The organism is Pseudomonas sp. P110(2024) (genome assembly GCF_057480795.1).
Window position 1 is genome coordinate 1 of the sequence record NZ_JBLIYT010000005.1, and the last position, 357,453, is coordinate 357,453.

A 357,453-nucleotide genomic window follows, 5' to 3' on the forward strand; every position below is an offset into this window, starting at 1 on the left:
GACCGCGCTGCAGGGCCCATCCTGGGCCCCAGCGCTTGACGGGCATCCATGCCCGTCACCTCCCTCCGCAAGTCCTGCGTTCGGCCTCCTGAAGTCGCGAAGTTACGGGCGGCGCCTGAACTGGCGCAGCTGTCGCTAGTTGGAGATTTATTAATCTTTCGATCGTTTCGCGGGGCAAGCCCGCTCCCACGCAATAGTCGTCGTTATATATAACCCTGTAGGAGCGGGCTTGACCCGCGAAAGGGCCGGAACAGTCAATACATAACTAATAGTAAAACAACTAACTTCGCGCTTCTTGCTCTTGCTCTTGCTTCTAAGCGCGCGGTAGTTCAGGCGCCACCAATTGCGACTTCAGGAGGCCGAGCGGAGTTCTTGCGAAGGGAGGTGACGGCCATGGATGGCCGTCAAGCGCTGCGCCCCAGGATGGGGCGTTCAGCGCGGTCCTCCCGGGAGCAAGAACGGAGCGAGGGAACCCCGGAGCGTAGCGCAGGGGCCGGATGAACGGAGCGGAACGGTTTTGCCTACTTTTCCCTAGAGAAAAGTAGGTCGCCGTAAAGGCGAAAAGGTGACTAAATGTCGACATCACCTACGAATGCGCATACAAAAATCAAAACAATCTCCCCGAACCCGAACCCGAACCTAATCAACTGGAAGGCTTATCGTCACTCCCAAGCCCCTGCTGCTGCCCACCCCGCGACTGATCCGACAAGGGCACGCCCCCCTGGGCAACCTGCTCAGCCTGCTGCCGCTGCAGCGCCCACTGATCGCTCCGTTCCTTGAGGCGATCAGCACCACCTTCCGCAAAAGCCGAACCCGCCCAGATCATTACTAAAAGTGCGAGCACAGATGCTAAGGATTTGTTCACCGGAAAACCTCCATTGATTGACCTTGAAACCGGCCACCCTGGCAGCCGGATCGAGGCAAGAATGGAGGCCACGGATTTTCCCAGGATTAACACACCCCGTTCAGTTGGCCAGCAACTGCTCGTGCACCCACCCCTGAGCCGTGAGCACCATGGATCGGGTTTCCTCCAGCGGTTTGGCCGAGCTGCCCGCCGCCAGCCCAAGCCCGGCGATGTTGGCCTGGACCGCCGCGTCACTGGCCCATACCGGCAGCTCGGTGACCTGGTAGCTGTAGGTCACCTGGGACTGCCGTCGGCCATTGTGCTCGACAGGTGCGCTGAAACCCTTGACGGCGGTGACTCGGGCCTTGCCGAAGCACAGCCCGCCGGTGCTGGCGCCGTTCGCCCTGGGCCGGGCGTCGGCCTTGTAGTAACGCCGGCCCTCGTCGGTCAGGTCATAGGCGTAGTAGATGTCAGTGCGCGCTGGTTGCCACAGGCGCTCCGGCACCTCCGTACGGGCGACTTCCCGCTCGCTGACCACCCCGACCCGGGCCAGGGCGTGCAAGGCCTTGTTGGTGCCCTCCACATCGAAGTCACGGGTGCGGGTGGGGAAGGCACTGATCACGAAACAGTGCGGGTACCGGGTGTCGAGGTAGGCCTGGGCGGCCTGGCGCAGCTCGGCTTCGTCGGGCTGTTGGCCGTCCGAGCAGCCGACCAGGGTCGCCAGCAGTGCCAGCGGTATGATCTTCCTGTCCATTGTAAGGCTTCCTTGAGTTGCCAGTTGCAGGGTTGCGCGCCGGCCAGGCCGGCTGGTACAGGATTAGAACCCGCGGGCCAGAGCCCCCGCAATCATGGCAAGACGACATATCCTCGGCGCTGTGCGCTGTTTGGCAAGGCCCGCGTTGCGCCAGTTCCGGCAAAATGCCGATGCTCATCCATACTCCTCGGGTCCGCTCCGGCACCTTCGGGCAGCCGTCAACGGACAGACCTGCAACGAGCACAGAGGAGCCGCCGATGGCCAAGGGCGAGGGGAAGAAACGCAAGGGTGACGCCACGGAGAAACTCGGACGCAAGACCTACGAGGCGCAGCTACGGCGGCTGCACGTCGAGCTGGTCAAGCTCCAGCAGTGGGTGGTGGAGAAGGGCCTTAAGGTGTGCATCGTCTTCGAGGGCCGTGATGGCGCCGGCAAGGGCGGCACCATCAAGGCCATCACCGAACGCGTGAGCCCGCGAGTGTTCCGCGTGGTGGCGCTGCCGGCGCCCACCGAGCGCGAGAAGACCCAGATGTACGCGCAGCGCTACCTGACCCACCTGCCGGCGGCGGGCGAGGTGGTGATCTTCGACCGCAGCTGGTACAACCGCGCTGGGGTGGAACGGGTGATGGGCTTTTGCAGCGACGAGCAGGCCCACAAGTTCCTCACCGTGGTGCCGATGTTCGAGCGGATGATGGTCGAGTCGGGGATCATCCTCATCAAGTACTGGCTCGAAGTCAGCGCCGAGGAACAGACCCGCCGCCTGCAGGACCGCATCAGCGACGGTCGCAAACTGTGGAAGCTGTCGCCGATGGACGTCAAGTCCTACACCCGCTGGGACGACTACACCCGTGCCCGCGATGACATGTTCGCCGCCTCCGACTCATCCTGGGCACCGTGGTACCTGGCGCGCTCGGAGGACAAGCGCAAGGCGCGGCTGAACATCATCAGCCACCTGTTGCAGCAGATCCCTTACAAGGACCTCAGCCAAGAGCACAAGGTGTCGCTGCCCAAGCGCGGCAAGATCGGCAAGTACAAGGCGCGGCCTTATCCGTTCAAGATGGTGGCGGAGCGGTTCTGATGCCGCCGATCACTGCGCCTGGCGGGTATCGATGCTCACCACCACCGACATCCCCGGCCGCAGTTGCCTGGCCTCGGGCTGATCGTCATCGACGGTGATCCGCACCGGGATGCGCTGGGCGATCTTGACGAAGTTGCCGGTGGCGTTGTCGGCCTGCAGCAGGGCGAATTCGGAACCGGTGGCCGGCGAGATCTGCTGCACATGGCCGCGCAGCTTCAGGTGGTTGAGCGCATCGACGGTGAAGGTGGCGGGCTGGCCGATGCGTACGTTGGCCATCTGCGTTTCCTTCAGGTTGGCGATCACCCACAAGGTGTCCGGCACCAGCGCCATCAACTGCGCGCCGGGGTTGACGTAGGCGCCCAGGCGGGTGCCGATCTGCCCCAACTGGCCGTCGCGCGGCGCCTTGACCCGAGTGTTGTCCAGGTCGATGCGGGCCAGCTCCACGGCGGCCTTGGCATTCTCCACCGAAGCCTGCAGCGCAGCGCGGTTGACGATCACCGTCTCGCGATCCTGGCGGGCGATTTCCAGCGCGGCCCTGGCCTGGGCCAGGCTGGCGACGGCGGCGGCATGGCTGGCGCGGCTCAGGTCCAGTTCGCGGCGTGACACCGAGCCATCGCTGACCAGCGCCTGGTTGCGCTGCAGGTCGGCCTTGGCCTTGTCGGCCTGGGCTGCCGCGTCGCTGATCGCGGCCTGGCGCTGGGCGATGCCGGCCTCGGCGCTGTTGCGTTGCTGCAGGTTGTTGGCCAGCGCCGCTTCCTGCTGTTTGAGCTGGGCGATGGACTGGGCCAGGCGCTGGGTGTAGATGCGGTCGTCCAGGCGTACCAGAAGGTCGCCCTGCTTGACGAACTGGAAGTCGTGCACCGGCACCTCGACGATATAGCCGCCCAGCTGTGGCCCGATGATCGTCACCTGGCCGCGCACCAGGGCGTTCTCGGTGCTCTCGATGGCGCTGCTGAACGGTGGCAGGCGCCAGGCGTAGAGCACCAGCAGGATACCGGCCAGGGCCACGGCGGCGAAGCTCAGCGACGACAGCAGGCGCACCCGCCGGGTGCGCGCCGGGCTGGTCGGTTCGCTGGGCGGCGGCGTGCCTTCCGGGGTTTCGGCGAGGGCGGTGGTGGTGGTCGTTGGCGTCTCTTGGGTCATCGGCTTGAAGCACCGCTGGTGGAGTGGCTGTAGCGCAGGTACAGGCTGCGAATGAAGATCCAGATCATGGTCAGGATAGCGATGGTACCGATCAGCATGAACACATCGTTGTAGGCCAGCACGTTGGCCTCCCGGGTCGCGGCGTTGGCCAGCAGGCGCATGCCGGCCTCGTTGCGCAGCGCCGGGTCGGCCAATACCCCGGCGTAACCGGCGCCACCGCCCTGCACGCGGGCGCTGACCAGGGGTTCCAGGGCGCTCAGGCGGTCCATCAACTGGCTGGAATGAAACTTCTCGCGCACGGTCTGGAAGGTGCCCAGCAACGCCGAGCCAATCAGTCCGCCGAGGTTGTTGCAGATACCGAACAGCACCGAGAAGCTCACCAGGTTGCGCGGGTTGGCGCGCACATGGCCGATGCCCAGCGCCATCGACGGGCCGACGAAGAAGGTGCTGCCGAAGGCCAGCAGGAACTGGCTGAGGTACATCTGCGCCGGACGGGTCAGGTTGCTCGAGGTGCTGTCCATGAAGGCGCCGGTGGCCATGGCGGCCAGGGAGATGAACAGCGGTAGCACCAGGTGCTGGGGGGTGATGGTCAGGGCGCTGGTGGCCAGCCCGGTGACCGCGCCCAACAGCATCACCGCGTACAGCGCGCGCATCTGCTCGTTGCCCATGTTCAGCGCCTGGAGAAACCCCACGGCGCCGGTGGACTGCTCGGAGATCACCATGCGGATCAGGACCACGCACAGGGCCAGGCGGATGATCGCGCCGCTGCCCAGCCAGCGGGTCATCAGCAACGGGTTGCTGCGGTTGTGCTCGATGGTCAGGCCGGAGAGGATCAGGGCGATGGCGGCGGCCAGGGCGACGCCGATCCACGGCGCGTCCAGCCACCAGTCGATGCGTCCCAGCGACAGCGCCGCGCAGAGCAGGGCGGTGCCGCTGGCCATCAGGGTGAAGGTGAGGAAATCCAGGGGTTCGAAGGTCTTGAAGCGATCACCGGGGGGCAGTTTGAGCAGCAGCACGCAGCCCAGCGCGGTCAGGGCCAGGCCCAGCTCGAACAGGTACAGTCCGCGCCACTCGGCGATCTGCAGCAGGTCTTCGGAGAATACCCGGGCCAGTGGCACCGCCAGCTGCGAGGCGCCCAAACCCAGGACCATCGCCTTGAGCCGCCACTGCGCGGGGAAGGCCTGGATCATGTAGTACAGGCCCAGCGAATTCAGCGCTGCGCCGACCATGCCATGGGCGGCGCGCACGGCGATGGCCGAGTTGAGGTCGTTGACGAACAGGTGGGCGAGGGTGACCAGGGCATAAAGCATCAGGAACACCTCGGTGAACGCGCGCAGGCCGAACTCCTGGCGGAACTTCACCAGCAGCAGGTTCATCGACACGTTGGTCATCACGAAGGCGGCCGGCAACCAGGCCATTTCAGCGCTGGTGGCCCCCAGCGCACCCTGCAGGAACGGCAGGTTGGCAACCACCAGGGCGTTGCCCAGACCGCCGGTGATGGCCACCAGCAGGCCGACCAAGCCGTAGGCCAGGCGCTTGGCCGGGGCGTGCAGCGGCGTCGAGGGCGAGCCGGGCAGGCTGGGCTTCTCGTGGGGGAGCCACTGGCGGGGGGCGTACTTGTCCATCGGGTTGTCCGTTACCACGGGTGATCCGACTCTACGTCAATGGCCGGCTGGATGAAAACATCGCTCAAACGCCGAGCGACAGGCGCATGGCGCAGCGGTTGCCCAGGCCATGGGCCAGTTCGCCGGCGAGGATGCCTTGCAGCCGTGTATCGACCTGCGACGCTGGGATGCGCTCGAAGCCATAGCGGGCGTAGAACGGGGCATTCCAGGGGACATCGTCGAAGGTGGTCAGGGTCAGCCAGGGCAAGCCACCCAGGCGCGCGGCCGCCCGCGCCTGGTCCAGCAGTCCACGCCCCAGGCCCTGGCCCTGGGCTTCCTGGCGGACCGACAACTCGTGAATGTGCAGGGCGTCGCCTGTGGCGCTGGCGCAGAGAAAACCCAGCGGCCGGTCCTGATCATCCACGGCAACCCAGCTGCCGCCCTCGGTGACGAACGCCAGGTGTTCGGCTTCGCTCAGCACATCGCTGTCGGCCAGCCAGGTCAGGTGCGGCAATTGCCGGAAAGCCTGGGCCGCGGAGTGTTCCAGGGCGGGAAGTAGGGGGATGTCGCTGACGAGGGTGGGGCGGATACGCATGGGGGATCAGGACCTGTAGGTGCGATAATGCGCCCGCGCGTTGTCACGCAGGTAGGCGGAGTTTGCCAGATCGGTGTGAGGAGGTGTTGCATTGTTAATGTTATAACGTAACATTCAGATCTTCCTTCCTTGCAGGGCCCTTACCGTGATTCGCAGAAACCCCTCCGGCCATCTCCCGCAAATTGCTGAGTCGGCCTATATCGACCACACCGCCATCATTTGCGGCAAGGTGATCATCCATGACAACGTGTTCGTCGGCCCCTACGCGGTGATCCGCGCCGACGAGGTGGATGGCAGCGGCGACATGCAGCCGATCGTCATCGGTGCCAACTCCAATATCCAGGACGGCGTGGTGATCCACTCCAAGTCCGGCGCGGCGGTGCGCATCGGCCAGTACAGCTCGATCGCCCACCGCTCCATCGTGCATGGCCCGTGCGAGGTCGGTGACCGGGTGTTCATCGGCTTCAACAGCGTGCTGTTCAACTGCAAGGTCGGCGACGGCAGCGTGGTGCGGCACAACTCGGTGGTCGATGGCCGCGACCTGCCGCCGCGCTTCTATGTGCCGCCCACCGAGCACATCGGCCCGCACACCGACCTGGAGCGTTACCCGCCGGTCAGCGTGTCGGCCTCGGAGTTCTCCGAGGACGTGGCGCGCACCAACATCGACCTGGTCCAGGGCTACAAGGCTCTGCAGAACGAGTTCTGAACATGGACACATTGCTGGTGCGCAACGCACGGCTGGTCAATGAAGGGCGCGAGTTCGAAGGCGACCTGCTGGTGCGCCACGGGCGCATCGAGCGGATCGCCGGCAGCCTCGGCAATGCCCGGGCGACGCTGGAGATCGATGCCAAGGGCGCCTGGCTGTTGCCGGGGATGATCGACGACCAAGTGCATTTTCGCGAGCCGGGGGCGCCGCACAAGGGCAGCATCGCCAGCGAGTCGCGGGCGGCGGTGGCCGGGGGCATCACCAGCTACATGGACATGCCCAACACCAACCCGCCGACCCTGACCTTGGAAGCGCTGGCCGACAAGAAGCGGCGGGCGGCGGCGAGTTCGCGGGCCAACTACGGCTTCCATTTCGGCGTGAGCCGCGACAACCTCGACACCATCGCTGCCCTCGATCCGCGCGAAGTGGCCGGGATCAAGGTGTTCATGGGCGCCTCCACGGGCGACATGCTGGTGGACGACCCGCAGGTACTGGAAAAGCTCTTCGTCTATGCGCCGACCCTCGTCCTGGCCCACTGCGAGCACACTCCGAGCATCCTCGAGAACGAGGGCTGGTGGCGGGCCCGCCATGGTGAGTTCATTCCCCCCGCCGCACACCCGCTGATCCGCGACGCCGACGCCTGCTACCGCTCCTCGAGCCTGGCGGTGGAGCTGGCCCGGCGCTTCGGCACGCGCCTGCACGTGCTGCACCTGAGCACGGTGCGCGAGCTGGCGCTGTTCACGCCGGGCCCGGTGAGCGGCAAGCACATCACCGCCGAGGTGTGCCTGCACCACCTGCTGTTCGACGACAGCGACTACGCCAGCCTCGGTCACCTGATCAAGTGCAACCCGGCGATCAAGACCGGTACCGACCGCGATGCCCTGCGCAAGGCCCTGGCCCGCGACCGCATCGATGTGATCGGCACCGACCATGCGCCGCACACTTTGGAGGAAAAGCGCCGCGTGTATACCCGCGCGCCATCGGGGCTGCCGCTGGTGCAGCATGCCTTGCCGGCGGCGCTGGAGCTGGTCAGCGAGGGGCTGCTGAGCATGGCCCAGGTGGTGAACAAGACCAGCCACGCGGTGGCCGAACTGTTCGCCATTCGCGAACGCGGCTTCCTGCGCGAGGGGTATTGGGCGGACTTCGCCATCGTCGAGCGCCTGGCCAGCCCACGGGCTGTCGCTGACGATCCGATCCTGGCGCACTGCGGCTGGACGCCGTTCCAGCAGCGCGCCTTCCACCATGTGGTGCGCAGCACGGTGGTGTCCGGACAGTTGGCCTGGCACCAGGGGCGGGTACGTGACCAATGCCAGGGCTTGCCCTTGATGTTCGACCGCTGAATCCCCCAGATCCCGTCGAAACGGCTCCATGCCGCGAAAAGGCCGCAAGGCGCCCCCAGTGTCCCGGAGTGACCCCCATGACTGAAGAGCAACTGCTGCAACAACCCGCCACTGCCTACATGAACGAACCCCAGCGCCAGTTCTTCCGCAACCTGCTGCTGACCCAGCGCGGCGAGCTGCAGACGCGCATCGAGCAGGAGTTCCGCGCCCTGCGCGAACAGGAAGTGCACAGCGACCCCGCCGACATCGGCAGCGCCGAGGAGGAGCGCCACTGGCAACTGCGCTCGCTGGAGCGGGAGAAGAAGCTGCTGGACAAGATCGACCAGGCGCTGGAGCGCCTGGCCCGTGGCGATTATGGCTGGTGCGAGGAAACCGGTGAACCGATCGGCCTGCGCCGCTTGCTGCTGCGGCCCACCGCGACCCTGTGCGTCGAGGCCAAGGAGCGCCAGGAGCTGCGCGAACGGCACGTGCGTGACGACGTTTAGTCAGTGGGCAGACCCTGGGCTTGCAACTGCCAGCGCACGGCGCTGACACCTTTCTCCAGGCTCACCCGCCCGACCAGACGCTCCAGCTGGGTCGGCGCCTGCGGCGTGCCGAGCAGTTCGGCGCGCACTTCCAGGCGTGCCGGGTCGGGCAGGTCCTCGCTGTGCAGTGACTGCAGGCGCAGGCCTGGGTCGCTGAGGCTGTGCAGCATCAGGCTGCGCACTTGGATCTCGTCCTCGGCGCGGCAGACGATGCGCACCTCGTAGCGCTGCTCGACCTCGCTGGCCGACACCACGTCCTGGCGGTCCAGGCGCTGGGCGAGGTCGCGCAGCAGGATGTTGGCGCACAGCACCACCAGGCTGCCCAACGACGCCTCCAGCAGCAGGCCGAGGCTGCACAGCACGCCGACCGCGGCGGTGCACCAGAGGGTGGCGGCGGTGTTCAGGCCGCGCACGTTGAAGCCGTCGCGCATGATCACGCCACCGCCGAGAAAGCCGATGCCCGATACGACATAGGCGGCGATGCGCGAGGCATCGGTGGGCGCCATGCCCGGCACGGCTTGGGTCATCAGCACGAACAAGCAGGCGCCGGTGCTGACCAGGGCGTTGGTGCGCAGGCCCGTCAGACGCTGGCGCAGTTGACGCTCGGCACCGATCAGGGCGCCGAGCAGCAGGGCTACGCTGACGCGCAGCAGAAAGATTTTCCAATCCATAGCGAACTCCGTTCCGCGGGCAATGGCCCGCACGAGCGCCGACCGCAGACGACGCGAATGAAAGCGAGGAATGCGCAGGGCCACGCGCCTAGCCAGGTGGCAGGGCAGGAAAGGAAGGCGGAATGTTCAGCCCCGCAGGGCCGAAGGGAACCACCGTCTACCGTGTGCGGCGAGACAGTGGCAGGAACGCTGCCGGACTAGCTCGCCGTGTGGGCCTGTCGCAATCGACTGGGGCTACTGTCCAATGCAGGGGACTCCTGTGTGGGGGATGCTTGAATGCGCGGCGGACCATACGCCTCGACCCGCGCAGGGTCAAGGCGTGAATCATGACAATTGCGTTACGCCAGGCGCCGGCAGACGTAGGCCTGGGTCCGGTACGGGAAGGCGACACGCTCACGGCCCTTGAGCGCCGGGTGGTTGTCGATCAGGTCTTGCAACCGGGCCATGACCCTGTCCTGCTCGGCCTGGGGCAGGGCGGCGATGAAGCTGACCGAGCGCAGGCGCTCGAGGATCACCGTTTGCGGACTGCCTTCATGGACGTGGGGCAGGGTGGTCAGTTGCGGCGCGCTGAAGCGGCTGCCCGCAAAGGCGTCGCGCCAGCGACCCGTATGGAAACGCGGGGTGTTGCCCTCGTAGGGGGTGATGATCTCGGTGATCCGCGCCACCCAGTCGACCGTTTCGTCGCGTACGTTCCAGATCAGCCCCAGGCGCCCGCCCGGCGCCAGCACCCGGTGCATCTCGCGCAGGGCGTCGGCATCGGCGAACCAGTGGAAAGCCTGGGCGCAGACCAGCACCTGCTGACTGGCGTCGGCCAGCGGGATGTGCTGAGCAGTGCCTTCGAGCACGGGAACCTCGGGGAGGCGCTCGCTGAATCGCTCGCGCATGGCAGCCACCGGCTCCACCGCAGTCAGGCGTGGCGCCAGCGCGGCGAGCAGGCGGGTGAACTTGCCGGTGCCGGCGCCCAGGTCGAGCACCGGGGTACCTGCGCCGATGCCCAGGGTGTCGCGCAGCCAGCCCTGCAAGGCGCTGGGGTAATCAGGCCGGCCCTGCTCATAGTTGCTCGACTGGCGGGTGTAGCCGGTGCTGGCCGCGGTGTGCACATCCTTCATGGAAAATCCCTCCGAATGACCTGGCGGCAATGGTACCCTTGCGCCTTTCGTTGCCAAACCCCCGGACCGATCCATGTTGTTCAATCTCGCCGTGCTGTTCGGTACCCTGGTGGCCATGGAGGGCGTCGGCACGCTGGCCCACAAGTACGTCATGCATGGCTGGGGCTGGTGGCTGCACCGCTCGCACCACGAGCCGCAGCTGGGCATGCTGGAGACCAACGACTGCTACCTGCTGGCCCTGGGCTTGATCGCCACGGCGCTGGTGGCCCTGGGCAAGGCCGGGCATGCGCCGTTGCAGTGGGTCGGCGCCGGGGTGGCGGGGTATGGCGTGGCCTATGTGCTGGCCCACGATGGCTTCTTCCACCGGCATTGGCCCCGCGCGCCAAAGCCGGTCAACCGCTATCTCAAGCGCCTGTACCGGGCGCACCGCCTGCACCATGCGGTGAAGGGGCGCCAGGGCAGCGTGTCGTTCGGGTTCTTCTACGCGCCGCCCTTGCGGGTGCTGAAGCGACAGCTGAAGCGGCGGCGGGGCTGATGGCCCTATCGCGGGGCAAGCCCGCTCCCACGGTACTCGTGGGAGCGGGCTTGCCCCGCGATGTTTTCAATTGACGGTCTCGACCGCGACGTCCTCGCGACGAGGCCCTCGACTCACCCACCAGCCAAACCCCGCCGCCGTGAAGAACATGATCAGGCTGTAGATCGCTGCCGGCACCGCCATGGTCGCGTTGTTGAGCAGCGTCGGGCTCAGGGCCAGGGCAATCGCCAGGGTGCCGTTGTGGATGCCGATTTCCATGCCGATGGCGATCGCCTGGCGTTTCGGGATGCTCAGCAGGCGCGGCACCCAGTAGCCCACCGCGAGGCTGAGCAGGTTGAACAGCAGCGCGGCGCCACCGACGATCGGCGCGTACTCGACCACGGTCTGCCAGTCCTTGGCCAGGGCCAGGACGATGGTGAAAGCCAGGAACAGCGCCGCGACGATCTTCATCGGTTTTTCCATGCGCGCGGCGAAACGCGGCGTCCAGTGGCGAATCAGCATGCCCAGCGCCACCGGCAACAGGACGATGGCGAACACCTGCATGACCTTGGCGAACTGCAGCGGGATGGCCTGGTCCGATTCCATGAACCAGATCAGCGACAGGTTAACCAGCAGCGGCATGGTCAGGATGGCGATCAGTGAGTTGACCGCCGTCAGGGTGATGTTCAGCGCCACGTCGCCATGGGCCAGGTGGCTGAACAGGTTGGCGGTGGTGCCGCCCGGAGAGGCGGCCAGCAGCATCAGGCCGACCGCCAGTGCCGATTCGAGGCCGAAGCCGTTGGCGATCAGGAAGCACACCAGCGGCAGCAGCAGGATCTGGCAGACCAGGCCGATCACCACCGGTTTGGGGTACTTCACCACCCGGGCGAAGTCGGCCAGGGTCAGTGACAGGCCCAGACCGAGCATGATGATGCCCAGGGCCAGCGGCAGGAGGGCGGTGAGCAGCGGGGAGGCGGTCATGGGCGGTCTCTCGGGCGAAGGATTCCGAGGAGTGTAGGGGGTGGCGCAACGATAGCTAATCGCAAACGGCGCGCCTTGGTAACCGATTGTTACCGGGGCGAGCGGCCCTGTGTCGCGTTGCGATGCATCGCCCGGCGCAGTAGCATTCGCGCTTTTGCCGAGGATTCGCCTGTCATGCCGTTCCAGCCAGGTCTGCTTGCCACCCCGGTGCCGGCCCATGCCCGTCACCTGTTCTTCGCCCTCGATTCGCTCGAGGCCTTGCCCGCCGTCCTCGACCAGCTGTTGCCGCAGGTCGATGGGCAGCGCCTGATCCTGGGCATCGGCGCGCCGCTGGCCAAGGCCCTGGGCCGCGAAGTGCCGGGCCTGCGCAGCTTCCCGCAACTGGATGCGGCGGTGGAGAACCCGGCGACCCAGCACGCCCTGTGGCTGTGGCTGCGCGGCGCCGAGCGCGGCGAGTTGTTCCTGCGCGCCCAGGCCCTGCAGCAGGCGCTGGCTCCGGCGCTGCGCCTGGTCGACAGCGTCGATGGTTTCCTGCACCGGGGCGGCCATGACTTGACCGGCTACGAAGACGGCACCGAAAACCCGGTGGACGAAGACGCCGTCACCGCCGCCATCGTACCGGGCGATCAGCCTGGACTGGCGGGTTCCAGCTTCGCCGCGTTCCAGCTGTGGAAGCACGACCTGGAGTACTTCAAGTCGTTGCCCCAGGCTGAGCAGGACAACATCATCGGTCGCCGCCTGAGTGACAACGAAGAGCTCGACGACGCGCCCGAGTCGGCCCACGTCAAGCGCACCGCCCAGGAAAGCTTCGCGCCGGAGGCGTTCATGGTGCGTCGCTCGGTGGCCTGGACCGACGAGCGTGGCGCAGGCCTGGCGTTCGTCGCCCTGGGCTTCTCGCTGGATGCCTTCGAGGTACAGCTGCGGCGCATGAGTGGGCTCGAGGATGGCGTGGTCGATGGCCTGTACCGCTTCAGCCGGCCATTGACGGGGGGGTACTACTGGTGCCCGCCGTTGGCTGAAGTGGGCGCAGACCTGCGCCTTCTGTTGGGCTGATGGATCCTGGGGCTGCTGCGCAGCCCTTTCGCGACACAAGGCCGCTCCCACACCTGTCAGGCCATGGTTATCTGCCTTGGCCCATGCCTTGAGTCAAGTGGGACAGCAGTGGGGCTCACGCTGAAACCGAGTCGGACCAACAAGGCGGACAAGGTCATGGCACAGGATTGACTGGCCCGAAACAGATGTGGGAGCGGCCTTGCGTCGCGATGCGCCGCGCGGGCGGCGCTCGATCTTGCAGGCGCTGCAAAACCAACGTTGTACACCTTGAAAGGACTGCCCGTCAGAACGGCACCGCCACCGTCAGCTGGCTGTAAACGTTGGTCCCGCTTCCCACCTGGTTGCCGCCATTGCTTTGATCCTTGCGTGGCTTGAACAGCCCCAGCAGCGGGATGACGATCAGGTGCTCGTTGACCGCCCACTCCACATACAGGTCCAGCTCCTGGGCATCCAGCTTCAGGGTGTCGCGGCTGCGCACGGTGTCGAAGTCGAAGAACAGCGCGCCGACCGTGAGGTCGTCCCGTGGCGTGGCCTTCAGGCCCACATGGTGGACGCCGCTGTTGGTGTTGAACGGCCCGGCATAGTTGCCGGCGACCTCGCCCTGGATCCAGGTGCCGTAGCCGCTGGACAGGCCGGTGAACAGCAGGTCCCAGCCCGCCGAATAGCGGGTGTAGCGGTAGGTCAGCTGCGGTGCCCACGGGGCCTCGGCGAAGGTATGGCTGGCCTCGGCGTACCAGGCGGTCTCGCGGCCGCCGCGCGTGTCCTGCCAGGCATACTCGAAGGCAAAGCGGGTGTTTTCCAGCCCGACGTCACCTTCGCCGCGCAGGCTGTAGACATCCATGCCTTCGCGGCCCTTCTGGAACTCGCTGGCCCACTGGTCGGCCACGTCGATGCCGTGGATATAGGTCAGGCCCAGGGTGCCCAGGTCATGGGTGTAGTCCAGGGTACCGGCCGCCAGCTCTGTTTCGGCTTGGGCACGGTTGTCGGACTTGAGCCACAGCACGCTGCCATGCAGCCCTTCCTTGCCGCCCAGACGCAGTACCGCGGTGCGGTCGAAGGCGTGGCGCGCGCCCAGGTAGAAGCCGCCGCCGCGGTTGAGCTGGCCATCGGCCGGGCCCTTGCCCAGGTTGGGGCCGTCATCGTTGATCAGGAAACCGCTGCCCAGGCGGATCACCTGGCGGCCGCCGGACAAGTCCACGCCATCCTTGCCCAGCAGCGGGAACAGGTCGCCTGAGCGCCAGCCCAGGTAGGCGTCCTCGATCTTGGTGGTGCGTTCGGAGCCGTCCTGGTTGCCGCCGGCGTCGCCGTCGCCCCAGGCGCCGGAGCTGACCCAGTTGAGGGCACCGTACAGCGAGCCGTTGCCGCCCAGGCCCTGGTCGCCGCTGAGGCCGTACTTGATGAAACCTTCGCGCCAGGTCGAGCCGCCGGGGGTGCCATCGTAGTTGTGGCGGCTATTGAACATGCCCCAGACCGCGAGCAAGTCGGCATTCAGGTGGCTGTCATCGTCGGCGTACAGCTCATAGGCCGGGCTGGCCTGGCCATGCACCAGCAGGGCCAGGGCCGTGGCCATTGCGGTGCGACGTGGGGTGAGACGCATGGATCGATCCTCGTTTGTTGTGTGCGGTCTTGAGTGCCGCGTCGTTGTGGAGGCAGTGTCGAAAGGCGACGGGTTATTAGCGCGTGGAACGCTGGCGGTGGTCTTGCCCGTGGCTGCCAGCGGCCTTGCCTGTCGCCGCCATCACAGGCGCGCGGCGGTCTCCGGCAAGGTGGCGCCGCCGTCGACCACCAGGGTTTGGCCGGTGATATAGCGGGCAGCGTCAGAGGCCAGGAACAGCATCGCCCCGGCGATATCGGCCGGCTCGCCCAGCCGTCCCAGGGGCACGCCGGCGGCGATCCGGGCGTTGAGGGTGGTATCGCCGAGGTTGTCCATGGCCGGTGTGCGCACCATCCCCGGTTCCACGCCGTTGACCCGCACGTTGAACGGCGCCAGTTCCAGCGCGGCATTGCGAATGAGGCCATTGACCCCGGCCTTGGACGCTGCGTAGTGGCTCAGGCCTGGATAGGCCACCCGGGGACCGGTCACCGACGAGGTGGCCAGCACGCATCCGCCACCCTGGCGGCGGAACAGCGGCAGGGCGCCTTGGGTGAGCCAGAACAACGCGCCCAGGTTCACCGCCAGGGTGCGCTGCAGCAGGGCCGGGTCGATCTCGACGAATGCGGTGAGTGGGAAGTAGGCGGCGTTGTGCACCAGCACATCAAGGCGTTCCAGCCCGGCCAGCAAGGCGCGGGTCGCGCCGGGTTCGGCCAGGTCGAGCATCTCCCCACGCACCTGGTGGCCCAACGCCAACTGATCCTCGACCAGGCGCTGCAACGCCTGCGGATCAAGATCCACGGCCAGCACCCGGGCGCCGCCACGGGCGAAACCCTCGACGATGGCCTGGCCGATGCCGCCGGCCGCGCCGGTGACCAGCACCGTGCGGCCTTGGAAGTCGTAGCGCGCGTTCATGCCGACGGCTCCAGGCGGGCATAGGCCAGGGTCGGCACGTCGACCACGGTCGAACCGCCATCGGCGGTGATCACCGCGCCGGTGACGATGCTGGCCTCAACGCCGACCAGGAACTGGCACACGGCGGCGATCTCGTCGCTGCTGGCCGGGCGGCGCAGCGGCACGTCGGCGGTGACGCGGCGGTAGGCAGCGTCGAGGTCTTCCTGGTAGTGATCCATCAATGGCTGCATCTCCTGGTCGGCCATGGGCGTGCGCACCCAGCCTGGGCAGACGCAGTTGACCCGTACGCCGAACGGCCCGTAGTCGCGAGCCAGCGAGCGGGTCAGACCGACCAGGGCGTGCTTGGCGGTGGTGTAGCCGCAGACTTCGGGACCGGCCGCCAGCGAGGCGATGGAGCCCAGCAGCACCAGGCTGCCGCGCCGCTCGCGCAGCAACGGCAGGCAGGCCCGGGCAGTGTGGAAGGCGCTGTCGAGGTTGCTGCGCAGGGCCTCGCGCCAGGCATCGTCGCTGGTTTGCTCGGCTCGCCCGAGGCCGTGGCCGCCGGCGCAGGCGATCACCGCGTCGAGGCCGCCGAAACGGGCGCGCACCTGCTCGATGAAACCCGCCCAGGTGGTGCTGTCGGCGGCATCGCCGGCCAGCACCAGGCCATCGCACCGCTGCGCGACGCGCTCCAGCGCCTCGCGGCGGCGGCCCACCAGCGCCACCCGCCAGCCCTGGCGGGCCAGGCGCAGGGCGCAGGCTTCACCGATGCCGCTGCCGGCCCCGGTAATCAGCACGCTGCGGTTCACTGCGCATGCTCCGTGCGATTGAGCACCCGGCAGTGGGACGACACCGGGAAGTTGGCCAGCGCATCGAAGCCGCCACCCTGGTAGCCGAAGATCTTGCCGTCGCTGCGGTGGCGCGCCAGGTCGATCATCACCAGGCCCAGGGTGGGCACGATCTTCTCGCACCAGACGAACAGGTACAGCTGCTCGGCGATCTTGTAGTAGTACGCCCGGTCGGTGTCGCACAGCCCCTGCTCGACGCCCTTGAGGCACTGCCAGCTGTAGTAGTTGGCATTGAGGTAGATGTGCTCGTACTCCTCGGTGGGGCTGTAGCGGTAGTGGTTGCGCAGGCCGACCAGCTCGGTGGTCGGCGCGTGGGGACAGGCACCGGCCTGCCAGGGGCGGTCGAGGCTGCCGTGCAGGAAGCTGGCCTCGACGCCAGTCAGGGCTTCGCCGGCCAGGGCCAGGGCATACAGGCCGCGCTGGGTCCGGGCCTGGTCGGGCAGGCGCCCGAGCACGGCGGTGAAGGCGTGCTCTAGGGTGTCGAGCACCAGCGACACCGACCAGGCCTGGCCGGCCTCGTGCTTGATGAAGTCGACCAGGTAGATGCCGGGGCGTACCGAAGTCGCCCGGTAGCCGGCGCTGCCGCTGCTGTGGCCGTCCGCGGCGCGCCAGTGCAGGCGCTCGCTGTCGAAGCGGTGTTCGATGACCCAGCCATTGGCGAAGTGCAGGGTAAGCGTGCGCCCGGACAGGTCGGCCAGTTGCGGCAGGATGAAGGCTTCGGGCGCGAAGCCATCGGCGAGGGCGCCCACGGTGATCCAGTCGGCGGTATTGGGCATGGCGGTGACTCCTGTGGTTGGGGTGGCCACAGGGTGCAACGGCGCGTCGGGCGACGGTATCAACCGTAAGGTTGAGTCACAGGTAGAGGCTGGCCACCAGCTCGGTGCGGTTGCGCACGCCGAGTTTGCGGAACAGGTTGATCAGGTGGGTCTTGACCGTCGGCAGGCCGACGCCCAGGGCGCGGGCGATCAGCTTGTTGCTGCTGCCCTGGCGCAGCAGCTCGGCGATCTGCCGTTCCCGTGGCGTCAGTTCGACGGACGCGGGGGCGCACGCCAGCGGCTGGCTGGCCACGGCGAGCTGCATCAGCCCGTGCAGGGGCAGCAGGCGTTCGAGTTCGTCGCCGCGAAACTCACCGAGGCTGGCGCAGCGCAGCAGCGAGACGCCGGCCACGGGGCGGCCATCGGCCTGGGCGATGATCTCGACCACGTCCACCACCTGATGTTGCGCGAGGAAACACTGGTAGATCTGGCCCTGAGCTTCGGGCAGGCGGGCCAGGCCCTGGCGCAGCGACACCACCGGGCGGCCGATGGCCAGGCAGCGTCCGGGCTGCAGCGGGTCGAAAGCCCGGTAGTGCTCGAGGTAGCGGGCATGCATCGGTGCCTGCAGGTCCTGCAACAGGAAGTCGCAGGCCTGCTGCCCGGCATCGATGTGGTAGAACGCCGCCAACGAGGCCGGCACCTGCTGGCTGAAGGCCTGCAGGCAGTAGCGGCCCAGGTCGTGGTTGGCACTGGCCATGATCAGTAGCGGATCATCACCGACTTCAGCTCGGTGAAGTCGTCGATGAACGCCGAGCCGAACTCGCGGCCGATACCCGAGGCCTTGATGCCGCCGAACGGCACCGCCGGGTCGAGCAGGGTGTGCATGTTGACCCACAAGGTCCCGGCCTGGATTTGCGGGATCAGGCGCATGGCCTTGCCCAGGTCGTTGGTCCACAGGCTCGCGCTCAGGCCGTAGGGTGAGGCGTTCATCAGCTGGATCAGTTCGTGTTCATGATCATAGGGCAGGAAGGTCGCCACCGGGCCGAAGGTTTCCTGGTTGAGCAGGGTGTCACCTGCGTTGTTGGCAAGGATGACCGTGGGCTCGACGAAGCAGCCCGGACCTTCGCCGAGGCGTCCGCCATGGACGATGCGGTTGCCCTCGGCACGAGCGGTGGCGAACAGCTCGCCGAGCTTTTGCTGGTGTGGTTTGTTGGCCACCGGGCCGAACTGGGTGGTTTCGTCCAGCGGCGAGCCGATCTTCAGCTGGCCCAAGCGCTGGGACAGGGCCTCGAGCAGCGGGTCGAGGCGTGAGCGATGGACGTAGAAACGCTCGCCGGCGGCGCAGATCTGCCCGGAGTGCAGGAAACCGGCCTCGATGATGCCGTCCACCGCCTTGTCGACGGCGACGTCGGGCAGGAACGCCACCGCGTTCTTGCCGCCCAGCTCCAGGGTCGCCCGGGTCAGCTTGGCGCCCATGGCCGCTTGGCCGACCGCGATACCGGTGGGCACGGAGCCGGTGAACGACACCTTATCGGTGCCAGGGTGCTCGACCAGCGCCTTGCCCACCTGGCCGGCGCCGGTCAGCACGTTGAGCGCGCCCGGCGGCAGGCCGGCCTCGCTGGCCAGCTCGGCGATGCGCAGCAGGGTCAGCGGGGTGAACTCGCTGGGCTTGAGCACGATGCTGCAGCCGGTGGTCAGGGCCGAGGCCAGCTTCCACAGGGCAATCATGGTGGCGAAGTTCCATGGCACGATGCCCACCACCACGCCCACCGGCTCGCGCAGGGTGAAGGCGCTGTAGCGTTCGCCGGCGAAGGAGGGCAGGGATGGGGTGATGGTCTGGCCGGTAATTTTGGTGGCCCAGCCGGCGTAATAGCGCAGGAAGTGCGCGGCCTGTTCCACCTCGAAGGCGCGGGCGATGCCGATCAGCTTGCCCGACTGCAGGGTTTCCAGCTGGGCCAGCTCCTCGCGGTTGGCCTCGAGCAGGTCGGCCAGGCGGAACAACACCGCGGCACGGGCGGCGGGGCTGGTGCGCGACCAGCTGGCAAAACCCTTGCGGGACGATTCGACGGCGCGCTCGACGTCGGCCAGGTTGGCGTCGGCGACCTGGGCGATGGCTTCGCCGTTGGCCGGGTTGTGCACGGTGATGCGGGCGGTGGATTGGCTGGCGACCGATGCGCCATGGATGTACAGACCGTGGTCACGGGCCAGGAAGGCGCTGACGCTGGGGAGGAGGGCGATGTCGCTCATGGCAGGGCTCCGGGTGGTTTGCCGAGGGCTTCGTGGGAGCGGGCTTGCTCCGCGATGGGCCTTATTGCGGCCTGATTTCCCCCAGATTAAAGCCCGACACGCTGGTGATCTTGTCTGCCCATGCCGCCCCCATGACCCTGTCTGCCAGGTGCCACGAAAAGTGCAATCCGAGGTGCGGAAGTTGCATTTTCCGGCTCGGCCACGGCTCCCATACTGACCCGGCATTCATCAGTGAGCGGCCCATTCCGGGCAGCGTTCGCCAGGGTCCAATAACAATGAGCCAGACCATGAAAAAGCCAAATTCCCTGCTCGAAGACCTCAAGCCCCTGCTGCCGGCCATCGCCGCTCGCGCCGACCAGGCCGAGCGCGAGCGCAGCGTGCCCGTCGAGAATATCGCCGCGCTCAAGGCCATTGGCCTGCACAAGGCCTTCCTGCCCAGGCATTACGGCGGCCTGGAAATAAGCCTGCCACAGTTCGCCGAATGCATCGCCGCGCTGGCCGGCGCCTGCGCCAGCACCGCCTGGGCTATGAGCCTGCTGTGCACCCACAGTCATCAGCTGGCGATGTTCACGGCACGCTTGCAGGACGAGATCTGGGGCCGTGACCCGGACGCCACCGCCAGCAGCAGCATCGCCCCGTTCGGTCGCACCGAGGAGGTCGAGGGCGGCGTGCTGTTCAGCGGCGAGATGGGCTGGAGCAGCGGCTGCGACCACGCCGAGTGGGCGATCATGGGCTTTCGCCGGGCCAACCCTGAGGGCGGCCAGGACTACTGCTTCGCCGTGCTGCCGCGCAGCGACTACCAGATCCGCGACGACTGGTTCGCCGCCGGCATGCGCGCCAGTGGCAGCCGCACGCTGATCGTCGAGCGCGCCTTCGTGCCCGAACACCGTATCCAGAAGGCCAGGGACATGATGGAGGGCCAGTCGGCGGGCTTCGGGCTATACCCGGACAGCGCGATCTACTTCAACCCCTACCGCCCGTACTTCGCCAGCGGGTTCTCCACGGTCAGCCTGGGCATCGCCGAGCGCATGCTCGAGGTCTTCAGGGACAAGACCCGCAACCGCGTGCGCGCCTACACCGGCGCCGCCGTCGGCGCGGCCACCCCGGCGCTGATGCGCCTGGCCGAGTCCACCCACCAGGTCGCCGCGGCGCGGGCGCTGCTGGAAAAGAGCTGGGAGCAGATCGCCGAGTACAGCGCCCGGCACCAATACCCGACCCGCACCGAGCTTACGTACTGGCGCACCAACCAGGGCTACGCGGTCAAGTTGTGCATCCAGGCCGTGGATCGGCTGATGGAGGCGGCTGGCGGCGGCGCCTGGTTTGACGGTAACGAACTGCAGCGGCTGTTCCGCGATGCGCACATGACCGGCGCGCATGCCTACACCGACTACGACGTCTGCGCGCAGATCCTCGGGCGCGAGTTGATGGGGCTGGAGCCGGATCCGGCGATGACCTGAGCTTCAGCCGATGAACATGGCTGGCGCCCCAGCCTAGCCCAACAACAATGATGGAGCCTTGCATGTCCACTCCCTTCGATAGCCGCGCCTTCCGCCGCGCCCTGGGCAACTTTGCCACCGGCGTCACCGTGATCACCGCCGCCGACGCCTCGGGGCGCAAGGTCGGGGTCACCGCCAACAGCTTCAACTCGGTATCCCTCGACCCGCCGCTAGTGCTCTGGAGCATCGACAAGCGCTCCGGCAGCCATGCGGTGTTCGAGGCCGCCGGGCACTTCGCCGTGAACGTGCTGGCCGCCGACCAGATCGACCTGTCCAACACCTTCGCCCGCCCCAGCGAAGACCGCTTCGCCGGTATCGAGCATGAGACCGGCGAGGGCGGCGCGCCCCTGTTGCCGGGCTGTTCGGCGCGCTTTCGTTGCGAGAAGTTCCAGCAGATCGATGGCGGTGATCACTGGATTCTCATTGGCCGGGTGCTGGCGTTCGACGACCTGGGGCATGCCCCGCTGCTTTATCACCAGGGGGCCTATTCCAGGGTTCTGCCGCATGGGGTGATGGACCGTTGCGCGCAGGGGTAATTGGTTCGAGGTATTCGACACTAGAGTTGCAGTGCCTGTGAGATCGAGCGCCGCCCGCGCGGCGCTCGATCTCAAGAGCGCTGCAAGACTATCGCCAAGCACCTGGCAACACGGATCAAGCCCTGCGGCAGGCAGTGGCAAGACCCGCCCGGGTGCAGGCCGCAAAGTGACAGGGAAGAATCTTTCCCTCGTCCACCCAGGGCCCACCCATGACAATCAACAATAAGCTCACCGAGCACCTCAACCGTGGCAGCGTCGGCTTCCCCACCGCGCTGGCCAGCACCGTCGGCCTGATCATGGCCAGCCCCGTGATCCTCACCGCGACCATGGGCTTCGGCATCGGCGGCAGCGCCTTCGCCGTGGCCATGGTGATCGCCGCGGTGATGATGCTGGCGCAGTCGACTACCTTCGCCGAGGCGGCGGCGATCCTGCCGACCACCGGCTCCGTCTACGACTACATCAACTGCGGCCTGGGCCGTTTCTTCGCCATCACCGGCACTCTGTCGGCGTACCTGATCGTGCATGTGTTCGCCGGCACCGCCGAGACCATCCTCTCCGGGGTCATGGCCCTGGTGAACTTCGAGCACCTCAACACCCTGGCCGAGTCGGCCGGTGGTTCGTGGTTGCTGGGCGTGGGTTTCGTGCTGGTGTTCGGCGTGCTCAACGCTTTCGGCGTGAGCGCTTTTGGCCGCGCCGAAGTGGTGCTGACCTTCGGCATGTGGACCACGCTGATGGTGTTTGGCGTGCTTGGCCTGATCGCGGCGCCCGCCGTGGAGCTGGACGGGCCGTTCGGCGTGTCGCTGGTCGGCACCGACCTGATGACCATTCTGTCGCTGGTGGGCATGGCCATGTTCATGTTCGTCGGTTGCGAATTCGTCACCCCGCTGGCCCCGGAACTGCGCCGCTCGGCCTGGGTCATGCCCAAGGCCATGGCCCTGGGTTTGTTCGGCGTGGCCAGCTGCATGTTCATCTACGGCGCGGCGATGAAGCGCCAGGTGGAGAACGTCGTGCTTGACGCCGCCAGCGGCGTGCACCTGCTGGACACGCCCATGGCCATCCCGCGTTTCGCCGAGCAGGTGATGGGCGATATTGGCCCGGTGTGGCTGGGCATCGGCTTCCTGTTCGCCGGCGCCGCCACCATCAACACGCTGATGGCCGGGGTGCCGCGGATTCTCTACGGCATGGCGGTGGACGGGGCGCTGCCCAAGGTGTTCACCTACCTGCACCCACGGTTCAAGACGCCGTTGCTGTGCATCCTGGTGGTGGCGCTGATCCCGTGCCTGCACGCCTGGTACCTGGGCGGCAACACCGACAATATCCTGCACCTGGTGCTGGCGGCGGTGTGCGCCTGGAGCACCGCGTACCTGCTGGTGACCCTGTCGGTGGTGATCCTGCGCATCCGCCGGCCGGACCTGCCACGCGCCTACCGCTCGCCGTGGTTCCCGCTGCCGCAGATCGTCTCCAGCATCGGCATACTGCTGGGCATGTGGTTCATCACCCCGCCGGGCATGAACCCGGCCGATGTCTACGTGCCGTTCGCCGTGATGCTCGGCGCCACCGCGGCCTACGCGCTGTTCTGGACGCTGTGTGTGCAGAAGGTCAACCCGTTCCGCCCGGCGCGGGTCGAGGACGTGCTGGAGAAGGAGTTCGCCGCCGAACCCGGTCATTCTCACCACGAGCAGGTGCGCCATGTCGGCAAGCTGGCTTGAACGCCTGACCGGCCCACGCACCCCGGCCGGTTATCGGCCTGGGGCGACCTTGCAGCGGGTGTGGCGAAACCTGGGATTGACGGATTTGCAATCCGCAGCATCGTTTACCTACCGCGAAGATGGCCCTCGGATCGAAGTGCGCGAGCGCACTGAGAGCCATCTGCTGATGCATCTGGTGCTGTGCGAGTTCATCCTGCAGGTGCCTGCCTTGGGGCAGGGCGCGGTGCGGGTAGAACTGCACCATACCGGGGCGTTGCGCCGAACGGGGCTGGCATGCCGCCTGCGGGGCGGCGATCAGGTGCTGTTCGAAGCGCTGCGCGAGCGCCTCGGGCGTGCTCAGGCTGTATTGATGCCGCTGGATTTCAAGCGCCTGGCCATCGAGTGCCGCGACGGTCAGTGGCGGGTAACCCTGGAGCATATGGGCGCCAGCGAGGTGGTCAATCGGGTGCCCGCGTTTCGCCGCTACATCCCCCTCGACATTGAGCAGCGCAAGCATCTCTGGCGAGCTTTCGATGCGCTGCAACTGATGCTGAGCGACCTGTAGAGCCAGGGGCCGCTTTGCGGCCTTGTGTCTTGCTCAATTCACCTGGCACGGAACCTGCTGCCAACACCGGCAAATAATGACAGTTGTACGCTCATTGATAACATGTTAACAATTAGCGCATAACAACAACGCCCGCGTGTGGAGGTTGCCATGCCCCAGCCCGTCACTCAGTGCAACGCCAGACCCGCCTTGGACGGCCTGGAGCGCTGGACCACGGCCATGCAGAAGGTCTGCGGCCGGTTCCAGACCGAACTGGCCTTCAACCGCTCGCTGTTCATCGGCGAGATCTCGACCTACAACCGCGCCGGCCTGGCCCTGGCCAACCTGCGCACCAACGCCGGCACTATCCGCCGCCTGGGCGACAACCCCGACCGCGACGACGACCAGCATTGCTTCCTGGTCAGCCAGCGCATGGGTTACTCGCAGATCACCCAGGATGGCGTGAGCATCCAGCTGTCGCCGGGCGAACTGCTGCTGATGGACTCGGTGGGCCCATGCGAGATCACCCCGTTCGGCCTGATCGAGCATGTCTCGCTGTCATTGTCTCGCGAGCAGGTGCGCAAGCACGTGACCGGGCAGGGCGCGACCTTCGGCAAGATCTCCTCGACCAACGCCTGCGGGCGCATGCTGCACCTGCTGATGGACCAGTTGTGCCGCGAAGGCGACGAGGCCGGGGAAACCCAGGGCGAGGCACTGCAGGCGGCGTTCATCGCCTTGCTGGAGCCAGGTTTCGAGCGTGGTGACGACAATCCCGGATCCCTCGCCGGGCTCAGCGGCGCCAGCCTGCGCGGCTACGTGCAGAAGGTCATCGACGAGTCGCTGGGCCAGCCGGGCCTGACCCCGGCAAACCTGGCCGAGCGCCTGAGCATCTCGGTGCGTCATCTGTACCGTCTGTTCGAGGAGGAGGGCGACAGCGTCTGCCGCTACATCCAGCGTTCACGCCTCAAGCGCAGCGCGGATGACCTGTCCAACCCGTTCCTCAAGCGCGAGTCGATCACCTCGATTGCCTACAAGTGGGGATTCACCGACTCGGCGCATTTCAGCCGGGCATTCAAGAAGCACTACGAGCAGTCGCCGAAGGATTTCCGGGCGATGGCTCTGATGCCTGGGCGGTAAGGACATCGCGGGGCAAGCCCGCTCCGACTAGGTTCTCATCGAACCTGTGGGAGCGGCGGTGCGCCGATGCGGCTTGCCCACGATGATGCAGTCAGACCAGACGCGCTCGCAGCCCTTCTACGTACTGCGCCACAAAACACCCATGTTCCGCCCCCGGCTGCTGCAACTCGATGAATGCCAGCATCGGGTCTTCCACCGCTGTCCTCACCCCCACCAACTCCTCCATCACCGCCAACCCACAGAACGGCACATAGGCCTCGGCATACCCACCCTCGTGCACCATCACCAATCGCCCTGAGCACAGCTGCTCGGCGGTCTCGCGCAGCATCCGCGTCATGACCCGGAACGACTCGCTGTGCAGCAGCATCCGCGCCAGCGGATCGACCGCGTTGGCGTCATAGCCGCAGGCCACCACGATCAACTCCGGCTGGAAGCGCTGCAATGCTGGCAACACGATCTGCTCCATCGCCTGCAGGTAACCCGCATGCCCGGTACCGGCCGGCAACGGAATGTTCAGGTTGCAGCCCTCGCCATCGCCCACGCCGCGTTCATCGGCGCCGCTGTAGCCCGGTGGGTAGCAATGCTCCTGGTGCAGGGACACGGTCAGCACGTCACCGCGCTGGGCATAGATCGACTGGGTGCCGTTGCCGTGGTGCACGTCCCAGTCGATCACCGCCACCCGTCCCAGGCCGTGGCGTGCCTTGGCCGCCTCAATAGCGATGGGGATGTTGGCCAGGAAGCAGAAGCCCATGGCCTGGTCGGCCAGGCAGTGGTGCCCCGGCGGGCGCGACAGCGCGTAGGCATTGTCGGCTTCGCCGCGCAGTACCGCGTCAACAGCGGCGATGGCCAGGCCAGCGGAGAGCCTGGCGATCTCGAAGGTGCCCGGGCCGATCGGCGCCTGCAGCCCCAGTTCGCCGCCACCGGCATCGCTCAGCGCCTTGAAGCGCGCCAGGTAATGCGACGGGTGCACGCGCAGCAGGTCGGCGTCGCTGGCGGCTTCGGCGCTGCGCTGCAGCAACTGGCGCGACAGGCCCGAGACGTCCATCAGGTTCTTCAGGCGTCGCTTGGTTTCCGGCGACTCGGCAAAGCCCGCGGCGGCGGGGGGCTGCACCCAACCGCCGACTGGCAGGGTGAGGGCATGCAGCCCGGCGCTGTGCCAGAAGCACAGTTCGTCGGAGAAAAACGCGGTACGGCGGCTCATGGGTGGACTCCAGTGGTGAGCGGGGAACGGTTAAGGCGGGCGAGCATCAGGCTGATGAACGCCAGCAGCAGGCAGCCGATGCTGCCGAGCAGCACGGCGGGCATGCCGTGGCGCGATTCGAGCAGCGGGCCGGCGATGGCCGGGCCCAGGGCCAGGCCGCCACCGATGACCAGGTTGGCGCTGTTCATCAGACGCCCGGCGCGGTCGTGGTCGGCCAGGCAGGCGAGGATGAACGGCAGGGCGAAGGTCCAGCAGTACTTGAACAGCAGCGCGGCCAGGGCGAAACGGCGCAGGTCGGGGCTGCCCAGCAGCAGGGCGACGGCCAGCGCCATCAGGCCGATGCCCAAGGCCAGAGGCAGGTTGCGCGGCCAGCGTGGGCCGATCAGCGTGGCGCACAGCGAGCCGGCAATGCCCATCAGGGTGGCGATGGACAGGATCCGGCCACTGCTGCCCGGGTCGATCGCCGCGCTGGCGGCGATACTGCCGATGAAGGTCCACACCGCGCTGAGCCCCGTGTAGAACAGCAGTACCGCCAGCAGTCCGCACAGACCCGGGAGCCAGCGGTGCTCGAGCGGGGCGTGCGCAGGTTTCATCGGGCCGGGCGCGGCCGAGGCCGGAAAGGCGCCGGCCAGCGGCAGGCACAGCAGCATCAGCAGCGCCAGGCCCAGGTACAGGGCCTTGAGCCCGAATCCCCCGAACAGCGGCGGCAGCAGCCACAAGCCCACGGCGCCGAGGATCAATTGGCCGCTGACCCACAGCCCATACACCCGGTCGGGCTGCCGGCTGCTGGCCGCGCTGGCGATGCACACCACCATCAGCGTGCCGCCGGCCAGGGCGCTGAGCACGCGCAGGGCCATCAGCGCCAGGTAGCTGTCGCAGCCGGTCGAGGCCAGGTTGGCCAGGATGAACAGCAGCGCCGCGCCTCGCGCCACCCGACGCCAGTCCCAGCGGGGCTGCCAGTAGTAGGCGGGCAGGGTGGCCAGGCTCATGGCCGCCAGCTCCGCGGAAAACAGCTGGCCGACACGCGCCGGCCCGAGGCCCAGCTGGGCGGCGTACTGGCCAGCGACCGCCGGCGCGGTCATCAGCACGCAGGGCACCACGGCGGCGAACAGCACGATGGCCAGCAGCCGCAGCGGTGGCAGGCCGATAGCAGTGAAGACAGGCATGGCGATTCCTCAGAAGACGTGGACGAAACGCAGCAGCAGGTTGTCCTGGGCGTAGGCGTTGTCGGTGGAAACATTGCGGGTCAGGCCGAGCAGCACTTGGTTGCGCCGGTCGAGCCAATGGCCGAGCTCGAAGCCGACCTGGGTGTCGCGCTGGTGGCTGTTGTCCAGGTGCCGGCCATCGAGCTCCAGTTGGCCGCCGTCGGCGTGGATCAGGCGCAGGGCGCCGTAGGTGGTGGGAGTGAAGTCGTAGGAGGCGAAGGCCTGCAGGCGGTACAGCGGCTTCTGCTTGAGCTCGTTGTCGAAGTAATCGTCGTTGCGGCCGTACAACTGTGCTTCGAGATTGGCCTCGAGCAGCCAGCGTTCGCCCACGCCTTGGGTGTAGTTGTAGTTCAGGTGCAGCGCCCAGCGGTTGGCGCCGGGCGATACGCCGGGGTTGCTGGCGTGGTACTCGCCGACCGGCACGCTGAGCAATGCCAGCAGCCCGCTGTAGGTACGGTTTTGCGGATCGTTGATGAAGAACAGCGTGCCACCGACCTGCGGATCGCCGATGCCGCGCTCGCGGGTGTGGCCGTCGCTACCCGGCAGGCGCGCCTCGGTGTCGACGTAGGGCACGATGAACTGCGGCGTGCACAACGTGCCGCAGATGTCAGTGAACCACAACTGGCGATAGGCGAAGGCGTTGACCGCCAGGTCGGCCTTGCCGTTGCCGTCGGCGGCGCCATGGTAGTCGTTGGCGCGGGTCAGCGGCAGGTACGCGACCCCCAGGCGGGTGCCCACCGGGGCACTGACGAAATCGCGGGCATTGAGGTCGGCGGCCTGGGCATGGGCGCCGGCCAGGGTGAGGGCCAAGGCAAGCCAGCGGCTGCGAGGGTCGGGCATGGGCGTGTTCCTTTGTTGTTGTGGTTGGCGAACAGCGGGCAAAGGCGCCCCAACCCCGCGAGCCAGGCTGGCGGGCTGGAGGGCGTCAGGAAGGGGTCAGAGCGGAGGGTGGTGCAGCAGCTGGGTGATCCCGGCCTTGCTGTTCACGCCCAGCTTGCTGTAGATGCTGCGGATGTGGTGGCGCACGGTATTGGGCGCCACCCCCAGTTCGCGGGCGATCTGTTTGTAGGTGCCGCCGCCGCCGAAGCGCTCGGCCACATCCGCCTCGCGGGCGCTGAGCTGGGCCAGGGCCGAACGGGGCCGGGCGGCCAGCAGGAACAGGTCGCCCACGGCGGTGGCGTCCAGTTGCAGGTGCTGGCCACGGTAGCTGGCGGGACTGACCTCGGCCGGCAGGTGCGGGCCGCTCCAGCGCGGCCATTCCAGCAGCAGGCGCTCGACGAAGCCGCGTTCGGCGTGGTGCAGGGTGCCCTGGCGGTCGCAGACGGCCAGCGACAGGGTGTTGGCGCCGTCCAGCGCCTCGCGCAGTGCCACCAGGGCGCGGATCTGGTTGGCACCCTCGGCGGCCACCAGGTGCGGCATCAGGTGATCGAGCAGCAAGCGCTCGTGGGCGGTGAAGCTGGCCGCGCCGTGGGCCCGGTAGAGGGTCAGGTGCACGCTGAGGCGGGTCTGTGGGTCGATATGGATGATGCACAGGAACTCGCCGAAACCGTGGCGGGCGCCGAGCCAGCGCAGGCCCTCGGGGGCGTCGTCGGCCTGGCTGTCGACGATCACCGAGCGGCCCGGCTGGGCATGCACCTGCTGCACGGTGATGTCCTGGTGGCGAATCGACTGCCAGTCCTGCACGTAACCAGGCGGCAGCCTGTAGACATGGCTGCTGTGTTCGTGGGGCAAGCCATCGACCAGCGCGGCGCGGCCCCACCAGGCCTTGTCGAACGGGATCAGCTCGCCGGCGCGTTCGAGCATGCGGTCATGGAAGCTTGGCAGCGGCTGTTCCTGGGCCAGGCGCTGCAGTTCCAGGACCAGGGCGTTGAACAGCGTGAAGCCTGGGGACGCGAGGAAATCGGACATGGGCGGTACCTGGCTGCGACGTTCTTGTTGTTGTCAGGGCCTGGGGGGAGTATCGCCAAGTGGGGAGGGGTAAGACCATCCTGCAGATGCAGGATACAGTGCCTGAAGCGTCATAGGCGTGGGAGCGGGCTTGTCCCGCGATAGCATCAGTCTGCCTGACGAGGATGTACCGGCAGCCGCTATCGCGGGGCAAGCCCGCTCCCATAGGGAGGTATCAGGCAATCGCCAGGTAATGCTTCACAAAGGTCTCGCTCAGCACTTCCCACAGCACCGGCGTGCCCTTGGTCACGAACCAGGCATCACCCGCTTTGTAGCGCGTCACCTGACCGGTGGATTCATCGGTCAGCTGGATCTCGCCGGTCACGATCACCGCCTGCTCGCTGAACGGATAGACCATGCGGAACTTGCCTTGGGTGGTGCCGAAGTAGGCGCTGCTGAGCGGATCGGTGGGGGCGCCGTGGGTCATCTTGCCGTAGCACTTGACCTCGCCTTCGAGGATGGTCGAGCCCAGGTCGGCAACGGTGCCCCAGGCGTCGAGTTCGGACAGTTGCACACCCTGGCGGACGGCGGTGAGGGTCATGGTGGTTCTCCTGGTCTTGTTCAAAAGGAATCAACGGCGGCCGTTGAAGAAGCCCGACAGCTGATGCACGGTCTTGCCGGCGGTCAGCAGCAGCGGGCGGATATGGTCCTTGCCGAGGATGCGCGCATGCTTGACCGAGCTGATCAGGTCGTAGCGGCTGGAGCCTTCGCTCATGCCTTCGGCGAGAATCTTGCAGATGATGTGGCTGGGGGTGACGCCAAAGCCCGAATAGCCCTGCACGTAGAAAGCGTTGGGGCGGTTGCTCAGGGTGCCGATCTGCGGGAACAGGTTGGCGCTGGTGGCCATCGGCCCGCCCCAGGCCAGGTCGATGCGCACGTCCTTGAGGTAGGGGAAGATCTTCAGCATCAGGTTGCGGTTCCAGGCCTTCAGGTCCTTCGGGATGTGTTCCACGAACGGGGTGGCGGCGCCGAACAGCAGGCGGTTCTCGCGGGTGACGCGGTAATAGTCGATTACCGGGCGGATGTCGCTGTAGGCGCCGCGAATCGGGCTGATGCGCTGGATGAGTTCGTCCGGCAGTGGCTCGGTCATCAGCTGGAAGGCGTAGGTGTTGACGGTGCGCGCATGCAGCTCGGGTTCGAGCTTGTTGAGGAAGCTGTCACAGGCCCACAGCAGCTTGTTGGCCTTGACCGAGCCGCGTCCGGTGCGCACGGTGATCCGCTCGCCGTAGCGCACCTCCAGGGCCGGGCTGTGCTCGAAGATCCGCGCGCCGTGGCCGGCCAGGGCCTGGGCCTCGCCGAGCAGCAGGTTCAGCGAGTGCACGTGGCCACCACCCATGTGCAGCAGGGCGCTGCTGTAGGCGTCGGAGCCGATGATCTGCTTGACCTCCGAGCCGCCGAGAAAGCGAATCTCGTCCTTGCCGTTGATCGCCTTGAAGTCCTTTTCCCAGGCGCGCAGGGTCTTTTCCTGGCGGGCGTTGAAGCCCATGTAGCCGTAGCCGTGGCAGAAGTCGGCGTCGATCTGGTAGCGGGCGATGCGGTCCTTGATGATGCCGGCGCCCAGTTCGCTGATCTCGAAGATCTCGCGCAGGCCCTTTTCGCCGACACTGCCCTTGATCTTCTCCAGGTCGTGGCCGATGCCGGCCATGATCTGCCCGCCATTGCGACCGGTGCCGCCGAAACCCAGGTAGCGGGCTTCGAGCACGACGACGTTGGTGATGCCTTTCTCCGCCAGTTCCAGGGCGGTGTTGATGCCCGAGAAGCCGCCGCCGATCACCACGACATCGGCCTCGATGTCGCTTTCCAGGGTGGGGAAGCTCAGGTTGTACTTCTTGGTGGCGGTGTAGTACGTGGGCGTTTCGATGTTGATCATGGCGCAGCCTGGACAGTTGGAATTGTTGGACAGCAGGGCTTGCACAAGCGCTGGCGGTTACAGGCATTGAGCACCTAACGACAGGTAGGTGTCTTGCCTGGGGCTGCCAGGGTGTTGCTTCAGGCTGCCAGAAATTCCATCTCGAAAGGCATACGGCGGCAGCATGACCTCCACGGGAGGTGTGGTGATCATGCGCCTCATGAATATGTTAAGTAAATTACCCCCAGCGACTGTTTTCCCTGTAGGAACGGTGAATGGCTTGGGTTCTTACTTGAAATCCCACTGCATCTGCGTGGCGATGCTCACGCCGCTGGACGACCTGACACACACGTCCAGGTAGTCGGTGAAGCGTGGCGGCACGGCGATGCCTTCTTCCAGCAACCGGCTGTTGTCGAACAGGTAGTTGAGGTCAGCAAAACCGCTGTACAGGCGCAGTGCGCGCAGCACCAGGCGCGGGTTGGCCGGGCCGATGCGGGCTTCGAAGCGGCCGGCCAGCGACTTCAGGTCGTCGACATCGACCTTGCGGTAACGCTCGCCCACCGGTTGCGCGCCATTGGCCAGGGCAAAGGCCTGGTCGATCTCGGCGAAGGTGCAGGCCGAACCGTGGCCGGCGGAGATGTGGTACAGGTCATGGCCCAGGCGCGGCTTGAGAGCCAGGCCGATCAGCGCCTCGGCGCAATAGTCGACCGGGATCACGTCGATCTGTTCGTCGAGGCCACAGGTAAAGCTTTCCAGGGCGAAACCCATGCGGAACACCCAGAAGATGCTGCCCGACGCCTGGCAACCGAGGCTGCGATGGCCGACCACGATGGACGGCCGCGCTACCACCAGGGGCAGGGCGGGCAGCGCTTCACGCAGGCGTCGCTCGATCTCCGCCTTCGAGGCGGTGTAGTCCACCAGTTGCTGGGCCGCCTCAGGGAATTCCCAGGATTCGCTGATCGGCGACTCCCGCTGCGGGCCGCAGCACATGGCGGTGCCCACGTGCAGGAAGCGCTTCAGGCGCGTGGAGCGGCTCAGCACCTGGGCGAAGGCGAAGGTGCCCTCGACGTTCACCGGCCAGATGTTGGGGTTCTTCGAGAATGACGCCACGGCGGCGCAGTTGATTACCCGGTCGATCTGCATCAGCCGTGGGGTCTCGCGGGCCAGCCAGGCGGTGTCGAGAAAATCGCCGCAGATGATCTGCGCCTCGCTCAGTGCCAAGCCCTGGCGCTCATCGACGCCGTGTTGGCGCAGGTTGTCGCGCAGGCGCTGCAGGCCCTGGGCCGAGTTGTCAGCGCGGACCAGGAAGCACAGGGCGCTGGCCTGGCCTTCGGCGATCATCCGGGCGGCGACGGCGCCCCCGAGAAAACCTGTGGCGCCGGTCAGCAGGATACGTTCCTGCGTTGCGTTGAACGTGTCGGGCGCGCCGGTGGCTGGGGTGTTCATAGTTTTCCTCGGTAGATGTTTTGCCCGTACTACATGCCATGGAATGGATGTAAAAGTTTTGTGTACGGTGCGGCTGCAACACAATTGCATGGGCGCGCGTCTTTTCTTTTAATTAAAAAGCGCAGACGCTGACATAAAAGATGAAGTGCTCGGTGTAGGGCGAGCACCCCGTTGCCACGCCAGTCGTGGACCAGGGCGCTGATTGATTGTCGGTCCGTTGAAACGTGAATTCAATTAACTGTTGTGCGCGATATTAATGTTTTTAGTGAAATAATTTTAATGGGTAGTGAGCCGATGTAAATCGGTGTTATCAATATGTAAATATATTTAAAGTTGGCGCGCGGTTGACACTTTTTCACACGAAGGTTATTCACGGTGCCTCCCAGATCCCGCCGTCGCCGATGACGAAAACCCGCTGCCCGACAGTGGCCTGCACGGTGAAGCCGCCGGTGAAACTGCCGAATGCTGGCAGCAGGGTCAGGTGTTCGCTCACGCTGAAACAGGGCAGGCGCACCTGCTGTCGGCCCCGGCCACGCAAGCGATACGCAGGATGCACATGGCCCGCCAGCACGTGACGGCCTGGAAACGGGATCGGCTCGTGCTGCAGGGCGAACGGCCCGAGCAGCAGGGGCTCGGGAACGACCTCGATGCCCAGCTGCGCAGGCGGATCGCCGGCATGTCGGTCATGGTTGCCGCGCACCAGCAGCATCGGCAGTGCGCGATGGCGACCGCGCCATTCGGCCAACGCCGCCAGTGTGCGAGGTGTCCTCCCCGCCGCGCTGTGCAGGAAGTCACCGAGCAGCACCAGCTGTCGACAGGCGAAGCCGCTCAGCAGGGTGTCAAGACGCTGCAGGTTTTCAGCGGTGGTGCCGCTGGGCACCGGCTGGCCCAGCGCCCGGTAACCGGCGGCCTTGCCCAGATGAAGGTCGGCGACCAGCAAGGTACGTTGCTCAGGCCACCACACTGCCTTGCCTGCGAGCAGCCAGAGTTCGCTGCCGGCCACCTGTACGACCTGGTGAACGGGGTGGGTCATGGCTCGTTGTTCCGTGCCTGACGTTTCGGCCGGGGTCGGCCATCCTTGTGTCGCCTCTGGGCTGCGGCTTGAGGCTGTGCACATTCCACCCGTGGCGGCGCCAGGGCCGTGCCCGTGCCGCTCGCGTCTCCGGCCGCCTCTTCCAGCTCGGCCACCATGCGCTGGATGCGGTCCGCCAGTTTTTCCGAACTGAGGCCTTCGCGGAACCGCTCCACCAGCAGCGGGAAGGCGAACGGTGTCGCGCGCCGTAGCGGCCTTACCAGCAGGCGCAGTCCGCGCAGGCGCTGCAGCGTCTGGTCCAGGCGCGTTACGTCAAGTTCCTGGCTGAGTACCTCCTGATGCGCCTGGGTGAGCAACAGGTTGTCCGGATCGTGCTGTCTGAACACATCGAAGTACAACCCGCTCGAGGCCTGCAGCTGCCGGGCGCTCTTGGGCGCACCGGGATAGCCGGTGAACACCAGTCCGGCGACCCGGGCAATTTCGCGAAAGCGTCGTCGTGCCAGCTCGCCGGCGTTAAGGCTGGCGAGCACCTCAGGCAGCAGGTCGTCGCTGGCGAACAAGGCTGGGGTCAGGGCTTCGGCGTAATCAATGGCGCTGGCACAGAGCAGCTCCAGGCCGTAGTCGTTGACCGCGATCGAGAAACTCAGGGGCACATTTCGCGCCAGCCGCCAAGCCAGCAGGCTGGCGAGCCCCAGATGGACCGAGCGTCCGGCGAAGGGGTAGAGGAACAGGTGCCAGCCCTCGCGCGACTTCAACGTTTCCGCCAGCAAGGTGTCCTTGCCGGGCAACGCCGACCAGGCTTTCTGCACCTGCAGCAGGGGGCGCAGCAGCTGCATTTCCGGGCCGTCGTACACGCCCTGGTCCGCTGCATCCAGCTTGGCCAGCATGGCATCGGCCAGCTCGCCGGAAAGCGGCATGCGCCCGCCGTTCCAGCGGGGAATGGCGGGTTTGCGGCGGGTTGAGCGACGCACGTAGACCGTCATTTCGCGCACCTCCACCAGTTCCAGGGAGCGACCGGCGAACAGGAACGTATCCCCAGGGCGCAGGCGGGCAATGAAGCCTTCCTCGATGGTGCCCAGCGAGCCGCTGCCGCCTCGGCCCCAGAACTTCACCGTGAGGCTGGCGTCGCTGACGATGGTACCGACGCTCATGCGGTGACGACGCGCCAGCCGCGCGTCGGGTACCTGCCAGAGGCCGCTGGCGTCCGGCTCGGCACGGCGAAAGTCAGGGTAGGCGGTGAGCGAATGGCCGCCATGGCGGATGAACGCCAGCGCCCACTGCCACTGGGCGTCGGTCAACGCCCGGTACGACCAGGCTTCGCGCACCTCAGCGAGCAGCTCTTGGGCATGAAACCCATCGCCAAGCGCCATGCTCACCAGGTGCTGGACCAGCACGTCCAGCGGATGTTCGGGCGCCTGGCGCGCCTCGACCTTGCCTTCGGCCACCGCAGTGCGCGCGGCGGCGGCCTCCAGCAGCTCCAGGGCATGGGTCGGTACCAGGGTCGCCCGGGACGCTCGCCCCGGTGCGTGACCGGATCGCCCGGCGCGCTGCATCAGGCGCGCCACGCCCTTGGCCGAGCCGATCTGCAGCACCCGTTCGACCGGCAGGAAATCCACTCCAAGGTCCAGGCTTGAGGTACACACTACCGCTTTCAACTGGCCGAGCTTGAGGGCCTGCTCGACCCAGTCGCGCACCTCGCGCGACAGCGAACCATGGTGCAAAGCCAGTAACCCGGCCCAGTCGGGGCGGGCCTCGAGCAGCGCCTGGTACCAGTTTTCCGCCTGCGAGCGCGTGTTGGTGAACACCAGCGTGGTGGCGCTGCCCTCCAGCTCGGCGATGACCTGTCCGAGCATGCGCAGACCCAGGTGGCCGGCCCAGGGAAAGCGCTCGAACACAGCCGGCAGCAGGGTGTCGATGCGCAGGTCCTTGGCGGTGCGGCCTTGCACCAGCCGGCCGGCGGGCATCAGCACCTGCCGGGCGTGTTGCAAATTGCCGAGCGTGGCCGACAACCCCCAGACCAGCAGGCCAGGTTGCCAGCGGCGCAGACGGGCGAGTGCCAGCTGCAACTGCACACCGCGCTTGTTGCCCAGCAGTTCGTGCCATTCATCGACCACCACCATGCGCAGGCTGGCGAAGGCTTCGCGGGCACTGGCCTGGGTCAGCAGCAGGGTCAGGCTTTCCGGTGTGGTGACCAGGGCGCTGGGCAGTCGCCGTCCCTGACGCGCACGTTCGGCGCTACCGGTATCGCCGGTGCGCAAGCCGACGCGCCAGTCTATTCCGAGCGCATCAAGGGGCGCCTGGAGGGCTTTTGCCGTATCGGCAGCCAGCGCGCGCATCGGCGTGATCCACAGTACCGTCAGCGGGGCCAAGGCTGGTTTCCTGGCCCCACGCGTTGTCAGCGCCGCTGGCTGGACGAAGCGATCCAGCGCGGCGAACCATACCGCGTAGGTCTTGCCGGCACCGGTGGCGGCATGCAGCAGGCCCGACTCGCCCTGATCGACGGCCTGCCAGACCTCCTTCTGGAAGGCGAAGGGTTTCCAGCCTCGCTCGGCGAACCAGGTCGACGAAGGCCGTGGCCGTTTCGCCGTCACCATCAGAGCAGCCCCTGCAGCGTGGCCAAGGTGTCGGCCTGTTCTATGGTCTTGTCGGTGCGCCAGCGCAGCATGCGCGGGAAGCGCACCGCAATGCCGCTCTTGTGGCGCCTGGACAGGGAGATGCCTTCGAAGCCCAGTTCGAACACCAGAGTCGGCGTGACACTGCGCACCGGCCCGAACTTCTCCACGGTGGTCTTGCGAATGATCGCATCGACCTTGCGCATTTCATCGTCGGTGAGGCCGGAATAGGCCTTGGCGAACGGAACCAGGACGCGCTCGCCCGGGGCGCTGTCGTCCCACACCGCGAAGGTGTAGTCGCTGTACAGGCTGGCGCGGCGACCATGGCCACGCTGGGCGTAGATCAGCACCGCATCGACGCTGAACGGGTCGATCTTCCATTTCCACCACACGCCGAGGTCGCGGGTGCGCCCGACGCCGTACAGCGAATCGCGGCGCTTGAGCATCATGCCTTCGACGCCGAGCTGACGGGAGGACTCGCGCTGACGGGCCAGCGCCAGCCAGTCTTCGCCACCCAGCCTGGGCGACAGGCGCAAATGCGCGTCGCCGACTTCGTCGACGAGTTGTTCCAGCTGTGCCCGACGTTGATCCTGGCTGCGGTTGCGCCAATCCTGGCCTTGCCATTCCAGCAGGTCATAGGCCAGCAGGGCTGCCGGCAACTCCTCTAGCAGCTTCCTGCCGAGCGTCTTGCGGCCGATGCGTTGCTGCAGCAAGGCGAACGGCTGCACGCCAAACCCGTCGCCGACGGCGTCCTTGCAGATCACCAGTTCGCCATCGAGCACCGTGCCTTCGGGCAGCGCGGCGGCCAGGTTGGCAAGCTCGGGAAAACGCTCGGTGATCAGCTCCTCGCCGCGCGACCAGAGCCAGCCACGCCCGTCGCGCTTGATCAGCTGGGCGCGGATACCGTCCCATTTCCATTCCACCAGCCAATCCTGGGCAGGTCCGAGCAAGGCCTCGAACCGCTCGACCGGCTCCTGCAGCGGGTGCGCCAGGAAGAACGGGTAGGGTTGGCCGCCACGCTGGGCGTGCTCCTCGTGGGATTCAGGGGCAATCAGGGCCAGGTAGCGCTGCGGCGTCGGCCGGTGCGAAAGGTCGGTATAGCCCACCATGCGCTGCGCCACGCGCTTGGCGTCGACCCCGGCCAGGCTGGCCAGCGCCCGGGTCACCAGCAGTTTCGAGACGCCGACGCGAAACGCGCCGGTGAGCAGCTTCAGGCTGACCATCAGGCCCTGGCGGTCAAGCAGCGCCCAAAGCTGCTGCAGGCGTTCGCCCAGTGCTTGCGGAGGCAGCCCGCGTAGCGGCAGCAACTGCTCCAGCCACCATACCAGGCTGTGCTCCGAAGCCTGAGGCGACTCGGGCAACAGCAGCGAGATTGTTTCGGCCAGGTCGCCGACCGCCTGGTAACTTTCCTCGAACAGCCACTCGGGCAACTGGCAGCGCTGAATGGCCAGCTCGCGCAGCAGACGGGTCGGCACCACTTGCCGCGGGCGTCCGCCGGCCAGGAAGTAAACCGCCCAGGCGGCGTCGGCCGGTGGGGCGCTGGCGAAGTATTGCTGCAGCGCGGCAAGCTTGGCATTGCTCGAAGTCGTGGCGTCGAGCCGGGCGTAGAGGTCGGCGAAGGCTTTCATGGCGCGGGTGCCTCCAGGGTGTCGTCTTCCTCGCCGTACTCGGTGTGGAAGGCGCGGGCATCCAAGCCACGTTCACCGAGGTAACGGACCAGCACGTTGACCTGGCCGTGGGTGACCATCACCCGTTCGGCCCCGCTCTGCTCGATGGCCCAGAGCAGGCCGGGCCAGTCGGCATGGTCGGAGAGCACGAAGCCGCGGTCCACGCCGCGCCGCCTCCGGGCGCCGCGCAGCAGCATCCAGCCGCTGGCGAAGCCATCGCTGTAGTCGCCAAACCGTCGCAGCCAGGTGCTGCCGGCGGCCGACGGCGGGGCGAGCACCAATGCCTGGCGCAGCAGCGGATCCCCCCGGGTGGTCGCGGTGGCGGACAAGGTATCGGGCAGGTGTATGCCGGCCTCGCGGTAGACACGGTTCAGCGGTTCGACGGCGCCGTGCACCAGCAGCGGGCCGATACTGGCATCGATGCCATGCAGAACTCGCTGTGCCTTGCCGAAGGCATAGGCGAACAGCACGCTGGCGCGTCCGGCGGCGGCATTGGCGCGCCACCAGGCATCAATGTCGGCGAACAGGCGGGCTTGGGCTTGCCAGCGATAGATCGGCAGGCCGAAGGTCGATTCGCTGATGAAGGTGTGGCAGCGCACCGGCTCGAAGGGCTCGCAGGTACCGTCCGCTTCGACCTTGTAGTCGCCCGAGGCGACCCATACTTCGCCATGGTACTCCAGGCGCACCTGGGCCGATCCGAGCACATGGCCGGCCGGGTGCAGGCTCAGGGTAACGCCACGATGCTCCAGGCGGGCGCCGTAGGACAGGGTCTGCAGGTCGATGTCCTCGCCCAGTCGGGCGCGCAGTATGCCCGCGCCGGGCGCGGCTGCCAGGTAGTGACGATTGCCCCGGTGGGCATGGTCGCCATGGGCATGGGTGATGACCGCCCGGTCCACCGGGCGCCACGGGTCGATGTAGAAATCACCGGGAGGGCAGTACAGGCCCTCGGGGCGGGCGACGATCAGCTCCATGGCGCACCTTGACCTTGGGGGTTAAAAGCTCAGAGCGTTGGGAGACGGGACAGGTTCATTCGGGCCAACGTCCGATCTCAGGATCGACGTCGGACGTTGACCCGTCGGTTAGGCGCGGAAGAACGCCAGCAGATCCTGGTTGATGACTTGCGCGTGGGTGGTCGGCATGCCGTGGGGGTAGCCCTTGTAGGTCTTCAGGATGCCCTGGGGCAGCAACTTGGCCGACAGTGGCCCTGAATTGTCGTAGGGCACGATCTGGTCGTCGTCACCATGCATCACCAGCACCGGGACGTTGACTTTCTTCAGCGACTCGGTGAAGTCCGTCTGGGAGAATGCGACAATGCCGTCGTAGTGCGCCTGGGCGCCACCCATCATGCCCTGGCGCCACCAGTTGAGGATCACCCCCTGGTCCGCCTTGGCTCCGGGGCGGTTGTAGCCGTAGAACGGACCCGCCGGAATGTCGTGATAGAACTGCGCCCGGTTGGCCTTGAGCTGGGCCTGCAGGTCATCGAATACCGACTTGGGCAGCCCGCCGGGGTTGCTGTCGGTCTTGACCATCAAGGGAGGAACCGCAGCGATGATCGCGGCCTTGGGCACCTTGTCTTCGGGATGGCGGGCCATGTAGTGGATCACCTCGCCGCCGCCGGTGGAGTGGCCGACATGGATCGCGCCCTCGACGCCCAGGTGCTTGACCACTGCGGCCACATCGTCGGCATAGTGGTCCATGTCGTGGCCATCCCAGACTTGGCTTGAGCGGCCATGGCCACGGCGGTCGTGGGCGACCACGCGATAGCCTTCGGCGACGAAGAACAGCAGCTGGGCGTCCCAGTCATCGGCGCTGAGCGGCCAGCCGTGGTGGAAGAAAATCACCTGGGCGTTACGCGGCCCCCAGTCCTTGTAGAAGATTTCGACACCGTCTTTGCATGTGACGTATCCCATTGTGCTTCTCCTTTTTCCAGGGTGTGGAGCGGGCAGGCCGGTGACGGTTCACTTGGCCACCGGACAACTCTAGGATTAAAGTGCGCTTGAAGGTCAATACAATTTCAAAGGTGCCGCATGAGAATAGGAGAGCTGGCCAAACTCACAGGGTTGGCTGCGTCGCGTATCCGTTTTTACGAGGCCAGCGGGCTGATCAGCTCGGTCGAACGCAAGGCCAATGGTTATCGCGACTACGACGCCGACGCGGTGTGGGTGCTGGAAATGATCACTAACGCCCAGGCTGCGGGATTCTCGCTGGAGGAAATCCGCCAGCTGCTGCCGGCCAAGGCCAAGGGCTGGCAGCATGACGAACTGCTGGGCGGGCTCAAGCGCAAGGTCGAGGAGATCGAGCGGCTGCAGGAGCGCCTGGCGCGCAACAAGGCGCAGCTGCTGCTGGTGATCGAGGGGATCGAGAGCAAGCCCGAGGGCATGCGTTGCGTGGACAATTCGCAACGGGTGCTGGAGCGGTTGCGCGAGGAGCTCGCCCAGGACAAGGCGCGGCGAGCTACTGACGTGTAGGCGCTCGCCCAGCCCTTTGGGCTGCGCTGTCGCGCAGGGATAACAGTTCCCTGCGCGACAGCGTAGTCCGCAGGGCTGAGGAATCTCCTACATGAGGCGATCACCGTCAGTTCCGTCTCAGTCGCCTGAGGCCAGCGCCGCCAACGGCTTGGGCGCATACAACGCGCTCTGGAACTCAGGCACATACTCGTACTTGACCATTCGCCCCAGCTGCAGATCGCGGATATAGCGCGACAGCTCGCCATCCCCCAGCACTAGCTGCGCCGAATCCCCGCTTATGCTCGAGGCATGCAGGGTCTGGCGCGAGGTGGCGTAGCCGTAGGCCAGCTGGCCCTGGTGGTCGAGGTTGGTGAAACTGTTGGTCACCAGGCCCGGTTCATCGGACAGCCCGTCGAGCTTCTTCGCCCTGAAGATCACATCCACCTTGCCACTCTGCGCATCGCCAATGTCGTAGATCACAGCCCGCGCATCCTCGCGGCGGTCGATCGCGGTCAGCCACTTGGGCAGGTTGTAGCCCACCACGCCGCGCACCCGCGCCAGCTCGGTATTGACCGGCAGCTTGAGCACATAACCCCAGAAATCCTTGGACATCGACTGGCCGATCAGGGAGAAGGGCCCGAGATTCGCCTTGCCGGGTTTGCTGGTGATGATCGACAGGGCGATCTCGTTGTAGCTGTCGTTGTCGCAGTAGTCATAGGTGTAGGCGGTAAACGCCACCAGCCCGCGCCCCGGCCACACCTGCAACGGCTGCACGTGTTCCAGCACTTCGGCGGGCATCAGGGCGCGCAGGCGGTCCAGGTCGGCGGTATAGACGGCGGTGACGCGGCTGTTCCTGTAGTAGAAGTTCGGCGAATAGGAGGTAAAGCCCATGTCGACCCGGGTCTTTTCCAGGCCCTTGAACCAGCTCAGGTCGATGCCCGGCGCCTCGGCCTGGATCACGGCCAGCGGCGGGTTGGAACGGTAGCGGTCGTACAGCCCGCCCTTGAGCACCGGCACCGAGCGCCCTGCAATGTCGATCTGCGTGGTTTCGGCGTGTTCAGGGAGGCCATTGGCGGCGTAGGCGACGGGCATCAGCAGGGCACTGGCCAAGGCGGTTGCGCTTGCGAGTTTCACGGTGCGGTATCTCCAGGGGTGGGTAGAGGCAGTCACTGCGCAATCACCCTAACGTTCAACCCAACTTGAGAGTCAATGCTCAAATGTTCGCCAATCCAGGGCTTGACCTTAAAGTTGGCTTCAAGGCTAACGTCTGCGCAACGCCACTTTCTCGAGGTATTGCCGATGGACGTGTTCTCCCCCCTGACCCTGCCCAATGGCGCGGTCGTCCCCAACCGCATCGCCAAGGCCGCCATGGAGGAAAACATGGCCGATGCCGACCATGCGCCATCGGATCGGCTGATGCGCCTTTACCAGGCCTGGGCACAGGGCGGCGCCGGACTGCTCATCAGCGGCAACGTCATGGTCGACCAGCGCGCCATGACCGGCCCCGGCGGCGTGGTGCTGGAGGATGACCGGCACTTGGAGCGTTTTCGCCAGTGGGCCGCCGTTGGCCGCTCTAAGGGGGCGCAGTTCTGGTTGCAGATCAACCACCCCGGCCGGCAGATGCCGGCGAGCCTCGGGCAGCAGACCTGGGCCCCGTCGGCAGTGGCGTTGGACCTGGGCAACATGTCCAGGCATTTCGCCACCCCGCGGGCGATGCCCCCGGAGATGATCGACGAGGTGATCCGGCGCTTCGCCAACTCCGCACGGCTTGCCGAGCAGGCCGGCTTCAGCGGCGTGCAGATCCACGCGGCCCATGGCTACCTGCTCAGCCAGTTCCTTTCGCCGCTGAGCAACCAGCGCACCGACCAGTGGGGCGGCTCCCTGGACAACCGCGCGCGGCTGCTTCTCGAGATCGTCAAGGCGGTGCGCGCGGTGGTGTCGCCGGGCTTTGCCGTGGCGGTCAAGCTCAACTCGGCGGACTTCCAGCGCGGCGGCTTCAGTGCTGACGATGCCCGGCAGGTGGTGCACCTGCTCAATGAGCTGGCGGTCGACCTGGTGGAGCTGTCCGGTGGCAGCTACGAGGCGCCGGCGATGCAGGGCCAGGCCCGGGATGGCCGCACGCTTGCGCGTGAAGCGTACTTCCTGGAGTTCGCTCGGGACATCCGCACGGTGGCGAAGATGCCGGTGATGGTCACCGGCGGTATTCGCCGTCGACCGGTTGCCGAGCAGGTGATGCAGAGCGGCGTCGAGATGGTCGGCATCGGCACCGCCCTGGCCATTGCGCCGGCCTTGCCCCGTGCGTGGCAGGCGGGGCAGGTGGTGGTGCCGGAACTGCGCCCGATCACCTGGAAGAACAAGGCGCTGGCTTCGCTGGGCAACATGGCCATGGTCAAGTTCCAGCTGCGCAGGCTGAGCGAGGCCAAGGCGCCCGAACCCGGGGTTTCGCCTTGGTGGGCACTGCTGCGCCAGCAATGGACCGATGCCATTCGCGCCAGGCAGTACCGGCGGCGCATGGCACAGGCCTGACACCCCGGAGCGCCAAGGAGATGCGATAATGGCCGCGCTATCACTAGAGGCGCACCATGCTGACCATCTCCAACAACGTGCATCTGCCGGATGCCGAGATCGAACTGACCTACATCCGCGCCCAGGGCGCCGGCGGGCAGAACGTCAACAAGGTCTCCAGCGCCGTGCACCTGCGCTTCGACATTCCGGCCTCATCGCTGCCCGCGTTCTACAAGGAGCGGCTGCTGGCGCTGCGCGACAGCCGCATTACCGGTGATGGCGTGCTGATCATCAAGGCCCAGCAGTACCGTACCCAGGAACAGAACCGCACGGACGCGCTGGAGCGTCTGGCCGAGCTGATCATCGGTGCCGGCAAGGTCGAGAAGAAGCGCCGGCCGACCAAGCCGACCCTCGGTTCGAAGACCCGCCGCCTCGATTCGAAGTCCAGGCGCGGCACGATCAAGGCGGGGCGCGGCAAGGTGGACTTCTAGCGAACTTGGCCAGGCCTGCTTTGCCTGCCTATAGCATTCACGAATAAAAAACAGGATTGAAATTACCCATTGCCCTGATGAGCAGGATCAATTTAGTGATCGGTGACAGGCTCCTTACCCTTTTCGAGGCGCATCAAGACGCCTGAAAAGAACCCTTAGGAGTACCCCATGATCCCTTTGCTCAAGCTGTTCCAACCCGGTCGCCTGCTGGTGGCGGGCAGCCTCGCCGCCAGTCTGCTGTCGCTGTCCGTGCAGGCCGCCACCCTGACCCGTGACAACGGCGCGCCGGTGGGCGACAACCAGAATTCGCAGACCGCCGGCCCCAACGGCTCGGTGCTGCTGCAGGACGTGCAGCTGCTGCAGAAGCTGCAGCGTTTCGACCGTGAGCGCATTCCCGAGCGCGTGGTGCATGCTCGCGGCACCGGCGCCCATGGCCAGTTCACCGCCAGTGCCGACATCAGCGACCTGAGCATGGCCAAGGTGTTCCGCCCCGGCGAGAAGACCCCGGTGTTCGTGCGCTTTTCCTCGGTGGTGCACGGCAACCACTCGCCGGAAACCCTGCGTGACCCGCGCGGCTTCGCCACCAAGTTCTACACCGCCGACGGCAATTGGGATCTGGTCGGCAACAACTTCCCGACCTTCTTCATCCGTGACGCGATCAAGTTCCCGGACATGGTCCACGCCTTCAAGCCGGACCCGCGCAACAACCTCGATGACGATTCGCGCCGCTTCGACTTCTTCTCCCATGTACCGGAAGCCACCCGCACCCTGACCCTGCTGTACTCCAACGAAGGCACGCCGGCCAGCTACCGTGAGATGGACGGCAACAGCGTGCACGCCTACAAGCTGGTCAACGCCAAGGGCCAGGTGCACTACGTCAAGTTCCACTGGAAGAGCCTGCAAGGGCAGAAGAACCTCGACCCGAAACAGGTCGCCGAGGTCCAGAGTCGCGACTACAGCCATATGACCCACGACCTGGTCAGTGCGATCAACCAGGGCAAGCTGCCGAAATGGGACCTGTACATCCAGGTGCTCAAGCCCGAGGAGCTGGCCAAGTTCGACTTCGACCCGCTGGACGCGACCAAGATCTGGCCCGACGTGCCGGAGCGCAAGATCGGCCAGATGGTGCTCGACCGCAACGTCGACAACTTCTTCCAGGAGACTGAGCAGGTGGCCATGGCGCCGTCGAACCTGGTGCCGGGCATCGAGCCATCCGAGGATCGCCTGCTCCAGGGGCGTCTGTTCGCCTACGCCGATACCCAGATGTACCGTATCGGCGCCAATGGCCTGAGCCTGCCGGTGAACCGCCCGCGTGCCGAGGTCAACACTGTCAACCAGGATGGCGCGATGAACGCCGGGCACACCGACAGCGGCGTGAACTACCAGCCGAGCCGCCGCCAGCCGCGTGACGAGCAGGCCGACGCGCGTTATGTGCAGACTCCGCTGAGCGGCAGCACCCAGCAGGCGAAGATCCAGCGCGAGCAGAACTTCAAGCAGGCGGGCGAGCTGTTCCGTTCCTACGGCAAGAAGGACCAGACCGACCTGATCAACAGCCTCGGCCAGGCACTGGCGACGGCGGACGAGCAGAGCCGCTACATCATGCTGTCGTTCTTCTACAAGGCGGATGCGGACTACGGGGCTGGCCTGGCCAAGGTGGCCAAGGCCGACCTCGAGCGGGTCCGGGAGTTGGCGGCGAAGCTCAAGGACTGAACGGCCATTGCTGCGCAGGTCCTTTGATTTGAAGCTGCAAAAACGGATGTATCGGGCCAACCGGTACGTCCGCTCCCGCACGACGACCATGCTGCCCGGCGCGGCTTACTTTCTGGTGAACTTGTCGCCTGGCACATGCAAATACGACAGCACGCTTTCAGTGAGGTTGGTGGCCAGTTTCACCGCCTCCTTGTTGCGCGCCATGACCCCGGCCACCAGGCCTTAGCGGCGAGGCCGGGGAGTCGGCGATGGCCAGCAGCACGTCCGGTCCGGTGATCGCGGCCAGGCGGTAGGCGGCGTTCACGTTGCCGCCTTCCATGCTGATGGCGCAGGTGTTCTTGCAGAATTGATTGTGTACTACGTGCCATGTATGAAAGCACTTTTGATCATATATTTCAGGCCTGCGTGCAGGTTTTGTACGATATTTTCACTAAATAGTATGATTTAAAAGCGCTCCGTCTTCCCGACGCATCGTGCCCGCGCATGCTCGACGTCGAACGCTTTCGTGCGGTGCGTCACTGAGGCTCGAAGATCACATGGCACCGTATCTCAGGCTCAGGATGGAGCCTGAGATACAGCGGTCAATCGGCCGCGCTCAGAATGCCGATGCAGCTAATTACAACTGCACCCGCCGAAGCCTGCCAGTCAACGGCACCACCTCGCCTCCCGGTGTCGGCAGTGCCCGCCCCACCAGCCCCATGCCTTCGCTCACCAGCACAGCATCCTTTACCAGGCACAAGTTGGAAGGGGTGTCCAGGTCACGGGCTAGCACGGTCACCTGCTGCGTTTGCAGATTGCAATGGAGGAGCCGCCCGCTGAAACGGGTAAAACCGCCATGCCGCGGTTCGCCTTGCCAGTCGGGCGTCAAGGGTTGCTGCAGGCTGTCGCAGAGCTCCAGCACCAGCAGGTTGCCGTCGCGGTCCAACGCCAGGCCGGTGGACAGCTGCAGGCCAGCGATCACGATGTCGATCCGGCCACTGTCCGGCCAAACCCGGATCACCTGGCCTGCCTTGTCGGCGAAGTCGATGCCCCGGCGACCTGGATCATCGTGCAGCTCGCCGGAGAACAGGCTGATCAGCACCGCGTCGGTGGCCGGCTCGTACACCAGCGTGACAGGCACGGCCTCCTGGCCTTGGTCCAGTTCGGGCAATGCCACCAGCACATGCTCCTGCTGGCCGTCGGCGAACTCCACCAGCTGGTTGCTGTCGGGCTTCACCGCCAGCCAGCTGCGACGGGTCGGGTGGTAGCACAGCGCATTGAGGTTGCCGTGGCTGTGAAACACCGGCTCGGGCGGCGTGAACCGCAGGTCCAGCAGCCGCGAGCCGCCGACGTAGTCGGTCTGGCTGGCCAGGCAACGGCCATCACCGCAGGCGATGTCAGACAGGCCCATGATTTCGTCGCGCCACATGCGTGCCTGCATGTTCATGGCGCGAAAGCCTTGGGCCACGGTTTCCCGGGGCAGGTAGGCGCCGGGGGCGCGCGGGTCCGGTCGCAGTCGGCTGATGCGGCCGCTGAAGGCCTGTTCGGCCAGGCCCGAGCCGGCTTCGGCCAGCAGCAGGCTGCCATCGGCCTGCAGGCAGACGCCGCGTGGGTTCAGCAGGCCCTCGGCGATGAACGTGCTGGACCGCAGGGTTTCATCAGGATGTATCGGGACAAGCACAGGCATGGGAACGCTCCGTCAACAAGGGGTCAGTGCGGCTGCTGTGGCGGTTGCCAAGGCTCACCGGTCAGATAGGCACGCAGCAGCGCCCGCTGGCTGGGCGACATCGAGCGCACCACCGGCATGAACAGCGTGGTGTTCTTGTAGGCATCCGCGGTGCGGGCGAGGATCGGCGCCTTGGCGGCCATGATCGCGTCGGGCTGGTTCAGCGGGACGTAGCGGGACATGGCGGGGAAGGCCAGGTAGTGGAACCGCAGCACGTTGGGGTACACCTGCTGCCAGGTGACACGGCTGCCCCTGGGGATGCCGAAGTCGGTCTGGGCGAATTTGCGGAAATTGGTGAAGTAGCCGCCGGCGGCCAGGCCGTTGACGCTGTAGCTCAGGGCGACGAAACCGGCCTGCCCAGAGGTGCCGGGCCTTACCTTGACGGGCACGCTGACCGTGAGTTGGCCGGGGTTGACGGGCAGCGAGTCGGGAACATCGAGGAAGTCCCAGTTCTGCGGCGAGCCGTATGACGGGCCCGAGGGCGCGGTGCCAAGGTTGATCTTGCAGGGCGTGGTCACCGGACCGCCCAGGTAACGGACCTGCAAAGTGATCGACAGGCCGTTGGGGTAGTCTTCGGTGTAGACGTTGCGCTGGTCGGCGTAGACCCGATAGACCGACTCGCACGCATGCAGCAGGGTGCCGGCGACCGCGCCGGGCGCATCGACGTGCAGGACCGAGGATTTCGCTGCCTGTTGCTGGCTGGGGTTGAGCGGCAGGTCGACGATGCCGCCATACACGTAGTAGTTGAACAGCGGATTGCTGTTCGGGTCGAGGGTGGCCAAGGGAACCGCGCCGGCGGTCAGGGTGACCGGCCCGTAGTTGGCGTTGGGCCCAATGGGGCTGGTGATGTCATCGCGCACGGCCCTGAAGGTCTGCTTCGGAATCAGGTTGACCATGTCGATGCTCAGCAGGCCATTGCCGCCCAGCTCGGCATAGGCCGTACTGCCGGTGCTCTGGTTCACCAGCTGGCGACCGGGCTGGCAATCGAGCGGTTCATTGGCGAAGGCCGGGGCCAGGGTGCCGATGACCCGGCCGATGCTCGGGTTGGAGGTATAGCGACCGGCGGCGTAATCGGCGTCCAGTTGCGCGGTGGTCATGGCCGGGCACATCTCGAACATCACGAAGCGCAGCACGATCCCGGTCGCCCCGGGCGCCTGGATGATCGCCCGCAGGCCCGGGCTGTTGCGGTTCCAGCTGACGATACTGGTGAGCGGGAAGGTCAGCTGAAAGGTGCCGCTCAGGCGGAACGAGCCTGGTGCATCCATGGACGTGGGCAGGAGCACGCGCTTCTTCACATCCAGGCTGCTGCAGACGGTGTTGCCGTGGATCAGCAGCTGGATATTGCTGCTGGCGCCGATCTGCAGGCCACCGACGAAGATCTGCGTGGTGGTGGTCGAGGTCGGGTCCAGGTCCACCATCATCGGCCCGGAGACCGGCGCCTGCCCGGTCACCGGGTCCACCGAGCCGAGCAGGTACACCGGCTGCCCCACCAGGTCGCCGGTGGTGCCGACATTGCCCGGGCTGCCCTGGGAGCTGATCACGGCGTTCTGCAGGTCGACGACATGCTGCCCGTAGTGGTTCCAGCCGCCGGCGGTGTAGTAATCACCCGTCGGGGCATTGAGCATCGCGTTCAACTGATCGTCGGTGAAGGACTGGGCACCCGGGGCCAGGGTCGAGGTGGTCAGGTCGAAGATCGGCCACTCATCGTTACCCTCGTAGGGAATGGTGGGCGAGTTGTTCGGCAGGCTGACATCGGTACGGATGCCACCCCAGAAGTTCAGGCGCGGGCCATTCAGGATGCTCATGGTTCAATCCTCGTCCTTGATGGGTTTGCCCAGGGGGGAATGGGCGAATTTGAACAGGTAGGAGTAGTCGGACTTGTAGGGGCTCTTCACCGGCGTCGCCATGGAGTGGCAGTTCATGCAGCTGCTGTTGGGCTGGATGTAGCTTTCCATGGTGACGTTGGCCGACAACGCGGGCGTCGGCTGGCCCAGCGGGTTGCCGGGGTTGTCGGGCATCAGCGGACGCTGGGTGGTGATCAGCTGGTAGTACTTCAGCACGCTGCGTTGCAGCCCTGGAGCGGCGCGGTAGCTGGCGTTGACCTGCTGGGTGACGTCGGCGATCGGGGTGACCCGGTTCAGCGGGTTCGGGGTCTTGAAGGTGGTGCCGGGACGGGGCACGCAGACCAGTTGCGTACCCTGGGTTTGCCAGTTGCAGGGCGACTGGTTGAGGCTGGCAGCGGGCGCTGCGGGGTTGAAGTAGGCGTAGGCGGTGCCAGGCACCGGCTGGTCGACCCACTGGCCGTTCACCAGCGCCTTGGGCGGCACGTTGTCGACCTGCTCGAAGGTCGACCAGATCCACTGCGGATAACCCTTGGTCTTGGTGATGACGTGCAGGCCCACCAGCCCGAGGAAGGCCTCGGTGACCCCGTTGCGCCGGCCCTGGTCGTCGAAGGTGGCGATCCGCGCCAGCATGGTCAGGTAGCGGCTGGCGTTGTCCCGGGGCCCGAGAATGCGCCAGCTCGACTTGATCTCGATGACCCCGTAGGGGAACTGGATGGTGCGCGCCCGGGAGACGATATCGGCGTTATAGAAGCGGTTGCCGACGATGTAGTTGTAGGACGCCTCGTTGGCCGAGATGTCGTAGTAGGTCGGGTTGCCGGCCTGGTCGATCAGCCAGCCGCCGACGGCCTGGTCGATGGCGTTGACCAGCGAGCTGTTCTTCAGCGCGGCAATGTTGATGATGCCCAGGCTTCGAGGGCCCAGCGGGCTGTTCCAGGGGCCGGGATCGGCCCCTCCCGGCAGGAAGATCTCGTCGACGGTCTTGTAGGTCTGCCAGACGGTGTAGCCGGCGTCCCCGGGTTGCCGGGTGCAGTCCGGATTGCCGCGTCGGCGGTCCTGGGCGGGCCAGTTCAGGGCAATGAACAGTTGCCAGCTGTACTGGTCGAACTGCGCCTGGCCGGCCGTGGGGGCCGGTGCATTGGCCGGTGGCTGGCAGTTGAGATGGGTGGCCAGGGGCGCTGGCAAGGCCTGTTCCCTGGCCAGCGCCGGCAGGCAGGCCAGGCCCAGCAGCAGCACGGAAAAACGCATCATCGGTTTCATGGCGATCCCTCGCATGGCTCAAGGTTTGCGTTGCATCAGCTGGTTCCACTGCGCCTTGTGGCCGTTGCTTTGCGCGGCGGGTGGCTCGAACAGCTGGCAGGGCGGCGGGTTTGCCGGGCACATGGCGCCGACACGCGCCCAGGTCTGGGCCGGGTCGGGCTTGACCATGCGAAAACCGGTGTAGTTCTGGCTGACGATCGGCGCATTGGCGACGCTGGCGTCCCCGGAAAAGTAGAACGACTGCGGTTGCCGGTAGGGCGGTTGTCCCGAGGCTTTGCGGTAGAAGGCATAACCGAACAGGATCGGCCCCTGGGGCGAGTCCAGGTCCAGGGCGTAGGCCTGCACGCTGGCGCCCAGGTGCTGGCTGCGCGCGGCGCTGTAGGGCAGGTACTTGATGAAGTCCTGGCGCGGCGGATGGTTCATCGGCGAGAACAGGCAGCAGGCCGGCATGTCCTTGGGGCGGTCCTGCGGGTAGGTCAGGAAGTACGCCTTGTTGCCCAGCGAGACGAACGAGCAGGTGTAATTGTTGTTGCGGATCGGGAAGATCGGCAGGCAGTACTTCTCGTAGTGCTCCATCATGGCGCCGAAGCCGTTGCCGTCCGGCGGAATGTAGGTGGTGTCGTAGTAGCTGGTGCCGCGAGAGACCGTGTAGTCCGCCGGACTCAGGGTGGCGGGCGGGTTGCTGTAGGGCGGCGGGTTGTTCTGGTAGTTGCGCATGACCCGGTACATGGTCCAGTCGCTGATCCAGTACGCCGGAAAGAACGGATCGGACGGGTCGCTCGGTGCGCGCTTGGCGATGCAATTGCCGTTGCTCGCATCGCAGCCCAGGGAGTTGTGCACCCCCATGGTGAAGTAGACGGCGCTGTCGTCCGCCTGGGCGACCAGCGCAGGGCACAGCAGCAGGATCAGCAGCAACAGTCGGTCGAGGATGCGCTTGTTCATTGGACACTCCTGTGAAGTATGCCGGGTGACAGCCCCGTCACCCGGCGGTCCTTGTGGTCAAGCCTGCGGGTAGTCGCTCATGCTCAGCGGGATGGGCGGGTAGTTGCGTTTCACCAGGGCCTGCGCCCAGAGCTCCAGCACCGCCCGGCGGCTTTGCGGCATGTCGCGGGTGATCGGCATCGCCAGGGTGCTTTCTTCCTGGTACTGCTTGCTGATCAGCACGATGAGCTGGTCCACGGCGCCTTCTATGCGCGCCAGCGAGTTCAGCGGCATGTACTTGTTCATGATCGGGTACATGTAGAAGAACGGCTGCAGGATGAACGGGTAGATGAAGCGCTGCCAGATCTGCTGGCCGGCATCCTGCTGCTGGTAGACCAGGTTCCAGGCATCGACGAACGCCTGCTGCATGTCCGGCTCCTGCGGCAGCACGCGCAGCGGCGCCAGGAAGTCGGTATAGGCCTGTGACAACTTGAAGCTGAACGGAACCTGCGGCGCCTGCCCGGCCTCATGCACGAAGAAGCGCAGGGTCGGGAAGCCCGGTGCCACGGCCTTGACGGTCAGCAGGGCAATCCCGTTGGCGTCGGTGGTGATCTGCGTGGTGCTGTACTGCACGTTGCCCTTTGGCTCATCCTTCAGCGAGCCCTGGCCCTGGATGGGGTTGGCGAACGCCAGGCTGGGGCTCAGGGCCACCGAGCCTGGCGTGGGCAGGTACTGCTGGTAGCTCACCGGCTTCATGCCGACGGTCGAGTCGGCGGGGTGGATCGCTGTGAGCCGACGCCCCGTGCCTTCGCTGAGCTGGCGGCTGAGTGACGGCGTACCGACAAACTGTGGCAGGTTGGGAGTATTGTTGGCGCGGTTGTCCGGATCGTCGAAAAAAAGCGTGAAATCAGCCTGGTTGCTGAACGCCAGGTAGTAGTCGGTGGTGCACATCATGTAGGCGTTGTTGTACTCGGCCACCGTCAGCACGGTGCCGGCCGGCGCGGGCAGGCCGTCGTACTGCACCATGATCTGCAAGGTCTTGCTGTCGCCGACGTCGATGAAGCTGGCACTCTCGACCACCTCGGCGGTCCACATCTGCTGGGTCGCCGCCTGCACAGGCGTCGCGCCTTGCTGCTGCAGCTCAAGCGCGCCGCTTTGCAGCTGTTTCTGCGCCTCGGCGCTCAGCGGCAGGTCGAGGATCCCCGAGCGTTTGTCAAAGGCTGCCTGCTGGTAGTCGTCGTAGCCGAAACTGGCCAGCGGCGTGAACTGCCCGCCTTGGCGTATCCCCAGCTGGTAGTTGCCAGCGTTGAACTTCGCCGCTACCGGTATCTTGGCCTGGGCATCAAGCGCATAGCTGGGGAACCCGTTGAGCAGGTCCAGCGACAGGGTGTTGTCATGCACCTGTGCAGAGATCACGCCCAATGTCATGGCTTTGAAATCCACGCCGTCCTTCTGCAACTGCACCGGCGTGCAAGGAACCAGCCGCCGCCCGGCCGGCGCCGTGGGAAACTCGTCGTCGAACCACAAGCCCAGGGTGCCCGCGGTACGGCTGTAGGCAGGGTTGAAGAAGATGCTGCCGACATTGTCCAGGCCCTTCTGGTACATCTGCTGAACATTGGCCAGATCCGCCGGTGTGGTGGAATGGGTATTGATGGGCGGTTGGTCGTTGAAGACACCGTTCATGTCGTAACAGGTCAGGTAGGTGGAGAAGCGGAACATCAGCCCCTTGGCGTTCTCCTGTTCCATTTGTTGCTGCAGGTTCTGCAGCAGTTGCGAGTTGCCGATCACCCAGCTCAGGTTCTCTTTCGGGAAGCAGGTCTGCCAGGTGGTGGTCACGTAGATCAGGCCACCCAGGCTTGCCCAGTTGAAATTCAGGAAACGGTCGAGCATGCGGTGCTGGCGCTTGAGGGTCAGGCCGCACTGGGCATCGCCCAGCACCAGCCGGTCGAAATACAGCGCCGTGAAGGTGTTCTGCCAAGGGCTGACGTCGACGAAGCGGGCCGGGGTGGGGGCGTCGCTGCCGAACGGGTTGCCGAACAGGTTGTAGGTCTGGTTGATCAACGGGTCCTGGCTGACGTAACCCCCGCCGGGCAGTTCACCGCCGGTGATGACGGAGGCCGTCGCCGGGATGGTGGGGTCGGTTGGGGTGTAGTTGACCGTGCCGCAGGCGTTGTCACCGAACAGGTTCCACTCGCCGGGGATCATCACACTGGGGTTCTGCGCGACGTTGCCCGGCACCTGGGTGACATACTCGGGGGCCTCGAGCAGAATCTGCGGGGCGATCACCCACGGCATCAGCTTGCTGGCGGCATTCGCCGGGTTGATCCCGTAGTACTCGAGGAAGCGCCAGTTCAGGCGCATCTTCGAGGCGTCGTAGAGTGGAAACATGTCGTTGTTGTTGGCGGTCGGCGGATTCCAGTACAGGTGGCCGCCCAGGTAGATGCGCGGAAAGTTCAGTACGCTCATGTCTTGCTCCTTAGCGTTGCCACTGGGCGCGTTTCAGCGACCAGACAAAGTCCAGTTTGTTGTATCCGGCGAATTCGGACGCCGGTACCGGGGCAGTGGGGTAGACGATGCCGTCCTGCTGCTTCTGGGCAAAGTTGAAGTAGCCCTTGGTCTTGGAGTACGCCGCCGTGCCGTGGCAGGCGAAGCAGGACGACTGGCTCTGGAAGGCCGACTCGAGCTGGGAGTTGGCGAGCAGGGTCGGATTGGTCTCGGACTGGGTACCGATCAGTTCGTACTGGGCAAGCTGCGGGTACTGCGCCTGGAAGGCGGTATTGGCCGTCTGCGCCGCCGGCGTCGGCCCGGTGCTGTTGCTCATCGGGGTGGGCGGAATCGCGTTGGTCACGGTGTACTTGCCGTTGTTGCGATTCTCGAAGGTGGTCCAGACCCATTGCGGGTTCAGCTTGTTGACCACGTGCAGGCCGCTGAGCGCGGCGTAGCCGACCTGGTATTGGCCGTTGTCCTGCTGGTAGTAAGCCTGGGCGATGTAGTAGCCATCGTCTTGCAGTTGCTGCTGGTAGCTCGGGTCGTTGCCGATCCACAGCCAGGCGGCCTTGAGCTCCCAGGCGGTGGAGGGAAAGTCCAGGTTGCTGGTCAAGGCGGCCTGGCCGTTCACGTTGTACACCTGTTTCTGCACGATGTAGTCGAAGGTGTCCTCGCCCATCAACAATTGGAAGCGCACCGGCTGGCCCTGTTGCGCGGTCGGTACCGCGCCGCCCATCTCGAGGATCAGGCCATCCACCTGCTGGACGGCGTTGAGGTTATGGAACGTGCGGTTGAGGTCCAGGCCCTGTGCTTGGGCCGCCAGCAACACCGGAGCCGGCACCGGCTGGCTCTGTCCCCAGGGCAGCGGCGCGGCGCCATTGCTCAGGTAGACCTGATCCGAAGGCTTGAGGGTTTCCCAGACCCGGTTGGGGCTGTTGGACTCGACCGGCTGGTTCAGGCAGACGAACCAGTTCCAGCTCATGGTTTCAGGCCCCTGGGCGAACGCCTGGCGGGCCTGGTCGACGTTGCCGCCGAACTGCATGAACTGATTGCAATCGAAGCTGTTGGTGCCCTCGGCCTGGACCAGTCCGGCCAGTGCGCTGAGGACGGTTATTGAGAGGGCTCGCCGCATGTGTGCTCCTTGGCATTGGCCAGTTCGGTGTAGGGGTGCCCCAGAAAATGCTGCAGGAGCAGTTGTTTCACCGCCGTTGCCGCAAGGCGCTGCGGCAACGGCAGGTCACAATTGGTGATGAGCAGCGGGCCTTCCCGCTCACTGGCGGGCAGCCGGCCATGGCTGCCGCGCACCAGCGTGGTGTCCAGCGGGATGAGGTCCATGTAGTAACGAAAGCCGAGCTTTTTCTGCAGCAGGCGGCGCGCCACCCTCAAGCGGGGGAAGCGTATGGCCGGGTCGATGAACAGCTCCAGCGGGTCGTAGCCGGGCTTGCGATGGATGTCCACGGTGCGGGCGAAGTCCGGTGCCTTGCGCGCGTCGAGCCAGTAGTGATAGTCGAACCAGTGACCGGCGGCGGCCACGGCCACCAGCTCGCCGCTGCGCGGGTGGTCCAGCTGCCAGGCCCGCTGCTCGGTCTTGTCCAGTACCCGCTCGATGCCGGGTTGGCGCTGCAACAGTGCCTTGACCCTGGCGATGTCCACGCACTGGCGCACATAGATGTGTGCGATCTGGTGATCGACGACGGCGAAGGCATCGCTGGCACCGGGGTCGAGCAGTTCCCAGGTCAATGACTGACGCACCTGCAACAGGCCTTCGGCGCGCAGCAGGCGATTAATGGACACCGATTGGCTGACCGCCTCGATGCCGTATTCGGACAGCAGCATCACCGCCGCACCTTGTTCCTCGGCGAAGCGCAGCAGGCGCCCGACCTCGTGGTCGATGGCCCGCACTTCATCGGCGATCGACGGATGACCCGGCCCTAGCCGTTGCAGGCAGTAGTCCAGGTGCGGCAGGTAGACCAGTTGCAGGTCCGGGTGATCGAGTTGGAACTCGGCGATGGCGCAGTCGACGATCCAGCGGCTGGAGGCAATGCCGGCGGCCGGCCCCCAGAACGCCGGGAACGGAAACTCGCCGATCTGCGCCTCGATCCGCGCATGCAACGTTGCCGGTGACGAGTACAGCCCGAAAAGCTTGCGGCCATCGGCCGGGTAGTGCGGGCGCGGGGTGATGGCGGCGTCCACGTCCGCGTACATGTTGTACCACCAGAACAACTGGCTGCAGCGAAAGCCCGGCAGTTCGCGCTTGAGCGTCTGCCAGACCTTCTCGCCCTGGATCAGGGCGTTGGGCTGCAACCAGAAGCGCACCTCGGCCTGGTCGCGAAAATACCAGCCGTTGCCGACGATGCCGTGCTCGGCCGGTGACAGGCCGGTGAGGATCGAGGCCTGCACCGTGGAGGTGACGGCGGGAAACGTCGGTTGCAGGCTGGCCATCCTGGCCGATTGCAGCAACCGGTTGATGTGCGGCGTTGCCGCGCCGAGCAGCGCGGGCGTCAGCCCGACCACGTTGATCAGCAGCAACGGTTGACGTGGCGAGTCAGAGGGCATCGGCATGCACCTCCCGCGCCTGGGGTTGCAGGAGGCGGCGCTGTCGCAGTTGGTCCTCGACCCAACGCAGCTCGTCGCGGATGCCCCGGTGCTGGGCCTGTTCGTCGCTGGGTCGCACTGGCGCGGGCAGTACGCTCCAGCTGTAGGTCTCCACCTCGAGCACCGGGCGCACATCCTCGTGCGCGGCCAGGAAATCGAAGGTCTGCGCCAGGGCCATCTGGCTGCCGCCGAGTTCGGGCAGCAGCAGGTGTTCGCTGAACAGCGGAATGTGGAAATGAACCCGCAGCTCCGGGTAGCGCGCAGGCTGCACCGCACAGGCGGCGAGCGCGGCCGGCAGGTCCGCCCAGCATTGGATGCGGCCCCGGACGTCGCGCGCCTGCACCTGGTGCAGGTAGGTGGCTTCGGCAAAGCTGCCCAGCACGTCGAGAACCTGTACGCAGCGGCTCGGGTCGTTGGTCGGCAGGCGGCAGATCATCGCGTTCGACAGCTGGATCTTGCCGATGGGCACCCCGGCCTGGCGCAGGCTTTCCAGAGACTGCCGGCAGTCCTCGAACATCACCGCCTGGTGGCAGACGTCGAAGCACAGCGCCAGGTACTCATGATGCGGGTCGCTGGCTTGCCAGTGGTGGAAGAAGGCGATGGCCTGGTCGGTGGTCTGCAGCACGCAGTCCGGCTCCATTTCCAGGCACATCACGATCCTCTTGCCGGTTTCCTGATGCAGCCGGGCCAGTGCCGCCGTGAGCTGGCGCAGGTGTTCCTCGGCCTGGTGCTGCAGCGTCGGGTTCCAGTGGGCGGCGTAGCCCAGCGGCACGCTGGAGATCGCCCCCTGCGGGCACGCCGGCGGCAGGGCCTCGGCCAGCAGCCGCGCCAGGTCCAGGCTGTACGCCAGCCGTTGCGGCTCGGCCCAGTTGGGCAGGTACACGGCGGCTTTTACCGTGCCCTCATGGAACTGCCCATAGGGAAAGCCGTTGAGCGAGGTCAGGCATAGCCCGCTGCGCCGCAGCAGATCGAAAAACGCCCGCCGTTTCGGCGGCTCCCGCAGTTCGGTTGCGGCTGCTGCGCTGATCCACAGCCCGCTGTCCTGCTGGTCGAGCCCGCGCAGCCTGCGCACGCCCTGGAAGTGCCGGTCGATGGCAACGCGCAGCGCGGGCAGGTCGCGGGCCGGGTGCACATTGGCGCAGTAGCCGAGCTGCGCGGCGGTCCAACCAAGGCCCAAGGTCATTTGATCACCGGATCCTGGCCACGCAGGGCCGAGTTTTCCTGCCAGCGGCGGCGCTGGTCGATGGGCAGCGGCGTGGCGACCTGGGCCTTGTCCATCTGGCCGCTCTGGGCGAAGAAGTCCACCGGGTTGTCGAACAGCACCTGTTCCACCTGGGCCTCGCTGAAACCGGCGGCCAGCATGGCCTGACCGGTCTTGGGCACCTTCAGCGGATCGCTGATGCCCCAGTCGGCGGCGCTGTTGACCACCATCTTCTCGGTGCCGTATTCCTTGAGCAGGGCCACCATGCGCTGCTCCGACATCTTGGTGTTGGGGTAGATGGAGTGGCCGCGCCAGCAGTCGCTGTCGAGCACCAGCGGCAGGGTCAGTTCGTTGAGGTGGTCGATGATCACCAGGTGCTCGGCAATCCCCACTTCGCGAATCACCGCCAGGGTGCGCTTGGTGCCGCCGATCTTGTCGCGGTGCGGGGTGTGTACCAGCACCGGCAGGTTGAACTGCCGGGCCAGCTCCAGCTGGAGCGCGAGAAAGCGGTCTTCTTCCGGTGTGATGTCGTCATAACCGATCTCGCCGACGGCAACCACGCCGTCCTTGACCAGGTAGCGCGGCAGAATCTCCAGCACCTCGTTGGCCACCGACAGGTCGTTGGCTTCCTTGGGATTCAGGCCGATGGTGCAGAAATGATGGATGCCGAACATGCTGGCGCGAAAGCGTTCCCAGCCCAGCAGGGTATCGAAGTAGTCGACGAAACTGCCGACGCTGGTACGCGCCTGGCCTTGCCAGAACGCCGGCTCGATCACCCCGGTGATACCGGCGGCGGCCATGTTCTGGTAGTCGTCGGTAGTGCGGCTGACCATGTGGATATGCGGGTCGAAATACTTGGGCATGGTGAATCCTCTTCAGGGGAAGGCTTCAGGTCTCGCGGCGGTCGGTCAGGTGTTCATGCCACGCCGACGGCAGGCGTTCTTGCTGGTGAAGGCCGAGCAGGCGCTGGCATTGCGCCGGGCTGAGCAGGTCGAAGGCGATGGCCAGGTGCAAACCGGGCGAAATCGTGCGTGCTGCCGCAAGCTGTTCGTCCAGCAGGTCGAGGGCCAGCTGGTTCAAGGAGACGCCGTGACGCTGCGCCACGCCGACCAGCCGCCGCACGTCCAGCCCCATGCCGAGCGTTTTGAGCACCAGTTGGTGAAAGGCACGCTCCGGGTAGTGGCGGGATGGGTAGGGGGTGTCCAGGGCGAGGGCGGCGAATACCTCGCTGTTGCTGGTGCGCCCGGCCTGCAGGGCCAGCGGTACGCACAGCCCCGAGCTGTCGATCCAGTCGAGGGCCTTGAGCAGCGCGACTTTTTCCTGGTCGTCGCCCCACAGGAACAGTTGGCGCAGCAAGGGCAACTGACCGTCCTGCGGCTGTTGCCCGAGGACCTGGGCCAGCAGCAAGGCGCGCGCCAGCTGCAACTGGCTGCAATGCTCATCGTCACGCATGGCCCGTTCGCGGATCCTGCGTTTGCACTGGCCGCTGAGCAGTGCCGCGGTATTGGCATCCGGCGACTGCCCGAGGCGCTCTTGGGCCTCGTGCCACCATTGCAACTCGGTCGGTTCGAGCTGCGCGGCCAGGGCCTGGTGCCGTGCGGCCAGGCAGTCGTGGCGCATCTTGAGCGCCGCTGTTGTCGACGTAGCGATATCACTGTTCATGTCGGTTTGATCCAGCGCTGTAGGTGTGGAAGCAGGAAGAACACCAGGACGCACAGCAGGCTGCCCAGGGGCTGGTCGGCCACTGCCAGCACCAGGGCATCGAACAGCGGCAGGGCCGCCAGCCCCGCGCCGATGAAGGCGCGCACCTGGCGGCGGCGCGGATCGGCCAGGTGCAGCCAGTAGTGCCAGCCCAGCCAGCCCAGCCACAGCAGCAGCACCGGCCAGAACCACAGGGTGTCGGCGTAGGCCGCCAGGGCCAGGGGGCTCAGCATCAACACCAGCGGCAGGCGGCTGAGCAGTTGGTTGAGGTGCTCCTGGCGCGCCAGGTAGGTCAGGCCGCTGATGTACACGCCAAGTAGCAAGGCGCACAGCCAGATGGGCTGGGTCGGCATCGCCAGGCTGGCCGCCGCGGTGAGGTAGAGGGTCGAGCGGCAGGCACCCATCAACCAGACGCTGTGGGCGTATTTCTTGTGCAGCAGGTTGTAGCCGAGGATGCAGCCCACCAGCAGGGTGACGCTGGCCAGCAGCCAATGCGGTTGCTCGATCAACCGGCTCAAGCCCAGGGCTGCGGCGGCCGCCAGCAGCAACGCCAGCCAGGTGGCCAGGCGCACCTGCCGACGGCTGACCAGGCCCAGGGTGATGGGTCGTGGGTTGTGGTGCTGCTGGTCCCAGTCGGCATCCAGCAAGTCGTTGAGCAGCATGCCCGCCAGGTACAGCAGCGACAGCATGGCCAGCAGCAGGATCCACACCAGCGAGGAAGGTGGCGCCAGGGCTCCGGCGCTGCTGGCCAACAATGCGGCGGCCAGGGTGTTGGTCCATACCGTGGGCAGGTTGGAAACGCGGCCGACGGTCATCCAGGTCTTCATCTGGCTCATTGCGCACAGCCCTCGCCGAGGGCGAGCAGATTGCCGCGATAGCTACCGAGGCGCAGCAGCGCCTGTTCCATCAGGCCGTCGTCGATCTCGTGGAGGTCGACCGATGCGCCGATGCCGCTGAGCATGGGGATGGACAGCTGGCCGCCCAGATGCTGGCGGAACTCCTCCAGCCCCAGCAGCACTCGAGAACGTCCCTGGTCATCCTTCAGGTTCAGCTCCGCAGGGCACAGGTTGAAGCCGAGCCTGAGCAACAGGCTCAAGATCCGCTCGCTGTCGGCATCGCCCAACAGCCCCAGGGCATTGGCATACAACCCGTCCAGGGCCATGCCCACCGCCACGGCCTCGCCATGACGCAGTCGATGCTGGCTGAGGTTCTCCAACCGATGCGCCGCCCAGTGGCCGTAGTCCAGTGGACGACCGTTGCCGCGCTCGAAAGGGTCGCCGGCGCCGGTGATATGCCCCAGGTGCAGCTCGGCGCAACGGCGGATGGCATGGCGGCTGGCCGGGTGGTCGAAGCGGGCGAGGGCGTCGGCCTGGCGCTCCATCCACTCGAAGAAGGTGCGGTCCTTGATCAGCGCCACCTTGACCGCCTCGGCGAGCCCGGCGATCTGGTCGCGGTGACCCAGGGTGGTCAGCAACTGGAAGTCGTTGATCACCGCGGTGGCGGGATAGAAGGCGCCCAGCAGGTTTTTCTGGCCGAAGGCGTTGATACCGTTCTTCACCCCGATGCCGGCGTCATTCTGCGCCAGCACCGTGCTAGGCAGGCGAATCAGGCGCATGCCGCGATGGAAGGTGGCGCAGGCATAGCCCACCGCGTCCAGCACCGCGCCACCGCCCAGGGCGATGACGCAGCAGTGGCGGTCCAGCCCATGGGCCAGCATGTCGGCATACAGCTGTTGCAGCACCTGGGCGTCCTTGCTCAGCTCGCCGGCCGGCACGGCGATCGGCGCCGCCTTCAGGTGCAGGTCGTCACCGTAGGCGGCGAAGTACGCGTCGATCTGGCCCGGCAGGTGCGGTGCGCAGCGCAGCAGCTGCTCATCGGCGAAGATCAGCACCGTCACCCGGCCATTGCGCTGGACGGTGAGCTGGCGATGCAGGCAGGGATTGAGCGGGTCGAACAGGTGGTCGGTGAACAGCACCGGATAGTCGTAGCTGACCGTGAAGCGCCCGCGCAGTGGCCGTGAGGGTTCACGCCTGCGCAAGGCCTTGACCAGGCTGTACCCGGCAATGAACAGGCCGGGCAGGATCATGCTGGCGAGAATCGTCACCAGTAGTGCGTTCTGCTCGACGAGGAAGCTGCCGATGGCGCTGTAAGCCAAGGCCAGGCCCGCGTTGGCCAAGGTGGTGACCAGCACGAAAGCGCGCATCGGATAGCGCTGCATGCCGGCGGCCACCACCGAGGTTTCCGCCAGCACCGGCACGCCGCGCAGACAGATCAGCGACAGCGTGCCCAGGCGGTACGCCAGTTGCCCCGGCTGGCGTTGGTGCAGGCCGAGGCGACTGGACAACATCCGCAGATACCCGGCACCCAACGCGTACCCCAGACCTGCGCCCAGGCACAGGCCAATGAAGATCGTCAGGTAACCGCCGACGCTGCCCAGGGTGGCCACGGCCAGCAGCGCGACCATGCTTGAAGGTACGGGCAGCACCACGTCCAGGGCCAGCAAGGCGATCAGCAGCAGTGCCAGGTTGAACATCTGGACGGGGGTTGAAGGGCGATACAGGTCAAGATGGGTGAGGAAACCCTGGATCTGCTGTTCGAACAACAGGAAACTGGTAATAACCAGCCCTGAGAAACACAGCAGTGACAACCAGAAATGTGCGGCCGGCCCTTTTTCAAAGAGCACACGATAGCCATGGCTGCGCTTCATCAAGCGTCCCTCTTGTTGTTTTGACTGAGTTCCGTTTCAGTAACTACATGCAGCGGCAGGCGTCGCCTGGAAGAATAGATTCTCCTGCTCTGAGGGGCGGTCGTGTTGTAGTTGTAGTGTTGGCAAAGACAATCACAAAACTAGTCGGTCGCGTCGCTTTTGCAAGGGCAAAAGGCCCGTAATCATTAGATGAAACGCTGGGGCTGCGCCACGACATTAGAAGCTTTGCGAATTATTGTTTTTGATTAAATCCTTTTGATTAATTATTTTTTATGGCTTCGATAACGGGTTTGATCTCTAATGAGAATCGCTAGTGTGCGAGAGGGTGGTTGCGTCAAGGTCTGGTAATCTCGAAACCTGATCATCGTTGGTGCCCTGTTTATAAAAGTTGCAGCCTGCATATATAAGTCTCTTTAAACAGCGAAGACCGGCAGAAACTTTTGGGCGCAGGCACCACGGCTACCGGAGGCGGCAAGGAAACATTTGTGCTCTTCCTGGTTCGACGCCCTTTCAGGGGTGTCCGCTGGATCTTGCATTGAGGTAAAATTCCTACCTGTTCCCGGCGCTCAAACCCGTCAGACAAAGGATTGTATGCCCGCCACCGCCACGCTTCGGCGTCTGTTCCTATCCGCCGTTCTTGCAACGCTCACCGGCTGCCAGCCCGAACCTGCACCGCCCCTCGACCAGCAACTGTACATTTGGCAACGCCAGTGGCGGCCGGCCCATGAACAGGCCTTGGCCGAAAGCCGTGCCGACTTCTCCACCCTGCGTGTGCTGGCCTTGCAAGCCCAGCCCAAGGCCGGCTGGAGCAGGGCGCTGGTCGAGCTGCCCAAGCTCAGGAGCGATGGCCGCCCGGTGATCGCCGTGGTGCGTCTTGATGGCCAGTTGCCCGCGCTCGACGTACAGGCGGCCGGTACCCATATCGCCCAATTGCTGGCCGACTGGCAGGCGGCTGGCGTGAACCCGAGTGGACTTGAGATCGACCACGACAGTGGCAGTGCGCGCCTGCCGGGCTACACCCAGTTCCTTCTGAAACTGCGTGAGCAACTTCCACCGGGCGTAAAACTGAGCATCACCGCGCTGCCCGCCTGGCTCGACAGCCCACACCTGCCGGCGCTGTTGCAGGCGGTGGACAGCAGCGTGCTGCAGGTGCACGCGGTGAGCGATCCGCGGCGAGGCCTGTTCGATCCGAACCAGGCGAAAACCTGGGCCGAGCGCTGGGGGCGGGTCAGCGACAGACCGTTCTACCTGGCCTTGCCCGCCTATGGCGTGGCGTTGCTGGCGGATACCGGCGGCGCGCCGTTGGTGGAAAGCGAAACCCCATTGAACCGTGCCGGCGAGCGCCGCGAGCTGCTGGCCGACCCGCAGCAACTGGCGGACTTGGGCAGGCAACTGCGCGACAAACCGCCCGCCCATCTGGCCGGGCTTATCTGGTTCCGCCTGCCGTTGCCCAGCGACCGTCGGGCCTGGAGCCTGACCACCTTAAAGGCGGTGGCGCGCGGCGACGCGCTCGCCAGTCAATGGCGGCTCGAACTGTCCGGGCAGGCCGGGCTCTACGACATCAGCCTGGTCAACGTCGGCAATCTCGACCTGCCGGTACCCGCGCGGGTGGAACTGAACGTTGAGTCTTGCGATGCCGCGGATGGGCTCAACGGCTACCGCCTGCAGCAATCCCCGCTACACCTCGTCTTCAACCGCCAGTCCAGCGTGCGTGTGGCCGCTGGCGGCCGGCGCGTCCTTGGTTGGGCGCGCTGCCATGGAATCGAACAAGGAGCCTGGAATGTCTACCCCTGACTGGACCCGCCGTTTGCTGTGCCTGTCCCTGAGCGTACCGGTCGGCACGGCGCTGGCCTGTGGCCCGGACTTCCCGATGCGCCTGCTGGACGACCGGGCGCAAACCCTGGCCGAGCTGCCAGAAGGCAATTTCGGCTTCGAGGTCAATCGCCTCGGCGAACAGTTGGCAGGCCTCAAGCCCACCACCGAGATGACCTTGACCCCTTACTGGGACGGTGACGACAACGACCGACCGTACCGTGAGCAGCGCAGCCGTATCGAGGCCAGCGAGTTGCCGGAGTCGCTGCGCGAGAAGGTCGCGCAACTGCGTGCACTGGCCGATCCGCAGCAAGTGCTGAAGCAGGGCGCCGAACTGCCGGATGAACTGCGCCTGTACATTGCCGGCGCAGTGGCCTTCGATGCCGACGATCACGCCCAGGCGGCGGACTATTTCGCCAAGGTGCTGGCCCTGCCTGGCGAACAACGCAAGCTGCGCAGCACCTGGGCGGCCTACTCGCTGGGGCGGGCCTTGATGGCCCGCAGCTTCGAGGCCAGCGACGATCCGCAACAGACGCCTCAGGCCCTGCAAGCCCAGGCCCGCGAGGCCTTCCACCGGGCGCGCGCGCTCAGCGCCGAAGGCTTCAGCGACCCATTGGAGCTTGGGGTGGCCAGCCTTGGCGAGGAGGCCCGCCTGGCCAAGCTCGCCGGCGACTGGAACAGCGCCATCCAGTTGTATGCCAGCCAGAGCCGCCTGGGCTCGGGCAGCGGCTACAGCTCGCTCAGACAGCTTGCCGACGAACTGGTGAGCCTGCCGGATGAGCAACTGAAGGCGCTGCTGGCGCAGCCAATGCCGCGCAAGCTGCTCACCGCCTACCTGCTCAGCCATGTCGGCTGGGACTACGACGGCCAGCCGCCGACCCAGGTCCGACGCCTGCCCGCGCTGCTGCAGGCCAGTGTTGGCGGCAAGCTCGAAGACGCCGACCGCCTGGCCGCGTTGACCTACCAGCAAGGTAACTATGCCGCGACCAGAAGCTATCTGCAGCAGGCAGGCGACACCGGCCTTGCCTGGTGGCTGCGCGCCAAGCTGGCCTTGCGCGACGGTGACAAGAGCCAGGCGGCGGCTGCCTATGCCAAGGCTGCGGCCGCGTTCCCACGTGAAGAATCATGGGGCTCGCGACAGACATCGGATTGGGACTATGAGAGCGTTAAACCCGGCTGCCGGGTCGAAGGCGAGGGCGCGATCCTGGCGCTGGAGCGCGGCGATTACCTGCAGGCCTTCGACCTGCTGTACCGCAGTCAGGAAATCTACTGGCAGGACACGGCCAACGTGGCTGACCGCGTGCTGACCCTGGATGAGCTCAAAGGCTATGTCGATGCTCATGTGCCAGCGCCGCCAGCGCCCAAGGTGGAAGAGGGCGGCTATGTGCCGCGCCCGGTGGCGACCCAGTTGCGCGAGCTGCTGGGGCGACGCTTGCTGCGCGAAGGACGCTACGACGAAGCGCCCGGCTACTTCGCCACGCCGCAATTGCAGGCCGACGCCAAGGCCTACGGCCAGCACCGCCAGGATGCCGTCTCGCGCTGGACGCCCACTGGCCGCGCCGAGGCGCTGTACGCTGCGGCAACCCTGGCGCGCAGCGCGGGCATGGAGATTCTCGGTTATGAAATGGCGCCCGACTACGCCTGGTTGGGCGGCAGCTACAGCCTGGGCAGCGCCGAAGTGCAGCCAGGGCCGTTCCTGGCTGCTGGCGAGGTGCAGCGCCAACGGGCGACCGAGGCCAAGCCCGATCAGCGATACCACTACCGCTATGTCGCCGCCGACCTGGCCAACCAGGCCGCTGACCAGCTGCCACGCAGCAGCCAGGCCTTCGCCGCAGTGCTGTGCATCGCGGCCGGCTGGGTGCCCGGCAGCGAACAGGAAAGCGCGCTGTACAGGCGCTACGTCCAGCAGGGGCCGTTCGTGCAGTGGGCGGAGGATTTCGGCAAGCAATGCGAGGAGCCCCGGTTCGACCAGGCCAACAAGCGCTACCTGACCGAGAAGCTCGATAGCGTGCGCACGGCGTTGCGGCCGTACAAGGCGCAGGTACTGCCGGTGGGGTTGGTGGTGCTGGCGGGGGTTGCCTGGGCGTGGATGCGGCGGCGCAAGGCAAAGGCTTGAAATGAGATCGAGCGCCGCGAGGGCGGCGCTCGATAAACCGCCGTCAGTTCTGCGCGGTCTTCTGCCCGGCTTCCAGCTTCACCGTCTCCTCCAGGGTGAAACGCCCCAGCGGGTTCTGCAGGAAGTTCTGGATATTGCTGCGCGAGATGTTGATGTACGGGCTGTAGTACAGGTCGATCCAGTGCACGTCCTGCTTGGCCAGTTTCTGCAGCTCCTCATACATCTGCTTGCGCTTGACCGGGTCGGTCTCGACACGGGCCGCGGCCACCAGGTCCTTGACCTTGTCGTTGTGGTAGCGGGTCATGTAGTTCATGTTGGTGTCGTGGCCCAGCACGAAGGTGGTCTTCTGGTCCGGGTCGAGCACGTCGTTGGTCCAGTACATCACCGACAGGTCGTAGTCGCCGTCGACCAGCATCTGCCAGCTCTGGGTCGGGTCGACCTTCTGCAGGTTGGCAGTGATGCCGACATCGGCCAGTTGCTTCTGCACCAGCACGGCGATCTGCTCGTCGGCCTCGTTGCCGGCGTTGACCACGTAGTTGACCTTCAGCCCCTCGGCGCCGGCTTTTTTCAGCAGCTCGCGGGCCTTGGCCGGGTCGAACGGGCGCTGTGGGTTGTTGGCGTTGTGGTAGAGCGCACCCTTGGGAATGTAGGAGTAGGCCATTTCGCCGTGACCGAAGGTGACCGTGTCCACCAGCGCCTTCTTGTCGATCGCCAGGTCGATCGCCTCACGCACTTCCCGTTTGCCCAGCAGCCCCTTGGAGTGGTTGATCAGCAGGTGGTCTTCACGGGTCGAGGGGTCGATATGGATAGTGATCTTCTTGTCCTTCTGCAACTCGTCCACCTGGGTGAACGGCACAAAGATCGCCGAGTCCAGTTCGCCGGCCTGGACCTTCATCATGCGCGTGCGATCATCCGGGATGGAGATCCACTCCACGCCATCCAGGCTGACCTTGTCGGCCTGCCAGAACTCGGGGTTCTTCTCCAGGATCACCCGGTCGCCCCGCAGCCATTCCTTGAGTTTGAAAGCCCCGGACACCACCGGGTTCTGTGCGTATTCCTCCTCGCCGAGCTTGTCCATGGCCTTTTTCGACAGGATCGAGATGTTGGCGGTGGCGAGCTGGGCCAGGAACGGCACCGACTTGCTGTGCAGGGTCACCACCAGGGTATGCGGGTCGGCGGCCTTGGCGGTGTCGATGATCTTGTACGAGTCGGCCCAGAGCGAACCTGGGTTGTCGCGGATGCGCAGCAGGGAGAAGGCGGCGTCCTCGGCGGTGATCGGCGAGCCGTCGGAGAACTTGGCGTTGCGCATCTTGAAGGTGTAGGTCAGGCCGTCGTCCGAGACCTTCCAGCTTTCGGCCAGGCCCGGCACGAGTTGGGTGCCGCTGTTGTCGACGCGGATCAGCACGTCATAGACGTTGGCGAACACCCAGCTGTCGCGGTTCTGCGCGCTCTTGATCGGGTCGAAGGTGGTGCTTTCCTCTCGGCAGCCGATGGTCAGCACGCCGGCTGCCTGGGCCATGCCGCTGGCCAGGGTGCTGGCGGCCAGTATGGCGGCGGTGAGAAGTTTCAATGCGGCGGGTTTCATGCTCAAGCTCCGTTTGATGGTCATGGTGGTGATGTCAGCAGGGCAGTTGCGGATGCACGCAGGCGTGGCGCCGGGCGCCCTGGATATGCTCGGGTGGCGTGGTTTCAGCGCAGCCGGGCAGCGCGTGCCGGCAACGGGGATGGAAGGCGCAGCCGGAGGGCAGGTGCAGCGGGCTTGGCGGCTCGCCGGCTAGCGGGTCCTGCGGCAGGCGCCGGGCCGGGTCGATGTCGGCGATGGACTGGATCAGCGCGGCGGTGTAGGGGTGGCGCGGGGCGGTAAAGACTTCATGCACCGGGCCTTCCTCGACGATCTGCCCCAGGTACATCACCGCCACCCGGTCGCACAGGCGGCGCACCACGCCCAGGTCGTGGGTGATGAACAGCAGCGCCAGGCCCATGCGCTCGCGCAAATCCAGCAACAGGTTGATGATCTGCCCCTGGATCGACACGTCCAGCGCGGCGACGCATTCGTCGGCGACGATCAGCCGGGGTTCGACGGCCAGGGCCCGGGCGATGCCGACCCGCTGGCACTGGCCACCGCTCAGCGAACCGGGCCGGCGCTCGGCCAGCTCGGCGCGCAGACCGACCAGCTCGAGCAGTTCGCCGACCCGGGCCGGAATCTGCGCGGCGGGCACCTTGCGCTGCACCTGCAGCACCTCGGCGAGGATCTGGCCGATGCGTTGGCGTGGGTTGAGCGCGCTGTACGGGTCCTGGAAGATCATCGCGGTCTCGTGGCGCAGGCGGGCGATATCCGCCGGGCTGCCCTGGTTCATGTCGGTGCCGTCGTACAGCACCTGGCCGCCGCAGCTCTGGGTGAGCTGGAGGATGGCCCGGGCCAGGGTGCTCTTGCCGCAGCCTGACTCGCCCACCAGGCCAAGGGTTTCGCCGGCAGCTAGATTCAGCGAGGCGCCGTTGACCGCGCTGACCTTGCGCGGGCGCAGGTTGAGCAGGCCGCTGCCTGCGGCGGGAAACTGCACCTGCAGGTCCTTGACCTGCAACAACGTGGTCATGACGGGCCTCCGGCCAGCAGCGGCGTATGACAGGCCAGGCGGTGGCCGGGGCTTGATTCCAGCAGTTCGGGCAGTTGTTGCCGGCAGAGCGGCATGGCCTGGGGGCAACGCGATTCGAAACGGCAGCCTGGCGGCAGGTCATCAAGCAGCGGTGGCTGCCCGGCGATGGTGGTCATGCGTAATGCCTCAGGCTGCGCGGCAGGATGGCAAGCCAGCAGCCCGGCGCTGTAGGGATGCTTGGGCCGGGCCAGCATCCCGTGCTTGGCGCCGTGCTCGCAGAGGCGCCCGGCGTACATCACGGCAATGCTGTCGCAGGTCTGCGCCACCACGCCCAGGTCGTGGCTGATCAGGATCATCGCCAGGCCGCGGCGGTCGCGCAGCTCCAGCAGCAGGCGCAGGATCTGCGCCTGCACGGTGACATCCAGGGCCGTGGTCGGCTCGTCGGCGATCAGCACCTTGGGGTTGCAGCCCAGGGCCACGGCGATCATCGCCCGTTGGCGCATGCCGCCGGAAAACTCATGGGGATAGTTGTCGACCCGGGACTTCGGGTCGGGGATACCGACCTGGCGCAGCACCTCGATGGCCTCGGCCCGGGCCTCGCGGCGAGACGCGCCCTGGTGCAGGCGGATACCTTCGGCGATCTGCTCGCCGATGCGCATCAGCGGGTCCAGGTGGCTGCTGGGGTTCTGGAAGATCATCCCCAGCTCACGGCCGCGCAGGCGGCGCATGCCAGCTTCGTCCAGCCGCAGCAGGTCATGGCCCGCCAGGCGCACGGCCTGGCCTTCGACCCGCAGGTTCGTTGCTGGCAGCAGGCGCATCAGGCCCCGGCAGGCCAGGGTCTTGCCCGAGCCGCTTTCGCCCACCAGGCCGAGGATCTCGCCTTCGCCGAGGTCGAAGGACAGCCGATCGACCAGGGTGATATCCCGTTGGCCGGCGCGGGCGATGACGCTCAGCCCGCGAACCTGGAGCAGGGGCGTGGTCATGAGCGGTCTCCCAGGCGTTCGGCGACACCGTCGGCCAGCAGGCTGAAGCCCATGGCCAGGGTCACCACCGCCAGGCCCGGGAAGGTGCAGATCCACCAGGCGCTGGTGATGAAGCTCTGCCCCTCGGCGACCATGGTGCCCCATTCCGGGGTCGGCGGTTGCACACCGAGGCCCAGGTAGCTGACGGCGGCGCCGTTGAGCAGCACCAGCACGGCATCCGACATGCAGAACACCACCGAGCCGAACAGCGCGTTGGGCAGCAGGTGGCCGAACAGCGTGCGCCGGTGGCTGAAACCCAGGCTCCTGGCGGCCAGGGCGAAGTCGCTCTGCTTGAGCACGAGGATCTGCGAGCGGATCAGCCGCGCATAGGACACCCAGCCGACGAGGGCCATGGCGATATAGAAGCTGCCCAGGCCCGGACCGAGGATGGCCATGATCGCCAGCATCAGCACCAGGAACGGGAAGGCCAGGACGATGTCGATCAGGCGCATGCAGGCGTTGTCCAGCCAACCGCCGACGTAGCCGGACACCGCGCCGATGCAGGTGCCGAGCAGGAACGGGAAGATCACCCCGATCAAGGCCATCTGCAGGTCGACGCGGGCGCCCCAGATCACCCGCGAGAGCACATCGCGGCCGAAGTTGTCGGTGCCGAAAGGGTGCGCCAGGCTGGGCGCGGCCAGGCGCAGGTCGCCGTTCTGCAGCAGCGGATCGAACGGCGCGACCCACGGCGCGCACAGCGCCAGCAGGCACCAGCCGAAGACGATGGCCAGGCCGCAGTACAGGGTCAGGCGGCCATCGCCCAGGTTCCAGGCCAGGCGTGCGCGCAGGGCGACGATGGCGCTCATTGGATCTTCACCCGCGGATCGAGGACGGTGGTCGCCACGTCGGCGAGGAAGTTCACCGCCACCGTGGCGCAGGCCAGCACCATGGCCACGCCCTGGACCACCATGTAGTCGCGGGTAAAGATGCCGCGCACCAGCAACTGGCCGACGCCCGGCAGGGAGAACAGGCTCTCGATCACCACCGTGCCGCTGATCAGCCAGCCGATGTTGACCGCCAGCAGGTTGATGGTCGGCACCATGGAGTTGGGCAGGACATGCCGGCGCAGGATCGCCCCTTCGCCCAGGCCCCGGGCACGGGCGGCGGTGACATGGTCGGCCTGCATCTCCAGCAGGATGCTGGCGCGCAGGTTGCGCACCAGTACCGCCGAGAGCGCCAGGGCGATGGTCAGGCAGGGCAGCACCAGGTGGTGCAGCTTCTCGACCCAGGTGCGACCATAGCCGGATACCGGGAACAGCCCCCAGTGCACGCTGAACAACAGGATCAGCATCAACCCCAGCCAGAAAGCCGGCAAGCCGAGGCCGGCGGTGGTGAACAGGCGGATCAGGTTGTCGGCCCAGCCGCCCTTGTGGCGGGCGGCGAGGATGGCCAGCGGCACGGCGATCAGCAGCGCCAGGGCCACGCTGCCCAGCACCAGCATCAGGGTCGGCTCGATGCGGCTGGCGATCAGCGGCAGGGCGTCGACCTTGTACAGCAGCGACTTGCCCAGGTCGCCATTGAGCAGGTTCTTGAGGAAGTACAGGTACTGCGCCCAGATCGGCTCATCGAGGCCGAATTGCGCGCGGATCTTCTGGATCGCGTCCGGGGTGCTGCGCGCGCCCAGCAGCACCCGCGCCGGATCCCCGGGGATCGAGCGCACCAGCACGAAGGTGATGATGCTGATGCCCAGCAGCACCGGCAGCAGTTGTAACGGACGGATGAGGACGAACCGGTAGCGTGCCAGGCTCATCGATCAACCCCGGTTGCGTTGCAGGAAATCCAGCAACACCGGGAAATAGGCCTGGGGCTCTTCGTAGAACGGCATATGGCTGCTGTTGGGGAACACATGCAGCTCGGTACGATCATGCAGCGCCAGCTTCATGCGCATGGCGCAGGCCGGGGTCAGTTCGTCGTGCTGGCCGGTGGTGATCAGCACCGGCATGCGGAACGCGCCCATCTGCTCGAGGCGGTTCCAGTCCTTGAGGTTGCCGATATAGAGGAACTCGTTGGGGCCCTGCATGGTGCTGTAGGGGCCCATGTTCCAGTCGCCCAGCGAACGCTGGATCGGCGCCGGCCATTCATCGAGCCGGCAGACGTGGCGGTAGTTGAGCAGGGTGATGGCGGCCTGGTACTGCGGGTGGTCGAGGGTACCCATGGCCTCATGGCGCTGCATCATCGCCACTGTTTCGCTGCCCAGAGCGCCGCGCAGGCGTTCCAGCTCGGTGATCAGGTGTGGGATGTCGCCGACGGTATTCTCGAGAATCAGACTTTTCAGCGACTGCGGGTGATGAATGGCGTACTCGATCGCCAGCCAGCCGCCCCAGGAATGCCCGAGCATGTGTACACGGCCCAGGTCCAGGGCCTGGCGCACCTGCTCGACCTCGGCCACGTAGCGGGTGATATTCCACAGACTGTCGTCATCGGGGCGGTCGGAGGCGCCGGTGCCCAGCTGGTCGAAGGCGACCACGCGGATACCCTTGTCCTTGAGCCAGGCATGGGCGTCGCGCAGGTAGTCGCAGGGCAGCCCCGGCCCACCATTGAGGCACAACAGCACCTCGTCCCCTTCACCAAAGCTGTACACCACGAGATTGTGGCCATCGACCGATACGTTGAACTGCTGGTCAGGTTGCATCTCACGCCACATCGCTACTCTCCTGTTGGCCATGGCTTGCAGCTATAACTAGCGCAGGAGTTTTCGTCGCCTACAAGCTAGTGTTTCCTATAGGTTTCGTATGGCAGTCCCGCGCCAAGCCGTGGCATTCTACGTGCCGGACTTCGAGATGGAAATCCAAAAGGAATCACAGGGAGTGTCAGGTATGCAGGCCAAGGTGGCTGAACTCAATGCGCGTCTGGCGTCGGACGATAGCCTCGATGAGCAGATGGACAGCGTCGCCGAACTGGCGGCGGAACTGGGCTTCGATGCCCTGGTGTACGACTACAGCCCGGTGCCACTGGACCATGTCGGCGAGCTGATCACCCCGAGCGTGGTCCGGCTGCGCCAGACCCCGAAGGACTGGCAGGACCTGTGGTGTTCCGAGGGCTTTTACCAGATCGACCCGGTGCAGCAGGTGGCGGTGTCCTCCATCGCACCCTTCGTCTGGTCGTACCTGCCCAAGGGCGAGACCGTTCTGCAGCGCCACATCGACCAGCGCCACGCTCCGGTGGTCGGTTACCTGCACGACGCGCAACTGACTTGCGGCGTGACCGTGCCCATCCACCTGCCACGGGGCGGGCTGGCGACCCTGACCGGCCTGCGCCCCCAGGCCAGCCAACGCGACCTGGACGACGCCCGGGAGCACCTGGGCGATTTCAGCCTGATCGCCCATGCCTTGCAGGAGGCGGCCTATCCCTTGCTGGCCAAGGAGTCCGCCACCCGCGTCATCCGCCTGACCCGCCGCGAGGTCGAATGCCTGCGCTGGGCCGCCGAAGGCCTGACGGCGGGGGAGATCGCCGAGAAGCTCAACCGCTCGCTGGCGACGATTTCCCTGCACCTGACCTCGGCCATGCACAAACTGGGGGCGAAAAACCGTGTCCAGGCGGTCGCCCGGGCGGTGCATTACCGCCTGCTTGATCAGTGAAGACACAAAAAAGGTCGAAAACCTAGAGAACTCTCTAGTTATGCCGCGCCACGCGTAGGGTTATTGTGTGCACCATGATTCGCACGGAGCCGGATGACATGGAACTCACCCAATCGCGTGAAGGTTTTGCCCCTTTCGGCGACTACCAGACCTGGTACCGCGTCACCGGTGACCTGGATTGCGGCCGCACCCCGCTGGTCATCCTGCACGGCGGCCCAGGTTGCACCTTTGATTATGTCGACGCCTACAAGGACGTCGCGGCCGGTGGCTACCCGGTCATTCACTACGACCAACTGGGCAATGGCCGCTCGACCCACCTGCCACACATGCCGGCGTCGTTCTGGACGGTCAAGCTGTTCCTCGAGGAGCTCGACAACCTGCTGGAGCACCTGGGCATCAGCGAGCGCTACGCGCTGCTGGGGCAGTCCTGGGGCGGCATGCTGGCCAGTGAGCACGCGGTGCGCCAGCCGCGGGGCCTGCGTTGCCTGGTGATCGCCAACTCGCCGGCGGACATGCGCACCTGGGTGCGCGAGGCCAACCGCCTGCGCGAAGAGCTGCCCAAGGACGTCCAGGACACCCTGCTGCGCCACGAGGCCGTCGGCGACTACACCGCCGCCGACTACATCGCCGCCACCCGGGTGTTCTACGACCGTCATGTGTGCCGGCTCAAACCCTGGCCTGAAGAGGTGGCGCGCACCTTCGCCCAGGTGGATGCCGACCCGACCGTGTACCACGCCATGACCGGACCAAACGAGTTCCATATCATCGGCAGCACCAAGGACTGGACCATCGTCGACCGCCTGCCGCAGATCAACGTGCCAAGCCTGCTGATTTCCGGGCGCTATGACGAGGCGACGCCGCTGGTGGTCAAGCCGTACCTCGACCTGATCCCCGGGATCCGCTGGGCGCTGTTCGAAAACTCGAGCCACATGCCTCATGTGGAAGAGCGGGTGGCGTGCATGGGGACTGTGGTGAAGTTTCTTGACGAGAGTCTGTAGCGCGTAGCATTCGACCGTTTTCCCTTCCTCAGGCCTGTCCGGGTTCATCCCGGCGGGCCTGAGTTTTATTCCTTCCTTCACATCAGCCGTCATCCCAGGCCTCGAACCAGACGATTAACAGCCTGCCCCCCCAGCGCTATTCTTTGACCATTCCCCAAAGGATTACCCATCATGCGCCGGCTGCTACTGCTGTTGCTGATTACCGCCATCCCGGGCTGCCAGGCTCCGATGCCAGTCGCCAACCCCGAGATGGCATGGGTCGACCTTTCGCTGCCATTCCCCAACGACCGCGTGCTGCTGGCCGAACGCCTGGACAAGCAGCGCCTGGAGGAGGGCCGCTTCTTCCAGGTCACTCCCGGCAGTCATCAACTGGTCGTCAGGTTCGACTACGAAACGAGTGGCGGAGGCGGGTTGAGCATGATGGGCGGCACCACCGTCCGCCAATGCTATCTGACCCTCGACTACGCCCACTTCCAGGCCGGCCAGCGTTATCTGCTCGAAGCCCGCTCCATGGCCCTGACACCTGAGGCAAGGCTGTACAATGCCGCCCGGGAGATCGTCGCAGAGGTCAGCGAGTTCTACTGCCTGATGTAAGCCAATGCCTGTCGATGAAGGAAATCCAACCGTTGTGTGACGCATGAATCATTCGCTGTTCATTTCCCTCGACGGGCCCAAGGGCACCGGCAAGACCACGCTGCTGGAATCCGTCACCCAGGCGCTGAGGGCGGACAACAGGAAGGTGATCCGCATCAGCGAGAAGAAAAGCGATCCTTATCGGGGCGAAACCATGGCCCTGGTCAACCAGTTCGTCAGGGACCCTTGCCGGGATCTGGAGATGAAGGTCTGTGAGCGCCTTGCGCTGAGCCGGGCCTGGATTACCCAACATGTGCTGGCCAGGCAGCCCAAGGACAGCATCATCCTGATCGATCGCTGGTACCCGTCCGAAGCCGCATTTCGCCGGCTGGTGCCGTTTGCCGAGATCTTGCGGCTGAACATCGAACACGGCGTGCGTGTGCCGGACCTGCACGTGGGTGTTGTCACCGACCCCGAAATCTCGTGGAGCAGGGCAGCGGCGCGCTCGCGTGGGCTAAGCAGTACCGTGATGCATGAACTGCATGAGCATGTGGTGTGCACGCAAGCTTTCGAGCGAGCGGTTGCCGATCACGGCTGGGTCTTGTGCCGTAATGAAGGCACCCTCGAAGCGGCGACGCGGCAGGTGGTATCGGCGATCCAGGGCGTGCTGCCGCCGTCTGATCAGTAGCGTTCCAGCGCGGCGAGGCGGCTCGACAGCCAGGCGTGCAACTGTTTCACCGCAGGCGACAACTGCTTGCGGTGCGGGCACACCAGGCTCAGCGGCATGGTCGGCCCGGGGTGATCCTGCAACAGCACGACGAGCCGTCCCGCCAATACGTCGTCACTCACATCCAGCCAGGACTTGTAGGTGATCCCTTCGCCCGCCACGGCCCAGCGCCGGGCGATATCGGCATCGTCGCAGAACAGGGCGCCACGCACCTGCACGGTCTGCGTCCCCAGTTGCCACTTGTCGTAGACCCGACCCTGCTGCATGTACAGCAGGCACTGGTGCTCGCGCAACTCCTCGGGAGTGTGCAGCGTGCCTTGCCGCGCCAGGTACTCGGGCGAAGCCACCAGCACCTTACGGTTCCACGGCGCCAGTGGCAGGGCAATGTAGTTGGCGTCGGCGTTAAGGCCGTAGCGGATGGCGATATCCACCGGGTCGCGGAACAGATCGGCGATCTGGTCGGAGAGAAACAGGCGCAGGTTCAACTGCGGGTGTTCGCGGCGAAACGCCGTGAGCCAGGGCAACAGCACGTTGCGCCCCAGGTCGGACGGCGCGGCCACCTGCAGAATACCGCTCAACTGGGCGCTTTCCCGCTGCAGGTTGTCCCGCCCTTGCCGGAGGGCTTCCAAGGCGGCCAGGGCCGAGGGCAGGTACTGCTCGCCTTCGGCCGTCAGGCGCAGGCTGCGCGTGGTGCGGGCAAACAGCCGTACGTCCAGCTCACGCTCCAGGCGCTTGACCGCCTCGGCCGCCTGGCCGGGCAGCAGCTCGGCTTCATGGGCGGCCGCGGTAAAGCTGCCCAACGCGGCGCTGCGCACAAAGATGCCGAGGTCGTCGAGACGGATCATTTTCACTCCTGCAATGAAAGTGTTCACGGGCTCAGCCCGTTTTTCCAAAGTACCGAACACGCCAGACTGGATTCACGAATCAAACCATATCCAGCAGCGAGTGCCTATGAAAGCGATCGGTTACACCCAGAACGGCCTGCCCATCGAAGACCCTGCGTCCCTTCAGGACATCGACATGCCCAGGCCGAATCCAGGGCCCAGGGACATCCTGGTGGAGGTCAAGGCCGTGTCGGTCAACCCCGTCGACACCAAGGTGCGTGCCGGCACTTTCACGGCCGAGCCAAAAATACTTGGCTGGGACGCGGCCGGCATCGTCCGTGAAGTTGGCCCTCAGGTGACCCTGTTCAAGCCAGGCGACCAGGTGTACTACGCCGGCTCCATCGCCAGGCCCGGCAGCTACAGCGAATACCACCTGGTCGACGAACGTATCGTCGGGCACCAACCGCGCAGCCTGGGCGCGGCGCAGGCGGCAGCGCTGCCGCTGACGGCCATCACCGCCTGGGAACTGCTGTTCGACCGCTTAGGCTTGGTCGAAGGCGGCGGGGAGGGCGATGCCCTGCTGATCGTCGGCGCCGCCGGCGGTGTCGGCTCGATGCTGGTGCAACTGGCCCGGCAACTGACCCGCCTGACGGTGATCGGCACGGCCTCCCGCTCCGAGACCGCCGACTGGGTGCGCGAACTGGGCGCCCATCATGTCATCGACCACAGCGCGCCGCTGCACGGGCAACTGCAGGCCCTGGGGATCGAGTCGGTCAGCCATGTCGCCAGCCTTACCCATACCGAGCAACATTTCGCGCAACTGGTCGAGGTGCTGCGGCCACAAGGTCGCCTGGGGGTGATCGACGACCCGCAGACCCTGGATGTCATGCCGCTCAAGCGCAAGTCGCTGTCGCTGCACTGGGAGCTGATGTTCACCCGCTCGCTGTACCAGACCGACGACATGGTGCGCCAGCACGAGCTGCTCGAGCGGGTGGCCGGGCTGATCGACCAGGGCATCCTGCACACCACCCTGGGCGAGCATTTCGGTGCGATCAATGCCGCCAACATGCGCCGTGCCCATGCGCGGGTCGAGAGTGGCAAGTCGCGCGGCAAGATCGTTCTGGAAGGCTTCTGAGCCCATCCGAGAGACAACGGCGGGCCGGTCGATCCGGCCCCTTGCGATTTACCAGGAGCTTGATGTGAACCCACAAGACCATCCCCTCGTTTCCCTTGCCATCCTCAAGGCCAAGCCAGGCCTGGCAGCGTCCTTGAAAGCGGCCTTGCTGGCCTTGATCGAGCCGACCCGGGCGGAACCCGGCAACCGCGACTACATGCTGTTCGAACGCAGCGATGAGCCCGGGACGTTCTACATGCGCGAGGCGTTCGACCACCAGCAGGCCCTGGACACACACCTGGCCACCGAGCATTTCCAGCGCTTTGCCGAGCAGGCCGACCCGCTGTTGGCCGAGCCGCTGCAACTGATCTTCCTTGACCCGGTGTCCACCGCCGTCGCGCCTCATCCCTGAGAAGCACCTGCGGATCACCAGGGAACGGGGCTGCCATCCCAAGCCCAGAACGTACCTGTGTCTGACGGTCCGTGTCGGCCAACGCGTTCGAGGATGCAACTGGCGGCAAACGCGGGCGCGAACAGCTTGTCGCGCGGTACATTGCCCTGGAACGGGCGTGAAAGCAGGGTACCAGTGGTCCCAGGGTGCAGGGCCAGGACTGTCGAGGCAGGGTTGAGGCGCTTGAGCTCGATGCTTGCCGTGCGCAACAGCTGGTTCAGTGCGGCTTTGCTGGCGCGATAGCTGTACCAGCCGCCCAGGTGGTTGTCACTGATCGACCCGACCCTTGCTGATAAGGCGGCAAAGGTAACGGGCTGCCGGCGTAGCAACGGCAACAGGTGCTTGAGCAGCAGGACTGGAGCGAAGCAGTTGGTGGCGAAGCTGGCCTGCAACCCCGCCAGATCCAGTTGCGCCAGCGACTTCTCGGCCCGCGCCGGCGGCGCTTGCAGCACTCCGAGGGTGCTGATGACCAGGTTCAGCTGATCGCAGTAGCCACGGACCTGATCTGCCAGTGCTTGCAGCGCTTGTTCATCACGAGCGTCGCAGTCGAGGCGAAGCAAACGGCGGCCATACGTCTGGGCCAGCACATCCAGCTCAGGGCTGCTGCTTGCCTGTCGCGAAACAGCGAGCAGCAGCCCGACGTCATCACGTGCCAACAGTTGCGAGCACAGGGCAAGACCGATGCCTTGGCTGGCGCCGCAGACCAGCACGTTGGCGGGTGTATTGTGATGGGGGATCAAGCTCATTGGGCAATCTACCTGTAAGCTGCAGGTGAGCTTAAATCTATACGAGATTTGCTTTATCTGTACAAAAAACTATTCTTGTACAAGTTCAGTCTTCTTGCAGAATCGTCATGGCATTCCTTGCGCGCTTGGCCTGTCTCTGCCTGCTGCTGACGTCGATGCCAGCGGCTATTGCGGACTGGCGTGCGGCGTTACCGGCGGCCCAGCAATTGGGCAGTGGCGACTTCACTTGGTTCGGCCTGCGGCTGTACAGCGCACGCTTGTGGACCGAAGGTCCGCGCCATGACTGGAATCAGCCGTTCGCCCTGGAACTGACCTACCACCGCTCATTGTCCCGGGACACGCTGGTGCAAGCCAGCCTTGAAGAGATGCGGCGCCTCGGCGCCGGTCGCGTGACGCCGCAACAGCTCGAAGCCTGGGCCAAGGTACTGCAGGAGGCATTCGTGGATGTGCGCCCCGGCATGCGCATCACCGGCTTGTACCAGCCGGGGCAGGGCGGCCGCTTCTATGTCGATGACCTGCCCACCCGCACCCTTGCCGACCCGGCCTTTGCCCGGGCGTTCTTCGCCATCTGGCTGGACCCGCGGGCTCGGGATGCCCAGTTGCGCCTGCAGCTGCTCGGCCTGGCCGGCAAGCCCCGAGGCGGATCATGAACATGTAGAGGGCGCTGTTGCTGGTCGCCTGCCTGGTGCTGGGGAGCTGTGGCTGTTCTTCCGCCGGCTGCCGGAGCCCGCGCCCTGAACCTGAACACGCTAAGCCCCTGAACATCTACAAGAGCAATCCCAGCCATACCGCCCCAAGAATGACCAACTGGCCGGGAATGAGGTATCGAGCAAAACTGAAACCGCCGTTACTCAGAGCCAGAGCACATTTGGTCAGCGCGTTTGCGGTCAATGCAAGTAATCCTGATATCACCAGGTCATCAATACCGAGCCTGCCGGCGATGACCAGCGAGGCGATCGAGGCAGTGGCCGCATGGACGTCGGCCAACCCGCTGACGAACGCCGCGACGTTCGCGCCGTAGTGCCCCAGGTGCTGAAGAAGAAACGCCGAGAACAATGAGATGCCGGTTATGGCAGCGGTGACGGCCATTGCAGTCCAGAGGCTGAACGCACCAGCCCCCGGCTGCGCCGCCGACCCGCCATGAGTCGAGCGCCAGGGCGCCAGCAGAAGTACCCCATACACAAGCGTGGCCAGCGCACCGAGCCAGATCGAAGGCCATAAAGGCTCGAGCAAGCGACGATCAACGATGCCCAGCACCAGGGAAAACTGGGTGATGCTGGCGAGATTGGACAATATGGCAGATCCGGCGAATGACCTGGCAGCAGAGCCTTGCTGACGAGCGCGGTGTGCGAGCAAGGCAATGGTGGCAGTGCTCGAGGCAAAACCCGATGCGATTGAGCTCAAGGGCAATCCGTACCGAGGCCCCATCAGGCGCATGGCTATGTGTCCCAAAGCGCCAACAGCCATCAGCAAGACCACCAGATGACAGATCGTACGCGGGTTGAGTACGTTGTAGGGGCCTAGAAACTGGTCCGGAGTCAACGGCAGCACCACCAATGCCACCGTTGACAGCATCAAGCCATTGCGCAGCTCTTCTTCGCTCAGTTGCTGCAGCACGAAATGATGCAATTCGTGTCGCAGCGCCAACAGCACGGTCAGTACCACACCCGCAGCGGCGGCAAGCTCAGGTTCATTCAGGCTCAGTGCGCCCAGTGTCAGTACCAGAAGCAGCGCAATTTCACTGGTAATGTCAGGATCGTTGTCGACATGCTTTCGGTAATGCGCACAGAGCATCAACATCAGTGCGAGACTCGCGACCGCTACCAGCACCGCCCCTGCCAGTACCATGCTGAGGTAGCCTAGCAACGCGGTGATAGCGAAGGTCCGCAAGCCAGCGGCAGCTTGGCGTTCGTTACGTCCTTTCCTGCGTTCGCGCTCAAGGCCCACCAGCATGCCAATACCCAATGCCACGGCACCGTGGCCCACATTCACGGTATCGAGCATGGTGCCTTCATAATGGCCTTGGCCTCCCATTCACCGTCGCCTTGTTGCAGCGTGATCAGTGCGGCCAAATCGAGAATCTGCACCAGCCTGCCATGGATTTCGACGATACCCAGTGCTCGCAGGCGGGCGACGGATCGGCACACGGTTTCCAAGCGTAAACCCAGGTACGAGGCCATGTCTTCCCGGGACATCCGCAGCATGAAGCCATGGGCAGAGTAACCGCGACAGGCGAAGCGCCCGGACAACTCCACCAGGAAGCCCGCCAGCCGTTGTTCCGCAGTGAGATTGCACAGCATCAGCACGCGTTTGTGTTCGCGCACGATCTCCCGGCTCATCAAGCGATTCAGGCTTTGTTGCAGGAAAGGAAAGTCGCGCGCCAGGGCTTGCAAGCGGTGATAGGGGATCGGGCAGACTTCGCTGTCTTCCAAGGCAATCGCGTCACAGACATGGCGCTCAGTGGCAATGGCATCGAGCCCAAGCACGTCACCCGGCATCCAGAAGTTGATCACCACACCCTGGCCCTCGGCGGTGTTCATGCGGGTCTTGAAACTGCCACAGCGCACGGCATAGAGCAGGGTCAGCGGGTCATTGGCATTGAACAGCGCGGCGCCCCTTTGCATGCGCATTCGCGGGCCTATCAATGCGCCCAGGCAGCTGTTGTCGTGAACAGGCAAACCGGTGGGAAGGCACAGACCGCTGACCCGGCAATCCCTGCACAGGGACGCCGAGGGTTTCAGGTGGATGGGATTGGTCGTACACGAAACGTTGGGCGAGTCGAGCGACCTGACCTTCAATTGGCCGTACATTTTCAGGCCTCCTTCGCTCGTCGCTGATCGCCTTGGGCCCCTGCGTCAGTATGCATGCCGCGGGTGCCGCGAGGTGAACAATCAACCAGCATGTCAAGCGAATGGGGAGCCTCGAGGCGGCCTGTGAGCCGCTCGACAAATTGCTCGGCTTCGGCAGCCGTACTGAACCCCACCCGCCAGTCATCCATATGCACCCACCAGCGTTCTGGCTCGGAGCTTTTTTCGACATGGATGTTCATCAGCGCCTCCAAAGCATGGATAGGTAATGAAAGCGTCCATGCTGGCAGCGGGGCGTGGATCACACCGTCGCGCTGTTGAGCGAACACTTCGCAGGCAACCTCAGTGTCAGCGAGCCGGAAGCGGTGCGTGACCCGCGGCGCAGTATCTACGGATACCTGAATGTGTCTGGAATATGGGAATAAAGTGCGCCAGCGAACGCTCGCCGCATTGATCCGTGTCAATGTCCCGCGTCTTGGGTAATGCCGTTGGTCTGCAGGCGCCTCCAGTTGACAAACATCAAACGTGCAAGACGTGGGAAGTAGATGCTCTTGCTTCCTAGCGCAATCCCGGAGGTGAGCCATGCAAACGCCGCAAAGACTCCTGCTGATCGCATCGCCCCTGATGCGCCGAACCCCGGTCTACGACCGTGCAGCGGCCCTGGCCAAGGCCAAGGGGATGGCACTGCACATCGTGGCATTCGACTATCTGGAAGGACTTGCCACGGCAGGCCTGGTGAACGACCAGGCGCTGGCGGTGATGCGTGAGGGCTACGTGCGCCAACACCGTGAATGGCTGGAAAGCCAGGCACTGTCGATGCGGCGCAACGGCGTCATCGTCACCACCGAAGTGGTGTGGGTGCAGCATCCTTTGGACGAGATCCTGGTGCATTTGCGTGAACAGCCATTCGCCATGCTGATCAAGGCGCTCGAACATGAGCCCTGGTGGATGCGCGCCATGTTCACCTCGCTGGATATTCAGCTGCTACGCGAAACGCGAATCCCTTTGCACCTGGTACACAACGCCAGCCAGGCATTGCCACGCAGGATTCTGGCCGCGGTGGACCTGTCCAGGCCGGAAGAACAATATGAAGGCTTCAACGATCAGATCATCAGTGAAGCGTTGAAACTGGCCTTGCAATGCAGTGCCCAGGTCGAATTGCTGTACGCCTACGACCTGGGCACCCTGTACCTGGGCGTCGACGGTAGTCGTGAGCACTCGTTCCTGTTCGACTCGAACCTCGCCCAGACCCTCCACGAAGCCCAGAGCGTTGCGTTCCAGGCGCTTGCCGAACGTAACGGGATCGCCGTCGAACACCGCCACATGCGCATAGGTGACCCGGCAAAGGCCCTGGCGCTGTTCATGGATAACAATGAAATCGATGTGCTGGTGATGGGTAGTTATCACCATCATGGCGTCGGCGGGTTCATCGGTAGCACTGCCGAGCGGGTTCTGCATCGATTGTCCAGCAGTGTGCTGGTAATTTCGCCCGAGCGCTCCCAAGGCTGAAGCACGAGGCCCGCAAGGGCCTCGCCTGCTCAAGGCCGCAAATCCAGTTGGTGCAGGATCTCGCGCACATCTCCACCCGGATAGCATGATGTAAAGCCCAGAGCCTTGGCCAGCCGGTGCATGGCATAGTTGCTCGCCATATCCCTGGATACCATGCGCTCAAATCCCTCGCGGCGTGCTGCCGCGATCAGGTGTCGCATCAGGCGCCTGCCCAACCCCTTGCGCTGCCAGTCTTCGCTGACCGCCACCGCACATTCGCAATACTGGCTACCAGCAATGCCGGCGTAACGGCTGATGCCAATCTGTTGCAATTTACCGTCTGCATGCACCAAGGCGACATAGGCCATGCACGGGGGATGATCGACTGGCATGCAGTGCGTGTTTACACCAGGCAAGCAGCCGCTCAGTCCGGCAATGAAACGAAAGCGCCGGGAGTCATAAGCAATTGTGCTGAGAAAGCGCCTGTCCCTTTCGTGGTCCTCCTCGCGTAGTGGGCGGATCAGCACCGCCGAGCCATCCTCGAGTTTTTCGACCCAGTGTTCAGCTGTTTGCGGCTGTGCGGCCTGCTGCCCGTTCATGGTGCCTCCTGATGACGTGATCAGTAGCTGTTGCAGCCGTTTTAACGTGGCGGGCCAGCGTGGTTCTGACAATCATCAAGTTCAGGCTGGGTAGCGGCTTTCTGATCTGTATCAAGCAACACCGACCCTTCGCGCGGAACATTGAAGGCATCATGCCCACGAGCGCGGAGGTTCACCATGGGTCAGTATCGACATCTGCTGGTGCTGCTCACCGAAGTCGATCCACATTCCGCTGCTTTGCGCAGGGGGCTTGCGTTGGCCCAGCTCAGCGGTGCCAGCGTGCATGTGTTGGGCTTGTTCACGCCGAACCAGCAGCACCTGCTGCGCGAAGAGCGGCTGAATGTGGCCGATATCACGCGCCAATACGAGCACTACCGCGTGCAGTTGAAAGGCTTGATCGAGCGGTATCACGGCAGCGCAATAGCGCTGACGGTCGACAGCCTGAATGCAGAGGATGTCCGTAGCCAGGCGATCGATTACATCAGTGAGCTGCGGCCGGACATGGTCATCAAGGACAGCGAAGCTGTATCGGCCTGGGGGCGGCTGTTCGGTATCCCGTTGGATTGTGCGCTGATGCGTGGTTTCAAGGGTGTCAGTCAATTCGTGCCGGCGGCTGCCATCTCTGTGCCGCGGCGTATCCTGGTCGCCGTGGATACGGCGTTCAGCGAGACGCCAGACGTCCAGGCCCGCTTCAACCGTGGACTGATCCGTGCTGCCCAGGCTTTGGCATTGCAATGTGACGCGCAGTTGCATCTGCTTTCGGCTTACAGCCTGGCTGGGGTATTCGCCTCGGACATGAACGTCACCCAGGTTTGGATCGAAGAGATGCGCGATGCACTGCAGGCACCCTTCGAAGCGCTGGCCGACGCCGAAGGCGTTGCGCCGCAGCGCAGGCACTTCATTGAGGGCCGTCCGGTACAAGTGATCCGTGAACAGGTCGCGGCACTGGACATCGATGCCCTGGTGATGGGCGTGGTACAGCCCAAAGGGCTGGATAAATTACTGGGCGACACCACCGAACGTCTTGTCAGCCGTCCACCGTGCAGCGTGCTCGCGGTTCATCCCCAAGTCGCCGAAACCTGGGAGCCCTGGCCATGCAACTGACCTTTCTTGGCGGCACCGGGACGGTGACTGGCAGCAAGTTCCTGCTGACCCGTGGTAGCACGCGGATCTTGGTCGACTGCGGACTCTTCCAGGGTTTCAAGCAATTGCGCCTGCGCAACTGGGCGCCACCGGCGCCGGCACTGAGGGCGCTGGAGGCGGTGGTGCTGACCCACGCCCACCTCGACCATAGCGGCTATCTACCGGTACTGGTCCGGGAAGGCTATAGCGGGCCGATCTACGCCACGCCGGCGACGTGCGCCCTGGCGCAAATCCTCTTGCTCGACAGCGCCCGGTTGCAGGAAGAACAGGCTGAGCATGCCAACCGCCACGGTTACTCCAGGCACTCACCGGCACGACCGCTCTATACCGAGCAGGATGCCAAACGGGCCCTGGCACTGTTTCGCCCCGTGGAACTGCACCACCCGACGCCGATCGCCGAGGGCATGGAACTGCTGTTGCGTACCGCCGGACACATTCTGGGAGCGGCCACGGTCCAGATCAGCGCCGAAGGCCAGACCTTGCTGTTTTCGGGTGACCTGGGACGCCCCCAGGACCCGATCATGCGCGCGCCCGAGCTGGTCAGAACGGCGGACGTGCTGTTGATCGAGTCTACCTATGGGGATCGCAAGCACCCTGCGGAATCGACCGAGCAGTACCTGGCCAAGGTCATCAATGAAACGCTCCTGCGCCATGGCATCATCCTTGTGCCCTCGTTCGCCGTCGGCCGTGCCCAGTTGCTCATGCATTACCTTTACACGCTCAAGCGCGACCGGTTGATTCCTGATATTCCGGTGTACCTGAACAGCCCGATGGCCACCGATGCCACTGTCCTGTACCAACGGTACTGCAGCGAACATCGGCTGACAGCGGCTGAGTGCGCCGCCCTGCGCAAGAGCACGCACATCGTCCGCACGGTCGATGAGTCCAGGCACCTTGACCAGCTGCGCGAGCCTGCGGTGATCATCGCCGCCAGTGGCATGGCGACCGGTGGGCGGGTACTGCACCACCTCAAGGCGCTGGCCCCCAACCCACGCAACAGTATCCTGTTCTCGGGTTTTCAGGCCGGGGGCACGCGGGGCGCCGATATCGTCGCCGGTGCCCACAGCGTGCGTCTGCATGGCGAGGATGTGCCGATTCGTGCACGGGTGCATGCGATGGAGAACCTGTCTGCGCACGCCGATGCCGATGAGATCATGGAATGGCTGCGCGGGTTCATCCGGCCGCCACGTCAGACCTATGTCATCCATGGCGAGCCCCACGCTGCCGACACGTTGCGGCGGCGGATAAGCCTCGAACTCGGCTGGCAGGTGTGCGTGCCTGAGTATCAGGAAACCGTTGCCATCGACCCTGTGCGCTAGCCTGGCGCGGGAGGTGCTCATGACTATTCAAGCAAGGGCAAAGCTCAGGGCATGGATGCAACGTCCCAAGGGGAGCCTGGGCTGGATCCTGGCAATCGTTGTATTGCTGCTGGCCACGTCGGTCTACCGCGGACTGAGCCCGGCCTGGCGCCTTATCATGCATGATCCGGCAGTACTGCTGGCCATACTGGCCCTGACCGTGGCGCTAGGCTGGGCAGTGCAGCGGGGTGTGAGGCGCACGGTCGGCAAGGCTATCTTCAACGGCCAGGAGACAGGCTGGCAGGACCGCTTGGCGTTCCTGCGCTCAGTGGCCCGGGAATCGAACCTCCTGCTGGTGATGCTGGTGTGCCTGGCCTTGCTGGGCACGGGCACCTTAGGATTGGCGGGGCGTTCGGTGGCGCAGATCGCGGCGAACTGCGAGGCCAATCTGCAGGCCCAAGTCGACACACCCGAACATGAAAAGCTCAACGCGCTGGTCGGCAGACCCGTTTGCACGTGCCTGGCGCAAAGGTTCATGACACGCAATGGGATATTGCGCATGGCCTTGTTCGAAACGCCCCTTCAGGGCGTGACCGGTTTGAAAGCGCTCACGCCCGATGATGAGCAGCGCTGTCTCGAGCAGTTCGACCTGCTGCCCGAGGAGGCTCATGCACGCACGCCCTGAACCAGGCCGGCGCCACGACGGGTCATGGCGCGCGACTTCAGGTCAGCTCAGTGCAAGCCGGTGGATGACCTGGCTAGGATCATCGGGGTCGGTAGTCGTGGTGAATCCTGCGGCCTTGGCCAGCTCACGCATCGCCTGGTTGGCGGCTGAGTCGATCGAATACATTTGCCGGAAACCTTTGCTCCGTGCCTGATCAGTCAGGTGCTTGAGCAGCAAGCGGCCAAGACCGTGGTGTTGCCAGCTGTCGAGTACGGTGACCGCGCACTCGCAGTCATCTTGATCAGCACAGGCGGCGTAACGGGAAATGCCCACTTCCTGCAGTTCGCCGTCCACATGCGCCAGCGCGACGAAGGCGGCCTGGCGGTCCTGATCGACCGCCATCAACTGGTCGAGCATTGCCTCACCAGGCTCCTTGATCTGGCACAGAAAACGGTAGTGCCGTGATTCTGGTGACAGGCGTTCGATGAAGGCCCTTTCACGCTGCCGGTCCTTGGCTTGCAAGGGCCTGACAAGCACATGGGTACCATTGTCGAGTGCTTCGATCCAGTGCTCGCCAACGGGCGTAGGAAACGCCGAGGCAGCAGGTTGATGGGGAGGTTTGACGGGAGTCATGGCGATGCCCTCATGCGTCTGGAATGAACAGTGGGAAGACAGTTTCGGTGCGCAGCCTCGCTCCGACTTGATCGTTGTCAACTGCGCGGCTGGCGGCCACTTTCAGCAGGAAGACGTAGCGAGTGCAGGGGCGTGGCTGGTTAGCCGAATGGCCCCAGCGGCTATTTGGCTTTCCAGTACTTCTGCATTTCCAGAAACAGGAATGAAGCGGTCCAGGTAATCAGCACCAGGCCGGTCAATCCCTGCAGGCCCGTGAGGTACTTGAGGTGCCCGCTGGGGGCAACATCACCGAAGCCGATGGTGGTGTAGGTGGTAAAGGAGAAGTACACGCAGTCCAGAAGACTTCCGTCGAAATTGCCGTTGAGCGTGCCCCAGCCTTTGGCATGGACCATCAGGTAGTAGGCCAGGGCAAAGCACCAGACCTCCAGGGCATGGGCCAACAGAGCGCCGAATACGCCCGCCACGATACGAAACCGGCTCCAGAGCTTGAGGCGCGGTAGCCAGTCATTCAGACGCAGCAGGCATTCGTAGTGGATGATCACCACCAGGATCACGACCAGCATGTTGATCAGCGTGACGGTGAGCATCGCAGGAACTCTAGGACGGGCGGTTCATCTCGTGCATGTCGACATGCTTAGCCAGCAGGACCGTTGGTCTCGCACTCACGACTCAGGGTGACGCTATCGCGCCGGGTGGCCTTGATATTTATCAATAATGGACCAGCGCCGGACTGAATGGGTCAACGCTGCCATGGCTTCGCGGCGCCACGGCGCAGGAGCAAGGGTAGGGCGGTCGCGAGACCCGATGCCGCGCCGCCCGGACGCGTCAGTCTTTGCTGGCGTTGAGCTTACGCAGCTCTTCGTAGGTGGCGGACTGGACGAACCAGAAGCCGGAAACGATGCACCAGCCGAGGCTGCCGACCACGAACACACCCAGGGCAGGCAGGAACCCGCCGGTGAACAGCGTGATGAGCGCGAAGAGCCAGATAACGGCCAGGGAAACGTAGAGGACGATGTTGTTGACGCTGATGACGAAGTCTTTCACGAAGCCTATTCCTTGCGGGATTTCAAAAGATTGCCCCTCCAGGGGCGCGCGGATGCTATCACATTGCTTTCATTGAGGGCTTGACTTGCTGACGGCACATGCTGTTGAATGCGCGCCCTCGAATCCCCGCAACCTTTTCCCAAAGTGGTGAAGCCAGTGCCCTGCGCCATCAAACACGCCTGATACCGACGACGGTCCATCGTGCCTGATGGCTGCCCGCGCCTGCGCGCGGCGGCGCTTCATCCTCGTACCTACCTGATCCTGTCGTCGGTTTTTCCCTATTTCCAAGGAGAAACCCATGAACATGGATTTTCGTGCCGACGCACATTCCCTCGAACTGCTCAAATACCCCCGCACACCCCATCTGCAAGGCTCGCGCCTGCAGGACGGCGACAGCGATGCCGGCCAGGTGGCCTATGGCACGTTGACCGGCCAATGGCTGGTGGTGGAAGAGAAACTCGACGGCGCCAACGCCGGCATCAGCTTTAGCAACGGTGGCGAACTCCGCCTGCAGTCGCGTGGCCACTACCTCACCGGCGGTGGCCGCGAGCGCCAGTTCAACCTGTTCAAGCAATGGGCCGTCGCCCACGAGCACTGGTTGCTGGAGCGTCTTGAAGACCGCTTCGTGCTGTATGGCGAGTGGCTGCACAAGAAGCACTCGGTGTTCTACGACCACCTGCCGCATTTTTTCTGCGAGTTCGACGTGTGGGACCGCGCCACGGGGCTGTTCCTGTCCACCGCGGCGCGCCGCCGCCTGCTCGCCGACGGCCCGGTGCTGTCGGTGCCGGTGCTGTACGAAGGCCCGGCACCGCGCCGCTACGCCGAGCTGATGGCGTTGCTCGGCGACTCGCTGGCCAAGACCGCGCAATGGCGCGAAGTGTTCGAGCAGGTGGTGCGCCGCGAAGGCCTCGATCTGGCCCGCGCCTGGCGCCAGTGCGACCGCTCGAGCCGCATGGAGGGGCTGTACCTGAAGCTTGAAGACGAGCGCCAGACCCTGGGCCGGCTCAAGTGGGTGCGCCAGGACTTCGTCCAGGCCATCCTCGACGCCGACCAGCACCATGCCAACCAACCGTACATACCCAATCAACTGGCCGCCGGCGTCGATCTCTACGCGCCGCGCCTGTCCCTGGACTGGCACGGCGTACGCCGCGGCGACTGAAGGAGCTTCCTGAAATGGACATTCGACAACTGCAACAACTGGTGCCCGACCCCGGGCAGGATATGGACAGCGCCGCTTGCCTGGCGGCCATTCCGGCCCTGGCACGCCTGGCCGACACCCCGCAGGATCCGACTTATCACGCCGAGGGCGATGTGTGGGTCCATACCCGCCTGGTGGTCGAGGCGCTGCTGGCGCAGCGCGCCTACCGCGACGCGAGCGCCGAGCAGCGCTTCGTGCTGTTCCTCGCTGCCTTGCTGCATGACATCGCCAAGCCCGACACCACGGTGATCGACCCGCAGACCGGGCGCATCGGCCAACCCGGCCACTCGCGCCGAGGCGCGGTGGATGCGCGTCTGCTGTTGTGGCGCGCCGGCGTGCCGTTCGCGCTGCGCGAACAGATCTGCCGGATCATCACCGTGCATCAACTGCCGTTCTTTGCCCTGCAGGGCGATCGCAGCGGGCGTAGCGCGGAATTCCTGCTGCACAAGCTGTCCTGGGAGCTGCCGGTGTGGATGCTCTGCGCGGTGGCCGAGGCCGATATGCAGGGCCGCCACTATGCCGGCAAGGCCGATGTGCTGACCGCCATCGAACTGTGGCGCGAGCTGGCGGCAGAGGAGGGATGCCTGTACGGCCCACGGGCGTTTGCCGACGACTACACACGCATTCAGTACCTGCGTGGCGCCCGCGTGCACCCGGACTATGCGTTGCATGAACCCCAGGGTTCCCAGGTGGTGATGCTCTCGGGTCTTCCGGCCAGCGGCAAGGACACCTGGACCGCCCGACACCACCCGGACCTGCCAGTGGTGTCGTTCGACGACGCGCGCCAGGCCCTGGGCCTGCGCCACGGCCAGAACGAAGGCGCCGCCGCCCACTACGCCATCGACCGGGCCAAGGCGCTGTTGCGCGAGCGCAGGCCCTTCGTGTGGAACTCGACGCACCTGTCGGGGCAGATGCGTAGCCGTACCCTGGACTTGCTGTATGGCTACGGGGCGCAGGTGGAGATCGTCTATCTGGAGCGGCCGGAGGACGAGATCATGCGGCGTAACCAGCGACGGGACACATCGCTGCGCAATGACGATATACGGCGGATGCTGTTCAAGTGGGAGGTGCCGCTGCCGACCGAGGCGCATCGGGTGAGGTATGAGGTGGTGACGGGGTGAGCGGCACTCGATCGATCAGTAGCTGGCCACTGGGTTGATATTGGCGGCGCCGATTTCGTCGCTGGGACCGCAGGGTGGGTGGGACAAGGAGTTTTGCTTGCAAGGCAAGGAAGTGGGCATCTCTGATGTTCAGTACGGGACTCGGCTGCAGGGGAAGCTGTTGAGACTTCAACCAGTATGCGTTTCCCTGATTTGAGTCAGGCAGGGGCCGGGCTGACGATGCGGTATGCCTGATGCATCTTGTCATTTGCAATGGCTTAGGGCAGGGTCGATGCCATGGACCTATCTGCCAAAGGAACCGCACCATGTCGAAGATCTATCCCGGTATCGATCCCGAAGGGCTGGTCGAGTATTCGGTGGTCTACACGGACCGCTCGCTCAACCACATGTCCCAGTCGTTCCAAGGGGTGATGAAGAACATTTCAACCACCCTGAAACAGGTCTACAACGCCCAGGCGGTTGCGGTGGTTCCGGGCAGCGGCACGTTCGGCATGGAAGCGGTGGCACGGCAGTTTGCCACCGGCCAGCAATGCCTGGTGATACGCAACGGCTGGTTCAGTTATCGCTGGAGCCAGATCCTCGAGATGGGCAACATTCCGGCGGCCACAACGGTGCTGAAAGCCCGGCCGGTTGAAGCGGGGCGCCATGCTGCCTACGCCCCGGCCCCTCTGGACGAAGTGTTGGCGGCCATTGCGTCGCAGAAACCGCAGATTGTCTTCGCCCCCCACGTTGAAACGTCATCAGGGATCATCCTGCCCGATGAATACCTGCGGGCCGTGGGCGACGCCGTGCATGCGGTGGGTGGCCTGTTCGTGCTGGACTGCATCGCCTCCGGCGCGATCTGGGTTGATATGCACAAATGCGCGGTCGATCTGCTGATCAGCGCACCGCAAAAAGGCTGGAGCGCCTCACCTTGCTGCGCCCTGGTGATGCTCAGCGCCTTGGCCCTGGAGCGCATCGAATCGACGCAAAGCACCAGCTTCGCCTGCGACCTGAAGAAGTGGCTTCAGATCATGCAGGCCTATGAGCAGGGCGGCCACGCCTACCATGCGACCATGCCCAGCGATGCCCTCGCGCGGTTCAACGAAGTGATGAAAGAGACGCAAGCCTACGGTTTCGACAAGGTCTGCGACGAACAACAGGCGCTGGGTGACCGGGTGCGCGCAATGATGACCCGCAAAGGTATCAAGAGCGTCGCCGCAGCAGGCTTTCAGGCCCCTGGCGTGGTGGTGAGCTACACCGATGATGCCGATATCAAGAGTGGCAAGAAGTTTGCCAGCCACGGCCTGCAGATTGCCGCCGGCGTGCCGTTGCAATGCGACGAGCCGGCCGACTTCCAGACCTTCCGCATCGGCCTGTTCGGGCTCGAAAAGCTGCACAATATCGAGCGTACGGTCAGCACCCTTGAGCAGGCGTTGGACGAGGTGATGGCCAAGTAAGCTCTTGGTGGGAGAACTTGCAATGACAGCAGACGATGCGAGGTGCCGATTCGAAGCCAAGCTTATTCGTCCGTTAAAGCCCGGTGATGACAGGTCGTGGGCGTTTGCAGTTCTTCCAAGGGACGCGAGTGAACGGCTTCCGAGGCGGGGAAGGACATCCGTTGACGGCACGATCAATGGGCATCCTTTTCGGGCAACCCTGGAGCCCGATGGTCAACTGAGCCATTGGCTGAAGGTCAGTAGCGATTTACTCGATGCGGCAGGTGTGGCCGTTGGAGATATCGTTACCCTCGAACTAGTACCGGTGAAGAAGGAGCCCGAGCCTGATATTCCAGCGGATGTCGAGGAGGCCCTGGCAAGCACACCTGAGGCTCAAAAGGTTTGGAACAGTACGACGACCCTTGCGCGGGTGGACTGGATTCACTGGATTACTTCTGCGAAGCAACTCAAGACGCGTGAAAAACGAATAGGTGATGCCTGCGATATGCTTGCGAGCGGCAAGAAGGCGGTTTGCTGTTTTGATTCGTCTGGCTACTACAGTAGAGCCTTCCGGGCGCCGGAAGCGGAAAATTAAACGTGGGCTGGCAATGCGCAGAAGGGTACACAGCGCTGGCAGTAGCAGCGCACAGTATTAGCTGCGGTGCCTTCTGTGAGCATGCCTCAGCTGCTGCGCTGGTGCTGTCGGCCAGCTCTGCCAGCACCGTCCATCCTATTTATCCCCCATTTGAGGTTTAAACTTGTCCATCGATTTGAGTAAAGTTGAGGCAGATATCGTCCATCGGTTTGTGATGAGCGTGACTATTCCGATCCTCCATGAACTGGGCGATGCGGCTGCTTTGCTAGCCACCGGCACACTTTTCAAAATAGCGGGGCGCTCTTTCATCATCACCGCACGTCATGTCTTCGACGAGGTATCTGACCTGACACTGCTGGCTTATCCCGAAAATCCGCTGAAGGGGAGTCTGCACACTTTTGGTGATATGGCAATCTACAAGCCTAAGGAAGAGCACATCGATGTCGCGGTCATTGAACTCCTTGATCCTGAGACACTGCGTCGTCTCCACGCTGGATGGCAGTTCCTAGAACTCAAAAATGTTGGCATCCCTTCGAAAAATCTAGATGATGGCAGTGTATTTGTAGGGGGTTACCCCCAATCACTGACAGATCTGCAAGATGGCTGGACAACAGGTGCTTTCTTGACTGCGTACACCCAGCGCATACCAGATACTCCTAGCGGTGCGTTGGAACCAGTCTGTGAAGACTTGGATATGTTTTTCGATTATGGGCACTTAGCACATACATTGACGGGCGAGCCCATCACTACGCCAGTGCTCAAAGGTGTAAGTGGTGGTTCGATATGGGAGATGGTAGAGCCGACGTCAACTGTATGGTCACCCGATCAGAATGTCAGAGTCATCGGTGTTCAATCCTCTTTCCGCCACTCTGATTTCATACGGGCCAAAAATTGGTGGGCTGTGGCAGCTGTGCTGGAAGAAGTCGACGAGGGACTGGCCGCCGAAGTCCATGCGAAGCTTAATCAGCGCGATCGCGTTTTTTGAGCTACGGATTGGCATGTGCCTCCGGCTTTAGCCCGCACTCCTGGATCCCTCGCGACTGTACGCCGATCACGCTGGAATATCAGAGGTCGATGATCGTTTTTAGCCAAAAAAACGATGGCGCCATCGACTTCTTTCACTGCGCCAGGATTATGGACGTATTGAATGTTTGGTCTGACCGTCAGCCAATTGGCCACGTGCAAGCAGGACTACCACCTGCCTTGGCCGCTGACAATCTGGTTGATGGAGGGCCCCCGTCCGCTCGTCGAGGTGGCGTCCACCCTCTGCACGTCTTTGTCTAAATTCGCACAGGTCACCTGGGCTGAACAGTCCGCTCCAGGACAAACGAAGGCTCGTTTATTGGTAATAACACCTGCCCAAAACAGGTCATAGGCTCGATCGGGATCGACAAAGTCTCCAGCCTCAATGCTAAACGCAACATCCAATGCCATGTTTTTTGTCAAACCTCCTGTAATCCTATTGATGGCCCCCAACGCTAGCGGGTGACATAAAGGGCTCGATGTGATGACAGCGGTCTGGTATGCCCTCAGTAACCATCGCCGTGGCCGAATCCTCGCACACAATCTGGAGCAGGGCGACTCTAACGATGGCGAAATGAAATCATTTTTTTTCTTGTGCCAAACGAGAAAGCTGCGACTGACCTGCTCATGCAGATTTACCGTGATCGCCGGTACCTCTGGCCAGATCAAGAAAAGGCTGGACAACATGCGCCGTCAACCAGCCGTTAACAATCAGCGGCCCACGTATGGCCCAATAGGTCTGGACTGAGTCTTTGTATGTGAGCTAAATCGGATTTTCCCTCTTCTCTGTAGTCCATTTCCGAAACATACTCCCACCGCCTTACAGCCCATTGCAGCAGCCCTATCAGCCATCTAGTCTCGCCAAGTCGCTACTAAACCCGCGACACGGCTTTGACAGGTCGTTGCTGATAGAAGGATTGCACGTTGTCGCTTATGGCGGCTGTACGTGGGGCACCTCGTGTGCGCCGGGTTCCTTCATCCTCGGTCTGTCAACCCACGTACCGCTGCCACCATTCTGTTTGACAGCAGGATCTTGGCGGTTCAATCCCGATGAAGGAGTGTAACCATGCTAAAGATCGTTCCTGACCCACCGCTACACGACAAATACACCACCCACACCCTCGAAGACCTCCTGGTCCAGATCTCTGAATATCTCGTCTGCGCCCTGACCGTCAGCCAGCAAACCGTCCTGCTGCACGCCAAACCGCCAGGCCAGGTCCTGACCCTCGCCGCCATGCACGAAATCGACAGCGCCCGCACCTTGGTGGAGGTGGCGCTGAGTCGCGTGCAGTCCCGGCATTGACCTGGCGATTGATGTTCACCGATCAGGCCCCGCGCCGTTCGCGGGGCCGCAGGAGGAATGGTATGGATAAGGAATTGCAAACCCCGCGCATCAAGAAACTCGCAACCACCGGCGTCGGGCATTTCGGCGAGGCTGGAGAGGAGGGCGGTCAAGACCCGCTGTTCCGTGTTGTGGCGGGCCATTCAATGGAGCATGCGGTTGAGCAGGCAACCGTGCTGATGTGTGCAGTGCACAAGATCAGTGATCTGGCGATGACAGAGGCGGATCATTTGCCTACGCTGCTGACGGCGGTGCATTACCTCAGTGGCATGGCCAAGGCGCTGGCCCAGGATGTGAATCATGGGTTGATGATTGGCCGGAGGGTTGAGTAGGAATGCGCAGGCCGCTCTGGCTGGTGTCATTCTGTTAGACGCCGGGGCCGCTTTGCGGCCCATCGCCGGCAAGCCGGCTCCTCCCTCAGCACCAAGGCAGCTCCTTTAGCCAGTCCACCTATCGATACTTGACCCTTGGGCGTCCAGGGAAGGCTTTTGGTAGGATTGATATAAATACGCAGCTCAGTCTCGAATCCCTCCTCCAACCCAGACACGATCACTAGGTAGAAATTGGCTTTGCTTGCTTCTGCGCGGCGGAACTCGGTTTCAGTTGTGGTAGGAATTCCCTTCGAAATTTCCTGCAAATCGCCAAGGCGTAATGCCCTCGAGCCAGGTGAGATTCATGACATTGACAGCCCCCTTGCTAATACTTCGGCATCCTGAGGTCGCGCCGGCGACAACTGAGAGTTAGATCCGGGGATTTCTGGGCGTGCCGCATCCGCGGACGGCTGTCGTACACCGAGCCACCTATGGCGTCTTGGCCCTACGGGCTTCCATCCTCACGCTCTTCGGCCGTTCAGGCCTGATTTTTACACATGCCCATATGTCTTTTCGATCTACTTATGGAGGGATATAGTAGCGCAGGTTCGGAGTACAGGTGCTGCAGTGCAAATTTTCAGGAAATTTGTCGCTAAATACGACATTTTTATGGTTATTCACCCGGAAAATTGCTCTGGTTGCCTCGCTTACCCAAGGACGCAGTGGTCAGAAAAGGAGTATACACATGGCTGAATCACCCGATGACATTTGGATCGATGCTGCCTCATATGAAGAGCGTTGGGATGTTCTTGATAAAAAAGTAGGAGAGGGTGGCCAGGGCGTTGGGCATCGAGCTGCGCGCAAGTCTGATCGAAAAATTGCGTTTGTTAAGGTAATTGGCGGTGTTGGTCACGAACGCCGCACTAGGAGCTATGGTGAGGTAAAGGCCTACCAGGCTCTTGAAGGTCAGAGCGTACCCAGAATCATAGAAACCAATACGCACAAACACGATGATGACGCTTACGAGCTATATATCGCGACCGAATTTATTGACGGTTTGACGCTGAGAAAATGGCGGGATCGGAACAAGCGCATCAGCCCCGTTGAGGCAATTGAGCTAACGCTTAATTTGTTGAGCATTGTGGAGGAAGCTCACGCTGCGGGAATATTGCACCGCGATATAAAACCCGAAAACATCATGGTGAGCTCAGGTGATGGTCAGCTTGTGCTCGTAGACTTCGGCATTGCTTACAATCGCAACATCACGCTGAAAAAGGCTCTCACAAGTGATGGTCATCAGCTCGGCAACCGGTTCTATCCGCTACCAGAACTATTTGGCGGCAGCGTCGACAAACGCAGCTGTATAACAGATCTAGCATCCGTTTCAGCAATACTTTTCTTTCTGCTGACGGGGAGAAACCCTTCGATCCCCCAAGGTGGAGATGGAAGCCTGCCGCATCAGAGGGAGGATGTAAAAGCGTTCTTTAGCGGTGCCGAGAACAGCGGCATTCGAGCGTTTTTCGACCGGGCTTTACAGTGGAATGTTGGCCGCAGGTTTCAGACGGCTCAAGATCTGAGAGCCTCTTTGGTAAAGCTCAAAGAGTTGATCACCAATCCTGCGCCAATCGACGATATGACCCAGTTGATGAACATTCTCGAAGATCCTACGTTCACAGCGCACGGGGAGCACATGAAGCGGATCCGTGATGCCTTGGGCTGGGCGGTGGCTTGCTATGGGTCTGTAAGGACGCTAAGCACGGGCAAGCTTACTGCGCAGCAAGTCTTCATCAACGAGGGGGCGGAGCCCGGTTACGTGAGGATTCGCTGGGACTATAACGGTGTTTACCGCACCTGCACCCATGTTTGGGTTGAGGCTATCGGCAGTGAGCTTGTATGGCACACCACAAAGGGGGAGGTGTACCGTGCCTCGATAGCGGCGCATCTTGATGAGGCCCACAGCACGGAGTTCGGAAAGCGCTCGGTGCTCCCTGATATGCTGCGGATACTTCAGAATCAGCCCAACGATCTTCCTGAAGAGTTCTCGGCTCGTCTGGTGCTCAGAGACAGGTTGGCGGCATCCACCGCAGAGGCTGTCGAGAGGTCGGCCCGTGAAGGATTACCGGTCTTCGTGATCATTTATGATGACTCGCCAACTAGCGCAGATCGTGAGCATTTGCTTGAGAGGATACTCGGTGATGAGGTTGTGCAGCGGACTATTTTGGCAACTTTCATTCTGCTAATCGTGGGTCGCTCCAAACTGCCTGAACACATCGAGGCGCCAAGGTATGGCGACGCATGTGCCGTTATTGAACTAGGCCAGTGGACACGAATCCGCCCACTGGTGGCAAACCGCAATGCAGCACGTGAAGACATACTCGCTCTGCGGGACGAATTCGAGGCACGAGCTAGGTCTTAACGTAACAGTGCTTATCGTTGATCGAGCTTGTAGATTTTTCAGCCGGATTTGGCGGTACGAGAGCAGAGGGAGTGCAATCGCGCTCCTCCTGTGATGCCCCAGAAGTAGTTACATAGGGTTCACAACCAGACATTCCGTGTGTCCACGGCTTTGGCTCAGACGGCCAATGGCAGATTTCTTGTATCGTCGCTCGCATGTGCATGCCTGGTCGCAGTCAGCATGTGGTCAGTGGCGAGAATCATGGGTGGTTCCGGTGCGAAGATGCACGATCAAATAGCGTGCAAGAGAAGCCGCAGGCACTTACACGGGGCCGCAGAACGGGCAGCTTGTGCACACGGAATACTGGGAAGACGTGCAGCACTGACGAAGGGGCGTTGCGCAGTTGTCGAGATGGCGCCGGTGGCTCGAGCGTGATCTGGCAGACGCAAACCACAGGTGATCGACCCAGGAGGTCACCTCTCATAATATTCAATTTAACATAATATACATTATGCGTAGATTCGTATTGAGCGTCATGCCCAGAGGGAGGCCAGATTTCAGCCTCCATCAAAGCCCCGTCCTCCAATCCAGCTCATTGGAACGTCAATTCCTTCGGCACCCCATACCGACCGCCGTGATACTCCAGGTTGAACGTCTTCGTCGTTGAACTGCCCTCGATTTCCTCACAGTCATCATCACCTTTAACAACGCTCTGACTTCCGGTCGAGATCTCGGTAACCCGCAACCTGCTGAAACCATCCTTGCCAGGTTTGCTAATCGCCAGTGTCCGCTTTGTATCGTCGAATTCACCAGCGCAGACACCGTCCCATTCGCCATTGCTCTTGCTTACAACCAACTGCTCCATGATCTGACGCAACTGCGAACCGTCGTTCACAAAGAGACTCAGGGTTTCGCTGCCGAACGGATTGACCCGCGACGAGCCTGTGTGACGAATGCGCACGCCAAATGCCCGCAGCCCAGGCGCAACCTGATAACGCGCCGTGTCCAGCATCAGGCCTGAAAACTGCACCGCGTCGGAGACGATCGCAGCCTCCTGGTAGCTGTGGGCTATGACCTTGCCGCTGGCGGCATCGGCCACCAGCACATCCAGGCCGTAATCGCCTTGCCCGTGTTCATCGACGTTCACCATCAACGGCAAGGCTGCCAGCACCTGACTGGCGTCTGCCGGATTGACCTTGCAGACCGCAAATTCGCTGGCGAACTCCAAGGTCGGATGCAGGTCCTGGGCCCAGGTTTGCAGGTGCTGCGTGCAGTCGCCCCAGGCAATCATTGGGGCAAGCAACAGCGGTAACACGGTGAATCGATGCATGGAGGTGTCTCATTCCTTTGATGTTTTTGCCAGGCTAAGTGAGTTGGGCGAGAACTTCACACGCTTGATAGATTCCTGCAACTCGCCCTGCGCCCTGCCCAGCCTTTTGATAACTATAAAATATAACTCAACTAAATATTCATTTAGTTGAGTTATATGCATAAGTCCAGGAGATTCTGAAACCATGACATGAGCCTACTGCCTACCCGCCTCCACAGACCTGTTCCGGCCGCCGAAATACCTCCAACCATCTATGCTCACCTGACCTACCCCACGGAGCCTGTTCGAAAATGGACATTCGCCAGAAAACCATCGGGTTCGGTCTGGTCAGCATCCTCGCCGCGCTGTTGCTCGGCGGTAGCGGCCTGCTCGCCGAGCATGACCAGAACCAGGCACTCAAGCGCAGCGAGGCCAGCATGGCCGCCCTACGCAATCACATGGAAGGCGACATGATGCACGACGCGCTGCGCGCCGACGTGCTGGCCGCCCTGCTGGTCAAGCCGGGCGACACGGACACCGCCAACCAGGTGCTGGCCGACCTCGACGAGCACGCCAAATGGTTCCGCAGTGTCGTGCAGAGCAACCTCGAACTGCCTCTGGATAGCGATCTGCACCAGGCTATCAGCGAGCTGGGCCCCCTCCTCGACCACTATATCGCCAGTGCCACCTCAATCATCCAGCTGGCATTGCAGTCACCCGAGCAGGCCCAGGCACAATTGCCGGCCTTCGTCGCGGCGTTCAAGGAGCTGGAGCAGCGCAACAGCACCCTCAGCGACCTGATCGCCGGCAACGCCGACAAGAGCCGCGAGCAGAGCACCGCCACCCTGCACCAGGGCGTCGCCGTGCTGGTCGGCGGGATGGTCCTGGCCGCCTTGGTGCTGGCGCTGTGCACTTTCCTGCTATTGCGCTCGATCCTGCGCCCCTTGAGCCAGACCATGGCGGTGGCCGAACGCATCGCCCAAGGCGACCTCACCACCCAGATCCAGGTCCATGACCGCGACGAGACCGGGCACCTGCTGCGATCGTTGGCCGACATGCGCGACAGCCTGGGCAACATGATCAAGGCCATCCATGAAGAGAACTTGCTGCTGCGTGAAGTGGCCGATGAACTGGGCCAGGCTTCCAGCAGCCTGGTACAACGCACCAGCCAGCAGTCCGACAGCGCCGTGAGCATGGCCTCGGCCACCGAGCAGATGATCGCCAACCTGGCGCGGATCGCCGACCACGCCCGCGATGCGCAGGCTATCTCCGGGCAGTCCGAGCGCCTGGCTAGCGACGGCGGCGAGGTCATCCTCAACGTGGTCGGCGGCATGCAGGGGATCGACGAAGCGGTCAACCGCTCCTCTGAAACCATCACCGTGCTGGGGCAAAGCTCGGAAGAAATCCACTCGATCATCCAGGTGATCAACACCATCGCCGAGCAGACCAACCTGCTGGCTTTGAACGCGGCCATCGAAGCCGCCCGTGCCGGCGAGGCCGGGCGCGGCTTTGCCGTGGTCGCCGACGAAGTACGCGGCTTGGCCGGGCGCACGGCGCAGTCGACCCGAGAGATCACCGGCATGATCGAACGCATCCGACATAGCACGGGCAACGCCGTCGACAGCATGCAGACTGGCGTCACCCGGGTCCGCGCCGGCGTGGAGCTGGCCACCCAGGCGGGGGCGTCGATCCAACAGATTCGTGAAGGCGCCCGCCGCGCCGCGTCGGTTGTCGAGGAAATCTCGCAGACCATCGGTGAGCAGACCCGGGCCAGCCAGGATGTCGCGCAACAGGTCGAGCTGATCGCCCGCATGTCCAGGGACAGCACCGACACCACGCGGCAGCTGGCGTCGGCGGCGCAGCGCCTGGGCGAAATCGCCCAGGGCATGCAGGCGAGCGTGTCGCGGTTTCGCGTGTGACTGGGCAGGCGCTTGCCGGCGCCCTGCCCTCGCCCGCTGCTACTGGCTCAGCGCCTTGGCCACTGCGTTGACGAACACCGCCTGCTCGTCATACAGCGAGCCGGGGCTCTCGGCGTTCTTCCAGGTCGACCACTGCACCACCACCAGATGCTCCGCCGGGTTGATGGCGATGCTCTGGCCGAAGATGCCCAGCGCCCAAAAGGTCTTGTCGCTGTTGGCGGTGCGCTTGGGCTCGGCATCGCTGTCCGGGGCCGGGGCGTTGTACCACCACTGGTAGCCGTACTGGCCGTTGGGCGCTGCGGCCGTCACCGATCCCTTGGCTTGGGTCCAGTGGGTCGAACGTGCTACCCAGTCGTCCGGGAGCAGCTTTTCGCCATCCGGCAGCTGGCCGCCGCTCTGCACAAACTGGCCGAAGCGCCCCCAGTCGCGCAGCGTGGCATTGAAACCGTGGCCGCCCATATCCACCTTGCCCGGCACCAGGGCGTGCCAGACGCCGGCCTGTTGCATGCCGTAGCGGCTCCACACCCGAGTTTGCAGATACTCGGCGATGGTCATGCCGGTGGCATTCTCCAACACCCGACCGACCAGCCAGGCGCCACCGGTGTTGTACGACCAGACCTCACCCGGCTTGACCCCGGGCTTGCGCTTGACCGACCTCACCAGTTCGAGCACGCAGTGATAGGGATCAGCAGTGGCCTCGCACTGGGTCATGTGCGAAAAGTCCGAATCCTTGGAGGCGTAGTTCTCGTCCCAGATTACGCCCGAGGTGTGTTGCAACAGCTGGTGCAAGGTCACGTCCTGCCATTCGGAACCCTCCAGTTCCGGAACGTAGCGGCTGATTCTGTCGTCCAGCGACTGGATCTTGCCTTCCTTGACGGCGATGCCAACCAGCACGCTGACCACCGACTTGGCCACCGATCGGGACGTCCACAAGGTCTGTGGCGTGTTGCCCTTGCCGTAGTATTCGTAGGCGATCTTGCCGTCCTTGAGCACCAGCAGGCCGGTCACGCTCTGGTTGGCCAGGTACTGCGCCAGGTTGTGCGTCTTGCCGCCCAACTGATACTGCACGTCGGTCAGCGCGTGGCTGGCCTGCGGCAAGGGAAATGGCGTGGCGCCGTTCGGGGCGAAGACATCGCCACCGTAGAGGCGGTAAGTGTTGCGAAAGCCCACGACCCGGGTGGCCTGGTCCCAGGTGAGCATATCCCTGGCAGCCGGCAGCACCTTGTCGAACGGCTGCGGACAGGGTTCAAGCCCTGGCACGCCGCAGGCCCCCTTGTTGTCGGCCGCCTGCGCCACACCCGCCAGGGCGGCGAGCGTCAGGGCCAGGATGGAAAGACCGTTGAACGACTTCTTTATTGTTGTTGGCCGCATCGGAGGGCTCCTCGTAAAGCGCGGAAATACGCTGCCCCGAGTGTCGGCAACTTGAACGGGCGGGAAAAGCACAATAAATTTGCCTTCACTATTAAAAAAACTAACAGCCAGGAGCGTGTCCATGGCCGAAGACCGCCTGCCCCCGCTCAACGCCGTGCGTGCTTTCGAGGCCGCCGCCCGCCTGGGTAGCTATGTCGCCGCCTCCCAGGCGTTGCACGTGACCCAGCCGGCGATCGGTCGGCATGTAAAGAACCTCGAGGCCTGGCTGGGCGTGCGCCTGCTTGAGCGCTCCCCCCGCGGCGTGAGCCTCACCCTGCCCGGCGCCCATTACTACAAGGCCGCAGCCGAAGCACTGCAGATCCTCGCTGATGCCGGTGCGCGCCTGGCACAACGGGGAGACGAGCGCTGGCTACGGATCCTCTGCGTGCCGGCGTTCGCCTCGCGCTGGCTGACACCGCGCATCGACGCCCTGCGCAGCCTGCGCCCGGACCTGAGGATCGCCATCGAGCCTAATGCCACCTTTACCAGCGTGGATGCGCGCCAGGCGGACCTGGGCATCGCCTTCGGTCTGCCGGGTGAGCTGAGCGGGGTACGCGAGGTGTTGATCCGCCCGAAGGTGTTCGCCGTCTGCGCGCCGAGCTACCTCGCGCAGTTGCCTGCGAGACTAAGCGCTGCGAACTTGCCCGGATGCAGGCTGATCCATGTCGATGACGGCACCTGGTGGAACAGCTGGTTCGCCGCCAATGGCCTGAGGGTACGGGTCAAGGCCGACACTTCGCACATCAGCAACGATATCGTGCTGAACCTGGCCCAACGCGGTCACGGCGTTGCCCTGGCCACCGAGGTACTGGTGGGGCGTGAGCTGCGCGAAGGCAGCCTGGTGCGCTGCGTGGAACAAGCCGTGGCGCTGGAAAGCTACCAGTTGCTGACGCCAGCGCAGCCGCCGAGTGCCGATGCGTTGTGGTTCATGGGTTGGTTGGGTGACAGCCTGCGTGAGGCATATCCGGACGCGGTGTGAATCTGGCACCGGCTGGCCGGTGATCAGGGGGCAAGTCGCATTGGTGCACCATCCCTCCCACGCAGCCAGCGCTGGTCTGGCTAGAAGTCCACCGAGGTAGAGAACAACACCGACCGCGGCGTGCCCAGCCCACCGGACAGGCCACTGCCATCGCCGCCATTCCACGAACCGATCCAGTAGGCCTTGTTGGCCACGTTCTGCACGGTGGCGCGGAAGGTCACCGGCTTGTCCGAGATCTTCAGGCTGTAGCGGGCGCCCAGGTCGAAGATCGTGTAGGACGGCAGCGACAGGTTGTTGGCATCGGTGGCGTAGCGCCGGCCGGCATAGTTGGCGTTGCCGGTCAGGGTCAAGCCCGGAAGCTCACGCAGGTCGTACTCGACGCCGAGCTTGGCCAGCACCTTGGGCACGCCCGTGGCCTGGTTGCCTTCGTTCTCCTTGCGTATCGATTTCGTCAGCTCGGCCTTGGTGTAGGACGCTCCGCCCAGCAGGCGCAGCCCCGGCTCGAGCTCGCCGAAGAACGACCATTCCAGGCCACGGTTGCGCTGCTCGCCGTACACGCCGTAGACCTGCGTGACCGGGTCGGTATAGGCGCTTGGTTTCTTCACCTGATAGACACTGACCGTGTGCGCGAAGGTGCCCAGGTCGAGCTTGGCGCCCAGTTCGTACTGCTTGGTCTGGTACGGCGCCATGATCGCACCCGCGTTTCGCGCGTTGTCCGGCGCGATACCGCCCTGGCTCAGGCCTTCGATGTAGTTGCCGTACAGCGACAGCTCGTCGGTGACCTTGACCAGCAGGGCCGTGGCCGGCGATACCCGGCTTTCATCGTAGGGCTTGGAGGTGCGCTGGTGGTTGCCGTTGTAGTTCGACGCGCGCACGTTCTGGTGGCGTGCACCGACGGTCCACTGCACCTTGTCATCGAGGAACGACAGGGTGTCGAGCAAGGCTTCGCTGCTCAGCCGGGCACGCATGCGTGAGGTGACGTTGCCGTACTCGCCGATCTCCGGGCGCGGGCCGTAGTCCAGGTTGTAGTAGTTGGTGCGGATGGTCGACGACAGGCGCTTGTCCTTGAAGCTGTTCTCGGAGTCGTAGCGGGTGGCCGCCAGCGACCAGGCGTGATCCACGGGCCCGGTGGCGAAACGCCCGCGCAGGCCAACTTCGCCGGACTTCTGCTCGCCATCGCGGGCCGAGCGGATCGGCGTGGCGGAGATGTCGCCGGCATCATTGAGCAGCATGCCGCTGGTCATCAGCGCGTTGTAGCCCCCTTCCCTGTGGCCCCAGCCGGCGAATGCGGTGAGCGAATCGTTGAGGTCGTACTCACCGCGCAGCACCACGGTGTCGGTGTCGTTGACGGTATAGCCCCACTCCGGGGCCAGCGAATGATCGCCCTTCTTGGCCTTGGGCAGGTGGGTCACCCCGGGGCTGATTGAGGAGATGCCAAAATAGTTGACCCCGTCCATGCGCTCGCGCTGGTGGTAGTAGTCCAGCGACGCCCTCGCCCGCTCGCCGCGCCAGTCCAGGGCCAGCGACGACAGCTGCATGCGGTGCTGCTGGTCGTCCACGGGGGTGTCGCCGTCGCGGTAGACGCCGTTGAAGCGCACGCCGAACTGCTTCTGGTCGCCGAAGCGGCGGCCGATATCGGCATGCATGCCGGCCAGGCCATCGGACTCGTACGAGGCGGTCAGCCGGGCCAGGGGCTCGTCGCCGGCACGCTTGGGCACGATGTTGATGCTGCCGCCGACGCTGCCGTCAGGCGGCATGCCGTTGAGCAGCGCCGACGGGCCCTTGAGCACTTCGATGCGCTCGGCGAGCTCGGTGGAGCCGCGCATGTTCGGCGCCATGCTCGGCAGGCCGTTGAAGGTGATGTCGTTGCCGGTGCTGTAGAGGCCTCGGATGAAGAAGGTCTCGAAGATGCCGCGCTTGCTCGGCACGTACACCGACGGATCGGTGGCGCCGATCACCGAGCCGATGTCCTGGGCCTGGCGGTTCTCGATGTATTCCTTGGTGTAGCTGATGGCGTTGAACGGCGTTTCGCTGAAGTCCTTGTTGCCCATCAGCCCGAGCCGGCTGCCCGAACCGACCTGGCCACCGGCATATTCCGGTGGTGGAGCGCCCAGCGAATCACGGGTGTCCTGTACCAACGTTTCCGGCAGGGTCAGGCCCTCCTCCTTCACATCGGGGGTCTGTTGCTGCGCCGGGGTGCTGGAACGTGGCGGTTGCGCGAAGGCGTTGCCGGCGATGGCGGCCACGCCCAGCAGCACGGCCATGCGCAAGGCCCTGCGGGGCAGGTTCGGGGCCTGGGGATGTTGCAGTGGAGACATGAAGTATTCCTTTCGGGACGAAATGGTAATGTTTCTCATTAGTCATTCCGTACGAGTCGGCGAATCCCTCAACAGAAATTACAGTCATTTGGCCACTATCGGCTGAGCAACCCATTTCGTGTAGGAGATCGGCCAGCCCTTTGGGGCTTCGCTGTCTTGCAGGGAACTGCTGTCTCTGTGGGAGCGGCCTTGCGTCGCGAAAGGGCTGCGCAGCAGCCCCAGCAATTTTGATGGTGTTTCGGAATCTGGGGCCGCTGCGCGCCCCTTTCGCGACGCAAGGCCGCTCCCACAGGAATTACGTATGACCTGAATGCAGGATTAGCCCTGATACCCCTTCACCACCTCGTCCGCCACCCGCTCCAGGCAGGTCACGCTGGCGGTGCACAGGTACCAGGTCTGTGGATCGACGAACACCACATGGCCGTTCTTCCACGCCTTGGTCTGGCGCAGCAGCGGGTTGTCCAGGGTCTCGCGGTCCAGCGCGGCCCGGCGCTCCATCACTGCGGTGCGGTCGATCACGTAGAGGATGTCAGGGTCGGCCTGGTGAATGAACTCGTTGGAAATCGGCTGCCCGTGCAGGCCGGCCTGCATGTCGTCACTGGCCGGCTTGACCCCGAGAGTGTCGAAGATGAAGCCGTAGCGTGAGCGCACACCATAGGCGGTGAACGCGCCGTTGTTGTGCAGCACTATCAGCGCCTTCTCCGGACGCCCGTCGGTCACCTGGCGCACCTGGGCCACCTTGGCGTCGATGCGCGCGGCGGTTTCCCGGGCCCGGTCTTCCTTGCCGAGGATCCGTCCGACGGTCAGCAGGTGCTGCTTGGCGGTGTCGATGACGTTGCCCTGGCGGTTGTCCATGTCGATGTCGTAGTGCACCGTCGGGGCGATCTGGCTCAGCTCCTGGTAGCTCTGCGCCTGCAGCGGCGAGATCAGGATCAGGTCGGGCTTGAGTGCATGCAGGCGCTCGAGGTTGGGTTGGATGGTGGTGCCGACATCGGCCACCTTGGGGTCGTCGCGGTACTTGGCCAGGAAGCCCGCCACATAGTCCTTGGCGATGCCGACCACCGGCGCGCCGAGCTGGTCGAGGGTGTCCAGCTCGCTCATGTCGAAGGCCACCACGCGCTGCGGCTGGTGTTCGACCAGCGTGGTGCCCAGGGCGTGCTCGACCTTCACCGGGGCGTAGTCGGCGCTGGCGGCGCGCGCCTGGGCCGGCGGGGCCTGGTCGCAGCCGGGCAGCGCGGCCGCCACGGCGGCGGCCAGCAGTATCTTGCAGATTCCGTTCATACCAGCTCTCTCGATAGTGATGGGTTGAAGTAGTTGCAGACGAAACCGTGCGCGCTGGGCAGGATCTCGAAGGCCAGGCCGAACAGCGCGCGCAGGTTGGCCTGGGTAACCACCTCGGCGACCGGCCCGTGGCTGTGCACGGCGCCGCCTTTCATGGCGACGATGTGGTCGGAATAGTTGGCGGCGAAGTTGATGTCGTGCACCACCAGGATCACCGTGCGCCCCTGCTCGTCGCAGAGCCTGCGGATTGCCTGCATGATCTGCACCGCGTGCTTCATGTCGAGGTTGTTCAGCGGCTCGTCGAGCAGCAGCAGCTCGGTGCGCTGGGCGATGGTCATGGCCAGGAAGGCCATTTGCCGCTGGCCGCCGCTGAGTTCGTCGAGGTAAGCCCCGCGCAGAGGCTGCAGCCCCAGGAAATCCAGCGACTCGTCGATCACCTGCTGGTCGTCGGCCGTCAGCAGGCCACGGCTGTAGGGGAAGCGGCCGAAGGCGACCAGTTCCTCGACGGTCAGGCGCAGGTTGAAGTCCAGCACCTGGCGCAGGGTGGCCACGCGGCGGGCGTAGTCGGCGATGGCTATGCGGTCGATGTCCTGGCCGTCGAGCAGGATCCGCCCGCGATTGGCCGGCAACAGCCGGGCGATGCACATCAGCAGGGTGCTCTTGCCGGCGCCGTTGGGGCCGATCAGCGAAGTGACCTGGCCGGCGGGAAACGCCAGGCTCACGTCATTGAGCACGGTCTTCTCGCCGTAGGCCTTGTGCAGGTGTTCGAGGGTGATCATGGGGTGCCTCGGGTTCGGACCATCAACGCGAGGAAGTACGCGCCGCACACCAGGTTGACGAGGATGCTCACGCTGGTCCGGTAGTTGAACAGGTGCTCGACCAGCAGCTGGGCGAGCAGGAACATGCCGATGGCCACGGCGCAGGCCAGTGGCAGGGTGACCTGGTGCCGGGCGCTGCGCGCCAGGGCGTAGGCGATGTTGGCGACGAACACACCCATGAACGCGGTCGGCCCCACCAGGCTGGTGGACACCGCCACCAGCACGGCGATCAGCGCCATCTGCAGGCGCAGGCAGCGGCCATGGTCCAGGCCCAGGGCGATGGCCTGGTCGCGCCCCAGCGCCAGCACGTCGAGGACCCGCGTGCCGCGCGCCACCAGCAGCGCCACCGCCGCCACCAGCAGGCCCGAGTACAGCACCTGGGTCGGCTGGGCGCGGTTGAAGCTGGTGTAGCCCAGGCTCTGCAGGATGGAGAACTCCCCCGGGCTGGTCTTGAGCTGGATGAACTGGGTGAAGGTGCCCAGCACCATGGTCAGCACCAGGCCCAGCAGCAACAGGCGGTAGACATCGCCGCGCCCCTCGCGCAGCAGCCAGCGCTGCAGCAGCCACGAGTAGCCGAGCATCAGCGCGATCGACAGCAGCGCGTTGCCCTGGGCGCCCAGCAGCGCCACGCTGGCGGTGCCCAGCCACAGCACCAGCAGGGCCTGGAACAGCAGGTAGATGCCTTCGTAGCCCATGATCGCCGGGGTCAGCACGCGGTTGCCGGCCAGGGTCTGGAAGATCACCGAGGACAAGGCGATGCACACCCCGGCGACAACGATCGCGCCCAGGCGCACCAGGCGCTTTGGGATCACGTAGCTGAAGTCCAGGCCCGAACCCAGCAACAGGAACGCCAGCGCCAGGGCCGGCAGCAACAACCAGGCGGCGCGGCGCATCATTTGCACTTCCGCAGGATCAGTAACAGGAACAGCACGCCGCCGACACTGCCGGCGGTCAGGCCAATGGGTACCTCGTAGGGATGGATCAGCAGCCGGCCGAGGATGTCGCAGGCCAGCAGCAGCGCCGCGCCGCACATGGCAACGATGGGCAGGGTGCGCTTGAGGTGCTCGCCGTAGCGCAGCGCCACCAGGTTCGGCACCACCAGGCCGACGAAGGGGATCGCGCCCACGGTGATGACCGTGGCCGACACGGTCACCGCCACCAGCACCAGGCCGAGGATGGCGGTGGCCGCGTAGTTGAGCCCGAGGCTGGTGGCCATGCCCTCGCCCATGCCGAGCACGGTGAAACGCTGGGCGTACAGGTAGGTGAGCACGACGATCGGCAGGATCAGGTAGATGATCTCGTAGTTGCCCTCGATCACCCGCGAGAAGTCGCCCAGCAGCCAGCCCTGCATGCTCTGCAGGATGTTGTGGCGGTAGGCGTAGAATTCGGCGATGGCGCTGAGCAGGCTGCCGTACATCAGGCCGATCACCGGCACCAGCACCAGGTTGGTGAAGCGGATGCGGCGGATGATCGCCACATACACCAGGCTTGCCAGCAGGCAGAACACCAGGGCGAACAGCATGCGTCCGCTGGCCCCGGCTCCGGGCAGCACGGTCAGGGCCACCAGGATGCCCAGCTTGGCCGCGTCGAGTCCGCCGCAGGTGGCTGGCTCGACGAAGCGGTTGCGCACGATCTGCTGCAGGATCACCCCGCAGATCGACAGGCCGACCCCGGTCAGCACCAGCGCCGCCAGGCGTGGCAGGCGGCTGGCGGTGAGGGTCAGCCAGGCATCGTCACTGGCCGACCACAAGGCCGACCAGGACATCTGGCTGGCCCCGACCATCAGTGAAACGCCACACAGCAGCAACAACAGCGTTGGCAGTAGCACCCGACTCAAGCGGTCACTCCATCGCCTGCCGCCTCGCCGATGCGCCAGCCCTTGGCGGCCCGACGCTGCTCGAGGAAGTGCGCGTACAGCCCACCCTTGGCGGACAACTGGGCATGGGCGCCCTGCTCGCGGATGCGCCCTTGGTCCAGCACCACGATCTGGTCGGCCATGGCCACCGTCGACAGCTGGTGGGCAATGACGATCAGCGTGCGCTTGCCGCGCAGCCGTGCCAGTGCCTCGGCGATGGCCGCCTGGTTCTCGGCGTCCAGCGCCGCGGTGGCCTCGTCGATCAGCAGGATCGGCGCGTCCTTGATCAACGCACGGGCGATCGAGATACGCTGGCGTTCACCGCCGGACAGCCGTGCACCGCCCTCGCCCACCGGCGTGTGCAAACCTTCGGGCAGGCGTTCGAGGATCTCCTGCACCCCGGCCAGCCGCGCCGCCTCGAGCACCTCGGCCTCGCTGGCGTCGGGTTTGCCGAGGCGGATGTTGTCGGCGATGCTGCCCTGGAACAGGTAGGCGTCCTGGAAGATCTGGCTGATCTGCCCGGCCAGCTGTTCGGCGGACATCTGCCGCACATCCACCCCGCCAACCTTGACCCGGCCCTGGGTGACATCGAAGAAGCGCGCGATAAGGCGTACCAGGGTGGTCTTGCCCGACCCCGACGCGCCGACCAGCGCGGTCATGCTGCCGGGCGCGATATCCAGGCTGACCTCGCGCAGCACTTCGGGTTGATCATCGCCGTAGCGGAAACCGACCTGCTCCAGCTGCACCGAACCATCGGCCGGCGCCTGCGGTGCTGCGGGCTCGGGCAGCGGCTCGACGGCCAGCAGCTCGGCCACCGCCTGCAACTGGCCACGGCTGCCGCGCAGCACCTCGCTGTAGCCGGCCACATCCAGCAACGGGTCGATGAAGCGGGTCGCCAGTACCAGCGCGACCAGGGTGGCGATCACCGCCGCGCTGTCGAAGGCTGCACCGGCCTGCTCGCCGAGCCACAGCGTGGCGACCACCAGCAAGGCGGCGAAGCTGGCCTGCACCGCCCAGACATTGAGCACCGACGACAGCGCCGAAAGTTGGATCAGCTTGCGCGCCGCCTGCTGTTGCTGGGCCACGGCCTGCTCCAGGAAACGCGTGCCGCCCTGCTCGCCATTGAAGGCGCGCAGCACCGACTGTGCCTGGGCGAACTCGACCATGCGCTGGCTGGTCTGCGCAGTGTCGCGCTGGTAGCGCTGGTCGGCGCGCTGGCCCAGGCGCATGGTCGCCAGCATCACCAGCGCCAGCAGCGGCAGGCTGACCAGGGCCACCAGGCCCAGGCGCAGGTCGACCAGCAACAGCGCGACGAGGATCACCAGCGGCGTCACCACCCCGGTGAACAGCGGTGTGAACACATGGGCCGGCAGTTGCGCGATCTCCATCATGCCTTGGGTGGTGACGTGGCTCAGGCGTGCGGTGTTGGCGGCGCTGAACCAGCCCACCGGCAGCGTGCCGACATGCTCGCCCAGGCGCTGGCGGCCACCGCGCAGCACCGCGATGCCGACGGCGATGCCGGCCTTCTCCACCCGCCGGCGCAGGTACCAGCACACCACCACGCCCAGGGCCAGTAGCGCCAGCCATTGGCCGGCAGCCTCCAGCTGGTTGCCCAGCAGGTGGCGCAGGATCGGCACCAAGGTGACGATGGTCAGCCCGCAGAGCACGCCATACACCAGCGCCAGGCGCAGGTAGCGGCGCAGGAACACGGCATCGGCGCCGAGCAGTCGAACGAAAATCCCCAGCATGATCAGCGCTCCTCCACCTGCGCGGTCGCCCGCGCCTTCGCATAACCCCCGGCAGCCCACAAGCGGGCGTACAGGCCGCGCCGAGCCAGCAGTTCGTTGTGATTGCCGCGCTCGGCGACCGTGCCCTGGTCCAGCACCAGGATCTGGTCGGCGTGCATCACCGTGTCCAGGCGGTGGGCGATCACCAGCAGCGTGCGGCCCTGGGCGAAGCGCGACAGCGACTGTTGCAGCTTGACTTCGTTCTCGGCGTCGGCTGCCGCGGTGGCTTCGTCAAGCACCAGCACCGGCGGGTCGAGCAGCACCGCGCGGGCGATGCTCAGCCGCTGCAGCTCGCCGCCGGAGAACTGCACGTCCTCGCCGATTACCGCGTCGTAGCCACGCGGTTGGGCAAGGATGCGCTCGTGGATATTGGCGATCCGTGCCGCCGCCTCGATCTGCTCCTGGCTCGCCGAAGGCCGGCCCAGGGCAATGTTCTCGCGCACGCTGGCATGGATCAGGCGCACATCCTGCAGAACGAAGCCGATACGCCGGTACAGCTGGGCGCTGTCGATCTGGCGCAGGTCGACGCCGCCCAGGGTGATGCGCCCGGCGCTGGGGTCGAAGAAGCGCAGCAGCAGGCGCGCCAGGGTCGACTTGCCGGCGCCCGAGGCGCCGACCACCGCGGTCACCGTGCCAGGCTCGAGGGTGAACGACACCTCGCTCAGCACCGGATTGCGCGGGTCGTAGTGATAGCCCAGACCCTGCACTTCGATCCGTGCATCGGCCGGCAGCTTGCCGGCGCCCTGGCCGTCGGTCTCCAGCAGCGGCGTGCGCAGCAGCGTCTGCACACGCTGGGCGGCGCCGGTGGCGTTGTTCAGGTCGTGGGTGATATAGGCCAGCAACAGCAGCGGCGCGCAGATGCCCGGCGCCACCAGGGCGAACGGCAGCACCTGCACCGGGGTGATCCAGCCCAGGCCGACGAACAGCGTGCCGAACGCCAGCACCACGCCAAGCACCGACACCGGGGCGATCATTGCGTTGGCGTTGGCCATGGCGCTGACCAGTGGCCGGGTGAAGTCGGTGAAGGCCGCGGCGAAGGCGTCCACCGCCTCGCGGTAGCTGCCATGGGCCTTGCGCTGGCCACCGAAGGCCTTGACCACCGGGATGCCGTTGACGAACTCGACCACCGCCTGGTTGATCCGCACCATGCCTGCACCGAAGGCCTGCATGTTGCGGGCGCTGGCCTGGTGGGCGCGGGCGAAGAACAGGAAGAACAGCGGGAACGGCAGCATCGACACGATCGCCATGCGCCAGTCCATGGCGAACAGGTAGACGATCGAGGCCAGCACCGCCCCGACGCTGCGCCCCAGGGTGGTATAGAAGTGCGCGGTGAGGCTGTGCAGGATGCCGATATCGTCCTGCATGGCCTGCTTGACCTCGCCCGAGGCGCGGCTGGTGAACCAGCCCAGGGGCACCCGTGCCAGGCGGCGGATGATCGCCAGGCGCAGCGTGCCGGTGATGTGGTTGTCGGCCAGGTGCGCGACCAGATCGCCCAGCGAGATCAGCGCCATGCCGGCGAACAGGCAACCCAGCCCCATGGCGATGACCGGCCAGGCCTGGTCGAGGCCCTGCCCGCCGGCCAGGGCCAGGCGGGCGACTTCGGCGATGGCCGCCAGCGGCGCCAGGGTCAGCATGGCGCCCAGGGCAGCGAGCAGCCCGGCGACGATCAATCGGCCGCGTATCGGTGCAAGCACCGCGGCGACCGGTCCACGGGCGGACGGGTCCGCCACCCCTTGTTCAACACTCATGAATGCTCCTTTTCAGCACGAGGCGCGAGCCGGGCCGTCCCTGAGGCGCCCTGCCCGCATGTCCTTCTCAACCTGTATTCCGCACGAGGCGGGCAAACCCGCAAGAAAATCTGCGCGCCCTCAGGCGCCGCCCAGCCGATAGCGCCTGCAGGTGCGCAGGCCGGCGGCGATGTACTTTTCCACCGAGGACACCGAGACCCGCAGCTCGTCAGCGATGGCGCGGTGGGCCATGCCGTCGAGGCGGCACAGCAACAGGGCCTGGCGCGCCTTGGGCGAGTGCCGCTGCAGGGCCCTGTCGATCGCCCCCAGGGCCTCGATCACCAACGCCCGCGTCTCCTCAGAGGGCACCCACGGCTCGGGCTGCTGGCCATGGTCTTCGAGGTAGCGTGTTTCGCGCTGGCGACGGCGGTACAGGTCGATGACCTTGCCGTTGGCGATCTGCGTGAGGTGGCAGCGCGACTGCTCGGCGCTGGGCACCTGGCCCTTGTTCATCAGGTGCAGGTAGATGTCGTGGGCCAGGTCCGCCGCATCCACCGAGTTGCCGAGCTTGCGCCGCAGCAGGTCGCACAACCAGCCGTGATGATCCTGATACAGCTGGTGCAGCTGCTGACGAAGCGCGAACGTTCCGTTGTCCACGGTACCTCTCCCTGAGCGTGGTGCATTCCAGACGGCTTGCTTTGACGCACGCCAATCTAGATGATAATTATTTGCATCTTTCACACCATAACGAATCCCTTGGATTCACGCAATGCACCCCAGTGGTGCAACCCCTCTGCGCGGCCACTCACCGCGATCCATGGATGGCAGTGAAGGCCGACGCGGGCCTTGAACGATCGAACAGCAGGAAGCTAGCTATGTTGGAACGCAACACCACCCCACCCTCGCCCCAGGCCCTGGACGAACACGAGGAACTCGCCTGGTTCGCCCAGCAGCAGCAACCCGAGCAGCTGCACCGGCAACTGGGCGCCTGGCGCCTTGGCCCCCGGGCCGACCTGTCGCTGCTCGCCCTGGCCGTGCAGGCGGTGGTCGAAGCCACGCCGGGCCTGAACAGCCGCTACCACTTCAGCGACGACGGCGACCTGTACAAGACCCAGGCACCCGGTTGGTACCCGTGCCTGCGCATCGAGCACAGCGCGGCCGAGGGCATGGACGCCCTGCTGCGGGCGCGCCAGGCGGCGCCCTGGGATTCCACCACGCAGCCGCCGTTCGAGGCCCTGTTGCTGGCCGGCGACCAGCAGGCCGCGCTCGGCCTGCTTTGCCATGCGGTGCTGCGTCAGTCGCCGCAAGCCCTGCTCGAGCGCATTCGCGCCGAATACGACGCCCTGGCCGGCGACCAGCCACTGCAGTTCGAGCCGCTGTCCCAGGCGCCCTCGACGGACATCGCGCAACGCATTCTCGACGCGTTCCGCCAGGCCCTGGCGGAGCCTGGCATGACCCTGGAGGATGATTTCTTCGACATGGGCGGCCACTCGCTGCTGGCCACCCGCATCATCGGGCGCCTGCAGGGCGAGCACGGCATCGAACTGCGCTTCAGCGACTTCTTCGCTTCGCCCAGCGCATCGGCGCTCGCTACCCGTGCCAAGCTGAGCCAAGGGCAAGCCAGTCAGGCCAGCGATCAGCCCGGTGATATCCAGCAGGCACCGATGGCCCTGGCCCAGGCGTCGTTGTGGCGCGCCTGCGCGGCGTTCGACTACGGCACCATTTTCAACCTGCCCTTTGCCCTGGACTTCCACGACCCGGTGGACGAAGCGGTGCTGCAGCAAGCTTTCAGCGACCTGCTGGAGCGCCACGCCAGCCTGCGCACCACCTACCATGGCGAAGGCGACAGCGCCTGCCAGCGCATCGTGCCGCTGGCCGAACTGGGCCGCTACAAGTGGTTCTGGACCAGCGCCGAGAGCACCGGCGCGAGCCTGGCCAGCGAGGCGAAGCACCGCTTCGACCTGGCCCGCGAACTGCCACTGAGGCTGCGCCTGCTGCGTGACCCGCACAGCGGCCACCAGGTGCTGTCGTTCCTGGTCCACCACATGGCCATCGACGAGTGGTCGCTGAACGTGATCATGGCCGAACTGGCCGAGGCTTACCTGGCCCGCGCCCAGGACCGGGCGCCGCAATGGTCGGCGCCGGCGCGCACCTTCCACGAATTCGCCCTCGCCCAGAGTGCCCAGGGCCCGAACCCGCGCCACCTGGCGTACTGGACCGAACTGCTGCGCGACGCCACCCGCGGCCTTGCCCTGCCCGCTGACGCCACGCTGCTGCCCGCCGACCAGGCGACCACCCGTGCGCGCTGGCTGGAGCTGCGTCCTGAGCCCGGCGTGCTGGAGCAACTCGGCGCCAGTGCCCGGCAGCACCAGTCATCGCTGTTCAGCGTGATCTACACCGCCATCGCCCTGTCGCTGCACAAGCTCGGCAACCTGTCGGACCTGGTAATCGGCACCTCGGCCTCGGGGCGTACGGATCCGGCGTTCTTCGACACCGTTGGGTACTTCACCACCATGGTCGCCCACCGCGTGCAGTTCGTCCCGGAACAGTCGCTGGGCGAGCTGCTGGGCGATGTGACGCGGATGATCAACGACTCTATGGCCTACGCCGACGTGCCCATGGAGACCATCCAGCAGGCGCTGGGCATGACGCCCGCCGAGGGCCTGATGTTCGATGTGTACGTGCAGATCCACTCCAACAATGCCCTCAATGGCGCCCTGCACACGCCCGAGGGCCAGGCCATTCGCTACAAGCAGATCGACCCGGACAAGAGCGAGTCGATGTTCGGCCTGCAGTTCGAAATCATGGAGGATGTGTTCGACGGCCAGCGCTCGCTGCGCCTGGTGGTCACCTACCGCAGCGATCGCTACAGCGCCGCCCAGGTCGAGCGCCTGTGCGCGATGATTTCCGCGGCGTTTGGGGTATTTGCCGAGGTGGGGGCTGGCCAACAGGCGCTGGGCGACGTGGCGTTGTAAGCATCACCAGCGTGGGAGCGGGCTTGCCCCGCGATGCAGTACAGCACCGGCTTCGCCGGTGATCGCGGGGCAAGCCCGCTCCCACGCAGTCCGATTTAAATCAGGGCTGCGAAGCAGCCCCATCGTTCAACCCTGCGGCAACCCATAGCGCTGGAACGACGACCGCTGCGGCACCCGATACTGCGCCCGGCCCAGCAACTGGTTGAGGATCACCGCATTGCGCACCGGCCCCAGCCCCAGGTCCGGCGAGCCGACGCCATGCTGGAAGATCTCCGCATTCTGCACGAACACCCGGCCACTGCCGCCATCACAGCGCTGCGCGGTGAAATCCTCGCCGACGATGCAGTCGCCGTACGCGTCGGTGGCCAGCACCGTGCCCTTGAGCTGCTCGAACCACTGCGGCCAGGCATGGGCATAGCCGGTCGCCGCGACGATCGCATCGGTGTCCAGGGTCGCTCGCTGGTCCAGTTGGCGGTGACGGAAGGTCATGCGCAAGCCCGCCGAGCCCAGGTCCTCGACCGTCTCCACCTCGCAGCTGGACAGCAGTGTCAGCCCCGGTTCGCGCCCGCCGATGGAGCGTTCATAGATCAGGTCGTAGATCGCGCCGATGGTGGAGAAACTGATGCCTTTGTACAGCAGGCCCTGCTCGGCCACGATCTCGCGGCGCTTGTCCCGGTCGAGGGTGTGGAAGTAGTTCATATAGGCCGGGGTGAAGCATTCCTGGCCGAGCTTGGAGTACTCCATGGGATGGAAGCCCCCTGAACGGGTGATCCAGTGGATCGACGCCCCCGCCTCCACCTGCTCCGGCGTCAACGCATTGAACAAGGCCAGCACGCACTCCGCCGCGCTCTGCCCGGAGCCGACCACCACCACGCGCCGGCACTGCTCCAGTTCCCCCTGGCGCTTGCCGAACTCCGCCGAGTGCAGCACCGGCGCCTGGCTGCGGGTGCGCGCCCAGGCTGGCAGCCACGGCCGGGTGCCGAGGCCGATGGCCAGGTCCCGGCTGCTGTAGCGCCGCTCCAGGCCCGACACCGACACGCTGTCGATGACGAAGCGCTCGCTGCCGCCATCGTAGCGCACGCCGGTGACCTCTTCGCCGAAGTGGCAGGTCGGCAACTGGCGCGCGGCCCAGCGGCAATAGTGATCGTATTCACGCCGGGGCACCTGGAAGTGGTCGTAGTAGTAGAACTGGAACAAGCGGTCGTGCTGGTGCAGGTAGTTGAGGTAGCTCAACGGGTGGCACGGGTCGGCCAGGGTCACAAGATCCGCGAGGAACGGCACCTGCAAGGTGGTGCCCGGCAGCAGCAGGCCCTCGTGCCAGCGAAATTCCGCCTTGCGCTCAAGGAACGCGCAGCGCAGGTCCGGGTGGCGCGACAGCAGCGCTGCCAAGCCCAGGTTGAACGGTCCGATGCCGATGCCGGCGATGTCTACGGTTGCTATGTCCATATGCTCGATGATTTCCCAAAAACTACGGATGGCGCCCCGGGCCGGGCCCAGGGCGGTTGATTCAGGCAGGTGTGGCGGCAAGCAGGCGCTCGACGTCTTCGACCGTGCGGCACGCCAGCAACTGCGCCGGCGACAAGCGCACCGCGAAGGCTTCGCCCAGTCGTGCCGCCAGGGGCTTGAGGTGCTGCGGCCGCAGGCCCATGGCGAGGAAGTCCCGGGCCGGCTGCGTGACGCCGAGCACCTGCTGATAGATCGCCAGCACCTGGGCGCAACGCTGCGGGTCACTGGGCGTTGCTGCCGGCGGTTGCTCGGTTTCGCCTTCCAGCAACGTGCGGGCTCGGCGGCGGTCCGGCTTGCCATTGGCCGTCAACGGCAACTCGGCCACCTCGACGAAGCGCGTGGGCACATGGGATTGCGCCAGCAACGCCCGGGCATGCTCGCGTAGCGCCACGGCGCCGGGTGGCGCGTCGTGGCGCCGCACATAGAGTGCGCCGATGCAGGCCTCGCCCTGTTGCGTATCGCCATAGTCCACCACCAGCACCTGCTGCACCGCCGGATGGCGGATCAGCTCGATCTCGACGTCCGGCAGCGAGACGCGCACGCCGCGCACCTTCACATAGCCATTGACCCGGCTGTCGAACAGCAGCACCCCGTCCTCGCGGTAGCGACCTCGATCGCCGGTACGGAAGGCCCGTACCGATGTCCCCTGCTCGTCGAGCACGCTGACGAAGTCGTTCTGCACCAGCTCACCCTCCTGCAGGTAGCCCAGGGCCAGGCCCACGCCACTGGTGTGGATACGCCCGGCGACGCCCTGCGGGCAATGCTCGCCGTGTTCGTCCAGCAGCCAGTAGCGGTTGCCCGGCAATGGGCGTCCATAGGGCACCCTGGCGCGGTCCTGGTCGCCGATCTCGTGCCAGATGCTCCAGATGGTGGTCTCGGTCGGCCCGCCCAGGGACACCAGCCGCGCCGCCGGCAACAGCTCGCGCAATTCGGCGATCACCGCCGGCTTGATGTAGTCGCCGCCCTGGGCCAGCAGGCGCAGGCTGCGCAAGCCATCGCCCTGGCGGCAGGCCAGGAGCATTTCGAGGATGGCCGGCACCGAGCACCACAGGCTCACGCCGTGCCGCCTGACCAGCTGGTTCCAGCGCAGCGCGTCCTTTTCCTCGCCGGGCTTGGGCAGCACCAGCGCCGCCCCGGCGCAGAGGCTGCCGAACACGTCGAACACCGACATGTCGTGGTGCAGCGGGGTCACCGAGATGAACACGTCATCACGGCTGACCTGCCACTGCGCCAGGGTGCTGCCGATGACGTTGGCCGTGGCGCGGTTGTTCAGCACCACGCACTTGGGCTTGCCGGTGGTGCCGGAGGTGTAGAGGTAGTAGGCCGGCGCGGTGCTGACCGACAACGCCGCCAGGCCTGTCAGGTCCAGGGCGGCCGGCGGGCTGGCCAGCAGTGGCGCGGCGCTATCGACCACCAGCGCCGGCTGGCAGTTGTCCAGCAGGTAGCGCAGGCGCTCTTCGGGCGCTGCCGCGTCGATCGGCACCCAGACCAGCCCGCTCAGGGCGCAGGCCAGGGTCGCCATGCTGTGCTCGGGACCGCGCGGCAGGCAGATCGCGACCACCTGGCCAGGCTGCAGGCCCCGGGCCTTGAAAGCCTGGGCGATGCGGGCGACGCCCTCGCCCAGTTCGGCGTAGCTGATCCGCCGCTCGCCGTGCAGCAAGGCGATGCGTCCGCTGTCCGGGCCGAACAGGTTGTTGGCGATGCGGCCGAGGAAATCGACAGGTGCGGCCTGCGCCTCGCTGCTGTTGAGGCGGTAGTGGCCAAGGTCGATGAACTGCCGTGCCTGGACTTCGAACGCGCCCTGCCCGGCCAGTTGCGCCACCGCCTGGCCAAAGGCTGCGAGCAGCTGCCCGACCCAGCGGCCATCGACCGCTTCGCGGGCATAGTCGATCTCGAACGCCAAGCCGCCCTCGGCGGTGTTGCAGAAACGGATGTCCATGGCCACCTGGGGCGTCTGGGTCAGGCCCGCGCTCAAGGTCATCGGACCATCGAGCGCGCCCACCGGCCAGGACAGGCCATTGGTCAACACTACCGGCAATGCCGGGCCCGGGCCGTTGCTGTCGTACAGCAGGCGGGCCAGGTCCACGCCGGAAAACGCCAGGTGCTGCAGGCCCTCCAGCACATCGGCCTGCAGGCGCTTGGCGCGCTCGGCGAACGTGGGCAGTTTGTGTTGCCAGTCGAGGGCGATGAAGCTGGAACGGTTGGCGAACGCGCCGTCCTGGGGCGGCGCCACCGGCACCGCCACGCACAGGCTGCCCTCGTCGAGCCAGTGGCCGAGCACTTCCAGTACCACGGCCATGATCGTCGAGTTCTTGAACAACCCCTCGCGTGCGCCGGCGCGGCTCAATGCCTTGAACGCCGGGGCCGGGATCACTTGACGCTGGCGTGCGTATCGGGCCACGCCGACCTTGTCCAGGGCGCAGCGCCACGGTAGCCGTGGCGCGCCATCGACCTCGGCCAGCTTTGACTTCCAATACTCGGTATCGGCCTTGCGCACCTCGCTCTGGTCGTCGACAGCCGCCGTCGGCTCGCTGGCGGTCAGCGGCTGGCAGTGCCCGTCGAACAGTTCGACCATCAGGGTGGCGATGGCGCGTCCATCGAGGATCAGCGCATCGAAGCGCACGAACACCACCAGCTCGCCCTGCGGCAGCTGGAAGGCGGTGACATTCCAGGGCGGTCCAGCCAGGTCGAACAACGCGTGGGCATAGGCCTCGCGACGGACCTCGAGCTGCGCCTGGGCTTGCTCACCCGTCAACGCGCGCAGGTCGATCACCTCCAGGTTGACCTGCACCTGGTCGCTCAACGACTGGGTCAGTGCCTGGGCATCGATGCGGGTGCGCAGGCTGTCGTGGCGGCGCACCATGTCCGTGAGGCGGCTGCGCAGCAGCGCCAGGTCCATGTGCCCGCGGTATTCGCGAAACTCCTGCATGGCCACGCCGCCCAGCGGCAGATGCTCGCCACGCCCCAGCAGGTAGGCCTGCTGCAGGGCGTTCAAAGGGCGATCCCGGCTGGCCGCGATCGTCAAAGGCTGGTGCAGCGCGCCCATGTCGGCAGCCACCGCGACGGCCAGGGCAATGAAGCGCTCGAACAGTGTCTGGACCCAATCCGCCGGCAGTGCGTCCAGGCGCACATCCCAGTTGACCAGCAGGCCGCCATCGACCTGGGCCACCTGCGCGTCCAGCGCCACCTGCGGACCCTGGGAGATCACCCAGTCCATCGGCCCGAACACCCGGCCCACGCGCTCGGAGAACAGCTCGCCACCGGGCAGGTCCAGCCCTGCGGTGAACACCACCGGCGCCAGTTGCGGCGTGCCGTGGTGGCGCGACAGGTCGCGCATCAGGTCCACGCCTGGATAGGCGCTGTGCGCCAGGCGTTCGACCAATTGCCGGTGCAGGTCCTGGCACAGCGCGGCAAGGCTGGCGACGCCGGTGAAGTCGACATCGACCAGCACCAGGTTGGCGAACTCGCCGACGATCCGTTGCACCGGTTCCAGCACCGGCTCGCGCCAGAACACCGGCACGTTCAGGCGCAGGCGGCGGTCCCCGGTGTGCTCTCCCAGGGCGGTGGCGAACAGCCCGAGCAGCAACGCCGACGAAGTGATCCGCTGCGCCCGCGCCGCCTGTTGCAAGGCGCGGTACTGCTCGGGTTCGAGCCGGGCGGCAAAGCGCTCGCTGCGCGCCGGGCCCGGGGCAAGCAAGGGCAACGTCGGCGCCGGGGCGATCTGCGCCAGGCGTGCCCGCCACCAGGCGCGGTCGCGGCTGCGAGCGTCGCGCAGGTCGGCATCGGCACGCACCTGGTCCAGCCAGTCGAAGTAGCTCGGCGTGATCGGCAGCACGGTTTCAGGGGTGTCGTACAGCCGGGCCAGGTCTTCCATCAGCACCCGGAAGCTGGACGGGTCCACCGCAATCATGTCGGTGTCCACGTGTAGCCGAGCGGCATTGCCCGGCAACAGGCTCAGGCCGAAGCGCGCACCCTGGCCAGTACTCAGGTCCAGGCGCTGGTGGCTCCACTGGCGGCGTCTCTCCAGTAGGCGTCGCTCCACGGCTGGACCGTCCAGATCGCTGAAATCCTCCAGCTCCAGCTGGGGGCGCAGCGTCTCGTCGATGCTCTGCCGTCCCTGTCCGTCGATGCGCAGCTTGAGCATCGGGTGTGCCCGGTACAGCCCCTCAAGTGCGACTTCAAGGCGCGCCACATCGATGGCCTGGCCATCGAACTCGGCATACAGGTGAGCGCTGACGCCACCCAGTGCCGCATGTGCATCCCGCCCGATCCAACAGGCGGCCTGCATCGAAGTTAACTCTCTCATCGCTTACCCGCGTAGTTGACAAATCCATGTGTTTCGCGTCCTCATATTTACTAACGAGAATGATTATATTTCAAGGTTTTCTTTCTCACCCATCGGCCAAGGAGGCTACCCATGAAGACAGGCACCCTGCGTTTGCAAGACAGGGACACCGTGCCGCTCAGCCAAGAGGACTCGAGCTTTTCATTCACATCCGGCGACCGCGAGCTGAGCGTCAGCGGCCTGCGTGAGCGGATCGACACCCCGGCCCACGGCAGCCACCTTGCCGGCGGCGCGCTGCGGCGCAGCATCGACCAGGCCTTCGAGCGCGCCCGCCAGGCCGGGCAGGACAACCCGATCGTGGTCGGCGCCATCCCTTTCGACACCACTCAGGCATCCAGTCTGTACGTTCCCCAGGCCTATGCCTGGCAGCAACGCACCGCGGCGCCCGCCCAGGCCGGCGCGCTGCCGGCGCTGCTCAGCCAGGCCAACATCCCCGACGAACACGGTTTCAAGCGCGCCGTGCGCCATGCCATCGTCAACTTCCAGCACAGCGATGTGCGCAAGGCCGTGCTCTCGGTGCAGCGCGAACTGCACTTCGCCACGCCCGTGGACCCGGCACAGGTGCAGGCCAACCTCAAGGCGCTGAACCGCGAGGGCTACCACTTCCGCGTGCCCCTGGCCAACGGCGCCACCCTGCTGGGGGTGAGCCCGGAGCTGCTGGTGCACAAGCAAGGCACGGCCTTCGTCAGCAACCCGCTGGCAGGCTCCGTGCGGCGCATGGCCGACCCTGAGGCCGATCGCGCCAATGCGCAATGGCTGGCGGCGTCGGAGAAGGACCACTACGAGCACCGCCTGGTCACCGAGGACATCGCCCAGCGCGTCGGCGAACTGTGCAGCCGCCTGCAGGTCCCCGAGCGACCGTCGTTGATCAGCACCGCCGCGCTGTGGCACCTGTCCACTCGTATCGAGGGCGAACTGGCCTCGGCCGATATCGACGCCCTGCAACTGGCCTGCCGGCTGCACCCGACTCCCGCCGTGTGCGGCTACCCCACCGAGCGGGCTCGGCAACTGATCCGCTTCGTCGAGCCCTTCGAGCGCGGCCTGTTCACCGGCATGGTCGGGTGGTGCGACGCCCAGGGCAACGGCGAGTGGGTGGTGACCATCCGCTGCGGCACCTTCAGCGGCCAGCGCGTGCGCCTGTTCGCCGGCGCCGGCATCGTCGAGGCCTCCAGCCCCGACACCGAATGGAACGAAGTGCAGACCAAGCTCGGCACCATGCTGCGTGCCTGCGGCCTGGACCATTGACCTCAAACCCGTTTTCCGAGATGCCCATGACCATCGAATTCACCCCCTGGCCCGCGGACCGGGCGCAGCGCTATCGCGCCGCCGGCTACTGGAACGACCAGCCGCTCAGCCAACTGCTGATCGAGCGCGCCGCCGCGCAGCCACAGGCCCCGGCGATCCTCTGCGGCGAACGCTGCATCAGCTACGGCGAACTGGACCGGCGCGCCTCCAACCTGGCCTCGCGCCTGGCCGCCCACGGCCTCGGCCAGGGCGACACGGCACTGGTGCAGTTGCCCAACGTCGCCGAGTTCTACATCGTGCTGTTTGCCCTGTTCAAGGCCGGCATCGCCCCGGTCAACGCGCTCTACAGCCACCGCCAGCACGAGCTGGGCGCCTTCGCCCGGCAGATCCACCCCGCCTTGCTGATTGCCTCGGCCGAGCATGAGGTGTTCCGCAACGACGCGTTCCTCGACGACCTGGCCAAGGAAGGCCTGCGTCCGAAGCTGACGTTGATGCTCGATGCTCTCGACGAATGGAGCGCCAGCGCCGATGTGCGCGGCACCCACTACGTGCCCAGCCCGGCCGGCGAAGTGGCGCTGTTCCAGCTGTCCGGCGGCAGCACCGGCACCCCCAAGCTGATCCCGCGCACCCACAACGACTACGCCTACAGCGTGCGGGCCAGCGCGCAGATCTGCGCCCTGGACAGCGCCACGCGCTTTCTCTGCGCCCTGCCCGCCGCGCACAACTACACCCTCAGCTCCCCCGGCGGCCTGGGCGTGCTGCACGCCGGCGGCTGCATCGTCATGGCGGCCAACCCGGAGCCGCTCAACTGCTTCGCCCTGATCGAGCGCCACGCGGTGACCATGGCCGCCCTGGTGCCCAGCGCCGTGGCCCTGTGGCTGCAGGCCGCGCCCGGGCACGCGGCCAAGCTGCGCAGCCTGCGCCTGCTGCAGGTCGGCGGTGCGAGCTTCGCCGAGGCCCTGGCCCGCCAGGTCCCCGAAGTATTGGGCTGCCACCTGCAACAGGTGTTCGGCATGGCCGAGGGCCTGGTCAACTACACCCGCCTGGACGATAGCGACGAGCAGGTGTTCACCACCCAGGGCCGGCCGATCAGCGAGCTGGACGAAGTGCGCATCCTCGACGAACAGGGCCAGCCGGTCGCCGACGGCGAGCCAGGCATGCTCGCCACCCGTGGCCCCTACACCTTCTGCGGCTACTACCAAAGCCCCGAGCACAACGCCCAGGTGTTCGACCAAGACGGCTTCTACCACTCCGGCGACATCGTCCAGCGCAGCGCCGATGGCAACCTGCGAGTGGTCGGGCGGGTCAAGGACCAGATCAACCGCGGCGGCGAGAAGGTCGCCTCGGAGGAGATCGAGAACCTGATCGTCATGCACCCGGACGTGACCCATGCCGCCCTGGTGGCGCTGCCCGACGAACTGCTCGGCGAGAAAAGCTGCGCCTTCATCGTCTCGCGCAACCCGCAGCTCAAGCCGATCGCCCTGCGCCGCCACCTGATGGGCCTGGGTATCGCCGAATACAAGCTCCCGGACCGGATCCGGCTGATCGACGCCATGCCGCTGACCGCGGTGGGCAAGATCGACAAGAAGCAACTGCGCGCGCTGCTCGCCGTCGCCCAGACCGCCTGACCGTCCAAGGACCCGACATGACCATTCCAACCATCCACGACTATGCCATGCCGCAGCGGGCCAGCTACCCGGCCAACAAGACCCAATGGCAACCCGACCCGGCCCGCGCCGTGCTGCTGATCCACGACATGCAGCGCTACTTCCTGCGCTTCTACCAACCCGACGGCGCCCTGCTCACCGCCCTGGTGCACAACCTGTCGCGGCTGATCCACTGGGCCCGCGAGCAGGGCATCCCTGTGGTCTACACCGCCCAGCCCCATGAACAGCCACCCGAGGATCGCGCCCTGCTCAACGCCATGTGGGGCCCGGGCCTGCCGGCGGCCAGCCCCGAGCAACAACCGATCATCGACGCCCTGGCGCCGCAGCCGGGCGACACGGTGCTGACCAAGTGGCGCTACAGCGCCTTCCAGCGCTCCGACCTGCTCGAGCGCATGCGCACCTGGCAACGCGACCAGCTGCTGATCGGCGGCGTGTACGCCCATATCGGCTGCATGATCACCGCCGCCGACGCCTTCATGAACGATATCCAGGCGTTCCTGGTGGGCGATGCGGTGGCCGACTTCTCCGAGGAGGAGCACCGCCTGGCCCTGAAGTACGTCGCCACCCGCTGCGGCCATGTCACCGACACCACCGCCCTGTTGACCCAACCCGCGGGCGAGACCACACGCGACTGGCTGCATGGCCGAGTGCGCCAGATGATCGAGGACGATAGCGACCTTGACCCGCAGGAAAGCCTGATCTTCTACGGCCTGGACTCGCTGCAGGTGATGAAGCTGGCCGCCGAGCTCAAGCAGCGCGGCATCGCCGTCAGCTTCGAGGAGCTGGCCAACGCGCCGACCCTGGATGGCTGGTGGTCGCTGATGCAAGCGCGGGGGGCCGCCTGATGGCCATGGCCCGCTTCACCGGCCGGCGCGTGCTGGTCACCGGCGCCGCCAGCGGCATCGGTCGCTGCGTGGCGCAGCAGTTTCTAGAGGAAGGCGCCGAGGTCATCGGCCTGGACTGCGAGGAGGCCGACGTGCCCTTCGCGCTGCTGCATGTCGACCTGACCGATCCGGCCGACGTGCAGCGGGTCTGCGACCGCCTCAAGGAGCAGGCGCAGTACCTCGACGTGCTGGTCAATGTCGCCGGCGTGCTGCGCCTGGGGCGCAGCGACGAGGTGTCCTGCGAAGACTGGCAGCGCTGCCTGGATGTCAACGTGAGCGCGCCGTTCTACCTGATGCGCCAGTGGACCCCGGTGTTCCGTCGCCAGCGCCGCGGCGCCATCGTCAATGTCGCCTCCAACGCCGCCCACGTGCCGCGCCTGAACATGGCCGCCTACTGCGCCTCCAAGGCCGCACTGGTCAGCCTGAGCCACTGCGTGGGCCTGGAGCTGGCACCCTACGGCGTACGCTGCAACGTGGTGTCGCCAGGCTCGACGCGCACGCCGATGCTCGCCGGCATGCTCGGCGACCCGGCGGGCGAACGCCAGCTGGTCGACGGCCTGCCCGGGCAGTTCAAGCTCGGCGTGCCGCTGGGCAAGATCGCCACGCCCGACGACATCGCCAATGTGGTGCTGTTCCTGGCCTCGGAGCAGGCCGGGCACGTGACCCTGCAGGATATCGTGGTCGACGGCGGCGCCACCCTGGCCGCCTGAGCCTGATGCGGCACTGACAAGGACTTTCACCCGCACCGCGCTCGGCCCTGGCCGGCCGAGCGCGCACCATGGAGCTGGACATGACATTCTCACCCGCCGACCACAAGCGTCTCGAGGCCTTCTGGCAGTACTGCCTTACCCACCAGTACTTCAATGTCGGCTACCCCGAGTCGGCCGACTTCGACTACAGCCTGCTGCACCGCTTCATGCGCTTTTCCATCAACAACTGCGGCGACTGGAACGAGCCCAGCAACTACCTGCTCAACTCCTTCGACTTCGAGCGCGAGGTGATGCGCTTCTTCGCCGAGCTGTTCCACATCCCGTTCGAGGACAGCTGGGGCTATGTCACCAACGGCGGCACCGAAGGCAACATGTTCGGCTGCTACCTGGCCCGCGAGCTGTTTCCCGACGCCACCCTCTACTACTCCAAGGACACCCACTACTCGGTGGCCAAGATCGTCCGCCTGCTGCGCATCAAGGCCCAGGTGGTGGAATCCCAGGCCAACGGTGAAATGGACTACGACGACCTGGTCGCGCGAATCACCGCCGACGGTGAACGCCACCCGATCATCTTCGCCAATATCGGCACCACCCTGCGCGGCGCCACCGACAACATCGCCACCATTCAGCAGCGCCTGGCCCAGGCCGGCATCCGCCGCGAGGACTACTACCTGCATGCCGACGCGGCCCTCAGCGGCATGATCCTGCCCTTCGTCGATACCCCCGAGCCCTACTCGTTCGCCGACGGCATCGACTCGATCTGCGTCTCCGGGCACAAGATGATCGGCTCGCCGATGCCCTGCGGCATCGTAGTGGCCTGGCGCCACAACGTCGAGCGCATTTCGGTGGAAATCGACTACATCAGTGCCCGCGACCAGACCATCAGCGGCTCGCGCAACGGCCACACGCCACTGATGATGTGGGCCGCATTGTGCAGCCGGTCGCGGGAGGACTGGCGCGCACGCATCCAGCGCTGCCTGGACCTGGCCCAACATGCGGTGGACCGGCTGCGGGCGGCCGGCATCGAGGCCTGGCGCAACCCCAACTCGATCACCGTGGTGTTCCCCTGCCCCTCGGCCAGCGTGTGGAAACGCCATTGCCTGGCCACCTCGGGCGACACCGCGCACCTGATCACCACCGCCCACCACCAGGACAGCACGCAGATCGACGCGCTGCTCGACGAGCTGATCGCCGACCTCAAGGCCCGCACCCGATACCCGCTGCAGGCGCCCCTGGTGGAGGGCCTGGGCAGTCGTACCCGGGTCTACAGCACGGCAGGACATCCTCGGCCGGAGCCGCTGCCGGGCCATCCCAGACTCGCACGTGACAGCGGCCTTGCCCGCCTCAAGGGCAGCGATATCTGAACACCGAGTCGTCTTTACAGCCATTTACATGTAAGCCTGTTCCTACAGCGTGTTGCTCCGGGACCTGGCGTACCGAAAAACAGGGGCGGGCCTGCCCGCCCCCTCGGCACCTTGACCGCACAACACGTTGCAGTCTCCTGCCGATGGCCGTTTGACGGCCCATCGCGTGACTCTATAGTCCGTTTCCTGGCAGCGCCAAGGAGTTGCGCTGGCCTTGGACAAGAACCCGCCATGTACAGGAGTCGCATGATGGCCATGCTCACGGATGACGCACTCTCGCCTCACCCTTCACACACATCACCCAGCCGCGCCGACCTGCGACGACATCTCCGTCACTGACCCCAGCCCCGCCACGTGCCCGTGACCTGCCCTGGGCGGTCACTGCCTTCGTTCGCCTTCAATAAAGACAAAAGGTGCGTCATGACTGCGACCCGTTCGCCGCAAACGGCCGTTGCGCCGTTGCCGGAAACCGAAACACTGCGCTGTCGCCCGGCCAGCCCCGCCGATATCGAAGCCCTCGCCGCGCTGTTCCAGCAGGTCTATGGGCAGACCACCCACCCTTGCCAGAGCCCGGACTATATCCGTCACTCGCTGCGCAGCGGGCAGCAGCAGTGGTTTGTCGCCCAGGCCCAGGGCCAACTGCTCGGATGCTGCTGCATCGCCCGCCGCCCCTGGAACCGCTCGTGGGAAGTCTGCCACGGGGTGATCCACCCCGATGCACGCAGGACCGGCGCCATCTCCAGCCTGATCCGCCTCGGTTTCGAGACCCACCGGCCCGAACCCATGGAGCTGGGCTTCTACATCACCCGCAACATCGCAAGCCACAGCGTCATGAACAAGATCCGCCCCGCCGTGCTGGTGGGGCATGACGGCGGCCCGGACACGGTCGACGGCCTGCGCGAATATCACCTGACCGCCATCCAGCCGGTGCTCCAGGCCGGCTTTGTCCATGTGGCGCCCTGGTACGTGACCGCCCGCGCCGCCGAATTCGTCCGCCGCCTGCTTTACCCCGCCCTGCGGCTCGGCGTCACTCCCGGCAGCTACCCGGACACCTTTCTGAGCGGTCCCACCGGCGCCGAACGCCATGGCCAGCTCAGCTACACCCACGATCCCCAGGCCGGCGCGCTGATGCTGTCGGGCCAGTGCGGTCGCTACCTGTCAAGCCAAGCTGTGCTGGCGGAGCTCGGCGCGCTGCTGCGCCAACATGCGCAGGCGGAGTACGTCAGCCTGGTGATCCTGGCAGACAAGCTGGAGCTGCTGGCCAGCCTGCGCCGCCTGGGTTTTGCCATCACCGCCTACCTGCCGGCCTGGCACCTGGAGAACGGCGTGCGCTACGACTGTATCCAGCTGGTGTTCCAGGACTTCGCCGTGCCCCCGCGCAGCCACGGCTTCGACGACGACATCGCCCGATTCGACCTGGCCTACGCGCACCTGGCCAACAACCTTTGCAGCCTTCCCGCCGACCCGGCTTCCCGGGCCGCCAGCTAACCGATCGGAGTTTTTGCAAGTGACCAAGGACCAATGGCTTAGTGTAAGAAAACAGATCCCCGACGGCGCCCGGGAACCCTGGACCGTGATGCTCTGGGTCGCCGACCTGCTGTTGTTGGCGGTGGCCTGGAACCTGTGGCTCGCCGACTCCACCGCCTTGCAGTTGCTGGGCTTGGCGCTGGCAGGCCTTGCCACCGTGCAGCTCTACCTGATCATGCACGAGGCGACCCACGGCGCCGCCTCGGCCAACCGCCGGCTCAACGATTTCATCGGCCACTGCGACGGCTGGCTGATCGCCTTGCCGTTCCTGGTCCGCCGGCGCTTCCACATGGCTCACCACACCTGGACCGCGCACCCGGTGAACGACCCGGAGAACCGCGGCATGATCGAGCGCTTCTCGGTGATGACGAAAAAACAGGAGCGCACCCTGGAGTTCGTCTGGAAGCACTGGATCCCGATGATCGCCGCCAACCATTTCCTGCTCAACTGGCGCGCGCCGTTCATTGCCCGGGCCAAGGGCGACAGTTCGCCGAGGATTCTCAAGGAGATCCGCTTCGCCCGCCTGTACCTGGCCGGTTACCTGGCGGCGGCCGTGCTGGCCTGGAGCCTTGGGCACCTGCTGGACCTGGTGCTGTTCTACGGGATCACCTGGGTGTTCCTGTTCTTCATGGTCGAGCTGCTCAACCTGCCCCACCACGCCGAGGCGCCGTTGCTGCCAAGGGACGCCGACCGCCTGCAGTTCTGGGAGCAGGATGGGGTGTCCCACGACTGCAAGGACCTGCCGCTGTGGTCGCGCTATGTGATCCTCAACTTCAACCTGCACATCGTCCACCACGCCTTCCCCTCGGTGCCGTGGTACCGGTTGGCCCAGGTGCAGAAGCTGCTGAGCGAACATGAGGTCGGCCATGCGCCGTCGCAGACCCATGAGTGGGCGTTCGCGGTGAAGAACCGGCGCCGGCCGTTGTTGCAGCTGATGGGGCATTTCTTCGATCAGCGGGGTTGAGCTGCCCCTCCGGGTCAGTACAGATATGCGTGGGAGCGGGCTTGCCCCGCGATAGCGTCAGTTCGCTAATGACGCCATCGCGGGGCAAGCCCGCTCCCACAGGTGCCATGCTCAGTCCGGAAAATGCCGGTTCGGCACATACCGCAACCCCAGGTTCTCCCGCAACGTACGCCCCTCATACTCACGCCTGAACAACCCCAGCCGCTGCAACTCGGGCACCACCTGCCCGACAAAATCATCCAGCCCACCCGGCAGGTGGGTGAACAGCAGGTTGAAGCCATCTGCCGCCCCTTCCTCGAACCAGCAGGCCATCTCCTCGACGATCTGCGAAGGCGTACCTACCAGCAGCCGGTGCCCGCCCGCGCCGAGCCTGGCCAGCAACTGCCTGGCTGTGGGCCGTTCGCGGCGGATCAGGTCCACCACCAGCTGCTGGCGGCTCTGGTGCCGCTCAGTCAGCGGCAACGGCTCCGGCAGCACCACCGGGGCATCCGCGGGCAGCCGCTCCAGGTCGATGCCAATGTCCAGCAGGAACGACAACGCCTTGAGCGCCGCCTCAGGATCCACCAGCGCCTGCAACTGCTCGTGCTTCTCCTGGGCTTCGCTGGTCGTGCGCCCCACCACCGGCGCCAGGCCCGGAAACACCAGCAACGACTCCGGCGCCCGCCCTGCCGAGGCCAGGCGCTGGTGCATGTCGGCGTAGAACGCCCGGCCCTCGCTCAAGGTCTGCTGCGCGGTGAACACCAGCTCGGCGCTGCGTGCCGCCAGTGCCCGGCCGGCCTGCGAGGAACCGGCCTGGGCGATCACCGGCCAGCCTTGCACGGGCCGTGGAGCATTCAACGGGCCCCGTACGCGGAAATGCTCGCCCTGGTGGTCGAGCACCCGCATGCGCGCGGTCTCCAGCCAGGTACCGGAGACCTTGTCCAGCGGGAAGGCATCGTCTGCCCAGCTGTCCCAGAGTCCGGTGACCACGTCGAAGAACTCCTCGGCGCGGGCGTAACGATCGGCATGGGGCAGGTGCGTCGCCTGGTTGAAGTTCTCGCCACCGATCAGCGCGGTGACCAGGTTCCAGCCGGCGCGTCCACCGGACAGGTGATCGAGGGAGGCGAAGCTGCGGGCGATGTTGTAGGGCTCGTTGAAACTGGTGTTGGCGGTGGCGATCAGGCCGATGTGACGGGTCACCACCGCCAGCGCCGGCAGCAGGGTCAGCGGGTCCCAGCGCAGGCTGTAGGCGCTGCTGCGCAGCACCCGTGGGTCCAGTTCGCCGACGGCGACGTTGTCGTTGAGGAACAGCGCGTCGAAACGCCCGCGCTCCAGGGTCTGGGCGTACTGCCGGTAGCGCTCGAAGTTGATCGAGGCGTCAGCGTCCGCTTGCGGGTGTCGCCAGCTGCCGGCGTGGGCGCCAGCGCCGGAGAGAAAGGCGCCCAGCCGCAGGCGGCCGTCACGCCTTGCCATGGCTGGGCTCCTGGGCGGGTACGCTTACCTTCTTCGCTCGCAGCAGCAGGGTCACGCCACCCCAGACCAGCAACAGGCTGACGGCTAGAAACACCATCAGCGCCTGGTAACCGTCGAGGAACGCGGCATGCACCCAGCCCTGCAGCACATCGCCGCCCTGCCCCAGGTGCTCGCCCAACAAAGCCGCACCTTGCTCCGGCGCCGCCGCCGCCCTGGCCAGCCAGTCGGTCTGCACGGGCACGCCGGTGGCTGCGGACAGCGTGTCGACCGCCACCGCCCGGTACAGCCCCACCCCGACTGCCAGTCCCAGCCCGCCGCCGACGTTGTGCAGGGTCATCAGCGAGCCCATGGCCACCGAGCTCACCTGCTGCGGAACCGAGGAGATCCCCAGCACCGTCGAAGGCCCGAGGATGCAGGCCCAACCCAGCCCCATCACGGCGAATGCGCCCAACAGATGCAACAGTGAGGTGTGCTCGCCAAATGCCGCCTGCAGCACGGCGGACAGCACGAACAGCAGCAGCCCGGCCTGCACCAGCAACGCCGGGCCCTTGCGGTCCACCAGACGCCCCACCAGCGGCGACAGCAGTGCCACCCCGAGCGTCGTCGGCAGCAACAGCAGGCCGCTGGCCTGCACGCTCTCGCCACGGATCAGCGCCAGGTACAGCGGCATCACGAAGAACGCCACGCAGTAGAACACCGCCAGGCCGAAGCTGGCGGTGACCGCCGCGACGAAGCGGCGGTTGGCGAACAGGCGCAGGTCGATGATCGGCGCCTCGACCCGCAACTCGACCGCGACGAAGGCCAGCAAGGCAAACAACGCCAGCGTCAGCAGGCCCAGGGTAGTGGCCGAAGCCCAGCCCCAGGCGGCGCCCTGGACGATGACCAGCACGAGGCTCGGCAAGCCCACCAGCAACAGCACCGCACCCAGCCAGTCGGGCCGCGCGCGATCCTCGCTAGCCCGCGACTCGTCCGCCGCCACGGCGATGATCGCCAGGCTCAACAGCACGAACGGCACGTTGACCAGGAAGATCCACTGCCAGCCGAAGGCGCTGGTGATCAGCCCGCCCAGCACCGGCCCTACGGCCAGGCCGATGCCGTTGACGCCGAACAGCACACCGAACGCCTTGCCCTGTTCCTCGCTGGAGAAGGTGGCCGCGACGATCGCCCCCGACGCGGTGTACAGCACCGCGCAGGCCAGGCCCTGGGCGACCCGGGCGGCCACCAGAGTATCGATGCCGCTGGCCAGCCCCGCCGCCAGCGAGGCCAGCCCGAACACACCCAGCCCGATGTTCAGCACCCGTCGGCGCCCTTTCAGGTCGGCCAGCCGGCCGACCAGCACCATGGCGCTGGACAGCGCCAGGATGAAGCCGTTGATCACCCACTGCAGGCTGTCCACCGAAGCGCCGAGGTCAGCCTGCAGTGCCGGCAGCGCGGTGTTGACGATGGTGAAGTCGACGCAGCCGAGAAAACTGGCGATGCTCACGCCGAGCAAAGCCCACCATTTGCGTTGCTGTTGCGCAAAAACGCCCATGCAAACTCCTGTTCCGGATTTCAGTATGAAGGCCGTCGTCCGTGTGGCGTGGGGCCGGGGTTGCAGCGATTCAGATGGCGATGGCGCTGGCGGCCCAGGCCGGGTGCACCGCCCCTGGCAGGGTGAAGGGAATCGGGATGCCGCGCTTCTTGAACTTCAATGGCAGCCAGTGCACCCGCTCCGGCGCGTGCGGCTCGACCAGCAGGCGCCGGGCGGTGGCCATGGCATCGGTCATCTGTTGCGGATAGATCACGTAGTCGTACCCCTCCTCGGCCCATTGGGGCAGGATGATCGGCACTTCCTCGAGGATGTACTCGCGGCATTGGGCGGCAGCGCGCTCCAGGTCCGCCTCGGGGTCGCGCAATCGCAAACGCTCGATGAACACGCCGATGGTCGCCTCGATGGCGCCGCGCAGGTCCTCGCTGTCGCGGTACAGCTGGTTCACCTGCTGGCGCAGTTCGGCGTAGCGGTCCGAGGCCAGCTCCTGGTTCCAGCGGCTAATGCGCACCGGCGCCTCGAGCCCGGCCAGGTACTTGCGGTTGCGCGCCAGCCACGCGTCGCCGTCGCGGATCGACGCCGACAGCGCCTCGCCCGGCGACTTGCCGTGTTTGTTGTGGCGCTGCAGGGTGTCGGCCACCACCACTTTCACCTGGCTGAAGCCGGACTTGTTGATCAGGTGCACGGTGGAGCTGAGCTTGTGCTCCTCGTGGTATTCCTGGCCCACGCTGACCGCCAGCACGCAACGCTTGCCGGTGAAGTCCAGCTCTTCGCCACCCTTGTTGAAATAGGCTTTGAGGTTGATCGCTTCCACATTGCTCATGTCGCTTAGCTCCAGTAGGCCAAAGGCTGGTCGTCGCCGAAATAACCGATGAATACGCCGAGGGTGACCCGCGTGCTGGTGGCCGAAGGGCGCACCGCGTGGATCAGCCGCGGGTTGAGGAAGATCAGGTCGCCCGGCTCGGGCTTGACCACCAGGTCCGGCGGCGGCAGCAGGTGTCGCTCGATGCCGTAGGCGCGCTGGCCACGCAGGCGCTGGTATTCGGCCTCGTCGGGGTGCAGGTTCCAGATCTCCAGCTCGCCGCCGTCCTCGGGGATCTGCAGGTAGATGTTGGTCGACAGCTGGGTGAGCAGCCGCGGCTGGTGGTCGGCCGGGGCGTTGCGCGCCAGGTCGTCGGTATGCGGCGTGAGGTCGACATTGTTGCCCTGGAAGCGGGCAATGCCGACGAAGCACTTCTGCCCGTTCACATCCAGCAGCCGAGCCCCTTTGGGCCAGACCTCGTCGAGCAGCAGGCGCAGGTGATCGATGGGCGACGCCAGCGGGCCGAAGGCGCTGCGGATCTTGCGGATGTTGCCGATGGCCTGGCCGTGGTACTCGGCGCGGCTGGCCTCGTCCCTGATCTCGATATAGGCCTTGCCCAGGCGCACGAACTCGGTCTGCTCGCTGAACGCGCCACGCAGTTCGTGATGGCTCAGGCGCTCCAGGGCCAGGGCCACGGTATCGGCGGGTGCGAAACCTTTGATCAGGATGCCCAGTGTACGGGCGTGAATCACATCGTCTAACTGTGCGGCGGTCAACTCCTCGACCGTGGTAATCGTCAGCATGAACACTCCCTCGCGTATTCCTGAACGGTTTGACTGCACCTGTGATGGGCGAATAACCGGCGACATCCGATGGTCGCCAGGCCATCATCAACAAGCAGCAAGCACTTGTGAAATATCGTTTTTCTCTAGCGTCAAAACTTTTGTCAAAATATTACAGAGCAACTTCAGCCATTATCAGAAATGCGCATGAACATTATAAAAATGACAACTTTCATCACGCACATCGGGTAACTTTCACTGAACTTCCGGTGCCTCATTGAACTGCCTGTCGACCTGTTGTTCGGCAACGAAACCCGGGCCGATCACTCCCTCGTCCCGGTACAGCCGGGCGGTGTCGGCCAGATCCCTGACCAGGGCGTCATCCACCGCGACCCGGCGTGGCTGTGAATAGCGGTTCGAGCGCAGGTGCACTTCCAGTGGCAGCCCGCTCTGGCGGGCCTGGATCGCCGAGAACTGCTCGACATGAGCATTGGCCCAGTCCCAGGCGCGGCCGACCCGATGCAGGAAATCCCGCAGTTGCGCCGGCTTGTCACGGATGGCCGCAGGGTTGGCCACCAGCAGCATGTTGCCGGCGAACAAACCTTCGCCGCTGACCAGTACCCGCGTGCCGCCTTCGAGCTGGACCATGCTGGTGTATGGATCCCAGGTGGCCCAGGCATCGGCGCCGCCGTTGGCCAGCAGGCTGCGCGACTCGCCTGGCTGGAGGAACACGAACGTGGCGTCGCGGCCGTTGTGGCCGCTGGCGCGCAATGCGGCCAGCGCCAGGTAATGGCCGATGGAGCCGCGGGTGGTGGTGATGCGCCGGCCTACCAGCGACGTCGCGTCGGTCAGGGGCGACGCTTCGGGCACGACGATCGCCACCGCCGTGGGCGTGACTTGCAGGCGCACCACCCCGACGGTCTTGAGCCCGGCGCCGGCCGCCGTGGCGAACACGAACGGCGCGGTGCCCAGGGTGCCGATATCCACCGCGCCGGCCGCCAGGGCCTCGGCAGTGGGCGCGGCGGCGCCGAAGGCGGCGAACTCCAGGGGGTATGGCACATCATCGAGCTCGCCGGCGGCCTGCAGCAGCACCTGCAGCGAGTTCTTCTGGCTGGAGACGCGCAGGGTTTCGTCGGCGTGTGACACGCCCAGCATCAGGCACAGCAACCCCGTCAGGATGTAACGCCCCTTGAATAAATGATTCATCAGAACGCCAGACTCACACGGCCGTAGTAGTACCCCCCACCCAGTCCGTAAGGCGAGAACATCCCGTACTCGTAGGTCCCGGCCCAGGGCACGATGCCGATCTTGTCCGGGTACTTGTCGAACAGGTTGTTGGCGCCCAGTGCCACCGTGATGTTCTGGGTCAGGTCATAGGCCACGTCGATATCGGTGATCCACTTGGCGCCGTAGGTACGGTCGTTGGCCGGGATGTTCGAGCCTTCGGTGTACTCGCCGTAGCGGGTCAGGGTCAGGTTCACCGTCCAGTCGTCGACCTTGTAGTTGCTGTTGAGGATCCACTTGTCCTTGGGCGTGGCCTTGGTCAGGTCGATCTGCTGCTGGCGGTCGAACAGCACGTAGCCCGCCCCCAGGCTCGACAGGCTCGCCGGGGTGTCGGCCAGGTCGCGGATGCTGGTCTTGTTGTGGTTGTAGGCCAGGCTCCAGCGCACGGTGCCGTACTCGGCCAGCGGCTGGCGGTACTCGGCCACCAGGTCGACGCCCTTGGTGCGGGTGTCGGCGGCGTTGGCGAAATACTGCCCAGACAGGTCCGGAGACAGGCCGTTGGCCACCAGGATGCGCGACACTGCGGGGCCGGTGAGCACGCCGGTCTGCAGGATGCGATCGTCGATGTCGATCAGGTAGAAGTCGGCGGTCAGGCGCAGGCGGTCGGTGGGTTCGGCGGTGAAGCCCAGGCTGTAGTTACGCGACTTTTCCGGCTCCAGGGTCTGGGCGCCAAGGGCGATGGCCTCGGGCGAGCCGGGGCGCATCTGCTTGGTGCGCGCCGTGCTGGTGTTGCCGCCGGCGCCGAAAATGGTCACCGAACTGGTCGAGGAAAACACGTTCTGCGCCAGTGACGGCGCACGGAAGCCATTGCTCACCGCGGCCCTGACCGCATAGCCGGGGGCGAACTCGTAGCGGGTGGTGAACTTGCCGCTGACGGTCTCGCCGACCTCCTGGTTGTAGCGCTCGTAGCGCAGGGCGAAGGCGCTGTACCACTGCGGTGTGAGGTTAATACCGAAGTCGACATAGGCCGCGCCGCTGTGGCGGATCATCTGCCCGGCGTCCTCCGGGGTGGTGCCGTTGACCGAGAACAGGCCAGGGTCCGGACGCCGGCCGGCCAGCGGGCCGCTGGGGATCACATAGTCGCCGTAGTTGTAGGAGTTGGGCTCACCTTCGGTAAGCTCGTACTTCTCCCAGCGGTACTCGACGCCAAACGAGGTCTCCAGCGGGCTGCTCCAGCCGATGTCCAGGGCCCGGCTGAAGTCCAGGTTGGTGGTCCACTGGTCGAAGATCTCGTCGGTCAGGTGAAAGCGCCGCTGGCTCAGCAGCGGGTCGTTGGACAGGTTGAGGTTGTTGTCGGTGTACAGCTTGGCCTTGTCGCGGCCATAGGTGGTCGACAGGTCCCAATCCCAGTTGGCGGCCAGGCCCTTGAGGCCGGCGAGCATCTGGTAGTCGGTCTCCTCCACTTCACGGGTGGCCTGGCCGCCTTTCGGATACGGTGGGTTCGCCAGCCAATTGGTCGCGGTGATGTCGGTGGGTGCGCGGTGGCCGAGGACCTTCTTGCCGTCGCGGTAGCTGAGGGTGGAGAACGAATACAGCTTCAGTTCCTCGCCCAGGGGCAGCTCCAGGTTGTAGGCGCCGCTGTAGGTGCGGTCGCGACCCAGGCCGTATTCCTCGCCCCAGCCGTGGCGCTCTGTCAGGCGCGGGTCGGGCTGGCCGTTGGCCAGGGTGGTGAAGTTGCCGCGCACCGCGCCGGCGCGGTCGTAGGGCTCCTGCACCTTGGCGTCGAACGACAGGTTGAGGAAGCCGCCGTCGCCCAGTCCGAAGCCGGCGTTGGCGGCCTCATGGCCGCTGGTGCCGTCGCCGGCGTAGTACTGGCCGACCGAACTGTCGGAGGTGATGCCCTCGGCGTCCTGCTTGAGGATGATGTTGATCACCCCGGCGATGGCGTCGGAGCCGTACTGCGCCGCCGCGCCGTCGCGCAGCACCTCGATGCGCTCGATCGCCGCGGTGGGAATCAGGTCCAGGTCCACCGGCACCGCAGCGGTGCCGACCCGGGCATTGTTGTTGATCATCGCCGTGTTGTGCCGGCGCTTGCCGTTGACCAGGATCAGCACCTGGTCGCCACCCAGCCCGCGCATGCTGATGCCGCGCACCAGGAAGGCGGTGCCGCCACCGTTGATGGTCGGCGCGTTGAACGAGGGCAGCAGGCGCGTGAGCATGTCCTTGAGGCCGTTCTGGCCGCTGGTGCGCAACTGTTCGCCGGAGATCACGTCCACCGGCACCGGGCTGTCGGTCACGGTACGCTGCTGGCTGCCGCGCACGCCGGTCACCACCACGGTGGACAGCGCCGGGTCTTCGGCGGCGATGGCCTCGCCGGCCAGGCTCAGGGCCAGGGCGGTGGCCACGGGGGAAAGCTTGAAGGTCTTGGGCATCTGCGGAAATTCCTTGTGGCGGCCATGGTCCGACCGCCGCGCTCGGGTTCGGGGGCTCAACGGGCCTTGGCGGCGACCGCCTCGACTTCGATCAGGGCGCCGGGCAACACCAGCCCGGCCACCTGCACCGTGGTGCGGGTCGGCTTCAACGGCTGGCGCTCGCTGCCGAAGAACTGGCGGAAGCCGCGCTGCAGGCCATCGAAATCCATGCGCCCCTGCAATCTCGGGTCGCCCACCAGGTACACCCGCAGTTGCACCACGTCGCCCAGGCCCAGTCCGCGCGGGGCCAGGGCGGCCTCGACCTTGCGCAGCACCGCCACGGTCTGCGCCTCGGTGTCGCCGCTGGCGCGCAGCTCGTCCTTGGCTGCCTTGGGGTCGGCCGGATCGGGCAGGATGCCCGAGACGAAGGTCAGCGCCGTGCCCGGCGGCAGGGTCGCCGACTGCAAGATCGGCGAGTTGGGATAGGTCGAGGGGACGCGCTCGATATCGGCGGCCTGGCTGGCCGCGGCGAACAGGACCCCCAACCCCAGAAGGGCGTGCTTGAAAGGCATGGCGAAGCTCCACTGATGTGTAGGCGCCAGCCTCGGAGGTCCGCTACCTGGCAGATGGTTTTAGTTGTGTATTGCTCAGGCGGTCTGCCGAGTCTGCGAGGTGGCTTGGGCACGCTCGCACAGGTTGCGCACTACCCGCCGGGCGGCGCCGGCGGCGGTTTCCTGCCAGATACCGATGCCGCTGTGGGCCAGGGCGTCGCTGGTCAGGTGCACCCGGCCCTGGGCCTGGTTGAGCAGGTCGTAGTCGGCGTCGGCCAGCGGGTGGCTGATCCACGGCCCGAGGCTGTGAGGTATGCGCCCCCAGTCCACCACCAATGGCTTGCGCAGTTCGTGGCCGTGCCCGGGGTGCAGCAGTTCCACGGCCTGGCGCGACAGGGCGATCTGCTCGGCGACCGACTTGTCGGCAAACTGGCGGGCGGTCTCGCCGTTGTTGTAGGCGGCGACGAGAATACCCTCGGCCTGGTTGAAACCGCCGCTGGGGTACCACAGGCCGGACGACGCCTGGTTGATGAACGACAGGCCGCCGTAGATCTGGTAGTCGGTCTCCCAGAAGCGCCGGGACTGCCAGGCCACCTTGTTGGCATGGCCGAACTGCACGGCAGCGATGGCCTGGCGCACCGGGGCGCTGAAGTTGCTGTCGAGCCTGGCCAGCAGCGGCAGCGGCAAGGCGATCACCGCATAGTCGCTGGTGATGCGCCGTGGCTGGCCATGCTGCTGGTAGCCGATCTCCACCCGGTCGTCGAAGTTGCGAATCGAGCGCACCTCGGCCCCCAGGCGCAGGATATCCTGCAGGTGACGCTGGAACGCCAGGGGAATGCGGTCCATGCCGCCCACCGGCTGGAACATGGTTGGCGAGAATTCCGGGTACTCGTCGATCATCAGCGCCGTGCCCAGCGCCGGGTTGAGCAAGGTGCGCAGGGGCAGCGGGTCGTTGCGCAACGCTTGCTGGTCGCCGGCGCCGGGCCAGACCTTGTAGCCCGAGCGCGCCGAGCCCAGGTACTCAAGCTTCTCCGACAGGTCGCCCCAGGTACGCAGGAAGCCCAGCAGGTTGCGCCGGTCGTCCAGGCTCAGCTCCTGGTCCAAGGCCTGGCGGTCGACGGCCTTGGCCAGCAGTTCGGCCAGGTGCCCGCGGCTGTCGTTGACTGCCTGGCGGATCTGCATCGGTGGCTGGTCGAGGTCGGGGCGCACCAGGGCGTTGCGGCTGGTGTTGACCAGCACCTCCAGCTCCACCCCCAGCTCGCGGCAGTAGCCGAGCATCAGCTGGTGATGGCTGGGCAGCCGGCCAGGGCCGGCGTTGAGGTAGAAGCCATCGTCGAATTCAGCGGTCTGCACGCTGCCGTCGGTGAACGCGACCCGGTCACCCCGGCGCACGGTCCAGTTACGCCCGCCGACTCGCTCGCGGGCCTCCAGCAGGGTGACGGCAAAGCCGGCCTTGCGCAGCTCGTGGGCCGCCACCAGCCCGCCGATGCCAGCGCCGACCACGGTGACACTGGCGCCCTGCCCGACACGGGCCAGCGGCAGCTGGGCGTAGTTCTCCTGGCTGGCCCGCGCCGGGCCCAGCGACCCGAACAACCCCAGGGCCGCCGTGGCGGCTTGCAGGCCACCGACCATACCGATACGGGCAATGAGCTGGCGTCTGGTCAATGGCATCGCGGGCACTCTCCCTGGTCCACGGTTATCGCTTTCGGTTATGGCCTGATGTTTTCATGCTACGAAAACGCTCTATGTGGAGCCATCCTAGAGAGCGGGATGAGCTAAGAGAAATACATTTTGAGCATATGCAAATATTAAAATGTGTAATGTCTTAACCTTTGCATGCTGCACAGAATGCATAATTATCTTGAAACACCTGCTCTATTTCTGTGGGACTCTATCGTGGGAGCGGGCTTGCCCCGCGATCACTGGCGAAGCCGGTGCCACCGAATCGCGGGGCAAGCCCGTTCCCACGCTGCCCCAGCTAAATCAAACAACGTGGTTTTGGTCCATGTGAGCGCGTTACTCAATGAGCAGCCTGCGCTTCCCCCATCAACCGCAACAGGTTCCCACCCCAGATATCCCCCAGGTCCTGCTCGCTGTACCCCGCCGCCAGCAACCGCGCGTTGATCTGCGACAACTGGCTGACATCACGCAGCCCCTCCACCCCACCACCGCCATCCCAGTCCGCGCCGATGCCGACATGCCGTGGGCCAACCACGTCGAGGATGTGCAGCAGATGACGCATGAAGTCGTCCAGGCTGGTCGCCGGCAATGGATACCGGGCCTCGGACTCGCGTATGCGCCGGGCCAGGTCCGCCACCTGCGCCGGCGGCAGGCTGGCCGCCAGACGGAACTCCCGGTACAGCGGCGCCAGGGCCTTGTCCCGTTCCGGGTTCAGCGCACGCGGCACCAGATCGCTGGCGTAGGTGCTGACCTGCACCACCCCGCCCCTGGCGGCAAGCCGGCGCAATCGTTCGTCATCGAGATTGCGCGGATGCGGGCCGATGGCCCGGGCGCCGGAATGCGAGGCGATCACCGGGGCGCTGGACAACGCCAGCACCTGGTCGAACACCGCATCGGAGGCATGGGACACATCAATGAGGATTCCCAGGCGGTTGGCCGCCTGCACCAGTTCGCGGCCAGCCGGGCTCAAGCCATGCCAGTGTGGCAACGCAGTGGCCGAGTCGGCGAAGTCGTTGTTCTGCGCATGTACCAGGCCGAGCATGCGCAGGCCCAGGCGGTGGTAGGTGGCCAGCCGGCCGGGGTCGGCCGCCAGCGGTTCGGCATTCTCCATGCTGATCAGCACCACCCGGCGGCCGGAGGCGACGATCGCCGGCACCTCCTGCGCCCGCGTGGCCAAGGCGAATGCGTCCGGCCGGGCGGCGACCATGTCGCGGATCCGGGTGATCACCGCCAGGCCATGCTCGCTGGCCAGGGTGCGGCCCTCGGGCGTGAGCGGCCCCTGGGGGGTGAAGATGGCGAAGAAGCCGCCGTCCAGGCCGCCGTCGCGCATGCGCGGCAGGTCGACCTGGGACAGGTCGTCGGCATAGCTGTGGCGCTGGCCGATGTCCCAGCCGGGCCGGGCCAGTTGCATGGGCGTGTCCAGGTGGCTGTCGAGGACGATCAGGCGTTCGTGAAGGGCGCGGACTTCGGCCTGTGCGCAGCCGCAGGCGAGCATCAACGCCACCCAGACATATCGAGTTGAGCGAGGCATAGAATTCCTTATTGCCAGGCGCGGTCCCTGTAGGAGCGGCCTTGTGCCGCGAAAGGGCCGCAAAGCGGCCCCAGGATTTTGGCGTTGTCGCAAAGATCGACGGGGCTGCTCTGCAGCCCTTTCGCGGCACAACGCCGCTTCTACAGGGGGGCCGCGTTAATCACGAAGTCCAGCTGAAACTCCGATCCCACAACGGCGCCACATCCAGGCGCTGGGGCAGCACGCCGGCGGCGTAGAAGGTGTCGGCCACGTCCTGCTGCGAACGCACCGCGGCATCGTCCACCGCCTGCAGCACCCTCGGCCCGCTCTGGGCCTTGTACTGGGCGATGAACACTTCCCGGGGAATGCCCAGCACCTGCTCGCAACGCGCAGCCCAGGCCTCCGGATGGTGCTGCACCCATTGCCAGCTGCGGTACTCGCGGCGCACGTAGTCCTCGATCGCCGCGCGTTTGCGCGGGTCCTCGATCGCTCGCTGGTTGGCGGCAATCACATAGTTGCCCGACAGGTAGCCCTGCCCGGTGCGCAGCACCCGCGCCCCGCTGCGCAGCTCGGCCAGCTGGATGAAATAGCCGAAGGTCACCCAGACATCCAGGTTGCCGTTCTGGAACGCCGCGAAACCATTCTGGGGTGTCAGCGCCAGGGGCTGGATGTCCGCCAGGGTCAAGCCCTGGTCCTTGAGGGCGCGCAGCAGCATGTAGTGCGAGGACGTCGACCGGATATAACCCACGCGCTTGCCCGGCAGCTCGGCCAGCGACTGCATGGTAGAGCCCTTGGGCACGACGAAGGCCTGGTTGTTGACGTCGCCGGTCAGCACGGCGATAAGCCTGACCGGCGCCTGGTTGCGAATGCCGAAGATCGGCGGAATCTCGCTCATCGGCGCCAGGTCCAGGGTGCCGCTGATCAACGCTTCGAAGCCGAGGTTGCCGCCGTTGAACTCGGCGTACTTCACCGCGTAGGGCGGGCGCTCGATGCCAGCCTCCTCGAAGAAGGTCGGCGCGGCGCCCTTATAGGTGGCCACGCCCAGGGTCAACCCCTGCCAGTCGCGGGCAAAGGCGCCGGGCAGCGCGCAGGCGAGCCCGCCCAGGGCGCTGTACTGCAGAAAACGACGGCGATTCATGGCGCCTCCTTGCACTCAGTCGAGAAAGTCAGGTTCGTCGCGCAGCAGGCGGTCCCAGTACGGCTGGAAGCTGAACCAGCCGCCGAACTCGGTACCGACCTGGCGCGCAGTGTGCTCGGCCACCGCCGCCGGGATCGGCCGCGGCGTGCCGGCGGCCTCGGCCAGCAGTTGCGCATGGGCGGCGTTGTCCAGGGCGATGAAGCGCCATACTGCCGCTTCCACCGTGCGCCCGACGGTGAGCAGCCCATGGTTCTGCAGGATCAGCGCGACCTTGTCCGGCCCCAGGGTGGCGGCGATGCGCGCCCCCTCGCTGGCCTCCAGCACCACCCCGGTGAAGTTGTCGAACAGCGCGTGCTTGCCATGAAAGGCGCAGGCGTCCTGGGTCAGCGGGTCGAGCAGGCGCCCCAGGCTCGACCACGCCTTGCCGTACAACGAATGGGCATGGGCGGCGGCCACCACATCCGGGCGCGCCTCGTGCAGCGCCGCATGGATGGCGAAGGCGGCCAGGTTCAACGCGCCCTGCCCTTCGACGATCTCACCCCGAGGATTCACCAGCAGCAGGTCGCTGACGCGGATATGGCCGAAGTACACACCCACCGGATTGACCCAGAAGTGATCGGTGTACTGCGGGTCGCGCACGGTGATATGGCCGGCGCCGCCCATGTCGAAGCCGTGCCGGGCGAACAGGCGGAACGAGCCGGCCAGGCGCTGCTTGCGCAAGCGTCGCTCGGCCTCGTGGGTCGGTTGCTGGGGCGGGTCCTGCCAGCGATGCACGGTATGGCCGTCGCGGGGCAATGAATAGGCGGTGGGTAGGCGGCTCAGCCTGGCGCTCATGCGGTCTCTCCTTGGGCCAGCAAGTTCTCCAGCGGTCGTCCGCTACGGAAATGATCGAGGTTGCGCGCCAGCAGCGCGGCAAGGTTGCGGTATACCTGCGGCGTGTTGGCCGAGGTGTGGGGGCTCAGCCGGACCTTGGGGTGGCTGTACAGCCGGTGCCCGGCCGGCAGCGGCTCGGGCTCGGTGACATCGAGACTGGCCAGGCCTACTTGGCCGCTGTCCAGGGCCTCGAGCAAGGCGTCCTGGTCGACCAGTGCGCCACGGGCGATATTGATCAGGTGCAGGCCAGGCTTGGCTTGGGCAAGGCTGCGCCGATCGACCACATGCCGGGTCGACGGGTCGGCCGGTGCCGCCAGCACCAGGTGATCGGCGCGGGCGAACAGTTCCTCGACGCTGGCCACGCCCCGCACACCGGCCACCTCGAACGGCCTGGCCGAGCGGCGCAGGGCGATCACTTCGATATCCAGCGCCAGGGCCTTGCGCGCCAGGGCCTGGCCGATCCGCCCGAAACCGTAGATCCCCAAGGTGCTGCCGGCCAGCGAGGCCAGCGGACGTGGTTGCCATTGCCCGGGCTCGTCGATCCATAGGTGAGGCAGTTGCTTGGCGGCGGCGAACATCGCCGCCAGGGCGAATTCGGCCAGGGTGTCCGCCGTTACCCCGCGAGCACTGGCCACGGGCAGCGGCTCGAGCAACCAGTCGGGAAAGTAGTCGGTGCCGGAGCTGACCAGTTGCACGAAGCCGAGCCCGAACGGCCAGCCCGAGGGCGGCGCGGCGGCGTCACGCAGGCCAGGGTCGGGCGCGGCCAGCAAGACCCGAATATCCTCCGGCAGCCCATGGGGCACGCCCCTGGGCAGCGCCAGGATCTCCACGCCCGGCACGACGGCAGCCAGAAACGCGTTGAACCGCGCATCCAGCTGGCTGGCGATACGCACGCCGCTCATGCCTGGCCGCCACGGCTGGGCAAGGCGAATGCCGCGCGGCCGGCGGCGCCGAGCACCGCGTCGTTCTGCGGCGTGTGGATACGGCTGCACAGCACGTCGCGGTAATGCCGCTCGAGCGGGTTGCCCCGGGCCAGCGCCGGGTTGCCGATGGCCTCCACGCCCAGCTCGACGGCGCTGATGGCCTGGGTGGTGACCAGGTACTTGACCTGGGTGGCCTCGCTTGCCGGGATGCGCCCTTCGGCGGCGGCGTCGAGCAACACCCGGTTGGACAGCAGCAAGGAATCGATACGGCCCACCAGTTCCTGGAAGCGCGGCAGGCTCGACAGCGGCGCGCCGAGGTTGGCCGGCGTGCGCCCGGCCAGCCAGCCTACCAGCCAGTCGCGGGCGGCGCGGGCAACGCCGTCGTAGATGCTCGACAGCAGCACGGCCAGCCACAGCACGCCGTTGTGGTCGAGCTCGGATGGGCGTGGCTGGTGCGCCGGCAGGACATCCACAGCCTGTTCGACGGGCACCAGTACATCATCGAAAATCACATCGTGGCTGCAGGTGGCACGCATGCCCAGGTGGTCCCAGGTTTCCTCGATGCGAATGCCCGGCGTGTCGCGGTGCACCAGCCAGGTGCCTACCCGCGGCTCGGCCTCGTCGCTGCGCGCCCACACCGCCAGCCAAGTCAGCCCGGGGATGCCGGTGGAGTAGATCTTGCGCCCGCTGATCCGCCACCCCTCGGCCACGCGCCGGGCGACGGTGCCCGGCAGGCCGCCCCGGGCCGGGGTGCCCAGCTCCGGCTCGACGCGCAGGGCGTTGACCAGCGCGCCGTCGGTTACCGCCTCGCGGGCCAGGCGCAGGCGCAGGTGCTCGGGCCAGGCCTGGTTGTGCTGCAGGCGGGCGTGCTGCAGGTACTGCATCACCAGCACCAGGGCGGTGGACGGCTCGCCCCGGGCCACGGCGGCGATCACCCGCCGGGCCTGGGCCAGCGTTGCGTCGCCACCGCCCAGGCGGCGCGGCACGGTCAGGGCCAGCAGGCCGTGTTCGTGCAGGCGACGCAGGTTGGCGTGGGGGAAGCTTCCCTGACGATCGTGCTCGGCGGCGCTGGCGGCAAATTCGTCGCTCAGGCCGGCCAGCAGGTCGGCGAAGGCCGGTGAGTCGAGGTCGGGCGTCTGGGTGGCGCTGTGCAGGTCAAGGCTCATCGTTGGGCGGTCCGTGCGAGGGTGTGGGCATGGCTGGCCGCGGGCGCTTCGACGCCGAGCAGGGCCAGCAGGTGTTGGCGCAGTTCCTGGAAGCCACGGCTGGCCACCTCGCGGTGGCGCGGCAGGCGGATCGGGAGCTGCTCGGCGATGCGCCCGGCGTCCAGCACCACCACGCGGTCCGCCAGCAGCAGGGCCTCGTCGACATCGTGGGTGACCAGCAGCACCGACGGCTGATGGGTGCGCCACAGTTCGAGGATCAGCTGGTGCATGCGGATGCGGGTCAAGGCATCCAGCGCGGCGAACGGCTCGTCGAGCAGCAGCAGTTGCGGCTCGCGCACCAATGCCCGGGCCAGGGCCACGCGCTGGGCCTCGCCACCGGACAGCGTGCCCGGCCAGGCCTCGGTGCGGTGCGCCAGGCCCACCTCTCGCAGCGCCGCCAGGGCGCGCGCTTTCGGCTCGGCGCCCCTCAGGCCCAGGACGACATTGCGCCAGGCCCGCTTCCAGGGCATCAGCCGTGGCTCCTGGAACACCGCCGCATGGGCGCCGGGCACCTCCAGGCTGCCCGCCTCCACCCGGTCGAGCCCGGCCAGCGCCCGCAGCAGGGTGGTCTTGCCCGAGCCGCTGCGGCCGAGCAAGGCAACGAATTCACCGGGCGCCAGGTCCAGGTCCAGGCCGTCGAGCACCGTGTGGCCCAAGAACCTGCGCGTGAGCCCGCGCACCCGCACCGGGGGGCGCAGGCGTTGCAGTGCGACTTCCATGGTCAGTTCCTTACGAAGGTGGGGCGCCAGGCCAGGGCCAGGCGTTCGAGCAGGCGCACCAGGGCGTCGATGGACAGGCCCAGCACGCTGTAGACGATCAGGCAGATGACGATGACATCGGTGCGCATGAAGTCGCGGGCATCGTTGACCAGGTAGCCCAGGCCCGCACTGGCGTTGATCTGCTCGACCACCACCAGGCCCAGCCAGCTGATGCCGAAGGCGTAGCGCAGGCCGACGAAGAACGCCGGCAGCGCGCCGGGCAGGATCACATGCCAGACCAGCCCCAGGCGGCCCAGGCCGAACAGCCGCCCGGCCTCCACCAGCTTGGGGTCGACGCCGCGGATGCCGGAAAACAGGGTGAGGTACACCGGGAAGGTGGTGCCCAGGGCAATCAGGGCGATCTTGGGCGTCTCGCCCACGCCGAACCACAGGATGAACAGCGGCACGATGGCCAGGAACGGCAAGGTGCGCAACATCTGCACCGGCGAGTCGATGGCCAGCTCGCCGCGTCGTGAAAGGCCTGCGAGCAAGGCCAGCAGAGTGCCCACGCTGACACCGATGGCCAGGCCGCTCAGGGCGCGCTTGAGGGAAACCCACAAATGGCCGGCCAGCTCGCCGCTGGCGATCATCTGCCACAGGGTGTCGCCGATGGCGCTGGGCGCGGCGATGATTCGCGGCGGCAGCAGGCCGCTGCGCGAGGCAAGCTCCCAGGCCGCCAGCAGCAGCAACGGGCTGACCAAGCGTAGGCCCAGGTTGCGAAAGCCCTGCCAGCGCAGCAGGGCCGTGATGGGTACCAGGGTGTTGCTGTGCCGGGACATTCCATCTCCTCGCTCAAGGCCGTTCCATTGATTGCTGGCCCTGGCGGGAGTGTCGATCAAGCCCGCCGGTGCCTGGCTTGATCCTTATGCTATCGACCTTAAAAAGTGCCGTGAAATTCGATCTGCTTCTAACCTAATATACAAAATATGCATTTATAGGCACTTCTTACATGCAATAATTTTAACCTCTAGGTATCAGCTGCGATCGGCCTTACAGCTGATTTGCCACCCGCTGCGCCACCGTCTCGCCAAACAACGCCACCGGCGCCTGCAGGTTGCCGAGAAAACGCGGATGGATCAGCCACAGGTCGATCACCGGCTTGAAGTCGCTCACCTGCACAACCTCCAGGCGCTCGCGGTGACGGCTGTTGTCCAGCAACGGCCGTGGCACCAGGCCAAAGCCCAGGCCATTGGCGATCAAGCCCAACTGCAGCTCGGTACCGAAGGTCTCCAGGTTGATCCGCAGCGACAGCCCTTCGTCGTTCAGCGCCCGCTGCAGGCCGGCACGGAAGCCGCAGCCGTCGGGGTTGAGCACCCAGCCGCGCTGGTAGCAATCGGCAAGCTTGCAACTGCGCTTGCCCACCTCGCCACGGGCAGCCACCACCACCAGGTCCATGCGCGCCAGCGAGCGGCCGACGATGCCCTCGGGGAACACCTTGCCGGCCGGGAACAGCGCCGCCACGGCGTCCAGCTCGCCGTTCTCCATCTTGCCCAGCAGATGGCTGCCCCAGCCGGTGGCCACCTGGGTCTGCAGGTCGGGGTACAGCGCCTTGAGCTGGCTCAGGGCATCGAGCAGCACCACGTCGCCGACGGTCTGCGGCACCCCCAGGCGCAGTGCGCCGCTGGGCGAGGAGTCGCTGAGCACCAGCTCGCGTAGCGCGTCCATCTCGCGCAGCACCGCCCGGCACTGCTCGTAGACGCGCATGCCCATGGGCGTGGGTTTCAGCGGTTTGGTGTTGCGGTCCAGCAGGCTGACGCCCAAGGCCTCCTCGAAGTTCTGCACCCGACGGGTGATGGCCGGCTGGGTCAGGCGCAGCGACTCGGCCGCCTGGCTGATGGACTGGCTGCGGATGACGGCCACGAATGCATCGATATCATCTATCTTCATTCTTAATTCGCATAATAAATGTCTGGAAAAATACGCAGCAAGAATAATACCTTTTCCCTCGCCACGGTAGCGCCCGGCGCTGCCTCACCTGACGGACATCGAGGGACCCCATGTCTCAAACGCCCAACCTCGGACGGCTACGCGGCTTCATCGGCGAACTGGCCGACCTCCTCGCCCAGGCACCGGACGAGCCGCGCCTGCTCGACCATGGCGCGCGGCTGCTGCGCGACCTGGTCAGTGTCGACGACTGGCTGCCGGACGACTACGCCCGCCCCAGCCCGGAGCGCTACCAGCAGTACCTGCTGCACGCCGATTCCAATCAGCGGTTTTCCATCGTCAGTTTCGTCTGGGGGCCGGGCCAGGAAACGCCGGTGCACGACCATCGCACCTGGGGCCTGATCGGCATGCTGCGCGGCAGCGAGATCAGCCAGGGTTATGCCTTGGCACACGGTGCCCTGCAGCTGGACGGACCGGCCGAGCGGCTGGACCCCGGCCAGGTGATCGCGGTGTCGCCGCGCATCGGTGACCTGCACCAGGTACGCAACGCCCATGCCGACCGCACCTCCATCAGCATCCATGTCTACGGCGCCAACATCGGCGCGGTGCGGCGTGCGGTGTACAGCGCCGAGGGCGCAGAGAAGCCCTTCATTTCCGGCTATTCCAACAACCACCTGCCCAACCTCTGGGATCTGTCGAAAGAGAACCGCGCATGAGCCAGGCCACCCACCGCAGCTACCACGCCATCCGCACCGCCCTCCTTGCCGGCCAGGAGCTGGCCTTGCTCGATGTCCGCGAGGAAGACCCGTTCGCCCAGGCCCATCCGCTGTTCGCCGCCAATGTGCCGCTGTCGCGCCTGGAGCTGGAGATCTACGCCCGAGTGCCGCGCCGCGACACGCCCATCACCGTCTACGACGACGGCGAAGGCCTGGCGTCGACCGCCGCGCAGCGCCTGCTCGCCCTCGGCTACACCGACGTGGCGCTGCTCGAAGGCGGCCTGGCCGGTTGGCGCGAAGCGGGCGGCGAGTTGTTCCGCGATGTCAACGTACCGAGCAAGGCCTTCGGCGAGCTGGTGGAGGCCGAGCGCCATACGCCCTCGTTGGCTGCCGAAGAAGTCAAGGCGCTGCTCGACGCCAACGCCGATGTGGTGGTGCTGGATGCCCGCCGCTTCGACGAATACCAGACCATGAGCATCCCCGGCGGCATCAGCGTGCCCGGCGCCGAACTGGTGCTGCGCGTGGCGGAGCTGGCCCCCGATCCGGCCACCCGGGTGATCGTCAACTGCGCAGGGCGCACCCGCAGCATCATCGGCACGCAGTCGCTGGTCAATGCCGGCGTCCCCAACCCGGTGGCGGCCCTGCGCAACGGCACCATCGGCTGGACCCTCGCCGGGCAAACCCTGGAGCAAGGCCAGTCGCGCCGTTTCCGCGCCGTGACCGCCGCCACCCGCGACAGCGCCGCGCAGCGCGCCCGCCAGGTGGCCGACCGCGCCGGTGTGGCACGCATCGACCTGGCGGGCCTGCGCCAATGGCAGGCCGAAGCGCGGCGCACCACCTACCTGTTCGATGTGCGCACGCCCGAGGAGTTTGCCCTCGGCCACCTGCCCGGCGCCCGCTCCACGCCCGGCGGCCAGTTGGTGCAGGAAACCGACCATGTCGCCAGTGTGCGCGGCGCGCGCCTGGTGCTGGTGGACGATGATGGCGTGCGCGCCAACATGAGCGCGTCATGGCTGGCCCAGATGGGCTGGGAGGTGGCGGTGCTCGAGGGGCTGTCCTCGGACGACTTCACGCAAACCGGTGCCTGGGTCGCGCCCGTGCCGGCGCCGCCCCAGGCCGAGACCATCAGCCCCGCCCGCCTCGCCGACTGGCTATCGGAGCCGGGTACCCAGGTGCTGGACTTCACCACCAGCGCCAACCATGTCAGGCAGCACATTCCCGGCGCGGTGTGGGCGCTGCGCAGCCAGCTGAAGGACTTACTGGCGTCATTGTCCGGAGCCCGGCGCTTTGTCCTTACTTGTGGCTCGAGCCAACTGGCGCGCTATGCCGCGCCGGAGGTGGCGGCCCTGAGCGGCACGCCGGTGTTCGTGCTTGAAGGCGGCAATAGCGCCTGGACCGCCGAGGGACTGCCTACTGAGCAAGGCGAGCAGCGTCTGGGCGCGCCGCGCATCGATCGCTATCGCCGCCCCTACGAGGGCACCGACAATCCGCGGGAGGCGATGCAGGGTTATCTGGATTGGGAGTTCGGGTTGGTGGACCAGTTGGGGCGTGACGGAACCCATGGGTTCTTTGTCATCTGACAACTTGCACGCCCTCTTTACCGGAGTGGGCTTGCCCGCTCCTTCCACTCAGCCAAGCCCGCCAAACCGCCGATAGTAACTCTCGTTGGCATCCGGCAACGGCCCATCCGCCGTTTCCAGCGCGCTGGCCAGGAACTCCTCCGCCCTGCCCTGCACCAGCCGGTACAGGTTGCGGCACAGCTGCCGCGCCGCGCGCCCTTCCCAATCCCCCGGCAACAACTCGTCCGGCAGTTGCGGATCACGCAACAACAGGCGGCGGTATTCGTGGATCAGCAGCGTGCGCGCCAGGAAGCAGTCCTGCGGGCTCGGCGCCTCGAGGTCCTTCATGGCTTGCCACAGTGGGCGGAACAGGCGGATGAACTCGCTGTAGTGCTGGCCCAGTTCCTCGATGTTCCAGCTTTCCCGTACCTGGGCGCGCAGGGCCTTGGAGGCCAGCACTTCCTGGGCGTGGGTTTCGAAGACGATGCAGTCGTCCTCGGCGTCCTGCTCGCGCAGGGTCGCGGCGAGGTCGGCACGGTCGGTGCGCGGACAGCCCAGCAGGTTCGTGCCCATGGCGCCAAAGCCCTGCCATTCGAGTTCCTCGCGCACGGCCTTGCGCTTGCCGGCGTCGAGTTGCGACAGCAGCACCAGGGTCCAGGCGCCGTTCCAGGCCGGTAGGCTGGCGCTGTAGACGCGCTTGAAGGCTTTCTCGAAACGCCGCCGGCCGGTGCCGGTAAGGCTGTAGTAGCTGCGCCGGCCGACCTTCTCGGCGGTCAGCCAGCCTTCCTTGGTCAGGCGGAAGATCGAGGTACGGATCAGCCGTTCATTGATGCCCATCGGTTCCAGCAGGTTGATCAGGCTGCCCAGCCAGACCGTGCCACCATGGGGTTCGATGGCATCGCCATAGAGGGTGATGATCAGGGAGCTGGCGCGGATCGGCGTCTGCTCCTGGAAACGGGTGATCAGGTGATTCAGGGGGGCAAGGCTGCTCATGGGGGAACGAGGCGCGGCTAAAGCCTCGACTATACCTGCCTGCCGCGACCGCGCAAGGCTCATGCACCGCCCTCGGCCTTGGGCCTGAAGCCGGAGTCGCCCATGCGTGGGCGGTCCGCCTCGGGCGCGGTCAGCGGCGGGCACTCCACCAGCGCGGTCATGCAGCGCCGGGCCAGGCTGTGGTATTCGGCGGTGCCGCGCTGTTTCCAGGCCAGCTCCTGGTCGCTGAGCGGGCGCTTGACCTCGGCCGGCGCGCCAACCACCAGGCTTTGCTCCGGGCAGGTGAACCCCGCCTTGACGAAGGCCGTGGCGGCGACGATGCAGCGTGGGGCGATATGCGCGCCGTCCATGACCACCGCGTTCATGCCGACCAGGGCGTCCTCGCCTATCCGACAGCCGTGCAGCACCGCGCCATGGCCAATATGGCCGTTGCGCTCGACCAGCGTGTCGCCGCCGGGGAAACCGTGCATCACGCAGGTGTCCTGCAGGTTCGCGCCCTCTTCCAGGATGATTCGCCCGAAATCGCCGCGCAACGAGGCCAAAGGGCCGATGTAGCAGTTGGGGCCGACCAGCACGTCGCCGATCAGCACGGCGCTGGGGTGTACATAGGCGCTGGGATGAACCACTGGGGTGAGGCCTTCGAGGCGATAGCAGGGCATGGGCTGGGGCTCGATATGATTCAGAAGACCAAATGATCCTGTATCAGATCAAATCACTTAGTCAATGCCAACCTGATGTATCGCTTTCTTCACAAAGCTTCAGGACAGTGATGACCTAATTGCTGGGCAAGCTAGCTCCCACAAATGGCTATAGCAGCGAGACAGCGTGGGAGCGGGCTTGCCCCGCGATAGCGTCACTCGCCTCAAATACAGATACGCAATTACAATTTCAATGTTGATTTTTCGTATCGCTTTGTACATATACTTGCACCAGCACCACGAACAATTCCAAGAAAAGCCGGCCCCAGCCGGCGCCGAACGTGCAGCCTGAGGTATCCCCATGCCAAGCAACCTCATCGTGCAGGCCCCGGCGGACGGCGTCCGTCTGATCACCCTGCACCGCCCGCAAGCCCTCAATGCCTTGAACACGGCGCTGCTGGAAGAGCTGGCCGCAGAACTGGACGCCGCCGACCAGGATCCAGAGATCCGCGCCGTGGTCATCACCGGCAGTCGCAAGGCCTTCGCCGCTGGCGCCGACATCAACGAGATGGCCCAGCGCGATCTGGTCGGCATCCTCAACGACCCACGCGTGGCCCACTGGCAGCGCATCGCCGGCTTTGGCAAACCGCTGATCGCCGCCGTCAACGGCTTTGCCCTGGGCGGCGGCTGCGAACTGGTGATGTGCGCCGACATCGTCATCGCCGGCAGCGACGCCCGTTTCGGCCAACCGGAAATCAACCTCGGCATCATCCCCGGCGCTGGCGGCACCCAGCGCCTGCTGCGCGCCGTGGGCAAGCCGCTGGCCATGCAGATGGTCCTCGGCGGCGAAGCCATTGATGCCCGTCATGCCCTACAGGCAGGCCTGGTCGGCGAAGTCACCCAGCCCGAACTCACCGTAGAGCGCGCCCTGCAGGTGGCCGCCGCCATCGCCGCCAAGGCACCGCTGGCGGTGCGCCTGGCCAAGGAGGCGCTGCTCAAGGCCCAGGACATGGACCTGGCCTGCGGCCTGCGCTTCGAACGCCACGCCTTCACCCTGCTGGCCGGCACCGCCGACCGCGACGAGGGTATCCGCGCCTTCCAGGCCAAACGCCCGGCCCGATTCCAAGGGCTGTAAGCCTTCCACCGACTGACGGAGCGAGCCAGTCATGTCCTTCCAGCACATCCTGTTTTCCATTGGCGACGACGGCGTCGCCCTGCTTTCGCTGAACCGGCCCGAGCAGCTCAACAGCTTCAACAGCGCCATGCACCTGGAAGTGCGCGAGGCGCTGAAGCAGGTGCGCCAGAGCGAAACCGCCCGGGTACTGCTGCTGACCGGAGAAGGCCGTGGCTTCTGCGCAGGCCAGGACCTGGCCGACCGCAACGTCGCGCCCGACGTGGAGCTACCGGACCTCGGTCAGTCCATCGAACAGTTCTACAACCCGCTGGTGCGCAGCCTGCGCGACCTGCCGCTGCCGGTGATCTGCGCGGTCAACGGCGTGGCCGCCGGTGCTGGCGCCAACCTGCCGCTGGCCTGCGACCTGGTGCTGGCGGCGCGCTCGGCAAGCTTCATCCAGGCGTTCTGCAAGATCGGCCTGGTGCCGGACTCCGGCGGCACCTGGCTACTGCCGAGCTTGATCGGCCTGGCCCGGGCCAAGGCGCTGGCCATGCTGGGCGAGCGGCTGAGCGCCGAACAAGCCGAGCAATGGGGGCTGATCCACCGGGTGGTGGACGATGCCGCGTTGCGCGACGAGGCGCTCAAGCTCGCCCGCCACCTGGCGACCCAGCCCACCTATGGCCTGGCCCTGATCAAGCGCGCCCTCAACCAGAGCTTCGACAACCGCTTCGACGAACAGCTGGAACTGGAGCGCGACCTGCAACGCCTGGCCGGGCGCAGCGAGGACTACCGCGAGGGCGTCGGCGCCTTCATGAACAAACGCACACCTGTGTTCAAGGGGCGCTGACCATGGCCGCACTCGACAATCATGCCCTGGTGGCGGTGATCGGCGCTGGCGCCATGGGTGCCGGCATCGCCCAGGTGGCGGCCCAGGCCGGCCACCCGGTATGCCTTTATGACAACCGCCCCGGCACCGCCGCGCAGGCCATCGAAGGTATCGACCGGCAGCTCGGCCGGCTGGTCGAGAAAGGCAGGCTCAGCCCTGACAACCGCAGTGCCATCCGCGCTCGCCTGCAACCGATCGACAGCCTCGACGACCTGGCCGATGCCCGCCTGGTGATCGAGGCCATCGTCGAAAGCCTGCCGATCAAGCAAGAATTGCTGCGCCAACTTGAAGCCCGGTGCGCCGACGACTGCATCCTGGCCAGCAACACCTCTTCGCTGTCGATCACCAGCCTTGCCGCCGGGCTCCGGCACCCGCAACGGGTGATCGGCATGCACTTCTTCAACCCGGCACCGCTGATGGCGCTGGTGGAGGTCGTGTCCGGGCTGGCCACGGCGCCGACACTGGCGACCACCCTGTACGACACCGCCCGGAACTGGGGCAAGCAACCGGTGCATGCCCGTTCGACGCCGGGCTTTATCGTCAACCGCGTGGCTCGGCCCTTCTACGCCGAAAGCCTGCGCCTGCTGCAGGAGGGCGCCGCCGACTGCGCCACCCTCGATGCCCTGCTGCGCGACGCCGGAGGCTTTCGCATGGGCGCCTTCGAGCTGACCGACCTGATCGGTCACGACGTCAACTACGCGGTGACCTGCTCGGTGTTCGAAGCGTTCTATGGCGATTTCCGCTTCCAGCCATCGCTGGTGCAAAAAGAGCTGGTCGACGCCGGGCGCCTCGGGCGCAAGACCGGCCAGGGCTTTTACAGCTACGCCGACGGTGCCGAGCGACCAGAGCCTGCGGCACTCACCAGCCAGACGCCTGTCGAGCACTGCACGGTGGAAGGTGACCTCGGCGTCCTGCAGCCCCTGGTCGAGCGCCTGCGCGCCAAGGGGATCGGCATCACCGAACGCGCTGGCAGCGGTCTGCTGCGGGTGGGGGACGCCACCCTGGCGCTGTCCGATGGCCGCCTGGCCAACCAGCGCGCCCGCGAGGCCGGTTTGCGCAACCTGGTGCTGCTGGACCTGGCCCTGGACTACGCCAGCGCCACGCGCCTGGCCATCAGCCACGGCGCCGAGTGCAGTGCCGAGGCCCTGGACCAGGCCGTCGCCCTGCTCGCCCGGGCCGGGCTGAGCGTCTGTCCGGTGGCCGACCTGCCCGGCCTGGTGGTGCTGCGCACCGTGGCGATGCTCGCCAACGAGGCCGCCGACGCCGTGCTGCAGGGCGTCGGCACGCCCGGCGACATCGACCTGGCCATGCGCGCCGGGGTCAACTACCCGCGCGGCCCGCTGGCCTGGGCCGACGACCTGGGGGTCGGTTTCACCCTGGACGTACTCGACAACCTGCAACGCAGCTACGGCGAGGAGCGTTACCGCCCGTCACTGCTGCTGCGCCGCACCCACGCCGAAGGAGGCCGTCTGCATGGCTGAACAATCCGCACACACCCTGGCCCGCGCCTGTGCCCAGGCCATGTTCGCCCGCGACGCCGCCAGCCAGGGCCTGGGCATCGAGCTGCTCGACGCCGGCCCCGGCAGCGCCCGACTGGGCATGCGCGTGCGCGCCGACATGCTCCAGGGCCACGGCACTTGCCACGGCGGCTACCTGTTCGCCCTGGCCGACTCGGCCTTCGCCTTCGCCTGCAACAGCTACGATGAAGCGGCCGTGGCCCTGGGTTGCAGCATCGACTATGTGGCGCCGGCACGCCTGGGCGATCAGTTGCTGGCCACCGCCGACGAGCAGAGCCGCAAGGGCCGCACCGGCAACTACGACGTGCGCATCGAGAACCAGCAGGGCGAGCTGATCGCCCTGTTCCACGGCAAATCCTACAAAGTGCGCGGCACCGTGCTGTCGCCGGAGACCTCCCATGACTGACGCCACCCTGCCCCACGCGCTGATCATCGATGCCGTGCGCACCCCTATCGGCCGCTATGGCGGCGCCCTGGCGAGCGTGCGCCCCGACGACCTGGCCGCGGTGCCGATCAAGGCGCTGATGGCGCGCCATCCCGAGCTGGACTGGGCGGCCGTGGACGATGTGATCCTCGGCTGCGCCAACCAGGCCGGCGAAGACAACCGCAACGTCGCGCGCATGGCCGGCCTGCTGGCCGGGTTGCCGATCGAGGTGCCCGGCACCACGATCAACCGCCTGTGCGGCTCGGGCCTGGACGCCATCGGCAACGCCGCCCGCGCCCTGCGCTGCGGCGAGGCCGGGCTGATGCTGGCCGGCGGCGTCGAATCGATGTCGCGGGCGCCCTTCGTCATGGGCAAGTCGGAACAGGCCTTCGGCCGCAGCGCGCAGCTGTTCGACACCACCATCGGCTGGCGCTTCGTCAACCCGCTGATGCAGGCGCAATACGGCATCGACTCGATGCCCGAGACCGCCGAGAACGTCGCCGAGCGTTTCGCCATCTCCCGCGAGGACCAGGACGCCTTTGCCCTGCGCAGCCAGCTCAAGGCCGCCGCCGCCCAGGCCGATGGCCGCCTGGCCCGGGAGATCGTCGCGGTGGATATCCCCCAGCGCAAAGGCCCGGCCAAGCGCGTCGAGCACGACGAACATCCTCGGGGCGACACCACCCTTGAGCAACTGGCGCGCCTGGGCACACCGTTCCGCGACGGTGGCAGCGTCACCGCCGGCAATGCCTCGGGGGTCAACGACGGCGCCTGCGCCCTGCTCCTGGCCAGCCCCGCGGCAGCCCGGCTACATGGCCTCAAGGCTCGCGGCCGGGTCCTTGGCCTCGCCGTGTCGGGCGTCGAGCCGCGACTGATGGGCATCGGCCCGGTGCCGGCCACCCGCAAGGTGCTGGAACTGACCGGCCTGTCCCTGGCCGACATGGACGTGATCGAACTCAACGAAGCCTTCGCCGCCCAGGGTCTGGCCGTGCTGCGCGAGCTGGGCCTGGCCGACGACGATCCCCGGGTCAACCCCAACGGCGGCGCCATCGCCCTGGGTCACCCGCTGGGCATGAGCGGCGCACGACTGGTTACTACCGCCCTGTACCAGTTGGAGCAGACCGGCGGCCGCTACGCCCTGTGCACCATGTGCATCGGCGTCGGCCAGGGCATCGCCCTGGTGCTCGAACGCCTCTGATCAGCCGCCAGAGACGCCACGCGACGCGGGCAGTATGCTGCCTGCCATGACACTCAGGGCTTCGGCCCACGACAAGAACAACTCGAGTGAAACCATGAACCTCTACCACGATGCCGACCGCGCCCTGCTCGACCCGATGGAAACCGCCAGCCTCGACGCGTTGCGCCAGCACCAGCTGGAACGCCTGCGCTGGAGCCTGAACCACGCCTACGCCAACGTGCCGCTGTATCGCCAGCGCTTCGACGCCTGCGGCGCCCACCCCGATGACCTGAAGTCGCTGGACGACCTGGCGAAGTTCCCCTTCACCGGCAAGAATGACCTGCGCGACAACTACCCCTACGGCATGTTCGCCGTGCCCCAGGACCAGGTGGTGCGCCTGCATGCCTCCAGCGGCACCACCGGCAAGCCGACGGTGGTCGGCTATACCCAGAACGACATCGACACCTGGGCCAACGTGGTGGCGCGCTCGATCCGCGCCGCCGGCGGGCGCCGCGGCGACAAGGTACATGTGTCCTACGGCTACGGCCTGTTCACCGGCGGCCTGGGCGCGCACTACGGCGCCGAGCGCCTGGGCTGCACGGTGATCCCCATGTCCGGCGGCCAGACCGAGAAGCAGGTGCAGCTGATCCGCGACTTCCAGCCGGACATCATCATGGTCACGCCCTCGTACATGCTCAACCTGGCCGACGAGATCGAGCGCCAGGGCATCGACCCGCACGACCTCAAGCTGCGCCTGGGCATCTTCGGCGCCGAACCCTGGACCGACGAACTGCGCCGCTCCATCGAGCAGCGCCTGGGCATCGATGCGCTGGACATCTATGGGCTATCGGAAATCATGGGCCCGGGCGTGGCCATGGAATGCCTTGAGACCAAGGACGGCCCGACCATCTGGGAGGACCACTTCTACCCCGAGATTATCGACCCGGTCAGCGGCGACGTGCTGCCGGACGGCCAGCTTGGCGAGCTGGTGTTCACCTCGTTGAGCAAGGAGGCGTTGCCGATGGTGCGCTACCGCACCCGTGACCTGACCCGCCTGCTGCCCGGCACGGCACGGCCAATGCGGCGCATCGGCAAGATCACCGGGCGCAGCGACGACATGCTGATCATCCGCGGGGTCAATGTGTTCCCGACGCAGATCGAGGAGCAGGTACTGAAGATAAAACATCTTTCAGAGCTTTATGAGATCCATCTGTATCGCAATGGAAACCTCGACAGCGTCGAGGTGCATGTGGAACTGCGCAGCGACAGCCAGTACCTCGACGAGGGCCAGCGCAAGCAGGTGGTGGGCGAGCTGGCGCGGCAGATCAAGACCTATATCGGTATCAGCACGCAGATCCAGTTGCAGCCTTGCGGCACGCTGAAGCGTTCGGAGGGCAAGGCTTGTCATGTGTATGACAAGCGACTTGCTGGCTGACGGCAAGCACTGAGAATGGAGCCCCGGCATGGTCCGGGGCTTTTTTTTGCCTCGAGAAAGCCGGGGGCGCGTTGCCCTGTAGGAACGGCCTTGCCGAGGCGTCGGACCGGTCGGATAGGGCTACGCAGCAGCCCCAGCAACCCCAATGCGATACACAAATCTTATTTGATACATCAAATACTGTTTGATGTTGTGTTTTGTATCGCTTATAAATGACCCACGCCCCAAGCAGCCCACAACCGGGAGCCTGAACATGTACGCACAGCTCGTAGAAACCGGCGTCAAGCGCCTCAAGTCCCTGGAGGAGATGTCGCCCGAAGAGCGCGCCTTCCAGGAGAAGATCGACGCCGAGATCAAGATCGAAGCCAAGAACTGGATGCCCGAGGCCTACCGCCAGACCCTCATCCGCCAGATCTCCCAGCACGCCCACTCGGAAATCGTCGGCATGCTCCCGGAAGGCAACTGGGTCACCCGCGCCCCGTCGCTCAAGCGCAAGCTGCAACTGATGGCCAAGATCCAGGACGAAGCCGGCCACGGCCTGTACCTGTACAGCGCCATGGAAACCCTCGGCGCCGACCGCGACGAAGAGATCGCCAAGCTGCACAGTGGCAAGGCCAAGTACTCGAGCATCTTCAACTACCCGACCCTGAGCTGGGCCGACATGGGTGCGGTGGGCTGGCTGGTGGACGGCGCGGCGATCGTCAACCAGGTGGTGCTGCAGCGCACCTCCTACGGCCCCTACTCCCGCGCCATGATCCGCATCTGCAAGGAAGAGAGCTTCCACCAGCGCCAGGGCTACGAACTGCTGCTGACCATGATGCGCCACGGCACCCAGGCGCAGAAGGACATGGTCCAGGACGCCATCGACCGCCTGTGGTGGCCGGCGCTGATGATGTTCGGCCCCAGCGACGAGCACTCGCCCAACAGCGCCCAGTCCATGGCCTGGAAGATCAAGCGCCAGACCAACGACGAACTGCGCCAGCGCTTCATCGACCAGACCGTGCCCCAGCTCGAACTGCTCGGCTGCACCGCGCCGGATCCGGCGCTCAAGTGGAACGAGGCCCGCGGCCACTACGACTTCGGCGAGATCCAGTGGGACGAGTTCTACGAAGTGATCAAGGGCAACGGCCCGTGCAACCAGGAACGCCTGGCCACCCGGCGCAACGCCATCGAAAGCGGTGCCTGGGTCCGCGAGGCCGCCGTGGCCTATGCCCGCAAACAACAGAACAAGAACGCCGCCTGAAGCGGCGAATGATGCGGAGATACCCCCAATGTCTGTCTGGACCCTGTTCGAAGTCTTCGTGCGCAGCAAGCACGGCCTGAACCACAAGCACGTTGGCAGCGTGCACGCCGCCGACGCCGCCATGGCCATCGAGAACGCCCGCGAGCTGTACACCCGCCGCAGCGAGGGAGTGAGCCTGTGGGTGGTGCCCTCGGCGCTGATCACCGCCTCCTCCCCCGACGAGAAGGACCCGCTGTTCGCCCCGGCCGATGACAAGGTCTACCGCCACGCCAGCTTCTACGAGCTGCCGGCCGAAGTCGGACACATGTGAGACGCACCATGCACAAGCAAGCACTGATTCAATACCTGCTGCTGCTCGGCGACAGCGCCCTGGTCCAGGGCCAGCGCCTGTGCGAGTGGTGCGGCAAGGCCCCGGCGCTGGAGGAAGAACTGGCGCTGATGAACGTCGGCCTCGACCTGGTCGGCCAAGCCCGCAACTGGTTGGACTATGCCGCCGAATTGCAGGACGACGGCCGCGATGCCGACGCCCTGGCCTTCCGTCGCGACGAGCGCGCCTACCGCAACCTGCTGCTGGTCGAGCAGCCCAACGGCGACTATGCCGTGACGATGCTCAAGCAGTTCCTCTACGACGCCTGGCACCACGCCATGCTCGATGGCTTGAGTGCCTCGGGCGATGAGCGTATCGCCGGCATCGCCGCCAAGGCCCTGAAGGAGGTGACCTACCACCTGCGCCGCTCCGGCGAATGGGTGCAGCGCCTCGGCGGCGGCACCGAGGAAAGCCGCCGGCGCATGCTCGAGGCCATTCCGATGCTGTGGCGCTTCACCGTCGAGCTGACGGTCGCCAGCGACAGCGAAGTACAGCTGGCCCAAGCTGGCATTGCCGCCGACCCGACGCAGGTCGCCCAGCGCTGGCACGCCGCTGTGGAGGCAATCTTCGCCTCGGTCGAGCTGCCGCTGCCCAACGCCGCCAGCCACTTCTACCTGGACGGGCGCAAGGGCCTGCACACCGAGCACCTGGGCCTGCTGCTGGCCGAGATGCAGTTCTTGCCGCGAGCCTACCCCGATGCGACCTGGTGAACTGATCGCGGGTGACCGCGGCGCCCGCGCCCTGCGCGACGGCGACCTGACCCAGGCCTGGGCGGTGCTGGCCGAGGTGATGGATCCGGAGGTGCCAGTGGTCAGCGTGGTCGACTTAGGGATCGTCCGCGACCTCGACTGGCGCGCCGGCCACCTGCACCTGGTGGTCACCCCGACCTACTCCGGCTGCCCGGCCACCGAGGTGATCGAGGGCGACATCCGCCAGGCGCTAGAACAAGCAGGGTTCGCCGAGCCCGCGCTGGAGCGCAGGCTGACCCCGGCCTGGAGCACCGACTGGATCAGCGACCAGGGCCGCGAGCGCCTGCGCGCCTACGGCATCGCTCCACCCGCCGGCAGTGCCAGCCTGCGCGGGGCCTCGCCCACGGTGTGCTGCCCGCAATGCGCAAGCCGCGATACCGAACTGCTCAGCCAGTTCGGCTCCACCGCCTGCAAGGCCCTGTACCGCTGCCGTGCGTGCCTGGAACCGTTCGACTATTTCAAATGCCTTTGAGCCGTGGAGAACGCCATGAGCCAGTTTCACAGCCTGACCGTCCGGCAAGTGCGCCAGGAGACCCGCGACGCGGTGTCCATCGCCTTCGACGTGCCCGCGCACCTGCGCGAAGAGTTCCGCTTCACCCAGGGCCAGTACCTGGTCATGCGCACCCGACTGGATGACCAAGAGGTACGCCGCTCCTACTCGATCTGCAGCGCGGTGCAGGACGGCGAATTGCGCGTGGCGGTCAAACGCGTGCCGGGCGGTCGTTTCTCGGCCTTCGCCAACGAAGTGCTCAAGGCCGGCCAGCAGTTGGAGGTGATGCCGCCATCGGGCAGCTTCTTCGTGCCGCTGGACCCGGCGCGCCGGGGTCATTACCTTGGCGTGGCCGCCGGCAGCGGCATCACCCCCATCCTGTCGTTGGTCGCCACTACCCTGGCCAGCGAGCCCCGCAGCCGCTTCACCTTGCTGTACGGCAACCGCGCCAGCAACAGCGCGTTGTTCCGCGATCGCCTGGAAGACCTGAAGAACCAGTACCTCGACCGCCTCAACCTGATCTTCGTGTTCAGCCGCGAGCAGCAGGACGTCGACCTGTACAACGGCCGCATCGACGCCGACAAGTGCGACCAGCTGTTCGCTCGCTGGCTCGACGTGCAGTCACTCGACGCGGCGTTCATCTGCGGCCCGCAGGCGATGACCGAGACCGTGCGCGACAGCCTGCAGGCCAACGGCCTGGCCAGGGAGCGCATCCACTTCGAGCTGTTTGCCGCCGCCGGTGGCGAGGCCCGTCGCGAAGCTCGCGAGGCGGCGCGCCAGGTGGATTCGGCGGTCAGCCACGTGACCGTGATCAGCGATGGCCGCGCCCTGGCCTTCGACCTGCCGCGCAACACCCGCAGCGTGCTAGAGGCCGGCAATGCCATCGGCGCCGAACTGCCCTGGTCGTGCAAGGCCGGGGTGTGCTCGACCTGCAAGTGCAAGGTGATCGAGGGTGAAGTGGAGATGGACAGCAACCATGCCCTGGAGGACTACGAAGTGGCGGCCGGGTATGTGCTGTCGTGCCAGACCTACCCGCTGAGCGACAAGGTGGTGCTCGATTTCGATCAGCTTTGAGATCGAGGCGCCTGCATCCCTGTAGGAGCGGCCTTGCGTCGCGAAAGGACCGCAAAGCGGTCCTCGGGATCTGCAACATTGCAAAGATTGCCGGGGCTGCTGCGCAGCCCTTTCGCGACACAAGGCCGCTCCTACAGGGACGGTGCAAGCAGCAATACCGCGTGACCTGAAAAAACAATTACAACAGCCAGAGAGAACGCTCCCCATGACACCCGAACACCTCGAATCCATCAGCAAGCACCCCGCCTTCGTGCAACTGATCCAGCGCAAGCGCCGCCTCAATGGCTCGCTGACCCTGACCATGCTCGTCGCCTACTACGGCTTCGTCCTGCTGGTGGCCTTCGCCCCCGGCGTGCTCGGCCAGTCCCTCAGCGGCGGGGTGACCAGCGTCGGCATGCTGGTGGGCGTGCTGATGGTCTTGCTGTCCTTCGCCCTCACCGGCGTCTACATGCACCGCGCCAACCGCGTCATCGACCCGCTCAACGAAGTGGTCAAGCAGGAGTGCGCGCGATGAACTGGACTGCCATCTCGATGTTCCTGGTGTTCGTCTGTTTCACCCTGCTAGTGACCCGCTGGGCCGCCCTGCGCACCCGTTCGGCCAGCGACTTCTACACCGCCGGCGGCGGCCTGACCGGCATGCAGAACGGCCTGGCGATCGCCGGCGACATGATCAGCGCCGCGTCCTTCCTCGGCATCTCGGCGATGATGTTCATGAACGGCTACGACGGCCTGCTCTACGCCCTGGGTGTGCTGGCCGGCTGGCCGATCATCCTGTTCCTGATCGCCGAGCGCCTGCGCAACCTGGGCAAGTACACCTTCGCCGACGTGGTGTCCTACCGCCTGGCCCAGGCCCCGGTGCGCCTGACCTCGGCCTTCGGCACCCTGGCCGTGGCGCTGATGTACCTGGTGGCGCAGATGGTCGGCGCCGGCAAGCTGATCGAGCTGCTGTTCGGCATCAGCTACCTGTACGCGGTGATGCTGGTGGGCGTGCTGATGGTGCTGTACGTCACCTTCGGCGGCATGCTCGCCACCACCTGGGTGCAGATCATCAAGGCGGTGATGCTGCTGTCGGGCACCACCTTCATGGCCTTCATGGTGCTCAGGCACTTCGGTTTCAGCACCGAGGCGATGTTCGCCAGCGCCGTGGCCGTGCATGCCAAGGGCCAGGCGATCATGGCGCCGGGGGCGCTGCTGTCCAACCCGGTGGACGCCATCTCCCTGGGCCTGGGCATGATGTTCGGCACGGCCGGCCTACCGCATATCCTCATGCGTTTCTTCACCGTCAGCGACGCCAAGGAAGCGCGCAAGAGCGTGTTCTACGCCACCGGTTTCATCGGCTACTTCTACCTGCTGCTGATCGTCATCGGCTTCGGCGCCATCGTCATGGTCGGCACCGAGCCGTCCTACCGCGATGCCAGCGGGGCGATCATCGGCGGCGGCAACATGGTCGCGGTGCACCTGGCCCAGGCCGTGGGCGGCAACCTGTTCCTCGGCTTCATCTCGGCGGTGGCCTTCGCCACCATCCTCGCCGTGGTTGCAGGCCTGGCGCTGTCCGGCGCCTCGGCGGTGTCCCACGACCTGTACGCCTGCGTGGTGCGCAAGGGCCAGGCCAGCGAGCAGCAAGAGATGCGCGTGTCGCGCCTGGCCACGCTGGGGATCGGCCTGTTCGCGGTGCTGCTGGGGTTGCTGTTCGAGTCGCAGAACATCGCCTTCCTTTCCGGCCTGGTGCTGGCGGTGGCCGCCTCGGTTAACTTCCCGGTGCTGCTGCTCTCGATGTTCTGGAAAGGCCTGACCACCCGCGGCGCGGTGGGCGGCAGCCTGGCCGGGCTGGTCTCGGCGATCGTCCTGGTGGTGCTGGGCCCGGCGGTGTGGGTCAACGTGCTGCACAACGAGCGGGCGCTGTTCCCCTACAGCAACCCGGCGCTGTTCTCCATGTCGCTGGCCTTCCTCGCCGCCTGGGCCTTCTCGGTCACCGACGGCTCGGAGCGGGCGCGCGAAGAACGTGGGCGCTACCTGGCCCAGTTCATCCGCTCGATGACCGGTATCGGCGCCGCTGGCGCCAGCAAGCACTGACCTAAAGAACAATAACAATGTCGGGTACAACCACAATGAACCGCACGCACCTCACGTCAGCCGCCTGGCTGGCCACCCTTGCCCTGCCCTTGCCAGCCATGGCGGACTTTATCGCTGACAGCCACGCACGCCTGGAACTGCGCAACCACTACATCAACCGCGACTTCCGCCAGGGCAACGCCCCGCAGAGCAAGGCCGAGGAATGGGGCCAGGGCTTCACCGCGCGCTTCGAATCGGGTTTCACCGAGGGGCCGGTCGGTGTCGGGGTGGACGCCATGGGCCAACTGGGCATCAAGCTCGACTCCAGCCGCGACCGACGCAACACCGGCCTGCTGCCTTACGGGCCGCGTAGCCTGGAGCCGGTGGACGACTACAGCGAACTGGGCCTGACCGGCAAACTGCGGGTGTCCAAGAGCACCCTGCGCCTGGGCACCTTGCAGCCGGTTTTGCCGGTGGTGGTGTACAACGACACCCGCCTGCTGGCCTCGACCTTCCAGGGCGGCCTGCTGACCAGCCAGGAGCTGGACGGCCTGACCTTCAACGGCGGCCGCCTGACCAAGGCCAATCTGCGCGACTCTTCCGGGCGCGACGACATCGGCTACGGCGCCGCCAGCAGCGACCACTTCGATTTCGGTGGCGGCAGCTACGCCATCACCCCGCAGGCCAGCGTCAGCTACTACTACGCCAAGCTCGAGGACATCTACCGCCAGCAATACCTCGGTTTTCTGCATACCCAACCCTTGGCCGAAGGTGTCAGCCTGCGCAGCGACCTGCGCTACTTCGACAGCCGCGGCGACGGCGCCGAGCGCGCCGGGCGCATCGACAACCGCAACTTCAACGCCATGTTCACTCTGGGCGTGAAGGCCCACAAGTTCACCGCCACCTGGCAGCAGATGTCCGGTGACAGCGCCTTCCCGTTCCTCAATGGCGGCGATCCCTACACCGTCAACCTGGTCACCTACAACACCTTCACCCGCGCCGGGCTCGACTCCTGGCAGGTGCGCTACGACTACGACTTCGTGGCGATGGGCATCCCCGGACTGAGCTTCATGACCCGCTACACCGACGGCCGCCACGCCGAAACCACCACGCTCAGCAACGGCCGCGAGCGCGAGCGCGACACCGACATCACCTACGTCATCCAGAGCGGCCCGTTCAAGGACGTCAGCCTGCGCTGGCGCAACGTCACCTTCCGTTCCGGCAACGGCCTGACCAACGCCGTGGACGAGAACCGCCTGATCATCGGCTACACCCTGGCGCTCTGGTAACCGCGCCCCTTTATAGGAGAACAGCATGTCCGCCGCCCCTACCCTGCAAAGCTTCATCGCCGGCCGCTGGATCGGCCAGCACGGCGCCCAGGCCCTGCGCAGCGCCCTCGACGGCCAGGTCCTGGCCTATAGCCACGAAGAGCGCCCGGACTTCGCCGAAGCCGTGGATTTCGCCCGGGCCCAGGGCCTCAAGCAGCTGCTGGCGATGGATTTCCAGCAGCGCGCCGCCCGGCTCAAGGCCCTGGCGCTGTACCTGGCCGAGCGCAAGGAGCAGCTCTACGCCCTGTCCCGCCATTCCGGCGCCACCCGCGCCGACAGCTGGATCGACATCGAGGGTGGCAACGCCACGCTGTTCGCCTATTCGAGCATGGGCCGGCGCGAGCTGCCGTCGGGCAACCTGGTGCATGAAGGGCCGGCGATCCCGTTGGGCAAGCAAGGCCACTTCGCCGGCAGCCATATCCTGGTGCCGCGCACAGGCGTGGCCGTGCATATCAACGCCTTCAACTTTCCGATCTGGGGCATGCTGGAGAAGTTCGCCCCGACCTTCCTCGCCGGCATGCCGTGCATCGTCAAGCCCGCTACCGCGACCAGCTACCTGACCGAAGCCGTGGTGCGCCTGATGAACGAATCGGGCCTGTTGCCGGCCGGCAGCCTGCAACTGGTGATCGGCAGCACGGGCGATCTGCTCGACCGCCTGCAGGGCCAGGACGTGGTGACCTTCACCGGCTCCGCCGACACGGCGGCCAAGCTGCGCGTGACCCCGAACCTGATCCGCCATTCGGTGCCCTTCACCGCCGAGGCCGACTCGCTGAACTGCGCCATCCTCGGCCCGGACGTCAGCCCCGACAGCGAGGAGTTCGAGCTGTACATCAAGGAAGTGGCGCGGGAGATGACCACCAAGGCCGGGCAGAAATGCACGGCGATCCGCCGCGCCATCGTCCCGGCCAGGCACCTCGACGCGGTGGCCAGCCGCCTGCGCGAACGCCTGCGCAAGGTGGTGGTGGGCGATCCTGCGGTCGAGGGCGTACGCATGGGCGCGCTGGCCTCCCACGACCAACAGCGCGATGTCGGCGAGCGCGTGCGCCAGTTGCTGGACAGCTGCGAGCAGTTGCTGGGGGCCAGTGACGGTTTCACCGCGGTCGGCGATGGCGTGGCCGAGGGTGCGTTCTTCGCCCCGACCCTGCTGCTGGCCCGCGACCCGCATGCCGAAGGCGGCGCCCATGACATCGAGGCGTTTGGCCCGGTGAGCACGCTGATGGCCTACGACGACCTCGACGAGGCCCTGGCCCTGGCCGCGCGAGGCAAGGGCAGCCTGGTGGCATCGCTGGTGACCGCTGACCGCTCTGTAGCGGCCAAGGCCATCCCGGTGGCGGCGGCCTGGCACGGGCGGCTGCTGGTACTCGACAGCGAGGCAGCCAAGGAATCCACCGGGCATGGCTCGCCATTGCCGCAGCTCAAGCACGGCGGCCCCGGCCGAGCGGGTGGCGGCGAGGAGCTGGGTGGCCTGCGCGCGGTCAAGCACTACCTGCAACGCGCCGCCGTGCAAGGCTCGCCAAGCATGCTCATGGCGGTGACCGGTGAATACGTGCGCGGCGCCGAGGTGATCGAGACCGAGGTGCACCCGTTCCGTCGCCATTTCAACGACCTGCGCATCGGCGAATCGCTGCTGACCCACCGCCGCACCGTGACCGAGGCCGACCTGGTCAACTTCGGCTGCCTGTCGGGCGATCACTTCTACATGCACTTCGACGAGATCGCGGCGAAGCAGTCGCAGTTCGGCAAGCGCATCGCCCACGGTTACTTCGTGCTGTCGGCGGCGGCCGGGTTGTTCGTCAGCCCGGGCGAAGGGCCGGTGCTGGCCAACTATGGCCTGGACACGCTGCGCTTCATCACACCGGTGGGGATCGGCGACACCATCCAGGCGCGCTTGACCTGCAAGCGCAAGATCGACCAGGGCAAGACCAGCCCGCAAGGGCAGGCGCAAGGGGTGGTGGCCTGGGATGTGGAGGTGACCAACCAACTGGGTGAGCTGGTGGCCAGTTATGACATCTTGACGTTGGTGTTGAAGCGGTAAGCGAGATTGGGTGGCGATTCGCGCTCCCTGAGCGGCCTTGCCGGGGCGCCGGACCGGTCGGAAAGGGCTGCAAAACAGCCCCGGCATGTCCAAGCCTGACGTCACTACTCAATACATTGAAAGACCCGACACTAAAGGCAATATGCCACCTCGCACATCCGCCCTACATCCTGCAACGCCCCTCGGCGCTATAGTCGCCCCACCGCCCCACCGCCAGCCCCCTTCCTGGCGGTGGGTGCGCCGTACCGAGAACAATGCCAAGGAAGCAACGCGATGATCCCCATGTCCCTCCCCTTCAAGTCCCTGTTCCTGCTCGCCGGCCTCGCCGCCCTGACCGGTTGCCAGACCGCCAGCCCCAGCGCCGACACCCTCAAGCAGCGCGCCGAAGTCACCCTTGGCGTGCCGGTGAACAAGGTCAGCAACCTGCGCAGCGACTCCAACACCACCTACTTCAGCGCCAGCACCGCCAAGGGCCAGTATGACTGCCAGGTGGCCAGCGGAGGCCTGGTCGCGGTCGCTGGCATGGGCCTTATCACCCCGTCACCGACCTGCTGGAAAGAAGGCCAGGCCCCTGTCTTCCAGTGACGCCCTCAGGCATCGGCCTGAACCACCGGTGCCGTTCCCCTCTCGCGCAGGGCGCGCAACGCCGCGCGCAACTCGGCAGGTCGCACCGGCTTGGCCAGCACCGCGATGCCCCGTGCCTGCAAGGCGCCCTGCAGCCTGTCGATGTCGTGACCGGTCATGATCAGCGCCGGCACATCGGCGCCGCGCTGCGCGCGTAGCTGGTCGATACAGTCGATGCCGGTGGCCTGCGGGCCCAGGTCGTAGTCGGCGACGATCACATCGCAGTCACTGACCAGGCCAAAGGGCGAACACTCGGCCTGCACCTCGCATCCCCAGCGCTGCAGCAAGGCGCTAGTGGCCTGCAGCACGTTGTCGTCATCCTCCACCAGGCACACCCGCAGCCCCGTGAGCAGGCCCGCCTGCACGGCCTGGTCGACCGTGGCCCGCGACACCTGCGCGCAGGCTCTGGACAGCCCCTTCAAGGTCACGCAGGTGCCATGCCCCAGGTGCGAGCGCAGGCTGACCTCCAGGCCCATCAACCGCCCCAGCCGCTTGACGATGGCCAGGCCGAGGCCAACGCCCTCGACATCCTTGTCGCGCACTTCGCGCACCCGGTAGAACTCCTCGAACACTCGGCCCTGGTGCTCCTCGGCGATCCCTCTGCCCTGGTCGCAGACGACAATGGCCAGGCCCTGGCCGCGAGGCCGCACGCCGATCAGCAGCGGGCGTCCGGCGGCGTACTTGAAGCTGTTGGACAGCACGTTCTGCACCATGGTCGCCAGCATGCCCGGGTCGGCGCGAATCCAGTGATGGCTGGGCACCAGGCGCATCTCGACCCCGGCCCAGCGCGCCGCCTCGCTGTTCTGGCGCAGCAGTTCGCGCAGAAAGCCGTCCACCGCGAAAGCCTCCCACTTCGGCTGCACCCGGCCGTTGTCCAGGGTGTACAGGTCGAGGATCGAGCGGAACAGCTGCGAGACATTGAGCAGCGAACGGTCGATGCTGTCCACCAGGCGCCGCTCCTCCTCACCCAGGCGCGCCTCGCGCAGGCAGGCGGTGAACAGGCCGATGGAGTGGATCGGCTGGCGCAGGTCATGGCTGGCCTGGGCCAGGAAGCGGGATTTCTCGCGGGTCGCGGCCTCGGCCAGGGCCGTGGCCTTGCGCGTGCGCTCCAGTAGCAGGTGGGCGTAGAACGGGATCAAGGTGCTGGTGGTCAGCAGCATCGGCAGCAGGAACGGCTGTTCCTGCCAGTAAGGCGTCAGCCGCCACACCACCAGCAGCGCGGCCAGGGCCAGCACCGTGGCGATGGCCAGGTAGCGCGAGCCGAAGCGCATGCCATTGCCCAGGTTGATCCATACCATCACCGCATACAGCGGCAATGCGGTCTCGCCGCCGACCACCAGGCCGAAGCAGGTACCGGTGTAGTCGCCGAGCATGCCGAAGATCCGCCGCGCCGGGTAATGCCCCGGCCAGCGCTTGATGGCCTGGCGCATGCCGATCGACACCACTACAAAACCTGCGTAGTAGAGCAGTACCGGCAGGTAGGTGGCCGGCGAGCGTCCCGGCAGGAAGCCCAGCAGCGCCACGTAGCTGATCGCGCAGGAGGCGACGATGATGCGCAGGTTGGCCTGGTCCAGTTCGTTGTTCTTCTCGAACCTCATGGGGTAACGTCCTTGTGCGCCAGTCGGCATTTGCGGCATGCATCATAAGAAAATGCCGCAGTTGACTGCTAAATTAGCATGTGCCGGACGACAGGGAGTTCCTCGACGTGAGTTGCCGCATCATCGTGGCGGATGACCATCCGCTGTTCAGGGAAGCCATGGTCAACACCGTGCGGCGCATCCTGCCCGACGCCCGGTTGGAGGAAGCCGGCAGCCTGGCCGATGTGCTGCGCCTGGCCACACTGGGCGAGACGCCCGACACCCTGATCCTCGACCTGCGCTTTCCCGGCCTTACCTGCATCGGTCGCCTCGCCGAGCTGCGCCGGCAGTTGCCGCGCACCACGCTGATCGTGGTGTCGATGGTCGATGACCCGCAGGTCATCTGCGAAGTCATGGCTGCGGGTGTCGATGGCTTCATCGGCAAGAGCGTAAGCCCTGGGGAAATCGGCGCGGCCATCCTCGCCATTCGCGCCGGCGAGGTGGTGGTCAACTATGTGCCCAGCGGCCTGCTGCCGCAACGGGAGGCCTCCAGCGAACTGGAACAGCTCACCGAACGCCAGCAGGACGTGCTGCGCCTGATTGCCCAGGGCAAGACCAACAAGGAGATCGCACGGGCGCTGGATATCTCGCCGTTTACCGTACGCATCCATGTGTCGTCCCTGCTCAAGACCCTCAACGTACCGACCCGCACGGCGGCGGCCGTGAAGTATTCCGGAAACTGAACGACCGCTTGTCGCCAAGCAAGGGATGAGATAGACCTTCCCACCCCCCTGCACGATCCCAATGCATGAGCAGCGAATGTTCCGCCGCACGCGTTGAGGGAGGATGCCGGCATGAACGAGAAACACGGGATGGGTGGTGGTGACGTGCAGAGCGACTGGCCGGAACTGGAGCCAGACCGACGCAACGACCAGCCCGATCCCGATGATGCGGATGCCGCCCCTGACCTTACCGAGGAAGAAAACCGCCCCGGCGTGCCGGCCAGCGATCCGGAATCCGGGGCCTAGGACCTGGCGCGGACTTGCCCGCTGGCCAAGGGCCTGTGCACTACCAAGGGCGCGAATCAGACCCGCCAGTGCACATCGGTGATGCCGTGCCGCTCGGCCAGCGGTCGGCTGACCTTTTTGATCTTTTCCCGCCCGAACTTCGGAATGATCCCCAACCCCGCATCGCAACTGGCCCAGTGCCAGGCTTCGGCATTGTCCATGTGTTCCTGGCGGATGATGAACCGCCGTGGCTCTCCGTGCAGCCGGTATTCAATGGTGTACAGCTGGGGACTAGGCATCGCCGCAGGCCCTCCTCTTCTCCATGGATGACTCTTTGACTGATCGTGGTGCGCCATGAAAATTCAAAAAAAATGCCAGCCACGGTGAAGGAAGGGCCAGCCCATTACGCATCGCTGCCGCCCCATGGCTGGGTTGGAGGTGGAGGCCGTGTCACCGTGCAACCGTTTTGAGCCGTCGCAATCCGCCACAGCTCACCCATTGTTGCCCTGCTCTGGCCAACGTTAAACAGCGTGCGGGGTGCATGGGCTCGACACCGGGCAAATCATTTGCACTTATTCGCGTGACCGGCGGTCACACCACTGAATGCCCACTTCGCACAACGGAGCTCCCATGCCCATGACACATAGCTGCCAGGCGCTCGCGCTTGAGCAGAATCGCCGGCTGTTCGCCAGCGCCTACCAACTCGAGCATGCCGCCATTGTCCTGCTCGAAGGAGATGGGCTCGACGCCAATCGCTTCGACCATTATCAGAAACTACGACGCAAGGCTGCTGTACGCTATCAGGAAGCCATCGAACACCTTGCACTGATTCAAGGTACCCGCTCGTCGCCAAAGTGAGCGGCAGCCTATAATCTGCGCCCAGTGCCCGGCGATTCACCCTGGGCCATTTCCAGGTCCGTACAAGGCTGATGCCATGAAGTCGTCCAGCAAATCGCCCCTCGCCTCGCCGCACAATCCGGCGCTCAGCCCCAGCCACCTGGACTTCCCCGTGGTCGGCATCGGTGCCTCGGCCGGCGGCCTGGAGGCGATCCGCCGGTTCTTCCAGCACACCCCGGACAATTCCGGCATGGCGTTCGTCGTCGTGCTGCACCTGTCCCCGGACCACCAGAGCCAGGCCGACCGGATCATCCAGGCCGTCACCCGCATGCCGGTACGCCAGGTCAGCGAGCCGGTGCCGATCGAACGCAACCATGTCTACGTGATCTCGCCGGCCAATCGCCTGTCGACCAACGACGGCTACCTGCGGGTCAGCCCGGCCAAGCGCAACCGCGGCGATCATGTGGCCATCGACCTGTTCTTCCGCGACCTGGCCGACGTGCACAAGGATCACGCTTTCTGCGTGGTGCTCTCGGGAACCGGCAGCGACGGCGCCGTAGGCCTGTCGCGCATCAAGGAGCAAGGTGGCCTGACCCTGGTGCAGGCACCCGAGGATGCCGAGTACCCCGACATGCCCCGTGCGGCGCTGGCCACCGGCATGGTCGACCTGCTGCTGCCGGTGGATGAAATGCCTGCGCGCCTGGTCGAGTTGTGGCGTACGGCGCGCCAGGTGAAGTTACCGGAAATCGAAGACGACAGCCTGCCGCCGCCACTGGGAGAGCGAGAGGGCGACCCGGCGGCGAGTGACCCGCTGCTGGATGAGATCCTGCTGACGTTGCAAGGCGAGACCGGCCACGACTTCAGCCATTACAAGCGTGCCACCGTGCTGCGTCGCCTGGAGCGCCGGCTGCATGTGACCGGCCAGACAGACCTGGCCGGCTATCTCGATTTCCTGCAACGCCACCCTGAGGAATCGCGGGCGCTGCTGGCCGACATGCTGATCGGGGTGACCAACTTCTTCCGCGACCGCGAGGCGTTCGAAGCGTTGCAGCGCCATGTGATGCCCGGCCTGGTCAACATGGATGCCATTGAAGAGGCGGCGCACGAAGTGCGCATCTGGTCGGCGGGCTGCTCTACCGGCGAGGAGGCCTACAGTTTGGCGATGCTGGTGGCCGAACAGTTGGCGGTGGAGCAGCGTAGCGTCCAGGTGCAGGTATTCGCGACCGACCTCGACGAACGCGCCATCGGCCTCGGCCGTGCCGGGCAGTATCCAGACGCCATCGCCACCGACGTGTCGGCGGCGCGCCTGCGCCAGTTCTTCATCAAGGAGGATCAGCACTTCCGGGTGCGCAAGGAAATCCGGGAAAAGGTTCTGTTCGCCCGTCATAACCTGCTATCCGATCCACCGTTCTCCCAACTCGACCTGATCGTTTGCCGCAACCTGCTGATCTACCTGGACCGCGATGTGCAACGCGACATCCTGCGCCTGTTCCATTTCGCCCTGCGTCCAGGCGGCCATCTGTTCCTGGGCAGCTCCGAGTCGACGGACCTTGCAGCCGACCTGTTCGTCGCCGTGGACAAACGCAACCGCATCTTCCGCGCCCGGGAGGTGCAGACCACCAGCCATCCGGCGCGCCTGCAGGCCCCGGAACCTGCGCTCGCGTCACCTGCCCGGGCACGTAGCAGTCGCCGTTTGTCCTACGCCGAGATCCATCACCGCGCCCTCGCCCGCTGCACGCCGCCCAGCCTGGTGGTCGATACCGAGGGCAATATCCTGCACATGAGCGAAGGCGTCGGACGCTTCCTGCGTCACGCGGGTGGCGAGCTCAGCCACAACCTGCTCAACCTGGTCATCGCCCCGTTACGGCCCGCCCTGCGCAGCACCTTGCTGCAAGCGCAAGGCAGCGGCCAGGCGGTGACCTCGCGCAGGGTCGAGGTCAACCTCGACGAATACTCGACCTCGGTGCAGATCCTGATCCAACCCCACCAGGATGACCCCAGTGGCACTGACTGCCTTCTGGTGGTGTTCCAGAGCATCGAAGTCGACGGCAATGCAGGCCCCAGCCCTGCTCTCGAGCAGAGCGAAGGCATGTTGTTGACCAACCTGGAGCGCGAACTGCATCGCACACGGCTGCAATTGCAGGAAACCATCGAGCAATCGGAGTTTTCCAGCCAGGAGCTGACCGCTTCCAACGAGGAAATGCAGGCGATCAACGAGGAGCTGCGCTCGGCCAGCGAGGAGCTGGAAACCAGCAAGGAAGAGCTGCAGTCGATCAACGAAGAGCTGCTGACGGTCAATTACGAGCTCAAGACCAAGGTCGAGGAGACCGACAAGGTCAACGACTACCTGAGCAACCTGATCGCCTCGACCGACATCGCCACGGTGTTCGTCGACCGCAACCTGTGCATCCGCTGGTTCACCCCCCGAGCCACCGACATCTTCAGCATGTTGCCGGTGGACACCGGCCGTTCGCTGCTCGACATCACCCATCGCCTGGACTACCCAGGCCTGGCTGACGATGCCCGTGCGGTGGTCGAACGCGAGACCACCATCGAACGCGAAGTGCTCGGCCACAACCAGCACTGGTACCTGGCCCGCCTGCTGCCCTACCGGGCCAGCGAGCGCCACGTCGACGGCACCGTACTGACCTTCATCGACATCAGCCAGAGCCGCGCCGCGGAGGAACGCCTGCGCCAGGGCGAGGAACGCATGCGCCTGGTGGCGGAAAGCACCCATGACTTCGCCATCATCCTGCTTGACGAGCAAGGCCTGATCACCGACTGGAACACGGGGGCCGCGCTGATTTTCGGCTATGGCAAGGACGAGGTTCTCGGCCGCCACTACCAGCTGATCTTCACCGAGCAGGACCAGGCCAGCGGCGTGCCGGAGCGTGAACTGCGCAGCGCCCGCCTCCATGGTCGTGGTCAGGACGAGCGCTGGCACGTACGCAAGGATGGCAGCCGTTTCTATTGCAGCGGCGAGGTGTCGCGCCTCAAGGGCAGCAGCTTGCGGGGCTACGTCAAGATCGCCCGCGACCTCACCGGCCACAAGCGCCTGCACGACGAGCAGAGCAAGCAACTGGCCGAGTCGCAGAGCACCAGTCACATGAAGGACGAGTTTTTCGCCGTCATGTCCCATGAACTCAAGCACCCGCTGAACCTGATCCAGCTCAACGCCGAGATCCTGCGGCGGTCGCCGTCGGTGAAAGCCGCCAGCGCTGCCAGCAAGGCCATCGGCGTTATCTGCGACGCGGTCTCCAGTCAAGCGCGGATCATCGACGATCTGCTTGATGTCGCTCGCATCCGCACCGGCAAACTCAAGCTCAAGACCCAGGTGATCGACCTGGGCACGGTACTTCAGGGGATCCATGCCGTGGTGCTTAACGAACAGCATCCTTGCGCCGTGCGCCTGGCACTGCCTGCGGATGGCGCGCCTGTTCACGTGGAGGCCGATGGCACGCGGCTCGAGCAGATCATCTGGAATCTGCTGAACAACGCATTGAAATTCAGCCCCGCAGGCAGCGAGATTCGCGTGGTACTCGCCAGACAGGACGCCCATGCCCGCCTGGAGGTGATCGATCAGGGTGTCGGCCTGACCGAGGACAGCCTGGAGAGCGTTTTCGACCTGTTCACCCAGGCCGCCCCACAGCTGTCCGGCAACCGCGACGGCCTGGGTATCGGCCTGTCACTGGTGCGCCAGCTGGTCGAGGCCCATGGCGGGACGGTGGCGGCGTATTCCCCGGGGCTGGGTTGCGGCACGACCTTCACGGTCTGCCTGCCACTGTGCGCGCCCGGGCGTCAGGCCCCGAACGAGGCATCCGGGCAGACCAGCGACGGCCGCCTGGACGGCGTCAAGGTGCTGCTGGTGGACGACTCGGTGGAAATACTCGAGGTCATGCAGCAGTTGCTGGAGATGGAAGGCGCGCAAGTCGAGGCCTATAGCTATCCGCAAGCGGCGCTGGAGGCCGCCGCCAGCGGGCGCTACGATATCATCCTGTCCGATATCGGCATGCCGGTGATGGACGGCCACGCCCTGATCAAGGCGCTGCGTGCCCTGGGGCACCTGCGCTACACGCCGGCCATTGCCCTGACCGGCTATGGTGCCAGCGCCGACCAGTACCGCTCACGCCAATCAGGCTTCGACCGGCACCTGAGCAAACCGGTGGGGTACGACGACCTGGTCGAGGCCATAGAGACATTGTGCGGATCGGAGCCCTATTGAGCTTGGGCTGGCACAGCGTCGTCAAGACGCATTCCATCGCCCCCTGCCCCACTCACGCATGCACGCTCCATTGCACCGCATCCGCAGCGATGGGCAATTCGTCGATGGCGTGGATCATCCCGCTGACCAGGGCCTCCTCCGGCCCCAGGATACGCGGATAGGCCATCAAGTAACGCGGCACGTCCAGCACGTCGCTGGCGCCTTCGGTTCGTTCGGCGACGATCTGCGCATACAGGCGCAGGTCGTAGTCCAGGCTCATGGCGTATTCGGCCATGCGCGCATGGTCCACCGAGCCGTGCAAGGTCCAGTGGAACGGATGGAACAGGAACTTGCTGCAGGCACAGGCGGTACGGTGAACACCGGCCAGAAACAGGATGTTGCCCATCGATTCGACCGTGCCCAGGTTGTGGGTATGCACCGGCACCGGCAAGGCGCGCAGGAAGTTGTACAGGGTAAAGCCGTAGCTGCATTCGCCGCCCATGGTGGCGATGTTCACTTGCAACAGCTCGGCGCCCTGCTGCAGGGCCTTGGAGCAGGTATTGATCAGATTGCCGCAGGTCGCGGAGTTGATCGGGCCGGTGTAGTGGATGATATGTCTGGCCATGTCGTACTCCAGGGTCAGTCAGGCGTGTGCTTTTGCGCAAGGTCACTGCCCGGCGCCGCCAGGTCGTGCTCGCCGATCTGCTGGTAATGCTTGCGCAGCGCATGCAGTTCGGCCGGCCCCATGTCTTCGAGGTCGAGCAGGGCCTTGTGCGCCCGCTTGGTGGTGCGCAGCAGCTCGTCGATCTTGATGTGCAGCTCATCGTTGTCGCGGTTCTGGGTGTTCTGGATCAGGAACACCATGAGGAAGGTGATGATCGTGGTCGAGGTATTGATCACCAGTTGCCAGGTGTCGTTGAAGTGGAACAATGGCCCGCTGACGCCCCAGGCGATGATCAGCATCAATGCGATGACGAAGGTCACCGGGCGTCCACTGTGGCTGGCCAGCCATTGGGCAAACCGGTCGAATTTCATGCGTTGGGTCTCCTCCAGGCCGGTGGCCTGGTTTCACCGGGCAGTCCCTCGATGTCCGGGTCGTCCGGCTGCACTTGCGGTTGTCCCTCACCCGGTTGCACCGTGGCTTGCGGTTGATCGTCGTCAAAAGCATTTTCGCTGTTCATGGCTCACCTCGGTTTGCGCGCCGGCATGCGGTGGAGGCGCGCAAGGCGAGCAAAGTTCCAGTTTTTCTCGCCAACCACGCGCTGTACCGCGGTTGTTCACCCGCTAAATGTTTGCCTCGCAGTCCTTCAGGCAACCGGTCCGAAAATCGGAAAATCATTGCAGTGCGATGACTCACGGCCCAGTCATAACTGAACACAGACCTTCCTGTGTTCGACCAGAGGTAAGCCATCATGGCTAACAATCAAGACAAGGGCGGCGACCATGGCGCCGACACCAACGTGGGCAACGCCGGCCAGCAAGGGGGCCACGGCTCGGCGGGCGACATGACCGACCGGCAAAAAGGTGGCCAACGACCTGATGACAAGACCGACAAGGAGTGGGCGCAATCCCAGGACACCGGGCGACAAGGCGGGCAATCGCTGGAGCAGCCTGAGGACAAGGAAAACCTCTCCGACACCGGAACAGTCGGCGGCCAACAACGTGACCCAGGCCAACGCATGGACAAGGAACGCTGATTGCAAAGGCGTTCCCCAGGGCGACAACGTTCGCCCTGGGGAGGTATTGGACAGTTGCGGTACAAGCACGAAGCAAGGCCGCGCTTTAGCTGACGAGGTAAAGCCCATGATAGGCCCCGATCATCCAGATCCTTATGTCGATGAAATACCGCACGACCCCGGCGACAAGGTACCGCCGCCCGATCCGAAATACGAGGCACCCGACTGGCCGGAAGGCCAAGTGGCACCCGAGGAACAATCTGACGGATGACCGCACCTTGACCTTGGGCGGCAGGAGCACAGCCCTTCGCCTCCCAGGGCCCATCGAAAACGGAGATCGAAAAATGACTGCTCAACTGAATGGCAAGCGCGTTGCCTTCCTGGTCACTGATGGTTTTGAACAGGTGGAACTGACGGGGCCTCGCGAAGCGCTCGAAACAAATGGAGCGATAATCGACATTCTGAGTGACAAGGAGGGAACCGTTCGCGGCTGGAACCATGACAAGCCTGCCGATGAGTTTGCGGTGGACGCCACCTTCGAGAGCGCCCACCTTGATCTTTACGATGCCATTGTGGTGCCGGGGGGCGTACAGAACTCCGATACCATTCGCCTGATGCCTGCAGCGCAGAAATTGGTGAAAAGCCACGACTCGGCAAGCAGACCCTTGGCGGTCATTTGCCATGGCGCTTGGCTGCTGGTATCGAGTGATCTGGCCAAAGGCAGACGGATGACCAGCTACAAGACCTTGCAGGATGATATTCGCAACGCTGGCGGCAACTGGGTAAATGAAGAAGTGGTGGTGGACGGCAATCTGATTACCAGTCGCCAGCCAGACGATATTCCGGCCTTCAACGAGCAGTTGATCAAGGCGCTGGCCGGTAGCTAGGCAGTCCTTCGTTCCGTCAGTGGGAAGCGGCATCGGAAGAGGATTGAGAACAGGCCAGCTCACGCGCCCTGGCAACACCCCATAGCAGGGCGGTCGTCATGGACTGCCCCGGGCGCGTCCCATAGGCTTCTTCGTGGACCAATGCACCGTCCTGGCGATAGATGCCCATGAACAACTGTGTGGTTCCAACACGTGAAAGGCGCACCTGGACATCTATAGTCCAGCCGGTATCAAGTATTTCAGTGTGCGTACGGCAATGTAGCTGCGCATCCATCCAATCCCAATACGTCTGACCTCTTTCTCTCATCACGTTCTCCCACGGTGAGATCTAAGTAAGACACATTGTCGGAAACTAGGCTGACCACCGATCGTTTTTTTGGAACCCTTTCAACACGTTGAGAGGCTGATCGCTGACTTATCAGTCATAGAAAGAACCAAACGGCGGTGCCTTGTCGCCAACAAAGCTCCGCCAGGGCATTTCCGCCAGCGCCACTCGTCAATCCTGATGAACCCTCTCGCGCCGCTACCAGTCGCTACTGATAAGTACACGAACACAGGGGGCTCTCGTGAGCGAGATCCGTATTGGTATTTCCGGTTGGCGCTATGGCCCATGGCGCAAGGACTTTTACCCCAAGGGGCTACGCCAGGACGACGAACTGGCCTTCGCCTCGCGAGCGGTCAACAGCATCGAGATCAATGGTTCGTTCTACGCGCTGCAGACACCGGAACGCTATGGTCATTGGCGTGACCAAACACCCCAGGGCTTCGTGTTCTCGGTCAAGGCGCCGCGTTATATCACCCATGTGCGCAGGCTTCGAGAGATCGACGAGCCGCTTGCCAACTTCTTCGCATCGGGCCCGCTAATGCTGGGCGACAAGCTGGGGCCATTCCTGTGGCAGTTTCCGCCGAGCCTGAAATTTGATGCGCAACGCTTCAGCGATTTCCTGGCCAAGCTGCCGCGTGATCGCAACGCTGCCCGCCTTCTTGCCCGCCAGGCGGCCGAGCGCCTGCAAGACAACGGCGGCACGGCCATCCGCGGCAACCAGCGCCTGCGCCACGCCGTGGAAATTCGCCACCCCAGCTTCCTCTGCGACACCTTTATCAACCTGCTGCGCAAGCACAAGATTGCCTTGGTGGTCGCTGACAGCGCGGGCAAATGGCCTTATGTCGAGGAGATCACGGCCGATTTCGTGTACCTGCGCCTGCATGGCGATGTCGAGCTCTACAGCAGCGGCTACACCGCCAGCGCACTGCGCCGCTGGCGCCTGCGCATCCAGGCCTGGGCTGCGGGCGGCCAACCGGAAGATGCCCGGCGCGTCGTACGCCGGGCCCCTGCGAAACGCGCATCCCGTGACGTGTACTGTTACTTCGACAACGACCAGAAAGTGCATGCCCCCTACGATGCCCGCCGCCTGCTGGCCAAGCTCGGCCTTGACGGCGAGCTGGTGACCGAGCCTGGCGTCGAGCCGCAGGAGCCTCTATGAACGGGACCCTGCCCACTCCCCGCTGCATCATCGACAAGGTGACCGCCGTGCACCGCCTGACGGTGCTGACCCTCAACGTGCACAAGGGCTTTACCCTGTTCAATCGCCGTTTCATCCTGCCAGAGCTGCGCGAGGCGGTGCGCGCCACCGGGGCCGACCTGGTGTTCCTGCAAGAGGTGCATGGCAGCCACCACGGGCATGCCGAACGCCACCCGACCTGGCCGACGACGCCTCAGTACGAATTCCTCGCCGACAGCATGTGGCCACAGTTCGCCTACGGGCGCAACGCGGTCTATCCCCATGGCGACCATGGCAACGCCCTGCTGTCCAAGTTTCCGATCCGCGCCCACGACAACCTTGACGTGACAATCCACGGCAACGAGGAACGCGGCCTGCTGCATTGCCTGCTCGAAGTGCCTGGCCATGAGCAGGTACACGCGATCTGCGTGCACCTGGGGCTGCGCGAGGCCCATCGCCAGCGCCAGGTCGGCCTGCTGCTGGCATTGCTCGACAGCCTGCCGCCGGACGAGCCGGTCATCATCGCCGGTGACTTCAACGACTGGCGCCTGAAAGCGGATTCGCGGCTCTCAGAATACCTGGTCGAGGCCTTTGGCAGGCCGGCGCGCAGCTTTCCCGCCCGCCTGCCGCTGCTGCGCCTGGACCGCATCTACCTGCGCAATGCGCAAGCCTGCCAAGCGCGGGTGTTGTCCCGATACCCCTGGTCACACCTCTCCGACCATGCCCCACTGGTGGCGCAGGTGACGCTATGAAACAGTCCTGGAGCATCGGCAACCGTGTCGAACTGTTGATCAACGGCGAGCAGTACTACCCACGTGTGTTCGAGGCCATGGGCCAGGCACGCGAGGAGATCCTCCTGGAGACCTTCATCATCTATGACGACAAGGTCGGCCAACCCTTGCGCCAGGCCCTGATCGACGCCGCGCGGCGGGGGGTGCGGGTCGAGGTGGCGGTGGACGGCTATGGCACCGCGGACCTGCCCGACGACTTCATCGCCTCGATGACCGAGGCCGGGGTGCGTTTCCATGCGTTCGATCCGCAACCCCGGCTGGCCGGCATGCGCACCAACCTGTTCCGCCGCCTGCACCGCAAGATCCTGGTGATCGATGGGCAGCGCGCGTTCATCGGCGGCATCAATTACAGCGCCGACCATCTCGGCGACTTCGGTCCGCAGGCCAAGCAGGACTACGCCGTGGAGGTCGTCGGCCCGGTGGTTGCCCAGGTACATGCATCCTCCTGCCGCCTGCTTGCACCGGTGCTGGACACCGCGAGCCAGGTCCGACCGACCGGCATTGATGCGGGCCCGGCCAGCGCCGTGCTGGTGGAGCGCGACAACCGGCGGCATCGCAACGATATCGAGGTCTGTTACCTGCAGGTCTTCCGTGAAGCCAGGCAACGTATCGTCGTGGCCAATGCCTACTTCTTCCCGGGCTACCGTCTGCTGCGCGAGCTGCGCAACGCCGCTCGGCGCGGGGTCGAGGTGACCCTGATCCTCCAGGGGCAGCCCGACATGCGCTGGGTGCGCGCGCTCTCGCGGCTGCTCTACAACTACCTGCTGCGCGATGGCGTGCACATCCACGAGTACTGCCAGCGCCCGCTGCACGGCAAGGTGGCATTGGTGGACGACGAGTGGTCCACCGTAGGCTCGAGCAATCTCGACCCACTGAGCCTGTCGTTCAACCTGGAGGCCAACCTGCTGGTTCGCGACCGTGCGTTCAACGATGTGCTCTACCAACACTTGAGCGAGCTCACCCGCGAACACTGCAAGACCGTGACGCTGGAGCGCATGGTGCGTGGCTACTGGTGGCGCGCACCCTTGATCTTCCTGGGCTTCCACATCACCCGCTATTTCCCGCGTATCGCCGGCTGGTTCCCGGCGCACCGGCAACGCCTGCAGTCGTTGCAAGCCGACAGCGAGGCCCCGGCCGGCTACCACGGGGGTAAGACCTGATGGCCACGCCACGCTGGAAGACCTGGGGCAAACGCCTGCTGACCGTGCTGTTCCTGGTGCTGATCCCGGTGCTGCTGTTCACCCTGGCGCGTAACCTGGACTGGAACGAAGTCCGCCAGTCGCTGCTGGCCTACCGACCCTCGACCCTGGCCCTGGGGTTGCTGCTGGCCCTGTGCAGCTACCTGGTGTTCGCCAGCTACGACCTGCTCGCTCGCGCCTACACCGGCCATCGCCTGCCGGCCCGCCAGGTGCTGCCGGTGGCGTTCGTGTGTTATGCGTTCAACCTCAACTTCACCACCTGGGTCGGTGGCGTGGCCCTGCGTTATCGCCTGTACGGCAGGCTGGGGCTCGACACGCCAACCATCACCCGCATCCTCACCCTGGGTCTGTTGACCAACTGGATGGGCTACCTGTTGTTGGCCGGCACCGTGTTCGCCCTTGGCATGGTCAAGCTGCCGGAAAATTGGGCGGTGGGGGCTGGGGGTCTGCGCCTGATCGGCGTACTGATGATGGCGGTCGCGTTGACTTACCTGTTCGCCTGCGCCTTCGCCAAGCGGCGAACGTGGGACCTGCGCGGGCACGAAGTCACCCTGCCGGGCCTGCGCCTGGCGCTGTGCCAGGTGGCCCTGGGCGCGAGCAACTGGGCACTGATGGCAGCACTGATCCACCTGCTGCTGCCACCAGACCTGTTCTATCCGTCGGTATTGGGCGTGCTGCTGATCAGCTGCGTGGCGGGCGTGGTCGCCCATATTCCCGCAGGGCTCGGCGTGCTGGAGGCCGTGTTCCTCGCCCTGCTCCATGGCCAGCTCGGTCAGGGCGAGCTGGTCGCCGCGCTGCTGGGTTATCGAACGTTGTACTACCTGATTCCGCTGTTGTTGGCGGTGTTCACCTACCTGATCCTCGAGAAGCGCGCCAAGGCCTTGCGCCAACAGGCCAGGCCGGCCCTCGACAAGCGCTGATGGGCCATCGCCCGGGAGGTACATCATGCGGTTCATTCTGTACATGGCACTGCTGGGCACCTTGGCCAGCGGGCAGGTGCTGGCCGAAGGCTGTGATGTGGTCACCCGCTCCTCCAGCGAGGCGGTCAAGCCGGTACAGCAGCACACTTGCTACAGCTACGGCAACATGCCGGCCGAAGCGATCGCCTGGTCGTGCAGCAACGAAAGCAAGGAAATGCTCAACAGCCAGAAGCGCCGGGTCGAGCGTTGCGCCGACGGCAGCGTCGGCAGCTGCATCGCGCCGCTGACCCAGGAGACCCTGGCCAACCCCGATGCCGCCGGACGTGGTGAGCCCTCTACCCGCCCAGCCGTGCCCAAGGATGCGCGGATCATCACCTATTACTACGACACCCCGAGCCTGGGCCAGGCGCGCAGCGATTGCGAGCGCAACAACGGGGTCTGGCAGACTCACTGACGCAGAGGAGAACGACCATGCCACGTGGAGACAAAGACAAGTACACCGACAAGCAGAAACGCAAGGCCGAGCACATCGAGCAGAGCTATGAGGACAAGGGCGTGTCCAAGGACGAAGCCGAAGCCCGCGCCTGGGCCACGGTCAACAAGCAGTCCGGAGGCGGCGAGCGCAAAGGCGGTTCCGGGCAGAAGAAAAGCCCTGCGGCCAAGGCCCAGGCGCGGGCTTCATCGGCCCGGCGCGCGGTGGCGACCAAGCATGGCGTGCCTCGTCCCGGACAGCGGCTGGAGGACATGACCAAGGCTGAACTGATGGACCGTGCGCGCAAGCGGCACATTGCCGGGCGCTCGAGCATGCGCAAGGGAGAATTGATCGAGGCCTTACGCAAGGTGGCTTGAGACGCGCCGGCGTCCCCCCGAGGCAAGCTCGGCGCTGTGCCGTTGCCGTTGCCGTTGCCGTTGCCGATCAAGAGTCTAGCGCCATAGCCCGCTAGCGACAGCTGCGTCAGCCCAGGCGCCGCCCGTAACTTCGCGACTTCAGGAGGCCGAACGCAGGCCTTGCGGAGGGAGGTGACGGGCATGGATGCCCGTCAAGCGCTGGGGCCCAGGATGGGCCCTGCAGCGCGGTCCTCCCGGGAGCAAGGCCGGAGTGAGGGGACCCGGAGCGAAGCGGAGGGCCGGATGAATGGAGCGCAGCGTTTTTTGGTTACTTTTTGTCGCGTTTGACAAAAAGTGACTCGCCGGGGGGCGAAAGGGTGACTGTGCGTCATTATAGCTAATGAATGCGCTTACACTTGTAAAAAACCACGCCAATCGCATTTGACTTTGACTTTTAGAGTCAAATGTTTTGAAAGTTATATGCGCATTCATTTGCGATGGTGACGCAAAGTCACCTTTCCGCCCTTACGGCGGGTCCCTTTTTGAAGGATCAAAAAGGAACCAAAAAATCCTCGCTCCATTCATCCGGCCCCTACGCTTCGCTCCGGGGTCCCCTCGCTCCGTTCTTGCTCCCGGGAGGACCGCGCTGAACGCCCCATCCTGGGGCGCAGCGCTTGACGGGCATCCATGCCCGTCACCTCCCTCCGCAAGAACTCCGCTCGGCCTCCTGAAGTCGCAATTGGCGGCGCCTGAACTATTGTGCACTTAGAAGCAACAGCAAGATCAAGATCAAGATCAAGATCAAGATCAAGATCAAGATCAAGATCAAGATCAAAACCAAAACCAAAACCAAAACCAAAAGAGCTGCTATTGAATGGTGCGCACGTTGATATAATAACTTCCCTTCACCAGAGATTCTAACGAAACAGCCGTCGAGAATGAAAGAACTTTATGGCGATATAGGATCACTCGCCGGGAATGTTTCATCCAAAGCGTTATCGACATTGCTCTCCTTCGGCTGGGTTATCTCTCCACATTTGCAGTCCGCCATACGACAAGCCTCCCCATTGCGATGCCCCGTCGCGCAGGCTTCGCAGCAATAGGCCTTGCCATCCTGGACCAGGGCATTGGCATCTACGGTGCAGGAACAGTGGTTGCAGGAACAGCGTTGCTCATTCATCACGGCTCTCTCCTGTCGTCATCAGGCACCACCTCATCGGTCCACGGCTCGCCGTCCAACGGCGCCGAGCGGGCGAGTTCGGCCTCGTCCAGGCCGATGCCGCCACCGATCTCGTGGGCGTCCACCTGGCGCAGGTCCTGGTCGGCAGGCCCGCCGCCTGTGCCAGGCTCATGCGGGTCGCGAGCGCCGGTTTCATCAAACAGCGTGTCTGGGCTCAAATCGTCGAGGGTGACATTGTCCTCGTGCAGGCTATCGCTCAGGGTCTCGCCGCCGGTCATGCCGCTTTCGGCGACACGTCGGGGCGGGTAATCCTCGGCGATTTCGCGCGCCGGACGCTCGTCGCCGACACGCCCCTGGCGTTCATCGCGGCGCTCGCTGAAATCCAGTTCGTGGACACTGCCCATGCGGTCCTCGGTGTCGTCGATATCAACCTGCGGTCTTGGGTCATCGGGTCTAGGCATGAACGTTCTCCATCAGTGGGCTTCACACGGTCGACTGCCCCCACGAAGCAATAATTCAGAGTTTCTTCACAAAGCACCGCCCCACGCTTTTTTTGAACTCCACGCCGCGCCGCCACCTCCCAATCTTGAGACCCGCGAACCCTCCCGGAGCCCGCCATGGCCAAGCCCCTGCAGGAGTACCAGCGCAAGCGCGACTTCAACGCCACGCCCGAGCCGGCTGGCAAGCGCGCCAAGCCACACTCGGCGCACGCGCTGCAGTACTGCATCCAGAAACACGATGCCAGCCACCTGCACTACGACTTCCGCCTGGAACTCGACGGCACCCTCAAGAGCTGGGCGATCCCCAAGGGCCCCTCGCTCGACCCCAAGGTTCGGCGCCTGGCAGTGCACGTGGAGGATCACCCGCTGGACTATGCCAACTTCGAAGGGCACATCCCCGAAGGCCATTACGGCGCCGGTGATGTGATCGTCTGGGACCGGGGTGTCTGGGAGCCCGAGGGCGATCCGCATGAAGCCTATGCCAAGGGCAAGCTGCGCTTTCGCCTGCAGGGCGAAAAACTATCTGGAATCTGGAACCTGTTCCGCACCCACCTGGCCGGCAAGAAAGAGCAGTGGATGCTGGTCAAGTCCCATGACGGACAGGCGCGCAGCGAAACCGACTACCGCATCGTCGACGCCCTGCCGGACAGCGTGCTGAGCGACCGCACCCTGCCACCACGGCGCCCGGCCAAGGCAACCGCTTCCACGCGCAAGCGCAAGGCCGGTCGCAAGTCCCTGCCGGCGCTTCTTACGCCACAGCTGGCCACGTTGGTCGACTCCCCGCCCAGCGGAGACTGGCGTTACGAAGTCAAATTCGATGGCTACCGGATCCTGGCGCGCATCGACGGTGACGACATACGCCTGTTCACCCGCAATGGCCACGACTGGAGTACGAAGATGCCCCGCCAGGTCGAGGCGCTCAGGGCACTGGGGCTCGATGCCGCATGGCTGGACGGCGAGATGGTGGTGGTCGACGACAACGGCGTGGCCGATTTCCAGGCCTTGCAGAACGCCTTCGACACCGAGCGCGACGAACACATCACCTACTACCTGTTCGACCTGCCCTGGCTGGGCGATGAGGACCTGCGCGAACTGCCGCTACAGGCACGTCGCAACACCCTGGCCAAGCTGCTGGATGACCACGCCTCGCCGCTGCTCAGGTACTCCGCCGATTTCAATGAGCCGATCGATTCGCTACTCGACAGCGCCTGCCAGCTGGAACTCGAGGGGCTGATCGGCAAACGTGCCGACAGCCCCTATGTCGGCCGGCGCAGCAGCGACTGGATCAAACTCAAGTGCAAGCAGCGCCAGGAATTCGTGATCGTCGGCTATACCGACCCAAAGGGTAGCCGCCACGGTTTCGGCGCCCTGCTGCTGGCCCTGCACGACCACGACAGCGGCCAGCTGCGCTACGCCGGCAAGGTCGGCACCGGCTTCAGCGCCGCCACCCTGGACAGCATCCTCGCTCGCCTGAAACCGCTGCAGACCGCCAAGTCGCCCTTGGCCAGCCCCCCCACCGGAGCCGAAGCCCGCGGCGTGCATTGGCTCAAGCCGCAACTGCTGGCGGAAGTCGCCTACGCCCAGATGACCCGCGAAGGCATCGTGCGCCATTCGGTGTTCCACGGTCTGCGCGACGACAAACCCGCCACCGCCATCGACCTGGAGCGAGCGATGCCCGCCAAACGCGCAGCACAGACACGATCCGAGGGCCTGGGCAACCTGCGCCTGACCCACCCCGAGCGCGTGGTCGACGCGACCACCGGGGCCACCAAGCGCCAGGTCGCACAGTACTACGCCCAGGTCGCCGACCGGCTGCTGCCGCAGCTCAAGGATCGGCCTGTCGCCCTGGTCCGGGCACCGGATGGCCTGGGCGGCGAGCTGTTCTTCCAGAAGAACGCCGGCCATCTGCACATTCCCCACGTGCTCAGCTACAGCAAGGCCCAGGCCGGCCAGGCGGCCATGGTGCTCAACCGCGCCGACAGCCTGCTGGGCGCGGTGCAGATGAACACGCTCGAATTGCACACCTGGAATGCCACCACCAAGGACTTCGACAAGCCCGACCGCTTCGTCCTCGACCTCGACCCGGATCCCGCACTGCCCTGGAAAGCCATGCTCGAGGCCACCCAACTGACCCTCACCCTGCTCGATGAGCTGGGGCTGAAGGTGTTCCTCAAGACCAGCGGCGGCAAGGGCATGCACCTCGTCGTGCCGTTGACCCGGCGCGCCGGCTGGGACGAAGTGAAGGACTTCAGCCATGCCTTGGTCGAGCACATGGCCGGCCTGTTCCCTGATCGGCTCAGCGCCGTGTCCGGGCCAAAGAACCGGGTCGGGCGGATCTTCATCGACTACCTGCGCAATGGCAAGGGCGCCACCACCGTCGCCGCCTATTCGCTGCGCGCCCGCGAGGGCCTGCCAGTGTCAGTGCCGATCTGGCGTGAGGAACTGACCCAACTCAAAGGCGCGAACCAATGGAACATCGGCAACCTCCAGGCCCGGCTTGCCGAGGTGGACGATCCGTGGGCCGACATGGCCAAAACCCGCCAGTCGATCACCGTGCGCATGCGCAAGCAATTGGGGATCGCCTGATGGAACCGACCCCCTTCGATCAACTGCTACACCGGCTATCTACCCGGGCGCAGCCCCTCGAACTCGAACCCTTGCTGCCGGAACTGCTGCAGGCTCTGCAGCGCGAACACCTTGACCTGCTCCCCTTGCCCGGTCAGGGGCGGACCCTGGAGCGCTGGCGGGCCCTGGCGCGGGTCGCTGCTTGCGATCTCAGCCTGGCCAAACTCTACGAGGGCCATACCGACGCCCTGGCGATCCTTGCCGAATGCGGCGCAGCCCATCATGCCGGCGAAGGGACCTGGGGCGTGTGGGCTGCGGAGCCGCCGGATGCCCGCGCCCTCATCGTCGAACGGAACGCCGAGCAGGTTCGCCTGCGAGGCCGCAAGGCCTGGTGTTCGGGAGCGTTGCAGATCGACCGTGCGCTGCTGACCGCCTGGCAAGACGACCAGCCTCAACTGGTGGCCATCGAGCTTGGCCACCCGAGCCAGCGTGTCCAGGCCGACCACTGGCAGGCTGTTGGCATGGCCGCCACCGCCAGTGTCGCCATCGTGTTCGACGACTCGCCCGGGCTGGCCATCGGCGAGCCCGGCCAGTACCTGTCCCGCCCAGGTTTCTGGCACGGGGGCGCGGGCATCGCCGCCTGCTGGTACGGCGCGGCCGCAGCCTTGGCGGACTACCTGCGCGAACACTGCCGCAAACCCCGGCCCGACCCACACGCCGTCGCCCACCTGGGCGCCGTCGATGCGGCCTTGTTCGGAGCCCGCGCCGCCCTGCGAGAATGCGCCGCCTGGATCGACCGCCACCCAGGCGACGATGCCAGTTACGAGGTACGCCGCACCCGCGCCCAGGTCGAGCAGGCGGTCGAGTTGGTCATCCAGCATGTCGGCCGGGCATTGGGCGCAACGCCGTACTGTCGCAACAGCCATTTCGCCCGGCTCAGCGCCGACCTGCCGGTATACCTGCGGCAAAGTCACGCTGAACGCGACCTGACCGAGCTGGGGCGGCAACTGACCGATAGGCCTGAAGGAGCATGGAAACTATGAGCCAGAATCTGATCCAGGCCGCTCACGGCACGCCTTGGAGCGCCTGGCAACAGTCCGCGTACCTGGCCCGTGCCACCTGGCTGACGCCCGACCGACTGTGCCCGCCCGGCAGACGCCTGGTGCTGCTGGCGCCGCATCCGGACGACGAGATCCTCATGGCCGGCGGTCTGTTGGCCAGCTTCCACGGCCGGGAACAGGACCTGGTACTGATTTCCGCCACCAACGGCGAGGCCAGCCATCCTCACTCCAACCAATGGACCGAGCACCGCCTGCGCCATCAGCGCCCTCTGGAGAGCCGCCATGCCCTGCAAAAGCTGGAGCTGGACCTCAACCGCGTCGAATGGCGACGGCTCAACCTCAAGGACGGCGCCCTGCCCCGCGATGAGGCGTTCCTGGTCGCGCACCTGGAGCAATTGCTGCAGCCCGACGACCTGCTGCTGACCACCTGGCGGGGTGATGGGCACTGCGATCATGAAGCGGCCGGCCGCGCCTGCGCCAGGGCGGCGCAATCGTGTCGCGCGCAACTGGCCGAGGTGCCGGTCTGGGCCTGGCACTGGGCCGCACCCGACGATCCTAGGCTGCCGTGGCCCCGGGCACATCGCCTGTCGCTCGACGAGGCGCGTCTGGCGCGCAAACGCGAAGCCCTGGCCGCCCATGCCAGCCAGTTGCAGCCCGATGGCGACCATCCGCCGGTACTGCCCGAACACCTGCAGGCCTGCCTGCTGCAACCCTTCGAACTGGTCTTCCTGTCAATGGAGTCGCCATGAGCCTCGACGCGCAGTATTTTGCCGACCTGTATGCCGACAGCGACGACCCATGGGCCTTTCGTACCCGCTGGTATGAACGGCGCAAGCGCGACCTGGCCCTGGCCAGCCTGCCCCGCCAATACTACGAGCGCGTGTTCGAGCCGGCCTGCGCCAACGGTGAACTGAGCATCCTGCTGGCCGAGCGCTGCGCCGAGCTGCTGTGCCAGGACATCGACCCCACCGCCGTGGCCCTGGCCCGCCAGCGGCTGGCGGGCGCGAGCCATGCCCGCGTCGAACAGGGCCACCTCCCGGGTGACTGGCCGGGCGGACAGTTCGACCTGATCGTGCTCAGCGAGATCGGCTACTACCTGGCACCCACCGAGTGGCTGCAGGTGATCGAGCAATCGGTGGCTAGCCTGAGCCATGACGGCGGCCTGCTGGCCTGCCACTGGCGCCATCCCATTACCGCTTGCCCGCAGGAGGGTGGCGAGGTCCATGCCCTGCTGGCCCGACACCTGCCACTTTACCCGCTGCTGCGCCACGAGGAGGCGGATTTCCTGCTCGAGTACTGGTCGTGCCAGCCCAGCGCCGTGGACCTGAACGAGACCTGCCCATGATCGCCGTCATCATTCCGGCCCACAACGAGGCCCGCCGCCTCGGGCACTGCCTCGCTGCCATCAAGCTGGCGGTGGCGCGGGCCGAGGCGGCAGGCCTGGAGGTCGAAGTGCTGGTGGTCCTCGATCGCTGCGTCGATGCCAGCGCGCGAATCGCCCGCCGCCATGGCGTGCATACCATGGTGTTGGAGGCCGGCAACGTCGGCATTGCCCGGCGCCTGGGCGCGGCATGGATGATCGACCGCGGCGCCCAGTGGCTGGCGTTTACCGATGCCGACAGCCGCGTACCCGTGCACTGGCTGGTGTCGCAACTGCAATGGCATGCCGACGCGGTCTGCGGCACGGTGCACATCGAGCGCTGGCAACCCTGGCAAGGCGCCGCTCTGCGCCAGTTGTACCGCAGCCGTTACCAGGCCCGGGACGGCCATCGGCATATTCACGGCGCCAACCTTGGCGTCTGCGCCAAGGCCTATGAGCGCGTTGGCGGATTCCAGCCATTGCCGGCCCACGAAGATGTGCAACTGGTGCTGGCCCTCGAGGCCAGTGGCGCGCAGATTGTCTGGACGGCGGCGCACAGCGTGGCCACCAGCAGTCGCCGGGACAGCCGCGCCCGCCAGGGCTTCGGCGACTACCTGAATGGGCTGGAGGGGCAACTACCGTAACCTCTGCGCAACCGCGCTAAGATGCTTTGCGCGGTCGCTTGGCCGCCGGTTTCTTCGCCTTGGTCTTGCCACCCAGGCTGCGCTTGAGCAGCTCGGTGAGGTCGATGATGTCCGCGCCCTTCTCCGCCGGCGCGCCCTCGCCTTTGTCCACGGTCTCGATCTTGCCCTTGCTGGCCTTCTCTTGCACCAGCTCGAGGATGGTCTGGCGAAAGGCATCATGGTACTCGTCGGGCGACCATGGCCCGCTCATGTCTTGCACCAGCTTCCTGGCCATGTCCAGTTCGCGCTTGTCCAGCTTGCTGTCGGTCACGCTCTTGTCCAGTTCCAGCGACGCCAGGCCTCGCACCTCCTCGGGCCAGCGCAGGGTAATCATCACCAGCGCGTCTTGCAGCGGGCGCAGCAGCGCCAGATGCTGGCGGGTGTGCAGCACGACGGTGGCCAGGGCGACCTTGCCGGTACTTTCCAGGGCCTCGCGCAACAAGGCGTAGACCTTGCCGCCGCCGCGGTCGGGGCTCAGGTAATAAGGCGTGTCGAACTGTTGCAGCGGTATCTCCCGGGCATCGACGAACGAGAAGATATTGATGGTCTGGGTCGCCTCGGGCCGGGCCTTGCGAATCTCCTCCTCGCTGATCACCACGTAGCGACCCTTCTCGTACTCCACGCCCTTGACGATGTGTTCCTTGTCGATCTCCTTGCCGGTGACCTTGTTCACCCGTTTGTAACCCACCGGTTCCATGCTGCGCTTGTCGAGCCAGTCGAAATCCACCCGCTCGCTGCGCACGGCGGTATTGAGGGAGACGGGGATGTGCACGAGGCCGAAGCTGATCGCGCCTTTCCAGATTGCCCGGGCCATGGTCGGCTCCTACGCGTCGAACGGTTGGCCGGGCTGGCTGTAGCGCAACGCGCCGCAGCGTTCGCAGCACTGGCAATGGAGCCCGGCGATTTCACGGACCAACAGACTGCGCCATTGGCAGCCACGCAACAGGCAGACGAGTTTCATCAGCCACCTCCCTGGCCCGCATGAATAGGGGCTCTTACAAGGACTGACTGCGCGGCGCGGCCAAGGTTTATTCGACTTTGCCCTACGGCAGTGGATTCCCCCCCGTGACGCCGAATACCTCCCCAGTGATATAGCTCGACTCCTGGCTGGCCAGCAGCACATACAGCGGCGCGCATTCGGCAGGTTGGCCGGGACGTTTCATCGGTGTGTGCCCACCGAAGTCGGGAATCTTCTCCGGCGGTTGGCCGCCGCTGGGCTGCAACACGGTCCAGATCGGGCCCGGCGCCACTGCGTTGACGCGGATGCCGCGCTCGATCACCTGCTTGGCCAGCGCCTTGGTGAAGGCAACGATCGCCGCCTTGGTGGTGGCGTAGTCGAGCAGCGTCGCCGATGGCTGGTAGGACTGGATCGAGGCAGTGTTGATGATCGTGGCTCCGGCCGGCATCAGCGGCACGGCAGCCTGGCACAACCAGAACAACGCGTAGACGTTGGTCTTGAGGGTGTGATCGAACTGCTCGTGGGTGATCTGGCCAATGTCCTTGCGCGCCACCTGCTTGCCGGCGACGTTGACCAGGATGTCCAGGCCGCCGAGCTGTTCGTGGGCCTGGTCCACCAACTGGCTGCAGAAGCGCGGATCCTTGAGATCGCCAGGAAGTGCCACGGCCTTGCGCCCTTCGGCCTCGATCAGCTGGACCACTTCTCGGGCGTCACGCTCCTCCGTGGGCAGGTAGTTGAGGGCGATGTCGGCGCCCTCGCGGGCGAAGGCGATGGCCACGGCGCGCCCGATTCCCGAGTCGGCGCCGGTGATCAGGGCGCGACGACCGACCAGGCGGCCGAAGCCTTTATAGGTGGCTTCACCGTGGTCGGGCTTGGGTTGCATGTGGGCATCCAGGCCAGGGGCGGGTTGGCCCTGGGCCGCAAAGGGCGGATGGGGATATTGGGTCAGGGGATTTTGCAGGGTGAATTGGTCCTGGGGCTTGCCGGGCATGGGTGGGGCTCCTTCTGTTTTGGCTGCATGTTGTCGAATTGTGGGGCACACAGCTTTCGAGGCTGGCGACCAGCGAATGGTTTACTCAATGAGTCCCGAGCACCGACAGCTGGTGATCGGCACTGGTGCCGTCGCGCAAGATGCGCCGGGCCTGGATGAAGGCGCGTTCGGCATCGGCGGTGTCGGCCGGGCATTGCAACTGCAGTTGCGTCAGCCAGCCTTCGGCGCTCACCGGCTGTTGCTCGTACACGCCGATGAAGGTGCCTAGGCGGCCCTGACGCAGGGCACGCCAATAGTTTTCCTGGGTGACCCAGCGCATCTCGCGGCTGGCGACGGCCAAGGCATCGTCCAACCGGGGGCAGCCATCGCAGATACGCAGTTCGACTGTCGCAAACCGCCGCGAAGGCCTGCTCCCACTGCCAGCGCGGATCGCCGTCCCCCTGTTCTTCGAGAAAGATGCGGATCAACCCGTGAAAACGCGGTTCCCGCCAATGGCACAGGGCGCCGTGCAACCATGCGCCGTCGACCGCCTTGGTCGGCGCAACCTGTTGCAGGAACCACAAGGCATGGGCCCGGTTGGTGAAGTAGCGGCGCGCGGCCCCTGGCGCCGTTGTTCAAGATAAGCCATGTGTTCACTGGCGACCCGCTGGGCATGGGCGGCTGACCATTCCAGCAATCGCCCGGGATCATCCGGCAGGTCGTCCGCAAGCGTACGCACTTGGCGCAGCAGCTGCTGCAGCCAGGCCTCGCCTAGCGGATCAGGGCCCTTGAGCAGGGCCCGATAGCGATGCTCAAGGCCATCGGTCGCCACGCATGGCGCCTCCTGGGTGGGGTATGCGCGGTGCCAGGCAAGCCCGGCACCGCGTGCCCTCACTTACGTGCGGCCACCCTTGCGGCCGGACTCGGTCTGACGGTGGTCGCCGCCACTGCTCTGACCGCCCTTGCGGCCGGCTTCGGAGGCCTTCTCGCGGTCGTTGGCGAAGTTGCCCGGGTTCTTCGATCCACCCTGGCTGCCGGTCTTGTTGCTGTCCTGGCGACCGGTCATGTTGCTGTCTTTATTGGCCATGGTTGCAAAACCTCGTGTGGCTAAGGGATGCACGGCTGCATGCCGTACAGGATTGGGAGTACGGCGATAAGGCGGGATTCGGATTATTCCGGGGCGATCGGACCGGTGGCGCTAAACATGCCGCTGCCCTGTATCTGGGACGCAAGCGGACGCGGGCAGGGTTGACCCCTTCAGGCACTCTGGCATAATTCGCACAACCTACCGGTCGGTAGGTGCATTTTCGTCAACGGATTTCCCAGTCATGCCTGCTTCCCACCTGCGCTTCGCCGCCTCTCTTGCCCTGATCGGCGCCCTCGGCCCTTCGGCCATCGACATGTACCTGGCCAGCCTGCCGGAAATGGCCCGCGACTTCGCCACCGGCTATACCCAGGTGCAGCTGACCCTGACCGTGTTCCTGCTGGCGATGGGTGCCGGCCAGTTGCTGTTCGGCCCGTTGGTTGACGCCCTGGGCCGTCGTCGCCCGCTGCTCGCGGGGTTGATGGTGTTCAGCCTGGCCTCCCTCGGCGCGGCCGCCGCGCCCTCGCTGGACGCGTTGCTGATCGCACGCCTGGTCCAGGGCCTGGCCAGCGCGCTGACGTTGGTGGTGATCATGAGCATGGTCCGCGATAGCGCCGACGGCGCGCGGGCGGCGCAGATCTTCGCCCTGCTGATGACCATCGAAGGCCTGGCGCCGATCCTCGCCCCGGCGTTGGGCGGGATGATCGACGCGGCCTATGGTTGGCGGGCGATCATGCTGGTGCTGGCCGGTCTGGGCCTGCTGACCTTGTTCAACTCGATGCTGACGCTCGGCGAGACCTTGCCGGCGGGGCAGCGGGTACGCCTGGCGCCGGCTCGCGCATGGCGCACCTATGCGCGCATCGCCGCCGATGGCGCGTTCCTGCGACCGGCCCTGGCGTTGTCGGCGGTGTTCTTCTTCCTGTTCGCCTACATCGCCGGCTCCGCCTACGTGTACCAGCAGCATTTCGGCCTTTCCAGCGCCCACTTCGGCCTGCTGTTCGGGGCCTGCGGCGTGGCCATCCTGCTCGGCGCGGCGCTGTCCGGCTACTGGGTGACGCGCCACGGCGTGGCTCGCGTGGCCTGGTGGGGCGCGCTGTGCATGGGCGGCGGCGCGCTGCTGGCGGTACTTGCCGGGCTGAGCGGCGCGGGCCTGGCGCTGCTGCTGGCGGGCGTCGTGCTGGCGCTGTTCGGCCTGGGCATTTGCGAGGCCACCTTGATGGCCCTGGCGATGTCGTCGCAGCAACGTGACGTCGGCTCCACCGCAGCCCTGCTTGGTGCCCTGCAACTGGTGATTTCATCCAGTGCTACACCCTTGGCCGGGCACCTGGCAACGCTGGGGCCGCTGGCCTGGGCCTGGCTGTTGGCGGCCGCTGCCCTGATCATCGTCGGTTTGACCCGCGCCGCCGTGGCAAAGACAATCAGCGCCTCGCCCTGCCCCAGCGTCAACCCGGAGTGACCGCCTTGAAAGCCCTGACCCCTTCCGCCGCGCGTATCTGCGACCATGCCGTCGTGCATTTCGCCGAACATGGCTACGACGGCTCGTCATTGAGCGAGATCGCCGCCTTGGCGGGCATGCGCAAGGCATCGCTTTATGCCCATTTCGCCAACAAGGATGCGTTGTTCGTGCGCGCCTTCGAACGGGCGCTGGCGGACGAAACCGCCTACGTCGAGGCAGGGTTCGGCCACGAGGCGGCGGGCCGCGAGGCGCCGGGGCACTGGCACCCGCTGCACCTGGCCGAGCGCTACGCCGCCTCGGCCAACCTGCGCTTCGTGCTGCGCACGGCGTTCCTGCCGCCGACGCCGATCCGCTCGGTTGTCACCGGCGGCTTCGAGGCCTACCTGGAGCAGATCCGCCTGGGCTTCTGCCAGGCCCTGCGCGAGCGCCACGCCTGGGCCCGCAGCGATGGCAACAAGCTGGAACTGTATGGCGATGCGTACCTGGGGATCATCGACAGCCTGCATGTGGAGCTGCTGTATGCGAACCCGGCTGTGTATGCGCGGCGGGCGGCTTCGTTGCTGAAGATTCTCGATGATTCGCTGTATCTTGCCGGTCTGTAGGGGGACCCTGTACACGATTCAAGGGCCCCGCGATGGCGGTGGTCAGCGCTCGCGGCATCAGGGCCTGACCTTCTTGAGCTCGTTCAACAACTCCATCAACTTCTCCAACTTGTCCTCGCCGAACTGGCGCTGGATCTCCTGGTAATTGCGCTCCATCTCCTCGCTCATGGCCAGGAATGCCTGCTGGCCACGCACGGTCAGGCTGATGAATATCCGCCGCTGATCCTCCGGCGACTTGCGACGGCCTACCAGGCCGTCGCGTTCCAGGCGCTTGAGGACGCCGCTCATGCTCGGTTTGAGGATGCAGGCCATGTCCGCCAACTGGTGGCTTTCCAGCTCGCCCTGCTGGCGCAGGATGCGGATCACCCGCCACTGCTGCTCGGTCAGGTCGTGGGCATTGAGGGCCGGGCGGAAGAACGCCATGGTCGCTTCGCGGGCCTGCAACAGGGTCAACGTCAGGGAAGGTCTTGGATTGGTCATCAGGATAAGCGGCTGGTTTTATTAAGATATTAATAAAGTGAAAACCATTTTCACCGGTGCTGTCCAGCCCCAGTGAAAAGTACCAGCGCTCCCGGCAAACGCGCATTTTCCAAGCAGCGCCTTCGTTGCACGATCAGGTGAAGCCTGCAGCCCGGAGCTGATCGCCTCATGTCAACGCAATCCCGCCTGGCGCTGACGGTACTCCCCCGGCGTCATCTGCGCATGGCGCTGGAAGAAGCGGCTGAAATACGCCGGATCCTTGAACCCCAGCCGGTAGCAGATCTCGTTGGCCGAACCGCCGGTGTACAGCAGCAACCGCCGCGCCTCCTGCATCAGCCGTTCGAACACCAGGCGCTTGGACGGCAGGTCGGCCATGCGCCGGCACACATCATTCAGCCGCGCCTCGGTCACCCCCAGCGCCGCCGCGTAGGCCGGCAGCGTCCAGTGGTCGAGGTAGTGGCGCTCGATCAGCTCGTTGAAGCGATGGAACAACTGCAAGTCCTCGTGCCGCGCGGGCGTTGCCTCCAGCGAATTGGCGCCCAGGCGCAGCAGGCTGATCATCACCAGCCGCGCCAGGTCCTGCACGGCGGTGCCCTGCCCGGCCTGGCCATGGCCGATTTCGTCGCCAAGCAGGTCGAACAGCTGCTCCAGGCGCCGTACCTCGCCGGCCGCCGCGCCCTGCAGGTGCCCCAGTGCAACGCAGGCCGGTTGCAGCCGCGGTCCCAACGCCAGCCCGGGCTCGGCCTGCAGCAGTTGCCAGACCAGTTGCTGGCGCACGGTCAGCACATGGCCGTCGGCGTCGGCCTCGGTGACGAAGGCATGGGGAATGGTCGGCGGGGTGAGGAAGAACATCGGCCCGGACTCGTGGTAGCGCTGTTCGTCCAGGTACACCCGCACACTGCCGGTCTTGACGTAGTGCACCTGGAAGAAGCGGTCGTGGCGGTGCACTGGCATGTTGCGACCGAAAAAACCGGCCAGGTTGCCCAGGCGGTCGTAGTGCACCTCGCTGTCGCTGTAGCGCTGGTCATAGACCTGACCGATGTTGATATTGGGGATCGGCTGTCGTTCTTTCATTGTTGTTCTCGCAGCGGTGAAACGCGCCGGGGAAATCATCGTAGCACCACTAGCCAGCGGTAGACGCCTTGACGATCGTTAACATATTAAATATAACGTTAACACATTAACAAAAACACCACGAAGCGCAGGAGAAAAGCATGAGCCGTGCCTTGCACGAGGTCGCCAACGGCAGCTTGTTCGGCGTCGCCCTGAACTACCAGGGCCTGCTGCAGCAGCATCTGGCATCCTTCCATGAAGCGCCGTACCAGCAGCCGCCGGTCAAGCCGGTGCTGTTCATCAAGACCCCGAACACCCGCAACGGGCATGCCCAGCCGGTAACCTACCCCTCGGCAGTCGAGCGCCTGCAACCCGGCCCCGCGCTGGGCGTGGTGATCGGCAAGGACGCCAGCCGCGTCAGCATCGACGACGCCCTCGCGCATGTGGCCGGCTACACCATCGTCAACGAGTTCAGCCTGCCCGAGGACAGCTACTACCGCCCGGCGGTAAAGGCCAAGTGCCGCGACGGCTTCTGCGCCATCGGCCCGCAGCTGGTGCCAGCCGCGCAGGTCGACAACCCCGACGCGCTGGGCATCCGCCTGTGGGTCAACGGCGAGTTGCGCCAGCACAACAACACCGCCAACTGCGTGCGCGGCGTGGCCCGGCTGATCGCCGAGATCAGCGAGTTCATGACCCTGCATGCCGGCGACGTGCTGATCACCGGCACCCCCGAAGGCCGCGTCGATGTACTGCCCGGCGACCGGGTGACGGTCGAGATCGACGGCCTTGGCCAGCTGACCAACCCCATCGTCGCCGAACAAGGACTCGCCCCATGAAGCACGCCCGTATCCAGTTCGATGGCCAGGTCCATCAGGTCACCGTCGAGGACGACCAGCAACTGCGCCTGGCCGATGGTCGCCTGGTCCAGGCCGACCAGGTTACCTGGCTGCCACCGGCCACCGGCAACATGTTCGCCCTGGGCCTGAACTATGCCGACCACGCCGCCGAGCTGGCCTTCACCCCGCCCACCGAACCGCTGGCGTTCATCAAGTCGCCGGGCACCTACACCGGGCACGAGCAGGTGACCTGGCGCCCGGACAACGTCAAGTACATGCACTACGAGTGCGAGCTGGTGGCGGTGATCGGCAAGCCGGCGCGCAACGTCAGGCGCGAGGACGCCCTCGACTACGTGGCCGGCTACACCGTTTGCAACGACTACGCCATCCGTGACTACCTGGAAAACTACTACCGCCCCAACCTGCGGGTGAAGAATCGCGACGCCACCACCCCGGTAGGCCCGTGGATCGTCGACGTCGCCGACGTGCCGGATCCGTCGAACCTGACGCTGCGCACCTGGATCAACGGCGAGCTGAAACAGCAAGGCAGCACCGCCGACATGATCTTCGACATCCCCTACCTGATCGAATACTTCTCCAGCTTCATGACCCTGCAGCCCGGCGACATGATCGCCACCGGCACCCCGGAAGGCCTGGCCGACGTGGTCCCCGGCGACGAAGTGGTGGTGGAGGTGCAAGGGGTCGGCCGCCTGGTCAACCGAATCGTCAGCGAAGCCGAGTTCTTCGCCCACAAAGCACACGAGGCAACAGCATGATCAAGCACTGGATCAACGGCCGTGAAGTCGAGAGCCGCGACACGTTCATCAACTACAACCCGGCCACCGGTGAAGCCATCGGCGAAGTCGCCAGCGGCGGCGCCGAGGAAGTCGCCCAGGCCGTGGCTGCGGCAAAAGAGGCCTTCCCGAAATGGGCCAACACCCCGGCCAAGGAACGCGCCCGCCTGATGCGCCGCCTGGGCGAGCTGATCGAGCAGAACGTACCGCAGCTGGCCGAACTGGAGACCCTGGACACCGGCCTGCCGATCCACCAGACGCGCAACGTGCTGATTCCCCGCGCATCGCACAACTTCGACTTCTTCGCCGAGGTGTGCACGCGCATGGACGGGCACACCTACCCGGTGGACGACCAGATGCTCAACTACACCCTGTACCAGCCGGTGGGCGTATGCGGGCTGGTGTCGCCCTGGAACGTGCCGTTCATGACCGCCACCTGGAAAACCGCGCCGTGCCTGGCGCTGGGCAACACCGCGGTGCTGAAGATGAGCGAGCTGTCGCCGCTGACCGCCAATGAGTTGGGCCGCCTGGCAGTCGAGGCCGGCATCCCCCATGGCGTGCTCAACGTCATCCAGGGCTACGGCGCCACCGCCGGCGATGCCCTGGTGCGCCACCCGGACGTGCGCGCCATCTCGTTCACCGGCGGCACCGCCACCGGCCGCAAGATCATGCAGACGGCGGGCCTTAAGAAGTACTCCATGGAACTGGGCGGCAAGTCGCCAGTGCTGGTCTTCGAAGACGCCGACCTGGACCGAGCCCTGGACGCCGCGCTGTTCACCATCTTCTCGCTCAACGGCGAGCGCTGCACCGCCGGCAGCCGCATCTTCATCCAGGAAAGCGTGTACCCGCAGTTCGTCGCCGAGTTCGCCGCCCGCGCCAAGCGCCTGATCGTCGGCGACCCGACCGATCCGAAGACCCAGGTGGGCTCGATGATCACCCAGCAGCACTACGACAAGGTCACCGGCTATATCCGCATCGGCCTCGAGGAAGGCGCACGCCTGGTGGCCGGTGGCCTGGAGCGTCCAGCCGGGCTGCCAGCGCACCTGGCCAAGGGGCAGTTCATCCAGCCGACGGTGTTCGCTGACGTGAGCAACACGATGCGCATCGCCCAGGAAGAGATCTTTGGCCCGGTGGTCTGCCTGATCCCGTTCAAGGACGAGGCCGAGGCGCTGCAACTGGCCAACGACACCGAATACGGCCTGGCGTCGTACATCTGGACCCAGGACATCGGCAAGGCCCACCGCCTGGCCCGCGGTATCGAGGCGGGCATGGTGTTCATCAACAGCCAGAACGTGCGTGACCTGCGCCAACCGTTCGGCGGGGTGAAAGGCTCGGGCATCGGGCGCGAGGGTGGGCAATACAGCTTCGAGGTCTTCGCCGAGATCAAGAACGTGTGTATATCCATGGGTAGCCATCACATTCCGCGCTGGGGCGTGTAGAACGGGGCTGCTGCGCAGCCCTTGCCATGGACACCAAAAACAACAACCTTCAACAGGAGACATACCATGGGCAAACTCGCTCTCGCCGCCAAGATCACCCATGTGCCCTCGATGTACCTGTCCGAACTGCCCGGCCCGCGCCAGGGCTTTCGCCAGGCGGCCATCGACGGGCACCACGAGATCGGCCGGCGCTGCCGCGAACTGGGCGTGGACACCATCGTCGTGTTCGACACCCACTGGCTGGTCAACGCCAACTACCACATCAACTGCGCCGCGCACTTCGAAGGCCTGTACACCAGCAACGAACTGCCGCACTTCATCGCCAACATGAACTACGGCTTCCCCGGCAACCCCGAGCTGGGGCGAATCCTCGCGCAAGAATGCAATCGACTGGGCGTGGAGACCATGGCCCACGACGCCACCACCCTGGCCCCGGAATACGGCACCCTGGTGCCGATGCGCTACATGAACGCCGACCGCCACTTCAAGGTGATCTCGGTCTCGGCCCTGTGCACCTCACACTACCTCAACGACAGCGCGCGCCTGGGCTGGGCCATGCGCAAGGCGGTCGAGGACCACTACGACGGCACCGTGGCTTTCCTCGCCAGCGGCTCGCTGTCACACCGTTTTGCCCAGAACGGCCAGGCCCCGGACTTTGCCACCAAGGTCTGGAGCCCGTTCCTGGAAACCCTCGACCACCGCGTGGTGCGCATGTGGCAGGACGGCGACTGGGCCGACTTCTGCGCGATGCTGCCCGAGTATGCGGTCAAGGGCCATGGCGAAGGCTTCATGCACGACACCGCCATGTTGCTCGGTGCGCTCGGCTGGTCGGGATACGACGGCAAGGCCGAGGTGGTGACACCGTACTTCGGTTCTTCCGGTACCGGCCAGATCAACGCGATCTTCCCGGTTACCCCGCAGGAAGGCCGCGCGATCCCCGCAGCCCAGGCCTCGAACCCGGCTGGGATCACCTCCACAAGCCGCCTGTAAGGAGCCCCCCATGCCCCATCTGGTCCTGCTCTATAGCCCGGATATCGAAGCCGACGCCGATATGCCCGGCCTGTGCCGCGCCCTGGCCGACTGCATGCTCGCCCAGCGCGACGAACATGATCGCCAGGTGTTCCCCACAGGCGGCACCCGCGTGCTGGCCTACCCGGCAGCCCATGCCGCGATCGCCGATGGTCATGGCGACTACGGTTTCGTCTACGCCAACCTGCGCATGGGCAGCGGCCGCAGCGCCACGGTGCACCGGCAGGTCGGCGATGCGCTGCTGGCTGTCTTGCGCCAGCACCTGGACGCGCTGCTGGGACGTCGCCCGGTCGGCGTGACCCTGCAGATCGATGAGAGCCAGGCACAGGTGTACGACGCCAAGCACAGCAGCCTGCATCCCCTGTTCACCCGTCAGCCCTGAGGTCTCCATGCTCGACGCCCGCATCATCCAGCAAGCCGCCGCCCGTCTAGACCAGGCCGAACGCACCCGCGAACAGGTCGGCCAGTTCTCCTTGGAACACCCCTCGATCAGCATCGAGGACGCCTACGCCATACAGCGCGCCTGGGTGGCACGCAAGATCGAGGGTGGCCGCAAGCTGGTCGGCCACAAGATCGGCCTGACATCCAGGGCCATGCAAGTTTCCTCGAACATCACCGAACCGGACTACGGTGCGCTGCTCGACGACATGCTGTTCGACGAAGGCAGCGACATTCCCTTCGAGCGCTTCATCGTGCCCCGGGTCGAGGTGGAGCTGGCGTTCATCCTCGGCAAGCCACTCAAGGGGCCGAACGTGACCCTGTTCGACGTGCTCGACGCCACCGAATGGGTGATTCCGGCCCTGGAGATCATTGATGCGCGCATCCAGCAGGTCGACCCGCACAGCGGCGTGACCCGCAAGGTGTTCGACACCATCTCCGACAACGCAGCCAACGCCGGCGTGGTCATGGGCGGTCGCGCGGTGCGCCCGGGCGACGTCGACCTGCGCAAGGTGCCGGCGGTGCTGTACCGCAACGGCGTGATCGAGGAGTCCGGCGTGTCGGCGGCGGTGCTCAACCACCCGGCCAAGGGCGTCGCCTGGCTGGCCAACAAACTGGCGCCGTACGACGTGGGGCTGGAGACCGGCCAGATCATTCTCGGCGGTTCGTTCACCCGCCCAGTAGCCGCCCGCCCCGGCGACACCTTCCACGTCGACTACGACCAGCTTGGCTCGATCGCCTGCCGATTCGTCTGAGGATCCACCATGGACATGCCCATCAATACCTTCAAGCAACGCCTGCGCACGGGCCAGGCGCAGATCGGCCTGTGGCTCGGCCTGGCCGATCCGTACTGCGCGGAACTGGCGGCCAACGCCGGCTTCGACTGGCTGCTGCTCGACGGTGAGCACGCGCCCAACGACCTGCGTGGCCTGCTCGGCCAGTTACAGGCGGTGGCGCCCTACCCGGCTCAGCCGATCGTGCGCCCGGTGATCGGCGACACCGCGCTGATCAAGCAATTGCTGGATATCGGCGCGCAGACCCTGCTGGTGCCCATGGTCGAAAGCGCCGAGCAGGCACGCCAGTTGGTGCGTGCGATGCGCTACCCGCCCCACGGAGTGCGCGGCGTAGGTAGCGCGCTGGCACGAGCATCGCGCTGGAACAGCCTGCCCGGCTACCTGGACCAGGCTGACGAACAGATGTGCCTGCTGGTACAGGTGGAGAACCGCGAAGGCCTGGCCAACCTCGACGCGATCTGCGCCGTCGAAGGTGTCGATGGCGTGTTCATCGGCCCCGCCGACCTCAGCGCCGACATGGGCCACCGGGGCGACCCGGGGCATCCCGAAGTACAGGCGGCCATCGACGATGCCATCGTGCGCATCGGCCGTGCTGGCAAGGCGGCGGGGATCCTCAGTGCCGACGAAGCGCTGGCGCGCCGGTATATCGAGCTAGGGGCGGCGTTCGTCGCTGTGGGGGTCGACACCACGGTGCTGATGCGCGGCTTGCAGACGTTGGCGGGCAAGTTCAAGGAAGGGGCCGCTACCAGCGCCCAGGGCGGTGTCTACTAGTCCGGCTTGGTAGCTCGTAAGCTCGATGTTGGGAGCGTACTGGCCCCTGCGACAGTGCCATGCTAGCCTCCGCGCGCCCCGCCCTGCGGGGTCGCAACAACATCGAATCAAGGAGTCAGGCAATGGACCTGCAGTTTCTGGGCACCTCCTCCGGTGTGCCCACCAAGGCCCGCAACGTCAGTGCGACTGCGGTCATCGAGGCATCCGGCACTGGGTGGTACCTGGTCGATTGCGGCGAAGGCACCCAGCACCAGCTGCTGCACAGCCCGCTGTCGGTGCGCGACCTGCGCGCCATCCTCATCACCCATGTGCACGGCGACCACTGCTTCGGGTTGCCGGGGCTGCTGGCCAGCGCTGGCATGTCAGGGCGCAAGGAGCCGTTGCAACTGGTGCTGCCGGCCGACCTGCAGACCTGGGTGAGCCAGAGCCTGGCGGTCAGCGATACCTACCTGCCCTTCGAGTTGCAGATGCAGCCGGTCGAGACCTTCACCGGGCTGGAACATGGCAATATGCAGATCGGCGTGGTCGAGCTGTCGCATCGGGTGCCGTCCTACGGTTTCGTGTTCGAGGAACGTGACCCCGAGCCCCGGCTGGACACCCAGCGCCTGCAGGCCGACGGCATCCCCGCCGGGCCGATGTGGGGGCAACTGGCCCGTGGCAGGACTGTCGAGCACGAGGGGCGCCAGCTCGATCCGCAGACTTACCTGCAACCGACACGCCCGGCGCAGCGGATCATCGTCTGCGGCGACAACGACCGCCCGGAGCTATTGAGCACGCTGGCGGCGAACGTGGATGTGCTGGTGCATGAGGCCACCTTCACCCAGCCGGTGGTCGAACGTACCCAGGCCACCTTCGGCCACAGCACCGCCGCCGCGGTGGCGCGCTTCGCCGAAACGGCGGGTGTCAGGAACCTGGTGCTGACGCATTTCAGCGCCCGCTACCAATCCGGCGGCGGGCGCGGCGGCTCCATCGAGGAAGTGCGCGAGGAGGCGCAAGCGCACTACAACGGGCACCTGACCCTGGCCCGGGACCTGCAGCGTTATCGGCTTGGCCGTGATGGGGTGGTGGTCGAGGTGGAGTAACGCCTAAGGGGGGGATCCTGGCATGGGCGCGCAACGCTGGTGATGGCTAAATGATCCCTGGGGCCTCAATGCGCCGGATGCTGCTCCACACTGCCCGCCAGGCAGTAGCGATCCCGCCCCTGGCGCTTAGCTGCATACAGCGCCGCATCCGCCGCTGCCATCAGGTTCTCCGGGGTCACCGTCTCCAGCGTCGGCGCGCCCACCGCGATACCGGCACTGGCCGTGACATGCCCCAACGGGCTGCCGGCATGCTCGATGGCCAGCCGGCGCAACAGCTGCAGGATCTCCTGGACGATCTGGCTGGCACCCTGGACATCGGTATCGGGCAACAACAGGGTGAACTCCTCGCCGCCATAGCGCACCGCCAGGTCTGCGGGGCGCTTGAGCGCCTGACGTAGCAGCTCGGCGAAACGCCGCAGGCACTGGTCGCCCGCCGGGTGGCCGTAGCGGTCGTTGTAGGCCTTGAAGTAGTCCAGGTCGAGCATGACCAGGGCCAGCGGCCGGCCCTGGCGCCGCGCCCGGCGGATCTCCGGCTCGAACACCGCGTCCAGCCGTCGACGGTTGCCCAGTCCGGTCAGGCTGTCGCTCAGGGCCAGCGCCTTGAGGGTCTGGTGGGCCTGGTGCAGCGCGCGCTCGATGGCGATGCGCTCGCGCAACTGGCGCAGGACAATCCAGCCGAAGCCGGCCAGGCCGACCAGCAGCAGAACCAGCACCGCCAACGATTTGATCATGTCACGCCGCCAGGGCCCGACAATCGACTCGAGGGACAAGCCCGCCTGCACCACCAGCGGGTAACTGGACAGCGCGCGGAACGCATACAACCGCGTCGTGCCATCAACCACCGCCACTGCCTCGGTCACCCCTTCATTGGCGTAGGGCAGGTAGTGTCGGAAGATCTCGCTGCCCGCCAGGCTGCGGCCGATGACCTGCTCGACGAAGGGCCGGCGCACGAGGATGGTGCCGTCACGCTTGGCCAGAACCAGGGCGCCACGCTCATCGATCTTGAAGTCGCCGTAATAGCGCACGAACCAGTCGACCTTGATGGTGCCCAGCAGCACCCCGGCGAAGCGTCCATCGGGCAGGTCCAGACGCCGCGAGATGGGGATGATCAGGTCGCCCGTGGAACGGCTGCGCACCACCGAGCCGATGCGCACCTGGCGGTCGGCATGGGTCTGGTGGTAGAGGAAATAGTCGCGGTCGGCGTTGTTGGCCCCCGGCGGCACGGCATCCTTGTCGGTGACGATCCAGCTGCCATCGGCGCCATAAACGAACAGGCCGTGCAACTGCGGCATTATCTGCGCCTGTTGCTTGAGCAGGGCGTGCAGGCGCGGTCGATCGACGTGGGCAAAGCCATCGCCTTCCAGGCGCTCGGCCAGGACGGCGGTGATCGCGTCCACCTGGCGGATGGCGTCCTCGGCGTGCTGGGCCGTAGCTCGGGCCAGGTTGGTGACCGCGTTCTCGGCGTCGCCGAACGCCTGCCGGTAATCGCGCCAGATCCGCCAGCCCTCGATCAGCACGAACGCCAGCATCACCACCGCCATGAAACCCAGCACCAGGCGGAACAACGACACGGCGCGGCCCTCGCCGGTCACCGCGAAGAGGCCGTCATCAGTGTGTTTCCTGGCTGCTGCCATCGAAGTCCCTTGTCGTCACGCACTGGCCGCTCATCACTATAGTTCAGCCAGGCAACTGTCTATCCCCTCTAGGAGCGGCCTGTTCAACCAAGCTGCGCCACGATCGCCTCCATCAGCGCCCGCACCCGCCTCGGTTGCACCCGGGTCGGCGGATAGACGATCTGCAGCGCCACCGGCCCGGCGCTGAAGTCACCCAGCACCTCCACCAGCCTGCCTTCGTCCAGGTCATCCTGCACATCGCGCAGGGACTTCAGGCACAGGCCATGCCCGGCCAGGGCCCAGCGCCGCACCTGCTCGCCGTTGTTGGCGACGCGCCGGCCGCGCACGCTGACCGGATACGCCGCCGCGCCCAGACGGAACGGCCAGACTCGCTCGGTGTGGATGCCGAAGCGCATGACGATGCAGTCGTGCCGCGCCAGGTCGTCCGGGTGCAGCGGTATGCCATGCCGGCGCAGGTAGTCGGGCGCGGCGCACACCACCCGGCGGTTGTCGCCCAGGGGTCTGGCGCGCAGGGCGCTGTCGGCCAATGTGCCGTAGCGGATGGCGAGGTCGATGCCCTGCCCGACAAGGTCGACGTAGCCGTCGGTCAGGTCCAGGTCGATCGACACGTCGGGGTGCTCAGCGAGGAAACGGTCGAGCAGCGGCACGATGCAGTGCTGGCCGAGGTCCACCGGCGCGCTCAGGCGCACCAGCCCGGAGATCTTCTGCTGGCCGTCCTGCAGCTGGCTCTGCAACTCCTCGGCCTCTGCCAGCAGGCGCCGGGCGCCGTCGGCCAGCAGGCGACCGGCGTCGGTCAGGCTGAGCGAGCGGGTGCTGCGGGTCAGCAGCGTCACCCCGTAATGCGCCTCCAGCGCCGACAGACGCTCGGACACCGTGGCCGGTGACAGCCCGCGTTCACGGCCCGCCGCCGACAGACTGCCCTTTTCGATGATGGTAAGGAACAACGCCAGTTGATCCAGCATGGCTTTCGATTTTTCCGAAATATGATTTTGCCTTTAGGCTAATTATTAGCGATTTTTCCGCTAATTACACTGCCCGGTATCGAAACCCACGCACTCAGGAGCGAACCGATGACCAGCAGAAGAGACTTCGTGAAAGGCACCCTCGCCGGCGGCATCGCCGTGGCGGCGGGCGCGGCACTGGCAAGCCAACCCGGCAGCAGCAACGGGACGACGCCCGGCAACGGCGGTGGCAAGGTGTTCTGGCCCAACGGCGCGCAACTGGTGATCTCGGTGTCGTTGCAGTTCGAATCAGGTGGGCAGCCGGAGCATGCCGAAAGCCCTTTCCCGCCACTGGACCCACGCTACCCCGACACCATAGCCCCCAGCTGGTACCGCTACGGCCCGCTGGAAGGCGTGCCGCGCCTGCTCGCGCTGTTCGACCGGCACGGCATCAAAGTCACCTCGCACATGGTCGGCAAGGCTGTTGAAGCCTACCCGGAGCTGGCGGCCGAGGTGGTCCGGCGCGGTCATGAGGCCGCCGGGCACGGCCTGCACTGGGCACCCCAGTACAGCTTGACGCCTGCAGAAGAGCGCCGCCAGTACGAGCAGGCCAGCGCTATCATTGAACGCGTCACCGGGCAGCGTCCGCTGGGCTTCAACGCGTTCTGGATGCGCCACTCCCGCGAGACCCTGAATATCCTCCAGGACCTAGGCTTCCTCTACCACATCGACGACCTGGCCCGTGACGAGCCCTCGATCACCCCGGTGCGCGGCAAGCCGTTCGCCGTGGTGCCCTACACCCTGCGCAACAATGACATCGGCCGCATCGCCGGATCCTCGGCGATGACCGGCGCCGCCTTGCTGCAGGAGCTCAAGGACGAGTTCGACGTGCTGTACGCCGAAGGCAGCCAGCGCCGCCGGCTGATGTCACTGTCGGCCCATGACCGCATCGGCGGCACGCCCACCGTGGTGCGGGCGCTGGACCAGTTCTTCGCCTACGCCCGCAGCCATGCCGGGGTGGCCTTCATGCGCAAGGACGACATCGCTCGCTGGACCCTGGCCCAGGACGACGCGCCGGTCAATCCGCCTCGGGGGTTTAGCTGATCACAGGGTTCAACGCCCCACCAGGCCCGCCTGGCGCATGAACGCCAGGTTGTCCTCCAGGTGCCAGTCCTCGGCGATCCGGCCATCGGCAATGCGGTAGATGTCCATGGCGATGAAGTCGATGGCTTGGCCCTGGCCTTGGTGCTCGCCCAGCGTGCCGGTGAAGTGGCCGGTGAAGCGCAGCGCCGCGGTGACCCGGTCGCCCGCGACGATCATCTGCAGCACCTCACAGCGCAGGTCCGGCACCGCCGCGCGGAATGCCCGGGAAGCCTTCAGCGGCCCTTCAACGCCCTGCGCCCGCCCCGGCGGCAGGGTCGACGGGATATCGCCGGCGTCTCGCAGAAGGTGCTGTCGCAGACCCTGAAGAAGCTCGAGCGCGATGGCCTGGTGGAACGCCAGGTACACCCGACCGTACCGCCCACCGTCGAATACGCCCTGACCGAACTGGGCGCGACACTGGGTAGCACGGTGGAGCAACTGGCGCATTGGGCGGAGTCGAACATGCCAGCGATTGTTCAGGCTCGGCAACGCTATGATATGAAGCCGGATCCAGGATCCTCACGCAATGCGTTTCCCCTGTAGGAGCGTTACCTCGGCTTACGGCTGCTGATACTGACTCAGATATTTGTCCAGCACCGCCTTGTCCCCCGCCCCATCCCCCGCTACCTGCCACAACCGCCGCTCGATCCCCTGGGCCAGCAGGTGCCCCACCGCGGCTTCGATGGCCGACAGCACGCACAGCTGCGCCGGCTCGTTGGTGGTATAGCCCACCTCGGCTTCGAGCAGCTTCTTGAACTCGATGAACTTGAACACCCCGGCGTTCTGCCCGACCGAGTAGATGGTCTTGCTGGTCATCACATTGGCCAGCACCTGGCCGGTGCGCACGTCCACCGCCCGCAGGTTGACCGTAACCTGGTCGACCCGGTATTCACGGGACAGGCCGATGCCCAGGTAGCGGGCGCCCTCGCCGCCGCTGCGCACGTTGGTGTCGTAGGCGATGATGCCGCCCTCGAGCATCAGGTTGGCCGCCTGCAGCGGCGGCAGCTCGCCCTGGATGTTTTCCGCCACATCGGGTTTCTTCTGCGAGGCGCGGATGATCTTGCGCTCGGTCAGCAGGTTCTGCAGGCCCTCGCGCTCCAGCACCACGAACCAGCCGCTGGCGTTGAGCGCGTCCATCAGCATGCTCGCCGCCCCCTGGGTGACGCTGGTGGAGAACGAGCTGGCCGGGGTCGGCTTGTACTGCCCGGTCTGGTCGCGGAAACCGTACACCACCGCCATCAGCCGACCGCGGGGCCGCGGCATGTTGACCAGGTCATAGTAGGTCGAGGCCCGCGGCGTCAGCGTCGGGGTCTCGGGGTCCTGTTCGGCGGGCATCGGCTCGCGCAGGCCGCAGCCGTGCAGGCTACCCAGGGCGGCGAGGACCAGCAGTGTGCTCAGCAGGCGTTTCATGGCGTTCTCTCCCCAGTAAAGACCCGTCCCTCTCAGGGGTTCAGGCCGCTGACCTCGATGATCGAGACTTCCCCGGTGGCCCGGTCGGTGACCTTGATGCTCAGCGCCCCCGAATCGTCGATGACGTCGATCAGGAAGGCGTCGGTGGACATGCTGCCGGTGTTGCCGTTGCTGATGGTGTCCAGCAGTTGCCCAAGCAAGCGCGATTCGAGCTGGTTGCTGAAGCGCTCCAGGGCCGAGGTCCCGGCGAACGCCGAAGTGCGGTCCTTGAGGTCGGGATCGTCGTAGTCGTTCTGCGCCTGGGCGTTGTTCAACAGCCAGGTGCCATTGATCGGATTGCCGCCGAAGGACGGATTGACCGGGGTGTACACCAGCTCCGTGGCCAAGGCCTGGCCACCGAGGCCGGCAGCCAGCAGGCAGGCGGCGATGCGTCGTGCAAGGTGGGTGCTCATAGCTCGTCCCTCTCAAGATCAGTTGTGTCCTGCAGCAGTCGTTGCAGCTTGCGCTGAACGATCTGTTGCCTGACCAGGTCGGCGGCCGCGATGGCCTCGTCGTTGAGTTGCGTGGTGTTGGGCGGCAGGAAACGCCGGTACAGCACCTCGCGCTCGTACTCCACCGTCACCAGGCTGCCCCAGCGGGCATCCGGGCGTTCGCGCACCACCAGGTTGAAGTCGAGCCGGCTGGTGGCGCGCAGCCGGTCGCTGAAGGCGTGATAGAAGTCGTGGCCGATGTGCGAGATGGTGTTGTCGACGATAAATCCCATCATCTCGTCCTCGGCGCCCGCCCGGGCCTGGCCCTGCAGCAGCGCCAGGCACAGGCACAACAACGCGGCCAGGCGTTTCATGGCGCTTCTCCCGGGCCTGCGTGCTGGCGGGCGCCGCCGGCGCTTTCGGCAAACGCCTGCTCGGCGACGAACTGCCAGTCGCTGTAGTGCTCCAGCCCCTCGAAACCGCTCCACTGGGCATCAAAACCGCTGCGTTTGAGCGGCGTGGCCTCGGAGCGGCTGTACACCCCGGTGATGCGGCCATCGGCCGCGCGCAGCAGGCCCCATTCTTCACCGCCGATTGGGTCTGGATAGAGCCTGCGCAAGTGACGCTGCGGTGCCGGGAAACGGTTGTCCTCCACCAGTTCACCCAGGTCATGTGGGTACTGGGCCAAGCCCGGCGAGGCGCGGTAGTAGCTGCGCAAGGCCTGGGCATACTGACCGCCCACCCACAGCAGCTGGCGCTCACGCTCGCGCTGCACGCTGGTGGCCCACAGGGTGCCGGTGGCCGCCAGGGCCACGCTGCTGACGGCGATCAGCAGCAGCACGCCCAGGTAGGTGAAGCCGGTTTCACCATTCGGCATAGAGGCTGCCATCACGCGCCCTCCCGCTGGCTCCACTCTTGATGTCGGCCACCCCGCCGGCCACGCCCTCAGGCGGTGGCACCACTTGCCAGGCATCGCGGCGCTCGGTGATCGGGTCGACCGGGGTGTTACGCAGGTAGCGCTGCTCCACCAATTGGTCGAGGGAATCGGGGTAGTGCCCGGTGTCGCCGTAGTAGTGGTCCAGGGCCTCGCGCAGCACCGCCAGGCTCTGGCGCAGGGTGGCCTCGCGGGAGGCCTCCAGGCTGTTGAAGTAGCGCGGCATGGCGATGGTCATCAAGGTGGCGATAATAGCCATCACCACCAGCAATTCGATGAGGGTGAAGCCTTTGCTCGGTTTCATCGCCGTCACCATTGCCCGTAGGGAACGTTGTTGAGGCCCTTGCCGGCGGCCTTGGAATAGACGTCGAACACGTCCTCGCCCTCGCGCGGATTCTCGGCCGCGCTGTCATAGGCGCGCAGGCCCCAGTCGCCCTGGTCGTCGGCCTTGACCGCGCGCAGCGGATCGTGGGGGATGCGCCGCAGGAAGTAGAACTTCGCGCCCTTGGCGCTGCGCACATCGCGCACGCCGTCTACCAGCACCTGCAGGTTCGGCGGATAGCCACTGGCGTTCAGGCGCTTCTCGATGTAGCCGGCGTCGAAGGCGCGCTTGTAGGCATCGATGGCGTCGCGGATCTGGTACAGGGCCTCGCGCAGCTGCTGCTCCTTGCCCCGGCGCACCACGGTTTCGGTCAGTGGCGCGGCCATGCTGGCGAGCAGCCCGAGCAGCGCCAGGGTCAGCACCACCTCGATCAGGCTGAAGCCCTGCTGGCGGGGTGTCATGGCCGTGGCCTCGGGCTGGCCGGCACCACCGCCATCTGCCCTTCCACCCGTGGCGCCCCCTGCGACTCGTCGTCCGGGGACTCGGTGGGCACGGCGCTGGCCGGCACCGGCTGGGCCAGCTGGCGCACCTGCAGGGCCGACTCGGTTCCGGTGGCGAACTCCATGTCCGACGGGCTCTGGTACGGCAGGTTGCGCACGATACGCGGGGTGATCGCCAGCACCAGTTCGGACTTGCTCATGTCGTCCTTGTTGCTGCCGAACAGCCGACCCAGGCCGGGAATGTCACCCAGCCCCGGGATCTTGTTGCCGCTGGCGTTGTGGTCGTTGCGCACCAGCCCGGCCAGCACCTGGGTCTCGCCGTCGTGCAGGCGCAGGCTGGTCTGGGCGTTGCGGGTGTCGACCTGGACCGGAATGGTGCCCTGGCGGGTCGCTTCCAGGGGCGTGGCGTTGCTCACTTCCAGGGCCACCTTGATCGCCACCTCGTTGTTCAGGTGCACGGTGGGCTGTACTTCGAGCTTGAGGCCGACGTCCAGATAGGTGACGCTTTCGGTGATCACCGGGCCTTGGGTCGAGGGCACCGAGGTGGCGCTGATGATCGGCACCCGCTGGCCGATGTGGATGCGCGCCTGCTCGCGGTTGCTGACCCGGATCACCGGGCTGGCCAGGGTGTTGATGTCCTTGTCCTGGGCATTGATCTTGGCCTGTGGCGCCGGCGAGATGCTGATGCGGCTGGAGTCGATGCCGCGCAGCTGGTCGAGCACGCTCACCGACTTGCCATCGCTGGTCAGCACGCCGAAGGTGTTGGGCCATTGCAGGCCGAGGTCGAGGATGCGCGAGGTGGCCACCTCCATCACCTCCACCTCCAGCACCACCTCGGGGTTGGACTGGTCCTGGGACTGCAGCAGCTTCTCGGCCATGCGCACGGCGTCGGGGGTGTCGCGCATGGTCAGGGTGTTGAGGCGCTCGTCGACGAACACGTCACGGGTCTTGAGCATGGTCTTGACCATGTTCAGCGCGGTATTGGCGTCGATGCTGGTCAGGTAGAAGGTGCGCATGACCAGTTCCTGGTAGTCCTTGGTCTTCTGCGGTGAGTCCGGGTAGACCAGCAGGGTGTTGTCGTTGACGATCTTCTGGCGCAACTGGTTCTGCTCCAGCAACAGGGCCACGGCGTCCTCGATGCGCACCTCGCGCACGAAGATGGTGGCCTTCATGTCCGGGCGCAGGTCCTTGTCGAAGATGAAGTTGATCCCGGCGACCTGGGCCAGCACCTCGAAGATGGTCTTGAGATCGGCATCGCGAAACTCCAGGGTCACCGGGCGCTCCAGCTTGCTGCGCAGCTGCGGGTACGGCGTGGCGGTACGCGCCTGGACGTTCTCGATGTCGCTGCGCAGGGTCTGGCCCTTCTGGTTCTGCGGATCCAGGCGCAGCACTTCGCGCATGTAGCGTTCGGCGCCGAACAGGTCGCCCTGGCGCAACGCCGCCTGGCCGAGGGCGACGCGATCGTCTAGGGTGCGGATCAACTCCAGCTGGCGGATGCCTTCCTGGGCGCGGCGGTTGTTGGCCTCTATGGTCAGCACCCGGCCGTAGCCCATGCGCGCGCCGGCGAAGTCGTGGCGCGCGCGGTCGCTGTCGGCCTGGGTCAGCAGCGCCTCTACCGCCGCCTGACGGCCATGGGCCAGGGCGATGTTCAGTTCGGTGTCGCGCGGGTCCTCGCGCAGGGCCTCCTCCAGGCGGGCGATCCCCGCCTCGTACTGGCCTTCCTTGATCAGTTCCTGGCTGTCCTTGCGCACGGCGCTCGAGCCGCATCCGCCGATGGCCACGCACAGGGCCAGGAGCATGAACGGCGCAGGCTTGCACAACTTCGACGATTTCATGGTGCGCTCCCGACAGACAGGGTCTGTGGCTGGTGCAGTGGCAGGTAGACCAGGCCCAGCTCGGTGGCCGAGACGTGGTCCAGACGGTAGGTGTCATCGATCACATCGCCCTGGCGCACGACGTAGAGCTTGTCGCCGCTCTGCAGGAAGATCTGCAGGTCGTCGCGCTCGCCCATGCGGCCGATGAAGCGAAACGGCAGCGTCGGGGCGGTGGGCGCGACGGTCACCGGGGCGGTGACCACGGGTTGTTCGGTGACGGTGGCCAGGGCCTGGGGTGGGGTCCATTGCTGGCTGGGGAACAGGTCGCGTGAGGGGCTTACCGCCTCATCGCGGGGCGAGCCCGCTTCCACGTGGGTGGAAGTTGCGAGGAAACGGGCTTGCCCCGCGATCGGACCAGCCTCCTCTTCCTCCAGGCCGAACCAGTGCCCAGGCGCCCACGCCAGCGCGGCGCTCAGCCCCAGGAACCCTGCCCACATCACCGCACGCTGAGTGTTCATCACGACCTCGACAGGTAAAGGGTCATGCGCACACGACCGGTCAGTTCCCGGTCACCGATCCGCTTGCGTTGCAGCTCCAGGTCTTCCAGCACCAGGGTCGGCAATTGGCCGATCAGCGCCTTGAGGAAGCCGCGGATCTGGGGGTAGCTGCCGCGTACCGGCAGGACGATCTGATAGCGCGCCAACTGGGTCTTGGGGTCCACCCCCAGGGCGTATTCACCGCGGGACAGGCTGATGCGCTCGGCGCTGGCCAGGTGGTACAGGCGCTCGATCAGTTCGCTGGCCTGAGGCTGGCCGGGCAGCTGCTGGCGCAGTTCGTCCAGCGCCTGTTGCTCGGGCCGGGCCTGGACCTTCAGCTCGCCACGCGCCAGACGCTGCACCTGGGCGCTGGCGTCGGCCTCGCTGGCGCGCAGCTCGCGCACTGTCTGCCACTGTGGCAGCACCCCGGCCAGGCAGACGGCCAGCGCCAGGACGCCGACCAGCAGTGCGGCCAGCCCTGCCCGGCCCAGGCGCCGCAGCGTTTCATGGACGATCAGGCTAGGGACGCGCATGGCCGGTCTCCCAGGTGGCAGTGAGGTTGAAACGCACCGGATGCTCGGCTTGCCCGGCCAGCACCTCATGGTTGAGCAGCGACACATCGGACAGCTCGCTGCTGCGTTCCAGGCGCTGGTGGTACTGCAGCATCGCTTCGAGGTTGCGCGCCTCGGCACTGATGCGAACCTGGCCCTTGCGCGCGTCAGGGGTGAGGCTGAGCAGCGCCACGTCTTCCTGCGGCATCGCCTCGAGCATGGCAAACAGCTGCTGCCAGGGCCGCTGAAGCTGCTGCGAGACGCTGCGCATCTGTGCCAGGCGCTCGGCCTGCTCGCGGATCACCGCGCTGCTTTGCACGGCAGCGGTGGCCGGGCGCCGGCCGAGCTTGAGTTCGAGCTGATGCACGCGGCCTTCCAGGTCCACCTGCTCGCTCACCAGTTGCTGCTGGGCCAGCAGCAGCACCGCCAGCACGGCACCGCCCAGGGCCAGCAGCGACCAGGCCAGGGGGCTGCTGTGACGGGGCTGGAATTCCAGGTCGAGGCGGCGCATCTCAGGCCACCGCCCGCCACATGGCGCACAACGGGTCGGCCTCGGCGCTCGGCGCGCACAGCTGCACCGCCGCCAGGTGCGAGGCCGCCGTGCGCCCCGGCGCATGCAGGTACACCCGCGGCGGCTGCTCGCCGTACAGCTCGCACGTGCGCTCGATCAGCGCCTGCAGGGCCTGGTCGCTGTCGGCACAGCCCTGGGCCAGCACCTGTTGCCAGGCACCGCCGGCGGCCAGCAGCAGCACGCTGCGGCGCGGCTCGGCAAGCACGAAGAGGAAGTCGCCCTGGGCCAACTGCGCCGAGCAGCGGTTGTAGGCGGCCATCAGGTAAGGCTGCACCGAGCGCAGGCTCAGACGGCTTTCCCGGCCCAGGGCCTGCAGGCCCTGAAGGAGCGCCTCGGGCAGCGCGGTGGCGATGCGCGCGGCACCCGCCGGCTCCGGCGACAGCACGATGCGCCAGTCGTCCAGGGCCTGGCCGTAGAGGTGTTCGAAGCAGGCCCGGGCGTAGGTGTCCAGCTCGCCCGGGGTACCGATGGCGTCGCTCCAGGGCACCAGGCAGAAGCGGCTGTAGCGGGCCGAGAGCAGCACCCGCAGTTGCGCACCGCGTGCCGGGTGCTCGCCGAGCAGGCCGGCCAGGGCCTCCAGGGCCGGGGCCCAGGCGGGTTGGGTGGCGTCGCAACTGAAGGCGCGGCTGCCCAGCCACTGGTGTTGATGACCGTGCCAGCGACCCAGGCCGACACTCTCGGCGCCGAGCACGGCGCAGTACCGATCAGGCGATAAATGTGACACGGTTGATCTCCTCGAGTGTGGTGCGGCCGTCACGGACCAGGTCCAGGGCCGAGGCGCGCAGCAGGCGCAGGCCACGTTGGCAGGCCAGCTGCTTGATCTGCGCGAGCGGGCGGCGTTCGACGATCATCTGCCGCAGGTCGTCGTCCAGGTGCAGCAGCTCGGCGATGGCGTTGCGCCCGCGGTAGCCACTGCCACGGCACTGGCCGCAACCCTGGGCGCGCACGAAGCGCCAGCCGGCCACCGCGTCACGGGCCAGGCCCGAGGCGGCGAGCAGTTCGTCGTCGGGCTCGCAGGGCACCGCGCAATGCACGCAGGCCAGGCGCACCAGACGCTGGGCCAGCACGGCGTTGAGCGCCGAGACAAAGCTATAGGGGTCGACCTGCATCTGGCTGAAACGGCCGATCACGTCGAACACGTTGTTGGCGTGGATGGTGGTGAACACCAGATGCCCGGTGAGCGCCGACTGCACGGCGATCTGCGCGGTGTCCGGGTCGCGGATCTCGCCGACCAGGATCTTGTCCGGGTCGTGGCGCAGGATCGAGCGCAGGCCGCGGGCGAAGGTCAGGCCCTTCTTCTCGTTGACCGGGATCTGCAGCACGCCGGGCAGCTGGTACTCGACCGGGTCCTCGATGGTGATGATCTTGTCGACGCCGTGGTTGATCTCGCTGAGCATGGCGTACAGCGTGGTGGTCTTGCCGCTGCCGGTGGGCCCGGTGACCAGGATCATGCCGTAGGGCTCGCTGGCCAGCCGGCGCAGGGCGCGCAGGGTGTGTTCCTCGAAACCCAGGGCCTGCAACTGCACGCCGCTGACCTGGTCGGACAGGTCCTGCTTGTCCAGCACCCGCAGCACCGCGTCCTCGCCGAAGATGCTTGGCATGATCGAGACGCGAAAGTCGATCTGCCGCTCGCCGATGGCCACCTTGAAGCGCCCGTCCTGGGGGACGCGCTTTTCGCCGATGTCCAGTTCGGCCATGACCTTGATCCGCGAGATCACCTGCTCGGCGAAGGCACTGCCGCTGGCCTTGCCGGCACCGTTGAGCACGCCGTCGATGCGGTACTTGATGGTCAGGCCCTGGCCGGTCATGCCTAAGTGGATGTCGCTGGCGTGCAGCTTGAGGGCGTCGTACAGGGTCGAGTTGACCAGCTTGACCACCCGGCTCTGGTCTTCGCTGATGCTGGTCAGCGACAGGCGCTGCAGCGGGTCGGCCTCGCCGCCGGCCTCCGCGTCGTGGCCGAGGGCGTCGACGGCGTGGAAGCTCTCTTCGTGGCGGGCCAGGAATGCGGCCAGGTCGGCGGCATGGACCAGGTACAGCGGCGCGCCCTGCAGGCAGTCGTCGATCCAGGCCAGGCGGGCGCTGTCGAAGGGGTCGGCGAACACGCCGAGGCGCTCGCCATCGTGCTCGACCAGGGCGAATTCACGCTTCAGGCATTGCGCCAGGCTGACCAGGTCGAAGGCCGGGGCGCAGGCGAACAAGGTCTGGGTGGCGAGCACCGGGTAATGCAGGGTGATGGCCAGGCGCTGGGTGAAGGTGCTGGGCGTGTCGCGGGAGAGCCGCTCCAGGCAGGCCAGCAAGCGCTCTTCGCCGGCTTGCTGGCGGGCCTGGGCCAGGAGGTCACGGGGGTAGCCAGCGATCGTGGGTAGCGATGAATCTGCATCGAATGCCTGGGACATGGCCTGCGACTCCGCTCAGGGGCGGCGCCGCAGGCTGGGGGACCTTGGGCGCCGCTATTCCCCGGTGAGCAGTTGTTCGTCGTCAGGTTCGCCTGGCTTGGCGCCGTTGCGTCGGCGGTCGGCCAGCACCCAGCTGCCATCGTACAACTGCAAGGGGAACGATTCGTTCCTGTTCTGGCGTCGTTCGACGAACCCCGCGGCCGGCTGGTCGGTGCTCCTGCGCTGGCGCTCGATGCCCATCAGGTCGAAGACGGCGCGGGCCAGTTCCATCAGCGGGAACGGCTTGAACAGGACATGGGTCACACCCAGCTCGGCGGCGCGCTCACGGACCTCGGCGGTCGGGTGGGCGGTGATCAGCACGAAATGACACGACCTGTTCCTGCGCACGGTCTCCAGGACCTGAAACCCCTCCATGTCGGGCAAGCGGTAATCCAGCACGATCACGTCCGGTGCCAGTTGCTCGGCCAGTTCGATACCCGCAGTACCGTCGTGGGCGAGATGGACCTCCAGGCCTTGCGCCTGCAGATACGCTTGCAGGTTCTGCGCAAGGGTCTGTTCGTCATCGACTACCAATACTCTGTTCACCAAGGTCCACTCCCATGAACTGCCCGGTTCCCCGGTCTGCGAAGTGCGGCCTTGTAGAGGCTTGAGCAGGCTTCGTGCCAGGCATGAAAAGTCATTGCGCACCGCTTTCAAGTCATTGATATCGTTGTAGCTTTCAATCCATTTCAGGTCGTGCCGGCAGACCTTCCCCCACAACCGGGGAAGCTGATGGCACTTTGCCTTTGGGGCATTCCCCAACAATGGGGAATCGCCTTGGCGTCCCTTCAGTCGGCGCGCTCCACTGTAGCGGAATCACGCAAACGTTGGCGCACTGCTTGCCGCGCCTGGGCCTGCAATTGCGCGACAAGCGCATCCCTGGCCAGGCGCAGGCCGTGTTCAGATGAGACAGAAGTATTATCACTTTGGTTCTGCATCCCTTGCAGTCTTTGCCCATTGGCCTGATGGAAGGCCGCCACCTCGGCTTCGCTGGGCGACGCCACCGCCGTCAAACGGGCGTAGACCTGCTGGGCGGCCATCTCCTGTCGAGTGTAGTCAGCGAAGCTGCGCCGATCGAAGCCCGCCTCCTCCAGCCGCCGCTCGAACACCGCCGGGCTGCCGAAGGCCGCCTCCACCTCGCCGACCCGCGCCGTCACCTGCGCGTCACTGACCTCGATACCCTGGCGCTGGGCCTCCTGCCACAGCAGCTCCTTGTCGATCAGCTCATCCAGGGCCTGCTCGCGCAGACGCTGGTACAGGTTGGGGTTGCGGATGCTCGCCACCGCCCGCCCCTGGGCCTGGAGGTATTCGCTGAAGTAGTGCTCCAGGCGCAGCACGCCGATATCCACGCCATTGACCCGCGCCACTGGCGTGTCGGCGTGGCTTGCCAGGGCAAGCAATGACAGCAGGCAGGCAATCAGTACGCGCATGGTGATCCACTCCTGAAAGGGTCATGGTGTGTCCGGTACCGGACGGTACGGCGCCACCTCGGCAAAGCTCGGCCCCGGCAGGCTTACCGCCACCACATGGGCGCCGGCCATGCCCTGGCGACGTCCGGGGCCGAAGCCCAGCAGCGGTGTCAGGCCGGTGTCGACGTCATGCAACTGTTCCAGGGCGCCGAGCAGTTGTTCGCGGCTGGCGTCGCGTCCCACCTGTTTCAGCGCTTCGACCAGCAACTGCCAGGCGCACAGCGTGCTGACCTGCAATGACGCCTGACGTGGCTCCAGCCCCTGGCGCTGCTGCACGCCGGCCAGGGTCTCCCGGCCACGAGCGGTCCAGTCGCCGGGCACGAACGGATAGGCCAGCAGCACCCGCCGCGACCAAGCCGGTGCCAGCCCCGGCACGGCACCGGCCACCTGGCTCGACGCGGCAAGCAGGTAGGGTTTGCGCCCGCCGGCCTGCAGACTGGCGGCCAGCTCGGCAAACCCCTGGGCGCGCCCCAGGAAGACGATGCCCTCGCCCGCCAGCGCCTGGCCCGTGAACGCTTGCGCGGATACGCCGGTAAAGCCCAACTGGCGCAAACGCTGCTGTACGACCTGCGCCGCCTCGACCTGGTCTTCGCCGGCATAGACCAACTGCACGGCATCGCGGGCCAGGCCAAGGCTATCGCGGGCATGCAGGGCCACGCTGAGCAATTGCTCGGGTACGCCCGGTAAAGGGTCGAATACCTGAGCGCTGCCGCCACTGCGCGGCGTGGCGCCGATCAGCGGCAGGCCCGCCTGTTCCAGCTGGCGACTGTCGAGCTGCGGTGCCACGGGCGCAATCAGGGCGAAAACCCGCTCACGCTGGATCAACTGGCCCAGCGCCTGCGCGGTACTGGCCGAATCCGGTCCCGGGTCCAGCGCAATCAGCTGCAAGCGGCGGCCATGGATGCCCCCCGCCTGGTTCAGCTGTGCGACGCCATCCTCCAGCACCGCCCTCACCGTCCGTCCGGTCTCGGCCAGCGGGCCCTGTTCGGGGAGCAAGGTACCCAAGCGCAAGGTGCTCTCCTCCACGCCCGGATCGCGGTCTTCGTCCAAGCGCTTGAGGTAGGCCGCCAGGTTGCGCTGGTCGGCCAGGCTCAGCTCGAAGCGCGGCATGGCCGGGTCCAGCCGATTGCCGGCAGGATCGACCCCACTGCGCACGACCCGCGCCAGGCTGGCTTCGGTATAGGCCGGATAGCGTCGGTTGTTGGCCTCGCGATCGCCCGTGCCGAGGGCCAGGCGCTGCCAGTCCAGGCTCGGCGGGCGCACCCCGCCCTCACTGCGGCCGCGCCCGTCGTTGCCGTGGCAACTGGCACACGGCAGCACGCTGGCCGGCACGCTCATGTCCCCCGGCCCCACCCGGGCCAGCAACTGGGCGTCGCTGCTGGAGACGCCTTCGCGATAGAGGCGCTTGCCGGCGAGTTCCTGTTCGCTCAGTTGCACCGCCCCGCACAGGCACCACCCCATCATGAGCATGACCAACGTGGGAGCGACGGTGCGCCTGTTCATGCGCTCACCGCCCCGCCAGCGGCTGAGCCAGCAGCTGCATGCGCTGGGCAATCGCCGCCGGTGGCGCGTCCGGGCGGATCTTGCTCCAGCGCTTGCCTGCCACGTCGCCGGCGATCAACTGCGTCGAATGCTGCTCGGGGCTGGGCAGGAACTGCCCCAGGCGCCCGAGCACCAGGTCGACGCTGGCCTTGTCGCCGGTCAGGAACAGCCAGTTCGGCCCCTCCACCCCTTGCTTGCGGGCAAACGCCTTGAGCACCTCGGGCGTGTCGTTCAAAGGATCGCTGCTCACCGAGACGAAGGTCACCTGCGCCGCAAGCTCCGGCCCCATGGCCTCGCGCACCTCGCGCAACTTGCGGGTGATCAGCGGGCAGGCGTCGTTGCAGTGGGTGAAGATCACGTTGAGCATCACCACCTTGTCCTTGAGCACATCGCTGTAAAAGCGCAGCTCGCGGCCGTCCTGGTCCTTGAGCACGGTGTCGGTGAACCAGGCCTGCGCATCGCGGGTGCCGCTGCCGCTGACCATCGGCTGCGGCGCGGGTTGCGGTGCCGGCGCGTGACCTTCGTGGGCGAACGCGACCGAGGCGAGGATCCACAGGCAGCCACCAAGCACCAGCCAGTCGAGGCTGCGCATGCCGGCGTGGCGAGAAGTCTGCGCGCTCATGGCTGTGCCTCCTGCCCGGCAATGGCTGTGCTTTTGGCGTGCACCCGGCGTGCGCTCAGGCGGTTGATCTCGCCGATCAGCACGTTGGGGTCGGTGAAGCCGTAGTAACGCGTCCAGTGCCCGCTGCGCCCGTCACCGACCAGGATCAGCGGCGGGTGCTCGCTGAGGTTGGCGCTGAAGCTGCCAAGCCCCTTGAGCGTCTCGCTGATGGCATAGGGCGAGCCGGTCAGCCAGCTCCACCCCGGCCCGTGCTGGAACGCCCGGGCATACCCGGCCAGGCGTTTCGAATCATCGCGCTGCGGATCGATGCTGATCGACACCAGGCGGATCTCCTCGCCCACCCGCCCGCCCAGCTGCTGCTGGACCTTGCTCATGATTGACGAGACCACCGGGCACACCGTGGTGCAACTGGTGTAGATGAAGCCCATGACCACCAGGTGATCCCCCACCAGATCCTTCTCCAGGCGTATCGGCATGCCGTCCTGATCCAGCAGCGCCACGTCGGCGAAGCGCACACTGGCCTTTTCCTGGTGGGCGGCCGGTGGGGCTTCGGGCTGGCCGCCATGGTCGTGGCCGGCATGCGCCAAGGCCAGGTTGCTGGCCAGCAGCAGGCTCAGGCCAAACAGTTTTCCACCCTGCGGACGGTTCATCGCACACTCCTGGGCTCCCCTTGGGAAGCGGTTGGTGCCGTTGCGGCCGGCAGGACGCGCAGGCTGGTGTAGTTGTCTTCTGCGAAGCTGCGCCCGAGGGTGGGCGACTGCACATGCAGGTACCAGGCGCCAGCCGTGGCCAGTTCCAGCGGCGCCTGATAGAGCCCCTCGCCCACCTCGACCAGCGCTACATTGCGCGGCAGCGACGAAGGCGCCAGGAAGTAGCGCAGGCTCAGGTCTTCAAGCCCCTGGCGCGGCTTGCCGTCCTCACCGAGGATGCGCACTTGGGCCATGTAGGGCGCGTGCTGGCGCAACGGCCGGGCGGTGCCGATGAATTCGGCATGGGCCCGCTTGCGCAGGCTCGACTGCGGCAGCGCCGCGACCTCGGTGCTGAAGCAGTGGATGATCTGCGGCTGGTTGAGCAGGAACGCCACGTCGAAGGTGCCGGCCGCCGGCAGCTTGACCGTCGAGCCATATACCCCTGGGGCCACCTCGCGCAGGCTACGGTCGATGACCAACGCGGCGCGGGCCTGGTGGCCGCGGTTGTTGTAGCCCGACATCGGCGCGTTCATGCCCTCGGCGTAGAAGTAGGTGGTGTTGTCCACCGGGTTGACCACGAACACCGAGTTGTCGTCGCGGGAGCTGCTCACGCCCTGGGCCAGCGGCAGATCACCGGCCTGGCGCGGCGCCGCCGGGCCGGCCTCGAAGCCCTGGACGATCGGCGTGCGCCCCTGCCCCAGGCTTGCCAGGTTGATCATGCTCACCTTCGGCGAGGCTAGGCCGCGCACGTAGGCGTAGGCCTTGGTAAAGGTCAGCTGGTAGGGCTCGGCGGCCACCGGGATGCGGTGGATCAGTTGGTCGGTGCTGGCGTCGATCACCAGCGCCTGGTTCTCCAGGGTGTTTAGCACCACGCCGTAGCGGCCATCGTGGCTGAAACGCATCGGCCCCAGGCCCCGCTCGGCCTGGACCGTGTGGCGCAGGCTGAGGCTGCGCGCGTCGATCACCCGCACCGTGCCCTCCTGGCCATCGACCACGTACACCGCCTGTGACAAGGGCGAGTAAGCCACCGATAGCGGATGCGGACCGACCTCAAGCGTCTTCACCAGGCGCATCTGCGCGGTGTCGATGACACTCAGGGTGCCGCCGTCGCGATTGCTGACGAAGGCGAAGCGCGAATCGGCGCTGAAGGCGATCTCGTGGTGGCCAGAGCCGGTGACAAACGACTTGAGCATGGTCCGGCTGGGGACGTCGATCACCGTCACCCCGCCCTTGGCCGGGTCCTGACTGTTGTTGCCCACCCACAGCAGGCGCTGGTCGGGTTGCAGCGCCACCCGCAGCGGCTGCTCGCCGGCCTCCAGGGTGGCCACGCGGGTGAAGGTCTCGGAGTCGATCAGCGCCACCTGGTTGCGTTCGGGCATGGACACGAACACCTGCTTGTCATCGCCCGTGGCCACCCAGTCCATGGGCCGTCCCGGCAGGTCGATGCGCGCCAGGGTGCTGGTGACCCCGCCTACCGACACGGTCGGGTCGATCACGGTAAGGCTGGCGTCCTTGTTCAGCACCAGCAGGAAGTAGCTGTTCAGATCGAGCAACGGACGCGCGCCGATGCTGCTCTTGAGGAACAGCGCCACCCGCGCCTTGCAGCTGCTGTCGCGGTCGCCCACCGGTGCCGACTGCGCGGGGTCGAGCCAGGCGCCGGGAGCCATGCCCGACAGCGGCTGGCCACTGCTCTGGTCGCTGACCTTGAAACGGATATTGGCAAAGTCGCCCTCGCGCAGTTCGCCGCCGCTTAAGGGGCGCGCCTCGAACTCCACGGTCACGCCGTCGCGGCTGAGGGTGTGCAGGGCCTGGGGATCGGCGGCCTCCTGCAGCAGTTCGCGGGGGTCGCACCAGAGCTTTTCGTAGGCCACGCCGAGGCCGATCAGCGCGGTGCCCAGCAGCAGGCCCAGGTAGGCTGGGCGTAGCTTGCGGTTCATGTCCGTACTCCGTTGGCGGGTATGGGCGCGCACGGGGCAGCGCCTTCGAGCGGGATGACCATGCTGCACCTCCACGGGGCTCAAGGGTTCTGTGGAGGGTGGAAGCAAGCGCTATGCCATCAGTAAAATTGTTTTAAATCAGGGTTTTGGAGAAACAAGCGGAGAGTATTGGGGAGGCTGCCCCAAACACGGGGGCGCTTTGCGCCCCCCTTCAGGCTCAATGCGCGATGCGTGTAAGACGAACGCCTTGTAGCGCCTATGAAATCGAGCGCCGCCCGCATGGCGCGTCGCCGGCAAGCTGGCAACGCGCCGTGCGGGCGGCGCTCGATCTCATAGGCGCTGCATACTTGTCGCCAGAGAGCTGGTGGCCTCCCCCACTCCCAAGCCAGGCTACCAGCCCCCTTTTACTGCGCCGGCGCCGTGGCCGGCGGCGCCTCGTTGGTCACCCGCAGGATGCCCCACAACCCCGAGGTATTTCCGTACGCGGCATAATCCCGGAACAGATAGTCTCCCGGAACCGCATTGGACCCACCGGCGCTGGGCAACATGAAGCTGAAGTGCGCCGCCGGCAACACGCTCTCCTGCGCACCGATGTACATGGCCATAGGGTTGTAGCCGAACCGCACCGAGCCGATGCCTGGCATCCCCATGGGGTAGCCGTCCACATCGCTCTTCTCGGCCTGGTAGTTGTGCAACGGCCACAGGTGCCCGTCCAACTGATAGGTCATGCCGCGGCTGCCGCCACTGGGCATGACGATGTGGTTGCGCACCGGTTGCCCAGGCTTGGCGTACAGCACAGGTGTCTGCGGATCACCGCCGACCAGGGCATTGCTGTAGGCCATGTGCGCGTTGGGGATGTCGGCGAAACCCAACCCGTCGGCATGGCCGAACGGCGAGTCCGGGGCCATGCCGAAACGCAGCCACAGCGGCTCGGTCTTGTAGTTGACCGCCATGTTGCCGTTGTCCTGCGGATCGCCCGCCGCACCGTTGCCCTCGGTATTGATACCCGCCACCGGCGCGCCGTCGGCCCAGCGCATGTTCAGCGCCCGCTGCCACACGGTGACGAAGTCACGGTAGTCCGCCTGACCACTGACCTTCACCGTGGCCTGGGCACGGCTGGCGGTGTCCTCGGTCCAGGTGGCACTCTGCGGCAAGATGCTCATGGCGCCCACCAGGCCCTTCTGCGGCTGCTTGATGACATCGGCCGGGGTCAGGTTGAGGCCGCCGAACTCGATGGCGGTTGTGTTGATGTTGTCCACTGTACGACCCAGTTGCAGGGTCGGCTTGCCCTCGCGCTCCAGATGCCCGGCGTAGTACTGGTACACCTTGGTCGGATACGCGCCGCTACTGCCGGTGCGCGGCGGCACGGTCTGCACCGGGTTGAGCCCGACGTTGACGCCGTCCGACTTGGTGATGTCGTACGCCAGCAACTGCGCGTGCAGGCCAACATGACTGGACGGGCGCATCAGGTTGTTGGCGAAGGCCGTGGCGCCTTCACTGGCGAAGCGATCGCGTTTGACCACGTTGTGCATCACCGCAGTGCTGGGCAGGTCGGGCATCACCAGCGGCAGGCGGTTTTCCAGGGTGACGCTGATGCAATCGCCGGCGTTGGCGCGCAGGATCAATGGCTCCACCGGCACGCCTGCCTTGAGCTTGCCGCTGCTTGGGTCGAGATCGGCCTTGCGCACATAGAGGATCGCGGTCGGGTCGTGCAGCGGCGCGCCATGGCCCCCGATGGTGAAGGTCTCGCCATCCTCCGGGTCGACCCCGCTCACCAGCGGGATGCTGGTGCGCCGACTGTTGAACACCAGCGTGCCACCATTGGCCTTGAGCGGGCCGCCGACATGCTGGCCGACGCCGTTCGGGTCGCTGATGGTCACGCTGTTACGGTTCTCGAGGATATCGTTGGCCAGCGCCGCGACCACTTCATAGCTCCGTTTGACCGTTGGCCGTGTGCCGATGCCATTGGCGTTGGCCGTGGTTTTCGGGCAGATGCCGTCGAAGTTCACGGTGTTGCGCATGGCTACCGGCTGCGGGTTGTTGGGCAGCGGGAACAGGTCGGCACGCTGAGCGGTGTAGTTGCGCATGATGCCCCAGATGCCGTTCCAATAGCCCTCAAGTGCCGCGTCCAGCGAATACAGGTAGTCGCCGTTGGTGGCGGCGGAGCTGGAGATCATCGATACCGGTGCCATGAAGCCCAATTGTTCGGAGATGCCGATCATCTGCGACGACTTCCATCCCGAATTGGAACTGTTGCCGAAGCCCGAGCCGTTCTGCAGCCACTTGACCCCGTGCAGGGTGACGTTGTGCTCCTCTTCATGTCCACCGGCATGCATGCGCAGGCGCACGTTGTCGCCTGAATAGGTACGCAGCATGGGTGTGAACGGGTCGCCCGGCTCGCTGCCGGCCTTGTTGATGTGCGGTGGGAACAGCGTGGTGCCGCCGGTGGGACCCACCGCCTGGGTAATCGCCGACGGTGCCAGGTTCATCGCCGGAATGGCACGGTCGGTACGGGTCTGCAAGGCGTAGCCCAGGTCGCCACCTAGGCCGTCGGCCTGCATGCCGCGCTTGCCGTCGGGACCGACCTTGTCAGGATCGAACACCCGCAGCGCCAGGGGCTCGTTGCGGTAGTTGACGACGAACATCCCAGGATCATCCACCGAAATCGCCTGCGGGCATGGCCTGCTCGGACAGCCGGGGTTGATGCCACCGCGTTCCTCGACAATGGCCTCCAGCAGGGTGGACGCCTTGCCCCGCACCGGTGGATTGATGGCATAGCGGAAACTGTCGGCGGTCGGCGGGTACGCCTGGCCATCAGGTACGCCGTTAGGCCCTGCGCCGACATATACACCCGCCTCGTAGGCGTGCTGGAAGTCGCTGTACTCAAGGAAGAACTCGCGATAGCTGTCGTTTTTACCATCGCCGTCGTGGTCACCGGTCTGGATGACCGCCTGCCACGAAGTCGGGCCGCCGTCCTGGCGGGTGGCCGGGTTGTACAGCTGCTCGCCGGTCTCGGCGTGGTACCAGGTGGAACCGGCGGGCTCGGCCAGCACGGTTGCATACAGCCCCAGTTGTTGGTGGGTCGATGGGCCGAGGTGGTCATGGGTGAAGATGGTGCCCAGGCCACGATCGACGTTGTACACGTTCACCAGCGGGTCGGCGAACCAGCGTTGCATGGCGCTGCGCGCGCCGAGCCAATCGGCCCGGCCGAAGCGCCCGAAATACGGATGCTGCTTGGCTTTCGGGCAGGCGGCGGTGCCGTCGCGGGTGTCGCCCTCGGTGCAGTTGTTGAAGCTGCGGATGGCATGCACACGCTCGACCACGCTGCCGGGCGAGAGGATACCGTCCTCGTAGTTCCAGCCGTTGGCAGAGCCGTCGGCGGCGGTCAGGTCCCATTTGGGCAGGTGGATATGCTGGCCGATCACGTCGGTTGGCGTGCGCACCTGGTAGTCGTCCATCTCATAGAACGACGGGATCAGGTTGGTATGCACGTACTGGGTGCAGTCGAAGGTGTTCATGCGCATCACCAGCGGCTCCGGCGGGCGCTGCTTGGTGATCACCGGCCAGGCGTCTTCCCACAGGGCGAGGATGCGCGCCTGCGGGAAGTGGTAGCCAACCTTGTTGTACACCGCGTCGAACTGGATGTTGGCCGCCTTGTAGATGCGCGGGCGGTCGGCGGTGAACGTGGACGAACCGCGGAAACTCATGCCGGTGAGGTTTTCACCGCTGAAGAACTCGCCGACGCCCGAGGACTGGGTCAGGCGCTTGCCGCGGTCGTCCATGCACGGCTCGTAGAACGGCGCGCCCGCCGTGGGCAAGGCGCCGTTGGTGCGAAAGGCCTTGGCCACCGGCGCGCCGCCGGGGATCAGGGCAAAGCTTGGATGTTCGGCCTTGGCGTGGAACTGCATGGCAGCCTGCTCGACCTCGGTGCCCTCCTCGGGCAGGTAGATCGGCTTGGCCTTGTGCACCACCTTGGAGAAATCCAGCTTGGTGGTGGTGGTCACGGCATCGCCACCGGCAGACACACCGTCAAGGGTGTGCCGGCCCAGGCCGCCGTCCCAGCCGTCGACTTGGTTGGGGTCGAGGTTGGCCCACAGCGCCTTGCCGCTGTCCTTGAGCTGGCGGGCCAGGGCCGGGTCGAGCATGTCCAGCGGCGGGGTCGGCGGGCGCTGGCCGACGCTGCTTTCCATGCCGCCAATCCAGAACGGGTAGCCTGGGTTCTTCAGGCTGCCGTCGGCGTTGCGATTGGTCTCGCTGCGGTCAACCAGGGCCAGGGAACCGACGGCGCGCGGGATGGGCGGTTGATCCGGATGATCATCGCCCTCCTCCTCTTCATCGTCATCTTCATGCCCGGCGACCAGGGTCTCGGACAGCTTGGGCACCACGGTGACCTTGCCCGGCATCGGCGCCATGGCCTTGCCCGGCAACGGCACGATGGCCGGGATCGGCGTGCCGGCGATGATCTCGCCGTCCGGCAGCGCACGGGCGCCCTGGGCCGGCTTGCCATTGCGCAAGGCGAACGGCGTGCTGTGGAAGCCGTTGGCGCCCTCGCCACTGACCTCCAGGCGGGTACCCGGTTCGAACACATCGTGCACCCGCCACATGGCCCACATGCCCTGGGCGAAGTGCGGATAGAAATGGCAGTGATAGATGGCATCGCCCGCCACACGGTTGCGGTTGCCCGAACCGCCGTTGGCGATCTCGTAGGTGTAGCCCACGCCAGGGCCAATGCCCTGGGCGTCGATGTAGTCGGAATTGTCGTCGTTGGGATTGAACAGCCACTGGTGTCCGTGCAGGTGGAAGATGTGCTGCTCGTGGCCGTTGTGGGTGTTGCGGAACTTGGTGAAGTCGCCGATGTAGCTGTGGTGCACGTTGGCAGGCTCGGCCGGGTACAGGGCCATGGTTGCCTTGACCCCGGTGGCGCTGGCCGGCGGCGTTTCGCCAGGACGGATGTGCTCCAGCCCAACGTTGGCCGGGATATCCACCAACGTCCCGACATCGCCGACGGTATGGGCGCTGAGGAAGAATTCCTCGTAGGCGCACGACAGGCAATCGTGCATCGGCCCGACGCCGAGTCGGTTGGCCACCACCTCCGCCCCCATGCCGCCGGAGCCATAGTTGATCATGAACGAATCGCGGGTCGGCTCCAGCACATGCCCCATTACCGGGTCTGCCCAGTAGCCAGGGAATGCCTGGGTGCCTGCCACTTCGTCGGCAAACTGCGAGGCGAAGTCGCGAAACGCCTCGAGCCGGTTGGGCAACGCAGGGTTGCGCTTGCCGACGCTTTCCAGCGGGTAGGTGGCTTTCGGGAAACTGCCGTCGGGATTCGGCCCCATGACGATGGCGTCAGTCTCGCTGTTGAGGATCTCGTTGCCGTCGACCATGGCGATGATCGGCCTGCCGGCCTTGCCCTCGGCGACCCACGGCTGGGCCTGCGGATAGCGCGCCTCGTAGTCGATCACCGGCTGACCGGTGGCGGTGCGGCCAGTGGTGGCCAGGCGCATTTCCTCCTCGGTCAGGGTGTTGCGATAGGTGCGGCCGGCCTTGGGCACCACCACCACCTGGCCGAACAGGCCGTTGGCGACGTTGCCGGCATTACCTTCGCCGCCGAACGGCGCACCGCGACTGGACACGGCGAAGGCACCCTCGCGTTCGGCGTACAACGTGTAACTGCGGGTGCTGCCGGGGGCCACCAGAAAGTTGCCGTTGCGCCCGGTGTTGGCCGAAATATCAGCGATGGTGTTGACCGCCTGCATGCCATTCACCTGGAAGCCCACGTGACGGTCGCGAACCTGTTCGTCGGCAACCAAGTGCTCGCCGCCTTCGTTCTCGACCTCGGCGCCCTCTTCTTCCTCCCCTTCGCCCCCGGTTTCGTCATGGTCGATGCCGTGCTTGTTGGGGTTGGCCTGGTAGGCCAGCAGGTTGGTCAGGTTGACCGTCAGGCAGTCACCGGCGGCCACCCGCAGCACGATCGGCCGCGGGCGCTTGTCCGGGCGCAGGGTGACCTTGCCCGGCACCGCGGCGCCGCCCTTGCCCAAGGGCACCTGGTGCTCATCCACCACGTCCTGGCGCAGGGCGTACATCATGCCGTTGGCGTTCTGCGCGCCGAGGCGGTTGAACATCAGCGGCTGATCCAGCGCCACCACGTTGGCCACCAGCGTGCGCTGGCACTGCACCGCGGCCTCGCTGGAGACCTGCCAGCCCAGCAGGGCCAGCAGGAAGGTGGACAGGACCGGGCCTTTGCGAGGGGTCGACATGGGGCACCTCCGGAAACACAGGAATATGCACAAAGGTGAGCAAGGGCCATGCCAGCCAATTAACTGCTATTTTTCAATAGGTTATGAATTATGACGATGCGATTCGGGGAAAATCACCCAGTGGCATGCCCCGAATCAGGGGCTGCTACGCAGGCCTTTGCCAGCACATTCCCGTGGCAGCCAGCTTGCCGGCGATAAGGCCAGTACAGGAACACAATGACCCCAATAGCATTTAGTGATTGAACGCCAGCGCAAAGGTGCAGTAAGCTCGGTCCCAATCACTGGAGAGCAACATGACGAAACAAACCCGCAACCACGCCAACCACACCGGTCGCTCCGCGCACCGCGTGCTGGCCGTTGCCGGTCGTAACGCCGTTGCCAGCTTTTATTTCGGGTATTGGTTTAGCCACTAGGCGCCGATGACCCATCCGGCGCCCACCTTCGAGGGGCCGCCGAACATGAGAATACTCAAACCCCCGGTCGGCTCCCCGACCGGGGGTTTTGCTTTTCCGGACCCAAGAAACATACCGATTACCTTGAGGACAGCGACATGAACTACACCACCTATTACCGCACTTTCGCATGGCGATTTAGCCAGTTCCGTTCGGGCCAGCCTGCCGCCTCCGTTCGGTCGATTTCCGGTGGCAATGCCCCACAGACACCCCATTTGACGATCAGTCGAACACCTCGATAGGGCCGACGACGCGGGCCAGAACCCGCCGTCCGCCCAGGGAAAAAACGCCATGCAAGCCTCGAACCTCGCCCTGCCCCTGACCCAACCGCACGCTGCCAACACCACCGTCAGCCAGCGCCTGCCCAGCCCGCACCTGCTCAAGCAGCAGATGCCGCTGTCCTGCGAACTCACCCAGCAAGTCCACGCTCACCGCCAGGCAATCCGCGCCATCCTCGAAGGCCGCGACGCACGTCTGCTGGTGGTGGTCGGCCCCTGCTCGATCCATGACCCGCGCTCGGCCCTCGAATACGCCGACCGCCTGGCCGCACTCAGCCGTGACGTCGACGACAAGCTGCTGCTGGTGATGCGCGCCTACGTGGAGAAACCGCGCACCACCGTGGGCTGGAAAGGCCTGGCCTACGATCCGCACCTTGATGGCAGCGACGACATGCACGCCGGCATCGCCCTGTCCCGCGGCCTGATGCTGGGCATGCTCGAACGCGGCCTGCCGATCGCCACCGAGCTGCTGCAGCCGATGGCCGCCGGCTACTTCGACGACCTGCTGGGCTGGGCCGCCATCGGCGCGCGCACCACCGAGTCGCAGATCCACCGCGAGATGGTCAGCGGCCTGGAGCTGCCAGTTGGCTTCAAGAACGGCACCGACGGTGGAATCGGCATCGCCTGCGACGCCATGCGCAGTGCCGCCCACCCGCACCGTCACTTCGGCATGGACGTCCAAGGCCACCCGGCGATCATCGAGACCCTGGGCAACCCTGACACCCACCTGGTGCTGCGCGGCGGGCACCAGGGCCCGAACTACGACGCCCAGAGCGTCGCCCTGGCCCGCCAAGGCCTGGCCAAGGCCGGGCTGGCGCCACGGATCATGGTCGACTGCAGCCACGCCAACAGCGGCAAGGACCCGGCTCGCCAGCCGGCGGTGTTCGAGGATGTGCTTGCCCAGCGCCTGGCCGGCGACCGTTCGCTGGTCGGGGTAATGCTCGAAGGGCACCTGTTCGATGGCTGCCAGGCCCTGGGCAAGGGCGCGCTGAAGTACGGCGTGTCGATCACCGACGGCTGCCTGGGCTGGGAGGCGACCGAGGCCTTGCTGCGCGAGGCCGCCGCTCGCCTGTAGGCCTCTATGGCAAGCCTTGCGAGACACGGCACGAACAAGTGCGCTAGGCTTGCCTTTTCGATCCCAAGGAGCAGTACCCATGGCCCGTGCCACCGCCCGCCACATCCTGGTTGCCACCGAAGACAAGTGCAACGAACTCAAAGCACAGATCGAAGGCGGCGCCGACTTCGCCGAAGTCGCCAAGGCCCACTCTACCTGCCCGTCCAGCCGTCAGGGCGGCGACCTGGGTTCGTTCGGCCCGGGCCAGATGGTTCGCGAGTTCGACACCGTGGTCTTCAGCGCGCCGCTGAATGTCGTCCAGGGTCCGGTGAAGACCCAGTTCGGCTACCACCTGCTGGAAGTGACCAGCCGTCAGGACTAAGTCATCGCAGCCGATGACGTACCCTGTGGGAGCGGGTTCACCCGCGAATACGCCGGTCCATGCAACATCGTTGCCTGAGCTGACGCATTCGCGGGTAAACCCGCTCCCACAGTTGTTGTGTGGGTTCATGCTGTTGTGCCTGACTGCCACCTCCCATGCCGCCCCCACCCACGCCCTCACCGTCTACGCCGAAGCCCCGCGCTACCCCGCGAATTTCCACCATTTCGACTACGTCAACCCCGACGCCCCCAAGGGCGGCAGCCTGCGCCGCTCGGCCATCGAGATCGGCCAGTTCGACCATGTCCTGCCCTACATCGACAAAGGCATCGGCGTCAGCCAGGTCGATGGCTGGTTGTACGCACCGCTGGCCGTGCGCTCGCTTGATGAGCCCTACACCGTATACGGCCTTGTCGCCCAGCGCATGGAGCGCGGCCCCGATGACGCCTGGCTGCGCTTCTACCTCGACCCCCGCGCCACCTTCGCCGACGGCAAGCCGGTACGGGCCGAAGACGTACGCTTCAGCTACGAGCTGCTGATGAACCAGGGCAGCCTCAAGTTTCGTACCCAGTTCGCCGATGTCGCCGCGGTCACGGTCGAAGGCCCGCGTCAGGTGCGCTTCGACTTGAAACAGCCCCATGGCCGTACGCTCCCCCTTGAGCTGGCCGGCCTGCCGGTGCTGCCCGAGCACGACTGGCAGCAACGCGACTTCGCCAACGGCGCCGGCTTCGACAAGCCGGTGGGCAGCGGCCCTTACCGCATCAGCAGGATCGACAACGGCCGCAGCATCACCTTCGAGCGCGATGCGACCTGGTGGGCGCGGGATTTGCCGGTCGTCCGCGGGCTGTACAACTTTGACCGCATCGGCGTCGAATTCTTCGGTGACACCGAGGTGGCCCGCCAGGTGCTCAAGGGTGGAGGCTACGACTACAACCGCGAGTATTCCGCCACCGCCTACACCCTCGGCTACAACGGTGCCCCGCTGGATGACGGGCGCCTGCAGCGCGCCCACCTGGCTCCGGCCAAGCCGCAGATCGCCCAGGGCTTCGTGTTCAATCTGGACCAGCCGCAGTTCAAGGACCGCCGCGTGCGCCAGGCCCTGGCCATGCTCTGGGACTTCGAATGGAGCAACCGGCAGATGATGCGCAACATGTACATCCGCCAGCAGAGCCTGTACTCGAACACCCCCCTGGCTGCCCGCGCCCTGCCCGACGCCGAGGAGCTCAAGCTGCTCGAACCGCTGCGCGGCCAGGTGCCGGACCAGGTGTTCAGCCAGGTATTCAACGCACCGGTCACCGATGGCTCCGGCATCATCCGCCAGCAGCAACTGAAGGCCCTGGCCTTGCTGCAGGACGCCGGCTGGCATCCCCAGGGCGATCGACTGGTCAATGCCCAGGGCCAGCCGTTGAGCTTCACCTTCCTCAATGGCCAGTCGGGGATGGAACGCCTGCTGCTGCCGTGGAAGCGCAACCTGGCGCAGATCGGCGTCGAACTGAACATCCGCAACGTCGACTCTGCCCAGTACGTCAACCGGCTGATGGCCCGCGACTACGACATGATCGTCACCGGCTACCCGGTGACCCTGTCGCCGGGCAGCGAGCAGTACAACTACTTCGGTTCCGCCGCAGCCAATGATCCGGGCTCGAACAACCTGATGGTGCTCAAGGACCCGGCGGTGGACCGCCTGCTCGACGGCCTGGTACGCGCCACCAGCCAGGCCGACATGCAGCGCCACGCCCGCGCCCTGGACCGGGTGCTGCAATGGAACTACTACTGGATTCCCAACTACTACCCGCCGGGCAGCTCGACGGTGTGGTGGAACCGCTTCGGCCTGCCCAAGGTACAGCCGGCCTATGACGAAGGCCTGGACACCTGGTGGGAAGTCAGCCCCCGGGCCCTGACCAACCCACGGATGGCCGAGCGCTTGCGGAGCGCGCCATGACCACCTACATCCTGCGCCGCCTGCTGCTGATCATCCCCACCTTGCTGGCCATCCTGCTGGTGAACTTCGCCATCGTCCAGGCCGCGCCCGGCGGGCCGGTGGAGCAGGCCGTGGCGCGCCTGCAGGGCATCGGCGGCGGCGCGCCGGGTGCCCGCGTCGAGGCAGTACAGGGCGAGTCCCGCGCCACCCGCGGTCTGGACCCGAAGCTGATCGAGGAGATCAAGCTCCAGTACGGTTTCGACAAGTCCGCGCCCGAACGGCTGTGGCTGATGCTTGGCCAGTATGCACGGCTGGACTTCGGCCGGAGTTTCTTTCGCGGCGCCACGGTCACCGAGCTGATCGTGCAGAAACTGCCGGTGACCCTGTCGCTGGGCTTCTGGGCCACGCTGATCACCTACCTGGTGTCGATCCCGTTGGGCATTCGCAAGGCGGTGCGCCATGGCAGCCGCTTCGACGCCTGGAGCAGCGCGCTGATCGTGATCGGCTACGCCCTGCCCTCGTTCCTGTTCGCCCTGCTGCTGATCGTGCTGTTCGCCGGCGGCACCTCGCTCAACTGGTTCCCGGTGCGCGGCCTGGTGTCGGAGGACTTCGACCAGCTCAGCCTGCTGGGCAAGGTCGCCGACTACTTCTGGCACCTGGTGCTGCCGGTTGGCGCCCTGGTGATCGGCGGTTTCGCCACCCTCACCCTGCTGACCAAGAACGCCTTCCTCGACGAGATCGCCCGCCAGTACGTGGTCACCGCACGGGCCAAGGGCCTGAGCGAGCGCCGGGTGCTGTACGGCCATGTGCTGCGCAACGCCATGCTGCTGGTGGTGGCCGGCCTGCCCCAGGCATTGATCACGGTGTTCTTCGCAGGCTCGCTGCTGATCGAAGTGATCTTCTCCCTCGACGGCCTCGGGCGCATGAGCTACGAGGCGGCGGTGTCGCGAGACTACCCGGTGGTGTTCGGCACGTTATTCATCTTCACCCTGGCCGGGCTGCTGATCCGCCTGCTGGGCGACCTGTGCTACACGGTGCTCGACCCGCGCATCGACTTCGACGCGAGGGGCCGCTGATGTTCTCGCCCATCGCCCGGCGCCGTCTGCGACGTTTTCGCGACAACCGCCGCGGCTGGATCTCGCTGTGGCTGTTCGCCGGGCTGTTGCTGTTGAGCCTGGGCGCGGAACTGGTGGCCAATGACAAGCCCTTGCTGCTGGGCTACCAGGGCGAGCTGTACACCCCGGCGCTCAAGCGCTACACCGAGCAGCAGTTCGGCGGGCAGCTGCCGTTCCAGCCCGACTACCGCAGCCAGTACGTGCGCCAGTTGATCGAGGGCCAGGGCGGCTGGATGCTGTTCGCGCCCATCCCGTTCAGCGCCGATACCCCCAACTACGACCTGCAGGTGCCCACCCCCAGCCCGCCCAGCGCGAGCAACTGGCTGGGCACCGACGACCAGGGCCGCGATGTGCTGGCGCGGGTGTTGTATGGCACACGGGTGTCGCTGTTGTTCGCCTTCGCCCTGACCCTGCTCAGCGTGCTGATCGGCGTGACGGCCGGTGCCCTGCAGGGTTACCACGGTGGCTGGGTCGACCTGTTCGGCCAGCGCCTGCTGGAAGTGTGGTCGGGATTGCCGGTGCTGTATCTGCTGATCATCCTGTCAGGATTCGTCGAGCCGGATTTCTGGTGGCTGCTGGGGATCATGGCGCTGTTCTCCTGGCTGACCCTGGTCGATGTGGTGCGCGCCGAGTTCCTCCGTGGGCGCAACCTGGAATACGTCAAGGCCGCTCGCGCACTGGGACTGTCCGATACCCAGGTGATGCTGCGGCATATCCTGCCCAACGCCCTCAACGCGACCCTGACCTATGTCCCCTTCATGCTCACCGGGGCGATCACCACCCTCACCGCGCTGGACTTTCTCGGCTTCGGCATGCCCGCCGGCAGCGCTTCGCTGGGCGAGCTGGTGACCCAGGGCAAGCAGCACCTCGAGGCGCCGTGGCTGGGCTTTACCGCGTTCTTTGCCCTGGCGCTGATCCTGTCGTTGCTGGTATTTATCGGCGATGCGCTGCGCGAGGCGTTCGATCCCCGCTCATAGCCTTACCTCGGTCACTGCAGGAGCGGCCCTATCGCGACTCAAGGCCGCTCTACAGGGGCGCACGACACTTGTCTCAACGGATACGTCTTCCATGCACGACAACCTCAAGGACTACCCCCAGGTCCGCCAACTGGCCATCCGCTCGCTGTTCGAGATCATCGAGCAATCCAGCGAAGGCACGGTGATCGTCGACCGCCAGGCGCGCATCGTCTGGATGAACGAGCGCTATGCCCGACGGTTCGGCCTGCAGGACGCCGCCAGCGCCATCGGCCAGCCCTGCGAGGCGGTAATCCCCGGCAGCCTGATGCGCGAGGTGGTGAGCAACGGCAAGCCGATCCTGCTGGACATGCTCGACACGTCGAACGAGCCGCTGGTGGTGATGCGCCTGCCGATCCACGACGACCAGGGCGCGCTGATCGGCGCCATTGGCTTTGCCCTGTTCGACGAGCTGCGCAGCCTGTCGCCCTTGCTCAAGCGCTATGCCAGCATGCAGCAGGAACTGGCCTCGACCCGCTCGCAACTGCGTGCGCGCCAGGCCCGCTACAGCTTCGCCCAGTTCGTCGGCAGCAGCCCGGCCTGCCTTGAAGCCAAGCGCCGCGCCCGCCGCGGCGCGACCAGCGACTCACCGGTGCTGCTGCTCGGCGAGACCGGCACCGGCAAGGAACTGCTGGCCCACGCCATCCATGCCGCCTCGGCGCGCGCGCACAAGGCATTCGTCAGCATCAACAGCGCGGCGATCCCCGAAGCGTTGCTGGAGGCCGAGTTCTTCGGCACCGCTCCCGGGGCCTTCACCGGCGCCGACCGCAAGGGCCGCAGCGGCAAGCTGCAACTGGCCGAAGGCGGCACGCTGTTCCTCGACGAGATCGGCGACATGCCCCTGGCCCTGCAGAGCAAGCTGTTGCGCGTGCTGCAGGAGAAGGAATACGAGCCGGTGGGCAGCAACCAGATGCTGCGCAGCGATGTGCGGATCATCGCCGCCACCTCCATCGACCTGCAGGCGGCGATGGCCCGGGGAGCGTTTCGTACCGACCTGTACTACCGGTTGAATGTGCTGCCGGTGCAGGTGCCGCCGCTGCGCGAACGCCTGGAGGACCTGCCGGCGCTGTGCGAGGCGATTCTTGCCGAATTGGGCAGCCAGTATGAGCTGGAGGCCGAGGCCCAGGCACTGTTGGGGCGCCATGCCTGGCCGGGGAATATCCGAGAGCTGCGTAATGTGCTGGAACGGGCGACCCTGCTGGCCGACCAGCCACGGCTGGGCGTGCATGATCTGATGAACGCGCTGGGGCCATTGAGCCCGGTGGCCGAGACGGCACCGCAGTTGGGGTACCGGGAGGCCTGTGCGCAGTTTGAACGCGGGCTGATTGTGCGGGCCTTGGGACGCACTGGCGGGAATGTGCCGGAGGCAGCGCAGGCATTGGGGCTGGGACGGTCGACCTTGTACAAAAAGATGGTGGCGCTGGACATTGAGTCTCAATAAGGAGATACACATCTCCTTATTGAGACCGGCGCGATGGTTGCGCCCTCGATCGCCGGCAAGGCGGCTGCCACATGGCGTACCGCAATCCACTGTGGGAGCCGGCTTGCCGGCGATGGGCCGCAACGCGGCCCCACTTTCTCAAATTCGAGACATCGACCTTTATAAATCTAATAAAAATCAATAATTTCAATGACTTAACAAGTTGGCACAATTCCCGCTACTGGTATTCCAACCATAAAAACAACAGTTGGAGATCCCCTTAGGATGACCGTGCTCATCGCCCTCGCTGCCCTGGCCCTGCTGATGCTCGCCGCCTACCGCGGCTACAGCGTGATCCTCTTCGCCCCCATCGCCGCCCTTGGCGCCGTGCTGCTCACCGACCCCGCCGCCGTGGCCCCGGCCTTCACCGGGGTGTTCATGGAGAAGATGGTCGGCTTCATCAAGCTCTATTTCCCGGTATTCCTGCTCGGCGCCGTGTTCGGCAAGCTGATCGAGCTGTCGGGCTTCTCACGCTCGATCGTCGCCGCCGCCATTCGCCTGCTCGGCACCCGTCAGGCCATGCTGGTGATCGTGCTGGTCTGCGCCCTGCTTACCTACGGCGGCGTGTCGCTGTTCGTGGTGGTGTTCGCGGTGTACCCGTTCGCCGCCGAGATGTTCCGCCAGAGCGACATTCCCAAGCGGCTGATCCCGGCGACCATCGCCCTGGGCGCGTTCTCCTTCACCATGGACGCCCTGCCCGGCACCCCGCAAATCCAGAACATCATCCCCAGCACCTTCTTCAACACCACCGCCTGGGCCGCGCCCTGGCTGGGGCTGATCGGCACGCTGTTCGTGTTCTGCGCCGGCATGCTCTACCTGCAACGCCAGCGTAACAAGGCCCAGCGCAAGGGCGAAGGCTACGGCAGCAACCTGCGCAACGAGCCGGAAACCGCCGACGACATCGCCCTGCCCAACCCGTGGCTGGCCCTGGCGCCGCTGCTGCTGGTGGGGGTGATGAACCTGCTGTTCACCCACTGGATCCCGCAGTGGTACGGGGCCAGCCACACCCTGCAGTTGCCGGGCATGGCCACGCCAGTGCAGAGCGACGTGGCCAAGCTCACGGCGATCTGGGCGGTGCAGGCGGCCCTGCTGGTGGGCATCCTGATGGTGCTGGTGTGCGCCTTCGGCAGCATTCGCCAGCGCCTGGCCGAAGGCACCAAGAGCGCCGTGAGCGGCGCCCTGCTGGCGGCGATGAACACCGCCTCGGAATACGGTTTCGGCGCAGTGATCGCCTCGCTGCCGGGCTTCCTGGTCTTGGCCGACGCCCTGCGCGGTATCCCCAACCCGCTGGTCAACGAGGCCATCACCGTCACCCTGCTGGCCGGCATCACCGGCTCCGCCTCCGGCGGCATGAGCATCGCCCTGGCGGCCATGAGCGACAGCTTCATCGCCGCCGCCAACGCGGCGAACATCCCGCTGGAGGTGTTGCACCGGGTCGCCGCCATGGCCAGCGGCGGCATGGACACCCTGCCGCACAACGGCGCGGTGATTACCCTGCTGGCGGTGACCGGGCTGACCCACCGCGAGGCCTACAAGGACATTTTCGGAATTACCCTGATCAAGACCCTGGCCGTATTCGTGGTCATCGCCACGTTCTACGCCACCGGCATCGTATGAAGGAGAACGGCATGACGCTCAAAGGCAAGACCGCACTGGTCACCGGTTCCACCAGCGGCATCGGTTTGGGGATAGCCCAGGTGCTGGCAGAGGCCGGTGCCAATATCCTGCTCAACGGCTTTGGCGACCCGGCGGGCGCCATTGCCGAGATCAGGCAGCACGGGGTCAAGGTGGCCCACCACCCCGCCGACCTGTCCGACGTGGCGCAGATCGAGCAGATGTTCGCCTTGGCCGAGCGCGAATTCGGCGCGGTCGACATCCTCGTCAACAACGCCGGCATCCAGCATGTGGCGCCGGTCGAGCAATTTCCGGTGGAGGCCTGGGACAAGATCATCGCCTTGAACCTGTCGGCGGTATTCCACGGCAGCCGCCTGGTCCTGCCGGGCATGCGCGCGCGGGGCTGGGGGCGGATCGTCAACATCGCCTCGGTGCACGGCCTGGTGGGCTCCACCGGCAAGGCCGCCTACGTCGCCGCGAAGCACGGCGTGGTCGGCCTGACCAAGGTCATCGGCCTGGAGACCGCCACCAGCAACGTCACCTGCAATGCCATCTGCCCGGGCTGGGTGCTGACCCCGCTGGTGCAGAAGCAGATCGACGACCGCGCCGCCAATGGGGGCGACGCGCAGCAGGCGCAGCACGACCTGCTGGCCGAGAAGCAGCCCTCGCTGGCCTTCGTCACGCCCCGGCATCTCGGCGAGCTGGTGTTGTTCCTGTGCGGCGAGGCCGGCAGCCAGGTGCGTGGCGCCGCCTGGAACGTCGATGGCGGCTGGCTGGCCCAGTAAGCGGCTAAAGTGGAGTAAGGACGACCTGACGCCGAATGATCAGGGATACACGTTTTTCGTAGGAGCGGCCTTGCGTCGCGAAAGGGCTGCGTAGCAGCCCCGCCGATTGGTGCGTCAACGCTGAAACCCTGGGGCCGCTGCGCGGCCCTTTCGCGACGCAAGGCCGCTCCAGGGATTGCGCTTGCCTGTTATCAGACCAGTAGCCATTACCGAGGGTCCCGGCATGAACGACGTCCTCTGGCGCCCCTCCACCACCCGCATCGAAGCGAGCCGGATGGAAGCCTTCCGCCGCCGGGTCAACCGGCGCTTCAACCTCCAGCTCGACAGCTACGCCGCCCTGCACCGCTGGAGCATCGAACAGCGCCCACAGTTCTGGCAGGCCCTGGCCGAGTACTTCCATGTGCGCTGGCACACGCCACCGGCAAGCATCCTCGAGGAAGGCGAGCACATGACCGAGGCCCGCTGGTTCCGCGGCGCCACCCTGAATGTCGCCGAGCACCTGCTGCTACGCCGCGACGACCGCCCGGCCGTGGTGGCCCTGCGCGAGGACGGCGCCCGCCACAGCCTCACCCACAATCAACTGGCCGCCCAGGTCGCCGGGCTGCAACAGGCCTTCAGGCACGCCGGCATCCAGCCCGGCGACCGTATCGCCGCAGTGATGCCCAACACCTGGGAAACCCTGGTGGCCATGCTCGCCGCCACCAGCCTTGGCGCGGTCTGGTCGAGCTGTTCGCCGGAGTTCGGCACCCACGGCATCATCGACCGTTTCGGGCAGATCGCGCCCAGGCTGCTGGTGGCCTGCGGCGGTTATCAATATGCCGGGAAGGTCATCGACCAGGTGGAGAAGATCAACCAGGTCGTGGCCCAGCTGCCGAGCGTCGAGCAGTTGCTGGTGGTGCCGCACACCCGGCCGCAGACCCGTGCCGATGAGTTCATCGGTACACCGACGACCCTGTGGGCCGACTACTTCACGCCCGGCGGCACGCCGGCCTTCACCGCGCTCCCCTTCGACCATCCGCTCTATATCCTCTACTCCAGCGGCACCACCGGCGTGCCCAAGTGCATCGTCCACCGTGCCGGTGGCGTGCTGCTGCAACACCTGAAAGAACACGGTCTGCACAACGACCTCAAGGCCGACGACGTGCTGTTCTACTACACCACCTGCGGCTGGATGATGTGGAACTGGCTGGTCAGCGGCCTGGCGGTCGGCGCCACCCTGGTGCTGTACGACGGCTCGCCGTTTCATCCGGGCCCCGAGCGCCTGATCGACCTGATCGACGCCGAAGGGATCCATGCCTTCGGTACCAGCGCCAAGTACCTTGCCGCACTGGAACAGGCGAGCGTCGAACCGGCAAGCTCCCACCGCCTCGACAGCCTGCGGCTGATCCTCTCCACCGGATCGCCCCTGTCACCACACAGCTACGACTATGTATACGCCAAGGTGAAGCCCGACGTGTGCCTGGCGTCCATGTCCGGTGGCACCGATATCGTCGCCTGCTTCGTGCTCGGCAACCCGCTGCTGCCGGTGCGCCGCGGCGAAATCGCCGGCAAGGGCCTGGGCATGGCGGTGGACGTGTGGAATGAACAGCGGCAATCGATCACTGGCGAGAAAGGCGAGCTGGTCTGTACCCAGCCCTTTCCTTCGATGCCGCTGGGGTTCTGGGGGGACGACGATGGTAGCCGCTACCATGACGCCTATTTCAGCCAGTTCGAGGGTATCTGGTGCCAGGGCGACTATGCCGAGCAGATCCCGGGCGGCGGCCTGGTGATCCACGGCCGCTCCGATGCCGTGCTCAACCCCGGCGGCGTACGCATCGGCACCGCGGAGATCTATCGCCAGGTGGAAAAGGTCGAGGAGGTACTGGAGAGCGTGGCCATCGGCCAGGACTGGCACAACGACGTGCGCGTGGTGCTGTTCGTGCGCCTGCGCGACGGCCTGCAACTGGACGACGCCCTGCGCCAGCGCATCCGCCTGGTGATCCGCCAGTACACCACGCCGCGCCATGTGCCGGCGGTGATCGCCCAGGTCGACGATATCCCGCGCACCCTCAGCGGCAAACTGGTGGAGCTGGCGATCCGCAACGTGGTGCATGGCCTGCCGGTGAAGAACACCGATGCGCTGGCCAACCCCGAGGCGCTGGAGCAGTTCCGCGACAGACCGGAGTTACGCTGATGACGCCATCAGGCATAATGTCGACCTTTTGCCCCGAAGCACAGGTAAGCCCATGAAAGCCCAAGCCCGCCACATCCTGGTCAAGACCGCTGACGAAGCCGAAAAGCTCAAGCAGCGCATCGCCAACGGCGAGGCCTTCGACGTGCTGGCGAAGAAATTCTCCACCTGTCCGTCCGGCAAGCGCGGCGGCGACCTGGGCGAGGTGCGCCCGGGCCAGCTGGTCGGCGCCATCGACCAGGTGATCTTCAAGAAGCCCCTGCGCGTGGTACACGGGCCGATCAAGAGCAAGTTCGGTTATCACCTGGTGCAGACGTTCTACCGCGACTGAGCCTCATCGGCGCGGCGCCTTTGCAGCAGCGCTGGCGATTGTTCGCCACTGGCGACCACGCGCTCCAAGCCTTCCTGCACGGCCAGGCTGGCGCTTTCCATGTCGGCCACTGCCTTGAGCATCGCTGCGGTATTGCCGCTGGCATGGGCATCAATGGCGTCGAATGCGCAACGGTGCACGGCGGCATGGGGCGCTTCGATGTCCTTGTATCCTGCAAGATGTGCATAGTGCAGGGCCCCGTCCCCCTCGCGATACCACTTGCCCAAGCGGCAAAGGGTATGGTCGGTAAAGTCCGCGCCGCGCTCCTGCGAGACCCCGAACAGCACCTTGTAGACGCGGAATTTGTAAATCAGGTGGTCGAGCTTGGCCAGCTCGCAGAAACTGCGCAGCGCCGACACCGATGCCGAACCCTCCGCCACCGTCGACATGTCCAGCAACTGGCGCATGGTACTGGCCGCCGTCTGGCCAACACCGCTGTACGATGACGAATGCTCGGCCAGGCTGGCGATATGCCCGCGGCTTTGCGCACTGTCGGCTCGAATGGCCGAGACCAGCGTGCCGATTTCGGCAGTGGCGTCCGCCGTGCGCCTGGCCAGGGTCCTGACTTCATCCGCGACCACGGCAAAGCCGCGCCCGGCATCCCCGGCCCGCGCCGCCTCGATGGCCGCATTCAGGGCCAGCAGGTTGGTCTGGTCCGCCACCTCGCGGATGATCTCCAGCACACCACCGACCTGCTGGGCTTGGTGATCGAGCCTGCCAACCTTCTCCGACGCCTCGCCGGAGGCATCGGCCAGTTGCTCAAGATTGGTCGCGATGGCATCAATGCTGGCCTGGTTGCTGCTGGCGATACCCTGGATGCGGATGGCGTACTGCCTTTCCTGCTCCATGCTGTGGGCGAGGCTGGCGAACGAGGTCTGGGTCATTTCCAGGGAATGCGAGAATGCCGAGAGGTTGCCGGCCAGGTGGGCGAGCACCTGGTTCTCCCGTGCCAGTTCCGTGGCCTTCGATTCTGCCTCGCGGGCGCGCTGCTCCCACGCCGCCAGCTGTGAGCGGCTACGTTCGAGCGCGAGGTTCAGCTCCTTGATCTGCGGGTCTTGCCGACCTGCCTTGCTCCACCACTTCACACCACGCTCCCGGGATAGACCCACCTATTGTCACCCGGCGCAAAAGCGCCGGGCAGAAACAGGGAAAGGTCTCAGCAAGCGCACAGTGCGGCAATACTCAGTTGCACTGAAAAACAGCGGATCAACGACGAGCCGCGAGCAGGCCAAGCCCCGCGCACCCCAGTAGCGAGGCACTGACCCGGTTGAACAGCCGACGTGGCCCGGGCCGTTCGAACCAGCGCTGCAGGTAGGCGCCGAGCCCGGCGTAGATGGCGATGGCCGCCCACTCCAGCAGCAGGAACAGCACGCCCAGCTGCAGGAACTGCTCGCTCACCGGCGTGGCGCTGCCCACCGAGACGAACTGCGGCAGGAAGGCGGTGAAGATAAGAATGGCCTTGGGGTTGCCCGCCGCCACCCAGAACTCCTGGCGCGCCAGCTTCCAGGTGCCGCGCGGCTGCTCGCCGGCCACCACCGCCTCGCCGACCGGCGCCCGCCACAGCTGCCAGGCGATATAGAACAGGTAGCCAGCGCCCAGCACCTTGATCGCCAGGAACAGGTACTCGCTGGTGTGCAGTACCACGGCCAGGCCCATGGCCGCCAGGGCAATCATGCCGCTGAAGGCCAGCAAGCGCCCGGCGCCGGCCACGCAGGCGGTGCGCAGGCCGTAACGGCTGGCGTTGTGCAGGGACAGCAGGTTGTTGGGGCCCGGCGCCATGTTCAGGGCGAAACAGGCGGGGATGAACAGCAGCAGGCTCGACAGGTCCATTATTCTTCTCCAGCGGTGACCGTCGCAGCGTCGCGCCCGGCGGGCAGGCGCGTCAAGCACAGTGGCACGGTAAATGGCCGGAACAGCAGGCACGCGCTAGACTGGCGCCCTGCGCTCCCCTCCAGGCCCTCTCGCCATGACCCCATCGAGCAGCGAAATCTGGCACGACCCGGCCCTGCCCTACGTCGAGAGCCGACGCGCCTGCCACAGCCGTGCCTGCTACAAGGCCCACAGCCACCCGAGCTTTTCCATTGGTGCGGTGGATGCCGGTCATAGCCGCTTCACCGGGGCCGGCGACGGACAGGTGCGGCTGGCACCCGGCACCTTGGTGTTCGTGCCGGCCCAGCGGGTGCATGCCTGCAACCCCGAAGCCGGACAGGCCTGGAGCTACCAGATGCTGCACCTGGACGCCGATTGGCTGCGTTGCCTGCGCCTGGAGTCGGGGATTGCCGCCGACCAGCCCAGCGCGGCGGCCCGGATCAGCCGTTCGGCAGCTCTGTACCGGCGGTTTTGCACACTGAACACCCTGCTGTTTTCCAGGGCGACGGCGTTCGAGAAAGAGGCGGCACTGGTGGCCTTTCTCGGCGACAACGACTTCTCCATCCATCCGCACCTGCCACCTGCGCCGCCCTTGCCACCTTCGACACTCCGCGACCTGCTGGGCCATGCCGAAGAGCAGACGCTGGCCGAACTGAGCCTCGACCGCCTGGCACGGTTGGCCGGCATGGGGCGCTATCAATTGATCCGCGCCTTCAGCCTCGCCACCGGCATGACGCCCCATGCCTACCTGCTCAACGCCCGTGTAAACAAGGCTCGGCAACTGTTGCGCCAGGGCCAGCCGCTGGCTGAAGTCGCCTACGGCCTGGGCTTTGCCGACCAGAGTCACTTCCAGCGGGTGTTCAAGGCGCATGCCGGAGTAACACCGGGGACATACCGCGCAGCCTTGCAATAATCTTCAATACCCGCCCTGTCGCCCCGCCACAGACTGCGGCTTCCTCTCCCTGGAAGCCCGACCATGCAACTGTTCCTGCTCATCGCCACCGCCCATTTCCTCGCCCTGCTCTCGCCAGGACCGGACTTTTTCCTGGTGGCCCGGACCTCGGCCAGCGCCGGCTGGCGGGTGGCCAGTGGCGCCTGCGCCGGCATCGCCCTGGCCAATGGCGTGTTCATTGGCGCGGCGTTCGCCGGGGTGTCGTTCCTGCGCGACGGCAGCCCGCTGTTCGTCGCCCTGCAACTGGCCGGCTGCGGCTACCTGCTGTACATCGGGCAACTGTTCCTGCGCCATGCTGGAAAGAGCGGCCTGACGGGTGCCGCCGCCCATGCTTCATCCCACGCCGGCAGTTGGCTGAACAGCCTGGGCATGGGCTTCGCCTCGGGCATCCTCAACCCGAAGAACGCACTGTTCTACGCCAGCCTGGCCAGCATGACCGCCAGCAGCGGCGCCCTGGCCAAGCTGGCCTATGGCATGTGGATGTTCGCCATCGTCCTGGCCTGGGATCTGCTGGTGGCCGTGGCCATCGGCAATCAGCGGGTGCTGCACCGCTTCGCCCGCGCCCTGCCCTGGCTGGAACGGACTTCGGGGGTGATGCTGATCCTGCTCGCCAGCGGCGTGCTCATGCACCTGGCCTTGGGCTGAGCAACGTCAGCCCCCGCAGCTCGAGCAGGCTGAAGTGACCACGGCTCCAGCCGCCGGTGTCCAGGTGCCAGACGTTGCCCAGCACCTTCACCTCCAGCACTGGCGTATGCCCGACCAGCAAGGCACGCAGGCCCTTCACCGGTCGGCTGTCGCCCTCCTTCAGGCGCCGTCGCGACCACTGGCACACCTCGCGCACCTCGGGGTCATCCCCAGCCTGCAGGTTCACGCATAGATGCTCCCAGTCATCGAACGGGCTGTCGGCGTGCAGCAGCCCGACCGGACCGTTGGGTGTGTCGACCTGCAACGCGATCGGCAGTCGCTCGAACGCCTCGACGAAACGCGCCTGCTCCGTTTTCGGCAGGTCGAGGAACCAGCCGCCGCCGGCCGCCCGGTACATGTCCAGGTCAACCCGCCCGCCGCGCAGGTGATTGACCGCCAGTGACTCGTGGTTGCCCTGCACCGCGTGGAACCAGGGCTTGGCCAGCCATTCCAACGCCTGCGGGCTGGCCGGCCCGCGGTCGACCAGGTCACCGACGCTGAACAGACGGTCCACCGCCGGATCGAATTCGACGGCCTCGAGGCATTCCTGCAAGCGTTCGAAGTGCCCGTGAATATCACCCACGGCCAGGTCACGCCCGCGGGTATTGGCGGTCATCCGCCGAAAAGCGCTCATTGCATCAGTCCTCTGCTTATGCCCCGTACCGGCGTAAAATAGGCAGGCAAGCCGCCCCACCCCGGAGGTGCATCATGCGTACCACCCTGGCCAGCGCCCTGTTGCTGGTGCTGGCATTCGACAGCATGGCACAGGGCACCCCGACCGCGCAGGTCGAGGTGCGTTTCGACCACCCGGAAAAATTCCGCGATGCCAGCCTCGACAACCGCGGCTATCCCCAAGGCGCCGACCCGCAAGTGATGAAGGCCCTCACCCAGCACCTGCAGAAGCTCGGCCAGCGCTACCTGCGACCCGGCCAGCAACTGGTCATCGACATCCGCGACATCGACCTGGCCGGGCGCTTCGAGCCCTGGCACAGCCAGGCCTACGATGTGCGCTTCATGCGCGAGGTCACCTGGCCCAGCATCGACCTCGACTACACCCTTCAGCAGCCAGGGCAGGCCGCGCTCAAGGCCCAGGAACACCTGAGCGACAAGATGTACCTCAGCCGCCCCGGCCGCCTGGGCAGTAACGACCGGCTGTATGCGGAAAAGGCCATGCTCGGTGATTGGTTCCGTCAACGCTTCGCGCCGCCGTCCTGATCGTCACCGCGCCAGCCGGCGCAGGGCGATGGGCGCGATCAAGCGATGGAACGGCGCCACCGGCAGCATGTACAGGCGGCCCAGCCAGTTATGCGTGCGCACCACGGTGCTGACCAGCACCTCGCACCGCCCCGGGGCCGTCGGGCGACGCATCAGGGCGATGTGTACGTCCAGATGATGATCGCGGTCGACCAACAGCACCTCATTCGCGCTGTTGCTGATCAACGTAAAGATGCCCACCCGCTCTCCGGGCTGGTAGCTGTCCGGGGCGCGGGCTGGATCGATGGCGGTCAACCGGCCCAGGTTCTTCAGCCCAAGCAGCCCGACCAGGCGATTGCGTAGGACCATCAGTTCGTCGATCCAGCCGGGCATGCTCGCCATCAGGCGCAGGAAGTGCGCCATGGCGGGCAGCCCGTCGTCCGCCAGGTCGATCGCCCGGCAATGACGAAAGCCCGCCTGCGCGGCGTGGGGGGCGATCAATGAGTCGGCGGGTATGGCTGCGGCATGGGTCATTGCGGTCTCGTCCATGAAATCGACACATCGGCGCTGGGAGTCAGCGCCCATCGATTGTATCCTCGTCAGCCGACGACATGCCAAGGACGGATGCACCATGAGGACCCGCATGCTACGACCGGTCTCACCGGCAGGCACTGCCGGGGTATCGCCCCTATGAAATATGTGCTGGTGATCCTGGCCAGCTATACCAGCGCCTGGTATCTGGTGGGCACCCTGATTCGCGGACGCTTGGCCGATATTGCCGAAGGCCTGCGCCATCGCCCGGACGCCCCGCCTCCAGGGCAGTACCTGCGAGAAGTCGAAGCCCACGCCCGCCGCGCACACCGCCACTACAGCCTGTTTGCGGGCACGCTGTTGGCCCTCGTGTTGGCGCTGCTCTGTTTCTGGCTCGACTGACGCCTAGAAATCCAGCGCCAGGCTCTGCCGCCCTTCCAGTGCCAACAGGAACTGCTTGGCCGGCAGGCCGCCGGCAAAACCGGTGAGACTGCCCGAGGCTCCGATCACCCGGTGGCACGGTGCGATGATCGAGATCGGGTTGCGTCCGTTGGCCGCGCCTACCGCACGGACCGCATCGGGCTTGCCGATCTGCCGTGCGATCTCGCCGTAGCTGCGGGTCTGGCCGAAGGGAATGGTCAACAGCGCCGCCCAGACCTCCCGCTGGAACTCGGTGCCGGCGAAATCCAGTTCCAGCTCGAAACGCTGGCGTTGCCCGGCAAAGTACTCGCCCAGCTGGCGGGCGGTCTCGCGCAGCACGCCGTGCCGGTCGTCGCGGTGCAGGTCGCCCAGGCGCACCCGGTTCTCCCGCTCGTGCTCCCACAGCACGGCGGCCAGCCGCTCGCCCCGCGCCACCAGGGTCAAGGTGCCGACAGGCGATTGCATGAGGGTGAAGGCACAAGACATGACAGGCTCCGGCAAGACGACGATCGCTGCACTCTACCCATCGCGGCACGACGGCGCATCCGCTTTCTTGCCCGGCCATCGCCACTGGCCAGCTTTGGCCTGCGCCTCGTACACTGAAGCGCCACTCGTTTTTCAAAGGATGGAAACACAGTGAACGACCCATCGCCCGACATCGTCATCGAACGTTTTGCCGAGCAGCATCTGCAGGGCATCACTGCGCTCTACAACGAACCTGCCGTATGCCGCCAGGTACTGCAGATGCCCTATCAGTCCGTCGAAGTCTGGCGTGAGCGCCTGGCCACCTACCATGAGCGACAGGTCCGCCTGGTGGCGGTGCACCAGGGCCAGGTGATCGGTAACATCGGCCTCGACCAGAGCACGCGCATCCGCCAGGCGCACCTGGGCGAGCTGCTCATGGGTGTTGCCCAGGCCTGGCAAGGCAGGGGCGTCGGCTCGCGGCTGATGGCCGCCATCCTCGACATTGCCGACAACTGGATGAACCTGCGCCGGGTCCAGCTCACCGTCTACGCCGACAATGAGCCGGCGCTGGCGCTGTATCGCAAGTTCGGCTTCGAGACCGAAGGCCGGCTGCGCGATTACGGCGTGCGTGACGGGGTGTATGTCGATGCGCTGTGCATGGCGCGGATGCGTCAGCCGTAGAACACCATGCCCGCGTAGGGCTTGGCCCGACAGGCCGCCAGCCGCGACTGCAGATCGCCGACATGGGCTTCGAGCTGGTGGCCGTCCGGGTCGAGGAAGTACAGCGAATCGCCCTCGCTGCTGTCCTGTTTCCAAAGTTGCACGGCATGCTCATGCAAGCGCTGGGCGAATGCCACGAAGTCGGCCTGGCGGATGGAAAATGCGTAGTGCGTGTAGTTGCGCTGTAAGTCGCCTGCCTCGATCTGGTCGACCGACAGGCACAGCCAAAGGTCGCCCAGACTCAGATAGGCACCGCGGTCCCAGCGCGCATCAAGCTTGAAGCCCAGGACCTGCTGATAGAACACGATGCTGTCCGGCAGGCTGGAAACCGCCAGGGTGAGATGGTTGAGTCCGTTCAACATGAGGGGCACCTGAGGTGAAGTGAGGCGGGATCGCTTCACGGAGCGCGATGGAAACGAGCGCGCCCCGCTACGCTGCGATCATACCCGCGAACACATCAGCGCGGCATCGAGCAGACGCCCCTTGTCATACCAGGCATCACGCTGATACGCCGAGAACTGATGCCGCCCGGCGGCGCCTTGAACCTTGACCAGCCCCTCGGCCTTGTTCGGGTCGGTGCTGGCGACAAACAGCTCCAGGGCGTCCTGGTTCTGCATGACATAGGTCGTGGCCGTATCGGGAAGCTCGGCCTTGACGCAGTTCAGGTACTCCGGCGGGCTTTTCGAGGTCATGCCGAAAGTGTTGTCTCGGCCCGCGCGGATATCGGGATCATGTGCGCAGCCGGCCAGCAACAGGCTGGCCACCACTGCCATCGTCAAACGGCTCATACAGACTCCAACCACCCCAGCAGCAAGCCCTGGACAGGGTCATACACCCACCACCCTTTTTAATAGTCTGCTTACGATCTACAAGACTAGCCCGGGGTGACGGGCACGGTAGGCCGGTTCGCTATATCGCCAGGCTTTCAGGTCGGCTTGTCGATTCGGTAGAGCACATGCGGGCGCAATGCATTGCCTTCAGGCACCGTTGGATCGGGGAAGTCCTCCGCCGGGTCCGAACGCATACCCAGCCGCTCCATCAATGCCCGTGATGGGGTATTGATGCTGGAGGTGTAGCCGATGACTTGCCTTAATCCAAGCGTCGACCAGGCGTGCTCCAGGCATGCGCTGGCCGCCTCGAATGCGTAGCCCTGCCGCCAGTGGCTGCGTCCGAGGATCCAGCCGATTTCGACCTGCGGGCCGCCCGGGATCTCATCCCCGGTCAGGGACAGCCCAAGCCCACCGACCAATGCGCCATCGGCCTTGCGCTCGACGGCGACGAAACCGAACCCGTGGACCTGCAGATGTTGATCGCAGTCCGCGAGCATCGACCGGGTTTGATCGGAAGACAGTATCGCAGGGTAGTAGTAGCGCCTGACTTCGGGGTCGGCATTGACGAGGGCAAAGGCCTCGATGTCCCGATCGGCCCAGGGGCGCAGGACAAGACGCGGTGTTTCGATGAGCATGGGTAAACTGAAACTCCCTTCTACCAGGCACTCCTCGCAACAAGGAGGTTGCCATGCCACTACTGGATCTTGAGTCAATAGCGAAGGTTTGCCCCACGCGTGGAAATCCACCGTGCTGGGATAGGTGGGGTGTTCGAACATCAAGGTGCTGCGCATGGACCAGATGCCCGTCGAGGCAGAGGTGCATGACTACATCGAGGGGTTGCTGGTCATTTCGCAGAGCAGCGTTGCCGAGCGCTGATCCGCTCTCTCGTTGACCTCATACGATCCAACCATCCCATCAGAACTCCCCTGGCCGGCAAAGACTGAATCATATTCGATACCCGGCTGCTGGGTCGATGTTGCCGTGGCGTGCAGGCACAAGCGCCAGTTCAGGGGCCGTATCCCCAGGAATGGGGATCAGGCACCGGCCTGGAGAAACACAAAAACCGCCACCACATCCAAAGCCAGCACGGCAGCCACGACGAAGCTCATGAAATCGAAATCATTCTGGAACATGTCCGCTCTCCCCGCATGATCGCTTTCCTGGGTTCAAGCAACTCCCATTCCAGCCTGCCCGCGCCGGGGCCATGTCCATTGGTCAGGCGAGACGGGCGTTTCGGGCAAACAGGCGTTTACTGATGAACATGCCCCTGGCTCGCGCAAGGATGCCCATCAAGGTGTGCCCCCATGAGACGCATCCAGAAGATCATCCAGCAGCGCCGTCGGCAGCTGCATGTCCACATTCCGCCCAGCGAATTGAAGGGGATGCAGTCTGGCGATGGGCCCAGCGCGGCGAAACCGCTGCCACCGCGAGAGGTTCGTCAGGCAGGAATGAGAAGAACCGCACTCGAAGGGGCAGCCACTGACTGAGCAGGCCCTGCCCGAACCGTCAGCGAGCGCCAGCCGGATGCTGCGCGCTGCACTTGCCGTTGGAAGGCTCAGCCAAAGACTGGCCCATGATCAGAGGTTGCAGGTGTATTGATACTCAAAGGGAAAGAAAACGGTGTCCACCACCAGGGAAAACGGCGCATCAATCAGTAAAAAAGGGATCAGCTTGCCTTTGGAGGTGCCGACCAGCCACCAATCGAACCTGAGGCCGATGTAGGGGCATCGGTGCTTGTCATAATCCATGCGCATGGCGGTAGCCATGCACCCACTCAAGCTGGCTATCAGCACCAGTAAAATCGCCTTGCAAATCACGTAACGTCCTTTTTGCTTCCTTGCACAGACCTCTATAGACGCCGTTGCGTGGCGTGGGTCACCCACTGGCGCCCATGGTGAAGAGGCTGAGTGAACTGGGGATCAGGAGAGCCCCATGCAACTGTCGTCACACCTACGCGACAATAGCCGCAATGTCTGGCCTCAACTTCCGCATTTATCACCCAACAGCTGGGTTACAGCGTGCGCATGCTGCTGTCGACGCATGCGCGTTGGCTCAACTCAAGCTCCGACTGGAACGAGCTGGACACGCTCAGGATTGGTATCAGATCGGTATCAGCTGAAAATCCAGCCACGTAAGTTACTGATAGGTAAGCGCTTTGATCTCCACCGCTAATATCACCATGCGCTATACGATGGGATTTGGCGGGTGGGGATGTGTCGATTTTGTTGGGCCAAATCCCCCTCAATCCCCTACCGGAACGCATCCGCTGGTTCGCAAATTGGTCCGAATCTGGTCCGAGATGCCCCATGCCGAATGTGCATAAGGCTTTCTAGGCACTGTACGAAAAGTAATGTCGTAAACACCGCCGCCAGCAAGCCAGCGTGAGCATTGCAGCGAAGCTTTCCGCTAGCTTGCAATAGCGTGTACCCAGGCGGCGGTGCTCCTTCAACCAACCAAATAGGCGTTCGATAGCGTTCCGCTGCCGATACTTGGGCTTGTCAAATAGCCACGGCAAGCCCGGCTTCGGCTTGCGTTTCATGTCACGCAGCGGAATCACCGGCTGCATCCGATAGCGGTCGCAGTATTGCCGCAAGGATTCTGCGTCATAGCCTTTGTCGGCCAGGAGCCAGCGGCAGCGCTTGCGTGGCCTACCTCGATTCGAAGGGATGTGGACACCGTCCAGCAGGCGCTGAGCATGGGAGATGTCGCTGGCATTACCACCAGAGAGCGTGAAGTGGAGTGGGATGCCACGGGCGTCACTGACCATGTGAATTTTCGTCGTCAACCCGCCCCGGCTTCGTCCAAGTGCGTGGTCCTTTGGTTCTTCAGCCCCCCTTTTTTGCCTGCTCCGGCAGAGGCTCGGGTGGCCCTCACGGCGGTTGAGTCGATGCACCAGGTGGTCAAGTCAATCTGGCCCTGTGCATTGAGTTTGAGGTGTAACCGCTTGAGCATTTTGTTGAAGGTTCCTTGGTTTCGCCAGTCTCGAAATCGTTGATAGACCGTCGACCACGGCCCGAATCGTTCAGGCATGTCCCGCCAGGTTGCACCTGAGCACAGCACCCACAACACGCCGTTGAGCATCAAGCGATCGTCAACTCTTGGGCGTCCTGTACGTCGATGTGCGGTGAAGAGGTCCGCGACTATTTCCCATTCTGCGCCGGAAAGTTCGTATCGCTTGGACATGGCAGAATCCTTCGCCTAAAAAGCGAGAACTCTACGGAAAATCAGGCCGCCAGAGACTCCGGTGAGGTTTCAAAGGTTTTCATACAGAACCTAGGGCCTTCGAAGACAGCCACCTCCGCGACAAGCATGGTAGCGAGGCGCCGACTTTCATTGTCGAGAAAGGCACGGGCTACTCGTTCACCTCCGAATACTGGCACCTCTATGCCGATGCCAACGAGGGGGTGGACAAGTATTCCTGTCAGGTGCAGATGGCGTTCACTGGTGAAGGTGAGTGCTACTCCCTGCGTGTTGGCGAAACCGACATGAAGAAGTCGCTGATTCTTGGCAGCGCGTACGGCGCCGAGGCCTTGGTACTGAACCTGTACACGGGCGGCACCAAGGTTGAATACGAGCAGATGTACGTTGGCAACATCCGCTACAGCGAAGAAGCCTACGACTGACTTCACTGCACAGCCGGCAGCGCTTTAGGAGTCCGCACCCTTTACCTGGCAGACCCCGTTGGCTCGGTTCTTACCGGTATATGAAACATCAGGCGAGCCATCCGGGTTGATCGACAGCGAGATAGTCACATCGCTGCCCTTGGCTTCGAAGTAGTTGTCGTTGAACTTCTTCAGCTTTGCTTCCTTGCCATTGATGTAGATCGGGCCGCCCTTGTCGGCGTGAACCTCGATGTTTCCTGGGCATGTGGCGTTCACCAGCGGAATACCGGCTTGGGCCGCGCCAGACACCACCAACAATGTCCCCAACACTAATCTCTTCATCTCACACTCCTTGGTGGATTGACCGAGAAGGAAGCAATAGCCCAATTTGGAGCTGCCCACCAGTACCTCAACGATTATCGTGCAGCTCAGGCGGCCATGCGCTGAAGAAGATGTAGACGCCTGGTCCACCGATCCAGGCCCAGCTGATGCTTGGCCACACTACCGCCGCAGCGATCCAAGCGACGATCAGAGTTGCCCCAGTGCGCCGCCGGCGCCTTGGAGTGAGCCACTCCTGCAAAGCCTTATGCCTCTCCCGCAACCCCATTACCACGCTCCTTGTTTGGTAAGCGGCGAAGCATACCACTCGCTTAACTGAGCCACATACGGCGTTGCCCGCCAGCGCCTTCCCCTATTCAACGATAACGCCGACCCAGAGGAGATGACCATGCCAACAGAAAACCAATCCAGCAACATGCACAGGGCAAGCTGCGCGCCCCTAGAGGACGGCTCGATTGCCAGAGCTGTGTTACAGGAAAGGTCTGAGCAGGGATCGAGGCTGAAAGTCGCAGATCCTCTGCGACTTCGGATCAACCTGACAACGGAGCTTGAGCTTTCTGGCTGAGGAAGATGACCCAAGCGTCATATGACTTCTGGTGCCAGGCCACCGCATCGTCCCAAGGGACGCCTTTAATCTCGCCGCTAGAAACCAGGTACCTGAGCCTGGAACTTGAGGCATCCAGTTCGAGGAGGTGCCGATGAGCCATGTATCGAAAATCATCATTGCTTAGCATTGGACTGATGTCCTAAAGGGCTGGCCCGAGAATACGTGCCGATGTCCCTGCGCCGTCATTGTGACACTAAATTGAAGCGATCACTTAGGGAATCCGTACGGAGCACATTTGTACTCCACCCAGCTGTAACCTCTCTCCCTCTACTTTGCGAGTCGCGATCCCTTCCTCGGCAAGGGTTGTCTCGCTTGAACGGGTATCGCCGGAAAGGTGGTTGCAACCCATTCCTTCGCATGCTGCAGCGCCCATGCCATTGCCGCACTCATGGTCTGCCCCTTGCAGTCTGCATAGCTCTCTTCGACCAGCATTTCACCCTTCTCTTTGTAGATACCAAAGAAGAGCTGGGTAGCCCCGAGAGGCGAAGTGCGCACTTGTACATTGATCAGGGTGCCGCAGGACAGACGCTCATCGCAGTTGCGGAAATGCAGCTGCGGATCGGCCCAATCCCAGTACACCTTCCCGCGATTACGCATGGTCGGGCCTTCGAGAAGAATGGAAGAAAGTTGACGTAACAGTCAGCGTATAGAGCTTCCTCAGCTTATCCAGAAATAAATTGAATCGGTTACGAACTTTCACAACTGCCGCGATATGGCGGCCAAGGAATCGTCATGCCTGAAATACTCAAACTGGAGCGCGGCCGCACCTAACGCGGCAAGAAGCCCGCATGCGTGCGCAGCTGCGGCTTGGTGAACGATCGCACCGTTATCTATATCGGCGTGGACAAGGTCCAGTACGACGGACCATCAGTGGCCCCTGGGCGCCACTATCCGCGCATGCCGATAGACAGGTTCCTACAGTGGGCCGGTCGCGATGTGACCGACGAACTGCCGCCAGGGGAATACGCATCCTGGCCACCAGCAAAGCAGGCAGCATCTGGAAGGCGCCGCAATGAGCGCAAGGATCGTCTGCCAGTTCAGTTGCGGCGCCGCTTCGGCGGTGGCCACCAAGCTGGCCTTGGCAGAGTACGGCAGCACGCACGACGTGCAGATCATCAATGCGTTCCTTGCCAATGAGGAATCCGACAACCGCCGATTCGCCCAGGACTGCGAAACATGGTTCGGCCAGCCGATCACCGTCCTGCGGGACGAGAAGTACGGCGCCGACGCCCACGAGGTGTTTCGCCGCAAGCGCTACATGAAAGGCCGAACCGGGACGCCGTGTACCAAGATCCTCAAGCGGCGCTTGCTCGACTCGTGGAAACAGCCAGGTGATGTGATGGTGTTCGGTTACACCGCCGAGGAAGCCGACCGCCTGGAAGACTTCAGGGAGCGAAACCCAGACCGCCCAGTGATCGTCCCGCTGATTGACCGCAGCTTGGGCAAGGATGACTGCAAGGCCATCCTGCTGCGTGCGGGCATCGAGCTGCCCCTGATGTACCGGCTACTCCGACGACTAGGGATTCGATACCGGCCGCCATACAACTGCCGCCACACCTATGCGACAATATGTTTAATGTCTGGTCTCAACCCCGCATTTATCGCCCAACAGCTCGGGCACAGCGTGCAGATGCTCTTATCGACGTATGCACGCCGGATCAACTCGTCCAGCGACTGGCAGGAGCTCGAAAAGCTCCAAATTGGTCCGAAATTGGTCCGTAGCTGCGAAGACTCCACGTAAGTTATTGATAGGTAAGGCACTTGATCTCCACCGCTAACATCACCATGCAGTTCGGCTCCAAGCCCCTGTTCGAAAACGTCTCGGTCAAATTCAACAACGGCAACCGCTACGGCCTGATCGGCGCCAACGGTTGCGGCAAGTCGACCTTCATGAAGATCCTCGGTGGCGACCTGGAGCCATCCGGCGGCCAGGTGATGCTCGAGCCCAACACCCGCCTGGGCAAGCTGCGCCAGGATCAGTTCGCCTATGAAGAATTCACCGTGATCGACACGGTGATCATGGGCCACGAGCAGCTGTGGAAGGTCAAGGCTGAACGCGACCGCATCTACTCCCTGCCGGAGATGACCGAGGAAGACGGCATGGCCGTCGCCGAGCTGGAAACCGAATTCGCCGAGATGGACGGCTACACCGCCGAGTCCCGTGCCGGCGAGCTGCTGCTGGGCCTGGGCATTCCGCTGGAGCAGCACTTCGGCCCGATGAGCGAAGTCGCTCCCGGCTGGAAGCTGCGCGTGCTGCTGGCCCAGGCGCTGTTCTCCGATCCGGACGTGCTGCTGCTCGACGAGCCGACCAACCACCTGGACATCAACACCATCCGCTGGCTGGAAACCATCCTCACCGCGCGCAACAGCACCATGGTGATCATTTCCCACGACCGCCACTTCCTCAACAGCGTCTGCACCCACATGGCCGACCTGGACTACGGCGAGCTGCGCCTGTTCCCAGGCAACTACGACGAATACATGACCGCGGCTACCCAGGCCCGCGAGCAACTGCTGTCGGACAACGCCAAGAAGAAAGCCCAGATCGCCGAGCTGCAGACCTTCGTCAGCCGCTTCTCGGCCAACGCCTCGAAAGCCAAGCAGGCCACTTCGCGCGCCAAGCAGATCGACAAGATCCAGCTGGCCGAGGTCAAGCCGTCGAGCCGGGTCAGCCCGTTCATCCGCTTCGAGCAGACCAAGAAACTGCACCGCCAGGCGGTCACCGTCGAGAAGATGGCCAAGGCCTTCGATGACAAGGTGCTGTTCAAGGACTTCAGCTTCACCATCGAAGCCGGCGAGCGCGTGGCCATCATCGGCCCCAACGGCATCGGCAAGACCACCCTGCTGCGCACCCTGGTCGGTGAAATGACCCCGGACAAGGGCGAAGTGAAGTGGACCGACAGTGCCGAGGTGGGTTACTACGCCCAGGACCACGCCCACGACTTCGAAGACGACATGACCCTGTTCGACTGGATGGGCCAGTGGACCAGCGGCGAGCAAGTGATCCGAGGCACCCTGGGGCGCATGCTGTTCTCCAACGACGAGATCCTCAAGTCGGTGAAGGTGATTTCCGGTGGTGAGCAGGGCCGCATGCTGTTCGGCAAGCTGATCCTGCAAAAACCCAACGTGCTGGTGATGGACGAACCGACCAACCACCTGGACATGGAATCGATCGAGGCGCTGAACCTGGCACTGGAGAACTATCCGGGCACCCTGCTGTTCGTCAGCCACGACCGTGAGTTCGTGTCGTCGCTGGCCACCCGCATCATCGAGCTGACAGCCGATGGCGTGGTGGACTTCAGCGGGACCTATGACGACTACCTGCGCAGTCAGGGCGTGGTGGTCTGAGCCAACGCTGAGTAACCTTCATCGCGGGGCAAGTCGCGGCGGTACGCCGATGCGACTTGCCCCGCGACACGTTTAATTAGTTAGCCTGCTTTCTTTTCCGTCGCGCGGCAGCCATGATGGGCACAGCCCCACCGCCCGCCCGCGAACGAGCCCATGACCGCGCCACACGCCTCCAGCGTCACCCTGCAGATTCTCTCGATCGTCCTCTACACCTTCATCGCCTTCCTCTGCATCGGCCTGCCGATCGCGGTGCTGCCTGGCCATGTGCACGACCAGCTGGGCTTCGGCGCGGTGATCGCCGGCCTGACCATCGGCCTGCAGTACCTGGCCACCCTGCTCAGCCGGCCCTTTGCCGGGCGGGTGGCGGACACCCTTGGCGGCAAGCGCGCGATCCGCTACGGCCTGTACGGCATCGCCGGCTGCGGTGTGCTGACCCTGCTGTCGGCCTGGGCCCTCGCCCTGCCCTGGCTGAGCCTGGCGCTGCTGTTGGGCGGCCGGCTGTTGCTGGGCATCGCCCAAGGGCTGATCGGCGTCGCGACGCTGAGCTGGGGCATCGGCCAGGTGGGAGCGGAACATACCGCGCGGGTCATCTCCTGGAACGGCATCGCCTCCTATGGCGCCATCGCCATTGGCGCGCCCGCTGGCGTGCTACTGGTGGACGGCCTGAGCTTTGCCGTGCTCGGGCCTGCACTGCTGGGCCTGGCGCTGCTGGCCCTGCTGGTGCTGCGTACGCGGCCGGACGTGGTGGTGGTGCGCGGCGAACGGTTGCCGTTCTGGTCGGCGTTCGGCCGCGTGGCACCTTGTGGCGTGGGATTGACCTTGGCGTCGATCGGTTATGGCACCCTGACCACCTTCGTCACCCTGTATTACCTCGAGCGCGGCTGGGTCGGCGCCGCCTGGTGCCTGAGCGCCTTCGGCCTGTGCTTCATCCTCTCGCGACTGCTGTTCGTCAATGCGGTCAACCGCTACGGCGGCTACAACGTGGCCATCGCCTGCATGGCCACCGAGGTGCTCGGGCTGAGCCTGCTGTGGCTGGCGCCGTCGCCGTTGTGGGCGATGGTTGGCGCCGGGCTGACCGGCTTCGGCTTGTCGTTGGTGTACCCGGCCCTGGGCGTCGAGGCGATCCGCCAGGTCCCCAGCAGCAGCCGTGGCGCCGGGCTGGGCGCCTACGCGGTGTTCTTCGACCTGGCGCTGGCCATCGCGGGCCCGGTGATGGGCGCGGTGGCGGTGCACCTGGGGTACGCTTCGATCTTCTGCGTCGCCGCCCTGCTCGCCCTGTCAGGGGTGGGCCTGACCCTGTTGTTGGCCCGCCGCGGCTGAACGCTCAGCGGGCTCCGGCGCGCCCAGAGCCTGGCTAAAGAAGGCGGTGGTCTCGCTGCGTAGCGAGCGGTGGATATGCTGACGGTCGACGCCCTCGGCGTCCTTGCACAGCACCGGCATGCGCTGATGCTGCTCATCGTCACAAGGGGCCATGAACACGAAGTGCCCGGCGCCGGCCAGCAGGCGGTAGTCGGGGGTGACCGGCAGCTTGCGCGCCAGGGCATCGGCATTGTGCTCCAACACCAGCAACTGGTCGTTGTCACCGCTGTAGATCAGCGCCGGCACCTGCACGCCGGCCAATGCGTGACGACCGAACATCAGGCTCAGCGGCGCCATCAGCATCACCGCGCCCACCCGGGGATCGGCGCGGGGCGCCAGCTCGCTGTGGTCGGCGATCAGCACGCCATGGGTCTTGCAGGCGTCGGTGTCGGTGGGGCGTTGCTCGCAATAGCGGCGCAGGCGTTCGAGGTCGGGCCGTGCGCCGGACAGGATCAGTGCGGTCTCGCCGCCGGCGGAATAGCCAATCACCCCGACCTTGCCGTCATTCAGATACGGCGCGAGCAGCCTGTCGTTGCGCGCCGCGGTGATCGCGGCGCTGATTTGCAGTGGCCGGCCATAGAGGTTGCTGAGGGTACCCAGGCGGCTATGGTCACGGTTGTTGTCCCCGGGGTGGACCACCGCCACCACCACGAAACCCTGGCGAGCCAAGCCATTGGCCAGGTCATGCAAGGCCATCGGGCTGCCGGTGTTGCCGTGGGAGATCACCAGCAGCGGGAACTGGCCCATGGCCACCGGCGCCTCTTCGGCGACACGGGTCTGGTAGCCCTCAATGCGCACCGGGCGCGCTTCGCCGCTGGAAGGATAGAACGCCAGCGCCTGCATGGGCCGGGCGTCCACCGGGTCAGTGAGCGTCAGGCGGTGCAACCCGGCCACCCACGGCGCCGCGTCGGCGTGTGCCAGCAGGCCGCCGAGCAGCAACAGCGCCATCAGCATACGGGTTCGTTTCATCGCAGGGCACTCCTCGTCGCAAGGCACTGCGCAGCACTCGGGTATGGAGGCCAGCATAGAACCCGGCTCGCAGCCAGCACATGAAAACTGGATGAAAAAAGCCGACTGGCGCGCTGGGCGGCAGTCGGCTTTGGTCAAGCAGTCGCAATCAGGCGGCGGCGAACAGCTCACCGGCAATCTGCGCCTGGGCGGCGTCGATGGCCTTGGCACGGTGCTCCGGACCATATGCCAGGCCATGGGCGCGGACGATTTCCAGGTCGGTGATGCCGATGAAGCCGAGGAACACCTTGAGGAAGTCCTCATGGCCGACACCGGTCGGCTGGCCCTGGTGCAGACCACCGGCGGTGGACACCAGGATCACCTTCTTGTCGCCGCACAGGCCTTCAGGGCCGGCCTCGGTGTAGCGGAAGGTCTTGCCGGCCACCGCCACGCGGTCGATCCATGCCTTGAGCTGGGTCGGCACGGTGAAGTTGTACATCGGCGCGCCGATCACAACGGCGTCGGCGGCGAGGAATTCTTCCAGGGTCTCGGCGCTCAGCTTGGCCTCGTGGGCCTGGGCGGCATCGCGCATCTCCTCCGGGGTGCCGGCGGCGACCAGGGTGGCGGCGGAGAAGTGGCTGATGGCATCGGCAGCCAAATCGCGGTAGACCACTTCGAGGCTCGGGTCGGCGGCTTTCCAGGCCTCGACCACTTCGCGGCTCAGCTGGCGGGAGGCGGAATTGTCGCCCAGGATGCTCGAATCGATATGCAACAGTTTCATGGGACTCTCCTGTGAATGAAGACCGCGGCGGTGGGCGATCACGATGGGAGCAATCCTATCGGCACATCGAATAGCTGATAAGTCGGTAAAAACGCGTTAGTTTGTTCCACTGATGGAACAATGAGACTGTCAAATGCAAGACCTCAACGACCTCTTCTACTTCGCCCGGGTGGTCGAAGCCGGTGGTTTCGCCGCCGCTGGGCGCCAGCTGGGCATCCCCAAGTCGCGCCTGTCGCGGCGCATCGCCGAGCTGGAGGAGCGCCTGGGCACCCGCCTGCTGCAGCGCACCACCCGGCAGCTCAAGCTCACCGCCGTGGGCGAGCGCTACCTGAACCATTGCCAGGCCATGCTGTTGGAGGCGGAGATGGCCGACGAGGTAGTGGCCAGCATGTCCAGCGAGCCCCGGGGTCGCCTGCGGGTGTCCTGCCCGGTGGCCCTGGCCCACGCCTTCCTGCCGGATGTGATCAGTCGCTTTCTCACCCAATACCCCCAGGTGCAGCTCGACATGGTGCTGCTCAACCGCCGGGTCGACTTGATCTCCGAGGGCATCGACGTCGCCCTGCGGGTACGCGACCTGGGCGACGAGGACCCGGCGCTGGTCACCCGGCGCCTGCGCCAGGCGCAGATGCAGCTGGTGGCCGCGCCGGGCTTCGCCGATCATATCCGCGAGCCCGCCGAGCTGGCGACCCTGCCGGTGCTCGGCGCGGCCGAAGCCGACCGCCTGGTGCACTTCCGTCTGCACGGGCCCCATGACCGTCAGGAGGAAGTCGCCCTGGAGCCGCGGCTGGCCATCGACGACTTTGTCGTGCGCAACGCCGCGGTACGTGCAGGGCTGGGCTTCACCGCCCTGCCGTCGATGTTCTGCGAGGAAGAACTGGCCCGTGGCGAACTGGTGCGCCTGCTGCCAGACTGGTCGCTGCCCGGCGGCTACCTGCAGGCGGTCTACCCGCACCGCCGGGGCCTGCTGCCAGCGGTACGCGCATGGATCGATCACCTGGCGGCTTCATTCGAAGCCTGTGGAGAGCGTTATGTCTGAGAAAAGGCTGTCCGAGGAGCAGGTGGCGGCGCTGTGCCTGGCCCTGCCTGGGGCGCGGGAAGACTACAAATGGGGCGGCATCCGGGTGTTCTCGGTGGCCGGCAACAAGATGTTCGCCGTGCAGGACCTGGGCGGCGCCGGCTTGTCGTTCAAGGTGGCCGACGAGCTGTTCCTCGGCTACTGCGACCGCCCCGGCATTCGCCCGGCGCCTTACCTGGCGCGGGCGAAGTGGATCAGCATGTTGCCGCCCTACCCGATGGGCCGCGACGAGCTGAGCGACCTGCTTAAGCGGTCGCACCAACTGGTGGTGCAGCGCTTGCCCAAACGTCAGCAGGCGGGGTTGCTGCTTGGGTCTACAAGCTGAGTGCGCATCGCAGCACCTTTATGCCTGAATGGGCGGCCCTTTGAGTTCGACGCGGTTGCCATCGGGGTCGTAACAGTACAGCGAGACACCCTCACCTTCAGCGCCGTAGCGTTTCTCTGCGGCCTCGACCCTTACCCCGGCCTCACGCAGCCGTGCGCTCAGCGACGGTTCGTCGAACGGCTCGATGCGCAGGCAGAAATGGTCGACATTGTGCCCGCTCGGGCCGGGCAGCGGGCCGCCCTGGCGCCCCAGCGGACCATCGACAGCCACCAGGTCGATCAGGCCGTCGCCGGCCCCCAGATGGATCATCCCCAGCGAATCCCTGCGTTTGCGCACCGGACAGCCAAGCAGTTCATGGTAGAAGGCCAGGCTGCGCTGCAGATCGCCGACGCGCAGGACCAGGTGGTCAATATGCAGGATGGTGAAAGCTGGCATGGCAGTGCTCCACGTTCAGGCTTTGTCTAGACCATAGCAGCGTCCCCGCCGGCTGACCTTAGGCCGACGCCGTCAATGGCCGACGGTAGGTCCGCCGCAGGTGCTGTGGGCCAAACGGCTCCTGACATGTCAGCCATCGCCCTGGAAGCGGCTCAACTATGTACCGCCTCAAGCCCTTCCCACTGTCCTTGAATGGTCGCTCCCCCTTATTGGAATGCGACCATGCACAGCCTCGATCCTCCCTACCACCAGCAACAGATCTTGCGCAGCCTGCCGGGCTGGACCAGGCATCTGCATCCAACCCACACTCAAAGGCTGTTGCGTCGGGCACACCGGGAACACATCAAGCCGGACGGACAGTTCGCGGACTGGTTCGTCCAGGCCTCGCCGGTCCGCCAGGCAGAACTGCGCGAGGCCATCAAGCAGCGAACGACCAGTAGCAAGGCACTGGCCAAGGCCTTACAGGCTCTGCGGGGCATCACCGAGTTCTGCGAACCTTTGCTGAAGGCGCGACTGGGCGTGCAGGTCTCCCTTACACAAGCGCAGTTCAACCGTCAGCCATTTACGCAGGGCCAGATGGGTGGGTTTCCCGATCCGGACGCATCCCATGTCATGCCCCGCCCGGTGATCCTGACCGAGCAACCGACCGGCGCCGCCACGCTCACCAGCCTGCTGGAAGCCGCTCTGCACAATTTCGAAGGCATGGCTGAGGTTGGCCCCTTCAGCACCTTGCAGCTCAGTGTCGAAGACACCACACCAATCCCTGGCTTGAGTACAAACGCTTTTGTCAGCCACTGCCGTGCACTCGACCTGGGCAAGCGCTATCAGCAGCACCTGCAAAGCATCTACGGCGGCACGCGAAATGCCGTGCTGCAACCGCTATGGAGCCAAGCGCGGCGCGATGAGCTTGCCGTGCAGGCGCTGATCGCCCATATGCGCAGACACCTGACGGATGAAGGCCTCCAGGCATTGCTCCAGCTCTGTACCACCGACCAAGCGCCAAGTTACGGGACGGCAACGGCCTCGGTGCTGACCTTGAGCATGCTGGGCACTCAATTGCACGACCTGTGGCTGTTGAAAGCAAACAGCCAGCCCGCCCCCGCCTGTATCGCCTACCTGCCCTTCGACGACGATCAACCTGTACAGGAGTTCATCAACCTGCTCGCCTTCGGCAGGTACCTACGGCGCCGGCTGCTGGAGCCCGGCTATCGCGAACGTTTTCTGGAACATGTCGCCCTGAAGGATCGCCCCGAGATGGCAAGAAAACTCAAGGCCAGGCTGTTCGAAGGCCCCCGGGCGCAGGTGATCCCCCTCGAGACGCCTTCCTCCGCGTTTGCCGAGACCGAACCTGGCACGCATCCCTGGCAAGGACAGGAAACGGCCAGCGAAGCAGATGAGCCACCAACACCGCGACCCGTCCGCTTCCCGGTGCTGGCGATCCATGAAACCCCCATCGCCTTCCCGGTGTGGCCCAAGCTGTTCAACGACCATGTACAACGCCTGCAGGACGACGCGCGCGGGGTGGCGGTACCGACGGCCGATGTCGACGCCAAGGCACGGCGTGAGCGCCTGATGCTGTGGGGCGAGCGCGGCTTCAACCTGCTGGGGGTGGCGGCCATGTTCGTCCCCGGCCTGGACGTCGCCATGCTGGCAGTGGGCGCAGGCCAGGTCATGAGCAGTATCTTCCACGGTTTCGAAGCCTGGTCCGAAGGTGACAACGCCCAGGCCGCAGGGCAGGTCGAGTCGCTGCTCATCAACCTCGGCAGCGTGATCGCCATCGCTGGCGTCGCCAAGCTGGCCAGGGCCAGCGGCTTTGTCGACGGGATGGAAAGCCTCTGGATCAATGGCGAGCAGCGACTGTGGCACCCGCAGTTGCAGCCCTACCGCAGCCCGGTCGAACTGCCGGCGGACCTGCAACCGGACAACCAAGGCATCCTGCAGTATGACAATCGGCATTTCATCGAACTGGACGATTCGCTCCACGAGGTGCGAAAGCACAGCGATGAAGACTGGCGCATTGTCCATCCGGAAGATCCACAGGCCTATCAGCCACGACTGCGTGGCAATGGCGAAGGGGCTTGGCGCTTGTCGCACGAGCGGCCGCAGGACTGGAGCCGGGTCAAGCTGATGCGCCGCCTCGGTCCGCTCTGCAAGGGCTTGAACGATGAAGAACTGCTGGCAGCGCTCGACAGCAGCGGCCTGGACCGTGGCGTGCTGGAGCAGGTCCACGCCGACGGCAGGCGCCCTCCGGCGCTGCTCGAGGACGCCCTGCGCCGGCTCAAGGCCGACAGCACCGCCGACGAGATCATCGCCAGAACCCGCCAGGGCCGCCCGTTGGCAGCCTACAAACAATTCGCCATCAGTGTGCTCGGCGAACTGCCCGGTTGGCCCGAGGATGTGGTGCTGGAGGTTTTCGAGGGGGTCGAGCCGATGGGCAGCGCCACCCGCTATGGGCGCGATCGGCTCGGTGACCAGGTAATCCAGTTGACCCGCAGCGACCTGGACAACGGCGACCTGGCCAGGATCGTCCTGGAAAACCTGGACGAAGAAACGGTAAACGCCCTGCTGCCCGAGGGTGCCTCAGCCGGGCAACGCCAACAGGCCTTGCAGACGCTGATGGCCGACCGGTTGAGCGCAAGTCGGTCGGCGCTGTTCGACAGCCTCTACAACGCTCATACCAGCGCAGCCACGCCCACGATCTTGGCCATCGGTCGACAGTTTCCCGGCCTGCCCCGGCAGGCACTCGACGAACTGGCCAGCCAGGCCAGCAGCGCCGAACGCAACAGCCTGCTTGCAGGCCGGGTTCCCCTGCGTATTGCCGAGGAAGCACGGCTGCTGCAAGCCCGCGTGCGACTGGACCGGGCAATCCTGGGCCTGTACCGCAACAGCCTGGCCAACGCCGATAGCCAGCTGATCAGCGACAACCTGCTGGCCCGCTACCCACAAAGGTCCGCGCAACAGCGCTATCACGCGGCGCTTGCCGACCGTCCCGCAGCCGCCAGGCTGATCGGCCAGCAACCGGTGAGCCCCGGCTTTCGCTCGCCCCTGCGCCTGAGCGATGGCAGGTATGGCTACCCGCTGAGCCCAGGCGTATTCGCCTCCCGGGCCGAACGCGAGCTGCATGCCTTGTACCCCGGGCTCGGTGATCGCGAGGTCAGGCAATTGTTGGTTACCCTGCGCGTCAGGGGCAGCGCTACTGAACAGATTCAGGCATTGCGTGCTCAATTGGCAACACTGCGTGAACAGCTCGGCGCCTGGGCCAGCAAAGGCGCCGACGACTGGGGCGAAGAAGTCGGCGCCTACTTCACCAGGACCGCCGACCAACTGGTCCGGGCCTGGCAGCGCCTGGACGGCGAAGTACTCAGCCTGTCCAATATCACCCTCGATGCGTTGCCGCCGCTAGCGGCGCGTTTCGATCACATCGCCACGTTGACGCTGGAGAACCTCAACGTGATCGAAATGCCCGCCGACTTCCTGCAGGCCTTTGTGTCATTACGGCGAATCGATGTGCGCAGCAGCCCGCAGTTGAGCGCCGCTTCGGTCCTGCGGGCACTGCGCAATGCTCCGCAATTGCGTGAACTGCGTCTGAGCGGGGCACGCCTGGGGGAGCTGCCAGCTGTCGCCCACGAGGTATTGCCGACACTGGACAATCTGCGCAGCCTGGAACTGCCCCGCAACCGCCTCACCCTGACCCTGCCGGACCTGCAGATGATTGCGGGCCTGCGCCTGGAGACCCTGGATCTGCGGGTCAACCGCATTGCGCTGGATGCGCAAATGGCGGGGGCCTTTGGCTCGATGCGTGCGTTGCGGCACTTGCACCTGAGCCTGAATCCGCTGGGCCTCGGCCCTGACGTGGGCAACCTGGAGAACCTGGCCACCCTGCGTCTGGACAGCACCCAGTTGCAGCACTGGCCATCCGGGCTCGGCACCTTGATGCAGCGCACCCCATGCATGCTGCGCGAAGTGGACCTGAGCATGAATCGCATCACGCAGATTCCCGATTTCGACTCGCTGATCTACTCAGCCTATTCAGACGCACTGCTGGCCAGACGTCCTGGCTATCGCTGGCGCTTCAACTACAACCCTTTGGATGAACGCACCCGCACAAGCCTGAGGGTCATCGGCGCCTCCGCCGAGGAAGAAACGATCGAGGCGCCTTTGCCTGCACCTGCGCAGCGAATCGACTGGCTGAGCGGTGCCAGCGAAGCCCGCCAAGCCACCTGGAACGCATTGTTTGACGAGGACCGCAACACCAGCTTGCGCGAGGTCATCGAACAGGTCGGCATGTCAGCCAGCGCGCTGCGTCAGCCCAGGGCCTTTGCCCGTCAGGTCTGGAGACTGCTTGATCGGGCTGCCGCCAGCACTCGCTTGCGCACCCGCCTTAACGAGGTGGCCAGCGAGTTCCCGGTGACCTGCGGCGATGCCGGTGCCGATGGTTTCGATACCTTGCAGGTCGAAGTAATGGCCTACGATGAGGCCGCAGAGATCAAGGCCGACTATGGAATCGCCGGTGACGAGGTTGCCACGCCACCACTGTTCCAGTTCTTTAGGCGCCTGTTCCGACGAGACCAGGTGAACGCCCTGGCCCAGGACCTGTTCAACGCCAGGCTTGCGCGACGCGATGCCCTACGTGCAATGGATGCCTGGCATGCCCAGCCATTGGACGAGCGCGGTGCCAGGCCCGCAGTAAGCGAGCTGCATCGCTTCGATACGCTGTCGGACGACGTGCTGCACAATGGCCTTGGCGAAGGCCTGGACCTGATCGAGATTCGCCTGGCCCTGCGCACTCGCCTGTCGAGGATACTGGACTTCCCCGAGTTCCAACAGGACATGCTGTACCGGCAAACCGCCGAAATCTCGGCGCAGACCGAAGATGCGGTACGCAATGAGGTCGAGACACGGGACACTAGCGCCGACAGGCGTCGCCAGTGGATCTCTCGACACCCGACCTGGCGCCGCTTGCTGCACCGGGAATTCATTACTCGCTTCAATGTGCTCAGGCGTCGCTGGGATGTCGGCATGGACTTCCTGGAGGGCAATGACCTGGACGGCACGCTCGAACCCCCGGTGATCGAAGCGCTGACCCAGGCGCTGGGGCGCAGTCCCCTTGGCGAAGATGGCCAGCCCCTGCGCCAGACCCTCACCAGTGAACAGTATGTCGCGGGCATGAACCGCATGGCCCTGGGCCTGGAAGCGGACGAAGACGCCCTCTACCTTGGCCTGACCGCACGCCGCGACCCCAACAACTGAGCCTACTGGCCGCGCAGGTCTTCGAAGAAGACCTGCCGGCCGTGTACCTGGCTCGACGCGCGCGGCTGCCCGGCCACCTCGCCACTGGCCTTTTCCACATGCCAGTAGCAATGCCGGACTGCTCGCGTGACAGCCACATAGGCCAGTCTTTGCACCTCTTCCTTCTGCGCCGTGTCGAACGCCTGGGCATCACCCGGCTTACCCAGGCCGGCCAGACGGTAGACCTGGTTCTTGTAGGGCGAGCTGGTCAGGTACTGGCAATCGCCCAGCATGAACACCGTGTCAGCCTGCAGGCCCTTGGCACTGTGATAGGTCAGTTGGCGCAGGCGGCGCTGGCCGATCGGCAAGCTAGAATCAACTTTAACAATCGATGATATATATTGCTCTATCAATAGTTTATCGCTGGATTTTCGAAACAGTATCATGACTGTTTCGCCACGTTGATAGTGCTCGATCACGGTCTCGGCCAGTGCCGCCTCGTCCCGGTCGAAGACCCTCACCGGTGCCAACGGCAATTCAGCCGCCAGCCCTGCGGCCTTGGCCTTCTTGCCAGTGATGGCCGGCGCGCCTTTGACCAGGTGTTCGGCGGCATCGATGATGTGCTGCTGGCTACGGTAGTTCTCTACCAGCATCACACGCGTGTTGGCGGGCGACGGAAACGCCTTGGTGAACTCCATGAAGTACTTCGGCGAACTGCCGCGCCAGCCGTAGATCGACTGCCAGTCATCGCCGACACACATCAGCGACGAATGCTGCGCCACCCGCCCGACATGCAGGTCCGGCCCACGGCGGCGGATCTCGGCCAGGCTCGCGCGCAGCCAGCTGACGATCTGCGGCGAGACGTCCTGGAACTCGTCGATCATCAGGTGCGCCAGGGGGCGCAGCAACGGGTCGGGCAACAGCCCGAGGTTCTCCGGGTTGTTCTCGCCGAACAGGGCGAACATGCGGTTGTAGGTCATCACCGGCGGCGACTGGCCCAGTAGGTGCGCCTCCAGCGCCTTCCAGTACAGGGCCAGGGCTTCGAAGAAGGTCGCGTCGGTGTCGCCGGACGGGAAGCTCATGGCCGCCACCGCCGCATTCACGTCCAGGCCTAGGTTCTCGATGAAACTGGCCGCAGTGACGAAGGCGTCGAGCAACGGCGCCGGGGCCAGCTCGCCCTTGACCTTGTACTCGAAGCCCGGCCCCGCCACGGCATCACCCGCCAGAGACGCCGCCAGCCGTTTTGCAGAAGAATAGTTATCCAACCATATCAATGGCTTGTCGCAGAAGGCTTGAAACAGGGTTCGCTTGACCGCCCACTCCGCACGCACCGCCAGCTTGGCGCCCGGGCGTTGGTACTGGCCGCTCTCGGCCGGGTCGAAGCCCAACACCACCCAGGCATCCAGCCCTTCCAGGCGTCCGTGCACATGAAAGCGGCTACCACGGATCTGCACCGTGTCCCGGCAAGGTTCGATACCCTTGATAGGCCAGGCCCCGGCGGCAAACCACAGGTCCTCGATCACATCGCACAGTTCTTCGTCGCGCTGGGCCGCCAGCTGGGTCACCTGGGCGCGTTTCTGCACATCCGGGTGATCCGGATCCAGCGGCTTGAGCAGCAGGGCTTCCTGGCGCAGCGCGGCGATCAACTCGGCGAAACGCGGGCTATGCCCCATCAGGTCGCGGTAACACAGGTTGAGCTGCTGGCGCTGGGCGTCGTTCAGGCGCAGGTCGAAAGGGTTGCTGTCGGCGTTGGCTTCGCCCCCGACAGGCATCTCGCTGCCCAGCGTCTCGAACGCCCGCACCTGGGCAAAGCCCGGCAGGCTGCGTACCAGCGGCAGGATGCGCGAGTGGAAGGTGCGCACCAGCTCACGCCCCTGGGCCGGCGACAGTTCGACCTGCCACTGGGCGAACACTTGCAGCAGGCGCTGCATGAAGTCCTTGCGCGACTCGCGGGTAAAGGTCACCACGGTGAGAGCATCAAGCTCGAAGCCCAGGTAATGGCGCAGCAACAGGATGCGCAGCACCAGCGAGGTCGACTTGCCCGCCCCGGCGCCGGCCACCACACAGGTGGACGGGGTATCGCTGAAGATCAGCTTCCACTGCGCCGCGCTCGGTTGCATCTCGGCGGGCAGGCGCTGGGCGACATCGGCCTTGAAGCGCTTCTTCAGCTCGGCGGTCAGCGGCAGGCGCCAGTCGTCGAACAGGTTGTCGTCCTGGCCCGGCACAGCGACATGCTCGGGGCGGGTATCACGGATCACCAGGACTTGGCGCCCGGCCTCGTAGCCGTCCACCCGGCCCCGCTCGTAGCCTTCGCGCAGGCCATCGGCATGGCCGTTGCGCTGGCCCGTGGCGTGGCCCAGGAACCAGGAGTCACGGTGCTGCGCCTTCAGGCGCGACAAGCCGCGCCCCAACAGGCGGGCCGCCAGGCGGCGCAGCCACGGCAACTGGGCGGGCGGGGTCAGGTCGGCCGGGGCCTGGGGATGCTCGTGAGGCACGGTCACTCCATTGAGAATCAGAACAGCGGGCATGTTCACCTCATCCGCAAGAAAGTGCCAGCGAATGCTTGTGTATCAGTCAATTAGGCGATGAAGCGCATGTTGATTCGCATCCATTCGAATCGAATTAATAGATTATATAAAGCCGATATTTACGCTTTTTATCGATCTTTCAAAACCGCATCATGGCACCATTCCACCGAATCAGAGGAGCAATATCATGCTGCAACTGCGACCCTTCGAAAGCCTTGGCCACGCCAACCACGGCTGGCTGGACGCTCATCATCACTTCTCTTTCGCCGAGTACCATGACCCGGCACGTGTGCACTGGGGCAACCTGCGGGTCTGGAACGACGACCTGATCGCCGCCGGCGCAGGCTTCCCGCCCCATCCGCACCGTGACATGGAAATCATCACCTACGTCCGCGAAGGGGCTATCACCCACCAGGACAGCCTGGGCAACAAAGGCCGTACCGAGGCCGGGGACGTACAGGTGATGAGTGCCGGCAGCGGCATCGTCCACAGCGAATACAACCTGGAGAAGGTCGACACGCGGATCTTCCAGATCTGGATCATTCCCGAGAAGGTCGGCGATGCGCCGTCCTGGGGCACCCGGCCGTTCCCCAAGGGTGAACGTGGCGAGGGCTTCGTGACCCTGGCCAGTGGCCGCGAGGGCGATGAGGACAGCCTGCGCATCCGCACCGACGCACGCCTGGTGGCTGCCACTCTGCGCGCCGGCGAAAGCGCCGAGTACCGCCTCGATGCTGGTCGACGCGGCTACCTGGTACCGGCGAAGGGGCTGATCGAGGTCAACGGGCTCCAGGCCAAGGCGCGCGACGGCGTCGCGATCGAGCAGGAGACGGTGCTGAAGGTGACGGCAGTGCAAGACAGCGAGATCGTGCTGGTCGATGTCGCCTGACCCGCGCAGCCCTTGACCACGGCTTATCGTGAGTCAAGGGTCGCGATATTGCACTTTTTCGCCTTACTGCGCTCTATCCATGGCCAGGCTCCGCCGATCCCCGGCAGAACCGACGACTCCCACCGGTGCCGATGGCCGTACGACAACCCGCCGAGCTTCACCACCGCCTGCTGTTGGCCGCTGCCCTCGTGTGCCTGACAGCCTGCACCCAACAGCAAGGGCGCGACATGCTCACCCAGATCGGCAACGGCAAGCCAGACGAGTTGTTCCAGACCAGTGTCGACCGCATGGCTACCCTGGCCATGCGCGACAACCTGCAAAGCTTGTACCTGCTGATGGACAAGCTGTACCTGCGCAACCCCAGCCAGTGGAGGCTGTCGGGCTACCTCGACGCCACCACGGCGGCGCGGCAGATTCGCATCGCCATCGAACAGCGCCAACCACTGCCGCAGTTGGGCGAGCGCCGCGACCTGGCAGCCTTGAGCTACGCCCTGAGCCCGGAGTTTCGCGGCGACCGGGTCGGCGCATTCATCTACGCCATCGGCAGCATGCTGGTCACCGCCCATGGCGGACGCACCGCGTTCTACATGACGGACACCCTGGACCCCTTGTTCATCAACAACGCTGCCCGCAACATCGAGAAAGCCACCTGGATGCTGAGCCAGCGCCAGGATGCCAATGGCGTGCTCCTGCTGTTTTCCAACGAAATTTCCGAACAGGGCAGCAACCTGAGCTTCGCGGTGGAGTTCGGCAAGGTCGTCGCGCGCCTGGACCTGGTGGCGCAGATGCTCGACGAACGCTACCGGCGAATCGGCCTGAACTATGCGCAGAGCCTGCTGCTGATGAACTTCCTGCCAGTGCAGTGACGCGTGTCCGCTGATCGCACGCGCCAGCCCTGGAGCTGTGGTTGAGACAGGGATATCCGGATCGTGCAGTGCCTGTAGCGGCTCAGGAACTCTCCCTCACCATCAGCTCGAACCCCAGGTCCTGTTGCCCGGTGGCCACCCGCTTGCCATCGAGCAATGCCAGCAACGCCTGCGCCGCGCCACGCCCGACCGCCGCGCGCGGGGTGCGGATCGAGGTCAGGCGCGGGACCATGTGCGCCGAGGCCGGCAGGTCGTTGAAGCCGACCATCGCCACCCGCCGCGGCACCTCTACGCCTTCGCGCAGCGCCTGCAGCACCGCGCCCTGGGCCAGGTCATCGTTACAGAAGAAGATGCCATCGACATCCGGCGCCTTGGCCAGCAGGCGGCTGAACAGCGTGCCGCCCAGACCGATGGACGACGGCTGCGGATCGAGCATTTCCAGCTCGGGCGCCTGCAGACCGGCCTCGGCCAGGGCCTGGCGGAAGCCCTCGGCGCGTTGCATCACCCGCGGGTCGAGCTGCGCGGCGATGAAGCCCAGGCGCCGCCGACCGCGCTCGATCAGGTGGCGCGCCGCGGCGCGTCCTGCCTCGTGCTGGGAGAAGCCCACCGACAGGGCATCGGCCTCGCCGCCCAGCTCCATCATATGTACGCACGGCACCCGACTGGCGGCGAGCATCTGCCGCGAAGCGTCGCTGCGCTCGAAGCCGGTGAGCAGCATGCCGCACGGCTGGTAGGCCAGGTAGTTGCGGATGAGGTTCTCTTCCTCGGCAATATCGTAGTGATAGTTGCCGATCAGCACCTCCAGCCCACGGGGGCGCATCACCTCGTGGATGGCCTCGAGGGTGTCGATGAACAACTGGTTGGACAACGATGGGATCAACACCACCACCGACTGGCTGCGCGCCGAAGCCAGGGCGCGTGCCGCCGGGTTGGCGACATAGCCCAGGCTGGCCGCTGCGGCCATGACCTTCTGCGCCAGCTCCGGCGCGACCGTGCTGACGCCGCGCAGCGCGCGGGAGGCGGTGATGGGAGAAACCCCGGAAAGCCTGGCGACTTCCGCCAGGGTGGGACGACCGGTAGTGCGCGAGCCAGTGCGGGACATGAGTGTTGTAATTTTACCGCTTGCAGGAATGGGGAACGGTCACTAAGGTAGCGCTGTCTCTGAATGCAGGCAATGCAATCTTGGTAGCAGGCATGCGTTCAGCGTCCATACTGCCAAAGACAAGATCAATAACACCCGGGAGGGTGGCGCATGACGCTCGGTTCGTCCCGACCGAGACAGCGCTATCTCACCCAGCAGGAGGTACAGATGAACCCTTCCCTGTCCGCGATCGTGGTCATGGGCGTAGCCGGCTGTGGTAAAAGCAGCGTCGGCGCCGCCATCGCCACCCGCAGCGGCGGCCGCCTGATCGAAGGCGATGCCTTCCACCCCGCCGCGAACATCGCCAAGATGAGTGCCGGCATTCCCCTGGACGACGACGATCGCGCCGGCTGGCTGGTGCTTCTGGGCCAGGCGCTGCAAGACACCCTGGCCGCCGGCGAGCGCCCGATCCTGACCTGCTCGGCCCTCAAGCGCCGTTACCGCGACACCCTGCGCCAGGCCGTGCCCGAGCTGTGCTTCGTGTTCCTCGAACTGACCCCGCAAGAAGCCGAGAAGCGCGTGCTGGCCCGCCCCGGCCACTTCATGCCAGCCAGCCTGATCGACAGCCAGTTCGCCGCACTGGAGCCGCCGCACGCCGAACCCCTGACCCTGGCCCTGGATGCCACCCGCCCGCTGACCACGCTGGCCGAGGACGTGCACCAATGGCTAAAGCCTTGCGGTGAGCAGGCGCTGGCGCGGACTGCCTGAACCGGCGGTTTTTCCGGCTCACCAAAGACAGCGCTGTCTCCCTGCTTCTCAAGACGCAATGACGCAAGACACGCGACACCAAAACAACAACGAAAAGACCGAGGTTCACGAACCATGTTCGGACTGGCTACCGATACCTTCCTGTTGCTCGACGCACTGGTCACCATCGTCGGGCTCATCCTGCTGATCACCCATTTCAAAGTCCACCCCTTCGTCGCCCTCACCCTGGCCGCGGGCTTTCTCGGCCTGACCTCCGGCATGCCGGTGGCCAAGGTGATGAAGTCGTTCCAGGACGGCTTCGGCGGCGTGCTCGGCTTCGTCGGCATCGTCCTCGCGCTGGGCACCATGCTCGGCAAGCTGATGGCCGACTCTGGCGGCGCCGACCAGATCGCCCAGACGCTGATCCGCGCCTTCGGCAAGCAGAAGGTGCACTGGGCGATGATGTTCGCCGCCTTCCTGGTGGGCATCCCGCTGTTCTTCGAGATTGGCTTCGTGCTGCTGATCCCGCTGGTGTTCATCGTCGCCCGCCGCTCCGGCGTGTCGCTGGTGAAGATCGGCATCCCGCTGCTGGCCGGCCTGTCAGTGGTGCACGGCCTGGTGCCGCCGCACCCGGGGCCACTGCTGGCGATCGGCATCTTCCACGCCGACATCGGCAAGACCATCTTCTACGGCCTGCTGGTGGCCCTGCCGACCGCAGTGATCGCAGGCCCGCTGTTCGGCAACTTCATCTCGCGCTATATCCCGGGCAACCCGTCCCAGGAGCTGATGGACCAGATCGCCCGCGACTCGAACCAGCAGAACCTGCCGAGCTTCAGCGTGACCCTGATCACCGTGCTGCTGCCGGTGGTGCTGATGCTGCTGAAAACCTTCGCCGACGTGGTACTGCCGGCCGAGCACATCGTGCGCCAGTGGATGGACCTGATCGGCCACCCGATTACCGCCCTTCTCGCCGCCCTGCTGCTGGCCTTCTACACCTTCGGTTCGGCCCGCGGCTTCAACCGCCAGCAGATCATGAAGATGCTCGACCAAAGCCTGGCGCCCACCGCCGCCATCGTGCTGATCGTCGGCGCCGGCGGCGGCTTCAAGCAGATGCTGGTGGACACCGGCGTCGGCAACGTGATCGGGCAGATGGCGGTGCAGGCCGAGATCTCGCCGATCCTGCTGGCCTGGCTGGTGGCGGCGGTGATCCGCATTGCCACCGGCTCCGCGACCGTGGCCACCATCACCGGCGCCGGCATCGTCGCCCCGGTTATCGACCTGGTGCCAGGGGTGAACCGTGAGCTGCTGGTGCTGGCCACCGGCGCCGGTTCCTTGATCCTGTCCCACGTCAACGACGCCGGGTTCTGGCTGGTCAAGCAGTACTTCAATATGACCGTGGCCGAGACCTTCAAGACCTGGAGCATGATGGAGACCATCCTTTCGGTGGTCGGCATCATCTTCATCATGTTGCTGTCGATGGTAGTGTGACCGTTGGTCGCCGTCATGGCACCTTGCTGACGGGCCACAGGCCCAAGTGAGACAGAGGCCCTGCACAGGCAGGGCCGCTTTCTCCGTCGCAAAGGAGCCTGCCCCATGAAACACGCCTTCCTCCTCGCCGCCCTGCTCGCCTCGCCCCTGGCCTTGGCCGCCGGTACCGGCGCCACCTACCCTGACGATCCGCACAATCCGGCGCCACAGCCGGGGGTCGACAGCACCCTCAACCCGATCGAGAAGCCCATGCCGCGGGACACCGACCCCCGGATCAAGGGCAATGACCCGGAAAGTCCGCCAGCCGAGCAGAACGATGATCGTGATCTGCCGGGGATGGGTAGTAGTGGGTCGGAGGGGATGGGGCGTGACGGGGGAAGCTCAGGGAGCAGCAAGCCCTGAGTCCCTGCCAACTGACATTTTTACCAGTTGTACAGCACCCAGTGGCGCACCAGTATTACCAGGGAATACTGGTCGGGGGCGACACATGGACAAATCAAACCGGGGCCGTTCAGCAGCACCGGGAATACTGGCTGTCGACCGGCAGGCCACTGTATTGAGGAGAAGCCATGTATCACAGCCCTCCATATTCACCTATTGCCCTTACGGCTACCTGCCAGAACGTAACGACTCAACGTTGTTGAGGTTCAACGGACAGCCTCTGGAGCTACCCATCCCCCTCTACCTTCTGGGCAATGGCTATCGCGCCTTCAATAGCGTCTTGATGCGCTTCCACTCCGCCGATAGTAAAAGCCCGTTCGGTGATGGAGGCATCAACGTCTATACCTACTGCGCGGGTGACCCGGTCAACAATACTGACCCATCCGGGCATATCTTGGAGAAAGTCCGTAATGCTATTACCGGAAGGGTCGAGTTCGAAGGGCCATACCAGGTGCTATACAAAGGCACTGACAAGATTGCGCCAACCGTGTTCCATAAAGAGGTACTAATTAGTGGGATGGCAGGTTTCGTTACACACTCCAAACTAGACCGCCCGCTATTATTAGATGAGTTCGGTAACTTAAACAATGCGAAATTAGTGGCGAAGGAGGAAATCGGTCCCAGACTAAAGGGGTTGAAAGCCTACCGCAAAGACCCAAACAAGCCTTTCATGTTGCTCGGATGCTATGCAGGGACCGCCGCTGCGCAGATTGTTGCCAATACATTGAATAGACCAGTTATTGCAGTCATGGGAAAGCTCAAAGCACCCAAGGCCCACCTAATCAATCAACCGTTAGAGAATGGTAAGCCCAGGCCTCTGCGTGAGTATGACCCTGAAATCGATGGCAAGCTGATAACAGCAGTGCTTCATACGTTTTATCCTATGGCTCAAGTCCGTAGCGCCTCATAGGTACTGGGGCACCCCCACTTTCGTCTTTAACATCAGCCCTTTCAAGGTGTTGATAATTGACGTCCGACTTGGGCCTGCCGGGGCCGCTGTGCGGCCCTTTCGCGGCACAAGGCCGCCACACATCGATCGCGCTGGGCTGGTCACCACTGCCGCTTGTCCGGTCGGGTCAGGCCGAGTTTTTCGATCTTGTAGCGCAGCATGTCCCGCGACAGTCCCAGCAGCCGTGCCGACTTGGTGACGTTCCAGTCAGTGCGATCCAGCGTGCGGCAGACCATGTCGCGCTCCATATCCGGCAGGCTGGCGGTACCCGGGGGCTCGTGGCGCGGCGCTTCGAACGCCAGCACCTGCGCAGGTTGCGCCTGGGGCTCGTCGACCAGGGTCAGGCACAGGTTCAGCTGATGAGCGCCGATTACCTCGCTGGGCGCCAGCAGCACCGTCTGCTCGAGCATGTTGCGCAGTTCCCGCACATTGCCCGGCCAACCGTAGCCCAGCATCAGCGCCTCGGCCTCGGCCGAAAAACGCAGGTTGGGCTTGCCGTAGCGCCGCCCGTGGTGAGCCAGGAAATGCCGCGCCAGGCGCAGGATATCCTGCCCGCGTGCGTACAAACGCGGCACTTTGAGGGCAATGATGCGCAGGCGGAAGAACAGGTCGCGGCGGAACTTGCCCTGCTGGACCATCTGCTCGAGGTTGCAGTTGGTGGCGCTGATCACCCGCAGGTCGACCTTGCGCTCCTTGACCGCGCCGATCCGGCGGATGGTCCGATCCTCCAGCAGCTTGAGCAGCTTGGCCTGCAGCACCAGGTCCATCTCGCCGATCTCGTCGAGGAACAACGTGCCGCCATCGGCCGCCTCGACCAGGCCCACACGACGCTCCTTGGCATCGGTGAAGGCGCCCTTCTCATGACCGAATAGCTCGGCCTCCAACAAGTTGGCAGGAATCGAGGCGCAGTTGAACTCGATAAATGGCCCCTTGGCCCGACTGCCGTCGAAATGCAGGGCGCGGGCCACCAGTTCCTTGCCGGTGCCAGTCTCGCCCTCGACCAACACCGGCGGCAGGTCGCCGCTGGCCATGCGCCGCTCGGCGTCGAGCAGCTGGCGCAGGGTTTGCTTGAGTTCGAGCATGGCCGGCGACTCGCCGATCAGCGCCTGCAGCCCGGACTTCTGTGCTTCGCGTTCCTGGTAGAACGACAGCGTGCGTTCCATGCGCTCGGCCGCCAGGGCCTTGTCCAGCATCAGCTTGAGCTCGGCCAGCACCACCGGTTTGGTCAGGTAGTGGAACGCCCCCTCCTTCATCGCCAGCACCGCGTCCTCGACGTTGCCGTAGCCGGTCATCATAATCACCTTGAGCTCCGGCGCCTGCGCCACCAGCGTGCGCAGCAGGTCGTGTCCGCTCATGCCGGGCAGCGAGTTGTCGGTCAGCACGGCGTCGGGCCGGGCGCGCTTGATCTGCTCCAGCGCCAGTTCCGCACTGTGGCACACCGTGACCTCGAAGCCTTTCAGGCCCAGGTAGGTGCGAATGTTGTCGGCGAGGATTTCATCATCCTCGACCACCAGGATGCTGTGCTCCATGGTCCCCTCCCGCTGCAATTTTGAAAGTCAGGCTGACGCGGGTTCCTTCCTCTTCGCGGCTGGTCAGCTCGACCGCGCCGCCAAAGCGCTCCATGATCCGCTTGACCAGGGCCAGGCCGACACCCAGGCCGCCCTGCTTGGTGGTGAAGAACGGCTTGAACACCATGCGCCGTTGCTGCTCGTTCATGCCCTTGCCGGTATCACTAAGCTGCAACAGGGCCTGCTGGTCCTCCAGCTGGCGCACCTCGGCGCGCAGCTCGCCGCCCTGGGGCATGGCCTCCAGGGCGTTGGCGAACAGGCTGTTGAGAATCTGCGTCAGTTGCAGCGGCTGGCTGGCCACCCATTGTGTTGACGGTCCCTCGAAGGCGAAGCGCACGCCGTTGCGCTCGATCTGCGGGGCGAAGGTCTGTCGCGTATCCTCGATGGCCGCCACCAGGTCCACTGACTCGGGCTCGTCGCTGGCCGGGCGCAGCGATACCAGCAGGTCGCGGACCCAGCGCGACATGCGATCGACCTGGGTGATGATATCGCCGATATTCTTCTGCGCCGCCGGGCTGGCGATGTCCTGCGCAAGCTCCGCGCTGGAGCGGATATTGGCCAACGGGTTGCGCAGGCTGTGGGCCACCGCCGAGGACATCTCGCCCAGGGCCACGTAGGTCTCGCTGGCCACCAGGCGGTCCTGCTGGTGGTGCAGCAGGCTGGCGGCGCGGCGCACGATCCAGAACAGGCCGAAGTAGATCAGCGCCCCGCCGACCAGGGTCGAGGCCCAGATCAGCACGTAGCCGCGGTGGATGCGCCGCACCAGGTCCTGGGGTTCCTTGTAGATCTCGACCATCGCCAGCACCTGCTCGCCCTGGCTGTCATACAGCGGTATGTAGTTCTCGATGAACAGGTGCCGGGGCTCGCGCTGAAACTTCTGTTCCTCGCGCTCCTCATCGGCCTGGTGGTAGCTGGCCGATACTGACTTGCGCGAATGGAAGGCGCGCTCCAGGTCCGCGTCCTCGTCGATGCGCTTGCCAATCAAGTTGAGGTTGGTCGACCAGACCACCAGGCGGTCGCGACCATAGACATTGGCCAGCAGGGTGTCGGGCAGGTGTTCGATGTGGTCAAGGAACTCGACCCGGGTCGACTCGGCCAGTTGTGGGGTGAACTGCAGGTGTTGCTGGTCCATACGCGGGTCAAGCAGCTCGCCCATGGTGATGCCGGGCGGCAGCTGCGAATGGCGCACCTCCGCCTGGGCCATGGCCTGGATGAACTGGGCAGTGAGCATGGCGTCGCGTTCAACGCTGTCACGCACCACGAAACGCGTCGAGACATATCCCAACCCGCCGGCGACCGAGGCAATAATCAACAGGCTGACCAGCGAGAACCAGCGCAGCAGGTTGAACTCGCTCAGCGGCGCGGCCAACCCAGAAGCGGGACTGCCGGGCTTGTCAGAGGCATCATTGTCGAGCGTCTGCATTGCGTCGCTCCCGCCTGGGGCCGATGAAGGCTATCGGCATGCCATCGCTACCGATGGTAGCAAAGTGACTCCACTGAGGCCGGGCGGACGGTGCCGCCTCAGGCTTGTATCAGGTTAAGCAAAAACTCGGCCAGCCTATAAATTATTTTAGTTTTCCTTATAAATCATATGCTTGAATAGATTTATTAATGTTAAATATAGAAAAATCCCCCACTTCTGGGGAACCTTCACCCAGAAAAAATAAATACTTATAAAACAATAGGTTAATAGGCATTCCTACAGTTGATAATCACATAACTGCGACACGAAAATTCAATAACACCCGTGTCCCCATCCCCTCGCGACTGCTCAACCGCACCGAACCACCAAAGCACTCCATGATCCGTTTGACCAGCATCAGCCCCACGCCCACGCCACCCTGCTTGGTGGTGAAGAATGGCCGGAAGGCCATGCGCTGCTGCTGCTCATTCATGCCCTTGCCGGTGTCCGAGAGACGCAGGCTGAGGGTGCGGCGGTCGTGGCGCACCACCTCCACGCGCAGCTCTCCACCCGCCTCCATCGACTCCAGGGCGTTGGCAATCAGGCTGTTGAAGATCTGCCCGAGCAAAGCCGGTTGGCCCAGCACCCGGGCCGTCGGCAGCTCGTCCATGACCAGACGCACCCCCCTCTGCCGCAGCGCCTGGTCATGGGCCAGGAAGCTGTCGCGCACGGCCTGCGCCACATCCACCGGCACGGCCTCGTCACCGAGCGGGCGCAACGACTGCAGCAGCTCACGCACCCACTGCGACATGCGGTCGACCTGGCTGATGATGTCGCTGATGTTCTTCTGCGCCGGGCCATCATCGAATGCCTGGGCCAGCTCGGCGCTGGAGCGGATGCTCGCCAGCGGGTTGCGCAGGCTGTGCGCCACCGCCGACGACACCTCGCCCAGGGCGACGAAGGTTTCATTGCCGATCAGCCGCTTCTGCTGCACCGCCATCAGGCGCTCAGCGCGGCGCATGATGCCGTACAAGCCGACGTAGACCAGCCCGGCGCCCACGGCGATGGCCAGCCAGATCAGCAGCAGGCCGTGCTCGATGCGCACGATCAGGTCGTGGGGCTCCTTGTAGATCTCGACCATGGCCGTGACGTTTTCGTCGTCGGCATCGAACAGGGGAATGTAGTTCTCGATGAACAGCTCCTCGGGCGGGGTGACGAACTTCTGCTCGCTGCGCGCCCGCTCGAAGTCGTGGTAGCTGGCCGACACCCGCATCTTGTACGCGAAGGCCCGGTCGAGGTCGTCGTCGGACTCGATCAGTTTGCCGATCAGCGCCGGGTTGCTCGACCAGATCACCGTGCGATCGGGGGCGTAGATGTTGGCCAGGAGTATGTCCGGCAGATGGGCGATATGGTCGAGGAACTCACCCCGGGCACGGCGCCGGGCCTCGGGGTCGACGTCCGACAGGGCCTTGTCGGTACGCGGGTCGAGCAGTTCGCCCATGGTCCGCACGTTGGGGATCGCCACATGACGTACTTCGGCATCGGCGATGGAGGTGATGAACTGCGCGGTAAGCAAGGCGTCGCGCTCGACACTCTCATTGATGATGAAGCGGCTGGAGATCAGGCCCAGGCCGACACCCACCGAGACGATGACAGCCAGGCTCACCCAGGCGTACCAGCGCAGCAGGTTGAACGGCTTGCGCGCCGGGGCGGTCTCGGCGGGCAGCAGTGTGTCGGGACGGGGGGCGAGGTCCATGGCGGGCTCCGCGGCTGGGCACCTTTAGAGGTTATAGCCCAGAGTTGGGGAAACCATGGGGTGTCGGTCGGGCTAATAGTCGCATGAAGGCTGCCAGGTGCTCGCCGCGAGCCTTGCAGCGCCTTTGAGATCGAGCGCCGGCCGCCCTCAAAGCGGCGCATCCTCAGCCAGTCCGCGCAGCAACCGATACTCTAGCAAGACCGCCGGCACATACCGCCGCGTCTCAGCAAACGGCGGCACCACCCGCCCCCGGCTGAGCACCGCGTCGGGCCCGGCATTGTAGGCCGCCACCGCCAGGGTGATGTCGTTGTCGAACAGCTTGAGCATGCGTTTGATATAGCGCGCCCCGCCCTGCACGTTGGACGCCGGGTCCAGCACATCCGCGACACCCATCTCCTTCGCCGTGTCCGGCATCAGTTGCATCAGCCCCGCCGCCCCCTTGGCCGAACGGGCCTTGGGGTTGTAGCCGGACTCGGCCTTGATCAGCGCATGCAAGAGCGCAGGCGACACATCGTTGGCCAGGGCCGCGGCCGCCACCAGGTCGGCATAGGGCCGCCCGGTGACCAGCTGGGCGTTGACCGGCCCGCCAGCCAAGCCGCTCTCCTTGATGACCCGCTCATAGTGCCGTCCTGGCCGATGCACGTTGGACAGCACGAAGCCGCCCTTGCCATCACTGGCGATGTAGATGTCGGCCTGGGCGCCGAGCGCCATCAGCCCCGCCGCCAATCCCAGGATCAGTCCACGCATGTCGATCACCTCCCGCCGCACAAGAACAACAGTGGCCCCCGATGTGGGGAAAATGGCCCGTCGAATCGGGCTTTTCGGCTATGACGCAAGCGCCGTGCCGCCCGCCAGCGCTCATGGCGCAAGGGCCCGGCGCAGACGTGCACGGCTGTTGCATGGCAGGGGTAAACGCACTGGAGGATTTCACCATGCAGCGCAACATCCACAGCCAACGCGGCTTCACCCTGCTCGAACTGTTGGTGGTGCTGGTGGTGCTGGGCCTGCTGGCCGGCATCGTCGCGCCCAAGTACTTCAGCCAGCTGGGCCGTTCCGAGGCCAAAGTGGCGCGGGCGCAGATCGAAGGCCTGGGCAAGGCCCTGGACCTCTATCGCCTGGAAGTCGGCCACTACCCCAGCAGCGAACAGGGCCTGCAGGCCCTGGTGGCCGCCCCCAGCGGCGAGGCGCGCTGGTCGGGGCCATACCTGCAAAAAGCGGTACCCCAGGACCCCTGGGGACGCCCCTACATCTACAAGCAGCCCGGCGAGAACGGCGGCGAGTACGACCTGCTGTCGATGGGCAAGGACGGCCAGCCCGGCGGCGACGGAGAAAATGCCGAGATCACCAGTTGGCAGTGAGGAGCCCGACCATGCGCTACCAGCTCAAGGCCCTGGGCAGCCAGGGCGTAGTGCAAATGCAGGTCGAGGCCGAGGACAGCGACCAGGCCCGGCGCCAGGCCGAGGACCAGGGCCTGCGCGTGCTCAGTGTGCGCAGCCGGGGCCTGGCCCTGCGCCGACGCCCGGCAGCGTTCGACCTGATGCTGTTCAGCCAGGAACTGGCCACCCTCCTCGGCGCCGGCCTGCCGCTGATCGACGCCCTCGAAAGCCTGGCCGAGAAAGCCCCCGGCGGCGCCACGCGTAAGACCCTGGCGCAACTGGTGGGCCAGCTGTACGAGGGGCGTTCGCTGTCCCAGGCCCTGGCCCAGCAGCCACGGGTGTTTCCCGCCCTGTACGTGGCCCTGGTGCAGTCGAGCGAGCGCACCGGCGCCCTGGGCGATGCGCTGAACCGCTACATCGGCTATCGCCAGCGGCTGGACCTGGTGCGCCAGAAGCTGGTCGGCGCCTCGGTCTACCCGCTGCTGCTGTTGTTGGTGGGCGGCGGCGTGGTGCTGTTCCTGCTGGGCTATGTCGTGCCGCGCTTCAGCCTGGTGTTCGAGGGCATGGGCAGCGAGCTGCCCTGGTTGTCACGGGTGCTGATGCAGATCGGCCTGTTCCTGCATGCCCAACAACTGCCGCTGGGGCTGGGCACCCTCGCCGGCCTCGGCGCGCTGGTCGCCCTGCGCCGCCATCCGGCACTGCGCCGTGGTGCCGGTCGCCTGCTGCGCCGGCTACCGGCCCTGCACCAACGCCTGGTGATGTACGAGCTGGCGCGTTTCTACCGCTCGCTGGGGATCCTCCTGCAAGGCGGCATTCCCATCCTCACCGCCCTGGGCATGGCCCGGGGGCTGCTCGGCAGCAGTGCGGCCGAAGGCCTTGAGCAGGCCAGCCGACGGGTCGCCGAAGGCCTGCCATTGTCCGATGCGCTGCTGGCCGGGCAACTGGTCACGCCGGTTTCGCTGCGCCTGCTGCGCGCCGGCGAGCAATCGGGCAACCTGGGCGAGATGCTCGAGCGCTGCGCGGATTTCCACGACCAGGAGATCGGCCGCTGGGTCGAATGGTTCGTCAAACTGTTCGAACCCTTGCTGATGACCTTCATCGGCCTGCTGATCGGGCTGATCGTGATCCTGATGTACATGCCGATCTTCGAACTGGCGTCGAGCATTCACTGAGCGAGGTAGCAAATGGCCATGCGCATGGCTTAGCATCGCCGGTTTGCCCCTAGAGCCCTTCAATCGTGCCGCTTAGCCTGCCGACCCTGATCCTGGTCGCCGTTTTCATCCTGGCCCTGATGGGCATCCTGACCCTGCACGCCTGGCGGCGCTGCGCCAGCGACCCGAGCCTGGGCTACCTGGGCGCGATGCTGCTGATCTCGGGCCTGGGAGTCTGCCTGAACGCCCTGCGCGGGTTTGGCGCGGACTACCTGGCCCTGGTACTGGGTAATATCGTCCTGCTGGTCGGCACCGGCCTGGGCTGGACGGCCATGCGCGTGCTCGGCGGGCGCAAACCGCACTGGCCGCTGCTGCTGGCCGGCGCCGTGTTCTGGGGCCTATTCAGCCTATGGCCGGGCTTTTACGGCGATCTCGGCCTGCGGGTGAAGGTGTATTCGCTGCTGACCCTGGGCTATACCGGCCTGAGCATCGGCGAGTTGCTGCGGCCACGGGTGCGCCTGCAGGTGTCCTATACCCCGGCGCTGATCCTGACCACCCTGCATGCAGCGCTCTACCTGATGCGCACGCTGGTCGAGGACGGTGTCGCCCTCGACCAGGCGATCAACAACGGCGGCGCCAGCCCGGGCTTCTTTGCCTTCATCCTGTTCGAGTCGATGCTGTTCGCCATCGGCATTTCCTATGTGACCCTGGCAATGGTTCGCGAGCGCGCCGAGATCCTGCTCCGCGCCGCGGCCTACAGCGACCCGCTGACCGGCATCGACAACCGCCGGGCGTTTATGGAGCGTGGCAACCAGTTGCTGCATGACTGCGCAACAAGTCAGGTGCCGGTGGCGTTACTGCTGTGCGACCTGGACCATTTCAAACGGATAAACGATCGATTCGGCCACCCCGCCGGGGATGAGGTGCTGTTGGCGTTCGCCCGGGAAACCGCTCGCCACCTGCGCCGCGACGACCTGTTTGCGCGCATCGGCGGTGAGGAGTTCGCCTGCCTGCTGCGCGGCGCCAGCGAGGCCGAGGCCGAACAGGTGGCGCAGCGGATTTGCGCCGGATTTTCCGGGCTGGCGTTGCTGGAACCGGGCCTGCTGGGTGTAAGTATCGGCATAGTCAGCCAGCCGGCCGCGCCAGGGGAGCTATCGCGGCTGCTGTCGATGGGCGACCGGGCCTTGTACGCGGCCAAGCATCAGGGGCGTGGCCGGGCGTTGCGCTATGCCGAGGTGTGCTGAGGCCCGCGCTCGCTCTCAGTAGTCGAACCGTTCCACCGCCCGCCGCCGCTCGTTGTCGTCGCGCCGGTCATAGCTCGCCGTGGTCTGGATATTGGCATGGTGCGCGAGCTTCTGCGCGATCGACAGGTCGTGCTCCTCGATCACCCGGGTGATGAACGCCCGGCGAAAATCATGGGGCATGATCTTGGCCCCCACCTGCGCCCCACGCTGGCGGGCAATGTAATAGATCGCGTGCTTGGTGATGCGCGCACGGGTGATATGGCTGCCGCGACGGATGCGGTTGAACAGGAAGCTGTCGTCGCGCTCGCCGCTGGGAAGGTGCTGGCGGCGCAGGTCGAGCCAGGCCTGCAGCTTGTCGAAGGCCCAGGCCGGGGCGTACTTGACCAGCTGGCGGTTGCCCTTGGCCAGCACCTGCACGCTGCGCTCCTGGAAGTCCACCTGGTCCAGGTCGACATCCACCGACTCCGACTTGCGCATGCCGGTGCCGTAGAGCAACGCCAGGATCGCCGCGTCGCGCACGCCCTGGGGGCGCGGGTCGGCGGCGCACACGTCCATCAGTTCACGGATCAGGTTGCGCCGCAGGTTGCGTCCCGGCGGCAGGCGGCTGCCGCCGGCCGGCTTGACCTCGCGGATCATCAGCAGTTGCTCGTGGTCGATCAGCCCCTGGCGCCAGGCCTCGTTCATCACCCCCCGCACCGCATTGACGTACAGCGACGAGGTATTGGGCGCGTAACCATCGGCGCGCAGCGCCGCCACCAGGGCGATCACATGGCCGGGCTCGAGACGGTGCCAAGGCACATCGGCGATATCGTCATCGGCGAAGCCCAGGCGGTCGGCGGCATCCTGCAGGATGTAGCGCATGGTCAACTGGCTGGACGGGGCCAGGCGGGCGAGGTACTGCAGCAGCGGATTGCGCAGGAGGTCGGTCACAGCGGGGATCCTGTAGCAAAGCCGAATGCGCGGCGAGCGCAAGACGGCGCAAAGCGAGTCATTTCAACCCTGATCAAGGTCAAAAAGACTACAAACAAAAAGAGTCATAATGACCTTAAGCAGTGCCATCACCTTGATATTCAAGGCCTTTGAACGCTGGCATGGTTCGTGATGGTACCCCATTCAACCGCTCCGATCGAACCAAGGTCCCCGCCATGCTCGTCCAGCCGATCACCGCTCGCCCACGTCAGGCCCTTTGGGCCCTGGGTTTTCGCCCGTTCTTCCTCGGCGGCAGCCTGTTCGCCCTGCTCGCCCTGCTGCTGTGGGCCGGCGAGCTGGCCGGCGCGCTCCAGCTCAACCCGGCGGGTGGCATGCTGGCCTGGCATCGCCATGAAATGCTGTTCGGCTTCGCGGTGGCCATTGTCGCCGGCTTTCTGCTCACCGCCGTGCAGAACTGGAGCGGTATCCCGGGCCTGAGCGGCCGGCCGCTGCAGGGGCTGTTCCTGCTCTGGCTGCTGGGTCGGATCAGTTGGTTCCTGCCCTTGCCGGCCTGGCTGCTGGTCTTGATCGAGGGTACCTTCCTGCCGCTGGTGGCGCTGGCCCTGGCGCGACCGATCGTGCAGCGGCGGCTGCGCAACAACTATCCCATCGTCGCACTGGTGCTGCTGATCGCCGCCTGCCAGTGGCTGACCTTGGCCGGCGGGCTGCAGGACAACGAGCTGTGGCAACGGCGCGGCGTGCTGGCCGGGCTTTGGCTGGTGGCGGCGATGATGAGCGTGATTGGCGGGCGGGTGATCCCGTTCTTCACCCGTCGCGGCCTGGGCAACATGAGCCCTGCACCGGCCCGCCCCTGGCTGGACCGCGCCTGCCTGCTGGGCAGCGTGGCGCTGCCGCTCACCTACGTGCTCGGCTTCAACGATGCGCCGCAGCCGCCAATGGCCTTGCTGTTCGCCACCCTGGCGGTGCTGCACGGCGTGCGCCTGGTGCTTTGGCATGACCGTGGCCTGTGGCGGGTGCAGCTGCTGTGGTCGCTGCACCTGGCCTACGCCTGGCTGATCCCGGCCTGCCTGGGCCTGGCGCTGTGGCATGCCGGGGTCGCGATCAATCCGAGCCTGGCCGCCCACGCCTTGACGGTCGGCGCCATGACCGGACTGATCGTGGCGATGATGGCCCGGGTCAGCCTGGGGCATACCGGGCGGCCGCTGGCGGTGCCGCGCAGCATTGGCTGGGCGTTCGCGCTGATCCAGCTGGCGGCGCTGGCCCGGGTCGTGGTGACGCCGTTCACGCCGCTGGGGCTGGGGGTATCGGTGCTGTTCGGCAGCGCCGCGTTGCTGCTGTTCCTCCGGCACTACCTGCCGATCCTGCTGCGGCCGCGGGTGGACGGCATGCCGGGCTGAACGAGGTGGAGCAGGCTTGCCCCGCGCCAGGGCCGCATCTGGTCTACAGTTCACCCACGCTCATCCACCAAGGGACCGCATGGCCTTCCACCACCTCACCCGCACCCACCCCCGTCTCAGTATCGCCACCCTGGCCGGCCTGCTCGGCGGCTGGCTGATACCCGCCGGCGACACCGTGCAGCACATCCTTGCCGGCTGGAACCTTGGCGTCTGGCTGTACCTGGCCATGGTCGTGTGGCTGAGCCTGCGGGCCAATGCCGAGCGAGTGCGCAAGGTCGCCCGCATCGAGGATGAAAACGCCGGTCTGGTGTTGATCACCGTCTGCGTCTCGGCCATCGCCAGCCTGGCCGCCGTCACCCAGCAGTTGGTATCCAGCCGCGGCCTGGAGGGCGGCGCCCTGGCCCTGCACTATCTGTACACCGGCCTGACCGTGGCCGGTTCATGGCTGCTGATCGGCTGCATCTTCAGCCTGCACTACGCCCGGCTGTTCTATACCGGCGACCGCCATGAACCGCCCCTGCGTTTTGCCGACGGCGAGCGTAACCCGGACTACTGGGACTTCCACTACTTCTCGTTCACCATCAACGTCGCCGTGCAGACCTCGGACATCGGCGTCGCCGGCCGGGCCATGCGCCGGGTGGTGCTGGCACACTCACTGGTAGGTTTCGTGTTCAACACGGCGATCCTCGGTTTTACCATCAACATCGCCGCCGGGTTGCTCGGCTAGCACCCGCAGCGCGCAGGCGGCGATGCGCCGACACACCTGCTCTAGCACCGCGGCCTCCAGCACCAGCCCCAGGCGCAGATGTCCCGCCGCGCTCGGCCCGAACCCATCACCCGGCAGCAGGGCCACGCCCTCCTCGTCCAGCAGGCGCTGGGCGAACGCCTGGGCGCCGAGCCCGCTGCCGCGAATATCAAGCATCACGAACATGCCGCCGACCGGCCGATGGACATGAATGCCCGGGCAGCCCCCCAGCGCCGCGCAGACCCGGTCACGCCGCTGTCGGTAGACCTCACGCATCCGCCGTACGTCTACCCCAGCCTGGTCCAGTGCCACGCAAGCCGCATGCATGACGAACTCCGGCAGGCCGAACAGCATGCTCATCACCAGTGTGCCGAGGTGCTGGGCGAACAGCGGCGGGCCGATCACCCAGCCGACCCGCCAGCCACTCATCGCATGGGACTTGGACAGGCTGCCGATCAACACGCAGCGCTCGGCCATGCCTGGCAGGCTCAACGGACTGGGCGCCTCACCTTCGTACAGCAGCGACTGGTAGACATCATCGCAGACCAGCCACAGATCATGCTCCCGACATAACTGCGCCAGGCGCTCCAGGTCGGCTTGGTCGATCATCGCGCCCGTCGGATTGTGCGGACTGTTGAGCAGCAGGCCCCGGGTGCGCGGAGTGATCACCCTGGCCACCGCGGCAGGATCCAGGCGAAACCCCTGCTCCGGCCGCACCGCGACCTGTACGACCCGTGCACCGCAGGCACCGAACACGCCGTGATAGGTCACGTACATGGGCTCGGCGACGATCACCTCGTCGCCGGGCTCGAACAGGCACTGAAAGGTCGCGAACAGGCCGCACTGGGCTCCGGCGGTCACCACGACCTGCGCGGGATCCAAAGATAACTGGCTGTGGCGCACCACAGCCTCACGCAAGGCGAGACTGCCACGCACATCGCTGTAATGGGTATCGCCGCGCCGCAAGCTGGCCACAGCGGCCTCGACCACCGGGCCCGGGGTATCGAAGTCCGGGTCGCCCACCGATAGCAGAAAGATTTCGCGCCCCAGGCGGCGTTGCTCCAGGGCCTGGTAATGAATGTCCCAGGCGGCGAATGCATGGCCGGCAATACGTTGGGTAAGCGTGGAAAAACGCATGACTGTCTCCCTGTCTGCCCGGCCGACACCGTTGGTCCGAAAAATCGCTGCCGATAAACATAGCAGAGCAACGCTCGCTGCCAGCCGCCCGCCCACGGGGAAAACGTTTGCCCCGGCGGATAGACACCCACCGTTCATCGTGACAGGACTGTGACCGCCGTCATGTATTAGTACATCTGCCTTATTTTCTGGCGATTACTGCCATGGCAGGTGCTATGGTTAGAGTCCCGACTGCCAGGAAGGCCACAGTGTTACCGCTACGAAATCACCGCGTTCAGGACACGAACAAGGAGGCTGGCATGAACAAGATGACGTTCCCCAACGCCTGCCAGGTGATGCGTTGGCATTTCCATCCGCTGGGCTTCGAGGCCAGCATGGATGCCCCGCGCAGCATGGTCGCCCGGCTGTTCGACCGGGTCACTGGCGAGACCCTGCTGGCAATCGCCGGCATTCCCTGCGCCACCATCATGCCCGCCGCCGATGTCGAGCGGATCATCGAGGCTGTGGAAGCCGAGATGGAAATCTTCGACCTGCTGGCCAGCCCCATGCGCAACGCCGTCTAGATTGCCTGTTCCTGGCGCGCCTTCAACGTCTGCAACCCTTTCATGAACTGCTCGGGCGGCACCGGCTGGCCAAGCAGGTAGCCCTGCAGCGAATCGCAGCCCAGGCGGGTGAGGAAGTCCTGCTGGCGGTCGGTTTCCACCCCTTCGGCGACAATCCGCAAGCCCAGCGCCTGGCCCAGGGCGACGATGGCCGAGACAATCGCCGCATCGTCGCTGTCCTGTTCCAGATCGCGCACGAAGCCGCGGTCGATCTTCAGCTCGTTGGCTGGTAGACGCTTGAGGTACATCAGGCTGGAATACCCGGTGCCAAAATCGTCGATGGACAGGTCCACGCCCATGTCCGACAGACGCTGCAGCACATGCAGGCTGGCGTCGGCATCGCGCATGGCGGTGGTTTCGGTGATTTCCAGGGTCAGGCGGTTGGCCGGCAGGCCGTTCTCGCTCAGGGCCTGGGCCACGCTGTCGACCAGCCCGGCATGGCAGAACTGAATGGCCGACAGGTTGACCGCGATGCGCCAGTCTTCGTTGCCCTCGTCCAGCCACTGGCGCATCTGCCGGCACGCTTCGCCCAGCACCCACTCGCCGATCGGAATGATCAGGCCGGTCTTCTCGGCCAGGCCGATGAAGCGGTCCGGCAGTATCAGGCCATGTTGCGGATGCTCCCAGCGCAGCAGGGCCTCGGCGCCGATGGGCTGGCGCTGCACGGCGTCGAACTTGGGCTGGTAATGCAGGCGGAACTGGTTGTGCTCCAGGGCCGTGCGCAGGTCCTGCAGCAGTTGCAGTTGCTGGCGGGCGTTGCTGTTCATCGAGGCGTCGAAGAAGCTGTAGCCGTTCTTGCCGGCGCTCTTGGCGTGGTACATGGCTGCGTCGGCATTGCGCAGCAGCTCATGCTGGTCCAGGCCGTTGCCCGGGTACAGCACGATGCCCAGGCTCGCCGACAGCTGCAGGTCGTGTTCGGCCACGCGGAACGGCCTGGCCATCAGGTTGACCTGCTTGACCGCGACGTTCATGGCGTCGTCCGGCTCGTCCAGCTCCACCAGCAGCACGAACTCGTCGCCGCCGATCCGCGCCAGGGTGTCCTGGCTGTGCAGATGGCCGCGCAGGCGTGCCGCCACGACCTTGAGCAACAGGTCGCCAACATGGTGGCCGAAGGCATCGTTGACCGGCTTGAAGCCGTCCAGGTCGATGAACATCAGGGCGAAGCAGCCGCCCTGTTCCGCCACCCGGCCCATGGCCTGGTCGATACGGTCGGCCAGCAGCGTGCGGTTGGGCAGGCCGGTCAGGGTGTCGTGCAGGGCCAGCTGGGTCAACTCCTGGTTGGCCAGGGTCAGCGAGCGGGCCAGCTCCGCCGTGCGCGCCTCCAGGCGGGCGTCCAGCACCGAGGTCAACAGGGCAACCGCCAGCACCGCCAGGGTGGTGATCAGCACCAGGTAGTCCAGGCCGTCGCCGGCCAGGCCCGTGGCCAGCGCGCCGCAGAAGCTGCCCGCCGGGAAGCTGGCCGCAGCCATGCCGGTGTAGTGCATGCCGACGATGGCGATACCCATCACCACCGCCGCGACACCGCGGATCTGACGCACATAGGGGGTGTGCTGACGCAGGCGGAAGGCGATCCACAGCGCCGCCGCCGACGCCCCCACCGCGATGGCCAGCGACACGCCGAACAGCGTCGGGTCGTAGTCGATGCCCGGCTGCATGCGCAGCGCGGCCATGCCCATGTAGTGCATGCAGGCGATGCCGGTGCCCATGATCAAGGCGCCGAACACCAACTGCAGCCACGGCAGTCGCGGCTGGCTCACCAGCCATAGCGCAAAGCCTGAGGAGGCCACCGCGATCAGCAGCGACAGGACCGTAAGCGTGGTGTCATAACCCAGCTCGATCGGCAGGCTGAACGCCAGCATGCCGATGAAGTGCATCGACCAGATACCGATGCCCATGGCAAACGCCCCGCCGCCCATCCACAGGTACACCGCGCGCCCCTTGGCCGTGGCGATGCGCCCGGTGAGGTCCAGGGCCGTATAAGAGGCAAGGATGGCCACGCACAGCGAGATCAACACCAGCGAGGATGAGTAACTACCGATCAGCATTTGCACTTCCAGGAACAGGCCCGGGGGAAGGCCCGGAAAAAGCCGATGATTGTACTCAAGCTTTGGCGAAACGCACGGGGTTTTCGCGAAGCTCAATGGATCCAATGAACGGCAGGAGGCGCCGCAGGGACTGGGCTAGAGCGCATTGCCCAGCAATTGAAGGCATATTGCCACTTGTCGTTTCGGGCCTCATCGCGTCACGACGAAACCCAAGCCAAACGAAGCGACTCCAGCTAATCTCAACAGGCCGCCCCCCTGCAAACTTGCTGCCCCAGGAGCTCGCAATGGCCACCCCACCCAACCAGGCAGCGTTGCTCACCCTGCTTGTCTTCGCGCTGTGTCTGACTGCCGGCTGTTCAAGCAAACACGCCACCACCCGCTACGCGGCCCAAGGCGCAAACTGCTACGCCAAGGCTCTGCCCAGCAGCGGCGAAGGCGGCCTGGCCTTCGGCCCCACCCTGGCCATGGCCAGCAAGAAGTCACTGGACAGCTGCGTGCGCTACGCCGGCAGGTCGGGCGGCGCCCCGCACACCTGCAAGGTGGTCGTGGCCAGGTGCAAAGGCTAGCCCAGCGCTCGCTCGATCAACGCGGCGACCTTCTTGCGACAGGCAGGCGGATGCGTTATTGGCCCGTCTGCTGACGCTTCCAGCGCTGCAGGTTCTCGGCCACCAGTTGCTCGGGCAATGGCCCGCCGACCAGCGCCTTCATCTTGCGCGCCAGCTGCTCGCGCAGCGCCGGCTTGTTGCAGCCCGATTTGTGCGACAGTGCCAGGTACAACCCCTCGCTGGAGACCGGTGGGTCGAGCACTTCAAGCGCCTGTTCCTTGCCCAGCATGCGGGCCAGGGCCAGGCCTGGGTAGTGTTCGAAGATCACATAGTCGCTGCGTTTGAGCAGCAGTTTCTGGAAGGCCTGGGTGACGCTGGGCACGGCCTCGAGCACGAGCTGCGCCCGCGCATAGTCGTCAAAGGCCTGGCCGTGGCTGTTGTTGACCAGTGTTCCGCCACGCCGCCCCTTGAGGTCGGACCAGTCGCTGTAGGCGAAGCCCTCGCCCTTGCGTACCCAGACCACGCTGGAGTTGAACAGGAACGGCGGGCTGACGAAGTCCACCAGTTGCTCCCGCGCCTGGGTGCGAAAATACCCCGCGAGCATGTCGACACGCCCGGTATTCACCTCTTCCTGGGCTCTGGACCACGGCCCGACATACACCACGTCCACCACCAGCCCCAGTTCCTTGGCCACCTGCTTGAGCAGGTCGGCGTTGGCGCCGATCAGCCGCCCGGGGTCATGCGGATCACGCCACAGGTAGGGTGGATAGTCCGGATTGCCGGTGGCGGTCAGGTGCTGGCAGGCGTCAGCGGCAACGGCAAGCTTGGGCGCCACCGCCAAGGCGAACGACAACAACACAGACAGGCCCAGACAATGTCCGCTCATTGCGCTCCTCGTACCATGGATTACGCCACTGACAGCATGGCCCTACACAGTGTGCACGAGAAACGCACGAATGCCATATGCGACATGATGAACCATTGTGCCGCGCCGGCAGGCGCAACACCGTCTAATCCCGCGCCAACGCCTCGATCGGGTCCAACCGCGCCGCATTCCTCGCCGGCACGAAGCCGAACACGATTCCGATCAGCGTCGAACACACGAACGCCGTGACGATCGATCCCAGCGAAAACACCATTTCCCACTGCTTGACGAACAACGCGAACAAATAACCGATCCCATAGGACAACCCGATCCCGATCACCCCACCGATCAGGCAGACCATCACCGCCTCCACCAGGAACTGCTGGCGGATATCGGACTGCCGCGCCCCCACCGCCATGCGAATGCCGATCTCCCGGGTCCGCTCGGTGACCGATACCAGCATGATGTTCATCACCCCGATCCCCCCGACCACCAGTGAAATCACTGCGATCAGCGACAGCAGCAAGGTCAGCGAGCGGCTGGTCTTCTGCACGGTCTGCATGATGCTGTCGAGGTTGTTGGTGAAGAAGTCCTTGGTGCCATGGCGCTGCAGCATCAGCTTGTTGACCTCCTCCTCCACCCGCTTGCTCGGCATGCCGTCCTTGATCCGCACACTGATGCTGTCCAGATGGCGCTGGCCGAGCACCCGCCCGGCGGCGGTCTCGTAGGGCATCCACACGTTGAGCGTGTTGCCGGCGACGAACAGGTTCTTGTTCTCGGCGGTCACGCCGATCACCGTGCACGGCAGCTTGCCGACCAGGATAACCTGCCCCAGCGGGTTGACCCCGTCGCCGAACAGGCGCTTGCGCGTGTTGTGGTCGATCACCACCACCTGCGCCTGGCGCCGGGCGTCGTCGGCGCTGAACACGATCCCCGAGGCCAGCGGAATGTTGCGCACCTGGAAGTACTGCTCGCTGACGCCGTTGAGCTGTACGTCGGCGTCGATGTTGCGGTAGCGCACCAGCGAGCTCTGGCCGATCACCGGCGTGGCGCTGTCGACGTAGTAGAGCGCGTTGAGCGCCGTCACATCGGCCGGCATCAAGGTCTCGATGGCCTTGGCCCGGCTGTCGCCGAAACTGGTGCCCGAATAGATGTCGATGGTGTTGCTGCCGATCGCCTGGATGTCCTTGAGCACGTAGCCCTTGGCGCCTTCGCCGATGGCCGAGATCGACACCACCGAGGTGATGCCGATGATGATCCCGAGCATGGTCAGCAAGGTGCGCATGCGGTGCGAGACCAGGGCGATCCAGGCCATCTTGAACGCCTCGCGGAACAAACCCAGGCTGGCCACCAGCCGCGGCCGCGCCTGCTCGACAGCCGGCGCGGCCGCGGCGGTCGGCGCCGGTGCCTCGGGCCGGGTGCGGCGGTCGCTGACGATCTGCCCGTCGCTGACCTCGATGATCCGCTCGGCGTGGGCGGCGACCTTGGGATCGTGGGTCACCAGGATTACCGTGTGCCCGGCAGCGTGCAGTTCCAGCAGGATGTTCATCACCTCCTTGCCGCTGGCGGTGTCGAGGGCGCCGGTGGGTTCGTCGGCGAGGATCACCTCGCCGCCGTTCATCAGCGCCCGGCAGATGCTCACCCGCTGCTGTTGGCCGCCGGACAGCTGGCTCGGGCGGTGCGCCAGATGGCTGGCCAGGCCCAGCCGCCCGAGCAGTTCGCGGGCGCGGGCATGGCGCCCGGCCTGGGACACGCCGGCATACACCGCCGGGATCTCGACGTTGCGCAGGGCATCCAGGTGCGGCAACAGGTGGTAACGCTGGAAGATGAAACCAAAATGGTCGCGCCGCAGCGCCGCCAGGGCGTCGTCGTCCAGGTCACGGGTTTCCTGGCCGCTGACCTGGTAGCTGCCGGCGCTGGCATGGTCCAGGCAGCCGAGGATGTTCATCAGGGTCGACTTGCCCGAGCCCGAGGCGCCGATGATCGCCACCAGCTCACCGGCATGAATCTGCAGGTCGATGCCCTTGAGCGCCAGGAACTCACGGTCGCCGGCCATGAAGCTGCGGCTGACCCCTTGCAGGCGCAACAGCGGCTGCTCTTGGCCAGCGGGCCGCGCCAGGTGCGGTGACAGCTCGACGGTCATGTTCATGCTCACGCCCCCGCCTCGCCCGACACCGGCTCGCCGATCACCACCCGGTCGCCTTCGGCCAGGCCGTCCTTGACCTGCACCTTGACGTTGTTGTTGATCCCTGCCTGGACCTTGCGCACCTGGGCGAAGCCCTTGCCATCGATCACCCGTACCGGGAAGCTGCCGTCGGCGTCGCGAGGGCCCAGTGCCGCCACCGGCACGGTGAGCACGCCCTGGGCGGTGTCGAGGACGATGCGCACCTGGGCGGTCATCGAGATGCGCAGGCGGTGCTCGGGGTTGGGTACCTCGAACAGTGCGTTGTAGAACACCGCGCTGGCCTGCTTGGCCGCGCCGCTGTTCTTGTCGCTGCTCTCCAGGTAGTTCTGCGGCGCGGGCTCCGTGCCGCGCAGCTTTGCGTAATAGCGCTGGTCATCGCCGAGGATGGTGAAGTACACCTGCTGGCCGGGGCTGATATGGATCACGTCGGCCTCCGACACCTGGGCCTTGATGGTCATGGTGTCGAGATCGGCCAGTTTGAGGATCACCGGCGCCAACTGGTTGGAGATCACCGTCTGGCCTTCCTGGGTGACGATGCCCACCACATGGCCATTGATCGGCGCGACGATGCGGGTGTAGCCGAGGTTGACCCTGGCGGTGTCGATCTGTACCCGGGCGCTCTTGATCTGCGCGTCCAGCGAGCGCAGGTTGGCCTGCTGCACCTCGAACTCGGACTCGGCGCTCTCGAAATCCTGGCGCGAAATCGACTCGTCGTCCTGCAGCACCTCGTACCGCTCGTAGACCCGCCTGGCCTGCTTGAGCTTGGCCTGCACCGAGCGGCGCTCGGCCTGCAGCTTCTCCTCGTCGACCTCGGCCTGGCGCAGGGTGTTCTGCGGCACCAGCGGGTCGATCTCGGCCAGCCACTGGCCCTCGCTGACCTTGTCACCGAGCTTGACCTTCAGCGACTTGAGCTGCCCGGAAACCTGGGCGCCAACGTCCACCTGGCGGATGCCCTCCAGGGTGCCGGTGGCCAGCACCGCGTTCTCGATGTCGCCACGTTCGACCGTGGCGGTGATGTACTGCGGCGGCTTGGCCGGGGCCTGCACCGCGTACAGCACGATGCCGGCGACCAGGACCGCGGCGAGCCCAAGGGTGATCTTGCGAAACTTCGTCTTTTCCATAAAACCGTTCTTCCAGAATCCGCTGAGGTCCCGTGGGCGCGGGCATGGCCCGCGCCCACGACGGTGTTACTGCTTCACCCTGCCGTGATACAGGGCCTGCCCGTCATGCCACCACGCCGCCAGGCTGAACACATCCGGCACCTTGAGGATGCTGAAGTGGTTGCCCGGCCCCTGCCATACCTCCAGTTGCGGCAGCCACTCGCGCCAGCCCTGCTCCATGGCCTGCTGTTCACGCTGGTTGCCGGCGAGATCCAGGCTCGGATCAGCCACCAGTACCAGCCGCGCCAGACCGTTGAACCCGCCGTCGGGACGGTACACCGTGCGCAGGGCCGTGGCGAAGGTCCGCACCACGCCCTCGAGCGCCTGAGCCGAAGAACGCGACGGCATCAGGCCGACCCGCACCATGGCCGCGTGCAACTGGCGCAGTTGCTCCTGATCGTCAGCTTCAGCAAAGACCGCAGGTTCGATGCCCAACGACTTGCCGGTGGACAGCTGCAACGACTCGATCAGCCGCTGCAGGGCCTGGGTAAAGGTGTACGGTTTGCCGCAACTGCCCCCCGCGCCCGGCGCCTCGCTGTCGATCAGGGTCAGGGAGCGCACTTCACGCCCCTTGGCCTGCAGGCGTAGCGCCATGGCATGGGCCACCCAGCCACCGAACGAATGTCCGACCAGGTTCAACGGGCCTTCGGGGTACAGCGCCTCGATGGCCCGGACATGGCAGTCGGCGGCGGCCTCCACCGCGCTGTGCGGCACCTCACCCACGGCAAGGCCCCGGGCCTGCAAGCCATGCACCGGCCAGTCCGGCCCCAGCGCCTCGGCCAGGCCGATAAAGCTGGTCACGCTGTCACCGGCCCCCGGCACGCAGAACACCGGCACATGGGACGGCGTACCGCTCTGGATCGCCAGCAGCGGCTGGTGCGCCGGCGGCAACAGACCGGGAGCGGCCTGCATCGCCTGCGCGATGGCCTGGCCCAACACCGCCGCCTGCGGATCCTGCACCATGCTCTGGTGGTCGCCCGGCACGCTCAGGCAATGCAACGCCTGCCCCGGCAAGGCCTCGGCCCAACCCAGGGTCGGGCTGTCGGTGACGATGCCGGCGCTGCGCTGCTCGGCCAGGAACAGGTGCAGTGGCACCGGCAACGGTGCCAGGCGGTAATGCGCCAAGGCATGCCCATGGGCCAGGTGACGCTCGAAGAAGTGGCGCAATTGCCCGTCGCTGGCCTGGACCAGGCCGGGCACCAGGAGCTGGCGCTCACGGCAGTGGGCGAGCAGCGCATCGAAGGCCAGCGCCCCGGGCTGCAATGCCTCGATTTCGGCCAACTGCGCCGCCCCCGCCTCGCCCTGCGCCTGCCAATGCACCCGGCAATGCAGCAACAGCTGTCCTTGCAACAGATGCGGCCCTTGCCAGCGCGCCTTGCCCTGGTCGCTCAGGCGCGGCACGTAGGTGTCGATGAGGCCGACGAAGGCCACCGGCTCGTCCGCGCCCAGCAACTGCGCGGCCACCTCGTAGGCCAGCACGCCGCCGAACGACCAGCCCGCCAGCCGATACGGCCCGTGGGGCTGCACGGCGCGGATCCGCCCTACCAGGCGCGCCGCCAGGCACTCCATGGTGTTCAGCTGCGCTTCCCCGGGGGCGACGCCAGCCAGGCCGTAGACGGGGAAATCACCTTCGATATGCCGCCCCAGGACCGGGAAGTACAGGTCCAGGCCACTGAACTCGTGGATCAGGAACAATGCCGGCTGACTGCCTGCGGCGCGCACCGTGACCAGGCCTTCGTCCTCGTCCGCGCCCTCGCCCAGGCGCGCTGCCAGGGTGGCGATGGTCGGGTGCTGGAACAACTCCGCCAGGGTCGTGTGCAGGCCGGCCTGGCGCATCTCGCCCACCAGGCGGATCGCCGACAGCGAATGCCCGCCCAGTTCGAAGAAGCTGTCATGCCGCCCCACCCGCTCGACTTCCAGCACCTGCGCCCACAGCGCGGCCAACGCCTGCTCGACCGGCGTTGCAGCGGCCTCGAACACCGCCACTGCAAGGTCCTGGGCACCTGGCAGTGGCAGCGCCCGGCGGTCGACCTTGCCATTGTTGGTCAACGGCAGCGCCGCAAGCGCGACGAACGCCGCCGGCAACATGTACTCCGGCAGCCGTTCGCGCAGGAAGCCACGCAGCGCCACGCCATCGAGGGCCGTGTCGGTGCGGGTGTACCAGGCCACCAGGCGCAGCGGCCCCTGTTCCAGGCGCAGGGCCATGACCACGACTTCGTCGACGCCCGGGCACTGGGCCAGGTGCTGCTCGATCTCGCCCAGCTCGATGCGGAAACCACGGATCTTCACCTGATCGTCGGTGCGGCCCAGGCATTCCAGCTGGCCGTCATCACGCCAGCGGGCCAGGTCGCCGGTGCGGTACAACCTCGCGCCAGGCCCAGCACCGAACGGGTCGTCGAGGAAACGTTCGGCCGTCAGTTGCGGGCGATTCAGGTAGCCCAGCGCGACGCCGTCGCCGCCAATGTACAGCTCGCCAGTCACGCCTTCGGGCAACAGCCGCCCGTGTGCATCGAGGACATAGGCCGTGGTATTGCCGATCGGGCCGCCGATCGGCACGTGCTCGGCGCCGTCGGCCACGGCCCGCACGGTGCAGGCGGTGGCGAAGGTGGTGGTCTCGGTGGGCCCGTAGCAGTGCACCAGGCGCAGGCTCGGCGCCCGCGCCAGCAACGCCCGGAAACTGGCGGGCTCGCCGCGCTCGCCGCCGCACAGCAGGACCCGCAGCCCTGCCAGGGCCTCGGGGATCAGCTGCACATACTGGTTGAACAGCGCCGTGGTGACGAACATCACGCTGGCGCCGCCCTGGCGCAACGCGCTGGCGAACTGCGCCGGCTCGACCAGGGTCTGGTGATCGATCACCAGCACCTGGCCGCCGTTGAGCAGGCCGCCCCAGACATCCAGGGTGGCGGCGTCGAACGCCGGGTTGGAGACAAAGGCGAAACGGTCGCTGGCGTCGAAGTCGGCATAGCCGTTGTTCAGCACCAGCCGGGTGATGCCGCGATGGGTCACCCGCACTCCCTTCGGCGTGCCGGTGGAGCCCGAGGTGTACATCACGTAGGCCACCGCGTCGGCCTCCTGCGCGAGGTTTGGGTTGTGCGCCGGCTGGTCGTCGAGGGCCAGGCAATCCAGATCGATGCGCCGCGCCTCGCATTCCGCCGCCAGGCTGCCGAGGGTCAGCAGCGCCACCGCCTGGCAGTCCTGAACCATGAATGCCTGACGCTCGGCCGGGGCGTTGATGTCCAACGGCACATAGATGGCCGCGCACTTGAGCACGGCCAGTTGCGCCACCAGCAACGGCAACGAACGCGGCAGCAGGATCGCCACCGGGTCACCTGCCGCCACGCCCTCGCCGATCAGCCAATGGGCCAGGCGGTTGGCTTGCTCGTTGAGTTCGCCATAGGTGAGTTGACGTTCATCATGGCGCGCCGCCAGCGCAAGCGGGTGCCGCGCCACTTGCTGCTCGAACAGATGCTGCACGGGCAGTTGCCGCGGGTAGTCACGCTGCGTGGCGTTGTAACCCACCAAGAGCCGCTGGCGTTCGTCGGCCGGCACGATGTCCAGCTGTTCCAGGCCTCGCTCGGGATCCTGCGCCAGGGCCTCGACCAGGTTTTCCAGCGCCTGCTGCAGATAACCGCACAGGCGCCGCGCATCCAGGCCCGGCGCGCACTGCGCGGTCAGGCCGAAGCCTTCGCCCAGGTCGTCGATGCTCATGGCCAGCGGGTAGTTGCTGCGTTCCTCGGCATGCAGCAGCTCGATGCCTTCCCAGGCACGCCCGGCCGCGCTATCGCGGACCAGGGCCGTGGCACTGTGACGGTAGTTGAGCAAGGCGCTGAATAGCGGCGCGCCGGGCGGCAGCGCGCTGCAACGCTGGGCCAGGGCCAGTTGCGCATGCTCGTGCACCAGCAGCCCGGTAAGCCGGCGGTGGGTGTCGAGCAACGCCTCGCGTACCGGCAGGCGGCCCACCTCCAGACGCAGCGGCAAGGTGTTGATGAACACGCCCAGGGCGCGCTCCACGCCTTCGCCACCCTGCAGGCGACCGAGCAGCACGGTGCCGAACACCACGCTGTCGCGCCCCGACAACTGCCCCAGCACCATCCCCCAGGCCAAGTGCATCAGGCTAGCGGCACCGACACCCAGCAATCGCGCTTGCTCGCGCAGGCATCGCGCCAGCCCGTCGTCCAACAGTATCCGAGCTTCGGCCTCGGCGCCCTGATGCGCCAGCGGATGCGGTCCATAGGGCAAAGTTGGCTCGTCAATGTCGCCCAGTTGTTCGCGGAAGAACGCCTCGTGCCCGGCCTCGTCCGCGCCGTGCAGCACCTGGGCGATGTAGTTGCGGTACGGCACCGGCGCGGGCAACCGGTGCTGCTCGCCAAGCAGGCAGGCCTGCAGTTCGGCGCGCAGCACATCCTGGGCCACATGGTCCATGACCAGGTGGTGGAACAGCAAGGTCGCGGTGATGCGACCGCTGGCCGGGTCCTGGCTGTGCAGCAAGCGCAGCATGGGGGCGCGGGTCAGGTCCAGGCGCAAGACCGGGGGCGTCTGCGGGGTCACCTCCTGTACCGGCAGCGATGCCTGGCGCCACACCACCTGCACCGGTTCGGCGAGGCCGTCCCAGTACAGCGAGGAACGCAGGATATCGTGACGGGCGATTACCTGGTCCAAGGCCCGCTGCAGCGCCTCCAGCCGCGCGCGGTCGGCCACGGCGAAACGCGCCTGCAACAGGTACGGATCATCACCCTCGCTGGCCAGGTGGTGGTAGAGAATCCCCGCCTGCAGCGGCCCCAGCGGGTAGATGTCCTGCACATTGGCGGCACCACCTGGGACCTGGGCGACGATGCGGTCGATGGCCGCCTGGTCCAGCGCCACCAGCGCCAGCAGGTCCGGGGTGATGCGTCGGCAGCCGGCGCCAATACGGTTGGCCGGCACCCGGGGCCCGCCATGCTGGCCCAGGGTCGCGGCCAGGGCGGCCAGGGTCGGCTCGGCGAACAACACGCGGATATCCGCCTCCAGGCCTTCGGCACGCAGGCGGGCAATCAGGGTCACCGCCAGCAGCGAGTGGCCGCCCAGTTCGAAGAAGTGGTCCTGGCGCCCTACCCTCGGCACGTTCAACAGCTCGGCCCAAAGCGCTGCCAGATGGGTTTCGGCCTCGCCTTGCGGCGCCTCGTAGGCACGGCTGAGCACAGACTCGGCGCCGGGCTCGGGCAGCGCCTGGCGGTCGAGCTTGCCGTTGGCGGTCAGCGGCATGGCCGGCATCGCCACATAGGCCGACGGCACCATGTAGTCCGGCAGCTGCGCCAGGGCATGCCGGCGTAGTGACTCGATTCCAGGCGCCTCATCATGGGCGGTAAACCAGGCGACCAACCGTTCGCCACGCAGCAGCACCGCCACTTCACGAATGGCCGGATGACTGGCCAGGCACGCCTCGATCTCGCCCAGTTCGATGCGCAGGCCATGCAGCTTGACCTGGAAATCGTCGCGGCCGAGGAATTCCAGCTCGCCGTCGGCGCGGCGGCGCACCAGGTCGCCGCTGCGGTACAGACGCTCACCGACCACGAACGGGCTGTCGCCGAAGCGCTCGGCATCCAGTTCCGGCAGGCCCAGGTAGCCACGGGCCACGCCGACGCCGCCGATGTGCAGCTCGCCCACCACGCCACGGGGCACCGGCAGGCCGTTGCGGTCGAGCACGTACAGCCGGGTATTGGCGATCGGCCGGCCGATCGGTGGCGCGCTTACAGGCAGCGCTTGCCCAGGCTCCAGGGTCCAGACGCTGCAATCGACGGTAGCCTCGGTCGGGCCATAGACGTTGTGCAGCCGCACCTGTGGCAGGCGCTCGCGCACCTGTTGCAGCAATGCCGTGGTCAGCTCGCCGCCGCCGCAGACGATATCGGTGAGGCTGTCGCAGGCCGCGCTGGCCTCCAGGGCAAGGAACTGCTGCAGCAGCGCCGGCACGAACTGCACCACGCTGACCCGCTGGCGCTGGATCAGCGCCGCCAGGTAGGCCGGATCGCGCTGGCCGTCCGGACGCGCCAGCACCAGGCGCAGGCCGGCGCACAGCGGCCAGAACAATTCCCACACCGAGGCGTCGAAGCTCACCGGGGTCTTGTGCAGCAGCGCGCCCTCGACGGTCGGGGCGATCAGCCGCGAGCTCCAGTGCACCAGGTTGCACAGGCTGCGGTGCTCGACCATCACCCCTTTCGGCGTGCCCGTGGAGCCGGAGGTGTAGATCACGTAAGCCAGGTGGCGGGCCCCCAGCCCCGGGACTTGCGGATTGTCCGGCGACTGGCCGGCCCAGGCCGGCTGATCGAGGTCCAGGCGCGGTACCCGGCTGTCGGCGAAGCGCCCGCGGCTGCCGGCATCCACCAGCAACGCCAGCGGCGCGCTGTCGGCAAGCATGTAGGCCAGGCGTTCGTCGGGGTAGCCCGGGTCCAGCGGCACGTAAGCGCCGCCGGCCTTGAGCACCGCCAGCAGTCCGACCAGCAGCTGCGGCCCACGGGCAAGGCACACCGCGACCCGGCTGTCGGCGACCACGCCCTGGGCGATCAGTTGATGGGCCAGGCGGTTGGCCGCCTCGTTCAGTTGCCGGTAGCTCATCTGGCCGTCCTCGGCCTGCACCGCCAACGCCTGCGGCATGCGCGCCACCTGCGCCTCGAACAACGCCTGCACCGGTTGCTGCAAGCCGCCGACCAATTCGCTGGCATTGCAGGTCACCAGCTCCTGGCGACGCTCGGCGGCGCCCAGCAGCTCGACCTTCGCCGGCACCGCCTGGTCACTGCCAGCCATCGCCCATAGCAGTTGCTCCAGGTAGCCGACATGGCGCTCGATGGTCGCCCGGTCGAACAGCGCCGTGGCGAACTCCAGGGCACCGCCGTAGCCGTCGGCGGTCTCGCCCAGGCTCAGGGTCAGGTCGAACTTGGCGAAGGTCTGCGCGCCGCCCAGCGCCTCCAGTTGCAGGCCGCCCAGTTGCAGGGCCTCGGCCGGGACGCCGTTCCAGGCCAGCGACACCTGGTACAGCGGGGTATGGGCCAGGCTGCGCGGCGGGTGCAGCAGTTCCACCACCTGTTCGAACGGCAGGTCCTGATGGTCCTGGGCCTGGCTGACGCAGGCCTTGACCCGCGCCAACAGCGCGCCGACGTCCGGCAGTCCGGCGGTATCGATGCGCAGGGCCAGGGAGTTGACGAACAGCCCGATCAGCCCTTCGACCTCGGCCTGCCGACGGTTGGCCACCGGCGTGCCGATCACCACCTCGGCCTGGCCGGACAGCCGCGCCAGCAGCGCCGCCCAGGCGGCGCCGAACAGCATGAACGGGGTGACCCCGTGGCGCAGGCACAGTGCCTTGAGGTCTTCGCTCAGACGCCGGTCCAAACGTATCTCGACCCGGTCACCGTGATAGTCCTGGCGGGCCGGCCGCGGCCGGTCGGTCGGCAGGGTCAGCAGCACCGGCGCGCCGGCCAGTGCCTGTTGCCAGTATTCGCCCTGGCGCTGCAGCGCCTCGCCGGCCAGCCAGCGGCGCTGCCACAGGGCGTAGTCGCCGTACTGGATCGCCAGCGCCGGCAGTGGGTCGTCGCGCCCTGCGCTGAAGGCCTGGTACAGCGCCGCCAGCTCCTGGGTGAACACCCCCATCGACCAGCCATCGGCGACGATATGGTGCAAGGTCAGCAGCAGCACATGATGCTCCGCCGCCAGGCACAGCAGGCGGCCGCGCACCGGCAACTGGTGCGCCAGGTCGAAGGGCAGCAGCGCTTCGGCGTGCATCAGTTCGGGCAGCTGCTGCTCGGCGCCGCGCAGGTCGTGCCAGACCAGGGCGAAGCCGCCACGCCCTGGGGCCACGCGCACCCGCGCCTCGGCGCCTTCCTGGGTGAAGTGGCTGCGCAGGCTTTCGTGACGCTCGATGATGCGCCCCAGTGCCCGCTCCAGCGCCGCACGGTCCAGCGGGCCGCGCATGACCAAGCCCAGGGGAATATGGTAGGCGGCGCTGGCATCGTCCATCTGCGCCAGGAACCACAGGCGCTGCTGGGCGAACGACAGCGGCAGGGACTGGCCACGGCGCGTCGGTTCGATGGCCGGCAGCACCTCGCCGCCGCGCTCGGCCAGGGTCGCCGCCACCGCCAGCAGACGGTCATCGGCGAACAGCTCGCCCAGCGACAACTCCCGGCCGAGGCGTGCACGCACCTGGCCGACCATGCGCATGGCCAGCAGCGAATGGCCGCCCAGTTCGAAGAAGCGGTCCTGGCGCCCGACCCGTTCCAGCTGCAGCAGCTCGCACCAGAGCTCGGCCAGGGCCGTTTCCAGGGCGCCTTCGGCGGCCTCGTGGGCCTGGCTGGCCGACGCCTCGCGCTCAGGCAACGGCAGCGCCCGGCGGTCGACCTTGCCGTTGGCGGTCAATGGCCAGGCATCCAGGCGCACCAGGGCCGCCGGCACCATGTAGGCCGGCAGGCGCTGCTGCAGGGCGGCGCGCAGGGCACCGACCGGCTGCGCCTCGGGGCCGGCAATGTAGTAGGCCACCAGTCGCGGCTGGCCGGGCTGGTCCTCGCGGGCCAGAACCAGCGCTTCGGCGACGCCGGGCAAGGCCAGCAGTTGTGCCTCGATCTCGCCCAGCTCGATGCGCAGGCCGCGCACCTTCACCTGGTCGTCGTTGCGGCCCAGGTAGTCCAGGGTGCCGTCGGCGTTCCAGCGGGCCAGGTCGCCAGTGCGGTACATGCGTGCGCCGGGCTGCTCGCTGAACGGGTCGTCGAGGAAGCGCTCGGCCGTCAGTTGCGCACGGTTCAGATAGCCCCGCGCCACCCCGGCACCGCCCACGTAGAGCTCGCCGGTCACGCCGCACGGTACCAGTTGCCGCGCCTCGTCCAGCAGGTAGATCCGGGCATTGGCGATCGGCCGGCCGATGTCCAGCGCCCCGCCCGGCAGCACCAGGCCGGAGGTGGCGACCACCGTCGCCTCGGTGGGGCCGTAGTTGTTGACCACCACGCAGCCCGGATCGCTGGTGAACTGGCGCAGGCGGTCGCCACCGATCAGCAGGGTGCGCAGGGTCGGATGGCGCAGCCCCTGGGTGAAGGCATATTCGGCGACCGGCGTTGGCAGGAAGGCCACCTTCAGCGGTTGCTCCAGCCACCAGGCCAGCAGCCCGTCGAGCTGCTCGTTGCCCAGCTCGACCGGTGGCAGGTGCAGCACCGCACCGGCGCACAGGGCCGGCCAGACCTCCCAGGCCATGGCGTCGAAGCCGAAGCCGGCGACGCTGGCAGTGTGCTCGCCGGCGCCCAGCTCGAAGGCCTTGCAGTGCCAGTGCACCAGGTTGGCCAGGGTACGGTGCTCGACCATCACGCCCTTGGGCTGCCCGGTGGAGCCGGAGGTGTAGATCACGTAGGCCAGGTGGCTGGCCAACAGGTCGTGCCGCCCGGGATTTTCCGTGCGCGCCGGCCAGTCCGCCCGGTCCAGTGCCAACACGGGCACGGCCAACCCCTCTAGGCGCGCCAGCAACACCTGCTGGGCCAGGACCACCACGGGGGCGCTGTCTTCGAGCAGGTAGCGCAGGCGCTCATCCGGATGCGTCGGGTCCACCGGCACATAGGCGCCACCGGCCTTGAGCACCGCCAGCAGCGCCACCAGGGTATCCAACCCGCGCCGGGCGACCACCGCCACCCGGTCGTCGGGCCCCACGCCCCGTTCGATCAGGTGATGGGCCAGGGCGTTGGCGCGCTGGTTCAGCTCGCCGTAGCTCAGGCGTGCATCGCCGGCCACGGCGGCCAGCGCCTGTGGGGCACGGGTGGCCTGGGCCTCGATCAGGGTCGGCAGGGTCTGGTCGACCGGGAATGGCCGGGCACTGCCGTTGAAGGTCTGCAGCAGGCGCCGGCGTTCGACGTCACCGACCAGTTCGACCTCGGCCAGGGAGACCTGGTCGTTGGCGACCATCGTCTGCAGCAGGCGCTCGAAGTAACCGGCGAAACGGCGCACGCTGCTTTCATCGAACAGCGCCGTGGCGTACTCGAGGCTGCCGACCAGCGCCTCGCCCTGCTCGCCCATGCTCAGCGACAGGTCGAACTTGGCCACCTGGTTGGCCTGGGCCACGCCCTCCAGGCGCAATCCCGCCAGGCTCGGCGCGGCGCCCTCGGTGGCCAGCCAGTTGAGGGTGGTCTGGAACAACGGCGTATGGCCGAGGCTGCGCGCCGGGCGGACGATCTCCACCACCTGCTCGAACGGCAGGTCCTGATGCGCCTGGGCGTCGAGCAGGCGGGCCTTCACCTGACCCAGCAGGCGCTCGCTGCTCGGCGCGCCCGACATGTCGATGCGCAGCGCCAGGGTGTTGACGAACAACCCCACCAGCGGCTCCAGCTCGGCATGGCCGCGTCCGGCCACCGGGCAGCCCACCACGACCTCATTTTGCCCGGACAGACGTGCCAAGGTCGCGGCCCAGGCACTGAGCAGCACCATGTACAGGGTCGCCTGATGCCGCTGGGCCAGCGCCCGCAGGCCGGCACCGAGACGCGCATCCAACTGCAGCGCCAGGCTGGCGCCGCTGAAGTCCTGGCGTGGCGGCCGTGGCCGATCACTCGGCAGGCTCAACAGGGTCGGCGCGCCATCCAGGGCCTGGCGCCAGTAGTCGGCCTGGCGTTGCAGCTGCTCACCGGCCAGCCAGCGCCGCTGCCACACGGCGTAGTCACCGTACTGGATCCCCAGGGTCGGCAACGGATCGTCCAGGCCCTGGCGCATGGCCGGGTACAGCGCGCCCAGCTCACGGGTCAGCACGCCGAGGGACCAGCCGTCGGCGACGATATGGTGCAGGGTCAGCAGCAGCACATGGTGCTGATCCTCCAGGCGCAGCAGGCTGGCGCGCAGCAAGGGCCCCTCGACCAGGTCGAACGGCGCGGTGGCCTCGGCCTGCAGGTGCGCGGCCAGGTCATCGGGCGCCAGGCTCAGGCGCCGCAGCCAGCCCGGTTGCGGTCTGTCGGCGATGTGCACCTCGGCACTGTCGCCTGCGGGCACGAAGCGGCTGCGCAGGCCCTCATGGCGCGCGACGATGCACAGCAGGGCACGCTCCAGTGCGTCGGCATCCAGCGAGCCGCGCAGGCCCAGGGCCAGCGGCACGTTATAGGCCTGGCTGCCGCCCTCCAGCTGGGCCAGGAACCACAGGCGCCGCTGGGCGAACGACAACGGCAGGGGCTGCTCGCGGGACACCGCAACGATGGCCGGCAGCGCGCTGTGCCCGGCGCTGGCCAGCACCTGGGCCACGGCGGCCAGCTCGGGATTGGCGAAAAGCTCGGCCAGGGTCAGCTCGACGCCGAGCCGCAGGCGCACCTGGGACACCATGCGCATGGCCAGCAGCGAATGGCCACCCAGGGCGAAGAAATGGTCATGCCGCCCGACCTGTTCCACCTGCAGCAGTTCGGCCCACAGCTGGGCCAGGGCGCTTTCCAGTTCACCCTCGGGGGCCACGTAGCCACGCTCGAACAGCGCCGAACGTTCCGGTGCCGGCAACGCCCGGCGGTCGAGCTTGCCGTTGGCGGTCAGCGGCAGCGCCTGCAGGGCGACGAAGGCCACCGGCACCATGTACTCCGGCAGGTGGGCAAGCAATTGCGTGCGCAGTTGCTCGGGCAACGGTGCCTCAAGACCCGCCTGCGCGGTGAAGTAGGCCACCAGGCGCGGCTGGCCTGGCTGGTCCTCGCGGGCCACCACCACGGCCTCGCCGATGCCCGGCAGGCTGTTCAGTCGGTTCTCGATTTCTCCCAGCTCGATGCGCACCCCGCGAATCTTCACCTGGTCGTCGTTGCGCCCCAGATAGTCGAGGGTGCCGTCGGCCAGCCAGCGCACCAGATCGCCGGTGCGGTACATGCGCGCGCCCTGCGTTGCCGAGAACGGATCGTCGAGGAAGCGCTCGGCGGTCAGCTGCGGGCGGCCGAGGTAGCCACGGGCGACCCCGGCACCGCCGATGTACAGCTCGCCCGCCACGCCCAATGGCACGGGCTGCAGACCGGCGTCGAGCACGTACAGACGGGCATTGTCCACGGGGCCGCCGATGTGCAGCGCGCCCCCCGCCTCCAGCACCCCGGAACTGGCCACCACGGTGGTCTCGGTCGGGCCGTAGTTGTTGACCACGGCGAAGGTCTGGGTGCGATTGAACTGACGCAGGCGATCGCCGCCGATCAGCAGGGTACGCAGGGTCGGGTGTCCGAGCTGATGACTGAAAGCGTATTCGGCCACCGGCGTCGGCAGGAAGCTGATATCCAGCGGTTGCTCGCGCCACCAGGCCAGCAACGCATCGAGGTCCTCGTGGCCCTCGCCGGCGGGTGCCAGGTGCAGGGTGGCCCCGGCGCATAGCGCCGGCCAGACCTCCCAGGCCATGGCGTCGAAGCCGAAACCGGCCAGGCTCGAAGTGTGCCGGCCCAGGCACAGATCGAAGGCCCGGCAGTGCCAGTCCACCAGGTTGTTCAGGGTGCGGTGCTCGACCATCACCCCTTTCGGCTGCCCGGTGGAGCCCGAAGTGTAGATCACGTAGGCCAGGTGTTCCGGTCCCAGGGCGACGACGGGGTCGTCCAACCGCTGCGGCCAGTCAGGCTGATCGAGCACCAGCACGGGCACCGTGATGCCACCCAGGCGCCCCCGCAAGCCGTGTTGGGTCAGCACGGCCACTGGCGCGCTGTCGTCGAGCAGGTAGCGCACACGCTCGTCCGGGTGGGCCGGGTCCACCGGCACGTAGCCGGCGCCGGCCTTGAGCACCGCGACCAGGCCAATCAGCGTGTCCAGGCCACGGCGGGCGAACACTGCCACGCGGTCGTCGGGACGAACGCCCAGATCGATCAGGTGGTGGGCCAGGGCATTGGCGCGCTGGTTCAGGTGCTGGTAGGTCAGCGACTGCTCGTTGGCAGTGGCGGCCAGGGCATGGGGATGGACCTGGGCCACGGCCTCGATGCGCCGATGCAGCGGACCGTGCGGCTGTTCGATGCCCGGGGTCTGGTTGAAGGTTTCCAGCAGCTCCTCACGCTCGTCGGCAGGCAGCATCGGCAGCGCCCTGACTTCAGTGGCGGGCGTCGCCGCAAGCAGGCTGCGCAGGGTCTGCTCCAGATAGGCGCAGACGCGCCGTGCCGGCACCTCGGGACTGGCTAGCAGGGTCAGGCGGAAGGCTTCGCCGAAGTCGTCGACACTCAGGGTCAAGGGGTAGTTGGTGGCTTCGGCGGCATGCACGATCTCAATCCCGGCCCAGCCGGCGCGCAGCACCGCCTCGGAGCCCGAGGCCGCGCTGTGGCGGTAGTTGAGCAAGGCATTGAACAGCGGCGACGGCGCTGCCACGCCGCTGCAGCGCTGGGCCAGGGCCAGGGGCGCGTGCTCATGGCGCATCAGCGTGCTCAGGCGCTGGTGGGTGGCCTTGATCGCGCAGGCCAAGTCGGCGTCGTCCAGGTCCACCCGCAACGGCAGCGTGTTGATGAAGATGCCCAGCGCCCGGTCGGTAGCCTCGGCGCCTTGCAGGCGGCCCATCAGCACGGTGCCGAACACCACCTGGTCGCGCCCGGTCAGGCCGCCCAGCACCCGTGCCCAGGCCAGGTGGAACAGGCTGGCGACGCTCACCCCCTGGCTGCGGGCATGGGCGCGCAGCTCGCGACACAACGCCAGGTCGAGGTCCAGCGCGTGCTCGTTCAGCGCCGCGCCATCGCCCTGCACATCGGCCAGGCCATAGGCCAGGGTCGGCGCGTCCACGCCGCCGAGCATGTCGCGGAAGAACGCCTCGTGCTCGGCCTCGCCGATGCCCAGCAGGGCTTGGGCCACATGGTTGCGGAACGGCAGCGGGCGGCCCAGCCGGGCACTTTCGCCGAGCAGGAAGGCGAGCATCTCGTGGCGCACCACCTCAAGGGCGCTGTGGTCCATGGCCACGTGGTGGAACTGCAGGGTCGCGTGGACCTGCCCATCCGCCTCCGGCGCCTGGCATTGCAGGCGGATCAACGGTGCCTGGGTCAGGTCGAAGCCGCTGTCCGGCAGCTGGCCCTCGGCGAGCTGGATGACCCGCAGCCGGGCCCGGCGCCAGACCACCTGCACCGGCGTCTCCAGGGCCTTCCAGTGCACCGAGGTGCGCAGGATGTCGTGACGGTCGATCACCCCTTGCAGGGCCTGCGCGAAGGCCTCGACCCGGGCGCTGCTGGCGAACACGAAGCGCGCCTGCATCACGTAGGGATCGTGGTCGCCGGCGCTGGCATGGTGGAACAGCATGCCTTGCTGCAACGGCACCAGCGGGTAGATGTCCTGCACATTGACCGCGCCGCCGGGCACGCCTTCGACCAGTTGGTCGATGCTGGCCTGGTCGAGTTCGACCAGGCTGAGCATGGCTGGGGTGATCCGAGTGCAGCCGGCCGGAATGCGGTTTTCCGGTACCTCGACGTTGCCCTGGCGCGCCGCCACGTACTCGCCACGCTCGAGCATCCCCAGCAGCGCCGGCTTGTGCTCGCGCAGCCGCGCCACCAACGCGGCGTCGCTCAGGGCCTGGCGATTGCCCTGGACTACCAGCTGGCCATCCTTGAGGGCCAGCTGGACATTGTTGGCGGCCAAGGTCGCCAGTAGTTCGTTGATGCTCACAGGACGATCTCCATTCTGTCTGTGATGGCGGCATAGCCTGCCAGCGTCGGGTGTTCGAACAGGCTGCGCACGTCGGCCTCCAGGCCCGCCTCGCGCAAGCGCGAGGTTAGGGTCACGGCCAGCAGCGAGTGGCCGCCCAGTTCGAAGAAGTTGTCGTGGCGCCCTATCCGCTCCACGCCCAGCAGCTCGCCCCAGATACGCGCCAGCAGCTGTTCGGTTTCGCCCTGCGGCGCCTCGTAGGCCCGCGCTGGCAGGTCCGGCTGCGGCAGCGCCTTGCGGTCAAGCTTGCCATTGGGGGTCAGCGGCATGGTGTCGAGGGCCATGAACAGCGCCGGGACCATGTACTCGGGCAGTTGCCCCAGCAGCGCTTCGCGCAAGGCCTCGGCGGGCGGCACGTCGCCGGTGACGTAGGCCACCAGGCGCGGGCCGGCCGGCTGGGCGTCGTGCACCAGCACCACGGCTTCACGTACCCCAGGCACCCGGGTGAGGCAGGCTTCGATCTCGCCCGGCTCGATGCGCAGGCCGCGCAGCTTGATCTGGTGGTCGGTACGGCCGAGGAACTCAAGGCTGCCGTCAGCGCGCTGGCGCACACGGTCGCCACTGCGGTACAGGCGCTCCCCGTCGGCGAACGGGCTGGCGATGAAGCGCTCGGCCTGTTGCTCCGGCAACCCCAGGTAGCCACGCGCCACCCCGGCGCCGCCGATGTGCAGTTGGCCGGCGACGCCCAATGGCACAGGCTGGTCGTGGCCATCGAGCACGTACAGACGGGTGTTGTCGATGGGCCGGCCAATCGGCAGCGCCCCCGGCGTCAGCGGATCCTGCGGGTGCAAAGTGCAGACGCTGCAATCGACCGTGGTTTCGGTCGGCCCGTAGACGTTATGCAGCCTTGCCCGTGGCAGGCGCTCGCGCACCTGGCGCACCAGGACCTCGGTCAGCTCGCCACCGCCGCAGACGATATCAGTGAGGCTGTCGCAGGCCGCGCTGGCGTCGTGTTCGAGGAACTGTTGCAACAGCGCCGGCACAAACTGCACCACGCCCACCTGTTGCTGGCGGATCAGCTCGGCCACGTACTGCGGGTCGCGGTGGCCGTCCGGGCGCGCCAGCACCAGGCGCACGCCGCTGCACAGCGGCCAGAACAGCTCCCACACCGAGGCGTCGAAGCTCACCGGGGTCTTGTGCAACAACGCACCCTCACCTGGGAACAACCCGGCGCTCCAGCGCACCAGGTTGACCACGTTGCGGTGCTCGACCATCACCCCCTTGGGCAGCCCGGTGGAGCCGGAGGTGTAGATCACATAGGCCAGGTTGGCGGCGGTCAGGCCCGGCACCTGTGGGTTGTGGCTTGGCTGACGGGTCCAGTCCGCCTGGTCGAGATCAACCTGCGTCAGTGGCAGATCCCCCATCAGCGCCCGGGTGGCCGTCTGCACCAGGACCGCCCTTGGCTGGCTGTCGACCAGCATGTGGCGGATCCGTTCGGCTGGATAGTCGGGGTCCAGCGGCACATAGGCACCACCGGCCTTGAGGATCGCCAGCAGGCCGACCACCAGCGACAGCCCGCGCTCGACACAGATCGCCACCCGGTCGTCGGGCCGCACACCCAGCGCGATCAGGTGATGGGCCAGGCGGTTGGCCTGGGCATTGAGCTGCTCATAACTGAGTTCACCCTGCTCGGCGCTGAGCGCAACGGCCTCGGGCCTGCGCAAGGCCTGGGCCTCGAACAGTTCCTGGAGGGTCCGATTCAGGTCGTGGGGCTGCGCCGTGCGGTTGAAGTCGTGCACCAGCTGGTCGCGTTCCTCGCCCGACAGCACTGGTAGTTGCAGCAGCTCTTGCCGTGGCTGATGGGCCAAGGCCTCGGCCATGGCCTCCAGCACCCGGCGCATCTGCTCGCAGACACGCGCGGCGCCGACCGCCGCCGGGGCCAGGGTGACCAGGCGGAAGCGCTCGCCAATATCGTCCACGCTCAGGCTCAGCGGATAGTTGCTGCGCTCGTTGCTGTCGAGGGTCTCGATGCCTTGCAGGGCCTGACGCTGCTCCTCGTCCGCCTGGCTGCCGTGGCGGTAGTTGAGCATCGCGCTGAACAGCGGCGCCGGGGCCGGCACGCCGCTGCAACGTTGGGCCAGGGCCAGCGAGGCATGTTCATGGGCGAGCAAGGCGCTCAGGCGCTGCTGGGTCTGACGCACAGCGTCCTGCAGGTTGATGCCTGCAAGGTCCAGGCGCAGCGGCAAGGTGTTGATGAACATGCCCAGCGCCTGGTCCGCTCCCGCGCCGCCTTCCAGGCGACCGAGCAGCACGGTGCCGAATACCACGCTGTCACGGTCGCTGGCGGCGGCCAGCAAGCGGGCGTAGGCCAGGTGGAACAGGCTGGCGACGCTGATGCCCAGCTGCCGGGCCTGCTGACGCAGAGCGGTGGCCAGGGGTTCGTCCAGCCACAGCTGGGCCTCTTCGATACCGAGCCCATCGACCTGCACATCACTCAGGCCGAACGGCAGGGTCGGCTCGTCGATATCCCCCAACTGCTCGCGGAAGAACGCCTCGTGCTCGGCCTGGCTGACGCCCAGCCGCGCCTGGGCCACGTAGTTGCGGTACGGCGCGCCCTGTTCGGCGGGCACCGACGCACCTTGCAGATAACCGACCAGTTCCCGGCCGAGCACATCCAGCGCGGTATGGTCGAGGACGATATGGTGGAACTGCAGCACAGCCTGCCGTCCGGCGCCCTGCGCGTCCGGCCAGTGGTACAGGCGCACCAGTGGCGCCTGATCCAGGGCCAAAGCGTGGGGCACCGCTGCCTCTTCAGCCACCTCGAGCAACGCCAGGTCAGCCTGGCGCCAGACCACTTGCAATGCCTGCGGCAGGCCGTCCCACAGCACTGAAGTACGCAGCACGTCATGACGGGCGATGACCTTGCCCAGCGCATCGACGAAGGCGTACAGCCGGTCACGGCTGGTGAAGGCCATGCGCGACTGCAGCACATAGGGATCGTGCTCCGGCGAGCTGAGGTGGTGGTAAAGGATGCCTTCCTGCAACGGCGCCAGCGGGTAGATGTCCTGCACGTTGGCCGCGCCGCCCGGCACCGTGGCGACGATGCGCTCGATGGCAGCCGGTTCAAGGTCCACCAGTGGCAGCATGTCCGGAGTGATCCGGGTGCAGCCGGCCGGGATCCGGTTGGCCGGCACCTCGACCTGGCGGCCATGGCCCAGGGTCGCCGCCAACGCCGCTACCGTTGGCTGGCCGAACAACGTGCGCACGTCGGCCTGCAGGCCGGCCTGGCGCAGGCGCGCGGTGAGGCTTACCGCCAGCAGCGAGTGGCCGCCGAGTTCGAAGAAGTTGTCGTGGCGACCGACCTGTTCGATGCCCAGGACTTCAGCCCAGATCGCGGCCATCGCCTCCTCGGTCGCGTCGATTGGGGCGACATAGACCTGGCGTGCCACCGCCGAAGGATCAGGGTCCGGCAGCGCCTTGCGGTCCAGCTTGCCGTGGCGGGTCAGCGGCAGCGCGTCCAGGTGCACGAAGGCTTGCGGTATCAAGTGGCCCGGAAGGCGGGTTTGCAGCCCTTGGCGCAGGGTGTCGAGATCGACCACGGCGGTTGCTGTGAACCAGGCCAGCAGGTGTTCGTTGCGCACCAGTACCACGGCATCCGCGATACCCGGCTCAGCCTTCAGCGCGGCTTCGATCTCGCCCAGCTCGACCCGCACGCCACGGATCTTCACCTGGTCGTCATTGCGGCCCTGGTAGTCCAGCGTGCCGTCGGCATTCCAGCGCACCAGATCGCCCGTGCGGTACATCCGGCCGCCGTTGAACGGATCGTCGAGGAAACGCTCGGCGGTCAGTTCAGGACGGTTGAGGTAACCTCGGGCGACCTGCGCACCACCGATGTACAACTCGCCAATCACACCCACCGGTACAGGCTGGCGCTGCTCATCCAACACATAAACGCGGGTGTTGGCGGTCGGCTTGCCGATATGCAGCGCACCGCCCGGTTGCAGTTGCCCCGACGTCGCCACCACGGTGGTTTCGGTCGGGCCATAGTTGTTGACCAGCGCAAAGCCCGGATCACGGTCGAACTGGCGCAGGCGATCACCGCCGACCAGCAGCGTGCGCAGGGTCGGGTGCTGGCGTTCGCGGCGCAGCGCCTGCTCGGCGACCGGTGTCGGCAGGAAGCTCACGTGCAGCGGCTGCTCCAGCCACCAGTCGAGCAGTTCATCGACATGCTCGCCGCCGATGGACGCCGACGGCAGGTGCAGCACCGCCCCGGCGCACAGGGCCGGCCAGGCTTCCCAGGCCATGGCGTCGAAGCCGAAGCCGGCAACGCTGGAGGTGTGGCTGCCTGCGCCCAGATCGAAGGCCTGGCAATGCCAGTGGATCAGGTTGGCCAGGGTGCGGTGCTCGACCATCACCCCCTTGGGCTGGCCGGTGGAGCCGGAGGTGTAGATGACATAGGCCAACTGATGCGCGTCCAGCCCTGCAACCACAGGGTTGCTGGCCGCCTGGTCGAGCCAGTCATCGCCATCCATCAAGACTTTAGCTACATCGCCGACCAACGCTTCGGTGGTCGATTCGACCAGCACCAGCGCTGGCGCGCTGTCGCTGAGCAGATAGGCAATCCGCTGCGCCGGATAGCCCGGATCGACCGGCACATACGCCGCGCCGGCCTTGAGCACGGCCAGCATCGCCACCATCCGTTGCGGACCACGTTCCAGGCACAGCGCCACACGGTCGCCCAAGACCACGCCACGCTCGATCAGGTGATGAGCCAGGCGGTTGGCACGCTGGTTGAGCTCGCCGTAGCTCAGACGCAACTCACCGTGTACAACGGCCAATGCTTCAGGCGCTTGGGCCTCGACCAGCGCGTGCACGGTCTGCCCTTGTGGGTAGTCCATGTCCGTGGGATTGAAACCTTCGAGAACCTGGCTTCGCTGCGTAACGTCGAGGATGGGCAGCCTGTCGACCTGCGCCGCGCCACCCTGCTCCAACGCCTGGATCAACTGGCTCACGGCGGCGGTCATCCAACCTGCGACCCGTTCGGCACCGATCCCCAGCTGGGCCAGCACGCTGAGGCTGAAGCCTTCCCCGTGGTCGTCCACGCTCAGCGTCAACGGGTAGTTGCTGCGTTCTTCACCACCCAGCTGATGCATGCCCTGGAAGCTTGCGGCATCCACACCGAGCGTATCCGTCGGGCTGTGGCGGTAGTTGAGCAAGGCACTGAACAGCGGCGCCGAGGCCGGCACGCCACTGCAACGCTGGGCCAGCGCCAACGACGCATGCTCATGCCCGAGCAGCGCCGACAGCCGCTGGTGGGTGGCCTGCACCGCGGCGCGGGTGCCCTTGGCGGTGTCGAAGCGCAGCGGCAAGGTGTTGATGAACACCCCCAGCGCCCGGTCGGCGCCCTCGCCGCCTTGCAGGCGGCCCATCAGCACGGTGCCGAACACCACGTCGCGACGCCCCGCCAGCACACCCACCACGCGTGCCCAGGCCAGGTGCATCAGGCTCGCGGCGCTGACCCCAAGGGCCCTTGCCTGCTCGCGCACCCGGCGCGACAAGGCCGGATCCAGCGGCAGGCGCGACTCCTCGATATCGCGCCCGTCGCCCTGCACATCGGCCAGGCCCATCGGCAGGGTGGGCTCGTCGACATCGCCGAGCATGTCGCGGAAGAACGCCTCGTGCCCCGCCTCGGCGGCGCCCAGGCGTACCTGGGCCACGTAGGTGCGGTACGGCACGGGCGCGCTCAACAGGTGCTGGCGACCGGAGAGAATCGCCTGCAGCTCGTGGACGATCACCTCCATCGCCGTGTGGTCCAGGGCCAGGTGGTGGAAGTGCAGGACGGCCACCACCCGCTGCAGGGCCGGGTCCAAGGCGTACGTCAGGCGCAGCAGCGGCGCCTGGGTCAGGTCCAGGCGTTGCAGGCGGGCATCGAAGTGCGCGTGCAACCGCTCGATCACCGCCTCTTCGCCGAGCCCGGTGACTTCGTTGACTGCAAGCTGGGCCTGGCGCCAGACCACCTGCACCGGCTCGCCCAGCCCTTCCCAGACCACCGAGGTGCGCAGGATGTCGTGGCGGTCGATGACCTGTTGCAAGGCCTCGGCACAGGCCTGCAAGCGATCCTGGCTGTCGAAGGCCAAGCGGGTCTGCAGCAGGTATGGGTCGCCCTGCTCAGCACTGAGGTGATGGTAGAGGATGCCTTCCTGAAGCGGCGCCAGCGGGTAGATTTCCTGCACGTTGGCGGCACCACCCGGCACGGTGGCGACGATGCGGTCGATGCTGGCCTGGTCCAACTCGATCAGGCTGAGCATGTCCGGGGTGATCTGCGTCGCACCTTGCGGCACACGGTTCTCAGGCACTGCCACTTCACGCCCCGAACCCACCGCCGCCGCCAACGCGGCCAAGGTCGGCTGGGCGAACAGCACGCGCACGTCGGCATCCAGCCCGGCCTTGCGCATACGCTCGATCAGGTTCACCGCCAGCAGCGAGTGGCCACCGAGTTCGAAGAAGTGGTCATGGCGACCAACCTGCTCGACCTTGAGCACCTCGGCCCAGATCGCGGCCAACGCGGTTTCGATCTCACCTTGCGGCGCCTCGAAGGCACGGCTGACCAGCGCCTCGCTGCCCGGCTGCGGCAAGGCGCGGCGGTCAAGCTTGCCGTTGGCGGTCAGCGGCAGCGCATCCAGCTGTACATAGGCCGACGGCAACATGTAGTCCGGCAGTTGGCCTTGCAGTTGCTGGTGCAGTTCGGCAATTGCCTGATGGCCAGTGAAATAGGCCACCAGGCGCTTATCGCCCGGCGCGTCCTCCCGCACGATCACGGCGGCATCGCGAACCCCCGGACACTCGCCCAGACGCGCCTCGATCTCGCCCAGTTCGATACGGAAGCCACGCAGCTTGACCTGCTGGTCGGCACGGCCCAGGTAACGCAGGGTACCGTCGGCCTGCCAACTCACCAGGTCGCCGCTGCGGTACATCGTGCCGCCGTTGAACGGATCAGGCAGGAAGCGCTCAGCCGTCAGTTCCGGCTGGCCCAGGTAGCCCAGGGCCACGCCGTCACCGGCGATATACAACTCGCCCACCGCCCCCACTGGCAGCAGTTGCTGGCGGGCATCGAGCACATAGCAGTGGCTGTTACCGATCGGCTTGCCAATCGGGATGCTGCCCTCGCCCACCGCGGTGATTTCGTGGGTGGTGCTGAAAGTAGTGGCCTCGGTCGGGCCGTAGCCATTGAGCAGGTGTTGCGGCGCGCCATCGCGCAGTACCCGGGCGATCACCGCCGGGTCCAGCACATCGCCACCGACCATCAGGTAGCGAAGCGCTCGGAACGCTGGCAGCAGGTCGTCGGCGAACTGGTGGAACAGGCCGGCGGTCAGCCACAGCACGGTGACGCCCTGCTCCAGCAGCACTTCGCGCAGGCCCTGGCGCGACAGGACCGTGTCCTGGTCGATCACCACCACCGCGCCGCCGTTGAGCAGTGGCGCCCAGACTTCCAGGGTACTGGCGTCGAACGCCGGGTTGGAGGCGAAGGCCACGCGGTCCTGGCTGTTGAAATCGGCAAAGCCGTTGTTGATCACCAGGCGCACGATGGCCCGGTGCGGCACCTGCACGCCCTTCGGCGTGCCGGTGGAGCCAGAGGTGTACATGATGTACGCCGCGCTGCCGGCGTCCACCGCCAGGCCCAGCGGCGCATCGGTATATCCGCTCAGGTCGAGGCGGTCGAGTTCGACCCGGCGCGCGCCCTCCACTTGCGGCTGGTCGCTGTGGGTCAACAGCAGTCGCGCCTGGCTGTCGGCCACCATGAACGTCTGGCGCTCGGCCGGGGCGTTGCCGTCCAGCGGCACGAACACCGCCGCGCATTTGCTCACCGCCAGCTGGGCCGCCAGCAGGTCGAACGAACGTGGCAGCAGCAAGGCTACCCGGTCACCCGCTTGTACGCCCTGCTCCAGCAGGTACCCGCCCAGCCGGTTGGCCTGCCGGTCGAGCGCCTGGTAGCTCCAGCGCCGCGTGCCATGGGCCACCGCCAGCGTATCCGGGCAGGCCTTGGCCTGCGCCTCGAACAGGGCATGCACGGGCAGGTCGCGGGGATAGTCGCGACGGGTCGCGTTGAACTGCCGCGCCACGCGCTCGCGCTCGGCGTCCGGCAAGGCGTTGATACCGTTCAACGGCGCCGCCGGCGTGTCCGCCAGGGTATCGGCCAACCGCGCCAGGGCCGTCTGCAGCAGCTGGCAGACCAGTGCCCCCTCCACTTGCGGCACCGCCTGCACGGTCAGGATGAAACCGTCACCCAGGTCGTCGACGCTGACCACCAGCGGGTAGTTGCTGCGCTCATGGGCGGCCAGCAGTTCGATGCCCTGCCAAGCCTGTGCGCGCTGCGCCCCGGTCGCCGCGCTGTGGCGGTAGTTGAGCAGGCTGGTGAACAGCGCCTGGGAGGCCGGCACACCGCTGCAACGCTGAGCCAGGGCCAGGGACGCCTGCTCGTGGGCCAGCAGACGCGCCAGACGCTGATGGGTCAGGCGCACGCCGTCGACCACGTCCATCCCGCCCACGCTGACCCTCAATGGCAAGGTGTTGATGAACATGCCCAACGCGCGCTCGGCGCCCTCGCCGCCCTGCAGGCGACCGAGCAGCACGGTGCCGAACACCACTTCCTCGCGGCCGGACAGTTGCGCCAGCACCTGCCCCCAGGCCTGGTGCACCAGGCTGGCGACGCTGATGCCCAGCAACCGTGCCTGCTGACGCAGGCGCAAGGCCAGTGGCTCATCCAGGCGCTCGCGGTGGTCGAGCACGTGGCTGCCGTCGCCCCGCGCCCCGCGCAGGCCGAACACTTCGGTCGGCTCGTCGATATCGCCCAGCAGTTCGCGGAACAGTGCCTCCTGCGCCTGGCTGTCGTCGCGCAGGCGAGCCTGGGCCACATAGTTGCGGTAAGGGACGCTGTCACCCTCGGGCATGCGCCCCAGCAGCGCGTCGCCGACCTCGGCCACCAGCAGCTCCATGGCGGCGTGGTCGAGGAGGATATGGTGCAGCAGCAGGGTCGCCTGCAAGCGGCCCTTTTCCACCTGGCGGCTCAGGTGCATCAATGGTGCGCGGCCCAGGTCCAGGCGCGGGCTGTCCAGTGCCGGCTCAAGGTCCAGGCGCGCCTCGCGCCAGACCACCTGCACCGCTTCGTCGAGCCCCTGCCAGTGCACGCTGGTGCGCAGGATGTCGTGGCGGGCGATGACCTGGTTCAGCGCCGCGACGAAGGCCTCCAGCTCGGTCTGGCCGGCGAAGGCGAAGTTCAGTTGCAGTACGTAGGGGTCGACGTCGGCGCTGGCCAGGTGGTGGTAGAGAATGCCCTGCTGCAACGGCGCCAGGGCGTACAGGTCCTGGATGTTGGCCGCGCCGCCGGGGATTCTCTGCACCAGGCTGTCGAGCGCGGCCTGCTCCACCGTCGCCAACGGCAGCATGTCGGGGCTGATGCGTGTGCAGCCCGCCGGGATACGGTTGGCCGGCACCTCCAGCGTCACCTCGCCGCCCACCGCCGCCGCCAGCGCGGCCAGGCTCGGCTGGCCGAACAGTACCCGCACATCCGCCGCGAGGCCGGCCTGGCGCATGCGCGCGGTCAGGGTCACGGCCAGCAGCGAGTGGCCGCCGAGCTCGAAGAAGTTGTCATGACGACCGACCCGGTCCACGCCCAGCAGTTCGCTCCACAGCTGCGCCAGCAGGGTCTCGACTTCGCCTTGCGGCGCCTCGTAGACCTGCTGCGTGGTTTCCGGCTGTGGCAGCGCCTTGCGGTCGAGCTTGCCGTTGGGGCTCAGCGGCAGCGCCTCGAGGTAGGTGAACGAAGCCGGCACCATGAACTCCGGCAACTGGCCCAGCAGCGCTGCGCGCAGCGTGTCCGGCGCCTGCCGGGCACCGGTGTAGTACGCCACCAGGCGCTGCTCGCGGGCCAGCACCACCGCCTCCTTGACCCCTTCGATACGGGTCAGGCAGGCCTGGATTTCGCCCAGCTCGATGCGCAGGCCGCGGATCTTCACCTGGTCGTCGTTGCGCCCGAGGTACTCCAGGTTGCCATCGGCCAGGTAGCGGGCCAGGTCGCCGGTACGGTACATCCGGCCACCGGTCTTGAGCGAGAACGGATCATCGAGGAAGCGTTCGGCGGTCAGTTGCTCGCGGTTGAGATACCCCCGCGCCACCTGCACGCCACCGATATACAGCTCGCCGGCCACGCCCACCGGTACCGGCTCGCCCTGGGCGTCCAGGACGTACAGCGCGGTATTGGCGATCGGCTTGCCGATCGGCGTGTTGTCCGGTGCCGTCACGCAGTGCCAGGCGGTGACATCCACCGCCGCCTCGGTCGGGCCGTACAGGTTGTGCAGCTCGACCGTCGGCAGCTGTGCGTGGAAACGCCGTACCAGGCTGCCGGGCAAGGCCTCGCCGCTGCACAGCACGCGCTTGAGCTGGTGCGGCAGGACTTGGCCATGGGCGAGGAACACATCGAGCATCGACGGCACGAAGTGCAAGGTGCTGACCTGCTCTTCACGGATAACCTCGCGCAGGTACTCGGGGTCACGATGTCCTCCAGGGCGTGCCATCACCAGACGGGCGCCGGTCTGCAGCGGCCAGAGGAACTCCCACACCGATACGTCGAAGCTGAACGGGGTTTTCTGCAACACCACGTCACCGGCGCCCAGCCGGTAGGCGTCCTGCATCCACAGCAGGCGGTTGACCACCCCGGCGTGCTCGTTCATCACGCCCTTGGGCAGGCCGGTGGAGCCGGAGGTGTAGATCACATAGGCCAGGTGTCGCGGGGTCAGCCCGGGCACCTGTGGGGCCTGCGCCGGCTGCGCCTGCCAGGTTGGCCGGTCGAGGTCGATCAACGTCGCCCGACTCGCCTGCGGCACGTCGCGGGTGGCGCCGTGCACCAAAACCGCCCGCGGCGCGCTGTCATCGAGCATGTGACGGATGCGCTCGGCCGGATAGTCCGGGTCGACCGGGACGTAGGCGCCGCCGGCCTTGAGGATGGCCAGCAAGCCGACCACCATCGACAGGCCGCGTTCGACGCAGATCGCCACGCGATCGTCGGGTTTTAACCCCAGCGCAATCAGGTGATGGGCCAGGCGGTTGGCCTGCTCGTCGAGCTGGCGATAGGTCAGCTCGCCTTCCTCGGACTTCACCGCAATGGCCTGCGGCGTGCGTCGCACCTGGGCCTCGATCATGCCGTGCAGGGTCTGCTCCAGGTCGTACGCCACCGCCGTGTCGTTGAAATCGACCAGCACCTGGCGCCGCGCCTCGGCATTGAGCACCGGCAACCGGTTCAGCGCCTGCTGCGGCTGTTGCTCAAGCGCCAGCAACAGGCCGTCGAGCACCTGCAGCATCTGCGCGCAGACCCGCTGCGCGCCCACCTGGGCCGACACCTGCACGCCCAGGCGCAGGCCATCGCCGAAGTCATCGACGTTCAGGCTCAGCGGGTAGTTGGTGCGCCCTTCGCTGCCCAGGGTCTCGATCCCCTCCCAGGCCTGTGGCTGCGGCGCGGCGCGGGTGCTCTGGCGGTAGTTGAGCATGGCGCTGAACAGCGGCAGCGGCGCGGCCACCTGGCTGCAGCGCTGGGCCAGGGCCAGCGAGGCGTGCTCGTGGACCAGCAGCGCCGACAGCTCGCGGTGGGTGGCCAGCACGCCGTCGCGCACGCCCAACCCGTCCAGCTCGACCCGCAACGGCAGGGTGTTGATGAACATGCCCAGTGCCCGCTCGCTGCCCTCGCCGCCCTGCAGGCGGCCCAGCAACACGGTGCCGAACACCACGCGGCCCTTGCCGCAGGCCACCGCCAGCAGGCGAGCCCAGGCCAGGTGCACCAGGCTTGCGGTGCTCACCCCCAGCTGTCGAGCCTGGTCGCGCAGGCGAGCATAGCGGGCGCCCTCGAACGCTACCTCGGCCTCATCGAGGGCGCGGCCATCGCCTTGCACCTCGCGCAGGCCGAACGGCAGGCTCGGCTCGTCGATATCGCCCAGGCGGTCGCGGAAGAACGCCTCGTGCTCGGCCTCGCTGACGCCAAGGCGCGCCTGGGCCACATAGTTGCGGTACGGTACCGAGGCCGGCAACGGCTCGCTCTGCCCCAGCAGGTAGCTGCGCAGTTCGGCCTGCACCGCCTGCATGGCGATATGGTCGAGCACGATATGGTGGAACTGCAGCACCGCCTCGACCCGCTGGCTGCCCGGCTCGGTGCGGTGCAGCAGGCGGATCAGCGGCGCCTGACCAAGGTCCAGGCGCGCCAGGTGGGCGTCGTCGAGCGGCGCCAATTGCAGCGGCGCCTGGCGCCAGACCACCTGCACCGGTTGCGCCAGACCGTCCCAGAGCACTGCGGTGCGCAGGATGTCATGCCGGGCGATGACCTGCTCCAGGGCCTGGGCGAACGCCTGCAGACGCGCCGGGCTGTCGAAGCGCAGCCGCGCGCGCAGGGCATAGGGATCGGCGCCCACGGCGCTCAAGTGCAGGTAGAGGATGCCCTCCTGCAACGGCGCCAGGGGGTAGATATCCTGGACATTGGCCGCACCACCCGGCACTGCGGCGGCGATACGCTCGATGGCGGCCGGATCCAGGCTCACCAGCGGCAGCATGTCCGGGGTGATCTGGGTGCAGCCCGCCGGGAACCGGTTGGCCGGCACTGTCACCGCGCCACCCTGGCCCAGGGTGGCCGCCAGCGCTGCCACGCTCGGCTGGCCGAACAGGGTGCGTACATCCACCTGCAGGCCGGCCTGTCGCAGGCGCGCGGTCAAGGTTACGGCCAGCAGCGAGTGACCGCCCAGTTCGAAGAAGTTGTCGTGTCGCCCTACCCGCTCCACGCCCAGCAGTTGCGACCAGATCTCGGCCAGCAGCACCTCGGTCTCGCCCTGTGGCGCCTCGTACTGGCGCGCCTGCAGGTCCGGCAACGGCAGCGCCTTGCGGTCGAGCTTGCCGTTGGGGGTCAGCGGCCAGCTGTCGAGGTGGATGAACAGCGCCGGCACCATGTACTCCGGCAACCGCGCCAGCAATGCCTGACGCAGCGCGTCGGTCGACTGCGGCTCGCCACGGTGGTAGGCGACCAGGCGATCACCGCCGTGTGGATGCCGCTGGACCAGCACCAGGGCCTCACGCACGCCGGCCAAGCGGTTCAGGCAGGCCTCGATCTCGCCCGGCTCGATGCGCAGCCCGCGCAGCTTGATCTGGTGGTCGGTGCGACCCAGGAACGTCAGGCTGCCATCGGCTGCCTGGCGTACCAGGTCGCCGCTGCGGTACAGGCGCTCACCCTCGACGAACGGGCTGGCGATGAAGCGTTCGGCCTGTTGCTCCGGCAACCCCAGGTAGCCACGCGCCACCCCGGCGCCGCCGATATGCAGCTGGCCGGCGACGCCCCAGGGTACCGGCTGGTCGTGGGCATCGAGGACGTACAGGCAGGTGTTGTCGATGGGGTGGCCAATCGGCAACGCGCCAAATGGAATCGGTTGTCCGGTTTCCAGGGTCCAGACGCTGCAGTCGACCGTGGTTTCGGTGGGGCCGTAGACGTTGTGCAGGCGCACTTGCGGCAAACGCTGGCGAACCTGCCGGGCCAATGCCTCGGTCAACTCGCCGCCGCCGCAGACGATATCGGTCAGGCTGGCGCAGGCGGCGCTGTCGTCCTGGTCGAGGAACTGCTGCAACAATGCGGGCACGAATTGCACCACGCCGACCTGCTGCTGGCGGATCAGCCCGGCCAGGTACTGCGGGTCGCGCTGGCCATCCGGCTTGGCCAGCACCAGGCGCAGCCCGCTGCACAGCGGCCAGAACAGCTCCCACACCGAGGCGTCGAAGCTCACCGGGGTCTTGTGCAGCACCGCGCCGCCGGCCGGGAACCGGCGCGCACTCCAGTGCACCAGGTTGGCCAGGTTGCGGTGCTCGACCATCACCCCCTTGGGCAGGCCGGTGGAACCAGAGGTGTAGATCACATAGGCCAGGTGCGCGCCGTTAAGCCCGGGCACCCGCGGGTCGCTGTCCGGCTGTCCGGCCCAGCTCGGTTGATCGAGATCGACCTGCGGCAACGCCGCTTCGCCGACCAGCGTCCGCGTGCCTCGTTGCACCAGCAGCACTCGCGGCTGACTGTCGGCGAGCATGTGGCCGATACGATCTGCCGGGTAATCCGGGTCCAGCGGCACATAGGCCCCGCCGGCCTTGAGGATGGCCAGCAGGCCGACCACCAGCGACAGGCCGCGCTCGACACAGATCGCCACCCGGTCGTCAGGCTGCACGCCCAGCGCGATCAGGTGGTGGGCCAGGCGGTTGGCCTCGGCGTTGAGCTGGCGATAGCTCAGTTGTCCTTCCTCCGACTGCACCGCGACCGCCTCGGGATCGCGCGCCACCTGCTGCTCGAACAATGCCTGGACGGGCTGTTCGACATCACCGGCCTGGGCCGTCGCGTTACAGGCCTGCAACAGATGCCCACGCTCATCGTCCGGCAATACCGGGACCGACAGCAGCGCGTGCCGTGGCTGAGCCTCCAGACCTTCGACCATGCCCTGCAGCACGTGCCGCATTTGCCCGCAGATCCGCTGGGCGCCAACGCTTGCCGGGGTCATCGCCACCAGACGGAAGCCTTCCCCCATGTCATCCACGCTCAAGCTCAGTGGATAGTTGCTGCGCTCCTGGCCATCGAGGAACTCGATGCCCTGCCACTGCTGGCGCCGGTCTTCGCTCGCCGCCTGGCCATGGCGGTAGTTGAGCATGGCGCTGAACAGCGGCGCCGGGGCCGGCACGCCACTGCAACGCTGGGCCAGTGCCAGCGACGCGTGCTCATGCACCAGCAAGGCACTGAGGCGCTGCTGGGTCAGGCGTAACGCGTCCTGCAGGTCGAGGCCTGCAAGGTCCAGGCGCAGCGGCAAGGTGTTGATGAACATGCCCAGGGCCCGCTCGGCGCCCTCGCCGGCCTCCAGGCGGCCCAGCAACACGGTGCCGAACACCACACGATCGGTGCCGCTGACGGCAGCCAGCAGGCGGGCGAAGGCCAGGTGGAACAGGCTGGCGGGGCTGATGCCCAGCTGCCGGGCCTGTTGCCGCAGCCGCGCGGCCAGGGTTTCGTCCAGCCACAGCCAGGCTTCCTCGACGGCCTGACCGTCGCCCTGTACATCGCTCAGGCCGTAGGGCAGCGTCGGCTCGTCGATATCGCCCAGTTGCGCACGGAAGAACGCCTCGTGCTCGGCCTGGCTGACGCCCTGGCGCGCCTGGGCCACATAGTTGCGATAAGGCACCGGGGCCTGCACCGGCGCGGCGCTGCCCTGCAAGTAGCTCAGCAACTCAGCGCCGATGATCTCCAGGGCGGTGTGATCGAGGACAATATGGTGGAACTGCAATAGCGCCTCGATGCGCTCGCTGCCGGTAACGCCGCTATACAGCAGGCGGATCAGCGGTGCCCGGGCCAGGTCGAGGCGTTGCAGGTCTTGCCCATCCAGCGGCGCGACCAGCAGCGGCGCCTCGCGCCAGACCACCTGCAACGGTTGCGCCAGACCTTCCCAGAGCACGGCGGTACGCAGCACGTCATGACGGCTGATGGCCTGGCGCAAGGCACTGGCGAACGCCTCCAGGCGTGCCGGGCTGTCGAACGCCATGCGCGACTGCAGCACATAGGGATCGTGCTCCGGCGAGCTGAGGTGGTGGTAAAGGATGCCTTCCTGCAACGGCGCCAGTGGGTAGATGTCCTGCACGTTGGCCGCGCCGCCCGGCACCGTGGCGACGATGCGCTCGATGGCGGCCGGTTCGAGGTCCACCAGTGGCAGCATGTCCGGAGTGATCCGGGTGCAGCCGGCCGGAATCCGGTTGGCCGGCACCTCGACCTGGCGGCCATGGCCCAGGGTCGCCGCCAACGCCGCTACCGTTGGCTGGCCGAACAGGGTACGGACGTCGGCTTGCAGGCCGGCCTGGCGCAGGCGCGCGGTGAGGCTTACCGCCAGCAGCGAGTGGCCGCCGAGTTCGAAGAAGTTGTCGTGGCGACCGACCTGTTCGATGCCCAGGACTTCAGCCCAGATCGCGGCCATCGCCTCCTCGGTCGCGCCGATTGGGGCGACATAGACCTGGCGTGCCACCGCCGAAGGATCAGGGTCCGGCAGCGCCTTGCGGTCCAGCTTGCCGTGGCGGGTCAGCGGCAGCGCGTCCAGGTGCACGAAGGCTTGCGGTATCAAGTGGCCCGGAAGGCGGGTTTGCAGCCCTTGGCGCAGGGTGTCGAGATCGACCACGGCGGTTGCTGTGAACCAGGCCAGCAGGCGTTCGTTGCGCACCAGCACCACGGCATCCGCGATACCCGGCTCAGCCTTCAGCGCGGCTTCGATCTCGCCCAGCTCGACCCGCACGCCACGGATCTTCACCTGGTCGTCATTGCGGCCCTGGTAGTCCAGCGTGCCGTCGGCATTCCAGCGCACCAGATCGCCCGTGCGGTACATCCGGCCGCCGTTGAACGGATCGTCGACAAAGCGCTCGGCGGTCAGTTCAGGACGGTTGAAGTAACCTCGGGCGACCTGCGCACCACCGATGTACAACTCGCCAATCACACCCACCGGTACGGGTTGGCGCTGCTCATCCAACACATAAACGCGGGTGTTGGCGGTCGGCTTGCCGATATGCAGCGCACCGCCCGGTTGCAGTTGCCCCGACGTCGCCACCACGGTGGTTTCGGTCGGGCCATAGTTGTTGACCAGCGCAAAGCCCGGGTCACGGTCGAACTGGCGCAGGCGATCACCGCCGACCAGCAGCGTGCGCAGGGTCGGGTGCTGGCGTTCGCGGCGTAGCGCCTGCTCGGCGACCGGTGTCGGCAGGAAGCTCACGTGCAGCGGCTGCTCCAGCCACCAGTCGAGCAGTTCATCGACATGCTCGCCGCCGATGGACGCCGGCGGCAGGTGCAGCACCGCCCCGGTGCACAGGGCCGGCCAGGCTTCCCAGGCCATGGCGTCGAAGCCGAAGCCGGCGACGCTGGAGGTGTGGCTGCCTGCGCCCAGATCGAAGGCCTGGCAATGCCAGTGGATCAGGTTGGCCAGGGTGCGGTGCTCGACCATCACCCCCTTGGGCTGGCCGGTGGAGCCGGAGGTGTAGATCACATAGGCCAGCTGATTCTCGTCCAGCCCCACAACCACTGGGTTGCTGGCAGGTTGGTCGGCACAGGCATCAGCATCCAGAACAGCCTTGGCCACATCCCCTGCCAACGCTTCGGTGGCCGATTCGACCAGCACCAGCGCCGGCGCACTATCGCTGAGCAGATAGGTAATCCGCTCCGACGGATAACCCGGATCGACCGGCACATACGCCGCGCCGGCCTTGAGCACGGCCAGCATCGCCACCATCCGTTGCGGACCACGTTCCAGGCACAGCGCCACACGGTCGCCCAAGACCACGCCACGCTCGATCAGGTGATGAGCCAGGCGGTTGGCACGCTGGTTGAGCTCGCCGTAGCTCAGACGCAACTCACCCTGTACAACGGCCAATGCTTCAGGCGCTTGGGCCTCGACCAGCGCATGCACGGTCTGCCCTTGCGAATAGGCCTCGGCTGTTGCGTTGAAGTCCTCCAGCACCTGGCGCGAAGCTTCGTCATCCAGCATCGGCAAGGCTTCGACCACTTGCCCCGGGCACTGCTGCAGGGCCTGCACCAATTGGCCGAGAGTATTGACCATCCAGCCGCCGATCTGCGCCGCCGGCAGCCCTTCGGCGGCCAGCACGCTCAAGCTGAAGCCCTCACCCAGGTCGTCGACGCTCAGGGTCAGCGGGTAGTTGCTGCGCTCCTCGCCACCCAGCAGGCGCACGCCCTGCCAGATGCCCTCACCGTCGCGAGCGACACCCTCGGTACTGTGGCGGTAGTTGAGCAAGGCACTGAACAATGGCGCCGAAGCAGCCACGCCGCTGCAACGCTGGGCCAGCGCCAGGGGCGCGTGCTCGTGACCAAGCAGGGCCGACAATCGCTTATGGGTGAGGCGCAGCGCCTGGTCCACCGGCAACGCGGTATCCACCCGCAATGGCAGGGTGTTGATAAACATGCCGAGCGCCCGGTCGGCGCCCTCGCCTGCTTGCAGGCGGCCCATCAGCACGGTGCCGAACACCACGTCACCGCGCCCCGCCAGCACGCCCACCACGCGAGCCCAGGCCAGGTGAACCAGGCTGGCGGCGCTGACGCCGCGCTGCCGCGCTTGCTCACGCAGCCCATGGGCCAGGGTGGCCGGCAGCAGCAGCGCGGCATGTTCGACCTGCCCCCCGTCCCCCTGCACATCGGCCAGGCCATACGGCAGGGTCGGCTCGTCGATATCACCCAGTTGCGCACGGAAGAACGCCTCTTGGCCGGCCTGATCATCGCCCAGGCAAACCTGGGCGACATAATTGCGATACGGCACCGCTGCATGCAGCGTGGTGCCACGTCCGTCCAGCAGCGCCTGCATCTCCTCGCCGACCACGGCCATGGCGGCATGGTCGAGGGTCAGGTGGTGGAACTGCAGCAGGGCTACCCACTCGCCCTGGCGCGGATCCTCGGCATAGACCAGGCGCAGCAAGGGCGCCCGGGTCAGGTCCAGACGCTGCTGACGGGCATCGAAACGGGCATGCAGTTGCTCGATCACCGCCGCTTCGCCCAGTCCGGTGACCTCACTGACTGCCAGCTGGGCCTGGCGCCAGACCACCTGCACCGGCTCGCCCAACCCTTCCCAAACCACCGAGGTGCGCAGGATGTCGTGGCGGTCGATGACCTGTTGCAAGGCCTCGGCCCAGGTACGCAGCCGCTCCAGGCTGTCGAAGGCCAGGCGCGACTGCAGCAGGTACGGGTCGCCCTGCTCGGCGCTAAGGTGGTGGTAGAGAATGCCCGATTGCAACGGCGCCAGCGGGTAGATTTCCTGCACGTTGGCGGCACCACCCGGCACGGTGGCGACGATACGGTCGATGCTGGCCTGGTCCAGGTCGATCAGGCTGAGCATGTCCGGGGTGATCTGCGTCGCACCTTGCGGCACACGGTTCTCAGGCACTGCCACTTCACGCCCCGAACCCACCGCCGCCGCCAACGCGGCCAAGGTCGGCTGGGCGAACAGCACGCGCACGTCGGCATTCAGCCCGGCCTTGCGCATGCGCTCGATCAGGCTCACCGCCAGCAGCGAGTGGCCACCGAGTTCGAAGAAGTGGTCATGGCGACCAACCTGCTCGACCTTGAGCACTTCGGCCCAGATCGCGGCCAGCGCGGTTTCGATCTCACCTTGCGGCGCCTCGAAGGCACGGCTGACCAGCGCCTCACTGCCCGGCTGAGGCAAGGCGCGGCGGTCGAGCTTGCCGTTGGCGGTCAGCGGCAGCGCATCCAGGCGCACATAGGCCGACGGCAACATGTAGTCCGGCAGTTGGCCTTGCAGTTGCTGGTGCAGTTCGGCAATTGCCTGATGGCCAGTGAAATAGGCCACCAGGCGCTTATCGCCCGGCGCGTCCTCCCGCACGATCACGGCGGCATCGCGAACCCCCGGACACTCGCCCAGACGCGCCTCGATCTCGCCCAGTTCGATACGGAAGCCACGCAGCTTGACCTGCTGGTCGGCACGGCCCAGGTAACGCAGGGTACCGTCGGCCTGCCAGCTCACCAGGTCGCCGCTGCGGTACATCGTGCCGCCGTTGAACGGATCGGGCAGGAAGCGCTCAGCCGTCAGTTCCGGCTGGCCTAGGTAGCCCAGGGCCACGCCGTCACCGGCGATATACAACTCGCCCACCGCCCCCACTGGCAGCAGTTGCTGGCGGGCATCGAGCACATAGCAGCGGCTGTTACCGATCGGCTTGCCAATCGGGATGCTGCCCTCGCCCACCGCGGTGATTTCGTGGGTGGTGCTGAAAGTAGTGGCCTCGGTCGGGCCGTAGCCATTGAGCAGGTGTTGCGGCGCGCCATCGCGCAGTACCCGGGCGATCACCGCCGGGTCCAGCACATCGCCACCGACCATCAGGTAGCGAAGCGCTCGGAACGCTGGCAGCAGGTCGTCGGCGAACTGGTGGAACAGGCCGGCGGTCAGCCACAGCACGGTGACGCCCTGCTCCAGCAGCACTTCGCGCAGGCCCTGGCGCGACAGGACCGTGTCCTGGTCGATCACCACCACCGCGCCGCCGTTGAGCAGTGGCGCCCAGACTTCCAGGGTGCTGGCGTCGAACGCCGGGTTGGAGGCGAAGGCCACGCGGTCCTGGCTGTTGAAATCGGCAAAGCCGTTGTTGATCACCAGGCGCACGATGGCCCGGTGCGGCACCTGCACGCCCTTCGGCGTGCCGGTGGAGCCGGAGGTGTACATGATGTACGCCGCACTGCCGGCGTCCACCGCCAGGCCCAACGGCGCATCCGCGTAACCGCTCAGGTCGAGGCGGTCGAGTTCGACCCGGCGCGCGCCCTCCACTTGCGGCTGGTCGCTGTGGGTCAGCACCAGCCGCGCCTGGCTGTCGGCCACCATGAACGCCTGGCGCTCGGCCGGGGCGTTGCCGTCCAGCGGCACGAACACCGCCGCGCATTTGCTCACCGCCAGCTGGGCCGCCAGCAGATCGAACGAACGAGGCAGCAGCAAGGCCACCCGATCGCCAGCCCGCACGCCCTGTTCGAGCAGGAAATAGGCCAGGCGATTGGCCTGGGCCTCGAGCTGGGCGAAGGTCCATCGACGCTGACCCTGGACCACCGCCAGCGCATCCGGCGAATTCACGGCCTGGGCCTCGAACAATCGGTGCACGGCCAGTTCACGCGGATATTCACGCGCCGTGGCGTTGAACTGCCGCAGCACGCGTTCGCGCTCTGCTTCCGGCAGGCGATGGAGGCTGTTCAGCGCGCTCCTCGGCGTCTGTTCCAACGCCGTGACCAGTTGCAACAGCGCCATGCGCAGCAGCTGGCAGACCCGGCCACCGTCCACGGGGGCCACGGCCTGCACCGTCAGTCTGAAGTCATTACCGTAATCGTCGACACTGACCACCAGCGGATAGTTGCTGCGCTCTTGCGCGCTCAGCAGTTCGATCCCGTCCCAAGCTGGCCCCTCGGCCGGTTTACCGGCACTGTGGCGATAGTTCAGCAAGCTGGTGAACAGCGCCTGGGACGCCGGTACGCCACTGCAACGCTGGGCCAGGGCCAGGGACGCCTGTTCGTGCGCCAGCAGGCGCGCCAGGCGCTGATGGGTCAGGCGGACCCCGTCGGCTACGCCCGCAGCCCCCACGCTGACCCTCAGCGGCAAGGTATTGATGAACATGCCCAGCGCCCGGTCGGCGCCCTCGCCGCCCAGCAGGCGGCCAAGCAGCACGGTGCCGAACACCACGTCCTCGCGGCCGGACAACTGCGCCAGCACCTGGCCCCAGGCCTGGTGCACCAGGCTGGCGACGCTGACCCCGAGCGCCCTGGCCTGGCCACGCAGACGAGCCCCCAGTTCCGGCTCCAGCGGCTGGCGGCTTTCACTGACCAGGCCCGTATCGACCTGGGCCTCGCGCAAACCGAACACCTCGGTCGGTTCGTCGATATCGCCCAGCAGCTCGCGGAACAGCGCCTCGTCGGCCTGCGGGTCGGCGCCCAGACGCGCCTGGGCCACGTAGTTGCGGTACGGCACGCTGTCCGGCAGCGCCGTCTGCCCTTGCAGCAAGGTACCGATTTCGGCCACCAGCTGCTCCACGGCAGTGTGGTCGAGGAGGATATGGTGCAGCAGCAGGGTCGCCTCCAGGTGACCGGCCTGGACCTGGCTGCTCAGGCGCAACAGTGGCGCCTGCCCCAGGTCGAGCCGCAGTGTCTCCAGCGCCGGGCTCGGCACCAGCGGCGCCTCGCGCCAGACCACCTGCACCGCCTCGTCCAGGCCCTGCCAGTGCAGGCTGGTGCGCAGGATATCGTGGCGGGCGATGACCTGGTTCAGCGCCGCAACGAACGCGTCCAGCTCGGCCTGACCGGCAAAGGCGAAACGCGCCTGCACCACGTAGGGGTCGGCGCCTTCGCTGGCCAGGTGATGGTAGAGAATGCCCTGCTGCAACGGCGCCAGGCCGTAGATGTCCTGGACATTTTCCACGCCGCCGGGGATATGGCGCACCAGCGCATCGATGGCGTCCTGGTCGAGGCTGGCCAGGGGCAGCATGTCCGGAGTGATCCGCGTGCAATCGACGGGGATGCGGTTGGCCGGCACGGCGACAGTCGCCCGAGCACCCACCGACGCCGCCAGCGCCGCCAGTGTGGGCTGGCTGAACAGCACCCGCACATCGGCTTGCAGCGCCTGCTGGCGCATGCGTTCGACCAAACGCACCGCCAGCAGCGAATGGCCGCCCAATTCAAAGAAGTTGTCGTCACGCCCCACCGCCTCGACACCGAGCAGATCCGTCCAGATCGCCGCCAGGGCGGTCTCGACCGGCCCCTCGGGAGCCTGGTACTGCCGCATCGGTGCTTCGGGCGCCGGCAGGGCCTTGCGGTCGACCTTGCCATTGGGCGTCAACGGCATGGCCTCGAGGTGAATGAACAGCGCCGGCACCATGTACTCGGGCAATTGGCCCAGCAGATGCTCACGCAGGTCTTGCGCGACCTGGGCCTGACCGCTGTGGTAGGCCACCAGGCGTGGGCCGCTGTGCGGATGCTCGTGAACCAGCACCAGCGCCTCGCGCACGCCAGGCAGGCGGTTCAGGCAGGCCTCGATCTCGCCCGGTTCGATGCGCAGGCCGCGCAGCTTGATCTGGTGGTCGTTACGGCCAAGGAACGCAAGGCTCCCGTCCGCGCGCTGACGCACCAGGTCACCGCTGCGGTACAGGCGCTCACCCTTGACGAACGGACTGTCGATAAAGCGCTCGGCCTGCTGCCCTGCCAGGCCCAGATAGCCCCGCGCCACCCCCGCGCCACTGATGTGCAGGTGCCCGGCCACGCCCCACGGCAGTGGCTGGTCGGCGTCGTCCAGGACGTACAGACGGGTATTGTCGATGGGCCGGCCGATCGGCAGTGCGCCGTGGGGCACAGGTTGTCCTGGCTCCAGGGTGAAGACAGTGCAGTCGACCGTGGTTTCGGTGGGTCCGTAAACGTTGTGCAGGCGCACCTGAGGCAAGCGCTCGCGCACCTGGCGTGCCAGGGATTCGGTCAGCTCACCGCCACCGCAGACGATATCGGTCAGGCTGGCGCACTGCGCGCTGCGCGTCTGCTCGACGAACTGCTGCAACAGCGCCGGCACGAACTGCACCACGCTGACCTGCCGTTCAATGATCTCCCGTGCGACATAATCCGCGTCGCGCTGGCCGTCCGGTCGCGCCAGCACCAGACGCAACCCGCTGCCCAGCGGCCAGAACAGCTCCCACACCGAGGCGTCGAAACTGATCGGCGTCTTGTGCAGCAGCGCGCCGTCGGCGCGGGTCGGGCACAGCCCCGCGGCCCAGCGCACCAGGTTGACCACGCTGCGGTGCTCGACCATCACCCCCTTTGGCATGCCGGTGGAGCCAGAGGTGTAGATCACATAGGCCAGGTGCCGTGGGGTGAGCCCGGTCACCCGTGGGCAGGTGGCCGGCAAGGCTTCCCAGGTCGGCTGGTCGAGGTCGATCCGTGGCACCGCCACCTCGCCCGGTACCTCGCGGGTAGCGCTGTGGACCAGCACCGCCAATGGCGCGCTGTCTTCGAGCATATGACGGATACGCCCGGCCGGGTAACCCGGGTCGAGCGGCACGTAGGCGCCACCGGCCTTGAGGATGGCCAGCAGGCCAACCACCATCGAAACGCTGCGTTCGACGCAAATCGCCACCCGGTCGTCGGGCTTGACCCCGAGTTCGATCAGATGGTGGGCCAGGCGGTTGGCCTGCTCGTCGAGTTGCCGATAGCTCAGTCGCTCGCCATCGGTCTCCACCGCGACGGCGTCGGGGCGCAGCTGCGCCTGGTGTTCGAACAGGGCGTGCAGCGGCAGGTCCAGGTCATGGTCGACCGCCGTGTCATTGCAGTCCACCAGCAGGTGATGGCGTTCCTTGACGGTCAGCACCGGCAGGTCCAGCAATGGCCGCTCGGGCTGCTGTTCGAGCGCTTCCACCACCCCTTCAAATACCTGCCGCAACTGCCCACACAAGCGCTCTGCGCCCCACTCGGCAAGGGCTTGGACCGTCAGGCGCAGGTCCTCGCCGAGGTCGTCGACGGCCAGGTTCAAGGGGTAGTTGGTGCGCTCCTCGGCCCCCACCACATCGATGCCCGGCGCCACCGCGATCACCTCGGCCGCATCGCCCGCCGCACTGTGGCGGTAGTTGAGCATGCTGTTGAACAGCGGCGTCGGCGCCACCACGCCGCTGCAGCGCTGGGCCAGGGCCAGGGGCGCCTGCTCATGGCCGAGCAACGCCGTCAGTTGTCGATGGGTGACCAACAGCGCCTCACGCACACCCTGCCCGCACAGGTCGACGCGCAGTGGCAAGGTGTTGATGAACATGCCCAGGGCCTGTTCAGCGCCTTCACCCGCCGCCATACGCCCGAGCAGCACACTGCCGAACACCACCGACTCGCGTCCGGACAGCGCCCCAAGCAGGCGCGCCAGCCCTAGGTGCATGATGCTCGCCGGGCTCACGCCGAGCAGCCGGGCCTGGGCCCGCAGGCGCTGGCTAAGGCTGGAAGCCAGGGTCAGCCTGGCTTCCTCCATGGCCTGGCCGGCCACCTCCTGGATACCGAAGGCCAGGGTCGGCTCGTCGATATCGGCGAGCATGGCGCCGAAGAAGGCCTCATGGGCCTGTTCATCCTGGGCCTGCCGACTTCTGGCCAGCAGGTCGCGGAACGGCACCGGGGCCGGCAGTCGCTCACCTTCACCCGCCAGGTAAGCCTGGATCTCGCGGCGCACGATATCCAGCCCGGTGTGATCCATGACGGTGTGATGGAACAGCAGCAAGGCCAGTACCTCGCCGTCGCGGGCCTGGGCATGCACCAGGCGCAGTAGCGGCGCCTGGCCCAGATCCATGCGGTAGTGATGAGTGTCGAAACGCGCCCGCAACTGGCACCCTACATCCTCGTCGCCGTTCAGCTCGACGGCCTCGCAGACCAGCGGCGCCTTGCGCCACACCACCTGCAGCGGCTGGTCGAGGTATTCCCAGGCCAGCGCCGTGCGCAGGATGTCATGGCGCTGGATCACCCAGTCGAGGGCCTCGGCGAACGCCTGCAGGCGCTCGGGGCTGGCGAAGCGCAGTTGGGCCTGCAGCACATAGGGGTCGCCATCGGCCGCCGTGAGGTGGTGGTAGAGCATGCCCTCCTGCAGCGGCGCCAGCGGGTAGATATCCTGCAGGTTGGCCGCGCCGCCGGGCACAGTGGCAACAATGCGGTCGATGGCCGCCTGGTCGAGACCAGCCAGGGGCAGCATCTCGGGCGTGATGCGCAACGCCGGGCTCAACCATCCATGATCCAGGCCGGCAAGCATCTGCAAGAGCGCCGGCTTGTGGGCCGCCAACGCGTCCCACAGGGCGTCATCGAGCGTGTCTTCATCGCCTTCGACGATCAGGTCGGCCTCCTCGCGCTGGAGTCGGATCGCACGGGTGGAGAGCGCTGCCATGAGTTCGCTGAAGAGCATTGGTAAGCATCCTGCTTTAGCCAGTCGGAAATGCTCGGAACGCTAATGGATCGTGGGGAGGCGGGCTGACATGGGAAGGGGGGACAATACGGCGCCCTGGGTGTCCGGCCGGCGATGCGCGCCGCCAGGAGGATCAAGCGCCGGGCGAACATTGCAATTACCCCGCGCCTGCCCCAAGCTCTGCCGTACCGCCCCCACGGACCGCCCGATGCAACGACGCCACCTTCTCCTGATCGCCCTGCTGCTTGTGCTGATGCTGCCCATCGCGATCGGCTATCTGTGGCGTGACCAGCAGCCCGCGGTGCCCAGCCTGCCGGCGCACAGCTACAGCAAGGCGCTGCGCCAGGCCCATGACGGCCTGCCGGGCGCCGCCAGGGTGCTCTACCAACAATTGCAACGCGACGACCTGCCAGCGATCCGACGCGCCGCGCTGTATGCCGAACTGCCCAACTATCCGTCGCCACTAGCACTGAAGCTGGCCCAGCAGGACTTGGAACACGCCGACCCGCTGGTTCGGCGTGCCGCCATCGCCAGCATCCACCGCCTGCTGCCTGCCGCCCAGCGCAGCCTGGTGCTGGGCCCGCTCCTGGAAGATGACGAGCAAAGCGTACGCTTCGCCGCGGTCGACGCCCTGCTCGGCCTCGCCCCCGACGCCATCGGCTTGTACTTCGGGCCGTTGCAGGATGCCCTGGAGCAGTACGAGCAGACGCTGGAACAACAGCCCGACGACGCCGCGGCGCAGGTTCACCTGGCCCGGCTGTACATGCATGAGCAAGCCTACGAGTCCGCCACGCGGGCCCTGCAGCGCAGCCTGGCGGTGGCTCCCGAAGGCCTGGACGCCCTGGCCACCCAGGTACGCCTGCTGGAACAGCAAGGCCGTCACGACGCCTCCCGCGAAGTGCTGGCCAAGGCCCTGTCACTGCGCCCGGACTCGGCGTTCCTGCAATATGAACTGGGGCTGTGGCTGACCCGCCACGAGCAACAGGAATACGCCCTGCTCGCCCTGGCACGCGCGGTCGAATTGGAGCCGGAAAACAACGACTATCGCTACACCCTGGCCGTCACCCTGCACCAGCTAGAGCAGGTGGACGCCGCGCAGAAGCAGCTGGAGACCGTGCTCAGTCGCCAGCCGGCCAACCGCCGGGCTCGGGTGTTGCTGATCGAGTACTGGAAGGAAACCGGCCAATTGCAGAATGTCCAGGTCCTGCTGGCCGAGCTGGAGCGGCAAAACCCGGACGATCCGTTCCTGCAGCAAGGGCTCTGACGACAGCCTCAGGCCTGCAACATACGCTGAACCTGCGTGACCAGCGTCTGCAACGAGAACGGCTTGAACATCAACGCCGTGCCCGGTTCGTCGAGCAATGCCTGCTCGACCGGGTCGCTGGTGAAGCCGGTGATGAACAGGATCTTCTGCTCCGGCTTGATCATGCGCAGTGCCTTGGCCACCTGACGCCCACTGAAGCCTCCTGGCAAACCGATATCGGTGATCACCAGGTCGAACGGAGCGCCCCGCCTGAACTCGGTCAGCGCGCCATTGGCATCGGCCACGTCGCACACCTCAAAGCCGCACTCGAGCAGGGCCTCCTTCATCAAAGCACGCAGATTGACTTCGTCATCGATCAACAGCAGCCGCATGCCCTGCGCCTGAAACGGCAACGCACCCAGGACGACGGTCTCAGGCTCCAGTCCCGTATGGCGAGGAAACATCAGCACCACTCGAGTCCCTTCTTCCAAGGTGGATTCGATCCACACCTGTCCCCCCGACTGGTGCACAAAACCGTGCACCATGGGCAGCCCAAGGCCGGCTCCCTGTCCCAGTGACTTGGTGGTGAAGAACGGCTCGAAGGCTCTGGCCAAATCATTGCGCGACATGCCGTGGCCATCGTCCTCGATCTGTAACATGACGTAGTCACCTGCCGGCAAGCTGGCCGACTCCCCACTGTTCAGCGCCAGCCGCTCGTTGGAGGTCCTGATTGTCACCTTACCCTTGCCAAGGCAGGCATCGCGAGCATTGCTGCACAGGTGCAGGAGGGCGTTGCGCAACTGGTCGGGATCGACTTGCAACAGCCACGGCGCAACGTCCATCTGCCAGTCCAGGTGCATTTCGGCTCCTAGGGTCTGGCGCAGCATCGGCTCCGCCTCCAGCAACAGGCGGTTGATATTCAACGGATTAGGCGACAATGGCTGGCTGCGGGCGAAGGCCAGCAGGTTTTGGGTCAGGCCGATGGCGCGCTGGGTAGATTCCCGAGCCATCTGCACGTACTCCTCGACACGCTCCAGCCGCCCCTGCGCCAGTCGCCGCTCGAGCAACTCAAGGCTGCTGCCGACACCGGACAACACGTTGTTCATTTCATGCGCCAACCCACCTGCCAGCTTTACCACGCTCTCCATGCGCTGGCCGTCCCGCACCGCGGCATCGGCCAAGCGCTGGACCGCGTCGCGGTCCTCGGTGATGTCTCGCCCTACCAGCGCGGGCAGCGCTGCATCGGCAGCCCCCGTCCAGCGGAACCAGCAATAGTGGCCTTCGTTGTGCCGAAGCCGTGCGTCAAACGGCGCCATGCCCTGCCCCTGCACAAGCGCCGTCAGCGCCAAGCGGGCCTCGGTACGGTCGGCGGGGTGAAACAATTCGGGCAACGGCAGCGGATGCGACGCCCCGCACCAGCCCAACAGCCGCTGCCAGGCCGGGTTGGTCGAACGTACGCGCAGATCGGCATCGAGCATCAGCATCACATCGGGTGACAGGTGCCAGATATGCTCAGGATCGCTCAGGTACTGATCCAGGCGCGCCTCGAAGGAAAGGGCCAATTCGCGCCATTCACGACCGGTCTCCACACTGGCGGTGGTCTCGATCAGGGCGTGAAGGAAACCGGCGACCTGGCCCTGGTCGTCACGGATCGGCGAATAACAACCCGTCACCCAGACTTTCGTCATGACGCCTGCTCGATAGACAGGCAGCAGCGCGTCCTCGATCAGGCTGCCCTGTCCCTCGAGCGCCTTGAATACCGCTGCACCCATGTCCTCCCAGTTATGCGCCCAGAGCGCGTCGAAGGCGCAGCCCTGGTGACCAGTGCTACCGCCAAGCAGGATCTGGTAAGGTTCATTATGGATGACCGTCAATGTCGGGCCCCAGACCAGCGCACTGGGAAACGGCGACAGCAGCACCATATCGACGGCGACGCGCAGGGTAGGCGGCCAGGATGTCAGCGCTCCCAGCGATGTCGCGCTCCAGTCGAAGTTGCCAACGACAGCCCCCATCATCGCCATAGGGCTCGCCGGAGACGCCAGGTGAATGACCTGGATATCACCACCGGCGACATTCAAGTCAGCGGCCAATATCTTCGTCCCACAGCTCGGGTTTTTCATCGATGAACCGGCGCATCAACGCCTTGCAAGTCTCATCGTCATGTACCTCCAGGCGCACGCCGCGGCTGCCGAGCAGTTGCTCCTCACCCATGAAGGTGGTGTTTTCACCGATGACCACATGCTTGATGCCATACAGCAGGATAGCGCCGCTGCACATGGCACAAGGCGACAAGGTGGTATAGAGGGTGGACTCCTGGTACACCCAAGCCGGCTGTCGGCCGGCATTTTCCAGGGCGTCCATCTCGCCATGCAGGATGGCGCTGCCTTTTTGCACCCGGCGATTGTGTCCGCGGCCGATAATCCTGCCGTCGTGCACCAATACCGAGCCGATCGGGATGCCACCCTCCTCGAGCCCCTTTCGGGCCTCATCAATGGCAGCCTGCAGGAAAGCGGAAGTGTCCTGTTCCATGGTTTCTCCCCGGTAATACGTCAGCTTTGCTGGAGACTAGCACAGCGCCAGCCACCGTGGCGCATTGCGTGGCGAGGGCTATGCTGAAAGGGCTTTAGATCTTGCTGGCCAACCGTTTTCCCATGGATTCGACGGGCATGCGCACATGAACAAGAAGCTCCTGGTCGTGCTGACCAATACTGCCAAGTACCCCTCCATCCCGCGCGCCACAGGGCTGTGGCTGGGCGAGGCCGTGCACTTCGTCGACAAGGTGCAGCAGGCGGGCTTTGTGGTCGACTACGTAAGCCCCGCGGGTGGCTACGTGCCCATCGACCCGCACAGCCTGCGCATGGCGCCGGAGCTGGACTGGCAGTGGTACGACGACAAGACTTTCATGAACCGTTTGGGCGCCACACTGAGCCCCGGCCAGGTGAAAGCCGATCAGTACAGCGCGATTTACTACACCGGTGGGCACGGCGTGATGTGGGACTTCCCCGACAACCAGCCGCTGCAAGAACTCGCACGGCGCATCCATGAGCGCGGCGGTGCGGTCGCCGCGGTCTGCCATGGCGTGGTCGGTCTGCTCAATATCAAGCTCAGCGACAACAGTCTGCTGCTCAAAGGGCGCAGGGTGACCGGTTTCTCCAACACTGAGGAGAAACTGGCGGAACTGGACGAGGTGGTGCCGTTCCTGACCGAAAACGAGCTGGGTGCCCGTGGCGGTGAGTACAGCAAGGCGGACGATCCCTGGGCCCCCTTCGTGGTGGAGGATGGCAGCCTGATCACCGGGCAGAATCCTGCGTCCACCGCCGACGTGGCCGAGGCGGTCGTTCGCTACTTACGCAACCGCTAGCCGCCACAAAAGCATCGCGGGGCATGCCCGCTCCTACGCCATGACGGTGTGGGAGCGGGCATGCCCCGCGGTGGGTCTTGCGGCCCTATTCGACGCTCAACACGCCGCGACGCACCTGATCACGCTCGATCGACTCGAACAACGCCTTGAAGTTACCCTCACCGAAGCCGTCGTCACCCTTGCGCTGGATGAACTCGAAGAACACCGGTCCCAGCAGGGTTTCCGAGAAGATCTGCAGCAGCAGACGCTTGTCGCCTGCCTCGGAGGCGCCATCGAGCAGGATGCCGCGGGCCTGCAACTGGTCGACCGGCTCGCCGTGCCCTGGCAGACGCTCCTCGAGCATCTCGTAGTAGGTCTGCGGCGGTGGGGTCATGAAGCGCATGCCCAGGCCCTTGAGCGCATCCCAGGTCTTGAGCAGGTCGTCGGTGAGGAAAGCCACGTGCTGGATGCCTTCGCCGTTGAACTGCATCAGGAACTCTTCGATCTGCCCTGCGCCCTTGGACGACTCTTCGTTGAGCGGAATGCGGATCATGCCGTCCGGCGCGGTCATCGCCTTGGAGGTCAGGCCGGTGTACTCACCCTTGATATCGAAGTAGCGGATCTCGCGGAAGTTGAACAGCTTTTCATAGAAGTTGGCCCAGTAGGCCATGCGCCCGCGATAGACGTTGTGGGTCAGGTGGTCGATGATCTTCAGACCCGCGCCGACTGGGTTGCGGTCCACGCCTTCGATAAACTTGAAGTCGATGTCGTAGATCGAGCTGCCTTCCTCGTAGCGGTCGATCAGGTACAGCGGCGCGCCACCGATCCCCTTGATTGCCGGCAGACGCAGTTCCATTGGGCCGGTTTCGATTTCCACCGGCTGGGCGCCCAGCTCCAGGGCACGGGCGTAGGCTTCATGGGCATTGCGCACGCGGAAGGCCATGCCGCATACCGATGGGCCATGCTCGGCGGCGAAATACGAGGCGATGCTCTTGGGCTCGTTGTTCAGGATCAGGTTGATGCCGCCCTGACGATACAGGTGCACATCCTTGGAGCGGTGGCTGGCCACCTTGGTGAAACCGAGAATCTGGAATACCGGCTCCAGCACGCCGGGGGTTGGCGAAGCGAGCTCGATGAATTCGAAGCCTTCCAGGCCCATCGGGTTGTCGAAGATATCTGCCATGTGGGTGTCCTCATCTATAAGCGAAAAACGGTTGATTACAGGCTTTGGATGTGGAGATGGCGTGGTGGTGAGCAGGGGATCCCGCGCACGCTGCGGGCCAGGAAGTCACCAATGATCAGCTTGAACCCATGGTATGTCATATGGACCCATTCTCGGCGGGCTTGATTCCCCGGGAGGCGGAGAACCTTATTGTTGTATTCGTAAATCGATTCTACAGGGCGTAAATTTGTTTGTCGCGCTTTAGTTCGCAGATTGTTCCGACAAACGGCTATTCTCAACAGCATCTTGTCGCCTCGCAGAAGGTTCGCCCGCACATGCCCCTGACCGCCAAACGCCCCGCCCGCTGGAGCTGGCGCGCCCTGCTGCCCTGGGGCATCGGCGTGCTGCCGCTGCTGTGCGGGCTGGTGGTGATGCGCTGGCAGACGGAACAGGAACTGCAAGCCAGCAGCCTGGCCACGGCCCGCGAAGTGGGCATCCATGTCGAGGAGATCCTCGACAGCCTGTCCACCGCCGCCCATGAGCTTCTGCCCAAGGCGGGCCTGCCCTGTGACCAGGTGCAACTGGCACTGCGCATCGAGGTGACGCGCAACGCCTTCGTGCGTTCGACCAACCTGTTCGATCATGATCGGCTGTACTGCACCTCGCTGTACGGCGACTTCGACGAGCCGGTGGATGCCAAGGACTATACCAATGGCCAGCTGTGGCTGATGAACGGCAACTCGGTCACCCCGGGACATGCCCTGCTGGTCTATCGGATCAGCCAGGAAGGCCGTGGCGACAGGGGCGCGATCACCACGGTGGATGGCCGCCATCTGCTCACCGCGCTCCACCTGATCGGCGCCGACAACCTGGTGAAGGTGCATGTCGGCAATCACTGGATGGGCAGCGATGGCCAGGTTCATGACGGCAAGCCACCGCGCGCTGCCTCCGCCGCCACGCAGTATGCGTCCACCCGTTATCCGTTCGATGTGCACGCCGGCTACGAAGAAGGCACGCAGGCCGCGCTCATGCGCTCGCGCTACCCCGCCCTGCTCAGCCTGTTGCTGGTGCTCGGCGTCGCGGCCGGCGCAGCCTGCCGCTGGCAGATCCGCCGCGCCAGCTCACCCCTTGGCGAGCTGGAGCGGGCCCTGGAGGCTGACGAATTCGTTCCGTATTTCCAGCCGGTGGTGCGCAAGGGCGACTACCGCTGGGCCGGTATCGAAGTGTTGATGCGCTGGCAGCATCCCCGCGAAGGGCTGGTGCGCCCCGATCTGTTCATCCCCTACGCCGAACACAGCGGCCAGATCGTCGCCATGACCCGTGCCCTTATGCTGCATACCGCCCAGGCCCTGGCCCCGCATGCGGCCCTGCTGGAGGACGGCTTCCACATCGGCATCAATATCACCGCCGACCATTGCCGCGACCTGCGCCTGCTTGACGACTGCCAGACCTTCCTCCAGCACTTCCCACCCGGGCGCGTGGTGCTGACCCTGGAGCTGACCGAACGCAAGCTGATCGAGCCGACCCCGGTGACGCTTGAGTTGTTCGAAAAGCTGCACGTCATGGGCGTGATGATCGCCCTGGACGACTTCGGCACAGGCCAGTCCAGCCTCAACTACCTGCGCCAGTTCCAGGTCGACTACCTGAAGATCGACCAGAGCTTCGTCGCCATGATCGGCGGCGACGCCCTGTCCCAGCACATCCTCGACACCATCATCGAGCTCTCGGCCAAGCTGGGCCTGGGGATCGTCGCCGAAGGCGTGGAGACCGAGGTGCAGCGCGACTACCTGGCACGCCACGGGGTGGATTTCCAGCAGGGCTACCTGTTTGCCCGACCGATGCCCGCCGGCGAACTGCTGCTGGCCCTGGCCGCCCGGCCGGGCAGCCCGCAGTTGCCGCCGGGCAACGCCCCTGAGATCATGCGCGGCTGATCCACCCGCTCACTTCCCGTTTTCCGAGGCATTCGTGTCAAAAGGCATTCTTTCGTCGGTCATGGCGTCCTGTCTGTTCGCCGTGATGTACTTCTATACCTCCTTCCTCAAGCCCCTGGACGGCGAGGAGATCTTTGGCTGGCGGACCCTCCTGACCCTGCCCTGCCTGACGCTGTTCATGCTGGTCTCGAAGGACTGGAATCGGGTCGGTGAGTTGCTCGGTCGGGTGCGGCGCACACCGCTGCTGCTGCTCGGCATGGTTGGCACCTCGTGGCTGATGGGCGTGCAGCTGTGGTTGTTCCTCTGGGCGCCGCTGCACGGGCGCAGCCTGGAAGTGTCGATGGGGTATTTCCTGCTGCCGCTGGCCATGGTGCTGACCGGACGGCTGGTGTATGGCGAGCGCCTGTCGCGCCTGCAGAAGGTCGCGGTGGGCTTTGCCACGCTGGGGGTTGGCCACGAGCTCTACCAGCACGGCAGCTTCGCCTGGGAAACCCTGCTGGTGATGATCGGCTACCCGATCTACTTCGTCCTCAGACGGCGCTGCCGCACCGACCACCTGGGCGGGCTGTGGTGCGACATGTGCCTGCTGCTGCCCTGGGCCCTGTACTTCGTGATCCAGGGCCCGCTGTCGGCGACGGACCTCGCCGAGCACCCGGGCCTGTACGGGCTGATCCCGCTGCTCGGGGCGATCAGCGCCTGCGCCCTGATCGCCTACGTGCTGGCCAGCCGCCTGTTGCCGTTCAGCCTGTTCGGCCTGCTCAGCTACGTCGAGCCGGTGCTGCTGGTGGGCGTGGCCCTGCTGCTGGGCGAGACCATCGGCCCCGACCAGTGGCTGACCTACCTGCCGATCTGGGCCGCCGTGCTGGTGCTGGTGCTCGAAGGCATCAAGCACCTGCTGCGTCAGCGTCGGCGTTCGGTGTAAGACGTACCTGGCGCACCCGACGCTCCTCCACCGCCACCACGGTCATGGTCCAGCCGTTCCAGGCCAGCTGATCGCCCACCACCGGCAGGCGGTCCAGCAGGCTCATCACCAGGCCCGCCAGGGTCTGGTAGTCCTCGGTGGCGCGGGCGGCGAAGCCGGTGCGCGACTGAACCTGGGCCAGGTTAAGAGCGCCACTGACCACGAAGCCGCCTGCCTCCTCCACCACGCCTGGCCCTTCAACTTCGCTCGCATCCGGCAGTTCACCGGCAATCGACTCGAGGATGTCGGTCATGGTCAACACCCCGGTGAAGTCACCGAATTCGTTGACCACGAAGGCGATGTGGGTGGACTGGGCGCGCATCTGCTCCAGGGCATTGAGAATGCTGAAGCTCTCCAGCAGGTTCAACGGTGCCCGCGCCAGGTGCTCCAGCGCCGGCTGGTTGCCGGCCAGCAGTTCCTTGAGCAGCTCCTTCTTGTGCACGTAGCCCAGCGGTTCCTCGATGCGCCCGTCGCGAATCAGCGGCAGGCGCGAGTAGGACGAGTTGACCAGCATCTGGGTGATCGCCTCGGCCGGCTGCGACAGGTCGATGGCATCGACCTTGGCCCGCACCGTCATCACCGTGCGGATCGGCCGCTCGGCCAGGTTGAGCACACCGCTGATCATCACCCGCTCACGGCGATCGAACACCACCTGCTCGTCGCCACCGGCCACCAGGTCGGCGATCTCCTCGCCCACCTCGTCGGCTTCTACCCGGCGTCCGCCCATCAGGCGCAGCACCGCGTGGGCCGTGCGCTCACGCAATGGCCGGTGCTGATGCAGGCTGCGCTTGCGGCGAGCACGGGCCAGCTGGTTGAACAGCTCGATCAGCAGCGAGAAGCCGATGGCCGCGTACAGGTAGCCTTTCGGGATATGGAAGCCCAGGCCCTCGGCAGTCAGGCTGAAGCCGATCATCATCAGGAAGCCCAGGCACAGCATGATCACTGTCGGGTGTTCGTTGACGAAGCGGGTCAGCGGCTTGCTGGCGACGATCATGATACCGATGGAGAAGATCACCGCGATCATCATCACCGATAACTGCTCGACCATGCCCACGGCGGTGATCACCGCGTCCAGCGAGAACACCGCGTCGAGCACCACGATCTGCGCGACGATCGGCCAGAACGCCGCGTGACGGGTAACGCCGCCGCTCTGGGCGACATGGCCCTCCAGACGCTCGTGCAGCTCCATGGTGGCCTTGAACAACAGGAACACACCACCGAACAGCATGATCAGGTCACGGCCGGAGAAGGTCTTGCCGAACACGTCGATCAGCGGCGCGGTAAGGGTCACCATCCACGAAATGCTGGCCAACAGGCCCAGGCGCATGATCAGCGCCAACGACAGGCCGATCACCCGGGCGCGATCGCGCTGATGGGGTGGCAGTTTGTCGGCGAGGATGGCGATGAACACCAGGTTGTCGATACCCAGCACCAGCTCGAGGACGATAAGCGTCAACAGGCCCAGCCAGGCCGTGGGGTCGGCTAGCCATTCCATTAGCGGGTACTCACGAGGGCGGCGTCACAAGGACGGGGGAAGGAAGGCCGGGATGGCCAGGGACTGGGGGGCTCCGCGAAGGTGCTCATATAGACCTTGATAGAAAATAGGGAAGTCGATCCTACAATCGAAGCAGATTTCTCTGATAGCGCAAAACTATTACAAAAGCTGTAACAGGTGTGGCGGGGCATTTTTGTTCAATACACTCGTCACAGGCTCGGCCAGGATGACCACACCTTCCCCGTTCAAGGAAACCTTCAATGAGCCTGACCTTATCCATGGCGGCCTTCGCCCTGGCCGCCTCCATCTCCCCCGGCCCGGTCAACATCGTCGCCCTCGGCAGTGGCGCGCGCCACGGCCTGCTGGCCAGCATCGGGCATGTGGCCGGTGCCACGCTGGGTTTCTGCCTGCTGCTGGTGCTGGTGGGGCTGGGCGTGCACGAGCTGTTGCTGCGCTGGCCATTGCTGGGGCGGCTGCTGCACTGGGGTGGCGTGCTGTTTCTGCTGTACATGGCCTGGAAACTGGCCAGCGACGATGGCGCACTGGGCACCGCCGATACCCGGCAGGCGCCCAGCGCCTGGCACGGCGCGGCCATGCAGTGGCTGAGCCCCAAGGCCTGGCTGGCGGCGGTCGCCGGTATCGGCGCCTATACCGGCGGCGAGCAGCAGTTGCTGTGGCTGTTCACCTGGATCTACGGGCCGATCTGCTTCGTCTCGGTGGCCTGCTGGGCCTGGGCCGGCAGCATGATCCGCCAGTATCTGGGCGAGCCGTGGCGGATGCGCCTGCTCAATCGGGTGCTGGCGGGGTTGCTGGTGGCGAGTGCGTTGTACCTGATGGTGTGATCCTGGCTTTCAGCCATTGCGATAGTGCCCCGGCGTGGTCGCCAGGTGACGCTTGAAGGCCCGCTGCAGGTGCGCCTGGTCGGCGAACCCCGCCTCCAGCGCCACCTCGGCGATCGGCCTGCCAGCGCGCAGTAGCGCCCGGGCATGCTGCACCCGCTGGTCGAGCAGATAGCCATGGGGTGTCAGGCCGAAGCGCTTGCCGAACGCGCGGATCAAATAGGCCCGCGACAGCCCCGCCGCGGCGCAGATGTCCTCCACTGTCAGCGGGTCGAGGCGATGGGCACGGATGAACGCGGCGGCAAGCTCAAGGCGTGGATGGCCTGCGGGCTGGCCGCCCGCGTCGGCCTCCAAAAGCTGCGGCAAGCCCTTGAAGAACGCCTCCAGCTGCGCCTCCCGGCGTTCGTTGCCGGGCTCGAACAGCCCGGCGAACAGCGCCAGCAACTGCCCATACAGCGCCGCCGATGTGCTCAAGGTCGCCGAGGGCAGCGCAAAACCTCGCGCCAGCAGCCAGGGCATGTCGACGAACAGCATCAGGTACGACCAGGGTTCGCCCTGGACCGGGTTGCAGGTGTGCACCACCCCCGGGTTCATCAGCACCGTGGTCCCCGCCGCCACCTCGTGTCGGGCGTTGCCGGTCAGGTAGGTGCTGCGCCCGCCGGTGATCACGCCGATGGAGAAACTTTCGTGGGAATGGGCGGCGTAGCACACCTGGCGGCCGTCCCCCACGCGTCGGGCCTCGACGAAGGGCAATGCCGGATCACGCCAGAACCGCGAGACCTCGATCATCGCCCCGCCCTCACCCTTCGCCGCCCTGCACCACCACCAGCAACTGCGCCTGGTGCTCGCCGACCGAGCGCAGGCGGTGCGGGGTCTGGGCATTGAAATGCAGGGCGTCGCCCGCCTGCAGCAGCACCCGCTCGCTCATGAAGTCCACCTCCACCTGCCCCTCGTGGACGAACAAAAACTCCTCGCCTTCGTGCTCCTTGAAGGTCGGGTCGCTGAACGCGGTCGGCGGCTGGATCAGGAACGGCAGCAGGCTGCGCTGGCCGACCTGCGAAGTCAGCACCGCATACCCCGGCCCCTCGCCGCCACCCACCAGCGCCTGGCGTTCGCCGCGGCGTACCAGGCTGTAGCGCGCCTGGCCGTCGTGCTCGCCGTCGAACAGCTCCTCGACATTGACGTTCAGCGCCCGCGCCAGCTTCAGCGCGGCGGCGATCGACGGCGTGTTGAGGCCGCGCTCGACCTTGGACAGGTAGCTCTTGGTCATGCCGGACTTGTCGGCCAGCTGCTCAAGGGTAATGCCCAGTTTCTTTCTCAGCAGTTTCAGTCGGATAGACATGTGACGCGGGTTTCCCGAACAAACGCACTTGCTTATGACACTTTGTGTCATATAGGATTATTTGTGTCATCTTATGGCTCACCCCCTCACCGTCCAAAGCTCGGGGGCGAGCCAGCCCTGACATCCGTCATCACGCCACAGAGGAAAGCTCCCCATGGCCAACACCCTTACCCTCAGCAAAGACCAGCTGGTGCAAAAGGCACTGACACAGATGCAAGGCTCGCTTGCCGATAATACGTGGACTGTGCGCGAAAAGCTGGCCCTGACCTGCCGAATTCTCTTCGACCACGGCCACGACTCTGGCCTGGCCGGGCAGATCAGCGCCCGCGGCCCGCAGCCAGGCACCTTCTACACCCAGCAACTGGGCCTGGGCTTCGACGAAATCACCGCCGGCAACCTGCTGCTGGTCAACGAAGACCTCGAAGTGCTCGAAGGCCAGGGCATGCCCAACCCGGCCAACCGCTTCCACAGCTGGGTGTACCGCGCCCGCCCCGACGTCAACTGCATCATCCACACCCACCCGACCCATGTCGCCGCGCTGTCGATGCTCGAAGTGCCACTGCAGGTCTCGCACATGGACCTGTGCCCGCTGTACGAGGACTGCGCGTTTCTCGAAGCCTGGCCGGGCGTGCCGGTGGGCAACGAGGAAGGCGAGATCATCAGCGCCGCCCTGGGCGACAAGCGCGCCATCCTGCTCTCGCACCATGGCCAGCTGTCCACCGGCACCAGTATCGAGCAGGCCTGCGTCTACGCCCAGCTGATTGAGCGCGCCGCGCGCCTGCAACTGCTGGCGATGGCCGCCGGCACCATCAAGCCGATCGCCCCGGAGCTCGGCCGCGACGCCCACGACTGGATCGACCGGCCCAAGCGCCACGGCGCCGCCTTCAACTATTACGCCCGGCAGGCTCTGCGCAGCCACGCCGATTGCCTGAACTGATCCCTCTACGCCTTGCTTGCGGAGCCTTGCACAATGACCAATCAATTCCACGGCATCATCGGCTACACCATCACCCCGTTCAGCGCCGACGGCCAGCAGCTCGACCTGCCCGCGCTGGGGCAGTCCATCGATCGACTGATCGCAGGCGGTTCCCACGCCATCGCCCCGCTGGGCAGCACCGGCGAAGGCGCCTACCTGAGCGACAGCGAATGGCAGCAGGTCGCCCAGTACAGCCTGGAGCGCATCGCCAAGCGCGTGCCGAGCATCGTCAGCGTCTCCGACCTGACCACCGCCGGCGCCGTGCGCCGCGCCCGCTTCGCCCAGAAGCACGGCGCCGACGCGGTGATGGTGCTGCCGGCCGCGTACTGGAAGCTCAGCGAAGCCGAGATCCTCCAGCACTACCGCGCCATTGGCGCGGCCATCGACATCCCGATCATGCTCTACAACAACCCGGCCACCAGCGGCACCGACATGCCGGTGGAGCTGATCCTGCGTATCGTGCGCGAAGTCGACAACGTGACCATGGTCAAGGAGAGCACCGGCGACATCCAGCGCATGCACAAGCTGCACTTGCTTGGCGAGGGCCAAGTGCCGTTCTACAACGGCTGCAACCCGCTGGCGCTGGAGGCCTTCGTGGCGGGCGCCACGGGCTGGTGCACGGCGGCGGCCAACCTGATTCCCGAACTGAACCTGCGGCTGTACCAGGCGGTGCAGGCCGGTGAACTGGAGCAGGCCAAGGCGCTGTTCTACCGCCAACTGCCGTTGCTCGACTTCATCCTCAAGGGGGGCTTGCCGGCGACCATCAAGGCTGGCCTGGAGATGACCGGGCTGCCGGTGGGCGAGCCACGGCGGCCGGTGTTCGGGCTGGATGCCCAGGGTCGCGGCCAGCTGAAGGCGCTGCTCGACGCCTTGCGTCAGGGCTGACATCAGCGGCGTACCTGTGGGAGTCCACTCCCACAGGTCATCCACACACTTGAGAACTCGGCCCCGAACCCGGAGAATGCCCCCGACCCAAACGACCAGAAGCCATGGAAAAGGACCTTTCCAGTGAACCAGAAACAACGCGACACCCTCAGCAAGTTCCTCAGCTACGTGTTGCGCCACGCCCCCGAATCCATCGACCTGTCCCTCGATCGCGACGGCTGGGCCGATGTCGACGCGCTGATCCACGGCGCCGGCCGGCAAGGCCACGCCTTCGACCTGCATGCCCTGCGCGAAGTGGTCGAGACCAATGACAAGCGCCGTTTCACCCTATCCGACGATGGCCGCCGCATCCGCGCTGCCCAAGGCCACAGCAGCGCCCAGGTCGAAGTGCGCCATGTAGCCAAGACACCACCCGCCCTGCTCTACCACGGCACCGCCAGCCGCTTCCTGGCCTCCATCGAAGCCCAGGGCCTGATCCCCGGCAGCCGTCATCATGTGCACCTGAGCGAGGACCCGCAGACCGCGCTGGCGGTGGGCAAGCGCTATGGTCAGCCGGTGCTGCTCACGGTCGATACCCAGGCCATGTGCGCAGCGGGAACGGTGTTCTATCAAGCCGACAACGGTGTCTGGCTGGTAGACCAGGTGCCGCCGGCCCATTTGTCACGCCAAGCAGAGAAGTAAGCCCCAGCCCGTCGGGCCACGCTGTCGCGCAGGGAGCTGTCCCCCTGTGGGAGCCTGGGACTAATGCGCCATCCCAAGCTCCGCATCATCCATCAGCGCCTTGGCCAACGCACTGAGGTAATGCGCCGCCCAGACCATCCGCGGATCTTCATCCATCACCCCGACCAAGGTCAGGTGCCGCACATAGTCCATCAACTCCGACGCCTGCTCGCGAGCGTGCTGGCAAGGAATGCCGGGCTCGATGCAGAACAGCGGCTGGGCATCCTTGCCCTCGCCCTGATAAAAACGGGTCTTGCCCGGCGTGAGCGGGGTCTTGCCATCGTCTGTGGTCATGATCGATCTCCCTGAGAACGTCGTCGGCTAGTGCAGCGTGCGGGGCTCGCCCGGCGCTTGGGCCGAGTACTGTACCTGGGTCGGGGCGGACTCGAGTAACGTGCGCACCGCCTCCATCTCGTGGGCGGCGGCCAGCATCAGGATCGCGCCGGGCGACCGGGGCTTGAGCTGGACAGCCTGGTTGGCCACCGTGAGCGCGCAGAAGGCGTACTCGATGGCGCGTACCAGGGTGTCTTCGAGGAAGTGGGCGTGATCCTGGGAGGAAGGTGGATCGGGGACAATCTTCAGCATGTCTTGACTCCAACGTATGAAATGGAGCCGCCGCACTTTGCTGTCAAACAAGAGGGTGGCAGCTGTACGCGGGTTGACAGACCGAGACGTTGGCACTCGGCGCACACGGGGTGCCCACACGCACAGCCGCCATGAAAGCAAACCTACGAGGGCAACGTCTACGGTCTGTCAAAACCGACCGCTGAATTGGCAGCGGCAGGCCGAGACTAGAAGGCGAGTTGACCTGGAGCAAGGGCTGAAAGGCGGTAAAAGCATGCTTCGGAAATGGACTACAAGGAATAAGGAAATTCCGACTCACTGAGGCCAATACTGGCTATCGAAACCCGGAAAAGACGACAGTTTTTGCAGGTCCGCGTGTAAGACACACGTATCGATCCGCCCACTGCACGGCTCCCTGATCACACCTCCGAGTCGAGCAACTCGCTCGTGCCATAGCTGAAAATGGTCCTGACCTGTCCCCCACGTCGATAGGACAAGGTGAATGCCGTCCAGTGGTCCCCTCGCTGGGCGCCGCTTTGTCGCAGTTGCTTTACCAGCTTGAAGATCACCGCGTTATTGAAGTCCGTTTCAACATCCATGATCTCAACGCCATTTCGCTCAGCCGTGAGCTGTGTCTCAACCCAGCCATCTCCTACTTTGACCTCGTACTGAAACGCGTCATAGCCGTCAACAATACCTTGATCGAGTATCGAGAAAAGCTCTTTAACAATGGCTAGGTCTTCAGTAATCATTATTCTTTTACCGGTGGCGTATTGGGTTAGCGCTAGAAGTCCTCACTAACATCTTCAGCATCAAGCTTCGTCGCCGTCTTGGCCGTGCAAAGGCAGAAATTAGAGTAGAAAAAATAAATCGGTCCCTTTTCGCTCCCCAATGATCGCCAGAGATAGTTCTTGACAGCCCTGAATTTCAAAAGGGGAGATTTAACTTCCACACCCTAACTTCAGCGCGCCCCGCCTCCAGCGCTCAACCTCCTCACCGAGACCTTAAGCACCAGGCTTCGCCGTCGTCTAGGCCATGCAACAGAATAGATTAAATTAGAACAAATAAATCTATCCCCTTTTGCCCCAAACCCTCACTGCACAAACCTGAATTTCCAAAAATCGCCAAACTTAACCCAATATCGCTCTGCATCCGGTATCAGAAAGCTAAAGTCCAAACACTCCGCATGCCAATCAGGATACACAAGATCCTCATGCGACCTCCCCGCATCCATGTGCAGATAGATCTTTCTATCAAAATTAACATAAAACATTGGCAGCCTTGCAGCTACCTGCCCTGCATAATAGTACGCCTCCGAATCCAACCCCTCGCCTGACACATAATAATCCTCAATCTTTTTGAACAAAGCTCTTACATCGCACCCCTCTACATCGAAAATCCTATCAAAATCCTCACTCAACAAAACGCCGGCTTCAAGCCAACTCACATACTGCAAAAAATTATCTGCCGTCAGTCTTAGAGTGCCACCCCTAAATTCTCTACACGCCTGCACATATTGCTCTTTGGTTATATCGCCCCGCCGAAGATAAGCCGCATAATCTTTTTCGGCATCAAGAGTAAAATTGTACTTATAATCTAGAACCCAATAAAACCGCCCCTCAAGAATGAATAAACATATGCTTTTTTCACCATTCCAAAGATCCTCTAGCAATTCTGGACTAAATATCATTTATTAAACTCCTTCAAGAACTCCGACTGTGTGTATACCCTGGCATTACTTGAACCTCTCTCAAGCAGCGCCTCCCACATTCTCGGTAGTTCCAGCGCAGTACCCGGCTTACTAGGGTCCACAACCTTAGGTGCTGACGGGTCCCGTGGGACACCGGGCACCGGCCTTTGAGGAACTGCCTTTTCCATTATTTCTTTATGAAGCTTAGCGTCCACATCAAACACCACCACAGAACCATCAGGACGCTTGTTTGTCAAATAATAAGTTGCATGATCTGCATTTCCGACGCTAACACAAAGCTGGCCAGCACAGCCCGGATTTATACTGATACTTCCATCAGAGTTTGCGGTAATACGGTACTGGCTTGTTGCTGTGCCCGCTCCACCACCCTCAACTCTAAAATATTTCTCTTTTCCTGGCGTCTCTACTTTGGATCCTTCGACGCTTGGCCTGGATGCAATGATATCCCTTTCCGCCGTCGCCAACTCAGCTAGATTACCTCCCACCTTCGGCTTGAGCCCTGATTCGGTGTGGAAGTAAAGCTTCCCGTCCGAAGCAAGGTATTCAAAGCTGCCCGTCCTGCTGTTGAATACGGTCTGGTATCCATCCAGCTTGGCTACATTGGCGCCAACCCCACTGGCATCGCGATACCAGGCAGGTAACCCGGCCACCTCTCGAGTTGCAGCGCCCGCACCGACCATGGTGCCCGCCTTCGCCGCCTCCTCGCTGGCGGCCAGCATCCTGGCGACCTGCCCCAGCTTGGCCACTCGATTGACCGCGACGAAGTTCATGTAGAACTGCATCTGCCAGTCCATCTCGACCCTTGCCGCTTCCTCGGGCTTGCCCTGCAGACGCAGCAGGCTTGACTTGACCTCCGCATCCTGCTTGGCCTGCAGGAACGACTTGACGACGTCCTGGGGATTGCTGGCCGAGCTGATCAGTTGATGCAGAATGCCGGTCGTGGTGCGCTCAGGCTGTTTGACCAACCCTTCGGCCAGCCCGGCAAGATCCTTGAGGAAACCACCCAGGGCGTCGCCAATGCCTTTGCTCGCACCGACGGCGTCAGCGCCCAGGTCGACCTTGCCGAAGTTCAGGTTCTTCTGGTAGTAGTCGGCCCCCTTGCCCTTCTGTAAAAAGGGGACAGATTTATTATTCACACTCTAAATTTCGACTTACCCCGATTCCAGCGCTAGACGTCCTTACTAATATCTTCAGCATCAAGCTTCGTCGCCGTCTTGGTCATACAAAGGCAGAAATTAGATTAGTAAAAATAAATCCGCCCCCTTTTCTCCGCCCCTTTTCTCTTCTTTTCTCTTTATACCCTATACCCCGCAAGCCTCATGTGCGAAAGCAACATCTCATCAAACATCTCATCAGACATACCCCTCATTGACCTGACACTCTTCCAATTCCAGAAAATCGGAAGAACTTTACTATCCAGGCGATCACACTGAATCGCCCCTGGTTTCGTAGACACCTCCAAGCCTCATAATGAGGCCCAAATAGGAGGTGCCATGAGTCGTCAGCGTTACCCCGAAGAATTCAAGATCGAAGCGGTCAAGCAAGTGACCGAAAAAGGCAAACCTGTCGCCGAGGTCGCCCAGCGCCTGGGCATGTCCGTGCACAGCCTTTACGCTTGGATCAAGGTCTACAGCAAGCCCCAAGAGCAGCGTCAGCAAGACAATGATCAGCAGGCTGAACTGCGCAAGCTACGCGCTGAACTCAAGCGGGTGACAGAAGAGCGAGACATCTTAAAGAAGGCCGCCGCGTACTTTGCCAAGGAGTGCGGCTGAAGTACGCCTTCATCAACAAGCACTCGACGGATTACCCAGTGCGTCGCCTTTGCCAAACCCTCAAGGTGCATCCCAGCGGCTACTACGCTTGGTTGGCCGAGCCTCAATCTGCCCGAGCCAAAGAAGATCAACGCCTGCTTGGCTTGATCAAGCATGCCTGGTTAGAAAGCGGAGGCGTGTATGGCTATCGCA

The 357,453-nt window shown here is 65.8% G+C and carries 291 protein-coding genes and 9 pseudogenes; 138 read left to right on the top strand and 162 right to left on the bottom strand.

Annotated elements, in window-relative coordinates:
• Positions 1 to 965: 965 nt before the first annotated feature.
• Positions 966 to 1,598 (bottom strand): hypothetical protein, encoded by a 633-nt coding sequence (locus AC25ND_RS09090; RefSeq protein WP_028688762.1) that lies wholly within the window; start codon positions 1,596 to 1,598, stop codon positions 966 to 968.
• A 257-nt stretch (positions 1,599 to 1,855) separates the two neighbouring features.
• Here AC25ND_RS09090 and ppk2 point away from each other — a divergent pair, with 257 nt between their 5' ends.
• Positions 1,856 to 2,674, top strand: coding sequence for a polyphosphate kinase 2 (gene ppk2 / locus AC25ND_RS09095; protein WP_062362170.1), 819 nt, complete (start codon positions 1,856 to 1,858; stop codon positions 2,672 to 2,674).
• A gap of 9 nt (positions 2,675 to 2,683) precedes the next feature.
• On the opposite strand, the gene AC25ND_RS09100 is transcribed toward ppk2, so the two are convergent.
• From AC25ND_RS09100 to AC25ND_RS09110, 3 genes are all read right to left on the bottom strand, one after another.
• Positions 2,684 to 3,817, bottom strand: a complete 1,134-nt coding sequence (locus tag AC25ND_RS09100; RefSeq protein ID WP_028688764.1) for an HlyD family secretion protein — start codon at positions 3,815 to 3,817, stop codon at positions 2,684 to 2,686.
• Positions 3,814 to 5,442, bottom strand: a complete 1,629-nt coding sequence (locus AC25ND_RS09105; protein ID WP_486976242.1) for an MFS transporter — start codon at positions 5,440 to 5,442, stop codon at positions 3,814 to 3,816. Before AC25ND_RS09105 ends, AC25ND_RS09100 begins: the two co-directional genes overlap by 4 nt.
• 64 nt (positions 5,443 to 5,506) lie before the next feature.
• Entirely contained in the window at positions 5,507 to 6,016 is a 510-nt protein-coding gene (locus AC25ND_RS09110; protein ID WP_182324645.1) for a GNAT family N-acetyltransferase, read from the bottom strand.
• A 145-nt stretch (positions 6,017 to 6,161) separates the two neighbouring features.
• Between AC25ND_RS09110 and AC25ND_RS09115 the strand changes: the two genes are divergently transcribed.
• From AC25ND_RS09115 to dksA, 3 genes are all read left to right on the top strand, one after another.
• Positions 6,162 to 6,722, top strand: coding sequence for a gamma carbonic anhydrase family protein (locus AC25ND_RS09115; protein WP_062362175.1), 561 nt, complete (start codon positions 6,162 to 6,164; stop codon positions 6,720 to 6,722).
• A gap of 2 nt (positions 6,723 to 6,724) precedes the next feature.
• On the top strand, positions 6,725 to 8,062 hold the full coding sequence (locus AC25ND_RS09120; protein ID WP_062362180.1) for a dihydroorotase: 1,338 nt from the start codon (positions 6,725 to 6,727) through the stop codon (positions 8,060 to 8,062).
• Between the two features lie 77 nt (positions 8,063 to 8,139).
• Positions 8,140 to 8,547, top strand: coding sequence for an RNA polymerase-binding protein DksA (dksA, locus tag AC25ND_RS09125; protein WP_028688769.1), 408 nt, complete (start codon positions 8,140 to 8,142; stop codon positions 8,545 to 8,547).
• On the opposite strand, the gene AC25ND_RS09130 is transcribed toward dksA, so the two are convergent.
• Together AC25ND_RS09130 and AC25ND_RS09135 are read right to left on the bottom strand one after the other, a co-directional pair.
• Entirely contained in the window at positions 8,544 to 9,257 is a 714-nt protein-coding gene (locus tag AC25ND_RS09130; protein ID WP_062362182.1) for an MgtC/SapB family protein, read from the bottom strand. The genes dksA and AC25ND_RS09130 overlap by 4 nt on opposite strands.
• A 338-nt stretch (positions 9,258 to 9,595) precedes the next feature.
• Entirely contained in the window at positions 9,596 to 10,366 is a 771-nt protein-coding gene (locus tag AC25ND_RS09135; RefSeq protein ID WP_069016861.1) for a class I SAM-dependent methyltransferase, read from the bottom strand.
• Between the two features lie 73 nt (positions 10,367 to 10,439).
• Here AC25ND_RS09135 and AC25ND_RS09140 point away from each other — a divergent pair, with 73 nt between their 5' ends.
• Positions 10,440 to 10,901 (top strand): sterol desaturase family protein, encoded by a 462-nt coding sequence (locus AC25ND_RS09140; RefSeq protein ID WP_062362186.1) that lies wholly within the window; start codon positions 10,440 to 10,442, stop codon positions 10,899 to 10,901.
• A 66-nt stretch (positions 10,902 to 10,967) separates the two neighbouring features.
• Here AC25ND_RS09140 and AC25ND_RS09145 read toward each other — a convergent pair whose 3' ends face one another.
• Entirely contained in the window at positions 10,968 to 11,861 is an 894-nt protein-coding gene (locus AC25ND_RS09145; RefSeq protein WP_186596046.1) for a bile acid:sodium symporter family protein, read from the bottom strand.
• 174 nt (positions 11,862 to 12,035) lie between these two features.
• Here AC25ND_RS09145 and AC25ND_RS09150 point away from each other — a divergent pair, with 174 nt between their 5' ends.
• On the top strand, positions 12,036 to 12,914 hold the full coding sequence (locus tag AC25ND_RS09150; RefSeq protein WP_486976243.1) for a Dyp-type peroxidase: 879 nt from the start codon (positions 12,036 to 12,038) through the stop codon (positions 12,912 to 12,914).
• Between the two features lie 283 nt (positions 12,915 to 13,197).
• On the opposite strand, the gene AC25ND_RS09155 is transcribed toward AC25ND_RS09150, so the two are convergent.
• From AC25ND_RS09155 to AC25ND_RS09180, 6 genes are all read right to left on the bottom strand, one after another.
• The gene (locus tag AC25ND_RS09155; RefSeq protein ID WP_486976293.1) at positions 13,198 to 14,484 is read right to left on the bottom strand and encodes an alginate export family protein; all 1,287 of its coding nucleotides are present in this window, start codon (positions 14,482 to 14,484) and stop codon (positions 13,198 to 13,200) included.
• Positions 14,485 to 14,652: 168 nt separating this feature from the next.
• A complete protein-coding gene (locus tag AC25ND_RS09160; RefSeq protein ID WP_486976244.1) occupies positions 14,653 to 15,420 on the bottom strand; it encodes an SDR family oxidoreductase in 768 nt (255 codons plus the stop codon).
• Complete coding sequence (locus tag AC25ND_RS09165; RefSeq protein WP_236248128.1) at positions 15,417 to 16,208, bottom strand: SDR family NAD(P)-dependent oxidoreductase; 792 nt, start codon at positions 16,206 to 16,208, stop codon at positions 15,417 to 15,419. Before AC25ND_RS09165 ends, AC25ND_RS09160 begins: the two co-directional genes overlap by 4 nt.
• Entirely contained in the window at positions 16,205 to 17,023 is an 819-nt protein-coding gene (locus AC25ND_RS09170; RefSeq protein WP_182324641.1) for a molybdenum cofactor biosynthesis F family protein, read from the bottom strand. The genes AC25ND_RS09165 and AC25ND_RS09170 overlap by 4 nt, the downstream gene beginning before the upstream one ends.
• 76 nt (positions 17,024 to 17,099) lie before the next feature.
• Complete coding sequence (locus AC25ND_RS09175) at positions 17,100 to 17,762, bottom strand: helix-turn-helix transcriptional regulator (protein ID WP_373875705.1); 663 nt, start codon at positions 17,760 to 17,762, stop codon at positions 17,100 to 17,102.
• The gene (locus tag AC25ND_RS09180; RefSeq protein WP_486976245.1) at positions 17,762 to 19,249 is read right to left on the bottom strand and encodes an aldehyde dehydrogenase family protein; all 1,488 of its coding nucleotides are present in this window, start codon (positions 19,247 to 19,249) and stop codon (positions 17,762 to 17,764) included. Before AC25ND_RS09180 ends, AC25ND_RS09175 begins: the two co-directional genes overlap by 1 nt.
• A gap of 287 nt (positions 19,250 to 19,536) precedes the next feature.
• On the opposite strand from AC25ND_RS09180, the gene AC25ND_RS09185 reads away from it, so the two are divergent.
• The 5 genes and pseudogenes from AC25ND_RS09185 to feaR all read left to right on the top strand — a co-directional run bounded on the left by AC25ND_RS09185 (position 19,537) and on the right by feaR (position 24,650).
• On the top strand, positions 19,537 to 20,706 hold the full coding sequence (locus tag AC25ND_RS09185) for a p-hydroxyphenylacetate 3-hydroxylase oxygenase component (RefSeq protein WP_288522053.1): 1,170 nt from the start codon (positions 19,537 to 19,539) through the stop codon (positions 20,704 to 20,706).
• A gap of 62 nt (positions 20,707 to 20,768) precedes the next feature.
• Positions 20,769 to 21,278: pseudogene (locus AC25ND_RS09190) on the top strand (flavin reductase family protein); the annotation flags it as partial.
• 212 nt (positions 21,279 to 21,490) lie between these two features.
• On the top strand, positions 21,491 to 22,990 hold the full coding sequence (locus AC25ND_RS09195; protein WP_028688783.1) for an APC family permease: 1,500 nt from the start codon (positions 21,491 to 21,493) through the stop codon (positions 22,988 to 22,990).
• Complete coding sequence (locus AC25ND_RS09200) at positions 22,971 to 23,534, top strand: DUF3156 family protein (protein ID WP_051555606.1); 564 nt, start codon at positions 22,971 to 22,973, stop codon at positions 23,532 to 23,534. Before AC25ND_RS09195 ends, AC25ND_RS09200 begins: the two co-directional genes overlap by 20 nt.
• Before the next feature lie 150 nt (positions 23,535 to 23,684).
• Positions 23,685 to 24,650, top strand: coding sequence for a transcriptional regulator FeaR (gene feaR, locus AC25ND_RS09205; RefSeq protein WP_083242056.1), 966 nt, complete (start codon positions 23,685 to 23,687; stop codon positions 24,648 to 24,650).
• Between the two features lie 91 nt (positions 24,651 to 24,741).
• On the opposite strand, the gene AC25ND_RS09210 is transcribed toward feaR, so the two are convergent.
• The 12 genes from AC25ND_RS09210 to AC25ND_RS09265 form a co-directional block, all read right to left on the bottom strand.
• On the bottom strand, positions 24,742 to 25,851 hold the full coding sequence (locus AC25ND_RS09210; RefSeq protein WP_028688785.1) for a class II histone deacetylase: 1,110 nt from the start codon (positions 25,849 to 25,851) through the stop codon (positions 24,742 to 24,744).
• Positions 25,848 to 27,017: an MFS transporter gene (locus AC25ND_RS09215; RefSeq protein ID WP_486976246.1), complete on the bottom strand. Its 1,170-nt coding sequence runs from the start codon at positions 27,015 to 27,017 to the stop codon at positions 25,848 to 25,850. The genes AC25ND_RS09210 and AC25ND_RS09215 overlap by 4 nt, the downstream gene beginning before the upstream one ends.
• Positions 27,018 to 27,026: 9 nt before the next feature.
• Positions 27,027 to 27,896 carry a transporter gene (locus AC25ND_RS09220; RefSeq protein ID WP_486976247.1) on the bottom strand — a complete coding sequence of 290 codons (870 nt, stop codon included), beginning with the start codon at positions 27,894 to 27,896 and terminating at the stop codon, positions 27,027 to 27,029.
• A 96-nt stretch (positions 27,897 to 27,992) separates the two neighbouring features.
• Complete coding sequence (locus tag AC25ND_RS09225) at positions 27,993 to 28,964, bottom strand: helix-turn-helix transcriptional regulator (RefSeq protein ID WP_036985706.1); 972 nt, start codon at positions 28,962 to 28,964, stop codon at positions 27,993 to 27,995.
• Positions 28,965 to 29,178: 214 nt separating this feature from the next.
• A complete protein-coding gene (locus AC25ND_RS09230) occupies positions 29,179 to 29,544 on the bottom strand; it encodes a cupin domain-containing protein (protein WP_028688789.1) in 366 nt (121 codons plus the stop codon).
• A 30-nt stretch (positions 29,545 to 29,574) separates the two neighbouring features.
• On the bottom strand, positions 29,575 to 30,873 hold the full coding sequence (locus AC25ND_RS09235) for an NAD(P)/FAD-dependent oxidoreductase (RefSeq protein WP_028688790.1): 1,299 nt from the start codon (positions 30,871 to 30,873) through the stop codon (positions 29,575 to 29,577).
• Positions 30,874 to 31,140: 267 nt separating this feature from the next.
• Entirely contained in the window at positions 31,141 to 32,298 is a 1,158-nt protein-coding gene (gene cprA, locus AC25ND_RS09240; protein ID WP_028688791.1) for a cationic peptide resistance protein CprA, read from the bottom strand.
• Positions 32,299 to 32,668: 370 nt separating this feature from the next.
• Complete coding sequence (gene pdeM, locus AC25ND_RS09245) at positions 32,669 to 33,331, bottom strand: ligase-associated DNA damage response endonuclease PdeM (RefSeq protein ID WP_247284517.1); 663 nt, start codon at positions 33,329 to 33,331, stop codon at positions 32,669 to 32,671.
• Positions 33,328 to 35,925: a ligase-associated DNA damage response DEXH box helicase gene (locus tag AC25ND_RS09250; RefSeq protein WP_486976248.1), complete on the bottom strand. Its 2,598-nt coding sequence runs from the start codon at positions 35,923 to 35,925 to the stop codon at positions 33,328 to 33,330. Before AC25ND_RS09250 ends, pdeM begins: the two co-directional genes overlap by 4 nt.
• A complete protein-coding gene (locus AC25ND_RS09255) occupies positions 35,925 to 37,571 on the bottom strand; it encodes an ATP-dependent DNA ligase (protein WP_486976249.1) in 1,647 nt (548 codons plus the stop codon). Before AC25ND_RS09255 ends, AC25ND_RS09250 begins: the two co-directional genes overlap by 1 nt.
• On the bottom strand, positions 37,568 to 38,581 hold the full coding sequence (locus AC25ND_RS09260; protein WP_486976250.1) for a ligase-associated DNA damage response exonuclease: 1,014 nt from the start codon (positions 38,579 to 38,581) through the stop codon (positions 37,568 to 37,570). The genes AC25ND_RS09255 and AC25ND_RS09260 overlap by 4 nt, the downstream gene beginning before the upstream one ends.
• Before the next feature lie 108 nt (positions 38,582 to 38,689).
• On the bottom strand, positions 38,690 to 39,520 hold the full coding sequence (locus tag AC25ND_RS09265; RefSeq protein ID WP_236248121.1) for an alpha/beta fold hydrolase: 831 nt from the start codon (positions 39,518 to 39,520) through the stop codon (positions 38,690 to 38,692).
• A gap of 117 nt (positions 39,521 to 39,637) precedes the next feature.
• On the opposite strand from AC25ND_RS09265, the gene AC25ND_RS09270 reads away from it, so the two are divergent.
• The gene (locus AC25ND_RS09270; protein ID WP_486976251.1) at positions 39,638 to 40,078 is read left to right on the top strand and encodes a MerR family transcriptional regulator; all 441 of its coding nucleotides are present in this window, start codon (positions 39,638 to 39,640) and stop codon (positions 40,076 to 40,078) included.
• A 117-nt stretch (positions 40,079 to 40,195) separates the two neighbouring features.
• Here AC25ND_RS09270 and AC25ND_RS09275 read toward each other — a convergent pair whose 3' ends face one another.
• Positions 40,196 to 41,149 (bottom strand): acetoacetate decarboxylase (ADC), encoded by a 954-nt coding sequence (locus tag AC25ND_RS09275; RefSeq protein ID WP_236248135.1) that lies wholly within the window; start codon positions 41,147 to 41,149, stop codon positions 40,196 to 40,198.
• Between the two features lie 207 nt (positions 41,150 to 41,356).
• On the opposite strand from AC25ND_RS09275, the gene AC25ND_RS09280 reads away from it, so the two are divergent.
• The 3 genes from AC25ND_RS09280 to katB all read left to right on the top strand — a co-directional run bounded on the left by AC25ND_RS09280 (position 41,357) and on the right by katB (position 44,763).
• Positions 41,357 to 42,583, top strand: a complete 1,227-nt coding sequence (locus tag AC25ND_RS09280) for an NADH:flavin oxidoreductase/NADH oxidase family protein (RefSeq protein WP_062362241.1) — start codon at positions 41,357 to 41,359, stop codon at positions 42,581 to 42,583.
• 56 nt (positions 42,584 to 42,639) lie between these two features.
• A complete protein-coding gene (gene arfB, locus AC25ND_RS09285; protein WP_062362244.1) occupies positions 42,640 to 43,053 on the top strand; it encodes an alternative ribosome rescue aminoacyl-tRNA hydrolase ArfB in 414 nt (137 codons plus the stop codon).
• Positions 43,054 to 43,221: 168 nt separating this feature from the next.
• Positions 43,222 to 44,763, top strand: a complete 1,542-nt coding sequence (katB, locus tag AC25ND_RS09290; protein ID WP_028688799.1) for a catalase KatB — start codon at positions 43,222 to 43,224, stop codon at positions 44,761 to 44,763.
• 105 nt (positions 44,764 to 44,868) lie between these two features.
• Here katB and AC25ND_RS09295 read toward each other — a convergent pair.
• From AC25ND_RS09295 to AC25ND_RS09355, 13 genes and pseudogenes are all read right to left on the bottom strand, one after another.
• Positions 44,869 to 45,109, bottom strand: a pseudogene (locus AC25ND_RS09295) (MurR/RpiR family transcriptional regulator); the annotation flags it as partial.
• 270 nt (positions 45,110 to 45,379) lie between these two features.
• Positions 45,380 to 46,429, bottom strand: a complete 1,050-nt coding sequence (locus tag AC25ND_RS09300; protein ID WP_486976252.1) for a hypothetical protein — start codon at positions 46,427 to 46,429, stop codon at positions 45,380 to 45,382.
• A gap of 23 nt (positions 46,430 to 46,452) precedes the next feature.
• Positions 46,453 to 48,273 (bottom strand): hypothetical protein, encoded by a 1,821-nt coding sequence (locus AC25ND_RS09305; RefSeq protein WP_182324620.1) that lies wholly within the window; start codon positions 48,271 to 48,273, stop codon positions 46,453 to 46,455.
• A gap of 3 nt (positions 48,274 to 48,276) precedes the next feature.
• A complete protein-coding gene (locus AC25ND_RS09310; protein ID WP_486976253.1) occupies positions 48,277 to 49,569 on the bottom strand; it encodes a hypothetical protein in 1,293 nt (430 codons plus the stop codon).
• Between the two features lie 18 nt (positions 49,570 to 49,587).
• On the bottom strand, positions 49,588 to 50,511 hold the full coding sequence (locus tag AC25ND_RS09315; protein ID WP_486976254.1) for a hypothetical protein: 924 nt from the start codon (positions 50,509 to 50,511) through the stop codon (positions 49,588 to 49,590).
• Between the two features lie 57 nt (positions 50,512 to 50,568).
• A complete protein-coding gene (locus AC25ND_RS09320) occupies positions 50,569 to 52,956 on the bottom strand; it encodes a hypothetical protein (protein ID WP_486976255.1) in 2,388 nt (795 codons plus the stop codon).
• Positions 52,957 to 52,966: 10 nt separating this feature from the next.
• Entirely contained in the window at positions 52,967 to 54,109 is a 1,143-nt protein-coding gene (locus AC25ND_RS09325) for a hypothetical protein (RefSeq protein WP_062362262.1), read from the bottom strand.
• The gene (locus AC25ND_RS09330; RefSeq protein ID WP_028688806.1) at positions 54,088 to 55,533 is read right to left on the bottom strand and encodes an alkaline phosphatase family protein; all 1,446 of its coding nucleotides are present in this window, start codon (positions 55,531 to 55,533) and stop codon (positions 54,088 to 54,090) included. Before AC25ND_RS09330 ends, AC25ND_RS09325 begins: the two co-directional genes overlap by 22 nt.
• Complete coding sequence (gene eboE, locus AC25ND_RS09335; protein WP_288522031.1) at positions 55,523 to 56,755, bottom strand: metabolite traffic protein EboE; 1,233 nt, start codon at positions 56,753 to 56,755, stop codon at positions 55,523 to 55,525. Before eboE ends, AC25ND_RS09330 begins: the two co-directional genes overlap by 11 nt.
• The gene (locus AC25ND_RS09340; protein WP_088851554.1) at positions 56,752 to 57,636 is read right to left on the bottom strand and encodes a TatD family hydrolase; all 885 of its coding nucleotides are present in this window, start codon (positions 57,634 to 57,636) and stop codon (positions 56,752 to 56,754) included. Before AC25ND_RS09340 ends, eboE begins: the two co-directional genes overlap by 4 nt.
• Before the next feature lie 25 nt (positions 57,637 to 57,661).
• Positions 57,662 to 58,435 carry an EboA domain-containing protein gene (locus AC25ND_RS09345; protein ID WP_486976256.1) on the bottom strand — a complete coding sequence of 258 codons (774 nt, stop codon included), beginning with the start codon at positions 58,433 to 58,435 and terminating at the stop codon, positions 57,662 to 57,664.
• Positions 58,432 to 59,301, bottom strand: a complete 870-nt coding sequence (locus AC25ND_RS09350) for a UbiA family prenyltransferase (RefSeq protein ID WP_486976294.1) — start codon at positions 59,299 to 59,301, stop codon at positions 58,432 to 58,434. Before AC25ND_RS09350 ends, AC25ND_RS09345 begins: the two co-directional genes overlap by 4 nt.
• 5 nt (positions 59,302 to 59,306) lie before the next feature.
• Positions 59,307 to 61,181: a 3-dehydroquinate synthase gene (locus AC25ND_RS09355; RefSeq protein WP_486976257.1), complete on the bottom strand. Its 1,875-nt coding sequence runs from the start codon at positions 61,179 to 61,181 to the stop codon at positions 59,307 to 59,309.
• Between the two features lie 591 nt (positions 61,182 to 61,772).
• Here AC25ND_RS09355 and AC25ND_RS09360 point away from each other — a divergent pair.
• Both AC25ND_RS09360 and AC25ND_RS09365 read left to right on the top strand, forming a co-directional pair.
• Positions 61,773 to 62,975, top strand: a complete 1,203-nt coding sequence (locus tag AC25ND_RS09360; RefSeq protein ID WP_062362278.1) for a DUF3142 domain-containing protein — start codon at positions 61,773 to 61,775, stop codon at positions 62,973 to 62,975.
• On the top strand, positions 62,962 to 65,109 hold the full coding sequence (locus AC25ND_RS09365; protein ID WP_486976258.1) for a hypothetical protein: 2,148 nt from the start codon (positions 62,962 to 62,964) through the stop codon (positions 65,107 to 65,109). Before AC25ND_RS09360 ends, AC25ND_RS09365 begins: the two co-directional genes overlap by 14 nt.
• A 43-nt stretch (positions 65,110 to 65,152) precedes the next feature.
• Here the strand turns inward: AC25ND_RS09365 and AC25ND_RS09370 are convergent, their stop codons facing one another.
• Genes AC25ND_RS09370 through AC25ND_RS09395 form a run of 6 tightly spaced genes read right to left on the bottom strand, consistent with a single transcriptional unit; the run spans position 65,153 to position 71,369 of the window.
• Complete coding sequence (locus AC25ND_RS09370; RefSeq protein ID WP_028688814.1) at positions 65,153 to 66,694, bottom strand: ABC transporter substrate-binding protein; 1,542 nt, start codon at positions 66,692 to 66,694, stop codon at positions 65,153 to 65,155.
• A 34-nt stretch (positions 66,695 to 66,728) separates the two neighbouring features.
• Positions 66,729 to 67,703, bottom strand: a complete 975-nt coding sequence (locus AC25ND_RS09375) for an ABC transporter ATP-binding protein (protein WP_288522021.1) — start codon at positions 67,701 to 67,703, stop codon at positions 66,729 to 66,731.
• Positions 67,700 to 68,686: an ABC transporter ATP-binding protein gene (locus AC25ND_RS09380; protein ID WP_069016882.1), complete on the bottom strand. Its 987-nt coding sequence runs from the start codon at positions 68,684 to 68,686 to the stop codon at positions 67,700 to 67,702. The genes AC25ND_RS09375 and AC25ND_RS09380 overlap by 4 nt, the downstream gene beginning before the upstream one ends.
• The gene (locus tag AC25ND_RS09385) at positions 68,683 to 69,531 is read right to left on the bottom strand and encodes an ABC transporter permease (RefSeq protein ID WP_088851549.1); all 849 of its coding nucleotides are present in this window, start codon (positions 69,529 to 69,531) and stop codon (positions 68,683 to 68,685) included. The genes AC25ND_RS09380 and AC25ND_RS09385 overlap by 4 nt, the downstream gene beginning before the upstream one ends.
• Complete coding sequence (locus AC25ND_RS09390; RefSeq protein WP_028688818.1) at positions 69,528 to 70,475, bottom strand: ABC transporter permease; 948 nt, start codon at positions 70,473 to 70,475, stop codon at positions 69,528 to 69,530. Before AC25ND_RS09390 ends, AC25ND_RS09385 begins: the two co-directional genes overlap by 4 nt.
• A gap of 3 nt (positions 70,476 to 70,478) precedes the next feature.
• Positions 70,479 to 71,369: a proline iminopeptidase-family hydrolase gene (locus AC25ND_RS09395; protein WP_062362296.1), complete on the bottom strand. Its 891-nt coding sequence runs from the start codon at positions 71,367 to 71,369 to the stop codon at positions 70,479 to 70,481.
• A 172-nt stretch (positions 71,370 to 71,541) separates the two neighbouring features.
• Between AC25ND_RS09395 and AC25ND_RS09400 the strand changes: the two genes are divergently transcribed.
• The 4 genes from AC25ND_RS09400 to AC25ND_RS09415 all read left to right on the top strand — a co-directional run bounded on the left by AC25ND_RS09400 (position 71,542) and on the right by AC25ND_RS09415 (position 74,562).
• On the top strand, positions 71,542 to 72,303 hold the full coding sequence (locus AC25ND_RS09400) for a LuxR family transcriptional regulator (protein WP_062362299.1): 762 nt from the start codon (positions 71,542 to 71,544) through the stop codon (positions 72,301 to 72,303).
• A 98-nt stretch (positions 72,304 to 72,401) separates the two neighbouring features.
• Positions 72,402 to 73,301 carry a proline iminopeptidase-family hydrolase gene (locus tag AC25ND_RS09405; protein ID WP_062574011.1) on the top strand — a complete coding sequence of 300 codons (900 nt, stop codon included), beginning with the start codon at positions 72,402 to 72,404 and terminating at the stop codon, positions 73,299 to 73,301.
• A gap of 171 nt (positions 73,302 to 73,472) precedes the next feature.
• Positions 73,473 to 73,895, top strand: a complete 423-nt coding sequence (locus tag AC25ND_RS09410) for a PA0061/PA0062 family lipoprotein (protein WP_069016884.1) — start codon at positions 73,473 to 73,475, stop codon at positions 73,893 to 73,895.
• Between the two features lie 43 nt (positions 73,896 to 73,938).
• Entirely contained in the window at positions 73,939 to 74,562 is a 624-nt protein-coding gene (locus tag AC25ND_RS09415) for a dTMP kinase (RefSeq protein ID WP_247284540.1), read from the top strand.
• Here AC25ND_RS09415 and AC25ND_RS09420 read toward each other — a convergent pair.
• Complete coding sequence (locus tag AC25ND_RS09420; RefSeq protein WP_182324589.1) at positions 74,556 to 75,446, bottom strand: LysR family transcriptional regulator; 891 nt, start codon at positions 75,444 to 75,446, stop codon at positions 74,556 to 74,558. The two genes, AC25ND_RS09415 and AC25ND_RS09420, sit on opposite strands and share 7 nt — an antisense overlap.
• A 106-nt stretch (positions 75,447 to 75,552) precedes the next feature.
• Between AC25ND_RS09420 and AC25ND_RS09425 the strand changes: the two genes are divergently transcribed.
• Together AC25ND_RS09425 and AC25ND_RS09430 are read left to right on the top strand one after the other, a co-directional pair.
• Complete coding sequence (locus AC25ND_RS09425; protein ID WP_236179753.1) at positions 75,553 to 76,560, top strand: zinc-binding alcohol dehydrogenase family protein; 1,008 nt, start codon at positions 75,553 to 75,555, stop codon at positions 76,558 to 76,560.
• Between the two features lie 64 nt (positions 76,561 to 76,624).
• Positions 76,625 to 76,951, top strand: a complete 327-nt coding sequence (locus AC25ND_RS09430) for a putative quinol monooxygenase (RefSeq protein ID WP_028688826.1) — start codon at positions 76,625 to 76,627, stop codon at positions 76,949 to 76,951.
• Between the two features lie 14 nt (positions 76,952 to 76,965).
• Here AC25ND_RS09430 and AC25ND_RS09435 read toward each other — a convergent pair whose 3' ends face one another.
• Complete coding sequence (locus tag AC25ND_RS09435; protein WP_182324584.1) at positions 76,966 to 77,736, bottom strand: SDR family NAD(P)-dependent oxidoreductase; 771 nt, start codon at positions 77,734 to 77,736, stop codon at positions 76,966 to 76,968.
• A gap of 107 nt (positions 77,737 to 77,843) precedes the next feature.
• Here AC25ND_RS09435 and AC25ND_RS09440 point away from each other — a divergent pair, with 107 nt between their 5' ends.
• Positions 77,844 to 78,386 carry a chalcone isomerase family protein gene (locus AC25ND_RS09440; protein ID WP_028688828.1) on the top strand — a complete coding sequence of 181 codons (543 nt, stop codon included), beginning with the start codon at positions 77,844 to 77,846 and terminating at the stop codon, positions 78,384 to 78,386.
• Positions 78,387 to 78,501: 115 nt separating this feature from the next.
• Here AC25ND_RS09440 and AC25ND_RS09445 read toward each other — a convergent pair whose 3' ends face one another.
• The 3 genes from AC25ND_RS09445 to AC25ND_RS09455 are packed head-to-tail and all read right to left on the bottom strand — an operon-like array spanning position 78,502 to position 80,872.
• Positions 78,502 to 79,740: an MgtC/SapB family protein gene (locus AC25ND_RS09445; RefSeq protein ID WP_486976259.1), complete on the bottom strand. Its 1,239-nt coding sequence runs from the start codon at positions 79,738 to 79,740 to the stop codon at positions 78,502 to 78,504.
• Positions 79,725 to 80,546, bottom strand: a complete 822-nt coding sequence (locus AC25ND_RS09450) for a helix-turn-helix domain-containing protein (protein ID WP_028688830.1) — start codon at positions 80,544 to 80,546, stop codon at positions 79,725 to 79,727. The genes AC25ND_RS09445 and AC25ND_RS09450 overlap by 16 nt, the downstream gene beginning before the upstream one ends.
• A gap of 2 nt (positions 80,547 to 80,548) precedes the next feature.
• Complete coding sequence (locus tag AC25ND_RS09455; protein WP_236248137.1) at positions 80,549 to 80,872, bottom strand: hypothetical protein; 324 nt, start codon at positions 80,870 to 80,872, stop codon at positions 80,549 to 80,551.
• Between the two features lie 253 nt (positions 80,873 to 81,125).
• Between AC25ND_RS09455 and AC25ND_RS09460 the strand changes: the two genes are divergently transcribed.
• Entirely contained in the window at positions 81,126 to 82,052 is a 927-nt protein-coding gene (locus AC25ND_RS09460) for a universal stress protein (protein WP_028688832.1), read from the top strand.
• A 29-nt stretch (positions 82,053 to 82,081) separates the two neighbouring features.
• Here the strand turns inward: AC25ND_RS09460 and AC25ND_RS09465 are convergent, their stop codons facing one another.
• The gene (locus AC25ND_RS09465) at positions 82,082 to 82,630 is read right to left on the bottom strand and encodes a GNAT family N-acetyltransferase (protein WP_186595960.1); all 549 of its coding nucleotides are present in this window, start codon (positions 82,628 to 82,630) and stop codon (positions 82,082 to 82,084) included.
• A gap of 177 nt (positions 82,631 to 82,807) precedes the next feature.
• Between AC25ND_RS09465 and AC25ND_RS09470 the strand changes: the two genes are divergently transcribed.
• Genes AC25ND_RS09470 through AC25ND_RS09480 form a run of 3 tightly spaced genes read left to right on the top strand, consistent with a single transcriptional unit; the run spans position 82,808 to position 85,756 of the window.
• Positions 82,808 to 83,734: a universal stress protein gene (locus AC25ND_RS09470; protein ID WP_182324580.1), complete on the top strand. Its 927-nt coding sequence runs from the start codon at positions 82,808 to 82,810 to the stop codon at positions 83,732 to 83,734.
• Positions 83,725 to 85,092: an MBL fold metallo-hydrolase RNA specificity domain-containing protein gene (locus AC25ND_RS09475; protein WP_486976260.1), complete on the top strand. Its 1,368-nt coding sequence runs from the start codon at positions 83,725 to 83,727 to the stop codon at positions 85,090 to 85,092. The genes AC25ND_RS09470 and AC25ND_RS09475 overlap by 10 nt, the downstream gene beginning before the upstream one ends.
• Positions 85,093 to 85,147: 55 nt before the next feature.
• A complete protein-coding gene (locus AC25ND_RS09480) occupies positions 85,148 to 85,756 on the top strand; it encodes a hypothetical protein (protein ID WP_182324655.1) in 609 nt (202 codons plus the stop codon).
• Positions 85,757 to 85,798: 42 nt separating this feature from the next.
• On the opposite strand, the gene AC25ND_RS09485 is transcribed toward AC25ND_RS09480, so the two are convergent.
• From AC25ND_RS09485 to AC25ND_RS09495, 3 genes are all read right to left on the bottom strand, one after another.
• Entirely contained in the window at positions 85,799 to 86,368 is a 570-nt protein-coding gene (locus tag AC25ND_RS09485) for a GNAT family N-acetyltransferase (RefSeq protein ID WP_062574025.1), read from the bottom strand.
• A 161-nt stretch (positions 86,369 to 86,529) separates the two neighbouring features.
• Complete coding sequence (locus tag AC25ND_RS09490; RefSeq protein WP_028688838.1) at positions 86,530 to 86,955, bottom strand: potassium channel family protein; 426 nt, start codon at positions 86,953 to 86,955, stop codon at positions 86,530 to 86,532.
• Positions 86,956 to 87,193: 238 nt separating this feature from the next.
• Entirely contained in the window at positions 87,194 to 87,412 is a 219-nt protein-coding gene (locus AC25ND_RS09495) for a hypothetical protein (protein ID WP_023630431.1), read from the bottom strand.
• Positions 87,413 to 87,710: 298 nt separating this feature from the next.
• Between AC25ND_RS09495 and AC25ND_RS09500 the strand changes: the two genes are divergently transcribed.
• The 5 genes from AC25ND_RS09500 to AC25ND_RS09520 all read left to right on the top strand — a co-directional run bounded on the left by AC25ND_RS09500 (position 87,711) and on the right by AC25ND_RS09520 (position 92,729).
• On the top strand, positions 87,711 to 88,571 hold the full coding sequence (locus AC25ND_RS09500; RefSeq protein WP_062362323.1) for an RNA ligase family protein: 861 nt from the start codon (positions 87,711 to 87,713) through the stop codon (positions 88,569 to 88,571).
• 14 nt (positions 88,572 to 88,585) lie between these two features.
• On the top strand, positions 88,586 to 89,731 hold the full coding sequence (locus AC25ND_RS09505) for an AAA family ATPase (RefSeq protein WP_062362326.1): 1,146 nt from the start codon (positions 88,586 to 88,588) through the stop codon (positions 89,729 to 89,731).
• Between the two features lie 305 nt (positions 89,732 to 90,036).
• A complete protein-coding gene (locus tag AC25ND_RS09510) occupies positions 90,037 to 91,170 on the top strand; it encodes a pyridoxal-phosphate-dependent aminotransferase family protein (protein ID WP_486976261.1) in 1,134 nt (377 codons plus the stop codon).
• Between the two features lie 22 nt (positions 91,171 to 91,192).
• On the top strand, positions 91,193 to 91,744 hold the full coding sequence (locus AC25ND_RS09515) for a YdeI/OmpD-associated family protein (RefSeq protein WP_486976262.1): 552 nt from the start codon (positions 91,193 to 91,195) through the stop codon (positions 91,742 to 91,744).
• A gap of 163 nt (positions 91,745 to 91,907) precedes the next feature.
• Positions 91,908 to 92,729: a hypothetical protein gene (locus tag AC25ND_RS09520; protein ID WP_145978870.1), complete on the top strand. Its 822-nt coding sequence runs from the start codon at positions 91,908 to 91,910 to the stop codon at positions 92,727 to 92,729.
• Here AC25ND_RS09520 and AC25ND_RS09525 read toward each other — a convergent pair.
• Complete coding sequence (locus AC25ND_RS09525) at positions 92,708 to 92,923, bottom strand: hypothetical protein (RefSeq protein ID WP_486976295.1); 216 nt, start codon at positions 92,921 to 92,923, stop codon at positions 92,708 to 92,710. The two genes, AC25ND_RS09520 and AC25ND_RS09525, sit on opposite strands and share 22 nt — an antisense overlap.
• 910 nt (positions 92,924 to 93,833) lie before the next feature.
• Between AC25ND_RS09525 and AC25ND_RS09530 the strand changes: the two genes are divergently transcribed.
• The 3 genes from AC25ND_RS09530 to AC25ND_RS09540 all read left to right on the top strand — a co-directional run bounded on the left by AC25ND_RS09530 (position 93,834) and on the right by AC25ND_RS09540 (position 96,836).
• Positions 93,834 to 94,070, top strand: a complete 237-nt coding sequence (locus AC25ND_RS09530; RefSeq protein WP_028688843.1) for a hypothetical protein — start codon at positions 93,834 to 93,836, stop codon at positions 94,068 to 94,070.
• Positions 94,071 to 94,132: 62 nt separating this feature from the next.
• On the top strand, positions 94,133 to 94,441 hold the full coding sequence (locus tag AC25ND_RS09535) for a DUF3077 domain-containing protein (protein WP_062362339.1): 309 nt from the start codon (positions 94,133 to 94,135) through the stop codon (positions 94,439 to 94,441).
• Between the two features lie 724 nt (positions 94,442 to 95,165).
• Positions 95,166 to 96,836 carry a serine/threonine-protein kinase gene (locus tag AC25ND_RS09540; RefSeq protein WP_062362342.1) on the top strand — a complete coding sequence of 557 codons (1,671 nt, stop codon included), beginning with the start codon at positions 95,166 to 95,168 and terminating at the stop codon, positions 96,834 to 96,836.
• Positions 96,837 to 97,407: 571 nt separating this feature from the next.
• Here AC25ND_RS09540 and AC25ND_RS09545 read toward each other — a convergent pair.
• A complete protein-coding gene (locus AC25ND_RS09545; protein WP_486976263.1) occupies positions 97,408 to 98,145 on the bottom strand; it encodes a PA3715 family protein in 738 nt (245 codons plus the stop codon).
• 290 nt (positions 98,146 to 98,435) lie between these two features.
• Here AC25ND_RS09545 and AC25ND_RS09550 point away from each other — a divergent pair, with 290 nt between their 5' ends.
• Positions 98,436 to 100,043 (top strand): methyl-accepting chemotaxis protein, encoded by a 1,608-nt coding sequence (locus tag AC25ND_RS09550; RefSeq protein ID WP_486976264.1) that lies wholly within the window; start codon positions 98,436 to 98,438, stop codon positions 100,041 to 100,043.
• A gap of 39 nt (positions 100,044 to 100,082) precedes the next feature.
• Here the strand turns inward: AC25ND_RS09550 and AC25ND_RS09555 are convergent, their stop codons facing one another.
• Positions 100,083 to 101,414 (bottom strand): serine hydrolase domain-containing protein, encoded by a 1,332-nt coding sequence (locus AC25ND_RS09555; RefSeq protein ID WP_028688858.1) that lies wholly within the window; start codon positions 101,412 to 101,414, stop codon positions 100,083 to 100,085.
• A gap of 121 nt (positions 101,415 to 101,535) precedes the next feature.
• On the opposite strand from AC25ND_RS09555, the gene AC25ND_RS09560 reads away from it, so the two are divergent.
• Positions 101,536 to 102,432: a LysR substrate-binding domain-containing protein gene (locus tag AC25ND_RS09560; protein ID WP_028688859.1), complete on the top strand. Its 897-nt coding sequence runs from the start codon at positions 101,536 to 101,538 to the stop codon at positions 102,430 to 102,432.
• Positions 102,433 to 102,512: 80 nt separating this feature from the next.
• On the opposite strand, the gene AC25ND_RS09565 is transcribed toward AC25ND_RS09560, so the two are convergent.
• The 8 genes from AC25ND_RS09565 to AC25ND_RS09600 form a co-directional block, all read right to left on the bottom strand.
• Positions 102,513 to 104,750 (bottom strand): TonB-dependent receptor, encoded by a 2,238-nt coding sequence (locus AC25ND_RS09565; RefSeq protein ID WP_486976265.1) that lies wholly within the window; start codon positions 104,748 to 104,750, stop codon positions 102,513 to 102,515.
• Positions 104,751 to 105,068: 318 nt separating this feature from the next.
• A complete protein-coding gene (locus AC25ND_RS09570) occupies positions 105,069 to 106,031 on the bottom strand; it encodes a siderophore ABC transporter substrate-binding protein (RefSeq protein WP_486976266.1) in 963 nt (320 codons plus the stop codon).
• The gene (locus AC25ND_RS09575) at positions 106,028 to 106,810 is read right to left on the bottom strand and encodes an iron ABC transporter ATP-binding protein (RefSeq protein ID WP_182324346.1); all 783 of its coding nucleotides are present in this window, start codon (positions 106,808 to 106,810) and stop codon (positions 106,028 to 106,030) included. Before AC25ND_RS09575 ends, AC25ND_RS09570 begins: the two co-directional genes overlap by 4 nt.
• On the bottom strand, positions 106,807 to 107,742 hold the full coding sequence (locus tag AC25ND_RS09580; protein WP_050705788.1) for an iron chelate uptake ABC transporter family permease subunit: 936 nt from the start codon (positions 107,740 to 107,742) through the stop codon (positions 106,807 to 106,809). The genes AC25ND_RS09575 and AC25ND_RS09580 overlap by 4 nt, the downstream gene beginning before the upstream one ends.
• Positions 107,742 to 108,686 (bottom strand): ABC transporter permease, encoded by a 945-nt coding sequence (locus AC25ND_RS09585; RefSeq protein WP_081100292.1) that lies wholly within the window; start codon positions 108,684 to 108,686, stop codon positions 107,742 to 107,744. Before AC25ND_RS09585 ends, AC25ND_RS09580 begins: the two co-directional genes overlap by 1 nt.
• Positions 108,683 to 110,452, bottom strand: a complete 1,770-nt coding sequence (locus AC25ND_RS09590) for an ABC transporter ATP-binding protein (RefSeq protein ID WP_486976267.1) — start codon at positions 110,450 to 110,452, stop codon at positions 108,683 to 108,685. The genes AC25ND_RS09585 and AC25ND_RS09590 overlap by 4 nt, the downstream gene beginning before the upstream one ends.
• A 2-nt stretch (positions 110,453 to 110,454) precedes the next feature.
• Entirely contained in the window at positions 110,455 to 112,239 is a 1,785-nt protein-coding gene (locus AC25ND_RS09595; protein ID WP_486976268.1) for an ABC transporter ATP-binding protein, read from the bottom strand.
• 120 nt (positions 112,240 to 112,359) lie between these two features.
• On the bottom strand, positions 112,360 to 112,875 hold the full coding sequence (locus AC25ND_RS09600) for a sigma-70 family RNA polymerase sigma factor (RefSeq protein WP_028688867.1): 516 nt from the start codon (positions 112,873 to 112,875) through the stop codon (positions 112,360 to 112,362).
• Between the two features lie 218 nt (positions 112,876 to 113,093).
• Between AC25ND_RS09600 and AC25ND_RS09605 the strand changes: the two genes are divergently transcribed.
• The gene (locus AC25ND_RS09605; protein WP_486976269.1) at positions 113,094 to 115,193 is read left to right on the top strand and encodes a condensation domain-containing protein; all 2,100 of its coding nucleotides are present in this window, start codon (positions 113,094 to 113,096) and stop codon (positions 115,191 to 115,193) included.
• Positions 115,194 to 115,319: 126 nt separating this feature from the next.
• Here the strand turns inward: AC25ND_RS09605 and basC are convergent, their stop codons facing one another.
• Both basC and AC25ND_RS09615 read right to left on the bottom strand, forming a co-directional pair.
• On the bottom strand, positions 115,320 to 116,639 hold the full coding sequence (gene basC, locus AC25ND_RS09610) for a putative histamine N-monooxygenase (RefSeq protein ID WP_486976270.1): 1,320 nt from the start codon (positions 116,637 to 116,639) through the stop codon (positions 115,320 to 115,322).
• A gap of 61 nt (positions 116,640 to 116,700) precedes the next feature.
• Positions 116,701 to 120,987 (bottom strand): amino acid adenylation domain-containing protein, encoded by a 4,287-nt coding sequence (locus AC25ND_RS09615; protein WP_486976271.1) that lies wholly within the window; start codon positions 120,985 to 120,987, stop codon positions 116,701 to 116,703.
• Positions 120,988 to 121,116: 129 nt separating this feature from the next.
• Between AC25ND_RS09615 and AC25ND_RS09620 the strand changes: the two genes are divergently transcribed.
• The 7 genes from AC25ND_RS09620 (at position 121,117) to AC25ND_RS09650 (ending at position 129,405) form a co-directional block, all read left to right on the top strand.
• A complete protein-coding gene (locus AC25ND_RS09620) occupies positions 121,117 to 122,289 on the top strand; it encodes an isochorismate synthase (RefSeq protein WP_236179716.1) in 1,173 nt (390 codons plus the stop codon).
• A gap of 26 nt (positions 122,290 to 122,315) precedes the next feature.
• Complete coding sequence (locus AC25ND_RS09625) at positions 122,316 to 123,917, top strand: (2,3-dihydroxybenzoyl)adenylate synthase (RefSeq protein WP_236179713.1); 1,602 nt, start codon at positions 122,316 to 122,318, stop codon at positions 123,915 to 123,917.
• A gap of 17 nt (positions 123,918 to 123,934) precedes the next feature.
• Complete coding sequence (locus AC25ND_RS09630; protein WP_182324330.1) at positions 123,935 to 124,801, top strand: isochorismatase; 867 nt, start codon at positions 123,935 to 123,937, stop codon at positions 124,799 to 124,801.
• Positions 124,768 to 125,550: a 2,3-dihydro-2,3-dihydroxybenzoate dehydrogenase gene (dhbA, locus tag AC25ND_RS09635; protein WP_373876206.1), complete on the top strand. Its 783-nt coding sequence runs from the start codon at positions 124,768 to 124,770 to the stop codon at positions 125,548 to 125,550. The genes AC25ND_RS09630 and dhbA overlap by 34 nt, the downstream gene beginning before the upstream one ends.
• 80 nt (positions 125,551 to 125,630) lie before the next feature.
• Positions 125,631 to 126,914 carry a histidine decarboxylase gene (locus AC25ND_RS09640; RefSeq protein ID WP_083242108.1) on the top strand — a complete coding sequence of 428 codons (1,284 nt, stop codon included), beginning with the start codon at positions 125,631 to 125,633 and terminating at the stop codon, positions 126,912 to 126,914.
• Between the two features lie 420 nt (positions 126,915 to 127,334).
• Entirely contained in the window at positions 127,335 to 128,402 is a 1,068-nt protein-coding gene (locus AC25ND_RS09645; RefSeq protein ID WP_486976272.1) for a GNAT family N-acetyltransferase, read from the top strand.
• Between the two features lie 19 nt (positions 128,403 to 128,421).
• A complete protein-coding gene (locus AC25ND_RS09650; RefSeq protein ID WP_028688876.1) occupies positions 128,422 to 129,405 on the top strand; it encodes a fatty acid desaturase family protein in 984 nt (327 codons plus the stop codon).
• Between the two features lie 111 nt (positions 129,406 to 129,516).
• Here AC25ND_RS09650 and AC25ND_RS09655 read toward each other — a convergent pair whose 3' ends face one another.
• The 16 genes from AC25ND_RS09655 to AC25ND_RS09730 all read right to left on the bottom strand — a co-directional run bounded on the left by AC25ND_RS09655 (position 129,517) and on the right by AC25ND_RS09730 (position 148,129).
• Positions 129,517 to 130,857, bottom strand: coding sequence for an LLM class flavin-dependent oxidoreductase (locus tag AC25ND_RS09655; protein ID WP_236179709.1), 1,341 nt, complete (start codon positions 130,855 to 130,857; stop codon positions 129,517 to 129,519).
• Positions 130,844 to 132,388 carry an MFS transporter gene (locus tag AC25ND_RS09660; RefSeq protein WP_236179707.1) on the bottom strand — a complete coding sequence of 515 codons (1,545 nt, stop codon included), beginning with the start codon at positions 132,386 to 132,388 and terminating at the stop codon, positions 130,844 to 130,846. The genes AC25ND_RS09655 and AC25ND_RS09660 overlap by 14 nt, the downstream gene beginning before the upstream one ends.
• Before the next feature lie 70 nt (positions 132,389 to 132,458).
• A complete protein-coding gene (locus AC25ND_RS09665; RefSeq protein WP_050705754.1) occupies positions 132,459 to 133,208 on the bottom strand; it encodes a tRNA-dependent cyclodipeptide synthase in 750 nt (249 codons plus the stop codon).
• Between the two features lie 5 nt (positions 133,209 to 133,213).
• Complete coding sequence (locus AC25ND_RS09670; protein ID WP_236179705.1) at positions 133,214 to 133,990, bottom strand: 2OG-Fe(II) oxygenase; 777 nt, start codon at positions 133,988 to 133,990, stop codon at positions 133,214 to 133,216.
• Between the two features lie 234 nt (positions 133,991 to 134,224).
• Positions 134,225 to 135,175 (bottom strand): aliphatic sulfonate ABC transporter substrate-binding protein, encoded by a 951-nt coding sequence (locus tag AC25ND_RS09675; RefSeq protein ID WP_236179703.1) that lies wholly within the window; start codon positions 135,173 to 135,175, stop codon positions 134,225 to 134,227.
• Positions 135,175 to 137,625 carry a TonB-dependent receptor plug domain-containing protein gene (locus AC25ND_RS09680; protein WP_236179701.1) on the bottom strand — a complete coding sequence of 817 codons (2,451 nt, stop codon included), beginning with the start codon at positions 137,623 to 137,625 and terminating at the stop codon, positions 135,175 to 135,177. The genes AC25ND_RS09675 and AC25ND_RS09680 overlap by 1 nt, the downstream gene beginning before the upstream one ends.
• 56 nt (positions 137,626 to 137,681) lie before the next feature.
• Entirely contained in the window at positions 137,682 to 138,176 is a 495-nt protein-coding gene (locus tag AC25ND_RS09685) for a RidA family protein (RefSeq protein ID WP_236179699.1), read from the bottom strand.
• 75 nt (positions 138,177 to 138,251) lie between these two features.
• The gene (locus AC25ND_RS09690; RefSeq protein WP_236179697.1) at positions 138,252 to 139,826 is read right to left on the bottom strand and encodes a flavin monoamine oxidase family protein; all 1,575 of its coding nucleotides are present in this window, start codon (positions 139,824 to 139,826) and stop codon (positions 138,252 to 138,254) included.
• Positions 139,827 to 140,175: 349 nt separating this feature from the next.
• Entirely contained in the window at positions 140,176 to 141,330 is a 1,155-nt protein-coding gene (locus AC25ND_RS09695) for a dipeptidase (protein ID WP_486976296.1), read from the bottom strand.
• A gap of 196 nt (positions 141,331 to 141,526) precedes the next feature.
• Positions 141,527 to 142,483: an ABC transporter substrate-binding protein gene (locus AC25ND_RS09700; protein ID WP_486976273.1), complete on the bottom strand. Its 957-nt coding sequence runs from the start codon at positions 142,481 to 142,483 to the stop codon at positions 141,527 to 141,529.
• A 15-nt stretch (positions 142,484 to 142,498) separates the two neighbouring features.
• Positions 142,499 to 143,317 carry a class II aldolase/adducin family protein gene (locus AC25ND_RS09705; protein ID WP_486976274.1) on the bottom strand — a complete coding sequence of 273 codons (819 nt, stop codon included), beginning with the start codon at positions 143,315 to 143,317 and terminating at the stop codon, positions 142,499 to 142,501.
• On the bottom strand, positions 143,314 to 144,258 hold the full coding sequence (locus AC25ND_RS09710; RefSeq protein WP_486976275.1) for an NAD(P)-dependent oxidoreductase: 945 nt from the start codon (positions 144,256 to 144,258) through the stop codon (positions 143,314 to 143,316). Before AC25ND_RS09710 ends, AC25ND_RS09705 begins: the two co-directional genes overlap by 4 nt.
• Positions 144,255 to 145,445: an acyl-CoA dehydrogenase family protein gene (locus AC25ND_RS09715; protein WP_236179692.1), complete on the bottom strand. Its 1,191-nt coding sequence runs from the start codon at positions 145,443 to 145,445 to the stop codon at positions 144,255 to 144,257. The genes AC25ND_RS09710 and AC25ND_RS09715 overlap by 4 nt, the downstream gene beginning before the upstream one ends.
• The gene (locus tag AC25ND_RS09720; RefSeq protein ID WP_486976276.1) at positions 145,442 to 146,203 is read right to left on the bottom strand and encodes an ABC transporter ATP-binding protein; all 762 of its coding nucleotides are present in this window, start codon (positions 146,201 to 146,203) and stop codon (positions 145,442 to 145,444) included. Before AC25ND_RS09720 ends, AC25ND_RS09715 begins: the two co-directional genes overlap by 4 nt.
• Positions 146,204 to 146,205: 2 nt before the next feature.
• A complete protein-coding gene (locus AC25ND_RS09725) occupies positions 146,206 to 147,021 on the bottom strand; it encodes an ABC transporter permease (protein WP_236179691.1) in 816 nt (271 codons plus the stop codon).
• Positions 147,022 to 147,232: 211 nt separating this feature from the next.
• Positions 147,233 to 148,129 carry a LysR family transcriptional regulator gene (locus AC25ND_RS09730; protein ID WP_236179690.1) on the bottom strand — a complete coding sequence of 299 codons (897 nt, stop codon included), beginning with the start codon at positions 148,127 to 148,129 and terminating at the stop codon, positions 147,233 to 147,235.
• A gap of 110 nt (positions 148,130 to 148,239) precedes the next feature.
• Here AC25ND_RS09730 and AC25ND_RS09735 point away from each other — a divergent pair, with 110 nt between their 5' ends.
• Complete coding sequence (locus AC25ND_RS09735; protein WP_486976277.1) at positions 148,240 to 148,842, top strand: cysteine dioxygenase family protein; 603 nt, start codon at positions 148,240 to 148,242, stop codon at positions 148,840 to 148,842.
• Positions 148,839 to 150,422, top strand: coding sequence for a rhodanese-related sulfurtransferase (locus AC25ND_RS09740; protein ID WP_236179686.1), 1,584 nt, complete (start codon positions 148,839 to 148,841; stop codon positions 150,420 to 150,422). Before AC25ND_RS09735 ends, AC25ND_RS09740 begins: the two co-directional genes overlap by 4 nt.
• A gap of 48 nt (positions 150,423 to 150,470) precedes the next feature.
• On the opposite strand, the gene paaX is transcribed toward AC25ND_RS09740, so the two are convergent.
• Together paaX and paaY are read right to left on the bottom strand one after the other, a co-directional pair.
• Positions 150,471 to 151,394, bottom strand: a complete 924-nt coding sequence (gene paaX, locus AC25ND_RS09745; protein ID WP_236179684.1) for a phenylacetic acid degradation operon negative regulatory protein PaaX — start codon at positions 151,392 to 151,394, stop codon at positions 150,471 to 150,473.
• A 59-nt stretch (positions 151,395 to 151,453) separates the two neighbouring features.
• A complete protein-coding gene (paaY, locus tag AC25ND_RS09750; RefSeq protein ID WP_028688878.1) occupies positions 151,454 to 152,053 on the bottom strand; it encodes a phenylacetic acid degradation protein PaaY in 600 nt (199 codons plus the stop codon).
• Between the two features lie 340 nt (positions 152,054 to 152,393).
• On the opposite strand from paaY, the gene paaF reads away from it, so the two are divergent.
• The 16 genes and pseudogenes from paaF to AC25ND_RS09830 all read left to right on the top strand — a co-directional run bounded on the left by paaF (position 152,394) and on the right by AC25ND_RS09830 (position 168,505).
• Positions 152,394 to 153,167 carry a 2,3-dehydroadipyl-CoA hydratase PaaF gene (gene paaF / locus AC25ND_RS09755; protein WP_050705738.1) on the top strand — a complete coding sequence of 258 codons (774 nt, stop codon included), beginning with the start codon at positions 152,394 to 152,396 and terminating at the stop codon, positions 153,165 to 153,167.
• A 31-nt stretch (positions 153,168 to 153,198) separates the two neighbouring features.
• Positions 153,199 to 153,993 carry a 2-(1,2-epoxy-1,2-dihydrophenyl)acetyl-CoA isomerase PaaG gene (gene paaG, locus AC25ND_RS09760; protein ID WP_236179681.1) on the top strand — a complete coding sequence of 265 codons (795 nt, stop codon included), beginning with the start codon at positions 153,199 to 153,201 and terminating at the stop codon, positions 153,991 to 153,993.
• A gap of 2 nt (positions 153,994 to 153,995) precedes the next feature.
• Positions 153,996 to 155,513, top strand: coding sequence for a 3-hydroxyacyl-CoA dehydrogenase PaaH (gene paaH / locus AC25ND_RS09765; RefSeq protein WP_236179679.1), 1,518 nt, complete (start codon positions 153,996 to 153,998; stop codon positions 155,511 to 155,513).
• The gene (gene paaI, locus AC25ND_RS09770) at positions 155,506 to 155,955 is read left to right on the top strand and encodes a hydroxyphenylacetyl-CoA thioesterase PaaI (RefSeq protein ID WP_069017590.1); all 450 of its coding nucleotides are present in this window, start codon (positions 155,506 to 155,508) and stop codon (positions 155,953 to 155,955) included. The genes paaH and paaI overlap by 8 nt, the downstream gene beginning before the upstream one ends.
• Positions 155,948 to 157,168, top strand: a complete 1,221-nt coding sequence (pcaF, locus tag AC25ND_RS09775) for a 3-oxoadipyl-CoA thiolase (protein ID WP_276575220.1) — start codon at positions 155,948 to 155,950, stop codon at positions 157,166 to 157,168. The genes paaI and pcaF overlap by 8 nt, the downstream gene beginning before the upstream one ends.
• Positions 157,169 to 157,262: 94 nt before the next feature.
• Complete coding sequence (gene paaK / locus AC25ND_RS09780) at positions 157,263 to 158,582, top strand: phenylacetate--CoA ligase PaaK (RefSeq protein WP_486976278.1); 1,320 nt, start codon at positions 157,263 to 157,265, stop codon at positions 158,580 to 158,582.
• A 253-nt stretch (positions 158,583 to 158,835) separates the two neighbouring features.
• The gene (gene paaA, locus AC25ND_RS09785) at positions 158,836 to 159,825 is read left to right on the top strand and encodes a 1,2-phenylacetyl-CoA epoxidase subunit PaaA (RefSeq protein WP_028688885.1); all 990 of its coding nucleotides are present in this window, start codon (positions 158,836 to 158,838) and stop codon (positions 159,823 to 159,825) included.
• A 28-nt stretch (positions 159,826 to 159,853) separates the two neighbouring features.
• Positions 159,854 to 160,135, top strand: a complete 282-nt coding sequence (gene paaB, locus AC25ND_RS09790; protein WP_011533969.1) for a 1,2-phenylacetyl-CoA epoxidase subunit PaaB — start codon at positions 159,854 to 159,856, stop codon at positions 160,133 to 160,135.
• Between the two features lie 8 nt (positions 160,136 to 160,143).
• Complete coding sequence (gene paaC / locus AC25ND_RS09795; protein WP_486976279.1) at positions 160,144 to 160,902, top strand: 1,2-phenylacetyl-CoA epoxidase subunit PaaC; 759 nt, start codon at positions 160,144 to 160,146, stop codon at positions 160,900 to 160,902.
• On the top strand, positions 160,889 to 161,413 hold the full coding sequence (gene paaD / locus AC25ND_RS09800) for a 1,2-phenylacetyl-CoA epoxidase subunit PaaD (protein ID WP_207852725.1): 525 nt from the start codon (positions 160,889 to 160,891) through the stop codon (positions 161,411 to 161,413). The genes paaC and paaD overlap by 14 nt, the downstream gene beginning before the upstream one ends.
• 15 nt (positions 161,414 to 161,428) lie before the next feature.
• A complete protein-coding gene (paaE, locus tag AC25ND_RS09805; RefSeq protein ID WP_062362420.1) occupies positions 161,429 to 162,505 on the top strand; it encodes a 1,2-phenylacetyl-CoA epoxidase subunit PaaE in 1,077 nt (358 codons plus the stop codon).
• A gap of 205 nt (positions 162,506 to 162,710) precedes the next feature.
• Complete coding sequence (locus AC25ND_RS09810; RefSeq protein ID WP_028688889.1) at positions 162,711 to 163,019, top strand: DUF485 domain-containing protein; 309 nt, start codon at positions 162,711 to 162,713, stop codon at positions 163,017 to 163,019.
• Positions 163,010 to 164,578 (top strand): annotated as a pseudogene (locus tag AC25ND_RS09815) (cation acetate symporter); the annotation flags it as partial. The gene AC25ND_RS09810 and the pseudogene AC25ND_RS09815, both read left to right, overlap by 10 nt.
• A gap of 35 nt (positions 164,579 to 164,613) precedes the next feature.
• Complete coding sequence (locus tag AC25ND_RS09820) at positions 164,614 to 165,846, top strand: OprD family porin (RefSeq protein WP_486976280.1); 1,233 nt, start codon at positions 164,614 to 164,616, stop codon at positions 165,844 to 165,846.
• 25 nt (positions 165,847 to 165,871) lie between these two features.
• The gene (gene paaZ / locus AC25ND_RS09825) at positions 165,872 to 167,920 is read left to right on the top strand and encodes a phenylacetic acid degradation bifunctional protein PaaZ (RefSeq protein ID WP_247282887.1); all 2,049 of its coding nucleotides are present in this window, start codon (positions 165,872 to 165,874) and stop codon (positions 167,918 to 167,920) included.
• Positions 167,921 to 168,202: 282 nt separating this feature from the next.
• Positions 168,203 to 168,505, top strand: coding sequence for a hypothetical protein (locus tag AC25ND_RS09830; RefSeq protein ID WP_036985759.1), 303 nt, complete (start codon positions 168,203 to 168,205; stop codon positions 168,503 to 168,505).
• Between the two features lie 5 nt (positions 168,506 to 168,510).
• Here the strand turns inward: AC25ND_RS09830 and AC25ND_RS09835 are convergent, their stop codons facing one another.
• Positions 168,511 to 170,142, bottom strand: a complete 1,632-nt coding sequence (locus AC25ND_RS09835) for an ATP-binding response regulator (RefSeq protein ID WP_182324314.1) — start codon at positions 170,140 to 170,142, stop codon at positions 168,511 to 168,513.
• Between the two features lie 107 nt (positions 170,143 to 170,249).
• Between AC25ND_RS09835 and AC25ND_RS09840 the strand changes: the two genes are divergently transcribed.
• Both AC25ND_RS09840 and AC25ND_RS09845 read left to right on the top strand, forming a co-directional pair.
• The gene (locus tag AC25ND_RS09840) at positions 170,250 to 170,864 is read left to right on the top strand and encodes a LuxR C-terminal-related transcriptional regulator (RefSeq protein ID WP_062574100.1); all 615 of its coding nucleotides are present in this window, start codon (positions 170,250 to 170,252) and stop codon (positions 170,862 to 170,864) included.
• A 111-nt stretch (positions 170,865 to 170,975) separates the two neighbouring features.
• Positions 170,976 to 171,149, top strand: coding sequence for a hypothetical protein (locus tag AC25ND_RS09845; protein ID WP_186596063.1), 174 nt, complete (start codon positions 170,976 to 170,978; stop codon positions 171,147 to 171,149).
• Between the two features lie 56 nt (positions 171,150 to 171,205).
• Here AC25ND_RS09845 and AC25ND_RS09850 read toward each other — a convergent pair whose 3' ends face one another.
• Positions 171,206 to 171,427 (bottom strand): DUF6555 family protein, encoded by a 222-nt coding sequence (locus AC25ND_RS09850; protein ID WP_028688896.1) that lies wholly within the window; start codon positions 171,425 to 171,427, stop codon positions 171,206 to 171,208.
• A 331-nt stretch (positions 171,428 to 171,758) separates the two neighbouring features.
• On the opposite strand from AC25ND_RS09850, the gene AC25ND_RS09855 reads away from it, so the two are divergent.
• A complete protein-coding gene (locus AC25ND_RS09855; protein ID WP_236248083.1) occupies positions 171,759 to 171,986 on the top strand; it encodes a hypothetical protein in 228 nt (75 codons plus the stop codon).
• 76 nt (positions 171,987 to 172,062) lie between these two features.
• Positions 172,063 to 176,187 (top strand): CheR family methyltransferase, encoded by a 4,125-nt coding sequence (locus AC25ND_RS09860; protein ID WP_182324310.1) that lies wholly within the window; start codon positions 172,063 to 172,065, stop codon positions 176,185 to 176,187.
• A gap of 52 nt (positions 176,188 to 176,239) precedes the next feature.
• Here AC25ND_RS09860 and AC25ND_RS09865 read toward each other — a convergent pair whose 3' ends face one another.
• Positions 176,240 to 176,791, bottom strand: coding sequence for an ATP-dependent Clp protease proteolytic subunit (locus AC25ND_RS09865; RefSeq protein WP_028688898.1), 552 nt, complete (start codon positions 176,789 to 176,791; stop codon positions 176,240 to 176,242).
• Between the two features lie 14 nt (positions 176,792 to 176,805).
• Positions 176,806 to 177,201: a low affinity iron permease family protein gene (locus AC25ND_RS09870; RefSeq protein ID WP_028688899.1), complete on the bottom strand. Its 396-nt coding sequence runs from the start codon at positions 177,199 to 177,201 to the stop codon at positions 176,806 to 176,808.
• A 377-nt stretch (positions 177,202 to 177,578) separates the two neighbouring features.
• On the opposite strand from AC25ND_RS09870, the gene AC25ND_RS09875 reads away from it, so the two are divergent.
• The 8 genes from AC25ND_RS09875 to AC25ND_RS09910 all read left to right on the top strand — a co-directional run bounded on the left by AC25ND_RS09875 (position 177,579) and on the right by AC25ND_RS09910 (position 183,990).
• On the top strand, positions 177,579 to 177,863 hold the full coding sequence (locus tag AC25ND_RS09875) for a hypothetical protein (protein ID WP_186595866.1): 285 nt from the start codon (positions 177,579 to 177,581) through the stop codon (positions 177,861 to 177,863).
• A gap of 323 nt (positions 177,864 to 178,186) precedes the next feature.
• Entirely contained in the window at positions 178,187 to 178,729 is a 543-nt protein-coding gene (locus AC25ND_RS09880) for a type 1 glutamine amidotransferase domain-containing protein (RefSeq protein WP_186595858.1), read from the top strand.
• A gap of 566 nt (positions 178,730 to 179,295) precedes the next feature.
• The gene (locus tag AC25ND_RS09885; protein ID WP_028688903.1) at positions 179,296 to 180,213 is read left to right on the top strand and encodes a DUF72 domain-containing protein; all 918 of its coding nucleotides are present in this window, start codon (positions 179,296 to 179,298) and stop codon (positions 180,211 to 180,213) included.
• On the top strand, positions 180,210 to 180,983 hold the full coding sequence (locus AC25ND_RS09890) for an endonuclease/exonuclease/phosphatase family protein (RefSeq protein WP_062362445.1): 774 nt from the start codon (positions 180,210 to 180,212) through the stop codon (positions 180,981 to 180,983). The genes AC25ND_RS09885 and AC25ND_RS09890 overlap by 4 nt, the downstream gene beginning before the upstream one ends.
• Positions 180,980 to 182,182, top strand: a complete 1,203-nt coding sequence (gene clsB, locus AC25ND_RS09895) for a cardiolipin synthase ClsB (protein ID WP_186595854.1) — start codon at positions 180,980 to 180,982, stop codon at positions 182,180 to 182,182. The genes AC25ND_RS09890 and clsB overlap by 4 nt, the downstream gene beginning before the upstream one ends.
• On the top strand, positions 182,182 to 183,141 hold the full coding sequence (locus AC25ND_RS09900; protein ID WP_062362451.1) for a lysylphosphatidylglycerol synthase domain-containing protein: 960 nt from the start codon (positions 182,182 to 182,184) through the stop codon (positions 183,139 to 183,141). Before clsB ends, AC25ND_RS09900 begins: the two co-directional genes overlap by 1 nt.
• 25 nt (positions 183,142 to 183,166) lie before the next feature.
• On the top strand, positions 183,167 to 183,595 hold the full coding sequence (locus AC25ND_RS09905; RefSeq protein WP_182324303.1) for a hypothetical protein: 429 nt from the start codon (positions 183,167 to 183,169) through the stop codon (positions 183,593 to 183,595).
• 17 nt (positions 183,596 to 183,612) lie between these two features.
• Positions 183,613 to 183,990 carry a Rho termination factor N-terminal domain-containing protein gene (locus tag AC25ND_RS09910; protein WP_062362457.1) on the top strand — a complete coding sequence of 126 codons (378 nt, stop codon included), beginning with the start codon at positions 183,613 to 183,615 and terminating at the stop codon, positions 183,988 to 183,990.
• Between the two features lie 928 nt (positions 183,991 to 184,918).
• On the opposite strand, the gene AC25ND_RS09915 is transcribed toward AC25ND_RS09910, so the two are convergent.
• Together AC25ND_RS09915 and AC25ND_RS09920 are read right to left on the bottom strand one after the other, a co-directional pair.
• On the bottom strand, positions 184,919 to 185,149 hold the full coding sequence (locus AC25ND_RS09915; RefSeq protein ID WP_082750486.1) for a metallothionein: 231 nt from the start codon (positions 185,147 to 185,149) through the stop codon (positions 184,919 to 184,921).
• The gene (locus tag AC25ND_RS09920) at positions 185,149 to 185,610 is read right to left on the bottom strand and encodes a hypothetical protein (RefSeq protein ID WP_062363241.1); all 462 of its coding nucleotides are present in this window, start codon (positions 185,608 to 185,610) and stop codon (positions 185,149 to 185,151) included. Before AC25ND_RS09920 ends, AC25ND_RS09915 begins: the two co-directional genes overlap by 1 nt.
• Positions 185,611 to 185,766: 156 nt before the next feature.
• Here AC25ND_RS09920 and ligD point away from each other — a divergent pair, with 156 nt between their 5' ends.
• From ligD to AC25ND_RS09945, 5 genes are read left to right on the top strand one after another with little or no spacing between them, the layout of a single operon-like run.
• Complete coding sequence (gene ligD / locus AC25ND_RS09925; protein ID WP_186597540.1) at positions 185,767 to 188,235, top strand: DNA ligase D; 2,469 nt, start codon at positions 185,767 to 185,769, stop codon at positions 188,233 to 188,235.
• On the top strand, positions 188,235 to 189,257 hold the full coding sequence (locus tag AC25ND_RS09930) for an acyl-CoA/acyl-ACP dehydrogenase (protein ID WP_062363235.1): 1,023 nt from the start codon (positions 188,235 to 188,237) through the stop codon (positions 189,255 to 189,257). The genes ligD and AC25ND_RS09930 overlap by 1 nt, the downstream gene beginning before the upstream one ends.
• Positions 189,254 to 190,024 (top strand): PIG-L deacetylase family protein, encoded by a 771-nt coding sequence (locus tag AC25ND_RS09935; protein WP_028688912.1) that lies wholly within the window; start codon positions 189,254 to 189,256, stop codon positions 190,022 to 190,024. Before AC25ND_RS09930 ends, AC25ND_RS09935 begins: the two co-directional genes overlap by 4 nt.
• Positions 190,021 to 190,620, top strand: a complete 600-nt coding sequence (locus tag AC25ND_RS09940; RefSeq protein WP_186597542.1) for a class I SAM-dependent methyltransferase — start codon at positions 190,021 to 190,023, stop codon at positions 190,618 to 190,620. The genes AC25ND_RS09935 and AC25ND_RS09940 overlap by 4 nt, the downstream gene beginning before the upstream one ends.
• On the top strand, positions 190,617 to 191,279 hold the full coding sequence (locus tag AC25ND_RS09945) for a glycosyltransferase (protein ID WP_069016719.1): 663 nt from the start codon (positions 190,617 to 190,619) through the stop codon (positions 191,277 to 191,279). Before AC25ND_RS09940 ends, AC25ND_RS09945 begins: the two co-directional genes overlap by 4 nt.
• Positions 191,280 to 191,295: 16 nt before the next feature.
• Here the strand turns inward: AC25ND_RS09945 and ku are convergent, their stop codons facing one another.
• The 6 genes and pseudogenes from ku to AC25ND_RS09975 all read right to left on the bottom strand — a co-directional run bounded on the left by ku (position 191,296) and on the right by AC25ND_RS09975 (position 194,333).
• A complete protein-coding gene (gene ku, locus AC25ND_RS09950; RefSeq protein WP_028688915.1) occupies positions 191,296 to 192,132 on the bottom strand; it encodes a non-homologous end joining protein Ku in 837 nt (278 codons plus the stop codon).
• A gap of 9 nt (positions 192,133 to 192,141) precedes the next feature.
• Positions 192,142 to 192,279, bottom strand: coding sequence for a PSPA7_2676 family Cys-rich small protein (locus AC25ND_RS09955; RefSeq protein WP_175406180.1), 138 nt, complete (start codon positions 192,277 to 192,279; stop codon positions 192,142 to 192,144).
• Positions 192,280 to 192,361: 82 nt separating this feature from the next.
• Positions 192,362 to 193,267 carry an SDR family oxidoreductase gene (locus AC25ND_RS09960; RefSeq protein WP_028688916.1) on the bottom strand — a complete coding sequence of 302 codons (906 nt, stop codon included), beginning with the start codon at positions 193,265 to 193,267 and terminating at the stop codon, positions 192,362 to 192,364.
• Positions 193,268 to 193,364: 97 nt separating this feature from the next.
• A pseudogene (locus tag AC25ND_RS09965) lies at positions 193,365 to 193,676 on the bottom strand (carboxylate-amine ligase); the annotation flags it as partial.
• A 13-nt stretch (positions 193,677 to 193,689) separates the two neighbouring features.
• Positions 193,690 to 194,078 (bottom strand): annotated as a pseudogene (locus AC25ND_RS09970) (iron-containing redox enzyme family protein); the annotation flags it as partial.
• A gap of 63 nt (positions 194,079 to 194,141) precedes the next feature.
• Positions 194,142 to 194,333 carry a con-10 family general stress protein gene (locus tag AC25ND_RS09975; RefSeq protein WP_028688918.1) on the bottom strand — a complete coding sequence of 64 codons (192 nt, stop codon included), beginning with the start codon at positions 194,331 to 194,333 and terminating at the stop codon, positions 194,142 to 194,144.
• Between the two features lie 241 nt (positions 194,334 to 194,574).
• Here AC25ND_RS09975 and AC25ND_RS09980 point away from each other — a divergent pair, with 241 nt between their 5' ends.
• Together AC25ND_RS09980 and AC25ND_RS09985 are read left to right on the top strand one after the other, a co-directional pair.
• Entirely contained in the window at positions 194,575 to 195,786 is a 1,212-nt protein-coding gene (locus tag AC25ND_RS09980; protein ID WP_186597546.1) for a multidrug effflux MFS transporter, read from the top strand.
• Positions 195,787 to 195,791: 5 nt separating this feature from the next.
• Positions 195,792 to 196,388, top strand: coding sequence for a TetR/AcrR family transcriptional regulator (locus tag AC25ND_RS09985; RefSeq protein WP_028688920.1), 597 nt, complete (start codon positions 195,792 to 195,794; stop codon positions 196,386 to 196,388).
• 57 nt (positions 196,389 to 196,445) lie between these two features.
• Here AC25ND_RS09985 and hpaR read toward each other — a convergent pair whose 3' ends face one another.
• Together hpaR and hpaA are read right to left on the bottom strand one after the other, a co-directional pair.
• Entirely contained in the window at positions 196,446 to 196,868 is a 423-nt protein-coding gene (hpaR, locus tag AC25ND_RS09990; protein WP_028688921.1) for a homoprotocatechuate degradation operon regulator HpaR, read from the bottom strand.
• Positions 196,869 to 197,039: 171 nt separating this feature from the next.
• Positions 197,040 to 197,942, bottom strand: coding sequence for a 4-hydroxyphenylacetate catabolism regulatory protein HpaA (gene hpaA / locus AC25ND_RS09995; protein WP_028688922.1), 903 nt, complete (start codon positions 197,940 to 197,942; stop codon positions 197,040 to 197,042).
• A gap of 140 nt (positions 197,943 to 198,082) precedes the next feature.
• Here hpaA and AC25ND_RS10000 point away from each other — a divergent pair, with 140 nt between their 5' ends.
• The 8 genes from AC25ND_RS10000 (at position 198,083) to AC25ND_RS10035 (ending at position 205,104) form a co-directional block, all read left to right on the top strand.
• Positions 198,083 to 198,757, top strand: coding sequence for a fumarylacetoacetate hydrolase family protein (locus AC25ND_RS10000; RefSeq protein ID WP_062363223.1), 675 nt, complete (start codon positions 198,083 to 198,085; stop codon positions 198,755 to 198,757).
• Positions 198,754 to 199,533 (top strand): fumarylacetoacetate hydrolase family protein, encoded by a 780-nt coding sequence (locus tag AC25ND_RS10005; RefSeq protein ID WP_069016722.1) that lies wholly within the window; start codon positions 198,754 to 198,756, stop codon positions 199,531 to 199,533. The genes AC25ND_RS10000 and AC25ND_RS10005 overlap by 4 nt, the downstream gene beginning before the upstream one ends.
• Positions 199,530 to 200,990, top strand: coding sequence for a 5-carboxymethyl-2-hydroxymuconate semialdehyde dehydrogenase (gene hpaE / locus AC25ND_RS10010; RefSeq protein ID WP_486976281.1), 1,461 nt, complete (start codon positions 199,530 to 199,532; stop codon positions 200,988 to 200,990). Before AC25ND_RS10005 ends, hpaE begins: the two co-directional genes overlap by 4 nt.
• Positions 200,991 to 201,056: 66 nt before the next feature.
• On the top strand, positions 201,057 to 201,980 hold the full coding sequence (gene hpaD / locus AC25ND_RS10015) for a 3,4-dihydroxyphenylacetate 2,3-dioxygenase (RefSeq protein WP_186597552.1): 924 nt from the start codon (positions 201,057 to 201,059) through the stop codon (positions 201,978 to 201,980).
• 10 nt (positions 201,981 to 201,990) lie between these two features.
• Positions 201,991 to 202,401 (top strand): 5-carboxymethyl-2-hydroxymuconate isomerase, encoded by a 411-nt coding sequence (locus tag AC25ND_RS10020; protein WP_186597554.1) that lies wholly within the window; start codon positions 201,991 to 201,993, stop codon positions 202,399 to 202,401.
• Between the two features lie 7 nt (positions 202,402 to 202,408).
• On the top strand, positions 202,409 to 203,212 hold the full coding sequence (gene hpaH / locus AC25ND_RS10025; protein ID WP_028688928.1) for a 2-oxo-hept-4-ene-1,7-dioate hydratase: 804 nt from the start codon (positions 202,409 to 202,411) through the stop codon (positions 203,210 to 203,212).
• Positions 203,213 to 203,221: 9 nt separating this feature from the next.
• Positions 203,222 to 204,022: a 4-hydroxy-2-oxoheptanedioate aldolase gene (gene hpaI / locus AC25ND_RS10030; protein WP_069016726.1), complete on the top strand. Its 801-nt coding sequence runs from the start codon at positions 203,222 to 203,224 to the stop codon at positions 204,020 to 204,022.
• A 122-nt stretch (positions 204,023 to 204,144) separates the two neighbouring features.
• A complete protein-coding gene (locus AC25ND_RS10035; protein WP_236248073.1) occupies positions 204,145 to 205,104 on the top strand; it encodes a ribonuclease Z in 960 nt (319 codons plus the stop codon).
• A 65-nt stretch (positions 205,105 to 205,169) separates the two neighbouring features.
• On the opposite strand, the gene AC25ND_RS10040 is transcribed toward AC25ND_RS10035, so the two are convergent.
• Together AC25ND_RS10040 and AC25ND_RS10045 are read right to left on the bottom strand one after the other, a co-directional pair.
• The gene (locus AC25ND_RS10040; RefSeq protein WP_028688931.1) at positions 205,170 to 206,738 is read right to left on the bottom strand and encodes a sensor domain-containing diguanylate cyclase; all 1,569 of its coding nucleotides are present in this window, start codon (positions 206,736 to 206,738) and stop codon (positions 205,170 to 205,172) included.
• Positions 206,739 to 206,821: 83 nt separating this feature from the next.
• Positions 206,822 to 207,700 (bottom strand): LysR family transcriptional regulator, encoded by an 879-nt coding sequence (locus AC25ND_RS10045; RefSeq protein ID WP_236248072.1) that lies wholly within the window; start codon positions 207,698 to 207,700, stop codon positions 206,822 to 206,824.
• A gap of 108 nt (positions 207,701 to 207,808) precedes the next feature.
• Between AC25ND_RS10045 and AC25ND_RS10050 the strand changes: the two genes are divergently transcribed.
• Complete coding sequence (locus AC25ND_RS10050) at positions 207,809 to 208,783, top strand: polysaccharide deacetylase family protein (RefSeq protein ID WP_236248071.1); 975 nt, start codon at positions 207,809 to 207,811, stop codon at positions 208,781 to 208,783.
• A 9-nt stretch (positions 208,784 to 208,792) separates the two neighbouring features.
• Here the strand turns inward: AC25ND_RS10050 and AC25ND_RS10055 are convergent.
• Positions 208,793 to 209,098 (bottom strand): annotated as a pseudogene (locus tag AC25ND_RS10055) (ester cyclase); the annotation flags it as partial.
• Positions 209,099 to 209,128: 30 nt separating this feature from the next.
• Between AC25ND_RS10055 and AC25ND_RS10060 the strand changes: the two are divergent.
• Complete coding sequence (locus tag AC25ND_RS10060) at positions 209,129 to 209,365, top strand: winged helix-turn-helix transcriptional regulator (RefSeq protein WP_232853805.1); 237 nt, start codon at positions 209,129 to 209,131, stop codon at positions 209,363 to 209,365.
• A gap of 15 nt (positions 209,366 to 209,380) precedes the next feature.
• Here the strand turns inward: AC25ND_RS10060 and AC25ND_RS10065 are convergent, their stop codons facing one another.
• The 19 genes from AC25ND_RS10065 to mnxG all read right to left on the bottom strand — a co-directional run bounded on the left by AC25ND_RS10065 (position 209,381) and on the right by mnxG (position 230,881).
• Positions 209,381 to 210,232, bottom strand: coding sequence for a CsgG/HfaB family protein (locus tag AC25ND_RS10065; protein WP_028688934.1), 852 nt, complete (start codon positions 210,230 to 210,232; stop codon positions 209,381 to 209,383).
• Positions 210,233 to 210,264: 32 nt separating this feature from the next.
• A complete protein-coding gene (locus AC25ND_RS10070; RefSeq protein WP_028688935.1) occupies positions 210,265 to 210,684 on the bottom strand; it encodes a curli assembly protein CsgF in 420 nt (139 codons plus the stop codon).
• Positions 210,681 to 211,076: a curli production assembly/transport protein CsgE gene (csgE, locus tag AC25ND_RS10075; RefSeq protein ID WP_028688936.1), complete on the bottom strand. Its 396-nt coding sequence runs from the start codon at positions 211,074 to 211,076 to the stop codon at positions 210,681 to 210,683. The genes AC25ND_RS10070 and csgE overlap by 4 nt, the downstream gene beginning before the upstream one ends.
• On the bottom strand, positions 211,073 to 211,591 hold the full coding sequence (locus AC25ND_RS10080) for a type II secretion system protein (RefSeq protein WP_028688937.1): 519 nt from the start codon (positions 211,589 to 211,591) through the stop codon (positions 211,073 to 211,075). The genes csgE and AC25ND_RS10080 overlap by 4 nt, the downstream gene beginning before the upstream one ends.
• Entirely contained in the window at positions 211,566 to 211,940 is a 375-nt protein-coding gene (locus tag AC25ND_RS10085) for a type II secretion system protein (RefSeq protein ID WP_028688938.1), read from the bottom strand. The genes AC25ND_RS10080 and AC25ND_RS10085 overlap by 26 nt, the downstream gene beginning before the upstream one ends.
• A gap of 5 nt (positions 211,941 to 211,945) precedes the next feature.
• Entirely contained in the window at positions 211,946 to 212,419 is a 474-nt protein-coding gene (locus tag AC25ND_RS10090; protein WP_088852841.1) for a type II secretion system protein, read from the bottom strand.
• Positions 212,416 to 214,293 (bottom strand): secretin N-terminal domain-containing protein, encoded by a 1,878-nt coding sequence (locus AC25ND_RS10095; protein WP_088852842.1) that lies wholly within the window; start codon positions 214,291 to 214,293, stop codon positions 212,416 to 212,418. The genes AC25ND_RS10090 and AC25ND_RS10095 overlap by 4 nt, the downstream gene beginning before the upstream one ends.
• Positions 214,290 to 214,790 carry a hypothetical protein gene (locus AC25ND_RS10100; RefSeq protein WP_062363192.1) on the bottom strand — a complete coding sequence of 167 codons (501 nt, stop codon included), beginning with the start codon at positions 214,788 to 214,790 and terminating at the stop codon, positions 214,290 to 214,292. Before AC25ND_RS10100 ends, AC25ND_RS10095 begins: the two co-directional genes overlap by 4 nt.
• Complete coding sequence (gene pilO / locus AC25ND_RS10105) at positions 214,790 to 215,341, bottom strand: type 4a pilus biogenesis protein PilO (RefSeq protein WP_028688942.1); 552 nt, start codon at positions 215,339 to 215,341, stop codon at positions 214,790 to 214,792. The genes AC25ND_RS10100 and pilO overlap by 1 nt, the downstream gene beginning before the upstream one ends.
• On the bottom strand, positions 215,328 to 215,870 hold the full coding sequence (locus tag AC25ND_RS10110) for a PilN domain-containing protein (protein WP_028688943.1): 543 nt from the start codon (positions 215,868 to 215,870) through the stop codon (positions 215,328 to 215,330). Before AC25ND_RS10110 ends, pilO begins: the two co-directional genes overlap by 14 nt.
• Before the next feature lies 1 nt (position 215,871).
• Complete coding sequence (locus AC25ND_RS10115; RefSeq protein ID WP_182324269.1) at positions 215,872 to 216,654, bottom strand: hypothetical protein; 783 nt, start codon at positions 216,652 to 216,654, stop codon at positions 215,872 to 215,874.
• The gene (locus AC25ND_RS10120; protein ID WP_182324267.1) at positions 216,635 to 218,326 is read right to left on the bottom strand and encodes a GspE/PulE family protein; all 1,692 of its coding nucleotides are present in this window, start codon (positions 218,324 to 218,326) and stop codon (positions 216,635 to 216,637) included. Before AC25ND_RS10120 ends, AC25ND_RS10115 begins: the two co-directional genes overlap by 20 nt.
• A 54-nt stretch (positions 218,327 to 218,380) precedes the next feature.
• Positions 218,381 to 218,914, bottom strand: a complete 534-nt coding sequence (locus tag AC25ND_RS10125) for a response regulator (protein WP_028688946.1) — start codon at positions 218,912 to 218,914, stop codon at positions 218,381 to 218,383.
• A gap of 239 nt (positions 218,915 to 219,153) precedes the next feature.
• Positions 219,154 to 219,795, bottom strand: coding sequence for a SurA N-terminal domain-containing protein (locus AC25ND_RS10130; RefSeq protein WP_028688947.1), 642 nt, complete (start codon positions 219,793 to 219,795; stop codon positions 219,154 to 219,156).
• A 21-nt stretch (positions 219,796 to 219,816) separates the two neighbouring features.
• Positions 219,817 to 221,304 carry a cytochrome c/ABC transporter substrate-binding protein gene (locus AC25ND_RS10135; protein WP_238348168.1) on the bottom strand — a complete coding sequence of 496 codons (1,488 nt, stop codon included), beginning with the start codon at positions 221,302 to 221,304 and terminating at the stop codon, positions 219,817 to 219,819.
• Positions 221,305 to 221,341: 37 nt separating this feature from the next.
• Positions 221,342 to 221,998 (bottom strand): SCO family protein, encoded by a 657-nt coding sequence (locus AC25ND_RS10140; protein WP_182324263.1) that lies wholly within the window; start codon positions 221,996 to 221,998, stop codon positions 221,342 to 221,344.
• Positions 221,995 to 222,648: an SCO family protein gene (locus AC25ND_RS10145; protein WP_028688950.1), complete on the bottom strand. Its 654-nt coding sequence runs from the start codon at positions 222,646 to 222,648 to the stop codon at positions 221,995 to 221,997. Before AC25ND_RS10145 ends, AC25ND_RS10140 begins: the two co-directional genes overlap by 4 nt.
• Positions 222,645 to 224,624, bottom strand: coding sequence for a cytochrome D1 domain-containing protein (locus tag AC25ND_RS10150; protein ID WP_062363171.1), 1,980 nt, complete (start codon positions 224,622 to 224,624; stop codon positions 222,645 to 222,647). Before AC25ND_RS10150 ends, AC25ND_RS10145 begins: the two co-directional genes overlap by 4 nt.
• 404 nt (positions 224,625 to 225,028) lie before the next feature.
• The gene (gene mnxG / locus AC25ND_RS10155) at positions 225,029 to 230,881 is read right to left on the bottom strand and encodes a manganese-oxidizing multicopper oxidase MnxG (protein WP_486976282.1); all 5,853 of its coding nucleotides are present in this window, start codon (positions 230,879 to 230,881) and stop codon (positions 225,029 to 225,031) included.
• A 743-nt stretch (positions 230,882 to 231,624) separates the two neighbouring features.
• On the opposite strand from mnxG, the gene AC25ND_RS10160 reads away from it, so the two are divergent.
• The 10 genes from AC25ND_RS10160 to AC25ND_RS10205 all read left to right on the top strand — a co-directional run bounded on the left by AC25ND_RS10160 (position 231,625) and on the right by AC25ND_RS10205 (position 243,473).
• Positions 231,625 to 232,686: a 3-deoxy-7-phosphoheptulonate synthase gene (locus AC25ND_RS10160; RefSeq protein WP_028688953.1), complete on the top strand. Its 1,062-nt coding sequence runs from the start codon at positions 231,625 to 231,627 to the stop codon at positions 232,684 to 232,686.
• 79 nt (positions 232,687 to 232,765) lie between these two features.
• A complete protein-coding gene (locus AC25ND_RS10165; protein ID WP_028688954.1) occupies positions 232,766 to 233,047 on the top strand; it encodes a peptidylprolyl isomerase in 282 nt (93 codons plus the stop codon).
• 13 nt (positions 233,048 to 233,060) lie between these two features.
• Positions 233,061 to 234,986 (top strand): extracellular solute-binding protein, encoded by a 1,926-nt coding sequence (locus AC25ND_RS10170; protein ID WP_486976283.1) that lies wholly within the window; start codon positions 233,061 to 233,063, stop codon positions 234,984 to 234,986.
• The gene (locus AC25ND_RS10175) at positions 234,983 to 236,041 is read left to right on the top strand and encodes a microcin C ABC transporter permease YejB (protein WP_486976284.1); all 1,059 of its coding nucleotides are present in this window, start codon (positions 234,983 to 234,985) and stop codon (positions 236,039 to 236,041) included. The genes AC25ND_RS10170 and AC25ND_RS10175 overlap by 4 nt, the downstream gene beginning before the upstream one ends.
• A complete protein-coding gene (locus tag AC25ND_RS10180; RefSeq protein ID WP_028688957.1) occupies positions 236,041 to 237,057 on the top strand; it encodes an ABC transporter permease in 1,017 nt (338 codons plus the stop codon). The genes AC25ND_RS10175 and AC25ND_RS10180 overlap by 1 nt, the downstream gene beginning before the upstream one ends.
• 91 nt (positions 237,058 to 237,148) lie before the next feature.
• On the top strand, positions 237,149 to 238,534 hold the full coding sequence (locus tag AC25ND_RS10185) for a sigma-54 interaction domain-containing protein (protein WP_062363159.1): 1,386 nt from the start codon (positions 237,149 to 237,151) through the stop codon (positions 238,532 to 238,534).
• Between the two features lie 264 nt (positions 238,535 to 238,798).
• Complete coding sequence (locus tag AC25ND_RS10190; protein ID WP_028688959.1) at positions 238,799 to 240,190, top strand: GntP family permease; 1,392 nt, start codon at positions 238,799 to 238,801, stop codon at positions 240,188 to 240,190.
• Between the two features lie 11 nt (positions 240,191 to 240,201).
• Complete coding sequence (gene hbdH, locus AC25ND_RS10195; protein ID WP_028688960.1) at positions 240,202 to 240,972, top strand: 3-hydroxybutyrate dehydrogenase; 771 nt, start codon at positions 240,202 to 240,204, stop codon at positions 240,970 to 240,972.
• A gap of 223 nt (positions 240,973 to 241,195) precedes the next feature.
• Entirely contained in the window at positions 241,196 to 243,145 is a 1,950-nt protein-coding gene (locus AC25ND_RS10200; protein ID WP_186596904.1) for an acetoacetate--CoA ligase, read from the top strand.
• Between the two features lie 52 nt (positions 243,146 to 243,197).
• A complete protein-coding gene (locus tag AC25ND_RS10205) occupies positions 243,198 to 243,473 on the top strand; it encodes a peptidylprolyl isomerase (protein WP_008095636.1) in 276 nt (91 codons plus the stop codon).
• Here the strand turns inward: AC25ND_RS10205 and AC25ND_RS10210 are convergent.
• The 3 genes and pseudogenes from AC25ND_RS10210 to AC25ND_RS10220 form a co-directional block, all read right to left on the bottom strand.
• Entirely contained in the window at positions 243,461 to 243,919 is a 459-nt protein-coding gene (locus tag AC25ND_RS10210) for a CZB domain-containing protein (RefSeq protein WP_420917104.1), read from the bottom strand. The genes AC25ND_RS10205 and AC25ND_RS10210 overlap by 13 nt on opposite strands.
• A 36-nt stretch (positions 243,920 to 243,955) precedes the next feature.
• Positions 243,956 to 244,195, bottom strand: a pseudogene (locus AC25ND_RS10215) (methyl-accepting chemotaxis protein); the annotation flags it as partial.
• Between the two features lie 523 nt (positions 244,196 to 244,718).
• The gene (locus AC25ND_RS10220; protein ID WP_028688962.1) at positions 244,719 to 245,342 is read right to left on the bottom strand and encodes a LysE family translocator; all 624 of its coding nucleotides are present in this window, start codon (positions 245,340 to 245,342) and stop codon (positions 244,719 to 244,721) included.
• A 136-nt stretch (positions 245,343 to 245,478) separates the two neighbouring features.
• Here AC25ND_RS10220 and AC25ND_RS10225 point away from each other — a divergent pair, with 136 nt between their 5' ends.
• Positions 245,479 to 246,294, top strand: coding sequence for an AraC family transcriptional regulator (locus AC25ND_RS10225; RefSeq protein WP_028688963.1), 816 nt, complete (start codon positions 245,479 to 245,481; stop codon positions 246,292 to 246,294).
• Between the two features lie 63 nt (positions 246,295 to 246,357).
• The gene (locus tag AC25ND_RS10230; protein WP_088852524.1) at positions 246,358 to 246,978 is read left to right on the top strand and encodes a LysE family translocator; all 621 of its coding nucleotides are present in this window, start codon (positions 246,358 to 246,360) and stop codon (positions 246,976 to 246,978) included.
• Here the strand turns inward: AC25ND_RS10230 and AC25ND_RS10235 are convergent.
• Entirely contained in the window at positions 246,956 to 247,651 is a 696-nt protein-coding gene (locus tag AC25ND_RS10235; protein WP_186596908.1) for a metallophosphoesterase, read from the bottom strand. The two genes, AC25ND_RS10230 and AC25ND_RS10235, sit on opposite strands and share 23 nt — an antisense overlap.
• 74 nt (positions 247,652 to 247,725) lie before the next feature.
• Here AC25ND_RS10235 and AC25ND_RS10240 point away from each other — a divergent pair, with 74 nt between their 5' ends.
• The gene (locus AC25ND_RS10240; RefSeq protein WP_028688966.1) at positions 247,726 to 248,232 is read left to right on the top strand and encodes a DUF3016 domain-containing protein; all 507 of its coding nucleotides are present in this window, start codon (positions 247,726 to 247,728) and stop codon (positions 248,230 to 248,232) included.
• A gap of 3 nt (positions 248,233 to 248,235) precedes the next feature.
• On the opposite strand, the gene AC25ND_RS10245 is transcribed toward AC25ND_RS10240, so the two are convergent.
• The gene (locus AC25ND_RS10245; RefSeq protein ID WP_186596940.1) at positions 248,236 to 248,745 is read right to left on the bottom strand and encodes a DUF2867 domain-containing protein; all 510 of its coding nucleotides are present in this window, start codon (positions 248,743 to 248,745) and stop codon (positions 248,236 to 248,238) included.
• Positions 248,746 to 248,901: 156 nt separating this feature from the next.
• Between AC25ND_RS10245 and AC25ND_RS10250 the strand changes: the two genes are divergently transcribed.
• Positions 248,902 to 249,144: a hypothetical protein gene (locus AC25ND_RS10250; RefSeq protein ID WP_028688968.1), complete on the top strand. Its 243-nt coding sequence runs from the start codon at positions 248,902 to 248,904 to the stop codon at positions 249,142 to 249,144.
• A gap of 3 nt (positions 249,145 to 249,147) precedes the next feature.
• Here the strand turns inward: AC25ND_RS10250 and AC25ND_RS10255 are convergent, their stop codons facing one another.
• The gene (locus AC25ND_RS10255; protein WP_062574172.1) at positions 249,148 to 249,648 is read right to left on the bottom strand and encodes a methylated-DNA--[protein]-cysteine S-methyltransferase; all 501 of its coding nucleotides are present in this window, start codon (positions 249,646 to 249,648) and stop codon (positions 249,148 to 249,150) included.
• Positions 249,649 to 249,798: 150 nt separating this feature from the next.
• On the opposite strand from AC25ND_RS10255, the gene AC25ND_RS10260 reads away from it, so the two are divergent.
• On the top strand, positions 249,799 to 250,308 hold the full coding sequence (locus AC25ND_RS10260) for a GNAT family N-acetyltransferase (RefSeq protein ID WP_028688970.1): 510 nt from the start codon (positions 249,799 to 249,801) through the stop codon (positions 250,306 to 250,308).
• Here the strand turns inward: AC25ND_RS10260 and fos are convergent.
• The 4 genes from fos to AC25ND_RS10280 form a co-directional block, all read right to left on the bottom strand.
• Entirely contained in the window at positions 250,299 to 250,709 is a 411-nt protein-coding gene (gene fos, locus AC25ND_RS10265; RefSeq protein ID WP_028688971.1) for a fosfomycin resistance glutathione transferase, read from the bottom strand. The genes AC25ND_RS10260 and fos overlap by 10 nt on opposite strands.
• Positions 250,710 to 250,787: 78 nt before the next feature.
• Positions 250,788 to 251,135: a hypothetical protein gene (locus tag AC25ND_RS10270; RefSeq protein ID WP_238348145.1), complete on the bottom strand. Its 348-nt coding sequence runs from the start codon at positions 251,133 to 251,135 to the stop codon at positions 250,788 to 250,790.
• Positions 251,136 to 251,272: 137 nt separating this feature from the next.
• The gene (locus AC25ND_RS10275; RefSeq protein ID WP_486976285.1) at positions 251,273 to 251,812 is read right to left on the bottom strand and encodes a GNAT family N-acetyltransferase; all 540 of its coding nucleotides are present in this window, start codon (positions 251,810 to 251,812) and stop codon (positions 251,273 to 251,275) included.
• Positions 251,813 to 252,754: 942 nt separating this feature from the next.
• Positions 252,755 to 252,994 carry a YceK/YidQ family lipoprotein gene (locus AC25ND_RS10280; protein ID WP_028688974.1) on the bottom strand — a complete coding sequence of 80 codons (240 nt, stop codon included), beginning with the start codon at positions 252,992 to 252,994 and terminating at the stop codon, positions 252,755 to 252,757.
• A gap of 86 nt (positions 252,995 to 253,080) precedes the next feature.
• Between AC25ND_RS10280 and AC25ND_RS10285 the strand changes: the two are divergent.
• A pseudogene (locus AC25ND_RS10285) lies at positions 253,081 to 253,312 on the top strand (site-specific integrase); the annotation flags it as partial.
• A gap of 194 nt (positions 253,313 to 253,506) precedes the next feature.
• Here the strand turns inward: AC25ND_RS10285 and AC25ND_RS10290 are convergent.
• Positions 253,507 to 254,360, bottom strand: a protein-coding gene (locus AC25ND_RS10290; protein ID WP_207852184.1) for an IS5 family transposase whose coding sequence is annotated in 2 segments (ribosomal slippage) — positions 253,507 to 254,016 and positions 254,019 to 254,360 — 852 coding nt in all. Because the reading frame shifts where the segments join, the coding sequence is not laid out codon by codon here.
• 221 nt (positions 254,361 to 254,581) lie between these two features.
• Here AC25ND_RS10290 and AC25ND_RS10295 point away from each other — a divergent pair.
• The gene (locus AC25ND_RS10295) at positions 254,582 to 254,800 is read left to right on the top strand and encodes a hypothetical protein (protein ID WP_028688977.1); all 219 of its coding nucleotides are present in this window, start codon (positions 254,582 to 254,584) and stop codon (positions 254,798 to 254,800) included.
• Positions 254,801 to 254,824: 24 nt separating this feature from the next.
• Here the strand turns inward: AC25ND_RS10295 and AC25ND_RS10300 are convergent, their stop codons facing one another.
• Positions 254,825 to 255,121: a hypothetical protein gene (locus AC25ND_RS10300; protein WP_028688978.1), complete on the bottom strand. Its 297-nt coding sequence runs from the start codon at positions 255,119 to 255,121 to the stop codon at positions 254,825 to 254,827.
• Between the two features lie 871 nt (positions 255,122 to 255,992).
• Positions 255,993 to 256,322, bottom strand: a complete 330-nt coding sequence (locus AC25ND_RS10305; RefSeq protein ID WP_028688980.1) for a hypothetical protein — start codon at positions 256,320 to 256,322, stop codon at positions 255,993 to 255,995.
• Positions 256,323 to 256,737: 415 nt separating this feature from the next.
• Between AC25ND_RS10305 and AC25ND_RS10310 the strand changes: the two genes are divergently transcribed.
• The 3 genes from AC25ND_RS10310 to AC25ND_RS10320 all read left to right on the top strand — a co-directional run bounded on the left by AC25ND_RS10310 (position 256,738) and on the right by AC25ND_RS10320 (position 260,393).
• Positions 256,738 to 257,466, top strand: coding sequence for a site-specific integrase (locus AC25ND_RS10310; protein ID WP_486976286.1), 729 nt, complete (start codon positions 256,738 to 256,740; stop codon positions 257,464 to 257,466).
• 20 nt (positions 257,467 to 257,486) lie between these two features.
• Positions 257,487 to 259,073, top strand: a complete 1,587-nt coding sequence (locus tag AC25ND_RS10315; protein WP_028691879.1) for an ABC-F family ATPase — start codon at positions 257,487 to 257,489, stop codon at positions 259,071 to 259,073.
• Between the two features lie 153 nt (positions 259,074 to 259,226).
• A complete protein-coding gene (locus tag AC25ND_RS10320) occupies positions 259,227 to 260,393 on the top strand; it encodes an MFS transporter (protein ID WP_028691878.1) in 1,167 nt (388 codons plus the stop codon).
• Here AC25ND_RS10320 and AC25ND_RS10325 read toward each other — a convergent pair.
• Both AC25ND_RS10325 and AC25ND_RS10330 read right to left on the bottom strand, forming a co-directional pair.
• Positions 260,352 to 261,401 (bottom strand): alpha/beta hydrolase family protein, encoded by a 1,050-nt coding sequence (locus AC25ND_RS10325; RefSeq protein ID WP_186596914.1) that lies wholly within the window; start codon positions 261,399 to 261,401, stop codon positions 260,352 to 260,354. The two genes, AC25ND_RS10320 and AC25ND_RS10325, sit on opposite strands and share 42 nt — an antisense overlap.
• 148 nt (positions 261,402 to 261,549) lie before the next feature.
• Positions 261,550 to 262,161, bottom strand: coding sequence for an FMN-dependent NADH-azoreductase (locus tag AC25ND_RS10330; RefSeq protein WP_062363121.1), 612 nt, complete (start codon positions 262,159 to 262,161; stop codon positions 261,550 to 261,552).
• Between the two features lie 133 nt (positions 262,162 to 262,294).
• Between AC25ND_RS10330 and AC25ND_RS10335 the strand changes: the two genes are divergently transcribed.
• The gene (locus AC25ND_RS10335; protein ID WP_028691875.1) at positions 262,295 to 263,197 is read left to right on the top strand and encodes a LysR substrate-binding domain-containing protein; all 903 of its coding nucleotides are present in this window, start codon (positions 262,295 to 262,297) and stop codon (positions 263,195 to 263,197) included.
• Entirely contained in the window at positions 263,190 to 263,561 is a 372-nt protein-coding gene (locus tag AC25ND_RS10340) for an MmcQ/YjbR family DNA-binding protein (protein WP_028691874.1), read from the top strand. Before AC25ND_RS10335 ends, AC25ND_RS10340 begins: the two co-directional genes overlap by 8 nt.
• An 18-nt stretch (positions 263,562 to 263,579) precedes the next feature.
• Here AC25ND_RS10340 and AC25ND_RS10345 read toward each other — a convergent pair whose 3' ends face one another.
• Positions 263,580 to 263,996, bottom strand: a complete 417-nt coding sequence (locus AC25ND_RS10345; protein WP_028691873.1) for a VOC family protein — start codon at positions 263,994 to 263,996, stop codon at positions 263,580 to 263,582.
• 222 nt (positions 263,997 to 264,218) lie between these two features.
• Between AC25ND_RS10345 and AC25ND_RS10350 the strand changes: the two genes are divergently transcribed.
• Positions 264,219 to 269,246 (top strand): NEL-type E3 ubiquitin ligase domain-containing protein, encoded by a 5,028-nt coding sequence (locus AC25ND_RS10350; RefSeq protein WP_186596916.1) that lies wholly within the window; start codon positions 264,219 to 264,221, stop codon positions 269,244 to 269,246.
• 2 nt (positions 269,247 to 269,248) lie between these two features.
• Here the strand turns inward: AC25ND_RS10350 and AC25ND_RS10355 are convergent, their stop codons facing one another.
• A complete protein-coding gene (locus AC25ND_RS10355) occupies positions 269,249 to 271,753 on the bottom strand; it encodes a UvrD-helicase domain-containing protein (RefSeq protein ID WP_486972343.1) in 2,505 nt (834 codons plus the stop codon).
• A gap of 187 nt (positions 271,754 to 271,940) precedes the next feature.
• Between AC25ND_RS10355 and AC25ND_RS10360 the strand changes: the two genes are divergently transcribed.
• Together AC25ND_RS10360 and AC25ND_RS10365 are read left to right on the top strand one after the other, a co-directional pair.
• A complete protein-coding gene (locus AC25ND_RS10360; RefSeq protein ID WP_028691870.1) occupies positions 271,941 to 272,639 on the top strand; it encodes a pirin family protein in 699 nt (232 codons plus the stop codon).
• A 131-nt stretch (positions 272,640 to 272,770) separates the two neighbouring features.
• Complete coding sequence (locus AC25ND_RS10365; protein ID WP_028691869.1) at positions 272,771 to 273,505, top strand: hypothetical protein; 735 nt, start codon at positions 272,771 to 272,773, stop codon at positions 273,503 to 273,505.
• 82 nt (positions 273,506 to 273,587) lie between these two features.
• Here the strand turns inward: AC25ND_RS10365 and gntR are convergent, their stop codons facing one another.
• Positions 273,588 to 274,607, bottom strand: a complete 1,020-nt coding sequence (gene gntR / locus AC25ND_RS10370; RefSeq protein ID WP_062363105.1) for an HTH-type transcriptional regulator GntR — start codon at positions 274,605 to 274,607, stop codon at positions 273,588 to 273,590.
• Between the two features lie 207 nt (positions 274,608 to 274,814).
• Between gntR and AC25ND_RS10375 the strand changes: the two genes are divergently transcribed.
• The 4 genes from AC25ND_RS10375 (at position 274,815) to AC25ND_RS10390 (ending at position 278,172) form a co-directional block, all read left to right on the top strand.
• Positions 274,815 to 275,354 (top strand): gluconokinase, encoded by a 540-nt coding sequence (locus AC25ND_RS10375; RefSeq protein ID WP_028691867.1) that lies wholly within the window; start codon positions 274,815 to 274,817, stop codon positions 275,352 to 275,354.
• Between the two features lie 114 nt (positions 275,355 to 275,468).
• On the top strand, positions 275,469 to 276,821 hold the full coding sequence (locus tag AC25ND_RS10380) for a GntP family permease (RefSeq protein ID WP_028691866.1): 1,353 nt from the start codon (positions 275,469 to 275,471) through the stop codon (positions 276,819 to 276,821).
• A gap of 105 nt (positions 276,822 to 276,926) precedes the next feature.
• Positions 276,927 to 277,223 (top strand): hypothetical protein, encoded by a 297-nt coding sequence (locus AC25ND_RS10385; protein WP_028691865.1) that lies wholly within the window; start codon positions 276,927 to 276,929, stop codon positions 277,221 to 277,223.
• An 85-nt stretch (positions 277,224 to 277,308) separates the two neighbouring features.
• On the top strand, positions 277,309 to 278,172 hold the full coding sequence (locus AC25ND_RS10390) for an RHS repeat-associated core domain-containing protein (protein WP_238348146.1): 864 nt from the start codon (positions 277,309 to 277,311) through the stop codon (positions 278,170 to 278,172).
• A 140-nt stretch (positions 278,173 to 278,312) separates the two neighbouring features.
• Here AC25ND_RS10390 and AC25ND_RS10395 read toward each other — a convergent pair whose 3' ends face one another.
• The 4 genes from AC25ND_RS10395 to AC25ND_RS10410 form a co-directional block, all read right to left on the bottom strand.
• Positions 278,313 to 279,740, bottom strand: coding sequence for a sigma-54-dependent transcriptional regulator (locus tag AC25ND_RS10395; RefSeq protein ID WP_186596922.1), 1,428 nt, complete (start codon positions 279,738 to 279,740; stop codon positions 278,313 to 278,315).
• Positions 279,709 to 281,202 (bottom strand): sensor histidine kinase, encoded by a 1,494-nt coding sequence (locus tag AC25ND_RS10400; RefSeq protein ID WP_186596924.1) that lies wholly within the window; start codon positions 281,200 to 281,202, stop codon positions 279,709 to 279,711. The genes AC25ND_RS10395 and AC25ND_RS10400 overlap by 32 nt, the downstream gene beginning before the upstream one ends.
• Positions 281,203 to 281,491: 289 nt before the next feature.
• Complete coding sequence (locus tag AC25ND_RS10405) at positions 281,492 to 282,937, bottom strand: sensor histidine kinase (RefSeq protein ID WP_186596926.1); 1,446 nt, start codon at positions 282,935 to 282,937, stop codon at positions 281,492 to 281,494.
• A gap of 147 nt (positions 282,938 to 283,084) precedes the next feature.
• Positions 283,085 to 283,648, bottom strand: coding sequence for a lytic transglycosylase domain-containing protein (locus AC25ND_RS10410; protein ID WP_486976297.1), 564 nt, complete (start codon positions 283,646 to 283,648; stop codon positions 283,085 to 283,087).
• Between the two features lie 221 nt (positions 283,649 to 283,869).
• Here AC25ND_RS10410 and gspG point away from each other — a divergent pair, with 221 nt between their 5' ends.
• The 3 genes from gspG (at position 283,870) to AC25ND_RS10425 (ending at position 286,708) form a co-directional block, all read left to right on the top strand.
• Entirely contained in the window at positions 283,870 to 284,295 is a 426-nt protein-coding gene (gene gspG, locus AC25ND_RS10415; RefSeq protein WP_028691860.1) for a type II secretion system major pseudopilin GspG, read from the top strand.
• Between the two features lie 11 nt (positions 284,296 to 284,306).
• The gene (locus AC25ND_RS10420) at positions 284,307 to 285,485 is read left to right on the top strand and encodes a type II secretion system F family protein (protein ID WP_028691859.1); all 1,179 of its coding nucleotides are present in this window, start codon (positions 284,307 to 284,309) and stop codon (positions 285,483 to 285,485) included.
• A 65-nt stretch (positions 285,486 to 285,550) separates the two neighbouring features.
• Entirely contained in the window at positions 285,551 to 286,708 is a 1,158-nt protein-coding gene (locus tag AC25ND_RS10425) for a GGDEF domain-containing protein (protein ID WP_486976287.1), read from the top strand.
• A 15-nt stretch (positions 286,709 to 286,723) separates the two neighbouring features.
• Here AC25ND_RS10425 and AC25ND_RS10430 read toward each other — a convergent pair whose 3' ends face one another.
• On the bottom strand, positions 286,724 to 287,638 hold the full coding sequence (locus tag AC25ND_RS10430) for a site-specific integrase (RefSeq protein ID WP_062363097.1): 915 nt from the start codon (positions 287,636 to 287,638) through the stop codon (positions 286,724 to 286,726).
• Between the two features lie 215 nt (positions 287,639 to 287,853).
• Between AC25ND_RS10430 and AC25ND_RS10435 the strand changes: the two genes are divergently transcribed.
• Together AC25ND_RS10435 and AC25ND_RS10440 are read left to right on the top strand one after the other, a co-directional pair.
• Positions 287,854 to 289,035: an NnrS family protein gene (locus AC25ND_RS10435; protein ID WP_236180630.1), complete on the top strand. Its 1,182-nt coding sequence runs from the start codon at positions 287,854 to 287,856 to the stop codon at positions 289,033 to 289,035.
• Between the two features lie 79 nt (positions 289,036 to 289,114).
• Positions 289,115 to 289,762, top strand: a complete 648-nt coding sequence (locus tag AC25ND_RS10440; protein ID WP_236180631.1) for a DUF1345 domain-containing protein — start codon at positions 289,115 to 289,117, stop codon at positions 289,760 to 289,762.
• Here AC25ND_RS10440 and AC25ND_RS10445 read toward each other — a convergent pair.
• Positions 289,688 to 290,917 (bottom strand): pyridoxal phosphate-dependent aminotransferase, encoded by a 1,230-nt coding sequence (locus tag AC25ND_RS10445; RefSeq protein ID WP_236180632.1) that lies wholly within the window; start codon positions 290,915 to 290,917, stop codon positions 289,688 to 289,690. The two genes, AC25ND_RS10440 and AC25ND_RS10445, sit on opposite strands and share 75 nt — an antisense overlap.
• A 299-nt stretch (positions 290,918 to 291,216) precedes the next feature.
• On the opposite strand from AC25ND_RS10445, the gene AC25ND_RS10450 reads away from it, so the two are divergent.
• Positions 291,217 to 291,480, top strand: coding sequence for a DUF1652 domain-containing protein (locus AC25ND_RS10450; RefSeq protein WP_236180633.1), 264 nt, complete (start codon positions 291,217 to 291,219; stop codon positions 291,478 to 291,480).
• On the opposite strand, the gene AC25ND_RS10455 is transcribed toward AC25ND_RS10450, so the two are convergent.
• Positions 291,477 to 293,564, bottom strand: coding sequence for a putative bifunctional diguanylate cyclase/phosphodiesterase (locus AC25ND_RS10455; RefSeq protein WP_486976288.1), 2,088 nt, complete (start codon positions 293,562 to 293,564; stop codon positions 291,477 to 291,479). The genes AC25ND_RS10450 and AC25ND_RS10455 overlap by 4 nt on opposite strands.
• A 284-nt stretch (positions 293,565 to 293,848) precedes the next feature.
• On the opposite strand from AC25ND_RS10455, the gene AC25ND_RS10460 reads away from it, so the two are divergent.
• Positions 293,849 to 294,130 carry a hypothetical protein gene (locus tag AC25ND_RS10460; protein WP_069016640.1) on the top strand — a complete coding sequence of 94 codons (282 nt, stop codon included), beginning with the start codon at positions 293,849 to 293,851 and terminating at the stop codon, positions 294,128 to 294,130.
• A gap of 55 nt (positions 294,131 to 294,185) precedes the next feature.
• On the opposite strand, the gene AC25ND_RS10465 is transcribed toward AC25ND_RS10460, so the two are convergent.
• The 5 genes from AC25ND_RS10465 to AC25ND_RS10485 form a co-directional block, all read right to left on the bottom strand.
• Positions 294,186 to 294,995: a substrate-binding periplasmic protein gene (locus tag AC25ND_RS10465; RefSeq protein ID WP_069016639.1), complete on the bottom strand. Its 810-nt coding sequence runs from the start codon at positions 294,993 to 294,995 to the stop codon at positions 294,186 to 294,188.
• A 124-nt stretch (positions 294,996 to 295,119) separates the two neighbouring features.
• Entirely contained in the window at positions 295,120 to 297,123 is a 2,004-nt protein-coding gene (locus tag AC25ND_RS10470; RefSeq protein WP_486976289.1) for a MacB family efflux pump subunit, read from the bottom strand.
• Positions 297,124 to 297,125: 2 nt separating this feature from the next.
• The gene (gene macA / locus AC25ND_RS10475) at positions 297,126 to 298,280 is read right to left on the bottom strand and encodes a macrolide transporter subunit MacA (RefSeq protein ID WP_088853023.1); all 1,155 of its coding nucleotides are present in this window, start codon (positions 298,278 to 298,280) and stop codon (positions 297,126 to 297,128) included.
• Positions 298,281 to 298,346: 66 nt separating this feature from the next.
• The gene (locus tag AC25ND_RS10480; protein ID WP_486976290.1) at positions 298,347 to 312,869 is read right to left on the bottom strand and encodes an amino acid adenylation domain-containing protein; all 14,523 of its coding nucleotides are present in this window, start codon (positions 312,867 to 312,869) and stop codon (positions 298,347 to 298,349) included.
• Positions 312,866 to 338,320 (bottom strand): non-ribosomal peptide synthase/polyketide synthase, encoded by a 25,455-nt coding sequence (locus AC25ND_RS10485; protein ID WP_486976291.1) that lies wholly within the window; start codon positions 338,318 to 338,320, stop codon positions 312,866 to 312,868. Before AC25ND_RS10485 ends, AC25ND_RS10480 begins: the two co-directional genes overlap by 4 nt.
• Positions 338,321 to 338,528: 208 nt before the next feature.
• On the opposite strand from AC25ND_RS10485, the gene AC25ND_RS10490 reads away from it, so the two are divergent.
• A complete protein-coding gene (locus AC25ND_RS10490; protein WP_186595844.1) occupies positions 338,529 to 339,584 on the top strand; it encodes a tetratricopeptide repeat protein in 1,056 nt (351 codons plus the stop codon).
• Between the two features lie 8 nt (positions 339,585 to 339,592).
• Here AC25ND_RS10490 and AC25ND_RS10495 read toward each other — a convergent pair whose 3' ends face one another.
• Together AC25ND_RS10495 and AC25ND_RS10500 are read right to left on the bottom strand one after the other, a co-directional pair.
• Positions 339,593 to 341,683 carry a hybrid sensor histidine kinase/response regulator gene (locus AC25ND_RS10495; RefSeq protein WP_236180770.1) on the bottom strand — a complete coding sequence of 697 codons (2,091 nt, stop codon included), beginning with the start codon at positions 341,681 to 341,683 and terminating at the stop codon, positions 339,593 to 339,595.
• Positions 341,643 to 342,092, bottom strand: a complete 450-nt coding sequence (locus tag AC25ND_RS10500) for a nucleoside deaminase (RefSeq protein WP_186595842.1) — start codon at positions 342,090 to 342,092, stop codon at positions 341,643 to 341,645. Before AC25ND_RS10500 ends, AC25ND_RS10495 begins: the two co-directional genes overlap by 41 nt.
• A 145-nt stretch (positions 342,093 to 342,237) precedes the next feature.
• On the opposite strand from AC25ND_RS10500, the gene AC25ND_RS10505 reads away from it, so the two are divergent.
• The gene (locus AC25ND_RS10505; RefSeq protein ID WP_028691512.1) at positions 342,238 to 342,924 is read left to right on the top strand and encodes a type 1 glutamine amidotransferase domain-containing protein; all 687 of its coding nucleotides are present in this window, start codon (positions 342,238 to 342,240) and stop codon (positions 342,922 to 342,924) included.
• Positions 342,925 to 343,009: 85 nt separating this feature from the next.
• Here AC25ND_RS10505 and hppD read toward each other — a convergent pair whose 3' ends face one another.
• Entirely contained in the window at positions 343,010 to 344,086 is a 1,077-nt protein-coding gene (gene hppD, locus AC25ND_RS10510; protein ID WP_028691513.1) for a 4-hydroxyphenylpyruvate dioxygenase, read from the bottom strand.
• A 314-nt stretch (positions 344,087 to 344,400) separates the two neighbouring features.
• Here hppD and AC25ND_RS10515 point away from each other — a divergent pair, with 314 nt between their 5' ends.
• Positions 344,401 to 345,996, top strand: coding sequence for an EAL domain-containing protein (locus AC25ND_RS10515; RefSeq protein ID WP_186595839.1), 1,596 nt, complete (start codon positions 344,401 to 344,403; stop codon positions 345,994 to 345,996).
• 34 nt (positions 345,997 to 346,030) lie between these two features.
• Positions 346,031 to 346,918 carry an EamA family transporter RarD gene (gene rarD / locus AC25ND_RS10520; RefSeq protein ID WP_062360263.1) on the top strand — a complete coding sequence of 296 codons (888 nt, stop codon included), beginning with the start codon at positions 346,031 to 346,033 and terminating at the stop codon, positions 346,916 to 346,918.
• Here the strand turns inward: rarD and AC25ND_RS10525 are convergent.
• A complete protein-coding gene (locus AC25ND_RS10525; protein WP_028691516.1) occupies positions 346,881 to 348,452 on the bottom strand; it encodes a TerC family protein in 1,572 nt (523 codons plus the stop codon). The two genes, rarD and AC25ND_RS10525, sit on opposite strands and share 38 nt — an antisense overlap.
• A 260-nt stretch (positions 348,453 to 348,712) precedes the next feature.
• Between AC25ND_RS10525 and AC25ND_RS10530 the strand changes: the two genes are divergently transcribed.
• Positions 348,713 to 349,294 (top strand): LysE family translocator, encoded by a 582-nt coding sequence (locus AC25ND_RS10530; protein ID WP_186595837.1) that lies wholly within the window; start codon positions 348,713 to 348,715, stop codon positions 349,292 to 349,294.
• A gap of 9 nt (positions 349,295 to 349,303) precedes the next feature.
• Here the strand turns inward: AC25ND_RS10530 and AC25ND_RS10535 are convergent, their stop codons facing one another.
• Positions 349,304 to 350,080, bottom strand: a complete 777-nt coding sequence (locus AC25ND_RS10535; protein ID WP_028691518.1) for an AraC family transcriptional regulator — start codon at positions 350,078 to 350,080, stop codon at positions 349,304 to 349,306.
• A gap of 10 nt (positions 350,081 to 350,090) precedes the next feature.
• Positions 350,091 to 350,633 carry a helix-turn-helix domain-containing protein gene (locus AC25ND_RS10540; protein ID WP_182323884.1) on the bottom strand — a complete coding sequence of 181 codons (543 nt, stop codon included), beginning with the start codon at positions 350,631 to 350,633 and terminating at the stop codon, positions 350,091 to 350,093.
• A 154-nt stretch (positions 350,634 to 350,787) separates the two neighbouring features.
• On the opposite strand from AC25ND_RS10540, the gene AC25ND_RS10545 reads away from it, so the two are divergent.
• From AC25ND_RS10545 to AC25ND_RS10555, 3 genes are all read left to right on the top strand, one after another.
• Positions 350,788 to 351,570, top strand: coding sequence for an aldolase (locus tag AC25ND_RS10545; RefSeq protein WP_186595835.1), 783 nt, complete (start codon positions 350,788 to 350,790; stop codon positions 351,568 to 351,570).
• 33 nt (positions 351,571 to 351,603) lie between these two features.
• Positions 351,604 to 352,494 (top strand): dihydrodipicolinate synthase family protein, encoded by an 891-nt coding sequence (locus AC25ND_RS10550; protein ID WP_186595833.1) that lies wholly within the window; start codon positions 351,604 to 351,606, stop codon positions 352,492 to 352,494.
• A gap of 123 nt (positions 352,495 to 352,617) precedes the next feature.
• The gene (locus AC25ND_RS10555) at positions 352,618 to 353,175 is read left to right on the top strand and encodes an RNA 2'-phosphotransferase (protein ID WP_062360273.1); all 558 of its coding nucleotides are present in this window, start codon (positions 352,618 to 352,620) and stop codon (positions 353,173 to 353,175) included.
• A 60-nt stretch (positions 353,176 to 353,235) separates the two neighbouring features.
• On the opposite strand, the gene AC25ND_RS10560 is transcribed toward AC25ND_RS10555, so the two are convergent.
• The 5 genes from AC25ND_RS10560 to AC25ND_RS10580 form a co-directional block, all read right to left on the bottom strand.
• Positions 353,236 to 353,508 carry a DUF3077 domain-containing protein gene (locus tag AC25ND_RS10560; RefSeq protein WP_062360275.1) on the bottom strand — a complete coding sequence of 91 codons (273 nt, stop codon included), beginning with the start codon at positions 353,506 to 353,508 and terminating at the stop codon, positions 353,236 to 353,238.
• Between the two features lie 27 nt (positions 353,509 to 353,535).
• Entirely contained in the window at positions 353,536 to 353,799 is a 264-nt protein-coding gene (locus AC25ND_RS10565) for a hypothetical protein (RefSeq protein ID WP_236180774.1), read from the bottom strand.
• A gap of 398 nt (positions 353,800 to 354,197) precedes the next feature.
• Complete coding sequence (locus tag AC25ND_RS10570) at positions 354,198 to 354,530, bottom strand: hypothetical protein (protein ID WP_088853032.1); 333 nt, start codon at positions 354,528 to 354,530, stop codon at positions 354,198 to 354,200.
• Positions 354,531 to 354,871: 341 nt separating this feature from the next.
• The gene (locus AC25ND_RS10575; RefSeq protein WP_236180776.1) at positions 354,872 to 355,468 is read right to left on the bottom strand and encodes a hypothetical protein; all 597 of its coding nucleotides are present in this window, start codon (positions 355,466 to 355,468) and stop codon (positions 354,872 to 354,874) included.
• Positions 355,465 to 356,625: a hypothetical protein gene (locus AC25ND_RS10580; RefSeq protein WP_486976292.1), complete on the bottom strand. Its 1,161-nt coding sequence runs from the start codon at positions 356,623 to 356,625 to the stop codon at positions 355,465 to 355,467. Before AC25ND_RS10580 ends, AC25ND_RS10575 begins: the two co-directional genes overlap by 4 nt.
• 357 nt (positions 356,626 to 356,982) lie before the next feature.
• Here AC25ND_RS10580 and AC25ND_RS10585 point away from each other — a divergent pair.
• A pseudogene (locus tag AC25ND_RS10585) lies at positions 356,983 to 357,453 on the top strand (IS3-like element ISPen2 family transposase); the annotation flags it as partial.

Bases quoted from the DNA above. Each gene is read 5' to 3' on its own strand.
- AC25ND_RS10310 (WP_486976286.1), top strand. From the start codon at position 256,738: ATGAGCGCAAGGATCGTCTGCCAGTTCAGTTGCGGCGCCGCTTCGGCG.
- paaK (WP_486976278.1), top strand. From the start codon at position 157,263: ATGAACCTCTACCACGATGCCGACCGCGCCCTGCTCGACCCGATGGAA.
- AC25ND_RS09880 (WP_186595858.1), top strand. From the start codon at position 178,187: ATGACTGCTCAACTGAATGGCAAGCGCGTTGCCTTCCTGGTCACTGAT.
- AC25ND_RS09830 (WP_036985759.1), top strand. From the start codon at position 168,203: ATGTCCCTCCCCTTCAAGTCCCTGTTCCTGCTCGCCGGCCTCGCCGCC.
- AC25ND_RS09160 (WP_486976244.1), bottom strand. From the start codon at position 15,420: ATGAACGCGCGCTACGACTTCCAAGGCCGCACGGTGCTGGTCACCGGC.
- AC25ND_RS09355 (WP_486976257.1), bottom strand. From the start codon at position 61,181: ATGAAGCGCAGCCATGGCTATCGTGTGCTCTTTGAAAAAGGGCCGGCC.
- AC25ND_RS09510 (WP_486976261.1), top strand. From the start codon at position 90,037: ATGTCGAAGATCTATCCCGGTATCGATCCCGAAGGGCTGGTCGAGTAT.
- AC25ND_RS09185 (WP_288522053.1), top strand. From the start codon at position 19,537: ATGAAAAAGCCAAATTCCCTGCTCGAAGACCTCAAGCCCCTGCTGCCG.
- dksA (WP_028688769.1), top strand. From the start codon at position 8,140: ATGACTGAAGAGCAACTGCTGCAACAACCCGCCACTGCCTACATGAAC.
- AC25ND_RS09420 (WP_182324589.1), bottom strand. From the start codon at position 75,446: ATGATCCGTCTCGACGACCTCGGCATCTTTGTGCGCAGCGCCGCGTTG.
- paaB (WP_011533969.1), top strand. From the start codon at position 159,854: ATGTCTGTCTGGACCCTGTTCGAAGTCTTCGTGCGCAGCAAGCACGGC.
- hpaE (WP_486976281.1), top strand. From the start codon at position 199,530: ATGATCAAGCACTGGATCAACGGCCGTGAAGTCGAGAGCCGCGACACG.
- AC25ND_RS09425 (WP_236179753.1), top strand. From the start codon at position 75,553: ATGAAAGCGATCGGTTACACCCAGAACGGCCTGCCCATCGAAGACCCT.
- feaR (WP_083242056.1), top strand. From the start codon at position 23,685: ATGCCCCAGCCCGTCACTCAGTGCAACGCCAGACCCGCCTTGGACGGC.
- AC25ND_RS09370 (WP_028688814.1), bottom strand. From the start codon at position 66,694: ATGAAACCCGCCGCATTGAAACTTCTCACCGCCGCCATACTGGCCGCC.
- AC25ND_RS09835 (WP_182324314.1), bottom strand. From the start codon at position 170,142: ATGAGGTTCGAGAAGAACAACGAACTGGACCAGGCCAACCTGCGCATC.
- AC25ND_RS10385 (WP_028691865.1), top strand. From the start codon at position 276,927: ATGAAACACGCCTTCCTCCTCGCCGCCCTGCTCGCCTCGCCCCTGGCC.
- AC25ND_RS10000 (WP_062363223.1), top strand. From the start codon at position 198,083: ATGAGCCGTGCCTTGCACGAGGTCGCCAACGGCAGCTTGTTCGGCGTC.
- AC25ND_RS09405 (WP_062574011.1), top strand. From the start codon at position 72,402: ATGGAACTCACCCAATCGCGTGAAGGTTTTGCCCCTTTCGGCGACTAC.
- eboE (WP_288522031.1), bottom strand. From the start codon at position 56,755: ATGACCTTGGGCCTTGGTTGGACCGCCGCGCAGCTCGGCTACTGCGCC.
- AC25ND_RS09540 (WP_062362342.1), top strand. From the start codon at position 95,166: ATGGCTGAATCACCCGATGACATTTGGATCGATGCTGCCTCATATGAA.
- AC25ND_RS10205 (WP_008095636.1), top strand. From the start codon at position 243,198: ATGAAAGCCCAAGCCCGCCACATCCTGGTCAAGACCGCTGACGAAGCC.
- AC25ND_RS09500 (WP_062362323.1), top strand. From the start codon at position 87,711: ATGAACATGGATTTTCGTGCCGACGCACATTCCCTCGAACTGCTCAAA.
- AC25ND_RS10245 (WP_186596940.1), bottom strand. From the start codon at position 248,745: ATGACCCATGCCGCAGCCATACCCGCCGACTCATTGATCGCCCCCCAC.
- AC25ND_RS09530 (WP_028688843.1), top strand. From the start codon at position 93,834: ATGCTAAAGATCGTTCCTGACCCACCGCTACACGACAAATACACCACC.
- AC25ND_RS10390 (WP_238348146.1), top strand. From the start codon at position 277,309: ATGGACAAATCAAACCGGGGCCGTTCAGCAGCACCGGGAATACTGGCT.
- AC25ND_RS09505 (WP_062362326.1), top strand. From the start codon at position 88,586: ATGGACATTCGACAACTGCAACAACTGGTGCCCGACCCCGGGCAGGAT.
- AC25ND_RS10440 (WP_236180631.1), top strand. From the start codon at position 289,115: ATGGCCTTCCACCACCTCACCCGCACCCACCCCCGTCTCAGTATCGCC.
- AC25ND_RS09855 (WP_236248083.1), top strand. From the start codon at position 171,759: ATGCCCATGACACATAGCTGCCAGGCGCTCGCGCTTGAGCAGAATCGC.
- AC25ND_RS10330 (WP_062363121.1), bottom strand. From the start codon at position 262,161: ATGAAACTGTTGCATATCGATTCGAGCATCCTGGGCGACAATTCCGCC.
- AC25ND_RS10160 (WP_028688953.1), top strand. From the start codon at position 231,625: ATGCAAGCCTCGAACCTCGCCCTGCCCCTGACCCAACCGCACGCTGCC.
- AC25ND_RS10275 (WP_486976285.1), bottom strand. From the start codon at position 251,812: ATGCTCATCGAAACACCGCGTCTTGTCCTGCGCCCCTGGGCCGATCGG.
- paaG (WP_236179681.1), top strand. From the start codon at position 153,199: ATGTCCTTCCAGCACATCCTGTTTTCCATTGGCGACGACGGCGTCGCC.
- clsB (WP_186595854.1), top strand. From the start codon at position 180,980: ATGAAACAGTCCTGGAGCATCGGCAACCGTGTCGAACTGTTGATCAAC.
- AC25ND_RS10230 (WP_088852524.1), top strand. From the start codon at position 246,358: ATGCAACTGTTCCTGCTCATCGCCACCGCCCATTTCCTCGCCCTGCTC.
- AC25ND_RS09225 (WP_036985706.1), bottom strand. From the start codon at position 28,964: ATGTCCGATTTCCTCGCGTCCCCAGGCTTCACGCTGTTCAACGCCCTG.
- AC25ND_RS10450 (WP_236180633.1), top strand. From the start codon at position 291,217: ATGAACAAGATGACGTTCCCCAACGCCTGCCAGGTGATGCGTTGGCAT.
- paaE (WP_062362420.1), top strand. From the start codon at position 161,429: ATGAGCCAGTTTCACAGCCTGACCGTCCGGCAAGTGCGCCAGGAGACC.
- ku (WP_028688915.1), bottom strand. From the start codon at position 192,132: ATGGCCCGGGCAATCTGGAAAGGCGCGATCAGCTTCGGCCTCGTGCAC.
- AC25ND_RS09645 (WP_486976272.1), top strand. From the start codon at position 127,335: ATGACTGCGACCCGTTCGCCGCAAACGGCCGTTGCGCCGTTGCCGGAA.
- hpaI (WP_069016726.1), top strand. From the start codon at position 203,222: ATGGACATGCCCATCAATACCTTCAAGCAACGCCTGCGCACGGGCCAG.
- AC25ND_RS10040 (WP_028688931.1), bottom strand. From the start codon at position 206,738: ATGGCAGCAGCCAGGAAACACACTGATGACGGCCTCTTCGCGGTGACC.
- AC25ND_RS09605 (WP_486976269.1), top strand. From the start codon at position 113,094: ATGTTGGAACGCAACACCACCCCACCCTCGCCCCAGGCCCTGGACGAA.
- AC25ND_RS09655 (WP_236179709.1), bottom strand. From the start codon at position 130,857: ATGGCAAGGCGTGACGGCCGCCTGCGGCTGGGCGCCTTTCTCTCCGGC.
- AC25ND_RS10255 (WP_062574172.1), bottom strand. From the start codon at position 249,648: ATGTCTTGTGCCTTCACCCTCATGCAATCGCCTGTCGGCACCTTGACC.
- AC25ND_RS09680 (WP_236179701.1), bottom strand. From the start codon at position 137,625: ATGCCCAAGACCTTCAAGCTTTCCCCCGTGGCCACCGCCCTGGCCCTG.
- AC25ND_RS09915 (WP_082750486.1), bottom strand. From the start codon at position 185,149: ATGAATGAGCAACGCTGTTCCTGCAACCACTGTTCCTGCACCGTAGAT.
- basC (WP_486976270.1), bottom strand. From the start codon at position 116,639: ATGGACATAGCAACCGTAGACATCGCCGGCATCGGCATCGGACCGTTC.
- AC25ND_RS09260 (WP_486976250.1), bottom strand. From the start codon at position 38,581: ATGGAGCTGATCGTCGCCCGCCCCGAGGGCCTGTACTGCCCTCCCGGT.
- AC25ND_RS09090 (WP_028688762.1), bottom strand. From the start codon at position 1,598: ATGGACAGGAAGATCATACCGCTGGCACTGCTGGCGACCCTGGTCGGC.
- AC25ND_RS09590 (WP_486976267.1), bottom strand. From the start codon at position 110,452: ATGCTGGGGATTTTCGTTCGACTGCTCGGCGCCGATGCCGTGTTCCTG.
- AC25ND_RS09560 (WP_028688859.1), top strand. From the start codon at position 101,536: ATGGCCGAAGACCGCCTGCCCCCGCTCAACGCCGTGCGTGCTTTCGAG.
- AC25ND_RS09930 (WP_062363235.1), top strand. From the start codon at position 188,235: ATGGAACCGACCCCCTTCGATCAACTGCTACACCGGCTATCTACCCGG.
- AC25ND_RS09485 (WP_062574025.1), bottom strand. From the start codon at position 86,368: ATGACTCCCGTCAAACCTCCCCATCAACCTGCTGCCTCGGCGTTTCCT.
- AC25ND_RS09215 (WP_486976246.1), bottom strand. From the start codon at position 27,017: ATGCCTGTCTTCACTGCTATCGGCCTGCCACCGCTGCGGCTGCTGGCC.
- AC25ND_RS09700 (WP_486976273.1), bottom strand. From the start codon at position 142,483: ATGAATCGCCGTCGTTTTCTGCAGTACAGCGCCCTGGGCGGGCTCGCC.
- AC25ND_RS09270 (WP_486976251.1), top strand. From the start codon at position 39,638: ATGAGAATAGGAGAGCTGGCCAAACTCACAGGGTTGGCTGCGTCGCGT.
- AC25ND_RS09615 (WP_486976271.1), bottom strand. From the start codon at position 120,987: ATGCAGGCCGCCTGTTGGATCGGGCGGGATGCACATGCGGCACTGGGT.
- AC25ND_RS09720 (WP_486976276.1), bottom strand. From the start codon at position 146,203: ATGGAAGTCGCACTGCAACGCCTGCGCCCCCCGGTGCGGGTGCGCGGG.
- AC25ND_RS10400 (WP_186596924.1), bottom strand. From the start codon at position 281,202: ATGCAGACGCTCGACAATGATGCCTCTGACAAGCCCGGCAGTCCCGCT.
- AC25ND_RS10375 (WP_028691867.1), top strand. From the start codon at position 274,815: ATGAACCCTTCCCTGTCCGCGATCGTGGTCATGGGCGTAGCCGGCTGT.
- AC25ND_RS09200 (WP_051555606.1), top strand. From the start codon at position 22,971: ATGTCGGCAAGCTGGCTTGAACGCCTGACCGGCCCACGCACCCCGGCC.
- AC25ND_RS10080 (WP_028688937.1), bottom strand. From the start codon at position 211,591: ATGGCAGCCTCTATGCCGAATGGTGAAACCGGCTTCACCTACCTGGGC.
- AC25ND_RS09515 (WP_486976262.1), top strand. From the start codon at position 91,193: ATGACAGCAGACGATGCGAGGTGCCGATTCGAAGCCAAGCTTATTCGT.
- AC25ND_RS09625 (WP_236179713.1), top strand. From the start codon at position 122,316: ATGACCATCGAATTCACCCCCTGGCCCGCGGACCGGGCGCAGCGCTAT.
- AC25ND_RS10410 (WP_486976297.1), bottom strand. From the start codon at position 283,648: ATGGCGCTCGGCGCCCAGGCCGACATCTACATCGCCAGTGATGGCAAG.
- AC25ND_RS09220 (WP_486976247.1), bottom strand. From the start codon at position 27,896: ATGCCCGACCCTCGCAGCCGCTGGCTTGCCTTGGCCCTCACCCTGGCC.
- paaX (WP_236179684.1), bottom strand. From the start codon at position 151,394: ATGAGCAGCCTTGCCCCCCTGAATCACCTGATCACCCGTTTCCAGGAG.
- AC25ND_RS10350 (WP_186596916.1), top strand. From the start codon at position 264,219: ATGCACAGCCTCGATCCTCCCTACCACCAGCAACAGATCTTGCGCAGC.
- AC25ND_RS09890 (WP_062362445.1), top strand. From the start codon at position 180,210: ATGAACGGGACCCTGCCCACTCCCCGCTGCATCATCGACAAGGTGACC.
- AC25ND_RS10345 (WP_028691873.1), bottom strand. From the start codon at position 263,996: ATGCCAGCTTTCACCATCCTGCATATTGACCACCTGGTCCTGCGCGTC.
- AC25ND_RS10305 (WP_028688980.1), bottom strand. From the start codon at position 256,322: ATGCGTAATCGCGGGAAGGTGTACTGGGATTGGGCCGATCCGCAGCTG.
- AC25ND_RS10235 (WP_186596908.1), bottom strand. From the start codon at position 247,651: ATGAGCGCTTTTCGGCGGATGACCGCCAATACCCGCGGGCGTGACCTG.
- AC25ND_RS09445 (WP_486976259.1), bottom strand. From the start codon at position 79,740: ATGCTCGATACCGTGAATGTGGGCCACGGTGCCGTGGCATTGGGTATT.
- AC25ND_RS10525 (WP_028691516.1), bottom strand. From the start codon at position 348,452: ATGGAATGGCTAGCCGACCCCACGGCCTGGCTGGGCCTGTTGACGCTT.
- fos (WP_028688971.1), bottom strand. From the start codon at position 250,709: ATGTTGAACGGACTCAACCATCTCACCCTGGCGGTTTCCAGCCTGCCG.
- AC25ND_RS09100 (WP_028688764.1), bottom strand. From the start codon at position 3,817: ATGACCCAAGAGACGCCAACGACCACCACCACCGCCCTCGCCGAAACC.
- AC25ND_RS10540 (WP_182323884.1), bottom strand. From the start codon at position 350,633: ATGTCTATCCGACTGAAACTGCTGAGAAAGAAACTGGGCATTACCCTT.
- AC25ND_RS09465 (WP_186595960.1), bottom strand. From the start codon at position 82,630: ATGAACGGGCAGCAGGCCGCACAGCCGCAAACAGCTGAACACTGGGTC.
- AC25ND_RS10500 (WP_186595842.1), bottom strand. From the start codon at position 342,092: ATGGAACAGGACACTTCCGCTTTCCTGCAGGCTGCCATTGATGAGGCC.
- AC25ND_RS10340 (WP_028691874.1), top strand. From the start codon at position 263,190: ATGTCTGAGAAAAGGCTGTCCGAGGAGCAGGTGGCGGCGCTGTGCCTG.
- AC25ND_RS10185 (WP_062363159.1), top strand. From the start codon at position 237,149: ATGCACGACAACCTCAAGGACTACCCCCAGGTCCGCCAACTGGCCATC.
- AC25ND_RS09400 (WP_062362299.1), top strand. From the start codon at position 71,542: ATGCAGGCCAAGGTGGCTGAACTCAATGCGCGTCTGGCGTCGGACGAT.
- AC25ND_RS09490 (WP_028688838.1), bottom strand. From the start codon at position 86,955: ATGCTCACCGTCACGCTGATCAACATGCTGGTCGTGATCCTGGTGGTG.
- arfB (WP_062362244.1), top strand. From the start codon at position 42,640: ATGCTGACCATCTCCAACAACGTGCATCTGCCGGATGCCGAGATCGAA.
- AC25ND_RS10300 (WP_028688978.1), bottom strand. From the start codon at position 255,121: ATGAAGAGATTAGTGTTGGGGACATTGTTGGTGGTGTCTGGCGCGGCC.
- hppD (WP_028691513.1), bottom strand. From the start codon at position 344,086: ATGGCAGATATCTTCGACAACCCGATGGGCCTGGAAGGCTTCGAATTC.
- ligD (WP_186597540.1), top strand. From the start codon at position 185,767: ATGGCCAAGCCCCTGCAGGAGTACCAGCGCAAGCGCGACTTCAACGCC.
- AC25ND_RS09690 (WP_236179697.1), bottom strand. From the start codon at position 139,826: ATGCCATTGACCAGACGCCAGCTCATTGCCCGTATCGGTATGGTCGGT.
- AC25ND_RS09550 (WP_486976264.1), top strand. From the start codon at position 98,436: ATGGACATTCGCCAGAAAACCATCGGGTTCGGTCTGGTCAGCATCCTC.
- pilO (WP_028688942.1), bottom strand. From the start codon at position 215,341: ATGCGCGTCCCTAGCCTGATCGTCCATGAAACGCTGCGGCGCCTGGGC.
- pdeM (WP_247284517.1), bottom strand. From the start codon at position 33,331: ATGACCCACCCCGTTCACCAGGTCGTACAGGTGGCCGGCAGCGAACTC.
- AC25ND_RS10355 (WP_486972343.1), bottom strand. From the start codon at position 271,753: ATGCCCGCTGTTCTGATTCTCAATGGAGTGACCGTGCCTCACGAGCAT.
- AC25ND_RS10140 (WP_182324263.1), bottom strand. From the start codon at position 221,998: ATGAGCGCGCAGACTTCTCGCCACGCCGGCATGCGCAGCCTCGACTGG.
- AC25ND_RS09320 (WP_486976255.1), bottom strand. From the start codon at position 52,956: ATGAGCGTACTGAACTTTCCGCGCATCTACCTGGGCGGCCACCTGTAC.
- AC25ND_RS10220 (WP_028688962.1), bottom strand. From the start codon at position 245,342: ATGGACCTGTCGAGCCTGCTGCTGTTCATCCCCGCCTGTTTCGCCCTG.
- AC25ND_RS09140 (WP_062362186.1), top strand. From the start codon at position 10,440: ATGTTGTTCAATCTCGCCGTGCTGTTCGGTACCCTGGTGGCCATGGAG.
- AC25ND_RS09340 (WP_088851554.1), bottom strand. From the start codon at position 57,636: ATGCCCAAGTATTTCGACCCGCATATCCACATGGTCAGCCGCACTACC.
- AC25ND_RS09390 (WP_028688818.1), bottom strand. From the start codon at position 70,475: ATGAGCCTGGCACGCTACCGGTTCGTCCTCATCCGTCCGTTACAACTG.
- pcaF (WP_276575220.1), top strand. From the start codon at position 155,948: ATGACTGACGCCACCCTGCCCCACGCGCTGATCATCGATGCCGTGCGC.
- AC25ND_RS09660 (WP_236179707.1), bottom strand. From the start codon at position 132,388: ATGGGCGTTTTTGCGCAACAGCAACGCAAATGGTGGGCTTTGCTCGGC.
- AC25ND_RS09110 (WP_182324645.1), bottom strand. From the start codon at position 6,016: ATGCGTATCCGCCCCACCCTCGTCAGCGACATCCCCCTACTTCCCGCC.
- AC25ND_RS10530 (WP_186595837.1), top strand. From the start codon at position 348,713: ATGAGCCTGACCTTATCCATGGCGGCCTTCGCCCTGGCCGCCTCCATC.
- AC25ND_RS09630 (WP_182324330.1), top strand. From the start codon at position 123,935: ATGACCATTCCAACCATCCACGACTATGCCATGCCGCAGCGGGCCAGC.
- AC25ND_RS09860 (WP_182324310.1), top strand. From the start codon at position 172,063: ATGAAGTCGTCCAGCAAATCGCCCCTCGCCTCGCCGCACAATCCGGCG.
- AC25ND_RS10175 (WP_486976284.1), top strand. From the start codon at position 234,983: ATGACCACCTACATCCTGCGCCGCCTGCTGCTGATCATCCCCACCTTG.
- AC25ND_RS09960 (WP_028688916.1), bottom strand. From the start codon at position 193,267: ATGCCCGGCAAGCCCCAGGACCAATTCACCCTGCAAAATCCCCTGACC.
- AC25ND_RS09820 (WP_486976280.1), top strand. From the start codon at position 164,614: ATGAACCGCACGCACCTCACGTCAGCCGCCTGGCTGGCCACCCTTGCC.
- AC25ND_RS10240 (WP_028688966.1), top strand. From the start codon at position 247,726: ATGCGTACCACCCTGGCCAGCGCCCTGTTGCTGGTGCTGGCATTCGAC.
- AC25ND_RS10150 (WP_062363171.1), bottom strand. From the start codon at position 224,624: ATGAACCGCAAGCTACGCCCAGCCTACCTGGGCCTGCTGCTGGGCACC.
- AC25ND_RS10035 (WP_236248073.1), top strand. From the start codon at position 204,145: ATGGACCTGCAGTTTCTGGGCACCTCCTCCGGTGTGCCCACCAAGGCC.
- AC25ND_RS09230 (WP_028688789.1), bottom strand. From the start codon at position 29,544: ATGACCCTCACCGCCGTCCGCCAGGGTGTGCAACTGTCCGAACTCGAC.
- AC25ND_RS09695 (WP_486976296.1), bottom strand. From the start codon at position 141,330: ATGCTCGCCTGCGGCTGCGCACAGGCCGAAGTCCGCGCCCTTCACGAA.
- AC25ND_RS10190 (WP_028688959.1), top strand. From the start codon at position 238,799: ATGACCGTGCTCATCGCCCTCGCTGCCCTGGCCCTGCTGATGCTCGCC.
- AC25ND_RS09280 (WP_062362241.1), top strand. From the start codon at position 41,357: ATGGACGTGTTCTCCCCCCTGACCCTGCCCAATGGCGCGGTCGTCCCC.
- AC25ND_RS10395 (WP_186596922.1), bottom strand. From the start codon at position 279,740: ATGGAGCACAGCATCCTGGTGGTCGAGGATGATGAAATCCTCGCCGAC.
- AC25ND_RS09920 (WP_062363241.1), bottom strand. From the start codon at position 185,610: ATGCCTAGACCCGATGACCCAAGACCGCAGGTTGATATCGACGACACC.
- AC25ND_RS10550 (WP_186595833.1), top strand. From the start codon at position 351,604: ATGACCAATCAATTCCACGGCATCATCGGCTACACCATCACCCCGTTC.
- AC25ND_RS09675 (WP_236179703.1), bottom strand. From the start codon at position 135,175: ATGAATCATTTATTCAAGGGGCGTTACATCCTGACGGGGTTGCTGTGC.
- macA (WP_088853023.1), bottom strand. From the start codon at position 298,280: ATGGAAAAGACGAAGTTTCGCAAGATCACCCTTGGGCTCGCCGCGGTC.
- AC25ND_RS10470 (WP_486976289.1), bottom strand. From the start codon at position 297,123: ATGAACATGACCGTCGAGCTGTCACCGCACCTGGCGCGGCCCGCTGGC.
- AC25ND_RS09715 (WP_236179692.1), bottom strand. From the start codon at position 145,445: ATGAGCCTTGACCTGCACAGCGCCACCCAGACGCCCGACCTCGACTCA.
- AC25ND_RS10560 (WP_062360275.1), bottom strand. From the start codon at position 353,508: ATGACCACAGACGATGGCAAGACCCCGCTCACGCCGGGCAAGACCCGT.
- AC25ND_RS09670 (WP_236179705.1), bottom strand. From the start codon at position 133,990: ATGCTGACGATTACCACGGTCGAGGAGTTGACCGCCGCACAGTTAGAC.
- AC25ND_RS10575 (WP_236180776.1), bottom strand. From the start codon at position 355,468: ATGATATTTAGTCCAGAATTGCTAGAGGATCTTTGGAATGGTGAAAAA.
- AC25ND_RS10320 (WP_028691878.1), top strand. From the start codon at position 259,227: ATGACCGCGCCACACGCCTCCAGCGTCACCCTGCAGATTCTCTCGATC.
- AC25ND_RS09365 (WP_486976258.1), top strand. From the start codon at position 62,962: ATGTCTACCCCTGACTGGACCCGCCGTTTGCTGTGCCTGTCCCTGAGC.
- hpaR (WP_028688921.1), bottom strand. From the start codon at position 196,868: ATGACCAATCCAAGACCTTCCCTGACGTTGACCCTGTTGCAGGCCCGC.
- AC25ND_RS09315 (WP_486976254.1), bottom strand. From the start codon at position 50,511: ATGAACAAGCGCATCCTCGACCGACTGTTGCTGCTGATCCTGCTGCTG.
- hbdH (WP_028688960.1), top strand. From the start codon at position 240,202: ATGACGCTCAAAGGCAAGACCGCACTGGTCACCGGTTCCACCAGCGGC.
- AC25ND_RS09910 (WP_062362457.1), top strand. From the start codon at position 183,613: ATGCCACGTGGAGACAAAGACAAGTACACCGACAAGCAGAAACGCAAG.
- AC25ND_RS09810 (WP_028688889.1), top strand. From the start codon at position 162,711: ATGACACCCGAACACCTCGAATCCATCAGCAAGCACCCCGCCTTCGTG.
- cprA (WP_028688791.1), bottom strand. From the start codon at position 32,298: ATGAACACCCCAGCCACCGGCGCGCCCGACACGTTCAACGCAACGCAG.
- AC25ND_RS09620 (WP_236179716.1), top strand. From the start codon at position 121,117: ATGAAGACAGGCACCCTGCGTTTGCAAGACAGGGACACCGTGCCGCTC.
- AC25ND_RS09665 (WP_050705754.1), bottom strand. From the start codon at position 133,208: ATGAGCAATGTGGAAGCGATCAACCTCAAAGCCTATTTCAACAAGGGT.
- AC25ND_RS10110 (WP_028688943.1), bottom strand. From the start codon at position 215,870: ATGCGCCGCCTCGACCTGGAATTCCAGCCCCGTCACAGCAGCCCCCTG.
- AC25ND_RS09975 (WP_028688918.1), bottom strand. From the start codon at position 194,333: ATGGCCAATAAAGACAGCAACATGACCGGTCGCCAGGACAGCAACAAG.
- AC25ND_RS10165 (WP_028688954.1), top strand. From the start codon at position 232,766: ATGGCCCGTGCCACCGCCCGCCACATCCTGGTTGCCACCGAAGACAAG.
- hpaA (WP_028688922.1), bottom strand. From the start codon at position 197,942: ATGAAAGAACGACAGCCGATCCCCAATATCAACATCGGTCAGGTCTAT.
- AC25ND_RS10250 (WP_028688968.1), top strand. From the start codon at position 248,902: ATGAAATATGTGCTGGTGATCCTGGCCAGCTATACCAGCGCCTGGTAT.
- AC25ND_RS10170 (WP_486976283.1), top strand. From the start codon at position 233,061: ATGACGTACCCTGTGGGAGCGGGTTCACCCGCGAATACGCCGGTCCAT.
- AC25ND_RS09395 (WP_062362296.1), bottom strand. From the start codon at position 71,369: ATGTGGCGTGAGATGCAACCTGACCAGCAGTTCAACGTATCGGTCGAT.
- AC25ND_RS09380 (WP_069016882.1), bottom strand. From the start codon at position 68,686: ATGACCACGCCCCTGCTCCAGGTTCGCGGGCTGAGCGTCATCGCCCGC.
- AC25ND_RS09330 (WP_028688806.1), bottom strand. From the start codon at position 55,533: ATGCCCTCTGACTCGCCACGTCAACCGTTGCTGCTGATCAACGTGGTC.
- AC25ND_RS09900 (WP_062362451.1), top strand. From the start codon at position 182,182: ATGGCCACGCCACGCTGGAAGACCTGGGGCAAACGCCTGCTGACCGTG.
- AC25ND_RS10130 (WP_028688947.1), bottom strand. From the start codon at position 219,795: ATGCGCGTACTGATTGCCTGCCTGCTGTCATTGCTTGCCCTGGCAAGC.
- AC25ND_RS09305 (WP_182324620.1), bottom strand. From the start codon at position 48,273: ATGAGCATCCTGAATGGCCCGCGCCTGAACTTCTGGGGTGGCATCCGT.
- AC25ND_RS10325 (WP_186596914.1), bottom strand. From the start codon at position 261,401: ATGAAACGAACCCGTATGCTGATGGCGCTGTTGCTGCTCGGCGGCCTG.
- AC25ND_RS09845 (WP_186596063.1), top strand. From the start codon at position 170,976: ATGAACGAGAAACACGGGATGGGTGGTGGTGACGTGCAGAGCGACTGG.
- AC25ND_RS09865 (WP_028688898.1), bottom strand. From the start codon at position 176,791: ATGGCCAGACATATCATCCACTACACCGGCCCGATCAACTCCGCGACC.
- AC25ND_RS09105 (WP_486976242.1), bottom strand. From the start codon at position 5,442: ATGGACAAGTACGCCCCCCGCCAGTGGCTCCCCCACGAGAAGCCCAGC.
- AC25ND_RS10515 (WP_186595839.1), top strand. From the start codon at position 344,401: ATGCCCCTGACCGCCAAACGCCCCGCCCGCTGGAGCTGGCGCGCCCTG.
- AC25ND_RS09155 (WP_486976293.1), bottom strand. From the start codon at position 14,484: ATGGCCACGGCCCTGGCCCTGCTGGTGCATGGCCAGGCCAGCCCGGCC.
- AC25ND_RS09265 (WP_236248121.1), bottom strand. From the start codon at position 39,520: ATGGGATACGTCACATGCAAAGACGGTGTCGAAATCTTCTACAAGGAC.
- AC25ND_RS09870 (WP_028688899.1), bottom strand. From the start codon at position 177,201: ATGAAATTCGACCGGTTTGCCCAATGGCTGGCCAGCCACAGTGGACGC.
- AC25ND_RS10435 (WP_236180630.1), top strand. From the start codon at position 287,854: ATGCTCGTCCAGCCGATCACCGCTCGCCCACGTCAGGCCCTTTGGGCC.
- AC25ND_RS09310 (WP_486976253.1), bottom strand. From the start codon at position 49,569: ATGAAACCGATGATGCGTTTTTCCGTGCTGCTGCTGGGCCTGGCCTGC.
- AC25ND_RS09685 (WP_236179699.1), bottom strand. From the start codon at position 138,176: ATGCCTTTCAAGCACGCCCTTCTGGGGTTGGGGGTCCTGTTCGCCGCG.
- gntR (WP_062363105.1), bottom strand. From the start codon at position 274,607: ATGTCCCGCACTGGCTCGCGCACTACCGGTCGTCCCACCCTGGCGGAA.
- paaY (WP_028688878.1), bottom strand. From the start codon at position 152,053: ATGCCCTGCTATCGCCTCGAAGGCCTCACCCCAGTGGTTCATCCCAGC.
- AC25ND_RS09170 (WP_182324641.1), bottom strand. From the start codon at position 17,023: ATGCCCAATACCGCCGACTGGATCACCGTGGGCGCCCTCGCCGATGGC.
- paaZ (WP_247282887.1), top strand. From the start codon at position 165,872: ATGTCCGCCGCCCCTACCCTGCAAAGCTTCATCGCCGGCCGCTGGATC.
- AC25ND_RS09640 (WP_083242108.1), top strand. From the start codon at position 125,631: ATGACATTCTCACCCGCCGACCACAAGCGTCTCGAGGCCTTCTGGCAG.
- AC25ND_RS09575 (WP_182324346.1), bottom strand. From the start codon at position 106,810: ATGATCACCCTCGAACACCTGCACAAGGCCTACGGCGAGAAGACCGTG.
- AC25ND_RS10045 (WP_236248072.1), bottom strand. From the start codon at position 207,700: ATGCTGGATCAACTGGCGTTGTTCCTTACCATCATCGAAAAGGGCAGT.
- AC25ND_RS10360 (WP_028691870.1), top strand. From the start codon at position 271,941: ATGCTGCAACTGCGACCCTTCGAAAGCCTTGGCCACGCCAACCACGGC.
- AC25ND_RS09475 (WP_486976260.1), top strand. From the start codon at position 83,725: ATGCAACTGACCTTTCTTGGCGGCACCGGGACGGTGACTGGCAGCAAG.
- AC25ND_RS10380 (WP_028691866.1), top strand. From the start codon at position 275,469: ATGTTCGGACTGGCTACCGATACCTTCCTGTTGCTCGACGCACTGGTC.
- AC25ND_RS09535 (WP_062362339.1), top strand. From the start codon at position 94,133: ATGGATAAGGAATTGCAAACCCCGCGCATCAAGAAACTCGCAACCACC.
- AC25ND_RS09210 (WP_028688785.1), bottom strand. From the start codon at position 25,851: ATGAGCCGCCGTACCGCGTTTTTCTCCGACGAACTGTGCTTCTGGCAC.
- AC25ND_RS09135 (WP_069016861.1), bottom strand. From the start codon at position 10,366: ATGAAGGATGTGCACACCGCGGCCAGCACCGGCTACACCCGCCAGTCG.
- AC25ND_RS10570 (WP_088853032.1), bottom strand. From the start codon at position 354,530: ATGATTACTGAAGACCTAGCCATTGTTAAAGAGCTTTTCTCGATACTC.
- AC25ND_RS09940 (WP_186597542.1), top strand. From the start codon at position 190,021: ATGAGCCTCGACGCGCAGTATTTTGCCGACCTGTATGCCGACAGCGAC.
- AC25ND_RS10465 (WP_069016639.1), bottom strand. From the start codon at position 294,995: ATGAGCGGACATTGTCTGGGCCTGTCTGTGTTGTTGTCGTTCGCCTTG.
- AC25ND_RS10100 (WP_062363192.1), bottom strand. From the start codon at position 214,790: ATGAACACTCAGCGTGCGGTGATGTGGGCAGGGTTCCTGGGGCTGAGC.
- AC25ND_RS09435 (WP_182324584.1), bottom strand. From the start codon at position 77,736: ATGAGCTTGATCCCCCATCACAATACACCCGCCAACGTGCTGGTCTGC.
- AC25ND_RS09250 (WP_486976248.1), bottom strand. From the start codon at position 35,925: ATGGTGACGGCGAAACGGCCACGGCCTTCGTCGACCTGGTTCGCCGAG.
- AC25ND_RS09705 (WP_486976274.1), bottom strand. From the start codon at position 143,317: ATGAGCGCCAGGCTGAGCCGCCTACCCACCGCCTATTCATTGCCCCGC.
- AC25ND_RS09350 (WP_486976294.1), bottom strand. From the start codon at position 59,301: ATGAAGACCTGGATGACCGTCGGCCGCGTTTCCAACCTGCCCACGGTA.
- AC25ND_RS09180 (WP_486976245.1), bottom strand. From the start codon at position 19,249: ATGAGCGACATCGCCCTCCTCCCCAGCGTCAGCGCCTTCCTGGCCCGT.
- AC25ND_RS10005 (WP_069016722.1), top strand. From the start codon at position 198,754: ATGAAGCACGCCCGTATCCAGTTCGATGGCCAGGTCCATCAGGTCACC.
- AC25ND_RS10180 (WP_028688957.1), top strand. From the start codon at position 236,041: ATGTTCTCGCCCATCGCCCGGCGCCGTCTGCGACGTTTTCGCGACAAC.
- AC25ND_RS09450 (WP_028688830.1), bottom strand. From the start codon at position 80,546: ATGTACGGCCAATTGAAGGTCAGGTCGCTCGACTCGCCCAACGTTTCG.
- AC25ND_RS09710 (WP_486976275.1), bottom strand. From the start codon at position 144,258: ATGAGCGGCGTGCGTATCGCCAGCCAGCTGGATGCGCGGTTCAACGCG.
- AC25ND_RS10335 (WP_028691875.1), top strand. From the start codon at position 262,295: ATGCAAGACCTCAACGACCTCTTCTACTTCGCCCGGGTGGTCGAAGCC.
- AC25ND_RS09480 (WP_182324655.1), top strand. From the start codon at position 85,148: ATGCAACGTCCCAAGGGGAGCCTGGGCTGGATCCTGGCAATCGTTGTA.
- AC25ND_RS09145 (WP_186596046.1), bottom strand. From the start codon at position 11,861: ATGACCGCCTCCCCGCTGCTCACCGCCCTCCTGCCGCTGGCCCTGGGC.
- AC25ND_RS09235 (WP_028688790.1), bottom strand. From the start codon at position 30,873: ATGATCAACATCGAAACGCCCACGTACTACACCGCCACCAAGAAGTAC.
- hpaD (WP_186597552.1), top strand. From the start codon at position 201,057: ATGGGCAAACTCGCTCTCGCCGCCAAGATCACCCATGTGCCCTCGATG.
- AC25ND_RS10460 (WP_069016640.1), top strand. From the start codon at position 293,849: ATGGCCACCCCACCCAACCAGGCAGCGTTGCTCACCCTGCTTGTCTTC.
- AC25ND_RS09725 (WP_236179691.1), bottom strand. From the start codon at position 147,021: ATGTCCCGGCACAGCAACACCCTGGTACCCATCACGGCCCTGCTGCGC.
- AC25ND_RS09735 (WP_486976277.1), top strand. From the start codon at position 148,240: ATGTCTCAAACGCCCAACCTCGGACGGCTACGCGGCTTCATCGGCGAA.
- AC25ND_RS10485 (WP_486976291.1), bottom strand. From the start codon at position 338,320: ATGCTCTTCAGCGAACTCATGGCAGCGCTCTCCACCCGTGCGATCCGA.
- AC25ND_RS10445 (WP_236180632.1), bottom strand. From the start codon at position 290,917: ATGCGTTTTTCCACGCTTACCCAACGTATTGCCGGCCATGCATTCGCC.
- AC25ND_RS10050 (WP_236248071.1), top strand. From the start codon at position 207,809: ATGACCAGCAGAAGAGACTTCGTGAAAGGCACCCTCGCCGGCGGCATC.
- AC25ND_RS10545 (WP_186595835.1), top strand. From the start codon at position 350,788: ATGGCCAACACCCTTACCCTCAGCAAAGACCAGCTGGTGCAAAAGGCA.
- hpaH (WP_028688928.1), top strand. From the start codon at position 202,409: ATGCTCGACGCCCGCATCATCCAGCAAGCCGCCGCCCGTCTAGACCAG.
- AC25ND_RS09375 (WP_288522021.1), bottom strand. From the start codon at position 67,703: ATGACCACGTTGTTGCAGGTCAAGGACCTGCAGGTGCAGTTTCCCGCC.
- AC25ND_RS10065 (WP_028688934.1), bottom strand. From the start codon at position 210,232: ATGAAACGCCTGCTGAGCACACTGCTGGTCCTCGCCGCCCTGGGTAGC.
- mnxG (WP_486976282.1), bottom strand. From the start codon at position 230,881: ATGTCGACCCCTCGCAAAGGCCCGGTCCTGTCCACCTTCCTGCTGGCC.
- paaI (WP_069017590.1), top strand. From the start codon at position 155,506: ATGGCTGAACAATCCGCACACACCCTGGCCCGCGCCTGTGCCCAGGCC.
- AC25ND_RS10455 (WP_486976288.1), bottom strand. From the start codon at position 293,564: ATGCTGATCGGTAGTTACTCATCCTCGCTGGTGTTGATCTCGCTGTGC.
- AC25ND_RS09195 (WP_028688783.1), top strand. From the start codon at position 21,491: ATGACAATCAACAATAAGCTCACCGAGCACCTCAACCGTGGCAGCGTC.
- AC25ND_RS10210 (WP_420917104.1), bottom strand. From the start codon at position 243,919: ATGCGCCAGTTGCTGGACATGTCGACGGTGGCGGAGGGTTCGGCATCG.
- AC25ND_RS09130 (WP_062362182.1), bottom strand. From the start codon at position 9,257: ATGGATTGGAAAATCTTTCTGCTGCGCGTCAGCGTAGCCCTGCTGCTC.
- paaC (WP_486976279.1), top strand. From the start codon at position 160,144: ATGCACAAGCAAGCACTGATTCAATACCTGCTGCTGCTCGGCGACAGC.
- paaA (WP_028688885.1), top strand. From the start codon at position 158,836: ATGTACGCACAGCTCGTAGAAACCGGCGTCAAGCGCCTCAAGTCCCTG.
- AC25ND_RS09580 (WP_050705788.1), bottom strand. From the start codon at position 107,742: ATGCGCCGCGCCGCCTGGTTGTTGCTGCCGGCCCTGGCGCTGGCGTTC.
- AC25ND_RS09945 (WP_069016719.1), top strand. From the start codon at position 190,617: ATGATCGCCGTCATCATTCCGGCCCACAACGAGGCCCGCCGCCTCGGG.
- AC25ND_RS09905 (WP_182324303.1), top strand. From the start codon at position 183,167: ATGCGGTTCATTCTGTACATGGCACTGCTGGGCACCTTGGCCAGCGGG.
- AC25ND_RS10020 (WP_186597554.1), top strand. From the start codon at position 201,991: ATGCCCCATCTGGTCCTGCTCTATAGCCCGGATATCGAAGCCGACGCC.
- katB (WP_028688799.1), top strand. From the start codon at position 43,222: ATGATCCCTTTGCTCAAGCTGTTCCAACCCGGTCGCCTGCTGGTGGCG.
- AC25ND_RS09460 (WP_028688832.1), top strand. From the start codon at position 81,126: ATGCAAACGCCGCAAAGACTCCTGCTGATCGCATCGCCCCTGATGCGC.
- AC25ND_RS09555 (WP_028688858.1), bottom strand. From the start codon at position 101,414: ATGCGGCCAACAACAATAAAGAAGTCGTTCAACGGTCTTTCCATCCTG.
- AC25ND_RS10090 (WP_088852841.1), bottom strand. From the start codon at position 212,419: ATGACACCCCGCCAGCAGGGCTTCAGCCTGATCGAGGTGGTGCTGACC.
- AC25ND_RS10365 (WP_028691869.1), top strand. From the start codon at position 272,771: ATGGCCGTACGACAACCCGCCGAGCTTCACCACCGCCTGCTGTTGGCC.
- AC25ND_RS09875 (WP_186595866.1), top strand. From the start codon at position 177,579: ATGGCTAACAATCAAGACAAGGGCGGCGACCATGGCGCCGACACCAAC.
- paaF (WP_050705738.1), top strand. From the start codon at position 152,394: ATGCCAAGCAACCTCATCGTGCAGGCCCCGGCGGACGGCGTCCGTCTG.
- AC25ND_RS09410 (WP_069016884.1), top strand. From the start codon at position 73,473: ATGCGCCGGCTGCTACTGCTGTTGCTGATTACCGCCATCCCGGGCTGC.
- AC25ND_RS09300 (WP_486976252.1), bottom strand. From the start codon at position 46,429: ATGCCTGTGCTTGTCCCGATACATCCTGATGAAACCCTGCGGTCCAGC.
- AC25ND_RS10505 (WP_028691512.1), top strand. From the start codon at position 342,238: ATGAACAAGAAGCTCCTGGTCGTGCTGACCAATACTGCCAAGTACCCC.
- AC25ND_RS10120 (WP_182324267.1), bottom strand. From the start codon at position 218,326: ATGTCCCAGGCATTCGATGCAGATTCATCGCTACCCACGATCGCTGGC.
- AC25ND_RS10225 (WP_028688963.1), top strand. From the start codon at position 245,479: ATGACCCCATCGAGCAGCGAAATCTGGCACGACCCGGCCCTGCCCTAC.
- csgE (WP_028688936.1), bottom strand. From the start codon at position 211,076: ATGAAACGCCTGGCCGCGTTGTTGTGCCTGTGCCTGGCGCTGCTGCAG.
- AC25ND_RS09120 (WP_062362180.1), top strand. From the start codon at position 6,725: ATGGACACATTGCTGGTGCGCAACGCACGGCTGGTCAATGAAGGGCGC.
- AC25ND_RS10095 (WP_088852842.1), bottom strand. From the start codon at position 214,293: ATGAAATCGTCGAAGTTGTGCAAGCCTGCGCCGTTCATGCTCCTGGCC.
- AC25ND_RS09740 (WP_236179686.1), top strand. From the start codon at position 148,839: ATGAGCCAGGCCACCCACCGCAGCTACCACGCCATCCGCACCGCCCTC.
- AC25ND_RS09255 (WP_486976249.1), bottom strand. From the start codon at position 37,571: ATGAAAGCCTTCGCCGACCTCTACGCCCGGCTCGACGCCACGACTTCG.
- AC25ND_RS09325 (WP_062362262.1), bottom strand. From the start codon at position 54,109: ATGCGGCGAGCCCTCTCAATAACCGTCCTCAGCGCACTGGCCGGACTG.
- AC25ND_RS09345 (WP_486976256.1), bottom strand. From the start codon at position 58,435: ATGAACAGTGATATCGCTACGTCGACAACAGCGGCGCTCAAGATGCGC.
- AC25ND_RS09850 (WP_028688896.1), bottom strand. From the start codon at position 171,427: ATGCCTAGTCCCCAGCTGTACACCATTGAATACCGGCTGCACGGAGAG.
- AC25ND_RS09415 (WP_247284540.1), top strand. From the start codon at position 73,939: ATGAATCATTCGCTGTTCATTTCCCTCGACGGGCCCAAGGGCACCGGC.
- AC25ND_RS09595 (WP_486976268.1), bottom strand. From the start codon at position 112,239: ATGAGTGTTGAACAAGGGGTGGCGGACCCGTCCGCCCGTGGACCGGTC.
- AC25ND_RS09275 (WP_236248135.1), bottom strand. From the start codon at position 41,149: ATGCCCGTCGCCTACGCCGCCAATGGCCTCCCTGAACACGCCGAAACC.
- AC25ND_RS10420 (WP_028691859.1), top strand. From the start codon at position 284,307: ATGCGCTACCAGCTCAAGGCCCTGGGCAGCCAGGGCGTAGTGCAAATG.
- gspG (WP_028691860.1), top strand. From the start codon at position 283,870: ATGCAGCGCAACATCCACAGCCAACGCGGCTTCACCCTGCTCGAACTG.
- AC25ND_RS10565 (WP_236180774.1), bottom strand. From the start codon at position 353,799: ATGCTGAAGATTGTCCCCGATCCACCTTCCTCCCAGGATCACGCCCAC.
- AC25ND_RS09545 (WP_486976263.1), bottom strand. From the start codon at position 98,145: ATGCATCGATTCACCGTGTTACCGCTGTTGCTTGCCCCAATGATTGCC.
- AC25ND_RS09935 (WP_028688912.1), top strand. From the start codon at position 189,254: ATGAGCCAGAATCTGATCCAGGCCGCTCACGGCACGCCTTGGAGCGCC.
- AC25ND_RS09150 (WP_486976243.1), top strand. From the start codon at position 12,036: ATGCCGTTCCAGCCAGGTCTGCTTGCCACCCCGGTGCCGGCCCATGCC.
- AC25ND_RS09440 (WP_028688828.1), top strand. From the start codon at position 77,844: ATGGCATTCCTTGCGCGCTTGGCCTGTCTCTGCCTGCTGCTGACGTCG.
- AC25ND_RS10490 (WP_186595844.1), top strand. From the start codon at position 338,529: ATGCAACGACGCCACCTTCTCCTGATCGCCCTGCTGCTTGTGCTGATG.
- AC25ND_RS09730 (WP_236179690.1), bottom strand. From the start codon at position 148,129: ATGAAGATAGATGATATCGATGCATTCGTGGCCGTCATCCGCAGCCAG.
- AC25ND_RS10070 (WP_028688935.1), bottom strand. From the start codon at position 210,684: ATGAGCACCCACCTTGCACGACGCATCGCCGCCTGCCTGCTGGCTGCC.
- AC25ND_RS09385 (WP_088851549.1), bottom strand. From the start codon at position 69,531: ATGAGCGCCATCGTCGCCCTGCGCGCACGCCTGGCCTGGAACCTGGGC.
- AC25ND_RS10270 (WP_238348145.1), bottom strand. From the start codon at position 251,135: ATGAGCCGTTTGACGATGGCAGTGGTGGCCAGCCTGTTGCTGGCCGGC.
- AC25ND_RS09570 (WP_486976266.1), bottom strand. From the start codon at position 106,031: ATGAACGGAATCTGCAAGATACTGCTGGCCGCCGCCGTGGCGGCCGCG.
- paaH (WP_236179679.1), top strand. From the start codon at position 153,996: ATGGCCGCACTCGACAATCATGCCCTGGTGGCGGTGATCGGCGCTGGC.
- AC25ND_RS10495 (WP_236180770.1), bottom strand. From the start codon at position 341,683: ATGAAAAACCCGAGCTGTGGGACGAAGATATTGGCCGCTGACTTGAAT.
- AC25ND_RS10135 (WP_238348168.1), bottom strand. From the start codon at position 221,304: ATGCTCATGATGGGGTGGTGCCTGTGCGGGGCGGTGCAACTGAGCGAA.
- AC25ND_RS10200 (WP_186596904.1), top strand. From the start codon at position 241,196: ATGAACGACGTCCTCTGGCGCCCCTCCACCACCCGCATCGAAGCGAGC.
- AC25ND_RS10405 (WP_186596926.1), bottom strand. From the start codon at position 282,937: ATGGACCTCGCCCCCCGTCCCGACACACTGCTGCCCGCCGAGACCGCC.
- AC25ND_RS10535 (WP_028691518.1), bottom strand. From the start codon at position 350,080: ATGATCGAGGTCTCGCGGTTCTGGCGTGATCCGGCATTGCCCTTCGTC.
- AC25ND_RS09360 (WP_062362278.1), top strand. From the start codon at position 61,773: ATGCCCGCCACCGCCACGCTTCGGCGTCTGTTCCTATCCGCCGTTCTT.
- AC25ND_RS10145 (WP_028688950.1), bottom strand. From the start codon at position 222,648: ATGAACCGTCCGCAGGGTGGAAAACTGTTTGGCCTGAGCCTGCTGCTG.
- AC25ND_RS09980 (WP_186597546.1), top strand. From the start codon at position 194,575: ATGCCTGCTTCCCACCTGCGCTTCGCCGCCTCTCTTGCCCTGATCGGC.
- paaD (WP_207852725.1), top strand. From the start codon at position 160,889: ATGCGACCTGGTGAACTGATCGCGGGTGACCGCGGCGCCCGCGCCCTG.
- AC25ND_RS09565 (WP_486976265.1), bottom strand. From the start codon at position 104,750: ATGTCTCCACTGCAACATCCCCAGGCCCCGAACCTGCCCCGCAGGGCC.
- AC25ND_RS10085 (WP_028688938.1), bottom strand. From the start codon at position 211,940: ATGAAACCGAGCAAAGGCTTCACCCTCATCGAATTGCTGGTGGTGATG.
- AC25ND_RS09955 (WP_175406180.1), bottom strand. From the start codon at position 192,279: ATGAAACTCGTCTGCCTGTTGCGTGGCTGCCAATGGCGCAGTCTGTTG.
- ppk2 (WP_062362170.1), top strand. From the start codon at position 1,856: ATGGCCAAGGGCGAGGGGAAGAAACGCAAGGGTGACGCCACGGAGAAA.
- AC25ND_RS09470 (WP_182324580.1), top strand. From the start codon at position 82,808: ATGGGTCAGTATCGACATCTGCTGGTGCTGCTCACCGAAGTCGATCCA.